This window comes from Croceicoccus sp. Ery15 (genome assembly GCF_020985305.1).
Classification (GTDB): Bacteria; Pseudomonadota; Alphaproteobacteria; order Sphingomonadales; family Sphingomonadaceae; genus Croceicoccus.
Map to the genome: position 1 here is coordinate 2229158 of NZ_CP087588.1, position 449959 is coordinate 2679116.

Below are 449959 nucleotides of genomic sequence, written 5' to 3' on the forward strand. Positions count from 1 at the left end.
GAGGAAAATCTCAATCTCTACGCAGATCTGCGCGGACTGGTTGGATCAGCGCGCAAGGCGACATTCGAGCGGCTTCTCGATTTTACCGGCCTAGCGCCATTTACCGGCAGATTGGCGGGCGCCTTGTCGGGCGGCATGAAGCAAAAGCTCGGGCTCGCCTGCGCTCTCGTTGTGACACCTGAACTCCTGTTGCTGGACGAGCCAAGCGTCGGCGTAGACCCTATTTCGCGGCGCGAACTCTGGCGAATGGTAAGCCGACTGACCGATGAAGGGATCACGGTCGTTTGGGCAACCGCCTACCTCGATGAGGCCGAGAAATGCGAGACTGTGCTCGTGTTGAGCGAGGGCGATCTCATCTTCGACGGTCGGCCGGCCGATCTGGCCGCGCGTGTCGAAGGCCGGGTGTTTATGATCGAGGGCATCGAGGGCGATCGGCGCTACGTTTTGAATAAGGCTCGCCAACACGAGGCTGTGATGGATGGAACAATCCAGGCCAGCGACGTCAGGCTGTTGCTCAACGAGAATGCGCATGCCCCCTCACTGGCTTCGATTGGCGCGGGGGATGAAGCTCGGCTGCAACCTGTCGCGCCGCGTTTCGAGGATGCGTTCATCGATCTCATCGGCGGCGGGTTTCGCGCCGAGTCGCCCTTCGCCGGTGGATCGGAGCGCAGCCACGATATAGCGATTGCCGTAGAGGCGCGCGGACTAACGCGGATGTTCGGCTCCTTCACTGCGGCGTCCGAAATCAGTTTCGATGTGCGTCGAGGTGAAGTGTTTGGGCTTATCGGACCCAATGGCGCGGGCAAGTCGACTACATTCAAAATGCTCTCCGGCCTTCTCAAGCCGACCAGCGGTGAGGCTCGTATTGCCGGTGTCGATTTGCGTACTGCCGCGAGCGAGGCACGGGCTCGTCTCGGATACATGGCGCAAAAATTTTCGCTGTATGGCGATCTCAGCACGTTGCAGAATCTGCGGTTCTTCGCACGTGTTTACGGCCTTACCGGAGTGCGGCAGCGTACCATGATTGCGCGTATGATCGAAAGCTTCGCCCTCACGGACAAGCTCGATGAGAATTCCGGTCAGCTCCCGCTTGGGTTCAAGCAGCGTCTGTCACTCGCCTGCGCCGTCATGCACGAGCCTGACGTCCTTTTTCTCGACGAGCCGACCTCGGGTGTCGATCCGCGTACGCGCCGTGAATTCTGGGCCCATATCAACGCCATGGTCACGAACGGCGTAACCGTCATCGTGACGACACATTTTCTCGACGAAGCGGAGTATTGCGACCGCGCCGCGCTCATATATCGCGGGCAGATGATTGCTTTGGGGACTCCCGCCGAACTCAAGGCGCAAGCGGCCTCCTCGACCATGCCCAACCCGACCTTTGAGGATGCATTCATCGCTCTCGTCGAAAAGAACGAAGCGGAGACCTCGCCATGAGTTTTTCGCGTTTCGCCGCGATCATGCGCAAGGAAACCCGGCAGGCTATCCGGGACCCGAGCACACTCATGATTGCCGGCCTATTGCCGATCATGCTGATTTTCCTGTTCGGTTATGCGGTTTCGTTCGACCCCCGGCAGTTCTCGGTCGGCGTTGTGGTCGAACAGCCGACCGGAGAGACGGAGAGCTTTGTCGCGTCGCTGCGCAACACGCGCTATTTCGAGATTGAAACAGCGCCTGTGCGAAAGGACTTCGAAACCCTCATGGCCGCGGGCGAGCTCGATGCGATCATCATCCTGCCACAGGATTTCAGCGCAATTGCGCTCCGCGGAGAGGCGGCGCCGATCCAGATCCTGGTCGATGGGGGTGATCCAAACACAGCCGGACTGGTTGGCTCCTATATTGAATTGCTCGTTATCAATTGGCTCGAGCAGGAATGGCTCGATCGCGGGCAACCGCCGCTCGCGCCTCTCGTCTCGATTGAGCCGCGTGTCTGGTTTAACGCCGAGATTTCGAGCCGCAACTATCTGGTCCCCGGCTCGGTGGCGATCATTCTCACCATAATCGGCGCCTTGCTCACAGCGCTTGTGGTTGCCCGCGAATGGGAGCGCGGCACAATGGAGGCCCTTCTTGCGACACCTGTCGCTCCGCTCGAACTGCTGCTGGGCAAGCTTGTGCCCTATTTCGTGCTGGGCCTCGGCTCGTTCATGCTGTCCGTGTTTGTGGCCGTGGCGTTTTTTGGTGTTCCCTTCCGCGGATCGTTTCTCGCGCTCTCGCTCGCAGCCGCACTCTTCATGCTGTGCTCGCTGGGCCAAGGACTGCTCATTTCGACGCTCACCCGCAACCAGCTTGTGGCAGCGCAGGTCGCGGTGATGCTTGCCTTTTTGCCCGCGCTCTACTTTTCCAATTTCGTTTTTGAGCTCGACAGCATGCCACTGGCGCTCCAGCTCTTCAGCTACGCGATCCCGGCGCGCTTTCTCGTCTCTACCCTGCAGACGCAGTTTCTTGCCGGCAATGTCTGGGCGGTTCTGCTGCCCGATCTCGCTGCCCTTGCCATCTTCGCGATTGTGATCTTCGCGATCTGCGCTCTGTTCACACGCACCCGGCTCGACTGAGACCATGTGGCAACGCATCTACGCCTTGATCGTGAAGGAGCTTCTGGCAAGCGCGCGCGATCCGCAAACCCGTTGGGTGGTGCTGTTTTCGCCGCCCTTTCTGCTCCTCATCTACGCCTTTGCAATTACGCAGGAAGTATCGGACGTCACCCTGGCGGTCTACAACCAGGACCACGGCAATGCCTCGGTCGAGCTTATCAGCCGCTTCGAGGGTGCCGAAGTATTCGATCAGATTATCCATTTGCGAGCAGGCGCGGATATCGCGCCGACAATCGACGCACGCCGTGCGACGCTGGTCATGCGCGTTGGCGAAGACTTCTCGCGGCGACTCGAGCGCGGCGAAAGTGCCGAGGTTCAGCTCATCCTCGATGGCCGCAGATCCAACACCGCTCAGATCCTGCTGGGATACAGCAGCCGGGTCGTCGAAGCCTATAATCAGGAGCGGCTCTATAGACTGCGCGCGACAGCACCTGTGCGTCTTGTCCAGAGGACCTGGTTCAATCCCAATCTCGAGCCGCTCTGGTCCGCAGTGCCAGCGCTCTTTGCCGTCCTCGTAGCCGTGGTCGGTTTCATGGTGTCCGCGCTGTCGATCGCCCGCGAGCGCGAGCTCGGTACCTTCGAGCAATTGCTGGTGTCGCCGCTGCGCCCCTTCGAGATCCTGATCGGCAAAAGCGTGCCGGCTCTCCTGATTGCGCTGACGAGCGCAACTGCGATGCTGGTTCTGGGGATGCTGTTTCTCAACGTACCGATCCGCGGTTCTCTCGCCCTGCTTTTCTTCGGAATGGTTGTCTATCTCGCTGCAATAATCGGTATCGGCCTGTTTATCTCATCGCTCGCCAAGACCCAGCAGCAGGCGATTATCGGGCTGTTCATGTATATGGTCCCGGCCGTGCTTATTTCGGGCTATGCCACGCCGGTCGAAAACATGCCCGACTGGTTGCAGGGCCTTGCCGCCGCCACGCCGATCACCCACTTCATAGTCATCAGCAAAGCGGTGTATCTTCGTGAAGCGCCACTCTGGCTCTATTTCTCCCACATCTGGCCCATGGCGCTTATCGCTGCCGTGAGCCTGCTGGCGGCGACCTGGCTGTTTCGCCGCCGAACGGGTTAGACAGTTTCACGGGGCCAAGCGACCAATCCCGAGTTCGGCAACCGGGAGGATGACCGAAGGGTCGGGACGCGCGAGGCGTCGATCGACCGCCGGACATGCGATAGATTGCAGCATGTGTCGGATGATGTTGAGGCGTGCGGCGCGTTTGTCGTTGGCGCGCACTGCAATCCACGGAGCATAGGCAAAATCTGTGCGTGTCAGCATTTCGTCCCGGGCTTTGGAATAATCATTCCACTTCTCAAGCGCCGCTGCATCGATGGGGCTGATCTTCCACTGCTTGAGCGGATCAGTGCGCCGCGCTTTGAGGCGCTTGGCTTGCTCTTTTCTATCGATGTCGAGGTAGTATTTGAGAAGCGTAGTCCCGTCGCGTGCCAGCATTTCTTCGAATTGCGCGACGTTAGAGAAGAAGTCGGCAACTTCCTCCTTGTCGGCAAATCCCATCACCCGTTCGACCCCCGCCCGGTTGTACCAAGAGCGATTGAACAGAGCGATCTCCTCATCGGCGGGCAGCTGTTCGCTGTAGCGGCGAAAATACCAGCTGCGCGCGTCGCGATCGGAGGGTTTGCCCAGCGCCACGACGCGAGTCTCGCGCGGACTCATATGTTCGCGCACACGCTTGATCACACCGTCCTTTCCGGCCGCATCTCTCCCTTCGAAGATGATCAGAACACGCTCGCCATGGGCGATGACCTGGCGTTGAATCTTGACCAGTTCGATCTGCAGCGCGCGCAATTGTTGCTTGTATTCGCTCTTGGATATTTTCTTCTTTTGCGAACTCGACATGTTGCTCTCCGGCTCTTTAGCTGCGATGAGGGGACAAACCCCGAACATGTCGCGACGATACTGCCGTCCGCGACGGATCCACGGAAAGAGACTGGCTCTTCACCGGCATTGGGGCACTGGCGCTTCGGGGTTTTCCATGATCGAAAATAAAGCCGATAAAGCTGACGGGTCTGAGGAGGCGTTGCGACCGATGGATGAAGCAGTACGCCGGGCCCTGGTGGATAGCCACGAAGATATGCTGCGTTTCCTCATCGGCCGTATGCGGGGGCGTCAGGAGGCGGAGGAAGTTCTTCAGCGTTTCATGCTTCGCGCGATCGAGCGGGCTGGGGACCTGCGGAACGTGGGTTCGGTCAAGGGATGGCTCTCCCGAGTGCTGGCGACGACGATTGCCGACTTTTACCGACAGGCTGCGCGCGGCCGTAAACACGAAACCGCCATTGATCCTCAGGAACTTGCCGAACTCGCAGAAGCGGAGGTCGTTTCTGACGCGGAGATGGAGGCTGCCGTATGCAACTGTCTCTATCGCCTCCTGCCAACGCTCAGGCCGGACTATGCCGAAGTCATCTGGCGCGCTGATTTGCTCGAGGAGCCGCGTGAAAGCATTGCCAGCGCGCTCGATACGAGTGTCAACAATATCAACGTGCGTCTTCATCGTGCGCGCGGCGCACTTCGCACGCGCCTGCTCCAGATGTGCCGCACCTGTGTCATTCACGGTTTCCTCGATTGCGAATGCCAGCAAGAGAAGGAGCAAGCGCCCGCGCTGTAGACGCGGACTGTCGGGGCCGCACTATCTGGGCGATGCTAGTCTCCCTCCTTCGGCCGCGCGTCTCCTGGGCTGTATGGCTGTGTAGCTTTATCGTTTTGGCGTGGATGGCTGTCGACGCCTAAGGTCCAGGCCGGCGGGTCGCTTGCGGGAAACGTTTCGATCAAAGCTTCGTCGATCGCTCGCTCTTCCAGGCCGGAGGATCGCGTCTTTGGCTTGCATCGTGGCCGGTCCGTGGGGGCGTTCGTCATTGGCTTCGCTCTTGCCTTCAATCGCTACAATCTCAGCTCGTCTGCTCCGATACCAAGCGTCTTGTTTGTCAATCGCATCGAGACCTCGGGCTGCTCCTCGCTCGACGCCAGGGCACGGATCGCATCTATCGTTTCAGGGATGACGATGGCTTGGTTGTCGACCATGTAATTGTAGCACAGTTCGGTTCCATCGACCGCGAGAATGTTGCTCCAGAGGGCCACCTCGTAGAGGTCTGCATTGGGCCGCCCCTCCATCGCCATCGCCTCTTTGACGCTGTTGAGTGCTGACAGTCCGCTGTCTTCATCGATGAGCAGAATTCTTGGCGAGGCCGCAAATGCGTCGAGGACTTCCTCCTTTGTCGCCGGCCGGGTGAGCTCGACATACCAGCTGTGTAGATGAGCCAGGGTCTCAGGAACCTTGATCGCAATCGTCACCACATCGAGTTCCGGATCCACATGCCGGGCATCCGGCCCCTGATGGCTCGGGATTGTCGGCTCGGGCACGAGCGTGTTCATGATCCCCCCGAGATGGCTCTCCCAGGGGTCGGTGGCCCGGCGCATAAGTGTCCCGCGCGCTTTTTTGAGCAGGCCTGCGCGCTTCAGCGCCCCTAGGGTGCGGACAATCGACGTGGTGTTGCATGACACGACCCGTGTCGCATCGCGTCCGAATGCGCTCCCGTAGGTTGCTTCGGCGACGAATGAGTGCCCCGCCACGTCGTGCTTCTCGCCTCCCTGCACGATGAATGGCTTCCCGGCGCGGCGATAGATGTTTGCGTTCTGGGCACCGATGCCCTTGGGTGTGCAGTCGACAATGACGTCGCTTGCCGCGATGAGATCCTCTAGCGAACCCGCAACGTCGAGACCCGACTCCGGCAAGGTTTGCGAGGCCTGCGAAATGGCCGCGAACAGGCGAACGCCGTCCTTCGCGAGCATTGCGATCCGCCAATCGGCGGCGACGTCGGCGACACCGGCCAATGCCATATCGGGTTGCAGCCTTACGGCGCCGACAACGCGGCGACCGATTACCCCTGCTCCTACGACCCCTACCGAGATCTTGTTTGGCTCCTTTGTCATTGAAAATGAACTCCAGTTGGTGGTTGCGGCGCTTTCGTTACGCCGAAAGGGTGGGATTAGTGGCCGGCTCCGATCAGCTCATCGTTCTGGACGCTCCATGCGCACAAAGCCTCGGCGAGTGCCGGCGAAATATCCACCGCGTTGGTTGGATGCGCGATGGCATTGACGCTGATCACGCGCTTGGCCCCGGCCTGCAGGAGCTCGTCATATGCATCGCCGGCAAAGATGGGGTGGACCACAACGCACACCGGCGGCTGTGTCCCAGCCTTCGAGAGCAGCTTGACTGTTTCGACGAGCGTTCGCGCACTAGAGGCAATATCGTCGATGATGACGGGTTGTTTGTCGTCCATATCGGGAAGGCTCCCGCCGCTGATCGCCACATCGAAGTCGCCCCAGCGTTTCTTCTCCAGAACGGCTGAAGGGATCCCTGCCCTGTCTGCGACATCGAGCACCCATTGTTCGCTCTCCTCGTCGGGCCCGATGACGAAAGCGTCCGGAATGTTGGCTTTTAGCCAATCCGCGATCGCCGGTGCTGCGGGCACGACCTTGCTCGGCACCGAATAAATCTCGTCGAGATTGTCGATGCGGTGCAGGTGGGGATCGACGGTGACGAGGAAATCGAAATAGAACGACAGCAGCCGCGAGAACGACATGGATGTGATGGCCTCGCCCGGATTGAACGCCTTGTCCTGGCGCATATAGGCTAGATACGGCGCGACGAGCGCGATGCTGCGTGCGCCCTGATCGCGCAGCGCATCCGCCGCAAAAAGCAATGGCGCGATTTTCGCATCGGGCCGATCAAGAGTGCAAAGCAGGACTACATCGCGGCCACTTACGGGTGTGGCGATCCGCAGGTAGGTTTCTCCATCGGGGAACCGGCGCGTCTCGAGTTCGCCGAGATCGGCCTCGAAACACCGGGCAAGTCCTTCGGCCATGCCCGGTGCCGCGCTAAGGGAAAAGACGACCCTGCTCATTGTGCCTCCAATCTGATCATATCGCTGTTGCGCAAAGCAAAGGCGAAAGCATAATCAAGCTCGCCCATGCTTTCGCCGTGAATGGTGAAGAGTGGCTGCCCTTGCTCAACCAAGTCGCCCGACTGGACATGCAGAGCGATACCGGCCGTCGCGCGCTGCGGTGCGCCAGCGAGTTTGGCAGTGCGCGCAAGCAGGCGGTTGTCGAAGGTGGCTACCCGTCCTGCGCGCGCGGCGAGGAATTCGCGCGTCTGGAGCGCCCGCCCTGGCTCTTTGAAGCCGCCCTGGGCCTCGCAGATAGCAAGAAATTTGCTTTCTGCGCGCCCCTCGACCAGCAATTGCGTCGCCCGATGGAGAGCATCGGAGCGTGGTGCGCCGCTCAATTCGAGGATGCCGGCAGCCAGCGCCAGCGCGCGAGCTTTGAGATCCTGCGGCGCGTCGTCGCGGTTGGCCAGAACCGCAAGGACATCATGTGCCTCCAAAGCCGGCCCGATCCCGCGTCCCACTGGCTGGGTCCCGTCGGTCTGGACCGTCGTGACGTGCAGTCCGCATTGCAGCGCCACGTCCTTGAGCAGCCGCGCCAGGGCATCGGCGTCTCCCGTGCTCCTGATCTTCGCGGTTGGCCCTACTGGTAGGTCAAGCAATACGTGCGTCGATCCGGCAGCAAGTTTCTTGGAGAGCACCGAAGCGACAAGTTGCGCATCGCTATCAACATCCAGAGCCCGCTCGATCCGAATGAGGACGTCATCTGCAGGACTGAGATTGACGCTGCCGCCCCAAACGATGCAGCCGCCTTCGCGCTCGACCACTTTCTGCATGGCCGCCACATCGAGCGTTACAGGCGCCATGGTCTCCATCGCATCCGCAGTGCCGGCCGGTGACGTGATCGCCCTGGATGACGTTTTTGGCATCGTGAGCCCGGCGGCTGCGACAATACTGACCACGATTGGTGTTGTCCGATTGCCCGGCAGCCCGCCGACGCAATGTTTGTCCATCACGCGGTCGGCATTCCATTCGAGCCGGTCGCCTGCAGCGAGCATCGCTCGGGTGAGGGCGGCGGTTTCCTCACCTTGTGCCGGTTGCGCAGCGAATGCGGAGACGAACGCGGCGATGTCGACATCCGAATACCGACCGTCCGCGATATCGGCGATGATGTGTCCCAGTCGGTTGTCATCAAGCCGGTGGCCATAGAGTTTAGCTCTAACGTGGCTGAGCGACGACAACGGCTGAGGATGCCTGACCTGAAGCTCTTCGCCTTCGGCGAGCGAAAGCCGTGCCATCAGCCGATGAGGCAGACCCACTTCATCATCGGCCAGGAGATTATCAGTGGCCCGGTAAAGCGTCGCCAACACCGTTCTTCCTCGCGCGACAAGTTCCACCCGGGCGCGGGCGCGGAACCCTTCGGACCGCGCAACCGGACAATCCTCATGCATGAAGATCATCGCTTCGCCAGCGGTTTCGATCGGTAAGGCGCGCGCGCGCAACGGATGAGCAAGTGCATCCGTGGAGGAGGTGGGGGTAAGGACACCCTCTCTCATGAAAGCACGACCTCTTCGGCGTGCTCGGGGACGCGCGCATTCCAGCCAAGACGTTCGGTAACAAGATGTCTTAGGGTGTCGGACGCACCGGGTTCTCCATGGGTTACGAAGACCTGCTGCGGGGAGGACCGGAAACCTTCAAGCCATCGCAGCAGCTCGTCCTGGTCGGCATGGGCCGAGAGCATGTCGAGCTGTGCCACCTCGGCGCGAACGGGGATATAGCTGCCGTGGATTTTCAGTTCAGTCGCGCCATCGCGCAGGGCTGCGCCCCGCGTGCCGCCAGCCTGAAACCCTGCCAAAATGATCGTGTTGCGGTGACTGGGGGCATAGTGTTTGAGGTGGTGGAGAATCCGCCCGCCGGTTGCCATGCCGCTCGCTGAAATGATGATCTTCGGCATGGCGCTGCGATTGAGCTGCTTCGAATCTTCGGCTTCGCGAACATATTCGGCAATTCCGCAGGCATCGCGGCATTGCTTTTCGGTGAGCCGGTGTTCGCCGAGATGGTCACAGAAAATCGAGCTGGCGTTCACCGCCATGGGACTGTCGAGATAGATCGGGATTTGCGGCAGGCGGCCTTGCTGCCGCAACTGACCGAGATGGTAGAGGAGCGTCTGGGCGCGCCCGATCGCGAAGGAAGGAATGATGACCGACCCGCCGCGCTGGACCGTTCTTCCGACAACGTCTTCGAGTACACTTTCAGGATCGGCCTCGCCATGATGGCGATTGCCGTATGTGGATTCGGTGACGATGTAATCGGCCTCTGGAACCGGCACGGGGTCGACCATCGTGGCGCTGCCATAGCGGCCGATGTCACCCGAGAAGACAATCTTCATATCGCCGCACTGCAGCTCGATACTTGATGCGCCGAGAATATGGCCCATCGGCCGGAAGATCGCCTTGCAATCGCGCGTAACTTCGACCAGCTGCTGGAAGGGCACAGGCCGGAATGACTTCAACGCGGCTTTCGCATCGGCCTGGGTGTATAGGGGCCGAGGCGACTTGTGCTTGCTGTACCCTTTCCTTTTTGCATAGCGGGCGTCGGCCTCCATCAAATAACCGCTGTCGGGAAGCAGCAATTCGCACAGTTTGAGCGTTGCGTGCGTGCTCAGCACTCGCCCCTTAAACCCGTCGCGGATCAGGGCAGGAACGTAGCCTGAATGATCAAGGTGAGCATGTGTGAGGAGGACCGCATCGATTGACGCCGGATCGACCGGAAACGGCTTCCAGTTGCGCTCACGAAGCTGTTTGAAACCCTGAAAGAGACCGCAATCGATTAGGATCCTGTGATCAGGCGTCTGCAGAAGATATTTCGATCCGGTGACCGTTCCAGCTGCTCCTAGAAAACTTAGTTTGTAGCTCACCAGACGTGTTCCCCGCCAATCGGATAGATGCGTAACCCCCAACAGACGGGAGCACGTGGCGGGAATTACAGTTTATCCTTTCGAACTTACCGGAATCCGCTGTCAGGCGCATCCGGCATGGGAAGGATCGGCGAAAAGCCGCCACCCGGGGTTCGCATATTTGTCGCCTGGCCATGGTAGAGCCGTGCCGCGCGCAACAGTATTTCTCCGGCATAGGTATAAAGCCGCACATCCACTTTGAGCTCGACGATATCCGTCTCAAGGCGGACCTTGCGCGTGCTCGGAGGCGTAAACCGCTGCGCGACATAGCCGCCCTCGACGATCTCGGACCAGACCCGCTTCGTCAGCTTCGCTCCGCGATAGGCGGCCTTGCTGCCATAACCGCGGGCAGGTTTGAAAAACCAGTCTCGCCGTTCGGACCAGAATTTCTCGGCGTTAAAACGATCGACGATTGCTGTTTTCGGCACCGCGGCGAGGATCACTTTTTTCTCGCGTTCGCTCAAACCGCACGAAGCCAGCCAATCCGGATCGGAAAGCAGGCAGAGGTTCCGCTTGTCGGCATAGAGCGCATGGATATGCGGATTTGGCGAGAGCACGACGCGGCCTGTCATATAGGCTTCCCGAAGGGTCCGGCTCTCCGGGCGATCGAGCGAGAAATCGACCAGGCGATTATACACAAGATCGATTTTCCTGCCCTCGAAGAGTAATCCGGCGGGGGAGAGCTCGAGGTCCTCGGGCCCGGCGACCACCGCTTCATATCCGTGCTCCTGCAACAGGGTCCTTGCTGCGAGAAATTCGGGAAAAAGCGGCTGTCCTTCAGGATCATCATCGACGATGGCGATGGATTCGAGCTCACCGGCACGATCCTGCGCATGCCACTCCTCCTCGAACATCCGGGCAATTCTTGTCCGAAACGTGTCCTGTGAGATGTCTGCGGCCAGAGCCGGTCGTGTTTCCCTGCAGCATTGGGTTTGCGCATCGGCAAGCAAGGCGTTCAGAAAAGCGCCGCCGGCATTGGTGTTGATCTCGATGAGCCGCGGACCGTTGGCGGTGAGATGGAAGTCGTAGCCCATAAGAACCCCTTTGGGCCCGAAATCTCGGGCGGCTGACGAAGGCGCCCAGCCCATGACAACCGAGCGGAAGGCGGGGGTTTTGGCGACGGTCTCGATGGCCGTCACAACCTCCGTCATGGCCGAAAGCGTAGCTGGATCGATGAAAACCGGGGCGTTGGCGAAAAGGTTCGACTGTGATGCAAGGAGGGTGTCGCCGGCTCCGCTCTCGCCGAGTTCCGTATCGAGGAGGGTCGCCAAACGCTGCCGGTCGAGCGTTACGCACATGCACTCGGCATTGGCCCAGTCCGCCGCCTTCCCTTCAGCCTGTTCTGCAGCACAGCTGTCGGTCTTGTCATCGCATGGCATCATTCGGTTCCATCAATAATGGGCAGATAAAGCACTTCGCCCAGTGAGGAGTTGCGCTTTTTCGCTGTCTCGGCGAGACTCGGATATGCCGAGAATCTCTTTGCCAGACCAGCTTGCCACGCATGAGGTGCTCAACCAGCCTCCACCCCTTGTGGATTTCAACGCCTTCGAGCTCGACGTTCCTCTGCAAAGCGCACTCGAACGAAACGGGGCGGCTGCGCACCGCGACCAGCTTGCTGTATTTGGCAAACGCGTCGGCAGTTTCGAGGCGCTCGAATGGGGGCGCCTTGCCAACGAAAATCCGCCAAAGCTGAAAACCTTCGACCGCTTCGGCCACCGGATCGACGAAGTCGAGTTTCATCCCGCCTACCACCAACTCATGCGCCTCGGTCTTGAATCGGGCGTGTCGGGGGCGGCCTGGACCGCCGAACAGGCGGGTCATACGCTGCACGCTTCGCTCCTCTACCTCATGACCCAGGCCGACGCGGGCACGGCCTGCCCGATGTCGATGACTTACGCGGTCGTTCCCGCGCTCCGCGCCGAACCGGCCGTAGCCGCTGAATGGGAGCCGCGCGTTACCAGCGGCCGATATGACCCGCGGTTTATCCCGGCGGCTGAGAAGACTGGCGCGACAATGGGCATGGCGATGACCGAGAAGCAGGGCGGTAGCGACGTTCGCGCGAATACTACACGCGCGCATGCGCTCGGCACGGGGGAATATGAGCTGATCGGCCACAAGTGGTTCTGTTCCGCCCCGATGTCCGACGCCTTTCTGACCCTCGCCTACGCAGAAGGCGGTCTGACCTGCTTTCTCGTGCCGCGCTGGCGCCCCGACGGGACCCGCAATGCCATTCACATCATGCGGCTCAAAGACAAGCTCGGCGACCGCTCCAACGCCTCGTCCGAGATCGAATATCACGGCGCCTGGGCCCAGCGTGTCGGGGAAGAAGGTAGGGGCATACGGACCATCATCGATATGGTGCAGGGTACACGGCTCGACTGCATTGCAGGGTCCGCCGCGGGAATGCGTGCAGCTCTTACGCAAGCCGCATGGCATACGCGGCACCGCACGGCCTTCCAGCGCCAATTGGCCGACCAGCCCGCCATGCGCGGTGTTCTCGCCGACCTCGCGCTCGAGGTCGAGGCCGCGACGGCGCTGATGATCCGCATCGCCTCGGCGTTCGACGCTGCGCAGGCCGGCGACGAACGCGAAGCGGCCTTTGCGCGCCTCGCGACACCGATCGCAAAATATTGGGTCTGCAAACGTCAACCCGGCTTCGTCTACGAAGCGCTTGAGTGTCTTGGCGGCGCCGGCTTTGTGGAAGAGGGGCCCATGCCGCGCCTTTTTCGGCAGAGCCCTCTGAATGCGATCTGGGAGGGGTCGGGTAACGTGATCGCGCTCGATGCCCTCCGCGCGCTCACGCGCGAACCGCAAGCGTGGGAAGCCCTGCGCGCGGAGCTTGGCCGGGCGCAGGGCGCGCATCCGCTGCTCGATGCGGCCATCGATCGCCTCGACGGCATTCGTGTCAATGGTGTCCCCGCGGAATCCGAAGCGCGCGCCTTCGTCGAGACGGTCGCGCTGTCGCTCGAGGCAGTCTGCCTCCGCGATGCACCATCTGCCGTTCTCGCCGGGTTCTGCGTGACGCGGCTCGACCCCGACAACCGTGCGTTTCTTTATGGCGGAGCGAATGCTTCGCTTGACACCGACCGGCTGTTGGCCCGTGCCCTGCCGAGCGAATGAGGCGTCGGACGCTCTTGCAGTGAAGGACACTTGGACGGCATCAAGGCCTGACACTCAGGCACTCGCCTGACCGGTAACAGGCGGTGTGGGGGCCTCTTCGGCAAAATTTTCAGGCTTATAGCTGTCTAGGCGGGTGCGTTTGAGCAGCAGGGCATTGACCGCGACAAGGACGGAACTGCCGGACATCGCGATTGCTGCGACAGCGGGACTGATAATGAACGGATAGAAGACACCGGCGGCGGCGGGAAAGGCGATGACGTTGTAGGCGACCGCCCAGAACAGGTTCTGATGCATCTTTCGCAGCGTCGCACGCGACAGCTCCACCGCGCCCACAACATCGTAGGGATCACTTCGCATCAGCACGACGTCTGCGCTTTCCATGGCCACATCGGTACCGGCCCCGATCGCAAAGCCCACATCGGCCTGGGTCAGGGCAGGCGCATCATTGATGCCATCCCCGACCATTCCGACTCTTTTTCCTTGCGCCTGAAGCTCTTTCACCTTGTCGGCCTTCTGGCCGGGAAGCACATCGGCGAGCACGATGTCGATACCCAGTTCCTCGGCCACGCGCCGCGCGGTACCCTCATTGTCGCCGGTGAGCATGGCGACCTCGACGCCCTTGTCATGTAGCCGGGCAATCGCGGCCTTGGCCGTCGGACGCGGCGCATCGGCGATCGCGATCAGGCCTACAAGAATCCCCTGGTGAGCGACATGGACGACCGTGCGGCCCGCTCCCTTGAGTTCCTCGGCCTTGTCAGCCAGCCCTCCCAGTGAGATTGATTCTTCGTCCATCAGCCGGCGGTTGCCGAGGAAAACGGTATCGCCGTTGACCTCCGCCTGCGCCCCTCTCCCGTCGCGGTTGAGAAAATCGCGCGCTTCGGGGATCTTCAGTCCTTCGGCCTTGTCAAGGATCGCAAGGGCGAGCGGATGCTCCGATCCCTTTTCGACCGCAGCGGCCAGTAGCAACACTTGTTCGGGCATGCGGCCCTCGGCGGCCACGATATCCACGACGCGCGGTTCGCCCATCGTCAAGGTGCCGGTCTTGTCGAAGATAACGACATTGAGCTTTGTGGCGTCTTCCAGCGCCGACGCGTTCTTGAACAGAATGCCGCGACTTGCGCCGAGCCCGGTGCCGACCATGACCGCCATCGGTGTGGCCAGTCCGAGCGCATCGGGGCAGGCGATCACGAAGACCGTGATTGTCAGGGTCACGGCAAACAGCAATGTTTCACCGATCCACCAGAACCAGACAGCAAACGTTCCGAGGCCAATGACGATCGCGATCAGAACAAGCCATTGCGACGCGCGGTCGGCGAGCAATTGCGCGGGCGCCTTGGAATTCTGCGCCTCCTGCACGAGCTTCACGATTTGCGCGAGCGCCGTGTCAGCGCCGACCTTGGTCGCCCGGTAGCGGAAACTGCCGCTCTTGTTGATGGTCGCTCCGATGACCTCGTCACCGGGTCCTTTTGCGACCGGCATGGATTCACCGGTCAGCATCGATTCATCGACCTGGGAGCTGCCTTCCAATACCTCCCCGTCTACGGGGATCTTGTTGCCCGGGCGGATGAGCACGGTGTCGCCTTCAAGGACGTCGGCCGTTGGGATTTCCTGCTCCTCGCCATCGCGCAGAACGACCGCCATTGGCGGGGCCAGGTCGAGCAGAGCCCGGATCGCCGCCGACGCGCCCGCGCGCGCGCGCATTTCCAGCCAGTGCCCGAGGAGGATGAACACGAGCAGGATGGCGACGGCCTCATAGAATTGCACGCCGGGAAAGAAAAATGTCGATCCGACGCTGAAGAGATAGCCGGTGCCGACCGAAAGCACGACAAGCACGGCCATATTGAGAATGCCATTGCGAAGGGCGCGCCATGCAGCGACCACAAATGGCCAGACCGGATAGAGCACGGCCGCGCTCGCCAGGCCGAACAGAAAAAGCTCAAGATTCATGCCGAACGGCGGGGCCGGAGGAGTGAAAAACCCGCCCATCGGGGAGTAGATGAAAATCGGGATCGTGAAGATGAAGGCAATCCAGAAACGGTTGCGCATGTCGCGTACCATCTCCTGCATGTCCATGCCTGCCCCGTGGCCCATTTCCTGGGCCATTTCGTCCTTCGCCCCGCCTTGGCGGTGGTCGTGGTGAACTGCCTGTTCTCCCCTGCTGTCCGCACCGCGCCCCGGTCCCGTGCCGGATTCCGAAAGATTTGCTTCCGCCGGTTTACAGACATGCTTCGGCATGATGCCGCCACGGCAGCGGAAACCGCAGCTTTTGATCAGGCTCTGAAGCCGCGTCCCATCGGTCTGCGCAGGGTCGTATTCCACGGTCACGCTGCCCCCCGCGGGGTTTGCAGTGGCTCGGCTTACGCCGGCTTCATGCCGCAGCTGCTTCTCCACGCCGAGGTGATCGAGTTCTTCAAAGAGATTTCCGACTTCTAAAGTGAGTGTTGCCAAAGCGAATTCCCTCTAGGCTGAACCATAGTGCTTCTGGATCAAGACGGTAATGAGCGCTGGCTCTTACAGTTGCTTGCCTGCCACCCTAGCCCTCGCTGCGCGCTCTGAGTTCGGCATAGAGCCGCTCGACATCGCTGCGCTTGCATAGCGAAGTTCCTGGTGTAAGCGCCGTGGCAGCGCCAGCTGCCATGCCGTAAAGAAAGGCCGCCTCGGGCGCGTCGCCTGCGGCAAGGCGAACGGTCATTGCGGCAAGGAAGCTGTCTCCCGCACCGACGGCGCTTTGTGCATTGATCTTCGGGGCGGCGTGCATCACGGTCTTCTCGGGCGTTACAAGCATGGCGCCATCGCGCCCCAGAGTGAGAGCGAGCATGTCGAGGCCATTATCGCGCACGATGGCTTGGGCCGCCGTTTCCTGCTCTGCCGCGGTCGCCAGCCTTCGGCCGACGAGCGTTTCGAGTTCGCCTAGGCTCGGCTTTGCCAGGTGAACGCCGCCACCAATGCCATGCCGCAGAGCGTCTCCAGAACTGTCCAGTACCAGCTTGATGCCTCGGCGCTGGCAAATCGCACCGACGACGGCGTAGATATCGCTACGCAGGCCGCGCGGAAGACTCCCGCTTGCCACGAGATATTTGCAATCGAGCGTTTGCAGCGCTCGCAGGACGACTTCGCAGTCGCGTTCGGAGACTTCCGGACCCTGCGGCACGAAGCGAAATTCGAGATTGGTGGACCGTTCGTAGATCGCGTGGCTGATCCGCGTGGAGCCGGAGATCGAGAAGCGTTCGGCCCGCACCCTTGCTTGCTTGACGAGCTCCTGCAACACGCCGCCTGTTGCTCCACCTGCAAGATAAAGCGCGTAGGACTCGCCGCCGAGTTCATTGATGACGCGCGCAACGTTGAGACCGCCTCCGCCAGGGTAATAATGCTCATCGAATGTGCGGATCTTGTGCATCGGCTTCACCACCTCGGCCTGCGCCGCACCATCGATAGTCGGGTTGAGCGTCAGGGTAGCTATCATGACGAGGGGATCCTTTGTCTTTTTTACGGTCTCCCCGGTTAAGACGCGGCAGGATACGCAGCCTTACGCCGCCATGATCCGCTCGTATGCCTGTCTGGTTTCGTCGGCGCTCGTCAGACTGAGCCGCCCGTGTAACCTTGGCGACGCCAAGGCGTCTGTCCTGCAGGCGACGCGCGAAAAATCAGAGAAATGGTGCAAGATTTGATCCTCCCTTCAAGACGCGATCGCGACCCTGAGCTATTTGTGAAGATATTTGGAAGCGGTGTCCGGACCCTGGTGTTCGTTGCGGGGCTGGGTGGGACCACGCGATATTGGGAGACGCGGGTAACCGAGCTTGCGCAAGAGCATAGAATTGTGCTCGTCGACCTCTTGGGCTTCGGACGATCGCCCAAGCCCTGGGTGAAGTATAGCGTCGAACGGCATGTCGATGCCCTGCAGCGCGTTCTCGCCCCTCTCGGGCCGGTAACGCTCGTTGGCCATTCGCTGGGCGCCCTGATTGCCGCAGCCTATGCGGCCAGACATACCGAGACTGTCGAGCGCCTCGTACTCATCAGCCTGCCTCACTTCGGATCGCAGGACGCGGCGTATACATATATGCGCCAGGGACCGGTTAAAGGAGGGCTCATATACACCAACGTCCTGTTGACCATGCTAGCCTGCATCATCACGCGCCGCCTGTTAGGGAGAATCCTGCCCTATCTCATTCGAGATATTCCGCGCGAGGTCGTCGAAGACCTTGTCAAGCATACGTGGAGGTCATCTACCTCGTCGCTATGGGATGTTGTCTATCGCCATGATGTTGCGGACGACCTGAGAATTCTAGAGCCCGTTCACAACGTGCTTTGTATTCATGGGAGCGATGACATCATGGCACCGCTTGCGCCGGTAAGAGCGCTGGCAGAAGCTTTCTCGAGTGTGCAGCTTTGTGTCCTTGAGGGGCTCGATCATCACCCCTTTCTGCGCGAGCCGGAAAGGTGCTGTGAGCTTATCGCGAGCTTTGCCGAGCAAGCGGCGCGAGAAGCCATGCTGCCGAATGGCTGAGCCCGCCTGACTCCTTTGGCCCCGGACGGGGAGGGCCGAGCCGCGCTGATGCGGGCCGAGGGTGCCTCTGCGCCTGTCTCCGCCGTAATCGCCGGCCCTCTTTCCCGTCCGATAGACGAGACGCAGTCTGGCGCTGCTTACGGCCGAGCGGAGGGCGACATTACATTCAGCCTATTTCTTGCAGCGCTTTCGCCCCTGCTCGCGGTTCTGCTTTTCCTTGTCGGTCTGCGGATGCCCGCATCGCGGGCCATGGCACTGGCCTATCTCGTAACCGCCGCTGCCGGCTATTTCCTGTGGCACATGGCGCCCCGCACAATCCTCGCCGCTTCGATCGAGGGTTTGGCGATCGCGGCCTCGGTCTTGTGGATCATATTTGGTGCGATACTTCTCTTGAGGCTCCTTACCGAAGGCGAGGCGATGGCCCGGATACGCGAAGGATTCGCGGCCATATCGCCGGAACCGCGGGTCCAGCTCATCGTCATCAGCTGGACCTTCGGTGCTTTCCTCGAAGGCGTCGCCGGTTTCGGCACACCGGCCGCCATTACCGCTCCGCTGCTTGTGGCGCTTCGTTTCACACCGATGGCAGCCGTGTCGCTTGCACTGATTGCCAATAGCAGCCCGGTTGCCTTCGGTGCGATCGGTACGCCGGTGGCCATCGGGCTGCGCGAAGGACTCCGTCAACCTGCCGCAAATGGCGGGCTCGATAATCTGATCGAAAACTCGGCGCAGATGGCAGCTGCAATTGATCTGACTACCGGATCGCTCGTCCCGTTCGCGCTCATCCTTATCTATTCGCGGTTCTTTTCCAAAGAACGAAGCTGGTCCAGTGCGCTGGGCTATTGGCGGTTCGCTCTGTTTGCCGGTCTGGCTTACACCATACCTGCCTTTATCGTCAGTGCGACGCTAGGTCCCGAACTTCCCGCGCTTGCCGGCGCGCTTTGTGCCATCGTGCTCGTGGTTCCAGCAGCCCAACGCGGTTTCCTCAAACCCAGATCTGGCGCAGCCACTTCGGGCGCGCCGATTGCCGTAGAACCGTCACGCGTTACACTGAAGCGAGCCTGGGCACCCTATCTCTTGCTCGCCGCGCTCCTTCTCGTGAGCCGCGCAGATCTGTTGCCGGTTAAACAGGTCATGCAGGATGTCTCGTTTGCCTGGCTTTCGGTCTTGGGGACACCGATCAACATTGCGATTGCGCCGCTATATTTGCCGGGTTCGATGTTTTTGATCGCGGGTCTTTTGGCCGTCTTCCTTCTGCCTCTCGACAGTGAGCGGCTCCGCCGCGCTGGCCGGGACACCCTGAAGATCGCGGCCGCAAGCGCTGTGACGCTTGCAGCGGCGGTCCCGATGGTGCGCGTCTTTGTGTATTCGGGAATCAATTCGGACGGTCTGCCCAGCATGCCAATGGCGCTTTCAGTTCTTGCGGCCGATGCCGCCGGACAGAACTGGCCGGTGATTGCACCATTCATCGGAGCGCTGGGCAGTTTTCTCTCAGGAAGCGCGACCTTCAGCAATATGACATTTGCCCTGTTTCAGTTCACCGCAGCCAATCAGGCCGGACTGCCACCGGAAACCGTCCTTGGCGCCCAGATCCTTGGCGCCAGCGCGGGGAACATGGTGTCGGTCGTCAATGTGGTGGCAGCTGCAGCCGTCGTCGGCCGTGTCGGGCGCGAGGGAGAGATCATCCGGGTCACGCTTGTGCCAATGCTCGCCTATACTGCCGCCGTTGGCCTTGTCGCAGCTGCCGCAATCGGGTTCGCACGATGATCGAGCATGTGCTGCATCTCATTCTCCTGCTGCTGGCGGCGAGATCCTTCGGAGAGATTGCAACGCGCCTCGGCCAGCCCGCGCTGGTGGGGGAGATCGGGGCCGGGCTAATACTGGCGGTTTTGGCGGCCTCCCTCAACGCTCCGTTTCTCGCCGAATTGTCGCGCAGCGCCTTTCTCGACCTTGCCGCCGAGTTCGGAATTTTCTTCCTGCTGCTGCTTGCCGGCCTCGAAATTGCCCCCGGAGAGCTGTTCAGACATTCGGGTCGCTCGGCTGCCGTGGCGCTCGGAGGCGTGCTGTTGCCACTCGCTTTGGGCATGGCCCTTGCGTGGTGGGTGCTTCCCGACAACCCGATGAAATTCGTCCAGGCTCTGCTGGTCGGCGTTGCATTGTCAATTTCTGCGGTCCCGGTCGCCATCGGCGTGTTCATGGATCTCGGCATGGTCCACACCCCAACCGGTCGCACGGTGATCGCCGCTGCAATTCTCGACGATATCATCGGACTTGTGCTCCTCGCGATCTTGACCGGCGCAATTGCGGCAGGTTCCGTCCCGGGGATTGGGGCGATGTTGCCGCTGCTTGGCAAAGCCGCGCTGTTCTTCCTCATTGTCGCTGCCGCCGGCTATTTCGGGGCGCCGAGGATCGCCAATCTGATCTCGCGCCTGCGGATTCCCGCCCCTGAGTTTACCGCGCTCATTCTGACAGCCTTGGGGTTTGCAGGGCTGGCCGAACTGCTTGGCATGGACTTCATCATCGGAGCCTTCGCCGCCGCCCTTCTGTTCAACGCCAAGAGCCTGGGTCAAGCCTCTTTCGCGCGCCTGAAAGCAACGGTCAGCGATCTCACGATGGGCTTGCTGGCCCCGCTTTTCTTTCTTTCGATCGGTATTCGCGTGGATTTCGCGGCCCTTGCCATCATTCCTGGCATCGTGCTGGCGCTGATTCTAGTCGCACTTATGGGCAAGATCATTGGCGCCGGGCTTCCTGCTCTGCTTTCTGGTCTCACCCGCAAGGAGGCGCTCGGGGTCGGGTTCGGCATGAGCGGCCGCGGGGCGGTTGAATTGATCATCGTGAGTATCGCATGGGAGGCAGGGCTCTTCGATTATCCCGGCACGGTCGTCGCCAATCTCTTTTCCGCTCTCGTCCTCATGGCGCTCGTCACCACGATTGTCACACCCATCGGACTGCGCTGGCTTTTTCGCGAGCGGGGGCAGCAGGGCTGTAATCGGCCGGGCTGAAAACCGTCTCACCATATGGACGATGCTTCGGCGGCGACGGGTAAGATTTAGCCGCCGCTCGAGGCAACGTCCACGTTCGACCACTGCCGAGCACCGCTCGCGAATGACCCGGAGATTTCGATGCCCGACGCCCTTATTGCCTGGTTTGAGGATATTGGACGCGGCGACGTCGCCATGGTTGGCGGAAAGAATGCTTCGCTCGGTGAGATGGTCGGCGCGCTGTCGAAGCGCGGTATCAGAGTGCCGGGAGGCTTCGCCACAACGGCGCAGGCCTATCGGCACTATATCGCGACCAACGGCATTGAACCCGAAATGAGGCGCTGGATCGAAGCGCTCGATGCCGGGCGCGCCTCGCTTCAAGTGGCAGGTGCTGCGATCCGGCATGCGTTTCTGGAAGGGGCGTTTCCACCGGAGATCGAGGCGGCCATCGGTGAAGCCTATGACGCTTTGTCTGCGCGCAGCGAACAGGATGCGGTCAGCGTCGCGGTCCGCAGCAGCGCGACAGCGGAGGATCTTCCCGAAGCGAGCTTCGCCGGGCAGCAAGAGACCTTTCTCAATGTCACCGGGAAGCGCGCACTTCTCGATGCCTGCCGGCGCTGCTTTGCCTCGCTCTTTACCGACCGGGCGATCAGCTACCGTCAGGCACAGGGTTTCGACCATATGGATGTTGCCCTGTCGATCGGAGTGCAGCGCATGGTGCGCTCGGATCTCGCTGGATCGGGGGTCATGTTTTCAGTCGATACCGAAACGGGTTTCCCCGACGTGATCGTGATAAGTGCCGCCTGGGGGCTTGGGGAGACTGTCGTCCAGGGCTCGGTCGATCCTGACACCTACCGTGTCTTCAAACCCTTTCTCGAACGTACAGATACGGTTCCGCTTATCGAGCGCAGTCTTGGGGCCAAGGAGCGCAAGATGATCTATGCGACCGGCGGCAGCGTCAGGACGTTGACCAAGAGAACCACGCGCCGCGAACGCGAGACCTTCGTCCTCTCCGATGACGAGGTACTTGAGCTGGCGCGCTGCGCCAAGACCATCGAAAAGCATTATGGTCGCGCGATGGACATGGAGTGGGCGAAAGATGGTGCAACCGGCGAACTCTTCATCGTCCAGGCCCGCCCGGAAACGGTTCAGGCGGGCAAGGCAGCGGGAAGACTGACTACCTACAGGTTGAAACAGCGCGCCGAACCGCTGCTTACGGGCGCGGCGGTCGGCGAGGCGATCGCCACCGGGGAGGTTTGCGCGATCCGGGACGCCTCGCAGATCGAGGCTTTTCGAGATGGTGCAATCCTTGTGACAGGCATGACCGATCCGGACTGGGTGCCAATCATGAAGCGCGCAGCGGGTATCATCACTGATCACGGCGGAACTACCAGCCACGCAGCGATCGTCAGCCGCGAACTCGGCGTGCCGGCCATCGTTGGGACACAGACAGCGACGCGCACCCTGCAGGACGGGCAGCCCATCACCCTGTCATGCGCGGAAGGCGACCGCGGTGCGGTCTATGAAGGGACGCTCGAGTTCGAAACCATCGAGTTCGACCTGGCGGATCTGCCCGAGACCGAAACCGATGTGATGCTCAATATCGCGAGTCCGGCCGCCGCCATGCGCTGGTGGCGCCTTCCCGCGCGCGGAGTAGGCCTCGCGCGGATGGAATTCGTGATCAACCACCTGGTCAAAGTTCACCCGATGGCGCTCGTCGCCCCGGAGAAGGTCACAAGCGAGGATGCCAGGCGCGCGATCGCCGAGCTTACGCACGGATATGCCGAGCCTACCGACTATTTCGTCGACACGCTCGCGCTCGGCATAGCCAAGCTCGCGGCCCCGTTTCATCCGCAGCCGGTGATTGTCCGCCTCAGCGACTTCAAGACAAACGAATATGCTCACCTTCTCGGAGGAGAGGCCTTCGAACCGGATGAGGAAAATCCGATGATCGGATGGCGCGGCGCTTCGCGCTATTACAGCCCAGGCTACAAGGCGGGTTTCGCGCTCGAATGCCGCGCTTTGCGGCGCGTACGCGAGGAGATCGGCTTTGAGAATGTCATCATCATGGTGCCATTCTGCCGTACGCTCGCCGAAGCCGATCGGGTCCTCGAAGTGATGGCGGAAAACGGTCTCGAACGAGGCCGAAACGGTCTCCAAATCTATATGATGTGCGAGATTCCGGCGAACGTCCTGCTCGCGGAGGAGTTCGCACAGCGCTTTGACGGATTTTCGATAGGTTCCAACGATCTCACCCAGCTCGTGCTCGGGATCGACCGCGATTCCGAGCTTCTCGCCGATCAGTTCGACGAACGCAACGAGGCGGTAAAACGGGCGATTGGCGAAGCCATTATCAAGGCGCACCAGGCCGGGATAAAGATCGGAATTTGCGGCCAGGCACCGAGTGACCATCCCGAGTTTGCCGGTTTCCTGGTCGATTGCGGGATCGACTCCATTTCGCTTAACCCCGACAGTTTTGTTGCCGCAGTCAAGGTGGTCGCTCAAGCCGAGGCCATGTCGGATAAAGGCCGAGCACAACCGGCTGAGGGTTCGCGGATATGAAGGTCGTCATCTTCGAGGCCGAGGAATGGGAGGCGAGGGCATGCCGCGCACTTTCCGGCAATCACGAACTCACTTGTGTCAAGGAACGGCTGACATCTGATAACGCGGCAAAATACAGCGATGCCGAAGTGATCAGCACATTCATCAATTCACGGCTCGATGCAGAAGTCCTGCGCCACTTCCCCGAGCTGCGGCTGATCGCCACCCGCTCGACCGGCCACGACCACATCGATCTGGCCTGGTGCGCCGCAGAAGACATCGAGATCGCCAACGTTCCCGACTATGGTGATGTTACTGTAGCCGAGCACAGTTTTGCCTTGATGCTGGCTGCCGCGCGATATCTCGTTCCGGCGGTCGAACGTACACGGCGCGGAAATTTTTCACAGGATGATCTGCGCGGTATCGAGCTGCGCGGGAAGACCCTTGGCGTCGTCGGGACCGGCCGCATCGGGCGCCGCGCGATCGAGATCGCGCGCGGGTTTGGCATGAATGTCGTAGCGTTCGACGTCGATCCGGATAGCTCTGCGGCAGCAAATCTCGGCTTTACCTATTTGCCTTTCGCCGAACTCCTTTCCCAAGCCGACATCGTCACATTGCATCTGCCGGCAACCCCTCAGACCCAGGATCTCCTGTCCGATGCCGAGTTCGCTGCCATGAAGACCGGCGCGCTCCTGATCAATACGGCGCGCGGCAACATCGTCAGCGTTCCCGCTCTGGTGCGCGCGCTGGCGGAGGGGAAACTCCGCGCCGCTGGCCTTGATGTGCTCCCGCAGGAGCCGCTCGTCCGTGAAGAGGCAGAAGTGTTTCGCGGACCGCCGCTGGAGAAGGAGAATTTGGAGGCCCTCGTGGCCAATCATGTGCTTCTGCGCTTTCCGAACGTCATCGTGACTCCGCATGTCGCCTATAACACGCATGAGGCGGTCGCGCGCATCATCGAGACGACAATTGAGAATATCGAAGCTTTTGCAATGGGTTCGCCGAAGAACCTCATTGTTTAGGGGGTCAGTCGCTCGGTGTGCGGGCGGCGAATTCTGCCGCTTCGCGCGCCATTCGCTCCTCGATTCCGCCACCCCAGCCATTCTCCAGTGATGCCAGGCGCTTCATGGCTTGCCGTTCGTCAAACAGATAGAGCAGCGTATCGCTTGCGATGGGATAGGCCGCTCCAGACCCTCCGCCATGTTCGATTACCACCGCCACCGTATAGCGGGGCCGGTGAACCGGCGCATAACCAACGAACAATCCATGATCGCGCAGCTTCCAGGGGAGAGAGGCATTGGAGCGGACGCCGCGGCGACGTTCGGCCATCGTGATGCGGCGAACCTGCGCGGTGCCCGTCTTGCCCGCCAGCTTGATGTTCGGAAGGGGAAGGCGGGCGCGGGTTGCGGTGCCCTGGCCATTGACAACATCCTCCATTCCCTGGCGGACGATCGCAAGCATTCGGGGGTCAATTTCGAGTGGTGCGGCAGGCGCCTCCTTTGCGGCAAGTAGCTTGGGATGGGTTTTCTCACCGGCGGCAAGCCGCGCCGTCATGACCGCAAGCTGCAGCGGGTTGGCGAGCAGATAGCCTTGCCCGATTGTCGCATTGACAGTGTCATAGGCTTCCCAAGGCTCGTTGTATCGTCGCCGTTTCCAGGCAGGATCGGGGACAGTGCCGTAATACTGATAGGGAACCGGCAAGCCTAAAAACCGCTCGCCAAGCCCAAAACGTCTGGCCATGTCGGCAATTGGCTGAATGCCCACCCGAATGCCCATGACATAGAAATATATGTCACAGCTTTCTGCAATCGCCCGGTTCATGTCGACTACACCGTGGCCACTACGGCGCCAGCAATGGAACGTGCCGCCGGCAATGTTGATCCGGCCGGTACAAAGGACGGTTTCGTCTGGGTCGATGTTCTCATTCAGCAAAGCCAGGGCCGTGATCGGCTTGATGGTCGATCCGGGCGGATAAAGTCCCTGGAGGGTCTTGTTTCTGAGTGGAACGCGTTCGTCTTGCGACAGCATGTCCCATTCGAACTGGCTGATCCCATCCGAAAAACTGTTGGGATCGTAGGCTGGCATCGAAGCCATAGCGAGAACGCCGCCGGTGACCGCGTCGAGCACCACGACCGAGCCGGACTGGGTGCCCAGTCGCCGCGACGCATAGGTTTGAAGCCCACCATCAATGGTCAATTGTACGCTTTTACCTATAGTGTCGGATCGGACCTCTAGCGCGCGTACGACCTTGCCCGTGGCTGTCACTTCGGCCCGGCGCGCGCCGGGCTTGCCCGTCAAATGCTCGTCGAGCGTCTTCTCGAGCATATCCTTGCCGACTTGCATGCCCGGAACCATTAGCAAGGGATCGCCGGTTTTTTCATACTCCTCGCGGCTTGGGGCTCCGACATAGCCGAGCAAGTGAGCTGTCGCGGCTCCTGCTGGATAGTGCCGCGAAAACCCTCTCATCGGGGATACGCCGGGGAGGTCGGGAAGGCGTACATTTACAGCGGCATATTGGTCCCACTCGACATCGCTCGCAACCCGCACGGGCTGGTGATCCAATGCTTGTTCGAGGTCGGTCTTGAGGCGGTCCGTCTCATCGGCGCTAAGATCGAGCAGCTCGGCAAGCTGCTTCACGACCTTATCGGCGTCCTCGAGGCGATCGGGCAGGAGATCGATCATGAAGACCGATTTGTTGCTGGCGAGGGGGACGCCCGTGCGATCAAGCAGCAATCCGCGCCTCGGCGGGATCAGGCTCAGCTGAAGCCGATTGCTCTCGGAGAGCAGTTGCCATTTTTGGTTTTCGGCGATCGCAAGCCAGGCGAGCCGGCCTGCCAACACACCGCCGAGACCGAGCTGCACCGCGCACAAGATTGTCGCCCGGCGAGAAAACTGCTGCTCCAATATCCTCTTGTTCGTTGGCGGTTTCGCCACACACACTGCTCCTTATTGCAAGACTCCCGGTTTTGATTGTCCGTCCAGACCGGCTCCTGGTGCGCGCTGGCCTGCCCGGGCGGCACCTCATTCGGATAAACAGACGCGGGGCGCGCTTGGTGATTACGAGAACGTCGCCGACGGCGAAGTTCAGAACAAATGGGTGTTGCCTCTCGCAATGAGATGCAAGATCATGTTCATGGGAGCGCAGGCCTCCTCATCCTCATAGGGATCCGGGCCCTTTCGGCGGTCAGTCTAGGCCTTGTTCAGATTGGCGACTTCGACCGCGAGGGACCGCTGTGCCTGCGCGACAAGAACTCCATGATCGGTAGCAGGTGGGATCGGCGGGAGTATCGAAACGGTAATCGATCCAGGATGCAGCCGCATGCCCTGCCGCCAGAGCCGGCCGGCATCGTGGGCAACGATTACTGGGGGTATCGCCAGATTTCGATAGAGCAGTTCCACTCCGCGCTTGAATTCGATCGGGCTTCCCGGCTGCTTGCGTGTGCCTTCGGGGAAAATGAGCACCGAGCGACCCGCCGCTACTTCCGCGCGGCAGGCCGCAAGCATTTCACGCAGCGCCCGCGCCGACTGAGCGCGATCGACCGGGATCATGGGGGAGTTCTTCAGGAACCATCCTATCACAGGCAGCGCCAGAAGCTCACGCTTGGTGACAATCGCCACGTCAGGGAAGAGAACGAGTGCGGCAAACGTTTCCCAGGCCGATTGATGGTTGGCGATGATGAGGACGGGACCCTCGGGCAGGTTAACGCGTCCCCTTTCCGTATAGCGGATTCCGGCCAGCGCAGCGAGGAGACAGAGAAGGCCGCGCGCCCAAATCCGGGTGAGCTGCCGAATGATCCGCGGCGGACGACCCAGAAGAACCAATAGCGGGATCAAGGGCGCAAAAAGGAGAGTCCACACCGCCGCCGACACTGCAAAGGCGAGACTTCGCATAGTGGTGATCAGGCGGCTCATCGGGTTTTCTCGTCTCGGTGCAGAGGATTTCTAAACGGGCTGAAACAAGAGACGGGGCACGGCAGCTCGGCTTACAGGACGAAGCGCATCAGCGCGTTGTTTCCCGGCCGGAACCTCTCATCATCCGCCGAAACACCAAAGAAATCTGAGGGGCGGGGCCTCTCCCTGCGTATTCCAAGTAGGTGGAACTTCGGTGGGGAAGAACTCATGCCATTATCTTACGCCGCACAATCAGAGGATATTGTTGCCGAAGAGCAGGAGCGTTCCGAACCTGAGAACCGGCGAGAGACGAACAGAGAGATTATTGAGCGGGTTCTTGTTGGCGATTATGTCATCTTCCGCCGGCTTGCTCTCAAGCGTCTGCGCGACCGCCTCGCGGCGGATGATGTCCTTCAGTCCTTCTGCGTCAAAGCGCTTGAGCGCGCGCATCAATTGCGTGATGAAAATGCCGTCCACGGATGGCTGCGGCGCCTCTTCGAGACGACGTTGCTCGACCATTACCGGGCCTCGGCGCGGCTCAACGCCAAAACGACCCCGCTTGAACCCGGCGGCCCACCCTTGGAAGAAATCTCGGGAGAGAGTTTGTCGGTCGATGAAAGCGAGGTGGTCGAGGAGGTATTGGCGACGCTTCGGCCAGCCTATACGCAAATCATCCGGCAAATGGACCTGGGGCGGGACGAGCCTTCAGTCATCTCTTCGCGCCTCCACATTTCGCCCAACAATCTCGCCGTAAGACTCCATCGTGCCCGCGGCGCATTTCGCGATGCTTTGGCCGACACCCCTATTGCTTTGCAAACTTGAGGAGCCGACGCGCTCGTGTGGGCGGGCAGAGACTATGTCATGCCTATTCAGTGAGACCGAAACGAGGTCTGCGCTGTAATAGCAGGCGCGCTCCCGCGTCTATGTACATGCATGCGAGCTCTAAGGGTCGAATTGTCGGGACCATTTGGCTGCGTAAAAGCCCGAACCCGCCAAGCTCGTTGCCGCGGCGATGCCTCCAACCCCGCGCCTCGGCAGTGCGGCACGCCGTGATCCTCCCCCCTCCTACGGCGTGCCGCCATTGCTTTCCGACAAGCGGGAGCAAGACCGGTGTCTGATACGCTCTTGCTATTCCTCACGCTGGATTGGCTCGCGCGGTTTGCTATCTTCGCGGTGATCATTTTCAGCCGACCAGCGGTTGGCGCACAGGGCTGGCTCGCGCTGGTTCTCGTCTTCCCCATTCCAGCCATTCTCGTTGTTCTCTGGGCGTTCCGTCCGCTGGCAACGGCGCGCAGGCGTGCGCGTTTTGCTGAAGCGCGCAGGCAGCTCAAGATTGCGCGCCGCCAGATCCTGATGTCGCAGCACTGCTCACCGCCGCAGCTTCCCGCGCATCTTGTTCGGGCAGCGCAGCTCATCGAGCGGGTCAATTTGTTCCCTGCGGTGGGTGGAAACAACATCGAAGCGCTAGCGGATTATCAGGAAGTGATCGACCGTCTCGTGGCCGACATTGGTACTGCCCGGCACCATGTTCATCTCACGACCTACATCTTCTCCGACGATGCTGTGGGCAACCAGATCATCGCGGCGCTCGTGGCTGCCGCAAGCCGCGGGATAGAATGCCGCGTTCTGATCGATGCGCTCGGTTCCTATTGGTGGTCCCGCCGGATCATTCGAAAACTCAGGAGCTGCGGGATAACGGTGCGCCGCGCGCTGCCCGTATCGCTAACGAACATGGAGGCCCTGCGGCCCGATCTGCGCAATCATCGCAAGCTCGCTGTGATCGACGGACGGCTCGGATATATCGGCTCGCAGAACGTCATCAGCCCCGAGCTACCGGGAGGTCAGCGCAGCAAGGAATTCGTGGTGAGGGTCAACGGACCCGTCGTGCTCCAGATGCAGGCGCTCTTTGCCAATGACTGGTTTTTGGAATCCGGCGATCTGTTGAGCGACGGGGCGCTCTTTCCGCATGAACGGTCCGCAGGGGCGGCGCGCGCACAATTGGTGGCTGGCGGACCCGAATATCGGCGCTCTGTCATCCGGCTGCTGCTCGATGCGCTGGTGCATACGGTCGAACACCGTCTGGTCATCACGACCCCCTACTTCGTGCCGGACGAAGCGCTCCTGCTCGCGCTCGAAGGGGCCGCCGCCCGCGGTGTCGAGGTCTGCTTGATTCTACCGAAGAAGGGCGACCATCGTCTGGTCGATCTGGCGCAGCGCTCTTTCTTCGATCGAATGCTGGAAGCGGGCATCGACATACACCTCTATCATCGCGGCTTCCTGCACGCCAAGCATGTAAGCGTCGACGATGACCTCGTCCTTGTCGGTTCGATGAACATCGATTTGCGCTCGCTGGAGTTGAACGGAGAAGCTGGCCTCCTCATCTATGATCAGGACACAACCGCGCGCCTGCGCGAAGAGGAGGCGCGCAACATTGCGGGGAGTGAGCGCTTGGTTCGCGCCGAATGGAATGCCAGACCTGCGCTTGCCCGCGCTGCGGAAAATGCAGCACGGCTCTTTAGCCCGCTATTATAGGATCAACTTTGCTTTGCACGGCAGACTTCGCGTCGCGCATCTTTGCCAAACACCCCGCCAGGATTTTCACGCGCTGGGAGGAGCGTTTTAATAGCTCCGGGCGGAATTCTCAGGCGGGGGAGGGGTGTTGTACATTGCGTCCAACAATGCGGACCCGAAGTTCGACTGTTTCGCCATTCTTCGGGAGTACAATCGCATTCCCGGCATGAGTTTTGCCATCAACGGTGAGTTCGACGTCAGCGCAGCCAAGCCCTTGCGGATCTTCGACTTTCACTGACACCAACCCGCCACCAACGCGCAGTGTCGCGCTGAAGCCGCCCCAGTTGGGCGGGATACAGGGATTGACGATGAGTTGGCCATCGATCTGTTGCAACCCCAGGATGCTTTTTGTGGCGAGCTGCCATGCCCAGCCAGCGGCCCCAGTATACCAGCTCCAGCCCCCTCTGCCCGTATGTTGCTTGCCCGCAGATATGTCTCCGGCGACGGCGTAGGGCTCCAGGCGATAATGCTCGGCCTTGGCGTGATCGTCAGAGCGACGGACGGGGTTGATCATGTTGAACAGGGCAAAGGCCTTCTCGGGGTCCTTCACCCGCGCAAAGGCCATGCCCAGCCACGCGGTCGCATGCGAATACTGACCCCCATTTTCGCGAATTCCCGGGGGATAGGCCTTTATGTAACCGGGATCGATCAAGCCTTCGTCAAACGCGGGCCAGAGCAGCCTGGCCAACTGGTCTTCCTGCGAAACAAGCATATCCCATGCGGACTGGAGAGCCTCGCTCACGCGCTCTTGATCAGCCGAGGCAAAGGCCGCCCATGACTGCGCGATCGAATCGATCCTGCATTCGTCGCTTTCTGCCGAGCCGATGGGCCGCCCGTCATCATCGAACGCGCGCAAGTACCATGAGCCATCCCACGCGCTTTCTTCCGCGCGCCGTCTTATCTCGGATGCCCGTTCTTCCCATTCTTTCGCCTCGTGCATCCGACCGGTCCGGCGGCAGATGTCGGCGAAGCCTTGCGCTGTGACCGTGATAAACCATGCCAACCAGACGCTTTCGCCATGGCCCTTCGCGCCGAGGCGGTCCATTCCATCATTCCAGTCCCCGGCGCCGATCAGCGGCAGTCCATGGGCCCCGACTGCCAGAGCGCGGTGCAGTGCGCGCTCGCAGTGCTCGAACAGCGAGCCGCGCCACTCGGTCGCATCGAATTGCGCATATCGATTGGCTTCGTCGGGGGCGAGTTCATCGGCATCGAGGAACGCGACTTCCTCGTCGAGGATATCAAGGTCACCGGTCGTCGTGACATAGATGCCGACAACATAAGGCAACCAGAGTAAATCGTCGGAAAAACGCGTTCGCACGCCGCGATCAGCAGGGGGGTGCCACCAGTGCAGAACATCGCCCTCTACGAATTGATGCTGCGCGCTTTCGAGGATGTGCGCGCGAGCGAGCGCCGGCGCGGTGTGGAGAAGCGCAAGAACGTCCTGCAATTGATCGCGAAAGCCGAAGGCCCCGCTCGACTGATAGAATCCCGTGCGCGCGAGAACACGGGACGACAGCGTCTGGTAGAGCAGCCAGCGGTTGACCATGACGTCGAAAGCAGGGTCCGGGGTTGAGACTTGAAGGGCGCCGAGTGTCTCATCCCAGAAATTCTCCAGCGCTATCATTGCCGTCTCTGCCTCGTCTGGCTCACGCCAGCGCTGGGCGAGTTCCATGGCCGCATGGTGGCCTAGCCCTTGGCCGAGCACGAACAGGATTTCTTCTTCCTCGCCCGGGCCAAGATCGAGGTGTATCTGATAGGCTCCGCATGTATCGCCGCCCGCGCATACGCTGTTGGTTAGACCCCATCGCCGAAGCGCCGCGGGATCCGCCGGGTCCCCACCCCTGCCGATGAATTCGCCGCGGTCGGTCGTGAAGCCGTGCGGTGGGCGGTTTGCCGTGAGAAACGCCACCTGTCCGGCAAAATCGCTGTTCCAGCGGTTCGTTGCCGTGATGGTCTGCGTCTCGGTGTCAAAGTCGCAGACTATGTGCGGGCGTGCGATACTGGGAAGAGAGCCGAGCAGCCACTCGGCATAATAGGTTGCGGTTACGCGCCGGTGCCGGTCTTCGCAGTTGCGGATCCGCAGCCGAACGATCTTCACCGATGCATCAAGCGGTACGAACATTGTGAGCTGATGGGCCAAGCCGGCGAACCGTTTTGACCATGTAGTGTAACCCGCGCCATGCCTGACTTCGCAGGCAGCGGCATCGCCAACAGGAGCAGGCGTTATGGTCCATACCTCGCCAGTTTCCTCATCACGCAGGTAGAGTGTTTCGGAGGGACGGTCCGTGACCGGGTCGTTCGACCATGTTGTGAGACGGTTCTCGCCGCTGTTTATTGCCCAAGTATACCCCCCGCCAGCTTCGCTTACGAGCGCGCCGAAGTCACGGTTGGCGAGAATGTTGCACCACGGAGCAGGCGTCGCCTGCCCGGGTTCGACGAAGATGACATATTCGCGGCCATCCGCCGTGAACCCACCCAGACCATTGTCGTAGAGAAGGTTCGCTGAACGTTCGAGCGATGTCATCGAGGGATGCTGCGCAGCCCTTGTTGCAGAAAACAGCGGCAAGCGGTTTGGCACATCGTGCGCTTCTTCCAGCTGTTCCTGCAAACTACCCCGTGCGTCGTCGAGGGTGACACGCGCCGTGCTCTCCAGAAGGCGCACCCGATCCGCACCGATCTGATCCGCGAAAACGATATGCACGCCGCCCTTGCGTCCAAGCAGCTCCGCCATCTTCGCGCGTTGCAGCGCCTCCCTGAGCTGGTCGAGCACCGGTTCGATGTAAGCTGAGCCGGCAAGCTGGAGGATCACCAGATCCACCTCTAGTCCGTGCCGCCGCCACAATCGATGGGCGGCGAGGAGGACGGGCAGCAGGGTCGTGGTCTCACCGGCAGACCGCAGCAGAAGGATGGGGTAATCGCCGGACACGCCCATCCCCCACAAATCCGCTTGTCCGAGACTGTTCTCGTTCTTGATCGTCCGCGCGCTCGATGGGGCGTTCTGCGGATAGATGAGAGCCGAAGCGAGCTGCTGCACGACGGGCAGGTGTTCGGCTTCGATGTTCATGTGAACCAGGGAGCGTGCATTTTCGGTTGCCGTATCGTGGAGCGCCCATTCGATCGAATCGAGAGACGAATGACGCTCGGCCAGCTCGACGGCGGTTTCGCGCGACGCGGCTGCGACTGTCAGGAAACAGATTTCCCTAATCTCGAACGGCTCCAGGTCGATGAGGTGTTGAAGAGCCATGACCGGGTCCAGGGTCCACCCTTGGGTGTTCTGCACGGCTTCGGTCGCTCCTGTTGGGGAGCGCAGGCTTTCATGACGCCTGATGAAGGCGCGCCGGTCGGTTTCGAAGCGGGCATTGCGAACCGGTCCCCCGCCATCGACCGCAAAATGAAGGAGCACCGGCGGCGTGTCCTGTGGCGCGCGCGCGCGGCGCTCGAACAGCAGACCACCAAGCGATGGGACATGCTCGCTCTTGATAAACAGTTTGCTGAATGCCGGGTGCCGCTCGTCCTCGAGCGGCTCGCCGAGCACGATCTCGGCATAGGTCGTCACGCGAAGCTTGCGGTGACGGGAACTCTCGTTGATGAGCCGCAAGCGCCGCACCTCGATGTCGCTTCCGGCAAGAACGCCAATCTCGAGACGCGATACAACGCCTTGATCGCGCCGGCGAATTACTGCCTGGTGCGCATGGCATGTGACCTCGTACTCTTCCGCTTCGGACCCGGTTGGTTCGAGCGTCGCCGACCATAGCCGTCCGGTGTCTTCATCGGCGATGTAGATCCAGTAACCGTCCGCGTCGTGAGTGGCGTCGGCCACGAAGCGTGTCAGCGCCCGGTGATGCCAGCGCAGTCCGCCGCTACCGCTATCAGAGAGCCACGTCGATAAAGGCCCGTTTCCAAGCAGGAGCATTTGCGGCACGGATGCTTCGCGCCTGGGTTGCCATGACGCAGGCAGAGTGACGGGCGTTCCCCGAACCATGGAAATCGTAGGGTCGGCAAGCCTGTCAATTTCTGGTGGAATCTCGCGTGGCACCCGTTCGCTCAACAACAACATCGTGGGCCGCATTCGTGGATCTTCGGCGAAACGGCTAGCGAACCGGTCTGAGAACAGCGCATTGACGATCGCCGACAGGAGCATGCCTTGGTGGTGTGCCATATAAGCATTAACGGTCCGGGGACCGCTGCCCGGGGACCGCTCAGGCGTGAAGTCGAGCGCTTCGACCAGGCCATATCGACCGCTGCCGCCCGATCGTGTCAGCAGCCTGAGGTTCGCTACTGCCTTCTTTGGTGCAACTGCCAGTGCAAGCGCAGTTGCGTAAGGCGCGACAACCATGTCCCGCGAGAGGCCCCGTTTCAAGCCAAGTTCGGGAACGCCGAACCCTTGATACCTGTAACGGTGTTCAGGATCGCGAGCGGAATATGCCGATTCCGAGATACCCCAGGGAACGCTCTGGGCTCGCCCGTAGCGCTCCTGGACGTCGACCACCATCCGCTCGCTCTCGCCCAGCAGCGTGCCGGTGTCCGGCTTGAGCAGCAGGCGCGGCATAAGATATTCGAACATCGAGCCGTTCCAGGAGATCAGCATCGCTCCACCCTCGACGCGCCGTAACGGGCGGCCCAGATGGAACCAGTGTTCTGGCGGAACATCGCCTTTTGCGATGGCGAAAAAGCTCGCTAGCCGTGCCTCGGAAGCGAGGAGGTCATAATAATGTGTATCGGGACGTCCCAGACTGACATTGATGCCAATGCGCAGGAGGCGCCGGTGCTCGTCATAGAGAGGCGCAAACTCCATTGAATAGGCCATCTCGATTGCTTGGTCTGCGAGGCTGGACAGTTGGTCAGCCGGGATACCGCCGTTCCCCAGGTCCCGGCACATCGAACGTATCTGGTACTGCAACCGATCGACGAGCACCTCGATGTCGACCAGATGGTTCGGCGCTGCCTTTTCGGACTGCTCGCCCAGACCAAGCGCTGCCTCCATCTCCGGGATCAATACCTCGCAGATATCCTGCAGGCCGGCCATCCAGTGGGCACGGTCTTCCTCGACACCCTCCAGGCGCGACCTTAGCTGGGTGATCCAACGAGGAAGCGCTGCATCCTCAGAGTTTTGCGCGACTTGTTCGATCAGATCGATCACATCGATCAGGCCGCGCCAGCGTTGCTCCTCCATACCTTCCGCACGCCGCGCCTCACGCAAGGAAGCAGCGTAGGCGAGCAGGGCCGCCGCGAGATTGCCGCTGTCCACCGTCGAGACATATCGAGGTTCCAGCGACGCGAGCGTTCTTGTGTCGTACCAATTGTAGAAATGTCCTCGATATCGTTCCAGGCGATCGAGCGTGGCGAAAAGGTTCGCCGTCCGCGCCGCGAGTTCCGAACGGCCGATGTAACCGAGGTCCCAGGCTGCGGCTGTCGATAGCATCAACATGCCGATATTCGTCGGTGACGTGCGCTGCGCGATTTCTGCATGCGGAGCGCCCTGGTAGTTGTCCGGGGGGAGCCAATTGTCTTCCGGACCAGCGAAGGTCTCGAAGAAGAGCCAGGTCCGCCTCGCCAGGCCCCGCAGGAAGCGCCGGTCATCCTCGGCAAGCGGTTCCGCATCTTCGCGGCGTTCGCGGGCCATCGCCCAAGTGATTTCCGGCGCGGCGATCCAAAGAATGAGCAGCGGAAGGGATGAGGCCAAAGCGTCAGGTTTGATGGCGGCAAGAAGCGCCGCGAGAGCGACCGAAATAGTCGGTCCCAACCACATCTTGCGCCATATGACACCTCGCGCTCGGTTCGAGCGGAGGTCGGTGGCGGAGTGCGCGGCGCTTGTCCATTCGAGGAGGTTGCGCCGGCTTGCAAAAAGCCTCCAGAGCGTGACCGCGATCGCACGCACCGACAATATGGCGTCATCGAGCAGATAGACGACGGCCAGAAACCAGCGGCCGGCCTGATCGCGCAATTGCGGCCCCAGGCTACGCGATGTCCCACGCCGCCGTCCTGTCGCCAATCCGGTCACCAGATCGGTGAATACCTGGCCCGCTGGCATGAAGAAGGCCAGCAGGCTCCAGAACCAGGCTTGTCCCGGCAGGATGAGCCAACCCGAGATCGCCAGCAAGATCGTTGCCGGGGCAACCAGACTCCGCCTCAGATTGTCAATAATTTTCCATCGGTCGATGGCGGCGATCGGATTTGGGGATCTTGTGCCATCTGATCGCCTCACCTTGCCTGCCAGCCATGGCAGGAGCTGCCAGTCCCCGCGGATCCAGCGATGCGCGCGCCGCGCATATTCGAGGTAGTTTCCGGGAAAGCCTTCGAACAGGACGATATCGCTGGCCAGACCAACCCGGCCATGGACACCTTCGAAGAGGTCATGGCTGAGAATGGAATTTTCGGGCACGCGCCCGGCAACGCTGCGGTGGAAAGCATGAAGGTCGTAAATGCCCTTACCGACAAAAATTCCCGCGCCAAACAGGTCCTGATAGACGTTCGAGACAGCCCGGCTGTAGATGTCGATTGACGTATCGCCGGCAAAGAGCCGTGCGAACAGCGTTCGCGATCCACTCTGGGGCGAAATCTCCACCCGAGGCTGGATGATCGTATAGCCTCCAAGCAACGTTCCAGTGTCCGGATCGAACTTGGCCTGGTTTAGTGGATGGGCAAGCGTGCCGACGAGCTTTCGCACAGTGCCTGTAGGCAAGGTGGTGTCCGCATCGAGAGTGACGACGAAGCGAATATTGCGGGGTATTTCGCGCGAGCCGACATGTCGATGGAATGCTCCACCATCGCCTTCGATGAGCATGTGATTGAGCTGCTCAAGCTTTCCGCGCTTGCGCTCCCATGCGAGCCAGCACCCTTGTGCTTCACAATATTGTCGAGGGCGCATCAGCAGGTGAAACGGCTCGCTTCCCTCGCTGCGATAGCGAGTGTTGAGCGCGAGAATCTCCCTTTCTAGTGCCTGCTCGATTTGCTTGTCCCCGGCAGTGCTTTCGCTCGCCGCGTCGGCGAGATCGGCCAGGAGCACTACGTCCACCATCGGCTCGCCGTTCGAAAGCCAGTGGTTCTCCAGCTTTTCGATCAGGAAAGGCACTTCGTCCTCGCGGGCGATCACGACCGGGACCGCAATCAGCGTAGCGCAGTCCTCCGGCAGCCCGTCACCAAAGTCGAGTTTGAAAAGAACTCGCGGTGGCAAGAGACGCGTGATCGACCAATGCAAGAAAGTGATCGCGACAACCGAGGCGGGAATGAGCGACAAGGACAAGCCGGCGAACCATCCCGTCGCGCCTGCGTCAGCGGCGTCGAGATATATCGCTGGCAGCAATAGGGCCCAGACAAGGAGCCCGATGAGCGAAACGAAGTAGACCGGGCCAGGATGGCGCAAGGCATAGTCCAGAAGCCGAACCCGAGCCGGGAATACCGCTCCCGTCTGTTGCCGGAATGCCCGGCGTCCTTCACCGGCGAGCCAGAATCCGACGTGATGAGATCGGTCGTCAGGCAAAGCAGCGCGGCTTGCTTGGATCGCCTCGAGTGCGACATCGGTCTCGGATAAATCGCCATATTCCGCCAGTTCTTCAACCGCGCGGCGATAGCGATCGCGGCTATCGAAATCCATCTGCCCGTAATATCCGGATGGGTCGTTTCGCAAGATCTGTTCTACCGGACTTACGTCGTCGAACAAATCCTCCCACGAGATGGCATCAAGGGTACTGAGATTGGCGATCGCGCGTGCGACCCGTTCATTTGCTTCCAGTGCATGCGCCTCGCCTGCCCATGAGGTGGTCGCGACGGGCACGTCGAGCTGATCGCACAGCAGGGTCGACAGGGTTTCCACGAGGATCTCGACGCAAGCGATGCGAAGCATGGCCGGGAACGCCCAGAGTTCTCCGATGCGGAGCGGCGCCGTGCGCTGATAAGCGATCAGGAACCGGCTCAGGGCCGATGCCGAAACCTGCATTCGGCTCAGTTCGAGAAAACGGTGCGCGAGCACGAAGGCACGCGGGAAGCCAATGGTTTCTTCACCCTCGAGGGCTGGCAGTTTGCTATAGAAGCCGGTCGGCAGATCCTGTTTGATCTGCCTCAGCGCGCGCTGGACCACATAGTCATTGTCGAGCAACCATTCCGCCGCCTTGCTGGCTTCGGCCCCAGCCTTGGCGCATGCCAGGCAAGCCGCACGCAGCCACTCGAGGATGGCATCGGTTCCCGTGCGAGCGGGAATCTCTTGCGCTGCTTGCGGGGATATCCGGTCCTCCTCGGCAAACTGGATTGCAGCATGATCGAGCGCCGAGAAATCGCTATTAATGTCCGACATCAGCTGGCGAATTCAGTTTCCGCAGCGAGGGCCTCGAACATGAAGCCAGAGCGGCCCGGTTTGGCCAATGGAATCCGAAGGTCCGGTTGGACGATGAATGTCGGGCAGGGCGCACTTTTCGCCAGAGCGCCGGCGACACTTCCGTAGGGCGCGCTGGCAAGGTTGGTCTGGCCATGGGAAGCGACCACAACAAGGTCGATTTCGAGGCGGGATGCGATCAGATTGAGCCGCTCGCACGTTTCGCTGTCGGTTCCGAAATACACGGTAGCGTCGATGCCTTGCCGCAGGAGCCTCAACTTCCATGTTTCGAGATAGTTGCGGGCGCGCGCGGAGGTATTGCTCCTATTGGAACCGGCCTGTGTTTCGAGTGAGGGCAACTCGGCGGTTGGAGAAACAATGTGCGCCAGGATCACTTGCGCTTCTAGCGACTGGGCAAGCCTTGTGACAACCGGCAGCACGCTCTCGGAATTGGGCGATCCATCAAGCGGCACCAGAAGTCTGCGGTACTCGGCCGAACATTTCCTTTCGCGTCCCGAAGGAAGTAGAAGCATGGATGCTGCGCCGCTTTTCAGCAGCCGGTCGGCGGTGGTGCCCAGGCCTGAATGTGGACCTCGCCCGCTATGCCGCGCGAGGACGAGGACCGACCCGCGATGACCCTCCGCCCAGTCTATCAGCCGTTCATGGGCGGTCCCCGGGAGAACAACGGGCAGCACATCCGAGACCGTCTCGCTTGCCTCCCCAATAAGCTCGCCTATGCCGTCGCGGCATTCGGTGAAGCGCAGGTTCCACTCGATCGGGTCGGCAGGAAGAACCCCATGCGGGGCCGTTTCAACGATCTGGGCAAAGCCAAGCTGCAGGTCGAGAGCTTTCGCGATTGCGCGCGCGTGCCGTGTCACTTCGAGGCGGTTCATGTCTTCGTCCAGACAAGCAAGAATTTGCGGCGCTTGGCTAGAAAAGCGGGTGCGTTCGTCTCCAACCGGCGACCTCAGCACCGTGCTGGCACGTGATCGGGTATTCGTCGACATGGCAGTACGCTCCGGCATCATCGTTTCGCCCAGGCAATCATGCCTGGTGCCCCCGCGAATGGATTTTATGGCACATCGGCCATCAGACGCAGGAAGCACCGGCATGGTCTCACCAGCCTCATGCAGGGCAGCGAGACTTCTTCTCGAAAGCCGGCCGATCGGGGAAGGCCGACATATACTTGGACGCGAGCGGCACTGATCAATTACACCCGCACCATTGGTTCGCGTGCGGTCTCGCGTTCCAAGATCGAACCGGGATTATCGATCGGTGGAGGCTCTGGCCCGGCGGGGCATCTTGCTCACCAGACTGCGCGCAAGGGTCGATGCGCATTCGCCTCCAAGCGAAGAGGCTCTGCCCTGTCAGGGCTGCGCAATGTGCGCCGGCGGCCCGCCTTGCTGCCGATCAATGTATTTCTCGGGGCGCTGATCGAAGCGCCGCACGCACTGAGCCGAGCAGAAGAAATAAGACCATCCCAAAAATTCGCGGTGGGCCTCGACGGTCTCTAGCGGAATGCTACGCTGGCATACTGGATCGGTCACCTGCATCGTCAGAACGCCGTTCCATGTTCGCACCACACGCAATTGCAGTCCTGATGGTCGCAACTTGGGTCATGTAAGCCCCTGCGCAGGCGACGTTCTGCAGCGGGGAAGAGCATAGCGTGGAGAGATGATGCCGCATACAGCTTGTGCAGCCTCTCTCCCGTACTGGCTTGCATCAGTTTCGCTGTCACCCAATGGCGTCCTGTCGTTCCGATGCTGTTGAAGACAAAACGATTGACGATGCCCGCTTTCATTCTCGGTAAAAGCAAACGGCGCCACAATTGCTCATAGCTTCGATTTTCGAGGATGCTTTGTGCAGCGAGCGCGCCCGAAGTGATTGAATAGCGTAAACCAAACCCCGCAAGGGCATCTTGGAAACCAGCATGCTCGCCCGCAACCGGATGGCGCCCCTGGACTGCGCTTCTTGGGAGTCGCAGATTTCCATAACCGCCGAAGGCTTGTTCGTTACGCATCACGAGCCCGACTTTCTCCCGGAAGAAATCACAGGTTCGCTCGACAAATTCCTGTTGCCGTTTGAAGCCGCTAAAAAGACACGCTGCGATAGTCCCGCGGCCTTGATGGACGAGGAGATAGGCATAGCCTCGCGGTGCCAAACGGTCGTCGAAGGCAATGTAAGCTCCATCTTCACACTCGGTTTCGAATACATATCCCGAGGCGATAATATCGGCTTTGCGCGGTCCCCCGGCGAGGATCGTTTCTCCCTCGGTTTCGCGAACGCGACTCCCGAAATGGACCCGCACACCAAGCGCCTCTGCCTGCTTGAGGAGCCCATACTCGAGGCTTTGCACCGATCCGCCGCGCTCAACGAGATAATAGAGTGGGCGGCGCGCTGAAATCTCGTGCCGCCGTCCGCGCGCATCGAAACCCGTGCCTGTCCGGACTGGATGGGCCAGGAAGTTGATATCGATCCCCCAGCTTTGGAGTTCGCACAGCGTATCCTCGTCGCAGCTCCAGTTTTCAAGGCCCTGGAAATCGCCGTGAAACCGCGCCCCGACGTGGCGGTGCCATTCGTGAAGCTCGACATCCCTTCCGCCTTTGGCGAGCACGATCGCCGCGGCGAGACCCGCCGGACCTGCGCCGACCACTGTAACGGCTGCGCTCATTAGGTCAGGTCAGTCGCGAACCGCGCCCCGGCAGGAATGGAGCAAGTTATTGTCACCTCCCTGGCTTGGCGGAGACGAGCGTGCGAAACTTCGGGAAAAACCGGGGAACGCGTGCTGCGTACTGACGATAGCGTTCGCCGAACTCGGCGAGTGCCTCTCGCTCCTCCCGCAGCGACAGCCGCCAGTACATGAGGAGGAGGATCGGGAACATGGCCAGCGTAAGTATGGTCGGCCACTGAACCAGAAAGCCCAGCATGATGAGGACGAAACCGACATATTGCGGGTGGCGGATGCGAGCATAAGGTCCTTCGGTTGCAAGTGCCCCCCCCTTCTGTGCCTGATAGAGCACGCGCCACGCGGCCGACAAAAGGATGAAACCACCTCCGATCAATCCAAAACTGAGGAGGTGGAACGGACCGAAATGCGGATTGCCGCGCCAGCCAAACAGCATTTCGAGCAAATGACCGGAATCGTGCGCGAACCAGTCAACCGACGGATAATTGCTCTGCAGCCATCCGGACAGGAAGTAGATGGTAAGCGGGAAGCCGTACATCTCGGTGAAAAGCGCCACGAGAAAGGCGCTGAACGCCCCAAAGGAGCGCCAATCGCGGCCCGATTTCGGCTTGAAAAAGCTGAACGCAAAAAGAATGAAGATCGCCGAGTTGAAGGCGACCAATATCCAAAGTCCGTATGCGGAATCGTGCATCGTCAGCGCACTCCTCTTTCGTTGCCCGGCCGGTCATTAGCCGCATAGCGGGAGGCAGTTTTCTTGGACGCGCTATCGGTTGTCTGGTCATGTGCGCCATGGTGCCCGGAAGGTGGTGTATCGGCCTGGCCATGCCCGCCGTGTCCGCCATGCCCACCGTGCATGAAGAGGTGGATGCCCACGCAAAACGCCAGGATCAATCCGAGCAGATAATAGTCGCCGGGGATATGGGCCTGATGCTCGAACAGCAGCAGAAACCCGGCGGCGAGAAGAAACACGATCACCGTTATTCCCGCGCGCGTTCCAAAAAATGGCCGATCCGGACCACTTGTCCCCTTTCGCATAGTTATTCCTCCATCGCAGCGCCGCGCCTCGTTTGGCGGCGCTTCAAGAAGTAGACGCAGAGGCGGCCGCGTTCTTACAGAGAGGCTTTCTTGTGGTGCCCGAAACCACCCACGCCGGACTTGGAAGTGTAAGTTGATCACCGACCGCTCGTCTTTGGGAACACAATCATTCAAGACCTGAGAGGCGGTATGACCCAGAGACAACGAGGAAAATCAGCGCGTCACGAACTTGGTTTGCGTGCATTGAAGCCGGCCTTGCGCGCCGTCGTGAAGGCTGGTCGACTTACAGTCATCGGTGCTCACGCGACGCGACTGGTCATCGATTCGGGTGCACCAGGGCCCTCGGTTGCGATCAAGCTTCATAGCGCTGCGCTGCCGTTCAAGCTTCTCTCGCGCCCCTCGCTTGCGCTCGGCGAGGCCTATATGGATGGGTCCCTCACTGTGGAGGGCGGATCCATTCGCGATCTCCTTGCAATTGTTACTTCCGGGCTCGACGGACTTGATGAATTGCCGATCGAACGCCTCCGCGCACCGCTCGCGCGCATAGCCACCCGTCTCACAGGCAACCGGCGCCGTAAAGCGGCCAGAAACGTCGCGCGTCATTACGACCTTTCGAACGAGTTCTATGCACTCTTCCTCGACGAAGACTGGCAATACTCGTGTGCCTATTTTTGCGAAGGTTGTTCCTCGCTAGAGGACGCTCAAGCCGCAAAGCGCTCCCATATTGGTCAAAAGCTGATGGTAGGTGAAGGCATGAGCGTCCTTGACATTGGCTGTGGCTGGGGCGGCCTCGCGATCGAATTGGCAAAGCAGGGCGCGGCCGAAGTGTTAGGCATCAGCCTTTCGCAAGAGCAACTGACGCTGGCGCGCCAGCGCGCCGAGGAGGCTGGGTTTGCAGAAGAGGCGCGGTTCGATTTCTGCGACTACCGCGACCTTCAGGGTGAATTCGATCGTATTGTCTCGGTAGGCATGTTCGAACATGTCGGTCCCGCCAGCTACGGGTCCTTTTTCAGAGCCATCGAAGAGCATCTTGCTCCGGACGGGGTCGCCGTCGTCCACTCGATCGGGAGAATGGCTCCCCCGGGCGGAAAGGATCCCTGGGTCGACAAGTACATCTTTCCCGGCGGCTACATCCCGTCGCTGTCAGAGACCCTGTCCGTCGTCGAGCGCATGGGCCTGTGGGTTACCGATATCGAGATCCTGAGGCTGCACTATGCGGAAACGCTGGCGCATTGGTACGAGCGCTTTCAATCGCGCCGCGAAAAGGCGCTCGAACTCTTCGACGAGCGCTTCTGCCGGATGTGGGAGTATTATCTCGCCGCCTGCGAAATGATGTTTCGCAATGGCAATCTTATGGTTTTCCAGCTCCAGCTTGCGCACAAGCGGGACGCGGTCCCGCTGACGCGTGAATATCTCTACGCCCCACGCGATCAAAGCGCCGTGCCGCGCGATGCAGGCGGGAACCATTTGCGCTGCAGCTGCTCAGCTCGCTCGCGTTTGCTTGGGACGTCGAACTCCGAAGGGGTTCCACCGATGCGCTACGATGGTTCGTCGACCAGCTGAGGTTGAACGGCAGAACAAAGGCACGTCCGGTAAGAGTCGAGCCGCTTGTGAGGGTGCAATTCGCAAGCGGTTGCGAAGCACAGCATCTGCGGTGCTGCCAGCGATGCGAAATTAATTGCTGATCGAAAGCATTTGTACGACCCGTCTGCGTAGTATCGCCGAGCCAACGGTTCGAAACGAACCCACGCTTCGGATCGCGCCCATCCGTGCCGTGCCTGTTCTGGCATTTGAACTGCTCGCACGAGCCGCGGCAGATTGCCTCAGCGGCGCTCTCCCATCAGGCGAAGCAGGAACAGGAACAGATTGATGAAATCGAGATAGAGCGTCAGGGCGCCCAGTACGATGGCCTTGCCGCGAAACTCGGTCTGCCCGACCTGGAAATAGATGTTTCTGATCTTCTGCGTGTCATAGGCAGTCAGGCCCGCGAAGATAAGCACGCCCAGACCGCTGACAATCAGGTCCATTGTCGAGGATTGGAGGAACATATTGACGACCAGGGCAACGAGCAGGCCGACAACCCCCATGATCAAAAAGGCGCCCCAGGCCGATAGATCTTTCTTGGTTGTATATCCCCACAGGCTCAGGCCGCCAAAGGCAGAGGCGGCGGCGAAAAAGGTCCGGGCGATGCTCACCCCGGTATAGGCGAGGAATACGGTCGATAGCGACACGCCCATGAGTGCCGCATAGCTCCAGAACAGCGTTTTCGCGGTCCTTTCCGAGAAACGATTGATCCCAAATCCCAAGGCAAAGACAATGGCCAGGGGTGCAAAGATGGCGATCCAGCCCAGCACCGTTGGCGCGCCGGTAGCGGAAAAGAAGATCTCGCGAATGCTGGCGGTATTCGCGACCCAAAGTCCGACGATACCGGTAAGAAGCAATCCGCTCGTCATGTAATTATAGACGCCGAGCATGTATGATCGCAGCCCCGCGTCAAACGTCCCCGAGGGAACCGATTGAGGGGTAGAGGCGCGATCAAAGCTTGTCGCGGATCGGTGGTCTTCCATAAGAAGAATTCCCTTTCTTGCGCGGATCGGCACCTCGCGGCCCGATCGTTAGTCGTGGGTATAGGTAAAGTGCGCCGTGACGGCGGGGACCCGGTGCATTCTTGGCGGCGTATTCTTGGACGGGGAGGATTGCATATGCGGGGGGCGTTCGACCTCGATCCCGATCCGGTATTTGATGCCGCGTTGGAATGTCGTGAAACCACCGAAAGTGAGCGCGCCGGCGACGGTCATGGGTTCCAGACGGATCGTTCGCTGCAAACCGCCGGGCTCGGTGATATGCGCCCTGACCTTCGCATCGGTTATCCGGGCGCCGGAAGCCTCGTCGAAAACGGCCGCAACGATATGCATGCTGTGCGAACCGGCGGGCACGCCGCCGTGCATCCTCGCTTCGGGGTGGCTCTTGGCGTGGCCGCGCACTGTCGCGGCAGGCACCACGCCCAGATACATCACTAACCCGTCCGCGGTCCTGACACCATCGACCACCCCTGCGTGACTGTTGGTCGGCGCCATGACCGCTGCGAACATACCTGCCGCTGCAACCAGCGCGATTGCTGACCGAATGTGTTTCGAAATCATATCGGGCTCCATTTGCGTGAAAGGTAAGACGCATGGGGAGGACGGAAATTACATCGCGCGGGCGAGCGGCATCGGGACTGCGGGGTCCGGAAAACGCGGTATCGCTCTTGCCCGCCTGCGCCAAGACGCGCTTGGGTCTCATGTTACAAGCGATGGACGTTCGCGCCCGAGGCGTGCCGGAATTTCGGCCAGACTGCCTGCGGCAAACGAAAGGTCGTTCAGTACTTTTCGGGCGTCTTTATCGTGCAACCACGCACGGGCCTCATACCGCTCCAGATAAATCCGCAATGTCGCACCCCCCGTTCCCGTGCCGGAGAGGCGGTAGACGATGCGAGAGCCGTCTTCGAGCAGGACCCTGATGCCCTGGCGTTCGGCCACGCTGCGGTCGACCGGATCGGTATAGCTGAAATCGTCGGCCGTGCTGACTATCGACCCGGCGAGCCGCTTGCCAGCCATGTCGCCGACCTGATCGCGCAAGGCGTCCATCAGCGAGTTCGCCGCGGCGGCGTCCACAGCTTCATAGTCGTGCCGCGCATAGAAATGACGCCCGTAGCGATCCCAATGATCCTTAATGATGCGGTGTACAGGCATGCCGCGAACGGCGATGATCGTGAGCCAGAACAACACCGCCCACAGGCCATCCTTTTCCCGGACATGGTCGGACCCGGCCCCGAAACTTTCTTCGCCGCACAGCGTGATCCTGCCGGCGTCGAGCAGATTGCCGAAAAACTTCCACCCGGTCGGCGTTTCGAAACAGGGAACGCCGAGCTCTTGCGCGACACGGTCGAGCGCGCGGCTCGTCGGCATGGAGCGCGCGACGCCGGCGAGACCGCCGCTGTAGCCCGGGACGACATGCGCATTTGCCGCTAGCACGGCGAGACTGTCGCTTGGCGTCACGAACATTTTGCGACCCAGGATCATGTTGCGATCCCCGTCGCCATCCGAGGCGGCAGCAAAATTCACGGCGTCCTGCCCGAACATGAAGTCGACCAGGTTCCGGCTCCGCCCAAGATTTGGGTCCGGTTTCGCCCCGCCAAAATCCGGCAAGGGCTTTCCATTGATGACGGTTCCGACCGGCGCCCCGAGGCGCTCCTCGAGGATTGCTCGCGCATAAGGTCCGGTGATCGCGTGCATCGCGTCGAACCGCATTTTGAAACTGGTGCTCGTCAGCAATTCGGCGAGGCGCTCGAAATCGAACAGCGTCTCCATAAGTTCCGCGTAGTCCGACACCGGATCCACCACCTCGACCTCGGTCTCGCCAAGCGAGACCTTACCCAATCGATCGATGTCGATGTCGGGCTCGTCCACCAAGCGATAGGCGACTATCCGTTTGCTACGCGCGTAGATGGCCCGCGACAGAGTTTCCGAGGCAGGCCCTCCGTTCGCGGAGTTGTATTTGATCCCGAAATCACCTTCGGGTCCACCGGGATTATGGCTGGCCGAGAAGATCAAACCGCCACTTGCACCGCGCTTTCGGATAAGATGGGAAGCTGCCGGCGTGGACAGCAGGCCTGCTCGGCCAACGACGAGATGCTTGTAGCCATTCGCGGCCGCCATCCTGCTGGCTGTCTGGATAGCCTCGCGATTGAAGAAGCGGCCGTCTCCGCCGATGACAAGCGTCCGGTTCGCGCCTCCGCCGACCGTCTCAAAAATCGCCTGCAGGTAGTTCTCGAGATAATGCGGCTGCCTGAATATAGCCACCGGTTTTCGGAGCCCCGAAGTGCCTGGACGTTGATCATCGTAGGGGCGCGCGGGCATGGTCAGGACGTTCATCTGCGATCCTTGTAAAGCGGCGTTGAACCTAGAGCGGACGAGCGCTTTCCTGGAGTGCTCGCATTCACCGCGCTAAAGCCCCGCCAGTGCCAGCATTGCTGACGCGCCTTTTTCGGCCTCGTCGGCGTGCTGGCGCATCATCGCAAAGAGCTCACGGCCCAGCCCTTGCTCGTCCCGCGGCGGCAGGGCGGGTTCGCGGTCGTTCCAGTCTTTCTCGCTCACCAGGGCTTCGACCACGCCGTTATCCGCAGACAGCCGCACCACGTCGCCGTCGCGCAAGCGCGCGAGCGGACCACCAGCATGCGCTTCGGGCCAGACATGGATCGCCGCGGGCACCTTGCCCGAAGCCCCTGACATACGGCCGTCCGTGACAAGCCCGATGCTGAGTCCGCGGTCCTGAAGGACGCCCAGAGGTGGCATGAGCTTATGCAGTTCGGGCATCCCGTTCGCGCGCGGCCCCTGAAAGCGCACGACGATCACCATGTCGCGGTCGATCTCCCCCGCCTCGAATGCGCGTAGCACGTCATCCTGGTCCGGAAAAATCCGCGCCGGCGCCTCGATTGTCCAGCGTTCGGGGGCAACCGCGCTCGTCTTCATGACACAGCGACCGAGATTGCCGGTGAGGAGCCTTATCCCGCCATCGAGCGAAAACGGTGCCTGAGCGGTTCTCAAAATGCTTTCGTCGCGGCTTATTGTTGCACCGCTGCGCCATACAAGTTCATCACCATCTAATGCCGGCTGCTTTGCATAGGCACCGAGATCGTTCTTCCAGACGGTCAGGACATCTTGGTGAAGCAAACCTGCCTCGAGGAGTTCGCGGATGACAAAGGCCATTCCGCCTGCCGCTTGGAAGTCGTTCACATCGCCACCGCCATTCGGATAAATCCGCGCCAAGAGCGGAACGACCGTGCCCAACTCCTCAAAATCGCTCCAGTCGATCTCCAGGCCCGCCGCGCGGGCGATGGCCGGCAGATGAATGGTGTGGTTGGTCGAGCCGCCGGTTGCGAGCAGGCCCACGGCAGCATTGACGATCGCCTTTTCGTCGATGCAATGCGCTAGCGGACGGTAATCTTGGCCCTCAGATCCGATCTCGGTAATCCTGTGGACGGCAGCGCGCGTAAGTTGCTGCCGCAGCTTCGTGCCGGGATTGACAAACGCAGCGCCCGGCACGTGGAGGCCCATCACCTCCATCATCATCTGGTTGGAATTGGCGGTGCCGTAAAATGTGCAGGTGCCAGGGGCATGATAGGAGGCGCTCTCGGCTTCGAGCAGCTTGTCATGCCCGATCTTTCCTTCGGCGAAGAGCTGGCGGATGCGCGCCTTTTCCCGGTTTGGGAGCCCTGACGGCATCGGCCCGGCGGGCACGAGGATCGCAGGCAGATGTCCGAAACGGAGCATGCCGATCAACAAGCCAGGCACGATCTTGTCGCAAATGCCGAGGAGGAGCGCACCTTCGAACATCGCGTGACTGAGCCCTACCGCGGTGGCGAGCGCGATTGTATCGCGGCTGAACAGCGAGAGCTCCATGCCGTCCTGGCCCTGGGTGACGCCGTCGCACATCGCCGGTGCGCCGCCCGCGATCTGCGCTGTCGCGCCGACCTCGCGGGCAAAAATCTTGATTTGTTCGGGATAGCGATAATAGGGCGCATGCGCGGAGAGCATATCGTTATAGGCGGTGACCACTCCGATGTTGATCGCATGGGCGCCCGCGATGGTCTGCTTGTCCTCGCCCGAAGCGGCAAATGCGTGCGCCAGATTGCTGCAAGAAAGCGCGCTTCGTCGCGGGCCGGCATCCCGCTGACGGTCAATGAAGGCGAGATAGGCGTCGCGTCGCCGCTTCGAACGGTTGGCAATACGGGCAGTAACGGCTTCGACGACAGGGTTCATGCGCGGTCCCTCCGGGACGTTTGGGGAATGCCACTAGCCGTGGCGTGTGCTGCCTGGCTGTGCATTTGCCTCATGGTTGTTGCTCGCTTTGACGGCGCGATTGGATGAGGATTTGAATGGTCAGCAGGAGGGCCGCTGCGAGGATGATGGCTGCCGGGAGGGGAATATCGCCAAGCACGCGCGGACCCCGATTGGCCACCATCAGCGCTGCCGAGGCGAGGTAGCTGCCGAGCGCGGCGATCGACAAGGCGACCTGCCTGACAGCATGGTCAAGCCTGTTTCCAGGGGCGAGAGATCCGCTCGGATGCCCTGCCGTCCCGGCGGAAACCCTTTGTAGCCACCCGGCGCCGATTGCGGGCGCCCGCCGGACCAATCGGGCGATTTCCCATTCGAGCCGGGGGGTATGGAGATTGCCGATAGCCGCGCTGCGTCGCTCCGCGAGCAAGCGGTTTCCGGTCGCCTGCAACACAAGCAGCAGATCCGCCTCGGGGTCGAGCTTCCGCAATGTACTTTCTGCCGTGAACACAGTGCGGACCAAGGCGGCCAGATGCGGCGGCAAGCTGAGTGTCCTGTGCCCCGACAACCGTCCGATATCGATCATGGTCTTGGCAAGAGACCATTCCGACATGGCAGCGCCCCGCAACTCCGCCAGGATACCGTCCACGCCCCGGGTAAGTGCCGCGCGGTCGGCAGTGACCGAAAGGAGACCGAGGTCGATCGCCGCATCGGTGAGCCATTCGGAATCGAGGTAAATGAACGCTGCCACAAAACCGAGCAGAGCCTCGCGGGTGCCAATGTCGAGCCTGCCGACAGCTCCGAAATCGTGCACGCACAGACGCCCGTCCGACATGATCAGCAAATTGCCCGGATGCGGGTCGGCATGAAAGGCACCAAGAACGAAAAACTGTTGCAGATAGAAATCGATGAAAGTCTCGGTGAGCGTATTGCCGCGCTCGATGGCCTCGCGCTCATCCAGCGGGGTGCCCATGCTGCGCTCCTGCGTAATGACGGAGGCGTCCGACATCTCGTCGACGACATCGGGAATGTAAACCGTCTCAGAATCAGCGAAAGCGCGGGCGAACAGGCGGATGTTGCGCGCTTCCTGCCGGAAATCGGTTTCCCTTTTCAGATTGTGCGAAAGCTCCTTCGCCAGTGCCGCCGCGCGGTGACGTCTCAGCGCAGGTATGACATGCTGAAACAGGTGCACCAATATGAGCAGAATGCGCATATCTCTTGCAATTTGCTCGCCCACTCCGGGCCGGAGGACCTTGACGACCACTTCGCGTCCGTCATGCAGCTTTGCGGCGTGGACCTGGGCTACCGAGCCCGCGGCCAGAGGGTCGCGTTCAAAACTGGCAAAGGCCGTTGCTGTGTTCGCGGCCAATGACTGCTCGATGATCCTTACCGCTGCATCGGCAGGGAAAGGAGCGGCCTTGCTTTGCAGGTTCGAGAGGCTCGCGGCCCAGTTCGCATCGAGGATATCGCGGCGCTCGCTCAGCGCCTGACCGAGCTTGGTGAAGGTCGGGCCGAGATTTTCGAGACGCCGCGTGGTCCTTTGCGGAAGCGTGGTCATGCGCCGACCGAACCCCATCCGATTCAGCATCATTGCGCTCAGCACATCCAGCAGGAGCCGGGTTGCTGTCCACATGATCTGAATTCCCCGGATTATCATAGCCCGCTCTGACCTCTTGTGTCCTCACCATGATTGGACGCTCGAAATGCGGGTGGATTACTGTGCGGGGCTGGCCTGAGAAGGAGAACCCGCGCGGCGAAGTTGCTTCACTGACCGAGGGGTATTGCCGCCCAAGGTCTGCTCGCCGGTAGCGGCGTTTGTAATCAAGCGCTGCCAAAGGCGTCCATTCTCTACGCATTGACGATATTATTCGCGGCCGCGTCGATCGGTCGCGTTTGCAAAGACTGGAGCCGGGGAGACCCCATGAAATATGCGGAAATGATGGCGCAGCTTGTGGGTGGTGCCGGTTTTGTAGCGGCCCTCGACCAGTCCGGCGGCTCGACACCTGCTGCCCTTCAGGCCTTCGGCATCGACGCGGACCGGTATTCCGGCGAGGACGAGATGTTCGCGCTTATCCATGGATTGCGCGTGCGGATCATGAAAGCCCCATGCATCGATGGGCGAAGGGTGCTTGGCGTCATCCTTTTCGAGCGCACTATGGATGCGCAGATTGACACCGTACCGGTGCCAGAGTTTCTCTGGCGGCGGGGGATCGTGTCCTTCGTCAAGATCGACCAAGGGTTGGAGAAAGACACAGGCGGCGTCCAGCTCATGAAACCCATGCCGGATCTCGAAAGCCTGCTGTCCCGGGCGCGCTCAAGGGCCGTTTTTGGCACCAAGATGCGTTCGGTGATCAACGTCGCATCGCACCAGGGGATCGGCGACGTCGTGCGCCAGCAATTCGAGCTGGCCAACCATGTCCTCGACCAGCGACTTGTGCCGATTATCGAACCGGAAGTGAATATCGCAAGTGCAACGCGCCAAGAGTGCGAGAGTATCCTTCTTGCCGAACTCAGTAATGCGCTCGATGGGCAAGCCTATGGCCGCCGTGTGGTACTGAAACTCTCGCTGCCGGTTTCGGACGGGCTTTACGCGCCCCTCGTTGCCCATCCCAGCTGCGCGCGGGTGCTCGCCCTTTCGGGTGGGCTCTCCCAGGATGCCGCTTGCGCCGCGCTCGAAAGAAACCGCGGGATGATCGCGAGCTTCAGCCGGGCTCTGTTGCAGGATTTGCGGGCGCACATGCAAGATCAGGAATTCAACGATGTGCTCGGGCGCGCCGTCGAGCGCATCTACCGGGCTTCGACAGTCAAGCGTTTGGCCGATCGATAAGACGCCGCCAGTCCAACACTAGCCTAGATCCCTTATGCCTATTCTGCTCTAGTGCGCGAGAATCATCGGGATCGGGCTGTGCAGGATCATCTCCCGGGTGACCCCACCGAGTATGGTTTCCCGGATACGCGAGTGCCCATAGGCGCCGAGCACGATGTAAGCCGCCCCAACATCGTTCGCCGCAGCCACCAACGCTTCAGAGATCGATGCATCTTCGGCGGGTTGCCGCCGGGTCTGCGCTTCGATGCCGTGTCGTGCAAGATATTGCGCAAGTTCGTCCGGCGACGAACCTTCTTTGTCCTCGCTGACGGTTACGATGTGGACCTCAGCAGCATCGCGCAAGAGTGATCGGCTCAAGCGAACGGCATGCCCGGCTTCGGCGGATCCATTCCACGCAATGATCGCATTCCCCCTGGGCGCGAACCGCTTTCCGCCGAGCGGTACGACGAGCGAAGGAGACTGGATATGAACGACAAGATCGGCGACGAGCGGCGCGGCTCGCGGCAGGACGGCATCTTTCTGCTCAGGCTGACTAATGACCACCAGATCGGCCAGCGTCGCGTGCGCAGCCAGCGCCTGTCCTGCGGAACCCTCGACGCGGCGCCATTCCCACTCAACGCCTTCTTGCGCCAGGCGGCTCTCGATCAATTGGCGATCTTCATTTTCCGCATCGCGAACCGATTGCAACGCTTCGGGCGAAATATAGCTTGCACCATACGGATCACCGATAAAAACATAGGAATTCCAGCTTGTGGCTTGCAGACAGATGAGGAGGCCCTTGTGATCTCGCACGAGATCGATCGCCGCAGCCAGGCGGCTGTCCTGTCCGGCGTCGCGATTGACGTGCAGCAGCACTGTTTTCATTTGTCTCATTCCCTTCCTGTAACCTTGCGAGCTTCGGCAAGCCGCCCGGCGCTCCGCTGGCGTGACGCATATCAGGCCACTCTTGGCAGATGCCTTGCGTTCGCCCCTGCTGGACCTGATCCAAAAGGACGCCGGAAGCCCGCGCGACTTACACTTTTCGGCGGCGCCTTTCGCTATCTCATTGCTGCTATGTAAGCCTTCGCGCGCCATTCCGTCCCTAATGGAGGGAAGCGCGCGCGGTTGAGCCGCGACTTCGCCCCATTCCTGCAGCAAGGAGCAATAGTCGCATGTCGGTTCCGCAAACCCTCGATGATCTGGGCGAAATCGCTGGCCAAATTGCGCTGGTCCGGGTCGACTTCAATGTACCAATCGGAAACGACGGCGCGGTCGGTGATGATACGCGCTTGCGAGCGAGCTTGCCAACGGTGATGGCGCTCAGAAGGCGCGGCGCGGTAATCCTTTTGCTCTCGCATCTTGGTCGTCCCAAAGGAAAACCGAACGCGGCATTCTCGCTCGCGCCGGTTGCCAAAACCTACAGCTCCCTGCTCGGAGACGAGGTTCATTTTCTCGAAGACTGGACTGGCCCGGGAGCGCAGCGCGCGGTTTCCGAGCTAGAGGCGGGCGATGTTGCCTTACTGGAAAACACCCGCTTCTACGCAGGCGAAGAAAGCAACGATCCCGAGCTTGCAAGCGCGATGGCCGACCTTGCGGATTTTTATGTCAACGATGCGTTCTCGGCCTCACACCGGGCGCATGCATCCACGGTGGGAGTGGCAAGACTGCTGCCGAGCTATATGGGCCGCGCCCTGGAAGACGAGATCGGGGCGTTGCAATCGGCGACCGGGCTCGGGCGGCGCCCTTCCACCGCGATTATCGGCGGCGCCAAGATCTCGAGCAAGCTCAACGTCCTCGAGCAGCTCAGCACGAAGGTGGATAACCTCATCATCGGCGGAGCGATGGCGAACACCTTTCTTGCCGCGCTGAACAAGCCAATCGGCAGATCGCTCGCCGAGCGGAACCTCGAGGATGCAGCGCTACGAATTCTGAAGAGTGCCAGTCAGGGAAAGTGCCAGATCCATCTGCCCCAGGACGTCATGGTAGGCAGGGAACTGACGCCGCATCCCCTTTCGCTGCGCACGGCCCTGGTCGAAGATGTCGCCGCCGATGAGATGATCCTTGATCTGGGGCCTCTCACTGTCGCGAAAACTCTGGACGTGCTGCGATCCTCGCAGCTGCTCATCTGGAATGGCCCGCTCGGTGCATTCGAGACGCCTCCTTTCGAGACATCGACTTTTGCGATCGCCCAGGCGGCCGCCGAGCTGACACGAAAGGGATCGCTGACCTCGCTTGCCGGTGGCGGTGACACAGTTGCGGCCCTCAACAACAGCGGTCTGACTGCGGACCTCACCCACGTGTCGACTGGAGGCGGCGCATTTCTCGAATGGGTAGCTGGCATCGCGCTGCCCGGTCTGCAGGTCCTTACCTGACTGGGCCTTGAGCGGTATCTGGGTTCGGCGATCTTCCAGCGGGATAGATGTCGAAACGGGACTGCGGCGAGCAACGGTGCTGACAAGGACGGCGGGACGGAAGGCGTGCGCCGGCGCGATTTTATCCATATCGCGCCCGTTGCGTTCGCGGGAACCGGTGCCGCAGCAGCCGTCTGGCCGCTTATCGACAGCATGAACCCATCGGCCGACGTGGTTGCACAAGCTACGATCGAAGTCGATTTGCAACCGATTGAGCCAGGTCAACGTATCACTGTGAGCTGGCGCGAGCAGCCGGTATTCATCGTGCGGCGCACAGCTGAAGAGATCGCGCGAGCCAGAGCCGACGATGCCTCTTCAGGGCTGATCGATCCAGAGACGGACGCTGCGCGCGTGCAGCGACCAGAGTGGCTTGTGGTGGTGGGCGTCTGCACGCATCTTGGCTGCATTCCGTTGGGACAGGGAGTGGGTGAAAATCGCGGAAGATATGGGGGATGGTTTTGTCCCTGCCACGGGTCAATATACGACAACTCCGGACGCGTGCGGAAAGGGCCGGCACCGAAGAACTTGGTCGTTCCGCAATACGTGATCAGCGACGATCTAAAGCTCTCGATCGGCTGATGAACTTGGGGGTGAGCCGGGCCGCCTCGAATGCGAGCAAGAAATGCACCGACGACATCGGGGAACTTCGGAACTATGCAAAGTGCCCCGCATGCCAGGCAATGCACTTACACCTTTAGAGAATGCCCACCGTCCGTAGCCCCTTTTTCTCCAGTCTGCCTGCGCTGGTGCCGAGACGAGCGCGGACCAGGCTGAAAACCCTGAGCATCAATCCCCTTCGGTGAAACCATAGCAGCCAGCTCACCCTTCTTAAAAACTAGCGCACCGGCTCGCCCATTGGGGGGGAGGGTGAGACGGCGGTGTCTCTACGCAGAAAGAACATCAGGACGATCACGCTCATCGCCGCGGCAAAGAAGCACCAGACCGATATGAACCAAGTGAGATAGAACGCGCCTGCCGCAAGAAAGGAGACGATTGCTCCGACCCCAAACCAGTTGACCCAGCGATGGCTGGATAGCAGCGGGCTGACACAGGTGCCCAAGACATACAGTGTCATAACGATGCCAACGTAGAAGTGGGGGGATTCGTAGTCGATATGACCGTCGCCGGCTGTCGCGACGATTGGCAAGCGGATAAGGAAATAGAGCAAGTAGAGCCCAACCAGGGTTCCGCCAATCGCCGTCGCCATGAGGGCCTTTCGGCGCCAGGCTACCCTCTCGAGCATATAAACCGCCACCGGGACATAGATCGGCCACAGAACATGCGAAAAGATCGAATAGAGATAGGTCAGAACTGTCTTCAGCACCGGCGCCTTGTCAGGAAATGTCAGCCAAAGTGCGCCCTCGATCAATTGCTGGACGCCAAACAGAATCGGAATCAGCGCGTAGGGTCTCTCGCCGCTGTTGCGCGCCATTCGCATTGTGAAGGCACCGGTTGCCAACAGCACGGTGCCGGCGGCGAAACTCGCTGTGGCGGAAAAACACATACAATCTAACCTCGCTGATTGGACGCCCGAATATTTCTTCGTGCACCCATATTACACACGGGCCAAGTACCAAGCTTGCCGTGCGCTGTAAGTATGATTTCAGCTCGACCATGGTCTCGCTCGCAAGTACGGACGTTTGTGCACCGCGAGGTTTACAAGGCCCAGGGGAAAAAACGGCACACCGTACGCAGTAGCACTGCTGTGTTTTGGGAAAAAGTGCAATAAAATCAGTGCGCGAAACGCTCAAAGTGCTCGGCAGAGAGGGCGCTGTTGAATGCCGTGCGGTCCCCGCAAATGACAGTATTTCCAAGGGTTCTGGGGGCAGTTTGCATGAGGGCGAATGCCATATGGTCCCCAAGCGTCGAATGTCTGCGCGCAGAGCGCTTCTCGATGGCAATTTTGCCCGCCGAGAACTGCCGCTGCGCGAACGCGAATACTGCATCTGGGACACTGAGCTTGCGGGCTTTGGATTGCGCGTAAGGCCGAGCGGCAACTACTTTTGGTTCGTTCGCTTACGCCATCGCGGGAAGCATCGCCGCATCACCCTTGGCCGGACCGACGAGCTTGAGGCGGGGCTGGCAAGGGCGCAGGCCCGCCGCATTCTTGCGGAAGCCGCGCTTGATGGTTTGCCCAAACGCGCAGTGGTCAAGGCCACCCCGACGATGACCGATTTCGTTGAGGCCTATTGGGATGATCTTTCGCGCGTCTGGAAGCCCTCGACCACCAAGCGGAACTGGGACGCTTGGCGGCTCACCATCAAGCCTACGTTTGGCGACACGCGCGTGGCGGACATCCTCCCACCAGACATCCACCGCTGGCGCGATGGATGCGCGGGAGAGAGCGAGGTGAAGTTCAACCGCGCCGTCCCCGTGCTCTCCGCGCTGTTCAAGTATGCCGAAGCGCTCAAGATGCGTCGGCCAGGTTCGAACCCCTGCCGAGGGATGCCACGATACAAGCGGCAAAGCGTCGAGCGCTATTTGACACCAGCCGAATATCGCCGGATCGGGGCAGCTTTGCGTGAGGCCGAGGCAGACCGACCGGCAGAGGTCGCAATCGCTCGCCTACTATTGTTTACCGGCGCACGCGTTGGTGAGATCAAGAATCTGCGCTGGGAGTGGGTGAAACCCCCACGACTTGTGCTGCCAGATAGCAAGACCGGCCCCAAGGTGATTTGGCTCAACACGCAGGCCCAGGATGTCCTTGCCGGGATCGAGCGGCGCGATGACAGCGCTCTCGTTTTTCCGAACCGGACCGGAAAATGTCCGCTGAACTTCGATACCTGGTGGTACAACTTCCGGCGGCGCTGCGCTTTGCCCGACGTTCGCATCCATGATCTGCGCCACAGCTTCGCCTCGACCGCGATCATGGACAACGTGCCGCTATCGACCATTGGCAAGCTGCTTGGCCACAAGCTGGTCGAGACGACCGCAAAATATGCTCACCTGTCCGATGACGTGATCGGCGAAGCCGCCGAGCGGGTTTCCGGCTCGCTGGCGCAAGCGATTGGCATCAGGCCATGACCGCCGCCAGTCTAAAGAAGATTGTCGAGGAGGCGCTTGCCGAGGTCGGGGCAACCGTAAACTTCAAGCTCGTTCCTAAAGGCAAGGCGCGGACCACGACCTGGCTTGGTGTCGAGCACGGCTTTGGCATCCGGCATTATCCGAGCGGTCGAAACGTCTACATTGTGCAGACCCGCATGGCAGGTCGTATGCGCACGGTGACAATCGGGCCTGCATCGGTCCTTACCCGCTACCAGGCGCAGATGGTTGCACGCCGCGTCATCGCATACGCGCAGGTCGGTCGCGATCCGGCGACCGAACGCCAGCGCATCCGCTCCGCTCCTAGCTTCGCCGACTTCGTGACCGAGTATTGGGGTCGCTGGGCACCACGCTGGAAAGCATCGACCCTGGATACGCACACCGGCTACCGACGCCGCTATATTGATGACGCCTTCGCTGGCGTCTACATTGACGAACTGAACGAGGGTTACGTCACCAGCTGGTTTGCGGACCTCAACAATCGGACCGGGCCGGGAGCATCGAACCGGACTTTCGAAATCCTCAAGCACATGCTGAACAAGGCAGAGGAATGGGGCTACCGGCTCGAAAATACCAATCCATGCCGTTCTGTTCGACCCAATCGCAAGCGCCAGTGCGAGCGCTTCCTTTCGAACGAAGAACTAGGCCGTAAACTCATAAACTGACTTGCGCGGCGCGGGCGCGGTTGATTCAAGGCTTCGGGAAGGAGCTTTGGATGACGCGTCGTAGATTTGAACTGACCGATGATGAGTGGCTGGTGATCGAGCCGTTGTTGCCGAACAAGCCTCGCGGGGTTCCGCGTGTGGATGACCGGCGGGTCATCGACGGGATATTGTGGCGCTTTCGCACGGGCAGTCCTTGGGCTGATATTCCCGAGCGCTATGGCCCACATACCACCTGCTACAACCGTTTCGTGCGCTGGCGCAAAGCCGGTGTGTGGGACCGCCTTCTCGAAGCGGTGAGCCAAGCCTTCGACGGCGAGTTGGTCATGATCGACAGTTCTTCCATCCGGGTCCACCAGCACGGTGCGACCCTAAAAAGGGGGACCCAAATCGCTGCATGGGACGTTCCCGGGGCGGTTTGACAACCAAGATCCATGCCCTGGTTGATGGTCGCGGCCTGCCGATCCAACTGCATCTGTCCGAAGGCCAGGCGAGCGATTGCCGTGAGGCCGAGAGGCTGCTGGCCGCCGTGCCGAACGCCACCACCTTTCTCGCCGATAAGGCTTATGACAGCGATGCCATTCGCAGTCAGATCACCGCGCAGGGTGGCTTCGCCAACATCCCAGTCAAGCGCAATCGTCGCAAAGGCTTCGCGTTCAGCAGCTTCCTGTATCGCTACCGTAATCTGGTCGAGCGTTTCTTCGGGAAACTCAAAAACGCCAGAGGCTTGGCCACCAGATACGACAAACGAAGCGATAACTTCCTCGCTGCCATCAAGCTCTTCTGCACACGCCTATGGATCGCCGCTAATGAGTCTACGCCCTAGCACTACTTTGGCAGATTTTTTGGTGTCGGGTCAGATATGCAGCGACCGCAGTGCGGGCATGGCCGATCCGGTGGCTTGGAGAAGCGGTCAATGATGGCCTGTCTGATCGCTGGTAAGCTCGGCTGTGGAGGCGGACCGGCAGTCCTTTTTTTCCCCCTTGGCCTGCTTGAGGCGCTGGGTCTGCAAGAAGGCCAGGGCGATCATGGACATCAGCGCGTGTCGGTGCAGCCCCTTCCATGATCTACCCTCGAAGTGATCGAGGCCGAGTTCTTCCTTGAGTTGCTGATGCCCCTGCTCACAGACCCAGCGGGCCTTGATGGCGCCGGCAAGCTGCCTGATTGGCGTGCTGGCAGGCAGGTTGGAGAGGTAGTATTTGCGCTCGCCAGTCGAGCGATGCTCCCCGACCAACCACACCTCCTCGCCGGGCAGATGTTGCGCACCCATGTCCCGGATGCGCTGGGGCGGACCATCGGCGACACGCACGCGAACGGCAGCGAACCGCGCCGAGAGTGGCCCTTTGGTACCGCGCCGCCAACTCACCTTGCGCCACCTTGCCATCTCCAGCATTGCCTTGGCGGATATCGATTTCGCGTCGGGGATGGCGTTCTTGCGAGGGCGACCTCTTCCAGCGATCGGGAAGATCATCCCAACATCGGCGGGGTAGACCTTCTGTCTGAAAGGTATGCCCACCGCCCATGCAAGCCCGCGCTCACTCAGCCCCTGTCGGAACGGTGCGGACATGCCATAGCCCGCATCCGCCAGGACACAGCCGAAACGAACACCCGCAGCGCCGACCCGATCGATCTCAGCGAGCGCGATCTCGGGCTTGGTCCTGTAGGGGCAGCAATCGAGAGGAACTCCAGTCCGTTCCAGGCGGGCCACGTCTCCGGTCCAGCTCTCGGGCAGGAACAGGCGCAGGCCGACCATGATGGGGACTTCGCCAGATGCCAGCGTCACCGACACCAGCGTCTGGCAGTTGGCATTCTTGCCCAGTGCCGACGCATATTGCGGCGCCACGCCGACGGAATGGCGCCCCTTCTTGGGCAGCGCCGTGTCGTCGATGATCAGCCAGGCCTTCTCGCCGCCTACCTGCCGGTCGGCCTCGGCGAGCAGAGCTGCCTCCAGCGGTGCTTCGTCCCACACGCCGCTGGCGATGAAATGATGCAGCCGATCGTAGCTGACATCATCTGTCCGGGCGGCCATCGGCTGTATGCTTTTGCGATCCCCCGGGCCGATCAGTCCCGCGATATACGCCGGACACATCCGGCCACGCGTCTTGTGTCGCAACGCCGCTACAAACGGTGCCAACCACTCGTCCAGTTCGCCACGCCAATCCGTATCCATCGCCAGCCCCTTCGAAAAGCTGGCTCCCTATGAATCACTGGAATCCCACCTTGGGAATCCCAAAAATCAGATTTCTGCCAAAGTAGTGCTAGCCCGTCTGGGTGCCGAGCTGGCGAAGCTGCGATCATCGGACGACCGCACTAAGCAGTGTGTGGGCGCGGCTATCACGCTCCTGCTGCTGACCGGCTGTCGGAAGAGCGAAATCCTCACGCTCGAATGGAGCGATATCAAGGGCAATCGCCTGCACCTGCGCGACAGCAAGACCGGCCCACGAACGGTCTGGCTCGGATCGGCAGCCCGCGAAGTGATCGCCGGGCTGCCACGCTTCGAGAGGGTTCCATACCCGTTCTGGAATTACAGCTACCGCAAGCCACTTCGCTGTGTGAACGGATTCTGGCGCAGGCTCAGAGACGAAGCAGGATTACCCGGCGTTCGCATCCACGACCTGCGCCACACCTTCGCGAGTCACGCGGCGATGAACAAAGAGACATTGCCGATGATCGGACGTCTCCTCGGGCACGCCAATGTTCAGACCACGGCCCGGTATGCGCACTTGGACGACAGGCATTTGCTCGAAGCGGCACAGCAGATCGGGGATGCGGTGGGCGCCCTTATGGACACGCACAGGTGTTAGCGCGCTAGAATATGTGGATAGCGCAGCAAAGTGCAGCACTATGCTGTATTCCGCTCCACCTTGCCAAGCTATCACGAAGACGGTACTGGGCTGGAACGTAAAGAGAACAAAGGGGCTACGATGGCTGACAAGATTCAAAGAATTTCGGTCAATCTGACTCCCAAGGAGGATGCTGAGCTTCGTCAATATGCTGACCGACTCCAAGTCTCTTGCTCTTGGGTGGCTCGGCAAGCGATCGTTCAATATCTCGAAGAACACGCTGGCCCACAAAGTGAGCTTCCGTTGGCCCGAACGACGGGAGGCGCGAAATGACCTCTGAACTCACGGCGATCGACTTGTTTTGTGGTGCGGGGGGCCTTTCCGAAGGACTCCGCCAAGCTGGTTTCCATGTGCTTGCTGGCAACGATTTCGATGAAGCAGCCGGGGCGACTTATGCTCGAACGCACAAGGAAGCACGCTTCCTCAAAGGACCGATTCAGAACCTAACCGTGGAAGACTTCTTGCGCGCGGCTCGATTGAAGCCCGGTCAGTTGAGCGTGCTCGCCGGAGGCCCACCGTGTCAGGCTTACAGTGTCTACAACCATCAACGAGGAATGCACGACGAGAGGAGCTTCCTGTTCAAGGAATACCTGCGCCTTGTTGATGGGTTGGCCCCCGAATGGGTAATCATGGAAAACGTCATGGGGCTGCTCTCGACCGGACAGGGTGCAGCAGTGCGAGCAATCACCGAGGGCTTCAAGTCACTTGGCTATGACATTGCATTCAAAGTTCTCAAAGCCGAGGAATATGGTGTGCCGCAGGAGAGACGCCGCGTCGTCTTCATCGGCAATCGCATGGGAAAGCCTATCAACTTCCCGTCTGTGACGCACGGCCCTGAGTTGGAACCGCTAACAACCGTTTTCGATGCGATCTCCGATCTGCCAAGATTGAAGAACGGTGAGGCATGGCTCAATTCTCATTATGCCTCTGAACCAAGGTCAAGCTACCAAACTGAAATGTGGCGTGGGACGCCTGGCGTTCTCAATCATGCCGCCCCGCGCTTGGCGAAGGTCAATGAGCAGCGGATGCGTCATATTCCGCCGGGAGGGAGCTGGCGAGACATTCCAATAGAGTTGCTACCAGCAGGCATGAAGAAGGCACGGCGCTGCGATCACACCAAGCGATACGGACGGCTGGAATGGCATGGGTTGTCTTCGACAATCCTCACAAAGTGTGACATCCACTGGGGAGCATATATCCACCCAGACGATGATCGTTCTTTGACCGTGCGCGAGGCCGCCCGATTTCAGTCGTTCCCTGACTGGTTCGAGTTCGAAGGAAGTAGAACTGAGCAGTTCGTCCAAGTTGGGAATGCAGTGCCCCCACTTCTTGGGCGCGCGTTGGGCGAAGAAATTAAGAAAAGTATCTTGGGGCAGGCTGCCAAGCGTCGGCTTCGGGTCGCGGCTTAGCCACCCGCCTCAGTTCGATCTCATAAGATTGCCAAAAGGAGCCAGGGGCCTAAGGTCTCTGGCTTCTGACTTTTGCAGTAAGATCCAATGATTATTTCAAAGCTTAAAATTGATAATTTTCGCGGCATCACGGCGCTCGAAATCGATTTCGATCAGACGACGGTCGTTTTTGGTTCGAATAACACCGGCAAGTCGACAGTTCTGGCAGCTATACAAATGGTCCTAGGCAGGGCCGTGGGGCGCCGGTCAGCTGCTTTCTCGGAATATGATTTTCATTTGGACCAAGATGGCCAACCGACAGACGCGGCGCCGATTAAGATCGAGCTGACTTTCAAGGAAACTGAACCTGATGATTGGTCTGACGCGATGGTTCAGCAACTTGGACCAGTGGTGGGTATCGGAGGCGACGGTCTCCAAATTGTTACATTGCGCCTTAGTGGCCGGTACGACGAGGCAATCGGTTCGTTCGTCTCAGCATTTGATTTCCTAAACCCGAACGGCGATCCCCTGCCAGCTAATGCCTCCGCCCTGCGGCGCATTCAGCAGATTGTCCCTGCTTTTTATCTTGCGGCGCTCAGAGATGCGGCTCGCGAGTTTCGATCAAACGGGGCTTTTTGGGGACCCTTCGTCAAATCGCTAAAGATTGATCCCGATATAAGGGAAGAGATTGAAGCTGAAATTGCACAACTCAATCAGAGGGTTCTCGATGCACATACTGGCTTTGATGCCGTAAAGGCACGGCTTGGGCAATCTGCTCAGTTGGTGCCTCTTGGCGGAGCTGACGATCCTGTCAGCATCGATGCGTTACCCAGCCGAGTATTTGACATACTCGCGAGAACTCAAGTTTTGCTCTCAGGGGTATCAGGTGCGCGCCTTCCCCTCGCGCAGCACGGTGAGGGAACTCAGAGCTTGGCTGTAATTTGTCTTTTCGATGCATTTCTCGATGCTCGCCTGGTTGGTGAGTATGGCGAGGACGCTGTCCCCATCTTGACCCTAGAGGAGCCGGAAGCGCATCTGCACCCATCGGCGGTGCGTGCGGTCGGTCAGCTGATCTCCCGGTTGGGAGGGCAAAAAATCATCACTACCCATTCCGGAGACTTGCTTGCTTCCGTTCCATTGAAAAGCTTGCGGCGTCTGCGACGGGTCGGAAATGAGATCGACGTCTTCAAGATTGAGGACGGCATGATCGATGAGCCCACATTGAGTCGCTTGGACCATCAGATTCGACGTCTCCGTGGCTCCATACTTTTTGCACGGGTGTGGCTGTTGGTGGAGGGTGAAACCGATGAGGTCATTATCCAGGAGGCAGCACGTGTTGCAGGTATTGATCTCTTCGCCGCCGGCGTAGGTTGCTTCAAGTTTACCGAGCTCGGTATTGAACCGTATATTCGTTTGGCTGACGCCCTTGGAATTCACTGGATTTGCGTCTCAGACGGAGATCCAGCGGGTCATGTCAACGGCGGCGTAAAAGTCGTCCATTGGGCGGAGCAAAACCAGGCCACTTGATCCGGGTGTTGGCGAGCGCCGGGAGGGCGTAGCCCGAGCGGGGGTCGCCAACACCCGGATTGCCGTTTCTGTCAGGGGTTGGGACGTGCTTTGCGTGCCTGGCTCTGGGCCAGGCGATAGCTCTCGCCGTTCATCTCGAGGATGCTGACGTGGTGGGTGAGCCGGTCGAGGAGCGCGCCTGTCAGGCGCTCGGAACCGAACGTCTCGGTCCATTCGTCGAACGGCAGGTTGCTGGTGATCAGCGTCGAGCCGCGTTCGTAGCGCTGTGAGATCAGCTCGAACAGCAGTTCCGCGCCGGTTTTGGAGAGGGGCACGAACCCCAGCTCATCGATGATGAGAAGCTTATAGCCGGTCATCTGCTTGTGTAAGCGCAGTAGGCGGCGTTCGTCGCGTGCCTCCATCATCTCGCTGACCAGCGCGGAAGCAGTGATGAACCCGACCGTCAGGCCCTTCTGGCAGGCCGCCAGGCCAAGACCGATCGCGACATGGGTCTTGCCGGTCCCCGACGGGCCAAGGGCGATGACGTTCTCGCGACGGGTAATCCAGTCACAACGCGCCAGTTCGAGCACCTGCATCTTGTTGAGCTTCGGAATGGCGGCAAAGTCGAAGCTGTCGAGGCTCTTGGCGGCCGGGAACCGCGCGGCCTTGATCCGGCGCTCGACCATCCGGCGTTCCCGGTCGATCAGTTCCAGTTCGACAAGCCGAGCAAGGTAGCGGACATGATCTACGCCCTCTGCTGCGCATTGCCGGGCCAGCTTGTCATGCTCGCGCAGGAAGGTTGGCAGCTTGAGCGTCTTGAGGTGGCTGGCGAGCAGCAGTTCGGGAGCTTGGCTGCTCATGCCGCTGCTCCGCCGGTCAACAGCCGCATGTACGAGCGCGCCGATGTTGTCTCCACTCTGGCCCTGGGCAGGTAGGGATAGATCGCCATGTCCAGTCGGGGCGGGCGGCGCTCCACCCGGCATAACAGGAGATGCTTCACCGCATCGAAGCCGATCGCGCCCATATCAAGGGCCTGCTTCACCGCGCCATGCAGATCGGCCAGAGCGAAGCTCTCCAGCAGGCGCAGTACCTGCACATATTCGCGCCGGCCATGCTTGCCCATGCGCGTCTCCATCAGCCGGCGCAGCGTTGTAAATACCTCGGGCAGGTCCCAGCCCTGCAATGGTGCGGCCTGATCGAGGGCATTGATCTTCTGTTCGATCAGGGGAAGGTAATGGATCGGATCGAAGATCACATCCTCGCGCTCGTAGCTGCGCACATGGCGGGCAATGATCTCGCCCCGGCAACCGATCACCACCTCGTCGACATAGCCCCTGATCCACACCTCCTGGTGGCCGAAGCGCACCGGCACCGAGTAATCGTTGGTCCGGTAACGCACCAGCGCCTGCGATGAGACCTGGCCGCTGGTCTGGTCACAGGCCTCGAAGGGGGAAGCCGGCAGTTCCTGCATCGCCGCCAGATCGCGCCGCAGCCTCTCGCCAATCGTCTCACTCTCGCCCCGCAGCCGGTCGTTCTGCCGTTTGCGGCATTGCTCCTCGAGCCACAGGTTGAACGCCTCCCATGTCGGGAACCGGGGGATCGGCACCATGAAGTTGCGCCGGCAATAGCCGACAAGGCCTTCAACGCCGCCCTTATCGTTACCCTTGCCGGGGCGGCCGTAACGATCACGGATCAGGTAGTGCGACAGGAAGGCGCTGAACAGCCTCGCGCGCAGCCGCGTCCCGTCAGGCAGGATCTTCGAGACCAGGCAGCGGTCGTTGTCGTAGACGATCGACAGCGGCACCGCGCCGAAGAACGCAAAGGCGTGGACATGGCCGTCCATCCAGGCCTCGGCAACGGCAGCCGGATAGGCGCGTACGTAGCAGGCGTCGCTGTGCGGCAGATCGAGCACGAAGAAGTGCGCCTTCTGCTCCACCCCGCCGATCTCGACCAGAGCTTCTCCAAAATCTGCCTGCCCATGGCCGGGTGCGTGTGCCAGCGGCACGAACATCTCCCGGCTGCGCTGATCCCGATCCCGGATGTAATCCTTGATGATCGTGTAGCCTCCGGTGAAGCCATGCTCTTCGCGAAGGCGATCGAACACACGCTTCGCCGTATGGCGCTGCTTGCGCGGGACCGACCGGTCCCCATCCAGCCAGCCGTCGATGATCGGTATGAACGCTTCCAGCTTCGGTCGCCGCACCGGGGCGCTGCGACGGTAACCGGGCGGCTCGGAATACGACAGCATCTTGCGGACCGTGTCGCGCGATATGTTGAAATGCTTCGCTGCCGCCCGGGCGCTCATGCCGCCCGCGCAGGCAAGACGAACCTTCAGGTAAAGTTCCACGGTGTAAATCCCTCATCCCTCCTCGCCAGCATCGCGAAAAGGGAAAAAGTGGACGACTTTTACGCCGCCCGCAGCAGCACTTCGCCGCCGCTACCGTGGTCTAATTTTGCACCGCCGTTCTCACCAATGGTCGTTGCATCGTTGAGGGATCTACATCGCCAAGTTGGTAGGACCTGAAAGAAAGGGTACCTGGACCTACTGGATACTCGTGCAGGTTATTGCCCAATCTGTCTCTGATCTTTTGATAGACCTGCTCCGGGCAGACGAAAAACAGGCCTTTGGAGCACCGCGCCTCTCGACGCAGGACATGTCCCTTGTAGATCAGCTGAGGAAGAATGCGCTTGTTCACATTCTCCCAATTCATGCCAGACTTACTCCAGCCATCGAAGGTCTCTCCAGCGAAATAGGCGTCTGATTGATCCCTATAATTGCCCGTCGTGTCTATCGTTTGAACCTCCACGGCGGTAAATTCTTGGAGCTCGCCATCGGCATCGATGCGGGCCAATATCCAGTCAACGTAATATGCGCCACTCTTCGCCCCATCGGCTCGTTTAGGGCGAGGAAGGGGGAGTTCGCCTCCCCATCCTTTTCCAAAGGCAATGACCTCAGAACCGGTCAGCGACTCCGATCCTTTTCTTGCCCTTCCTTCAGCGGCGGTAATGAGTTCGATCTGCTGGCCGAAGACTTCGGCGGCTACTTCACGAAGCACGCGATAGTTCTCCGCATACAGACGATTTGGACAGCAGATTATTGGTTCACTTGTCGTCTGCCGAACGGAGCAGGCGCCGTGGTTTGGCTTAATGCAGGGGCTAACCGTGTAGGGGCATTGCTTTCCGGAAATGTATCCTGACGCAAGTGGCGAGAGTGGTGGAAATCCAAAAAACTCAACAATCTTCAGTGCCATCGCGCGGGTCCCCTCTGCAGACCCTTATCGCAAGATTTCGCGGCGCGAAAGGCGCGGGAATTTCGTTCGTCGCGTGTGGGTGAGGTCGCGGAGAAATTGCTCAACCACGGACCGAGTTGATTGCATGCTCGTGAATGCTATTTGGTCCCCATTCCGGAACAATGAGCAAAATCCAGGGCCAATCCGGAACAAAAGCTCTCTATAAGATGCGGCGCTCGGTTGTCGCGCGCCGCCGCCTATCCCACTTGAAATTCAACAATTTTCGGCGGGATTCTTTCAGGCAAATTTCCTGGTCACTAACGCGCACTTGAGAATGGGCTTGACCCAGCACACCGTACGCAGCGGTAGCTGCATAGGATGGCAAAAAAGCGCGAAGTAACAGAAGCATCGCTAGTCCGAAGGGGCGAGCAATCAGGTGGTAGCCAAGGCGCAGGAGTATCCCGTCGCTGGACCTGCGCATCCCACCATTGTGGGCACCGGGATGGAAGGCTATCGCTTAACCTACTATGCCAGCGCGTCTTTCCGCAATCTTTGTGATGCTTCTTTGGGCGTCCTGCTATCCGCTCATAACGGTCGGTCTCGATAGCGCGCCCCATCTCACCTTCGCCGTGCTGCGCGCGGTTCTTGCAGGCACCACGTTACTGGCGGTCGGTATCATTCTAAGAAAGCCCTTTCCGCGCGATGGAAGCATCTGGGGATGGATCATTCTTGCCGGTCTCGGCATGACGGGGCTGGGTTACTACGGGATGTTCCATGCTGCGGAGTTCGTTTCGCCCGGCCTTGCAACCGTCATCGCCAACAGCCAACCCCTCATCGCGGCAGGCCTTGCCTTTCTTTTTCTCCGTGAGCGCCTGTCTTCCAAGGGCTGGATCGGGTTATGGCTCGGCTTTGCGGGAATCCTCATCATTGCTGGCCCGCGAATTCTCCAAGGTCCGCTGGCGCTCTCAACCGGCTTTGCATATGTGCTGCTTGCGGCCTTCGGCGTTGCCGTGGGCAACATCGCCATCAAGAAGCTCTCGGGGCGCGCCGACGCAGCGATCGCCATGGGCCTTCAACTCCTCATCGGCGCTGTCCCGCTCGCGTTTCTGGCTTTGCTTACCGAAGATCAGGGCCAAATCGACTGGTCGCCGGTTTTCATCGCGAGCCTGCTTGGGTTGGCGATCCCAGGTACAGCCCTCGCATTCTGGCTGTGGCAATATACGCTCGGCAAAATCGAACTCTCGAAGGCTAATGTATTCAGCTTCCTGGTGCCCGTTTTCGGTTTAACGATCGGCGCTGCCTTCTTCGGTGAAAGGCTTACACCCCTGATCATCATGGGCACAGCAATTGCAACCGCGGGCGTATGGCTGACGACCATAAAGTCATCGAGTGACGTTCAGCCGAAAGCGAAAGGAGCGAGGGACGGGCGCGCATAAGGGATGCTCTTCGTGAAAAAATCAGGTGGCGATGGGCTGCAGCAAAGGGCGGGCGATGACTTCGTTGGCGGATGCTAAAGCTAAAACTCCTCAAGCGCGCTCGAAAGCCTGGGCAAACGCGTCGCCAGGGCCGCAGCTATGCAGTCATGAACAGGTTCGGCGAAGTCCACCGGCATCGCTTCGCGCGCTACCGTCGGCGCATCACGTGCGCGGTCCATCAGTTCGTTGATGGCTGCACGCATGAGGCCTTTGCCAAGCCCCGCTGACTTGCCCGACTGGACAAAATGCCGACCGGTCACCTCGTTCAGCCGGTAGTGACGGTTGGTGCCTGCGGACATCGCGAGCCGGAACCTGTTCTGCGCAATCTGGTCGGAGTCGACGGCCGGTTGGGCCGAGAGCACATCGTAGAAGGGGGTCAGGCTGTAGCGTCCGCCGGGCTTCAGGAAGATACTGAAATTCTTGGCGTGCCAGTCCGTTGCACCAATGAGCCAGAAGAGGATCTGGCTCTTGAAAAAGGCGGCTGCGTCGGCTTGCGGATCGTCAGCACCGCGCAACAGGCCGAAGATATCCTTCATGTTCGGGCCGCCATCGCTCTGATATTTGTGCGTGGGCGGATAGCCGAGTGCTTGGCAGCAGTCCTCTTGCGGCAGACGCAGGATTTGCTTGGCGTTGCGCCAGTGCCTGTCGAACCGTTCGACGACGAGAACTCGGCGCTGGCCGACGGTCGCGATCTCTGTCGCTGCGACCGACAGGCCGAACGCCTTCATCAGCGTCATGCAATAGTGCTCGTTGTCGACGCTGTTCGACATGTCGATCATCCCGTCGGCGATGGGTATCTGTCCAAGTTGCGGCTTCAGGATGTGAGTTGTCGGGGTCACACCGGCCGGTCGGTGCCATTTCCCATCGATTCGAAGCAGGGCCGTCTTCTCCTGCGCGCCGGCAACCGAGATCCTGAATTCCTGTTTCCGATCGACGCCAAGTGGAGCCCGTGCGAGATCGGCGAGAAGGGCCTCGACTTCGGTGTCGCTGACCGGTTCGCTTTCGATGTCGGTACTCTGCGCCTGATCTGCGCCTTCGGGCAGGAACTGCATGGCACCGACGCAGTCGCGTCCGATGGCTTCGAGTAGGCTGTAGAAGTCGGTGCCCTGAGCGCCCATGCGCTCGGCTACGCGGCGGCGTACTGCATCCCTGTCCGGGAGAAGATTGTCGAACACGGCGATGACCGGAGCGCCACGATAGGCCGCCGGGGTCAGAGGCAGCGAGAGCGACGCTGCGAAGCGGTGCTCCCAGGCCAGCCACTCTTCGGAATACCGGAAACTGATTGCACCGCTCGCCGCCTTTTCGAGGCGGCCGACCTGCCTGCCGTTGATAAGTACATCGAGGGGCGCATGGGTCTTTTTGCGCGCCATTTAGAAGACGTCCTCAATTGAGGCGCCGTCCTGCTGACGCGGCACGATCTGAAGATCGAGGCCGAGGACTGCGATGACACTGATGAGCGTGTCGAGCTTTGTTCCTTCGCTTCCGTTCTCTATTGCCGAGATGGTTTTCTGCTGCGTCCCGGCGAGTCTGGCGAGCTCGGTTTGGGTCAGGCCCTTGCCGAGGCGATGGGTCTGGATCACGGCTCCGAGTTGACTGGGAAGCCTGACGATCTGGCGCATAGCATACCTCCACGCTCCACTATACCGCCAAGGGTATAAAATGGCAATATACCTTTTGGGGAATAAATCGCCCTTATTCCCTGGGGGGTATGCTGCATCCGATCGCCACGAGAGATCCATCAATGGTGCCGGCCAGGCGAACCTCGCGTAGGAGAGAGGCGTCTTGAACAGGATGATCCGACCCGTGTCGGCGAGTCAGGAACCGGACTTTCGTTTCCCCCTAAGCCATCCGATCCTTGGTAGCCTGTTGGCCAGCAGAACAAATCCCGAAAGGGCAATGAACGTACCTGCGATACCAAACAGGAGAAGCCACCAGCTGTTGATGCGGTCGCGCTGTGTCCAGTCCATGATGTGAAGGCCCCAGATGAAATCGAAGAGCCGCCAGGTATCGCTTCGCGCTGACAGGACCGTTCCGCTCGAGGCGTCGATATAGACGCGCGTCGCGTCGCGATCGTCATAGGTGATCTGCCAGGCCGGGAAGGGGCCCCTGAATTCGGTCCCGACGTCGCGTTCGACAAGCCGCGCGCCGGCGACCGAAGTCTCCGGGCCTATCCAGGCGCGGCGAGCGATCGCGCGCGCTGTCGCGGCCGAAATGGGGGACAACAAGCGTCCGCTATGCGGATCATGCAGCGTGACGCCGCCATCCGCTCGCCGCACTTCGGTCACCACCTTGCCGTCGAGAGCACGTGTGGCAACCGAAACCACATCATCTTGCCTTTCCAGCCATTCGGGTAACTCGGCCCCGGCAGGCAATATTTGCGCAGCGCGGGACACGATATGCTCCGAGCGTACCTCCTCCAGATCGAGAAAGGACATCAAGGCACCGGTGCCCATCCACAGCAGAACTTGCGCCCCGATCAGGAGCGCCAACCACTTGTGGAGCTTGCTGCTAAAGACATGCAAGCGCAGTTTGAGGGACCGCGAGGCCAACTGTCTCGCCGCTCCGTAGCGGGTCAGGGCCGCCGCGGCGCGCGCGAGGAGGAGTGGTACTGCACGATCTTCCAGCCCGATTCATCGTGCGAAAGGACCGAGGTCGCGACCCCGTCACGCTCGATCACGCGCCCGTCCTCGAGCTCGATCCGGTAGCCGTAGGTTTCGTAGCCATAGGCCATATGGCCCTTACGGGTCATCGTCAGCGTCGGGTCGGTGAAAGTAAAGCTCGTGATCGCATCGAGCTCGGGTCCGAGATGGTGCTCCATGTAATTGGCGAAACTCCCCTCGGACTTGCCGTTCTCGAAGATCGCGGAGGCTTCCGCGAACAGGGCCGACATGCCTTCGGCATCGCGCGACACCAATGCGGCGCGATAAGCCTCGAGAATATCTTCAGCGCCCGACACATCTTCGCTGGCCGAACCTGTCTTGTCGGAATGATGTGTCCCATGTCCGGAATGGTCCATGTCCTGCGCCGCAGCCGGCACTGGCGCCGCAGCAATAGCTAGCGCAACTACCGGCACTCGCAATAAAGTGTTCATCATGTCAGTTTCTTCTCCCTTGACCTAAAACCAGAACCTCACGCCGACGACGTAGTTCGTTACGCTGGGGTCCTCGCCGTCGGCCCTTGCGAAATCGCGGCTGTTGCCGATCTTCCATTCCTGGTCGATGCCGATATAGGGCGCGAATTCGCGCGCGAATTCGTAGCGCAGGCGAATGCCGACCTCGATCGTATCGATCCCCGAGCCGATCCCGAGTTCGGGAATGTCCTGTGCTGACAGCGCGATTTCGGCGCGCGGCTGCACGATCAGACGCTGTGTGATGAACTGATCGATTTCACCTTCAATTCGTGCGGTAAGATCGCCCTTGTTCGACAGAAATGCTGCTGCATCGACCTCGAACTCATAGGGAACGAGCCCTTGGATGCCCACAACCGCATGGGTGCGTTCAGGCCCAGTAAAATCCTGACGCACGCCCGCCTGAAAATCGAAGAAAGGCGCAATGGCACGGCTCCAAAGCGCCTGCACTTCGGCGCTTTCAATGGTCTCGCCGAAGCTGCCTTCGCCTTCGGATTTGAACCAGAACTTGTTGTAGTCACCGCCATAATAACCCTGGACGTCCCACAAATAGCCGTCGTCGCCCTCGCGCAGGCGGTATTCGAGCCGGTCACCCTGAAACCAGAATACCGGCGTTCCGCTCACTTCCTTGGTGACGGCCGCCCGAGACGCAGCCATTTCCTCTGCGCCGACAAAGGCATCGGCGGCAAAGGCGGGGCCCTGTAGCGCTTCAGGCGGGGGAGGGCCTTCCGGGATCGCCATATGGTCGGCGGATGCTCCATGGCCCATCGCGGAATGATCCATTTGCGACATGCCGCCCTCATCCTCCTTGCCGGTCATGGGCATCGCGCCATGCTGGGCTGCCCCATGATCCATGTTCGAATGATCCATAACCTCCGGGTTCTCAACCTCCTCCTGAGGATGCTGCGTCCGGGAGTGATCCATCTGAGGTTGATCCGGCGCATGGTGATCGTGCGCCTCGCTCGCAGCCTCGTCGTCTTGAGCAGCTTGCCCGGCCTGGCTCTGCGGTTCGGCAGCCTGCGTGCCGTGATCATGCTGCTGTGCCCAGACTGCGCTCGGAAGTGCCAGCAGGGGGAGGGCGATCATCATGGTCGCGCGCTTCATTAGCCTTCTCCTCCCTCGAGCGGTCGGACAGTCACCACCTGAAACATTCCGTTATGCATGTGGTAAAAGAGGTGACAGTGAAAGGCCCAGTCGCCCCGTTCATTGGCGGTGAGGTCAAATTGCGCGCTGCCGCCTGGCTGGACCGTCAGCGTATGTTTGAGCGGCTGACGGTCGGCCGGAGCCCCGTTCACGAGTTCGAAGAAGTGTCCGTGCAAATGGATCGGATGCGCCATCATGGTGTTGTTGATCAGCTTGACGCGCACGCGCTCGTTATAAGCAAATTGAATCGGCTCGGTGATCTCGTCGAACTTCTTCCCATCGAACGACCACATATACCGCTCCATGTTGCCGGTAAGATGGATCGTCTTGAGCCGGCTCGGACGCCGGTTGTCGGTATTGGGCTTTGCGGCGACGAGCTGGTTGTAGTTGAGCACGCGGTGGCTCACATCGTCGAGCCCGAGGCCAGGAAAATCCATCCGGTCGATAGGGTTCATGGCAACCGAGTCGATCCCTGGACCAACTTTCACATTGGGTGGAAGCAGTGATGTGTCGCGCATGTTCATGCCCGACATTCCGGCCATCCCCGCCATGCCAGCCATTTCTGCGTCGCCGCTGGAACCATGATCCATTCCGGTCATGCTGGCCGCGCCTTGATCCATGCCCGCCGCGGCACCGGCCGAAGCTGCACCGTGCCCCGCATGCCCCTCTCCAGCAGCGCCTGCGCTATCGCCGTGCCCGGCCATGCCCATATCGGTCATGGTGAGAAGCGGCGGTTTGCGCAGAGGCGGGACGCTGGTCCGGGCGCCGGGGCGACTGGCAAGTGTCGCCACGCCCATGCCCGAGCGATCAATCGCCTCGGCGACGAGCGAATAGGCCTCGCCGCGCGGCTCGACGATCACGTCGTAGGTTTCAGCAACACCGATCTGGAACTCGTCGGTCTCGACCGGCTGTACGTTTTGGCCATCGGCCTGAACCACGGTCATCGGCAGGCCAGGGATGCGGATATTGAAATAGGTCATCGCGGCGCCGTTGATAAAGCGCAGGCGGACCCTCTCTCCCGGCTGGAAAAGGTATTCGAGATCGTCTTCCGGCCCGTGACCATTGATGAGGAAGGTGTAGGTCGCGCCGCTCACGTCGGAGATGTCGGTCGGCATCATCCGCATGCGCGCCCACATTCGGCGCTCTTCGCCGCTCATGTCGTAGTCGTCGGTCCAGGTGGTTTTGCCATAGTTGAAGTAGCCCTCGGCGACCTTGAGTTTCTTCATGATCGAATAGGGACTCATGGTCGACCAGTCGGACAGCATGACAACATAGTCGCGGTCGTATTCATATGGTTCGGGCTCGATCGGGTCGACGATCAGGGGGCCGTAATGGCCAAGCGGCTCCTGCAGCGTATGCGCGTGCCACCAATAGGTGCCCGACTGGCGGATGGGAAACTGGTAACGATAGGTATCGCCCGGCTCAACAGCCGCCATGCTCACCCCGGGTACACCGTCCATAAGGAAGGGTACGAGCAATCCGTGCCAGTGAATGGAAGTGCCATGCGAACTCCGATTGAGGAGGTCGACCGTCAGGTTCTGGCCTTCCTTGAGGCGCACCAAGGGACCTGGGATCGTGCCATTCACGGCAACACCCGGCCCGCGGCGCGAGCCAGTGGTGAAGGTCGTGTCGGCGACGCTCATTGTAAGATGTTCGCCGGACAGAACGTCGCTCCCGCGGCGCGCGATCGTGCCATCGAGACCTCCGCGTGCCCACGCGGGCATTGCACCGGCAAGGCCAAGCATTCCGACCCCGCTTGCGCTAGACCCCAGAAATTTACGGCGATTGATCGCGACCATCGAAAGCTCCTGTATGAACGATACACCCTCAACTACGAAGGGCCCGGTTCTACCCCTCAAAAATTTTCCAGGCGGTCGCGCAATTTTTGCCGGGCACGATAGATGCGGGTCTCGATTGCCTTTTCCGACACGCCGAGAAGTTCGGCGGCTTCCGCCTGGCTGCGTCCGTCGATACTGACCAATATGAGCGCTTCGCGAAGACGGATCGGAAGACGCTCGATTTGCTCCAGGAGCATTCGCAATTCCTGGCGCTGCATCGCGATCTCTTGCGGATCGGGGCTGTCGTCAACAATCGCCAGTGTTTCAGATTCCGCGCCCAATCCGAAAAAGCGCGCCGTTTTGCGTTTGCGCAGCCTGTCGCGGCATTTGTTGAGCACGACTGTTGTCAAAAAAGGGCCAACAGGACGGTCCGGGTCGAGGCGGTGCCGGGCGACCCAGACCGAAGCAAGCCCGTCCTGAACAGCGTCTTCGGCCTGATGCGGAGACGCAAGCATGCGTGTCGCCAAAGCAATAAGCCGCGCTATATGGGGTTCGACCAGCGTCCCATATGCTGCCTTGCTGCCCCTGCGGGCATCTTCGACCAGGGCGGTCTCGGACCGGCTTTGCGCCTGCGTCACGGAAGCCTAATTACGCGAATTGCTGGTGAGCGCCTCGGAGACCTTCCGATCGAACAGGCGCTGCTGCTCGGGCTCGAGTGTCTCGCGCATGTCGAAGACGTGTTGGACCGTGGCTTTCTGCAATTCGCCCATCCGTCCATGCACATCGTCAATCGCCGCGCTCACTTCGGGGCCATATTCGTGCTCGTCGGCCATCGCCCGAGCGAGCCTCGCATTTGCCGCGCGCAGCGATGACTCAAGTTCAGCACGCTCGACGGCGAAGCGGGCTTCCAGGGTCTCGAGGCGCGCGTTCTGGTCTTCGGTCAAAACCAGTTCCTCGTGCACGAACTGGTGCAGGCTGCCATTGTCTTCGTGGCTGAGCCAGCGATCAGCCGCGATCGCCCCCAAACATCCCGCGAGCCCGGCAAGAAGAACGGCAAGCAGGAGGCGTCCGTTCGTCAAAGTCTAGCTCCCGACATGCAGGAGAGCGGCGGGAGAAAGGTGCTCGTTCGACGCAAAATCATTATAGGCGGAACTCGCAGTTGAGCCCTGATTGTAGGGCATGATGGTCGTGCCGAAGCCTGCTCCAAGGCCGATGACGAACAGGCTGCAAAAGAGCGCGGCACGCCGGCGGCGATCGGCAACCTCGCCAAGCTGTCCGGCGCGCTGCCAGACACCATCCATGAAGTCTGACGGGTCATGCACAATATCATGCGCGGCCAGCTGTTTGAGCGAAGCATCGAGGGAAGGATAATCTGACATAGGCAACCTCTAACTATTGTAACTCCTTTACGCCACAGCCCGCCGAAGCCCTCAAAAAAATATTTGAGGGGTATGATATTCTCGCGCGTATCAAGGCATATGAGCATATTCACCCGCCTTGGCCTCGCCGCCCTCTTCGCAGCCTTTCTGCTTTCGGCACCCTTGCACGCGCATGAAGGGCATCAGGACAATATGTCCGACGCTGAAATGCTGGCGATGGAGGAGGGTATGGCCATGCCGGACGACGCCCATGCCGGCGAGCTTGCGCCGCCCGGGGAAGAGATGGACAGGCCGAACGCGCAGCAGTCCATGTCGCCTGAAGACATGATGCAGCAGAAAATCACGGAAAACCGCCTGACCTCGGCAGAGGACCTTCTGTCGCGCCTTCATCCGGTCGCGGCGCATTTCCCGATTGCGCTTCTCCTCGTCGCCGCACTCGCCGAACTCGCCTTGATGGTGCGCCCGACCTTGGGGCTTGAGACGACGATCCGGTTTCTCGTAGCCGGCGGCGCGATCGGGGCGGTCGTTGCGGCTTTGCTCGGATGGTTTGCGGGTGGATGGCGACTGCTGGACCGGTCGGAAAATCTCGCCATTCACCGCTGGAACGGCACGACGATTGCCATATTGAGCCTCCTCGCCTGGTGGGTTGCTGCGCGCGGAAAGGGGAGAGGCGCGCTGCGCCTGCTTCTGGCGCTGATCGCTGCGGCGCTCATCGTACAAGGCTATTTCGGCGGGGAGATGGTGCACGGGCCCAATCATATGGGCATCATGTAGGTGGGACGGGTAGCCGCTCCTCAAGGCGACCGAGCCTTCACGCCAGCCCTTGCCAAAGCCTGGCTGACCCCGGTCTATGACCTCACCAACGCCTTGTTTACGCGTGAGCGGACATGGCGGCGCGCGGTTGTCCGCGCCGCCAATCTTGCGCCCGGCGATCATCTTATCGATGTTGGGTGCGGAACCGGCACCTTGCTTCGCGATCTCATGATCAGCTGTCCGCAGGCGGGTCTCGCCGGCGTTGAGCCCGATCCGGCAGCACTGGCCATCGCGCGTCGCAAGTTTGGCGCCGGGGCGGATCTGATCCGTTGGCACAATGGCTTTCTCGATACCCTCGACCTGACCGCGCGATGGCAGCCGAACAAGATCGTCAGCAGCCTCGTCTTTCATCAGGTTCCGCTGGGTGAAAAGCGGGCAATCCTGGAGCAGATGCACGATCTGCTCCAGCCCGGAGGCATGGTGCTGATTGCCGACTATATGGCTCAGGACTCCGCCCTTATGCGCAAGCTTTTCCGCGCCACGGTGCAGCAGCTCGACGGTGTCGAAGACACGCAGCCCAATGCCGACGGTATCCTGGAGCGGCAGCTTGCCGAAATTTTCACCGACGCCGAAAGGCTTCACGTCTTCCCGACCGCCACCGGAGCGATATCGCTCTGGCACGGCTACAAGAAAGGTCCCCATACATGACCCGCACGTTTGCGCGAAAGCGCTTTCGCAACTCGTTCGCCGCAACAGCCCTCCTGGTAATTGCCGCCTGTTCGAACGTTGCCCAGGCGGCCACCTACACGATGTATCGCGATCCCGGCTGCGGCTGCTGCCTCAAATGGGCCAACCATTTCGAGAACGGCATGGACGCCGAGGTTGCGACTGTCGACACCACTGACATGGGTTCGGTGAAAGCCGACAAGGGCGTACCTTCCGATCTGTGGTCGTGCCATACGATGGTGATCGAGGGATATGTCATCGAAGGTCACGTCCCGGCAGAAGCAATCTCAAAATTGCTGCGCGAGCGCCCGGCAGGCGTTTCCGGACTTGCCGTTCCCGGCATGCCGCTGGGCTCACCTGGCATGGAATACGAGAACCGTGTGCAACCCTATGACGTCATCGCCTTTGGGCCCGGCGGCCGTACGGTTTTCGCAAGTTACCCCTGAACGGGCAAGAAAACGCCCCCAACTTTTGGAGAATAATGATGAAAATGATCCTCACCGTCGCTGGCGCGCTTGCTTTCTCGGCAAGCCCGGTCCTTGCTCAGGAGGCCCCTTCTGAAAAGCCCAAAATGTGCGAGATGATGCACGACGGAAAGAAGATGCAGGGCATGATGATGAAGGATAAGGACGGAAAAATGTCATGCCAGATGATGGACCACTCCAAGATGGACCATTCTAAAATGGAACATGGCCAGTCCGGCCATGGCGAGAAGAAGGCCGCCGAGGCTGAAAAGCCGCAGACCGAACACAAGCACGACTGACTTGATCTTGGCGTCTGGTGCCGACAACCCCATCCGGGGCCAGACGCCTAACGAGCCATGCGTTCGATAAGAGCGAGAAGCTCTGCGACTTTCTCTGATTGATCGGTCTTGTTGTTCGAGGCGAGCGCCTGTTCGATGCAGTGCTTGGTATGGATGTCGAGTACTTTGGTCCTGGCGGCGCGCGCGGCGGCTTCGAGCGCGAGGATCTGCTGCAGGATATCGACGCAATAGCGCTCTTCTTCCATCATTCTCGATATTCCTCGCGCCTGCCCCTCGATCTTGCGCATTCGGGTCAAGACATCACGGAACTTGGGGTTTTGATCATCGCTCATGCCGTTCTCTCCAGACGCCGAGTTCATTCCTGACTGCTTTTGACACAGTTGCAAAGCAGTTCGCAATACACTATACCCCCCTATAGTATACGACGGAGACAAAGATGACCGGTTCGACGACGAAAGGCTCGATACTTGCCTGGGGCTGGGCTCTCAGCTTCTTCCTCCTAATTTCCTATCTGCTCTGCGTGGCCTTCGGCCTCATTGCCCCTGAGACCTTCCATATGCACGAAGCATGGGCACCGTTGTTGCCGGGCTTCGATTGGTTGTCTTGGCCAGGCTTCTTCGCCGGGGCTATCGGCAGCTTCCTTTATGGCTGGTATATTGCGATCCTCGGGGTCCCGCTCGTCCGCTATTTCAGGAAAAGGATCGGGTGAAGAACCGGCGGTGTGATTTTATCTCCTGCCGCGAACTTCGCACAGGCCGTATAGCTCATGACAAAGTACAGCTTTCCCTCTTCCGGTTCGTCTTTCAGCAAGAAAAGCGATCCGGCCCTGCATACGGTTATCGGGGCAGTGCTGGGCGTCTTAATCCTTCATCCGCTCACGGCGCTCGTTTACGGGTCCGGAGGGGCAGGAGCGGCGAGCGTGCCATTTGCTGAGCAGTTGGGCCTGGCGGTCGATCGACTGGGCGCGGCATTTGAAATCGAAATGCTGCCCATGAGCCTGGTTTTCGCGGTGATCGGCGGCGCAATCGGCCTGGCTTTTGGTCTTTATCATCTGCGGCTGATGGCCGATCGCCAGACAATCCGCACTTTGGAGCACCAACTGGCCGAAGAGTTGCCGCTGCTTATCGCTCGCGGCGAGGGTGCGCAGCTGGAATTCAAATCATCGCTGCGCTGGGATACGCGCCAGCAGCGCGCAAATCGCAGCCTTCAGCAGGTCGTGGTCAGGACGATTGCCGGATTTCTCAACAATGATGGCGGTACGCTGCTCATCGGCATCGACGATAACGGACAGATCTTGGGAATCGAAGCGGATCTGAAGACTCTCAAACACCCCAATAGGGACGGGTTCGAGCGCGTGCTGATGGACGCGATACGATCAGGCCTGGGCGGTAATGCCTGCGCCTTGGTTCATTGCTATTTTCATGATCTCGATGGCCGAACCATTTGCCGGGTCATCGCTGAAAAGAGCTTCGAGCCGATCTATTTTCTCGACAATGGTGTGGCACGCTTCATGCTCCGCGCCGGCAACAGCACACGAGAGTTGGATGTGCGCGAAGCGCACGCTCACCTGTCACAGCGCGGGAAACAGCATGCGCGGCAGGCTTGAAATGATCCTCTGCCATAAATCGGCAGGTCGGGTTGACCTCGTTCCCCGTTTCACGCTGTCACTTTCAGTGGCGCACGCCGCCTGTCAGCTCGGTTCGGCCTTGTCGGCGGAACGTTGGCACACCTTTGGCCAGATCCAGGGAGACTATGATGGACCATTCTAATTGCAGCCATAGCGGCCACGGCGAGGCCGTTGCTGGCGATGATGGGCGCTACGATCTCGTTCCCGCTGGTTATGACGGACCGGTTTATACGTGCCCCATGCACCCGCAGGTCCGGCAGCCGAAGATGGGGTCGTGCCCGATCTGCGGCATGGGACTCGAACTCGAATCCGCGGCCATGGTCGATGACGGACCGAACCCGGAGCTCGTCGACTTCACGAGGCGTTTCTGGGTCGGCGCCATCCTCACCTTGCCGCTGCTTGTTCTCACGATGGGCCCCTATGTGGGCTGGCCGGGCGTGCGCGAAATATTCGGCGAGCGGACCACCTTGTGGATTGAACTGGTGCTCGGCACCCCGGTCGTGTTGTGGAGCGGATGGCCATTTCTCGAACGAGGCTGGAATTCGTTCCGCACCTGGAACCTCAACATGTTCTCGCTCATCGGCATGGGCGTTCTCGCCGCATGGATATTCAGTGTCGTCGCCGTCCTGGCACCGGACATCTTCCCCGACGGCTTTCGCGATCCGGAGGGGCATGTCGGCGTCTATTTCGAAGCTGCGGCCGTAATCGTCACGCTTGTGCTCCTCGGCCAAGTCATGGAGCTGCGCGCGCGTGAAGGCACCGGTAAGGCCATTCGCGCTCTCCTTGATCTTGCAGCCAAAACCGCGCGCGTCATCAGGGCAGACGGCACTGAAGAAGAAATCCCCCTTGAGCACGTGGCTGTTGGCGACCAATTGCGGGTCCGCCCAGGCGACAAGGTGCCCGTTGACGGTGTAGTGCTCAAAGGCCGCTCGTCGATCGACGAAAGCATGATCACCGGTGAACCAGTCCCGGTCGAAAAGGTCGAGGGCGACGCCGTGACCGGGGCAACGATCAACGGAACAGGCAGCCTGGTGATCGAAGCGAAACGTGTCGGATCAGACACCATGCTCGCGCAGATCGTGGAAATGGTTGCGGCCGCACAGCGCTCGCGCGCGCCGATCCAGAAGTACGCCGACAAGGTGGCCGGCATGTTCGTCCCCGCGGTTATCGGCATAGCCGTGCTCGCCTTCATCGCCTGGGCGATCTGGGGCCCCGCACCAGCGCTTGCCTATGCCCTCATTGCTGCAGTTGCGGTACTGATCATCGCCTGCCCCTGCGCTCTCGGTCTGGCGACGCCGATGTCGATCATGACCGCGACAGGAAGAGGGGCTCAAGCGGGCGTTTTGATCAAGAATGCCGAAGCGCTCGAGCGGTTCGAGAAAATCGACACGCTGATCGTCGACAAGACGGGTACGCTGACCGAGGGGCGCCCACGGCTCGTCGCGGTCATGCCCGAGGAGGGTCACGATGAAATCGAGGTGCTGAGCCTGGCGGCGTCGCTCGAACGCGGCTCTGAGCACCCGCTCGCAGAAGCGATCGTCCGCGGCGCCGAAGAACGCGGCGTCGCGATGGAAACCGCCAGCGAGTTCGAGGCCGTAACCGGCAAAGGCGTCATGGGCACGGTCTCCGGTAAACGCGTCGCGCTTGGCAACCTCGCGCTCCTGACAGACCTTGGTTTGGAAGGTGCCGCGCTCAGCGAAAAGGCGAATGCGCGCCGCGACGAAGGCGAAACCGTCATGTTCGTGATCGTTGCGGGCAAAATTGCCGGCCTCATCAGCGTTGCCGACCCGGTCAAGGAAACCACTCCAGCGGCCATCGCGGACCTCCACAAGCTCGGCCTTACAATCATCATGGCGACGGGCGACAATGAACGGACTGCGCAGGCGGTTGCCGCCCGGCTCGGTATCGACGACATCCGCGCGGGCGTGCTTCCCGAGGACAAGGCGCGGCTCATCCGCGAATTGCAGGAAGGCGGTGCAAAGGTGGCGATGGCCGGCGACGGGGTCAATGACGCTCCGGCGCTGGCCCAAGCCGATGTCGGCATTGCGATGGGAACCGGCGCGGACGTCGCGATCGAAAGTGCGGGGATCACGCTCGTCAAAGGCAATCTCGACGGGATCGTCCGGGCCCGCAAGCTTGCCCGGGCTACGATGCGCAATATTCGGCAAAATCTGTTTTTCGCACTGATCTACAACGCGTCGGGCGTGCCCGTCGCGGCCGGTGTCCTGTATCCTTTCTTCGGCATCCTGATTGGGCCGATGTTCGCCGCCTTCGCGATGAGTGCGTCCTCCATATCGGTGGTCCTGAACTCGCTCAGGCTTCGTAGCGCGAAGCTGTGAACATCCAGCAATCGACAGACACCATCCCTAAATTCTGCCCGAGCGCCTGCACGCTACGGCAGGCGCGGTCGCGGGCGGAAGATGTATCTGCGATGCAAGCCAAAGAAAGGATAACCGCATGGATACCCATTCGGCGCACGAAGACAGCCTGAACAAGGGCAGCATCACCCTGCTTGGCGGCGTTGCCATGGGGACCGGAGTCATGATCGGAGCCGGCATTTTTGCGCTCACCGGTCAGATCGCGGAGCTTGCCGGCCCTCTCTTCCCCCTCTCCTTCGTCGCAGGCGCGCTCATCACCGCGCTCGCATCATACAGCTACATCAAGATGTCGAATGCCTGGCCATCGTCGGGTGGCATCGCGATGATCCTGCAAAAGGCCTATGGTCCGGGTGTCGTCGCGGCCTCCGCATCAGTGCTGATGGCCATGTCGATGGTTATCAATGAGAGCCTGGTGGCGCGAACCTTCGCGACCTATGCGCTGCGTCCGTTTGGGCTCGAAGAAAACGCATTGCTGATATCGGGCTTGGCGCTGGGACTCATCGTTTTCGCCTATCTGGTCAACGCCGCGGGCAATAGATCGGTAAGCGGGTTTTCGCTCGTTATGTCGGCGATAAAGGTTGGCGGGATAGCGGTGTTCGCAGTTGCGGCGATCTGGGCCAGCGGACTGTTCGCAGGCGCCTTTACCGAGCCTGCTTCCTTGTCGAACGGCGAAGCATTGCTCGCTTCGGTGGCCTTCTCGATCCTTGCATTCAAGGGGTTTACAACCATCACCAACAGTGGCGGAGAAATCGTCGATCCGCACAAGAATGTCGGTCGCACAATCATGATCTCGATTGCCGTGTGCATCGTGGTTTATCTGCTCGTCGCCTTGGCCGTTGGCTCCAGTCTCAGCATCGGCGAGATCGTTCAGGCGCGTGACTATTCCCTGGCCGCGGCAGCGCGCCCCGCATTGGGAGATCTCGGGTTCTATTTCACCGTAGCGATTGCCATCTCGGCGACTACGTCGGGGGTCATTGCGAGCGTGTTCGCCGTCTCGCGGATGCTGACAATGCTGACCGAGATGAAGATGATCCCCCACAGCCATTTCGGAATGAAGGGCGGCATCCGTAGCCACATGCTGGTCTATACGGTCGTCATAGCCGGCACACTGGCGGTCCTGTTCGACCTTTCCCGCATCGCCTCGCTCGGCGCCTTCTTCTACCTTGTCATGGACATGCTCGTCCATTGGGGCGTGTTTCGCAGTCTTCGCAAAAAGATCGGCGCCCGCGCTTCCGTCCTGCTCACCGCGCTGGCGGCCGACGCCGTTGTGCTCGCCGCATTTACGGCCGCCAAACTCAAGAGCGATCCGGCCGTGGTTGCCTATGCGGTGATCGGAATCGCGGCCGTGTTCGTGGCGGAATGGATATTTCTGTCCGGCCAGCGCAGGGAGACGAACACAGATTCTATTGAAAACAAGGTCGAGAGCGGGAGCGGCGATCACGACCGTCCTTGAGCGCAACATTGGCTGTTTGGCAGCTCAGATAAATATTTTTGAGGCGGCGCCGTAATTTCGCGCCGCCCCGCCCGTCTTTATTCATTCGGCTGCAATCGGAATACCGGAAGTTTGTCCATCTTGTCCGTACCAGGCCGCGCGATCGACCGGCAGAAAGAGATTCGCGGGAGGAATGTCGGCGATTGCGACAAACATCGTTTCTCTTTCGAAGAACGATGAAACGAAAACGCGAAACGAACATTGGAATTGAACAAGCAGCCCCAGGCTGTGCGTGTGAACAAGGGGCTGTAAAGGCATGAAAACTGCGAGTGTTTACCGGATGGTGATGGAGGATCATGTCTGTCCCTATGGCATCAAAACGGTCGATCTTCTCAAGCGGCAAGGCTTCGAGGTCGACGATCATCACCTGACCAGCAGGGAGGAAACCGACGCGTTCAAGGACAAGCACGACGTCGAGACCACGCCGCAGACCTTTATGGAAGGCAAGCGCATTGGCGGCTATGACGATGTCCGCGAGTTCTTCGGCAAAAGCCGCTCGCAGCCCGAGGAAGGCGAAACCAGCTATCAGCCTGTCATTGCGATTTTCGCGGTCGCGCTGCTGCTCGCGCTCGGGCTGAGCTGGGCGTTTTTTGACGACCTCTTCACCGTTCGGGCCGCGGAGTGGTTCGTCAGCCTCTCGATGACCTTGCTCGCCGTCCAGAAGCTTCAGGACGTGCGCAGTTTCTCGACCATGTTCCTCAACTACGATCTACTCGCACGGCGCTGGGTGCCCTATGGCTTCGTCTATCCGTTCGGCGAAGCCGCTGCCGGCATTCTCATGACCGCGGGCGCACTGACCTGGCTTTCTGCCCCGCTGGCATTATTCATCGGCACCGTCGGCGCTGTCAGCGTCTTCAAGGCTGTCTACATCGACAAGCGTGAGCTCAAATGCGCTTGCGTCGGAGGTAGCAGCAACGTCCCGCTCGGTTTCGTCTCGCTGACAGAGAACCTGTTCATGATGGGGATGGGGCTCTGGATGGGTCTCAAGGTCTTTACATGATCCTCGGTTTAATCCTGGCGACCTCGCTGTTCCTGATATCGGTGGGCTCGCACCTCGTCATACTGAATGCGGGCCATACGCTGCTCGAGCAAAACTGCAGCCTTCTGCACAAGCTGGGCATCGCGCTGCTCGTTCTTTTCTCGCATCTGACCGTAGCGGCGTTCTTCGCCGCCGGCTTCTGGATCGGCGAGGAGCTGGGTCTGGGCGGCTTCCGGCAGGCCGGCGCGATGACCGCGATGGACTATTTCTATTTTTCTCTGATCAACGTGACGACGCTTGGTTTGGCGGACATTTTCCCAACCGAGCACCTGCGGGTTCTCGCCGGCGTCGAGGCCCTCACCGGCTTCGCTCTCATCAGCTGCTCGGCGCAGCTATTCTGGACCATGATGCACAAAGGAGAAGAAGCATGACCGAAAAGACGACCCACTCGGACAAGGGAGGGGGCGGCAACTACTGGCGGTTCATGGCCATGGTATCGACTTCGACCGTCATCATGTTCTTCCTGATGTATGCCAACACCTTCACCATTGACGATGTCTTCTGGAGTGAAACGCGCTTCTGGATGATGTTTGTCATGGGCGCGATGATGATGGTCGTCATGCTCCTCTTCATGTGGGGCATGTACAAGGACCGGACCAAGAATTTTATCATTCTGGGCGTCGGCGCCTTTGTGTTCGCGCTCGCACTTTGGCTGGTACGCAGCCAGACCACCGTCGACGACACCGAATATATGGCAGCGATGATCCCGCACCACTCGATCGCGATCATGACCAGCGAACGGGCGAGCCTGAAAGATCCGCGCGTTCGCGAACTCGCCAAGGCAATCATCGTCGCCCAGCGCCGCGAGATCGCCGAGATGAAATATCTCATAGACGATATCGAGCAGAACGGTCCTCGGACCGAAGAACGCCTGCCCGAGGAGATGCAGCCATGAACAAGATAGCTTTAACGGCGCTCATCGCGCTGCCGCTCGCCGCCTGCAATTCGAACACCGCTCCGGGCAACGACCGCGAAGCCCAGCTCGACCCGCCTGCCACTGCCGCGCCGATCGAGGACGCGGCCAGTGCACTGGCAAATGTTGACCCGGGCCTCATGCTTCCCGGGACTATGAATGACGCGGACCTTGCTGCTCTGGGCGCAGGACAGGCCTGCCAGTTTCGTCTGACCGAAGTAGCCTTTCCCTCGTTTGTATATGACGGCGACGGGGGCGGTGCGATCAAGATCAATGGCAAATTGATCCCCGTCACCGCCGATGGCCCCGGCAGCTATTCGAATGGCGAGCTTCGGATCAGGACCCGTGTACTGGATGATGAAGGCGATGCGGGTCTGCAAATGCAGGAGATGATCGTCGTCGGACCCCGGATGAAGGACGAGTTCGGGTTCTGGGGATATACCACCTGTCCGGCAGGCGGAGCCTGATACTGGCAGGGCGCATGGGCGGGCCGTTGGCTACCCCGTGCGCCCGCAGCTCCTCCGTTCGTCGCCCTCACCAGTCTTAACAGGAACAAGCAGATGACCGATACGAGGCCCATCGCTGTCTTCGGTGCAGGCGGGAAGACCGGCACCGAGCTATTGCGGCGTGCCCTTGCGCGGGACATACCGATCCGCGCCTTCGAACACACCGTGCCCGGGCCAGACGAGCGGGTGGGCGACTTCGAATATATCGAATGCGATGTGCTGTCGGATGATTTCGCGGGCGATCTCGATGGCTGCCGCGCGGTTATCTCGACGCTCGGTGTCGCTTTCGGTCCGGGCAATGCGATCGATCCACCGCCGCTCTATTCCGATGGCACGCGCAACCTGCTCGGGGCGATGGCACAAGCGAAGATCGACCGCATTGCCGTGATCTCCGCTGCCTTCGTCGAACATCAGTCGAGCGTTCCGGCGTGGTTTGAGCTCACCGCCAAGCCTGCATTGTTCAATATACTCGAGCAGATGCGCGCCATGGAAGCGATGCTCAGCGACGCCCAAGGCATCAAATGGACGGCCGCACGACCGGGCTGGCTCCTGGATGAGCCTTACACCGGCGATGCCGTCATTTCGGACGAACGCTTGGCAGAAGGCTGTTTCCGATGCCGTCATGCAGATCTCGCGGCAAGCCTCCTCGACTTCGTGTGCGAAGACATCTGGATCAACGCAAAACCTGCCATCGGCAGGCCCGAAGCCGAACAGTTCGAAAGTCCTGCCGCCATCAAGGCCGAACTCGGTATCGATTAAACGGCGTATCATTTTTCGACTTGTGACGGGCCCGCACGTTACAAGTTTTGAGCAACAGACAAGGAAGTCGTATGTTTCTGGAGAAGATCAAAACCCCCGGTCTCTCGCACCTCTCGTATATCATCGGCTCGGGCGGGCAGGCGGCGGTCATCGATCCGCGCCGGGACTGCGAGGTCTATGTCGAAAAGGCCCGGGCCGAAGGGCTGGAGATCACGCATATCTTCGAAACCCATCGCAATGAGGATCTGCTCAGCGGCTCGCCGATTTTGGCCGATTTGACAGGAGCCACGGTCTATCACGGGCCCAACGCGGCAGGCGAGATCGTTTTTGCCAATACCGCACGCGAGGGCGATTGTTTCGAGCTGGGTCAATTGCGGATCGAGGTGCTTGAAACACCTGGACACACCGACGATCATCTCGCTTTCGTCATCCATGACAGCGAATATTGCGAGGGACCGGTCGGCGTCTTTACCGGCGATGCGCTGTTCGTCGGCGATGTCGGGCGCACCGACTTCTATCCCGAGCGCAAGGAAGAAGTCGCGGGCCTTTTGTTCGATTCCCTGCAGAAACTTTGCGGCCTCGGCGATCAGGCGATTATCTACCCGGCGCATGGTGCGGGCTCGGTCTGCGGGTCGGGAATGGCGGACCGGGAATTCTCGACAATCGGCCACGAGCGATGCAACAACCCGCGACTGCGCATCTCCGACCGCGACGAGTTCATCAAGGCGAAGGTGGCAGAACACCACTACCAGCCGCCCTATTTCCGGCTGATGGAGCGGCTCAACCTCGAAGGGTCCGATGCCGCGCCGCGGATTATGCGGCCAAGGCGTCTGGGGCTGGAAGACCTTAGCAAGAGCGGCGCTGATCACCTGGTCGATGTGCGCGAGCCGCTCGCCTACGCTGCCGGCCATCTGCCGGGTGCCATGTGCCTTCCGGTGGGAATGATACCGGCCTTTGCCGGATGGTTCCTCGGTGAAGGCGACAGGATCGCGCTCGTCGCTTCCCAGGAAGACCAGCTAGCCCACGTCACGGCCCATCTGGTGCGCATCGGTCTCGATAATGTTGTCGGCGGCTATGTCGGCGTGGTTCCGGCCGCTGCTCAGGGCAAAGCGATGCGCAACATTCCCATGATCGGCACCGAGGAAATCGCGCGCAGGCTCAATCAGGACAGCCGTGAATGGACTTTGCTCGACGTGCGCGACGCGGACGAACGACAGGAAGCAAGCATCGACGGCTCAGAACATATCTATGTTGGCGAGCTCAACACGCGATGGAAAGAGCTCGACCGCAACCGACACTACACGCTGATGTGCGCGAGCGGCATGCGGGCGAGCGTTGCCGCAGGCTGGCTGGCGAGCCAGGGCTTCAAGCGCCTCGACATCTATCTCGGCTCCATGGGCGCTTGGAAGCAGCAAAGCTCGTAGACGATCACCGCGTTCATGTTTCTTTCAATCCCATATTTCCCCGAAGCTCCGCTGCCGGCGAGCCGTGATCTTCCAAAGTCTCAGGCTTGGCACGCACAGGGTGCATTGGTCGTAATACAGTCGATTGTCGGCCGAGACCGGCTCAGGCTAGAAAATCGCATATCACCAAGGCAATGGTTGCGCCTCTGTCCGCAGGTACATGCATCCTTGTCGATAAGCCGCAAAGTCTCTAGCCCGTCTTATTCACGGGGTTGGCTACGAAGGGTTGGCGGGAGTGGCATAAGCCTCTGATCTGAATTAGGAACTGGGTGTCTACACCGGCCCTGCTGCAGGGCAGAAAATGCCACAGGCCACACCCGCCATGAACGACGATATCGCAAGCCCCTTCCGATTCCCAGCGGTCGACCGCAAGAAAGTCACAGCCGCGTTCGACGGTGGTCGGCTCACTTCGGACGGCGGCGTTCTGTTGCTGTCGCAGGCCGAGCGCGCGATGGGTATCTGCCAGCGGCTTGCGACTTGCATTGCCGATCCGCGCGATCCTGCCCGGGTGATCCATCGCCTCGACGACATCCTGCGTGCCCGCGTGTTCGCGATCGCCTGCGGCTATGAGGATGCCGACGATCTCGATGCCCTGCGCGACGATCCGGGCTTCCGCCTGGCCCTGGGCAAGCTGCCGGGATCGGGCGCGGGGCTGGCCAGCCAACCGACGATGAGCCGGTGGGAGAATGCACCGATCACGCGCGAGTTGGCGAAGATGCTGGCCGCGATGATCGACATCTACTGCGCCAGCTATCCGGCCCCGCCGGCGGCGGTGACGCTGGATATCGATGATACCTGCGATGTCGTCCATGGCTATCAGCAGTTGTCGTTCTGGAATGGTCATCATGGCGAGCGTTGCTTCCTGCCGATCCATGTCTACGACACCGCCACTGGCCGGCCGGTGGCGATGCTGCTGCGCACCGGCAAGACACCGTCTGGTGTTGAAGCTGCCGGTCACATCCGGCGCCTCGTGCGCCACATCCGCCGGCAATGGCCCGAAACGCACATCACCATCCGCGGCGACGGGCACTATGGGCGGCCCGAGGTCATGGCCGTCTGCGAGGGTTGCGGCGTCGACTACGTGTTCGGCCTGCCGACCAACGCCGTGCTACGCGCCGATCCCGAAATCGTCGTTGCCGCCGATGCCTGTGCGGTCAAACGCGCTCAGCGCCAGTACCCGGTCCTGCGCACCTATGCCGAGACCCGCTACGGGGCCAAAAGCTGGAAGTGCCAGCGCCGCGTCGTCGCCCGGATCGAGGCCAGTACGATGGGCATGGACATCCGCTATGTCGTCACTTCGCTGACCGAAGGCTCGGCCGAGCACATCTATGATACGCTCTACTGCGCGCGCGGTCAGGCCGAAAACCTGATCAAGCTGCACAAGACCCAGCTGGCCAGCGATCGCACCTCGTGCCGCTCTCCCAACGCCAATCAGATGCGCCTCATCCTGCACACCGCCGCATACTGGCTCCTGTGGCGCATTCAGCAGGAAATCCCCAAGGCAGCCTCGCTCGCGACCGCCGAGTTCGCAACGTTGCGCCTCAGGCTGCTCAAGGTCGCTGCCCGCGTCATTGAGAGCGCCACTCGCATCCGTGTCGCCTTCGCGTCAGCCTGTCCCGATGCCTCCGTTTTGAAAGCCATCGCCACCAATCTCAGGCCTGCACCTACTTAGGCGGTGCGGCTGTGCCGCCGAACTCCGAGCTCCATTCCATCAACCTCGAAAAGCCCATTGATCCTGACGCGGTGAAAAATGCCGTCGAAGACGCTCGCCCGGACTACGCCGCCAACGTCAGATCAAGGCCCATCCACTTCGCTGCTGCGGCCTCATGAATAAACCGGGCTAGGCTCTCGACGATGGCTCGATTGCGTTCCTTTTTGCTGACAATGCTTTGCATTGGTTTCGTGATCCAATCACCCGTGCAGGCCATGCCAACGCCTCAATCGGAGAATATGCTCGCTTCCGATTGTGCTGAAATGATGCACCACTCTGAGGGCGATGAACCAATGCACAGCCATAACGGCAATACTGACGCACCGTGTGAAGGCATGTCGGCTGATTGTTTGCTTGCAACCAACGCGGTTTCTCCCGTTTGGGTGGGGAGCGATGCGCCTTCGCATGTTGTTAAGCCGTTTTCCGACGGCCCTGTGTATTTGTCGAACATTACTTCACCTCTGCTCAGTCGCGCTTCTGCGCCCGATTACCCCCCTCCACGAATCTGACTTGATTGCATAACCTGAAGGCGAATTGCGCCTTCTGAATGCGTGGTCTTGACGCTGCAATGCACCGCCATTGCCGCCGGACCTCGGCACGCAAATCGAGTGAGAAATTCCCATGAAATGGTCCATAGGCGGTATCCTTGCCGCCGCGCTGATGCAGGCGCAGGTCGTACTCGCGCAGCCGGTTGGCTATGAAGAAGCCTTGCGGGCAGCGCGCGAGGATCAGCCGCTGCTCCAGGCCGCGCAATTGCGTATCGATGGGACGCGAGATGTCTCGGATGCCGCAGATGAGCTGCCCGATCCTATCTTGCGTGGCGGGATTGCAAACCTGCCAATTACCGGGCCTGTGGCGATCGAGTTTGATCGCCAGCTTCCAACGCAGATTGCTGTTGGCATTGAGCAACCAATCCCAAACCTTGCAAAGCGCCGAGCGCGTCGAGGTGTGGCGAACTCAGATGTAGCCATCGCGCAAATGCGATTTGGGGTTGCGCAGCAACGGATCGACATCGCCACATCAGCGGCTTGGATCGACTTGTACTATGCCGAACAGAAGCTCGCCTTCGCCCATACGGCTCTCAGCGATCTGCGCAGGCTACAGCCGGTGGCAAACAGCGCTGTTGCATCCGGATCGGCCCGTCCTGCTGAAAGCCTCGCCATTCGCCGCGAGCTTCTGGTCATCGAAGATGCGATCACGCGAATAGAAGCCGAACGCGACGCTGCACGCGCTATGCTGGCCAGCTACGTTCGAACAGACAGTCCTACCATCGCGGGTGATGCGCCAGCAGCCAATGTCGACAGCGGCAGCCTCGAGCAAGCTCTGGACCTTAACCCCGTCATCCGTCTTGCCGATGCGGCCACCGGACGCGCAGAAGCGAACGCCGACCTCGCGCGCGCCGACTTGCGCCCCGACTTCGGAGTGAGCGTAAACTATGGCCGACGCGACCCTGCCTTCGGAGACGCATTCTCTGTCATGGGATCGGTTACCCTGCCCATCTTCACCGATCAACGTCAAAGGCCGCGCATTCGCGCCGCCGAGGCAGAAGCTGCTGCGGCGCAGGCAGAGCGCGATGATCGCTTGCGCGCGCTGCGTGTGCAATTCGAATCCGATCTCGCCTCATGGCGCAGTGCGAAGCGCCAATGGGAACGCGCCCGCGATGAATTGCTGCCGCTGGCCCGGCAAAGGGTTGAACTGGAAACGGCGAGCTTTGCTGCCGGAAACGCAGACCTGATCGATGTGATTGCAGCAAAGGCGGATCTGGCCTTGCTCGATCTTGAAATCTTTGAACGCGAAGCCGCGACCGTGGAATGGGCCGAGATGCTTCGCTTGACCTACGGGGAGCAGCAGCCATGAGCGATACAGTCGACAGCTCCGGCCCTTCAAAGCGAACCTATGCAATCATCGCGGCCGTCGCGCTTGTCAGCCTCGGCGCTGGATACGCGCTCTCGCTCGTAGGAGATGAGGGCGAGGGTGGGATGTCGGGCTCCTCCGAGACGGAGTGCGAAGAGGTGCTCTACTGGTACGATCCGATGGTTCCCGGACAGCGCTTTGACGAGCCTGGCAAGTCGCCCTTCATGGACATGATGCTGGTACCCAAATGCGCGGGAGAAGCCGCCGAAGCGGGCGTCCGGATTGATCCGGGCCTTGTCCAGAATTTCGGCATTCGCACCGCAGCGGCCGAGTTCGGAGTTCTCGAGCCGGAAATCACCGTGACGGGTGTCCTGGCATACAACAGCCGGGATGTTGCCATCGTCCAGCCAAGAGCGGGCGGTTATGTCCAACGCACCTATGGCCTTGCGCAGGACGATGTCGTGCGTCGCGGCGCTCCGATCGTCGATATCTTGGTCCCTGATTGGGGCGGCGCGCAGCGCGAGTACATTGCCGTGCTCGATACCGGCGATCAGGCACTTGCAGACGCGATGCGGCAGCGCATGCGCCTGCTCGGCATGACCGATGCGATGATCGCGTCGGTCGAACGCACCCGCCGCGTCCAGAACACGTTTACAGTCACCGCACCGGTGGGCGGCGCTGTAACAGTGCTGGGGGTGCGTCCAGGCATGACCGTGACGGAAGGCCAGACACTCGCGGAGATTACAGGCTTCTCGCCGATATGGCTGGAAGCTTCGGTTCCTGAAGTCCAGGCCGTAAATATCCGGCAGGGCCAACCCATCAGTGCGACCCTGGCAGCGTATCCTGATGAGCGATTTGCGGGACGAATTGTTGCCATCCTTCCTAGCGCCGATGCCGCGAGCCGAACCATCACCGTCCGGGCTGAGCTGCCGAACCCACGCGGCAGGTTGAAGCCAGGGATGTTTGCGCAGGTGTCGCTTTCACCCGACACACGGCGAGCCTTGCTGGTACCGTCGGAGGCGGTCATTCGAACCGGCCGCCGCAATCTTGTGATGCTCAAGCAGGATGAAGGCGCCTTTCTTCCAGCCGAGGTCGAAATCGGACGCGAGGCGAATGGCAGGACTGAGATCCTGGCAGGCCTTGCCGAAGGCGAAGAGGTCGTCACTTCCGGGCAGTTCCTGATCGACTCCGAGGCGAGTTTGGCCGGGATCGATATCAGGTCGATCGACGGAACCATGAGCATGGCATCCGATGGCTCAGCAAAGATGAGGACGTACACCGCCACGGGAAGAGTGACGAAAATCGCTGGTGCTTCGATCACTCTCAATCACGCGCCGGTTCCCGCCCTCGAATGGCCAAGCATGGTCATGCCCTTCGCCCTCGCCGACGCCGCTCTAGTTGACGGTATTGAACCGGGCGATACTGTCGAGTTCACCTTCTCGCAGCACGACACCGGTCCGCGCATCGAGTCTATCAGGAAGACCGAGCGATGATAGCGCGCATAATCGATGCATCGATCGCCAATCGGTTTTTCATCATTCTGGCGGCCATCGCGGTTACGCTCGCTGGCTTCTGGGCGGTGCGCGCAACGCCTGTCGATGCGATCCCCGATCTGTCTGATGTGCAGGTCGTGGTGCGGTCGAACTATCCTGGGCAAGCTCCGCGCATCGTTGAGGATCAGGTCACATACCCGCTTGCAACGACGATGCTCTCGGTGCCGGGCGCGGAAACTGTGCGCGGCTATTCGATGTTCGGCGACAGCTTCGTCTATGTGATCTTCGAGGATGGGACCGACCTCTACTGGGCGCGCTCGCGCGTGCTTGAATATCTCAACCAGGTGCAAAACGAATTGCCCGACGGAGTGACCAGCTCGCTCGGGCCGGACGCGACGGGCGTTGGCTGGATTTACGAATATGCGCTGGTTGACCGAACGGGGAACAGCGATCTCGCTGACCTTCGGAGCCTTCAGGACTGGTTCCTGCGTTTTGAGCTCCAGACTATTCCGGGCATAGCCGAGGTCGCCAGCGTCGGCGGCATGGTCAAGCAGTACCAGGTCGTGCTGGAACCCTACCGGATGGCTTCGCTTGGCGTCACTTACAGCGATGTCGTGCGTGCCATCCAGGCCTCCAATCAGGAAGCTGGAGGATCGGTTGTCGAAATGGGCGAGGCCGAGTTTATGGTCCGCGCATCAGGCTATCTCACGTCTCTCGACGACTTCAGGCAGATTCCGCTGAAATCGGTCGGTAACGGTATCCCCGTCACCTTGTCCGATGTCGCCACGATCCAGCTTGGGCCCGAAATGAGGCGCGGTATCGCCGAGCTCAATGGGGAAGGCGAGGTCGCGGGAGGTATTGTCGTGCTTAGACAGGGCGAGGATGCGCGGGCAACCATCGCGGCTGTCGAAGAGAAGCTCGACGTGCTCCAAGCTAGTCTTCCCGAAGGGGTCGAGATTGTCACGACCTATGATCGTTCGAAGCTGATCGACGCATCGATCGAAAACCTGACCGGCAAACTCATCGCCGAATTCATCATCGTTGCGATCGTATGCGCGTTATTCCTGTGGCACGTGAGATCGGCTTTCGTGGCCATCGTCACGCTCCCGCTAGGGGTTCTGGCCGCCTTTATCGTGATGCGTTTTCAGGGAGTCGATGCCAACATCATGTCCTTGGGCGGCATCGCCATCGCAATCGGCGCGATGGTCGACGCCGCCATCGTTATGATCGAGAACGCCCACAAGCATATCGAGCATTGGGAAGCGGATCATCCCGACGAGGAGATGTCCAGCGGCGAGCGCTGGAAGCTGATTGCGGAGGCGTCGAAAGAGGTGGGGCCAGCGCTCTTCTTCAGCCTTCTCATCATCACGCTCTCGTTCCTCCCGGTTTTTACTTTGCAGGCCCAGGAAGGGCGGCTCTTTTCGCCGCTGGCCTTTACCAAGACCTATGCGATGGCGGCGGCAGCGATACTGTCGGTGACACTGGTTCCTGTACTCATGGGCTGGCTGATCCGCGGCAAGATACCCAAGGAGGATACCAACCTCCTCAATCGTGTCCTGACCAAGGCCTACCGGCCCGGTCTCGATTGGGTGCTCAGCCGACCCAAGACCACTCTCGTCGTGGCAGGCCTCGTATTCCTGACAACGCTGGTCCCGTTCACCCGTCTGGGAGGGGAATTCCTGCCGCCGCTCGACGAAGGCGATCTCCTCTACATGCCGAGCGCTCTGCCTGGCCTGTCTCCTGGTGAAGCGTCCGCATTGCTTCAGCGGACCGACCGCCTGATCAAATCCGTGCCCGAAGTCGATACCGTGTTCGGGAAAGCGGGGCGGGCTGATACAGCGACCGACCCTGCGCCGCTCACGATGTTCGAAACAACGATCCGCTTCAAGCCGCGCGAGGAGTGGCGGCCGGGAATGACGCCAGAGAAGCTCGTCGAGGAGCTTGATCGTGCAGTGCAGGTGCCGGGACTCGCCAATGTCTGGGTGCCACCGATCCGCAACCGCATCGACATGCTCGCGACCGGTATCAAGAGCCCGATCGGCGTGAAAGTATCCGGCGAGGACCTTGCTGAGATCGAGCGCGTGGCGTTGCAGGTCGAGAACGTTGCCAAGCAGGTTCCCGGAGTCAGTTCCGCTTTGGCAGAGCGTCTTTCGGGAGGCCGCTATGTCGACGTGGACATCGACCGGGTCGCTGCGGCGCGTTTCGGATTGAACATCGCCGATGTTCAGCAGATTGTGTCAGGCGCGATCGGCGGGGCAAATATCGGCAGAACGGTCGAAGGACTGGCGCGATATCCCATCAATGGGCGCTATCCGCGCGAGATCCGCGACAGCCTCGCAGAACTGCGCGCGCTGCCTTTGCTAACCCCCTCTGGCCAGCAAATCACGCTTGGGACCGTAGCGCAGGTGAGCATCAGCGACGGTCCGCCGATGCTCAAGAATGAGCAAGGCCGTCTCATCAGCGTGGTCTATGTCGATACGCGCGGGCGCGATCTTACTTCGGTCGTAAGTGATCTTCAGGCGGCAGTGTCAGACGGCGTCGATCTGCCTGCCGGTGTGAGCATCTCTTACGCGGGCCAGTTTGAATATCTCACCCGCGCCAATGAGCGGTTGCAGGTCGTCGTTCCCGCGACGCTCGGCATCATTTTCGTTTTGCTCTATCTGATCTTCCGCCGCTTCGACGAAGCGCTACTTGTTATGGGCACGCTGCCCTTCGCCCTGACCGGCGGCTTCTGGCTGCTTTATCTGATGGGCTACAACCAGTCTGTTGCGACATCGGTGGGTTTTATTGCGCTTGCCGGTGTGTCTGCCGAGTTCGGCGTCATCATGCTGATCTACCTCAAGTCTGCGCTGGCCCGGCGCAGTGGTGCCCTCGATGCGGACGGTGTGGGCGAAGCCATCAGGGAGGGCGCACTCCTACGCGTCCGGCCCAAGGCGATGACCGTGGCCGTTATTCTGGCCGGTCTCTTCCCGATCCTGATTGGAACCGGCGCAGGTTCGGAAGTCATGAGCCGCATCGCCGCACCGATGGTGGGCGGCATGATCACCGCCCCGCTGCTTTCCATGTTCGTTATCCCCGCCGCATATTTGTTGATGCGGCGCCCCCGGCCCGAACGGCCAACCCAACCCCAAGGAGAAGAAGAATGCGAACCACAACCCTCATAACCCTATTGGCCGCGCCGCTGGCGCTGGCGGCCTGCGATTCTGGCCAGGACACTGCCGAGATGGAGGACATGCCGATGGCTGAAGATGCAATGATGATGGACGGCCAGGATATGCCAATGACGGACACTGGCAACGCAATGCAGTCCGCGAGTGCGCAAGGCACCGTCACCGCCATCGACGCCGAAGCGGGTACGATCACCGTCGACCACGGCCCGGTCCCCGCAATCGAATGGCCGGCGATGACCATGGCGTTCGAAGCCGATGAGCAACTGCGCAGCGAAGTAAGCGTCGGTGAGGGCATTGCCTTTGAATTTCGTACTGGTTCTGAAGGCAGTGTGATCACGTCGATCACGAAGGAATAAATCGGTCGGGTGGTGCCAGGCAAATCTGGCGCCGCCCATCGCGAAACAGGAGGAGCATGATCCGGACACCCCGCATCACCCATGCATTATCCGTAGACCGCCGAGGACTGATCAAAAGCGCAGGCTTTGCTGCTGCAGGCTTTGCCGCGTTCCCGCTTGCAGGATGCAAAGCGCAAGACGCATCGATGCTGGACAGCACTCCAGGGTCCAATCCGCTCGCTATACCGCCCTTGCAGAGTGGCGAGATAGAGCAGGGCACGCGGGTTTTCCGCCTGTCTTTGACACCAGGCCAGAAGGAATTCGTCCCCGGTGTTGCTTCGTCCACCATCGGCATCGACGCACCCTATCTGGGACCGACGCTGGAAATGCGCCGGGGCGAGCGGGTGCAGTTCCATATCGACAACAATCTGGCCGAAGGCGCTACGGTCCATTGGCATGGTTTCGAACTTCCTGCCGCAGCCGATGGCGGACCGCATCAGTTGATCCGTCCCGGTGAACGCTGGAGCCCCTCTTTCGAAGTTCGCCAGCGGGCCTCGCTCTACTGGTATCATTCGCACTTGGAGCGCAAAGCCGGGCCGCAGGTCTATGCCGGGCTCGCCGCGCCGATCTATGTTCGCGATGACGAGGAAGAGCGCCTCGACTTGCCGAGCGACTATGGCGTCGACGACATTCCGCTGATCGTGCAGGACCGCGTGATCGATGGGTTCGGCCGGTTGGTGTACCCGCTGAGCATGCACACGCGGATGATGGGCATGCGCGGGAACCGGATATTCGTCAACGGCACTGAGAATGCCGTGTTCGACGCACAGACAGGCCAATTACGGCTGCGCATCCTCAACGGATCGAACGCCCGCTTCTACGATTTCTCGCTCGAAGGTGATCGTTCGATGCAACTGATCGCGAGCGATGGCGGCTTGCTCGATCGTCCGCACATCGTCCGCTCGGTCAGGCTCGCACCGGGGGAGCGCGCGCAGGTAATTATCGATCTCTCGGAAGGACGCCCGCTTCGCCTTCTTGCCAGCAGTCCCGAAATCGCCATGGGCATGATGGGCGGACGCGGAATGATGGGTCGCGGCAATAGCGACGATGCTTCCGGAGACGTGTTTCAAATCCTCGATATCAGGCCGGCAAGTTCGGCCCAGCGCATCAGGGTGCCGACACAACTGGCATCGCTTGCGCCAACCGACCCGTCGTCAGCCGTCCGAACCCGGCGTTTCGTTCTCGACATGGGCATGATGGGCGGCGGAATGTCCATTAACGGTGCTGCGATGGACATGAATGTGATCAACGAACGTGTGCCGGTCGGCCAATGGGAAATCTGGGAGATCGCCAACCCTTCGATGATGACCCATCCGTTTCATATCCATAATGTCCAGTTTCGTGTGATCGACCGCGATGGCCGAGCGCCCCCACCACTGGAAACCGGTTTGAAGGATACCGTTATCGTCAACCCGCGCGAGCAGGTTCGCCTTCTCCTGCGTTTTGAAGAACACACTGACCCAGGGCTGCCCTACATGTATCACTGCCACATTCTCGAACACGAGGATGCTGGCATGATGGGGCAGTTCGTAGTCGTGCAGAGCTAGGAAGGACAGGCGATGAGCAAGGGCGAGAGCGTGATCGAGGGTACTGCGATCAACCCGGTATGCGGCATGAGCGTCGCGATCGAAGGAGCCGAGCACATCGCGACGCGTGAGGGCGCGAAACATTATTTCTGTTCGTCGCGCTGCCACGACCAGTTCATCAGCGATCCCGAGCTATATCTGTCGGGCGCGCATCCAGACGCCGTGGAGGATGTGCCCGAAGGCACAAACTAGACCTGTCCCACGCATCCTGAACGCGTTACTAAGTCAATCAGGCTCGACGTGCGCGAAGCGGACGAGAAGGATGGTTAGCGCGGGCACGATCGTCCACATCGCGATTGGTATCAGCGCCAGGCCCGTCACTGGCTCGTGCGGCATCAACTCGCTGTAGCGCCAGCTCAGGAAACTGTTTGCCGGAAGCGATGTGGCGATCATTTCGACGGCGATTGCGACGACGAGCCCGAAGCCGAAATAGATCGCATAGGGTAGTTTGTCTGACTGCCAGGGCCACGCATGCCCGCCGCGCAGTGCAGCAAGGCTATAAGCTGTGAGCAGGATCACGCCATCGCCCAGGCTTGCGATGCCGCAGCGAATGGTCTGCTCATAAGTCTCGAGATTGCCCGGCTTGAAAAACGGCATCTGGAAGATCTCCCAGACGAACGCGATCAGGCTCCCGCAAAAAAAGATCAGCCAATGGGTTCTGGTCATTCTGCAGGCACGCCCGAATAGTCTGCGCCAGCAAATAGCAAGCGGCCGGATTTCCATTTCCTGCATAGCGCCTTCGCTGCCCCAAAGCCTGGATCAGTCATGGTTTTCGCGGCCCTCCGCCTTGGCCATGCGAGCAGCGCGTTCGAGAAACTTCCGCATGTCACCTGCTGCCAGTTCGGTAAGCGGATGCCGGCTCGCCTCGGGGCGCGGTTCGATCATGTCCGCACGCTTTCTGATCTGGTCGATCTGTTCATCGCTGGCCCCGGACAAAAGGCCAAGAACTATGTTCTCGAGAGTAATGAGGCGAATGCGCATTTGCACCAGCTCGGCATGATCGGGCTCCGGAATATCCCAGCTGCCGTCCTCATTGACCGTGCTCATGACTGCTTCTCCGACGGCTCTATTGGCACCATGATATTCCCCATTCGACTTTATCGACCTCTCTCAAAAAGGGTGGCCGAAAAACAGCATCGCTGCAACCGGCCGTGCTACGGCCTACCCGCCCCACCGCTTCTGCGAATTGTTTGAGGGGAAGGGCCGTCTGCTGCGTATAGACAATGAATGCACATGGCATTCACCGCAAAACCGACTAAGGGAATTCGACAATGAGACGCACAGTTCTTGCTTTCGCGCTCGCCACCGGCCTGACAGCCACTCCGGCATTGGCCCAGCAACAGCACGACCACGGAGCGAAAGCTACTGCACAGCAGCAGGGTCAGGCGGGCCACATGATGCAGGATTCGGAGGCCATGACGGCCCATCGCGCGAAGATGGATGAAATGCGCGCGCTTATGCAGCAGGCGCGCGCGACAAGCGATCCTGCCGAACGCCAGAGGCTGATGGCCGAACATCGTGCAAAAATGCAGGAGCACATGTCGGGCATGATGCAGGGCGGCAATGCCGATATGATGGCGGCCTGTCACCAGCGCATGATGATGATGCACGATATGATGGAGCAGATGGCTGCCCGTCAGGACTTGGCGCAAGACGACTAGCAAGTGGTGGTCCGGGCGAACGTTGCGATCATATTCGGTTCAAACCGTATCGGTCTCTGATTTGGCGGGGATAGCGCACGCAGGTTCATCGCTGGAATGGAATGCTGTTCGCCGGGCTCGGTCTGGCGATGGCCTATCTGGCGAGCCGGGCCTCCGATAGCCGGACTCCGCTTCGTACCGCAATCTTGATCATGGCGGCTCTCGACTTGTTCAGGAAGTTCTGGGCCGCGAACTTGAGCCTGGCCCAGACCACCTTGGTATCTCTTGGCTTTGAAGGATTGAATGATGCGTAGATCGAACTGGAGCGCGGTTGTCGCCCCTCTTGCTGCGGCGACACTGGCGATGGGGCTCGCCGCCTGTGATCAGACGCAGGATACAACAACTGAAGCGGATGCCTTGCCGCTGTATACAGCTCCACCGACCAAGAGCACGGTCCCGGGCGAAGGCGAGAAAGACAACGCTGCTTCTGCCGCTAGAGAGGCCAATTCGAACCGGTCGGCTCAAGCTTCTCCTGCCGGGAGGCAACCAGACCGACCGGCAACCGCTCCGATGGGAGCGCCATCGCCTGCGACCGCACGCGCGCCGACGGATGCCCAGCCAACACAGGCACCCGATCCGCATGAGGGTCACGATATGCCATCGATGTCGGACCACGACATGGACGGGATGTGAGCGAGCATGGTCCCGTTTCAGAGAGTATGGACCGTCACAGGGGTCTCGTGATGCCCATAATCCGCCTCGAAGCTTTCATCACACGTTCCGGCATGCCGATGCCCGCTCGATGTATCGATTTTCAAGAAAGGCGAGCGTTCAGGTGAAGGGAACAACCGAGCCCGTTTCCCGGCCGGTTGTCGTCTCTTCACCAATAGAATGGCGGCCCCGTCTCCCCCCGAGCCCTGCGGGTCGCAGGTATCCCGGGGCCGTTCAGGAACCCCGCGCTTGACCCAACCCTAGGCGCGGGGTTCCGCTTTTCTGGTACACTGGGTCTCGAGCGCTGGTTTCGACTCGTTTTGGCGAAAAGGCTGCAGTGCCTTGCGGGCTTGGACACCACTGTCTCTGGAAGGAGGACTTGTTGTGACTAGAAGAATGAAGGACACAGCGCTGTCCCGCTGGGAAGACGAAGGCGGAGCATTGCCATGCGGCCCCCAGGAAGCGCTCGCCGCTGCTTGCGAGGAAGAGGATATTCCCGCACTTTCGGATACCGAGCTGACCCAGCTGCGTATTCGGGTGATCGCTCTTGAAAACATTGTGCTCAGTCTGCTGTCGAAGGCAAGCGATGCGCAGCTTGAGCAGGTCGCTGCCATGGCCGACCTTATCACGCCGCGACCGGACGCCACGCAGCATCCCCTGACGATCCACGCAGCAACCCAGATGAACCAGCTGGTGGAGCGCGCTGGGCATTTTCGTTCCTGAGCCAAACTGGAACTCTCTGCGTCGAATAATTTCTCGGCAGGTCATGGCTAGATGTGTTGGTATGCCAGACCATACACTTGGCGCATTCGAATGCTGGAACGGCACTGAGTTCTGCGTTCGAGCGAATTTGGCGACCCGAAGCCTGCGCAGACCGAGGATACTGCCTAAATTGCCAAGCCGTTCGAGAGGAGTATTCCCGCTTTGAAGAAAACCGAGACCGAATGGACCGGCGAGATAATGCTTGGTGTAGGCTGGGCTCTGCTGGATGCACAGGTTGGCGACAACCGGCCCCACAGGCACGTGGCGCATCAAGTGAGTCTGGCGCTTGCAGGGACAGTCAGCGTCATTGGCACTGCTACGATGGATCTCGCAGAAGGTGCCGCAGTACTGGTGCCGGCGGGATTCGAGCATAGCCTACAGCCATCGGGGGCCGCCCTCCGCTCGCTGTATGTCGATCCAACCTTCCGCGGGGTACGCGACCTCGACCGGCTTACCGGCTTAATGACGCTGACGGCGGTTGAATCGAACTCTTTGGCAGTCATCCGATCTAGTCAGGATGCTCAACTTTGGATTGAAACCTTTCTGCGCAAAGGAGCCGTAACGCGGATTGATCACCGGCTTGGGCCAATTCTCGATAATCTGGACCCTGGTACTTCCCCGGCCGAGTTGGCGCGCATCTTGGGAATTTCGACAACCCGTTTGCGCGAAATCTCTGTTCGTGATTTTGGAGTGCCGACGACCAAGCTTTTGCAGTGGCTCCAAGTCCAAAAAGCGATCGAGGCCTTCGATCTCTCGCACAATCTGGCCGAAGCAGCGGCGGCCGGAGGGTTTTCCGACCAGGCGCATTTTACGCGCCGCCTTGTTGAGTGGTTTGGTGTGACACCGTCGCGCGGCCTCGCAAGGCTCAAGATAACGACATTTCGCTGATGATCTCAGCGAAACATTCAATACTGCGCACGCTTAGCCAGCGTAACTCACCATCAGACCTGATGGAGTTCTGCATGGCAATTTTTCGATCCCTGTACGCACCTTTGTATTTCCTGGTTTTTCTAGGCAGCGCCACATTGATCATATCGAATGGTGTGTCACGGGGCTGGTTGATCCCTCTGTTTTTCGGTTCGGTTGCAGTGTCCCTGCTCGCAGAGCGTATCGCGCCGTTCGATGATCGCTGGAACTCGAGCCATGGCGACTCGCGGCGAGATATAGCTCATGCGTTCGTGAACGAAGGGTCGATCCTCATCTTGGTTCTCTTGTTGCCCATTATCGCGAGCTTCGTTCCGTGGCCTTCGGTTTGGCCGGATGCATGGCCGTTCTGGACGCAGGTTGTGCTCGCTATCATCATTCTCGATGTTGGCATTACGCTCACGCATTATGCCAGTCATCGAAACGCGCTGTTGTGGCGGTTCCACGCGGTCCACCATTCCGTCCGCCGGATGTACGGTTTCAATGGTCTTCTGAAACACCCCGTCCACCAGTTGATCGAGATTTCAGTCGGCGCTCTGCCATGGTTGCTTTTGGGTATCCCCACCGACGTCGCCGTTGTCGGGACGTTTGCGGTCGTGATCCAGCTGCAACTTCAGCACTCCAATGTCGATATGCGGATCGGGCTGCTCAGATATCTCTGGGCCGTTGCACCGGTGCACCGCCACCATCACCTCGCCTCCGAAACCGAGGGCAATGTCAATTTCGGCCTCTTTTTCACCATTTGGGACCTGCTTCTTGGCACGGGCAAGTTTGTCTCGAGCGCGCATATAAGATCCGGAACCGTCGGCCTCGCTGGTGTGGAATCTTATCCCGAGACGTATCTGGCTCAGCTAACCGAACCGTTTAGAACGCGGCAGCCCTCACCCGAGACTGGCCCGGTACGAAACGAAGGGCAAGCGTGATGGCCGAGCAGACAAACTACACGCCGCCTGCGGGTTACAGCTTCCTGACGCCACTTTACGACATTGGTGTCCGGCTCACGACCCGCGAGGCCAAATGGCGCAAGACACTTGTCGGGCTCATCGCGCCGAACGACAACGATGTTCTACTCGATGTCGGAGCCGGAACGGGCAGTCTCTCGCTGCTCATAGCGCCGGCGATGCGGCGATCACCTATTTGGGGATCGATCCGGACGGCGATGCTATCGAGATCGCTCGCGCGAAAGCGCGGCGCGCGGGCATAGACGTCGAATTCAGGCGCGCGATGATGTCCGCAGATGCGGTCGCGGCCTGGCCTACACCGAGTATCGCAACGCTTTGCCTTGTTCTCCATCAGGTGCGCCTCGACGAGAAGATGCGGCTTCTAAGCGAGATCCATTCCGTGCTCGAACCGGGCGGTCGCCTGTTCGTTGCGGACTATGGAGAGCAAACCTCGTGGATCATGCGTAAGCTTTTCAGGGCAACGATTCAGCAGCTGGATGGAATTGCAGATACGCAGCCGAATGCGGATGTCAACGGCGGCGTAAAAGTCGTCCATTGGGCGGAGCAAAACCAGGCCACTTGATCCGGGTGTTGGCGAGCGCCGGGAGGGCGTAGCCCGAGCGGGGGTCGCCAACACCCGGATTGCCGTTTCTGTCAGGGGTTGGGACGTGCTTTGCGTGCCTGGCTCTGGGCCAGGCGATAGCTCTCGCCGTTCATCTCGAGGATGCTGACGTGGTGGGTGAGCCGGTCGAGGAGCGCGCCTGTCAGGCGCTCGGAACCGAACGTCTCGGTCCATTCGTCGAACGGCAGGTTGCTGGTGATCAGCGTCGAGCCGCGTTCGTAGCGCTGTGAGATCAGCTCGAACAGCAGTTCCGCGCCGGTTTTGGAGAGGGGCACGAACCCCAGCTCATCGATGATGAGAAGCTTATAGCCGGTCATCTGCTTGTGTAAGCGCAGTAGGCGGCGTTCGTCGCGTGCCTCCATCATCTCGCTGACCAGCGCGGAAGCAGTGATGAACCCGACCGTCAGGCCCTTCTGGCAGGCCGCCAGGCCAAGACCGATCGCGACATGGGTCTTGCCGGTCCCCGACGGGCCAAGGGCGATGACGTTCTCGCGACGGGTAATCCAGTCACAACGCGCCAGTTCGAGCACCTGCATCTTGTTGAGCTTCGGAATGGCGGCAAAGTCGAAGCTGTCGAGGCTCTTGGCGGCCGGGAACCGCGCGGCCTTGATCCGGCGCTCGACCATCCGGCGTTCCCGGTCGATCAGTTCCAGTTCGACAAGCCGAGCAAGGTAGCGGACATGATCTACGCCCTCTGCTGCGCATTGCCGGGCCAGCTTGTCATGCTCGCGCAGGAAGGTTGGCAGCTTGAGCGTCTTGAGGTGGCTGGCGAGCAGCAGTTCGGGAGCTTGGCTGCTCATGCCGCTGCTCCGCCGGTCAACAGCCGCATGTACGAGCGCGCCGATGTTGTCTCCACTCTGGCCCTGGGCAGGTAGGGATAGATCGCCATGTCCAGTCGGGGCGGGCGGCGCTCCACCCGGCATAACAGGAGATGCTTCACCGCATCGAAGCCGATCGCGCCCATATCAAGGGCCTGCTTCACCGCGCCATGCAGATCGGCCAGAGCGAAGCTCTCCAGCAGGCGCAGTACCTGCACATATTCGCGCCGGCCATGCTTGCCCATGCGCGTCTCCATCAGCCGGCGCAGCGTTGTAAATACCTCGGGCAGGTCCCAGCCCTGCAATGGTGCGGCCTGATCGAGGGCATTGATCTTCTGTTCGATCAGGGGAAGGTAATGGATCGGATCGAAGATCACATCCTCGCGCTCGTAGCTGCGCACATGGCGGGCAATGATCTCGCCCCGGCAACCGATCACCACCTCGTCGACATAGCCCCTGATCCACACCTCCTGGTGGCCGAAGCGCACCGGCACCGAGTAATCGTTGGTCCGGTAACGCACCAGCGCCTGCGATGAGACCTGGCCGCTGGTCTGGTCACAGGCCTCGAAGGGGGAAGCCGGCAGTTCCTGCATCGCCGCCAGATCGCGCCGCAGCCTCTCGCCAATCGTCTCACTCTCGCCCCGCAGCCGGTCGTTCTGCCGTTTGCGGCATTGCTCCTCGAGCCACAGGTTGAACGCCTCCCATGTCGGGAACCGGGGGATCGGCACCATGAAGTTGCGCCGGCAATAGCCGACAAGGCCTTCAACGCCGCCCTTATCGTTACCCTTGCCGGGGCGGCCGTAACGATCACGGATCAGGTAGTGCGACAGGAAGGCGCTGAACAGCCTCGCGCGCAGCCGCGTCCCGTCAGGCAGGATCTTCGAGACCAGGCAGCGGTCGTTGTCGTAGACGATCGACAGCGGCACCGCGCCGAAGAACGCAAAGGCGTGGACATGGCCGTCCATCCAGGCCTCGGCAACGGCAGCCGGATAGGCGCGTACGTAGCAGGCGTCGCTGTGCGGCAGATCGAGCACGAAGAAGTGCGCCTTCTGCTCCACCCCGCCGATCTCGACCAGAGCTTCTCCAAAATCTGCCTGCCCATGGCCGGGTGCGTGTGCCAGCGGCACGAACATCTCCCGGCTGCGCTGATCCCGATCCCGGATGTAATCCTTGATGATCGTGTAGCCTCCGGTGAAGCCATGCTCTTCGCGAAGGCGATCGAACACACGCTTCGCCGTATGGCGCTGCTTGCGCGGGACCGACCGGTCCCCATCCAGCCAGCCGTCGATGATCGGTATGAACGCTTCCAGCTTCGGTCGCCGCACCGGGGCGCTGCGACGGTAACCGGGCGGCTCGGAATACGACAGCATCTTGCGGACCGTGTCGCGCGATATGTTGAAATGCTTCGCTGCCGCCCGGGCGCTCATGCCGCCCGCGCAGGCAAGACGAACCTTCAGGTAAAGTTCCACGGTGTAAATCCCTCATCCCTCCTCGCCAGCATCGCGAAAAGGGAAAAAGTGGACGACTTTTACGCCGCCCGCAGCAGCACTTCGCCGCCGCTACCGTGGTCTAATTTTGCACCGCCGTTCTCAATTATGACCTTGGTTGCAGCGCAGCTTTCGCCAACGCGAAGGTTGGAATACCAGTCGCCGGTGTCATTTTCGACGACGCGGATATCATGTCTGGCCTCTCGTGCTTCCTCTTCGAGCATGCCAACACGGCTGAGCTCTGGTACCGTAAATACAGCGCTCGGTACGCCTGCATAATCCGGCTTTGTCCGATTGCCGTTGAGCATATTGGACGCAGCTACCTTGCCCTCGAAAACTGCGACAGGCGTAAGCGGCGCGCCTTGCGTGTCGGCCGCGTCGCCGGCAGCATAGATCTTGGGGTTGGAGGTGCTTTGCAGGTAGGCGTTGACCTCAACGCCCTTGTCACCTGCCTCGACATTGGCTGCGGCCAGGTCAAGCCGGCCAATTGCCGGGACGCGGCCCGCGCCGTGGACGACGAGATCGGCGCGCAAATCTTTCGTGCCGCTGTCAGTTTCTACCGTGACAAGAAAACCCGTCCCGTCCTTCTCGATCGCTTTGAGTGACGTGCGTCGTCGCAGTTGGACGCCGACTTCCTCGCCCCGCGCAACGAGTCTTTCGACAAGATCGGCATCGAAACCCTTGAGCGGTCTCTCGCCACGGTCGATGATGCACACCTTGCTGCCCGCGCGTGCTGCGATATGGCCAAACTCGAACGAGATGAAGCCGCCGCCGATGAACAGGATGCGTTCGGGCAGCGCATCGAGCCGCATGAACTCGGTGCTGTCGGTAAGGTGTTCGGAGCCGGGAACATCTATCGTCCGCGGCTTGGCACCCGTTGCGATCAGGAAATGGTTTGCCTGAAACTGCCCCTCGCCGTCGATTTCGACGGTATCTTCGCCGACGAAGCGCGCTTTCCCGTGAAGGGTAGTGACGCCGTTGCTCTCCAGACCGTTTTCGATCCGACCGGGCATTTTGTCGGTGAACGTCTGCGTGAAGGCGACCAGATCGGGCCAGTTGATGGCGATGTCGTTCGGTTCGATGCCCTTGCCGTGCATGAGCCGCGCTGCGTCGATGATTTCCGCCCCGCGGCGGAGCATTTTCTTCGGATCGCAGCCGCGCAGGGCGCAGGTGCCGCCATAAGGCAGTTCGTCGACCACCGCGACCGACCAACCGGCTGAGGCGCATTTGTTGGCGGCATTTACGGCCGCCATACCAACACCCAGCACTATAAGATCGAAGTTTCGCGTACTCATCTCACCGCCCTCCGCAACATGTGGCGCCCTTGCGATCGGCACGCGTTTCCTGGATCGGCGGGCAGGGGATGGTGCCGAATGAGCAGAAGACACAGCAATCGCCCGCATTGGGGCGGAGTTTCACACCGCAACCATTGCAATCGTAGAAAAACCAGCAGGCATCCGTCGGCATTCTTTCGAGCTTTTTGTACCCGCAAGTAGGGCATGTGATCTCGGACTTCAGTTTGATCATAGCGCGCTCTCTGAAAGGATCGCCGGATATCCGGCCTCGGTCGACGCCGCGGCGATCGCGCTTGTGGTTGTTCGCTCAGGATCGAACTGCGCAGTCGCCGTCCTGGTCTCGTAATCGATAGTCACCTCGTGCACGCCTGCCACGCCTTCCATCGCGCGCCGAACCGTTATCGGGCAGGTCGCGCAGGTCATATTCTCGACCGCAAAACTTGCCGATTGCAGATGCGCGGAATTTTGTTGAACCCGTTCGTCGGAGTTTGGCGGAAACAAGGTCGCTGCCCAGATACCCGCTCCGGCCAGTCCCAGTATCGCAACTGCGACGATCATCGTCTTCTTCATCTTTCGAACTCCTAGTAGAATTGCGGCGCCCACCACTCGACCGTGGACGAGGCAGCGACCAATACGGTCGCCAGCCACAGGGAGCTTTTGACGAGCAGGTTTGCTCCGGGCCGCGCGCAATATGTTCCGTATTCGCAAGGTTCGGCTTGCCGAAAATAGACGTGCCGGAATCCAAGGGCCAAAAAGACAACCGCAATGGCGATAAATACCCATTTGTACGGTTCGAGCGCAGTGAGATTGCCGATCCACGCGCCGCTGATGCCAAGGCTCAGCAATAACAGCGGGGCAATACAGCAGGACGAGGCGAGTATCGCGCCGAGCGTCCCGCCGCTCGCCCATAAGCGCTGCGCGTTCTTGTGCATTTGATCGACCATGGAAACCAATGTACTCCCTGTAGTAACTACAGGTTCAAGCACTAATTGGCATATGGCTCATGACAGCATCGCAAGTGATCAAACGGGGAGAACTGGCCAGACGGTCGGGCTGCAACCTTGAGACAATCCGCTACTACGAGAACATCGGTCTGCTTCAGCCTCCCGAGCGTACGGCAAGCGGGCACAGGCTCTATCCACCCGGCGACCAGGCGCGGCTCGGCTTTATCTTGCGCGGCCGCGATCTGGGTTTTTCGATCGAGGAGCTCAAAAGCCTGCTCAGCCTCGTTGATTCGCACCCCTACAGCTGCGGCGAGGTTCGGGATCTGACCAATAACCATCTGGCCAGCGTGCGAGCTAAAATTGCTGATTTGACTAGGTTGGAGCGCACGCTAGCCGATGTATCAGCCCGCTGCGAAGGCGGTGATGTTCCGGAATGCCCCATCATAGATACGCTCTTTGGTCGTGGTCCTGGCGCCCGATAGTGACGCAATGCCGTCGGAACGGGTGCGCGTCTTGAAGCTATTTCGATCGAAGCCGGATGCGACGAGGCGAGGGAACGAATATGCGCCCTGTCCGTCCCCTCACTACAGAGCCTTGTCATTTAACTTTTGATAGCCTTCCATGCCGACCACCATTCTGATTGTCGAAGACGAATTCCTCATAGCTGTCGAAATGGAGGCGGTGGTTCACGATCTCGGTCATGAATCCGCAGGCATAGCCGACGACATGCAATCGGCATTGGCAAAGGCTTCAGACGCGATCGATGTGGCGCTCGTCGATGTCAATCTGGCCGATGGAGCCACTGGTCCGAGGATCGGCGAGAAGCTTGCTGCGGATTTCGGGATCGAGGTTATTTTCGTAACCGCCAATCCCGCACAACTCGGCGAAGGGGTGAGCGGAACGCTGGGCGCGCTGGAAAAACCGGTCGATCTTAGCATTCTCAAGCAGGTTCTCGACTATGTCATTGCGGTCCGGAAGGGCGAAAAAATCGATCCGCCAGCCCGTCTTAGGCTCTTCTTTAACTAGGCTCCTGCAACCTGCTTTTTCGGACATCCATGACGAGTTCAACGCCATCGTCATGCCAGGTTCTCTCGTAATTGCCTCCTAGCTGTTGCTTCACGGCCAACTCGATGAGGCGACTTCCGAAACCCGTTTGAGGCTCACTCGCCTTGTCGATGTGAGCTCCGTGTTCCCTCCAGCGGAAGCGGACCATCTCGTCCTCGGTTGAAAGGTCCAGCGAAATCCTTCCCTCGGGATTGGACAGAGCTCCGTACTTCATCGCGTTGGTAGCCAGCTCGTGGAACACCAATGCAACCGGCGTGGCGGCGCGGCTTTCGACCGCGATATCGGGGCCGGAAATAGCAATCCTTCTTTCGGAAAAGGCAGGATAGGTCTCGAAGATCGTCGCAAGCAGCGTGGCGAGGGTCACTTCCTTGCCCTCGGGCTGGGACTTTTCGCTGTGGGGCCGGACGAATTCGTGCGCGCGCCCCAGCGCGGAAATCCGGCCCAGCAGGTCGCGCGACGCTTCACCGAACGCTTCATTTGCGCGCGCTGTCAGGCTGATCAAACCGGAAACAATCGCGAAGATGTTCTTGATGCGATGGCTGAGCTCTTGACTCAGGATTTCGTTTTGGAGGGCGGTGCGCTTCTGCTCGTCGATATCCGTACAAGTGCCGATCCAGCGCTGGATCTCACCCTCCTCGTTGAGGATCGGCAGCGCACGACCGATCATCCAGCGATAATCGCCGCTGTGATGCCTCAGGCGATATTCAACCTCGTACGGTTCGCCGGTAGCGAGGCTGTGGTTCCATTTCTTCCATGTGTCGGCCTGGTCATCCTCATGGAACATCCCGGCCCATCCTTCGCCGTCGGTTGATCCGACAGGGACACCCGTGAATTCATACCAGCGCGCATTGTAATAATCGTGGGAGCCGTCGGGAAGAGTCGACCATACCATCTGCGGCATGGTGTCGGCGAGCGCATGGAAAGCAGCTCCGGCGGATTGCAGCGCATGCTCTGTAGCGAGGGGCAAGACATCAGGCGCCGAAGAGGATTCGCGGCTGCCAAGCTGGAAGTTCGTGATGACTTTTGCATTCATAGCCAGCTTGTGACCTTCCCAGGATGAACAGAATCGGACCGATAAGATACCTGTCGTATCTTGATGATTTTCAAACGCTGACGCTCATCGCAAAGGTGGGATGGCCAGTAAACTCTCCCCTGTAGAGCGCCAGATGTGGCCCTCCCCAGTTCTTGGTATGTCGCTGCCTATCCGGATTTGATGAGATGCGAGCAGTCATCAAGTTCACAGGTAATCTTCATGCAGCAAAGCAGCGGTATAAATGGTGCAAACTTGGTCGATCCGGCACTTCGCGCCATGTTCGAGGCGCGCAAGCGCGTGTTCGTGGATCTTCTTGGGTGGGACGTTCCGGTGCTCGACGGGACCTTTGAAATCGACCAGTTCGATACGCCCTCGGCCGCCTATCTCGTCCTCACCGGCGAAAAGTGCGAGCATCGCGCATCGGCCCGGCTCCTGCGTTCTGATGGACCTCATATCTTACGCGATCTCTTTCCGCAGCTGTGCACCGGACCTGTTCCGCAGGATGAGGCATTTCGCGAGATTACCCGATTCTGTATCGATCCCACGTTGCCGCGCGCTGATCGCCGGAGTGTCCGCAACCAGCTCGTCTCCGCACTCGCCGATTTTGCAATATCGGAAGGGATCTCTGGTTATTCGGCGGTCGCCCCAGTGCCCTGGTTCCGTCAGATCGCCCAGTTCGGCTGGCGCTGCCAGCAGCTTGGACCGTGCGTTTCTATCGATGGGCAGCAGCTTGTCGCTCTTCGGATCGACATCGACCAAGATACACGCGCGCAACTCGCCAACGCAGGGATCTACTGCCGCAATCCTAAGCCGGAAGCCTATGGCGGCATGGAGCTGGCAGCATGACTGGGCCGAGGGAGGCGCATTGGCTCGATCAGCTGCAAGAGGATGGCTATTGCATCATTCCGCAGCTTGTCGCCGAGCAACAGATCGCCGCACTCGATGCCGACCTGGAAGGTGCATTTGCGCAGGCGCCCCTCGGCAAGGGAGACTTCTATGGCCATCGGACCAAACGGTTTGGAAGCCTGCTTCGCCGGTCGCAGGTCGCAGGCGATCTAGTCCTGCAGCCGCTAGTCCTATCGCTCGCCCGCGCAATTCTCGGCAGCGCCTGCGACCGGATACAGCTCAATGTCGCCCAGGCGATCGCGATCCATCCCGGCGAGATAGAACAGTTTCCGCATTGCGATCAGGATATGTGGGCAGGCCGCAAGGGCGATCACGAATATCTTCTCAACGTCATCTGGCCGCTGACCGAATTTACTCGCCTCAATGGCGCGACACGCATCTACCCCGGGACGCACAGGAAGCCTGTCGACAATCTCGAAAGTCTCGACGATCCCATAGTAGCTGTTTGCAAGCCCGGCGATGCGATCTGCTTTCTCGGCTCCACCGTCCATGGAGCGGGACCAAACCAGACCGAGGATGTCCGCCGCGGTGTCGTAATCGGCTACAGTCTCGGCTGGCTCAAACCCTACGAGAATCTCTGGCTGGCCTATCCACCAGCAGTAGCAAAAGAGTTCTCTCCCGAACTCGCCGAGCTCGCCGGATATGTGCAGCACCGTCCGAACCTGGGTAATTTCGAAGGGCAATGCCCGTCGGTTTTGCTGAGCGACAAGGTGCCCGAATTCCCTCAGGCAACCGATAGTCTGCGCCCCGACCAGAAAGAAGCGGTTCGTGAGTTCGCCAAGACGCGCCGCGGCGGACGATGAGTCCCGCTCACGTCCTCGAGCCTACGTACAGGCGGTTGAAAGATGCATTGCTGGAAGGGCGCTTCCGGGCCGGTACGAAGCTTGAGGCGATGCGACTCGCTGACGATTTCGGAGTGAGCATGACGCCGGTAAGAGACAGCCTGAACCAGCTTGTCGGTGAAGGGCTGGTCGACCTCACGCCCGGCGAAGGATTTCGCGTACCGCTGCTTACCGAACAGGCCTTGCGCGACATTCTGCAAGTCAACGCCCTGCTTTTGGAGCAGGCTCCCGACAACGATCACAAATCACTGACAATCAACGAAGGATCAAACGACACGCGAGGTGCTTATGCCGACCGATTGGCGCGCGCCTTCAGAGACATCGCGGCAAGCTCAGGCAATCGGTTTCGCGTACATTTGGTCGAACGCATTAGCGACAGACTCCATCCGCTACGTGAACTCGAGCCGGTGATTTGGCCTGGCGCGCCGCATGCCCTTGAGCAAATTGAGCGAAAAGCGCAGCAAGGGTTCGATGGCTCAAACCGAGCGGTACGCGCATATCATCAACACATTGAGGATCTGGTACCCGCTCTTGTCGGACGTTTGAACCAGCAGACGCCCTAGCCCTCGCCAATATTTTAGGTCGTCTCCCCACTCTCGGACAGAACCGTCGCGAGGTGGTCATTCCAGGCATCGAGCGCCTGGCGCTTTTCGTCCTTCCAGTCGTGGCGCTGGTAGATGCCGGCGACTCCGGCGCGAGATCCGCCCACATGGTTGAGAACGGCTTCGGTGACTTCAAACCGAACGCCAAGCCGCTGGAAGTTCGTTGCGAGGGTTCGTCGTAGATCATGAAGGCGCCAGGCTTCGAGCGGCTCTTCGCGACGTTCCTCGATCAGGCCATCGAGTTTCGCCTTCCCCTTGGCGTATCCCGTAAAGCCCGCCCCACTAGCTGTCGCAAAGACGCGGCCTTTGCGTGGCCACTTCTCGCCGCGAGCCTCCCGGTCGAGCTCGGCGATTGCAAGATCGTTGAGCGGAATGGAGTTTGGTTCTCCGTTCTTGGTCCGAGATCCGGGCAGGGTCCACAATCTTTCGCTGCGACTGAGCTCCTGCCATTGCATCCCGGAGACTTCTTCACGGCGCTGTCCGGTCACGATCAGAAGTCTGACAATTGGACCAAAGCATCGATGACATTCCGGTGCCGCGTCCCAGATATGGCGGAGTTCGCCATCCTTGAGCCAGCGCTCTCGTGGCTTGACCGGAGGCGGCGTTTCCATGCCCTCCATCGGACTGCGATCGATATCTCCGCGACTCACGGCCCAGCGAAACAGGCGCCGCATAACGGCAAAGACATTTCGCCGGTTTGCCACCTGCTTGGGCGGCATCTGATCGAGAACCGATACGACGTCGATCTTCGTAATCGCTGGCAGCGCCTTCATTCCGAATGTGGGCTTGAGGTAGAGGCGAATGGATCGTTCCACGAGGCGACGCCATCCCTCGCGTTTGCAGGAGCGGGTGAAGAGGTCAGCGTAATTCGAGAAGGCGAGGTCGACAGCTTCCCGTCGGCGCTGCTTTTCCGCATCAACCGGATCAATGCCCTGCGCAACAATCACCAACAATCGCTCAGCCTCCAAGCGTGCAGTAGTCGGTGTCCAGGGCGATCCATGTGATCCGATCGTGAAACGACGGGTCTTCGCTTCTCGTCCGCCCATTCGGAACTGGATTATGTAACTGATTGATCCAGCAGCTGTAATCTTGACGCCAAAGCCCTTGAGATCGGTGTCCCAAAGATAGTTTTCCTTTGGTCCAACCGGGAGCGAATCGACCGTGCGCTTGCTGATTTTTCCTGTTGCCATGCGATACCTCGTGGCCTTTTTCTGGCAATCACCGGGTAATCACGCAAGCGGAAAAAGGGGCGAATTGGAGGCAATCCTGGCGTAGATATTTTTGGCTAAGTCGTTGTTTTTACAACATCAGCGTAGTCTAGCGTCGCCTGAATCGAAAGTACCAGACTTCGTGGCCCAGCCGCCGTGCCTTTGCCTCATACCGCGTTTCGGGCCAGCCGCCGGGGCGGGTCAGGAAATCGGCGGGCGTTTCGGCCAACCATTCGAACTTGTCCGTATGGCGCTGCATCACCATCAGCGCGTGGCGCAGATAGATCGGGTGGTCGGTGCCGAAACGGAACTCGCCGCCCGGTTTCAGCTTGGCGGCGATCATCTCGACCGGGCCGTCGTTCATCATGCGCCGCTTGGCATGGCGCGCCTTGGGCCATGGATCGGGATGGAGCAGATAGGCGAAGGACAGCGCGCCATCGGGCACGCGCGACAACACTTGCAGCGCATCGCCCATATGCAGGCGCACATTGCCCAGCGCATCGTCGCGTATATGGGTCAGCGCCTGCGCCACACCGTTAACAAAGGGCTCGCACCCCACGAAGCCGTGATCGGGCAGCATATCGGCGCGATAGGCCATATGCTCGCCCCCGCCGAAGCCGATTTCGAAATGCAGCGGGCGCCCCTGGCCGGGTGCATCGCCGAACAGCGTGGCAGAATCGATCGGCCCATCTTCGGGCACGGCGATTTGCGGCAACAGCCGATCGACCAGATCCTGCTGCGACGCGCGCAGCGCCTTGCCTTTCGACCGGCCATACAGCCGGCTGAGCGTGGTGGGATCGCCTTCCTTATGCGCAGTCATGGCCGCAGCCGTTAGCGTCCGTTTCCTGCTGCGTCGAGAGCGCGATTGCGCTAATCGCGGAACATGACCCCGCCAGACGACGCGCCCCTCTATCACCCTCCCGTCAAGCGTTCGGTGGAAATCGCGGGCCACAAGACCTCAATCAGCCTCGAACCTTTATTCTGGGCGATGTTGAGGGAAGCGGCGGAACAGGAAGAAGCGCCGATCAACGCGCTGGTGGCGCGGATCGACGCACAGCGGATCGCCAGCGACACCCCGCCGGGCCTCGCCAGTGCGATCCGCGTCTGGCTGGTCGACCGTCAGGCGAAGCGTGTGGCCCCGCCTGACGATACGGTTTAATAGGTCGCGGGCGCGTCGCTGGCCGGAAAGCTCTGGTCGCTGGCCTCGTCCACATTGGTCCACTGCCGGCGCGGCTTGTCGCGCATTGCGGCAGGGCCCGAATCGCGGATCGGGGTCACTTCATCCGAAGCATCGGCATCACGCGGCTGGCCACCGGCAAAGGCGGCAGGCGCATCGTGTTTCGACTGGTAATAGCGGTAGCCGGCATAGCCCAGCGCACCCAGAGCGGCGAGTTTCAGCAAAGCCATAAAGCGTATCTCCTTCTTTGCCGGATCAACGCTTGGCGCGGCGGTTCGTTTCAATCGGTCCGGGCAAAGGTTTCGCGGGCGGGCGCAGCATCGGCACGCTCCGGCGCGGCAAGGCCGGCTGGCGGCAGCATTTCGGCAGCATCGTCTAGAACCTGTCGTTCCTGCGCATCGGCGGGGGCAGGATCGTCGATTGCCCCGCCGCAACCGGCCAGCAGCCCCCAAGGGAACAGCACAACCAGCGCAGCGGGGCGAAAGCGCATTATTCGCCTTCCATCGCGGCCGACAGATCGGCAGCGGCATCGTCGGCCGCATCGGCAGCGGCTTCGGCAGTGGGGTCGACCACCGGAGCGGCAGGTGTTACCGCGGCGGGTGCGGTTTCGTCGGCCACATCGGCAGCGGCGGGATCGACGGCGGCGTCTTCTTCCATGCCGGGCTGCGCCATCACTTCGGCAGCGGGCATTTCGACATTATCCGCCTCTGCCGGTGCGTCGGCATCGTCGGTCGAACCGCAAGCCGCAAGCAGCAGGGCAGGCGCGGCGACAAAAGCGGCGCGGGCAATGATCTTCTTCATAACGGTGAAACTCCCTCATACGGGCGCCATCCGGCGCGGGCATTTATGCACCATCGGGCGCGGACGGGAAGTTAGGGTGCATCGGCGCGGCAGGCAATCGTTGCAAACATATAAAGCTTTCTTTATATGTACCCCATGACCTCCGCCCCGTCCTTGATAGAGCTGCTGCGCGCGATCGACGATCCATCGCGCCTGCGCCTGTTGCGGCTGTTGTCGCGCATGGAGCTGGCCGTGGGCGAACTGGCGGAAGTGCTGGACCAGAGCCAGCCGCGCATATCGCGCCATATCCGCATATTGACCGAAGCGGGGCTGGTTGAAAAGCGCAAGGAAGGCAGCTGGGTCTTTCTGAAAACGCGGCTGGCGGGCAGCGCTTCGCCCATGCTGGCCGCGGCAGACCGGATGCTGGCTGCGGCGGAAGGAGAAGACGCCGGTTTCGCCGCGCTCTGCGCCGAAGACATGCGCCGCCTTTCCGCGATTCGCACCGCGCGCGAGGCCAGCGCCGAATTTTATTTCGCGCGCCACGCCGACGAGTGGGACCGGTTGCGCTCGCTTCACAGCGACGATTCGGTGGTAGAGGCGAAGCTGGCGGACCTGCTGGGACTGGACGCCGGCGACGGCGACGGCGCGCCGCTGGGCCGCTTGCTCGACATCGGCACCGGCACGGGGCGCATCGCCGAACTTTTCGCACCCTTTGCCAGCCATGTCAGCGCCATCGACAAAAGCAACGACATGCTGCGCGTCGCCCGCGCCCGGCTTCAGGATCTGCCCCCCGAACGGTTGACGCTGCTGCAGGGCGATTTCACCGAATTGCCCTTTGGCGATGCGGATTTCGATACGGTGCTGTTCCATCAGGTGCTGCATTATGCGCAATTGCCCGAACTGGCACTGGCAGAGGCGGCGCGCGTCACCCGTAGCGGCGGGCGTGTCGCCATCGTCGATTTCGAAGCCCATGCGTATGAGGAATTGCGCGAACGCGATGCCCATGCGCGGCTGGGCTTTACCGATGCGCAGATGGACAAGCTGCTGGCCGACGCAGGCTTTGCGCTGGACGATACCGCGTCCTTGCAGGGCGAGGAGCTGACCGTCCGCATCTGGACCGGCACGCGCCAACCCCCGATTTCCCACATCGCGGCCCCGCGCCGCAATTCCCACGCGAAAGTGCGACCCAACCCATGACCGACACTGCTTCCCCTATCGGCAGGCCCCTTTTCGCCTCGCTTCCCGGCGATATCGACGTTTCGTTCGAATTCTTCCCGCCCAAGACCGAGAAATCGGAACAGCAATTGTGGGAAACGGTGCTCGCACTGGCCCCGCTGGCGCCGCAATTCGTGTCGGTCACCTATGGCGCGGGCGGCAGCACGCGCGACCGCACGCACGACATGGTGGCGCGCATCATCCGCGAAACCGGCCTGCCGACCGCCGCGCATCTGACCTGCGTAGAGGCAAGCAAGGCCGAAATCCGCGAAGTGGCCGAAGCCTATTGGGAAGCGGGCGTGCGCCACATTGTCGCGCTGCGCGGCGATCCGCCGACGATGGGCGACACATTCGTGCCGCATCCCGATGGCTATGCCAGCGCCGCCGATCTGGTCGCGGGGCTGAAGGATATCGCGCCCTTCGACATATCGGTCGCCGCCTATCCCGAAACCCATCCCGAAGCGTTGAGCGCCGACGCCGATCTGGACAATCTGAAGCGCAAGCTGGACGCGGGGGCGAGCCGCGCGATCACGCAATTCTTCTTCGCGCCCGAGAAATATCTGGCCTTCCGCGATCGTGCGGCGGCAGCGGGTATCACGGCCCCGATCCTGCCCGGCATCCTGCCCGTGTCTAACGTGGCGCAGACGCGCAAATTCGCGCAGGCTTGCGGTGCGGTCATCCCCGACTGGATGGAAGAGCTGTTCGAGGGGCTGGATAACCGGCCCGAATCGCGCAAGCTGGTCGCCGCGACCATCGCGGCCGAAATGTGCCGCTCGCTCTATGCCGAGGGGGTTCGCGATTTCCATTTCTACACGCTCAACCGCGCGGAACTGTCTTATGCCGTATGCCATCTGCTGGGCATGCGGCCCAGGGAAGCGGCGAAAGTTCAGGAGAACGCAGCATGAGCATTACCCCCAGTGCGGCCCGCGCCCGCTTTCTTGAACAGGCGGCGCAGCGCATCCTGATCACCGATGGCGCGTTCGGCACCCAGATCCAGACGAAAGGTCTGGTCGAAGCCGACTACGCGGGCGACCTTGGCCTGTCCAAGGACCAGAAGGGCAATAACGACATCCTCGCCCTGACAGCGCCGCATGTGCCGGAATCGATCCACCGCGCCTATTTCGAAGCGGGCGCCGATATTGCCGAGACCAATACGTTCAGCGCCAACACGATCAGCCAGGCCGATTACGCGGCGGAAGCGCTGGTCGCGGACATCAACCGCGAAAGTGCGGCGCTGGCGCGGCGCGTGGCCGATGAGTTTGCCGACCGCGACGGTCGCCCCCGTTTCGTGGCAGGCGCGATCGGGCCGACCAACAAAACGCTTTCGCTGTCGCCCGACGTCAACGATCCCGGTTATCGCGAGATCGATTTCGATTATCTGACAGACGTTTACCGCGCCCAGTGCGAGGCTTTGGTCGAGGGCGGGGCGGACTTCATCCTGATCGAAACCGTGTTCGACACGCTGAACGCCAAGGCGGGCATCATGGCAGTGCGCCAGATGGAACAGGCGCTGGGCCGCGAGGTGCCGATCATGCTGTCGATGACGCTGACCGATCTGTCGGGCCGCAATTTGTCGGGCCATACGGTCGAGGCGTTCTGGTATGCGGTGCGCCATGCGAACCCGCTGACCGTCGGGCTGAACTGTTCATTCGGCGCGACGCAGCTTGCGCCCCATGTGGCGGCGCTGTCGCAGATCGCCGATTGCTGCACGATGCATTACCCCAATGCGGGCCTGCCGAACGAGCTGGGCGAATATGACGAAATGCCCGACACGACCGCGGGTTTCGTGCTCGACTGGGCAAAGCGCGGGCTCGTCAATGTGCTGGGCGGATGCTGCGGTTCGACGCCGCAGCATATTGCGGCCATGGCAAAGGCGGTCGAAGGCATCGCCCCGCGCACAATACCCGAACTGACCCGCAAGACGCGACTTGCGGGCCTTGAACCCTTTATCATGGCTGCCTGAACGGCCCGACAGGAATAATCATGTCTGAACAGGACTTTGCCGCAGCGGCAAGCCGCTTCGTCAATATCGGTGAGCGCACCAATGTCACGGGCTCCGCCCGCTTCAAGAAGCTTGTCATGGCAGGCGATTATCCCGCCGCCGTCGAAGTCGCGCGCCAGCAGGTGGAGAATGGCGCGCAGGTCATCGACGTCAATATGGACGAGGGGCTGCTCGACGCGGTCGTTGCCATGACGACCTTCCTGAAACTGATCGCGGCCGAGCCCGATATCGCACGCGTGCCGATCATGGTCGATTCCTCGAAATGGGAAGTGATCGAGGCGGGGCTGAAATGCGTGTCGGGCAAGCCCATCGTCAATTCGATCAGCATGAAAGAGGGCGAGGACGCCTTCCTTGATGCTGCGCGCAAATGCATGGATTATGGCGCGGCGGTCGTAGTCATGGCGTTCGACGAAACCGGTCAGGCCGATACCAAGCAGCGCAAGATCGAAATTTGCGAGCGCGCCTATAAGCTGCTCACCGGCATCGGCTTCCCGCCCGAAGACATCATCTTCGATCCCAATATCTTCGCTGTCGCCACGGGCATCGAGGAGCATGACCGCTATGGCCTCGATTTTATCGAGGCAGTGGAAGTGCTGCACAAGAGCTGTCCGCACGCGCATTTCAGCGGCGGTCTGTCGAACCTGTCGTTCAGCTTCCGCGGTAATGAAACGGTGCGCCGCGCGATGCACTCGGTGTTCCTTTATCACGCGATTCCGGCGGGGCTGGATATGGCCATCGTCAATGCGGGCCAGCTGGACGTCTACGACCAGATCGATCCCGTGCTGCGCGACGCGTGCGAGGATGTGATCCTGATGCGCCAACCTCCCACCGACAGCGGTTTCGAAACCGCGACCGAGCGGCTGATCGCGCTGGCGGAATCGTACAAGGGCAAAAGCCCCGAAGCCGAGAAACAGGCCGCCGAATGGCGCGGCTATGCGGTTGAAAAGCGGCTGGAACATGCGCTGGTCAAGGGCATCGACGCGCATATCGTCGACGATACCGAGGAAATGCGCGCCGCCGTCGAGCAGCGCGGCGGCAGGCCGATCGAGGTGATCGAAGGCCCGCTGATGGACGGCATGAACGTGGTCGGCGACCTGTTCGGCAGCGGCAAGATGTTCCTGCCGCAAGTGGTCAAATCGGCCCGCGTGATGAAGAAGGCGGTCGCCCATCTGATCCCCTTTATCGAGGCGGAGAAGGACGCGGGCGCAAAAGCCAAGGGCCGCATCGTCATGGCGACGGTAAAGGGCGATGTGCACGATATCGGCAAGAATATCGTCGGCGTCGTGCTGCAATGTAACGGGTATGAGGTGATCGACCTTGGCGTGATGGTGCCATGGCCCGATATTCTGAAGGCCGCGAACGAGAACGATGCCGACATCATCGGCCTGTCGGGCCTGATCACTCCCTCGCTGGACGAGATGGTGACCGTGGCCGAGGAAATGGCCCGCGCCGACATGGCGATCCCCCTGCTGATCGGCGGGGCGACCACCAGCAAGGTGCATACCGCGCTGAAAATCGATCCTGCCTATGAAGGGCCGGTGATCCACGTGCTCGATGCCAGCCGCGCGGTGGGCGTGGCTTCGCAGTTGCTCAGCGATACGCAGCGCGATCCGTTCGTCGAGAATGTGGCCAATGATTACGAGGCGGTGCGCATCGCCCGCGCCGGCAAGGGGCAAAGTGCATTGCTGCCGTTGGCCGAAGCGCGGGCCAATGGCTTCGCCGCGGATATGAACGACAAGCCCGCTGCTCCCACGCAGCCCGGCGGCCATGTGTTCGATGGCTGGGATCTGGCCGATCTGGCGCAATATTTCGACTGGACGCCCTTTTTCCGCGCATGGGAACTGGCGGGCAATTTCCCCGCGATCCTTGACGACGAGGTGGTCGGGGAAAGCGCGCGCAGCCTGTATGACGATGCGCAAAAAATGTTGCAGCAAATCATATCGGAACAATGGTTTACCGCACGCGGCGTGTGCCATTTCTGGCCCTGCAAGCGCGATGGTGACGATGTGGTCCTCGATGAAGGAACCCGCATCCCGTTCCTGCGCCAGCAAGTGAAGAAATCGCGTGATCGCGCTAATTTCTGCCTGTCCGACTTCATCGATCCCGCGGGCGACTGGATCGGCGGTTTTGCGGTCGGCATCCACGGCATCGACGATCACTCCGCCCGCTTCAAGGCGGCGCATGACGATTATTCGGACATCATGCTGAAAGCACTGGCCGACCGCTTTGCCGAGGCTTTTGCCGAACGCCTGCACCAGCATGTGCGCACGACGCTTTGGGCCTATGCGCCGCAAGAACAGCTGACGAACGAGGCGCTGATCAAGGAACAATATCGCGGCATCCGCCCCGCACCGGGCTATCCGGCGTGCCCCGACCATTCGCTGAAACCCGTCCTGTGGGACCTGATGGATGTCGAGGCGAAGGCGGGCATCACGCTGACCGAATCCAACGCCATGTGGCCGACGTCGGCCGTATCGGGGTTCTATTTCGGCCATCCCGACAGCCAGTATTTCGGCGTTGCCCGCATCGGCCGCGACCAGCTGGAGGATTATGCCGCGCGGCGCGGCGTGGATATCGCCACCGCCGAACGCTGGCTGCGCCCGAACCTCGAGTGATATCGACCCGTCGATGGCTGAACGCGGGGGTTTGACGCATGGCTCCTCCGCGCGCAGCATGGCATGCGTCAGACAACGCCAGAGGATCAGGCCGATGCAGGGCATGGGAGAGGGCGAGTGCCCGTTCACGTTCAACACCGACCCCGCCACGTTTAAAAAGGGCGACACGGTCAGCTATCGCGTCACGGGCGAGCTGGACGGCATGCCATTCGTCGGCACCCTGCTGGAAGTGCACGAGGATCACGTGCTGCTGACCAGTGACGAGAGCGATCCCGACAGCACCTATCGCGCCACTCGCGAAAGCCGCCCGGTGGTGGACGGCAGCCAGATTTGACATCCGTCTGAGGAAATCGGAGCCACCGCCGCTTCCTCAGCCGCGCCCGATCTGCCATGGCCATCCCCATGGCCCAGAACATGGCAGGCGCGCTCGATACACTTAAACGTACTTTCGGCTTCTCCGCCTTTCGCGGGGTGCAAAGCCAGGTGGTGGAGCGTGTGCTGGCGGGGCAATCGACGCTGGCAGTGATGCCGACCGGCGCGGGCAAATCGCTTTGCTATCAATTGCCCGCGCTGATGCTGGATGGCACCTGCGTGGTGGTCAGCCCGCTGATCGCGCTGATGCACGACCAGCTTCGCAGCGCAGAGGCCAACGGCATCCGCGCCGCCACGCTGACCAGCGTGGACGAGAACCGTGCCGAAACGATCGAGCGGCTGAAAAGTGGCGAACTCGACCTGCTTTACGTCGCGCCCGAACGGGCCAGCCAGCCCTATTTCCGCGAGCTTCTCGCCCAGTGCCGCATCGCGCTGTTTGCGATCGACGAGGCGCATTGCGTGTCTGAATGGGGGCACGATTTCCGGCCCGATTACCGCCTGCTGACCCCGATGATGGACGCTTTTCCGCATGTGCCGCGCCTTGCGCTGACGGCAACGGCGGATGCGCATACGCGGGCGGACATCCTGACCCAGCTGGGCATTGCCGAAGACGGGTTGATCGTCGCGGGGTTCGACCGGCCCAATATCCGTTATCAGATCACCCCGCGCGACAGCCTTGCCCGCCAGATCCAGCGCGTGATGGACGCACAGCCGGGTCCCGGTATCGTTTACGCCCCGACCCGCGCCGCGACCGAACGGCTGGCCGAAACGCTCGGCAAATCGGGCCGCGAAACGCGCTGCTATCACGCGGGCCTGCCGCCCGAGGTTCGCGCCCGCAATCAGGCCGAATTCGTCGCCAGCGAGAGCATGGTGATGGTCGCCACCGTCGCGTTCGGCATGGGGATCGACAAACCCGACGTGCGCTTCGTGATCCATGCAGGTCTGCCCAAGTCGATCGAGGCCTATTATCAGGAAACGGGCCGTGCGGGCCGCGACGGCGATCCGTCGGTCGCGCATCTGTTCTGGGGCGCTGACGATTTCGCCCGCGCCCGCATGCGGCTGGGCGAAATGGGCGAGGACCGTATCGCGGGCGAGCGCACGCGGCTGGGCGCATTGGGTGCGCTGGTCGAAACCGCCGGTTGCCGCCGCGCGATCCTGCTGCGCCATTTCGGGGAAAGCCCGCCCGAAACTTGCGGCAATTGCGATAATTGCCTGTCGCCGCCCAAATCGGTCGATGCGACGGTGACGGCGCAGAAATATCTCTCTGCCGTGGCACGCACGCGGCAGATGTTCGGGGCGGGTTATGTCGAGAGTATCCTGACCGGCCAGTCGAGCGACCGCAGCCGCCAGAACGGCCACGAAAGCCTCTCGGTATTCGGCATTGTCGAGGGGGAGGAGGCGCAGATGCTGAAACCCGTGTCCCGCGCCTTGCAGGTTCGCGGCGCGTTGCTGCCGACCGAGCATGGCGGGCTGATGCTGGGCCCCGACGCGCGCGCCTTTCTGAAAGGCGAAGTGCCGCTCGACCTCGTCCTTCCGCCACGGCGCGCGAAAAGCCGAAGGCGCGGCGGCGATGCCACGCCCAATCCCGTGGGCGATCCCCTGTTCGAGGCGTTGCGCGAATTGCGCCGCGACCTTGCGAAGGAAAGCGGGGTTCCGCCCTATGTGATCTTTCACGACAGCGTGCTGCGCGACATGTGCGGATTCAAACCGCAAACCCTGGACGAGCTGGGCGAACTGCCCGGCATCGGCGCGCGCAAGCTGGACGAATATGGCGAGGATTTTCTGGACGTGATCCAGCAATACGCCTGACGCCTCTATTGCCGGCGACCATGTCAATCATTTGGCAAAAGCTGTGCTATACTGCCCGCCGGACAAGATGCGGGGGCACGACATGGAACTCAAATCGATGAAAACGTCGCAGGAAACGGCGGCGAACACGTTCAGCGGCTATCCGGTACTGGTGCTGCTGCTGGCCGCGATGGTGCTGGCGGTCATGGCGCTGCTGCGACTGGGCGGCGGGGGTGGCGGCTTTGCCGTGTTTACGCTGATCGCGATGATCGTGCTGTGGGTCTTCCTGATCGCCGGATTCTATATGTTGCAGCCCAATAATGCGGCAGTGATCACCCTGTTCGGCAGCTATCGCGGGACCGACCGGACCAACGGGCTGCGCTGGATCTGGCCATGGATGGGGCGGCACAAGATTTCGGCGCGCGCGCACAACATCCATTCCGAAAAGGTGAAGATCAACGATCTGCGCGGTAATCCGATCGATATTGCCTGCAATGTCGTGTGGCGCGTGCAGGATACGGCGCAGGCCGTGTTCGACGTCGACGATTACAAGGAATTCACCAACATCCAGATCGAGGCGGGCCTGCGCACCGTGGGTGCGCGCCACCCCTATGACGATATGGGCGAAGAGGACGAGACGACGCTGCGCGGCAGCGCCGATGTGATCAACGCCGAATTGCAGGCCGAACTGAACGACCGGCTGAAAGTCGCGGGGATCGTGGTCGACGAAGCGGGGCTGACCCATCTGGCCTATGCCAGCGAGATCGCGGGCGCCATGCTGCGCCGCCAGCAGGCCGAGGCCGTCATCGCCGCCCGCGCCAAGCTGGTGATGGGTGCGGTCTCGATGGTCGAAATGGCGCTGGACAAGCTGAAGGCCGACAACATCGTCGACCTCACCCCGGACCAGCGTGCCGATATGGTCGCGAACCTGATGGTCGTGCTGTGCGGCGACCGCGATGCGCAGCCGGTGGTGAATACGGGTAAGGGATAAGGGCGCAGAGGGTTCGACAGGTAATCCTTCGCCAATTTAAAATATTGTCACTTCTTCCGACTCCGTTTCCTGCTGTAATCGTTTGAACAGGGTCGCAGGAGTGAGTCGGTGTCAAGACTCCGTACAATTGTTCGTTTCTATTTCGATCGTTCGGCGGCTGCTTCGGCAGAATACGCGCTGATGCTTAGCGTTCTCGTCATTGGTCTTGGCTATGCGACGTTTCAGCTCGGGAATAATATTCAATCCGCGCTGGGCGGTATCGCGAACGAGATCTACGCCATTTCGGACGAAACGGATGGCGGATCGCAGGGATCGCCATCAGGTTCTGGCGGGTCGGGCGCTGGTAGTTCTGGATCTGGCGGGCAGAACGACGCAGGCGAAGGGACGGGCCAGAATTCGGGCGGGACGGGCGATTCCGGCAGTTCGGACGGCAGCGGATCGGGGGATGGCGGTCAGGGCGGCGATGGCTCAGGCGGGGGCTCCGGTTCGGGCGATATTCCGGTCGATGACGACGGTCCGGACATTGATCTTGGCGATGGCGGCGACTGACGATCCATCTGGCGGGCGGTCGGTTGATTGCCCTGTCCGCGTTCGGCGGTCACGGGCTGTCGCACGGGACGAAGGCTATTTCCCGCTGTCCTACACGCTCGTCCGGCGTTAGCCGTATTTGCAACCGCTCTTTCAAATCGTCGAAATTTCCGCAGGCCGCCCTTGTGTCAACCAAAGGCGGGAAACCCAAGCATTTCTGCGGCTTTGCGGTGGGTGACAGTCTGCGGACGATATGTCACTTTTGTCACCCTGTTGTGACGATCGCGAACGTCTAGACCGCCATATTGTCGATCAGCCGCGTGCCGCCGATCCGTGCCGCGACGAACAGGCGCGCATTGCCATTGGGTGCGTTCAGCAAGGCAATGGAGCCGGCATCGCGCAATTCGGCATAATCGATGCTGTCGAAACCCGCCGCCAGCACCACGCCTTCCAGCTCGGTCAGCACGGCACCGGCCGGCAGCCCCTCGTGCAAGCGGTCGATCGCGGCGCGCATCGCCACGTTCAGCACTGCCGCCGACTGGCGCTGCCGGGGCGAGAGATAGGCATTGCGCGAGCTCATCGCCAAGCCGTCCGCCTCGCGCACGATGGGCACGCCAAGGATCGCGTCGACACGGGGGAACAGCAGGTCGAGATCGCGGGCCATGCGCCGGATCACGGCCAGTTGCTGCCAGTCCTTCTCCCCGAACAGGGCGATATCGGGCCGCACCTGGTTGAACAGCTTGCACACCACGGTCGCCACCCCGTCGAAATGGCCCGGCCGGTCCGCTCCGCACAGCCCGTCGCTTACCCCCGAAACGGCGATATTGGTCGCATAGCCTTCGGGATACATCGCGGTCACATCGGGCGCCCACAACAGCGCCACGCCTTCGGCTTCCAGCAGGCGGCTGTCGCGCTCCATCTGGCGTGGATAGGCGTCCAGATCCTCGTTCGGGCCGAACTGTCTGGGGTTCACGAAGATGGATACGGCGACCAGATCGGCCAGCTCTTTCGCGCGCCGGACCAGCGTCAGGTGTCCTTCGTGCAATGCCCCCATGGTGGGCACCAGCGCCAGTTTCGTCCCCTCTTTGGCAGCGGCGCGCAAGCGCTCTACCGTTTGCCGTAGTGGATTCAGCGCGTGAACGGTTTGCATCTTGGGAGTCCCGCTTGGTAAACTGCGTGCATGTCGGGGCGGGTGTAACGCCCAAACCGGCAGCGTAAAGCCATTTGGCGTAAAGAGTTGACCCAAGATATGAGCCAGCCACACCGCATCGTCTTCGCCAATGAAAAGGGCGGCACCGGCAAATCGACCACGGCGGTTCATGTCGCCGTCGCGCTCGCCTATCAGGGGGCAAAGGTCGCCGCGCTCGATCTGGATCACCGCCAGCGCACGTTTTTCCGCTATTTCGAAAACCGGCTCGACACCGAAAAGCGGCGGGGCATCGAATTGCCCGGCGCCATGGTGGGCGTGTTCGGCGGCCCCAGCATCGAAATACTGGAAGCCATGATCGAAGAAGCGAGCGAAGGGATGGACTTCCTGATCTTCGACACCGCGGGCCGCGATGACAAATATGCCCGCCATGTCGCGACGACGGCCGATACTCTGGTCACGCCGCTGAACGACAGCTTCGTGGATTTTGACCTGTTCGGCCATGTCGATCCCGAAACCTTCAAGGTGAAAAAGCTGTCCTTCTACTCCGAACTGATGTTCGAGGCGCGCAAGAAACGCGGGCTGGCCACCCAAAGCGGGCGGCGCGAGATGGACTGGATCGTGGTGCGCAACCGTACCCAGCATATCGAGGCGCGCAATATGCGCCGCCTTGAATTCGCGCTGTCCGAACTGTCAAAGCGCGTCGGTTTCCGAATCGCGCCGGGCCTGTCGGAACGCGTGATCTATCGCGAATTGTTCCCGGCGGGCCTGACCCTGCTGGACAAGGGGCATCTGGGCGACATGGCGACCAGCCATCTGGTGGCGCGGCAGGAATTGCGATCGCTGGTCAAGGCGCTGAACCTGCCCCCGATCGAACGTCCCGATCAGGTGGGCGTAGCCGCGTGAAATTCCTGATCCTCGCCGTTCTGGCGGTGGTCGTGTTCCGCATGGTGTTCCGCAAATGGCCGTGGGACATGTGGCGCGATTCCGAAAAATCGCAGCAAAGGGCGCAGGCGCGGACATTGCTGGGCGTCGACCGGCATGCCAGCCGCGAGGATATTCTGGCTGCCCACCGACGTCTGATGCGCACCGCCCATCCGGACAAGGGGGGATCACCCGAAGAGGTGTTTCGCATCGATGCCGCGCGTGACATATTGCTGGAACAAACTGTCCCCACCAAGCGCTAAAGCGTGGGTTCTTGCCAGTCGCGTCCTGCATCTGGCGGCCAGTATAGTCCAAAGTCGCGAAAGGCATCGTCATGTCCCATCAGTTCCACCCTACCGTCCTGCGTGAATATGACATCCGCGGCATTATCGGAGAGACGCTGGGCCCCGACGATGCCCGCGCCATCGGCCGCGGGTTCGCCACCCTGCTCAAGCGGGCGGGCGGCAGCAGGGTCGCGGTGGGTTATGACGGGCGCGTATCCTCACCCACGCTGGAACATGCGCTGGTCGAAGGGCTGAACGCCAGCGGATGCGACGTGGTGCGGATCGGGATGGGACCGACGCCGATGCTCTATTATGCGGAGGCGTCAGCCGAAGATGTTGACGGCGGCATCCAGATAACCGGCAGCCATAATCCCGCCAATTACAACGGCTTCAAGATGGTATTTCAGGGCCGGCCGTTTTTCGGTGCCGATATTCTGAAAATCGGCGAGATGGCGGCTGCGGGCGACTGGATCGACGGCAGCGGCAGCCACGAATCCCGCGACGTCGTCGACGCCTATATCGACGCGCTGATGAAGCCGTTCGATGGGCTGCCTGCTGCCGAGATGGCCAATCTGTCGAAGCTGCGGATCGGCTGGGACGCAGGCAATGGCGCGGCTGGCCCGTGCCTTGAAAAGCTGGTCGCACGTCTGCCGGGGGAGCATTTCACCCTGTTCACCGAAGTCGACGGCACGTTTCCCAATCATCACCCCGACCCCACGGAAGAGAAAAACCTTGTCGATCTGAAGGCCCTGGTGGCCGAGAAAGGGCTCGACTTTGGCGTGGCCTTCGACGGTGACGGCGACCGCATCGGCGCGATCGACGGCACGGGCCGGGTTATCTGGGGCGACCAGTTGCTGATGATTTACGCCGAGGATCTGTTGAAGCACTTACCCGGCAGCACGATCATCGCCGACGTAAAGGCCAGCCGCGCCCTGTATGACAGCGTTGCGGCCCATGGCGGACAGCCGCTGATGTGGAAGACGGGCCACTCGCTGATCAAATCGAAGATGAAGGAAACCGGCTCTCCGCTTGCTGGCGAGATGAGCGGGCATGTGTTCTTTGCAGACCAGTATTACGGCTATGACGATGCGCTTTACGGTGGCGTCCGGCTGATCCTCGCCAGCGCGCGTCTGGGCAAGAGCGTGACCGAATTACGTTCGGCGATGCCCGACATGATCAACACTCCCGAAATGCGCTTTCAGGTCGACGAAAGCCGCAAGTTCGCCGTGATCGACGAGGTGAAGGAGCGGCTTGCCAATTCGCCCGACGATGTGAACGCGACCGACGGGGTGCGCGTTACCAATGACGATGGCTGGTGGCTGCTGCGTGCATCGAACACGCAGGACGTGCTGGTTGCCCGCGCCGAGAGCGATAGTGAGGCGGGTCTCGAACGGCTGATGGCCCAGATCGATGGCCAGCTGGCCGAATCGGGACTGAAGCGGGGTCCGCAAGCAGGGCACTGACGGCAGGCGGGTTCGGTCCCCGCCATTTTCCGAATCACGAATCAGGTTTTGGGGTCCGATTCGCGGGCTTGGAAGGTATGACACCGCTTTCCAAGCCCATCGCTGCTGCGATTGCGAAGGGTTTTCCACAGTGCCGATACGCCGCTAAATTACTGTATTTCTAGGCTTACTGACATTCTTGCAAAAAGCGCAATTCGCCTGACCTTTTTTGCAGTTGCAAAACCGCGTGCTGCGATGCACAAAGAACCTGCCTTTCAGGCATCCTCTCCCAAAACTTCATGGCCCGGCGGGTTTTCCCTCCGGGCCTTTTTTTTGCCCTGAATAGCTCTGGCAGGCGGGCGAAGAACCAAATCGCGTGCTATGGGTTGTGCCATCACCATGGCGGTTCCCGACACGATAGAGCGCTGGTTCCATTCCCGCGACTGGCGCATCAGACAGCATCAGGCGGCGATGCTGGAGGCCGACGATGCCGGTCAGCATGCACTTCTGACCGCCGATACCGGCGCGGGCAAGACGCTGGCGGGATTCCTTCCCACGCTGGCGGCATTCACGCCGGAACGATTGGGGGGAGAGGCGCCGCCTGACGGGCTGCATACGCTCTATGTCTCTCCATTGAAGGCTTTGGCGACCGACGTGAAGCGCAATTTGCTGGTGCCGGTCGAGGAATTGGGCCTGCCCATCCGGATCGAGACGCGTAGCGGCGATACGCCATCGGATCGAAAGAAGCGGCAGCGAAGCCGACCGCCACATGTCCTGTTGACCACTCCGGAATCGCTCTCGCTGCTCATCTCCTATCCAGAGGCGGCTGAGATGTTTGCCGGACTGCGGCGTGTGGTGATCGATGAATTGCATGCGTTTGCCACGGGTAAGCGCGGCGATCTGCTGATGCTGGCATTGGCCCGCTTACAGGCGTTGGCGCCCGGTTTGCGGCGCAGTGGTCTGTCGGCCACGGTTGCCGATGTCGAAAGCTATCGTGGCTGGCTGGCCCCGTGGGGCGATCTGGACGGCGTAACCCATGTAGTGGGCGAGGCTGGTGCTTCGCCCGAGATCGAAATCTTGCTTCCCGATGGAGAGCGGGTGCCATGGGGCGGGCACGCGGCGACCTGGGCGATCCTGCAGATATTCGAGGAGATCAGACGCAATCGCACCACGCTCGTTTTCACCAATACGCGCTTTCTGGCGGAATATATCTTCCAGAAACTGTGGGACGCGAATGACGATGTGTTGCCCATCGGCATCCACCACGGGTCGCTGTCGGTCGAAGCGCGGCGCAAGGTGGAGGGCGCGATGGCACGGGGGGAGCTGCGCGCGCTTGTCGCGACGGCCAGCCTCGATCTGGGTGTAGACTGGGGCGACATCGATTGCGTGATCCAGATGGGCGCGCCCAAGGGCTCCTCGCGCCTTTTACAGCGGATCGGTCGTGCCAATCACAGGCTGGATCAACCTAGTCGGGCTTTGCTGGTTCCGGGCAACCGGTTCGAGTTTCTGGAGGCGCAGGCCGCGCTCGATGCGGTGGAAGAAGGCGTGCGCGATGGCGAGGATTTCCGGCCGGGCGGGCTGGACGTTCTGGCCCAGCATGTCATGGCCTGTGCCTGCGCAGGACCGTTTCAGGAGGATGCGCTGCTGTCCGAAATCCGCTCGACGCTGGCCTATGCGTGGGTTGATGAGATTGTTTGGCGGCGGGTTCTGGGTTTCGCCGAGAACGGCGGCTATGCCTTGCGCGCCTATGACCGGTTCAAGCGCATCACGCGCGAGGATGGCGGCTGGTGGCGGCTGACCCACCCCGAACATGCCGCACGCCACCGGTTGAACGCGGGCATTATCCTTGACGGAGAGATGCTGACCGTGCGCTTTCGCAATGGCAGGTCACTGGGAAGGGTGGAGGAACGCTTTGCCGCCAGCCTGAGCCCCGGGGACACGTTCCAGTTCGCGGGGCTGAGCCTTGAAGTGGAGGCGCTGCGCGAGGTTGAGTTGATCGTGCGCGCGGCGAAGAAATCGGCGATGATCCCCAGCTATGGCGGAGCGCGGATGCCGCTGACGACGCATCTGGCCGATCGGGTGCGGGGCTTGCTGATCGACCGGGCTGGCTGGGCACGTTTTCCCGACGATGTGCGCGAATGGCTGGAAGTGCAGGACTGGCGCAGCGAAATGCCCGGTCCGGGCGAGCTCCTCGTCGAAAGTTTTCCGCATGAGGGGCGCGAATATACCGTGTTCTATACGTTCGAGGGGTGGAACGCGAACCAGTCGCTGGGCATGCTGATCACGCGGCGGATGGAGGAACGCGGGTTGGGGCCGCTGGGCTTCGTCGCCAACGATTACTCATTGGCGGTGTGGGGGCTGAAACCGGTTGACGATCCCGCTGCCCTGTTGTCGCCTGATATTCTTGCGCATGAATTCACCGAATGGGTCACCAATTCGCACCTGCTGCGCCGCGCATTTCGCGAAGTGGCAGTGATTGCGGGGTTGGTAGAGCGCCAGCAGCCGGGGAAGCGCAAGACCGGTAAGCAGGTCACGTTCTCAACCGATCTGATCTATGATGTGTTGCGCAAATACGAGCCCGATCATGTGTTGATCGAGGCAGCGTGGCAGGACGCGCGGACGCGGATGACCGATGTCGGGCGGCTGGCGGGTGTGCTGGAACGGGCGGAGCGCGAGACGCGGCATGTCCGTTTGGAACGGGTGAGCCCGCTGGCTGTGCCGGTGCTGGTTACCATCGGGCGTGAGAGAATGCCTGCAGGAGCGGCGGACGATGATATTCTGGTCGAGGCCGAGAGCCTCGTCTCGCTGGCTATGACGCCCGAATAAAGGCACCCACGCGTAAGGGGCAAACAAAAAGGGCGGACCCGAAGGCCCGCCCCGATTGCGTTGGCGATCGTGAGATCAGCCAGCCGTCTGCGTCGGGTTCACACCCGCCGGACCGCCTTCGAACATGCGATACCGTTCGTTACCGACAAAGCCGAACTTGGTAGCGCCCGAGTTCTTGATGATCTTCAGAACTTCGGCCGTCACTTCGTAAGCGGTGAATTCGTCGGGCTCGAACTGCAGCTCCGGCTCGACCGGCAGCAGCAGCGATTCCTGAATCGTGCTGACCAGCTGCCCCTGCGTAACGGTTTCGCCGTTCCACAGGATCTCGCCCTCGCGGGTGATCATCACCTTGTTCTTCACCGGATCGATATTCACCTCGCTCGGCACATTGCTCGGCGTCGGCAGATCGATGTTCACGGCGTGCGTGGCGACGGGGATCGACAGGATGAAGATGATGAGCATGCAGAGCATGACGTCGATCAACGGCGTCGTGTTCATCTCCATCATCGGGGAGCCGTCGTCGCTGCCTCCTGACATTGCCATGGGAAGTCTCCTTTAAATCTTGAAGCGCGCGATCAGGCGTCGGGGTCGATCGGCGTCGAGATGAAGCCGACGGTCGGATAGCCTGCAGCCTGGATCTGATAGATCGCGCCTGCAACGCACTTCCACGGAGCGTTCTGGTCCGCGCGGATATGCACCTGCGGGATCAGATCGGGGTTTTCCGCAATCGCTTCGGGTCCGCCTTCGCGCTTCACGATCGCGTCGAGACGCTTGAACGAACGGTCCTGCAACTCGTCGGAGTTCACCGGCGTGTCGTTGATATAGACGCGGCACGCGCCTTCACGGCTGGCACCGGAGTAACCGGCTTCGCCCGGGCTAAGGCCGTTGCCGTCGGTCGAGGTGATCGACAGCATCAGGTTTTCGACCTTGTCCTGCGATTCTTCCGATTCGATGATCGGCACCTTGAGCTGTTCGATCGACTGGATCGCGACCGGGACCGCGATCAGGAAGATGATCAGGAGCACCAGCATCACGTCCACGAGGGGCGTGGTGTTGATGTCCGACATCGGTGTCTCGGCGCCACCGCCGCCACTAGAAATCGCCATTATCTTACCCTATCTGGCCGTTTCGGCCCCTGGGGGCCAATCCCCGCAAACTGATCCAGGCGAATCCGCCCGCGGGAAGACGGGGCAGCCCGAAGACTGCCCCTTCGTCACTTACTTCTTGACTGCGGCGCCGGCAGCGGTCGTCGCCGGCTTGGCAGCGGGAGCAGCCGTCACGGCAGGCTTCACGGCACCCTTCGAGTTGATGTTCGCCAGAATGTCGGTCGAGAAGCCCGACAGATGCTCGGCGATGCGCTTGTTGCGGGCCTGCAGGTAGTTGTAGGCCAGAACGGCGGGAACGGCGACGAGCAGACCCAGCGCGGTCATGATCAGGGCTTCACCCACGGGACCGGCGACCTTGTCGATCGATGCCGAACCGGCGATGCCGATGTTGATCAGGGCGCGATAGATGCCGACCACGGTGCCGAACAGGCCGATGAACGGTGCGGTCGCGCCGACGGTGGCGAGGAAGGGCAGGCCCGATGCGAGGCGGGCATTGATCATTGCTTCCGAACGGGCAAGCGAGCCGTGCAGCCAGTCGTGTGCTTCGAGGCTGTCGGTCATCTTCGAGTGCTGTTCTTCAGCAGCGAGGCCGTCGTCGACGATCTGGCGGAAAGCCGAGTTCTTGGTCAGGCGGCCAGCGCCTTCGCGCAGCGAGTTCGCACGCCAGAAACCGGTGCGGACTTCCTTGGCCTGACGCATGATCTTGTTCTGCTCGAAGAACTTCGTGAACAGAATGTAGAACGAGCCGAAGGACATGATGCCCAGAATGATGACGGTCGCATAGGCGATGAAACCGCCCTGCTCGAGGGCTTCTTTAAAGCCGAACTTGTTTGCCGGCGCTTCCGAGGCAGCAGCGGCGAGGATTTCGATGATCATGCGGAAACTTCCTTCAATGACAGTGATTTCGTTTTAAAATCAGAGCTTTGTAGCAGTTCGAACACTGCCCGCTGCTTATCTCGGGATCTGGTAACGGATCGTCTGCGACATCGTGCTCGAGATCTCGTTGCCAGCGGCATCCAGCGCCGGATCATAACGCGCATAGCGCTTCATGCCGTCGCACGCTGCCTCGTCAAGCGAGGAGGACCCGCTCGAGCTGGTAACCGAACATTCCGAAACACGACCCCGTGCGTCCACCGTGATGCGCATACCGACGGAGCCTTCCTCCTCGTTACGCAGCGCGCGGCTGGGGTAATTGTCCTGAATACGACCCGCCCAGCTGTTCTGGTTCTTCGCACGGGCACCACGTGCCTGCGAAGGAGCCGGAGGAGCGACCGGTGCCGGCGGAGCGGCAGGCGGAATCCGGACTGCCGGCGGAGACGGCGGCGGAATCGTCTGGACCGTCTTGATCTGCGGAGCAGGACGTTCGATCCGCACGGCCGGAGGCGGCGCAACCGGCGGCGGCGGAGCCTGCGGCGGCGGTTCGTCCGGCGGTGGCGGCGGAGGAGGCGGCGGTGGCGGCGGATCCTCGATATTTACCGCGGTGACCGTTTCCTTGACCTTTTCAATAGCCTCGTAAGCGAGACCAGTGACCAAGGCATAGATGGCCGCGATATGCAGAAGCGCAACAATGACGATCGCAGCGATCTTGTTGCCGCTCATCTGTTGGTCAGCATAAGCCATTCAAATAACCCACTCCATTAAGTGCACGCGCAAACAGGCCTGCAAAAGCCTGCCCTCAACAAATGGAACTGTCCATGGTGTGCATACACCATTTCGATCCCACGTTTCCTGCCCTGCCGGTAGAACCGGGCGCAAGCTGCCGGCCGGATTAGCCCATCAGGCATACCGACCGTTGAACATGCGCAAGTTTATTGCGGCCCGATCTGACGCCGAGCCGTTCGAAACGGGGGTTTAACGCCGAACATTGGGGTGCGCAAATGCTTTGTCGATTAAGGCGCGATTCACTACCTGTGTCGTTTGAAGGGGTTGATGCGTCCTTCGCGCACGCGTTTATGCGCGTGAGATTCTATATATACACCACCCGAAGGGGGGCTTCGAATTGCGTATACAAAATCGCCTGAACCGCCGCGTTTTATCCACGGTTACCTCTGCCGCCATTGGTGTTTCGCTGGTCGTGGCGGCGCCTTTGGCGGCCCAGCAGGGCGGCGGCGAATCGCCCGTGACCTATGCCGATCTGGCCGATCTGGCGCTTCCCGCGCCGCTGACCATCACGGCCGAGATTCGCAAGATGAGCCAGATCGATCCGTCGCGCACCGGTCCGATCAAGCAGGGCTGGGCACGCGTTTACGTAGAGGCCGAGACGAAAAGCCTGCTGGCAGGCAGCAGCACGATCGGCGAAAAGTTGAAATATCTGGCCGATGTAAAGCTTACGTCGAAAGGCAAGCTGCCCAAGATGAAGGGGCAGCAGGTCGTGATCTTCGCCCGCCCCGTGCCGGGCCGCAGCGACGAGATCCAGCTGGTCGCCCCCGACGCGCAAATGCCCGCAGCCTGGGTCGATACGACCAGCCTGCGCGGGCTTTTGTCGGAAAAATTGTCGCCCGACGCCCCGCCCGAGATAACTGGTGTGCGAGATGCTTTGCATACGCCGGGCAATCTGGCGGGCGAGGGTGAGACGCAGATTTTCCTCAAGACCAAGACCGGATCGCCCGCGTCGATCGCGGTGGTGAGAACGCCGGGCCAACCGCCCGTCTGGGGCCTTTCGACGGGCGAGCTGGTGCAGATCGATGCCCGCCCGCCGCGTCCCGGAACGCTGGAATGGTATCGTCTCGCATGTTCGCTGCCCGCAACCCTGCCGGTCGAGGCGCAATTGTCCACCGATCCGCGCCTGCGACAGCAGGCATCGGCGGATTACGCGGTGGTGATGCAACAATTGGGCACCTGCCAACGCAAGCGGGAATTCTAGGCCAGCGTCGGCGGGCGCGCCCAGATTGCTGGCAGCGCGCCGATGGCGCAAAATTCGTTCGGGCCAGAGGCGTTTTTTGTAACGCGCCTCTGGCCAAGCGCGCGCTACTCGCCTAACCGCCACGCTCCTTTGCAATATGGAGCTTTTTCGCGTGTCCGATCAGTCTCGCAGTCAGCCTGCCCCCCTTCGCATTGCCCTTGCCGGTCTTGGCACGGTTGGCGCAGGTGTGATCCGGCTGATTGAGACGAACCGCGAATTGCTGGCCCGGCGTGCCGGTCGCGAGATCGAGATCGTTGCCGTTTCGGCGCGCGACCGGTCGAAAGATCGTGGCGTCGACATTTCGCGTTACGACTGGGAAGATGACATGGGCGCGATGGCGACGCGGCCCGATGTCGACGTGGTGGTCGAACTGGTCGGCGGGTCAGACGGACCGGCACTGACTCTGGCGCGCAACGCCATCGCCAATGGCAAGAGCTTTGTCACCGCGAACAAGGCGATGATCGCGCATCACGGACTTGGCCTTGCGCGCGAGGCGGAGGCCGCGGGTCACGCGCTGAAATTCGAAGCGGCGGTCGCGGGCGGCATCCCCATCGTCAAGGGCCTGCGCGAGGGTGCGGCAGCCAATGCGATCGAGCGTGTGTACGGCATCCTCAACGGCACTTCGAACTATATCCTGTCCACCATGGAGGACACGGGCGCCGATTTCGCCGACGTTCTGGGAGAGGCGCAGGCCAAGGGCTATGCCGAAGCCGACCCGACCTTCGACATCGACGGGATCGATGCGGCGCACAAGCTGTCGATCCTTGCCAGCATCGCATTCGGCACCGAGCTGGATTTTGCCAGCGTCAGCGCCGATGGCATCCGCCGCATTCTGGCCGCCGATATCGCGCAGGCCGATTCGCTGGGCTATGTGATCCGCTTGCTGGGCATGGCCAATGTCGAGGAAGGCGAGGACGGCAAGACCCGCCTGTTCCAGCGCGTCCATCCCTATCTGGTGCCGAAAAACCATCCGCTTGCCCATGTCGACGGCCCGACCAATGCCGTGGTGGCCGAGGGTAATTTTTCGGGCATGCTGCTGTTTCAGGGCGCGGGCGCGGGCGATGGCCCCACGGCCAGCGCGGTGGTGGCCGACATCATCGATATCGCGCGGTTCTGGGACAGCGAGGGAGAGATCGATCCGCCGTTCTCGATCCCCGTGGCAGAGCTGGACACCACGCTGCCCGCGCAGACCGGGCACCGCACGGGCAAGGCCTATCTTCGGTTCCTCGTCACCGACCGTCCCGGCGTGCTGGCCGAACTGACTGCCGCGATGCGCGATGCGGGCGTTTCGATCGAAAGCCTGATCCAGATGGGCGCCGAACATACCGGCGGCACCGACGGATCGGTGCTGGTATCGATGGTCACGCATGAGGGTGAGGAAGCTTCGGTCGAAAAGGCGCTGGCGCTGCTGTCCGGCCTCGACAGCATGACTGCGCCGCCGCTGGTCATGCATATTCTGAAACAATGATCGGGCAAAAAGGGGCAGTCGTAGCCCCTTAGCGGCAATCCCGATGCTCGCGCCGGTCGAACTCGACAAGATAGGGCCGCTCGGTTACCCCGCGTCTGGCCTGATATTCGAAAGGAATTGCCTCCGTGCCGAAACCAAGTGACGTCCTCGACCGCGTTCTCGTCCTTGAAATGGTCCGCGTGACCGAAGCTGCCGCGATTGCCGCATCCTATCTGGTCGGCCGCGGCGATGAGAAAGCCGCAGACGCCGCTGCCGTGGAAGCCATGCGCAAGGCGTTCGACGAGCTGTATATGGACGGCACCGTCGTCATCGGCGAAGGCGAGCGTGATGAGGCGCCGATGCTGTTCATCGGCGAAAAGGTCGGCGGCGCGCCGGGCAAGGGCCCCAAGATCGATATCGCGCTCGACCCGCTGGAAGGCACGACGATCACTGCCAAGGCCGGCCCCAATGCACTGGCCGTGCTGGCAGCCGCCGAAGAAGGCGGCCTGCTGAACGCCCCCGACGTTTACATGCAGAAGATCGCGGTCGGCCCCGGCTATCCCGAAGGGGTGATCGACCTGACGAAAAGCCCGACCGAGAACGTCAAGGCTGTCGCGGCAGCCAAGGGTGTGGAACCGGGCGAGATTATCGTCTGCGTGCTCGACCGACCCCGCCATGAAGCGATGATCGCCGAACTGCGCGAACTGGGTTGCGGCGTTGTGCTGATCGGCGACGGCGATGTCGCGGGCGTGATTGCGACGACCAATCCCGACACCACGATCGACATCTATATGGGTTCGGGCGGCGCGCCCGAGGGTGTGCTGGCCTGCGCTGCGCTACGCTGCGTGGGCGGCCAGTTTCAGGGCAAGCTGCTGTTCCGCAACGATGACGAACGCGCCCGCGCCCGCAAATGGGGTATCGAGGATCTCGACAAGATCTACAGCCTGCGCGATCTGGCGAAGGGCGACTGCATTTTCGCCGCCACCGGCGTGACCGACGGTTCGCTGCTGGCCGGTGTGAAGCATCTGAAGGACGGTCGGATGACCACCGATTCGGTCGTGATGCGCGCATCCTCGCGCACGGTGCGCTGGATCAAGGGCGAACATCACCGCGACCATGTCTGAGGCGGCCTAGTCCTCTTCGGAGATTTCCCCGCGATAGCCGAGGCCGCGCAGTTCGTCTGCGCGGCCTTGTTCGTATAAATCGGCTGCCGTGTCTGGCGTGCCATATTTCTGCAGCGCGTCGACGGTCCATAATTCGTCGTCCTGCGCGGCATCAGGCAGTGGCCCTGTCGGCGGCAGCGAATCGGCATGGCGCGTCGGCGACGGCCCCAGCCACAGCCGAAGCGCCAAAAGCAGCACCAATGCCCCGATCATGATCCAGAACAACACGCTACCCCCTATAATCCACTGCGAGCGGGCGCGCCATTGTTGCAATCGCGGGACTCCCCGCTAAGGCCGCGCATTGGGCGGTGCGCGCGCTGCGGTGTCCGCGCCCGCTCCTAGAAACCGAACTTGCCCCCGCAGCCGTTTCGAGGACCGACGCCATGAAGATCATGTCCGGCAATGCCAACCTGCCGCTTGCCCGCGCCATCGCGGCCTATCTGGAAGTGCCGCTGACCGATGCCAGCGTGCGCCGCTTTGCCGATGAAGAGATCTTTATCGAGATCCACGAGAACGTCCGCGGCGAGGATGTGTTTATCGTCCAGTCGACCAGCTTTCCCGCCAATGACAATCTGATGGAACTGCTGATCGGGATCGATGCGTTGAAACGCGCCTCGGCCAAGCGGATCACGGCGGTGATCCCCTATTTCGGCTATGCGCGTCAGGACCGGAAGCCCGGACCGCGCACCCCGATTTCGGCCAAGCTGGTCGCCAATCTGATCACCATGGCGGGCGCCGATCGCGTGCTGGCGGTCGATCTGCATGCAGGGCAGATTCAGGGCTTTTTCGATATCCCGACCGACAATCTCTATGCCGCGCCCGCGATGGCCGCGGATATTCAGGCGCGCTATGGCGATCAGGATCTGATGGTCGTGTCGCCCGACGTTGGCGGCGTGGTCCGCGCCCGCGCACTGGCCAAGCGGCTGGACAACGCGCCGCTGGCCATTGTCGACAAGCGCCGCGACCGTCCCGGCGAATCGGAAGTGATGAATATCATCGGCGAGGTGAAAGGGCGGCACTGCATCCTGATCGACGACATCATCGATTCGGGCGGTACGCTGTGCAACGCGGCGCAGGCGCTGTTGGATGAAGGCGCGACCAGTGTAACGGCCTATATCACGCACGGCGTATTGTCCGGCGCTGCGGTGGCCCGCGTAGAAAAATCGGCGCTGAAGGAGCTTGTCATCACCGACACGATCCAGGCGACCGAGGCGGCGCGCGATTGTTCGTCGATCCGTATCCTGTCCATCGCCACGCTGATTGGCGAGGCGATTCGCCGCATTGCCGACGAAAGCTCGGTCTCGTCGCTGTTCGACTGATGCGTCTCGACGCCGACATTGCCCTCGCCCAGCGCCTTGCCGAAGCGGCGGGCGCAGCGATCCGGCCGCATTTCCGCACCGCGATCGAACCGGACCGCAAGGGCGATGCGTCCCCAGTAACCATTGCCGACCGCGAGGCGGAAGAGGCGATGCGCGCCATTCTGGCGTCGGAACGCCCGGAAGACGGCATCATCGGCGAGGAATTCGGCAGCGAGCGTGCAGGCGCCAGCCGCCAATGGGTTCTCGATCCGATCGACGGCACGGCGGGGTTTCTGGCGGGCCGCCCGATCTTCGGCACGCTGATATCGCTGATGGTCGACGGCTGGCCCCTGGTTGGGGTGATCGACCAGCCGGTCGCGGGCGAACGCTGGGTCGGCGCATCGGGTCAGGCGACATTGCTGAACGGTTCGCCCGTCCGCAGCCGCCCCTGCCGCAAGCTGGAAGAAGCGACGCTGGCCACCACCGGCCCGCATTATTTCGACAACCATGATGGCGAGCATTTCATGGCGCTAGCTGCGCGCACCGATCACAAGCGCATGGTGATGGGCGGCGATTGCTATAATTACGCCATGTTGGCTAGCGGCCATCTGGATATCGTGGCCGAGGCGGGGCTGAAGCTGCACGATTATGCCGCGTTGATCCCCGTGGTCGAAGGCGCGGGCGGAATGATGACCGACTGGAACGGCGATCCGCTGAACGCTGCCAGCGACGGGCATGTGCTGGCACTGGGCGACAGTGCGCGTTTGGAAGATGCGATCGAGGCTCTGGCCTGCCATCACGATCATTAGGGAGAGCAGGGCCATCGTCCAGCGGTTGTTTGTCTATGGCACCCTGATGGCCGCGACCGATACGCCGATGGCCCGCTGGCTAGCGCCGAGACTGGGGCTTTGCCGTAATGCGACAGTCGCGGGGCGGCTGATCGCGGTTCCGGCGCGCAGCGGTTTCTATCCCGCCTTGCTGCCCGCCAGCGGTATTCGCCGCGTATACGGCGTGGTCTGCGAAGCGACGCTTGCGCCGCAGGACTGGCGCAAACTGGACCTTTATGAGGGCGGCGAATACCGGCGGGTGCCCGTGATCGTGCTTTCAGGTGGCATTTGGCTGCGCGCGCAAACCTATCGCTGGGCCGCGCCGGTGCCGCCAGCGGCCTGCAACATTGCGGGCGGCGATTTCCGCCAATGGCTGGGCGAGAATCAGCAGCCCGCCTATACCGGCGGCTGAAGCGCAGACCGCGCTGCGGCGATTAGCGAAAAATTTACCGCCGCATGCCAGTCTCGCACGCGATTGGATCGATGTATTGTGTGCCATGCCAGCGCGAGTGGGGATCGTTGCTCTCTTTCGTCAAAGCCATACCTTTCGGCATTTTCCTGAGCTGGATACTCTCGCTCTTCATGGGGAAGGGCGGGACGACGGGCGGTGTGCTGGCGGTGCACATGATGCACGTCTATGACGTGTCCTTCTATTGGAGCTGGCCTTTGTTCTTCGCAGGGCTGGCGCTGACATGGGCGCTGTTGTTGATGATGGACGCCTGAAAAGCGCATCGCGCGTCGCCATCTACCCGTAACAAAACTTGCAAATACCGGCCTGCGCGTTTATGCGCGCGCCTCCACCGACACGAGATTCGATGATCGGCCTGGCGAAAAGGGCTGCCAGGGCTGGTCGAACGTGTCCCATGTAAGGAGACGAAAATGCCCAAGCTGAAGACCAAGAGCGGTGTGAAGAAGCGCTTCAAGCTTACCGCGACCGGCAAGATCAAGCATGGCGTGGCCGGCAAGCGCCACCGCCTCATCAGCCATAACGGCAAATATATCCGCCAGAACCGCGGCACCACGGTGATCTCTGACGCTGATGCGAAGACGATCAAGAAGTGGGCGCCCTACGGGCTGAACTGAGGAGGTAACGAACCATGGCACGTGTCAAAAGGGGTGTTACCACCCGCGCCAAGCACAAGCGTATTCTGGAGCAGGCCAAGGGCTATCGCGGCCGCCGCAAGAATACGATCCGCGTCGCTCGCCAGGCCGTCGAAAAGGCCGGTCAGTACGCCTATCGCGACCGCAAGGTTAAGAAGCGCAACTTCCGGGCCCTGTGGATCCAGCGAATCAACGCTGCTGTCCGTGCGGAAGGCCTGACCTATTCGCAGTTCATGCATGGCGTGAAGCTGGCCGGGATCGAGCTGGACCGTAAGGTCATGGCCGATCTGGCGATGAACGAAGGCGCTGCCTTCGGTGCAATCATTGCACAGGCGAAGAAGGCCCTGCCGGCCTGATCCGTCAAAGGGATCGGGCGACCTGCGGTTGCCCGCTTTCCTGCCCAAACTGAAAAGGCCCGGGACAGCATCGCGCTGTCCCGGGCCTTTTCGTTTCAACCTGCTTTCAGCAGTTTGCTGGCGGCCAGGTCCCCCAACCCAGCACGCCAGCTTCCGAGCTGCGACCGGAAAACGCCGGTCGCTAACGTCGGATCGATTTATGCTGCTTTGCGGCGAAACGTGCAATGTCTCGGGTAGACAAAGCGGTGATACAGGGCGATTCGAACAGCCATTGTCACCATTGGCATGACTGTCAGTAGGCTGTTTTCTTACATTTGTTTTCCGAATCGCAGGTCGTTTTCGCGACTCAGGCGCTGTCCAAGCGTTGCCCTTTGGCAGGCTCCGTCCTAGAGAGCGCGTCTCATCCCGAATACCAATCGAACATGCAAAGTGACGCCGCCCGAAACCATGGCATTCACCGATACCGATAGTCTGCGCGCCGAAGCACTGGCGCAGGTCGAACAGGCCGAAACGCTCGAGGCTTTGGAAGCGGCGCGCGTCGCCTTTCTGGGCAAGCAGGGAAGCATTTCACTGCTGCTGAAAACGCTGGGCAAGATGAGCCCCGAGGAACGGCAAGTCGCCGGTCCCGCGTTCAACGGGCTGCGCGCGGACGTGACCGATGCGATCGCCGCGCGCAAAGCCGTGCTGGAAGCCGCGGCGCTGGATGCGAAACTGGCGGGAGAGACCGTCGACCTGTCCCTCCCCGCGCCGCAAGCACCGGCGGGTAGCGTTCATCCCGTCAGCCAGGTGATGGACGAGCTGGCCGAGATTTTCGCCGATATGGGTTTCGCTGTCGCCACCGGTCCGGAGATCGAGGACGACTGGCATAATTTCACCGCGCTCAACATGCCGGAAAGCCATCCGGCGCGCGCGATGCATGATACATTCTATTTCCCCGACGCGGACGAAGCGGGGCGGAGCATGTTGCTGCGCACGCATACCTCTCCGGTGCAGATCCGCACGATGCTGAAAGAAGGGGCGCCGCTGCGCGTGATTGCGCCGGGGCGTGTCTATCGCAGCGATTCGGATGCGACCCACACGCCGATGTTCCATCAGATCGAAGGTCTGGTGATCGACAAGGGCATTCACCTTGGCCATCTGAAATGGACGCTGGAGACTTTCCTCAAGGCGTTTTTCGAGCGTGACGATATCGTCCTGCGCCTGCGCCCCAGTTTCTTCCCGTTCACCGAGCCTTCGGTCGAGGTCGATGTCGGCTATTCGATCGAAAAGGGCGCCAATGGCACTTCGCGCCGCGTGGTCGGCGGATCGGGCGATGACGAAGGCCATGCATGGATGGAAGTGCTGGGCAGCGGCATGGTCAATCGCCGCGTGATTGAGTTCGGCGGGCTGAACCCCGTCGAATGGCAGGGCTTTGCATTCGGCACCGGCGTCGACCGGCTGGCCATGCTGAAATATGGAATGGATGATTTGCGCGCTTTCTTCGACGGCGATCTGCGCTGGCTGAAGCATTACGGCTTTGCAGCCCTCGACGTGCCGACCCTGTCCGCAGGCGTGGGAGTGCCGGCATGAAGTTTTCGCTCTCATGGCTGAAAGACCATCTCGATACCGATGCGTCGGCCGCCGAAATCGCGGCGAAGCTGAACGAAATCGGGCTTGAGCTGGAGGATCTGGACAATCCGGCCGAGGCGCTGGCCGGTTTCCGCGTTGCCAAAGTGCTGACCGCCGCCAAGCATCCCGATGCAGACAAGTTGCAAGTGCTGACCGTCGATACCGGAGAAGGCGACCCGTTGCAGGTGGTGTGCGGCGCGCCTAATGCGCGTGCGGGACTGATCGGCGTGCTGGGCCTGCCGGGTGCGGTGGTGCCGTCGAACGGCATGGAGATGCGCAAGGCGGCGATCCGCGGTGTCGAATCGAACGGCATGATGTGTTCGGCGCGCGAACTGGACCTGTCGGACGAGCATGAAGGCATTATCGAACTGCCCGCCGATGCGCCGGTGGGGTCCGACTATGCCGCTTTTGCCGGATTGGACGATCCGGTTTTCGATGTGGCGATCACGCCCAACCGCCCCGATTGCATGGGCGTCTATGGCATTGCGCGCGATCTGGCGGCGGCGGGGCTGGGCACGCTGAAACCCCTGCCTGACCGCGTTTACGAGGGCGGCTTTCCGTGCCCCGTGCGCATTGCGATCGAAGATGCAGAAGGTTGCCCCGCATTCTATGGCCGCGCCATTCGCGGCGTGACCAACGGGGAAAGCCCCGCATGGATGCAGGCGCGGCTGAAATCGGCGGGCCAGCGCCCCATTTCGGCATTGGTGGACATCACCAATTACGTGATGCTGGCCTATGGCCGGCCCAGCCACGCCTATGACATCGCGCAACTGACCGGCACGCTGACCGCGCGCCGCGCCAAGGCGGGAGAAGGCGTAACCGCGCTGAACGAGAAGCATTATCTGCTCGACGACAGCATGACGGTGATCGCGGATGACGCGCAGGTGCATGATATCGCTGGCATCATGGGCGGTGAGCATTCGGGCTGTTCGGACGCGACCACCGATGTGCTGCTGGAAGTGGCGGCGTTCGATCCGGTGCGTCTGGCACATACCGGCCGCGCGCTGAACCTGACCAGCGATGCACGCAGCCGGTTCGAACGCGGCATCGATCCCGCCTTTCTGGCACCCGGTCTGGAACTGCTGACCGGCCTGATCCTCGACATTTGCGGGGGCGAGGCCAGCGAAGCCCTGCATGTCGGCGCGCCGCCTGTTGCTGCCCAGGTCGTGCGTTACGAACCTGCGCTGGCCGAAACGCTGGGCGGGATTGCCGTGCGTGAGGACGAGCAGCGTGCGATCCTGACCTCGCTGGGGTTCGAGATTGCGGTGGTCGAGGAAGGGGGTGAAAGCCATTGGGCGGTCACCGCGCCAAGCTGGCGCCCCGATGTCGATGGCGCGGCCGATATCGTCGAGGAAGTGATCCGTATCCGCGGGCTGGACGCGATCGCATCGGTCGCATTGCCGCGTGCCGAGGGCGTGGCCCGGCCGACCGCGACACCGGTGCAGGCACTGGAACGGCGCGTTCGCCGCGCTGCCGCCAGCCGCGGCATGCACGAGGCGGTGACTTGGTCGTTCCTGCCCGCCGATCAGGCTGGGGCTTTCGCGGTCGAGGGGAGCGAGCCGTGGGTGCTGGCCAATCCGATCAGCGAGGATCTGAAAGTGATGCGGCAATCGCTGCTGCCGGGCTTGCTGTCGGCCGTGGCGCGCAATCAGGCGCGCGGCGCGAACGATGTGCGGCTGTTCGAACTGGGGCGTCGCTATTTGCGCGGGCCCGGCGGGGCAAGCGACGAGCGGCTGGCCCTGGGCCTTGTGCTGGCGGGCGAGAAACAGCCGCGCGGCTGGCGGAACGGCAAGGCGGTGCCCTTTGATGCATTCGACGCCAAGGCAGAGGTCGAGGCGCTGCTGGCCGCGGCAGGCGCGCCTGTCGACAGGTTGATGGTGATGGGCGCCGATGAAAGCTGGTCTGGCAATGCGTTCCATCCCGGGCAATCGGCCACCTTGCGGCTGGGGCCCAAGAACGTGCTGGCGCGATTTGGCACGCTGCATCCGCTGGTCGCCAAACAGTTCGACATCGCAGGGGCAGTGGTCGCGGCGGAGATTTTTCTCGATGCGGTTCCGGCCAAAAAGGGCGCGTCGGGCTTCACCCGCGCGACCTATGCCCCGCCGGCATTGCAGCCGGTGATGCGCGATTTCGCCTTCCTCGTTCCCGATACGCTGGCGGCGGGCGATCTGCTGAAGGCGGTGCGTGGCGCGGAAAAGCAGCTGATCACCGATGCGCGCATTTTCGACGAGTTCCGTGGGCAAGGCGTGCCCGAGGGTCACAAGTCGCTGGCGGTCGAAATCGTTCTGCAGCCCGGCGATGCCAGTTTTACCGAGGCGGATTTGTCCGCGATTTCGGCCAAGGTGGTTGCCTCTGCCGCGAAACTGGGAGCATCCTTGCGCGGATGAGCGAGACGGTCACCATACGCTCCGAAGGGCTGACGGCCCGCATCGCTTTGCTGGGCGCAGAGCTTGTGTCCTTGCGCGATGGTGGCGGGGCGGAGTGGATGACCGATGGCGACCCCGCCGTCTGGTCGGGCCGTGCGCCCGTGCTGTTCCCGATTGTCGGTGCGCTGGCGGGCGGTGCGTACCGGTTGGACGGGACGGAATATCAGCTGCCCCGCCACGGCTTTGCGCGCCGGTGTGTGTTTCATCTTGTCGAACGCACGCAAAACAGCGCGACCCTGCGCCTGACCGACGATGCCGAGACAAGGGCCGTCTATCCCTTCGCCTTCGTCCTCGACCTGCATTATGCGCTTGAGGGCGATACGCTGACGATCACGGCCATCGTCACCAATCGCGGCGAAGATGCGATGCCCTTCAGCATCGGTTTTCATCCCGGCTTTGCATGGCCGCTGCCCGGCGGCGGCGACAAGTCATCGCATCGCATCGTGTTCGAGGATTTTGAAACCGGCCCCATCCGCCGTGTCGACAGCGACGGCCTTGTCTGCGCGTTCGAGGATACGCCGGTGAAGAATCGCATCCTGCGGCCCTTTACCGGCCTTTTCCATGCCGATGCGCTGATCTGGGACCGCCTGTCCAGCCGCAGCCTGCGGTTCGAAGGGGAAATGCCCAAACCGCCCGAGGGACAGGAGAAGGACAGGAAGGACAGGCTGGCGCCAGCCGCCATCGATCTGGCCTTTCCCGGTTGCCCGATGCTGGGCATCTGGCAGAAACCGGGCGCGGATTTCCTGTGTCTGGAGCCGTGGGCCGGCATTGCCGATCCGCAGGGCTTCGATGGCGATTTTCGCGAAAAGCCGGGCGTGATGGAACTGCCCGCAGGCGATTCGCGCAGCTTTGCCCTGACGCTTGGCGTGCATCCGGCCCAGACAGGAGAGTAAGTGATGAAAACCGTCCTTGTGACCGGAGCGACTGCCGGCATCGGCGAAGCCTGTGCCCGCGCCTTTGCGGGGGCGGGGTGGCGCGTGCTGGGGACCGGACGGCGTGCGGAGCGGCTTGCGGCTTTGCAAGGGGAACTGGGCGCGGACCGTTTTCACCCGTGCGTCTTCGATATTCGGGACGAGGCTGCGCGCGATGTGGCGCTCGCACAATTGCCTGCCGAGTTTGCGCAGATCGATTGCCTTGTGAATAATGCCGGTCTGGCGCTGGGTACTTCGGCCGCGCAGGACAGCGATCTCGACCAGTGGAAGGTGATGATCGACACCAATGTCACGGCACTGGTCTCGCTCACCCACAGGCTGCTGCCCATGCTGATCGAGCGGAAGGGCGCCATCGTGAACCTGTCGTCGGTCGCGGCGACCTACCCCTATTCGGGCGGGAACGTCTATGGCGGGACCAAGGCATTCGTGCACCAGTTCAGCCTTGGCCTGCGCAGCGATCTGCACGGCACGGGCGTGCGCGTAACCTCTATCGAACCGGGCATGGTGGAAACCGAATTCACCGTTGTCCGCACCGGCGGCAGCCAGCAGGCGAGCGATGCCCTTTATGGCGGAGCCAATCCGATGACGGGCGCGGATATTGCCGAAACGATCCTGTGGGTGGCAAACCTGCCCCCACATCTCAACATCAACACGCTGGAACTGATGCCGGTAAGCCAGAGCTTTGCCGGATTTCAGGTGGCGCGCGAAGAAAAGTAAACTCCCATGGCTTCCGAACGGCGGACTTTCGCCATTATTTCCCACCCCGACGCGGGTAAGACGACCCTGACGGAAAAGCTGCTGCTGACCGGCGGCGCGATCCATCTGGCGGGCGAGGTCAAGGCGCGCGGGGCTGCGCGGCGAGCGCGTTCGGACTGGATGAAGATCGAACAGCAGCGCGGCATCTCGGTCACCAGCTCGGTAATGACGTTCGAACGGAACGGCGTGACCTTCAACCTGCTCGATACGCCGGGGCACGAGGATTTCTCGGAAGATACCTATCGCACGCTGACTGCGGTCGATTCCGCGATCATGGTGATCGACGCGGCCAAGGGTATCGAGCCGCAGACACGCAAATTGTTCGAGGTTTGCCGGCTGCGCAGCGTGCCGATCATCACCTTCGTCAACAAGGTCGACCGCGAAGGACGCGATCCGTTCGAATTGCTGGACGAGGTGGCCGACATGCTGGCGCTGGATGTCTGCCCGATGAGCTGGCCCATCGGCATGGGCGGGCAGTTCGAGGGCATTCTCGACTATGCCACCGGCCATGTCGCGCGACCCGAAGGTGGATCGAAGGAATTTCTCGGCAAGATCGACGAGAACCCCGCAATCCCCGATGATTTCGCCGAACAGGCCGAACTGGCCCGCGAAGCCTATCCCGAATTCGATGTGGAAGCCTATCGCGGCGGCGACCTGACGCCGGTGTTTTTCGGATCGGCTCTGAAGAATTTCGGCGTGGTGCAGATGATCGAGGCGATTGCCGAATATGCGCCCCCGCCGCGCCCGCAACCGTCCGAGGATGGCGAAGTATCACCTGCCCGCGACGAGGTTTCGGGATTTATCTTCAAGGTTCAGGCCAATATGGACCCGCAGCACCGCGACCGTATCGCGTTCATGCGGCTGGTATCAGGCACGTTCAAGCGCGGTATGAAGCTGACACCCAGTGGGCTGGGCAAGCCCATTGCCGTGCATTCGCCGATCCTGTTCTTTGCGCAGGACCGCGAGATTGCCGATACAGCAGAGCCCGGCGATATCATCGGCATTCCGAACCACGGCACATTGCGCGTTGGGGATTCGCTGTCGGAAAAGAACGATATCCGCTTCACCGGCCTGCCCAATTTCGCGCCGGAAATCCTGCGCCGCGTGGTGCTGAAGGATCCGACCAAGACCAAGCAATTGCGCAAGGCACTGGATGACCTTTCGGAAGAGGGCGTGATTCAGGTGTTCTATCCCGAAATCGGCGCGCAATGGATCATCGGCGTGGTGGGGCAATTGCAGCTTGAAGTGCTGATCTCGCGCTTGTCGGCCGAGTATAAGGTCGAGGCTTCGCTGGAGGCCGCGCCCTTTGCCACTGCGCGCTGGATTAAGGGCGATGCCACCGCGATGGCCGAGTTCGAAGGATTCAACCGCCCCAATCTGGCGAAGGACCGCGATGGCGACCTCGTCTTCCTCGCCAAATCGCCGTGGGATGTGAATTACCAGCAGGAAAAGAACCCGAAACTGACCTTCGGCGCGACGAAGGAGAGGTGACAGGCGACTGACCGCGGGCCTATGCCTGTGGTCATGGCACAGTTCTTCGACAGCATAGGGGAAGACCACCGCGCGATGATCGCGCGCCAGCCGGTCTTTTTCACCGCCACCGCCGCGCCCGAGGGGCGGATCAACCTGAGCCCCAAGGGCTATGACGTGTTCCGCATCCTGTCGGATACGCAAGTCGCGTGGCTCGATCTGGCGGGATCGGGGAACGAAACGCATGCCCATCTGGCGGCGGACGGGCGCATCACCGTGATGTTCTGCAATTTCGAACAGCCCGCTCTGATTCTGCGACTGTATGGCCACGCCCGCGCCGTGCTGCCTGCCGATGCGGAATGGGATGGGCTGATCACCCATTTCAACATACCGCCCGGCACGCGGCAGATTTTCGTGATGGATGTGGATCAGCTGCAGACCAGCTGCGGCTATGGCGTGCCGCTGATGGTGATGGATCAGGAACGACCCACTCTCGTGAAATATCACGAAAAGGCCGACCCCGATGAATGGGTGGCCAAGCAACAGGCGTGCGACCGCAGCATCGATGGCCTGCCCGTGCGCACCACCGACCGCTATTTGCGCCATGATTGACCATTTGCGGAACTTTTGCGCGACCGAAGCGATGGAATCGGCGTGCAGCTGAAAATTGCGAGCTATAATATTCACAAGGGCGTCGGGCTCGACCGCAAGCGCGATCCCGATCGGATCCTGTCGGTATTGGCGGAGATCGATGCTGATGTGGTTGTCTTGCAGGAATGCGACCGGCGCTTCGGGCGGCGCGAAAGCGTGATTCCGCGCGCGCGGATAGAGGATTCGCGTTATCGTCCCGTCGCGATCGATACGCGGCCCGGCAGCCTTGGCTGGCACGGCAACGGGTTTCTGGTGAAGAAGACAGTGGAGATCATCGATACTGCCGCGCTGACTCTGCCCGCGCTGGAACCGCGCGGCGCGGTACGCATCGATCTGCGCAAGGAGGGCAAGCGGGCGCGCATCATCGGGATGCATCTCGACCTGTCGGGGTTGATGCGGCGCGAACAGGTGCGCAGCCTGCTGGCCCATCTGGACGATCTGGGCAAGCCGGTGCCGACCGTGCTGGCAGGCGACACAAACGAATGGGCGGCGCGCGGTGGGGTTTTCCGATGCTTCGGTGACAGCTGGAACGTACTAGATTGCGGGCGCAGCTTTCCGACGCGGCGCCCGATTGCGCGGCTCGACCGGATGATCGTGACCAACGACTGGAACGTGGACGAGGTGGCCGTCCATCACAGCCTGCTGTCATCCCGGGCATCGGATCATCTGCCCGTGTGGGCGCGGCTATCGCTAGGCTAGTTGCGCGCTGTTCCACGCGCCCTTGTTTACAGTTGATGCACGACTTTGCCTAAAATTTAGGCACCTCGGGGATACTTGCTTACGCCTTGGGCGTCTTTTTGAATCTTTTGTTACGCCCAACCTCCAATGAAATCAGGATCCATTGTGCGAGCGCGAGTTGGCACGGCATTTGCATATCTGAATTTCGACCGACAGAGGGGTCGGTAGGCAACTGAGGGGGCAAGGATGAAATTCATCATCGCCATCATCAAGCCGTTCAAACTGGACGAGGTTCGCGAGGCTCTGGGCTCGCTGGGTGTCGCCGGTATGACGGTTACCGAAGTAAAGGGTTTCGGCCGCCAGAAGGGCCAGACTGAGATTTACCGCGGTGCGGAATATTCGACCAATATGCTTCCCAAGGTGAAGCTTGAAATCGCTGCAGCGGACGCGCTGGTGCCGCAGATCGTGGAAACGATCCAGCAGACGGCCAGCACCGAAGCCATCGGCGACGGCAAGATTTTCGTGCTCGATCTCGCTTCCGCCGTGCGCATCCGCACCGGCGAGAGCGGCGATACCGCGCTGTGAGAAGGGGGACACCACTCATGGATCGTAAAATCCTGAAAACAGGTGCGGCCGCTCTGGCCGCTGCTGCCATTGCCATTCCGGCAGCGGCATTCGCACAGGAAGAGGCCGTTCCGGCTGCAGAAGCCGTTTCGGGCGGCACTGCCTATATCCTGAACACCTTGCTGTTCCTCATCGGCGGCTTCCTGGTCATGTGGATGGCTGCGGGCTTCGCCATGCTCGAAGCCGGTCTGGTGCGTTCGAAGAACGTATCGGTGCAGTGCCTTAAGAACATCGGCCTGTATTCCATCGCCGGGCTTATGTTCTGGGTGATGGGCTATAACATCGCCTATCCCGGCGACTTCAACGGCTATGTCGGTGGCTTCTCGGGCATCTACCCTATGCAGGGCGTGGGCGAAGCCGATACCGACACCGGCTACTCGGTCGCTTCGGACTGGTTCTTCCAGATGGTTTTCTGCGCCACCACGGCGTCGATCGTGTCGGGCACCATTGCCGAACGCACCAAGCTGACGGCCTTCTTCATCTTCACCGCCATCCTGACGGGTGTGATCTATCCGATCGTGGTGAGCTGGGAATGGGGCGCTGGCTTCCTCGACCAGATGGGCTTCTCGGACTTCGCCGGTTCGACGCTGGTGCACTCCACGGGTGGCTGGGCCGCTCTTATGGGTGCAATCATCATCGGCCCCCGTCTGAATCGCTACACCTCTTCGGGCGTGACTGTGTTCCCGGGTTCGAGCATTCCGCTCGCCACCCTCGGCACTTTCATCCTGTGGCTGGGCTGGTTCGGCTTCAACGGCGCATCGCAGCTGGCGATGGGCACCGTTGGTGACGTGTCCGACGTTTCGAAGATTTTCGTGAACACCAATATGGCGGCATGTGCCGGCACGGTTGTCGCGATCATCGCCACGCAGCTTATGTATAAGAAGGCTGATACCACCATGGCGCTGAACGGCGCGCTGGCTGGTCTGGTCGCCATCACTGCCGAACCGCTGACCCCGAATGTGGGCATGGCGATCATCATCGGCGGTATCGGCGGTCTGCTGCCCGTTATCGTGGTGCCGCTGCTCGACAAGCTGAAGATCGACGACGTTGTCGGCGCGATCCCGGTTCACCTGTGCGCAGGTATCTGGGGTACGCTGGCCGTGCCGATCACAAATGGTGACGTGCCCTTCATCGCACAGCTCACCGGCGTGATCGCCACCGGCGTCTTCGTCTCGATCGCTTCTGCCATTCTCTGGACCATCCTCAAGTTCACCGTGGGCGTCCGCCCGTCGGCCGAGGACGAGATGGCCGGCCTGGATCACTCGGAAACGGGTATCGAGGCTTATCCCGAATTCGCCCGCGTCACGTAACGCAACGGCGAGAACAGTCTGGCGGGGTGGATCTTTCCTCTCCTCTTCCACCCCGCCAACCGACGTTCCTCCTGCGAACGGTGAACTGGGGCCGGAAGCCAAGCGCTTCCGGCCTCTTTTTCTTGAGTTACCGGTCGCTTGGCGGCATCACGTCGTGCCTGACGCAAGAGGAGCCCCCATCCGATGAAATATGTGATTGCCATCATCAAGCCGCACAAGCTCGACGAAGTGCGCGAGGGGTTGAGCAAGCTGGGAGTTGCCGGTCTGACCGTGTCGGAAGTAAAGGGGTTTGGTCGCCAGAAAGGGCAGACCGAAATCTATCGCGGCGCCGAATATTCGCTGAACATGGTGCCAAAGGTGAAGCTGGAGATCGCGACCAGCGATGCGCTGGCACCCCGAGTGGTCGAGTTGATCCAGAGCGCCGCCAATTCGGAAACGATCGGCGACGGCAAGATTTTCGTCCTCGACCTCGCTTCGGCCCTGCGGATCAGGACTGGCGAATCGGGCGACAGCGCGCTTTAGAGAACCGGATCAACGACCGGCGCTGAGCATGTCGATCAGCTGGCGAATGGGGGACACATCATATCCGCCGTTCGCCGCTTGCGAAGCGATTACAGAGGGATTCACCCCCTGCTTTGCCTGCGCCAGCGCCCATAGCAGGGTCGAACGTGTGCCCGACCGGCAATAGGCAAGGATCGTCCCGTCGGTCGATGCCAGCGCATCGGCCATGGCGTCGACCTGCCCCTGTCCGAAGCCCGCGTGAGTGACCGGGATCGCGCGGTAGTCCATGCCGGCGGCATGCGCAGCGGCTGCGATCCCATCGCCTGCGATCTGACCCGGTTCTTCGTCGTCGGGCCGGTTGTTGATCACCAACGTCACGCCGCGGGCCTTCGCCACGGCAATGTCTTCCAATCCGATTTGCGGGCTTGCGAGGAAAGTTTCATTGATCTGTCGGAAATCGCTCATGCCACTGTCTCCGCTTCGGCCTTGCGGCGGTTGCGTTTCACCATATTGAGCATTTCGACAGCAACCGAGAAGCCCATTGCGGCATAGACGTAGCCCTTTGGCACGTGGAAGCCGAAGCCGTCGGCGATCAGCACCAGACCGATCATGACCAGAAACGCCAACGCGAGCATGACAAGCGTGGGGTTCTTTTCGATGAACCTGGCCAAAGGATCGGCCGCGACCAGCATGATTCCGACCGTAATCACGACCGCCGTGACCATGATCGGCACATGATCGGTCATGCCGACAGCAGTCAGGATCGAATCGATCGAAAACACGAGGTCGAGGGCGATGATCTGGGCAATGGCGGCACCAAAAGTGATTTGTGCGACGCCTTTTTTCTTATCGAGCATCTCGCCCGAATGGTCGTCGGGGTCCATGTTATGGTGGATTTCCTTGGTGGCCTTCCACAGCAGGAACAGGCCGCCGGCCAGCAGGATCAGGTCGCGACCGGAAAATGCGGTTTCGAAACTGGGCGTACCGTGTTCACCAACCTCGCCCGTAATGCCAAGATCGAACAGAGGCGTCTGCAATGTGACGATCCAACCGATCAGCATCAGCAAGCAGATTCGCATGATCAGCGCGAGGGCGAGGCCGATTCGGCGAGCCTTCGCCTGCTGTTCCGCAGGTAGCTTGTTCGACAGGATCGCAATGAACACCAGATTGTCGATGCCGAGCACAATTTCGAGCACGACCAGTGTGATGAGGGCGACCCACGCGGCGGGATCGGACAACAGTGCGAGGATATCCATGGCGCTTCTGTGCCCGCAGTCCGCCAGCCGCGCAAGAGCATGTGTGACCGCAATGTCGCGGAATCGCCGCGATCTGCGCAATTCGTTCGCTATTGCCGGATAAATGCTTTATGAACGCTTGGCAGTGGGAACCGATATCCGCAATATCGGTCTGATCGTCCGGCGATTGTCCGTCCGCACGCCGGGGCGATAGAGGGAAGGGCGAGACGCAAGGTACGCTTCGGTTTATGGGTTATGATAAAGGTCGGCGCGGTCGCGGTCGTGACAAGCGCGATAGTTTCGGTGAAGAAGGGTTCGATCCGTTTTCGCGCGGTGGCTTCGGATACGATCAGGCACCGTCGGATTCCGGTGGATACCGTGGCGGTGGCTTTGACCGTGATCGTGGTGGTTTCGGCAATGATCGCGGTGGCGGCTTCGGTGGAAACGACCGTGGCGGTTTCGGTGGCGGCCCGCGTGGCGGCGGTGGCGGCGGTGGCTTCCGCGGCGGTCCTGGCGGTGGAAGCGGCGGTGGCCGTATGCCTCCGCAGGTTGTGGGCGCCGGTAAGGGCGTCGTAAAGTTTTTCAACGGGAACAAAGGCTTCGGCTTTATCCAACGTGAAGACGGTGGCGAAGATGTGTTCGTACACATCAGCGCGGTCGAACGTGCTGGCCTGGAAGGCTTGGCCGAAGGTCAGGAACTGGCCTTCAACCTCGTCGACCGCGGCGGCAAGATCAGTGCTGCCGATCTGCAGGTCGTGGGCGATGTGATTCCCGTTGCCGCCAAGCGTGAGGCGCCCCAGCGTCAGTTGACCGGCGACAAGGCGGTTGGCACGGTGAAGTTCTTCAACAGCATGAAGGGCTTTGGCTTCATCACGCGCGACGATGGCGAGCCTGACGCGTTCGTGCATATCAGCGCAGTGGAGCGGTCGGGTATGGCCGGCATTAACGAGGGCGATCGGCTTGAGTTCGACCTCGAAGTCGACCGACGCGGCAAATATTCTGCCGTGAACCTTGTTCCGATCCAGGAATAGTCGGCCCGACCGACTGACATGGGCGGAACCGGTTTGACCGGGTCCGCCTGAAGCCCTAAATGGGCAGTAATGGCGGTTCCCGTTCGGGGGCCGCCATTTTCCGTTCCAATTTTCCAATGGTCTCGGCCCAAATGGCCCATGGCAGGGGAGCCGGTTTCCAAAATCCCCTGCCGCGAATGCAAAGGACATAACAATGTCGATCACACCGTTGATGCCCGTGTACCCGCGCTGCGATGTGCGGCCGGTGCGAGGAGAGAACTGCCATCTGATCTCGGAAGATGGCCGCCGATTCCTCGATTTCGCAAGCGGTATCGCGGTGAACCTGCTTGGCCATTCGCATCCGGCACTGATCGATGCGATCCAGAAGCAGGCTGCGACGCTAATGCATGTGTCGAACCTGTATGGCAGCCCGCAGGGCGAGGCGCTGGCACAGCAACTGGTGGATCTCACTTTTGCCGATACGGTTTTCTTCACCAACTCAGGTGCCGAGGCTGTGGAATGCGCGATCAAGACGGCGCGCATCTACCACCAGTCAGCGGGAGCCGATCAGAAGTTCGAGATCATTACGTTCAACAATGCTTTTCACGGGCGCACGATGGCGACGATTAGTGCATCGAGTCAGGAGAAGATGCACAAGGGCTTCTACCCGATGCTTCCCGGCTTCCGCTATGTGGAGTTCGACGATCTTGATGCGGCAAAGGCGGCAATCGGCCCCAATACGGCGGCCTTTCTGGTCGAACCGATTCAGGGTGAGGGCGGCATTCGTGTTGCGAGCGAAGAATTCATGCAGGGCTTGCGCAAGCTGGCGGACGAGCATGATCTGATGCTGGTGCTGGACGAGGTTCAGTGCGGCGTGGCGCGCACCGGCACCTTCTATGCCTATGAGCATTATGGGATCGAACCAGATATCCTTGCTACGGCGAAGGGTATTGGTGGCGGTTTCCCGCTGGGCGCATGCCTTGCCACCGAAAAGGCGGCCCGGGGCATGACCTTCGGTACGCATGGAAGCACCTATGGCGGTAATCCGCTTGCAATGGCGGCAGGCAAGGCGGTGATGGACACTGTCGGGAATGGCGAATTTCTGGCGCAAGTCCGCGCCATTGGTGACAAGCTGCGCGGCAGGTTGGAACAGTTCATCGGGAACTATCCCGAGCTTTTTACCGAGGTGCGTGGAAAGGGGCTGATGCTGGGGCTGAAGATGACGGTCGAGAGCCGTCCCTTTGTGGCGCATCTGCGTGACCATCACGGTCTGTTGACCGTTTCGGCGGGCGAAAATGTGATGCGCGTGTTGCCCCCGCTGATTATCGACGATGCCCATATCGACGAATTTATGGAAAAGCTGTCCGCGGGCGCAGCAGCATATGAGCCGGAAGAAGCATCATGACCGTAAGGCATCTGCTGGACCTTGCCGATGCAGGCGGTGACGCATTGCAGGCAATGATCGATGACGCGCTCGCTCGCAAGTCGGCGCGCGAAGGCTGGACCAAGGGGCGCGTCGACTCGGACGCGCCGCTGCAGGGTTGTACCCTTGCCATGATTTTCGAGAAAAACTCCACCCGCACCCGCGTAAGTTTCGACATGGCGATGCGGCAATTGGGCGGCAGCGCGATCATTATGGAAGCGGGCAGCATGCAGATCGGGCGCGGCGAAACGATTGCCGATACGGCGCGCGTACTGTCGCGTATGGTCGATGCGATTATGATCCGCACCGATGACCATGCGAAGATCGAAGCATTGGCACAACATGCCAGCGTGCCGGTGATCAATGGCCTGACAGATCGTTCGCATCCTTGCCAGATCATGGCGGATCTTTTGACTTTGGTCGAGCATGGCAAGTCTTTGAAAGGAATGGAACTCGCATGGTTGGGCGACGGCAATAATGTCCTGCATTCGGTGCTGGAGGCTGCCGGATTAATGGGGTTCAACGTCCGCTATGGCGTGCCTGAAGGATATGAGCCCGAAGAGGAGTTCGTTACGTTCGCGCGGTCTCGCGGCTCGACTGTTACGTTGACCCGAGATGCGGCGGAGGCGGCTCGCGGGGCTGATGTTCTGGTTACCGACACATGGGTCTCGATGGGGCAGGACATGGCGCATGACAAGATCGCTGCCATGAAGCCGTTCCAGATTAATGAAGCACTGATGGCGCATGCAAAGCCGGATGCAGTGTTCCTTCACTGTCTGCCTGCGCATGTAGGTGATGAGGTGAGTGAAGCTGTCTTTGAAGGCCCGCAGTCGGTTGTATGGGACGAAGCCGAGAACCGCATTCACGCACAAAAATCGGTGCTGCGCTGGGCATTCGGTCAGCTGTGAACGAGAGCACGGCTATCCCGCCCAACGAAACCGGTTTTGACGCCGTGCTGGGTTTTACCTTGCCAGGACGCGATGTCCGCGGTCGCTGCGTACGCCTGGGGCCGGTCTTGGATACGATCCTGTCGGCCCATGATTACGCAGGTCCAATCCGCCATTTGCTTGCCGAGGCATTGTTGCTGGCGACATTGATCGGCTCGCTGGGCAAGGAAGAAGGCAGTCAGATGACGATGCAGGCGCAATCCGCCGATGGCATCGTCGATATGCTAGTGTGTGACTACCGCGATGGCGAACTGCGTGGCTATGTTCGTTATGATGCCGACCGTCTTGCCGACTTGGGTGCTAACCCTAGTCTTAGCGCGCTAGTTGGCTCGGAAGCCTATTTGGCGATCACTTTCGATGTCGCCGATGGCGGTCGATATCAAGGAATTGTGCCTCTTGATGCGGAATCGCTCGCCGGTGCTTGCGAGGCTTATTTCCGCCAGTCGGAACAATTGCCGACGGTTATCAAGGTGGCTGTGCAATCGATGGATGGTCATTGCGTGGTTGGCGGACTGCTCTTGCAACATCTCCCGGATGGTGAGGAAGGTCGGGAACGACTCCATGTTCGCTTGGACGATCCTGATTGGGAGCATGTCACCATTCTGGGTTCGACGATCCGTCATGCCGAGCTTGCCGATCCGGGCCTCTCATTGGAGGCATTGCTGTGGCGGCTGTTCCATGAAGAAGAACAGCTGTTGGTCGAAACCGTCGCGAAACTTGAGCGTGGGTGCCGCTGCACGCCCCAGCATTACCGGCAAGTTCTCTCACGCTTTGGTGCAGAGGAGTTGGCGGAAATGCGCGATGATGACGGCCTGATCAGGGTCGATTGTGCATTTTGCTCGCGCATTTTCCCGATCGATGTTTGATATCGAAGGCGCTTGCGATGCTCTGATTGGCGATATAGCGCCGTTGCATGAGCAATAGCGAAACGATGCAGAAACCCGCCGTCGTACTTTTGTCCGGCGGCCTAGATTCGATGGTGACGGCGGGTATTGCCAAGGCCCAGGGTTATTCCGTCAACGCGCTGACTATCGACTATAACCAGCGTCATCGACGGGAATTGGAGAGCGCGACCGAGATTGCCCGCGAACTTGAAGTCGCGCGGCATCTGGTCTTGCCTCTCGATCTGCGAAAAATAGGTGGCTCTGCGTTAACGAGCGAAATCGACGTGCCAAAGGGCGGGGTGGGCAGTGATATTCCTGTTACCTATGTCCCCGCTCGCAATCTGGTCTTTCTGTCGCTCACGCTCGCATGGTGTGAAGCGATTGGGGCGCAGGATATTTTCATCGGCGTTAACGCGCTCGACTACTCCGGTTATCCGGATTGCCGGCCGGAATTTATCGCGTCGTTCGAAGAAACGGCAAAGCTGGCGACGAAGGCGGGAAGCGAGGGGGCGGATTTCACGATCCATGCACCCCTGCAATATCTATCCAAAGCCGAGATTGTCGACCGCGCCTATGAAATAGGCCTCGACCCTGCCATGAGCTGGTCTTGTTATGATCCTAGCGGCGATGGTCGCCCGTGCGGTCTGTGCGACAGCTGCCGATTGCGACAGCAAGGGTTTGCCCAAACCGGCAGAACGGACCCAGTCGATTATCGGGTCCGCATCTAGACCAATTCACACGTCAGCAGACAAAAAAGGGGCCGGTAGACACCGGCCCCTTTCGTTTGTCGATCTTGCGATCTCTGGCTTACATGCCCGAACCCGGACCGTAGGTGATTTCCACCCGGCGGTTCTGCAGTTCGCGGACACCGTCGGCGGTGGGAACGCGCGGGTTCTCTTCGCCGAAGCCTTCGGTGGTGATCGCCGTATCGGGGATGCTGCGTGCCGTGAGGTACGAGCGCACCGATTCCGCACGACGTTCCGACAGGCCCACGTTGTAGGTCTTCGAACCCGACGTATCGGTGTAACCGGCCACCATGATCGGCACCGAGTTGCAATCGGCATAGGAAGCGATGGCGCTGTCCAGAATGCTGGCTGCTTCGGGCGTGATTTCCGACGAATCCCAATCGAAGAACACGATATAGGGGCCAGTGTTGCACACCACTTCCGGAGCCGGCGGCGGCGGCGGCGGCGGGGGAGGCGGCGGCGGCGGCGGCGGGGGAGGCGGCGGGGGCGGAGCAGGCGACCAGAAATTATAGGTCAGCGAGCCCAGCAGCGAGTGCGAGCGGATGCTCGTCTCGATCGCTTCGCCGGTCGGCGCCACGAGGTCGATATTGTCATGGTTGAAGAAACGGTACTTCAGGCCGACGTCCCAGTTGTCCGACAGCGGAGCGCGGATACCCGCGATCGCCTGCCAGGCAAAGCCGGTGTCCGAATCGTCGATCAGCACAGGCTCTTCAAATTCGCTGCGAGCGACACCGGCACCGCCGCCGATGAAGCCCTGCAGGCCATCGTCGTCGCCAAAGTCGATCAGGCCGTTGACCATGAAGCTCAGCGTGTTGAACTCATGGTTCACTTCGCTGTCGTCATAGCTTTCGCCGAACAGCGTGATGCCGTCGTCGCCGGCGCCCTTGTAGGCCGCTTCGGTTTCGAGGCGGAAGCCGCCGAAATCATAACCGGCCACGACATCGAAGTCGTAACCATAATCCCAGTCGAAGGTTGCCTGATTGTCGACGCCATCAACGTCAACATCAGAATCCTCGACAAGCATAGCACCGCCATCGACACCAATGTACCAGGTGTCGTCGCGAGCAAGCGCTGGCGAAGCTATGGCCGTAGAGGCCAGAGCAAGGCCGATAATCGCTTTACGCATCAGCGTTTCCCCTTATTTTCCATCTTGTTGATTGAAGCCACGGAGGCGAGTTCTATCCGTAGTTGATTTTGCGCGCAAGCTTGGTGAAACGAAGCATTGTTGCATTCGCGCATCACTTATCTTGCTCGACATGGACCTTCCGCTGATAGTTTACCCTCACGTTATGGCGGCAATCGCTGTGGACGAAAAAGGTTCCCGTTAGGTTACACAAAAAAAGACAATGCCTTGCGCGTCAAATCAGGATGACGGCAAATCGCCCGACTGACGCAGGCATGCAAGGATGGCGGCGATTGTTGCGCGTGCCTCGGTATCGATCGTGGTTCCACCTTCGGGATTGGCGATCAGCGCGGGTAAGGACCAATCATCGCCGAACCGGCGCTTGGCAGATGCATTTGCGTCGAAAACGCACATCCCATTGATTGGGTTTACAAAAATCCATTGCCCCTGTTGCCAGGATGCCAAACATGCCTCACGACCTTCGAACAATCCGGTTGCCGGCGATGCGACAATATAGGTGGCGCCGGCTGCCGGCTCGGTCGGCGGTGCGGTTGCTTCGCCTTCGACGACAGGCTGCAAGAGGATGTCGGTGAGAGCGAACGCTTCATTCACAAAAAGCTCCTTCTGGGCTTGCGCGACACGCATGGCTGTGCTGCGGCCCGCGCAGGCTCTCCGGCTCTGCTGCAGAATAGAGGTAGGCCTTTGCGCCATTGGGCCAGACGATGCGCCGCAGCGAAGGTTCGAACACCGGGCGGCGAAAATGGGGCGACACGGCCAATAGCCCGCTTTCTCCTTCCACCATCACCGCCCGGGCTTCGGCCAGCGAGGCTCCGATCATTGCAATGCGTGCATCGGGATTCTGGCGCGCGATGCGCCGCACCCATTCCGCGCCCGCACGCGTCTTGCCGAAACCGCGTCCCGCGCAGATCATCCATACCGACCAGTCGCTGTCTGGTGGCAGTTGTTCGTCGCGCGCCCAAAGCTCCCAATAATAACGCAATTCCTGCCGTTCAGCGGGTTGCAGCCGGTTCAATATGGGCAAGCGCTTCGCATGCGGCATGTCGGTCAGCCAGGCGAGGCGGTTCGGCTCATCCATGGTGCTGCCTCATTCAAGCACCGTCGTTGCCGTTCTTGGCTTGTCTTGCCTTTTCGGCCCGCTTCATCCGCTCGCGCATGACGTCGAGCTTGCTGTTGATGCGATCGATCACTGCCTGTTCGTCCTCGGCGCTTTCCAGCGCCTTGCCGCGACCGAATGCGTCGCGGTGCGAAAGAAGCAGGCGTATGGCTTGGGCATTGTCGTATTTGCGGTCGCTCGAGGCATTTGCCGGTTCTCCCTCGCGCAAACGGCAAAGCAGGGCGAGTTCGAGTGCTTCATACCCTTCGCAAAGCGCTTGCTGCCATGCAGCGGCAAAGGCGGGTTCCTTGCGGCGGGTTTTATAGGCTGTGCTGACGTCGATCCGCCCCGCCTTTGCGGCCGCGGTGACATTCGAGCTTTGCGCCAACTGTTCCAGAAAGCGTTCACGCCAGTTGCGCAGACGGCGCACGCGTTTTGTTGGCCGAGCATCGGTCATGACCGGCTCCCGTCACTATGGGTGGTTCGGGCGGACCATTGGCCCGCATATCGGTGGATGAACCGCGAGAAGCGTCGGCGGAGGTTCCCGGCGACTCGCTTTATCGCGATGTTCCGTTTCTCTAACCAAAGAGCGTGACGATGTCAATACAAAAGTGCCAAATAGGTTATTTTATCTTTTGGCTGGCCTTGGCTCATCACCCTGCTAAACGCCAGAAAGCACAGGGTTCACGGGGTCTCGGCATGCGGTGGCTACGCAATCTCTACGATTGGACGATTGAAAAGGCGCAGCATCGCCATGCGCAGGGGTGGCTGGCGTTCTTCGCGTTCGTCGAGTCGAGCTTTTTTCCGATCCCGCCTCATCCGCTACTGGGGCTGATGTGCCTGGCAAATCCGCGTCGCGCGATTCGCTATGCGCTGATCTGCACGATCTTCTCGGTCATCGGCGGGCTGTTCGGCTATGCAATCGGCTACTTCCTCTACGAGGCGATCGGCAAGGCGCTGATTTCAGCACTTGGACTAAGCGAGAGCTTTCCCGTCGCGGCGTGCTATCTGCGCGACAAGGACTGGGAAGCGATCGTAATCGCGGGTGCAACGCCGGTTCCGTTCAAGCTGCTGACGATCACATCCGGCTTTATAGGAATGAATCTTGCCACCTTTACCCTTGCCGCTATCGCGGGGCGCGGCTTCATCTTCATGACGGTTGGCGTGCTGTTCCGCCTGTTCGGCGCGCCGATCAAGGCGTTTATCGACCGTTATCTGGGTATGTTGACCACGGCCTTCGTCGTACTGCTGGTCGGCGGTTTTGTCGTGCTGTCCTATGTCGGCACGTCCGAAGGCGATGCGGCAAAGGACCAGTGCCAAGTGGCCACTGCGGTCTGACCGAAGACGCAGCGGGTTGCCCAGGCACCCCGCTGCCCATCGTAATCAGATAATGCCGGTCTTTTTACCCGCAGCCTCGAACATGCCGAGAATCTGGCCTACCTGCTCCTCGCTATGTTCTGCACACAGGGAGCAACGCAGCAACGTCATATTCGCAGGTGTTGCGGGCGGGCGCGCCAGATTGACGTAGAGCCCTTCCTTCAACAGCGCTTCCCACATGGCTGCCCCGCGTTCCAGATCGGGCATGATCACCGCGATGATCGCGCTTTGCGGTTCGTCGGTACCAAGCTGAAAGCCAAGATCCTTCAAACCGGCATGCAGGCGTTTGGAATTGTCCCAAAGATGCTGGCGCTTGTCGCCCGCATCCATCAGCTTGCGGATCGACGTTGCCGCCGTCGCAACCACGCTGGGCGGAAGCGATGCGGTGAACACATAGGGGCGGCAGACAAGGCGCATAATCTCGAACTTGGGGTGGTTCGATACGCAGAAACCGCCGACGGTTCCGACCGATTTGGAAAACGTGCCGATCACAAAGTCGACATCGTCCAGTACGCCCTGATCCTCGGCCACGCCGCGACCGTTGGGTCCGATGAAGCCCATCGAATGCGCTTCGTCCACCAGCACCATCGCGCCGTATTTCTTGGCGATGGCGATCATCTCTTTCAGCGGGGCGATATCGCCTAGCATCGAATAGACGCCTTCCAGAACGACCAGCTTACCCGCACCTTCTGGGATGCGGCGCAGGCGCTTTTCCATGGCGTCCAGATCGTTGTGCTTGAACGGCACCACCTCGGCATTGCCCATCGCGCAGCCGTCCCAGATGGAAGCATGGCTGTCGATGTCGAGGACGATGTAGTCGCCCTTGCCCGCGATGGTGGAAATGATACCCAGATTGGCCTGATATCCGGTCGAGAATACCATGGCATGATCCATGCCATAGAATTCGCATAGCGCGGCCTCGCACTCCTTGTGGCCGACATAGGTGCCGTTCAGCACGCGGCTGCCGGTGGTGCCCGAACCGAAATCGGCCAGAGCCTGCTGACCCGCCGCGATGACGTCGGGGTCAAAGGTCATGCCCATGTAATTATAGGTGCCGAGCAGGATCGTCTCGCGCCCGTTGCACATGGCTGTCACGGGCGAGAGCACTTGCTCCATCACCAGATTGAACGGGTCTTCCAGACCTGAATCGAGCAGATCGGCCCGCTGTTTGATCAGCGGATCGAACTTCGAGAACAGATCCTGCGCCGCGCCCGAATTATGCCCCGCCTCGGGCAGGGGAGCGGGCTTGTCCGGCTGGCTGATAGCTTCGCTCATCGACTTTACCCGCGCAGCCTGGTCACGGCGTCGATCAGCTGGCCATAGGTTTCGATCTCGGCCTGCTGGTTCATGCTGATGATGATGTCGAACTCGTCCTCGATCGCGGCGACGAAATCCATCACCGTCAGGCTGTCCCACTCAAGGTCGCCCGCAAAAGTCGTGTCGCCGGTAATGGCGACTTCCTTCTTGTTGAAGGGTTCGATCAGGCTGTCGATGCGGGTCTTGGTATCTTCGCGGTCCATGGTCCTGCCAATCGGATAGATGTTGCCCCGTGGCAAAGACGCGCAAAGCCCGCGTGTCAAGCCGAAGCCATCGTAGCATCCTGTAACAGGAGCCGCGAAACCGTTGAATTGACGGGCTTTGGCAGTCAGGCCGCGGCGCGATTGTCCACCAGCGAATTCACCGCGCTCATAAAGCTGGTGATCGAAACGGGCTTGGACAGATATCCGTGTGCGCCCGCCGAACGGATCCGTTCTTCATCGCCCTTGCCTGCATAGGCCGTCACCGCCAGCACCGGAATCGCCGCGAGCCGGTCGTCCAGCTTCAGCGATTCGATCAGTGCGATGCCCGAAATATTGGGCAGCTGGATGTCCATGATGATCAGGTTGGGCTGGAACGCGATCGCCTGCTCGATGGCGGCAAGGCCATCGGCCACGGGCTCCACCGTGAAACCATGCGCCTTGAGAAGGTCGCAAAAAAGCTTTCTGTTGAGATCGTTGTCTTCAACGACCAGAACCCGTACTGCCACGACTAACCCCCTGCGGAGCACCGTTTATCCCGTAATCCGCAGGTCGATGTGTAAAAGCAGCAGGTGGCGTTTGACAATCCCGTTAACAGATTCGGCCGGACCCGACGCGACGACTGTGGCGTTGATGGCACTTTCATGGGTGTTGCAGGACGAGCACAGGGCGCAGCGTTTGCTGGCTTTGACAGGGCTGGAGCCGGATCATCTCCGCCATGCGCTGGGCGAACCCGCAGTTCTCGCCTCGATCCTCGATTTCCTCGCGAATCACGAGAATGATCTGATGGCGGCCAGTCATGCGCTCGACCTGTCACCCGAAACCATCGTCGCGGCACGCAATACGCTGGCCCCGCCGCCTGCAGAGATGTAGAGGCGCTGCCATGTCGAATCCGAACAGAATGCAACCGCTCGTCATCACCGATTGCGACGAAGTCCTGCTGCGCATGGTTTATCACTTCCGCGCTTGGCTTCGTGATCATCATGAAATTACGATGACCGTCAGCAGCAATTTTAGCGGCGCCCTCAGGCACAGCGATGGTCGCGTACTGGAGCAGGCTGAGGTCTGGCGGCTCCTCGGCGGATTTTTCGACAGCGAAATGCACCGGCAAGACGAGGTTCCAGGTGCAATCGATGCGATCCGAACGCTGAATAGTCATGCTGAAGTCGTTGTGCTGACCAATCTCAATGACGAGCGCCGTGAGGACCGAATTCATCAATTGGCGACATTCGGCATCGACCTACCCGTCTATACCAATCAGGGGCCCAAGGGGCCGGCTCTCGCCCGCATTGTGGAAGAGCGCGGTTATGATGCGCAGGGCAGGCTTCGCCCGGTTTTCTTTATCGACGATCTGGCCGTGCACCACGGTTCGGTTGCCGAAACCGTGCCGCATGTAACCCGTCTGCATTTCGTGGGCGAGCCCGAGGTGGCACCCCACACCGATTGCGCCTTTACCGCGGGCCATGCCCATGCGCGCATCGATAACTGGCAGCAGGCGCTACCGTGGCTGCTGGACCGCATCAAGGAGCAAGCATGACCGTCAAGAGCATTGCAAAACGCCTGTCCGAAATGGGCATCACCCTGCCGGAACCGGCGGCGCCGGTGGCCAGCTATGTCGCCACGGTCGAACATGGCGGATTGCTGCATATTTCGGGTCAGCTTCCCTTTATCGACGGAGAAATCGTCAAGGGCCGGCTTGGCGAAAGCGTGACGCTGGACGACGGCATCGCGGCTGCGCGTGCCTGCGGTATCATGATCCTTGCGCAGGCGAATGCCGCACTCGGCAGCCTCGAAAGGGTGGAGCGCGTGGTCAAGCTGGGCGGATTCGTCAATTCGACCGGCGACTTTACCGACCAGCCCAAGGTGGTGAACGGCGCATCAGACCTGATGATGGCGGTTTTCGGCGATATCGGGCGTCATGCCCGCAGCGCGGTCGGTGTGCCCATCCTGCCGCTGGGCGCTGCGGTCGAGGTGGATGCGATCCTCGCCATACGGCCCGCCTGAACAATGGAAGCCTGATCCATGGGGGCAGGCGCTCCCGTCTCGAACCGTCCCGACTGGCTGACCGGCTGGTCCTATGCCCATCGCGGTCTGCATGGCGCGATGGGCGCGCTCGAAAATTCGCTGCCCGCCTTTCGGGCGGCGATCGCGGCGGGCCATGGCATCGAATGCGATGTGCAGCAAAGCCGTGACGGGCGGGCAATGGTGTTCCATGACTGGACGCTGGACCGGTTGACTGGCGAGACCGGTGCGCTGCGCGACCGCGATGCGGATGATTTGCAGCACATCGGGCTGCTCCGGTCGAGCGGGACGATTCCCACGCTCGATATACTGCTGCGGCTGGTGGCGGGGCGGGTGCCGCTATTGGTCGAGCTGAAATCGCGCCGCGATGTCGACTGGCGGCCGCTGGTTCGGGCTACGCAGCGGGCCCTGGCGCCCTATCGCGGGCCTGCCGCGATGATGAGCTTCGACCCGCGGATCGTGCAGTATCTGCTCCGTCACCGCACGCGGTTCCCCGTCGGCATGGTGATCGGACGCAGGGAATGGCGGCACAGCGGCGGCACCGGCGGTTTTGCGACATGGCGGGGGCTTGCGATCCGGCGGATCGATCCCGATTTCATCGCTTGTGACATTGCCGACCTGCCCGATCCTGACATCACCCGCCTCCGCGCGCAGGGCCTGCCCGTGCTGAGCTGGACGATCCGCAATCCAAAGCTGGCCGCGCGCGCCGCGATCCATGTCGACGCCCCGATTGCCGAGGGTGACGGCCTGATATGAGCCAAAGTGTATGAGTTTGTGTTCGCCGAGCGTGCGTCGATGAGCGGAGGAGAGCTGGCCATTCGCCTTGCCGGTTCGGTCGGCGCGATCGCGCCGCAGGACTGGGACGCGCTGGACCCGAGCGGCAACCCTTTTATCAGCCACCGCTTCCTTTCGATCATGGAAGAGTCGGGCAGCGTCGGCCCCGGTACCGGATGGGCGCCCGCTCCGCTGGTGCTGGGCGATGGGATCGCGCCGCCGCGCGCCGCGCTGCCCGCCTATCTCAAATCGCATAGCCAGGGCGAATATGTGTTCGACCACGGCTGGGCCGACGCGTGGGAGCGGGCAGGGGGCGGCTATTACCCCAAGCTGCAGATTTCGGCTCCGTTCACGCCCGCCACCGGCCCGCGCGTTCTGGGGCTGGAGGAGGACGATGCCCGCATCATGCTGCGCGGCGCCGAAGCGCTGGTGGTGAACGAGGATTTGTCCTCTGCCCATGCAACCTTCATCGCGCCCGAACAGCTCCATTTGTTTCAGGATGCAGGCTGGCTGATCCGGCAGGATATCCAGTTCCACTGGACCAATCACGATTTCGCGGATTTCGACGAATTTCTCGCCACGCTTGCCTCGCGCAAGAGAAAGGCGATCCGCAAGGAACGCACCCGCGCGGTTGAGGGATTGCGGATCGAACATCTGACGGGCGATGCGCTGAGGCCCAAACACTGGGATGCATTCTGGCTGTTCTATCAGGACACTGGCGCACGCAAATGGGGCCACCCCTATCTGACGCGGGAGGCTTTCGACCTGTTTGGAACGCAGATGAAGAACGATGTGGTCCTGATCCTTGCCTATGAAGATGACATGCCCGTCGCGGGAGCGCTGAATTTTGCGGGGCCCGACGCTTTATACGGCCGCTATTGGGGCACGCTTGTCGACAGGCCATTCCTGCACTTCGAATTGTGTTATTATCAGGCCATCGACGCCGCCATCGCCCGCGGGTTGAAGCGGGTGGAGGCAGGCGCGCAAGGGTCGCACAAGCTGGCGCGCGGATACGAGCCGGTCGCGACTTTTTCGGCGCATTACATCCCGCACGAGGGCTTTCGCCAGGCGGTTGCCGATTATCTGCGACAAGAACGTGCCGGCATCAGCGCGCAGCAGAATGCGCTTCAATCGTTCACCCCGTTCCGTCGGGGCTGAAACCGCCCGTTCAGGCGTTCAGCGCGCGGCGCTCCATCAACCATGCGCGGGCACGACGCTGCGCCTCGGCGATTTCGCGTGCGGTCATTTCCTCAGCAATCTCGCAGCGGCAATGCGGCGCGTCCTCGTGCCCCTTGGCGGCGGCGAGATTGAACCATTTATGCGCTTCGACCATGTCGCAGGCCACGCCATGGCCGCCGGTGGAAAAGGCGCAGCCCAGTTCGAACAGAGCATGATCGTCGCCCGCGTCTGCCAGCGCGCGATAGATGTCGAGATAATCGGATGCGCCCGATTTGGCAGCCATGTACGGCGTCGCGCCTTCGAAACTCTGGCGGTCGAGATAACCCATTGTTGAAACCCCCTGAACCTGCGCCATCCCCCTTTGGCGGCGCGGACCCAGTGTCGCGCAAGATGGTCAACAAGCCGTTAACGATGTTTCGACGCGCAAACGGGGCTGTTTGCCGCCAATCGGCGCGCCGTTCGGAAAAGCTTAATCTGTGCACGAATATGGACGATCCGAATTGTGCGCTTGTGCCCGCATAGCCGGATAACTATAGGGCCGCGCATCGGGGTTTCACATTTGCCGTTCGAAGGGACGGGGCGGCATCTGGAGGTGTGGATGGCAACGAGCATGAGCCTGGCGAGCGGTAGCGAGATCGACGATCTGGCAGCGGCCCGGAAAGCGCTTGCGGGCGAATATCTGCCCAGCGCAGACGAACCTTATATGAATGCACAGCAGCAGGAATTTTTTCGCCGTCTGCTGACCGAATGGAAACAGTCGATCTTGGATGTATCGGCCGGCACGCTGCAGAATCTGCAGGAAGGGCCGATTCGCGAGCCCGATCTGAACGATCGCGCGTCGAGCGAGACCGACTGGGGCATCGAACTGCGGACTCGCGACCGGCAGCGCAAGCTGATCGCCAAGATCGATTCCGCCCTGCGCCGGATCGACGAGGGCGAGTACGGCTATTGCGAAGTTACGGGGGAGCCGATTGGTCTTGGCCGATTGATCGCCCGGCCGATTGCGACCATGACTGTCGAAGCGCAGGAAGCGCACGAGCGCCGCGAAAAAATCTCGCGCGACGACTGATCTGCGGTGAGACGTGGCTTAACGGGTATGGATTGAGCCATTATTGTCCCGATGCGGCACAGAACCGTGCCGTTGGGGATAGTCCGAATGCGCTTTAGACTTTCTTAGGCCTCTTTCTCTACTGATTGCATATCGGATTGGACAGATTTCGCTCTGTCCATGTTTTGGACCCGCAGTCCCCAGGGAAATGAGCGATGATCGACCGCCAGGACAACCGCAGGCACGGCCGCGACTCGCTCTTCCTTATGGCGGAGCTCAGGCTTGAACGCGACGGACCTCCATACGAAGTAAAGCTCCGTAATATTTCAGATTCCGGTGTCATGGCGGAAGGGTCGATGCGCGTTTCGCGAGGGACCAGAATCTTTCTCGACCTGCGTAATATCGGCATCGTGTCGGGCCATGTCGCATGGGCGGCGGGCGATCGTTGCGGCATTGCATTTGACGAATCGATTCGTTCGTCGTTGGTGCAATTTCCGGTGGGCGACATCGATCTGCCCGAAACGGACGAGCCCGAGAGCGAGGTCCAGCAGCATTCGGACCGAAACGGCGAAGGCTGACACTTACCGTTTCGAAATGGCTGACCGCGCGGCATCCGCTTGCTAAGACGAGCGAATGAGACGCCCTTTTTCCATTCGGATAGCTGCACTAGCCCTTTTGGCCATGGGCGTTTCCGGCTGTGGCCGTGATGGCGAGGCTCCTGTCGACGTGGTGCTGGTGGGAGACCGCGCCGCCGCCCTGTCGACCGACGGCAGCGGTGATGCGGCAGGGGCAGCGCTGGCGGCCGCCACGCGCGAGGGGCTGGTCGATTTCGATGCGGAAGGGCGCATCACCCCCGGCCTTGCCGAAAGCTGGATCGTCACCGACGACGGATTAAGCTATATATTCCGCCTGCGTGAAATGCGTGATGCCGACGGGGCGCCGATCAATGCCCGCATCATTCGGCGTATGCTGCTGGCCGCGATGGAGCAACAGGCGAAAACAGCGCTGGGCCTCGATTTGCGGGCGGTAGAGGCTGTCTACGCGCGTACCGGTCGTGTGATCGAGATCCGGTTGAAAACGCCTTTTCCCGAATTTCTGAACCTGCTGGCGGGACCGGAACTGTCGATGCAGATCGGACGGCGCAATCCGCATGTCCTTGTGCTCGACACCGACAGCAGCGGGGAACCTTTCCTGCTGGCGCCTGCGGGTCTGGAGCCTGCCGATAATCCCTATGCTGCGGTAGAGCCGCTGGAAATGCGTATCCTGCCGCCGCGCGAGGCAGTCGAATTCTTCCAGTCGGGGCGTGCCTCGGTGCTGCTTAATGGCAATGTCGATGGTTTGCCCTTTGTCCGCATGGGCGGATTGCTACGGGGAACCATCCGCCTCGATCCGGTATCGGGCCTGTTCGGGCTGGTCGTTACGCGGCGCGACAGCGGGTTCCTCAGCGATGCCGACAATCGCGAGGCGATTGCTATGGCGATCGACCGCGATGCGTTGATCGCGCCGTTCAACATCGGCGGCTGGGTGCCGACCACACGGCTTGTGCCTGCCGGTCTGCCGGATAGCGCCAGTGCGCCGCAGGAAAGATGGCAGGGCATGTCGGTTGCAGAGAGGCAAGAGGTTGCCCGCCGACGCGTATCGGGCTGGACCGCGCCGGGCGAGCAGATCCCCGGCCTTACCATCGCGTTGCCACCGGGGCGGGGCGGGGACTTGCTGTTCGCCCGCCTGCGCAATGATTTCGCTGCCATCGGACTGACCCTGATTCGCGCAGCCAATCCGGCCAAGGCAGACTTGCGCATGGTGGACGAAGTAGCCCATGTTCGCATGGCCCGCTGGTATCTCAACCGGTTCCATTGCGGCGTTTCGGGCGCGGCCTGCAGCGCTGAGGGCGACATCTTGGTCGAACAGGCGCTGGCCGAACCGGACCCGACTGTCCGCACGGCGCTCATGGCACAGGCTGAGGCGCTCATCGTGGCCGAAAACGGTTTCATCCCCTTTGGCACACCGATCCGTTTTTCGCTGGTGCGCGGTTCGGTCGAGGGGTTCGCCGTGAACGGGCTGGGTGTCCATCCCTTGTCGCAGCTGGCGCTGAACCCCACCTAGGGGGCATGAACGAAGAGGAAACCACCGCGCGCGCAACCCGGTTTCAACCGATGTTCGAGGCGCAATCGATCGGCATGGGTAATGACCCGGCCTCCGTCCGCCAGCGTGTCGAGATGCTGGAGCGCATGTTGGAACGCAGCTTTCGCATTCCCGGCATCAACTATCCGGTCGGGCTGGACGCGATCGCGGGCCTGATCCCCGTAGTCGGCGATCTGATTACTGCGGCGATGGGTGCCTATATCGTTTGGGAAGCCCGCAATCTGGGGATGCCCAAGTGGAAAATCTGGCACATGGGCGCCAATGTCGCCTTTGACACGGCAGTCGGTGCAGTGCCGCTGGTCGGCGATGCTTTCGATCTGTTGTTCCGGTCGAACACCAAGAACCTGAAGATCATCCGCAAGCACCTGGATAAACATCACCCAGAGACGCGGATCATCGAACAGTAAGCGTAAGTCCTAAAAGTCGATGGCAATGCCGTTTTTCTCCCAATCGCCATAGCGCGTGGGATCGGGCCGCTCTGCATCCTCGTGGCGCGAACCTTCGCCCGGTTTGGGCGCGGGATTGTCGGTCCAATGGGCAGGCTTCTTGAATTCGGCAGGCCGCTGTGTGGCACGTTTCGTCATGATGCGATGATGGGGTGGCTGGCGCTGAAACGCAAGCATCGCTAGGGCAGGCCGGTTCATCCATCAGGAGCCGTTCTTGCCCGATACCGCCGGATTGCCTGCCCGCAGGGCTGCCCTTCAAGTTCTCGACGCCGTTTTGCGGCGGGGCGAGACGATGGATATCGCGCTGCCACGCGCCGCTTCGCGCCTGCGCCCTGCCGATGCCGCGCTGGCCCGCGCGATCGCGGGCGAAACTCTGCGGTGGTTGCCGGATCTCGATGCGCTGATCGACAGTGCCACACGGCAGATACTGGCCGACGATGCCAAGGTTCGCACGGTCCTTCGGCTGATGCTGGCACAAGCATTGCGGCTGGATACGCCGCCGCATGCGGTGGTCTCGACGGGGCTGGAATTGCTGGCGGGAGGACCGCGCAGGCTGGCGCACGGCGTGTTTTCGACACTGACGAAGCGAGAGGCGCGTTTGCCCGAGTTGCCCTCGTTGCCCGATCCCGTTGCCGACAGGTGGGATTTGCAATGGCCCGACAGGATCGATGCGATCCGGCAGGGCCTCGTCGATTTGCCGCCGCTTGACATCATGCTTCGCGACCCGACGGGTGAAGCCGAATGGGCAGAGCGTCTGGGCGCGGTATCGCTGGGTTGCGGTCGGCTGCGCCTGCCGCGCGGCCGGGCTGTGGGCGAACTGGACGGTTTCGACGATGGCGCATGGTGGGTGCAGGATTTCGCCGCCACATTGCCTGCCGGCTTATTGGGTAAGGGCGATGGGCGGCGCGTCCTCGACCTGTGCGCCGCGCCTGGCGGCAAGAGCCTGCAACTTGCCGCTGCCGGTTGGGATGTGACCGCGCTCGACATTTCGAAACGCCGGCTGGAGAGGCTGCGCGAAAACCTCTCGCGGACCGGTTTGGGTGCACGAATTGTCACTGCCGATGCACTTAAATGGCAACCCGACGGCACGTTCGATGCCATCTTGCTGGACGCTCCGTGCAGTGCGACCGGCACTTGCCGTCGCCATCCCGATGTGTTGCATCGTTTTCTGCCATCGCGGCTGGACGAACTGACCGCGCTGCAACAGGCTCTTGCCGAACGGGCGGTGGACTGGCTGAAACCCGGCGGTACGCTGGTCTATGCGGTCTGCTCGCTGGAGCGAGAGGAAGGCGAGGATCGCGCCATCGCGCTGGCCGCTGACACTCGTTTGCAATCCGATCCGCTGCGGCCAGATGAATTGCCCGAAAACCTCGCACCCACGTCACAGGGCTGGCTCCGCACCGATCCCGGCCTGATGGCGGGGGCCGGCGGGATGGACGGGTTCTTCGCCGCGCGTTTCACGCGGCTATAGCGCGATACGGGCTGGCGTCTAATCGGTCGGCGTTTTCGACCTGTTGGCAAAACTCTTGCGCAATTTGGCCAGCTTGGGCGGAATGACCGCAAGGCAATAGGGATTGCGCTGTCCGTCGCCTTCCCAATATTCCTGATGGTAATCCTCGGCCACGTAGAATTCGGTCGGTTCCTCGATCGTGGTCACGACGGGCAGGTCGCGTTCGTCCTGCGCGCGGCGGATCGCAGCCTCGGCAGCGGTCTTCTGCGCTTCGTTCAGCGGAAAGATGGCCGAACGATACTGGGTGCCGACATCATTGCCCTGCCGGTTCAGCTGCGTCGGATCATGTGTGCCCATGAAAACGTCGAGGATATCGGCCAGTCCGATCACATCGGTGTCAAATGTCAGGCGCACAGCCTCTGCATGGCCGGTCTCGCCCGTGCAAACCTGCTTATAGGTCGGATTTTCGACATTTCCGCCGATATATCCGCTTTCAACCGCGGTTACGCCGATCACGTCCCGGAACACCGCCTCGGTGCACCAGAAGCAGCCGCCGGCCACGATTGCCTGTTCTTCGCTCATCGAAATCTCCTTGGCCCATCACATAGGAACGGCATCCGCCGCTTGCCAGTGCTGTTCTAACGCAGCTTGTCCTATCGGGCCGGGCACCATACTTGGGGCGCATGACAAAGATCACCGTCGCAGCCCTGCAATGCGCCCTCGGCTCGGATGACGAGCAGGCGAATATCGCCGCCATTTCCGCTCTGGTGGAAGAGGCCGCCGGAAAAGGCGCGCAAATCGTGTTGCCGCCCGAATTATTCTCGGGCCCCTATTTCTGCCGCGAAGAGGACGAGGCCCTGTTCGCGCTGGCGCGCCCCACTGCCGAGCACCCGTCGGTCACTGCAATGCAGGCCTTGGCGGCAAAGCTGAAGATCGCGATCCCGACCAGCTTTTTCGAACGTGACGGCCATCATTATTACAATACGCTCGCCATGATCGGCCCCGATGGCGACATCATGGGCACCTATCGCAAGACCCATATTCCCGACGGTCCGGGTTACGAGGAGAAGTATTATTTTCGCCCCGGCAATACCGGCTTCAAGGTGTGGGACGTGTTCGGCACGCGGATCGGCGTGGGGATCTGCTGGGACCAATGGTATCCCGAAACCGCGCGTGCCATGGCGCTGATGGGCGCGGAACTGCTGTTTTATCCTACTGCCATCGGCTCGGAGCCCTATGACGCCGATCTCGACACCAGCCGCATGTGGCGGCGGGCAATGATCGGTCATGCGGTATCGAACTGCATGCCGGTGATCGCATCGAACCGCATCGGCAGGGAAGGCGACTGCCAGACATTCTATGGCCACAGCTTCATCAGCGACGAATGGGGCGACTATGTGGAAGAGTTCGGGCGCGAGGAGACCGGCGTGCTGGTGGCGACGCTCGATCTGGCGCGCGCGGCAACGCATCGCGCGGGCATGGGCTTTTTCCGCGACCGGCGACCCCAGCTTTACGGGCGGCTGGCAGAGGATATCTGACGCAGCCCGTTATGGCAGGGGTACAGGGCCAGCTTTACCTGATCGGCATCGGGTCGAACATGCGCCACTGGCGTCTTGGTCCGCCATCCGCTGTCGTCCGCAAGGCGATGGCGGCGCTTGACGATGCATGCGAGGTGATCGCCGCCTCTGCAATCCTGCGGAGCGCGCCCGTCGGCCCTTCGGCGCGGGACTATGCCAATGCGGCCTGCGTCGTGCGCTGCGCGCTTTCTCCGCCCGCCATGCTCGACCTGCTGAATGGAATAGAGCATGGGTTCGGCAGACGCCGCAACGGTCAGCGCTGGCGGCAAAGGACGCTCGATCTGGATATTCTGTTGTGGAGCGGCGGTGCCTATGTCGATCGGCGGCTGATCGTTCCGCATCGGGAAATGCGCGGACGCAGCTTTGTGCTGGGGCCGGCGGCGCGGATTGCGGGCAATTGGCGCGATCCTTTTACCGGACTTTCTGTAAGACATATGCATGCACGCTTGACCAAGCGCCGCCCCCTGCCTAGGTGACCCCCCTGACCGCGCAACGCGTCGTGGATCGGGCCCTTAGCTCAGTCGGTAGAGCAACTGACTTTTAATCAGTAGGTCGCTGGTTCGAACCCAGCAGGGCTCACCATTTCCCGCTAAATGTCACCGGCACATTGTGCTGGTGTGATGGTGCCGCGGCATTCACCCAGACCGATCGTGGCAAAGCCTTCGCGGCTGGCGCTGGCGCGAAGGATCACCTCGTCGCCGTCTTCCAGAAACATGCGTGTTTCGCCGGTGGGTAGGGAAACCGGTCCTTTGCCGCCGCCGACCAGTTCCAGCAGGCTGCCGCAGCCGCTTGCGTCCGGGCCGGACAGGGTGCCCGTGCCCAACAGATCGCCGGGGCGCAGGTTGCAGCCGTTCGACGTATGATGCGCAATCATCTGCGCCGCAGTCCAATACATATGGCGCGCGTTCGACTGGGCAAGCCGGTACGGGGTCTGGCCCGCGACGCGCATGGCGGAGGTTCGGATCGACACTTCCAGATCGATGTCGAACGCGCCATGGGCCTGATCCTTGTCATCCCACAGATAGGGCAATGGATGCGGGTCGCCCGCAGGGCGCGGGGCTTGTGCAATGCGGAAGGGGGCCAGCGCCTCGGTCGAGACGATCCATGGCGACACGCTGGTCACAAAGCTTTTGGCCAGAAAAGGGCCGAGCGGCTGGTATTCCCACGTCTGCACATCGCGCGCGGACCAGTCGTTCAGCAGGCTGAATCCCGCAATCTGGCGCCCGGCCATACTGACGGGAACGCGATGTCCCTGTCGGTTGCCCTCGCCGATCCAGATACCCAGCTCAAGCTCGTAGTCGAGGCGTCGGCACGGGGCGAAAGCGGGTTCAACCGCGCCGTCCGCCAGAATCTGTCCGCACGGGCGCGCTACGGGCAAGTCGCTTACCTGCACGGAAGACGCGCGGCCGTGGTAACCGATGGGCACATGTTTATAGTTTGATAGCAATGGGTTATCGGGTCGGAACAGCCTGCCGACCGCCTCTGCATGGTGGATGCCGACATAGAAATCGGTGTAATCGCCAATCCGTGCAGGCAGGTGAAAGCGGCAATCGTCCATGGCGCAAAGCGTGGCACGCGCGGCGGCAGTGTCGTTCGCCGGACCGGACAGCCAGCCGGACAGTTCGCGTCGGAAGGCGCAGCGCGCCTCGGCTGGAAGTGCAAGGAAGGCGTTCAGCGCCTCGCCCTTTGCCGCGACTTTGGCGGCATCGGAAGCCAGGAAACCGGCCTCTGTCGCGGCACGGATGTCGACGATGTGATCGCCGATGGCGACACCCGCGCGGGGCTGATCGTCGATTAGGTTGGAGAAAATACAGAATGGCAGATTCTGCACCGGAAAATCGGGATGGCCATTGGCATCGCCGATCCAGCTGGTGCGCGCCGGATCATGGGTTTCGTCAAGCTCGGTCAATTGGGCGCTCCATGCCGGGGTAATTCATCATAAATCCTGCCGTTGAACCCGATGTCCAGACCAAGATTAATCTGCTTTGGATCAAAGTTCGATTTAAAGTGTCTTGCAAATCTAGAGTTTGGCCTGTTAAAAATATGTCGGGGTATCTATTAGAACAGCTACGGAATGATCATCAGCCCGATGGAAGAAATGGGGGGCGGTACTTGTCGGACGGCAGTGCCGACAGGTGGGTTATGAATGGGTCGCAAAGCGCCTTTTTCAGACAAGAGCGGGACTTCCGCACATCTGACGCCGATATTGCCACGGCCCTCGCCAATCTGGCGCGCAGGCTGGCTTTGTTCGGCGCCGAGCTTGATCTTTCCGTGTTGCATCCGGCGGTCGACCGCATCGGGGTGATCCAGCGCGACCAGCCGATCTGGGCCGACCGCAATCATAACGACCGCATCTTCGCGCTTGAAAGCGGCTTTGCCTTTGCGTTCAGCCTCTATCCGGACGGGCGCCGCCATATCGGCGATATTTTTGCACCCGGCGCGATCTGCAACTGGTCGAGCGTGTGGGGCGGCATGCTGGTCGAAAACGTCACCTTCAAAGCCCGCTCGCGCGTGATCGTCTTCGATCGAGAGCGATTGAGCGATATCGTGGCGGACAACCGCTCTTTGCGCGAAGCAATAGAGCGGCATGAGATGGCGCGCTGCCATCGCCGGCAACAGCGCTGCCGCGGGCTTATCTCGCTGCCGGCGACCGACCGGCTGGCGCTGGCGCTGCTCGACATTCAGGACGAGCTTGCGACCGGCGGAGAGGCCGAAGAGTGGATCGGCCTGCCGCTGACCTTGCGGGAACTGGGCGATTTTACCGGCCTGACCGATGTTCATGTGTCGCGCACGCTGAAAAAATTGCAGGACACCGGCTTTATCGAAAAGCGCGGCAAAAGGCTGCGATTGAATGCCCAGCCCAAGATGCGCGCGGCGCTGGACTACCAGCAGTTCTATCTGGGCTAAGGGCGCGGCATTCATTCCGTTGGCGGCAGCGTCGCCTTGGCGAAACCCGTCCAGCAATCGTCATAGGCAGGCTGCAATTCGGGCAGCGCCAGCGCGGCGGCTGTGGGCGCGATGACCCAGCGGCTTTCGAACATGAAGGCCAGCGTATCGTCCAGCTTCACAGGCGTCAGCCGGGCATCCATCGCCTTGGCCGTGCTGGCGGCATCGGGCCCGTGGCCATTCATCTGGTTGTGCAGGCTCGCCCCGCCGGGTTCGAAACCGCCGCCTTCCTTGGCATCGTACACACCGTGGATCAGGCCCATGAACTCGCTCATCACATTGCGGTGAAACCATGGCGGGCGGAACGTGTCCTCTGCGACCATCCAGCGCGGCGGAAAGATCACGAAGTCGCAATTGGCAGTACCCGGCGTTTCGGCCGGACTGGTCAGCACCGTAAAGATCGACGGATCGGGATGGTCGAAACTGACCGTGCCGATCGTGTTGAAGCGCGCCAGATCATAACGCAGCGGTACGCTGTTCCCGTGCCATGCCACCACGTCGAATGGCGAATGGCCAAGCGTGGTGTGCCACAAATGGCCCTGAAACTTCTGCACCAGCTCGTAATCGCCGTCGCTGTCTTCGAACCATGCCACGGGCGTTTCGAAATCGCGGGGATTGGCCAGCCCGTTGGATCCGATCGGTCCCAGATCGGGAAGCTGGAACGGCGCGCCGTAATTTTCCGCGACATAGCCGCGCGCGGGGCCGTCCAGCGCGACGGTGAAGCGCATGCCGCGCGGGATCAGCGCGATATGGCCGGGCCGCACATCCATGCGGCCAAGTTCGGTGGTAATCGCCAGCGTTCCCGTTTGCGGAACGATCAGCAGTTCGCCATCCGAAAACTGCACGGCGCGCCGCTCCATCGACCGGTTGGCGGCATAAAGATGCACGCCGATGCCCGCGCCCGTCGCCACATCGCCGTTCGCGCCATAGGTGACAAGTCCGTCGAGCCAGTCGGTCGGCTGCTCGGGCAAGGCCAATGCGCTCCAACGCAAGCGGTTTGGGTCGACCGGACCTGCTGCCAATGGAGCGCTGGCTAGGCGGGGCGCGGCCTGAAACGGGGTGAAGGGCGGATGGCTGGCGGCGGGACGCAAGCGATAGAGCCAGGACCGGCGGTTTTCGGCACGCGGCGCAGTGAAGGCCGTGGTCGAGAATTGCTCGGTATAAAGGCCAAAGGCAGGGCGCTGCGGGCTGTTGCGGCCAACGGGCAGCGCACCCTCCACCGCTTCGGTGGAGAAATGATTGCCAAAGCCGGTCTGGTAATCCCCGGTCCCGTTCGTCATTGCCCGCTCTCTCCCCTCAGCCCGTTCAGTCGGCGTCGACCTTCAGCGTACCGCGCCTGACCTGATCGCGCTCCATGCTTTCGAACAGGGCCTTGAAATTGCCTTCGCCAAAGCCGTCGTCGCCCTTGCGCTGGATGAACTCGAAGAACACGGGGCCGACATTCGCCTCGGCAAAAATCTGCAAAAGCAGGCGCGGCTGGCTGCCCTCGGTCGTGCCGTCGAGCAATATGCCGCGCATTTGCAGCGCGTCCACATCCTCGCCATGGCCGGGCAGGCGTTCGGCCAGCATCTCGTAATAGGTTTCGGGCGGCGCGGTCATAAAGGGCACACCGGTCTGTTTCAGCGAGTCCCATGCAGAGACCAGATCGTCGCAGATAAAGGCAATATGCTGAATGCCTTCGCCGTTGAACTGGCGCAGGAATTCCTCGATCTGGCCCTTTCCGCCTTCGCCTTCCTCGTTCAAGGGGATGCGGATCTTGCCATCTGGCGCGGTCAGCGCCTTGGACGTAAGGCCGGTATATTCACCCTTGATGTCGAAATAGCGGATCTCGCGGAAGTTGAAGAGCTTCTCGTAATAATCGGCCCAATAGGCCATGCGGCCGCCATAGACATTATGAGTAAGGTGATCGATCCGCAGGAAGCCTGCACCCTTCGGATGCCGCTCGACACCCGGCAGGAAATCGAAGTCGATGTCATAGATCGACAGGTCGCCACGCTCCGCGCCTTCATAACGGTCGACCAGATAGATAATGGCATTGCCGATCCCGCGAATGGCGGGCAGGCGCAGTTCCATCGGGCCGGTTTCCAGTTGCACCGGTTCGGCCGAACGGTCGAGCAGTTCTTCATAGGCGCGGCGCGCATCCTTTACGCGAAACGCCATGCCGCAGGCGCTGGGGCCATGTTCGCGGCTAAAGAACCAGGCGGGCGAGCCGGGTTCGTAATTGGTAATCAGATTGATGTCGCCCTGCCGCCAGAGCTGCACGTCTTTCGAGCGGTGATTGGCGACATGGGTAAAGCCCATGGCCGTGAACACCGGTTCCAGCACGCCCTTTTCGGGGGCGGAAAACTCGACGAATTCAAAGCCGTCAAGGCCGATGGGGTTTTCGAACAGATCGGTCATGATGTGGCATCCTCGGGTGAAATGGTGATGGGAACCTGCGTATCGCCATCCAGCAACTGCCCGGGGGCAAATGGCTCGCTATCGCGATAGGCGGTATAGATCGGACCGAAATCGAGATCGACGAGACCGGTCATCAGCTGTTGCAGATCGTCGATGACGAAATAGACGTCCTGAAAATCATCGATCCGATAGGCGGTGCGCATGATGCGTTCGGGGTTCATGCGCACGCGCAGCACATCGGGATCGGTCGTGGAAAACACCGTCTCGCCCGCAGAGGATACGATGCCCGCGCCATAGGCCCGTAATGCGCCATCCTCTTCGATCAGGCCGAATTCGACCGTGTACCAATAGATACGCGCCAGCATCGGCACCGCATCCATCGCCTGCGCCCGCGCACCGGCTGCGCCATAGGCGGCCATGAAATCCGCGAATGTCGGGTCGAGCAGCATCGGCACATGGCCGAAGAAGTCGTGGAACACGTCGGGCTCGACCAGATAGTCCAGCTCGTGCTCCTCGCGGATCCAGCGGGTGACGGGAAAGCGCCGGTTGGCGAGGTGATCGAAAAACACTTCGTCAGGGATAAAGCCCGGCACCGCCACGATGCGCCAGCCGGTCGCCTCGTCCAGTATGCGGCTGGCGCGTTCGAAATCGGGAATGCCATCGGCGCAATCCAGCCGTGCCAGCCCGTTGCGAAAGGCGCGGGCGGCGTGCTTTTCGGCCAGCTTTACCTGCTGCGCGTAAAGGCGGCGCCAGCGATCATGCTCGGCATCGGTATAGGCCGAATGGTCCTGCGGGACGGTATAACGGGCGTCCGCATGCGTATAGTCGCCGCGAAGCTCGCTCGAACTATTGGCTGAACCGGGTTTCTCCATAATTGAACAATACCACACGGTCGAAACGGTTTCCGTGCAAAGATTTGCCGCATCGGTGCCGGATTTGGTGGATTCAGCCAAGAAATCCGGTTAGATTGGTCGAATGGCACGACTTGACGCATATGATAAGCGGATCATCGCGGCGTTGCAGGATGATGCGCGCATGCCCATCGCTGCCGTGGCCGAACGCGCCGCGCTTTCGGCCACACCGGTCAGCCGGCGGGTAAAGCGGCTGGAAGATGACGGCGTAATCGCCGGCTATGCGCCGGTTCTCGATCCGCGGAAGTTGGGTTTCGAACTCGAAGCCTATGTGCTGATCAATCTGAAATCGCATTCGGACAAGACGATCGCCCGTTTCGAAACGATGATCCGCGAAAACCCCTATATCGTGTCGTGCCATGCGGTTACGGGCGACATGGATTACATATTGCGGGTGATCGCGCGCGACGTGGAACATCTGTCGCAGATTACGCTGAAAACGCTGGTCCGTATGGACGGGGTGCGCGACGTGAAATCGATCATCGCGCTGGAGGCGGTGAAGGAAAGCCGGGCGCCGCCGCTGGAATAGGCGGCGCCCGTTTCATCGTATCAGCGCGCCAGCATATTGCGCGCCTGGCTGGCGATCTGGGCCAGCATGGCAGGCGCGATGGGAGCGGTGGATTTTGCCCTGCCGATCATGCCGCGAAAGCGGGCGATCGCATTCTCGCGCTCTGCCGTCCATGCCTCGACCGCGGCGACCGGATCGGCCTTGGCCTTTTTGGATCGTGCCAGATCGCGCAGGAATTCCAGCCGCATCTGCTGAAAATCGCGGGACAATCCGGCGACCAGAAGCCGCTCCCACGGGTCCGACGGTGTCATCAGCGCGGCGGTCGATTGTGCCCAGTGCAGCCCCAGCAGATCGCCCAGCCGCGTGAAGGCCCCCGTCAACAGGCGCGGCTCGATCCCCGTGTCCGACGCAAGCTGCGCCAGCCCGACGGCCCCGTCGAGGTCGAACAGGCCCGCGACTTGCGCGGCTTCCTTGGCCGGCACGCCGCCATCGGCGAAACGGTCGAGCAGTTTTTGCGAATTGGCACGCGCTTCCTCGGCCAAAAGGTCGCGCGTGTCGGTTGCCAGCGTGGCGACACCCTTGGCCAGCCGGTCATAGGTTTCCGACGGCTTTACCTGTCCGCCGCTGGCCCGCAGCACATCGGCCATATGGCCGCGCACCGCATTGGCCAGATAGTCTAGCAGCAACAGGCGGGCGGGCTCCTCCATCTTGGCGCGTTCAAGCTGATCCCAGCAGGCATTCAGGTCGAACAGGCGCACAGCGACCGCAAAGGCAGCCGCGACCTGCGCCAGCGAGACGCCTTCCTCTTCGGCAAGCTCGTACGGATGGACGATGCCGAGACGGTTGACGAGCGCATTGGCAAGCTGTGTCGCGATAATCTCGCGCCGCAGCCGGTGGCCCGCGATCTGGGCCTTGAACTCGCCGCGCATCGGGGTGGGGAATGCTGCAAACAGCATGTCTTCCAGACCCTTGTCATCGGGGACGGAAGACGCCTCGATATCGGCTTGCAGCCGCAGCTTGGCCGAAGACAGCAATACGGCCAGTTCGGGGCGGGTCAGCCCCTTGCCCTCCGCCGCGCGGCGGGCCAGCGTTTCGCTGTCGGCCAGCCCCTCGGTCCGGCGGTCCAGATCGCCGGTTTCCTCCAGCATTTCCATCACACGCAAATGGCTGGCGGTGGCATGCGAAGCGCCGCGTTCCGCGACCGACAAGGCCAATGCCTGCAGGCGGTTGTCCTCCAGCACGATATCGGCGACCTCGTCGGTCATTTCGGCCAGCAGCACGTTTCGGCGCTCTTCGGACAGGCGGCCCGCGCGGCGCGCGGCGGCAAAGGCGATCTTGATATTCACCTCGTTATCCGAACAATCGACGCCCGCCGAATTGTCGATAAAGTCGGTGTTGATCCGACCGCCTCTCAGCCCGAACTCGATGCGCGCGGCCTGTGTGATGCCAAGGTTCGCGCCTTCACCGACGACTTTCACCCGAAGCTCGTCGGCACTGATGCGCAATGCATCATTGGTGGGATCGCCCACCTGCCCGTTCACCTCGTGGCTGGCCTTGATATAGGTGCCGATGCCGCCGAACCACAGCAGGTCGACGGGCGCGGCAAGGATCGCGGCGATCAGGCGGTCAGGCTCGATCTCGCTCTCGTCGATACCCAGCGCCTCTTGCGCCTGTGCCGACAGCGGGATGCGCTTCATCGTGCGCGGGAAAACCCCGCCGCCCTTGCTGATCAGCGCCTTGTCGTAATCGTCCCAGCTGGAATGCGACAGACCGAACAGCCGCTTCCGTTCCTTCCAACCCTTGGCGGCATCGGGATCGGGATCGATGAAAATATGCCGATGGTCGAATGCGGCGACAAGGCGGATCGCTTTGGACAGCAGCATGCCATTGCCGAATACGTCGCCCGACATATCGCCGCAGCCGACGACGCGCACCGGATCGGATTGCACGTCGACGCCCATTTCGCGGAAATGGCGTTGCACCGAAAGCCATGCGCCGCGGGCGGTGATGCCCATGGCTTTGTGGTCATAACCGTGCGACCCGCCGCTGGCGAACGCATCGTCGAGCCAGAAACCGCGATCCTCGGCAATCGCATTGGCAACGTCGGAAAAGCGCGCGGTGCCCTTGTCGGCGGCAACCACGAAATAGGGATCGTCGCCGTCGCGGCACAGCACACCAGCCGGATGCACGACCTTGTCCTTCACGATATTATCGGTGACCGACAGCAAGGTGCGGATAAAAACCTGATAGCTGGCCTGCCCCTCGGCGGCCCAGCCTGCGCGGTCGCGGGCGGGGTCGGGCAATTGCTTGGGATAGAATCCGCCCTTGGCGCCGGTCGGTACGATAACCGCGTTCTTCACTCGCTGTGCCTTCATCAGGCCAAGGATCTCGGTTCGGAAATCGTCACGCCGGTCGGACCAGCGCAAGCCGCCGCGCGCGACAGGGCCGGCGCGCAAGTGGATGCCCTCTACACGGCGCGAATAAACGAAAATTTCGCGCCATGGCACGGGCTTGGGCAGACCGGGGACCAGCGCGGAATCGATCTTGAACGCCAATGCTTCGGTCGCGGCGGGGGCAAAGGCATTGGTGCGCAGGATCGCATCGACCAGGCTTTGATACTGGCGCAGCAGGCGGTCGTCGTTGATCAGCTCGACCTTCAGCAATGCGGTGCGGATATCCTCGCGCGCGTCGGCAGCGGCTTTTTCGCGGTCGCCCTTGAATTCGGGCTGATGGCACGCGCGGAACAGGGCCAGCAGGTTGCGAGTGATCGCGGGATTGCGCGCCAGCGTCCCCACGGCAGAGGCAATGGTAAAGCCCAGCCCGCCCTGACGGAAATAGCGGTACATGGCGCGCAGCCAGTCAGTTTCGCTCGCGCTCAATCCGGCGGAAATGACCAGACGGTTGAACTGGTCGTTCTCTGCCGAATTATTCAGTACGGCGGCAATGGCCTGTTCGATGGCTTCGGCTCGGTTCAGCAATTCGCGCGCATCTTCGCCGCCGGGCAGGCCAAGGCCGAAATCGTGAATTGTGCCCAGATCGCCGCCGTCCAGCGGAGTCGGAATTTCGGACATCACGCGAAAGCCGAAATTCTCCAGCGCGGGCACTGCATCGGACAAAGGCAACTGGCCATGCTGCTGGTAGACTTTAAGACGCAGCGGTTCGTCATCGGTGGCCGCCTGATGCTCGGGGCAATAGAGCCGCACCGCGCGGGCGGGGGGCGCATCGGCGACGGCACCATCGTCAGCCGACGTGATATTATGCAGGCGGGCAATGTCGCGCGCGGCTTCGGTCGCGCCATAGAAACTGCGATAGCCGGCAGGGAAACTGTCGGCATAGCGCGCCGAAATGGCGGCGGCGCGCGATCCGTCCTCGATCTTCGACAGCTCGCCTTCGACTGCCTCGCTCCAGCCGCGCAGCATGATCTGCAATTGCGCGTCCAGCGCCGCTTCGTCGAACGCTCCGTCGATATTGCGGATGTCCAGCACAAAGCGGATCATGGCCAGATTGCCACCCTCGACCTGAAGGCTCCAGTCCAGCACCTCGGCGCCGATAGCGTCTTGCAACATGCCCAGAATGCGCAAACGCACTTCGGTCGACAGCATGTCGCGCGGCAGCCAGACAAAGGCGAACAGATGGCGGGCCAGCGGTGCCTCTACCAAGGTCAGGCGCGGGCGGGGACGGTCGGCAAGGCTGGTCATGGCCGTGGCGACGCGTTCGATATCGTGTTCGGAAAAGCCGATCAGCAGATCATGCGGCAATTCGGTCAGCGCATGGACCAGTGCCTTGCCCGTATGCGCGCCGCTGTCGAAACCCAGCTTTTCCATCATATGGGTCAATTGCTGACGCATGCGCGGCACGCGATCGGGCGGAGAGGCCAGGGCCGCGCTGGTCCAAATCCCGGCATGGACCGACAAAGCGGTGACCGTGCCATCCTCTATCACCGGTACGATGAACAGATCGACCGGCACGCGGCGGTGGACGCGCGATACGGCATTCGCCTTGACGATCAGCGGTGCATGGCCGCGATTGTCGCCGCCGGGTTCGTCGAACCATGCAAAGGCGCGGTCGAACGAGGCATCGGCAAGGATTTCGCGCGCGCTTTTGCGGCAGATGCCCAGCTTTTGGGTCATCGAACTGTCGCGCTTGCGCGTCACATGGCCCAGCTGCGTCAGCATATCGTCACCCAGCCAGCGCAGCAGCGCCGCGCCTTCGGGATCGGCGATGCGGCTGGCATCTTCCAGTATGGCGGCGCGCATCCTCGGCCAATCCTCGACCGAGGCGCGCACATCGTTCAACGTTGTGCGGATCGCGGATACCAGCTCTCGGCGGGCCTTGGCGTCGACACGCGCGGTTTCGATATAGATCATCGATTCGCGCACTTCGCCCGCGCCATTATCGGTCAGCAGTTCGATCAACCGGCCCTTGTCGTCGCGGCGCACGGGGACGACGGGGTGCAATAGGCGGTCCACCACCAGCCCTTGCGCGGCCAGTGTGGCGGCCAGCGAATCGACCAGAAAGGGCATGTCGTCATTGACGATGGCAAGGCGCATATAGCGATGCGGCTCGGTGGCGGTGGCCACATCGATCACCGCCCCGCCCGCTTCGCGCGTGGCTGCGGTCTGCAGCATGAAACCGGCGATTGCGTCCATCTCGGCATCGGCCAATGGCGCGTCGCCCGCCAGCAGAGAGGCGCGGATATGGCTGACCAGAGCGCGCCTTTGATCCCGATCGGCCTTTTTGCCGGTTTCTGCCTTGTTCCCGGTCACTGACGTGCTTCTGGCTTTTCCGGCCTTGGCTTCGCTTGCCATTACTTCCCTCTCTCAAAACACGATCCGACGCATCTATCGATACAGACCGGGCCGTTGTTCGTTCCCGCTTTCCTGCAGGTCCCGATCTCCTGCCGGTCCCGCTCTCCTGCAGCTCAGCGTGATGTGGTCCCGCCCGGTTTCAATTGCAACGATCTTTCGAGGCAGCGCCAAGAGTGCAGCATATTTGCCGCAGATCAAGTTGCGGGCAGAAATGCTGACAATAATGCAAGTAAACGATTCGCACTGCGGAAACCGGTTAAAAAGAGTGGTAAATGCAGTTTTTGGGGCACGATTCCGTGCCATCGCGGTACAGCGTGCGCCATTTTTGATTAGGTTAACGCATAAAGCACTGGAATAACACGTTTATTTTAAACGTCTAACGATCGATTTCATCAACATAACGAAATGACAGCCAGTGTTAGGTTTGTTAAGTTTTAAACCATTGAAAATACGCGATAAGATGCCTTGCGGGGATAAATATTGACGAAAATTAAGGGGCGGCGCAGGTTAATTGACATTCCAGAGGGATGCGTGGGGCGCGGCCTTTGAGGGATGGGATTGCGAGCGATCGCGGACCATCCGTGGCGTGCATTCCGGCTGGAGTGAGGGAGAACCGGAAATAGAAGCCGGCAACCTTCGGTATATGAACTGCGCTTGGATCCGAATTTGGACCTAGAGGGGTAATATCATGAAGACTTTCATCAAGAATTTCATCGCTGACGAATCGGGCGCTTCGGCTGCCGAATATGCTCTGATCATCGCCGTCGTCGGCGTTGGCATCGGTGCGGCTGCTCTGGTGCTGGGCACCAATGTTGAAACCGCAGTGGGTAATGCTGCGAACGATGTCTATAATTGCAACAAGTCGGATGCCGGTTCTAGCCTTGATGCTGGGTCTTACGATCCTGATGCGGACATCTGCTAATCCAGCTTAATGATTGAGCCCCGCACATCTTTAGTGATGGCGGGGCTTTTTTCTCTTCTCTCCCAATTCGGGACAGTAGGGACTCCTTCACTTTTTTCGGTTAACAGTGCGTGTTAGAGAGATGACAGATTAATTCGCGGCTAGGGGGGGCGCGAGGGGGATGATAGGACGTAACTGGATATTCCTGCTGGTCGCGATCGGCCTGGGCCTGATCGCCGTGGTGCTCGCCAATTCCTATTTCACGGGAATTGAGAATGAGCAGGAACGGCTGGCCAAGCAGGACGAAGTGGCCCGCATCGTGGTCGCCACGCAGCCGATGGAATTCGGCACTGCCATCACGACCGAAAACACGCGCATGCAGAATTTTCCGGCCAATTCGGTGCCGACCGGTGCCTTTTTCTCAATCGAGGAGCTGGCGCAGGGCGGACAGGTCGCGATCCGCCCCATCGTTCCGGGCGAACCGATCCTTGCCGACAAGCTGAGCGGCCGCGCGGTGCTTTCCGCCAATCTGCCCGACGGGATGCGCGCCATCTCGTTCCCGGTCAACGCCACCACGCAGGTTTCGGGCTTTGTGCGCCCGGCCGATATCGTGGACGTGCTGATGACCCGCGGCGAGGGCGAGGACCGCATCGTCGAGGTGATCATGGAGAGCGTTCAGGTTCTGGCCGTCGATCAGGTGGCCAGCGAGAATGCGACCGAACCCGGCGTCGGCGGCAATGTGACCGTCATGGTCGACCAATATGACGCGCAAAAGCTGACGCTTGCCCGCCAGCTGGGGCAGTTGAGCCTTGCCCTGCGCAATGTCGAAAATCAGGAGCCGGGACCCGGCGTCGCCGTTTCGGCGCGCGACATCGGCAGCGGCTATCGCGCGCCGGTTCGCGCAGCCTATGTCGATGCGCCTGCCGGACCTGCGCCGCGTGGTCCGGCTGCCGCCGCGGCACCGGCCCGTCCCGCAGGCCCCACCATGTCGGTGGTGCGCGGGACAGAGCAATCGAGCTATTCCATCGGCCAGCTTGGGGGGAGCTGATCTCATGCGCAAGAAAAGCATAATCGCCGCATTCGCGCTCGCCACAACGCTGCCTTTCGCAGCGCCGGCCATGGCGCAGGATTACGGGCTGCACGCCGGCGGGCTGGAAGTGCCCATCAATAAAAGCCAGGTCGTCACCAGCGACCGCGCCATCAGCCGCGCCATGGTCGGCAATGCCGAGATTGCGGATGTTCTGCCAATCTCGGACCGGTCGATCTATGTGCTGGGCAAGGCGCCGGGCACGACCAGCCTGACCCTGTATGACCGCAGCAATCAGGTTATCGCCGTGATGGATGTAACCGTCGGCCCCGACGTCGACGGCATCCGCAGCGAACTGGCCGCCCTGCTTCCCGGAGAGGATGTGACCGCGCGGCTTTCCGCAGGGTCGGTGATCCTGTCGGGTTTTGTCAGCGACGCAGGGGCCGCCAGCCGCGCTTCGCGTATTGCCGAGGCTTTCGCGGGCGACAAGGTGGTGAACCTGCTGTCGGTAGGCGGCAGCCAGCAAGTGATGCTGGAAGTGCGCTTTGCCGAAGTGAACCGGACCGTCGGCAGCCAGTTCGGCGTGCGCAGTTCGGGCATCAGCAATGACGGCGATTTCGGTTTCGCCATCGGCGGTGCTTCAGCGCCATCGAGTGCATTCGGTGTTATCGGCACTCTGTTCAATCTGGGCGACGTGAATATCGAGGCCTATCTCGATACGCTGGAAGGCAAGGGCATGGCCAAGACTCTGGCCGAGCCGACGCTGGTCGCGCTTTCGGGTGAGCCTGCCTCGTTCCTGGCGGGCGGCGAATTCCCGATCCCCGTCGCGGGCGGCGCAGGCGGCAATGCCGATGCGATCACCGTGACGTTCAAGACGTTCGGTGTCAGCCTTGCTTTCACCCCGACCGTGCTGGGCAATAATGTGATCAACCTGCTGGTGGAGCCGGAGGTGAGTTCGCTCGACCCGTCGGCATCGGTGACCGTGAACGACATTTCGGTCCCCGGTCTGCAGACGCGCCGCGCCAGCACCACGCTGGAACTGCGCGACGGCGAAAGCTTTGCGATCGCGGGCCTGTTGCGAGAGGATATGAGCACGACGGTATCGCAGATGCCGCTGCTGGGTTCGATCCCGATCCTTGGGTCGCTGTTCCGTTCGACCGAATATCAAAAGGGCCAGACGGAACTGCTGATCGTTGTGACGCCGCGCCTCGTCAAGCCGATCCGGCCCGGTTACGTGAACCTGCCGACCGATCGGGTCGAAGATCCCGATCCGCTCGACGTGCATCTGGTGGGTGACGATTACCAGCCCGTCCCGCTGGCGCCAGCCGCGCCCGCGGCGGCCGCCACCGTTCAGGAGGTTCCCGACTATGAATATTAAGCTTCTGATCCTTCCTGCGGCAGCGGCATTGACCGGCGGCTGTTCCTATTACGGTAGCCAGGAAGCGGGGCCGTTCGATCCGGCAGCATTCGGTGAAGCCAACCGGCAGGCCTATGCCGCGATGATCGTCAATCCCGATCCGGTCTATGAAGAGGATATGACATATTCTGCCGAGATCGCGAACGAGGCGGTCGAAGCCTATCGCGCGGGCGAGGTTGAAGAGCCCGAGGCGCAGACGGGCGGCAGCTTGCAAGGTTTGAGCGGCGGCACCTGATCCGCTGAGCATTTTAACAGGTGGCGAAAAGGATGCAGGGGAGTATTCGCAGATTCGCAAGCGATGAGAGCGGCGCGGTAGCCGGCATTTACGCTGTCGCGCTGATCGGGCTGATCGCTATTGGCGGCGTGGGTTTCGATTATGCGCGCATGGCGGGCATGGATTCCGAACTGCAAAACGCGGCGGATCAGGCGGCCCTTGCGGCGGCGACGCAGCTGGATGGTCAGAACGAAGCATGCTCAAGGGCCGATGAAGCTGCTATCGGCCTCCTGACCAATATCACTCTTTTGTCGAACGACGGATCCGGCAATCTGGTGACCGTTAATGCGGGTGAGGCGGCGGCGACTGGCAGCGATCAATGTGGCGACCGCACGTACATCGCTTTTTACAGCGCATATGATAATCCAGGATCCTTCACGGTTTCCGGGTCGGATGAAACCAGCAAGATAGTGAAGGTTACTGTCGATACACGCACGGCGCGTTACGCATTCACGCCCATAGTCGGCGCAATCTTCTCAACCATGTCTGCAAGGGCAGTAGCCAGTCTGGGCTCGTCCGTCTGCAACACGCCGCCCGTTATGATCTGCAATCCGGCGGAAAGCACCGATCCGAATTTTGACGGTCTTTACAAGGGAAAAGGTGTGCGTCTCGTTTCCGTCGGCGGCGGGGGAGGCGGCTGGGTGCCGGGTAACTTCGGATATTTAAGGACCGGCAACGGCAATGGCGCGAATGCCTTGCGGGCCGCATTGGGCTGGAACACGCCGCCCGGCGAATGCATCGAGACGACGGGGGTGGATACCAAGCCCGGGGCGAACACTTCGGTTACCGATGCGATCAATACGCGATTCGATATCTATGATCAGGGGCAGAATTGTCCAAGCGGCGGGGTATGTTCGCCGTCGGTAAACGCAGTGAAAGACCTGATCAAAAAGAATGGCACGACAGGAAACGCCTGTTCGCTGGGTTCGCAGGGTTGGGATCTAGCGCCCGAAGCGGATCAGTATCTGCCCGCGTCGGTTACTCCTTTGACGTCCGGATCGACCATGCCGAAGGTGATGGGGTATCCCCGCGACATTTGCCATGCGGTGGCAGATTCAACCGGCGGGCATTGCACTTCTCCGGTCGGGACCGGAACATGGGATCGCAATGCTTATTTCAAAGTGAATTATCCCAGCTGGGGCTGGGGCACGTGGCCAGCCAATACGGGGCTGCCTTCCAATGCATCCCGTTACGATGTGTATCGCTGGGAAATGGACAATGCCGGCAACTCCGTCGTTGGTGAAACGGTATTGGGTTCCCGTTACGTCACCGGTAACGGCAATAACGCCCGTTACAGCCACGGCGCGGCACAATGTGCAACGCCGGTGACGCCAGGTGGGCTTGTAGCCGACCGGCGCAAGATTACCGTGGCAGTCATCAATTGCGTGGCAGAAGGTGTGAACGGCAGTTCGACCAATGTGCCGGTGACCAAATGGATCGACGCCTTTCTTGTCGAGCCATCGGTCAATCGTCCGCGCACGCATCAGGGCGACGTTTATATAGAGATTGTTGATGTCACCAAGCTAGGGGGCGGTGGCGAAGTGGGACAGGCTGTTCGCAAGGACAAGCCTTATCTGATCGAATGATGCGCCGGATCCGAAATTTGCTGCGCGATCGTCGCGGCGTTGCCAGTGTCGAAATGGCGCTGATGACGCCAGTGGTCTTCGCGTTGATGTTCACCTGTTTCGAAGGGGGGTATTACCTCTGGACCGAACACAAGGTGATCAAGGGCGTGCGGCAGGGGGCCCGCTATGCGGCGCGGCTGCCGTTCACCAGCTATGATTGCGCGTCGACCGCGCCTACGGGAACGACCGATATCCCGCTCGACAATATCAAGAATGTCGTGCGTACCGGTCTGCCCAGCGGGCTGGCCTATCCCAAGGTGAAGGGTTGGACTAACGGCGATATCACCATTACCGTCAGCTGCGATTCCTCGACAACGACGGGCCTTTACAAGGACGTTACCGGCGGCGCGCCACGCGTGATGGTCAGCACGGTGGTCACCTATCCGGCAATTCTTGGTCTGCTGGGTTTTGATACCAGTAACGTAAAGGTTCGCGCGCAAGCGCAAGCAGCGGTGGCGGGCGTATGAACCGGCCTGTTTTACTGCGCCGCCTTTATGCGGACAAAAGCGCTGCCTCGGCAGTCGAATTTGCGCTGGTCGTGCCGGTGATGATCCTGTTCCTGCTGGGCATCATCGATGTCGGCCGCTTTATCTGGAACACCAATGAAGTCGAAAAAGCCGTGCAGATCGGCACGCGCTGGGCGGTGGCGACCGATATTATTCCCGGTGACGACAATGCAAATGGCTTAAAGAACTATAGTTACGCGATAAACGGCGGCGTTCCGCAAGGACAGGTTGTACCGAAATCGCCTGTTTCGGGCAGTTCCGCATTCCCGGGTGTGGTTTGCACCAGCACAAACGCGGGAGCAGTTACCTGTACCTGCAAAGCAAGTTGTCCGTTCACTACGGCAACAACAGGCGATTCTTTTGACACTCTGGTTGGAAGAATGAACCAGATTTATGCAGGAATCGCCCCCCAAAATGTTCAAGTGGATTATGACTGGTCCGGATTGGGATACTCTGGAGATCCTAATGGATCGGATGTTGATCCCCTTGTAACAGTAACGGTTAAGGATGTGGCTTTCCGACCAATCTTCCTTGCAGGAATTTTTAACTTCGGTCTGCCAGACCTCAGCTACACGCTGACCATGGAAGATGGCGAAGGTAGTTTTTCGAATTAAGGCTTTGGCAGATGAGAAGTGAACTCAACATCGCAGGCAATAGCGGGACCGAACTGCCCATGAATGCTTTCGTCGTCGCAAGTCCGGCCCATATCGCACGTCTCGACGGGGCGGTCGGGGGCAACCGGGCAAGCAAGCTCAACACGATCGCACTCGATGCAGGTCAACCCGTTCCGAACAATGTGATGGACCAGGCCGAGATGCTGGTGCTGGAAATCGATCCCAACAGCGAAGCCTCGCTGTTGCGGATGGAGCAGGTGCGCCGCGAACGGCCCAATCTGCCGCTGCTAGCCGCTGTCGAGAACGCCGATCTGCGCCTTGTGCGCGCATTATTACGTCAGGGCGTGGCCGATGTGGTCGCTCTGCCGTTCGATTTCGACGAATTATTCGCGCAGGTCATCGACGCTGCTGCCACCAATAGCCATTCGGCGGGCATGGACCGGCTCGCGCCGATGGCGACCATGGTCCATGCCGTCGGCGGCATGGGGGCGACCACCATTCTGACCCATCTTGCATCGGCGATTGCCGATGACGGCGCGTGTGGTTCGCGCGTCTGCCTGATCGACCTCGACCTGCAATTTGGCGAGGTGGCGACGCAAATGGGTCTTACCCCGCAGAACAGCGTTTTGGACCTGCTGGAAGCGGGCGAACGGCTGGATGGCGACCTGATCCGCGATACTGCGGTGAAGACGAAATACGGCCATTACATCGTCGCGGCGCCCGCCCAGATCACGCCGCTGGAAGACGTGGACGTCGACCGCCTGCTGCGTATGCTCACGCTGGCGCGGCGCGAATATGATTATGTGCTGCTCGACTTGCCGGTGAACTGGACCAACTGGTCGCTGTCCGCCGCGCTGGCCTGCACCGATATGCTGGTGCTGACCGATCAGAGCATCACCGGCCTGCGCCAGACCAAGCGCTGTCTTGAGCTGTTCGACATGATGGATGTGCCGCGCGACAATATGCGGCTGATCGTCAACCGGGCCGAGAAGAAGATGTTCCAGTCGATCGGCGTGCACGAAGTGTCGGACACGCTGCACCGCAATGTCGCCGCGACAATCGCGAAGGACAAGGCCGGACTCGATTCCGCGCAAGATCAGGGGATCCTGCTGGGTGAGATCAATAAGAAGGCGCCCTTCCTAAAGGATGTCGCCAAGCTGGCAGAGATGCTGTGCCAGCGTCATGGGGGTGAAGACTGATGAAATGGTCGGTCAAGCGCGCGGAGCAATCCGTCCAGCCCGAGGGCGTGGTGTCGATGGCGGCGCTGCAAACGCTGGATGGCGAGCAGGACGAGTCGAAAAAGCGGGCGCTCGACCTCAAGGTTTCTATCCACCGGGCCTTGCTCGACAAGATCAACTTGTCCGCGCTGGAACAAATGCCGCGCGAGCAGATCCGGACCGAGATTTCCGAGATCATCGGCGAAATCCTGATGCAGCGGCAAGAGCCGCTCAACCGCACCGAACGCACCGCTCTGGTCGAGGATGTGCTCGACGAATTGCTCGGCCTCGGCCCGTTGGAGCCGTTGCTGCAGGATGATTCGATTACCGATATTCTGGTGAACGGGCCCGAAATCGTTTTCGTGGAACGCAACGGCCTGTTGGAGCGAGCGCCGACCGAGTTCCAGAATGACAAGCATCTGATGCGCATCATTCAGAAGATCGTCAGCGCGGTGGGCCGCCGCATCGACGAATCCTCGCCCTTCGTCGACGCGCGTCTGGCCGACGGTTCGCGCGTAAACGCCATCGTTTCGCCGCTGGCAGTCGACGGATCGCTGCTGTCCATTCGTAAATTCGCCAAAAAGCGTATCGGTATCGACCGGCTGATCGAACTGGGATCGGTGCCCGAACCGATGGCTCATGTGATGCGCGCTGTGGTCGCATCGCGCCGCAACGTGCTGATCTCGGGCGGTACGGGTTCGGGCAAGACGACGCTGCTGAACGCCATGAGTTCTTATATCGATCCGCGCGAACGCATCGTCACGATCGAGGACTCGGCCGAACTTCAGCTGCAGCAGGAACATGTCGCCCGCCTCGAAACGCGCCCCGCCAATGTCGAGGGCAAGGGCGAGGTGACCCAGCGCGAACTGGTCAAGAACGCGCTGCGCATGCGCCCCGACCGGATCATTGTGGGCGAGGTTCGCGCCGGTGAAGCGTTCGACATGTTGCAGGCGATGAACACCGGCCACGACGGGTCGATGACCACGGTGCACGCCAATACGCCGCGCGATGCGCTGTCGCGTCTGGAACAGATGATCGGGATGAGCGGGATCGACATGCCGCCACGCTCGGCGCGCGCGCAGATTGCATCGGCCATCAATGTCGTGGTGCAGGTCGGCCGTCTTGCCGACGGTCGCCGCCGCGTGCTCAGCCTGTCAGAACTGACCGGCATGGAGGGTGAGACGATCACCATGCAGGAAATCTATCGCTACAAGATCACGGGCCGCGACGAGAATAACAATGTCATCGGCAAGTTCGAGGCGACGGGCATCCGGCCCAAGTTCCATGCCGATGCGCTGTCGGCGGGCATTAATCTTCAGCCCGAACTGTTCCGCCCCGACTTCGAGATGGGCTCATGATCGAGACACTTCTCAAGGCGCTGACGCTGCTGGCGATTTTCGGCACGGTCTTTCTGATCGTGCAACTTGGCCTGAATTACAGCTGGTCGAAAACAGCCCATAGCCGCGCGGTCAACAAGCGGCTGGCGATGATCCGCGAAGGCACCAGCCGCGACGAGATTCTGGCGCGGTTGCGCAAGAACACGCCGCAGGACCATGCCAATCTGCCGCCTGTTTTCGCGCATATGCTGCAAAAGCTGGAGCGCACCATGCTGGCGGCGCAGGTCGGCTTTACCCCGCCGCAGATGATCATGGTGATGGGGGCGGCCTTTGTTGTTCTATCGGCGTTGTTGATGCTGCTGATCGGCGGGGCGGGTTTCCGCTTTACGGCGGGCACGATCCTGCTGTCGATCGTGCTGGCGGCATCGGCTTCATTCGTGCTGCCGGTCATGGTGCTGTCGATGATAGCGACCAAGCGGCGCAAGCGTGTCGAAGAACAGTTTCCCATCGCGCTCGACGTGTTCGTCCGCGCCTTGCGGGCGGGGCATCCGATCGCCGCCGCGCTGGAATTGCTGACCGAGGAAATGGAAGACCCCATCGGCAGCGAATTCGGTTTGGTCGCTGACGAAGTCGCCTATGGCGCAGAGCTGACCGACGCGCTGACCGCCATGGCCGAACGCTGGGACCTTGACGATATACGCATGTTCGTTGTCTCGCTTTCGGTACAGAACGAAACCGGCGGTAATCTTGCCGAAATCCTTCAGAACCTGTCGGAAGTGATCCGCGCCCGTGCCAGCCTGTATATGAAGGTTCGTGCGCTCAGTTCCGAAGGACGCATGACGGGCTGGATGCTGACCATCCTGCCGGTTGCAGCCTTTATCGGCCTGTTCATGGTGAACCCCGAATTCTATCTGTCGGTGGCAGAGGACCGGATGTTCATCATCGGCTTTATCGTGCTGATGGTGATGTATGTTTCCGGGTTCCTGTGGATCCGCAAGATCATCGATCTGAAGGTCTGACGCCATGATTGATTTCATCCTCGCCAACCAGACCGCGCGCATCGCCACGCTTGTTGGTCTGTTCGCGATTGTCGCCGCGCTGGTGTATCTGGCGCTTGGCGCATTCTCGCGTCGGTCGCAGATCCGTGCGGGGCTGCAAACTTTGGGCACCGACCGGCGCGAGGCGCAAACGGCGGCAAGCCTGCGCGAATCAAACAATAATTCGGCGTGGAGCAATCTGGCCGACATGGTCGAGCGCACGGGCCTCAGCCTGGCCGATACGAAGAGCGAGCGCTTGCGCGACAAGCTGATCGAGGCGGGTTACACCCATCCGGCAGCACCGCGGATCTTTACGCTGACGCGGCTGGTGCTGCCTTTCGTGCTGGTGGTCGGCTTTGTGCTGATCGTCTATTCACGGCCCGAACCTCCGGGCTTTTTCACGGTTTATTTCTTTGGCGCGATTTTGGGCTTTCTGGGCCTGTATCTGCCTAATATCTATGTGCAGGCCAAGGCCGACCGGCGGCGCGAGCAAATCGTGAACGGTTTCCCCGATTGCCTCGACCTGCTGCTCGTCTGCGTAGAGGCTGGGCTGGGGATCGAGGCAGGCATGGACCGTGTGGGACGCGAGATGGTTCAGTCTCACCCGCTGGTATCGCAGTTGCTGTCAGTGGCCGTGCTGCGGCTGCGCGCCGGGGCCAGCCGCGAGGAAGCGTTCCGCAAGATGGCCGATATGGCCGGCGTGGACGAAATCCGCTCCTTCACCACGCTGCTGGTGCAATCGGACAAGCTGGGGACGAGCATTTCGTCCACCCTGCGCGTCTATGCCAGCGAAATGCGTGAAAAACGCCGGATGCGCGCCGAGGAAAAGGCGCATCGCATTCCGGTCCTGATTTCCGTGCCGCTTGTGGTATGCATGCTGCCGACGATGATCGGCGTGCTGATGCTGCCCGCGAGCATTCGTGTCGTGCGCGACATTTTCCCGCTGATGAACGGGTAAGGATAGGGGGGAATCCTAAGATGCTGAAAACCAACACCAGAAAGGCCATGACCGCAACGGGGATTGTCGCCGCTGCGCTGGCGCTGTCGGGCTGTCAGGCGATTTTCGGGCCGTCGACCGCGTCTCGCGGCGATCCGCAGAATGTGGATATGGGCGATTATTTCGAAGGCCGCCTCGCGGTCGGGCGCTACTACCTTGAAAAGGGGCTGACGACGCAGGCGATCACCGCTTTCCGGCAGGCGTCCTATGATCCGCGCTTTGCGGGCGAAGCCTTTAACGGCATGGCCATCGCCTATGACCAGCTGGGTCGCACCGATCTGGCGCATCGCTATTTCAACCAGGCCGTGGCTGCAGCGCCGAACGACGACCGCTTTTCGCGCAATCTTGCGCGGCTGGAAAACCGCACACCGGTGATGCCCGATGCGATGCCGCAGGTTCAGCAGGTCGAAATGGCGCAAATGGCGCTGCCCGAACTGCCCGCCATCGCGGCAGAGCCCGAGCTTGAGAAGCGGGGCGCGATCACAATCGGCGCAAAGCCCGCCACCGGCATTGCCGTTGCAGGCAAGCCTGCCAGCGATGCGGTGCGCGTGTCGCGCAGCGAAGTTCGCGTTGCATCCGCCGCTGCGCCGGTCAAAGCCGCACCTCCGGTCCGTACCGCCGTTCGCGCAGAATCCGTCAGTGAAAGCCGGGCGGTGATCGCGCGTGCAAGGCGCAGCGCGGCGGCCCGTCGCGGCTATCCGATCCGCCTCGTCTTCAACGATAATCAGGCATCGCTGTCTGCACAGGACTGATAGATCGTGTCATTTCTGCCGGCCGCCTATCTGGCGGTGTTCTGCCTGCTCGCCCTTGCGGGGGCATGGACCGATCTTCGCAAACAGATCATACCCAATGGCCTGAACCTTGCCGTTCTGGTCGTCGGGCTGGTCGCCGTGCCGGTGATGTTCGGCTGGATGGGTCTGGCATGGGGACTGGCGCATTTCGCGGCGGCGCTTGTGGTCGGCATCGGCCTGTTCGCCATTGGCGCATGGGGCGGCGGCGATGCGAAGTTCTTCGCCGTCTGCGCCTTGTGGATTCCGATCCAGCACAGTGTTGCCTATCTGGTCGGACTGGGCATTGCGGGGCTGCTGCTGATTGTCGCATGGCTGGTCTGGGCAAAGCTGAGCGGCAAGGCCGTTTCGCGCAAGAGCCCGCTGCCCTATGGCGTGGCAATTGCACTGGGCGGCATTTTCGCGGTCGTCTCGGTCCCGGCGCTGGGATTCTGGCCCGGCTAACCTCCGCGTTCGCAACTGTTGCAGGGGACAGCGCACAGGAAGGGAACGGGGTAAACGCCTGCGGATTTGATCCCCGATGACCCTTCCGCCCCGTCCTTCGAACCGAAACGGCAAGTCACGCGGACAGCGCATGGCGGTGATCGCGCTGGTGGCGTTGATACATCTGGGCGCGATTTATGCCTTGCTGCGCGCATTCGACATCGATGTGCTGCCGCAATCGGCCCGTTCGATCATGGCCTTCGATGTCGGCGCGCCCCAACCTCCGCCTCCGCCTCCGCCTCCGCCCCCTGAACCCGATCCCGAGCCTGAGGGTGCCAGCGCACCGCCCGCCCCCAGAGCAGAGCCGGCGCCCAAGGCCGCGCCGCCACCCAAGCAGGTGATCAAGCCTGATCCGCCCTTGCCTGTCGCTCCGGCCGAGGGAACCGAAAGACGCTCGGGCGCGGCAGATGCAGGCAGCGGATCGGGCGGCGGCGGCACCGGTTTCGGAACGGGCAGCGGTGGATCGGGCAGCGGCATGGGAGGCATTGTCGCCCGCCGCGCGGTCAAGATCGCGGGCGATATTGTCGATGCGCGCGATTATCCGCGAAGTGGCAGCAAGGCACGATCGGGCACGTCGGTCACCGTTTATTACACCGTGGGCATCGATGGCATCCCACGCAATTGCCGGATCGCCAGACCCAGCGGCGATCCGGAAGCGGATCGCATAACATGTCGCCTGATCGAACAAAGATTTCGTTACAGACCTGCCACCGATCGAAATGGCAATCCTGTCCCCGATACTACCGGATGGCGGCAGTCTTTCTTTCTGGGTACTTAGCTTGCTGCGCCTGCGAAATCTGGTTCTACTCCTCTATGGTTGCTTTGTCGGGCGGGTAAAGCGGGTTACGATGCGCCCAGTCGCCCGATTCTTGCGGCAGTTTTGCAAGTGCGAAGGAACCGGAAGCAGGTTGGGCGCATTGGGGGGAATATCGCCTCAACGCCGGGGACTACGCAGCAATGGGAAACGGGACTACGAAGGATTTACCACCGCGCCAGCCGGGCCAGGGGCTGCGAACACCCGATAAGGGTGGCAGCGAAGTCATTCGTCTCTTTTCCGATCCCGCCGCGCAGACCGCGCGCCGCCGCGTTGCCCTGATCGGCACCTATGTTCCCCGCAAATGCGGCATCGCCACATTTACCGGCGATATTGTCGAACAGGCAGCGCTCTATCATCCTGATGTGACCTTCGATGTCTATGCGATGGCCGATCCGGCAAGGCCCGTCGATCACGGAGCCATTGCGGGCGAAATTCTGCAGGATGAGCGCGCCGACTACGCCCGCATGGCGCGCCGGATCAACGATTCGGGTGTCGATGCGGTCTGGCTGCAGCACGAATATGGCATTTTCGGCGGCGATTGCGGCGAGATGGTGCTCGATCTGGTCGATCGCGTGGCCGCGCCGCTGATTGTGACGCTGCACACGGTGCTGGCCGATCCCTCGCCGCGCCAGCGCGCCATACTGGAGCGGCTGATCGATCGTGCCTCGCAAGTAATGGTCATGGCCCGCCATTCGCGCGATTTGCTGATGCAGATGTATAATGTGGGCGACGCCCGCATCACTGTCATCGAACACGGCGCGCCCGACCGTCCGTTCGGACGGCAAGACTTGTTCAAGCAGGCGCTGGGCATCGAAAACCGCAAGGTGATGATGAGCTTCGGGCTGATCGGGCCCGGCAAGGGGCTGGAGCATGTGATCGAGGCGATGCCAGCCATCACGGCGCGCCATCCCGATTTCCTCTATCGCATAGTCGGCGCGACCCACCCCAATCTGGTGGCAGAGCAGGGTGAAGCCTATCGCGAAAGGCTTAAAGCTTTGGCCGACGATCTGGGCGTGGCAGACCATATCGAATGGGTCGACCGCTTTGTCGAGACGGAAGAGTTGCTCGACCAGCTGGAGGCGAGCGATATCTATGTCACTGCCTATCCCAATCTTCAGCAATCGACATCGGGCACGCTCAGCTATGCGGTTGCGCTGGGTAAGGCCGTGATTTCAACGCCCTATCTGCATGCCGCCGAATTGCTGGCGGACGGCGTGGGCGAGCTGATCGAGCCATGTTCAAGCGGTGCGATCGCGGATGCGGTGAATCGCTTGCTGGACGATCCGGCGGAGCTGGAAGCGCTGCAACGCCGGGCCTATGCCCGCGGGCGGGAGACGATCTGGCCACGCTATGCCGATGGGGTGGTGCGCATGATCGATCATGTCGCTGCCGACGCGCCGCGCCGCCCGATGATCGAACTGGCGACTTGCGATTTACGGACCCCGGGTTTGTCGGGGTTTGTTGCGATGTGCGACGATACCGGCATGGTCCAGCACGCCATCGGACAAGTGCCCGACCGTCGGCATGGCTATTGCCTTGACGATAATGCCCGCGCACTGATGTTGGTGAGCGAGGCGGAGGCGATGGACGCGCCGACCGCGGATCGCCTTGGCGCGACATTCGCCGCCTTTATCAACCATGCATGGAACCCCGAAGCGCAGCGGTTCCGTAACTTCATGCATTACGACCGCAGCTGGGGCGAGGAATGCGGCTCTGACGATGCCAATGGTCGCGCGCTCTGGGCGCTGGGCCATACCGCCTTGCGCGGGCGGAGCGAGGATTTGCGCTGGTGGGCACGCGGTCTGTTCGATGAAGTGCTGGCGATGATGGACGCGATCGAATCGCCGCGCGCCATCGCCTTTGCCACGCTTGGCGCGGCTTGCCGGATCGAAGGCGAACCGGATCACGCGGGCGCACTTTCGTTACTGAACCGCAGCGGCGAATTCCTTCACCGGCTGCTGGCCGAATCGCGCCGCCCCGATTGGGGCTGGTTCGAAACCGTGCTCGGCTATGACAATCCACGCCTGTCGCAGGCGTTGATAGAGGCGGGCCGCATCACCGGCCATGGCGAATGGGTGCTGGCCGGGCTGTCCAGCCTGCGCTGGATTTCGACGATGCAGCTTTCCGCCAGCGGCCAGTTCCGCCCCGTCGGGTCGGACAGCTTTACCCATCCGCACGAAGCGCTGCCCTTCGATCAGCAACCGTTGGAAGCGCAAGCCGCAGTCGAAGCGGCGGCCAGCGCCTATCGCGCCGATCCGTCGCAGCGCTGGATCGACCATGCGCAAACAGCCTATCGCTGGTTTTTCGGCCATAACGATCGCGGCGCCGTGCTGGCCGATCTGGCCAGCGGACAATGCCGCGACGGGATCACCCCGCGCGGCCCCAACCGCAATTGCGGCGCGGAATCGATTTTGGCGTTTCAGCTTGCGCATTACGGCGTGGTAGCGCTGACACGTTCGCAATCGGACGAGTCGGAGTCGCCCGAATCCGAAGCGGACGACCAGTCAATGGCGTTTCACGCGGGAGAGATCCTTGAGAAAAGGCGATTATCCGAAAAGCCCGCTGCGAATTTCTGACAGCAGGCTCTTTGCCGACCATTCACGCGTAGTTCTTCGACCGTTTCATCTGGGCTGGCAGGCCCGCACCGCCGATGGCAATCGCGCCATGCGGCTGGTCGAGGATATCGCCAGCCTGTCGGAAGAAGCGGCCGCGGCGGAATATGCGCATGTCTGCCACGATTTTCTGGAACGGCACTGGCAAACGGAACAGATGTTCCTGGAACGCTATGCCGAGGTAGAGGAGACGCTGGAGCTTGATCCGGCGGCCTATTCCGATCTGCGCAAAAAGCTGATCGGCAGCTATTTCTGCCATGAATATACCTATGCCGCCGCGGCGCTGATGAACCCGTCGATCGTGCCGCATCCCGACCAGAGCGGGATGAGCGCCGATTCCTGCCGTTTCGTGATGAGCCTTCGCGCAGTGGGCGAGGGGCACATCAGCTCGGTCGCGTTTCGCGAAGGCATTATGGAGGCGGACGGATCGTTTCGCCTGTGGCCGCAATCCAGCTTTGCCACTGCCGCCAACTCCGCCGATTGCTCGACCGAAGGCGATTGCGCGGTCGAGGTGCATCGCCATCCGGACAGCAGCCTGTCGAACACGGTGATCTTTCCCATTACCGAACAGCAGGCGGGCGGGCTGGAGGATTTGCGGTTGGTGCGCTTCGACCACGGTCCCGATGAAAACGGTGCGTCGGATTTTGAATGGATCGGCACCTATACCGCCTATTCGGGCCACTCGATCCGGTCCGAGCTGATGCGCACGCGCGACTTTCGTACCTTCACGTTGGAGCCGATTCTGGGCACAGCGGGGCGTAACAAGGGCATGGCCCTGTTCCCGAACAAGATCGGTGGCCGCTATGCGATGGTCGGTCGGCAGGATGGCAAGAACCTGTTCCTGTTATTCTCCGACGATCTGGTGAACTGGGATGATGAGGGGGTCATGCTTATGGGCCCGAAATATCCTTGGGAATTCATCCAGATAGGCAATTGCGGCAGCCCCATCCTTACCGACGAAGGATGGCTGCTCTTTACCCATGGGGTGGGGGCCATGCGCAAATATTCGCTGGGCTGTGCCCTGCTGGACCGTGACGACCCGTCGAAGGTGCTGGCGCGCAGTCCCGCGCCGGTGCTGGCGGCGGAGGATGACGACCGGTCGGGCTATGTGCCCAATGTGGTATATACTTGCGGGGCCTTGAAATTGGGCGGCAGTCTGTTGATTCCATATGGTATCTCGGACAGCGCGGTCGGCTTTGCCAGCTGCTCTGTAAACGAACTACTGGCGATGATGGAGTGAAGCCCCGCAATGGCAAAGATGGTTCCGGTCGTGCTGTGCGGCGGCAGCGGTACGCGGCTTTGGCCGCGTTCGCGTAAAAGCTTTCCCAAACCCTTTCTGCCGCTGATCGGCGACAATACGTTGTTCGAGGGCACGCTGGCCCGCTGCGCCGATGCCGACAGTTTCGGACCGCCCATCGTGGTCACGGGCGAGGGGCATCTGGCGCATGTCGATGCGCAGCTGGGCGATTCCCCCGGTGCCGGCGTGATCGTGGAGCCGATGGCCCGCAATACCGCAGCCGCCATCGCCATGGCCGCCTGCCGCCTGCCGCCTGAAACCGTAATGCTGGTCTGCCCGTCGGACCACCATATCGCCGACACCGCCGCCTTTTCGCAGGCAGCGAAGCGCGCGGCGGATCTGGCCGATGAAGGATGGCTGGTCGCGTTCGGCATTACCGCGACATCGCCCGAAACGGGCTATGGCTATATCAAGCGGGGCGAGCCCATCGGGGACGGAGCCTACAAGGTCGAGCGTTTCGTGGAGAAGCCCGATCGGGAACGGGCACAGCAGTTCCTGGCCGACGGCGGGTATAGCTGGAACGGCGGGCTGTTCGCCTTTCGCGCCGACCGCTTTATGGAAGAGCTGGAAGCCCACCGTCCCGCCATCGCGGCCGCAGCGCGCAAGGCGGCAGAGGCAGGCCATGTCGAGGGTCGTCGTTTTCACCCCGATGCAGAGGCATTTGCCGCCATCGAATCCGAATCGGTCGATTATGCGGTGATGGAAAACACCAGTCGCGCCGCCATGGTCCCCGCCAGCATGGGCTGGTCCGATATCGGCAGCTGGACCAGCCTGCGCGATGCACTGATCCGCGACGGTTCGGGCAACACGGTCAATGGCCGTGCGGAACTGGTCGATTGCAACAATGTCTACGTCGAAAGTGATGGTCCGCGCGTATCCGTAATTGGACTGGACGATGTGGTTGTCGTGGTGGATGGTGACGAAGTGCTGGTGACCACCGCCGCCGGCGCGCAAAAGGTCGGCAAGCTGGAAGGCGCGGCCAAGCAATGATCCGGGCATCGGGCAAGTGATGTCGGCGGCCATGATCGAGGTTGGGGCGATGACGATCCTGCCCACGCGCGAAGTCGAAAAGGTCTGGGGCCGCGATGTGCTTCCGGCACCGTTCGCGGCACCTGCGGGCAAGCGTATTGGCGAGGTATGGTTCGAACCGCCCGCCGAACTGGACGAATTGCTCGTCAAATATATCTTCACGTCGGAAAAGCTGTCGATCCAGACCCATCCGGACGACGATCAGGCCGAAGCTGTAGGCAAGGGGCGTCAGGGCAAGTCGGAATGCTGGTATGTGATCGACGCCGATCCCGGCGCGACACTGGGCGTGGGGTTTGCCGACAATATTGATGCCGATGCGATGCGTACCGCCGCGCTGGATGGCTCGATAGAGGATATGCTGGTCTGGCACGAGGTGAAGGCTGGCGATTTCTTTTATATTCCGGCCAATACGGTGCATGCCATCGGCGCGGGCGTCAGCCTGATCGAGGTGCAGCAGAATTCGGACATTACCTACCGGCTGTACGATTATGGCCGTCCGCGCGAATTGCATCTGGACAAGGGGATGGCCGTGGCCAAGGGCGCCCCGCACGATCCGTCGCTGCGTTTTCATGTGCCCGATCGCGGCACGATGAGGCTGGTCGACGGGCCGTTTTTCCTGCTCGACCGGCTCGACGGGCTGCCCGATGCCGGTATCGTCGCCGATTATCCCGGTGCCTTGCTGGTCATCCCGCGCGACGGGCCGGTTCGGATCGGGACGGATATGGTCGAACCAGGGCAATGCGCGCTGGCGCAAAGCATTGAGGATGTGGGCTTTCCACCCGCAGGCCGTTGCCTGATCGCCCGCGCAGTCTGAATCGCATCACCGGCGCTGATCGCGTCTTGCACCCGCGCCGCGCCGGATTACATTTGCGGCCATGATCGCGCAGACCATTCAACTCGCCCTTGCGCCCGTGTTCGTGCTGGTCGCGATCGGGAACATACTGAACCTGCTGGCAGGCCGCCTTGGCCGCGTGGTCGATCGCGCCCGCGTGCTGCAGGTGAAATATAAGGAAACCCAGGGGGCCGAGCATGACGAGGTCGTGCGCGAGATCAGGTCGGTGGATCAGCGCATTGCCATGATCAATCGCGCCATGCTGTTGCTGGTGGTCTCGGCGCTGATGATCGGGCTGACCGTGCTGTCGATCTTTCTGACGACCTATTACTGGGCGGATCTGGGCTGGCTGGACGGGCTGTTCTTCCTGCTTGCGCTCAGCCTGCTGATGGTCGCGCTGGTCACATTCCTGTCCGAAGCACGGCTGGCATCCAGCACCTTGCGCATTCCTTCCGAATTGCTCGAAAGGCACCGTAAGCTTTAGCGGCACGCGTCAGCTCAACAGCTTGCGGCCCTTGTCTTCCAGCGCGCCGCTGATCATCGGTTCGACAAAGGACAGGCCGGGCGGCAGGTCGATTTCAAACACGACTTGCGCGTCTTCCACATCGACATGGCCGGTCAGTTCCTGACCCATGGCGCGGATCACCATCATCATCCGGTCCTCGCCCGACCATGACGTTTCGATCTGCGCCAGCCCGCCGGGGATGAAACCGGCCATATCGTCGCGCCGCGTGTCGAGACGGCGGCGCACTTCGGCACGGTCGAGCGAATGGGGAACGGCGACGCGCATATCGGGGGCTGTCCTCGGGTCTCAGCTTTTGCTGCGCGATGGCAGCGGGCTCTTGTCGAAATTCAGCGGCACACCGCTGTCGCCGTCAGCTTCGGGCAGGGCCGTATCGCTGGCAGAGGGCGGGGGCAGCGCGGTATCGGGGGGCGAGATTTCTCCCAGCGGCATATCCGGCCCGCCATAGCGGTAATCGAGGTAGCGGCTGCGGGTCGCAAGCTCGTCCAGCGCGCCCTCGGCCAGCTGGCGGGTGACGACATCGATCTCGCCGCTGATCCGCTGAAGCCCGTCGACCAGTTGCCGGTCGGGCGTGCCGCCCGCCCGCGCCTCGGCCCGCAAATGGGCGGGGATCGCGGTATAGCTGGCCACCATTTGCGGCAGATGTTCGCCCACTAGCTTGCGCACTTCGACAGCGGCGGGGGTGTTTTCGTCCAGCCCCGTCAGTTGCACGCCCAGCCCGTCGAGCTGGCTGCCGATCTGTTCGACCAGATTGACCGCGGGTGCGGGCAGGGCCGGGCGCTGCGATTCCAGCCATAATTCGGTGCGGGCGACCGTCTGTTTCAGATTGCCGCGGGTCAGCTCCTCCCGCTTGGGCACTTTTATCCGCGGATAGCGCAGGAAGAAGAACGCCGCGACGATCATGAGCAGGACGGTGACGAACAACCCTTCGAACCCAAGCGCCGAGACGAACAGGCCAAAGCCCATCGACGCGATCACGATGGCCGCCAGCGCCATGGCCAGCCGCAGCAGCTTGCCGGTCAGATGCTCGCGCTTGATTCTGGCCGAACCCTTGCCGATCGACCCGCTGCCCGCACGCCGTCCGCCCGCGCGCTGATGCGTCAGGCTGGACTTGGCCGAGGCCATGATCCGGTCGGAATCGTGCGTGCTGTCGGCCATCCGTGCCTCAGCCCTCGATGCTCAGCAGATCGGACTGCTGGATTTCGGCAGCGGCGCGATTGGCGCCCTCTGCCCGCGCGATATAGCCGCGCGACTTCTCCACCTCGTCAGACAGCGTGTTGACGGTCTGCTTCATCGAATCGAGCGCCTTCACCTTGAAATTGTCGATCGTGTCCATCGTGTCATAGATGTTCTGGAACGCGCGTTGCAGCGTTTCCAGCGGGATCGTGCTGGATGCGGCCTGTTCGTGGATCGTGCCCGTCTGCTGTTTCAGCAGCGTGCTGGTCGAATCGATGATTCCCGCCGTGGTGGTATTGAGCGCGGTGATCTGCCCCAGCACCAGTTTCTGGTTCGTCATCGCCTGTGCCACGGTGACTGCGGTGCGCAGCGCGGAAACGGTGGTGGTGCTGGCGCGATCGACGCCCTTTACCAGCTCGACATTGTTCTTCTTGACCAGATCCAGCGCGAGATAGCCTTGCACCGACACGGCCATTTGCGTCAGCAGGTCCTGCGTGCGCTGGCGCGTATAGAACAGCGCGGTTTCGCGGATCGCCTTGGCCTTGGCAGGGTCGGAAACGTCCAGCTCGTTCGCCGCATTCTCAAGCTCGCGGTCCAGCGCCTTGGAAATGTGGATCATCTGTTCCAGATTGCCCATCGCTTCCCACAATTTGGCGCGTTCGGTGTCGATGGCGGCATTGTCCATCAACAGCTCGTCCTTGCCGCTGGCAAGACGCGTCAGGATCGACTGGATATGCGTTTGCGCGCTGGAATAGCTGTCGAAATAGTTCTTCAACTTGTTGCCGAAGGGGATGATGCCCAGAATCTTGCGCGGGCCCGACAGCTTGCCCTGACGTCCGGGGTCCAGTTCCTCGACCGTGCGGCGCAATTCTGCCAGATCGGCGCCAACGCCCGTATCCTGATCCATGGCGCGGACCGGACGGTCGAGAAAGCGGTTCGACTGGCCCGCCGCCGCGACGATTTCCTTGCGGCCCATATTGGTCAACTGGTCGACCTTCTTGCCGAATTCGGGCGAATTGGCGTCGGCGGCGATCAGATCCTCGACAAAGCTTTCGACCTTGGATTCAAGCTTCGACTTCACCTCTTCGCTGACGGGGACGAGGCCCGCCGCCTTTTCGGGCTTTACCTCGGGCACGGGGCTGGGCGCTTCCAGCGTCAGCTCGGTCTCGGTCGCAGTCGCGGTGGGTACGGTCTGGTCGGCCATCGTGTTCCTGATCTCTTGCCGGGGACGTCCCCGTTAGGATTGGTGTATTAGCAATATAAGACAGTCGTTTCAAGAATGCCTGCCGCCGGTCATTCGGGGCATGCCATTCTGGCAGGGGACTGTGACGGGCAAAGGAATGCGACAAACCATGGCTGTTCGCAACCGCATCCGCGCATATTGCGCAATTCGCACGCTGCGCTAGATTTGCGGGCAAGAGCCCATGTTCGGGCCAATTCCTCAGGACGACCAAAAATGTTCCGCAAGACTGTGTTCACCGCCGCCATGACCGCGACCCTTCTGGCGCTCGCCGCCTGCAACACGGTGAAGGGGTTGGGCGAGGATATCAGCTCGGTCGGCCGCGCGGGCGAGGAAGCGATCGACTGATCGCTGCGCCCTGACGGCTTTGGCTCAGCGGTATTCGTTCCAGCTTTTCGTCAGCATTACCGCGCAATTGATGATGCCGACCAGCGAATAGGTCTGCGGGTAATTGCCCCATAGCTCGAGGCTGTGCGGGTCGATATCCTCGCTCAGCATGCCGGCGCCGGTGCGGCGGTCCAGCATCGCTTCGAACAGTGTGCGCGCTTCCTCGCTCCGGCCGGTGTGGTGCAGCGCCTCGATCAGCCAGAAGGTGCAGACATTGAAGGCGGTGTGCGGCAGGCCGAAATCGTCCTCGCTGTCATAGCGCAGCATGTGATCGCCGCGCCGCAATGCCTTTTCCAGCACCGCCAGCGTCGAATGAAACTTGGGGTCGTCCTTGCCGATGAACCGCAGGTCGAGCAATTGCAGCAGGCTGGCATCGCGCTGGTCGCCGCCGAAAGTGGCCGCGATGGCGCCCGTCTTCTCGTTCCATGCGGCTTTCAGGATCGCCTCTTGCACGCGCGCGGCGTGGCTTTTCCAATATTCCTCCCGCTCGGTCAGGCCCAGTGCCTGCGCTGCATGGGCCAGCCGGTCCGCCGCCGCCCAGCACATCGCTGCCGAATAGGTATGGATATGGGTGGAATTGCGCAGTTCCCACAGCCCCGCATCGGGCGTGGACCACACTTTCAACGCCCGTTCCCCCACACGTTCCAGCGACTGGAAATCCTCTATCCCCGACATCCGCAGCAAACGGTGATCGGCAAAGGCCTGCGCCGATGAGAGGATGATCTGGCCATAGGCATCGTGCTGCACTTGCCGCCACGCGTCATTGCCAACGCGAACCGGCCCCATCCCGCGATAGCCCGCAAGGCCCGGCGCTTCCCATTCCAGCAATTCGCCATTGCCGCGTACGTCGTACAGCGGCTGAATATGCCCGCCCTGCGCATTATCGACGATATTGCGCAAATATTCGAGATAGCTTTCCAGCACATCCAGCGCGCCGATCCGGTTCAGCGCCTGCACCGTGTAGTAGGCGTCGCGGATCCAGCAGTAACGGTAATCCCAGTTGCGGCCCGAATTGGCATGTTCGGGGATCGACGTCGTCAGCGCGGCGACGATCGCGCCCGAATCCTCGTGCTGGCACAATTTCAGCCCGATGGCGGCGCGGATCACCGCATCCTGCCATTCGAACGGTATCGCCAGACCGCGCACCCAATGCTGCCATTCATCGACCGTGCGGGCCATCATGTCGGAAATGCCCGAGGCGATGGCGTCGGAAAAGCTTTCGTCGGGTCCGAAGAAGAAATGCAAATCGTTCTCGACGCGGAACGGGCTTTCCTGTTGCACCAGACCGACCGGCGCATCGGTGGTCAGCCGCATGCCCATGGCAGGCATGCGATAGGACACATGGCTGGAGCCGAAGCTGCGTTCGGGCGTGCTTTCGCCATATTCGCAGGCCGGGCGCAGCCGCATGCGCATGCGCGGAGAGCCGGAGACAGGCCGGACAATGCGCACGAATGCCACGGGGCGATACATGCGCCCGCGATGCTTGTAACGCGGGCAGAAATCGTAGACGTCGAATGCATTGCCATCGTCGTCGGCAAAGCTGGTTTTCAATATCGGCGTGTTGCGAAGATAGGACTGGCCCACGACTTTCCCGCCTTCGAGCGAGATCGACCAGAATCCGCGATCCTCGTCCCCTTGCTTGCCGTGATCCAGCAGCGAACAGAACACCGGATCGCCATCGACGCGCGGCAGGCAGGCCCAGCTGAAAGTCGCCTCGGTATCGATCAGTGCAGAGCACTGGCAATTGCCGATCGGCCAGAGATCGAGCGATGCGGAGGCGCGCTGCGGCGGCGGAACCTCGCGCGAGACGGCGGCGGTTACGTGATTCGGATCGTTCATCACCGCAATGTCTGGCGTTTCGATGCGCCGCTGTGAAGGGCAAAGCTGCGCAAATCTTGGCATTCGCGCTCTCGACACTGCAAAAAAACAAGCGCAATCAGGCGTCATGACGACCAGTGACGCCAATGCGCCCGTGCAGGAAACGCCCAGCAGGCAAATGACCAGCTTTACCGATGTGCTGCTGTCGTGGCGGCTGTGGTGGCGCCATACGGTCTGCGCCAGCGTCGATCAGGCAGAGGTGATTGAACAGCGGCGCGAGGATGCGGTGATATCCGCGCGCTATCTGTTCATGCTGGCGATGTCGGCGGGGATCGCGGTGCTGGGGCTGTTGCTGTCATCGCCTGCGGTGGTGATCGGCGCAATGTTGCTGTCGCCGCTGATGGGCCCGATCATCGGGCTGGGGTTCAGCCTTGCGACGGGCGATTTCGGCTGGCTGCGCAAATCGGCAAAAGCACTGGCCATCGGTTCGGTTCTGGCAGTGGGCTTTACCGCGCTGATCGTGGCGGTGTCGCCGATCCAGACGGTGACGGCAGAGATCGCGGCGCGTACGCGGCCCAATCTGTTCGACCTGTTCGTCGCGCTGTTTTCGGCGCTGGCCGGTGCCTATGCGATGATCCGCGGGCGCGAGGGCGCCGTGGTGGGCGTCGCCATCGCTACCGCCCTGATGCCGCCGCTGGCCGTGGTGGGCTTTGGCCTTGCGACATTCAACTGGACCGTGTTTTCGGGCGCGCTGCTGCTGTATATTACGAACCTTATCACCATTGCGCTGACCGCGACGGTGATGGCGCGGCTTTACGGCTTCCGGTCGAACCTCAACAAGAACCAGACGCGCCTTCAGGATGTGGTGGTGATCGCGGCCTTCGTCGCGCTGGCGATACCGCTGGGCCTGTCGCTGAACCAGATCCGCAAGGAAGCACTATTCACGCGGCAGGCGAATACGGCGATTTCGGACAGCTTTACCGGCAGGGCGCGCATCTCTTCGATCGATATCGATTTTGAAGGGGAGAATATCGCCGTCAACGCCACCGTTCTGACGCCGGAAATTGCTCCGCGCGCGCAGGAAATGGTCCAGCGGCGGCTGTCGCGGCTGATGGAAGAGCCCGTTCTGGTCACCATCGAGCAGTTCAAGGTCGGCACCAGTGCCAGCGCGGCCGAGGAAGCGCAGCTGGCTGCCGCTCGCGCGCAGGCGCAGGAGGCCAGCGACCGCGAGGTGCGCGATCTGGTCGAGCTGATGGCGCTGGTGGCGGGCGTGGACGAAGGCGATGTGCTGGTCGACCGCGACAACCGCCGCGCGCAAGTGATGGCCAAGCCGCTCGAGGGTGCCGAATTGCTTGCCTATCGCGAGCTGGAGCAGCGGATCGCGGGCCGCTTGCCCGAATGGCGCATCACGCTGGTGCCGCCCGCCCGTGCGTTGCCCGATATCACGCTGAACGGCGACGGTCCCGACGAACAGGGCGCCAAGGCGTTCGATCTGGTCGAATGGGCCGGGAAACGCATCGCATCGCCGATCGAAGTCGCCGGAAACGAGGAGGATGTGCTGCTGGTACGCCGTCTTTTGGCGGCCGATGGTGTCGCCACCGTGCCCGTCGCTGGCGGATCGAGCGGGCGGGTGCAATTGCGCTGGGCCAGCCCCGACACCCCTGCTGTGCCGGTGCCCGAGGAAGTAATCGTGCCGACCATAACCGCCGATTGAAGACGATAAGGGAGAACCGGCCCATGGCTGTCGAAATCCGTATCCTTGCCTATGCGGCGATCCTGCTGCTGGTCCATATTTTCGCCGAAGGCCATGCCAAGACGAAACAATATGGCACCAGCTGGAACACCGGCGCGCGGGACGAGGATTTGCCCCCGCTTAACAAGATCGCGGGCAGGCTGGGCCGCGCGCGCGGCAATTACATGGAAACGCTGCCCATCGCCGTCATTGCCCTGCTGGGCGTCGTCGTTGCGGACAAGACCAGCGCGATGACGGCGCTGGGAGGCTGGTTGTGGCTGGGCGCGCGGATCGTTTACCTGCCGCTATACTGGGCAGGCGTTCCGGTGGTGCGGACCTTGTGCTTTCTGGTCAGCCTTGTCGGGCTGGGCATGGTGCTCTGGCCGCTGCTGTTCGCCAGCTAGGCGGCCAGAAAACACGCTTACGCCGCGAGGCGATAGGGCTCGATCTCTCCAGCGAGATAGAGCTTCTTTGCCTTGGCGCGCGACAGCTTGCCCGAACTGGTGCGCGGCAGGGTGCGCGGGGGCACCAGTTCGACGACGCAATTCATGCCGGTGATGGCGCGAACCTTGTCGCGGATCTCGTCATGCAGGCGGACGCGTTCGACGGGATCGGACACGCGGCAATGGACCAGCACGGCGGGCACTTCCTCGCCATTGTCGGCCTGGATCGCAAAGGCGGCGATATCGCCCTGATGGAAACCGGGAAGCTGTTCCACGGCCCATTCGATATCTTGCGGCCAATGGTTCTTGCCATTGATGATGATCATGTCCTTGGCGCGGCCGACGATGAACAGATAGCCATCGACCATGTAACCCATGTCGCCGGTATCCAGCCATGCGCCCTTTCCGTCACCGCTTGGGACCAGGCATGCCTCGGTCGCTTCGGGGTCGCGGAAATAGCTGTGCATCACGCTGGGGCCGCGGCACCACACCTTGCCGATCATGTGATCGCCCAACGTGTGCCCGTCCTCGCCGCGGATCACCACGTCCATGTCGCGCACGGCCTTGCCGCAATTGACGATGGCGCGATAGCGGGCAGGGCGCGACAGATCGCGCGGCACGCCCGACAGGCGCTCTTCCTCGACCAGTTCGACCTTGATCCCTTCGCCGGGCGGCATGATCGTCACGGCCAGCGTTGCTTCGGCAAGGCCATAGCTGGGGGTAAAGGCATTGGCCTTGAAACCGGCTTCGGCAAAGGCATCGACGAAATTCTGCATTACGTCGGGGCGGATCATGTCCGCGCCATTGCCCGCAAGCCGCCAGCGCGAAAGGTCGAACCGTTCGGCCACGTTCGACTGGCTGGATATGCGGCGTGCGCAAATGTCGTAACCGAAGGTCGGCGAATAGCTGATCGACTTGCCTTCGTTGCGGCTGATCAGGTCGAGCCATGCCAGCGGACGACGGGCGAAATCCTCGGTCTTGAGGTAATCGCCCGACACCTGATTGGCGATCAGCGACAGGAAACAGCCGACAAGGCCCATGTCGTGATACCACGGCAGCCAGCTGATGCAGCGGTCGTTATCCGACAGCGCCATGCCATGCGAATGGCCCGCCAGATTATTCAGCAGCGCCGTATGCGTCACCGCCACGCCGTGCGGAAAACGGGTCGAGCCGGAGGAATATTGCAGATAGCAGATATCGTCGCCCGACAGTTCGGGCAGCGCGGTTTCCACCGCGTCGCGCGTCGCAAAGCTGTTCCAGTCGATCCCCTCGCAACCCTGACGATCGCACGCCGCCTTGGTCATGGCGGCGATTTCTTCGGGATAGAACAGCACCTTGGGATCGGAGCTGGCCAGCTGGACCGCCAGCTGGTCGATATAGCTTTCCTTACCGCCAAAGCTGGTCGGCAGCGGCAGCGGAACGGGCCAGGCACCCGCATAGACCGCGCCGCAGAACAGGGCGGCGAAATCCGTGCCGGTTTCGGCGATCAACGCGATGCGGTCGCCCGGCTTGATGCCCGCAGCGATCAGGCGCCAGGCCATCTTCAGCGCGTCGTCGCGCAGTTCGGAAAACGGGTAGGGGCGCACCAGACGGCCGCGCGCGTCGTGGAAGTTGAGGCCGCGTGTCCCGCGCGCCGCATAATCCAATGCCTCGGCAAAAGTGCCGAAATCGGCGAAGCGGCGTTCCAGCGCGTCTTCGTTCGGGGTCGGGACGAGATCCTCGGCCCGTTCGGGGGTCTGCGTCATAATAGTGTTGCTTTTCCCGTTTAAACTATCTGACCGGCAAGCCGCAGGGCTGCTGGCAATGGAGTGCGCTGCCTAGCCGATCGGGGGCTGAACGCTGAATGAAGCGGCCCCGTCACGCTGCGCGCGACATTGTATCGGTTTGCACCAACACGGCATCGGTTTGCATCAACTGCTGATCCACGCATCGAAAGCGGCATTTTTCCCTGCTCCCCGTGTTGCGCAACCCGTTAGAAGTCTAGCATTAACCTCATGTCGACCTGAATTCGTCGGGCCGTTCCCATTGTTACCGGATTGTGGCACGATTAAGGCGCGATGACAGAGGATGCGGGCCCTTATCCACGAACATCTCGCCGCGCAAGAGCGGTAAGGCCGCTGGATGCCGCCCGTCTTGAGGAGATGGCGCTGGGTTATGTCGCCCGTTTCGCCACCACGGCCAAGGGTCTGGAACGATATTGCAGGCGCAAGCTGCGCGAACGCGGATGGGCAGAGGAAGAGCCGCAGCCCGATATCGCGGCACTGGTCGAACGCTTTGTTCGCAACGGATATGTGAACGACAGCGAATATGCCCGCATCCGTCAGGGTGGGCTGTTGCGGCGCGGCTATGGTGCGCGGCGCATTCATGCCGCGCTGGACCATGCCGGCGTGGCCGAGGACCAGCGCGGCGATCTGGACGAGGGAGAGGCGCGCCGTGCCGCGCTGCGACTGGCGCGCAAGCGGCGGTTCGGCCCGTTCGGCCCCGATGAAACCCCGCCTGCCGACAGGGCTTTGCGCGAAAAACAGGTTGCGGCCATGATCCGCGCCGGTCACCCACTGGACAGCGCCCGTGAATTGGTCGATGCGCCGGACCGGCAATCCGCACTGGAATGGGCGGGCATTTTCGACGAGGAATTCTGAATGTCGCTTCGTAACGGGATGATGGTGGCAGCGGCGGCGCTGGTCCTTGGTCTTTCGGGCGGACTGGCCGGTTGCACGCAGGCAGAGGCACCCGCCAGCGCGGCTGCGACCGAAATGGCGGCGGTCCATCCCGAATCGGGCCTGCCGCTTGTTCCGCTGACGATTACCAGTGGTGGCAAGGATATCGCCTTTACCGTCGAATATACCACGACCCCCCAGTCGCAGATGAAGGGGCTGATGTTCCGCACCGAGCTTGGTCCGAACGAGGGGATGATTTTCCCCAACAAGGTCATGAACCCCGCCGCGCCGCCCGCGCCGCGCGGTTTTTACATGAAGAACACGGTCATCCCGCTGGACCTGATCTTTATCAAGGCCGATTCGACGATCGAGAGCATTGCCGCGAATGCCGTCCCCTATTCGCTGGACACCATCGAATCGCAGGGGCCGGTGATCGCGGTGCTGGAACTGGCAGGCGGGCGGGCCGCCGAACTGGGGCTGAAACCCGGCGACAAGGTGGCCTGGGACGAACCGGCGGGCTGATCCGCCACAGTTTTACGCATAGGGCGCGCGCTTCTGGCGTTGCGATGGGGCGCGGCTCGGGCTAACGGAATGGCGCGATGAACATTCTCATGAAGATCTTCACCTGGTGGGACGGCGCCACCATCGGCACATTGCTCGACAGCTGGCGCAACGGCGAGGAAGTGGGCCAGGACGCGCAGGGCAACCGCTATTTCCGTGGCCGTAAAAAGGGTGCGCAGGGGCAGGAACGCCGCTGGGTCATCTATAGCGGTGCAAACGATGCGAGCCGCGTGCCTGCCGAATGGCACGGCTGGCTGCACGGTGCAGGCGCCGATACAGGGGGGGATGTGCCCGAAAGCAATCTGCCCCCGCCGCGCATCTGGGAGGTGGATTACACCCCCAATGCCACCGGCACCGCAACGGCCTATCGCCCCGCCGGTGCGCTGGAAAAGGGCGGCGTGCGCGCCCGCGCGACCGGCGATTACGAAGCCTGGTCGCCCGACCAGTGATCCCGCTGCGCCCGCTGGCCGCTGCCGCCACGCTGCTGGCGCTGGCGGCTTGCGGCACGTCTGGCGAGGATGAGGCCGCGCCCGTTCCCGACGATGGCGTAACGGCCGAGGCGCCCGCCATCGCGACTCAGGCAGAGAACGAGACGATCGATGCCGATCAGGAAGCCGACGGCGACGAAGTGCCGACCGGCACGCCACTGGCCGAACGCGTCGCCACGCTGGGCCTTTTGAACAAGCGCAATAATCTGACGGTCGAGTTCGAGCTGAAGCCCGGCGAAGAGACCGTGATCGACGATGTGATGGTCAAGCTGGCCAGTTGCGAGCGCAGGCCGCCATGGGACCCCGAACCGGAGACGGGCGCATTCGTGCAAGTCGCGGTGCGCGATGCAGGGCAGGACAGCAATGCGCAGTTCAAGCGCATCTTTTCGGGCTGGCTATTCCTGAACAGCCCGTCGCTGAACGTGGTCGAGCATCCGGTCTATGACGTTTGGGTCAAGGATTGCGCGATGAGCTTTCCGGGCGAGGAAGCAGTCTCCAGCGAGTGAAACCCGTCGGGCAGGCTGGCGAAGCTGGCCTCGGTCGTGGGGCGCAGCGCGTGTTCCAGACGTTTCAGATAATCGGCTTGCGGCATGGCCACTGCACCCATGGTCGCCAGATGCGGGGTCATGAACTGGCAGTCCAGCAATTCCATATGCGCGGCGCGCATCGCCGCGACCAGCCAGCACAGGGCCAGTTTCGATGCATCGCTGGCGCGGCTGAACATCGATTCGCCGCAAAATACGCGGCCAAAGCCCACGCCATACAGCCCGCCCACCAGCTCTCGCCCGTTTGGACCACTGCGCCAGCATTCGATGGAATGCGCATGGCCCATGCGGTTCAACAGGCGATAGCTGGCCGCGATCCGTTCGCTGATCCAGCTGTCGGTGCCATCGTCGATCTGGCTGGGGCGGCGCGGGGCGGCGCAGGCGTCGACCACCTCGGCAAAGGCCGCGTTGCACGTGACCTGATAGCGTTCCGCCTTCAAAGCCTTGGCCAGCGAGCGCGACACGTGCAGGTCGTCCAGAGGAATGATCGCCCGTTCGCGCGGTTCGATCCACATCACCTCAGGGTCGTCGCGCGATTCGGCCATCGGGAAAATGCCGCTGCGATAGGCAAGCATCAGCAATTCCGGATCGATCACGTCCTGCGCGTCTTCGGGGCGGCTGCGGTTGCTCATTAGCTGCGATAATGCCGCCGGAACGCGCCGATGTCGACGCATTCTGGCGTTTGGGGAAAAGCGGTGCTTGTCAGCGCCGCATCTTCGCTATAGAGGGCCAGCTTCCTGCAGGGGTGTAGCTCAGCTGGTAGAGCATCGGTCTCCAAAACCGAGGGCCACGGGTTCGAATCCTGTCACCCCTGCCATTTCCTTCCGGACATACGCGGACTTCCGGGCAGGCGCGAAAGCGCCCGCTATACGAGCGTCGGAGGGTTCCAGATAGTTCGACGGAAGCCAAATAGTTCAACGGAAGATTGTCGGCCGCGCGTTCTTTGACGCTTTGCGCCAGTGAGGCGGCGCGGCCTTCACCGTGCATAACAAAAGGGCCGCGGGATCGTTCCCACGGCCCTTTGTTTTTGTGCCTGTTGCCGGCGCGGTGCGCGATCAATCCTCGCGCGGGTCGACGTGAAAGTCCTTGCCCGCCGTCTTGTCGCCGCGTGCCAGCGCGAACACCACGCCCGACAGCGCGGCCAGCGCGATCAGGTTGGGCAGCGCCATGGTGGCGTTCGAGATATCGCCCAGACGCCATACCAGCTGCGAAGGCTGCGTGGCGGAGAACCAGATCGCGATGCACCACAGCACGCGCCAGATCACGTGCAGCTTTTTCTCACCCCCCGCGGTCGAGCCGGGGATGCGGTCATATAGGAATGTAATCGCGCGTTCGCCGTAATAGCTCCACGTCAGCAGGGTGGTGAACACGAACAGGATCAGCGCGACCGACGCGACCAGTGTGCCCAGCGGGATATTGCCGATCAGCGTGGGAAAGGCCGCGGCAAAAGCTGCACTGGTGGTGACAAAGCCCGATTGCGCGGTGGTGCCCAGATCGGACTGCCACACATGCCTCACCGCCTCGCCGTTATGGGTGAAGGGGCCCTCGACCGTCAGGATGACCAGCGCGGTCATTGTGCAGATGATAATCGTGTCGATGAAGGTGCCCATCATCGCCATGCGGCCCTGCTGTGCCGGATCGTCGGTCTGGGCGACCGCGTGGGCGATCGGGGTCGAACCCTGACCGCTCTCGTTCGAGAACAGGCCGCGCGCCACGCCCGCGCGCATCGCCATGATGATGGCCGCGCCCGCGAAACCGCCGCTGGCTGACTGGGCCGAGAAGGCGCCTGCAAAAATGCGGCTGAAGGTTTCGGGAATGTCGGAAATGTTCAGGATGATCGCGATCACCGCCATGATGATGTAGCACACCGCCATGAAGGGCACGACCTTTTCGGCAATGGAGCCGATCGACTTGATGCCGCCGATGATCACGATGAACACGGCGATGGCGACGATCAGCCCGCCCAGCCAGCGTTCGATGCCGAACAATTCGTTGAGACCGCTGGCCACTTCGTTCGACTGGATCGAATTGCCGGTCACAAGGCCTGAAAACAGCGTGCCGATGGCAAAGACGATGGCCAGCCATGTCCATTTGGGGCCAAGGCCCTGCATGATATAGCTCATCGGGCCGCCGCGCCAGTTACCCTCTGGCGTCTTTTCGCGGTAACGGATGGCCAGCGAACCCTCGGCAAAGCCGAGCGCCATGCCGATCAGCGCGGTGATCCACATCCAGAACACCGCACCGGGCCCGCCCAGCGCGATGGCGGTGGCAACGCCCGCCAGATTACCGGTGCCGACCTGTCCCGACAAAGCGGTGGACAGCGCGGCAAAGGGGCTGATCTCGCCCTCGCCCTTGTTTTTGCGGCTGCTGAACAGGCCGGCAAACGCGCTGCCCAGCTTGACGATCGGGTAGAAACGCAGGCCGATCATGATGTAAAGGCCGATGCCCAGCAACATGATCACCATCGGTGGAACGGGGATGACTTCTGCCCCGCCCCATGTGCCGCCCCAGATAAAATCCGAGATATTGGTGACGTGATCGATCAGGCCCGAAGGCTCTGCCTCTGCGCTCATATTTCCGCGTTTCCCCAGTCCGTCATGACAAATTAGTTGCAATGGCTACCTGTTGCATGGCCCGATGGCCAGCAACAATCGCGCAACATGCCCTGTTTCCTGACCAGACGAGGGCTTCTGGCATTGCGGATGCACTTGCACACGGGGACGGGCGGGGCTATGTGCCCAACGTTTCCAGTCATCGGGAATATTCAAAGCTGTCTCCAACCTCCGGTTGGCGCGGCGATGAGCCGATGGCGAAAGAGCCCTGGCGACAGGGCCCGCACGAAGAACAGGATCTGGATTAGGCAATGGCCAAAACACCCGTGGCAAAGCCCGCTGAGCCCGAGAAGAAGCGCAAGACATCGCCCGGCGAGTTCATCCGCCAGGTTCGCGCCGAAGGTTCGAAAGTCGTCTGGCCGACATGGGGCGAGACGGTGCAGACCTCGATCTTCGTCGGCATCATGATGCTGATCCTGTCGCTGTTTTTTCTGGGTATCGATTCGGCATTCGGTGCGATCATGCGCTGGCTGCTGACGCTGGCCTGATTTTTCGGCCTCAGGCCGTGGGTTTACGCCCAAGCCTAACACTGATTTCGCGGCCGCGACGCGCCGCAACACGGATTTGAAGGACAACCAATGGCTCGCTGGTACATCATCCACGCCTATTCGGGTTTCGAGAACAAGGTGAAGGAAGCGATTCTGGCCGAGGCTGAACGCACCGGCCTTGAGGCTCTGGTCGAAGCGGTGGAAGTGCCGTCGGAAACCATCACCGAGGTGAAGCGCGGCAAGAAGGTACAGACCGAGCGCAAGACCATGCCGGGTTATGTCCTTGCCAAGCTGGCGATGAACGACGACGTCTATCACCTTATCAAGAACACCCCCAAGGTGACCGGCTTCCTTGGCGCCAATAACAAGCCGCAGCCGATTTCCGAGCGTGAGGCCGCCCGTTATTTCGGCGCCCGCGACGAAGCTGCCGCCGCGCCCAAGCGCGAGATCAGCGTCGATTACGAAATCGGCGATTCGGTCAAGGTGCTCGACGGCCCCTTCGCCAGCTTCAACGGCGTGGTGGAAGAGCTCGACTTCGACAAGAACAAGGTCAAGGTCTCGGTCTCGATCTTTGGCCGCGCAACGCCGGTCGAGCTGGACTTCGAACAGGTCGAACTGGTCAAGTAAGCACGATCGGCAATCTGGCGGTGGCATGGCGCGCGATCGCGCGCTAAGCCACCGGCCATGGCCGAATCCAAAAAGATATGGACCGCCGCTCTCGTCGTTATCGGCGACGAGATCCTGTCGGGCCGCACCCATGACAAGAATATCGCGCAAGTGGCCAGCTGGCTGCAGGTGCAGGGCATCCGCCTTGCCGAAGTGCGCGTGGTGGCCGACGATCTGGCCGCCATTGTCGAGGCGGTGAACACGCTGCGCGCACGCAACGATTATTTGTTCACCACAGGCGGCATCGGACCGACGCATGACGATATCACGGTCGATGCCGTGTCCGCGGCTTTGGGAGTAGAGGCCATCGTCCACCCCGAAGCGCGGGCGATCCTGGCCGATTATTACGAAACCCGCGGCGGATTGAACGATGCGCGGCTGCGCATGGCGCGCACGCCAGAGGGGGCGGAGCTGATCCCCAATCGTTATTCGGGCGCGCCCGGCATTCGCGTGGGCAATGTCTTTCTGATGGCGGGGGTCCCCAATATCACCGCGGGAATGCTCGACGCGCTGACCGGCACGCTGGAAGGCGGCGATCCGGTGCTGTCCGAAACCGTGGGCTGCTGGATCGCGGAAAGCGAAGTGGCCGATTTGCTGCGCGAAGTCGAAAAAGCGCATGAGGGTGTGCAGATCGGCAGCTATCCGTTTTTCCGCGAAGGCAAGGTCGGGGCGAATTTCGTGATCCGTTCGACCGATGCGGACATGCTGGCCAGTTGCGTCCACACTCTGTGCGAAGGGCTGGGCGAATTGGGGCGCGAGTTCACGCCGGGCGGGATCTGACGGGGTCGTCGTTCACCGGCCTGAAAGCCACGCAAGCCTAGCAAGATGGCAGGGACATCGACCGACAGTGTCGAGGAATTCATGCACATCTTATTTGCCCGTACTGCAATAGCGGCTGCCGCTGCCGCTGCCGGATTGGCTGTGCCTGTTGCGGCGGCTGCGCAGCCGGTGCCATGGGTTAGCCATACGATGCGTGAAGCCCAGCCGACCATGCTGGCCAATCGTTCATCGCTCCGCGACCGGCGCGACAGTCGCGAGGGAAAGGTGACGGCCGAACAATTTGCTGCCGAGGATGGCGCGGCGGTTCTGGGTCATGGCGCGATCACGGTACGCTCCGTTGCAGACAGCACACCCGAAGCCCGCGACCGGCTGGTCTATGAAGCGGCCATGATCGACCGGCTGGTCATGGCGGGTTATGACACGATGGCGCCGACCAACGAAGCGGATCAGCTGGCCGAAATACGCGTGATCAGCGACATCGCCGAACCGGCAGAGGTGGAGAGGAACCCTGTCAGCGGTTCAACGGCGGTGACCGTTTCCAATCGTGGCACGGCGATGGGTATGGCGCTGAACGTCGACATGACCAAGCCGCGTGCGGCGCTGCTTTCGACACGGATGGAACTGCGCATTCGCGATCGAGAGAGTGGCAGGGTGCTGTGGGAAGCGCGGGCACAGACCTGGTCGCGTGACGATCCGGAAAACCGCGACGAGGGGGCGATTGCCAACCGGCTGGCCGCCGCGTTGATGGAAGGGTTTCCGCGTCCCGCCGCGTGATCGGAACCGCGGCATATAAAGAAAGGGGCGGGCAACCCGATGGTCGCCCGCCCCGTTTTCCTTGACCCGTAAAGGTTCAGGCGATCAGGCGCCCTGCACCTCGGCAGTGTCGATCTTCAGGCCGGGGCCCATCGAGGACGAGACCGAGATCTTCTGGACATACTTGCCCTTCGCGCCCGACGGCTTGGCCTTGATGACGGCATCGACGAAAGCGTCGAAGTTCGCCTTGAGGTCAGCGTCCGAGAACGACAGCTTGCCAATCCCTGAGTGAATGATACCGGCTTTTTCGACGCGGTACTGGACCTGACCGCCCTTGGCGTCCTTCACGGCCTGCGCCACGTTCGGGGTCACGGTGCCCAGCTTGGGGTTCGGCATCAGGCCCTTGGGGCCCAGCACCTTACCCAGACGGCCGACGACGCCCATCATGTCGGGAGTCGCGATCACGCGGTCGTAGTCGAGGTTGCCGGCCTGCATGTCTTCCATCAGGTCTTCGGCGCCAACCTTGTCGGCACCGGCTTCCAGCGCCTTTTCGGCATTGTCGCCGCGCGCGAACACGGCGACCTTGACGGTCTTGCCGGTGCCTGCGGGCAGCGAAACCATGCCGCGGACCTGCTGGTCGGCGTGGCGCGGATCGACGCCAAGGTTCATGGCGACTTCCAGCGTCTGGTCGAACTTTGCGGTCTGCAGGTCGCGCAGCGTGGTCAGCGCTTCGTCGAAACCGTACAGCTTTTCCGAATCCAGCTTTTCAGCCAGCATCTTCTGCTTCTTGGTCTGCTTTGCCATCGGTTCAGCCCTCCACCACTTCAAGGCCCATCGAACGGGCGCTGCCCTCGATGATCTTCATGGCCTGGTCGATATCGTTCGCGTTCAGATCGGCCATCTTCTGCTCGGCGATCGCCTGCACGTCGCTGCGCTTGATGGATCCGGCCGAAACCTTGCCCGGCTCCTTCGAGCCCGACTTCAGCTTCGCGGCCTTCTTCAGAAGGAACGAAGCCGGCGGCGACTTGGTGGTGAAAGTGAACGAGCGATCCGCATAGACCGTGATGGTCGTCGGGATCGGCATGCCCTTTTCAAGTTCCTGCGTGGCGGCGTTGAACGCCTTGCAGAATTCCATGATGTTCACGCCGCGCTGGCCCAGTGCAGGGCCGATCGGCGGGGACGGGTTGGCGGTGCCGGCAGGCACCTGCAGCTTGATATAGCCTTCGATCTTCTTGGCCATGGGGCCACTCCTTTATCACACTATCGGGCCGTTCTGGCGAAGGACCCTCATGTTAAGCGGTCAGGCAGAGGCGTTGGCCTCCTCCCGCAGGTTTCCCGACGATGTCTGTTGGGAAGGCGCGCGCATAGGCGCTTTCCCGATTCGAATCAACCGGTGTCTATGCGACCGGAGCGGCATAGAGGTCGTGGGCGTCCGCCCCTTCCACCACCACCTCGATGATATCGCCTTCGCACAGGCCCGCATCCACATCGCGGATAAAGACATTGCCGTCGATCTCGGGCGCGTCGGACTGCGAGCGGCCGGTTGCACCCATGTCGCCGTCCTCGTCCGGCTCGCCCACCTCGTCGATGATGACGGGGATGATGCGGCCCACTTTCGCCGCCAGCTTGGCCGCGCTGATCCGCTCGGTCACTTCCATCAGGCGGGCGTAGCGTTCTTCCTTCACAGCCTCGGGCACGGGGTTCGGCAGATCATTGGCCTGCGCGCCCTCAACGGGTTCAAAGCGGAAGCCGCCCACGCGGTCTAGCTGCGCTTCTTCCAGCCAGTCGAGGAGATATTTGAAATCGTCCTCGGTCTCACCCGGAAAGCCGACTACGAAGCTGGACCGCACGGTCAGGTCGGGGCAGATTTCGCGCCACGCCTTCAGCCGGTCCAGCACCTTCGCCTCGTTCGCGGGGCGCTTCATGGCGCGCAGGACCGAGGGGCTGGCGTGCTGGAACGGAATGTCGAGATAGGGGGTGATCAACCCCTCTGCCATCAGCGGGATGACTGCATCGACATGCGGATAGGGATAGACATAGTGCAGCCGCACCCATGGCGGCACGCCGTCCGCGGTGCGCAATCCGCCCAGTTCGCGGGCCAGATCGGTCATATGGGTGCGGACCGCATGATCCTTCCACATGCGTTCTTCATGCCGGACATCGATGCCATAGGCCGATGTGTCCTGCGAAATGACCAGCAATTCCCTGGTGCCTGCTGCCACCAGCTTTTCGGCTTCGCGCAGCACGGCGTCGATCCGGCGGCTGGCCAGCTTTCCGCGCAATTGCGGGATGATGCAGAAGGCGCAGGAGTGATTGCAGCCTTCCGAAATCTTCAGATAGCTGTAGTGGCGCGGCGTCAGCTTTACATCGGGTTGCGGGATCAGATCGACGAATGGCCCGCGTTCGGCAGGGGCCGCTTCGTGCACCGCCTCGACCACTTGCTCGTACTGGTGCGCGCCGGTCACGGCCAGAACTTGCGGAAAGCGGGCGCGGATCGTCTCGGCCTCTTCACCCATGCAGCCGGTAACGATCACGCGGCCGTTCTCGGCGATGGCCTCGCCGATCGCCTCAAGGCTTTCTTCCTTCGCGCTGTCGAGGAACCCGCAGGTGTTCACCAGCACGACATCGGCACCGGCGTAATCGGGGCTCATCGCATAGCCGTCGGACCGCAGTCTGGTCAGGATGCGTTCGGAATCGACCAGCGCCTTGGGACAGCCAAGGCTGACCATGCCTACCTTGGGCGAGGGCGCAATGCGGCTGGGCGTGGAATCGGTATCGGTTGCCATGGCGCGGCCCCTACACCGCATTGCGGCAACGCGCCAGAAAGAGTGATGCCGATTACAAAGCGGGCCGGTCGGGACCGGTTCGCAGGGAATAAACCGGCCCGATATCTTTTCATTTGTTACGCGACTTGTTTACATTGCGGTCAACACATCCTGATAGCGTGTCGAAATTGCCCTCATGCGGGCGGGAGAACGGATGGGACTGGTGGATTGGTTCGGCGGCATTCTGGCCGCGCTGGCGGCCATGGCCGTGGCGGCGGGATGGTATCGCATCTTCGCCAGACCGCTGGCCGTGCGCGCGGGTCCGGGCGGGCTGGAAGTGCGGCGCAGGCCGTTCGTCACCATCGGCGGCACCTATATTCTGATCCAGCTTTCGGCATTCATGATCGCGCATATGTTCGCGCGGCTGTCCGATCCGTCGAAATGGTGGCTTTATTTCATGATGACCGGCGGGGTGGCGCTGTTCTTCGTGATACCGGCGCTCTGGACCAACTATCTGCATCAGCGCCATCCGCGCAGCATCGCGCTGATCGATGCGGGCTTCTGGCTGACAGCCTATCTGGCGATGGGCGTGGTGTTCTGGCTGCGCAGCCTTTAACGGGGCGTTTTACGGACCCGATCAGAACCGGATCGAAGCGCCCGCCACCAGTTTCTCGCCATAGTGATGATCCAGCACCGGCACGCGCAATTCGTCGCGGTGAATGTCGGTGTCGCTATAGGTCAGGCTGACGGTGAAGGGCATGATGTAATATTCAGCGCCCACGGCCCAGTCGGCATAGGAGCCTGCCGGACGCAGCCGCGTCACATTGCCCGATCCGCTATTCGTGCCGCTCGACCGGCCGGCATGGCCATAGACGACCAGCGGGGTCGCAGGAATGCCAAGGCTGGCCCCGATCCTCCCATAGAAATTGCTGCCGCCGATGGAATCCTGCGACGGGGCATAGCTGGCCGATACATTGACCACCGCAGGGCCGAGCGACGCGCCTGCGCCAGCCTCAACCTCGACATAGTCCAGATCGCCGTTTCCGCCCGCGAATAGATGATAGACAGCGCCCGCGCGCCAGTCGATCAGCCCTTCATAACCCGAATAGCTGGCCGCAAGGTCGAACCCCGCATCGGCGCCGCCATGCCGGTCCGATCCGCGCAGGGTAAGCGCCTGAACCGATCCGTCGATGGATGTGGTGACGGGCAGTTCGATCCGCGCGCGGGCGGCGATCTCGCCGTCGCTCCAGCTAAGGCCGCGGTCGCGGTAGTCGGTCACCGCTTCGAAATCGATGGTCGGCCCCGACTGGGCCTCTGCTGCGGCCGGAATGATGGCTGTCAGCGCCATGGCGGCGGACAGGGGGGCGAAACGGCTGGAGGGATCTGGAACGGGTCTTCTCCGTAAATTGGTCGGCCTGTCGCCGCCCCCGTGCCGGTATCGGGACCGGTGTGGCGGGAAGAGGGATTAACCCGCCACGTCGAAGCGGCAACAGGCCTGATATCGGGATAAGTCCGGCAACCAAGGGACGGGGTGGACTTATCCCGAAGTCATTTCGCGCGGCAGCGCGGCTTGGCCCACATGCAGCGGTCGACACGTGGGCTGTCGGCCGCGGTGTCGTTGGAATTGAACTGTGTGGAAGGCGTCGTTGCGCAACCGGCCAAGGCGGCCGCCGCGACAAGCAAGGCACCGGTTTTCATAGATTTATCCTGTCCTGCAAACGATATTGTTGTGTTTGGAGGGCTGCGGATAAAGGGGCCGTTTTGCTGCGGCATGGCCCGTTTGTAAGATTATGTTGCGCAGCGAAACGATGCTTGCTTTCGCTGCTAGCCTAACCTGCACAGCCAGCTGTCGGTATGGGCAGTGCGTTGCTTGCGGGGAATCCCCGATGTCCTTGCCCGCCGCGCTCCGACACACTTCGTCCCGATCCACAGGTGCCATTGCGTATCGGCACGGCGCCATCGCTGTCATCGAGGAGTCCAGCATGTCGACACCGGAAAAGCCGTTCCCGCTGCATATCGACCGCAACAAGCTGCCCGAACCCGAATGGGAATTTCCCAATGCAAAGATCGGCGTATTCGCCGACAAGTCGCAGGCCGATTTCCCGCCGATGAAGCAGGCGCCCGAAGGCGCGCCCAATATTCTGCTGGTGCTGCTGGACGATGTGGGTTTCGGCTGGCCCAGCGTGAACGGCGGGCTGGTTCGCATGCCGACTGCCGAAAGGCTGGCGAAAAACGGTTTGTTCTATAACCAGTTCCATACCACCGCTCTATGTTCGCCCACCCGCGCCGCCATGCTGACGGGGCGCAATCACCACACGGTGGCGACCGGCGTGATCCAGGAAATGGCAACCGGCTTTCCGGGTTACTGCGGGATCATCCCCAAAAGCTGCACGACCTTCGCCGAAATGCTGAAACAGGCAGGCTATCCCTGTTCGTGGTTCGGCAAGAATCATAACGTGCCCGATAATCTGACCAGCGCGGCCGGCCCGTTCGACAACTGGCCGACCAATCAGGGTTTCGATTATTTCTATGGCTTTATCTCGGGCGAGACGGACCAGTTCTATCCCTCGCTGATTCGCAATACCACGCCGGTCGAACCGCCCAAGCGGCCCGATGAAGGCTATCACCTGACCACCGATCTGGCCGACGAATGCATCGGCTGGATCCGCCAGCAAAAGGCGATCGCGCCCGACCGGCCCTTCATGGCCTATTTCTCGTCGGGCGCGGCCCATGCCCCGCACCAGCCGCCGCTGGACTGGCGCGGCAAGAACAAGGGCCGGTTCGACATGGGCTGGGACGAATATCGCAAGCAGGTGCACCAGCGGCAGCTGGACGCGGGCATCATCCCCGCTGGCACCAAGCTGACCGGGCGGCCCGAACAGATTCCCGCCTGGGACAGCCACAAGCCCGAGGAACAGGAATTGTTTTCGGTTCAGGCCGAGAATTTCGCCGATTTCCTTGAACATTGCGATTACGAGGTTGGCCGCGTCGTCGATGCGATCGAGGAACTGGGCGAGATGGACAATACGCTTGTCATCTACATCCTGGGCGACAACGGATCGAGCGGCGAAGGATCGCTGGTCGGCACGCCGAACGAGCTGATGAGCCTGAACGGGCGTCAGCCATCGATCGAGGAGTCTATCGGGTTCAAGGATCGCTGGGGCCTGCCCGGTACGTCGCCACATTACGCCGTGGGCTGGGCATGGGCGGGCGATACGCCGTTCCAGTGGACCAAGCAGGTCGCATCGCATTTCGGCGGTACGCGCAATTCGATGATCGTGTCATGGCCTGACAAGATCAAGGACAAGGGCGCGATCCGGTCGCAGTTCCACCATGTGATCGACATTATGCCCACGCTGATGGAAGTCGTCGGCATCAAGGAGGCCAAGGAAGTCAACGGCTATATCCAGAAGCCGATCGAGGGGACCAGCTTCGCCTACACGTTCGACAAGGCCAATGCCGATGCGCCCAGCACGCGCAATGTCCAGTATTTCGAAATGCTCGGCAATCGCGCGATTTATGCCGATGGCTGGATTGCATCGTGCCGCCATGGCCGTCTGCCGTGGGAAACGTCGGGCAGCTTCAGTTTCGACGACGACAAGTGGGAGCTGTATAATATCGAAGAGGATTTCAGCCAGGCAGTCGATCTGGCCGACAAGCACCCCGAGAAAATCGATTTCATGAGCCGCCTTTTCCTGAGCGAGGCGACCAAATATCAAGTGCTGCCGATCGATGACCGCTTTGCCGAACGGCTCGACGTGACTTTGCGGCCAAGCTATTTCGCGGGACGTCAGGAAGTGACGTTCTATCCCGGCATGACCCGTCTGCCCGAAGGCAGCGGCCCGCATCTAGTGAGCCGCGCATTGACCTTGACCGCGCCAATCGAAGTGCCCGAAGGCGGTGCGGAAGGGGTGATCTTTGCGCTCGGCGGCGATGCGGCGGGCTTTGCGCTGTTCATGTGGGAAGGCAAGGCGCGTTTCCACTACAACTTCTTCGGCATCCAGCGCACCGATCTGCTGTCCGAAGCCCTGCCTGCGGGCAAACACGAGCTGATGGTATCGATCCTGCCTGAAACGGCAAAGCCCGGCGGACCTGCGAAAATCGTCCTGTCGGTCGATGGCGCGGTGGTCGATGTCGCGCGGCTGGAAGAGCAGATTCCGATGCGCTGCGGCACCGAAACGCTCGATGTCGGCATGGATTGCGTATCACCCGTCTGCGCCGATTACGAGGAGAAGGGCCTTTTCCCCTTCACCGGCACGATCGAGCATGTTCGGTTTGCCTTTGACGATGTGAAGGAACCGTCAGGAATGGATCGTTTCAAGATGGCGACCGCGATGGATTGATGGCGTCGCCGCCCCGCCGCGATGTCTTGTGGCGGGGCGGTCTGCCCTATCCGGCCTCTGCCAGATTGGGGAAGCAGGCCTCAGCCTCGATCTCTTCTGGATAGCTGGGGACCATCTTGTTCATCACCGAACTGAAATCCTTGTCGATGATCACGCGGTTCGAACTGCCGAATGTCTTGCAGGTCGTATTGGTCTGCACGACGACATCGGCGGCGGCGATCCTGACGCCATAGGAATTCGCGCGGGCGACGGCGAAATCCTGTTGCGCGGTCTGGTCGTCGCATTCGGTGGAAATCGACATGCAACGCACGGTGGCATAGGCCACTTCGTCCAGCGTGTGCTGTGTCCAGAGCAGGCGGCCCGTTTCGATCAGGCCGAACAGCATGATCACCAGAACGGGCCCCAGCAGGGCAAATTCGATGGCGGTGCCGCCATGTTCGTCGCGGAAAAGCGGCCTGAGCATGATCATTCCAGTCGCAGCGTGATGCTGCGCGAAATCTGGCCATTGCCCACGGCCTGTCCGGGCACGATCACCGAGTTGAAGCTGGTTGTTGCATCCAGCGTCAAATAATAGCCTGCGGTGGTGCCATTGGCCGTGCAGACGGTGCCGCATGCCTGTGCGGTAAAGCTGGCATCGGCGTTCAGGCAGGCGCATGCGCGCGAAATATTGGTGCAGGCGCCCGCCACCCCGTTGCAGCGCACCGTGACTGACAGCGTATCATCGCTGGCCAGCGCGCGGGCATAGGATGGCAAATTGGTAAAGGGCACATTGCTGCGCTGGTCGAACGCGCTGATCGCGGTGGCCGACAGCGATTCGTCCACCTGGCTGCGCGCGATATAATACATGCCGAAATCCAGCCCCGCCGCGACCAGAAAGAACAGGCCGACCGACCACAGCGCGAATTCGACGGCGGCATTGCCGCTTTCGTCGTCACGAATCCGGCGCAGGGTTCTCAGCATGCTCATTTGACCAGCTTTACCGTGGTATTACCCGAACCGCTGCTGGTTTCGTCGGATGAGACGCAGGCGCTGCCCGCGACCGCACCGCCCGCGGCCTTGATCTTGCCCGCGATCAGCATGAAGCACGCGCCGCCGCCACTGGTGGAATTGCCGCCCGTCATCGACACCTCGGTATTGGGCATATGCACGACGCCGCCGAATATATTGCCCGATCCGCCGGTCCAGCTGGCCTTGCTGGTGGTGTCCGAATGGAACAGCATGGTCCCGATTTCGCCGCCCAGCACCGATTGCGCGGCGGCCAGCAGCCTGCTTTTCGCGCCGCCCGCCAGTTTCAGCGTGCCCGATGCGATAAAGCTGACGTCATAGCCTGCCATGTCATAGCCCGCGCCCCAGCTGCCATATTGCTCGCCGTTCAGGCTGGACGTCTGCGGCCAGGTAGTGCCGCCGGTGCCGTTTTCGAAATCGCCGTCGATGGTGTAGCGGCCCGGCCCGAAAAATGCCGATCCCGCGATTTTCAGATCGCCGGTGATGTAATGGTTGTTCGTCTCGCCGAACACGATGGCGCTGCCGCCCTGCGTGTCGATGTCTCCGTGGGCCGAGAATGCACCGTCGCCCATGAAAAGGCGCGCGCTCCCTTCCAGCTTGATGGCATAGCCCTGCTTGCTGGCGCCGATGTTATATTCGCCGTCGCCCGCATTCAGTTCGCTGTTGCCGTTGATCTTGATCCCTTCGAGCACGGTCAGATCGCCGTCGCCCAGCAGCGTCTTGCCGCCGCCGCCCAGCGTGATCGATTTAAAGCTGTGATTGCCTTTGCCGGCAGAGAAATAATGCCCGCCGCCCAGCGACATGTCGCCATTGATAATGACGTCGCCGTCACCCTTTTTATTGGTGCCCTTGAAAGATACCGTGCCTGAACCGATCCACAGCACGCCATTGCCGAAGGTGACACCATTCGATCCGCTGTCGAACCCGCCGTTGATATAGACGTCGCTGTCCCCGAAATTGACCGTCGATCCGCCGCCGATCGATACGCCCTTGGATACAGTGATGGTCGACCCTGAGGCAAAGGTCAGGCTGTTGCCGCCGCCCACCGTCAGCTTCTTGATGGTGTAATTGCCCGCCGGAACGATGAAATTGCCGCTGGTGCCCTGCCGGAAGGGCGAGGCGTTCGAACTGGGGCTCCACGAAAACGTATAGTCGCTGCCCGTCGGCGTCGTCGGATCGGCCAGCGCGGGCAGCGGGTCGGCATCGCCGATCTGCGCGATCGCTGCCAGCAGCTCGACATTATTCTCCCACGGATCGGCAAGGCCGGTCGCCACATTATGCCGGTCGTCCGGGCCGGGCAGCGCATTATTCCACTGCGGCACGTTCAGGCTGCCCGCATAGCGCAGCGAATTGGCGACGAGCGAGCCCGAGTTGAGCGTGATGTCCCCGCTTCCCGAGATAATGTCGCTGGCAGCGATAGACGATCCCTTTTGGTCCAGATCGCCAATGGCCGCGACCGAGCAATTGGGCGCCACGATCGACGCACCGCCATTCACAACCAGCGACGCCTTGCCCGAATCGAGCGCGAGGAAGCAGGGCGTGGCATAGCTGGCCTGTGCCGAAACGATAGCCGCGCTGTCCGCAGTAACCGTATAGCTGCCCGAAAAGCCGAGCACCGAGGCAAGCGCAAAGGGCACATCGCGCGAGACGGTGACCTGTATCGAGCTTTCACCCTCGTTCGGGAAGTCGGCCAGCAATTCGGCATCGACTGTCGCGCCCTGCAGCCCGTTGGCCATGGCGATCACATTGGCGACCGCGTCTATATCGACCGAATCGTCGCGCTGATATTCCATCGCAGTGGTCAGCGCCGCCATATCGGCGACGCGCTGGTTCATCACCCGCTGGCCGTAACCGCGGTTGAGATCGAAGGCGAGGCCGACCGCGCCGATCACGACCGGCAGGCTGAGCGCGACGATGGTGGTGACCGATGCGCTCGCATCCTCGCGAAGGCGAGCGACGAAGCGGCGGATTGTGTTGGCGGAATGCGACCAGTTCATAGTGGCGGGAAATACAACGGGATTATTTCCCGGATGCTTTCCGGACATGGTTAACGGATCGGAAATTCAGACAAATTTCCCGACAATTGCTGTTAATTACATGACAGAATGAAGTTTCTGTTGAAATAATAACAGAAATTGGCGGCGAAATCCTGCTGCGGGATACTGAAGGGGCGGATCACAGGACTCCTTCACCCATGTCGGGCGTGGGGCGGATCACTACGATCATATCGCCTTTTTCCACGGCCTCCGCCTCCGGCTCCCAGTAACCGATGGCGCGGCCCTGCCGATAGAGGCGCACGCCGATGCTCCCCGTGCCCAGATGGCGCAGCGGCTTGCCGATATCCTCGGGCTTCGCCTCCCGCTCGATCAGTTGCACGCGGCCCGAAACGGAGGCGAGATCGGCGAGGTAGTCGGCGACATGCATGCCGCTGGCCGATCCCGCCAGCAAAAGCCCTGTCATCCGCACCGGATTGATCACATTGGTCGCGCCCGCCTGTTTCGCCAGCAGCTCGTTGTCGGCCGCGCGGATCACCACGGTAATTGGCACCTTGGGCGCAAGATGGCGGACGGTTAGCACGATCAGGATTGAGGCATCGTCGCGCCCCGCGCTGACTAGCACGGTCGCGGCCTGATCGATCCGCACGTCACGCAGCGAATCGTCGCGCGTGGCATCCGCCTCTATCACGTTGCAGCCCAGCCGCTCGGCCAGTGCCAGACGTTCCTCGCTGGTGTCCATTACGACGATACATTCGGGATCGCAGCCGCGCGCGATCAGCTCTGCCACCGATTCCGATCCCGATACGCCGAAGCCCAGCACGACATAGTGATCGGTCAGCCTTTGCTGGATACGGGCCATGCGGAACTTCTCCCAGCTTCTCTTGATAACGAAATTATAGGCGGCGCCGACGAAAATAAAGATGACGGCAAAGCGGATCGGAGTCACGATGATCGCCTCCACCATCCGCGCCTTGTCGGACACGGGGGCGATGTCGCCAAAACCGGTGGTGGTGATCGAGATCATTGTGAAATAGACCACGTCGAGGAAGCTGACATGGCCGTCGACATTGTCGACCAGGCCCGTGCGGTCCCACCAGTGGATCAGGACCACCATGAAGACCAGCGCCAGCGCCGCGCCCAGCCGCAGGAACACATCGGCCCAAACGGGCACTTTTACGCGGCGGCGCAACGGGCGGTGCAGCCGCAGCCGTTCGCGGCGGCGGCGCCTTGCCTTGGCTTCGGGCAAGGCCTTTTGGAAAAGGCCGTCCTCAGCCGCCATTGGCATCCGCAAAGCGGCTGGCCAACCGGTCGAGCGATGCATAATGTGTCAGGTCGAGCTGAAGCGGGGTGACCGAGATATAGCCGTCCTGCACCGCTTCCAGATCGGTTTCGTGGCCGGGGGTGTGTTCGATCGATTCCAGCCCGAACCAGAAATAGGGAAAACCGCGCGGATCGGTGCTTTCGACCAGCGTGCCGCGACCGTAGTCGTGGAAGCCCTGACGCACGGTGCGGATGCCGCGCACATCGTCTGCCGCGATGGCGGGAAAGTTGATGTTGATCAGCGTGCGTTCGGAAAATTCCATGTCGAGCAGCGGGCGCAACACCTTTGCCCCCCAATGCTGCGCGGCAGAGAAGGACACGTTCTCGCCCGCAGCTTCGTGGCTGTAAACCTGGCTGAGCGCGATCGAGCGTACGCCTGCCAGCGCACCCTCCAGCGCGGCGGAAACGGTGCCGGAATAGGTGATGTCATCGGCCAGATTCGCCCCGCGATTGACGCCGGACAGGATCAGGTCGGGTTTTTCCGGCATCACCTTGCGCAGGCCCATGGTCACCGCATCGGTCGGCGTGCCGGTAACCGAAAAGTGCTTTTCGCCATGCTTCCTCAACCGCACGGGACGGGTGAGGGTAAGCGAATGGCCCGCGCCCGACATTTCCTCTGACGGGGCGCAGATCCAGATATCGTCGGAAAGTTCGCGGGCGATCGCCTCCAGCACGTCGAGGCCGGGGGCGTGGATGCCGTCGTCATTGGTCAGCAGGATACGCATTAATCGGCAGGCTCCAATTTGGTGAGGCCGCCCGTATAGGGGTGCAATGCCTTGGGAATGGTGACGGACCCGTCCTGTTCCTGATAGTTTTCGAGGATTGCGACAAGCGTGCGGCCCACGGCAAGTCCCGATCCGTTCAGCGTATGGACGAATTCGGTCTTTTTCGAAGGCTTGCCGTTTTCATCGAGGGGCTTGAACCGCGCCTTCATCCGGCGCGCCTGAAAATCCCCGCAGTTCGAGATCGAGCTGATCTCGCGATAGGCATTCTGCCCCGGAAGCCAGACTTCAAGGTCATAGGTCTTGCGCGCGCTGAACCCCATGTCGCCCGCGCACAGCAGCATTTTGCGATAGGGCAGGTCCAGCGCCTCCAGCACGGCCTCGGCGGCGCGGGTCATATCCTCGTGCATCTGCTCCGATTGTTCGGGCGCGGTGATGGCGACCAGCTCGACCTTTTCGAACTGGTGCTGGCGGATCAACCCGCGCGTATCGCGCCCCGCCGATCCCGCCTCGCTGCGGAAGCAGGGGGTGAGGGCGGTGAGCTTCATGGGAAGCTGGTCGTGCGAGAGGATTTGATCGCGCACGGCATTGGTCAGACTGACTTCGGCGGTGGGGATCAGCCAGCGAGCATCGGTCGTCCTGAACAGATCCTCCTCGAACTTCGGCAATTGCCCCGTGCCGAACGCAGCTTCGTCGCGCACCAGCAGCGGCGGGTTGCACTCCACGAAGCCCGCCGCGCCCTGCATGTCGAGCATGAACGCGCCCAGCGCACGGTTCAGCCGCGCCATTTGCCCGCGCATAAAGGTAAAGCGCGCGCCGCTGATCGCCGCCGCCGTCTCGAAATCGAGGCCGAGCGCGGGGCCGAAATCGGCATGCTCCTTCGGTTCGAAATCGAACGCCCGCGGCGTGCCCCAACGGGCGATCTCGACATTCGATTCCTCGTCCGCGCCATCGGGCACGCCATCGGCGGTGAGGTTTGGCAGGGCCGCCAGCATGGCGTCGAGCGCGTCGGATTTCTCCTTGGCCTCGACCTCCAGCGCGGGAAGCGTGTCCTTTATCGTCGCCACTTCGGCCTTCAGTGCCTCGGCAGTGGCACTGTCGCCTTGGCCCATCGCCTTGCCGATCGCCTTCGAGGCCTCGTTCCGGCGGTTCTGCCCTTCCTGTGCGCGGGTTTGCAGCGCGCGCCGATCCTCGTCCAGCGCAAGCAGGCTGGCCGATGCGGGCGCGGCCCCGCGCTTTATAAGGGCGGCGTCAAAGGCTTCGGGATTGTCCCGTACAAGGCGGATGTCGTGCATATGGTCGCGGCTATGGCCAAAGCGGGTCCGCCCTGTCCAGTGGGGAAAAAATCTTGCGCGCAAATGCTGCGCGGTAACCGCCCGAAAGCCGGATCGCGGGAATCTCGACAACATTCGCGAAAACGCGCGGAAACCTGTCGATCCGCAGGCCGTTTCGGGTTTAACGAAGGGCCATATCAATCCTTTCCGACGGCAACGGAGCATCCCATGCGCATCGGCACCCCGCGTGAAATCAAGAACCATGAATATCGTATCGGCCTGACCCCCGAAAGCGTGACCGAACTTGTCGCCCATGGCCACGAAGTGCTGGTCGAAAGCGGCGGCGGACTGGGCATCGGCGCGGACGATGCCGCCTATATCGCGGCAGGCGCGACCATCACCGACGGACCCGAAGACATATTCGCCCGCTGCGACATGGTGGTAAAGGTCAAGGAACCGCAGGCGGTGGAACGCGCCATGCTGCGCGAGGGGCAAATCCTTTATACCTATCTGCACCTTGCGCCCGATCCGGCGCAGACCGCCGATCTGGTGAAATCCGGCGCGACGGCCATCGCCTATGAAACGGTGACCGGCGCGGGCGGCGCGCTTCCCTTGTTGAAACCGATGAGCCAGGTGGCCGGCCGCATGAGCGTGCAGGCAGGCGCGACCGCGCTGGAAAAGGCGCACGGCGGGCGCGGTGTGCTGCTGGGCGGCGTTCCGGGAGTGGCGCCGGGCAAGGTGGCGGTGATCGGCGGCGGAGTCGTCGGCTGGAACGCGGCGCAAATGGCTGTGGGTCTGGGCGCGGATGTCACCATCCTCGACCGCAGCCCCGAACAGCTGGAACGGCTGGGCCTTTATTTCGAAAGCCGCGCCAAGACCCGCTTTTCGAACAAGGCCAATCTGGCCGAAGTCGTCGCCGATGCCGATCTGGTCATCGGCGCGGTGCTGATCCCCGGCGCTGCCGCGCCCAAGCTGGTCAGCCGCGCGATGCTGAAAGACATGAAAAAGGGCGCGGTGCTGGTCGATGTCGCCATCGATCAGGGCGGCTGTTTCGAAACCTCGCATCCCACCACGCATGACGATCCGACCTTCGTGATCGACGAGATCGTGCATTATTGCGTCGCCAACATGCCGGGCGCGGTTTCGCGCACCAGTACCTATGCGCTGAACAATGTGACACTGCCCCATGCGCTGCGCATCGCGGCGGCATTCGACGCGGGCGACTGGAAAGACGCACTGCGCAGCGACCCCCATCTGGCGGAAGGGCTGAACGTGCACGCAGGCCGCGTCACCTATCGAGCTGTGGCCGAAGAGCTGGGCTATGATTATGCGGCCACGGGTGAAGTGCTGGCTTGAACGCTGCGCCTAGTGAAGGGGCCCCGATTCCCCGACCGGAGGTGCATCGCCTAGTGCAGCTGTATCTCTGGCAGGACGGGCGCCCCCGACCGGCGGGTCGCGGGTGGCTGAGGCTTGCGCCAGCATGGTCTCGCCCTTTTCATCGAAGACATATTCATACAGCCCGCTCGATGCCTGTCTTATGTCGTTGAACATCGTCGTGATCCAGAACAGCATGGCGAAGCTGGCGGCGTAGAAGGCGGGCTTTCCCAGCGGCTTTTCGAACAGTGTCGATAGCGCGCGCAAGGGTTCGGGTATCAGCCGAGCGACAATCCAGACGCTGGCAATGCCGATCAATGCGCCCATGACGATATCGCTGGGGTAGTGATAGCCGATATAGATGCGCGGCAAGCAGATGACGAAGGCTGCCCATGCCAGCGCAAAAAGGCCCCACGGCCGTGACTGGCGCGCAATGCCAAATGCTATCGCAAACGCCACGGCAGCGTGATCGCTGGGAAACGAGCTCCAGCCGTGCAGAACATTCGGATCGCTGCCGGTTGGCAGGATGATGTCCAGCCCGGGTGTGTGGATGGGGCGGGGAATTTGCGGCATGATGTTCTGGCAGAGGCGGCTGAAGACCAGCGCGACGAACATCCCGATCAATGCGCAGGCCAGCCCGTTCCGGTATCTGCTCTGTTTGCCTGCCGATGTTTGCCGGAACCACAGCCAGACAATGCACATGATCAGCGGCAATGTTTTGAAAGAATTCAACAATGCGAACTTGCTGATCGCAAGGTCGAGAAAGATCGATTGTCCTGCCAGACCATTGATCGCGTGAAGCAGAAGTATATCAAGTTCGCGTATAGACATCTGCACGCCCCCTTCGGCGCGATCCGTGCGCCGTTAAGGCCTTCAGCTATACGCAAACAAGAAAGCTGCTGACTGTGTCTGATGGCCCTGAATGTTACAGAATTATTAAACATCAGGCATTGCAGGGATGGGCGATGACCCAAACACCCGAGGGAATACCGTCCCGAAATGGAACAGTATCTGTTGCGAATCAGCGGCTGTGCTTTGGTAGCGGGGTTCTGAGATCACGCCGTTCAGTTCAGCCCTGCCTCATGCGCGGCGCGGGAAAGATCCTCTCGAAAATCTGGATGGGCAATGCTGATAAGCGCCTTTGCGCGCTGCGCTGCCGATTTGCCCTTCAATTCGACCCAGCCATATTCGGTCACGACAATATGTGTATCGGTGCGGGGCGTGGTGGTCGGCCCGTCCAGCCGTGCGGTAATGCGCGATATCGATCCTTTGGCAGCAGTCGAATGGCAAGCAATGATCGAACGGCCACCGCGTGAAGCATAGGCGCCGCGCACGAAATCCAGTTGCCCGCCCGTGCCGCTGAATTGCCGTCCACGCATGAATTCGGAATTGCACGCGCCGCCCAGATCGACCTGCAGGGTGGCATTGACCGAGACCACATTGTCGTTTCGCGCAATAATGGCCGGATCGTTGGTATAGTCGACGCCATGGGCCTCTACCGCGGGGTTGTCGGAGAGGAAATCGTATAGAGGTTGGTCCCCCAGCGCGAAGGAGTAAATGCTGCGCCCAGCATGCGTTTGCTTGGCCGAATTGTCGACAACACCGCTGCGGACGAGGCCTGCCAGCCCCGGTGTCATCATTTCGGTATGGATGCCAAGCCGGCGATGACCCGCCAATCCCTCGCACACCGCATCGGGAAGGGCGCCGATCCCCATCTGTAGGCAATCGCCGTCGTCGACCAACCCGGCGATGATGGCGCCAATCTTGTCGTCGGTGGCGGTTCGTGGTGCAGGCGGCACCACCGGCATTGCACTGTCATTTTCGACCAGCACGTCAATATCCGACAGGGGGATCAGGCAGTCGCCCCTGACATAGGGCATGTTGGGATTCACCTCGACCACGATCCTTATTCCGGCCTTGCGCGCGACACGAATCGAATAATCCGCACTGGTGCCAAGGCTGAAATTGCCATCCGCATCCATGGTCGAAACCGTAGCGATCAGCGTGTCCACGCCCACATGTTCGATCATCGACCGCGGAACCTGGCTGAAATTGCAGGGCATGACATCGACCGCGGGCATGGCCGACGATTGCAATACCCGGTCGAGCGCGCGTTCCACTCCGCCGTGAAAATAGCTCATCGGGACGAACTGGGCACGCAAGTCGAAGTCGAAGATCGTCTGACCTGCGATCCCCGTGCATAGAAGATAGTAAAACCGCACGTCGCAGATGACATCGCTGCCGCCAGCCCTTGCGCGATTTGCCAGTGCGTTCAGAATTGCGGGCGGCTGACCACAACCTATCGGCATGGCAATCCGGGCGCCCGATGCGATCCGCGCTGCTGCGTCGTCGGCGCAGACCCGCTTTTGCGAATACAGCTGTTGCAATGCGGCCTTCGACATATGCTCTCCGTTCCGGTGCCCCTTATGATCGGACATCCCAGGTCCGAAGCAGACGGTCTGCCCGTGGACCTGTCAAACCTGTGTAATTACGATCACCGCACAATGGTCATTTTCAAGCTCTTTGGGACGATTTGCGGACAGGGGCCAAGAGGGACGCAAGGAATAGATCATTTTCACATCGATTTTCCGTCTGAGGCCATTGACACGAATCAGACCGCGCCCTAGTTGCGCGCTCCTACCTGCGAAGCGGCACACTGGCCGTATCGCAAAAGTGCCCAGATGGCGGAATTGGTAGACGCACCGTCTTCAGGTGGCGGCGCTCGCAAGGGCGTGGAGGTTCGAGTCCTCTTCTGGGCACCATTTGTTCTCATCAGAACGTTCCAAAACATTGCAGAAATGGCGGAATTCTGCCATTCTTGACCTCTAGCGCAGAAAGCGAGGTCTTGTTTTGTTCCCCTTTGTTCCAACGTCTCTGGGGGCCTCGGCTGGGGGCTCCAGGTCAAAAGCCCCCAAATCGCACGAAAGTGAGGCCCCCAAATGAGCCTCAATGTGCAGGAAATCAAAGGCTTCCGGGCTGCCGACAAGTCTTACAAGAAATACGACTCGCGTGGGCTGCTGCTTCTGGTGAAGCCCAACGGCTCCAAGCTCTGGTATTTCAAGTACCGCTTTGATGGGAAGGAAAAGAAGCTGCCTATCGGCGCATTTCCAGAGGTAAGCTTGTCGCAAGCGCGCCAGCTTCGCGACCGAGCTCGGCTCAAGGTTTCCGATGGCATCGATCCGATGCTGGAGCGCAAGCGCAAGAAGGCCAGGATCAAGCTAGGTGCGGAAAACACCTTCGAGGTCATCGCCAACAAGTACATCGATGAGAAGATGGTACCGGAAGGTCGGGCGGAGGCCACGCTGTGCAAGGCGCGCTGGTTCCTCGAACTGCTCAAGCCCGCAATCGGCAATATGCCAATCAACGACGTCGATCCGCAGTTGATGCTGGCGGCGCTCAAGAAACTCGAAGCGAAAGGCAATCTCGAAACCGCGAAGAAATGCCGATCCTTCGCAAGTCGGGTGTTCCGGTATGGGGCCGCGCTTGGTCAGTGCCAAATCGATCCGACATCGATCTTGCAGAGCGCTCTGGTCACGCCCAGGGCGCGGCACTACGCGGCGATCCTTGAGCCTGAGAAGTTGGGCGGGCTACTTCGCGCCATCGATGATTTCGAATGCTACCCGGCAACGAAATTCGCATTGAAGATTGCACCCCATGTTTTTGTGCGACCAGGTGAGCTTCGCCATGGCGAGTGGAACGAGATCGATTGGGACAAGGCCACCTGGACAATTCCGGAAGGCAAAATGAAGGCGCGTCGGACCCATGTGGTGCCGCTATCATGCCAGGTGCTGGAACTGCTTCAAGACCTAAAATCGATCACCGGCGGCAAGGGCTACATTTTCCCAGCGTTCCATACGCGCCAGCGTCCAATGAGCGAGAATACGATCAATGCGGCATTTCGACGTATGGGGTTCACCAAGGACGAAGTGACGGCACATGGCTTGCGCTCGACCGCATCGACAATGCTCAATGAGAGCGGCCTCTGGCATCCCGACGCCATCGAGCGCGCTCTCGCCCATGGCGACAGCAACGCTATTCGCGGCGTCTATAATCGCGGGAACTACTGGGATGAACGCGTGAAGATGGCGCAATGGTGGAGCGACTATCTTGATGAGCTTCGACAACGCGAAGCGAGCCGCTGACCGCCGCGTGATATGGCACACGCACCCGGCCATGGGCAGGCAGATTTTGGAGAAGCTCTGGTCGAGATCGGCGGGGTGGAGCAGAAGGCGCACTTCTTCGTGCTCGATCTGCCGCACAGCGACGCCTGCTACGTACGCGCCTATCCGGCTGCCGTTGCCGAGGCCTGGATGGACGGCCATGTCCACGCCTTTGCGTTCTTCGGCGCGGTGCCGCTGTCGATCGTCTACGACAACGACCGCTGCCTGGTCTCGAAGATCCTGCCTGACGGGACGCGGCTGCGCGCGAGGCTGTTCAGCGCCTTCCTGTCGCACTACCTGATCCGTGATCGTTACGGCCGCCCCGGCAAGGGTAACGATAAGGGCGGCGTTGAAGGCCTTGTCGGCTATTGCCGGCGCAACTTCATGGTGCCGATCCCCCGGTTCCCGACATGGGAGGCGTTCAACCTGTGGCTCGAGGAGCAATGCCGCAAACGGCAGAACGACCGGCTGCGGGGCGAGAGTGAGACGATTGGCGAGAGGCTGCGGCGCGATCTGGCGGCGATGCAGGAACTGCCGGCTTCCCCCTTCGAGGCCTGTGACCAGACCAGCGGCCAGGTCTCATCGCAGGCGCTGGTGCGTTACCGGACCAACGATTACTCGGTGCCGGTGCGCTTCGGCCACCAGGAGGTGTGGATCAGGGGCTATGTCGACGAGGTGGTGATCGGTTGCCGGGGCGAGATCATTGCCCGCCATGTGCGCAGCTACGAGCGCGAGGATGTGATCTTCGATCCGATCCATTACCTTCCCCTGATCGAACAGAAGATCAATGCCCTCGATCAGGCCGCACCATTGCAGGGCTGGGACCTGCCCGAGGTATTTACAACGCTGCGCCGGCTGATGGAGACGCGCATGGGCAAGCATGGCCGGCGCGAATATGTGCAGGTACTGCGCCTGCTGGAGAGCTTCGCTCTGGCCGATCTGCATGGCGCGGTGAAGCAGGCCCTTGATATGGGCGCGATCGGCTTCGATGCGGTGAAGCATCTCCTGTTATGCCGGGTGGAGCGCCGCCCGCCCCGACTGGACATGGCGATCTATCCCTACCTGCCCAGGGCCAGAGTGGAGACAACATCGGCGCGCTCGTACATGCGGCTGTTGACCGGCGGAGCAGCGGCATGAGCAGCCAAGCTCCCGAACTGCTGCTCGCCAGCCACCTCAAGACGCTCAAGCTGCCAACCTTCCTGCGCGAGCATGACAAGCTGGCCCGGCAATGCGCAGCAGAGGGCGTAGATCATGTCCGCTACCTTGCTCGGCTTGTCGAACTGGAACTGATCGACCGGGAACGCCGGATGGTCGAGCGCCGGATCAAGGCCGCGCGGTTCCCGGCCGCCAAGAGCCTCGACAGCTTCGACTTTGCCGCCATTCCGAAGCTCAACAAGATGCAGGTGCTCGAACTGGCGCGTTGTGACTGGATTACCCGTCGCGAGAACGTCATCGCCCTTGGCCCGTCGGGGACCGGCAAGACCCATGTCGCGATCGGTCTTGGCCTGGCGGCCTGCCAGAAGGGCCTGACGGTCGGGTTCATCACTGCTTCCGCGCTGGTCAGCGAGATGATGGAGGCACGCGACGAACGCCGCCTACTGCGCTTACACAAGCAGATGACCGGCTATAAGCTTCTCATCATCGATGAGCTGGGGTTCGTGCCCCTCTCCAAAACCGGCGCGGAACTGCTGTTCGAGCTGATCTCACAGCGCTACGAACGCGGCTCGACGCTGATCACCAGCAACCTGCCGTTCGACGAATGGACCGAGACGTTCGGTTCCGAGCGCCTGACAGGCGCGCTCCTCGACCGGCTCACCCACCACGTCAGCATCCTCGAGATGAACGGCGAGAGCTATCGCCTGGCCCAGAGCCAGGCACGCAAAGCACGTCCCAACCCCTGACAGAAACGGCAATCCGGGTGTTGGCGACCCCCGCTCGGGCTACGCCCTCCCGGCGCTCGCCAACACCCGGATCAAGTGGCCTGGTTTTGCTCCGCCCAATGGACGACTTTTACGCCGCCGTTGACAAGATTGCCCGGTTGTCAGCCTTAAGCACCTTGAGCCAGCTGGCGAGGTAGTTGGCGTGATCGGGGCGCGGGCTGGTGGAAAGGCCAAGATCGCCGCAAAGGAAGGCTGAACCAAGCTCGGCCACCAGTTCTTCCATGGCATAGGCATTGTCACCGAACCGTTTCCCAAACGTTCGCGCAAGGCGGTGATCAGCGCCAGACCAATGGACGAGTTCGTGCAGCAAAGTGGCGTACCAGTTCTGCGCCGCGCTGCCGCTGGCGGTAGCGAAGAAGCGCTCGCGGTCTGGCATGGTGATTGTGTCGGTAGAAGGGGTGTAATGGGCGCTGTCGCCATGGATGCGCACGCAGACACCTGTGCCCGCAATGAAGCTGTCCGCTTGCGGGATAGGGTCGAAGTTTTCGCCGTCCAGCACCTCGGGCAGGGCGTATCCTTCGACCTGGCTGGCGTTAAACACGTGCGACGCCTGCGCAAAGATGCGGGTCGAGCTGTCTCTTTCCTCGGTCTGATCGTCATCGCGATTGTCGAAGACCTTGTAGAACACGATGGGAGAAGCCTTTTCGCCCTTGCGGACCTGAGCGCCAAGTGACTGCCACTGGCGATAGGTCGCCCAGAGACCAAGCCCGAAGTCCTGCGCTTCGGCGCTGGCCCAAAGGGCGAGTACGTTGACGCCGCGATAGGCCTTCCCAGTCGCCGCATTCATGGGGCGCGAAAGCGGCGCGGTGCTGCGATGCCAGGGGAAAGAGAATGTATCCGTGCCGCGTTCAAGGACGGCGATGATCTGGTTGGTGATCGTATCGTAGATGCTGGCAGTTGTGGTGCTGGCCATGGTGAAAGTCCTTCGTCCAATCGTTGGTAACGCGGATGAAGGGACGGGCCGGATTGGCCGGGCGGGTCAGCGGTTACGCGAAACAGGCAACACGGGAGGGCTTCAGCCCGAATGGAGCGGGCAGGCTGTTGATCCCGCCCGTCACGGCCTGTCGAAGAGGAGCAGTTCATTCCAACGGCAGGACGAAGGACGCCATGGTCTGCGATTGCCGAGGCTATTCGATCATCCCAACCCGGCACCCATCGCTTTTGATTTTCCGGCCTCAGGAGTGCTCGCGGTCGTAGCCGTCTGCTTCTCGCCTGCGCGTTCGTAGATCGCGCGGACAAGCCGGTCTTTATCGTCGGTGACAACCACGGCCTCTGCCTTGGCGCGTGACAGCGCGACATAGAGCATCTTTTGATCGACCAGATTGGTGGAGCGGCTGTCGGCGTGGATCAGGACCCGTTCGGCGGTCTGGCCCTGCGCGGTGTGTGCAGTCTGGACATAGGCGTGACGCAAATGGGTGTCGCGAGGATGTGACAGATCGAGCTTCTGCTCGCGCCCATTGGCGAGCTTTACTGTCGCCCGACCACGGTCGGAATCGATGCGGGTGACGGTCCCGGCAAGGCCATTGACCCGCCCGGCCTCGCGGTCGTTGCGGATGAACTGTACGCGGTCGCCGGTGCGCAGTTCCATCGGTTTCGGCTCAAACACCTCGGCTTTGCCTGCACCCCACTGCCGGGGATGCCAGTCCAGCGACCGTCCATCGCGCCCCTCTAGGGCAATGCGCCCGTCCACAGGATCGACAGCGGAAATTGCGAAGCTCTCACCCCGGCGCACGCCCTTGGCGGCATAGGCACGGCTGAACCGGACGATATCGCCGATGGCATAGCTTGCTGCCTCGCGTGCCTCGGCACGGGTGATGCCTTTCGCTTCAAGCGCGTGGAAACGGACGGCATCCGCCGACAGCTCGCCGCGCTCGGTCAACTTCGCGCGGATCATGGCAGTGAGCCTGTCCCGGCCCTCGCGCGATGGTTCGATCACGAGCGTTCGTCCTCGCTGTGAGACCGGCAACGCCAGATAATGCCGGGCCATCGCTCCAAGGCGCTCGTCCGGCGTTGCGCCCTCGATCACCTTGCCACCGCCACGTTCCAGCGCGGCCAGGGCCTTGCCTGCATGGCCCTCGATCGAGGCCATGACGGCATCGCGTGTGTCGGCATTAGTTTGCCGAACCACCTCGGCAAGCTTCGCGGTCGCCATGCCTGCCTGCTGCAACTGCGCGAAGGCTGCACCTGCGCCGACCGACCCCAGCTGCTTGACGTCGCCGACCAGAACGAGCCGGGCTCCGGCCTTGTCGGCGCGGGTCATGAGTTTCGCCATATCGTGCGCCGATAGCATCGAGGCTTCATCGACGATCCAGACGGTGTCCTTGCCCGCTATCTTCGCCTCGGGTGCGAGTAAATGCCGCGCCACGGTATCGCCACGCAGGCCAAGCGCTTCGCCCAGCACGGTCGCTGCCGATGCGGTTGGTGCAAGAGCTGTAACCGCAAGTCCGTGACGCCGTGCCTCGCGCGCGTAGGTGGCGAGAACTGTGGTGGTTTTGGCGGTCCCGGCGTAGCCCTGGACGGCGGCAACGCGGTCGCGCGAAGTGAGCAGGTCTGCGGTCGCGCGCTTCTGGTCCTCGGTCCAGGCATAGCCGGATCGGGCTGACTGCCGTGCAGCGCGCTCAATCATCCGTGCTGCTGCTACCGGCGTGGCGAGCGATTGCGCCATGCCGCGCCCGGCTTGCTCAAGCCGCAACATGGCGCGCTCGGTCTCGATGGCCTGCGGCGTCGTGAACCCGGCAAACTCCGCCCCACGTCGGTCAAGGAAAGTGCGCGGGACAAGCTCGCCGCGTTCTCCGGATTCGGCAATCGCTGCGCTGATTGCATCGTGCCCGGCCTTGCCGAAGGCAAAGTCCCCGGCCTCGCGCGCCAGCGTGCTGGCCGAGAATACAGCCTCTCGCTCGGACAGCTTGGCAGCGGCCCAGGCCACCGCCTGCCGCGCCAGCAATTCCGGACTGGCGGTTGCTTCGCTGCTCCGTGCCCGCTCTCTCGCTTCACCGATCAGCCTGTCTCGTGCCGCCTTGTCGAACCCGTTGGAATCGGAAGTCGCCCGCCAGTCGGCCCGCAAACTGCGATGATCCGCACAGGTCTTGGCCTCGCGCGTATCGAGCGCGGCGATCTGCTTTTCAGCGGCACTCGCTTGCTCGCGGTTCGTGCCGCGTTCGGCAAGCCGGGCATCGATGGCTGCTGTGCGCTGGCTCAGCGCATCTATAGCCTTCTCAGGAACGCCCGCGATCTCGAAGAGCGAGTTCTTGCCTGCTTCGATCCGATAACCCAGCGCAGCAACGCCGTGTGCCAGCTCCTGCCGGTAGACCGCGCCAATTTCTTTCTGCAACTGGTAGAAGGCGCGAGGCTCCAGACTGCGCCAGTTGCCGTCCTTGTCCTGCGTCGCGTTGAGGATCACGCCGTGGGTGTGAAGCTGCGGGTCTTGCGCACGGCTTGTTGCATGGCGGAAGGTGGCAATGGCGAGATTGCCCGTCGCCTCGCGCCGGACCTCGCCGCCTTGCCTAATCCGCGTTGCCGCCATGTGCTCTTCGACATGGGCCAGAGCCACTTTCACCGCCGCGCCATGTGCCTTGACCAGCCGCTTGTCTCCGGCAACCTCGGCCATGATCGAGACCGACTTGGGAGCGGACAGGGTGATGTCCCAGCCAGGCCGGTGTTCGACCTTGCCATCACGCGCGGTGCCCAGTTGCTGTCCGGCAATCCGGCCTTCGAGCAGTTCGGCAAACTTCTCGCGATCGACCTCGCCCGACAGGCCCAGTTTATCCGCTGCCTCGCCAAACCATTCGGAAGGAGCCATGCCGCCTTCGGCGTAGTAATCGTCGGCTTCGTAATAGCTGGCGGCCTGACCGGCATTCGACAGGGCCGAGACCGAAGCGACCATCAGACGGGTCCCGGTTTGGCATTGGGCTCGGCGCCTTTCGCGATTTCGCTGACCCGGCTCCACAGTGTGCCTGCCGGATCACCTGGCACGTAACCGGGCTGACGAGGCTCGCCGCGCCGGGTGACAAAATCTACTCCCATGGTCATGGCTCAATCTCCAGAGCGAGCGAGCGCTGGCGCTCGAATGCGGCGCGCGCTTCGGCTGCAATTGTCTCGTCGGATTTCTTCGTGCCCAGCGCGGCATGGCGGGCGTAAGCGTAGGCCGCACAGGCGGTGAACAGGGTGCGGTCGAGCACCCGTTCGGCCTCGGCGAGGCGCTCCGATATCGCCCCGATTTCGCGCGCCAGTTCGGCGAGATCGGTTTCCTTGTCGGTGCCGTGCAGGACCGAAAGAAAGCCCGCGTCGATCACTTTCAGGAGCATCGCATACTCCGACAATCCGCGCCGGTCGGCGATGCCGGACAACGACCGTGCCTGCGAAGGATTGAGGCGGATGGTGCGCTTGACATAGCTCGCCATCACCACCTCCAGCGCGCGCTCGAAGCGCGCTCCGGAAATGGCAGAATTGCGAGGGTCTGAACGCATTGCCTGAGCGAGCGCGCTATCCGCGCGCTCCAGAAACCGCAGAATTCCACGATGCACACGTGCGTGGGGTGTGTTTGAAAATTACGGGTCCGATACGCAGTATCGTGGCCCTTTCCTTCTCCCGTCATTCTCCGGTCAATTGGCATGTGCGTCTTGCTCCATGCTTGCCGTTGGAGGCGTCGCAGACAGGATCAGATTGCGGGCGACATCGTCGTCGAAATACCGTTCGCGGGACTGGCGTGAAGGCAACTGGCGATCCGCCATATCGGGGCGCGTGAACCAGCGAAGCAGGGTCAGGTCGATCGCGGACCGAACCTCATCTGCGATCGCGTTGGTCTCTTCTGGCGTGAGGTCAAGCCACCCGAATTCGGTACGAAGCTGACTGCCAAGGGGATACCCGGTTCCGTCCCGGCTCCTGTAAATCGGGCCCTCGACAGTGAGGCAACAATCTTGTCCCTCGAACCGCTCGCGGACCGGGCGCTCGTACCAGAGCCAGGGATGCAATGTGTGGCGACGGGCGCGCCCATCGGCATTGTCTTCAACGAGCAATTCGACGAGCTGGGCCGCACGTTCTTCGTCGTCGCTAGGAAGGCGAGCGATCAGCCAGCCATGCTTCTGCAGGGCCGCGTTGATCAGGGAAAGGATAGACATGGGGGATTGGCTTTCTGCGGGACATTGCCCGCATTGGAGGGGTCAATAGCTGCGCAGGGGGAGGGCCTCGATCCACTCTTCGATGTCAGTGGAACGCCAGCGGATACGTCCGCCGCCTATGTCTATCGGATGAGGAAAGGCACCCCGGCGGATGCGTCGCCAGATCGTTGTCCGGCTGCGAATGCCCGTGAGGCGCATGACCTCATGGCAGGTGAGTAGTTCAGTATTCGGCACGACAGACTCCTTTGCTTCAAGGTTCTGTCACCGTTGCCGCTTGTCCCCTCGCGACGATGGGTTGCTTTCAGTTTGCCGTTGCAGATCGTGCAATCAGAGTTCCAACACAGCGCCACCCTTGGCTTAGGTGACGCTGACCAAGCTATGCGAATCGCAATGCTGTAGGAAAGAACAAAAAGAGATCAAACGCTGTTCCGCATTGGCGGGTGGACGATGTTGGATCGCTATGGACAGTGCGGGACTGAAAGAATTTTTCCCGCTGGTGTCCGCTCCGGGCCAATGCAGGTCCGAATCTACGGTCTTGGTGCAGCGCGAGACCGGTTTTCGGGCGAATCGCAGCTTGAGCCGAAATGACAAGCAAACGTGCTTTCGCTTTGCACGTTGATGCAGACATGCAAAGAAAATCGAAAAATCTTTACACATTCAGCAATCGTGATAAGTCTTGCCGCATATTCTTTGCATGAGACGATCTGTGGCCCTCAAACCGACCTACGCCATTCCAGACCTGCCGCCCCCCGGCCTCACTGAAACGCCCAGCGTTCTGAAGGCACTTGCGCGCGCGCATCGCTTCCTTGCCGAGCTTAAAGGCCGCGCCGCAACCATTCCCAATCAGGGCATTCTGATCGACACGCTGTCGCTTCAAGAAGCAAAGGCGAGTTCCGAAATTGAGAACATCGTCACGACGCAAGATGAGCTCTTCCAGCTCAATGCATTCCCCGAAAGTGCGGGATCACCTGCGGCAAAGGAAGTAGCCCGATATCGGGACGCGCTGCGGTACGGATACGACGAGCAACGGCGTCTCGACGGATTGCTCACAAACAACATGCTCATCGCCATCTTCCGCATTCTCAAGAAGACCGATGGAACCTTCCGCGAAACACCGGGCACCGCCCTCAAGAACGAGGGAACGGGCGCGCTCGTCTACATTCCGCCTCAGGATGCGAAGGAAGTTCGCGATGAAATGGGGGCGCTGGAAAAGTTCATCAATGAGGACGGTGATGGGGTCGATCTCGACCCTTTGACTCGGATGGCAATCATCCATCACCAGTTTGAAAGCATCCACCCTTTTCCTGACGGGAATGGGCGCATCGGGCGCATCATCAACGTGCTCTATCTCACACGCTGCGGGCTGCTCGATATCCCAATCCTTTACCTCAGCCGATACATCACCCAGAACAAGGGAGAGTACTATCGCCTGCTCCAGGTCGTACGTGAAACCGGTGAATGGGAAGAGTGGCTTCTCTACATGCTCAAGGGCGTGGAGGAGACTGCCATTGAAACCTTACGGTTGGTCGAAGCGATCCGCGGTCTGATGGCCGAGACGAAGCGAAGGATGCGCACCGAGCACCCGAAAATCTACTCACAGGACCTGCTCAACAATCTCTTCCGCCACCCGTACACGCGCATCGAATTCGTCCAGGAGGAGATTGGGGTCTCTCGACCCACAGCGACCAAATATCTCGATGAACTCGCCGAAAGCGGAATGCTGTTCAAGCACCGCGAAGGTCGCAACAATTACTACATCAATCAGCCGCTGGTTGCCCTGTTCGTGGATCGGGAGCCAGAGGCAGAGTGAGCAAACTGAACAATCTGGTTTTATCCCGCAAATTCGCGATTTCCGGAATTGCGGGATAAATCGCTGCAATCCGTATACCGCGAGGAGGCAAGCAAATGCCGTTCTATGTGCCCACGGAAGGAGCGGACGCTTGGCGAAAGTTCCTCGCGGAGCCAGACAAACAATGGCGGGATGGTTACTCCGCCAAGTCCTTGGCCGAGTGCTGGGAAGACGCGCGCGGAATACCCACCGAGGTCGGTGCTTTGCTCGAAACGATTGCGCCCGCACCCAGGTTGCTCTTTGCCCTTCCGGAGCACAAAGTCGCCCTCCCTGGATCATCGCGAGGCGAAAGCCAGAATGACATTTTTGCCTTCGTCAGAGCTGGCCCTTCTACCGTGGCAGTCATGATCGAAGGGAAAGTCGATGAATCCTTCGATCGCCAGCTGACCGACTGGCTTAGGAATGCCTCGCCGGGAAAAATTGAGAGGCTCTCCTACCTCGCAAGCTCGCTAGGTCTCGATGCAGCCAGCATCCCCGGCACTATCCATTACCAGCTTCTCCACCGCACAGTTTCGGCATTAATCGAAGCGGACAGATACAAGGCTGATGCAGCGGCCATGATAGTCCATTCGTTCTCGCCGACGCGAAAGTGGTTCGACGCATTCGCAGCATTCTGCTGGCTGCTCGGGATCGAGGCAGAACCGGGCCGTCTGTATCTGGCGAAAACCCAAACAAGTAAGCCGCTATATCTCGGCTGGGCGTCGGGGAAGCCAGCTAGGCCAATCTAATCGTCGATCGGTCTAGCCCGTCCTATTCATGAGGCTACCGCTTCGTGTTGTTCGGACGGCGATGTGGCGGTGCCTGATTGATCAAGGCGCACGCCTCCACCGGCGTTTTTCACCGCGGCAGGAGCAATGGGCTTTTCGAGGTTGATGGACTGGGGCTCAGGGGTTCGGCGGCACCGCCGCTCTTGCTATGTGGGCGCTGGTCGCAGACTGGTGGTGATGGCCTTGAACACACCGGCATCCGGGCAAGCCGAAGCGAAGGCGACGCGGATACGCGTGGCGGTTTCGATGACGCGGGCAGCGACCTTGAGCAGGCGCAGGCGCAGCGTGGCGAACTCGGCGGTGGCGAGTGCGGTGGCTCTTGGGATTTCCTGCTGGATTCGCCACAGGAGCCAGTATGCGGCGGTGTGCAGGATGAGGCGCATCTGGTTGGCGCCCGCCGAGCGGCACGAGGTGCGATCGCTGGCGAGCTGGCTCTTGTGGCGCTTGATCAGGTTCTCGGCCTGACCGCGGGCGCAGTACAGCGTGTCGTAGATGTGCTCGGCCGAGCCTTCGGTCAGCGAGGTGACGACATAGCGAATGTCCATGCCCAGCGTGCTGGCCTCAATCCGGGCGACAACGCGGCGCTGGCATTTCCAGCTTTTGGCGCCGTAGCGGGTCTCGGCATAGCCTCGCAGGACCGGATATTGGCGCTGAGCCCGTTTAACCGCGCAGGCATCGGCGGCAACGACGATTTCGGGATCAGCACGCAGCGCGGCGTTGGTTGGCAGGCCGAACACGTAATCGACGCCGGCCGCCTCGCACAAGGCCATGACCTCGGGCCGGCCATAGTGCCCGTCGCCGCGGATGGTGATGTGCGTCTCAGGCCAGTGCCGACGCAGATGGCGCATCAGGCGCCGGATGTGGCCGGCAGCTTCGGCGCCCGACGGTGTCTTGCCGGTGCGCAGCAGCATTGCCACCGGCCGACCGGTGGCGGTGTCGTAGACATGAATCGGCAGGATGTCAACGGCGGCGTAAAAGTCGTCCATTGGGCGGAGCAAAACCAGGCCACTTGATCCGGGTGTTGGCGAGCGCCGGGAGGGCGTAGCCCGAGCGGGGGTCGCCAACACCCGGATTGCCGTTTCTGTCAGGGGTTGGGACGTGCTTTGCGTGCCTGGCTCTGGGCCAGGCGATAGCTCTCGCCGTTCATCTCGAGGATGCTGACGTGGTGGGTGAGCCGGTCGAGGAGCGCGCCTGTCAGGCGCTCGGAACCGAACGTCTCGGTCCATTCGTCGAACGGCAGGTTGCTGGTGATCAGCGTCGAGCCGCGTTCGTAGCGCTGTGAGATCAGCTCGAACAGCAGTTCCGCGCCGGTTTTGGAGAGGGGCACGAACCCCAGCTCATCGATGATGAGAAGCTTATAGCCGGTCATCTGCTTGTGTAAGCGCAGTAGGCGGCGTTCGTCGCGTGCCTCCATCATCTCGCTGACCAGCGCGGAAGCAGTGATGAACCCGACCGTCAGGCCCTTCTGGCAGGCCGCCAGGCCAAGACCGATCGCGACATGGGTCTTGCCGGTCCCCGACGGGCCAAGGGCGATGACGTTCTCGCGACGGGTAATCCAGTCACAACGCGCCAGTTCGAGCACCTGCATCTTGTTGAGCTTCGGAATGGCGGCAAAGTCGAAGCTGTCGAGGCTCTTGGCGGCCGGGAACCGCGCGGCCTTGATCCGGCGCTCGACCATCCGGCGTTCCCGGTCGATCAGTTCCAGTTCGACAAGCCGAGCAAGGTAGCGGACATGATCTACGCCCTCTGCTGCGCATTGCCGGGCCAGCTTGTCATGCTCGCGCAGGAAGGTTGGCAGCTTGAGCGTCTTGAGGTGGCTGGCGAGCAGCAGTTCGGGAGCTTGGCTGCTCATGCCGCTGCTCCGCCGGTCAACAGCCGCATGTACGAGCGCGCCGATGTTGTCTCCACTCTGGCCCTGGGCAGGTAGGGATAGATCGCCATGTCCAGTCGGGGCGGGCGGCGCTCCACCCGGCATAACAGGAGATGCTTCACCGCATCGAAGCCGATCGCGCCCATATCAAGGGCCTGCTTCACCGCGCCATGCAGATCGGCCAGAGCGAAGCTCTCCAGCAGGCGCAGTACCTGCACATATTCGCGCCGGCCATGCTTGCCCATGCGCGTCTCCATCAGCCGGCGCAGCGTTGTAAATACCTCGGGCAGGTCCCAGCCCTGCAATGGTGCGGCCTGATCGAGGGCATTGATCTTCTGTTCGATCAGGGGAAGGTAATGGATCGGATCGAAGATCACATCCTCGCGCTCGTAGCTGCGCACATGGCGGGCAATGATCTCGCCCCGGCAACCGATCACCACCTCGTCGACATAGCCCCTGATCCACACCTCCTGGTGGCCGAAGCGCACCGGCACCGAGTAATCGTTGGTCCGGTAACGCACCAGCGCCTGCGATGAGACCTGGCCGCTGGTCTGGTCACAGGCCTCGAAGGGGGAAGCCGGCAGTTCCTGCATCGCCGCCAGATCGCGCCGCAGCCTCTCGCCAATCGTCTCACTCTCGCCCCGCAGCCGGTCGTTCTGCCGTTTGCGGCATTGCTCCTCGAGCCACAGGTTGAACGCCTCCCATGTCGGGAACCGGGGGATCGGCACCATGAAGTTGCGCCGGCAATAGCCGACAAGGCCTTCAACGCCGCCCTTATCGTTACCCTTGCCGGGGCGGCCGTAACGATCACGGATCAGGTAGTGCGACAGGAAGGCGCTGAACAGCCTCGCGCGCAGCCGCGTCCCGTCAGGCAGGATCTTCGAGACCAGGCAGCGGTCGTTGTCGTAGACGATCGACAGCGGCACCGCGCCGAAGAACGCAAAGGCGTGGACATGGCCGTCCATCCAGGCCTCGGCAACGGCAGCCGGATAGGCGCGTACGTAGCAGGCGTCGCTGTGCGGCAGATCGAGCACGAAGAAGTGCGCCTTCTGCTCCACCCCGCCGATCTCGACCAGAGCTTCTCCAAAATCTGCCTGCCCATGGCCGGGTGCGTGTGCCAGCGGCACGAACATCTCCCGGCTGCGCTGATCCCGATCCCGGATGTAATCCTTGATGATCGTGTAGCCTCCGGTGAAGCCATGCTCTTCGCGAAGGCGATCGAACACACGCTTCGCCGTATGGCGCTGCTTGCGCGGGACCGACCGGTCCCCATCCAGCCAGCCGTCGATGATCGGTATGAACGCTTCCAGCTTCGGTCGCCGCACCGGGGCGCTGCGACGGTAACCGGGCGGCTCGGAATACGACAGCATCTTGCGGACCGTGTCGCGCGATATGTTGAAATGCTTCGCTGCCGCCCGGGCGCTCATGCCGCCCGCGCAGGCAAGACGAACCTTCAGGTAAAGTTCCACGGTGTAAATCCCTCATCCCTCCTCGCCAGCATCGCGAAAAGGGAAAAAGTGGACGACTTTTACGCCGCCCGCAGCAGCACTTCGCCGCCGCTACCGTGGTCTAATTTTGCACCGCCGTTCTCAGCTGGCTCGACGGCGAGCGTCGGCATGTCTGGATCACCAAGAACGAGGCGCTTCTGGAAGATGCGCGCCGCGACTGGGAAGCGCTTGGCGGGCTACGGCGCGATCTCCGACGTGGAACGCCAGGCGCATGTCTATGCCGAGCTGCAGGACGCCTGGTACCAGATCACGCCCGACACGATCCGCCGTATGGTGCTCGATGCCACAGTGCGCGGTTCCGATCCACGCGCTGTCCTCGTCGGACGCGATGCCTACCTCGCTGCAGGTGGCCGGATCGAGCGCGAACTGTTCGACGATGATGCCAGCGAGAGCTGGATCGATGTCGCGTTGCTCGAAGATCTCGCGCACAAGGCCATGGATGAAGCCGCCGAAAAGGCCGCGCTCGAATATGGCCTTGCCTGGGTGCGCCCGACGCTTGGCAACTACGTCAGCCATGACCTTGTTGAAGGTCTCGGTCGCTTGCCCTGCGAGCCTGCGCCGATGACCGAACAGGAAGCGAAGGAACTTGGCGAGCTCGAGGCCGGCTACGATCGCGTCGCCGCCGTGCTCGAAGACGAGGACAGCGACGAGGACGAGGTCGCCAAAGCCGAACAGGAACTCGTGGTGATCGACCGCGCCATGCGCGCGCTCAATGACCGGCCGCCGGTACTCGCCGACGAACTGAAATCCGAGGCTGGTGCCTTCCTAGTCCTCTCGCGCAATGGCGAGCCGACCTTGGTCCCGCAGTACTACACCGAGACCGAGGTCATCACCGACGAAGGTCCTATCGAGGCAGTCGAGGACAGCGGAACGGCAAAGCCCAAAGGAAGCTCGCTTTCCCAGCGCCTGCTTGATGAACTGGCCATGCAGCGCCGCGACATCCTGGCGATCCATCTCGCCAACGATCCGGCACTGGCTCTCGACTTCATGGTCTTCACACTCGCCGATGCCGATGGGCATAATTGGCGCGCCAAGAAGGCGTCGACACTGGTGGGTCCGGTGGCATCAGGCCCGGTTGCCGGGTTCGAAGCCAAGGATGCGCCGGCGAGCGCTGCGCTAGCAGAATTCGCCGGGTCGCTCGATGAAAGCTGGCGTGCTGGGACAAGCGATGTCGAGCGGTTTGCCAGGTTCCGGGCGCTTTCGGACGAGGCGCGTTCGGCCTGGCTTGGCCATGTCGTCTCGCGCACGCTTGTCGCGAGCCTCGCGTGCGAAGGCGAACGCTCGGCGCCGCTGCACGAGGCGCTCGGCTCCCTGCTCGAAATTGAGACCGCGCATTGGTGGCGTCCCACTGCGACGAATTACTTCGACCGGGTGGCCAAGGCCCGCACGCTCGAAGCACTCGACACCGCCGGCGGTCCTGAACTGGTCAGTCGCTATGCTGCATCGAAGAAGGCCGAACTGGCGAGTGCAGCCGAGCGCATCTTCTCCGGCAATTTCATCGGCGAGGCCGACGTCAAGGAGCGGGCGCAGGCTTGGGTTCCGCCGATCATGCGTTTCGCCAGTGCCGAGGAAGTCCAATTGACCGACCACGAAGGAGACGAGGCGGTCAACGCAGAAGAATCTGACGAGATTGCCGAGCAGGCTGCCTGACCCCTCCTGACAGGTCCAGGTCACTCGGCGGGCGGTCCGTCCCTTTCGGGACGGGCCGCCTTTTCAATGTCAAATTTGGGGCCGCTAGCCGTCGGTCCGCTTTTGACTGGCTTACGTTTGAAAGCTGCCGAAAGCGTTATAGTGCAAATCGGCCCAACGTTTGCCGGTCTGGAAAACGCCCTAAAACCGGTCATTCGAGTGACTGAGATTTTCGCCTGAGAACTACTATTAGTTTACCGTAGACTCCATTGGTGCCTTACGATCTGATCGAGGCGGTTTGAAAGATCGCGCCGTGTTTTAACCGCTGTTGGCTTGGGTGCCGGTATTCATCATGGCGTAGCAAGGCGGCGACCGCGCTTGAGAAGAATGCGACGTGGCGCTCGACCTTGATCTTGTTTGCAGGTTGCAGCCTTGCCTGAGCGACACCCTCGAGAAATTAGCGATTTTCGATGAATTGCGGTATCGGGGCACGATGACGGAACGGCATGAAGCAATTGTCGAAGAGGTTTTGCAATCCTCATCCAGTGCCGCGCATTCTCTTGTCGCGGCGAGCTGGTGTCGTTCCGGCCTAAGGCATGGTCTCGATGCCGGGGCCAATCGCGCATCGGAACTCGTGTCCGGTAGCGACCTCACCCAACGACGGCAGCGCCATGAGTTGATGCTGGACGTCGCGCGGCCACTTCTCGACCAGTTGTTCCAGGCCGTTTCCGCTACCGGCTGTGCCGTGATGCTGTCCGATAATAACGGCGTCGTGCTGGAAGCGCGCAGCCTGGCTGGCGATCGCGAACTCTTTGAGCGAGTTGGTCTGACCCCCGGCGGGGTATGGAGCGAGAGCCGGGAAGGCACCAATGGTATCGGCACATGCCTGATCGAGGGTCGGCCCGTCACGATCCACCGCAACGAACATTTCGCCAGTCGCAACATTGGTATCAGCTGCATGGATGCGCCAGTGCGCGATGCGACCGGCCAGCTTGTCGGCGCGCTCGATATTTCGAATTGTCGCGACGATCACAGCGCCGCGATGGGGATATTGGTGCAGAAGATTGTTCAGGACGCAGCGCGCCGGATCGAAAGTGGCATCTTTCGCAAACACTTCGCCGCGCATCGGATCGTCGATGCCAATCTGGCGGGCGGAGATGCAGCCCTGCTGGCCGTGGATCAGGACGACCTGGTCATTGGTGCAACCTTTGCCGCCAGGCACCGCTTCGGGCTGACCGACGCTTGCCTGGAAGCGCGCCGCACGGCTTCCGATATTCTCGGTAGTGAAGCAGCCCCGTCCCTCCACGACTCGGAACGGGCCGTGTTACGAAGAGCATTGGCGCAGGCCGGTGGCAACGCCACGCAGGCAGCAAAAGATCTCGGAATAGGGCGTGCGACGCTTTATCGGCGGATGGAAAAGGTTGGCTTGCAGCGCAGCTGACACATACACCGACCTAAGTGTCTCGATAGTGAGACAGTCTGCCCATGCAATTGCCGGCGGGCTCTTTTCAGCACCGCTTTTTCGCGGAACCATCATCCTCACGACCGGGAGCACCCGGCAAATTCGAGAGGATCAACTGATGGACATACAAACAAACCCCGCCGCTTCGATGACGGCTCCGTTTGCGGAGCGCTACGACAACTTCATCGGCGGCAAATGGGTGGCGCCCAAGGACGGGCGCTGTTTCGACAATATCTCCCCGATCACCGGCAAGGTGGTCGGTCAGGTCGCGCGCAGCCAGGGGGCGGACATCGAGGCCGCGCTCGACGCGGCGCATGCCGCGAGGGATGCGTGGGGCCGCACCAGCGTTGGCGAGCGCGCGCTGATCCTCAACCGCATCGCCGACCGGATGGAGGAAAATCTCGAAAAGATCGCGATCGCGGAAACCTGGGACAACGGCAAACCGCTCCGCGAAACGATGGCCGCCGACATTCCGCTTGCGATCGACCATTTCCGCTATTTCGCGGGCTGTATTCGCGCGCAGGAAGGCGGCATTTCGGAAATCGACCACGATACGGTCGCCTACCATTTTCACGAGCCGCTGGGCGTGGTCGGTCAGATCATTCCGTGGAACTTCCCGATCCTGATGGCGGTGTGGAAGCTCGCCCCCGCGCTGGCGGCTGGCAACTGCGTGGTGCTCAAACCTGCCGAGCAGACCCCGGCCTCGATCATGGTGCTGATGGAGCTGATCGGCGACCTGCTGCCCGCCGGCGTGGTCAACGTGGTCAACGGCTTCGGCGTGGAAGCGGGCAAGCCGCTCGCCAGCAGCAGCCGGATCGCCAAGATCGCCTTTACCGGCGAGACGAGCACCGGCCGCCTGATCATGCAATATGCGACCGAAAACCTGATCCCGGTCACGCTGGAACTGGGCGGCAAGAGCCCGAACATCTTCTTCGAGGATGTGTGCCGCGAGGACGACGACTATCTCGACAAAGCAATCGAGGGCTTCGTGATGTTCGCGCTCAATCAGGGGGAGATCTGCACCTGTCCCAGCCGCGCGCTCGTGCATGAGAGCATCTACGACCGCTTTATGGAACGTGCGATGCAGCGCGTCGAAGCGATCAAGGCGGGCAATCCGCTCGACATGGAGACGATGATCGGCGCGCAGGCGAGCAGCGAACAGCGCGACAAGATCCTCTCCTACATCGACATCGGCAAGCAGGAAGGTGCTGAGCTGCTGACCGGCGGCGAGGCGACGCGGTTCGAGGGCGAGATCGCGGACGGCTACTACGTCAAGCCGACCGTGTTCAGGGGCAACAACCGGATGCGCATCTTCCAGGAGGAGATCTTCGGTCCGGTCCTCTCGGTCACGACCTTCAAGGATCAGGACGAGGCGCTGAGCATCGCCAATGATACGCTCTATGGCCTCGGCGCAGGCGTATGGAGCCGCGATGCCAACACCTGCTACCGCTTCGGCCGGGCGATCCAGGCCGGGCGCGTGTGGACCAACTGCTACCACGCCTATCCCGCCCATGCGGCGTTCGGCGGCTACAAGCAGTCGGGCATCGGACGCGAAAACCACCGCATGATGCTGGATCACTATCAGCAGACCAAGAACATGCTGGTCAGCTACAGCGCGAAGAAGCTCGGCTTCTTCTGAGGCGACAGGCCGGTGCGGTGAAAGTCCGCCGCACCGCCCCCGAACACAACAGAAATACAGGAGAATTGCTATGAGCAAGAGCATGAAAGCCGCCGTCGTCCGCGCCTTCGGCGAACCGCTGCGGATCGAGGAAGTGCCGGTTCCGGAAGTGCAGCCGGGTATGATCCAGGTGGCCATCCAGGCCTCGGGCGTGTGCCACACCGATCTGCATGCCGCCGAAGGCGACTGGCCGGTCAAGCCCGAACCGCCCTTCATTCCCGGCCATGAAGGCGTCGGCTTCGTTTCCGCCGTGGGCAAAGGTGTAACCCATGTGAAGGAAGGCGACCGGGTCGGCGTGCCGTGGCTCTACACCGCCTGCGGCCATTGCGTGCACTGTCTCGGCGGGTGGGAAACGCTGTGCGAAAGCCAGCTCAACACCGGCTATTCGGTCAATGGCGGGTTCGCCGACTATGTTCTGGCCGACCCCAACTATGTCGGCCACCTGCCCGACAATGTGGGCTTCAACGAGATCGCGCCGGTGCTGTGCGCGGGCGTGACGGTCTACAAGGGCCTGAAAATGACCGAGACCAAGCCGGGCGATGCGGTGGCGATCTCCGGCATCGGCGGGCTTGGCCACATGGCAGTGCAATATGCGGTCGCGATGGGGCTGAACGTGGTTGCGGTCGACGTCGACGACGCCAAGCTCGAACTGGCGCGCAAGCTCGGCGCGGTGGAGACCGTGAACGCGCGGACCGACAATGACCCTGCCGCGACGGTCAAGCGCCTGACCGGCGGCGTGCGCGGCGCGCTGGTGACCGCGGTGAGCGAGAAGGCCTTCGAACAGGCGGTCGGCATGGTCGGGCGCGGTGGTACGCTTGCGCTCAACGGCCTGCCGCCGGGCGATTTCCCGCTCAACATCTTCGGCATGGTGCTGAACGGCATCACCGTGCGCGGCTCGATCGTGGGCACGCGGCTGGACCTGCAGGAATCGCTCGATTTCGCAGGCGACGGCAAGGTGAAGGCGACGATCTCCACCGCCGGTCTGGACGACATCAATGCGGTGTTCGACCGCATGCGGCAGGGCCAGATCGAAGGGCGCGTCGTCCTGGACATGACCCAATGACGCAAAGTGCCGCGCCGGATGGCCGAGTGGTCCGTCGCGTGATCGCCACCGACGCGGCCACAGCCCTGCTGGGCCAGATCATCGAACGTCATGGCCCCGTGCTTATCCACCAGTCGGGCGGGTGCTGTGACGGCTCCAGCCCGATGGTCTATCCGCGCGGCGAGTTCCGCCTCGGCGGGTCGGACGTGCTGCTGGGCACGATCGGCACCACACCGGTCTATATCGGCGCGGCGCAGTTCGCGGTGTGGAAACACACGCAGCTGATCCTCGACGTGGTGGAAGGGCGAGGCGGCATGTTCAGCCTCGATAATGGAACGGGCCGGCGCTTCCTCGTGCGAAGCCGGACCTATGGGGAGAGAGAAATCGCCATGTTGCACAAGGCCGACAGGTTTCGCGCCATGCAGGCATCGATCGACAGCGATGCGGACGCCTTCTGGCTGGACGAAGCGCACCGGCTCGACTGGAGCGTCTTCCCGACGAAGGCGGACGAGAGCAGCTTCGACAAGGGCGATTTCGGCATTCGCTGGTTCGCCGATGGCGAGCTGAACGTCTCGGTCAATTGCCTCGACCGCCACCTCGAGACGCGCGGCGACCAGCCCGCGATCGTGTTCGAAGGCGACGAGCCGGACGAAGGGCGAACGCTCACCTATCGTGAGCTGCACTGGCAAGTCTGCCGCTTCGCCAACGTCCTGAAAGCCAACGGGATCGGTAAGGGCGACCGGGTGATCCTTTACATGCCGATGGTGCCCGAAGCGGCGATTGCAATGCTCGCCTGCGCCCGGATCGGGGCGGTCCATTCGGTCGTCTTCGGCGGCTTCTCGCCCGACAGCCTGGCCGACCGGATCGCCGATTGCGACGCTACGCTGGTCGTCACCGCCGATGAAGGCACGCGCGGCGGCAAGCGCATTCCCCTCAAGGCCAATGTCGACAGCGCGCTGGAGCGCGCGAGCGGGGTCGACACGGTCATCGTCATGCAGCGGACGGGTGGCCAAGTATCGATGCGCAAGGGGCGCGACATCTTGTGGGAGGAGGCCTGCGCGGATGCCCCCGCCGATTGCCCGCCCGAAGCGATGAACGCGGAAGATCCGCTGTTCATCCTCTATACCTCCGGATCGACCGGCAAGCCCAAGGGCGTGCTGCACACCACCGGCGGGTATCTGCTTTGGTCGACGCTGACCTTCGATCTGCTGTTCGGCCCCGAGGAGGGGAAGGATGTCGCCGACGATCTGTTCTGGTGCACCGCCGATGTCGGCTGGATCACCGGGCACACCTATGTCGTCTACGGCCCGCTCTCCAACGGCGCGCGCACGGTCATGTTCGACGGGGTGCCCAACTATCCCGATCCGGGGCGCCTCTGGGAGACCAGCCAGCGCCTCGGCGTCACGATCTTCTACACCGCGCCGACCGCGATCCGCGCGCTGATGCGGCAGGGCGACCGGTGGGTGACGCGCCACGACCTGTCCGCGATCCGCCTGCTGGGCACGGTGGGCGAGCCGATCAACCATGAGGCCTGGGAATGGTATCATGACATGGTCGGGCGCGGCGAATGCCCGATCGTCGACACCTGGTGGCAGACCGAAACGGGCGGCGCACTGATTGCTCCCGTCCCCGGCGCTACCGAGACTAAGCCCGGCAGCGCGACCCTGCCACTCCCCGGCGTCGACCCCGAACTGGTCGATGGCGAAGGGCATCTTCTCACCGGCGCAACGGAGGGCAATCTGGTTCTCACCCGCAGCTGGCCGGGCATGATGCGCACCATCTTCGGCGACCACGACCGGTTCTTCCAAACCTATTTCAGCACCTTCCCCGGCACCTATTTCACCGGCGACGGCGCGCGGCGCGACGAGGATGGCTATTACTGGATCACCGGCCGGGTCGACGACGTTATCAACGTGTCTGGGCACCGCATGGGCACTGCCGAAGTCGAAAATGCGCTGGACGAGCATGTGCTGGTGGCCGAGGCCGCCGTCGTAGGCATGCCACATGATATCAAGGGCCAAGGCATCCATGCGTTCGTGACGCTGAAAGCCGGCGAAGAAGGCAGCGATGCCTTGCGGCAGGAACTGCGTGACCTGGTGCGCAGCGAGATCGGACCATTCGCCACGCCCGACGTCATCCAATTCGCGCCCGACCTGCCCAAGACCCGGTCGGGCAAGATCATGCGCCGGGTTCTGCGCAAAATCGCCGAGGGGCAGCCTGACGAAATTGGTGACATCTCGACGCTGGCGGAGCCTGCGGTGGTCGAGGATCTGGTGGCCAAGCGCATGAGGCCGTGAACCTCGATTATTTGCTGTGGCCGCTAAGCCCGCTTTCTAGCTAAAACCAGACTGACCGCTGTCGGCCCCTTCGAGCCAGTCAGCTTTGCGCCCCAAGGCGGTCATTCAGGATCCCGCTAGAACTGCCTGTAAGCGGCCATTTCAAATCAGTCGTCGGCCACGCGCTGATCGATAATATTCACGCTGATTCGAAGAGGCCGGTTCGGACCTATCGCCCATCAAGCGGATATAGACCTTCAAGCTTGGCAAAATTAGCCACCCCAGGTGCGGGCTGGCGCGGATGGCGCGTGGGTCTAACGGCCAATCCGCCGAGATCTCCTGCCGCATCAACAACCTTCGCAAGCCTGTCATCATCTATCCGGTAATAGACGAGCTTGGCATCCTTCCGGGTCTTAACGAGGCCCGCATTGCGAAGGACCGCTAGCTGCTGCGAAAGCGTCGGCTGGCCGATCTCGGCTGCGTCGTCGATCTCTCCGACATTGCGTTCCGTGCCGGAAAGCGCCTTCATGATCCGCAAACGCACGGGGTGCGCGAGAGCCTTCAAGGCATCGACCAAATCTTCGTCGGTCATCTCTTCGACCCTCGCTTGGTTTCCTTCATGAACCAGTCGGTCTGGCCTTTTGCGGAAAATACGGTGTCGAGCGAAGCATCGGGCTGAGCCAGCAATGCCTCGCCCGGCTTCCAGTTGGCAGGTGCCAATACGGGGCCATTGTCTACTGCCTGAAGCGCGTCGAGAGTCCGTAGCATTTCAGGCGTCGAGCGACCGACATTGGCAGGATAGCAGGTCATCGCACGGATCACCCCCTCGGGGTCGATGAAGAATGTCGTCCGCACTGTCGCGCTGTCGTTATCGTTCGGCGCGACCATCCCATAAGCGCGGCCGATTACGAGCGTGGGGTCCTCCACAATCGGAAAACGCACCTCGATATCGTAGCGATCGCGGATCAGTCGCAGCCAGGCGAAATGCGAGAACAGGCTATCGACAGAGAGCGCCATCAGCGCGCAATCGCGCTGCTCAAACTCGCCTGCTGACTCAGCCAGGGCCACGAACTCGGTCGTGCAAACGGGCGTGAAATCGGCCGGGTGCGAGAACAGGATCAACCACCGCCCCCGGTGATCCGAAAGGCGGACATCTCCTGTCGTGCTTCGCGCAGAAAAGTCCGGAGCTACATCTCCGATACGTAGTCCTGCGCAGGGTGCCTCTCGTTCGGCATCAGCTTTGATCATCTGTGTCATCCGACCTTCATACCACTTGACAGATCAATAGCAACACATATAAACGATTTATGTAAATGAATGGAGATCAAGCTATGGCTGACGATCAGAACCTCAAGAATGCCGCTTCTCAGATCGAACGTGCCCAGGCCGACAAATGCCTGCGCCCCTCGATTGCGGGATTTTTCGACGAAGCGACGAATACCGTCTCCTATGTCGTCCACGACCCCAAGACGGATGAAGCGGCGATCATCGACTCGGTGTTGGACTTCGAGGCGGCTTCCGGCCGGACCTCGAATGGCTCAGCAGACCGCATCATTGAGTATGTCACCTCGAATAACCTGAAAGTGATATGGCTTATTGAGACCCACGCCCACGCCGATCACATATCTGCCGCCCCTTATCTTCAGGAGCGGCTTGGCGGGAAGTTGGCTATCGGCCGCGATATCATCCGCGTGCAGGAAGTCTTCGGGAAACTCTTCAATGCGGGCACCGACTTCGAACGCGACGGATCGCAGTTCGACAAGCTGTTCGAGGATGGTGAGACCTTCAAGGTCGGCGAGCTCGAAGGTATCGCCCTCCATGTGCCCGGTCACACTCCCGCCGACATGGCTTTCATCATCGGCGACGCGGCCTTCGTCGGCGACACGATCTTCATGCCCGATTTCGGCACCGCACGCGCAGATTTCCCCGGCGGCGACGCAGGACAACTGTTCCGCTCGATACGCCGGCTGCTGTCGCTCCCGGACGAGACCCGGCTCTTCCTATGTCACGACTACAAGGCGCCGGGCCGCGACGAATATGCCTGGGAGACCACCGTCAAACAGCAGCGCGAGGAAAACGTGCATGTGAAGGATGGCGTGACCGAAGAGGACTTCGTCGCGATGCGAACCGACCGCGACAGGACGCTCTCGATGCCCAAGCTGATAATGCCTTCGGTGCAGGTGAACATCCGTGGGGGGCGACTGCCGGACCCGGAAGAGAATGGCGTCAGCTACATCAAGATTCCGGTCAACGCCGTATGACGTTGCCTGGTTTTCCTGAAGCCGCACCCCTCGCCGGACTGGCTGGCGGAGTGCTTATCGGCCTTGCCGCAGCGGTCATGCTGCTCGGCCTTGGCAGGATCGCTGGTGTTTCCGGCCTTGCTGCGAAGGCAGTCGGGCTCGGCGGCAGCGGCATTGCAAGGGGCGGCGCATGGATGTTCGTCATCGGCCTGCCTCTGGGTGCGCTGATCGTAATGCTGGCATCGGGTGGAATTGATGCCACCTTCGCAAACCCGGTTACGCTTGCGATTGCTGGACTGGTGGTGGGCATCGGGACACGTCTCGGCAGCGGCTGCACCAGCGGGCATGGGGTTTGCGGCGTGAGCCGCCTTTCCGGCCGCTCGATCGTCGCCACGCTCACGTTCATGGCTACCGGCATTGCCACGGTCGCGATCATGAATGCGCTCGGGCTGGAGGTGCTGTGATGCGGACCGCCTTTATCTCTTTGGTCACCGGAACTCTGTTCGGGGCGGGCCTTGCCCTCGGTGGCATGACCGATCCGGCGCGCGTGCGCGGTTTCCTTGACGTGTTTGGCGACTGGGATCCGACGCTTGCATTTGTCATGGGCGGTGCCGTCATTGTGATGGCGGTTGCTTGGCGACTGGTCCCGCGGATGGCCGAGCCCTTCGCTGCGAAAGAATTCCACCTCCCGACCAAATCCGATCTCACGCCACGCCTGGTGGGCGGCGCGGCTCTGTTCGGTATCGGCTGGGGAATCGCCGGACTCTGTCCGGGACCGGGCATCGCTGCGCTTGTAATCGAACCTGCATCTGCCGCGATATTCGTCGTCGCAATGCTCGCTGGCATGGCTGTTGTCCGACTTATGGAAGGAGCATCGTCATGAAGCTTACACAGGTAAGCGACACTTTCGCCGTCTCCCAACAGCTTGAACCCGGCGATCTGGCTGAACTGGCCGATGGTGGGTTTGGCACAGTAATTTGCAACAGGCCGGATGGCGAAGAGCCGAACCAGCCCACCGTCGCATCAATGCGAGAAGCAGCCGAAGCGGTTGGGTTGGCCTTCCATCATATCCCGGTCTCGGGTGGCGAATTTCCGCAGGTTGCGATCAAGGCCTTCGCCACGGTCCGCGAAGAAGCGGATGGCAAGGTGCTTGCCTTTTGCCGGACCGGGACGCGCTCCATTACGCTCGATGCACTCGCCAACGTAGAGAATGAAACCGCCGACGCGCGCATCGAACGCGCCGAGCGAGCAGGCTACGATTTGTCCGGTTTGCGCGACCGGCTTGGCGAATAACGAAAAGATACTGGAGAGTTTGTCATGGCCCGAAGCCTAAATCATGAAGTCGTCATCATCGGCGGAGGTTCGGCAGGAATTGCAACCGCATCTTCCATGCTGAAGCGGCGCCCATCGCTCGATATCGCGATCGTCGAGCCGAGCGAGGATCACTATTATCAGCCTGGCTGGACGATGGTCGGCGGAGGCGTCTTCGAAGCGCCAGCCACTAGGCGCACCACGGCGAGCGTGATGCCGAAACAGGCGACCTGGTTGAAACAGTCCGCCGCGTCTTTCCAGCCCGAAAACAATCAGGTCACGCTCAGCGACGGCGCGACAATTACCTACCGCCTTCTGATCGTCGCTCCGGGCATCCGGCTTGCCTGGGAAAAGATTGACGGTCTGGAGGAAACGCTCGGCAAGAACGGTGTTACCTCCAACTACCGCTACGATCTGGCGCCCTACACATGGGACCTCGTGCGCAACCTGAAATCGGGCCGCGCGATCTTCAGCCAGCCGCCGATGCCCATCAAGTGCGCAGGTGCGCCGCAGAAAGCGATGTATCTTTCATGCGATGCCTGGATGGAACGCGGTGTGCTCGACGATATTGACGTTGAATTCCGCAATGCCGGTGGCGTCCTGTTCGGGGTGAAGGAATACGTCCCGGCGCTAATGGAATATGTCGAGAAATACGGAATCGACCTCAAACTCAACCAGACGCTCGTCGCGGTTGACGGCCCCAGCAAAAAGGCCGTCTTCAAGACCGAAGCCGGTGAGGAGACTGTCGAATTCGACATGCTTCACGCAGTGCCGCCGCAGGTTGCACCGCAATTCGTTGCCGACAGCCCGCTCGCCAACGCCGAAAGCGGCTTTGTCGATATCGACAAGTTCACGCTCCAGCACGTTCGTTATCCGAACGTTTTCGGCATCGGCGATGCCGGTTCCACACCCAATGCCAAGACGATGGCCGCTGCGCGTAAGCAGGCCCCGATCGTTGCAGTCAATGCGCTCGCCCAGCTCGATGCAAAGCAGCCTTGGGCCGACTACGACGGCTACGGCTCATGCCCGCTGACCGTCGAACGCGGAAAGATTGTGTTGGCCGAGTTCGGATATGACGGAAAGCTTCTCCCGAGCTTCCCGAAATGGGTTATCGACGGCACGCGACCGCGACGGCTCAGCTGGCTACTGAAATCGGAAGCTCTGCCCTGGGTCTACTGGAACGGCATGCTCAAGGGCCATGAGTGGCTGGCCAAACCGCAAATGAAGAAAGCTGCCTGATCGTGAGCGAGAGCAATCCAGAAGCGTCTGGCTTGCCGCGCAGGCACAAGCTCGGGCTGGTGGCGCAATACCTGCCAATCCTCGAATGGGGCCGGACCTATAACGGTTCGGTCCTTACGAACGATCTCGTCGCGGCGATCATCGTAACGATCATGCTGATCCCGCAGAGCCTCGCCTATGCGCTGCTGGCGGGGCTGCCGCCGGTGGTGGGCCTCTACGCATCGATACTGCCGCTGGTTGCCTATGCGATCTTCGGCACCAGCCGCACCCTCGCGGTGGGGCCCGTGGCAGTGGTGTCGCTGATGACGGCAAGCGCAGCCGGAGCGGTCGCGGCTCAAGGCACCGCGCTTTATCTCGAAGCCGCAATCACGCTCGCCGCCTTGTCCGGCGTGATGCTGGCCCTGCTCGGCTTCCTGCGCATGGGCTTCCTCGCTAACTTGCTCTCGCATCCGGTCATCAGTGGGTTCATCACCGCCAGTGGCATCCTGATCGCGACGAGCCAATTGAAGCACATCCTCGGCGTCACGGCGGGTGGCGACAATTGGCCCGAAATGCTCGGCGGGCTCGCTTCTACGATCAACACGATCAATCCGTGGACCCTCGCAGTCGGTATTCCCGCAACGCTGTTCCTGTTCTGGGTGCGCAAGGGTTTGAAGCCAAATTTGGTCAAACTGGGCTTGACACCGCGTGCTGCCGACATTGCTGCCAAGGCGGGGCCGGTCGTCGCGGTGATCGCGACGATCTTGGCGGCAGTTGGCCTCGACCTCGAAGACCGCGGCGTAAACCTCGTAGGCGCAATCCCGCAAGGCCTACCTCCATTCGCCCTCCCATCCACCGATCTTGGCTTGATTGGGCAGTTGTGGGTTCCGGCACTGCTCATCTCCATCATCGGCTTTGTAGAAAGCGTATCGGTCGCGCAGACTCTTGCTGCGAAGCGCAGGCAGAGGATCGCGCCGAACCAGGAATTGATTGGCCTCGGCGCATCGAACATCGCCAGCGCCTTTTCCGGTGGCTACCCCGTCACGGGCGGCTTCGCTCGCTCGGTCGTAAATTTCGATGCCGGGGCCGAAACGCCAGCGGCCGGGGCCTACACAGCAGTCGGCATCGCACTTGCCGGCCTGTTCCTCACCCCGCTTCTATACAGCCTGCCCATCGCCACCTTGGCCGCCACGATTATCGTCGCAGTTCTCAGCCTCGTTGATCTTAAGACACCCGGACAACTTTGGAATTACTCCAAGGCGGATTTTGCCGCGCACATGGCGACGATAGCCATCACGCTTCTCGCGGGAGTCGAACTGGGCGTGATCGCCGGCGTGGGCGTCGGCTTGCTGCTTTACCTGTGGCGGGCCAGCCGCCCGCATGCAGCCATCGTCGGGCGCGTCCCCGAGACAGAGCATTTTCGCAATGTCGATCGGCACAAGGTCTTCACCGTGCCGCATGTCCTGTCGATCCGGATCGATGAGAGCCTGACCTACCTCAACGCGCGCTGGCTGGAGGAATACGTGTTGGAGGAAATTGCCGACCGACCCGACGTGCGCCATCTCATCCTGATGTGCAGCGCGGTCAACGAGATCGACGCCTCCGGCCTCGAAAGCCTCGAAGCGATCAATCACCGGATGATCGATGCGGGCATCGGCCTTCACCTGTCCGAAGTAAAGGGCCCGGTCATGGACCGTCTGAAGCGAACGCATTTCGTCGAGGAACTCAATGGACAGGTCTTTCTATCGCAGAACCGCGCCTTCCGGGAGCTCTCTGCTAATGGTGGTCCGCCTGTCGAGCCGATAGCAGACGCCGCGAGAGGGATGATCTGATGCCAGCGATTCCTAACAAGGAGGCGCGCTGCCGGGAGATCGAAGCTCTGATCGCAGCAGGGAAAGGTGTTTGCGAGAGTTGCCGCGAAATCGGGATCTCTGAAAAGACCTTTTACCGCTGGCGCACGGCACGCGCCGAAAAGCAAGACGGATAAAAAATGTTCGAACAGCTAGACGCCCTTCTGCTTGCTCGCATCCAGTTCGCCTTCACGGTAAGCTTTCACTTCATCTTTCCAGCATTTTCCATCGGACTTGCGAGCTACCTTGCAGTGCTCGAAGGGTTGTGGCTGAAGACCGGCAAGTCGATTTATCTCGACCTGTTCAAATACTGGCTGAAGATCTTCGCGATCGCCTTCGCGATGGGCGTCGTTTCCGGCATCGTGATGTCCTACCAGTTCGGCACCAACTGGTCGAAATTCTCTGACATAGCTGGTCCAGTGATCGGCCCGCTCATGGCTTACGAGGTGCTGACCGCGTTCTTCCTCGAAGCGGGCTTCCTCGGCGTCATGCTCTTTGGCATGAACAAAGTCGGCAAGAAGTTGCACTTCGCGGCGACGCTCATGGTAGCCATCGGCACCTTCATCAGCGCCTTCTGGATCCTGTCGGTCAACAGTTGGATGCAGACACCGGTTGGATATGAGATCGGCGCGAACGGGCAATACCTGCCAGGTGAAAGTTGGTGGGACATCGTGTTCAACCCGAGCTTTCCCTATCGCCTCGTCCACACGGTCATCGCCGCCTATCTAACAACCGCCTTTGTTGTCGGCGGGGTGGGTGCCTGGCATCTGCTGAAGGACCGGACCAACCTACACGCGCGCAAGATGTTCTCGATGGCGATGTGGATGGCGGCCATCGTTGCGCCGATCCAGATCTTTGCTGGCGACATGCACGGGCTCAATACGCTCGAGCACCAGCCTCAAAAGGTGATGGCGATGGAAGGTCATTATGAGAGCCATCCCAATGGAGCGCCACTGATTCTGTTCGGCATCCCGAACAGCGAGGAGAAGCGAGTCGATTACGCGATTGAGATACCCAAGGCGTCATCGCTCATTCTCAAGCATGACCTGAATGCTCCCCTTGCCGGGCTGGACACGATTCCTGATGACGAGGAACCGCCGGTCGGCATCGTGTTCTGGTCATTCCGCATCATGGTCGGGATCGGTTTTGCCATGCTTGGTATTGGCGCTTGGAGCTTGTTCGCTCGCTTCCGTAAGAAACTCTACGACTGGCCGCTATTGCACAAGGCCGCACTGGTCATGGCGCCAAGCGGATTCATTGCTGTCCTCGCAGGATGGATTACGACCGAGGTCGGCAGGCAGCCCTACGTGATCTATAATCTGCTGCGAACGGCTGATGCGGCAAGCCCGCTGGATGCTCCTGCAGTCGCAGCCTCGCTTCTCGCCTTCGTGATCGTCTACTTCGTCGTCTTCGGCGCAGGCGTCTGGTATATCCTGCACCTCATGCACAAGCCACCGCATGCAGGCGAATACGGCGTCAAGCGCGGGGACACCGGGCCGATCCGGACCGCTGGTATCACGCCAGGCCCGTCCCAGAACCCGGGTGATCCCGATACACTTCCGCGGGATCACGAGGAGGCGACCGATGGACGTTAACGTGGACCTGACGACGATCTGGGCGTTCATCATCGCCTTCGCCGTCTTCGCCTACGTGGTAATGGACGGGTTCGACCTTGGCATCGGCATCCTTTTTCCGACGTTCGATGTCGGGCCGGAGCGCGATCGGGCAATGAACTCGATCGCGCCTGTGTGGGATGGCAACGAAACTTGGCTTGTCTTGGGCGGCGGCGGCCTTTTTGCCGCCTTCCCGCTGGCCTACGCCGTCATCCTTCCGGCCACTTATCCGCTGATCATCGCCATGCTGCTTGGGTTGGTGTTCCGGGGCGTGGCGTTCGAATATCGCTGGCGCGATCCAGGGCACCGGCGATACTGGGATGCGGCTTTTACCGGCGGTTCGCTGGTGGCAGCGATGGCGCAGGGCATGACTCTGGGCGCACTGTTACAAGGCATCGAAGTCGTCGACCGATCCTATGCGGGAAGCTGGTTCGACTGGTTCACTCCCTACACATTGCTGACCGGTCTAGGCACGGTGGCCGTTTACGCATTGCTCGGCGCGACATGGCTCGTTTGGAAACTGGAAGGTGACAGCCAGCACCATGCGCGTTCACTCGCCAAAAAAGCAGCTTGGTCAACTCTCGTCCTGATGGGCGGTGTTAGCCTCTATAACGTGTTTTTGAATGCAGAATATGCCGAACGCTGGCTAACTGCACCGGAAATCTACTTCGCAGCGCCGGTTCCCATTCTCACCGCTGTGATCGCCATTGCGCTGCTGAGAGCTCTCTCTGTGGACAGGCACAGCAAGCCGTTCTGGCTCAGCATCGCGCTCTTCTTCTTTGGCATGGCTGGCCTAGGGGTCACAATGTGGCCTTACGTCGTGCCGCCGGGTCTTACGATCTGGGACGCCGCCGCACCCGAACGCAGCCAGATATTCATGTTGGTGGGCGTGGCAATCACTATGCCGCTCATCATTGCCTACACTGCATGGGCCTACTGGGTTTTCCGCGGCAAAGTGGCAGACGAAGGATATCACTGATGGGTGATTCCCAAGATATTCCGCTTTGGCAGCGGCTCGGTTGGATGGCCGCGATCTGGTTAGCCAGTGTAACTGTGCTGGGCCTGGTCGCTTACATAATCAGGTTCTGGCTGAAAGTTTGACCAAAGCTCGTTCAAGGAACTTCATGCTTACATAGGAGCGTAAACTGTTATGGCTCACGCTCGGATAATCAACGTCAATTCAGGACATTTCCCCTATTATTGATTTATAATTTAATGCAATCGATAATTTGAATTGGTTGATCTAGCTGCAACGCTCTATTTAGGACACACCAACCCCAAGGAAGGAAATCTGCATGAGCCTGCACATTGGTGATACCGCCCCGGACTTTACCGTCGACACCCAGAATGGTGAGATCAGCCTGCACGATTGGGCTGGCGACAGCTGGGTATTCTTCTTCAGTCACCCGGCCGACTTCACGCCCGTCTGCACCACAGAGATGGGCCGCACCGCCCAGCTCGCCAGCGAGTTCGACAAGCGCAACGTAAAGCCTCTCGGCCTCTCTACCGACACGGCCGAAGAACACGCCAAGTGGATCGAGGACGTGAACGACACCCAAAACACGAACCTCGTGTTCCCGATCGTCGCCGATGCCGATCTGAAGATCGCCAAGCTCTATGACATGATCCATCCGGATCAGAGCGAAACGGCGGCTGTGCGGTCGGTATTCATCATCGATCCGGACAAGAAGATTCGGCTCACCATGACCTATCCCATGAGCGTAGGACGGAACTTCGACGAGATCCTGCGCGCGATCGATGCGCTCCAGTTCAGCGACAAGCATGGCGTGGCCACTCCCGCCGATTGGCGCGAAGGCAAGGATGCGATCATTCCACCATCGGTTTCCGACGAGGATGCAAAAGCCCGCTTCCCGCAGGGCTTCACCACGCTGCGCCCCTATCTGCGCACGGTAAAAATCGATTGAGCGTGACGCGCCATCGAATCTTTTGAAAGCGGGATCGGTTCGCGCCGGTCCCGCTTTTTCCTTATGAAGGAGGCACCATGCTGCTCGAGAAAATTAAGACATCCGGACTGTCCCACCTATCCTACCTGATTGGTTCGGGCGGGAAGGCGGCCATCATCGATCCGCGCCGCGACTGCGAATGCTATGTCGAAATGGCGCGCGCCGAGGGGCTGGAGATCACTCATATCTTCGAAACCCATCGCAACGAGGATCTGGTTTCGGGGGCGCCCATCCTGAGAGATTTGACCGGCGCGCGCGTCCTGCACGGTCCCAATTCTGTGGGCACGGTCGAATATGCCGAGACGGCTCACCAAGGTGATGAGTTTGAGATCGGACAGCTGAAAATTCGGGTGCTGGAGACACCGGGGCACACGGACGATCATCTTGCTTTCGTTCTTCACGACACTGCCTATCCCGATGGGCCAGTTGGAGTGTTCACGGGAGACGCGCTGTTCGTTGGCGATGTCGGACGGACGGACTTCTATCCCGAACGCAAACGCGAGGTCGCAGGTCTTCTCTACGATTCCCTCCACAAGATTCTCGATCTTGGCGACCAGGTCATTCTATATCCTGCGCATGGAGCGGGTTCCGTCTGCGGGTCGGGAATGGCGGAACGCGAGTTCTCGACACTCGGCCATGAACGCGCGAACAATCCGCGCCTTCAATTCGAAAGCCGGGATGCGTTCATCGACTTTAAGGTGGAAGAGAACCACTACCAGCCGCCGTATTTCCGATTGATGGAAAGGCTGAACCTAGAAGGCGGGGAGCCAGCGCCTCGCGTAATGCGGCCCAGGCGCCTGTCCTTGTCGGAGCTTGGCAACATCGACGCAGATCACCTCGTCGATGTGCGCGAACCACTTGCCTTCGCGTCTGGCCATCTGCCCGGAGCGATGAACCTGCCGGTGGGCATGATCTCGGCATTCGCGGGATGGTTCATACGTGAGGGCGAGAGCGTCGTGCTCGTCGCTTCGGATGAGGACCAGCTGGCAGCTGCCATGACGCATCTCGTGCGGATCGCGCTCGACAATATCCAGGGCGGCTATGTCGGCGTCGTTCCCGCAGCTGCCAAAGGCAAGTCAATGCGAACCATCCCCATGGTCGGGACCGACGAAGTCGAACGACGACTGGAAAGCGACGAAGGTGGCTGGTCGCTACTTGATGTGAGGGATGCGGACGAACGCGCAGAAGGCGCTATCGAAGGCTCCCAGCATATCTACGTGGGCGAACTCAACGAGCAATATCGCGACCTTGATCCGGGACAGCACTACACGTTGATGTGCGCCAGCGGAATGCGTGCCACGGTCGCTGCCGGCTGGCTTGCGAGCCGCGGCTTCGAAAAGCTGGACGTCTATCTTGGCTCCATGGGTGCGTGGAAAGCGGCACATGGCTGAACCGGATCAGGCAGCCTTCTGGGATGAGCGCTATGCGACGGACGAATATCTGTTCGGGACTGCACCGAACGCATTCCTCGCGCGCGAGGTGCATCGCCTGGCTCCCGGGTCGAAGGTCCTGGCGATCGCCGATGGCGAAGGGCGAAACAGCGTGTTCCTGGCCCAGCATGGACATCGCGTCGTCGCGACCGACGTTTCGGAAAGGGCGCTCGATAAAGCGCGAGCTCTCGCTGAGCGGCGTGGCGTCGAAGTCGAATATCGGCGGGTAGATCTCGCCGGATGGGAATGGCCCGAAAGCGCTTTCGATGCCGTAGTCGGCATCTTCATCCAGTTTGCCGGCCCGGAATTACGAGAGCAAATGTTCGAAGGCATACACCGCTCGCTGAAACCAGGCGGCTTGCTGCTGCTGGAAGGCTACCGCGAAGAACAGCTGGTCTACGGGACAGGCGGGCCGCCTAATATCGAGAATCTTTACACGGAGGACGGTCTACGCCGCGCCTTTTCGGCGTGGGAAATCGAATTGCTGGAGGCCTACGACGCCGAGATCGACGAAGGGCGTGGCCATTCGGGCAAGTCGGCGCTGATCGACCTGATCGCTCGCAAGCGCAACGCGTGACCGGCTTATGCTCACGAGTGAATAGAGGATGTGAAATGGACAATATTGGCCCGAGTCATTGGCAACGTGTCTATGCCGAGAAGGCGTCCTCGGAAGTCAGCTGGTTCCAGTCCGTTCCAACCCTCTCGCTCGAAGCGTTAGAACGGTTCGGCGCAGCGCCTGGGTCATCTGTGATCGATATTGGAGGCGGCACCTCCACTCTGGTGGATGCCCTTGTCGACAGCGGCTGGGAAGACATCACCGTGCTCGACATTGCTCCCTCGGCGTTGGATCAGACACGGGCCCGGCTCGGCAGTGTGGCAGATCGGATCGATTGGGTAGTTGCCGACATGACGGATTGGGTTCCTGCCCGCGTTTATGACGTTTGGCACGATCGCGCGGTGTTCCATTTTCTTGTCCAACCGGACCAGCGGGCAGCTTATCGGCAGGCCTTGCTTCGGGGCCTGGCTCCAAATGGCCTCGTCCTGATCGCGACATTTGCACCAGACGGGCCGGAAAAGTGCAGCGGCTTGCCGATCATTCGTTACGACTCCGAAAAGCTTGCAGCCGAAATGCCGGCGTCGTTCGAACTGCTGGAAACCTGGCGCGAAACCCATATCACGCCCTGGGGCACTTCGCAGGCATTCTGCTGGTGCGCCTTTCGCGGTCCGGCGCAATAGTGTCTAGACGGGTGATCGCGTGCCGAAAGCATGATCCCGGCACGCGGTCCGATCAAAGATCGACCGCATAGCGCGATCGGGAATATCCCCTCGGCCATGCTGGCAAACTCAGCCGGTGAAACCAGCCCACTGGACCTGAGCAAGGCGGAAAGCTCCAGACCCGAGTGGTCAATGGTTGGGTAGCAGTGCAACTGCTTGAATGCCGAGGGCATAAGCTCTGCTTAAGATCATGCGCCTTTTGAGGCTTTATGAAGGATCGAACCGAGTAAGATTATCGCGCCGCCAACGTCGGACCGATGGTGGCGCTGGTGCGCACGGCGCTCGCCAAACCACTTAGCTATGTAGTGCTCGCGATCGTCATCGCGGCTGCGGGGCTGCTGTCGGTCGCACGCACGCCCGTCGATATTTTTCCCCGTATCGGCGTGCCGATGAGCATCTACGACGAAGCGCCCATGCCGTGGACACTACGCCTGACCTGGGACGGCATCGCCATTCACAGAGGATCGGAAATGGAGAATGGCAATGTCAGCCACGGCTGTGTGGTGGCGCCAGATCCGTTCATGGGACAGGCTTTTTGCTATTACCGCCAAGGGCGACAAGGTCATCATCACCGATGGTATATTTATAGGCCTTGGCGATTCGACTAGGCAGTGACTGGTCTTTCTAGCCTAAACGAGGGCTCCACATTAACACGGAAGCCGCCTTCAGTCTGCTCGAAAGAAAGTATCATGCGCGGCTTGAGCGCCGCGGCCGCGATGGCCAGTCCCAGCCCGCTGCCCGGCAGATTGGTTGCCGAACCACGCGAAAAGGGCTCCAGCATCGCCGCAGCGTCTTCAGGCGATATGCCGCCACCCTCATCTGTGACCGCGAAGCCCTCTCGCTCGGCGTCGATCGTAACCATACCGGGCTTCGGTCCATGCAATGCTGCATTTTCAACAAGATTACGCAATGCGATGATCAGGGCTTCTTGCGGTATGGGCACTTGCTGCGCTCGTGCCGCATCGGTGATGACCAGCCTTACGTCGCGCCGCTCCAATAGGTGTGCCAGTTCCTCCTGCACGATTTCGGCGGCGGGGCCGACGACGGCGGTTTCGCCGAGGGACGAGCTCTTCGCATCATGTCTCGACCATTCGAGAAGCTGACGGACAAGTCGCGCAGTTCGGTCGACAGATTGCCGGATGCGTTCGAGTGCGCGCTCACGGGTTTCGTCCTCTCTCGCGCGCAGCGCAATGTCTGCATGGGTCCGCAGACCCGCCAGCGGCGTCAGCATCTCGTGCGCCGCACTCGCCATAAACCGCTTCTCGCCGCTCCGCAGCTGCTCGATTCGCGAGAACAGCTGGTCAATTTCCTGCGTCAGTGCCGCCAATTCGCGCGGCACTGGATTAACTTCGAGCGGACTCTGGTCGTCGGGTTCGCGAGCCGCGATCGCCTCAGCGATCCGCCGCACCGGGCCAAGTCCACGTCCAACGCCGATCCAAAGAAGGAAAGCCAGCGCAATAAGGCCGACCATCGCGGGAACTAACAGACCTTGCACTAAGCCGGTGATGAGTTGCCGCCGCACGGCCAACGTATCGCCGACCATGATCGTAACTCCCGTATCGGGCGCGACATGAGTGTAGACACGCCAGGCGACGCCTTCGACCACCGGCTCGCTGAATCCGCGCTTGCCCGCCGATAGGGCTTGCGTCGGCGCTCCTTCGGAAATGCCGAGTAGATTGCCGGACACAGACCAGATCTGGCATGATAGCTGCCGCTCGTAGGATGGCAGCGGGATTGGTGCGGGACGCACGGTATTGGTCGACGAGGCGCCGTCCGCATAACCAAGCGAAGCGACCATCACTGCCGCCTCACGAAGTCTTGCATCGAGCACTCGCTCGACATTGTCTCGCGCGCTCAGGGCGGTCCAAGCCGCCGCCAGTGACCACACCAGAGCAGTCGCTGCAACGATCAGCAGGAAAAGGCGGAGGCGTAGCGACGTCATCCGCCTTGCTCCGAACTGATCCGATAACCGAGCCCTCGCACCGTTTCGATCACGTCAGGGCCGAGTTTTGCTCGCAGTTTGTGGATATGCACTTCGACTGCGTTCGAGCCGACCTCTTCATTCCAACCGTAGATCGCCTCTTCGATCTGCGCGCGCGAGACGATATGGTCAGGATACCGAGTGAGCGCTTCCAACACTGAGTATTCACGCCGGGAGAGATATACTGTTTCGCCCTTGGCGCAGACACGGCGTGTAGCCGGATCGATCTCCAGCGTCCCGAGGCGTATCGTCGGATCCGCACGTCCACGGTCACGGCGTGTCAAAGCCCGCAGCCTCGCGGCGAGTTCGCCAAGATCGAACGGCTTGCCGAGATAATCGTCTGCGCCGAGGTCCAAGCCCTCTATCCGGTCTTCGGTCATATTACGCGCGGTCAACAACAGAACCGGTGTCGAGCGGCTCGCGAGGCGCCATTCGCGCAGCAATTCAAGGCCGGAGCCATCGGGCAAGCCGATATCGAGCACGATGACGTCATGCGCGAAGCTCGCCACCGCTTCGCGCGCATCGGCACAATTCGCTACCGCATCGACCGTATGGCCTTCCAGTGCGAGCCCTTCGAAGAGCCCGTCACGCAGCACATCGTCGTCCTCAATGACCAGAATACGCATATCGCAACCTTCTCGGCCTTTGAGCTTAGCGCAGGCTTAAGGTGCCCGTAAGCTTGGTTTTCTAGCGACCTCGGGATTCTTGGAGGCCCTTTTCGAATGCTTCGTCACTACCTGTTAGGACTCACAGCCACTATTCTGATGTATTCCACGGCACATGCGCAGGAGCGTGCCGTAGCTGTGCCATCCTTTGGCAATATTGCGCCGATCGATGGCTCCGCGGAGCAGCCCGATCCTGATCTGCGTTACAGGGTCGTCTTCAGCATCACGGAAGCAGCCCCCCCGGGCGAGGTCAATCGCTCGCTCGAAAAGGTAGCGCGCTATCTGAACCTGCTTGCATCAGGTGGCGTCCTTCCAGAGGCGGCCAACATCGTTGCGGTGGTTCACGGACCTGCGACGCCAATCGTTGCGAATATCTCCAATAACCCCAATCTCTCGCTGATTGCCGCGCTACAAGACGCCGGCGTAACGATAGCGATTTGCAGTCAGGCAATGCACCGTGCGCAGTTGAACGCCGACGATCTCGCGCCAAACGTGCGGATAGATGCCTCGGCGCTCACGACGCTTACGAATTTGCAACTGCGCGGTTGGGCAGTCGTTTACGACTAGCCCGCTCCACTTTGGACGTAAGCGCCATTTAAGATTGGTCCGCGATTTGCCCTGCTCATGGACGGCGTAGTCAATCTCGGCCCTTTGGCTCTGGCCACCGATCGCCTGCTCGCGGTTGCCCTGCTGATCGGGTTTATGTTCGCGATGGATCGCATTCTTCCGCGCGAAGGTGCGAGCGCGGTTCCGGCCACTGGGCTTGCGATCGTTGGAGGGCTTATTGCAGCGCGGATTGCCTACGTAGCCCAGCATGGCGATGCGTTCGCGCATGACTGGTGGTCGTCCCTAGCCTTCTGGCAGGGCGGCTTCTCCGCTTGGGCAGGACTGATCGTGGCGGCAGCAATACTCGCTTGGCGGATGAGACCGGTCGCGGCGATGGGCAAGGGACTGGCGACGGTCGCAGTGTTCGGCGCAGTGTGGTTCGCAGCCTCAGCGTTGCTGCGCCCCGATCCGCGACCATTGCCGGACTTGCCGCAACTGGAGCGCCTTGGCGGATCGCCCGTGACACCGGAAGATCTGACAGGACAACCTTTCGTCGTGAACCTTTGGGCGACCTGGTGCCCGCCTTGCCGCCGCGAGCTGCCAATGCTGGCTGATATGGCCGCAACCTCGGACATCCCGATCCTCCTCGTCAATCAGGGCGAGGAGCCACGCGCCATTCAAGATTATCTGCTCGCGAACCGGGTTTCCCCCGCCGCGGTCGTGCTCGACCGGTCCTCTGCGATGATGCGTGCATTGGAGAATACCGCGCTGCCGGCAACACTCTTTGTCGATGAGTCCGGCCAAGTGGTCGCGACGCATGTCGGCGAGATTTCGCGTGCGGCGATGACCGCTCAGATGGATGAACTACGAGGAGAATGATAATGGCTCGATGGCCCCTGATAACTGCGATTTCGGCGCTGATGCTGGGCGGTGCCGCGATCGTCTATGCCCAGACTACCGCCGGCGATGGATCGTCCTCCGGCGCGCCCCACGGACAGCAAGAGCGCGATCTTGCCGCCAGCGAGGAAGCAATGGCTGCGCGCGCTGCCATCGCCGACGATCCAATCGCGCCCAAACTCGAACCGGCGGATTACGATGTGACGGTGGTGTTCTACACCGATTACCAATGTCCCTTCTGTCGAAAGGTGCATCCGGAGCTAAACCGATTGGCTGAAGAAGATGGACGCGTGCGCGTCGTCTATCGGGATTTGCCGCTATTCGGTGCAGCGTCGGAGGAGTCGGCACGTGCGGCAATCGCATCGCAATGGCAGGGCAAGCATGCTGAGTTCAACGATGCATTGATGCAGACACAGGGCAAGCTTGACTCCGACAAGATTCGCGCCGCCGCCGATCGCGCCGGCGTCGACTGGACGCAGCTACAGCGCGATCTGGAAGCACGCCGATCCGAAATAGATGAACTGATCGGACGCACGAAAATGCAGGCGGCACAGATGGGTCTGCAGGGCACGCCAGCACTCCTGATTGGGCCATATATGGTTCCAGGCGCGATCAACTTCGAGGGTCTAACCGAGGCTGTAGCGCTGGCTCGGGAGTTCAATGCCGAGACCAAGGGTGGCTAACCGATGACTATCGCGCCCCGTCTCCTCGCTTTCCTCGCCTCGCTTTTGATCGGGCTCGCAGCGTTCCTACCGCTTTCCGTAGCGGCGCAAAATGCACGCCATGTCGAAGCCTCGATGGCGTTCGAGACGCTCAAGCCAGCGGCGGGTGATGAGGTTACGGTCGCAATCCGAATGGTGCCCGAGACAGGCTGGCACGGCTACTGGTCTAATCCGGGTGAGGCCGGCCTACCGGTGGAAGCACGTTGGCAAGCGCCTACCGGGGTCACCTTTACTCCGCTGCGCCATCCGGCACCGCATCTGCTCGACGTTCAGGGGATCGCCAGTTACGTCCACGAAGGGCCGTTTACACTGCTTGCGACAATGCGCATGCCTGAAGGCCTGGCTCGTGGCGCGAAGCTGCCGGTGCGCGTTGCGCTGAATTGGCTTGTGTGTTCCGATACGCTGTGCGTGCCCGAAAGCGCGAACTTGGCCGCCGATCTGACCGTAGGCAATGGAGCGCCCGATACTGCCGGAGCCAAAATAGTGGCGGCGGCCGAACGCGCGATGCCAAGACCGCTGCGAGGCACGCGTTACTGGCGCGACGGGTCGGACTGGGTTTTCTCACTTCCGGTCGCGCAAGAGCCGTCCGCGCATCTCTTCCCGATCGATGACGGCTGGTTCGATGCGGCGTCAGCCCAGCGATCGAGCACCGAAGACGGCCGCGGACTTATTCGCATAAAAGCCAAAGGTGACGCGCCGAGCGGCAGTTTCCGCGGCGTTCTTGCGAACAGTAGTGGCTCCCGTTCTTTCACCGCTGATCGTGCAACTCCGCCATCCGATGCCGCGGCAGCGTTTGCGCCCGCTTCTGCGATGACTTCACAGATCGGCGTTGAAGCGAGCACCGACACGGCAGTCGCTACCGGGATATCCTTTGAGAGCGCACAGATAGACACCCAGCAAGTCTCCGTCGAGCCACCCAAGCCATCTGCGGGCGTATCTGGCGACGTTATCCGGATCGCGCTGTTGGGCGCGCTGGCCGGCGGATTGCTACTGAATCTGATGCCATGCGTGTTCCCTATCCTCAGCCTTAAGGCGCTATCGCTCGCTAAGAGTGGGGCAAGCAGGCGCGCCGCGCGGATCGAGGGGCTGGGTTACGCTGGTGGCGCGATCTTCACCGCGCTGCTCCTCGGCGGCCTGCTCATTGGCCTTCGCGCAATCGGGATGGAGATTGGCTGGTCGTTCCAGCTCCAGTCTCCTGGCGTGATCCTCGTGTTGCTCGTGCTCACTGGCACCATCGCGCTCAACCTCGCAGGGCTGTTCGAATTGCCCTTGCCGGCCTTCGCTGCGCGCGGTGGGCACAGTGGGGGATGGATTGGCGGCTTCTCGACCGGTGCGCTGGCCGCGGTCATCGCCATGCCATGCAGCGGACCATTCATGGCCGGGGCGCTCGGTGCGGCGCTGGTGCTGCCCGCGCCGATCGCGCTGGGCGTGTTTGCGATGCTGGGCCTCGGCATGGCGCTACCCTTCCTCGCCATCGCGTTCATCCCCGCGATTCAGCGACGCCTGCCCAAACCGGGCCAATGGATGGACACGCTGCGCAAGGTTCTGTCGATTCCGATGTTTGCGACTGCGCTAGCACTCGCTTGGTTGCTCGGTCGGCAGACCGGGGTGGACGGAATGGCGCTGGGCCTAGTCGTTGCGGCGTTGTTCGCCGTATCTCTGTGGTGGTTCGGCCTGCGCCAGCGCAGCGGGGTCGTCGGATGGCCGACACTCGTCCCGGCCGCGCTCGCGCTGGTCGCCTTGATTGCGGTCGGAATCCCGGAGGCTCCGTCCGCAACCGCGACGGATGACATCAAGCGCCATGCGGGGCACGAGCCGTTCAGCGAGGCGCGTTTGGCTCAGCTGCGCGCAGCAGGCACGCCGGTGTTCGTTGACTTCACCGCCGACTGGTGCCTGATCTGCAAGGTCAATGAGAGCGTTGCGATCCACACCGATGCGACGCGCGAGGCGTTTGCAGAGGCTGGCATTGTGACACTGACTGGCGATTGGACCCGTCAAGATCCGGCTATCACGCGTTTCCTCGCCCAGCATGACCGGAATTCAATTCCATTCTACATATTTTACGCGCCAGGCGCAGAGCCGGAAATTCTCCCGCAAGTGCTCTCCGCGACTATACTCGCCGAGAAGGCAAGAGCTTTACCGACGCCTTTAGCGCGGACCGATCAATGAAGATGTGTCATCTCTCAGTGCCTCAAGCGTTGCTGCCTCAGGACTTTCATATGCTTTCGCAGGAGCGCGGCCCTGCTGCTCCGAGCACACATTTGTTGTTTGCGAATGTGGCATCTGAAGGCAATTTGCGTGCCCAACTACGAACTGCCAGCCGAAGCCTCGACCCCGGCTGGCATCACTATCAGACAATTGCGCTCGAGCGGGTCTAGAGCTGATTTCCAATTGTCGCATTTTCGCGGCTCGAACGCCAATAGCTGCCAGTCCGCTACCGGCCCCATTCCAGTCATACGATTTAAGAAAGTCTCAATGGGCAGCTTCTGGGCCGCTAGCGGTCTGTCCGGTTTTGAACATGATTTGAGTTGAAGCGGACATCCATCCGTGCAGATTTAAGACCGATTACTTGTCTACCGGCGACTGATGCACTGCTGAAAGCTTCGCGAGATAACGCCCGCCGAAGCGCAAGACCAGTCGGCGCAGGACGAAGAAAAACCCGTTCGATGGCACGAACATCTGCGATTTGAGCCACACGGTCTTGCGCTGTTTTTCAATGTAGGGGCGCAAGCCCCTTCCCAACTTTTCAGCGCGGCGGGCACATTGCCGTTCTGAGCGGCAAGGGCTTCACCCAGTTGCTGCCCGCCCATCAACCCGGCTGTCGCGCCCATGCCGGAAAACAGCGTGAGGCACCATGCGCTGTCCCCCACCAGCACCACGCGGCCCTTGTGCCAGCGGTCCATCTCCACCGTGTGGACCGAATCGAACAGATAGTCGGGCGCGTTGGACAGATCCTCCAGCGCTTCCTCCACGATGGAGTGGGGCTCCATATCGGCAAAGACATCGCGCAGCGTTTCCACCGCAGGCCGTTCGAACTGCGCATCTACATCCTTGGTGCGATAGGCAAAGAACGCCGTCGGCGTATGATCCTGCAGCGGGAAGACCCAGAGCGAGCGTTTATCCTGATTGAGGATTACTCCGTCGCGCTGGCGGAATGTCTCCATCTGTTCTTCTAGCTGATAAGCGCAGATCACCGCATCCAGCGAATGCATGAACTTCTCTTGCGGGCCGAACACCAGCTTGCGCACGGTGAAGCGCAGGCCATCGGCACCGATCACCAGGTCGAAGCGCTCGATCGTTGAACTGCCGTCTTTCGTATCCAGCGTCACATCGACGCCGTCCGCGCGCTCAACAATGGCCACGGGGCTTGTGCCGAACCGGATTTCGACCTGCCCGTCGACGCCGTTCCACAACCCTTCTTCGATATCACCGCGCAGCAGCGTGGCAGGCCGGGTCGGCTGGTCGGCGAACCCGGCTACGCGCACACGTCCGCCGTCTTTCGTCATGTGCCAATTCGGCGAGGCTTCGGGCGTGCGGATATGGATGCCGGGCAGCACGCCCAGCCTTTCCGCCGCATGTTTGCCCGCATCCTGAAGGCCGATGAAATAGCCGCCTGTCCGCCGCTCAGGCGCGCGTTCGACGATGACGGGTTCCCACCCGGCCTTCTTAAGCGACATGGCGCTGGCCATTCCGGCGATGCCGAGGCCGACGATAAGAGCGCGTTGAGTCATGATTGCTGTATCCTTCCTGTCGGGGGTGAGGGGCGAAAGCCCCTGCGCCCGAACCGATATGAACACTGTATAGATACCTCGCGCGCTTTTTGTCTAGACACTGTTTAGATTGCGTGCCAGATTGCCCTCATGACCAAGACGAAACGCGACAGCTATCATCATGGCGACCTGCGCAGCGCGCTGATTTCCGCCGCGGAAGAGATCATCGCCGCAGAAGGCGTGGAAGGCTTCACGCTGCGCAAGGCAGCGCGCAAGGCGGGCGTATCCCCCGGCGCGCCAACGCATCATTTCGGCAGCATGGCGGGCTTGCTGACGCAGGTGGCGCGGCGCAGTTACGAGGCACTGGGCAAGCAACTGGCAGGCGCGGCAGAGGGGCTGGAAGGCAACGCGGCGCTGCGCGCGCTGACCGCCGTCTATGTTAGGTTCGCGCGCGACAACACGGGCCGTTTCCGCCTGATGGGCCGCACCGACTTGATCGAATTGGAGGACGATGACCTGCGGGCTGCGGTCTATCGGGCGATGCGCCCGCTCGCCGCCGCCGCTGCCGGAACACGCGGCCTCGGCGTGCCGACCCCCGAGTTCGAGCGACTGGATCCGCGCCTGATCGCCGCCATCGTCCCCGCGCACGGACTGGCGCATCTGGCCACCGAAGGACGGCTGGCCGCGACAATGCGGTCGGGAGAGGTGGACGCGCAGGCGCAAGACGCGTTGGTGGACGAGGTTTTGCGCGCGCTGTGGCCTTGAAGCAAACCGCCCAAACCGATAGCCGCTACGCAATACTGATCACGCTGAACGCGAACGAGCCATATGCTACGACTTCGGTTTCTTGCTGTGCCTCGATATCTGACGCTGGAGGCGCGCGCGTGTCCTACCCGCCTGCTCGGGCAAACAGGACAGCTCTCCAGCGCAGGAAGTTACCTGTACTACAATGGTGAGCACGTCTGCTGTTGAAAAACCGCCACTCGCGCGCCAAACATTCCCCCAAAATGCGTAAGATCCTCGCCTTTTTCCACGCTTTGCTGGCAACCGTACTGCTCACTTGCGGCGTCGCAGCTTTCGCCGCGACGTCGATTCTTCCGTCGTCCGGGGACGCCGCCGAGGCGCAGGTGGCGATGGATCCCTTCGGGCGGGAAACGCCGCGATCGACCGTGACCAATCTGCTGGGCGTGCTGGCGAGCGAAGATCCTGGTGCCCTCGATCCCTATCTCGACCTGCCTGCCGGTATGGATCGCGCAGAGGTCGTGCCGCGCCTGCGCGCTGCGCTCGATGCGGGCGGGACGCTCGCCACCTATCAGGAACTGGCCAACGAGCCCAACGGGCGGCTCGACGATGGCCTCGGCCCGACACGCGAACAGGTCGGGACACTCGCCGGGGGCGAGATACCCATCCTGCTGACACAGAGCAGCGGCACGGACGGGCCTGCCATCTGGCGGCTGTCGGCGGAAACGCTACAGGCGCTCCCGGATATCGAACCGCAGGCGATCCCGGAAGAAGAGGCTATCGTCGCCGGTGCCCCTGCGCTGGATTGGGTCAAGCTGCTGGGACTATTGATCGCCGTCTTCATCGCGACCCGGTTGCTGGCCGCGCTGGTCCTGCTCGGTCTGCGGCAGGTCCTCTCGCGCGATGGGGCGGTGTACCGGGTCCTCGATGCCGCCCTGCCGCCGCTGGCGCTGGTTGTCACCATCGTCGGTTTCCGGCTGTGGTCGGACGCTGCGCCGATCTCGATCGTCGCGCGTCAGGTCGTGCTGCGCTATCTCGGCATTGCAGCGTGGATCGTGTTCCTGTGGTTCCTGTTCCGCCTGGTCGATGCGCTCGCCCGGTGGCTGTCGCTGCGCATGACGCGGCGCGCGCGGTACCAGAGCGCGTCTGTCATCGTCTTTGCCCGCCGGGTTATCAAGGCCGGACTGTTGGTCCTGGGGGCGCTCGGCATCCTCGACACGCTCGGCTTCGATGTCACCGCTGGTGTGGCGGCGCTCGGCATCGGCGGTCTGGTCTTGGCGCTGGGTGCACAGAAGACGGTCGAGAACCTGGTCGGCACCGTATCCGTGCTGGCCGACCGGCCGGTGCAGGTCGGGGATGTGTGCAAGGTCGGCGATGTGCTCGGCACGATCGAGGATATCGGGATGCGGTCGACCCGGATCAGGACGCTGGAACGAACCGTCGTCACGATCCCCAATGGCGATTTTTCCTCACGCCAGATCGAAAACTATACCAAGCGCGAACGTTTCCTCTTCAACGAGACGATCGGCCTCGAATACGCCTTGGATGCGGCCAAGCTGCGTGAAGGGATTGGCCTGATAGCAGAGGCGCTCGCACAGAACGAGCACATCGCCCCGGAGCCGCGCCGGGCGACATTACGTTATTTTGCAACGGACTCGCTGGCGATCGAAACCTTTGCCTACATCATGACCGCCGATTTCGACGAAAGCCTGAGAATCCGCAACGATCTCATGCTCGACATCTACGAGCGATTGGAACAGGCAGGCATCGGGTTCGCCTTCCCGACACAGACCCTTTACCTGCGCAAGGACGAAACCGGGCAAGGGTGACGCGGTATGGTGGCGGTCACGCAACGCTATCCGGCTGACGGTTCGCCGAACATGATCTGCCTGAAGACCTTCACGTAACTTTCTTCCGGCTGGGTGCCGTCGCCCGATCGCAAGACCGCGGTATGCCAGAGTATGAGCAAGGTTTCGGTGATGACATCGGCGGGCAAGCGGAGTGGCTGCCCAAACTGGGCGGCCAGGCCTTCGATCAGAACCCGGAACTGGGCCGTTACACGCGCCTCCGCAGCCTTGTACTGCGCGCGGAATTCCGGGTTGCGAAAGGCATAGAGCTGCAATTCCAGCGCCAGCGCCGCCCAGGCCTGGCGATCGGGGATGTCGGCTAGCCACGCAGCAAGCGTTTGCATGGCCTGGTCGATATCGGCTTCCGGGATCGAGGCGGCGAGGTCTTCCAGTCGGTCCCGCTGTTCGGCCAAGTGACCTTCCATGACTTCGAGCAGCAGCAACTCCTTGCTCTCGAAGTTCGAATAAAAGGCGCCTTGCGTAAATCCGGCGTCGGCGCAGAGCTGGCGCACGGAAAGTGCCGGGATGGAATGGGCGATCATCAGCCGCTCGGCCGATTTGATCAGCTTGGCGCGTGTTTCCGCCTGGCTTTGCCGACGCGATTTGGTGGTGGTTTCGCCGCTCATGGTGCTCGATCCGTCTCAAAAATCCTGATTTTCGGAACCAAATTTTCAGATATCACTTGATATTTCAAATGCCCGGCCAGAGGATCGGTTTCCCGTCGATCCTTTTCAGCAGGCAAAACAGGCAGGAGTTGTTGCCCATGCAGCCCATACGGTTCACCCCCAATGTCGAGCAAGTCGATCCCGACGAACAGCGGCTGACGCGCGAGATCGTCGAACAGATGAATGCGACGGCGCGCAACGCGTTCGAACGGCATCGGCACGCCCATCGCGATGCCCATGCGAAATCGCACGCGATCCTTAAGGGTAGCATGACCGTGCACGACGGTCTGTCGGCTGAGCTTGCGCAGGGCATCTTCGCTTCTCCGAAGACCTACGAGGTCGTCGCGCGGCTTTCGTCCGCGCCGGGCGATATCCATTCGGACGAGGTTCCGGCCCCGCGCGGTTTCGCGATCAAGGTGATCGGCGTTCCGGGTGACCGGCTTTCGCCCGACATCGGTGGCGAGAACCAGGATTTCCTGATGGTGAATTTCCCGGTGCTCGCCTTCGGCACGATCCCGAAATACAAGCAGATGCTGGGTCTGCTCGAAAAGAACGCGCATGCGCCCGATTTCTTCCAACGCCTCGTTGCCGGCGTGGCGCGCGGCGCGAAGGATGCGGTGGAAGCGGTGGGCAAGGTGCCGAGCGCGACGCTCGAGGGGTTGGCGCGCGACAACAATCATCCTCTCGGCGAAACCTATCATACGCAGGCCGCTGTCCGGTTCGGCGACCATGTCGCCAAACTGTCGCTCGCCCCGAAATCCCAATCCGTGCGCGATTTGACCGGTCGGGATCTCGAAGACGTCCAATATTCGACCATGCGCGACGTAATCGGCGATTTTTTCCGCGCGAACGGCACCGAATATGAATTGCGCGCGCAGCTCTGCACCGATCTCGAAACGATGCCGGTGGAAGATGCTGCCGTGTTGTGGGAAGAGGAAAAGTCTCCCCATCGTGCCATCGCCACGCTGCGCTTCGACAGCCAGGACCCCTACAGCCCGCCACGCCAGGTTTTCGGCGACGATGTGCTGTCGTTCAATCCATGGAACGGCGTCGAGGCGCATCGCCCGCTGGGCGGCATCATGCGCATTCGCCGCGCGGCCTACGAACGGTCCAGCACCTATCGTCACACTCAGAACGATCGCCCGCGCATAGAGCCGCAGGCCCTGTCCGACATTCCCGATTGACCACCAAGCGCAAAAGGAGCGCGCCATGACCAAAAGCACCGATCCGCGTCTTGCCGATGAGAGCAAGCCCGAAGAAATCCGCCGCCGTGCGCGCGAGCTGGCAGAAGACCTGCCGCAGCTCGCGAAAATCGCGCTGGAAGCGATGATCCGCGACCACAATCCCGATTACAAGGGTACCGCCAACAAGGCGGGGCGCGCGGGAATGCAGTCGGGCAATGTGTCCGAACTGACCGCCATCGCCAAGGTCAAGCCCGGCGGGGCGGACCGCCTGCGTCGCATCTTCGACCTCACCAACGGCAATATGGACGGCGCGCAGCGGGTGTCGACCTTGCACGATATGCGCTTCGTATTTTTCGACGACGACACGCGCATCCTGTTCGCCACAACCTATGATGGCGACTGGGACACCTATATTAACGATTTCGCCACCAAGATTCCGGGGTTGATGGACCTGCTGTTCGCCAATGTCGAAGGCTGGCCGGGGATCGACAGCCCCAAGGTGAAGGACTTTATCGCCGATCACCAGATCGATGCATCGGGATGGTTTGTGGCCAATCCGCAAGTGACGGTTGTGGATACCCGCCGGTACCAGCGGATGGAGCACGCGCTGGATGACTTCCTCGAAAAATCCCGGGCGAATGCGGATATGGATCCCGCCACGAGCAAGGCTCTCGACGAGCTGAGCACGGCCATCGCGCAACCCGAAGGCGTGGATTATTGACATGGGCATTCTGCAAGAACTTTCCGCCCGCTTCCGTCCGGACAAGGTCAAGCTCCAACTCGACGATATCCAGGCGCTGATCCTTCGATCCCGGCCCGAACCCTATGTCGGCATCCATTCGATGATCCATGTCGACGAGGCCGCCGGAGGGCGGGATCTTTTGCGCCGCCTGGCCGACCATATCCCCGCTGCATCGGGTTGGACGGACGAGCTGGACTCGTGGACCGGCGTCGCCATCAGCTATGACGGCTTGAAGGCGCTCGGGCTGCCCGAAACCTCGTTGGAGAGTTTTCCGCTGGCCTTCCAGCAAGGCATGGCCGCCCGCGCCGAGCAGCTACGCGATTTCGGCGAAAACGCGCCCGAAACATGGGAGGATCCCTATCGCCCCGGCACTTGCCATATCGCATTGACCATTTATGCGCGCGACGACGATGCGCTCGACGACGTGCTGGCAAAGGCCGAGGCCGAACTGGAAAAATCCACCGGCATCACGCTGATCGGTACGCACCGTTTCGGTGCCGACGAGGACGCAAAGAACCCCTTCGGCTTTCGCGACAGCATTTCGCAGCCGTTGGTCGACGGGAGCGGGGTCGACCCCTTGCCCGGTCAGGAGCGCGCGATCGCGCCTGGAGAATTCATCCTGGGCGAGAACAGCGAGACCGGTAGCCCGCTCGCCATGCCGCAACCCGCACCGCTTGGGCGCAACGGGTCATACATCGTGCTGCGAAAATATCAGAGCCGCGTCGGCGCGTTTAACGACTTCCTGCGCGAGCAATCCGCCGACGAAGGAGAGCAGGATTATATAGCCGCGAAGATGTTCGGCCGGTGGCAGAGCGGTGCGCCATTGCCGTTAGCGCCGGACCGGGACGATCCGGAACTCGGCGCCGATTCCCGACGCAACAACGACTTCTCCTACGAAGACGATCATCGCGGCCTCGTCTGCCCGCACGCCGCGCATATGCGCCGCCTCAATCCGCGCGACAGCCAGCTTACGATCCTCAGCGATGTGAACATCCACCGCATCATCAGGCGCTCATCTACCTACGGTCCGAAATGGAGCCGCGACGTGACGTCGGAGTCCGATGCGCAGGAGGATCGCGGGCTGTTCTTCATTTTCATCAGCGCCAGGGCATTCGATACGATCGAATTTCTCCAGCAGGAATGGATCAACCGTGGCAACTTCGTCGACCTGGGCGAAGAACGGGATCCGATCGTCGGTCTGCACCAGACGTCCGGGACTTTCACCATTCCCGAAACGCCGGTGCGCCGAAAAATCGATGGCGTGACCACCTTCAACCGGCTGCGCGGCGGAGAATACATGTTCATGCCCTCGCTCACGGCCCTGCGCTGGATTGGCGACGGCGCATGGGACGAAGGCGCGAGCCCATGAACCCACAGAGGGGGCAGGAGGGCGGTTCGGCTTTCGTCTATCCCATCACGGTCGGCCCTGATGCGATCGACGAGCTCGATCACGTCAACAATGCGGTCTATCTGACCTGGGTGCAGCAGGCGATCACCGCCTATTGGGTCGCACATGCGCCGGCGGAGGAGGTCGCAAAGATCGCATGGATCGCCCTGCGCCACGACATCAGATATCGCAGCGAGGCGTTTCTCGGCGACCAGCTCGAGGCGAAAGTCCTCCTCAGGGGCTTTCGTGGGTCCCGCTCGCAATTCGAAATACAGTTCAGCCGCGGCAGCGTGTCTGTCGCCGAAGTGGACACGACCCTGTGCTGCATCGACCGAGAAACACGGCAGCTGCACCGCATCACGCACGAGTTGGCGAGGCATTTCGCCATTGTAGCTTAATGCACACGGCTTCTTGCCCTTTTTCTCCGAGCCATTTGACAATCCCAACGCGAAGGCGCGAAAACTGTATAAGTTCTATTAATCGCAGCCTCACAACTATCCCCGTTCTAGCGAGGATACCGACCCGTTATCGTTGCATTTGTTATGCAATGCCTCGGCGCTGCCGACCAAGGCGGTCGCAATAGGAGCGCACATTTGCAGCGATCCCTTGTGCTGAACCGACGCCCACTCTCGGGGGGGTCAGCACGCCGATCGCAAGGAGTGGTTGCTAAGGTGCGAAGCTGCCATCTGGGCTGATGCTGACGACAGGCAGCTTTCGGAAAAGATCCAAGCGAGCTCAAATGGCCGACATTAAGGCGCATAACGGTCATCATTGAAGGAGAGAGGAGGCAGCTTTGCTCTTCCTGAGCCGGGGCATGTCCGTCCCGGCGATCAGGAGATCTCCCATGACCAAGTCCCGCCGCACTGCTTCGACATCGCCAGCGGAGCGCATCACCGCCGCCATCATCGAAAAGCTCGAGCAAGGGACAAAGCCCTGGGTTAAGCCATGGCGCGGTGTGCCGGTCTCGCGGCCCCTACGTTCTTGCGGTACGCCCTATCGCGGCATGAACACCTTCTGGCTGTGGATGGTGGCCGATGGCTGCGGCTTCGCCTCGCCATACTGGATGACCTACCGCCAGTGCCAGAAACTTGGCGGACAGGTCCGCAAGGGCGAAAAGTCGACCATCGCGATCTTCTACAAGAGCTACACCAAGGAGGTCGAAAACGCCAAAGGCGAAGCTGACACCGAGAACCGGCGCGTGCTCAAGGCCTATGCCGTGTTCAACGCTGACCAGTGCGATGGCCTCCCTGCATTTTACCATCCCAAGCCGCTGGTTGCCGCATTTGAGCCCGAAGGACGCGAAGACCGGCTCGATGCCTTCTTTGCTCATATTGGCGCAGACCTTCGCCACCATGGCGCGCAGGCCTATTACGAGCCGCTGCGCGACCGGGTTACCATGCCGCCAACCGAACTCTTCGAAGCCTACGACCACTACTATGCGACGCTCGCGCACGAGCTGTCGCACTGGACGGGTCATTCCTCGCGGCTCGACCGCGATCTCAAGAACCGCTTTGGCAGCGACGCCTATGCCGCCGAGGAACTGATCGCCGAACTGTCCTCGGCCATTCTTGGAGCAGAACTGGGTCTCCCGGTCGCCCACCTCGACAATCACGCCAGCTACATCGCCTCCTGGCTCAAGATCCTCAAATCGGACGAGCGCGCGATCCTCACCGCTGCTGCCAAGGCCGAGAAAGCGGCCAGCCTGTTGCTTGACCTTGGGGGTCACCAATCCCTGGAAGGCGAGGCCGATGTCGATCTCGCCGATGCGGCCTGAGGAGCAGTGAGATGGGACGTTCCGTCAGCTACTCGACCGGCTCCGTAGTGGCCTTTCGCCTGCTCGATGACGGCGAAGTGGACGACACCGACTGGGCTTATGAGTGCCTCGTCGACGAGATCATCGATACCACGAAGGCGGCCTTCCTTCGAGCGCTTCGAGGGATGGCGCGGCCGCGAGGACCGTATCCTCCTGCGCAATGCCTTCGCCGATTGCGGCGTATCGACCTATTGCGGCCTTGCCGCGATCTGGCTCGCAGAACGAGACGATGCGCGGTACTGGGAGGCCGACTTCTACAACCCACGAACGGCGAGAGCACGGCACTGGCTTGGCCAGGTCTCGGGTAGGTTCATCGACCTGTTTGGTGAGTTGCGCCTGGTCGGGCGGTTCTCAAATGGCGAAGCGATCTTCGAGCGCTCCCGATCCGCCTGCGACACCGGGTCCTGATCCTGCCTCATCCCAGTCCGCCGGGAGAGGCCCTTGTGCCGGTCGGGGCGCACCGCAACCTGCGGCCCGTCGGCCCGTGTTGCCCGCGCCAGCCTAGGGCCGCAGGTTTCCCGCTACGCGGTGCGTCTCGCCCCTTCTCCCGGCCCTTATCGGGCTCCGGCGGACAGGGCCGAGGCAATGGTGCCTCCTCTCCTTGTCCCCGCGATCAGGAGACACCCCATGTACGACAGCTTCATCGACCAGTTGAGCGGCCTTGACCTTTCAGGCCTCAGCATCAGGCCGGCCCCATTCAACGAAACCGACTTCCCCTGCGAGGACGCGATCGACCAGACGCTTGGCGCCGTCTGGTCCGACCTTTTCGCGATGTTTTCCGACACTGCTTTAGAGGCTGATGCCGAGGATATTGCCTGGGGCATGGTCAATCTCTTCCACCGCGCTGCAAGCCTCAAGTCAGCTCAGCTTGATCGGGCCGGCGACGAGATCCGCGTCCTGCTCGCATCTGCCGATGGATCCGAGGTACATTCGAGCAATCTGGAAGAGCAGGTCGAGCGCGCGCAGGCCGCCGAGGCCAGCATGCTGGCCTTCGAGCAGATGCGCGAGGCGGCGGCAGCACTGTACCGCAACGAGACCGGTTCCTCGTGGAAGCCCGTTTCGGGCTCGCGGACCAGTCATTCGCGCCACCTTACCTCGGCTGTGATTGATGCCCGCGATTTCCTTCGCGCACGCGCCGAGAACCGGCGTCACGCCCTTATCCCGGAAGGAACTCCAATCGTCTTTGCCGGTGGTCGCCAGACCTTCGAGAGCACCGAGGATGCGAAGCGTTATGCCGACAACATCTGGGCGACGCTGGACAAGGTGCGCGACTTGGTTCCCGATCTCTTCCTGGTCCATGGCGGCGACGGCAAGGGTGCCGACCGCCTGGCCGCGAGCTGGGCTGAATGCCGCGAAGTGCAGCAGCTTGCCTATTCGCTCGATCGTCGGCTTGGTGCCCGCGCCGGGTTCAAGCGCAACGAGCAGATGCTTTCCCTCAATCCGCGTTACGTCGTCGCCTTTCCGGGCAATGGCGTGACCGAACGGCTCGTGATCGATGCCAAGGCACGCCGGATCACCGTGGTTGATCGTCGCGGCCCCTTGGGCACCGCTCCCGGCTCCTGAGGGGGCCTTTACAATCTGCAACTGCATTGCCCGGATGTGCATTTAGCGCAGACCCGACTATGGACCGGTCATGCAACTTGACGATCTGCTGCAGCGCTACTTTGCCACCACCGACCTCTCCGGGGTTGCCCCCGACACGTTGTCAGCTGGCATCGAGCACTGCCGGGTCGATCTCGGCCTTGAGGAGGACCGGGGCAAGCGCTTTGCATTGTGGTCGTTCCTGCACATGTTCGGGTCAGCCCCCGATCTCGATGTGGCGTTCGAGAACGAGGAAGACCGGGAAGCAGCCCGCAACTTCATGGATCTCCTGGCGGCATCGGGAGGCGATGGGGTGGGCTGATTACAGCAGGGTCTCGGCACCTTCAGACCCGCACCCGATACCCATCCGGCTTTCTTCGCGAACAGTCCTGAACCAGGTCAGCTGAGGACAGCAACCCGTTCCTTTCCGGCCGTGTTGTCGCGCTTCGCGCGCCTGCCCGCACCACCCGTCATGAATAGGTTTCCCTTGGAGCTTCGCTCCTGCGGTGCAGTCCCCCCATGCCCTGCTTCTTCTGGATGTTCGCAAGCCGGAGATGGTCTCCGGTTTGAAGAACTGAAGGACTACCATCATGACCAATATCGCAATCCTCACCGGCCGCATCGCCCGCGATCCCGACACCCGCGAGACCAAGGGCGGCACCAACGTCACCGGGATCACCGTCGTCACCGATCGCCCCGCACGCGACAAGGACGGAAAGACCTACAAGGACGAGAACGGCTACACCGCCAAGGAAAGCGAGTTCCACCGGGTGACCTGCTTCAACGGCCTCGCCAAGACCGTCGGGCAGTATTGCTCCAAGGGCCAGCTGGTCAGCGTGCAGGGCCGCATCCACTACACCCAGTGGGAGGACAAGGACGGGGTCACCCGCTACGGCACCGAGATCCTCGCGGACAAGGTCGACTTCCTCTCCCGCGGCAACGGGTCGAGCGACGACAACGACAACGACAACACCGACGCTCCCGATATCGACTGACATCGATCCCGATCGTCCCCCTTACGAAGAGGCTCTGCCGCAAGCGGCAGGGCCTCTTCTTCTGTGGTTACTGAGTCCCCGGCGCTGCATTCGAAGCACGGGTTGCACCGCGGCCTATCAGTCTTTCGATCGCGGCGTCCTCGCCAAGTTTCCCGAGTTCTTCGGCAACCTTCCTCAGGCCCTTCTTCGAGAAGCTTTCGAGGCCGCTTCCCAGGATGATTTCGCCGAGTTCTCTGGCCGCTTGTACTTCAAGTTCGCGTTGTTTGGCGTCGAGCGCCTCGCGGTCTGCTTCGAGCTTTTGCAGGGCTGCAATCGCGCTCCTGTTTCGGGGCATGTTTCTTGTCCTTTTGTCCCCCTCGGTTCTGCTCCCCGATTGATTCCATGCCTGCGTCATCGGGGTGTAGGAAAGGCAATTCGTACCCAGCAGGCGTTCGATATCGGGGCGGAGGTGGTGGGTCCTTGCTCACGGTTCTCCCAGCATGATGGCCTTGCGCCTCCCGTCTCAAGGACGGCGGGGCCCCACCATTTTGTCCGCCCCCGGATTGCATCCGGCAGCGAACAAAATCGTTACCCCCACCGCCGCTTCGCGGTCGCCCATCCGGGCGATCCCTGACCCGGGTCCCACAAGACCATCGCGCGCACCTCCTGTCGTCTCACGACAGAAATCAGGAGGATAATCATGGCTTATTCGATGCATTGCGCACTTCCGTCCCGGAGCTATTTCGAGGCTCTGGAAACAGCCGAGAAGAGAGCCCTGCACAGCTTCTTCGATCAGCACATTATCGAGGATGACGAACTCGGGTATTTTGCCCTCGACGAGGGTGACTACAACATCTTGCCAGCGCATCTCGCAGCGCGGGTGGTCCACACGGTCCACGGCGGCATGCTCGACGAGTTCTGAGACTACCGACAGGGCGGGAACCGGGAACGGGTCCTGCCCTTTTTTCATGTTCGCCGGGTAGTCCAACCAACCTCAAAACCCGGTTCGGTCGGTTGCTCTGACGGTCGCCTACCGCAATGCGGCGGCGCCCGATAAATGGAGCGGGACTGTGGACGCACTCTGTCCCGCGCATCTGGCGATGCGCTCCTGAGGGTGCGGCGTGATTTGTTCTTGGGCCCCGCGCGCACTTGCGAACCGGCACCGGGGTCGGGCGGCGGGAAGCTAGGCACGCGACATGCCCCGCTTGCCTTGCTTCCCACGCGCCCTTGGCCGCTGCCTCTTTCGCAGGTGCTGTCTTTGGCTGGAGGCGTCGAACTGCTTTCTATATGCATGCGATCAGCTGCCAGGCCTGTTTGCTCGCGCTCCAACGTGGAGGTCGGGAAAAGTCGTCCTTGATCAGTACCCCTTTCTGCCTGGGCCACCTCGCGCACTTGGGACCAAGGGAGCACACCGTACCCCGCGAATTCGGGAACTATCTCTCTGTTATTGCTGAAGAATGTGGTTTTGGGCGGAAACAACCCGTCTGCGAGTTGAGCGGCTCTGCGCTGATCCGCAGACAACTCACATCCCGCTATCACTTTGTAATAACGCTTGATTCTTTCGGTTGACTGCGAGTTGTTCACGATTTATTCTCATCGTCACCTTCCGCAAGGTGAGCCAGGTTCCGTCGGTCCGACAAGGAACCTGTTTCATGACCCGACAAGATCGGCTTCAGACATTCGTATCTCTCTCCGTAGGTAACTGGGTTCGCCAGTATGCCGCGGACCATGGCGTTAGTGTCAGCGTCTTTATCCGTGACCTCATTGTCGCAGCGTGGCAGCGCGATAACGAGGCGAAGGTCCGGCCCGCAGGGCTCGATCCCGCGCGCCAGGCTATCTTCATTTCGGTAGCGCTCGATGCGCTTCTGGCCAGTCATCCTGACGCGAGTTTGCGCGACCGAACCCACGAGGCGTACCGGCGGCGACTCGAGCGTCTTGGCCTCCCCGTCAACGCGAACATGGGAGGCCATTCCCATGAAGCATAATCTCCTGAACTTCACCCGCGGGAGCCAGCTGCTCGGCCACTTCGGTTTCATGTTTGCAGCGGGCCTCAAGGGTCGCGGCGTCCTCCGGCCCGGTCTCGGTCTCCCATTCGGTAGCCGCGGCTTTGGCTAGCGCGGGATTGGTGATGAAGAGCTGGGTCGCTTCCTCGCCGCCGAGGCGGCAGGCGAACTTGTAGACATAGCCCGCCTTGCTGGTCGCAAAAAAGCTGACCCGGGCAGCGGCAAATTGCGGGGGCACGGAGATATAGATGTCTCCACGCACCGGCTCGTGCGTCACCTGGAAGTCGTTGTAGGGGAAGCCGCTCGCGATCTTCGAGACATTGGCGAAGCCGTCATCGATGAGCGCGATCCGGGTGAGTTCGCCGCGAGCGAGCTCGCAGTCGATGGTCGCATTGTCGGCCGCTTCGACGAACTGGTCGGCATGCGCCGGGACCGGCGCGAGCGCGAAGGCGATTACGGCAAGACCGGTCAGCTTGAGCCCGGGATCGGGGCGCCTTGTCGCGCCGATCGCGAAACAGGCAAGACCGGTTCCGGCAAGCGCAGCAGCGAGGGGAGATGGGAGTAGGCTCATTGGCCGGGTTCCTCCTTGTCGGTGGGAAGTTGCTCGAAGCCGGCGAGCGCGAGGCTGAGACCACGCTTCGACCAGCGGAAACGGAAGGAGCGGCGCTGGCTCGCGATCACCTGTGCGCCGACGAAGGTCTTGAGCGTGCCGGTAACGGTCGAGGTCAGGTCCTTGGGATCGACATGCATTTCCGCGATCGCGAAGGCCTGGTTGATGTCCGAGCCGCGCTGTTCCTCGACGATTCTTACGAGCTCGGCCTTGAGGCGGCCGTGCGCGGCGGGATCGGCGAGCTTCAGGATGTTCGCCATCCAGTAGTCGAGGCTTTCGGGTGCCCGGTTAAGGAGCATCAGCGCCGTGTCGCGGGTGACGAGCTCGAGATAGGGCGCGTCGATCCCGCCGCTCGAGACGGTGATCCGCTCGGCAGTGATCGGGACCAGCACCACTTGCTCGTCGCGGGTGACCGCCGCGCCGAGGCTGACCAGCGTGGTCAGGCCAAGGACACCTGCCAGCACGGCAAAGCGGTTGCGTTGCCGCAGGTATGTCTGCGCCTGTTCGTGCGCGAATTCTGCTCGCATGGGTCGCCTCCCTCAGCCCGCCAACAGGCGGCAGTGGGAGGGCGGCGTGGCCTTCAACCCGAGAAAGCTCCCGGGCAGGTACCAGTACGCAGCATGCACCAGTGCCGAACCGGCACCGCGTGCCTTCGCCTTCCGCAAGGCAAGCCAGGCCCCGGCGGCCAGGCCGATACCGATGAAGATATGCTGCGAGAGAATGCCCCAGGCGAAGGGAATAAGAATCCCTGCAAACTCGTCGATGGTCCAGAAGCCGATGAGCTCCGGGTCGTCGAGCCGCCGTGGAACGAGGTACCTGTCGGCCATGCCGCCCTCCTGTCGTGACCGGATCCGCTGATCAGATGACCGCGGTCACGACCGAGGTGACGATCGGCACGCCGGTGCCGACACCGATCCCGACACCGACCGGCACCGCGACCTGGCCGAGCGAGAAGCGCCCCGAGGCAAGGCCGATCAGACCGCCCGCAAGGCTGAGCACGGTGATAATCTTGCCGCCCGAGCCTTCGAGGAAGTCGGTAAACTTGGTCAGCGCGGGATCGAAGGTGGTGTCGGCGCCGGCAAAGGCGGCACCGGCGCAGGCCAGCGCGACGCAGGCGGGAAGAATGTAGTCGCGGCCACGGGCACGGTTGAGCGTGCGCTGCTGGGCCGGAAGGGCAGTCTTGGTGGTCATGGATGGAACCTTTCGAGGAATTGAACATCAGCCAGCGATGCGTTCGCTGTATGTTCTTTCCTCTCCCCGGAGCCGGGCTGTAGGAAATCGGGAACTGGATTTTTGGGGCTGCCGACCAAGTAAAAAGCGACATCTGAAGGTGCGATGGCCGGGATTTGCGCCGGCCAATTGCGCTGCAGCGCCGACTGTGCCGGCTTTGGCGCGAAGCGTGCCGTCATATGCGCGAACACGACCGGAATTCGCGCGAATCACCGAAGGAAGCTGATTCGTTCCTTCCTCTATGTTCTCTTAATGTTCTTTTCGTTTTCCTACAGGCTTCCTTCGCGTTTAGCCGGTGATTCGATCACCTCCACCGGAAAGGATTCGCCGATGACCAACATGGCGCTCTTTGCAGAACAACAAGTTCGCGCCGACCTCGCCCGGCTGCTTTTGGCCGCCGTCGAAGCCAGCGGCCGTGCCCGCTGCGACATCGCGCGCGACGCGCAGATCCATAAGGATGCCCTGCGCCGCGTCCTTGCCGGCGAACGGTCGGCCAGCCTCGGCGAAGCCTTGCGCATTCTTGCAGCGTGCGGCGTCGCGCCGCACGCGCACTTGCTGCTGTTTCTCGTCAGCAGCGGCGATCACGCGATTGCGTGGCTGCAATCGGACCTCGCGCAATTCTTCGAGGACTTTTCCGGCGAACTGCCTTCAGCGCTCGAACGTGTCCTGGGCAACCAGGTTCACGATGTGAAGCCGCGCTGGGCTAAGGGCACGGCGCATCGTGTCGCCCGCCTGCTTTCCGATCACATCGACGAGCTTGAACGCAAGGACGCCCTGATTGGCGATGTCTTCGCCGGTACCGAAGGAGGCCATCGTGGGTGAAGAGATCGACAAGGAGGCAACAGAGCCCCGTCGGGTGACGCGTCTCATTCGCTTGCCCGAAGTGCAGCACCGCGTCGGGCTTGGCCGTTCAACGATCTATCGCTGGATGGCCGAGGGCAAGTTTCCGAGGCCTGTGCAGCTCGGAGGATACTCGGTTGCGTGGGCGGAAAGCGAGATCGACGGGTGGGTGGCCGATCGTATTACGCACTCGACATAGCCACCTCGACGTATCCCCTGTGACCAATAGAAAGAGCCCAGCTACCGTGCAGTAGATTGATCAGCTGGGGAGGGTGCCTCGCGAAGCCGGCGGGCGCGTTCGACAAAATGCTCCATCTGCGTGGCAGCGTGCAAGGTAAGCGGATGCGGCTTCGCATCGGCACGCGGGGATATGAATTCCGCGATTTCTTCGATTGCTGCCAGCTGATTGGCGCTGGCCTTCGACAGAAGGCCGAGCACCATGTTCTCAAGGGCGATCACCCTGATGCGCAACTGGATCATTTCGGCATCGGAAAGTGGCGGAATATCCCATTTCTCACAATCGGCAGCGAGCGCTTCCTGCGGCCCGCAGGGCAATGCCCCGCCTTCGTCTTCCCAGCGCGACAGCGCACCGGCTTTTCCCGTTTCCGACATATGCGGTTCCTTTCATAAGCACCGAGGCGATTGTCTGCGCGCTGCTCACATAGCACAAAGCCATGCCGGGACGCGCCTGGCACGGCGACAGCGAAGCCGGGCAAACGGAACCCCGCGCGTCGGGTTGGTTTGCACGCGGGGTTCCTGAACGGCCCCTTGGGGGCACCTGCGACCCGCAGGGCGTCGGGGGGAGGCGGGGCCGTCCTTTCCTGATCTTGCGATGTTCGTTTGTGTTTTTGCCGAGGGTATCTCCTGGATAGCCGTGTCACCGGGAAACGCGTCCGATCACATACCTTCCATGTCGTGATCGGCCATCGAGGACATGTCATGACCCGCATGGGGATCGGCCGGCTGGGTCGCCTCGCTCGCGGGTTGCGTGCGTGTTGCTGGAGGTGCGGGTGTGGCAGTTGCGCGTGATGCGGGAGAGGCAGCGTGCCGTGAGGCGGGCGTGGCGGCGCCATTTGTCGAAAGAGCGTCCTCCCGAGCGGTCGCTGCCTCATCTTTGGAGGGAGAGGCTGCCGGATCGGCAAGACCCGCCTCGGGTGCCGTGCCAGCCACCACCGCAGCTTCGCCCATAGGCGAAACCTCGGTGATCGGTGTGCTCTCCTGCGCCTCGTCGCAAGCAGCAAGAGCGGACATCAAGGGCGCGAGCGCGAGAAACCCGATCGCTGCATTCAATTTGGAAGTACGCATGCTCTTCAACTCCTTCAGAGCCAAGAAATACCGAGGTGGTTCGCCCCATGCGCGAGCTCGCCGCCAAGGAAGCCCTGGAAGAGAACGAGCGCCGCCATGGAGAATATCGACGCGCGCAACCATGCGCGGCTCTGGCTCGGCCTGCTCGCAAGATAGGCCATCGCAATACCGAGAACCGCGATCAGCATACCGTTCCATCGATGCACCTGCATGACGGTGTCGCCGCCGAACCACAGGCCGGTGTGAATCCATCCGAACAGGACTGCGACCACCGCGCCGATGGCCCCGCCGTAGACAAGTACGCGTACCGCACTTTCCAGGCCCGCTCCTTTCCGGCGCATCACGAACAATTCGGTGGCCGCAGCCATGAGAAACAAGGCGATCGGGAAGTGGATCGTTGCCGGATGCAGCTTCTTCAGTACGGCCATGACGCCGGTTTCACCCTCCTCCGCATGGCCACCGGCTTCGTCATGGCCTCCACTTGCTTCGTCGTGCCCGGCTGAGGGCTCGCCGGCCGCTCCGCCGTCGCCCATCTGCGCCATGGCCGCCTGGTCGGGCGCATCGCCATTGGTGACAGCAGGTGCGGCGCTCGTCTCTTCGCCGTGCTTTTCGTCGCCATGAGCCTGAACGGGTCCGACGAAGAGCAGGCTTGCGGCGAGCAGCGCCAAGAATGAGGGGGCTTTCATGTCTCGTATGTCTCCCGACCCTGCAGTTAAAGTGCGACCTATGTGCCTGATACGCACCGCAGCCGCCTGCCCCTCACATAAATTTGATGGTATTGGCGCGACAGATGTGCGTCCGCCGTATCATGTCTGATGGCGGCACCATCGCGATTGTCGAACGCACTCGGCTCCTGGCCCCGTTCGGCCTGACGAACGGGGTTAAGGCGTTCGCCCACGCGCATTAGCCCCATGGGCTCAGGCGAGTTTGCTCTTCTTTGTGCGACGACGCAGCCGCGGCATCCGGTTCGCAAGCAGGACGAAACCCGACAGGGCTATGATCGTACCGCCAATGCCGAACAGCAGAAGCCACCAACTGTTGATGCGATCGCGCTCGGTCCAGTCCATGATGTGCAGGCCCCAGATGAAATCGAACAGGCGCCAAGTATCACTACGCGCCGCCCCGAGGGTACCGCTGCTGGCATCGATGTAGAGGCGCGTCGAAGCCTCGTCAGCATAGGTGACCTGCCAGGCCGGAAAAGGGCCGCGAAACTCGGTTCCGATGGGGTCATCGACGATCCGTGCGGCCTCGATGGTCGTGCGCGGCCCGGTCCATGCGCGCAAGGCGATGGATTTTGCCGTTGCCGCCGAGATGGGGGAGAGTTTACGCCCAGTCACCGGATCGTGGAGGCTCACGCTACCGTCAACCTTGCGGACCTCGGTCACGGCATCGCCGTCGAGCGAACGTGTCGTTACCGCTGCAAGAGTACCGTCGTTTGCGACCCAGGCCGGGAGCGGGGCATCGGCGGGCAGCGCCTCTTGTTCACGCGAAACGACATGTTCGGAGCGAACTTCTTCCAGGTCGAGAAACGACATGAGGGCGCCGGTTCCCATCCACAAGAGAACCTGGACACCGACGAAAATCGCCAGCCATTTGTGGATCTTGCTGCCGAGCACATGCAGGCGCAGCTTCAGCGACGGCGTTGCCAACCGGTGCTACCTCTTCGAAAGCCGTAATCAGTTGCGCGGCGCGCGCGACGAGGAATGGTACTGGACGATTCTCCACCCGTCCGCATCGTGAGCAAGCACCGATGTCGCCACGCCGTCGCGCTCGATCACCCGGCCATCGCTAAGTTCGATGCGATAGCCATACGTCTCATAGGCATGGGCCATGTGCCCCATCCGGGTGACGGTCAGCGTGGGGTCGGTAAAGGTGAAGCTCACAATCGCGTCGAGCTCGGGGCCCAAATGGTGCTCCATGTAATTGGCAAAGCTTCCTTCGGCCTTGCCATTCTCGAAGATCGCCGACTCCTCGGCGAAGAGCGCGCGCATTGCCTGCGCGTCGCGCGCTTCAAGAGCGGTGCGATAGGCCTTGAGGGTTTCTTCAGCGCCCGCGACATCGTCCGCCGAAGCGTCCATCGCGTGCATCTGATGGTTCGCATGGGAAGAGTGGTCCATCTGCTGCGCGAAGGCTGGCAGCGGTATCAGCGTGGCAACAAGCGCAGTCGCCGCGATGCGTGTCAAAGTCTTGGTCATGGAAGTTCTATCCTTTTTGAGATTTCAGAACCAGAATCGCACACCGACGACATAATTGGTGACGCTCGGATCCTCTCCGGCGGCCCGCGCAAAATCCGCGCTGTCGCCGATGCGCCATTCCTGGGAAACGCCGACATAGGGCGCGAATTCGCGTGCGAACTCGTAGCGAAGACGCAGACCTGCCTCGATCCGGTCGAGGCCAGCGCCAATGCCGAGTTCGGGAATATCCTGAGCGGAAAGTGCGATTTCGGCACGCGGTTGAAGGATCAGCCGCTGCGTGATGCGCTGATCAAGTTCGCCCTCAAAACGCGCCGTCACATCGCCCTTGGTGGAGACGAAGGCCGCGGCATCGACCTCGAACTGGTAAGGCGCGATCCCTTGGATACCGATAACCGCGTGCGTGCGTTCCGGACCGGTCAGGTCCTGGCGAACACCCGCCTGGAAATCGAAGAAGGGCGCAATGGCGCGGCTCCAGAGCGCCTGGACCTCGGCGCCTTCTATGGTTTCGCCGAAGCTGCCCTCACCCTCGGACTTGAACCAGAATTTGTCGATGTCGCCGCCATAATATCCCTGGATGTCCCACAGATATCCATCCTTCCCCTCGCGGGCGCGGTACTCGAGCCGGTCGCCCTGAAACCAGAAGCGCATTCCTCCGTCGGTCTCGCGGACAAGCTCGCGGCGCGCTTCGTTCATGGCTTCCTCGCCCCAGATGGCGACCGCCGCGCGCGCTGGGCCGCTCCCTGCTTCTGGAGGAGGCGGCAGCAGCGGGATATCATCGTCCGAGCCCATCTGCATCGCCGAATGGTCCATGCCCTGCCTGTCCTGCGAAGGCGTCTCCCCATGGTTCATCTGGCTGTGATCCATCTGCCCATGGTCCATCGACGAACTGGCCTCCGCCTGACCCATCTCGCCGTGATTCATCTGCGAATGATCCATCGCGCCTTCGGCGGGCTTGCCCTGCGGCATCGAGCCGTGATCCATTCCTTCATGACTTTCGGGCGATGCCTGTGGACGGGCAGCGTCCACAGGCATTGTCATGCCAGAATGGCCATCCTGAGCGGTCATCGCACCATGATCCATGGTTGAGTGATCCATCTGCGAGCGGTCCATGGCGGCTTCAGGTTGAGCAGCCGGTTCGCATGCTCCATCTGCAACCGGATGCCCCATCGCGCGATGGCGCTCGGCTTCTTCCTCGCACTTCGTCTTCGCGTCAGCCTGCGCCTCGGCGCTTTGCTGCGGCTCCGCCGGCGAATGACCGGCATGCTGCGCCGCCGCGGGGAAGGCGAGAACTGAGCCGGCTGCGACCGATGCGAGCAGGCTGACAATACGAATTTTCATGCTTCGCTCCCGTCGGGATTGGCGACCGTGACGATCTGAAACATCCCGGCATGCATGTGGTAGAGAAGGTGACAGTGGAAGGCCCAGTCGCCCGGCTCGTCCGCCGTCAGGTCGAACTGCGCGCTGCCACCCGGCTGCAGGATTACCGTGTGCTTGAGCGGTTGACGATCGGCCGGCGCGCCATTGACCAGCTCGAAGAAATGACCGTGCAAGTGAATGGGGTGCGCCATCATCGTGTCGTTGACGAGCTTCACGCGCACGCGCTCGTTATAGGCGAAACGGATCGGCTCGTCTGAGACGGCGGAGAACTTCTTGCCGTCGAACGACCACATGTAGCGCTCCATATTGCCGGTCAGATGAATTTCCATTCGCCGGGACGGCGTGCGGCCCTCGCGGTGTGGAGTCAGAGCGCGCAGCTTGCGATAGTCGAGCGTACGATGCGGCACATCGGCGAGACCGATGCCGGGATCGCCCATGCGGTCGACCGGGTTCATCGAGACCATGTCGAGACCGGGCCCGACCTTCACATCGGGCGGCAGAAGCGACGTGTCGCGCATCTGCATCCCCGACATGCCGGCCATGCCTGCCATCTCGGATTGGCCGGACGAACCATGATCCATCCCCGCCATGTCGCCGCCACTTCCGTGGTCCATGCCCGACATGCCGGCATCGCCAGACGAGCCGTGGTCCATGCCGCTCATGCCCATGTCGGCCATGGTCAGAAGCGGCGGATCGCGCAGCGGCGGAATGGCGGCGCGAGCGCCGGGTGCGCTCGCGAGTGTGGCAATACCCATGCCCGAGCGGTCCATCGACTCCGCGACCAGCGTGTAGGCTTGTTGCGCGCCCGGCGTCACGACGACGTCGTATGTCTCGGCCACACCGATCTGGAACTCGTCGACCTCCACCGGCTCGACGTTCTGCCCGTCCGCCTGAACGATGGTCATCGGCAGGCCGGGAATGCGAATATTGAAGAAGGTCATGGCGCCGGCATTGATGAAGCGCAGCCGCACGCGTTCGCCCGGGCGGAAGAGGTATTCCAGATTGTCGAGCGGGCCATGGCCGTTCAGAAGATAGGTATAAGCCGCGCTCGACACGTCGAGGATGTCCGTCGGCATCATGCGCATTTTCGCCCACATCCGGCGATCCTCGCCCGAAAGCGGGTAATCGTCGGTCCAGGTGTTCTGGTTGTAGTTGAAGTAGCCTTCGCCCTTCTTGAGCTTGTCGAAAATCGTGTGGGGCGACATTTCGCTGAATTCGCTCAGCACCACGATATATTCGCGGTCGGCCTGGACCGGATCGGGTCCGGCGGGGTCGACCACGATCGCGCCGTAATGCCCGGCCTGCTCCTGCAGGCCGCTATGCGAGTGCCACCAGTAGGTACCCGACTGGCGAACCGGAAACTCGGCGGTGAAGGTCTCTCCCGGTTTGACGCCGGGAAAGCTCACGCCAGGCACTCCATCGAGCTGAAACGGCACGAGCAGACCGTGCCAGTGGATCGAGGTATCTTCCTCGAGCTGGTTATGGACATTGAGCCGGACGGTCGTGCCTTCCTGCAATCGCAACAGCGGACCGGGGATCGTGCCATTGACGGCGATCGCGCCGCCGCGCCTGTTGCCGGTCGCGAAGGCCGATCGGGCAACGGTGAGGTCGATATTGGGGCCGGATATCTCGTCCAGCCCCTTGCGGGCGTTACCTGCGAGGATGTCCGCGCCCCGTGCCCAGGCAGGCATCGCCCCGGCAAGGCCGAGCAGACCCATTCCTCCTGCTCCGGCTCCGAGAAACTTGCGTCGATTGACGGCGATCATAAAGGGCTCCTGACTTGGCGTTTACCGTTACTTACGCGCGCGCCCAGCCAACCCCTCAAAGTTTTTCGAAGCGCTCCTTCAGCCTGTTGCGCGCGCGATATACGCGGGTTTCGATCGCCTTTTCGGTCGTTCCGAGAAGATCGGCCGCCTCGGCCTGGCTACGCCCCTCGATGGTCACGAGCACAAGCGCTTCGCGCAGCCTTACAGGCATTCGCGCGATCTCGGCCTGAACGAGATTGAGCTCTTCCCTGGAAACGGCCAACGCTTCAGGACCCGGCAAATCGTCGGCGATGGAATGGAGTTCGTCATCACCCGACAGTCCGAAAAAGCCCGCGACCTTGCGCCTGCGCAAACGGTCCCGGCAGCGGTTGAGGACGACGGTTGTCAGATAGGGTCCGATCGGCTTGTCCGGATCAAGCCGATGGCGCGTCAGCCACACCGAAGCGAGGCTGTCCTGAACAACGTCCTCGGCCTGAGAAGGAGAGGAAAGCATGCGTGTCCCGAGCGCGAGAAGCCGACCAGTTTCATGCTCGACGAGTTGGCTGAAAGCCCGCTTGTTTCCAGCCCTCGCCTGCGAAACAAGGGCCTCATCCGGATTGTCGCCCGCCCCCGACATGGCGCTTCAGTCGCGAGGGTCGCGGGTCAAGGCGTCGGAGACCTTGCGGTCGAACTGGCGTTGCTGCTCGGGTTCGAGAATTTCGCGCATGTCGAAGACATGGCGCACCGTTGCTTTCTGCAGATCGCCCATGCGTGCATGCACCTCGTCGATCGCGGCCGAGACCTCGGGACCGTACTCATGCTCGGTTTCCATCGCCTGGGCGAGCCGGGCATTGGCTGCACGCGCCGATCCTTCGAACCGTGCCCTTTCGACAGCGAAACGAGCCTCGAGCGCATCGAGACGCTGCTCCTGGTCGGCCGTCAGGGTGAGTTCGTCGTGCACGAAATCGTGGAGGCCGGAGCCAGCCTCGTGATTGGCCCAGCGGTCCGCGGCAATCGCGCCGAGGCATCCTGCAAGTGCTGCGAGAAGCACCGCGAGAACGATATGCGTCGTCTTCAAACCCTATTGCTCCACATGGAGGAGCGCCGATGGGGACAGCTGTTCGCCCAGGATAAGACTCTCGCCAAATGACGCGGAAGACGTGCCATAGCCGCCGGGCCAACCGCTCGTTCCGGCGCCAGCTCCAAGCCCGACGACGAACAGACCGACGAACAGAGCCGTCCGGCGGCGTCGGTCGGCGATTTCGCCAAGCTGTCCGGCGCGCTGCCAAACGCCATCCATGAAGTCGGCGGGGACCTCGCTGGTGCCGGTGGCGGAAAGGGTTCCGAGCACCGCATCAAGAGAGTGATTGTCACGCATCCGAAAAACTCCTGTGGGTTGCACGTGTCCTATACGCGCTCGCCTGCACAATCCCTTAAACTTCTTTTTTTGAGGGAATGTCCACCACCATACGTAATCGAGACGGGTCTGTCAGAATCGGGTCGAACCCGGGATGAATGGAAACCAACTCGTGAGCAATATCACCGCACCTGAAGATCACGGCGAATTTACGCCTCTTCTTGGCAAGAGCTTTCTGACGCCGCTTTACGACCGGGCGATCGGTCTGTTCACCCGCGAACATCTCTGGCGCCAAAGGATTGTCGAAGAGCTGCACCTTGTCCCCGGCGACCGGGTGATCGATGTTGGCAGCGGAACCGGCACTCTTCTCAAGGCCTTGATGACGGATTGTCCGGAAGCGGGTCTGATCGGTGTCGAACCCGACCCGGATGCGCTCGCGCTTGCGCGGCGCAAGTTTGGCACGGGAGCCGATCTCGTGAAATGGCACAATGGCTTTCTCGAAAGCCTCAAGCTACCCGCAGGGTGGCAGCCGAACAAGATCGTCAGCAGCCTCGTCCTGCACCAGGTCCCCTTGCGCAAGAAGCAGACAATCCTGGAAACCATCGAAAGCTTGCTCGTGCCAGGCGGAACCGTGTTGATCTCCGATTATATGAAGCAGGATAGCCCACTCATGCGGAGCCTCTTCCGGGCGACCGTCCAGTCTCTTGACGGCATAAGCGACACGCAGCCCAGCGCCGACGGCGAAGTCGAAAAACTGTTCGCCGAAATCTTCACCGAGCCATGCCTGCTCCAACGGTTCCCGACGGCAACCGGGACGATCTCGCTATGGCGCGGATACAAGAAAGGAATTGCACAATGAATTTGAAAAAGCCTTCGCTGCTCCGGCGATCGATTAGCGGCGCGGCCTTGCTCGTGCTGGCAGCCTGTTCGAACGTGGCTCAGGCAGCGACCTATACGATGTTCCGGGATCCAGGATGTGGGTGCTGTCTCAACTGGGCAGGCCATGTCGAAGGCGGGATGAACACGAAGGTGGCATCGGTCGACAGCAACGACATGGCGGCGATCAAGACCGCGCGGGGCGTACCCCAAGAGTTATGGTCATGCCATACGATGGAGGTCGATGGATACATCATCGAAGGTCACGTGCCTGCAGAAGCCGTCGCCAAGCTTTTGCGCGAACGGCCCGCCGGCGTTGCCGGCCTCGCGGTTCCGGGAATGCCTCTGGGATCGCCCGGCATGGAGACCGGAAACCGGATCCAGCCTTACGACGTCATCGCCTTTGGCCCAACCGGACAGAGCGTCTTCGCGTCCTTTCCGTAAGGGGGTGAAGCCACTCCATGCGTCGGCATGAAAGGTTGCAGGCGATGAGGACTAATTGCGGGAAGCGACACAGAAGCCTGTCGAACTTCTCGCCGGGTCCGGGCTGGCTGCCCCCACAGTCCCGGACCCTTCCAATTTGTATGATTGCAGCACGCACGAAATAGGAGAAATGCGATAGTCAAAAGCTCGGTCAGAAATGCTGGATCTTTTTAAGGGGTGAACCTCTGCCCAACGTACTGCTTGTCGTGATGCTTCTCGGACGGGATGACATAGACAGGGGAAAGACTTGCAGACAGATGGCGACGATCAACATAGCGAGAATGCGGGCTCGATAACGTTGCTGGGCGGTGTCGCGATGGGGACCGGCGTCATGATTGGCGCAGGTATCTTCGCACTGACCGGCCAGATTGCCGAACTGGCTGGACCGTTATTTCCGCTTTCTTTCATAGTCGGCGCGCTGGTTACCTCGCTTGCCGCCTACAGCTACATCAAGATGTCGAACCGCTGGCCCTCCTCTGGCGGCATCGCGATGATCCTTCAGAAGGCTTACGGACCGGGCGTCGTTGCAGCATCGGCATCGCTCCTGATGGCGCTGTCGATGGTCATCAACGAAAGCCTGGTCGCTCGGACCTTCGCGACCTATGCCTTGCGGCCCTTTGGGCTCGAAAGCAGCGGCATTCTGGTCTCCGTCGCGGCACTGGCCCTCATCGTTTTCGCCTATTTCGTGAATGCTGCCGGCAACAAATCGGTCAGCGGGTTTTCGCTCATTATGTCGGCAATCAAGATCGGCGGCATCGCCCTGTTCGCAATTGCGGCGATCTGGGCCACCGGATTTTCAGGCGGTGCCTTCGCAGAGCCGGTCGCGCTTTCGGGCCTCGACGCGTTGCTCGCTTCGGTCGCTTTCTCGATCCTCGCTTTCAAGGGTTTCACCACCATCACCAACAGCGGCGGCGAAATCATCGATCCGCATCGGAATGTCGGCAGAACCATTATCATTTCGATCGCAGTATGCGTGGTCGTCTACCTTCTCGTCGCGGTGGCGGTCGGCGCCAGCCTCAGCACTTCAGAAATAGCCGAGGCGCGCGATTACTCTCTTGCGGCAGCTGCGCGCCCCGCGCTCGGAGAGCTTGGCTTCTATTTCACAGTCGCAATCGCGATCGCAGCCACGACCTCGGGTGTCATCGCCAGTGTTTTCGCCGTTTCGCGAATGCTGACGATGCTGACCGAGATGAAGATGATCCCGCATAGCCATTTCGGCATGAGCGGACCGATCCGCAGTCACATGCTGGTCTATACCGTAGTGATTGCCGGCACGCTCGCGGTCCTGTTCGATCTGTCGCGGATCGCTTCGCTCGGAGCATTTTTCTATCTCGTAATGGACATGCTTGTGCATTGGGGCGTGCTGCGCGGTTTGCGGGAAGAGATCGGTGCGCGTGCCTGGGTGCTATGGTCGGCACTCGTGGCGGACAGCGTAGTCCTGACAGCTTTTGCCTTCGCCAAGCTCAAAACCGACCCTGCGGTCGTCGCCTATGCGGTCGCAGGCATTGCCGCCGTTTTCATCGCCGAATGGTTCTATTTGTCCAGGCGTTCGCAAGCGATGGACTCCGCTTCAGAAAGACCGGCGGAAGAGAGGCGGTGACCCCGTTAGTAGAACACGAGCGCAAAGGCAGCGACCAAAAGCCGACGAGGATCGAGGCGCCAAGTTCGCGGATCAAAAGAAATTCAAGACGGAGCATATCGTGACGACTAAAACTGCCACCGTTTACCGAATGGTCATGCCGGACCACGTTTGTCCGTATGGATTGAAAACGGTCGATTTGCTCAAACGCGAAGGTTTCGAGGTGGACGACCACCATTTGAAAACGCGCGAGGAGACCGATGCGTTCAAAGAGCAGCATGGGGTAGAAACCACCCCCCAAACCTTCATCGGCGGGAAGCGCATCGGAGGTTACGACGATGTCCGTGAGCATGTCGGCAAGAAAAGAACGCAAGCCGGTGATGACGAGACCAGCTACCAGCCCGTCATTGCCATTTTCGGCGTCGCTTTCCTCCTGGGTCTGGCAATTAGCTGGTACGTTTTCGACACGATTTTCACGGTGGAAGCGGTCGAATGGTTTGTCAGCCTATCGATGGCCTTGCTCGCGATCCAGAAGTTGCAGGACGTGCGCAGCTTCTCGACCATGTTCCTCAACTACGATCTGCTGGCGCGACGCTGGGTACGATATGGATTTCTATATCCGTTCGGTGAGGGTTTGGCTGGAATATTAATGGTCGCGCACGCGCTTCCGATCGTCTCGGTTCCGGTATCGCTGTTCATAGGGACGGTCGGCGCGGTCAGCGTGTTCAAGGCGGTCTACATCGACAAGCGCGAGTTGAAATGCGCTTGCGTCGGCGGAAGCAGCAACGTGCCGCTCGGCTTCGTATCGTTGACCGAGAACCTGTTCATGATCGGTATGGGTCTTTGGATGGGTGCCAAGGCCCTGGGTTGGGTCTCGCTATGATTTGGGCACTGCTTCTCGGTTTCGCGCTGTTCGCGATCTCTCTCTACTTCCACATGTTGATGCTGCGCGGAGCGAAAGCCGTTTCTCCGCCAGGCAAGGACCCACGCCATTTCCGGCTGCTTGCAGGCTCCAGCCTCGTTCTTCTCAGCCATCTGGTCATCGCCGGCATATTCGCGGGCGGAATGTATCTCGCTTCCGTCTGGGGCCTTGGCGGGCTCGAGAAGGACGTCATCAACAGCTGGATGGATTATTACTACTTCGCGCTGATCACGATCTCGACGGTCGGTCTCGGCGATATTCTGCCCGCCGGGCACATGCGCGCCATTTCCGGCATCGCCGCCCTTACCGGGTTCCTGATGATCAGTTGCACCGCCCAATATGTCTATCAAACCATGAGCGAAAAGGAGAATTGATATGGCTGAAGCTAGGCACGATGCACACGAAAAAGGTGGAGGGGGCGGCAACTACTGGCGGTTCATGGCAATGGTATCGACCTCGACCGTGATCATGTTCTTCCTGATGTATGCCAACAGCTTCGACATGGACGACGTTTTCTGGAGCGAGACGCGCTTCTGGATGATGTTCGTCATGGGCGCGATGATGATGGTGGTCATGCTTCTCTTCATGTGGGGCATGTACAAGGACCGGACCAAGAACTTCATCATCTTGGGTGTCGGAGCCGTCGTCTTCGCGCTCGCGCTATGGCTCGTACGCAGCCAGACCACGGTGGACGATACCGAATACATGGCCGCGATGATCCCGCACCACTCGATCGCGATCATGACTAGCGAGAGGGCGAGCCTGAAGGATCCGCGGGTTCGCGAACTCGCGCAGGCCATCATCGTCGCGCAGCGGCGCGAGATCGCCGAGATGAAATATCTCATCCAGGACATCGAGGAAAACGGTCCGCGCACCGAAGAACGCCTGCCCGAGGAGATGCAGCAATGAACAAGATCGCAATCCTGACGCTTGCAGCCCTCCCTCTGGCGGCCTGCAACACCAATACCGCGGTCGGCAATGATCGCGAAGCACAGCTCGATCCCCCGGCAACTGCGGCGCCGATAGAGAGTGCTGCGAGCGCTCTTGCCAACCTCAGCCCGGGCCTCATGCTGCCCGAGACCATGAGCGACGCGGACCTCGCCACGCTGGGAGCCGAGAACACGTGTCAGTTTCGCCTGACTGAGGTCGCGTTTCCGTCGTTCGTCTACGACAACAGCGGTGGCGGCGCGATCAAGATCAACGGCAAGCTGATCCCTGTCACAGCAAGCGCCTCGGGTGAGTATGCGAATGGTGAGCTTCGTATCCGCACGCGCCTTCTCGATGACGAAGGAGACGCGGGCCTGCAGATGCAGGAACTCATCGTCGCCGGACCTCGGATGAAGGACGAGTTCGGGTTCTGGGGGTACACGACCTGCGGCAACAGCGAGGCGTGAACACGAGCGAGCGGGCGCCAGCGTGCGTCGGCGCCTGCTCCATGATCACGACGGGCCCGGCACGCGCGGCCAGATTCATAATGAGGTACGACAGTGGCAGCTGAGCCTGTGACCGATGCAGCACCCATTGCGGTCTTCGGTGCCGGAGGAAAGACCGGTACGGAAATACTGCGCCATGCGGTTCGCAAGGGCATCGCGGTTCGAGCGTTCGAGCACACCTTGCCCGAACCATCGGACCGGGTCGATAACGTCGAGTACTTCCAATGCGATGTACTCAATGACGACTTCAGCAGCGAGCTCGAAGGTTGCCGTGCTGTTATTTCCGCACTCGGTATAGGGTTTAGTCCATCGACGGCGATCGATCCGCCTCCGCTTTACACGGAGGGAACCCGCAGGCTGGTGGAAGCGATGTCGGCAACCGGCATTTCCCGGATCGTCGTGATATCGGCAGCGTTCGTAGAGGCGCAGCCCAGCGTTCCTGCATGGTTCGAGCTCACAGCAAGACCAGCCTTGCACAAAATTCTCGCACAGATGCGCGCAATGGAAGATCTTCTGGAGCGCGCGAAAGGCCTGGAATGGACGGCTGCGCGACCGGGCTGGCTCCTGGACGAACCCTATACCGGTGAAGCCGTCATTTCCGACGAGCGCCTTGCCGAAGGTTGCTTTCGCTGCCGGCACGCGGATCTTGCGGCAGCGATGCTCGAATTCGTCTGCGAGAACACCTGGGTCAACGCCAAGCCCGCAATAGCCCGCCCAGAAGAAGACCGCTTCGAAAGCATGACAGCGCTGAAAGCCGAACTGGGAATCGACTGAGGAGGAGGCGGCATGTTCGAGACACGTACGGCGACAATCGGGAGGGGTCACGATAATTTTGAGACTCTCCGCAGGCTGCATGACCTTGTCTTAAAAGCGGCAAAGCTCTAGGTGAGTGTGATGCGAGCCTTGCGTACCCTAGGACTGTTATTGATCGCCTGCGGGCTATTCGTCCAGTCGGCCGCGCATGCTTCTGCTCTTCCTCAGGTCGTCGACGCAGGCGATCCGGCCTGCGCAGAGATGGAAACGATGGCGGGCGCGACTTCCACGGAAGATGACGGCAGCGCACCTTGCAAGAACCTTCGGCTGGATTGTCTGGTGGCGCTCGGGTGCATTGCGCCGCTCGCTCCCGGCGCTGATGCGACCCTTTCCGAAGACTTACCGGCGCAGGCTGCTCAATTCAGCGGTTTGATCTCCAATTCGCTCGCCGCCCCAAGGCTGGGGCCAGAACCGCCACCTCCGCAATTTCCGGCATGACCCGCGTGCAGGCTTAAGCCTGCGCGCTCCTGCCTCTGGATGAACGGCCTGCGCTCGACGCGGGCCGGTGATCCGGAACGCGTGCCTGACGCGCTCCTTTTGCGGAATGAACAATCATGAAACGAGTATGCTGGACCGCGCTTCCGGTCCTGCTGGCCATTGCGCCGGCAAGTAATGCCCAGTCGGTGGGCTATGAAGAAGCTTTGCGAGCAGCGGCTAGCGACCAGCCGCAGGTTCGAACAAGCGAGCTGCGACTGGACGCCCGGCGCGAGATCGCCGACGCTGCCGATGAACTGCCTGACCCGCGCCTTCGCGCGGGCATCCAGAACCTGCCGGTAAGCGGGCCGGCCGCGTTTGATCTGGGTCGCCAGCTTCCCACGCAGATCCAAGTCGGAATCGAACAGGAGATTCCCAATCTCGCAAAGCGCAGGGCCCGGTCTGGAATGGCGGACGCCGACATCGACTTTGCCGCAGCACAGTTGATTCAAACCCGTTACAGGGTGTGCGTCAGCGCAGGAAAGGCATGGATCTCGTTGGCTTACGCCCAACGGGCTCTGACCGTGGCCGACGATGCGCTTGCTGAAATCGGGGGGCTCGTGCCACTCGCGCGCAGTTCTGTAGCCGCCGGTTCGGCCAGACCCGCCGAAAGTCTCGAAATACGCCGTGCCGTGCTCGAGGTCGAAGATATGCGGACCAAGATTGAAGCCGACCGAGAGGCCGCGCAAGCCATGCTGTCGCGCTATACCGCTCTGACGAACGCTATCGCGACCGGAACCACGCCTTCGCCCGATCTCGATCCCGAAGGTTTGCGGGCAAGTTTGCAAAGCAATCCGGAACTTGTCGTGGCGCTTGCGCAGGTTCGTCAAGCGGAAGCGCGAAGTGATCTTGCCCGATCGGAAAGGCGTCCGGATTTCGGCGTCAATGTGAGCTATGGAAGGCGCGATCCCGACTTTGGCGATGTCGTCTCGGTGATGGGTTCGATCACGCTCCCGATTTTCGCCGACCGGCGCCAAAACCCGCGTGTAGCCGCCGCCGACGCCGAGGCGGCGGCGGCGCAGTCGGCCAGAGCAGACCGGCTCCGTGAACTCGAAGCCCAGTTCGAGACCGATCTCGCCGCATGGCGCAGCGCTTATCGACAATGGCAGCGCGCGACGGACGAACTGCTCCCTCTTGCCGAAAGCCGCGTGGACCTCGAACGCGCGAGCTTTGCCGCAGGCCGCGCGGATCTGCTCGACATCATCGACGCCATCAAAACGCTCGCCATGCTGCGGGTGGAAATTCTGCAACGCGAAGAGGCGTCCGTCGAGGCCGCCGCGAACCTGCGACTGACTTATGGGGAGTATGGCCGATGAGACCCGCAATGGGAGCCGCGTGGGACAGGCTGTCGCCGCGCCAGAAATCCTGGATGATGGCAGGCACGGTCGCGCTCATCAGTCTTGCCGCCGGCTATGGTCTCTCGCAGCTCGGCGAAGGCCAGGGTGGTGCAAGCGACGCGGGCGGCAGTGCGACCGAATGCGAGGAGGTCCTTTACTGGTACGACCCGATGGTGCCGGGGCAGCACTTCGACGAGCCGGGCAAGTCGCCCTTCATGGATATGCAGCTGGTGCCCAAGTGCGCGGGCGAGGAGGCCACTGCAGGCGTCAGGATAGATCCCGGCCTGGTGCAGAATTTCGGCATCCGCACCACTGAAGCCGAGTACGGCGTCCTCGAGCCGGAAATAACCGTCACAGGCGTTCTGGCCTACAATGAACGCGACGTCGCGATCGTCCAGCCACGTGCCGGAGGCTATGTACAAAGAACCTACGGCCGCGCGCCCGACGATGTCGTTGGACGGGGCGCGCCGCTCGCGGATATCCTGGTTCCCGAATGGGGCGGAGCGCAGCAGGAGTATCTGGCCGTCCTGAACAGCGGTGATGAAGAACTTGCGCAGGCCATGCGCGAACGCATGCGCCTTTTGGGCATGCCTCCAGGCCTGATCTCATCGGTAGGGCGCAATGGACGTCCGCAGTCCACGATCACCGTTACCGCGCCGATTGGAGGTGCCATCACATCGCTCGGCGTGCGTCCGGGAATGACAGTCATGGCCGGACAGACGCTCGCCGAGATAACCGGTTTCTCACCGATCTGGCTCGAAGCCGCGGTGCCTGAAAGGCAGGCGGCGACTGTCCGCGTCGGGCAACCTGTCAGCGCGACGCTGACCGCATTCCCCGAGGAACGCTTCTCCGGGCCCATCATCGCTATCCTGCCGAGCGCGCAGGATGCAAGCCGTACGATCACCGTTCGTGCGCAACTGCCCAATGCATCCGGGCGCCTCAAGCCGGGCATGTTCGCACAGGTCTCGCTGACCCCGGACACACGCCGCGCGCTGCTGGTACCGTCCGAAGCGGTTATCAGGACCGGACGTCGAACCATCGTGATGGTGAAGCAGGACGAGGGCGGTTTCATGCCCGCCGAGGTCCGGATCGGCCGCGAAGCGGGTGGAAGGACCGAAGTGCTGGCCGGTCTGTCGGCAGGCGACCAGGTCGTGACATCGGGTCAGTTCCTGCTCGATTCCGAAGCAAGCCTCACCGGACTGGACGTCCGTCCGATAGATCAGGCAGATGACGCTTCCACCGGCGGCGAGGACGCACCAGCGACCTTCGGTGCCACCGGCACGATCCAGTCGATCGCCAATGGTTCGGTGACGCTGCGGCATGGTCCTGTGCCCCGGCTCGATTGGCCCGCGATGACCATGACCTTCCGCACGAAGAGCGCGGCGCAAATGCGCGGGCTCGAGACGGGAGACAGGGTGCGCTTCACCTTCACCCAGCAGGATGCCGGCCCCCGGATCGAGTCTATCACGACGGCCGGACAATGATTGCTCGGATAATCGATGCCTCGATCGCCAACCGCCTGTTTATCGTTCTCGCCGCCGTCGCGGTAACGCTGGCCGGTTTCTGGGCGGTGCGCACGACGCCGGTCGACGCGTTGCCCGATCTGTCCGATGTGCAGGTTGTGGTCCGGTCAAACTATCCGGGTCAGGCCCCCCGGATCGTCGAGGAACAGGTCACCTATCCCCTGGCAACGACCATGCTCTCGGTGCCGGGGGCGAAAACCGTCCGTGGCTATTCGATGTTCGGTGACAGCTATGTCTATATCATCTTCGAGGACGGTACCGACCTCTACTGGGCACGCTCGCGCGTGCTCGAATATCTCAACCAGGTGCAGAACCGCCTGCCCGATGGCGTCACGAGCACGCTTGGGCCCGATGCAACCGGTGTGGGGTGGATCTACGAATATGCGCTCGTCGACCGGACCGGCGGGCACGACCTTGCCGGACTGCGCAGCCTGCAGGACTGGTTCCTGCGCTACGAGCTCAAGACGATTCCCGGCATTGCCGAGGTCGCCAGCGTCGGCGGAATGGTCAAGCAATACCAGGTCGTGCTGGAACCTTACCGGATGGCATCGCTCGGCGTGACTCACGCCGAGATCGTGAGCGCAATCCAGGCCGCCAACCAGGAAGCGGGCGGCTCGATCGTCGAGATGGGCGAAGCCGAATATATGGTGCGTGCCTCGGGCTATCTCGGCGACCTCGACGATTTCAGGGCGATCCCGCTGCGCGCGGTGAGCGGCGGCGTTCCGGTCACGCTGGGCGACGTAGCGACGATCCAGGTCGGCCCCGAACTGCGCCGAGGCATCGCCGAGCTCAATGGCGAAGGCGAGGTTGCCGGCGGCATCATCGTTCTGCGTCAGGGTGCGGATGCAAGAAGCGCCATACAGGCCGTCGAACAGAAACTCGACGACTTGCAGGCAAGCCTTCCCGAAGGCGTCGAGATCGTCACGACCTACGATCGCTCTCAGCTCATTGATGCGTCTATAGAAAACCTCACCACGAAGCTCATCGAAGAGTTTATCGTCGTGGCGCTCGTATGCGCGCTGTTCCTCTGGCACGCGCGTTCGGCACTTGTCGCCATCATCACCCTGCCTTTGGGCGTGCTCGCGGCCTTCATCGTGATGCGCTTTCAGGGCGTCAATGCCAACATCATGTCGCTGGGTGGAATAGCCATTGCGGTCGGTGCGATGGTCGATGCCGCCGTCGTCATGATTGAGAACGCGCACAAGCATCTCGAGCGATGGGAACACGAGAATCCCGATACCGTGCTCGCGGTGAAGGAACGCTGGCAGATCATCGCCGATGCATCGAAGGAAGTGGGACCGGCGCTGTTCTTCAGCCTGCTGATCATTACGCTGTCGTTCCTACCGGTCTTTACCCTGCAGGCGCAGGAAGGGCGGTTATTTGCACCGCTTGCTTTCACCAAGACCTATGCGATGGCTGCCGCGGCCATTCTTTCGGTAACGCTGGTGCCGGTGATGATGGGTTGGCTGATCCGTGGGAAGATCCCTTCGGAAGATTCCAATTTTCTAAACCGCTGGCTGACGAAAATCTATCGTCCGGGGCTCGACTGGGTCATGCGGCGCCCCAAGGCAACGCTGGCGATCGCGGCGCTGATCTTTCTGACCACCGCGATCCCCTTCACCCGGCTTGGCGGCGAGTTCCTCCCGCCGCTCGATGAAGGCGATTTGCTTTATATGCCGAGTGCATTGCCCGGCCTTTCCCCCGGCGAGGCGTCGGCGCTGCTGCAGCGCACCGATCGCCTGATCAAGTCGGTCCCGGAAGTGGAAACGGTGTTCGGTAAAGCGGGGCGCGCCGATACGGCGACGGATCCGGCTCCCCTGACGATGTTCGAAACGACGATCCGCTTCAAGCCCCGCGAAGAATGGCGCGAGGGAATGACGCCCGATCTGCTGGTCGAGGAACTCGACCGGGTCGTCCAGGTGCCGGGCCTCGCCAATGTCTGGGTGCCGCCGATCCGCAACCGGATCGACATGCTCGCGACCGGAATCAAGAGCCCGATCGGGGTCAAGGTGTCAGGCGACGATCTCGATCAACTGGAACGCGTTGCACTCGATGTGGAGCGTATCGCCAAGACCGTGCCTGGCGTGAGTTCCGCGCTGGCCGAGCGGCTGTCGGGCGGTCGCTATGTCGATGTCGATATCGACCGGATGGCGGCCGCGCGATACGGACTCAACATTGCCGACATCCAGCAGATCGTCTCTGGTGCAATAGGCGGCGCCAATGTCGCACGGACCGTCGAGGGGCTGGCGCGCTATCCGATCAATGTGCGCTATCCCCGCGAAATCAGGGACAGCGTCGATGAACTCAGGGCCCTGCCGGTTCTGACGCCGTCCGGCCAACAGATTACGCTCGGCACTGTCGCCCGTATCGCCGTCAGCGACGGTCCGCCGATGCTCAAGAGCGAGCAGGGTCGTCTGACCAGCTACATCTATGTCGATGTCCGTGGCCGCGATCTTACCTCGGTGGTCGCCGATCTGCAGGAGGCCGTCGCCACGGGCGTCGATCTGCCTCCCGGCGTCAGCCTGTCCTATGCGGGCCAGTTCGAATATCTGACGCGCGCCTATGAGCGACTGAAGATCGTGGTTCCCGCGACGCTCGCGATCATCTTCCTGCTGCTCTATCTCATTTTCCGGCGCTGGGACGAAGCCTTGCTGATCATGGGCACGCTGCCCTTCGCGCTGACGGGCGGATACTGGTTGCTCTATCTGATGGGCTACAACCAGTCGGTGGCGACTGCGGTCGGCTTCATCGCGCTTGCCGGTGTCTCCGCCGAATTCGGCGTGGTGATGCTGATTTACCTGAAAGCCGCACTGGAGCGACGGCAAGCTGACCTGGGCGCCGAAGAAGTGGACGAGGCCATCCGGGAAGGCGCGCTCCTGCGCGTGCGGCCCAAGGCGATGACCGTCGCAGTCATCCTTGCGGGTCTCTTTCCGATCCTGATCGGCACCGGCGCGGGCTCGGAAGTCATGAGCCGCATCGCCGCGCCGATGGTCGGCGGCATGATCACCGCCCCGCTCCTGTCCATGTTCCTGCTTCCCGCCGCTTATCTGTTGTTGCGGCGTCCCCGTCCGGAAAAACCGGCGAACCCTCAAGGAGAAGAAGAATGCGTACCCCAACCTACATGATCCTGCTCGCGGCACCGCTGGCGCTTGCAGCTTGCGACGCTGCAGACGACAGCACCGGGACCATGATGTCTGACGAGATGGCGAACTCGGACAGTATGCCCATGTCAGGCGAAATGCCGATGGCGGAGGAGACCGGCGGCGAGCAGAGCGCCAGCGCGGAGGGAAAGGTAACAGACATCGATCCCGGGGCGGGCACCGTGACCATCGAGCACGGTCCGGTCGAAAGTATCGGATGGCCCGCGATGACCATGACCTTCGAAGCCGACGCGCAAATCCTCGAACAGGTCAGTGTCGGTGAGGGAATAGCCTTTGAATTTCGTACTGGAACCGAAGGCAGCGTCGTTACCTCGGTAACGCCGCGATAGCATGATGGGTGGGAGGCGCGCGGTTGCGCCGGTGCCTCCCACGCAAAAACAGGTGAATATGCCCGGTATCGACAGGCCCGACTTTAAGGATCGCCGCGACTTCATGAAAAGCGCCGGCCTCGCGGCGACGGGTTTCGCGGCGCTGCCGCTGGTGGGTTGCGACACGCAAAGCAGGGTGTCGCTCGATCAGCGAGGAGCAAGCAATCCTCTTGCCATACCTCGGCTACAGGCCGGAACGATCGAACGGGGCGAGCGTGTCTTTCGCCTGTCCCTGACACCGGGCGAGAAAGAATTCGTGCCCGGCACGCCGTCACCGACGATCGGTATCGACGCATCCTATCTCGGTCCGACCCTCGAAATGCGCCGCGGCGAACAGGTTCGCTTTCATATCGACAACAAGCTTGCCGAGGATGCGACCGTCCACTGGCATGGTTTCGAACTTCCCGCCACCGCGGATGGCGGACCGCACCAACTCGTGCGGCCCGGCGAACGCTGGAGCCCGTCCTTCGAAATACGCCAGCGCGCTTCGCTATACTGGTATCATTCTCATACGCATCGCCGGGCCGGACCACAGGTCTATGCCGGACTTGCTGCCCCGATCTACGTGCGCGACGAGGAAGAGGATCGCCTCGATCTGCCGAGCCGGTACGGTGTAGATGATATCCCGCTCGTCGTGCAGGATCGCGTGATCGACAGCTCAGGCCGCCTCGTTTACCCGCTCAACATGCACTCGCGGATGATGGGGGTGATAGGTGAGCGCATCTATGTGAACGGAACGGCCAATGCCGTTTTCGACGCCACCGCCGGTCCGCTGCGCCTGCGGCTTCTCAATGGATCGAATGCGCGGTTCTACACCTTCTCGCTCGAAGGTGATCGTCCGATGCAACTCATCGCAAGCGATGGCGGCCTGCTTGCCGCACCCCGCGAGATTCGCAGTCTTACCCTTGCCCCAGGCGAACGCGCACAAGTGATCGTCGACCTTTCCGAAGGGCGCCCGCTGCGCCTGAATGCCAGCAGTCCTGATAACGCCATGGGCATGATGGCCGGAGAAGGCGGGGGTATGATGGACGGCGGAATGATGGGAAACCGGACCGGTCGCGAGAGGCAGGGCCGCACCTTTTCGATCCTCGATATGCGTCCCTCCGGATCATCGACTCCAGTGATGCTCCCGCCCACCCTGGCCGCGCTAGCCGCGCCAGACCCCTCGCTCGCCGTTCGCAGCCGCCGTTTCGTACTCGATATGGGCATGATGGGTCGGGGCATGGCGATCAACGGCGAGACCATGGACATGGATGTCATCAATCAGCGCGTACCGGTGGGTCAGTGGGAAATATGGGAAATCGCCAACGCATCGATGATGGCCCATCCCTTTCATATTCATAATGTGCAGTTCCGCTTGCTCGACCGGGACGGTCGGCCTCCGCAGGCGGAAGAGGCGGGCTTCAAGGACACCGTTATCGTCAAGCCACGTGAACAGGTCAGGCTGCTGTTGCGGTTCGAAGAGAATACCGATCCCGACAATCCCTACATGTATCACTGTCATATCCTCGAGCACGAGGACGCAGGCATGATGGGGCAATTCGTGGTCACGGCCAATTAGGGGAGAACGACAGATGAGCGATGGGCACAATGCAATCGAGGGTACGGCGACCGACCCCGTTTGCGGAATGAGCGTGAAGATGGACGGCGCCCGCTTCATCGATCGACACGAGGGTGGCGACCATTACTTCTGCTCCTCGCGCTGCCTCGACAAGTTCCGCGCGGATCCGGAGATGTATCTTTCGAAGGCGCACCTCGATGCTGTCGAGGATGTCCCGGAAGGTACGATATACACCTGTCCGATGCATCCGGAGATCCGGCAGCCGGGGCCGGGCTCCTGCCCGATATGCGGGATGGCCCTCGAACCCGAAACGGTCACCTTGAACGAGGGCCCCGATCCCGAACTCGTCGACATGCGGCGAAGGTTCTGGTGGAGCGCGCTCTTCACCCTGCCGCTCTTCGCCTATGCGATGGGCGACATGATCCCGTCGCGACCGTTCGATCAGGTCATCGAACCCGCTTTCGCGCAGTGGCTGCAGCTTCTGCTGGCCACTCCGGTGGTGCTTTGGGGCGGCTGGCCCTTCTTCACCCGCGCGCTGCAATCAGTCCGAACCATGAACCTCAACATGTTCACCCTGATCGGCTTCGGCGTTGCCATCGCTTATCTGTTCAGCCTTGTGGCAACCCTCGCCCCGGACATCTTCCCCGAGGCTTTCCGCGATCATGCGGGCCGGGTCGGCGTCTATTACGAGGCCGCAGCGGTTATCACGACCCTCGTGCTGCTCGGGCAGGTGCTCGAGCTTAAGGCGCGCGGATCGACATCGAGCGCCTTGCGAGCGCTTCTCGAACTCGCGCCCCCGACCGCGATGAAGATCTTCGGTCGCGGCGATGAGCGCGAAGTACCGCTCGATGAATTGACGTCGGGGGACCTGCTGCGCGTGCGTCCGGGCGACAAGGTCCCCGTCGATGGCACGCTCGAGGATGGAAGCAGCGCCATCGACGAGTCCATGATCAGCGGCGAGCCCATTCCCGTCAAGAAAAGCGCTGGCGATCCCGTGATCGGAGGCACTGTCAACCAGACCGGCAGCTTCACCATGCGCGCGACGCAGGTCGGCGCGGACACCATGCTCTCGAAGATCGTGCAGATGGTGGCGGAGGCGCAGCGCAGCCGGGCACCGATCCAGCGGCTCGCCGACCAAGTCACCGGATGGTTCGTCCCCATCGTCGTCCTTGTCGCTATCGTGAGTTTTGTCGTCTGGGCCATCTGGGGACCGGCACCGGCCCTTGCCTACGCGCTCGTCAACGCGGTCGCCGTTCTGATCATCGCCTGTCCCTGCGCGCTCGGACTGGCGACGCCAATGTCGATCATGACCGGCACCGGCAAGGGAGCCCAGCACGGCATCCTGATCAAGAACGCCGAAGCGCTCGAAACGCTGGAAAAGATCGATACGCTGGTCGTCGACAAGACCGGAACGCTGACCCGGGGCAAGCCTGATCTTGTCGACGTAAAACCGCAGCCAAATTTCGACGAGCAGGAATTGCTGAGCCTTGTCGCTGCCGTTGAGAGAGGAAGCGAGCATCCGCTCGCCCACGCGATCGTGGAAGGGGCTCAAAACAGGGGCGCTGCCATTCTCGACGCTTCCGATATCGAATCCGTGACCGGCGAAGGTATCCAGGCAAATGTCGACAAGCGCCTGGTCGCGATCGGGAATGAAAAGATGATGGAGCGTATAGGGGCGCTCGAAGAAGGCTGGCGGTCAACGGCGGACGAAGGCCGAAGCCTCGGACAGACGGTGATGTTCGTGGCCGTGGACGGGGCACCGGCAGGCCTTATCGCTGTCGCCGATCCGATCAAGGAAACCAGCCGCACCGCTATTGCCGCGCTGCATGAGCGCGGCATCAAGATCGTAATGCTTACCGGCGACAGCGAAGCCACCGCGCGTGCGGTAGCAAGCCAGGTCGGTATCGACGAAGTCGAAGCGAACGTCTCGCCCGAGGACAAACATCGCAAGATCGAGCAGTTGAAGAGCGAGGGTCGCCGGGTCGCTATGGCCGGCGACGGCATAAACGACGCACCCGCGCTTGCCGCTTCGCATGTCGGCATCGCGATGGGAACGGGTACCGATGTCGCGATCGAAAGCGCGGGCGTGACATTGGTGCGCGGCGACCTCGTCGGCGTTGTTCAGGCGCTCGTCCTGTCTCGGGCCACTATGCGCAACATCAGGCAGAACCTGTTCTTTGCCTTTGCGTATAATGCGCTCGGCATACCGGTCGCAGCAGGTGTCCTCTATCCATGGACCGGGTTGCTTTTGAACCCGATGATCGCGGCCGCAGCGATGAGCCTGTCTTCGGTATCGGTGATCGGCAACGCCCTGCGCCTGCGCGGCCTCGCTCTTCCCAAATTCGATACCTGAGCGATGGGGACGGGACGGAGATCGCAGGAGTGACGAATCAGACGATGCAGGATCAGGACCAAATCTCTGAGGAATCGCGCGAATGGCGCGGTGCTCATCCAGCCCTCTGGATCGCGATATTCGGAATTCTTATCGCATTCGCCTGGGAGATGCTTCAGCTTCCTTTCTACCAGTCGGGAGGTCTGTCGCCTGCCGAGGCAGCACGTCGCTGCGGCCTGGCCTCGTTCGGCGATGCCGGGATCATGGTGGCCGCTTATCTCGGCGCCTCTGTCGGCAGTGGTAAAACGCCGTGGCTCGTAGACTGGCCGATCTCGCGTTTGGTCGTGTTCCTGGGAATCGGCCTGGCCATTACTGCCATGGTCGAAGTGCTGGCTGTCGGTGCCGACTGGGGGTGGTCCTATAGTGCAATCATGCCGCTTGTGCCCGGGACCAAAATCGGCCTGGTACCGATCGTGATGTGGGTCGCGGTTCCCACCGCCACCTTGTGGCTCGCGCGCCGTCTCGGCACCGGACCCCGCTGATCGCAAACCGGGATCTCCTATCCCTCGACAGCTGCCGGCTGCGGTCCCGATGGTGATCGACTTACCCGAAATCCGGCAATCAGGGCCAGCAGCGTGAGCAATTGCGCGCCCATCGTCTCGACAGTCGGGAAGAAGCCGAGTTCGGCGAGGCGCGGCAAGCCCGCAATGAAGGTGGCGGAAAGAACTCCGGCCTCCTGGAAAGCGCCCACGCCCTTGCCCGCGAGAATGACCGCAAGGATCGCAATCAGGATAGCACTGTAGCGGAAGAACTGGGTGATCGGCAGTTTACGGCTGTAGCGCAGCATGGCCCATGCAATGAGCGCCAGCAGCGCGACTGCGGACAAGGCACCTGCCAGTATTATGCCGCTGCTCTGCGGGTTCCACAGGGCAGCGTAGAACAGGATGGTCTCGAACGCTTCCCGGTAGACAACCACGAATGCGAGACCGAAGAGAAACCATGCCGATCCGCGCGAGAGCGCCTTGCCCATTTTTTCCTGGATATAGCGCCGCCATTCCTCGGCCTGGGATTTGCCGTGCATCCAGATACCGACCGATGCGAGGATGACAGCCGCCAGCAGCGCGCCGATCCCTTCGGTCATCTCGCGGCTCGCACCGCTGATGCTGACGAAGTAGGTTGCTACGACCCAGGTGGCGACACCTGCCAGAAGAGCGGCGATCCAGCCGCCATGAACATAAGGCAACACCTCGGTGCGCTGCGACTTTTTCACAAAGGCGATCATGGCGATCACAACCAGAAGTGCTTCGATCCCCTCGCGCAGCAGGATGGTGAACGCGCCGAGAAAGGTCGAGATTTCGCTGGCCGCCTCAGGAGCCAACGCTCCCTCGGCTCTGGCCAGCAGACTATCGATGCGAGCCCTTAGTTGCTGTAGTTCGGATGGATTCGCACCGGACTCTATTCCGGCCCGGAATTGCCCGAGCGCCTGTTCTACCTCCCGCATCAAACCGCCATCGCGCGTTGCCAGGAGGGCCTCCAGGGGTTCAAACCCTTCGAGATAGGCAGACAGGGCAAGCTGCCGCGCTTCCTCTCGGTTGCCAGCCCGATAAGCTGACAGGCTGCGATCGAGCGTATCGCGAACGAAGGCGAGCGAACCTGTGTCATTTGCCTGTCCCACCGCATTGGGATTGGCGCGAAGATAGGCCATGACGGCGAGCGCACGGTCCTCGCCGATCTGCTCGGCCAGACTTTCCGGTGTGAGCGCGGCGAGCGTCGCGAGATCGGGGACAAGCTGGCGTATGCCATCATCTTCCCGCCAAATACGCTCGCCCTTGGCCACATCTTCAAAAGCAATGCTGCCGGCATGGAATGCAAGCGCCCAGCGATCCTCGTCGGACAGCGATGCGAAGCTGGGCATGGACGTTCCTTCCAGCCCTTGCGTGATGACCTGGTAAAGCCCGAACGCACTGCGCTGCCGCGCCCGGTCGATATCGGTGAAGTCGATCGGCGGGGGATCGAGCGCCTGCATTGCGGCCGGTGGCGCACTTCCGGCGGCGCCGTGACACGAGGCGCAGTTCTGCGCGAAGAGAGTGCGGGCGCGGACAAGGTCGGGCGCCTGCGAAGGGGCGAGCGGAACCGGGTAGGCTGTCAGCAACGAGGCTGCCAGCGCGCGCGCGAAGCGCCCAACTCGCTCGGCAGGTTCCTTGTTGGCGATCAGAGCTCGCAGCTGGTCCGATCGGCGGATGAGTGCTTGATTGTCTTTAGTGTCCGGAAATGCAGCGACCTGCCGCGCCACGACATCGGAAAACTCCACCATTTCGCGATATTCGAATTCGTCGGCAACACGTCCCTCGGAAACCGCGGAGGCGTAGTCGACCGCGATATAATCGAGCAGACGCCAGGTGGTTCGCACGTCGGGTTCTTCCGCGTTCGCGGTGACGGACAGACACAGCGCAAGCGCCAGCAGAATGAGCCGCAGTGCCGGATGGACGGTGGCGGAGACGATGCGATGCATGCGGGGTCTTTAAATCTTTTGCAAGTAACTCGCAATAGCAGCATGTGAGCGGAACCTTATTTCCTCCAACCCGCAATCGCGGGCAGATTTTGGAGCTTAGCTAGAGCGCAGTTCGCCGCGTGCCTGATTGAAGACTTCGGCACTTCCCCACACCGCCAGTCCTGCCATGATGCTCGCCACAACCAGATCGGGCCACGCACGGCCGGTGCCGAAAACGCCAATCGCTGCCGCCAGCACGGCGATATTACCGATCGCGTCGTTGCGCGAACAGATCCACACCGAGCGCATGTTCGCATCGCCCGAGCGATACCGGAACAGCATCGCGGCGACGGCGAGATTTACCGCCAGAGCAAGAGAACCGATGGCGCCCATCGTTCCCGGGTCGGGCGACGCCCCGACAAAGAAACCCCAGATGGCCGAGCCGAGCACCCACAGGCCGAAAGCCAGCATGGTCGCCGCCTTTACGAGAGCCGCACGCGCGCGCCAGACGAGCGCCATCCCTGCTACACCGAGACTGATAGCATAGTTTGCCGCATCACCGAGAAAGTCGAGCGCGTCGGCCTGCAAGGCGCGCGAATCTGCAGCAATGCCTGCCACGATCTCCACGCCGAACATGATTGCATTAAGGCCCAGCGCGATCCACAGAATGCGCCGCCATGTCGGATCGTTGGTGCTTGCACCGGCCTCATCGGGACCGCAGCAGGTGTTTCCCATTTACTCGACTCCTTGCGTCGATCCGCCCTATGCACCTTGTAGTAACTACAAGGTCAAGCGGTAGGAGCCTTTGTCATGAGAATTGGTCAACTTGCCCGGATAACCGGCGTCAAATCCGAAACAATCCGCTTCTACGAGCGCGAGGGTATCCTCGCTGCCCCTCCGCGCACTAAGGCCAATTATCGCGACTATGGACCTGCAGAGGAAGCGCGCCTTAACTTCATACGGCGCGCGCGTGATCTAGGCTTCTCGATGGCACGCATCAGGGAATTGCTCGATCTCTCCGATGATGCCGACCGGTCCTGCGCGGGCATTGACGCTCTGGCCAGAAGCCATCTCGGCGAAGTCGAGCGCAAGATCGCCAGCCTGGAGGCGTTGCGGACGGAGCTTGGGCGCATGATCGCTGCCTGCGAGCAAGACACGGTAGGCGATTGTCGCATCATCGATGTACTTGCCGGTACCACCGAGCCTTGATGCCCGCGCCTCGTGCGCCAGTTCGGTCAGGCTCGCCGATGCACGGCTTTTGTCCGCCGCCCCTAAGAGACTTAACTTCGGGAAAGGCCGACGGGTGCGAAGCTGCCCGTGTCGCCATCCCGGGTCTGTCGAACGGGTTATGATGCTGCTGTCGGCCAGTTCCAGACGGCCATTTTTTCAATGCTCATATCCGCCATAGTGTAGGGGATCCCGCCGACGCCAAGCCCGGAGCGGCGCAGCCCTGCAAAAGGCATCCAGTCGACGCGGAATGCCGTATGGTCGTTCACCATCACAGCCGATCCCGCCAGAGACTGTATGCAATGATTGGCGATTGACAGGCGATCCGTGAATACAGCGGCCTGAAAGGCGTAAGGCAGGGCATTGGCCTGCTTGATAGCCAGGTCGATATCGTCATAGCCATACACGCAGATCACGGGGCCGAAGATTTCTTCCTGGGATACCTTGGAACTTTCGGGAGGATCGACAATGACGGTCGGGGAGAAAAAAGTATCACTCAGACGGCTTCCCCCGCACACCAGGGTGCCGCCTGCTGCGATGGCTTCATCGACCCAGCGTTCGACGCGGTCAACTTCCTCCGTTCGGATCAGGGGTCCGCATTGGGTCTGAGCATCGGCGGGATCGCCCACGACCAGCTTTTCGGCAGCTCGCCCTAGGTCATTGGCGAAGTCTTTCAATTCTGCAGCAGGGACGAATACGCGCTGTACGGAAACGCAGACCTGACCCGAATGATAGAACCCGCCTTTAAGCAACGAGGCGATCACTGCTGCGCGCTCCACGCCGTTGTCCACGATTACCGGCGCCGCGCCGCCGTGCTCGAGAGCAATGCGGGTCCCCGGCGCCAGCTTCGAGCGAAGCATCCAGCCGATTTTCGCAGAACCGATGAATGAGAAGAACGCCGTGCGCGGATCGGTTACCATTCTTTCGGCGATATCGTTGCCGCAAGGTGCGAACCGGCACCAGGCCTCGGGCAGGCCGGCTTCATGGAGAATGCTCACGAAGCTCTGGCATGACAGAGGCGTTTCCAGCGCAGGCTTGATGAGAACGGGGCACCCGGCTGCTACCGCCGGTGCAACCTGATGGACGATCAGGTTGAGGGGGTGATTGAATGCCGAGATCGCCACGACAGGACCGATCGGCTCGCGGAAGGTATATGCCGTCCTTCCCGCACCCGCTTCTGTCAGGTCCATGGGGATCTCGTGGCCGCCGCCATCGCTGAGCGCCTGAACGCACAAGTCGACGCTGCTGATCGCGCGACCGGCTTCCACGCGCGCATCGACCAGGGGTTTGCCGCCCTCCCTGACGATCTGGAGAGCCAGATCCTGGGCTCGTTCGCGCATGATATCCGCAGCCCGCCGGAGGATGGCGATACGCTCGTGCACGGCAAGCCAGCCATGGCGGTCGCGGTGGAGCAACTGCGCTTCACTCAGCCATTCATCGATTTGAGGCCAGTCGATTAGCGGCACTTCTGCAACCGGCTCGCGGTCGAACGGATTGTGAACGATCGTCTTCATAGCTCGCACACCTTTGCGCCGAGTTCATCAATCAGCACCTTCTTGTTTTCGGAATAGTCGACGGGCAGATCGACGAGATGCACGCCGCCAGCCTCGAATGCGTCGTTCAGGACCGCCACAAGATCTGCGCTCCGCTCCACCCGGTGACCGGTCGCTCCATAGCTTTTTGCGTAGGTGACGAAGTCGGGATTGGAAAAGGTCAGGCCGTAGTCCGGAAAGCCAAGCTGGTCCTGCTTCCAGCGGATCATCCCGTATGCTGCATCATTCAGAACGAGAACGACAAGGTTCAGTCCAAGCCTGACGGCCGTTTCCAGTTCCTGCGAGTTCATCATGAACCCGCCATCGCCGCATACCGCGAGCACTCTGCGCCCCGGCGCCAGCATCGCAGCCATCATGGCGGATGGAAGGCCAGCACCCATCGTCGCCAATGCATTGTCGAGCAGGATGGTGCCAGGCTCGTGGGCGATGTAGTTTCTGGCGAACCAGATCTTGTAGATGCCGTTGTCGAGCGCAACGATATCATCGCGCGCCATTACGCTGCGTACGTCGGCAACTACGCGCTGGGGGACCATTGGAAAACGTTCGTCGTCGCTGGTCTCGGAGATGTGCGATGCAATCTCGTGATGCAGGGCGGTATAATAGCTGCGGTCGCACTGCAGCTTGCCATCCAGGCGGTTTCCCAGCCGCTCGACCGATCCGGCGATGTCGCCGATGACCTCGAGCTGCGGGAAGTAGACCTGATCGACTTCGGCTGCCTTGTAATTGATATGGATGACGGTCTGCCCGCCCGGCTCCATGAAGAAGGGCGGCTTCTCCACCACGTCGTGACCGATATTGACGATCAGATCGGCCTTTTCGATTGCGCAGTGAACATAATCGCCCGACGATAGCGCCGCGGTGCCCAGATAGAGCTCGCTATCTTCATCGACCACGCCCTTGCCCATCTGGGTGTCGAAGAATGGAAAGCCGGTATCAGACACGAATTTGCGCAACGCTTTCGAAGCGCGGCGGCGGTTCGCTCCGGCACCGATCAGGAGCAATGGCCGCTCAGCCGCGATGATGCGCTCGGCCGCTTCGTCGAGCGCAGCATCTCCGGCGACCGCATAACGCCTGTAATGCGGCGGTATGACCGGTTCGATCGTTTCCTCTTCAGCGATATCTTCCGGCAGCTCGAGCAGTACAGCGCCCGGCCTTTCTTCCTGCGCCAGACGGAAACCTTCGCGAACGAGCGAGGGAATGCGATTGCCGTTCACGATCTGGGTCGAAGCCTTGCAGAGCGGCGTAAACAGGGAAACGACGTCGACAATCTGGAACTGGGCCTGTTTCGATGTCTTGATCGGTTTCTGCCCGGTAATGATCACGAGCGGGAAGGCTCCGAGCGCGGCATAGGCCGCCGGTGTGGTCAGGTTCGTGGCACCAGGCCCGAGCGTTGCCAGGCACACACCTGCCTTGCCGGTCAGGCGGCCATAGGTCGCCGCCATGAAGCCAGCGCCCTGTTCGTGACGGGCCAGAACCAGCGTGATGGCGGAAGTTCGCAGCGATTCCAGGAGATCCAGGTTCTCTTCGCCTGGAACGGCGAAAACATATTCGACGCCCTCGGCCTCGAGCGCGGCGACCATAAGATCGGAAGCTTTCATTCGTTGGTCCTCATTTTACGGGTTGCAGGGCGGTTCATGTCGTGCGCTGCCAAGCAGCTTACCCACAGCGACCGACCCGATCGCCGCGCTTGTCAATGGTCGCGGTCATGGTCGTGATGATGGTTCTTCTCGACCTGATGGTCCGGGATCATGTCGGGATCACAGTCCGCAGCGAGACAGGCTTCGAACGTTGCATGGGCGATGGCGTGCTGCGTCTCGAGCATACCGCGAGCCCGCGCCTTCACATCCTCGAAAGCCTGCAACGAAGATTCGGCAGGAACGACATGCGCCTCAAGCGCGCGATAATGATCGCTGATGCTCCAGACTTGGACGTGATGGACGTCGGCCACGCCTTCTGCGTCACGCAGGTCGCTCACAATGCGATCGAACTCGCTTTCGTCCGGCACCGCGCCCATCAAGAGACGCACCGTGCGAGGCAACAAAGTAACGCCCTGCCAGATCACAAAGTCACCAATGACCACCGTGATGGTCAGATCGGCGATATAAAGTTCGTATCGCAGAATGAGCACGCCAGCCACGATCACACCGGCCGAAGCCAGCGCATCGGACACATTGTGCAGGAAGATCGAATAGGGTCAATTCCTCTTCTCGCCGTGTTTGGTTCCCGCATCGTCGTGGCTATCCATGTGAGCGTCGCGCAGAATCTCGATGCCGCCATAGAGAGCGATGCAAGCTACCGCGATGCCCACAACGAGGTCGGGCCAGTTGGTTCCGGTCAGCATCACAATGATGCCGGCGATAATGATCCCGCCATTAGAGATAAAGTCGTTGAAGCTGAAGGTGGTCGCCGCCCGCATATTGACGTCCTTGTTCTCCATCTTCTGCAGCAGGCGCAGGCAATAGAGATTGACCATCCCCGCGATGAACGCCATCGCCATCATCAATATCCCGCCCGGATCGGACCCTTCCACAAACCGTCGGTAAGCATCGAAGATAACCCCAGCAGAGAAGATCAGCAGCATGATGCCGGAGAAACGTGCGGCCCCGCGTTTCCAGGTCCGTGAGCGGGTCAGCGCGAGCAGGCTGAGCGCATAAACGATGGCATCGGATGAATTATCGAGGCCGTTCGCCAACAGCGCATTAGAATCGGCAAAATACCCGACCGCGAAAAAGCCGATCGCGATGGCCACGTTAAGCCACAGGACAACCCACAGGGTCTTGCGCTTTTCAGGCGACCCGACATCGACCTCATGTCCGCCACTCATGCTGCGTCCTCCTCGGTTTGTACCCAGCTTTCCGCATGACTACGCTGTGTTGGCCGGAAGAACTTCATTTCGGTGCGGAAGAGTGAGGATGACAATTTCGTGCCCCACTCTTCCCATTCGCTGTCGCCGATTATGGCGATCCGGCCGAAACAATCCTTATGCCGGATGTCGAACTTGAGATCGCGCCAGAGACCTCCGAAGTTCCAACCCGAAAAGTCAGGCGCGAGCTCGATCACCATCGGGACGGTACCGGCCTCGCGCTCTGCGATATGTTCGAATTGGGGAACAAAGCGGTCATAGGCTTCATCCCCCTGCCTGCCTCCGGCACGTATCCAGAGCAGTCCGTTCTTTTCCTTCAGTGCCAGCACCGTATTCTCCTTTCCCGATCGGTCATGTGATGTCCTTCAGCTCGCGCTGCTCATCGCTTGTCACATTGCGCCGCAGCCTGTCCCACCAACGCTGTCGCCAGGTCCGGTCATCTTCTCTGGTCCCGAAAACCAGCTTCAAGATTGCGGGCAAGACGAAAAGGGTCAGCGCGGTGGCGGTGATCAACCCTCCAATGACGACTGTCGCCAAGGGACGTTGCACTTCCGCGCCGGTCCCGGTCGCAATGGCCATCGGCACGAAGCCGAGCGATGCAACGAGCGCGGTCATGAGAACCGGCCTTAGGCGCGCCAATCCACCATCGACGATGGCGTCATCGAGCGCCATGCCCCTGTCGAGCCGCTGACGGATCGCAGTCACCATCACGAGGCCATTCAAGGTCGCCACACCCGACAGGGCGATAAAGCCTACCGCCGCAGATACCGAGAATGGCATCCCGCGTAGAGCCAAGGAGAAAATCCCGCCTGCCAGGGCCAACGGGATCGCGCTGAATACGGCGAGCGCCGGCACCCAGCCCCCAACCGCCATGTAAAGCAGCAAGAGAATGACCGCGAAAGCGATAGGAATGACTATCTGAAGTCTTTCCTGAGCAGCCTGGAGGTTCTGGTATTGACCGCCCCACTCGATAAACGCGGCAGCGGGCAGTTCGACCTGCGCCGCAACCCTTTCCTGGGCCTCTTCTACAAAAGACCCGAGGTCGCGTTCTCGCACGTTGGACGAAACGATCACCAGTCTGCGTCCCTGTTCCCGGCGAACCTCCGCGAGACCATCCACCACACGGAACTCGGCAACCGAGCGTAGCGGTATGGTTGCCCCGTTCGGGAGCAGCACCGGCAAAGCACCGAGCTGGTCGAAATCGTCGCGGGTCGCGTCCGACAACCGCACAACCACATCGAAGCGGCGATCGCCTTCGAAAACGAGGCCCGCAGGCCGACCGCCCAGTGCGATCGCCACCGATTGCGCAACGTCTTCGACCTTCAGCCCGTAACGGGCAATCGCTGGCCGATCGAAGGCAATATCGAGGGTGGGGAACCCGGTCACTTGCTGGACCTTGACGTCCGCGGCGCCGTCGACATTGCGCAGCACGCCCGCAACCTCGTTCGCCGCCGAGGTCATGGCGCTGAGATCGTCTCCGTAGATCTTGACGGCAACATCTCCGCGAACGCCTGCGATCAATTCGTTGAACCGCAATTCGATCGGTTGGCTGAACTCGTAAAGGTTGCCGACGAGACTGCTGAGGGCGCTCTCCATTTGCGCGACCAACTCGTCCTTGGCGAGGTCGGGATCGGGCCATTCCTCACGGGGTTTGAGGATCACGTACGCATCGGAAGCGTTCGGCGGCATCGGGTCACTGGCCACTTCCGCCGTGCCCGTCCGCGAAAAGACAAGCTCGACTTGCGGAAATTGCTCGAGCCGGTCCTCTACCCGCCTTTGCATCGCGAGCGAACGTTCGAGCGATGTCGAAGGAATACGCAGCGATTGCACGGCGATGTCGCGCTCGTCCAATTGCGGTGTGAACTCGCTCCCGAGGAAGCTGAACACGAAGGCCGCAAAGGCGAAGATGCCGACGCCCATGCCGATGACCGGCCAGGGGCGGGTGATCGCCTTGCGGACCAGGGGTCCGTATCGCTCCTTGGCGATCCGGATCGGCTTGACCTCCTTTTCCGTCAGCTTCTTGTTGAGCAGGATGGCGATCATTGCCGGGACGAAGGTCAGCGACAACACGAACGCCGAGGCGAGCGCGAGCATGACCGTGATCGCCATGGGTGAAAAGGTTTTGCCTTCGACGCCGGTAAAGGTGAGAAGCGGTGCGAAGACGAGAAGAATGATCGCCTGGCCGTACACGGTCGGCTTGATCATTTCCTGCGCGGCAAGCCGCGTTTCCGTCAACCTCTCACCAAGTGTAAGAAGTCGGCCTTCGTGTTCCTGTCGAGCCGCGAGCCTCGCGACGCTGTTCTCGACGATGATGACGGCACCATCGACGATCAGGCCGAAGTCCAGCGCACCCAGGCTCATGAGATTGCCCGAAACGCCGAGCCGGTTCATTCCGATCGATGCCATCAGCATGGAAAAGGGGATGACCAGCGCCGCGATGATCGCTGCCCGGATGTTGCCCAGCAGCAAGAACAGGATTGCAATGACCAGAAGCGCGCCCTCGACAAGGTTCTTCTCGACGGTCGCGATCGTCGCATCGACCAGGGAAGACCGGTTGTAGACGATCTCCGCGACAATTCCTTCCGGCAGGGAGCTGCGAACTTCCTCGAGCCGTTCGGCCGCCTCGGCCGACACGGTGCGGCTGTTCTCGCCCGCGCGCATGAGCACGGTGCCCACGACCGCTTCATCGCCGTTCAGCGACGCCGCGCCCGTTCGCAGGTCGCCACCGATGCTGACCGTGGCGACGTCACCTACGCGAATGGGGACCCCCTCGCGGGTGGAAACGACCGCCTGCTCGATATCCTCAACACTGCCGAGGCGCGCATCGACCCGGGCGAGAAGGGCTTCACCGGCCCGCTCGACGAAATTGGCGCCTTCGGCGAGATTGGCCGCTTCCAGCGCGTCGATCACCTCGTCGAACGATAAACCGTAACCGGTCAATCGCACGGGATCGGGTTGAACGAGGTATTGCTTTTCGAAGCCGCCAATCGAGTCGACACCTGCCACACCGTCGACCGACCGCATGAGGGGGGCAACCACCCAGTCCTGGATGGTTCGCAGATAGGCAGCCTTGGCAACATCGCTGTCGAGCCGGTCGCCACGTTCGGTCACAAAGCTCCCGTCGGACTGCCAACCGACCGCTCCGCCCAGCGGTGCTTCCTTGCCGTCAGGAAACTCGAACTCGATGGTATACATGAGCACTTCGCCCAAGCCGGTCGAGATGGGTCCCATCACCGGTTCGGCACCCTCGGGTAGGGAGGCGCTTATGGGCGTCAGCCGTTCGTTGACCTGCTGACGCGCGAAATAGATGTCGGTCCCTTCCTCGAAAATCGCGGTCACCTGGCTGAACCCGTTGCGCGATATCGAGCGGGTCATCTCCAGACCCTCGATACCGGCAAGCCCGGTCTCGACAGGATAGGTGACCTGCGTCTCGACTTGCGAGGGCGACAAGGCTGGTGCCTCGGTGTTGATCTGCACCTGTACGTTGGTGATATCGGGTACGGCATCGATGGGCAGGCGCAGCAAATTCACCACGCCATAGATTGCCACACCGAGCGTCAGCACGACCATTGCCCAGCGAAAGCGCACGGCGACGTCGAGGATCATGCCGATCAGGCCATGGCGGTGGGAGCGATCAGCGTCCTGCATGTGATCAGTGTCCATGCTCGGCCTCCTCCTTCTCGAGTTCAGCCTTCAGCAAAAAGGCATTGGCGGTGGCGATCCGCCACTGCGCTTCGAGACCGGACTCGATGACCACCCGTCCTCCCGAACGCGCACCGGTGACCACCGGACGGGCTTGAAACCCGCGGCGCGTGCGAACGAAGACCACTTCTGCGCCATCGATTGTCTGGACAGCACTTTCCGGCACCGATATGCGGCCTGTGTCGACCTCACCCGAGGGGCGGATACGTGCCTGCAGGAAGGCCCCGGGTTGCAGGCCGGGGATCGGCCTTGCGAGCGACAGGACCGCCGTAGCGCTGCGGCTTTCGGGATCGAGCGAGGGAGTGACGGATCGCACGCGCGCACCCACTTCCCGGTTGTCCGCGATTTCCAGCGTAGCCTCGTCGCCAGGCTGGATGCGGCTTGCTTCAGCCGACGGGAGGGCAACCTCGACCTGCATGCCGCTCGGATTCACGACCTGATAGAGTTCTTCCCCGGCATCGACGAAGGAGCCGAGAACGATAGGCGCCGAGGTCACTCGGCCCGCGAGCGGGCTCGTAACCGCAAGGGAGCGCCCGTCGCCGCTAACACCCGCCGCGGAGACTGCCGCCTGGGCGCGTGCAAGTTCCGATTGAGCAACCTGCAGATTGGCTCGGGCGGCCTCGAGATCCTGCCGCGCGGTGACATTGGCTTCGAAAAGGCGGCGCTCCCGATCGTAGGCAGCAGACAATTCGTTGACCCGCGCGCCCGCTGCGCTGAGTTGCGCCGCAAGAGCAGCGGCGTCGGCGCTCTCGATGCGGGCAATCGTCTCGCCCTGCCTCACGTAATCACCCAGCGTTTTGCCGACACTGCGGACTACGCCCGCTGCGCGGGCATCGATGCGGGCACTTGCCGTCGGGCTTGCCGCGACGGTGGCCGGAAAGACCAGCTCGACCGCCGATCCCTGACCGACGGTTTCGACCTCTATCTGGGACGCTTCGATTTGTTCGGCGCCAAGCAGGACAAGCCCTTCGGGAAGCTCGGCCTCCTCGCTCGTTTCCTCAATGTGCTGGTCGGCACTGCCACTTGGCCACAGCATAAACACTGCAGCGGCGATTGAAACGATCACGCCGATAAAAACGGCCAGACGTCTACGGTTCATTTGGAAATACCTCATTGTGCGCCGAGCCAGATCAGCGTCGCCGCCAGGCGGCCACGATCTTCCTGGGCTTGAATCAATGCTTCACGGATGGTGTCGCGCGCTTCGGCCGCAGCCAGAACTTCGATCAGCGGAAATCTGCCGTTGCGGTAGCCAATCCGAACGAGGCGCAAGGCTTCTTCGGCTTGGGGCAAGGACGTCTCCGCGAGGGTCTCGACCCGCGCTTCGGCTGCCAGAAATTGTCCGCGGGCCTGCGTGACCTCGAGTTCGAAATCGGTGCGGGCAATCGCCTCCCGTGCCGTCGCGGCGCGAAGCCGCGCCTCGGCAGCAGCGATGTTTCCTTGGTTGCGATTACTGAACGGAAACGGGATCGAAACGCCTACGAGGAACGCCTGGTCTCTGCTTTCCTCGAACCGTCGGACACCGGCGGATATCGCCGGATCCGGAATGCCTAAAGAGCGTTCCCGGGCGATCGCGGCATCTGCAGCCTCGCGTTCGGCACGGGCGACCTGAAGACGTAAGGCCGAAGGCGAGGCGAGCAGCGTCGCCGGAGGTTCGATCTCGGGGAACACCGAAGGCACGTCCGTAGCAGGTGTTGCCTCGCCCCAAAGCGCGGCGAGCGCAGTCCTCGCCGCACTGTCGGCGGCCAGGGCCGCTTCAAGCTCCGCGAGCGCCTCCGCAAGTGCCGCTTCGGCACGAAGCGAGCGCAGGGGAGGCTCCCGTCCGACATCGACCAGTACGCCTGCGATCCTGGCAAGCTCGCGATTGCGCTCGACTATGTCCCGCGCGAGTTCCAATCGGGCTGCCGCGGAGACGGCTTCGACATAGCGTTCGCGTACCGATCGCCCTAGCTGAGCAACCGAGAGCGCTCCTGAAAGGGCCGCGACGCGCGCTTCCGCCTGGGCGGCGCGGACGCGCGCTCCCCGTTTGCCGCCCAATTCGAGCCGCTGGCTCAGGGACAAAGTGTACTCGGTGGCCTGCAATCCCGAAAATGCGCCGCTTCCGGCAATGTTTTCGGCTTCGAAAGCAATTTCGGGGTTGGGCCGCAGCCGCGCCTGGTCGACGAGTGCCCGCGCCGCGTCGGCTTCGGCCCGCGGTCCGATCAGGCGCGGATTATCTGGGGGCTCATCTGCGCTGTCGACGATGCCCGCACGAGCGAGCGCAGCATCAAGCGTCAGAAGCTCACGCTCCTGCGCCGCCACGGTCGTGGCTTGAGCGGCGAGGAACAGCCCTCCAAGGAGGACCCCTCGCCAATGAATGGCTGACATTTTTCGAAAATTCCTCTGCTGACGATCCGAACTGCGCTGCGGCATGCAGCGCGGTGACGGTCGTCAGGCGCGAGGGGGGCGCTTCAGTCGGTCGGCAATTTCGGAAGCGAGCGCTTCGGCGGGAGGCGCATCGGGAACCACGACCAAGTGAGGGACCGAATCCTTCTGCACGGTGCCGGCAAAGCTCGCCCCGTGATGGCAATGGCCGTGTCCACACACGCCGTGTTGCTCGGCCGGCGCATCCGGATCGCCCGGCACTTCGTCGGCGGCTGCGGATGACGCAGAAGCGCTATCGAGCGAAGCCAGAACGGGCGTGCTTCCGGGCGCCACTTCGGCACCGCAAGCAGCAGCATCCGCCGCCGTCACGAACACCATCGCGACCAGCATGAGCAGGACGACGAAAGGGTGCAGGACAAGGCGACGATAGCTTGTAGTCATGGATTCCAATGGCTCATAGCAAACCGCATCAAGATTGCAAGTTCCGCAACACGATGAAGTATAAGTCTTTTGTTACAGTATAACAGTCCTCGAATACTGTTTCGGTCTTTTAGAACGGCGCGATCAGGCCGCGCGAAGCTCGGGATGCGGATGCTCGCAGCGATGAACTTCGATCGTGACGTGCACATATTCTGCATGCTCTGAAAGTCGGCTGGCATAATTGTCGGGCGCGAGCGGATCATCGGCGATGAGCGAGGCGATGACTGCATACTTGCCAGGACCGATCCGCCAGATGTGCAGATCGCCGATCGCGGCGTCCCGGTCCTCGAGCGCCTCGCGCACCTCTGTGTACCGTTCAGAGGCCGCTTCGGCGTCGACAAGCACGGCAGCCGTATCGCGCAGCAGTGACCACGACCAGCGCCCGATCACGATTGCACCCACCAACCCCATTACCGCGTCCATCCAAGCCCAGCCGAGGTACATGCCGGCGAGAAGGGCCACGATAGCCAGGACCGAAGTCAGGGCATCGGCAAGCACGTGGAAATAGGCGGAGCGCAGATTGTTATCGGCATGCGCATGGTCGTGGTGATGATGATGGTCGTGATCATGCCCATGGTGATGATCGGCACCAAGCAGCCAGGCACTCGCGAGGTTCACCACGAGGCCGAGCACGGCGATCCAGATAGCCTCGGTATAGGCAATCGTGAGCGGACTGACGAACCTTTGAGCCGATTCAACCGCGATCCCGATTGCGAAGATGGCGAGGACAAGCGCGCTCGCGAAGCCGGCGAGGTCGCCCACCTTGCCGGTACCGAATGTGAAACGCGGGTTGTTCGCATGGCGCCTGGCAAACCAGTAGGCGAAGGCCGCGACGCCCAAGGCACCTGCATGGGTCGCCATGTGGATACCATCGGCGAGAAGCGCCATCGATCCAGTCCACAGCCCCGCAACAATTTCGATCACCATCATCGCGGCGGTCAAAGCGACAACATAGCGCGTGCGCTGCTCATGCGCGTCGTGCGAAGCGCTCAGAAAGTTGTGATCATGGGCGAGCGGTTTAGAGTCGGCGTGGTGCATGCGAGGCTGATACCCCGAGATGCCCTTTCCAAGAAATCCCCTCTCCAACCGAAAAGGCAATCGACGACGATTGTCTGTGATGATCGCCGCAGCCAACCGATCATAGAAATGCTGCGGCGACCAACAGACTATTATCCCTTAATCTTGGATCGGAACGTGACGGTCCTGCGATCGACCACGGTGATCCGGCGCGTCTTGGCATCGATCACTAGCCGTTCAGTCACGCCATTGCCCGGAAAGGCGACAACGTAGCGCGGATTGAGCGAGAGCATCTGCTCGTTGCGCTTGAACCCGGCGCGGGCACCAAGACGACGATCGAGCGAAAAGGTCAGCTGCTGGACTTCGCGGCGTTCAGCCCAGCTCGCTGCCAGGCGATCGGCACCCTTGCCGTCGCCGCCATGGACCAGGAAGAGATCGGGAACCGCATCGCGAACCTTGTCGAGCGTAGCCCAGATAGTGTCGGCATAACGCTTCGCATCCTCGGTGCTCCCAAAGGTCTGGCGACCACCGGCAAAGACGATTGGAGTTCCTTCCGGAATCAAAGCGTGACGCCGGTTCTCGGCGCGTGCGCGGAGGAAATCGCGGGCATCGATCACGGCCGATGTGAGGTGGCGTGAATGGCTCGTGCGCGAGCCGGAGACGGGCTTCCACGAGGAACCGGTCTCGTCGCGGTAAAGTGCTGCGGCAGCCTCGCGCATCTGCTCGAAGGCCAGCATGCTGGCTTCGGCGGCCTGCGCGCGCTCTACCTGCTCTTCCAGATTGCTCGAATGCACTTCGGATCCATCGGCCGATGCGAGCAGGACCCGGATCTCGTCGCTGGCCCGGTCGAGCTGAGCCGACTTGCGGCTGGCAGCGCGGTGGAACAGATTGACCACGCCCCATGCAATATCCTCGGCATCCGCCTCCAAAGCCGTGTCGGAGAACATGGCGAAGAGGTCAGACCATACTGCACCAAGCGTCTGGTCGATCACGTCCTCGCAAGGAAAGTCGGTTGCGGTGAACGGGGCTGGCCTGATGCTGAGGCCTGAAAGGTCAAGGCCGCTCAATTGTTCGATGAAGCTGTCGTACATGGTGTGTCTCCTGATCGTGCGGACAAGGAGAGGAGGCACCATTGCCTCGGCCCTGTCCGCCGGAGCCCGATCAGGGCCGGGGAAAGGGGCGTGACGCACCGCGTAGCGGGAAACCTGCGGCCCTAGGCTGGCGCGGGCAACACGGGCCGACGGGCCGCAGGTTGCGGCGCGCCCCGACCGGCCCAAGGGCCTCTCCCGGCGGACAGGGACCAGGCAGGATCAGGACCCGGTGTCGCAAGCGGACCGAGAGTGCTCGAAGATCGCTTCGCCATTCGAGAACCGACCTACCAGGCGCAACTCACCAAACAGGTCGATGAACCTACCCGAGACCTGGCCAAGCCAGTGCCGTGCTCTCGCCGTTCGCGGGTTGTAGAAATCAGCCTCCCAGTAGCGAGCGTCATCGCGCTCGGCGAGCCAGATCGCGGCAAGGCCGCACCAGGTCGATATGCCGCAATCGGCGAAGGCGTTGCGCAGGAGAATGCGGTCCTCGCGGCCGCGCCATCCATCGAAGCGTTGAAAAGAAGGAAAGGCGGCTTTCGCGGCATCTATGACCTCGTCGACGAGGCACTCGTAGACCCAGTCGATATCTTCGTCTTCGCCGTCATCAAGCAGGCGAAAGGCCACCACGGAGCCGGTCGGATAGCTGACGGAACGTCCCATCTACCGTCTCCTGTTCAAGCCGCATCGGCGAGATCGAGATCGGCCTCGCTTTCGGAGGATTGGTGACCCCCAAGGTCAAGCAACAAGCTGGCCGCTTCCTCAGCCTTAGCCGCAGCAGTCAGGATCGCGCGCTCGTCCGATTTGAGGATCTTGAGCCAGGAGGCGATGTAGCTGGCGTGATGGTCGAGGTGGGTGACCGGAAGGCCCAGTTCTGCCCCGAGAATGGCTGAGGACAGTTCGGCGATCAGTTCTTCGGCAGCATAGGCGTCGCTACCGAAGCGGTTCTTGAGATCGCGGTCGAGCCGCGATGAATGCCCCGTCCAGTGCGACAGCTCGTGTGCAAGCGTCGCGTAATAGTGGTCATAGGCTTCGAAGAGTTCGGCTGGCGGCATGGTGACCCGGTCGCGCAGCGGCTCGTAATAGGCCTGCGCGCCATGGTGGCGCAGGTCTGCGCCAATATGGGCAAAGAAGGCATCGAGCCGGTCTTCGCGTCCTTCGGGCTCAGGTGCGGCAACCAGCGGCTTGGGATGGTAAAATGCAGGGAGGCCATCGCACTGGTCAGCGTTGAACACGGCATAGGCCTTGAGCACGCGCCGGTTCTCGGTGTCTGCTTCGCCTTCGGCGTTCTCGACCTCTTTGGTGTAGCTCTTGTAGAAGATCGCGATGGTCGATTTTTCACCTTTGCGGACTTGTCCGCCGAGCGCCTGACACTGGCGATAGGTCATCCAGTAAGGCGAGGTATAGCCGCAGCCATCGGCCACCATCCACAACCAGAAAGTGTTCATGCCGCGGTAGGGTGTCCCGCAGGAGCGCAAGGGCCGCGAGACTGGCACGCCGCGCCATGGCTTGACCCAGGGTTTTGTGCCTTGCTCGAGCTTCTCGATGATGGCTGCGGTGATGCGTTGGGCTGGCGAAGTCGATGCAGTGCGGCGGGATTTGGTCATGGGAGGTCTCCTGATTGCCGGGACGGAGATGCCCCGGCTCAGGAAGATCAAAGCTCCCTCCTCTCTCCATTATTTGACGACGCTAAACGCCCACACGCCGGTCGTTGAAGCATTGCCGACGGTGACCTGAATGAGGTCACCGGGTCAGCAGGCTCTATCTCCCCGCAAATGGATCATTCCGGTATGTCCGCATCTACGCGGCGATGACTTGTTCACCACCGCACAGAATGGTGGGATCCCACTCCTCGCCTGCCTCTGTAAAGGCGTAGAGTTTCGCAATCCGCTTCCCGTCCCACTCGAAACGATAATGCGCTGTCTGTATAGTAGCCCCGAGGCAGCTGTTGTCAGTCACGGCAAGGCAAAGTGCCTTAGGTCGTTCGGGGGTGTAGAAGGCGGCGCCAGCCAATTCTGTAGGCACCTCTTCTCCCGCAGCACGGCAATCGGCGTCGCTCATGCCGATGGGAAGACTTGTAAGGTCTGCAAATGCACCTTCGACCGGGGTTTTCAGCATGCGCATGTCGATGCCGATTGGCGGCTCGCCCGTCCGCCCTAGAAAAATCTCACGCCGCCGTACGGCACGCGCCAGCGCGGTTTGCGGATCGCTGGCCAACTCTAGCGCAGGCAATGTGCTCGGAAAGAACCGCGAGCCCTCGGGATTGATGTAGCGGAAGGGCGCATGGTTCCAGTTCTGCAGCCGCGGCGATCCTTCGCCGCCAAAGCTGACCAACAGCTGCTCCTTTGAGAGTAGACGAGGATTCGTCCGGGCCTCGGCCTCATACAGGGCATCAAAGCGGTCATTCGCGACGAGACCTCGATACACTTCCACCGAAGGAAAGCGCGATGGGATTAGCCGATATCCAAATCCTTTGAACAAATATTCCCTCACTTAGCCACCCCGCTGCGCGTCAAGATATTGTCGCACCGCGAGGATGTCCGCCATGCCCCCGCGCAGCATTACTTCAAGAGCCGATTCGCCGTCGAAAAAGTCGTTCGGTCGAAGCATCCACTCTTCGCCGCGTCGATCATCCGTAAACAGTATTCGGAGCGCTTTCCATATTGCGAGCAAGTGCGAGAGACGTTCTCCGGTGTCCCTGGGCAAACTCCCGCCCTCCTTTTTCCACTTAAAGAATGTCGATCGCCCTGGAGATCCAAGCAGGATGATCTGTTGTTCGGTCGATAGATCCCATCGCTGCGCCATTTCGAAAAATGCTTCTAATTCAGCTGGAATCGATGAAACCCGTGAGCTCGGGTGAGCACCGGGCAGCGTGTCAGCCGACATACTTGCTCCTCAGTCCATATTTGCACTTGACGTTGCCAATAGTCCAATATCATATTGTCCGTATCGGGACGTTTTCTCGATTCTAGTCCACGATTCGCACGGGTCAAGGCTTTCCGCGCAATCATTAGGACTTGGACGACGAATTTAGATGAAGGGATTAAACAGGTGGAAGGCAACGGCAACGGCAACGGCAACGGCAACGGCAACGGCAACGGCGGTTCCGCGATTTCGGTGACAGTCAACTATCAAGCGGCGAGCAAGGTAGAAAGCTTCCCGCGCGGCGCTAAGGTCTCCGAGGTGCTCGCATGGGCAATCACGGCATTCTCAATCGACGACGCCATCGCGACCGAGATCGAACTCGTCGTCACGGGCACGACCGAAGAGCTGCAGGGTTCGAAACCCTTGGCTTCCCTCGCCCCCGGCGGATCGACACTCACCCTCGACCTCGTGCGTGGCGACATTGCCAATGGGAGGCTCTGAGAGTGGAGGATCCCGCCATCGCACTTATTGAAGCTGACCTTGCTTCCGAGGAGTTTCGGACGGGCTGCGACGACGGACGCTGGCGGGTGATAGGTTTCGCTTATCCACGCCTCGACTTCAAGGTTTCAGCAATCGAACCCGACGGTACCGCGACTGAATATGGGTTTCGTGCCGATCTCACCAACTACCCAGGCCTCGCTCCAGAGGTGAAACTCTGGAATCTCGAAGAGGATCGCAAGCCTATCGCTGGCGAGCGACCGTCGGGTGGGAAGCGGGTCGCCGAGACTTTCAAGGACTGGGGATCGGGTACCGTTTATCGGCCGTGGGATCGTCATACCGGGCCGCATAACAACAATGCTGTCGCCAAACCCCACCTAGCGTGGAGCAAGGACCGTGACTTGGCTTTCATCTTCGAGGATCTCTATGGCATATTGGTTAGCAACGGTCGCAAGGTCGCTACTCGGACAGCGGCCTGAGTTGATCTGTGATCGCAAAGTATGGGATGCTGGAGCTGCGGAGCTTTGCCGTCGCACAAACGGCGGTCGACGCGAGAGCGGTGCATTTCTTCTTGGCATCGCAGGCTCGCCCTCAACCATTCGGCAGTTCATTTTCTACGACGATATCGATCCCGGTGCCCTCAACAGCGGTATTGTCCTGATCGATGGTCGGCGGCTTGGCGAGCTTTGGGAAATATGCCGAAACGAAGGGATGAGCGTCGTTGCCGACGTTCATGTCCATCCGGGTAGCTTTCGGCAAAGTCCCTCCGACAAGGCGAACCCAATCATCGCGGAGGTCGACCATTTGGCACTGATCCTGCCGAATTTCGCTGAAGGTTCGAATCTTCCAGGCCACATCGGAGTACATCGCTACCTGGGCAACCGTCGATGGCGAGACGAAAGCGACCGCCTTTTTCCTCCCTTTCACGTCGGAAAATATCTGTGGACCTGACCCCCGAGCTATCCCGAATTGCAAAAATGCTGATTGATGCTGAAGGCATTAGTGGCGCGGATGCCGAAGCGCGTCTTCGCGCTATGACTCTGGAAGTCATAGTCGGTGAAAATGCTCACAGTATCGCTGGGCATAATGCGATCCTCACCGCCGTAGCGGTCGGGAAGAAGACCTTTGTCGGCGGCGTCAGTGTCCGGATCGACGACGACGTACCGCTAGTTTCCGCGATGCCAGTCGGTTGCACATCGCTGCGTGAGGCAGTCGATCGGCTGGGCGCTACCAAAAACGTTGGCGTCGCAGCAATCCGTATCATTATCGGAAATGTAATCGGAGGAGCATCAGACGTTCATGCTTGGTGGGATGGCTGGAAAGGCGGAGCAGCGTCGGGACCCAGAATCTCAGGAGACGCGGACAATCCTCTCGCCGGCATTGTAGCTGGCGCGGCGACCGTGGCGTATGCTTTCGCACGGCTGCGAAATGCACATTCGCCTGGGTCTGTAGAGTTTGATCTTTGGCCGCAGAGAGCGGTGAGCAAGCCGCCGCCCTTCGCCAAGGTTTTTCTTCCCAGCGCGCTATGGCTGCTCGGCCTCGGCAATCTTGGTCAAGCATTCATGTGGTCGCTTTCGGCGCTTCCCTATCCCAATCCGCGAGCCGTAAAGCTGGTTTTGCAGGATGCTGACCAGATAAGCGCTGAAAATTGGGGAACTTCCGTGCTCGTACAGTCGGGAGAATACGGCGCCTACAAAACCGCACTCGCGGAGCAATGGGCAAAGCGGAAGGGGTTCGATGTGCGCCGCGTTGATCGCCTATTAGCCCCACATCAACGGGTGCAGGAAAATGAGCCTACGGTGGCGCTTTGCGGCTTCGATTCGATTACCGCTCGAAAACTCATCGACGGCTGCGGCTTCGAATTGGTAATCGACGCTGGTCTCGGTCGCGCCCATACCGACTTCGATGTTTTCCGTGTGACGGTGTTCGATTCTGAGTATTCGGTTGCTGCACACTTTCCAGGAGACGTTCCACGATCGGCTCCTGCGCCACAGGATTATGAGCAACTGCTCGGGTTAGACGGATGTGGAGCCGCCAAGTTTGAAGGCATTGGGATCGCAGCCCCCTTCGTAAGTGCGATTGCTGCGGCGACAACAGTGGCGCGCGCTATTGCGATTTGCAGCGGCGCAGCTGTTCCCCGAAATGAGAAACGGCGGCTGTTCGACGAAGGATCAAAGTTCGCTGCGCCAGCGACAGTGAATGCCCGGGGGATCATGCGCATAGGTTTTTCCTAGGGCGTGATGAGGCCATTAATGTGGCGCGGTTCTACCAGGTGAAGGTGGAGATTGCTTGCCCACGATGGAGCGGTCAATGTCCGCAACTGCTAACGACGGCGGATTAGTATCCCGATCCCTCTTCGGTCTACTTCCCTCTGCTTATATCCCCTGCGACAACGACAGCTTTCGGCGTTGAACGTCGGCAATGGCGGTGCCTACTGTCACGATTTTTTGGCATTTGGACCGTCGACTTTCCGAATTGCTCTTTCTGACACCACATTGGCGGAACATGGCGCAAATACGGCCCAGGTATTGGCATTGAAAAGGCGGCCCGCCCCAAGAGGGGCGGACCGCCTGCCGAGTGACCTGGACCTGTCAGGAGGGGTCAGGCAGCCTGCTCGGCAATCTCGTCAGCCGTAATGTCACTGACCGGCTCTTCGGCTTCGGCGTCAACCGGTTCGCTTTCTTCGGGACCAGCAAAACGCATTATCGAAGGCACCCAGGCCTGCGCCCGTTCCTTGATATCCGCCTCGCCGATGAAGTTGCCCGAGAAAATGCGTTCGGCAGCGCTCGCGAGTTCGGCCTTCTTCGAAGCAGCATAGCGACTGACCAGTTCGGGACCGCCGGCGGCGTCGAGCGCTTCGAGCGTGCGGGCCTTGGCTACGCGGTCGAAGTAGTTGGTCGCCGTGGGACGCCACCAATGCGCGGTCTCGATTTCGAGGAGCGAGCCCAGAGCCTCATGCATAGGCACCGAGCGCTCGCCTTCACAGGCAAGGCTCGCGACAAGGGTGCGCGAGACGAGATGGCCGAGCCAGGCCGAACGCGTCTCGTCGGAAAGTGCCCGAAACCTTGCAAACCGCTCGACATCGCTTGTCCCAGAACGCCAGCTTTCATCGAGCGACCCGGCAAACTCGGCCAGAGCAGCGCTTGCCGGTGCGTCCTTGGCTTCGAACCCGGTAACCGGGCCTGATGCCACCGGACCCAGCAGTGTCGATGCCTTCTTGGCGCGCCAATCGTGCCCATCGGCATCGGCAAGCGTGAAGACCATAAAGTCGAGCGCCAGTGCCGGATCGTTGGCGAGATGGATCGCCAGGATATCGCGGCGTTGCATCGCGAGCTCATCGAGTAGGCGCTGCGACAACGAGCTCCCCTTGGGCTTCGCCGCACCGCTCTCTTCAATGGCCTCGACCACGCCTTCGTCAGCGATCACTTCGGTCTCGGTGTAGTACTGTGGAACGAATGTCGGCTCGCCGTTGCGCGAGAGGACTAGGAAGGCACCAGCCTCGGATTTCAGTTCGTCGGCGAGTACGGGGGGACGATCATTGAGCGCGCGCATGGCGCGGTCGATCACCACGAGTTCCTGTTCGGCCTTGGCGACCTCGTCCTCGTCGCTGTCCTCGTCTTCGAGCACGGCGGCGACGCGGTCGTAGTCGGCCTCGAGCTCGCCGAGCTCCTGCGCTTCCTGCTCGGTCATCGGTGCAGGTTCGCAAGGCAAGCGATTGAGGCCGTCGACAAGGTCATGGCTGACATAGGTGCCCAGCGTCGGCCGGACCCAGGCAAGGCCATATTCGAGCGCGGCCTTTTCTGCCGCCCCTTCCATGGCCTTGTGCGCGAGGTCCTCGAGCAGCGCGACATCGATCCAGCTCTCGCTGGCATCATCGTCGAACAATTCGCGCTCGATCCGGCCACCTGCGGCGAGGTACGCATCGCGTCCGACCAGAACGGCTCGCGGATCGGAACCGCGCACCGTGGCATCAAGCACCATGCGGCGGATCGTGTCAGGCGTGATCTGGTACCAGGCGTCCTGCAACTCGGCATAGACATGCGCCTGTCGCTCGATGTCAGAGATTGCGCCGTAGGCCTTGGCCATGTCGAGCGTGATCGTCCCCTCGGCGAGCGCTTCGAAGACGCAGGGTGCGAGACTTGCCAAACGCAGCCGTCCTTCGACAAAACGGACAGTGAGGCCGAAGCGGCGCGCCACGTCTTCTGTGGTAGCCCCCGCCTCGATGATGGAGGCGAAGGCCTGGGCCTCGTCGGCCGGATTCATCGCGAGACGTTGGACGTTTTCGGCAAGGCTGGCTTCACGCACCTCGCTTTCCTCGCCTTCGATCACGAGGCAGGTGACCTCGTGGTTTTGGGACAAGGTGCCCTCTTCGGCCAGTGCCTGCAGCGCGGCGAGCCGACGACCGCCGGCCTCGACCTCGAACTTGCCGCGCTTTCCTTTGCGAACGACGAGGTTCTGCAGCAGACCGCGCGCAGCAATGTCTGCCCGCAGCTGGAGGTCGGCGAGCACGTCGCTCGACTTGCGAACGTTGCGGGGGCTCGGAACGAGCTTCTTCAAGGGGATCGACTGGATCATGGGTTTTCTCCTGATGGAATGAAGGCGCAGGTGAGGATCACGAGGCCCACAAGCCCAAAGGGCTCCCTCCACTCTCTTCAATGGCTGTGGCGAACATCTATACGACCGAGATGGGGCGATCAGGGATCGGCTAAGTTCCGATCATGAGGGCAGTTGTTCTCAATGCGCGAACCCATTCGCAGGCCCGTCATCAGCGGGCACAGGCAGATCAGTCGCCTGGACTTGAGGAAGGACGTGATCAGGCTCCGGCGTACGCGACACGGGAGCTTATCGGTTCATTCAGACACACGAAGGGGAGGAGAGAAGGGGAAACTTAAGCGCAATCGGAGGCAGCGCTCAGTTTCATTCGGACCCTGACCTGTTGAGCGGAGACTCTATCTATCCGCTGCCGAGCAAGCGCTCTTCGAGAAGCGTCCGAAAATCCCGACGCGCATCAGCAATTACGAACACAGTCACCTGACCGGGTGCTGGCTCGGGCTGATATCCGTAGATGATGCGGAAGGGAGAGTGCGACAATTGCCGGAATTCGGTGATCCCGAGAGCCTCAAGTTCCGGTGGAACCGGTCCTTTCTGAGGATTGTCGGAAAGGGACTCGATAGACGCGACGAGGTCATCCAGCAGTGCGTCCGCACCATCGTCGCCATCCGGCCCGCGCTGCGCCACGCGACGCTGCCAGATACCCGCAAGATCACGCTCCGCACCGGAGGTGATCTTGATCGCTAACGCGGCCGTCATCATTCAGTTTGACTTACCCCGTACGCGCTCCGCAAGGCCTGCCACCGGGCGGGTCCGACCAGCGGCAACATCGGCCTGTCCGAGCGCCAGAAGTTTTAGCAGAGCGAGCGTTTCCTGTGCGCGCTCGTAGCTGGCGACATCCTGCAGAACTGCCTTGGCTTCGCCATTCTGCGTGATGACCAGTGGCCCGCCGCCATCTCCAATCTCCCGGATAATTTCGGCGCTGTGGGCCTTCAGATAGCTGATCGGTTTGATGCGCTGGTCCAGCTTCATAGAACACCTTGGGACTGAATTTGGTCTTTATATAGTCCACGACTTGGCAATTGCAAAGCTCAATGCCCGATTGCGATGCCTGGGAGTATCTGGCCTGCCCTCGACACCGGGACGAACAGCCGCGTGCGGTAGCGGATGATCTCGGTGAAGCAGCCCTTGTTCTTGTACCAGTCGAGGCGATCGGGCGAGAACCCGGTCAGTTCAAGGCGCTGTTCGCCGCCTACCAGCGAGCGCTTAACGGTGAGTGGATTGTGGCTTGCGAGGCCCAGCGGTTTGCCGCTGGCAAGGACAAGGTCGCCGATCTGCTCAGCCGATGGTCCGGCAACTCCGGAGAGGCCAAAGGTCTCGGCGATCGCAGCGAGATCGAGATCGAGCACTTCGCGGCCGATGATCGACTGGCCGTCTTCGGCAACGAGCCGGGTGACCCGAACATGATCGCCGGGGAGGCGCTTCCAGACCGGGAGCAGCAGTCCGGTGGCAAGATGGACGCGCTCGGTCACCGGTGACTTGGCCGCTTCCACTTCCTCGGCACGCCAGGCGCTCGTGAACGCAGTGACGCCAATTTCTTCCCATTGGCTCTCAGAGAGTGCCTGAAGTGTCCAGTTCGCGGACTTGAGCGGTCGCAAGAGGCGCCGACGTTCAATCACGGCCCCGTCGTCGGCGATGAGACGCCGGGCTGGAACCGACAGCGCAACCTTGCCCGACCGCGCATTGCGCATCGGGATCGCGTGCGGGCTACCGATCTCGTGCGTCCGCACCAGGCGTTGCAATCGCATAGGCCTAAGGTGCTTGGTCACTTCGAGCGAGACGAGACGGGTCTCGGCTCCGGTCACGGGGTCGGTGCGAAGAAGTTCATCTGTCAGGACCGTAAAGTGATCGACCCTGACGGTCTCCAGTCCCTGGTCGAGCGTTCCGGCTTCACGCGCAGCCTCGATCCGCGCTTCGACGAGGCCGAGATATTCATCGAAGATTGCGTTCTGGAGCGCGATCGGCAGCGCAAGAATGCGGTTGAGCCAGCGCTGGATCGTCGGGAGATTATCGGTCAGTCCACCATCGGGGTTTTCGAGCCGGAGGCCGGTGCGCTCGACGAAGTTGGCAAAGGTGGTGGCTTCGAGCTTACCGTCATAGAGCAGCTGGAACCAGCGGCTGAGCGCGTCGCGCGCATAGTCGCTTTCAAGATTGTCTGCCGGGTCGAACAGGTTCTGTCCGCCCGTCTGGCGCTGGCCGCGCGTAAGCGCTCCCAAAGCATCGAGCCTTCGCGCAATAGTCGAGATGAATCGGCGCTCGCCCTTCACATCGGTGGTGACCGGGCGGAACAACGGGGCCGAGGCCTGATTGGTGCGGTTCGTGCGACCAAGACCCTGGATGGCGTTGTCGGCGCGCCATCTCGACCGCGTTGTTGTAGTCGTCGATCGTCCATGCACCTCCCCAGTCCAGAACACCGGTCTCTTCGGCGAACAGCCCGGAAATGCCGGCACGGGTAAGATGACGACCCGAGGTGAGAAGCGCGGCAATCCGGGCACCGATGGCGAAGGCCAGGGGCACTGCCGGCATCTGCTCGCCGGCGGGAAACAGGTCTGATTGAAACATGGCAATTCGTCCTCCTGATGAGGGCATCGGGACACGCCCTCTGCCGGATCAGGAATTCGAGAAGCTCTCTCTCCTCTACCGCGCCGCTTTGCGGCGCAGCCATGCTTTAAGTTCATCGTTCCAGTCGGTGTCGCGTGAGGATGGTTTGCGAACGTGGATCGTCCGCCCTTCGCGGGCATAAGCGGCCAGGCCACGCGACGCGGCCAGCTCGCCGCCAGCATCGTGATCGACGAAGAGGTGGAGTTCGGTCACGCTCTCGGGCACGCTCACGAGACCGAAACGCTCATTGCCCAGGGTCGCCCAGGCGGGGATGCCGGTAAGAGCATAGGCGGACATCGCGCTCTCGATCCCCTCGGCAAGGCCGAGCTTGCCGGAGGCCGGAGCGAAGAGGCGGACAGCAGCTTCGCCGAGCGCGCCGAGCGCGCGCTTCGGTTTGTCGAAGTCGGCCTTGGAGTTGCCCGAAAGGAATGTGCGATGGATGGCGATCGGTCCCTCGTCGAGACTGACCGCCGCAATCATGGCCGGCAAAAAGCGGGTGCGACCCTTCGGGCCAAGCGGCGTTTGGGGATGAAAGCGGAGGGCCGGAGATGCGGCGAGGATGCCGCGGCTCTCAAGATATGCCTTTGCCGGACTGGCACGCAGTGGCTGTGCGTCGCGCCAGATCCTCAGCGCTGCCGCCGAGGGTTTGCTCGTTATGGTCGGCTCGGGACCGTTGATAGTCGCAGAACCTGAGAAGAGCGAGGTTGCGTCGACACCTTCACTCGCCAGAGCAGCCAGCACGCTCTGCTGATCACATCCCGCAAAACAATGGAAAAGGATCGCTTTTTGGCCGAGCGACACACCGAGTGACGGCGTACGATCGTCATGCGCAGGGCAGCAGGCCATGCCCTTTGTGCCGGACCATTTGCCGCCCCGGTTTTCACAGATGCGGCGGGCGGCTTCTTCCAAAGAGCTTATCTTGGTGGAATATCGGTGGGACATGGCACATCGCGATCCTTTCGGCTCGCTCACAAAGGCCCTCCTCCCCTCCAGCCCTTCTGTGTTGTAAGAACAGGTCGGAGGGGATTCACGTCTGCACTGCGAGCCCGTCGATTTGAGCGTCACATCGACATCGCCGCTCACCCGCGAGGTCTACCGATTATTCGTAGTGACTTCTCACTAGCGCCATTGATCCTTATCGCTGCCCCACGACCTGGTCAGTTTAGATCATGCGACACGTTACCTAATCGAAAATTCCGGTCCGATCTTTCCTTTTGCAAATCGCGTCGTGCCTTCGGAAGGTAGTCCCGCCAAGTCCGTCGATGAGTGATATGGCTGATTTTGCCGGGCTTGCTCATTCCCGCCATCGCGGCAACCGGCATTCTGCCATGGCCGGGTTGATCATTTTCACGAGCGAATAATGTCTTCGCGCGTTCGATTTCCTCGTCTGAATAATGCATTCGATGCTCCATCGGGTTGGACCTGCGAGAGCGTTCGAACGAAATTCGGCGAACCCTCTGCAGGGTCCGCCGGTTAACCTCCAACTGGAGGACGGGACCTCGGAATTCTTCCGAAGCTGTCGGCTTGTGCCGACATGCGTGACGTTTGCGATATAGTCGCTGAGACAATTCGCGCAACTGCACAGCGACTTTTGAAGTACGATGGTCAAGCCGCGGCCTAGCGACCGCTCACCAGCGCCTCTCCACTCAGTCATGGTCATTGTAAGCCTCGTGCAGGAGGCGGTGAAGCATCTTCCTTCGGTAAATCTGCTTCAAGCGAAAGAGCACAAAAACATGACATATCATTTCTATTTGCGGAATTTCGCATGATATGTCATATATCGGGCCATGCCCCGTTCGTCTCGAGCTGCTAGCGGACTACCGCCCCAGAGCCAACGTGCGATTACACGGCTAGGTAAGGATATCGCCCTTGCTCGCCGCCGGAGAAAACTTCCCCAGCGTTTAATGGCCGAGCGCATGATCGTCTCGGTTCAAACGCTGCAACGCCTCGAAGCGGGAGATCCTACCGTGGGCCTCGCGGTTCTGGCGAGCGCCCTGCATGTCCTGGGGATGACACAGCGCCTTGCCGAGCTGGTAACCCCAGACAGTGACCGGGCTGGCATCAGCGAGGATTTGTCCCGCCTGCCCCAGAAGACCCACGCTGTCAGCGACGATGATCTGGATTTCTAGCAAGCCGTGACGACCATCCGCACCTATGTCTTCGTGCATCTTGAGGAGGGGCCTGTTCCGGCAGGCCTTCTCACGATGACCGACGAACCGCGCAACCAGTTTGCTACCTTCGCTTACGGGCGGCGTTATCTGGAACGCGCTGACCGTATTGCGGTCGATCCTGTAGCTCTGCCGTTGCACGAAGCTGGAACTTCTCGAACATTCAGGACGGAAGAAGGCTTTGCCGTGTTCGGTGGCATTCGGGATGCTGCTCCTGACGGCTGGGGCCAATACCTAATGTACAAGGCGATGGGCGATCGCTTGCCGAGCGAAATCGATCTCATTCTGGCCTCGGGCGAACATCGCGTGGGTGCGCTCGCCTTTGGGCCGACGTCCGCCCAGCCTGAGAGAATTACACCATGGGGGGACGGCCCTGCTCCGGGCGAAGAGTTCACGCTCGCAGAGTTAGCAGAAGCCGCCGAACGAGCGCAGCATGTCGACGAACTCGACGAGAACTTGAGGGCGTTGCTAGCCGCCGGGTCATCTCTGGGCGGCGCCCGGCCGAAGGCTGCTACAAAAATCGGCGACAAACCCTGGATCGCGAAATTTCAGAAGCGGGGAGACAGCTTCCCCGAATGCCGGGTCGAACTGGCGACAATGCGGCTTGCCAGCGAATGTGGTCTCGATGTGCCGCCACTCGACTTCCGCTGTGTCCTTGATCGCGACATCTATCTGATCGAGCGGTTCGATCGGATTCCTCACGGCAACTGGCTGGAACGCAGGCCCTTTGCTTCGGGGCTCACAATGCTCGGGGCGCATGAGAGCGAGGTCAGCAGCTTCAGCTATGCCGATCTCGCAGGAGCGATCCGGCAATTCGGAACCGAAGTACGCCAGGATCTGCACGAATTATTTCGTCGCATGCTGTTCAATATCCTCGTCACCAATGATGATGATCACCTACGTAATCATGGCTTCCTGTTCGATGGTGAGGGATGGCGGCTTTCGCCGCTTTACGATGTAGTGCCGAAGCCTCAGCTGGGACTGGAGCGCCGGCTCGTCCTCGGCGTCGGGCCGGAAGGCCGCGCTGCAACGATCGAGAACGCTCTCGCCGGTGCCGCGGTCTTCGACCTCAGCCATGATGACGCGAACGCAATCGCCGAAGACATGAGCAGAATCGTAGCGACACGGTGGGAACACCTATTCACAAAAGCAGGGATAAGCGCGGCTGATCGCAAGCGTTTCGCCACCTGCTTCCGGTTGGCAGCACCTGTGTCATGATCGCAAACGCAGAAATCCGTTCATGGGGGCGCGTGCTTGCCTAATTTGGCATGGTGATTACCCGGTGATTGCTAGCCGAGAAAATGGGGATCAAAAAATGCCGATTTGTGATTGTATATCAGTCTATTATGATAGTATGACCACTAAGGTCTGGTATTTCCGCTATCGCCGCCGCGCCTGAGTTTAAATGCAGGGGCAAAGCGGAAGGCGCGATTCCGGCAAGATAATTCGCCTTTTACCCCTGCTTCCAAAACTGTTTCGCCAAAATCGCGCGCCCATTTAATTTGCCGTTCCGGTTCAACAGCCGGGATTGCATTGAATGTCCGCCGAATTTCTGGCCGATCTGGTTCCCTTTATTATCGTCGGCTTCGCTGCCCAGCTGGTCGATGGCGCGCTGGGCATGGCGTTCGGCGTGATCTGCAACTCGCTGCTGGTGGGCGTGCTGGGCATGCCGCCTGCCCTCGCCTCGGCCAAGGTGCATCTGGTGGAATGTTTCACCACCGGGGCCAGCGGCATCAGCCATCTGGCGCATCGCAATATCGACAAGTCGCTCTTCCTGCGCCTGGCAGGCGCAGGCGTGCTGGGCGGCGTGGCGGGGGCCTATCTCCTCAGCAATATCGACGCAGCCGTCGTGAAGCCCATCGTGCTCGCCTATCTGACCGGCATCGGCATCTGGCTGATCGTGCGCGGCATATTCTATCCCCCCGCGCCCAAGGAAGCGCGCCATGTCGCCCCGCTGGGCGCGGTCGGCGGATTTCTGGATGCGGCGGGTGGCGGCGGATGGGGTCCGGTCGTCACATCGAACCTGCTGGTACAGGGGGTGGAACCGCGCCGCGTGATCGGCACGGTCAGCGCGTCGGAATTCTTCCTGACGGTGGCGGTATCGATCACCTTCATCTCGCAAATCGGGCTCGCCGATCTGGCGGGCGCGACGCTGGGGCTGATCGTGGGCGGCGTGATGGCCGCGCCCATTGGCGCCTATGCCGCCAAACGCATTCCGGTAAAGCCGCTGCTGATCTTTGTGGGCGTGGTGCTGACGATCACCAGCGTGGTGGGCATCGTGACGGCGCTGAGGGGTTGAAGGGGCGGCGAGCAGGAAGATTTCGGCGCGCTTGGCGCACAAGACCATCAGGTTCGCGAGCCGTCAGAGCGCATCCCTAGCGCAAGTAGTTGACATAGATCCCATGGATCAGCCCCGGCAGGTACAGGATAATCGTCAGGATCAGATTGATCAGGAACGTCTTGCCCAGACCATGTTTGAGGGCGACACCAAGCGGCGGCAAAAGAATGGTAGCGATGAGCGTTAGCAATGCCATCATAGGCTTGTCTCCTTTTGGTAGGACAATCCGGCATTGGGAAACTCGTTCCACCGTACCTTAGGCGATGATATCCGGTATCAGCGCATCCTCGATCAGCATGATCTGGTCCTTCAGCACCAGCTTGCGCTTTTTCAGGCGCGCGACGCGCAATTGATCCGACGGGTTTTCCGCCAGCGCCGCAATCGCAGCGTCGAGGTCGCGGTGTTCCACCCGCAAAATCTCCAGCCGCTTGCGCATCTCGTCTTCGGTCATGGCCACGCTCATGCCCCGTTCGTCGCGCGCAGGCAACGGCTGTTGTGTCCCGTCGCAAATCGGCGGGAATTTCGTCGCGTCCCGACCGGCGCCTGCCCATTTGCCCCTTCGCAAGATGACAGTTTTGTGATTTTCTGTGCCCCGTCGGTAATGCGACCGACACGAGTCGCACCGGCCGCCTTAGCTTGGCTCGATCATGAGGGATCCTTGTCATCAGGGAATCGACCGCCAGATCAGACACACGCGAACGCAGGAGACTGACTTCATGGAATCCACGCACATCAGCGCGCTCAACACAAAGCACGCCGGCCTCGAACGCCAAATCCGCGACGAGATGACGAGGCCCGCACCCGATGATGTGAAGATACAGGCACTCAAGCGACAGAAGCTGAAGATCAAGGAAGAGATCGCCCTGAATTAGGCACAGCCGGATCAGGGCTTGCCTTGGTCAAAGCCTGACCACGAAGCAAGCATGCCGCCCCCGTCGTCCCGCAGGACTTCGGGGGCGTTTTATTTCCCTGCCCGCATTCAGGCCGGCATTTAGCGCCGAAACCGCGCAGGTTTGATTTGGCGGTTGGCGGGGTTTGATATAGTCCCATAGACATGCCTTCCGCCGTTTCCGCAGCACGACAGATCCTGACCAGCCTTCATGAAGTGATGGCATCGCGCAATCATGCGCAGGGAAAGCTGAACCAGGTGGTCGAACTGATCGGCGAAAGCCTCGATAGCGAGGTGTGCTCGATCTATCTTCTGCGCGAGGGGATGCTGGAGTTGTTCGCCACGCGCGGCCTGAACCAGGACGCGGTTCACGTGACGCGGCTGGCCATTGGCGAAGGTCTGGTCGGATCGCTGGCCGAACATGTCGAAACGCTCAATCTGGCAGAGGCAGCGACCCACCCCGACTTCTCCTATCGCCCCGAAACGGGGGAGGACAAGTTCCACTCTTTCGCGGGCGTGCCCATCGTGCGGATGGAACGCGCCGTGGGCGTGCTGGCGGTGCAGCATGTCGAACCCCGCCGCTATGAAGAGGTGGAGATCGAGGCACTGCAAACCGTGGCGATGGTATTGTCGGAACTGATCGCCAATGCAGGGCTGATCGACGATGCCGATGCCGTGGGGGCCAGCCCGCAGCTGACCGATCCGCGGCAGGTGTCGGGCCTGTCGCTGGTCAAGGGTCTGGCCGCAGGCCATGCCGTGTTCCACCAGCCGCGCATCACCATCGAACATGTCGTGGCAGAGGATACCGAGGCCGAGCGTTCGCGCGTGCTGTCGGCGTTCGACAAGATGCGCGAGCAGATCGAGACCATGTCGAACCAGGCCGAATTCGGCGTTGGGGGCGAGCATGACGAGGTGCTCGAGACCTATAAGATGTTCGCCTATGACGAGGGGTGGGCCCGCCGCATCAACGAGGCGATCGATTCCGGCCTGACCGCAGAGGCCGCCATCGAACGCGTGCAACAGCGCACCCGCATGCGCATGCGCCAGATCGACGATCCGCTGCTGGCCGACCGGATGCACGATCTTGAGGATCTGGCGAACCGCCTGCTGCGCATCGTATCGGGGCAGGTATCCACTGCGGCGCGGCTGGGCCTGCGCGACGATACGATATTGATCGCGCGCAATCTGGGCCCTGCCGAATTGCTGGAATACGACCGCCGCCGGCTGAAAGGCGTTATATTGGAGGAAGGCTCGCTCACCAGCCATGTGGTGATCGTGGCGCGGGCGATGGGCGTGCCGGTGCTGGGCCGCATCCGCGGTCTGCGCGGCATGATCCGCGAAGGCGACATGGTACTGGTCGACGGGGCGCAGGGCATTGCCAATATCCGCCCCACCCAGTCGGTAATCGAAGCGTTCGAGGCCCGCAGTGCCCGCAGCCGCGAGCGTCAGGCACGCTATGCCGCGCTGCGCGATGTTGAGCCGTTCACCAAGGATGGCGAGCGTATCACGCTGATGATCAATGCGGGGCTGCGCGACGATGTGCCGATGCTGGGCCTGACCGGCGCGGACGGCATCGGCCTGTTCCGCACCGAATTCCAGTTCCTCGTTTCTGCTGCCCTGCCCCAGCGCGACCGGCAGACGCGGCTGTACCGCGACGTGCTGGAAACCGCGGGCGAGAAGCCGGTGATATTCCGCACCGTCGATGTGGGCGGCGACAAATCGCTGCCCTATCTGCGGGGCGAGGACGAGGGCGGCGCGGACGAGAACCCCGCCATGGGCTGGCGCGCATTGCGGCTGGCGCTGGAACGCGAAGGGCTGATGAAGGCGCAGGCCCGCGCCTTGCTTGAGGCATCGGCGGGCCGCACGCTGAACGTGATGTTCCCGATGGTGTCCGAACCGTGGGAATTCGACGCGGCCAAGGCGGTATTCGACGGACAGCTCGAATTCCTGCGCAGCCGGCGCAAGGTACTGCCCGAACAGATCCGCTATGGCGTGATGCTGGAAGTGCCTGCCCTTGCCGAAATGCTGGATGTGCTGGCGCCGAAATTGTCCTTCGTGTCGATCGGCACCAACGATCTGACCCAGTTCCTGTTCGCCGCCGACCGGTCGAACCCGAAGTTGGCCGAACGCTATGACTGGCTGAATCCGTCGATCCTGCGCTTTATCCGCCGCGTGATCCGCACGCTGGCCGGGCAGCGGATAGACATTACCGTCTGCGGCGAAATGGGCGGCCGCCCGTTGGAAGCGCTGGCGCTGGTCGGCATCGGCATACGCCGCCTGTCGATCACACCCGCCTCGATCGGGCCGCACAAGGCGATGTTCCGCAAGATCGATACCCGCGAACTGGCCGAACAGATGGAGGCATGGCTGAACGAGCCGGTGACCGATCTGCGCGGCGCGCTGACCGAATGGGCCGACGAACGCGATATTGAATGGGAGTAGGCGCCCGGTTTGCGCCTTGCGTAAGAAAATTTTGCGGCGGAATGCATTTCTGCTGGGAAAGAACGCAGGGGGCGGGGTGCAATCGCCCTCGCAATGCCGTATCGCTGGCGGCGCAGGGGTTTATGCTGCACGGCATTTCCGGCTTGCGGGCAGCGTGACGCGAAATATTCGTGGCCGGACTGCCGGCGGTTTTGCCAAGCGGGTGCGAGAGGTTAGGGACGAGTGGACGAGAACGAAATCGACGATGCGATCCCCAACGGCAAGTCCGTGTCCGACACGCTGCGCGAGGAGCGTGAGCGGCAGGGCGTGAGCCGCAAGGAAATGTCCGACCGCACCAAGATTTCGGAACGCCATCTGATCGCCATCGACGAAGGCGATTATTCGGCCATGCCCAGTCGCACCTATATTCTGGGTTTCGTGCGCAGCTATGCCAATGCGCTGGACATGGACGGCAACGCCATGGCGCAGCGGTTGCGCGATGAAATGGGCCTTGCGGAAAAGGCGCGGCCCGAACGCCATCTCGACCATCTGGAACCCGGCGATCCCGAACGCAATCCGTCCAGCAAGCTGACCTGGCTGGTGCTGGCGGGCGTGATCGTGCTGGTCGCGGTGGTGCTGGTGATGTGGAAGGGCTTTTTCGTCCCCGCTGCCGAACTCCCCCCGCTGGAGGACGAGCAGGCCGAGGTTGCTGCTCCCGCTCCGGCAGCGGAGGAAGAAAGCGAAGCCCCCGCGGCGACTTCGGAAGAGGTGGTGTTTACCGCCACCGTCGACGGCATCTGGGTCAAGTTCTATGACCGCAGCGGCACGCAGCTGTTCCAGAAACAGATGGCCCTGAACGAACGCTATGCCATTCCCGCCGACGCCGATGGCCCGCAGATCTGGACCGGCCGCCCCGATGCGCTGACCATTACCGTGGGCGGGCGCGCGGTTGCGCCGCTGGCGGCCGAACAGACGGTGATCCGCGACATACCCGTCGACGCCGCCGCCCTGCGGGCGCGACCGGCGGGACCGGGCCTGCCAGCACGTAATCCCTGATCCGGCGCGATAATGCTGCCCCGCCGGTTCTGATGTATCATGTTCATCCGCCGTTCTGACGAGCGGCTTCAATACCCGATTTTCGCGCCATGAATTTCACGAGGTTGCCTTCCATGTCCGCCACGACGCGTTCGCTCTCCCTTTCCGCCACCATGCTGCGCGCGCTGCGCCGCAACGCGATTCTGCTGGGCGGGGCGATGGCCATTGCCCTGCCTGTCGCCATGCCTGCCCAGGCACAGGACGAAGCGCGCATCCGCAAGCTGGAACAGGAAGTAAAGGCATTGCAGCGCAAGGTATTCCCCGGCGCCAGCGGCCCCTATTTCGAGCCTGAGATCGTTGCGCCGCAGGCCCAGCCAACCGGACCCAGCACCACGGCGGGCCCCGTTACCGACATGCTGGCGCGCATGGATGCGGTGGAATCGGCGCTGCAAAGCCTGACCGCGCAGGTTGAAACAAATTCCAATGCGTTGCGCCTGATGAATGCGCGCGTCGATGCGCTTGAATCCGCGGCCATGCCGGTCGATCCGATGGCCGCGCCTGCCGCCGCCGTCACCCCTCCGCCGCGCGCCGACAATGCCACCGGCAATAATATGGCCGCGATGACGGGCGGGGCCGCCGCTGCGGCCACCGCGGCGGCTGTGATCGAAAAGCCGTCGACCGGCGACGATGCCGAAGACACCTATGTCTATGGCTATCGGCTGTGGGACGCCAAGAAATATGGTGCCGCGCGCGAACAGCTGCAAAAGGTGGTGAATGTCTATCCCAGCCACCGCCGCGCCAGCTGGGCCCGCAATCTGATCGGCCGTTCTTGGCTTGACGAAGGCCAGCCGAGCAAGGCGGGCGAGGCGTTCCTGCAGAACTATCTGGCCGACCGCAGTGGCGAGCGCGCGCCCGACAGCCTGCTCTATCTGTCGCGCGCCACTCTGGCGCTGGGCAACAAGGCCAAAAGCTGCGAGGCGCTGGCCGAATTCCGCCGCGTCTATCCCGCCGAAGCCGCTGGCCGCCTGTCGTCGCTGAACACGCAAACGGGTCGAGAGGCGGGCTGCTGATTGATACGCCGCCGATCCCTGACGCGGATGATCTGAACGCGGCGGCGGCGCGCTTCGCCCGCGACTGCGCGCCGTTGATCGAACCCGACGCGCGTCTGGGGATCGCCGTTTCGGGCGGCCCGGATTCGCTGGCCATGTTGCTGCTGGCTGCGACTGCGTTTCCCGATCGCATCGAAGCGGCCACCGTAGACCACCGGCTACGTCCCGAAAGCGGCGATGAAGCCGCGATGGTGGCGCGCGTGTGCCGCGATCGCGGCATTGGGCACGCGGTGCTGACCGTAACCCTGCCCGACCATGGCAATGTGCAGGCCAATGCCCGCCGCGAACGCTATCGCGCCTTGGGCCAATGGGCGCGCGACCACGGGCTGGCCGCTATCGCCACCGCGCATCATATCGAGGATCAGGCCGAAACGCTGTTGATGCGCCTCAATCGCGGGTCGGGGCTGAAGGGGCTGGCCGCAATGCGCAACCGGCGCCCTTTGCCCATGGCTGCGGATATCGGCCTCATCCGGCCCTTGCTGGGCTGGCACCGCGCCGAACTGGCCGCGATTTGCGCAGCGGCAGGTATTGAACCGGCGCAAGACCCGTCGAATCGCGATCCGAAATATGACCGCGTCCGAATCCGCGCCGCCATGGCGGGGACCGACTGGATCGACCCGTCCGCCCTTGCCCGCAGCGCCCGCCATTTACGCGATGCGTTTGAAGCGCTGGAGGAAGCGGTCGATGCAGAACTGCAGACACGCACCGTCTTTCTCCCCGAAGAAGGCGCGATCTATGCACCCTCGCCGCGCCAATTCGGCGTGCGCGGGCTGCGGTTTCGCGTTCTGGAAAAGCTGATCGGCGATCTGGGGCGATCCCACGGTGCGCCGCGCGGGGCGGAAATCGACCGGCTGCTCGACACGCTCGAATCGGGGGGAAAGACAACGCTGGCGGGGCTGGAATGCACCGCGCGCAGCGGCGTGAACGGGCCGGAATGGCTGTTTACCCCCGAACCGGCGCGAAAAACCGGCTGAATCGGTGTGAAAGCAGGGTTTCGTTTGCTTGCCATTCACCATCTCGCGCCTATTTTGGTTGGGCGAAAGGATATCCGGCAAAAGCGATGAACAAAGACGAACAGCCCAACAACAATCCCTGGCTCAAGAGCCTGATGATCTGGGGCGGGATTTTTCTCGCGCTCCTGCTGGTCGTCTCGCTGTTCGGAGAGCGTGGGCCGGCGCAGGGCACGCAGATCAATTACTCCGCCTTCCGCAACAGCGTGGCCGAGGGTAATGTCCGTTCCGTCCAGATCGCGCCCGACCGGATTACCGGCACGCTCAAAAACGATCAGCCGTTCAGCACCACGCCGGTTCCCGGCGATGTCGGGCTGACCCAGCTGTTGCAGGACAATGGCGTCGATTACACGGGGGCAGAGCCCGAGCAGCAGAGCCTGCTCCTCATCATTCTGTTCAATTCGCTGCCCTTCCTGCTGATCCTCGGCATCGCGTTTTTCGCGCTGCGTCAGGTGCAGAAGGGCGGCGGCGCGGGCGGCGCGATGGGGTTCGGCAAGTCGAAGGCCAAGCTGCTGACCGAACGTCAGGGGCGCGTGACGTTTGACGACGTTGCAGGCATCGACGAAGCGCGCGAGGAACTGGAGGAAATCGTCGAGTTCCTGAAGGACCCGTCGCGCTTTTCCAAGCTTGGCGGCCAGATCCCCAAGGGCGCGTTGCTGGTCGGTTCGCCCGGTACGGGTAAGACGCTGCTGGCCCGCGCCATCGCGGGTGAGGCTGGCGTGCCCTTCTTCACCATTTCGGGTTCGGATTTCGTCGAGATGTTCGTCGGTGTCGGCGCGAGCCGCGTGCGCGACATGTTCGAACAGGCGAAAAAGAACGCGCCCTGCATCCTGTTCATCGACGAAATCGACGCAGTCGGCCGTTCGCGCGGTCATGGCCTCGGCAATTCGAATGACGAGCGCGAACAGACGCTGAACCAGCTTCTGGTCGAGATGGACGGGTTCGAGGCCAATGAAGGCATCATCATCATCGCGGCGACCAACCGCCCCGATGTGCTCGATCCCGCTCTGCTGCGTCCGGGCCGTTTCGACCGTCAGGTCGTGGTGCCCGTCCCCGATATCGACGGGCGCGAGAAGATCCTGTCGGTCCACATGAAGAAGGTGCCGCTGGCGCCTGACGTCAACTCGCGCACCATTGCGCGGGGCACGCCCGGTTTCTCGGGTGCGGACCTCGCCAATCTGGTGAACGAGGCTGCCCTGCTGGCCGCCCGCCGCAACAAGCGGCTGGTGGCGATGCAGGAGTTCGAGGACGCCAAGGACAAGGTCATGATGGGCAGCGAGCGCCGATCCATGGTCATGACCGACGACGAGAAGAAGATGACCGCCTATCACGAGGCCGGTCACGCTCTCGTCTCGCTGAACGAGGAAGCGTCGGACCCGATCCACAAGGCGACGATCATCCCGCGCGGCCGCGCGCTGGGCATGGTGATGCGCCTGCCAGAGCGCGACTCCTATTCCTATCACCGCGACAAGATGCATGCGAACCTTGCGGTCGCCATGGGCGGGCGCGTGGCAGAAGAAATTATCTTCGGCCACGACAAGGTCTCGTCGGGTGCTTCCAGCGATATTCAATATGCCACCGATCTGGCCCGTAATATGGTCACCAAATGGGGCATGTCGGACAAGCTGGGGCCGCTGCAATATGAACAGAGCCAGGAAGGCTATCTGGGCATGGGGCAGACCACGCGCACCTTCGCCGGGGCCGAGACCAACAAGCTGATCGATGCCGAGATCAAGAAGCTGGTCGAGGACGCTTTGAAGCGCGCCAATGACGTGCTGACAAGCCAGGAAGACAAACTGCACCTGCTGGCGCAGGCAATGCTGGAATATGAAACGCTGACGGGCGACGAGATCAACCAGCTGCTGAAAGACGGCAAGATCGACCGTCCCGACGCGCCGAGCGGCCCTGCCCGTCCGGTGCCCGCCAGCGGCTTTGGCGTGCCCAAGGCTGGCAAGCGCTTCTCTGGCGAAGGGCCGCATCCGGCCTGACCGTCTGATCGAAACGATGAAGATAGGGCGGGTGGCTGCGGCCTTCCGCCCTTTTCGTTTCAGCCCAGTTGCATATGCAGGAACCGGTTGAAGGCACTGGCGGTGTAACCGGCAAACGCCTCGCCGTCGTAAAAGCCGCGCTTGCGATAGAGCGCCAGCGCAGGTTCGAACGCCGCCCCGCTGCCGGTTTCGAGGCTAAGGCGCTCCAGCCTCTCGTCCCGTGCCAAGGCGATGATCGCGTCGAGCAAGGCCGCCGCCGCGCCCTGCCGCAGATAATCGGGATGGGTGCGCATCGACTTTACCTCGGCCTGCCCGTTGCCCAGCCGTTTGATGGCGCCCATTGCGGCCAGCCTGCCACAGGCGACCCACGCACCCAGCATCGTCAGTTCGGGCACCGCCAGTCCCGACAGGTCCAGCGCATGCACCGCATCGGCGGGCGAAAATTCGTGCATCCCCGCCAGATGCAGCGCCAGCAGTTCCTGCAATTGCGGATCGTCGAGCGGGGCAGGTCGCACCGCGAAGTGCTCTGTCATCCGAAGATGCCCAGCAGAAGCAGGGTCGAGAGGAACAGCAGCAACACGATGAACACGAAGACCGTCATCACCGCCGTGCGCAGCAGCGCGCCGGTACGGCTGAGCATATAGCCGTAGCGCAACTGCTTGTAGATATGGACGATCGGGATCACCATGCACATGAACCAGACAAAATCGAGCATGATGCCGCTCGAATAAAGCAGGCTCGCCGTGATGAAGAGCAGCGACATGAAGGTGATCGAATAGGTGACGAAGACCGAATGATCGTAAAGGCCGAATTGCCGCTTCCAGAAAAACAAAAGCCATACGAACGGCAGCGACAGCGGGATCAGCAGCCATGAGAACTTGTAACCGCCCGACTGCAGCTTGTAGATCATCAGCCCCGGATTCTCGCGCCACTTCTTGATGCCCTTATCGATGCTGGGCACGCCGATGCCGCCGTCGAACTCGACCTGCTTTGCCACCCCCCCTAGCGTACCGACAAGCCCGCGGGCCCTGACCAGCCCCTCAAGCGTCTGCCGCGCCTCTTCATATTCGGGCGTGCCGGGCTCCAAGGTCTCAAGCTGGGCGCGTCCTTCCTTGATGCGCAGATCGGCCTGCTCCGCCGCCACTTCGGCATTGCCTTCGATATCGGAGCCGGCCAGGTCGGTCGGCAGGTTCAGCCCGACCATCGAGAACACGGCGAACATCGCGAAGACCGAGAACAGGAAGAAGGCCATCGGCGAGACATAGCGCCGCCGCTGCCCGTCGATGTAATCACGGGTCAGCTTCCCCGGCTTGAAGATCAGCATCGGAAGGGTTCGCCAGATCTTGCCGTCCAGATGCAGCACGCCGTGCATCAGATCGTGGAAGAACGCACCGATGGTTCGGTGCAGATGCGCTTCCTGACCGCAATTGTGGCAATGCGAACCGATCAGCTCGGTGCCGCAATTAAGGCAGACGGTTTCGTGGAAATGGCCCCTTCCACCTTTTGCACGGCCATCCTTTACATGGCCGCCGTTTGCGTGACAGCCGGCCGACTGCCCGCCCGTCTCGCGCTCGACCGCGCGGCCATAGGCGCCGCCTTCGACCATGCCGCCAATGCCATCGGTGATATCGCTCATGAAGACCCCCTCTTCCGCGCCGATCAGGGGACTATACCGCGTTGCAGCGCAAGGTGAAGGGGGGCGACCATGCCTTGCCGGTCCCGCAAATGAAAAGGGCCGCCAAACGGCAGCCCTTTCCCGAATTCGCAATGTCGCGGCAGCGATCAGCCGTCGTAATCGGACCCGATCGAGGTGTTGCGCGTCGGCGCAGCCGCGGTGAGGCGCAGAGCTTCTGCCGAACGCGACAGCGAGCCGACTTCATCGACTTCGTCATCGTCGTCCACGGCGACCTTTTGCAGACCCTGAACCAGCGTTTCCTTCAGCTCCTTGGGCTTCACCGTCTGCTCTGCGATTTCGCGCAGGGCGACAACCGGATTCTTGTCGCGGTCGCGGTCGACGGTCAGCTCGCTGCCGGCCGAAATTTCGCGCGCACGCTGGGCAGCCAGCAGCACGAGATCGAAACGGTTCGGGATCTTGTCGACGCAATCTTCGACGGTAACGCGCGCCATAGGGCACCTCGGTAAAAGGGTTGGGGTAAAAGGGTTGGTCCTGTCGGAAAGGCCCGCAATTAGGGAATTGCCCCCCAAGAGTCAAGAAAAGCCGCCGCCTGCGCGCCTACTTGCCGATCATCGCGCCGCGCGCCATCATCGCCGCGCAATGACGACGATCCAGCCGGTCTGCAGCGACACGCCCCCTTATGACGATCCGCCCCCGTTCCATGTCACCGCGCAGGGTCATGCGCTGGGCTTCTATCCGGCAGGCGCGGACCGGTTGCAGGCTCTGTTGTCGCTGATCGAGGAGGCGCAGCGCTCGATCCGCATGTGCTTTTACATCTTTGCCGAGGACGAGGTTTCGCGCCTTGTGCGCGATGCGCTGGTCGCGGCGGCGCGGCGCGGCGTGCGGGTTTCGCTGATCCTCGACGATTTCGGCTCCAGCGCCAGCGAGCAGTTTCTGGAACCGCTGAACGCCGTGGGCGGGCGCAGCGTGCGTTTCGCGGCGCACTGGTCGCAGCGTTACCTGATTCGCAATCACCAGAAGATCGTGGTCGCCGACGACGATCTGGCCATGATCGGCGGGTTCAATATCGAAAACGATTATTTCCAGCCGCCCGCGATGAACGGCTGGAACGATCTGGCCGTGACGGTGGAGGGCGAGGCGGTCGGCGCGCTGACCCGCTGGTACGATCTGCTGCTGGGCTGGACCGGCAACCCGCGGGCGCGATGGTCGGGCATTCGCCGGATCGTGCGCGAATGGGATGCGGGCAGCGGGCCGGTCCGTCTGCTGGTGGGCGGCCCGACCAAGGGCCTGTCCAGCTGGGCCAGATGCGTGTCCGCCGATCTGATCGCGGGCAATCGGCTGGATATGATGATGGCCTATTTCTCGCCGCATAAACGATTGGTGCGTCGGATCGGACGCATCGCGGAAAAGGGCGAGACGCGGCTTTTGATGGCGGGCAAGTCCGATAATAATGCCACCATCGGCGCGACGCGGGCGCTCTATCGCTATCTGCTGCGGCATGGCGCGCGGATCTGGGAATTCGCGCCGTGCAAGCTGCACACCAAGCTGATCGTGCTGGACGATGCGGTCTATCTTGGCAGCGCCAATTTCGACATGCGCAGCCTCTATATCAATCTGGAACTGATGCTGCGGATAGAGGATGCAGCATTGGCGGACCGGATGCGCGATTTCGTGGCGCAACATCTGCCCGCGAGCGAGGCAATCACCCCCGCCCTGCACAAGCAGCGTTCGACCCTGTGGAACCGTTTCCGCTGGCGGCTGGGCTGGTTTCTGGTCGCGGTGATGGACTACACAGTCACACGGCGGCTGAATCTTGGGTTATAGTCGCATTGCGGAGGCAGAAGGCAAGGTACGATGGCGCGGCGGCGCGAACTGAAAGCGGTGTGCAATGATCTGCTGGCGATATTCGTCAGCAGAAACAACCGCATCGACGGCTATTGGGCGCTGGGCTTCTTTCAGGCATGGCTGCAAAAGCACGGGGCACAGGCCATGGCGTTCCCCTTGCTACCCGTGCAGGAAGAAGACAGCGAAATTCTCTTTGCCGAGACTGCCGAATTTTTTCGCAACGAATTGGATCGCCTTGCGGCCACACGGAAGATTCCGCCAGAATGGATTATCCATGCCTCGATCGATGTCCTGTCGGTCGCACCGGACAGCCTGCTTTGCACCGTAACCTTGGCTGCCGACAATGGACTGCAATTCCGATCCGGTGCAGACGCGCAGACGCACATCCACGACCCGAGCAAGGAATTCGCGTCAGGATCGGGTCCACGGCTGCGAGGAAGCAGGCGTAGCTGGCTTGCACACTCAAGTTAACGATGGCGATCAGATCTTGGCACCCAATTCCCGCCACATCCACCGCGCGTCGGCGCCATAGCCTGCCAGTTTTGCCCTCAACGCCGCATCGGGAACCCCTTCGGTAAAGCCCATGCTGCGCCAGAACGGGGCCGCGCCCGAAACCGCGACCAGCTCGGCGCGGGTCAGGCCCGCCGCACGGCCTGCTTCGCAGCAATGTTCGGCCATGCGGCGCCCCGCTCCGCTTCCACGCGCGCTGGCGGCGATGCACAGATCGTGGATGAACAGCACTTGGGCTGCATCGCCCTGTTGAAGGACCGCACCCAGTGCAGGCGGCGATCCGGCGCGCCATCCATGGGCGAGACAATAGGCAAATATCTCCCCCTCGCGCCCTGCCCCCTCGCGCCCTGCCCCGCCGCGTTCCGCCACGCTGCACAATGCGCCGCCCGCCTCCAGCTTGCTGGCGAAAGCCGCCTCGCCCTCTTGCAAATGAGCCGGATAGGCTGCCCGCTGGATTGCCATTGCCGCAGGCAGATCGGCACGCGTCATCGCGCGGATGGTAAAGGGCGAACCGCTACAGGCTGAAGCGATAGCCATAGCCCACGCCCAGCGCCAGTTGCAGGCGCTGGCCACGCTCTTCGACCAGGGGCGAATCTGCCGGTTCGTCACCAAGATATTCGACATTGCCGAATACGCTAATCGCGCTGCGACGGTTCAGCGGCTGGACCATATTCGCCCCCAGCCCATAGGACAGCACGCCGCCACCGGCCTTGTAACGGGCAAGGCCGGTATTGGCCGAACGTTCTTCATCGATGCCATAATATGTGTCCATGAAACTGCCGCTTGCCAGATTCAGGCGCGGACCGAACCGCATATTGGCCGATCCCCAGCGCGTGCGATAATCGAGCGAGGAATAGGCCATCACCCCGTCATGCCCGCCAAGGCCTTTCAACACCTCGACCCGCGCTTCCCATTCGCGGTTCGCGCCAAAGCGTTTTTCGACAAAGCCGCCGATTTCCGCCGATTTGTCGATATCGCCCATGCCCAACAAATCATTGCTGCCGCCTGCGATGCGAAATGGCGAGCCGCCACTATCCTCGCTTCGGCCAAAGCGGATCTTGGCAAGCGGGCCGATTTTCCAGCCATTGGCCTTGATTGCGTTCCAGCCGATGCCTTCGGGGATGGAGGCGAAGACTTCATCGCCATATTGCACGCGCACATCGGGCACCAGCGACAGGGTCGCATCGTTCGAACCCAGCCATGCAGGCGTCAGCAAAAGGGCACCACGCAGAGTGACAACCCATTCGTCGGGCGCATCGGCCGGGCGGCCACGCACTTCGGGAGCAAGGGTTTCCTGGGTGAGTGCAGGGGCGGCCAGAACAGCGGTCGCCGACAGCAGCGCCGAAGTAAGAAATGTCTTGCACATGGGCACCCCCTGCGATCGCATTCACATTGCCGGATAATTTCCTATATCCGATACGATATTTCTGCCGTCGGGTTCCCTAACGCCCCTTGGGTTTTTCCAGCACCTTGACCCTGAACCCGCACAAATCGACCACCGGACAGCGCCAGCATTCTGGGGTGCGGGCCTTGCACAAATAGCGGCCGTGCAGGATCAGCCAGTGATGCGCGCCCACGCGGAAGGGTTCGGGCACTTTCTTTTCCAGCTGTGCCTCGACCTTTTCGGGGGTCTTGCCCCTGGCGATGCCGGTGCGGTTGCCGACGCGGAAAACATGCGTGTCGACAGGGAACACCGCCTCTCCGAACGCGCAGTTCAGCACGACATTGGCGGTTTTGCGACCCACGCCCGGCAGCCTGACCAGCGCGTCGCGGTCGCGCGGAACCTCGCCGCCGTATTCCTCGACCAGCATTTGCGCGGCGGCGATCACGTTCTTGGCCTTGGAATTGAACAGGCCGATCGTCTTGATGTGCTCTTTCAGCCCGTCCTCGCCCAGATCCAGCATTTGCTGCGGCGTCTTGACCTGCTCGAACAGGCGGCGGGTCGCCTTGTTCACGCCCACATCGGTTGCCTGCGCCGACAGCGCCACGGCGACGACCAGCTGATAGGTGTTGCCGAACTCCAGCTCGGTCTGCGGGTCGGGATTATCCTCTGCCAGCAGGCGGAAGAATTCGAAAACTTCCGCCTTGTTCTTCGGCGCGTGACCCCTTCGTTCGGGCATTACAGGCCCAACACGTCGTTCATGGTATAGCGGCCCGCGGGCTTGCCGGTCAGCCAGATCGCGCCCCTGACCGCGCCGCGCGCAAAGATCGCGCGATTCTCGGCGCTGTGCGACAGGGTGATACGCTCCTGCTCTCCGGCAAGGATCACGCTGTGTTCGCCCGCGACCGTCCCGCCGCGCAGCGCGGCAAAGCCGATGGCGCCCGTCGCCCGCGCGCCCGTATGCCCGTCGCGCCCGCTTTCGGTATGGGTGGCCAGATCGATGGCACGGCCCCTTGCGGCAGCCTCGCCCAGCAGGATCGCGGTGCCCGATGGTGCATCCACCTTGTTGCGATGGTGCATTTCCACGATCTCTATATCCCAATCGTCCCCCAGCCGCGCCGCCGCCTGTTCGACAAGCGCCGCCAGCATGGTCACGCCCAGCGAGGTATTGCCCGTTTGCAGCACAGCGATCTGCTTTGCCGCCGCGTCGATGGCTGCATGATTATCCGCCGTCAGCCCCGTGGTGCCGATCAGCAGCGGAATGCCATGCGCCACACAGGCATCCAGCGTCGCACCCAGCGCCGCCGGGCTGGAGAAATCGACCAGCGCATCGGATTTTGCCGCCAGCGCCGCGACATTATCGCCGCGATCCACGCCGCCCGCCATTTGCTGCCCCGCTTCGCCAATGGCGTCGGCCAATGCATGCCCCATGCGCCCTGCCGAGCCGACGATACCGATACGCGTCATTGCATTCTCCTTGATCGGCGTGCTTCATGGCGGGCATGGAGCGACTTCGCAATATCGTGATCCTGACCGGTGCGGGGGTTTCCGCCGAAAGCGGGATCGATACGTTCCGCTCGGCAGGCGGATTATGGGAACAGCACCGCGTAGAGGATGTGGCCACGCCCGAAGGGTTTGCCCGCGATCCCGATCTGGTGCTGGGCTTTTACGACATGCGCCGCGCCGCTGTTCAACAGGCGAAGCCCAATGAAGCGCATCGCGCGCTGGCAAGGCTGGACGCGGCGTGGGACGGCGATCTTTTGCTGGTGACGCAGAATATCGACGATCTGCACGAACGGGCCGGCGTTGCCGATGTGCTGCACATGCATGGCGAGCATCTGAACGCATGGTGCACCGCCTGCGACACGCGCAGCAGATGGACCGGCCCGCTGATCACGCGCCCGCCCTGCCCTGAATGCGGGGAAAGCGCGCTGCGGCCCGATGTCGTGTGGTTCGGCGAGATGCCCTATCAGATGGAGCGCATCTATGCCGCGCTGGCCGATTGCGACCTGTTCGTGTCGATCGGCACGTCAGGCGCGGTCTATCCCGCCGCGGGCTTCGTGCGCGAGGCCAAGGCGAACGGTGCTGCCACGTTAGAGCTGAACCTTGAGCCCAGTCAGGGGTCGCACTGGTTCGACGAGACGCGGCTGGGCCCCGCCAGCGAGCTGGTGCCCGATTGGGTCAGCGAAATGCTCGGCGGCCAGTAAGCTGCCCTAACGAGATCAGCCCAGCACGGGTCAGCCAAGCACACGGATCAGCTAAGCACTCCGGCTGCCGCCAGCACCGCCAGCGTCAGCACGTCGGGCGCAATCGCCGTCATCGGAGCGATCTGCACCGGCTTTTCCATGCCGATCATCATCGGGCCGATGGTGGATGCCCCTGCCAGTTCGCGCAGTAGTTTGGCCGACAGGTTCGCCGATTGCAGGCCCGGCATCACAAGCACATTCGCGGGCGCCGACAGGCGGCTGAACGGATAGAGCTTCATCACCGTCGGGTTCAGCGCGGCATCGGGCGCCATTTCGCCTTCATATTCGAAATCCACGCCTTCATCGTCGAGGATGTGAACCGCGTCGCGAATATTCTCCAGCCATTTGCCTGCCGGATTGCCGAAGGTGGAATAGGACAGGAAGGCGACGCGCGGATCGTGGCCCAGACGGCGGGCGACCTTGGCGGTCTCCTTGGCGATATGCGCCAGCATTTTGGCATCGGGGCGTTCGTTGATCGTCGTATCCGCCAGGAACACGGTATAGTTCTTGCCGATCATCAGATGGATGCCGAACGGCACCTCGCCCTGCTTGGGGTCAAGCACGGTGGCCACTTCCTTGGCCGTCTGCGCGAACGGGCGGGTCAGACCGGTCACCATCGCATCGCCCGCGTCGATCGCCAGCAGGGCCGATCCGAAGATATTGCGATCCTGATTGACCATGCGGCGCACGTCGCGTTCGGTATAGCCGCGGCGCTGCAGGCGTTCGTAGAGATGATCGACCATCGCGGGCACATGGCTGCTGTCGGCCGAGTTCTGGATTTCGAAACTGTCGGGATCGTCCACGCCCAGCGCGATCAGCTTGTCGCGCACCGCCTGTGTGCGGCCGACAAGGATCGGATGGCCATAGCCGAAATCGCGGAACTGGATCGCGGCGCGGATGACGACATCTTCTTCCGCCTCGGCAAAGACGACGCGCTTGGGGTTCTTCTTCGCATCCTCGTACACTTTGGTCAGGACCGAAGTGGTGGGATTGAGCCGCGCCTTCAGCGACAGCTTGTAGGCGTCGAAATCCTCGATGCGGTCCTGTGCGACGCCCGTATCCATCGCCGCCTTGGCCACGGCGGCGGACACGCGCTCCATCAGGCGCGGATCGAACGGGGCGGGGATGATATATTCGCGCCCGAACTGGTGATCGACGCCATAGGCGGCTGCCACCTCGTCGGGCACGCGTTCGCGGGCCAGCTCGGCAATGGCCTCGGCGGCGGCGATCTTCATTTCCTCGTTGATCGCGGTGGCGCGCACATCCAGTGCGCCGCGGAAGATAAAGGGAAAGCCCAGCACATTATTGACCTGGTTCGGATAGTCCGACCGGCCCGTCGCAATGATCGCGCGCGGTTTCACTTTCTTGGCTTCCTCGGGCAGGATTTCGGGCGTGGGGTTGGCCATGGCGAAGATGATCGGCTGGTCGTTCATCCCCTTGACCCATTCGGGTTTCAGCGCGCCCGCCGCCGACAGGCCAAGGAACACGTCCGCACCCACCAGCGCTTCTTCAAGGCTGCGCGCTTCGGTTTCCACCGCATGGGCGCTTTGCCACTGGTTCACCTTCTCGCGGCCCGGATAGATCGGGCCCTTGCGGTCGCACATGATGACGTTTTCGTGTTTCACGCCCAGCGCCTTGATCAGCGCGGTACAGGCAATGGCCGAGGCGCCCGCCCCGTTCACCACCATCTTCACGTCTTCCATCTTGCGGCCCGTCAGATGCACCGCATTGATCAGCCCCGCCGCCGCGATGATCGCGGTGCCGTGCTGGTCGTCGTGCATGACGGGGATGTTCATGCGTTCGCGCAGCGCCTGTTCGATGATGAAACATTCGGGCGCCTTGATGTCTTCCAGATTGATCCCGCCAAAGCTGGGTTCCATCACCGCCACGGCATTGATGAACGCTTCGGGGTCTTCGGTCGCCAGTTCGATATCGATCGAATCGACATCGGCGAACCGCTTGAACAGCACCGATTTGCCTTCCATCACCGGCTTGGACGCCAGCGCGCCCAGATTGCCGAGGCCAAGGATCGCGGTGCCGTTGGAGATGACGGCCACCAGATTGCCGCGCGCGGTATATTTGGCGGCCAGCGCCGGATCGCGGGCGATGGCTTCGACCGGTGCGGCCACACCCGGCGAATAGGCCAGCGACAGGTCGCGCTGGGTCGCCATCGGTTTCGACGGCACGATCTCGATCTTACCGGGACGGATCGTCTCGTGATAAAACAGCGCCTCGCGCTCGGTAAAGGAAACGTCGGGCTTGTCGGTGCCGTCTTTGCTCACGGGCTGGCTGCTCCTTGTCACGCCCCTCTCCATGGGACACTGGTGCCTATAGACGTTTCGCGCGGGGGCAAAAGGGGGGCAACTGCTTTTTTACGCCGCGAAATGTATTATTCATATATCAATTCAAGTTTATACGACTGCCGGAGTGATTCGACCCGCCCGCAGCCCGCCGGTTCCGGTTTCCCCCAAGGACAGGTTTTCCCCAAAGGAGAGTCGGCGCGCCGATGATTTTGCCGGTTCGAGCCGGTAGAGCGGGGCGATGGCCTCTTCCACCGTAACGCCGATGATGGCGCAATATCTGGCGCTGAAAGAAAAAGCGGGCGATTGCCTACTGTTCTATCGCATGGGCGACTTCTTCGAACTGTTCTTCGACGATGCGAAACGCGCCGCATCGGTGCTGGATATCGCGCTGACCAGTCGCGGCGAGCATGGCGGACAGCCGGTGCCGATGTGCGGCGTGCCGGTGCATGCGGCTGAAAACTATCTGGCGCGGCTGATCCGCGCGGGCTGCCGCGTGGCGATTGCCGAACAGACCGAAACCCCCGCCGAGGCCAAGGCCCGTTCCAAGCGGGAGGGCGGCGGGTCCAAGGCGCTGGTCGCGCGCGACATCGTGCGTTTCGTAACGGCGGGCACGCTGACCGAGGATACACTGCTGGAAGCGCGGCGCGCCAATGTGCTGGCGGCCATCGCCCCGGTGCGCGGCATTGTCGGACTGGCGGCGGTCGATATTTCCACCGGCGAGATGGCGCTGGAAAGCGTGGAGCCGCAAGCGCTGGGCGCGGCGCTGGCGCGGATCGGCCCCAGCGAGATCGTAAGCCCCGAGAGTGTCGCGCCCGAGGATGCCGGATGCCTGCCCGAAGAGGCAATCGGGCGCCCTGCCCGCGATTTCGCCAGCGACAAGGGCGAAGCACGGCTGAAGGAGCTGCACGGCGTGGCGACGCTGGACGGGTTCGGCCAGTTCGACCGCGCGGCGCTGGCAGCCGCAGGGGGGCTGATCGCCTATCTCGACCATGTCGGGCGCGGCACGCTGCCCTTGCTCTTGCCGCCGCGCGCGCGGTCGGCCGCCGGCCATCTGGCGATGGACGAGGCGACACGCGCATCGCTGGAAATTCTGGTGTCCGCTTCGGGCACGCGCAAGGGCAGCCTGATCGATTGCCTTGACCGGTGCCTGACCGGTGCGGGGGCGCGGCTGCTGGCCGAAGATTTGTCGGCCCCGCTGTGCGATGTGGATGCGATCCGCGCGCGGCTGGCGGCGGTGGGATGGCTGCACAATGATCCCTTGCTGCGCGAAGCGGTGCGCGATGAATTGCGCGCCCTGCCCGATATCGGGCGCGCCTTGGGCCGGATCGTGGCGGGACGCGGCTCTCCGCGCGATCTGGGCCAGTTGCGCGACGGGCTGGGCGTGGCGCTGGCCTTGCAGGAACGGCTGGCCGGGCGCGGCGAAATGCCCCCGTTGATTGGGGCCCTGTTACCGCGCCTGCAGGGACATGGCGCGATGATCGAACTGTTCACCCGCGCGCTGGTCGAAGCCCCGCCGACCGAACGGTCACAAGGCGGGTTCATCGCGGCAGGCTATGACGCATCGCTGGATGAATTGCGCGATATCGCCAAGAACGGGCGGCGCGCCATCGCCGCACTGGAAGCGAAATATCGCGAGCAGACAGGCATTGCCTCGCTCAAAATCAAGCATAATGGCGTGCTGGGCTATTTCATCGAGGTGCCCGCGGGCCGCGCCGATGCGCTGATGGCGCCGGACAGCGGCTTTACCCACCGGCAGACGATGAAGGGCGCGGTGCGCTTCAACGCGCTTGCCCTGCATGAGGAAGCCAGCCGCATCGCCGAAGCGGGCGGCAGGGCTCTGGTGGCCGAGGAAGCGCATTTCGAGGAGCTGGTGAACGCCGCCATCGCCGCGCGCGAGGCCATTGCCGCCACCGCGCAGGCGCTGGCCCGCATCGATGTCTGCGCCGGATGGGCCGAACGTGCGGGCGAAGGGGCCGGATGGACCATGCCCGAGGTGGAGGACAGCCCGACGCTGGCCATCACCGCCGGACGCCATCCGGTGGTAGAGGAAGCACTGGCCAAGGCGGGCGAGCGTTTCGTTGCGAATGATTGCGCGCTATACGCTTCGTCACGTCTGTGGCTGATCGGCGGGCCGAACATGGGCGGCAAATCGACATTCCTGCGGCAGAACGCGCTGATCGTGCTGATGGCGCAGGCAGGCGGCTTCGTTCCGGCAGAGGCAGCGCGCATCGGGCTGGTCGACCGTCTGTTCAGCCGTGTCGGCGCATCGGACAATCTGGCGCGCGGACGTTCAACCTTTATGGTCGAAATGGTCGAAACCGCCGCGATCCTGTCGCAGGCTACCGAACGCAGTTTCGTCATTCTGGATGAAGTCGGGCGCGGGACCAGCACCTATGACGGGCTGGCGCTGGCATGGGCGGTGGCCGAAACCGTGCACAGCACGCTGCAATCGCGCTGCCTGTTTGCGACGCATTACCATGAACTCTCGCGCCTTGCCGAAAGCTGCGAAGCGCTATCGCTGCATCACGTTCGGGCGCGCGAGTGGAAGGGCGATCTGGTCCTGCTGCACGAGCTGGCCGAGGGCCCTGCCGACCGGTCGTACGGCCTGTCGGTGGCGCGGCTGGCGGGGCTGCCCAAACCGGTGGTCGCACGGGCAAAGGCCGTGCTCGACAGGCTGGAAAAAGGGCGCGCGGAAACCGGCGGGCTGGCGGCGGGTCTGGGTGAACTGCCCCTTTTCGCTGCCGCGACCGAGGCAGCGGAGGGGCAATGCGACACATTGCGCGAGACCCTGCGCGACCTCGACGTCGACGCACTCTCCCCGCGTGAGGCGCTGGACATGCTGTACCGGCTGAAATCGGAAGCTGGCAAAAACTAGCTGTCCGAATTGCGCGGTTCGTCTTCCATGATGTTGCGGTGGCCGTATTTCTGTTCGTTGTCGTCCATGTTCGGCTCACCGTCATACGCGCTCATGTCGATACCGCCGCGATCCATCTGTTTCATGTGATCGACAAGGTCTTCGGTATCGTCGTCTTCGGTCACCGAACCGACGGCCTTTTCGCTGTCTTCGTCAAGTCCATAGCTCGACGGGCTACGGCCGCGGGCCTGATTGGCGACGGTCTGGGCTTGCTCGTCCTTGTCGACCTGTTCGTCATTGACGGTTTCGGGAGCGAGATCGCTGCGCGGATTGGCCATTTTTCGTGTCCTGTCTGCAAAGCCTGAACGCATCAGGCGGTTTGCAGGAGAAACGAATGGCAGGGGCGGCAGGTTCCAAGGGCTTACCTGTTACCGGCGGGCACCCACAACACATCGTCGCGCCCGCCATTATTGGCAAGGCGGGCCAGCACGAACAGCAAGTCCGACAGCCGGTTGATATAGGCGCTGGCAGCGGGGTTCACCGGCACTTCTGCCGCCATGGCAACCACGCTGCGTTCGGCGCGGCGCGCGCTGGCACGGGCGATGTGCAGCCGGGCGGCCGCTTCGCTGCCGCCCGGCAGGATAAAGCTTTTCAGCGGTTCCAGCTGATCGTTCGCATCGTCGATTGCGCTTTCCAGCCACGCAGTCTGCGATTCCACCATACGCAGCACCATCTCTGACGGCGCGAAATCACCCCCTTCCGCCAAGGGAGTCGCCAGATCGGCGCCCAGATCGAACAGATCGTTCTGCGCGCGCCGCAGCACCGCGCCCATGGGGTCGTCGCCAAGCGCCACCACCGCAAGGCCGATGGCGCAATTGGCTTCGTCCACCGCGCCGATCGCTTCCATGCGGGCGTGATGTTTGGGCAGGCGCGACCCGTCGACAAGGCCGGTGGTGCCATCGTCACCCGTGCGGGTGTAAATCTTGTTCAGCCGGACCATCGAAACTGTGCGAACTAGCGCGCGATCAGCAGCAGCAGTGCCACCACGGCAATCGCCGCGGCCTGATATTTGATGCGCGCGAACATCGCCTTGTTCTGGCGAAGCTGCATTTCCTTCACCCGTTCCTCGCCGCCTTCCAGATCGAGTTTCGTCGTTTGCATGAATGCGACGATTCCGCGCACCAAAGAGACAACGACCATGACGACCAGAATGATAATGGCGATGATGAGGATGATGTTCATGCCGTCCAGATAGGGATTGCGGCGGTTAAATTCCAGCGATTCCGTAACCGCCCCATCCGGCGGTCAGCCCGTCCGGAAAATCGCCGCTGCGCAGCCGCGCGGCCAGCGCCTGCCCGTCCTCTCCCGCCAGCCGCCGCTGTGCCAGCGATGGCGAGCCGCGTCTTTTGGCCAGCTTCTGTCCGCCGGCCTCCAGCAGCAGGGCATGGTGATGCCACACCGGCACCGGCAATCGCAGCAAGGCTTGCAACAGGCGGTGGACATGGGTGGAAGCGAACAGGTCCATCCCGCGCGTGACATGGGTGATCCCGTCCGCCGCATCGTCCAGCGTGACGGCAAGGTGATAGCTGCCCGGCGCATCCTTGCGACCCAGCACGACATCGCCGAATATTTCGGGCGTGGCGGCGATGTCGCCCGCGATCTCGTCGGTCCATGTCAGCGGTCCGGTCCTGCGCAAGGCCTCTTCCATGTCCAGCCGCCACGCGACCGGCCCGTCGGGCGCAGGATTCGCGCCGTTGCCCGCGCGGGGCCTGCATGTTCCGGGGTAAACCGGCCCGTCCGGCCCGTGATACGTGGCGGCGGCAGCGATTTCGGCGCGGGTGCAGCGGCACGGATAGACCAGCCCCTCGCGTCCCAGCCGGTCCAGCGCGGCGCGATGGTCCGCAATGCGCGACGATTGCCGTATCGCCTCTCCGTCCCAGTCCAGCCCCAGCCAGCGCAGATCGTCCAGCGCGGATTGCGCGAATTCCGCGCGGCTGCGCGCGCCGTCGATATCCTCGATCCGCAGCAGGAAGCGGCCCGCTTGCGGCGCTGCATTCCGTTTCGCCCGGTCATGCGCGACAATGGCGGCATAGGCATGGCCCAGATGCAGCGGCCCGTTGGGGCTGGGGGCAAAGCGGGTGGTGATCATCGCCCACATCTCTGCCCCGCACGAAGGCATGGCGCAATCGTGCATTGGCAGTGGGCGCCTGTCCATAACCATGCGGAAAACAATGGGGATAGCATGGGCATGGCCTGGGGACCGGTTGGGCATAGACGGTGAACAGACTGTGGAAAGCGCCCATCGCGCCATCTTGACCGCGCAAGTCGGTCAGGGCAGCAATCATAACCACCATGCGACATCAAGCGGTCACACAACCCTGCCACCCAGCGCCCGTAACCGGCGCGGGTGCCAATGCTGCCGTCTGGCCGCAAACCGCCGATGCGCACCGTGGAAGGGCCGTCCAAAGGCCCTTCGCTCAAAAGGAGGCGCGGCAAAGGATATGTTTCGGGCTGAGTTGATCGAACGGAAAGCCAGGCTCTCCAGCGCGGATGACGATCCCGTCCGCAAGCTGGCGAGTTGTCCGGCCCTTGTCCTCAACGCCGATTACACGCCTTTATCCTATTACCCGCTCAGCCTGTGGCCATGGCAGACCGCGATCAAGGCGGTGTTCCTCGACCGTGTCGATATCGTCGCCAGCTATGACAGAGAGGTGCACTCGCCCTCGCTCGACATGAAGATTCCCAGCGTGATCGCGCTGAAGGATTTCGTGAAACCGTCGGAATTTCCGGCCTTTACCCGTTTCAACCTGTTCCTGCGCGACCGGTTCTGCTGCCAGTATTGCGGCAGCCCAAAGCATCTGACGTTCGACCACGTGGTCCCGCGCCGTCTGGGCGGCAAGACCAGCTGGGAAAACATCGTCACCGCCTGCGCGCCCTGCAATATGAAAAAGGGCGGGCGAACGCCCAAACAGGCGCATATGCATCTGCATGTCGATCCGATCCGCCCCACCAGCTGGCAATTGCAGGAAAAGGGCCGCGGATTCCCGCCCAACTATCTGCACGAGACATGGCGCGACTGGCTCTATTGGGATATCGAGCTGGAAGAATGACGGAGCGGATGAACACGGCTTTCACTGCACTTCTGGTGCCTACCTATCGCAATATGCTGACCGCGCTGTCGGCGTGGCTGGATAAGGCACAGGCCAGCAGCGATGCCGATGCGCTGATGGCGGCGCGGCTGGCGCAGGACATGTATCCGCTGTCGACGCAGATCCGCTTTGCCTGTGTGCAGGTGCTGGAAGCCATCTATCGCCTGCAGGGCAAGCCATTGCCCGAAGTGGCCGGCGCGCTGGTGGCAGAGGGGCGCGAGGCGGGCGACCATCCCGGCACGATTGCCGAAGGGCAGCGCGTGATCGCCGAAACGCTGGCGCAGGTGCAGGCGCTGGGCGGCGATGCGCTGGATATGGATGCCGACGCCGCGCTGGCGCATGAATTGCCCAATGGCATGAGCATGGACCTGAGTGCGCAGCAATATGCGCGCGACTGGGCGCTGCCGCAGTTCTATTTCCATGTCATGGCCGCCTATGCGATCCTGCGTCAGCAAGGCATCGATCTGGGCAAGGCGGATTATTGCGCCCATATGCTGCCCTTCATCCGGCAGGGTGCGCCCGCAGGCTAGATCCAGCCTTTCAACTCGCGGCGGACCAGTGCCTCCAGCATGTCCATCCCTGCCGCCCCGTCGTTCAGGCAGGCCAAGGCGGCGAATTGCTCTCCCCCCGCGCCGGTAAACTGGTCGCGCCCCTGCATGGCAAGCTCTTCCAGCGTTTCGAGGCAGTCGGCGGAAAATCCGGGGGCCGCGACGGCAAGGCGTCTGGTGCCTGCCTTCGCTTCGGCCTCCAGCACCTGATCGGTCGCCGGTTCCAGCCATTTGGCGCGGCCAAAGCGGGACTGGAAGCTGACTTCGATGCGCAGGTCCGGATGGGTTCGCGCCACGGCTTCGGCCAGCAGGCGCGCGGTCTTGCGGCATTGGCAGTGATAGGGATCGCCCAGATGCAATGTCCGTTCGGGCATGCCGTGATAGGATAGCAACAATACTTCGGGCATCCAGCCCAACGCCGCGACCTGCCGCGCGATATCGGCATGCAGCGCCGCGATATAGGCCGGATCATCGTGATAGGGAGGCAGGGTGCGGATCGCAGGCTGCCAGCGCATGCCGGCCAGTGCGCGGCCCAGATGATCCACCGCCGTCGCGGTCGTCGCCGCCGAATATTGCGGATAGAGCGGTGCGAACATGATGCGGTCGAAGCCAGCGTCTTTCAACGCCTGAACCTTGTCGGCGATCGCGGGCTTGCCATAGCGCATGGCCCAGTCGATCCTGATTGCATCGCCCATCCGTTGCTGCAACGCCTCTGCCTGCCGCCGCGTGATCGCCGCCAGGGGCGAGCCATCATCAGTCCAGACCTGCCGATACGCATGGGCGGATTTCGCGGGCCGCGTATTAAGGATGATGCCGCGCAGGATCGGCTGCCATGCGATGGGCGGAATTTCGACCACGCGCCGGTCGGACAGGAATTCGGCCAGATAGCGCTTTACCGCGCCCTTTTCCGCAGCGTCGGGCGTGCCCAGATTGACCAGCAGCACCGCCACCCGTCCCACCGGCGCGGCGGGATGGTCGGCGGGACGCGAAAGGGGGGTGAGATTGCTCATCGCGCTATGCTTCCGTCGGGAAGTTCCACCGGCCCGTCATAATCGGGCGCGGCGGCATCGGGGGTGACGTCCTCGGCAGCCGGTTCGGCGATGCCACCTTCGGACTGGGTGGCAGGATCGGATGCGGCAGGGTCGGATGCGCCGGAACCGGATGGGGGCACCGAAACTTCGGCAATGCGGATCGGCATGGTGCGGTAACGGCTGCCCGTCGCGGCGCGCAGCGCATTGGCGATGGCGGGCGCGGCGGCGACCACGCCGATCTCGCCCGGATCGAACGGCGGCGCATTGTTTTCGGCAAAACCCACGCTGATTTCGGGCATCCGCCCCAGCCCCGGCAGGTTCAGCGCGGCCAGCGTGCGCTCGCGCGGCAGGCCATTGTCGAACCCGACCGCCATGCCCAGTGCCAGCGACATGCCGTACAGCAGGCCGCCTTCAATCTGTTGCAGCGCCAGATCGTAATCCACGATGCGCCCGATATCGACATAGGCCGACAGGCCCGACACTTCGACGCCGCCTCCCGTCTCGCTCGACCCCAGACGCGCATTGGCGATCACCGCGATGAAACCGCCGCCATCGGGCCGCCCGGCCGGATCGTCCATCTGCCAGCATGCCAGCCCCTCGCTGCTGCCGTCATTGCCGCCGTCCCAGCCTGCGATCTGCGCCACCCCTTGCAAACAGGCGAACAGGCGCGGGTTGTTGCCCAGCATCGAAATGCGGAACGACAGGGGCTCCTCGCCATTGGCGCGGGCGATTTCATCGACAAAGCACTCGCTGGCGAAACAGGGCCTGATCTCGCCATTGCCGCGCAGCCGACCCGACGGGATGCCGACATCGGCGGAAACGCAATCGACCAGCAATTCGGGAATGGCATAGGGCGGGCGATGGCCCATCAGATTGGCGGGATCGGTGCCGCCTGCCGCCGTTTCCATCGCCGCCTCTGCGCGCAGGCCGTTATCCAGCCTTTCGTGCATCTCGCGCGCTGCGGGGGGCGCGGCGATGCGGCTGTGCCAGGCGCGGATCGTGCCTTGCTGGCCGACCAGCGCGCGGCAGCCGATTCGCGCGGGCGGCAGGGGCAGGGCGCGCAAATGCTCCTGCCAGCGCGAATAGGTCAGTTGCACCGGCCTGCCGATCGCATAGGCAATGGCCGCAACCTCGCGCGCGATGGCGATGTCCAGCCGCGCATCGAAACTGCCGCCCGCGCCCACGGGCAGCAGCACGACATCGGCTTCCTTGATACCCAAAGCCTCGGCCGCGGCACGGCGGGCGGCGCCGGGGGCCTGCGTCGCCATCCACAGCGACAGCCGCCCGTCGAGTAAACGGGCCGTGGCGCTGGCGGTTTCGATGGTGCCGTGGATCTGCGGGGCAAAACTGTATTCCGCCTCGGTCACGCCCATAGATTGCAGCGCGGCGGCGGGGTCGGCCTGCTGGAACAGCACTTGCGGATCGCCTTCGGCCAGCGCCTGGTCCAGCGCGCCGGCGATGCGCGTATCGTCGGGCAGGTCGCGGCCCGGGCGGAAACGCGGCTTCATCGCCTTCAGCGCTTTTTCCGCGGCCCATTGGCTGGCCCCGACACAGGCGAACCAGCCCTCCCCCTCGACCCGTCCCAGATAGCCGATGACCCGCCGCCCCGCATCGGCATCAAAACTGTCGAGCCTGCTGTCGGCCAGCGGGCCATGCGCGATGGCGGCGAACACCATGTCGGGCAGGCGGATATCGCCCGCGAAAGGATAGCTTCCGTCGACTTTCGACGGGCCGTCCAGCCTGCCGAAATAGCCTGCATCGCCAAGGCTGGCATTGCCCGTCATTTCGGGCAGCGTCGCAGTGGCGGGATCGGGCAGCAAGGGCGCGGGATCGGGGGGCGACAATTGTGCCGCTTCGTCCACCAGCTCGCCAAAGCGAAGGCTTTTCTCACCGTGACGGATAAAGCCCGCCTCGGCCGTGCATTCCTCGTAATTCACGTCCCAGCGGTTGGCGGCGGCCATCGCCAGCACCGCGCGCACGGCGGCGGCGGCCTCGCGCAGTTCCTGTTCATAGGCCGCGATGCCGGTCCCTTCGGCCGTGGCCATCAGCCGTTCGGTTTCGGCATGGCGGCGGACCAGATAATCGTCCGGATCGTCCGCAGTGCCCAGAATATTGTCCGACCACAGGGCCGACCAGCGCGCCGCCAGCACCGGATCGGCATAGGCGGCGCTGATCGCGGCAGGCTCCACCGCCACCTGCCGCCAGTCCGCGCCCAGTTCCTGCGCGGCGATGCGCGGCAGCAGCGTGGTGACGCCCTGCCCCATTTCCAGCTGCGGCACGGCCACGGTGACCACGCCGTCGCGGCCCACTTTCAGCCATGCGTTGAATGCCTGCTCGCCATCGGCGGCAGGCAGGGGGGCCGGATAATCGCGCGGCATCATCGCCCAGATCGCGATCAGCCCGCCGCCCGCCGCCGCGCCGATCAGCAGGTTGCGCCGCGTAAGATGCGGGCCGATTTTTGCGCGCGGTCCCGCCGTTCCGGTCATCGCACACCCTTTAGCAAACTATCCGCCAATGCGGCAAAGGCATCGGCAATCGGCCCTTCCCCGGCGGCAGGCGGCGTGCCTGCGTCGCTGGCGGTGCGGATGTCGATCGAAAGCGGGATGCGGCCCAGAAACGGATAGCCCAGCCGCTTTGCCTCTGCCTCTGCCCCGCCGGTGCCGAACGGGTCGCTCGCTTCTCCGCAATGGGGGCAGACATAGCCTGCCATATTCTCCACCACCCCCATGACGGGCACATCGGCCTTTTCGAAAAAGGCGATCGCGCGCGTGGCATCGATCAGCGCCAGATCCTGCGGCGTGGACACGATCACCGCGCCCGCGGGCTTGAACTTCTGGATCATCGTCAGCTGCACGTCGCCAGTGCCGGGCGGCAGATCGATCACCAGATCGTCGATAGTGCCCCAATCCGCTTCCAGCAGCTGGGTCAGCGCGCCCGCCGCCATCGGCCCGCGCCATGCGATGGCCTTGCCCGCTTCGACCAGCTGGCCCATCGACAACATGGAGACGCCCCATCGACTTTGCACGGGGATCAACTGCTTGTCGCGCGCGGTCGGCTTCAGATCTTCTGCCGCCAACAGTCGCGGCTGCGACGGGCCATAGATATCGGCATCGACCAGCCCGACCTTGCGCCCCTTGCGCGCCAGCGCCACCGCCAGATTGGCCGACAGGGTGGATTTGCCCACCCCGCCCTTGCCCGACCCGACCGCGATCAGGCGCGGGCCCTTCGGCGCGGCGGCAGGGGCCGCATCGCTGCGTTCGGCCATATGGGCCACGCGAATCTCGCCCAGATCCATATCCGCCAGCGCCGCGCGCACGTCGCGTTCCAGCGCATCGCGCGCCGCCACGTCCATACCGCCCGTTTCCAGCACAAGCGTCACCGCCCCCGTCGCGCCGACGCGCGCGCCCGCCAGCCGGTCGCCGGCAATCGGGGCAAGGCGGGACTGTAGCGCGGCGACAGGGTTCGGGACAGGGTCGTTTGCTTGATCGGACATGCGCCCTGCACTGGCAGCTTGATGCGAAAAATCCAATGGCACAAAATCGATTTCGCCCATCGCTTTTGTCGCAGGCGGCCCGCGATACGCTTTTTGAAACGCGGCCCCTGTTTTTATCGCCCCGCATACCTATAAGGATAGGCATGAAAGAGATGGGCGGGTCCTTGAAGGACGCAATATTGGGCATGGTTGGTCGCAATCCCTGGGGATCGGCCGGCGGCGGCGGCGACGAACCGCCTTCGGGCGACAATTCCAATGGGGGCGACACGCCTACATCGGACGACGATGGCACACCGCCTGCAAAGCCTGCGTCAAAGCCAAAGAATCCGTGGCTGCCCGAAGGGGGTGCCGGTGCCGCGGGCGGCCCGCGCCGCGCCGCGAATATCGAGGATCTGTTCGGACGCCGCGGCCAGCGCGGCGGCGGCCCAAGCGGTGGCGGAGGCGGCAATTTCCCGCGAATGCCGCAGGCACCGGGCGGGAAAAGCTGGGTGCCGCTGGTCGTTGTAGCCGTAGCGGCGCTGTGGCTCCTTATCACGAGTTTCCACATGATCGACCCCAAGGAACAGGGGATCGTCACCACATTTGGCAAATATGAAAAAACGCTCAGCCCGGGTGTGTCCTTTACCCTGCCATGGCCGGTCCAGCAGGTTGATGTAGAGGATGTCACATCCATCCGGCGCGACACCATTCCCGAGGGAGAGGGTGAGAAGCTGATGCTGACGGGCGACCAGAACCTTGTCGACCTGTCCTATCTGATCCGCTGGAACATCAAGGATCTGAAGCTCTATAAATTCCAGCTGGCCGAACCGGACGAGACGGTGAAGGAAGTGGCCGAGGCCGCGATGCGCGCTTCGGTGGCAGAGGTGACGCTGGATCAGGCCCTGTCGGGTTCGGGCCGCGCAGAGATCGAGCGCAGCGTCGCCGTCAATATGCAGGCGCTGCTCGACGCCTATCGCGCGGGCATCAATATCCAGGGTGTCGAAATCAAAAAGGCCGATCCGCCGGGTCAGGTGATCGACAGTTTCCGCAAGGTGCTGTCCGCCCAGCAAGAGGCCGAGGCCGACATCAACCGCGCGCGCGCATGGGCCGAACAGGTCACCGCCCGCGCCGAGGGTGAGGCGCAGGAGTTCAACGAGGTGTACCAGCAATATCGTCTGGCCCCCGAAGTGACCCGCCGCCGCATGTATTACGAAACGATGGAGCGCGTCTTGCGCGAGACTGACAAGACCGTAGTCGAAGCCGATGGCGTCGTCCCCTATCTGCCGCTGCCCGAAGCGCGGCGCGGCAGCCGCGCGGCGACTGCGCAGGCGCCCCGGACCACGCAGGAGTCGAACTGATGGACGCGATCTGGGAACGCTGGAAACTGGCGATCATCGGCGGCGCCATCGCACTGGCGGTGGCCTTGTCCTCCTTTATCGTGGTGCCCGAAACCATGCAGGCCGTGATCATCCGCACGGGTGAGCCGGTGCGCGTGGCCAACCGGTTCCGCCCCAACACCGATTTCGGCAGCACGGGCGCGGGCATCGTCTATCGCCTGCCGATTTTCGAACGCGTCGTCTGGGTGTCGAAACAGGTGATGGATGTCGACATGCAGCGGCAGGAAGTGCTCAGCCGCGACCAGCGCAGGCTGGAAGTCGACGCCTATGCGCGGTTCCGCATCATCGATCCGGTTCTGATGGTCGAAACTGCCGGCAGCACCGACCGCGTGGCCGAAGCCTTGCAGCCGATCCTGAATTCGGTCCTGCGGCAAAGGCTGGGCACGCGCAGCTTTCAGGCGCTGATCACTGCCGAACGCAGCGCCGCCATGGACGAGATCCGGCAGGGTCTGGACAAGGAAGCGCGCGAATATGGCGCACAGGTCATCGATGTGCGCATCAAGCGCGCCGACTTGCCCGAAGGGCCGCTGGAAACCGCCTTTACCCGCATGGAAACCGCCCGCGAACAGGAATCGCTGACCATTCGGGCACAGGGCGCGAAACGTGCGCAGATCATCCGCGGCGAGGCGCAGGCCGAAGCGGCCAAGACTTATGCCGATGCGTTCAACCAGGACCCCGAATTCTACGATTTCTATCGCGCCATGCAGAGTTATGACGCCGTATTCGCCGATGACAGCGTGGGCAGCGAAAGCTCTATCATCATGTCGCCGGACAACGAATATCTGCGCCAGTTCCGGGGCCGCCGTTAATCCGGCACCCGGGATTTGGCATAAGAGCGCGTCTATTCAATCGGCGTTCAGGGCGCGTGGCGTGAATGGAAAATTACGGGTTCGCACCCATATATCGAAAAACCGCCACACGAATTCATGAATCCAGATTTCAAGAGGACCAAAATCGTGCGTTACGCCTATTCGGTCACTGCCGCGCTGCTTGCTGGCGGCGCAGCCCTGTCCTTCGCCACCGGATTTCCCGCCGGTGCGCAAGTCGCCCAGAACGACGATGCGTCGATCAACCGCGTGGTGCCCCGTTCGGGCGCGCCCGCCAGCTTTGCCGATCTGACCGCGCAATTGCAGCCTGCGGTCGTCAATATCTCCACCCGCCAGCGTGTGCAGGTTGCCAATAATCCGTTCGCGGGCACCCCGTTCGAGGGGCTGTTCGGCGGTCAGGGCCAGAACCAGACGCGCGAGGCGCAGTCGCTCGGCTCGGGCTTTATCATCAGCGCCGATGGCTATGTGGTCACCAACAACCACGTGATTTCGGTGCAGGGCAATGGCGAGCTGGAATCGATCACCGTCACCATGCCCGACGGCGCGGAATACGATGCCGAACTGATCGGCAAGGATCCCGAATCCGACCTCGCCGTGCTGAAGATCAGTGGTGACAGGGATTTCCCCTTCGTCGAATTCGGATCGTCGAGCGATGCGCGCGTGGGCGACTGGATCATCGCCATCGGCAATCCGTTCGGCCTGGGCGGCACGGTCACCAGCGGGATCATTTCCGCCGTGTTCCGCAACACCAATTCGGGCGGCATCTATGACCGCTATCTGCAGACCGACGCCGCGATCAATCGCGGCAATTCGGGCGGCCCGATGTTCGACATGCAGGGCAATGTGATCGGCATCAACAATGCCATCTTCTCGCCCACCGGCGGCAGCGTGGGCATCGGCTTTGCCATTCCCGCCGACACCGCCGCCCCCATCGTGAAAAAGCTGATCGCGGGCCAGACGATCGAGCGTGGCTATCTGGGCATCCAGATCAATCCCGTCACCGACGATCTGGCATCCTCGCTGGGCTTGCAGAAGAATCGCGGCGAATTCGTGCAGTCGGTCGTACCCGGCGGCGCAGCGGATCAGGCGGGGCTGAAGCCCGGCGACGTCGTGCTGAAGGTCGCGGGCAAGGATATCACGCCCGACCAGACGCTGAGCTATACGGTCGCCAATATCGAACCCGGCACGCGCGTCCCGATCGAGGTGCTGCGCAATGGCAGGCGCATGAACCTGACCGCAACGGTCGGCCTGCGCCCCAGCCAGGAAGAGCTGGCCAACAGCTTCAGCAACCAGAGCGAGGACGACGACGAAGGCTTCGGCAATCCCGGCACTGGCGGCGAGCAGGAATATATCGCCGAAAAGCTGGGCGTGTCGGCCATCCCGCTGACGGCCGAGATCCGCCGCCAGCTGGGCGTCAGCGCCGATCTGCAAGGCATGGTGATCGCCGCCGTCAACGGTAGTTCAGACGCCGCGCAAAAGGGGCTGCGTCGCGGCGATATCATCCTGTCGGCGAATTATCAGGACGTCAGCACCGTGGCCCAGCTGGAAGCTGCCGTGCGCGCCGCCGAAAAGGACAGCCGCGATGCGGTGCTGCTGCGCGTGCAGCGGCGCGGCCAGCCTGCGGTATACCTGCCGATCCGGCTGTCGCGGGGTTGATCACCGCGCCGCGGCCAGACGGGCCAGTTAAAAGCCAGCCATAAAAAGGGGCCGCTCCGGCAACGGGGCGGCCCTTTTGCATTGGGAGCGGCTTAGAGGTCCGGCGGACCTAGTTCGTCTGTGCGGGGCGGATTTCGACCATTTTGGGCTGCGCCTGCCGCGTCGGGGTGATCACTTGCTGCTGCTGCACCTGTTGCTGGCCCGTTCCGGTCCCCGGCGGCGCATCGCGGCGCAAGTTCTGTTCCTGCCTGCCCGTCGCGCGGTCGAGGAAGTCCTGATCGATCCCGCGCGGCTGTTCAGGCTGCCGCTCTGATGGCGGGGTATTGCCGTAGCCTTCGGGATAGCCATTGTCGTAATAGCCGTCGCGGTAGCCGTCGGGCCCGTAACCCGCCGCATCGCCGGGGCGCGAACCGTCGTCGGGCGGCGCGCGGTAATCGCGGCCATAGGGGTCGATGGGATTCCCCTCCTCGTCGAAGAAATAGTAATCGCCGCCCTCGCCGCCGAACCATGCCTCGTCATCGGGCTCCAGCTGCCATTCGGGCATGGTCAGCTCGGTCGTGAATTCCTCGACCGGGCGCTTGGCCGTGGCAACCCGCATATAGGCCGCCCATGCCCGCGCGGGCGCGGTGCCGCCCTGCAATCCGGCCACGCGCGAATTATCGTCCTTGCCCATCCACACGCCGGTGGTGATGCCGCTGGAAAAGCCCATGAACCAGCCGTCCTTGTTGGAACTGGTCGTGCCGGTCTTGCCCGCTGCAGGCCGCCCGATCTGCGCCGCGCGGCCCGTGCCGGTGTTCACCGCCGTTTGCAGCAGATCGGTCATTTGCGCGGCCACATAGGGCGCGACCAGCTGGTCCTGCCGCCCGCGCTTGCGTTCATACAGCAGATCGCCGTCCGCCGTGGTGACGCGCGTAATGCCATAGGGTTCGACCGAACGCCCTTCGGCCTGAACGGCGGCGAAGGCACCGGTCAGCTCGATCAGGCGAACCTCCGATGCGCCCAGCACCATCGACGGATAGGTGCTGATCGGGCTGGTGATGCCGAAACGGCGCGCCATGCTGGCCACCGTGCCGAAACCGACCGACTGGCCCAGCTGTGCCGCCACCGTATTCTTGGAATAGGCAAAGGCCGCGCGCACGTCGATCTTGCCTGCATAGGTTCCGCCCGAATTGCGCGGGGTCCAGCCGTCGATGGTGATCTGCCGGTCATAGACGGGCGTATCGGGGGTATAGCCCGCCTCCAGCGCAGCAAGATAAACGAACAGCTTCCACGAGGAACCCGGCTGGCGCTGGGCCTGCGTGGCGCGGTTGTAATTGCTTTCGACGTAATCGGTGCCGCCTACCAGCGCCAGCACTGCGCCGTCGCGGTCAAGGCTGACCAGCGCGCCCTGCGCCCCGCCGGGAGCGTTGGATTTCACCGCCGTGGTCGCCGCGCGCTGCATGCCGACATCCAGCGTGGTCCACACCTCGATCGGTTCGAAACTGTCGGGCACCAGAAAATCGAGCTGCGGCAGCACCCAATCGGTGAAATAGCGGACCGAGTTCTGGCCGTGATCCTCTTTCAGCTTCACCGTGCTGACGTCGATACGGTCCGCTTCGGCCCCGCTGATATAGCCTTCCTGCTGCATCAGCCGCAGCACGATGGCCGCACGCGCTACGGCTGCATCAGCATCGGCCGTAGGGGAATAGCGCGACGGCGCCTTGACCAGACCCGCAATGATCGCTGCCTCTGCCGGTTCGAGCTGGGTGGCCGGATGGCTGAAGAACAGACGGCTGGCCGAATCGATGCCATAGGCACCGCCGCCGAAATAGACCTTGTTCAGATAAAGCTCGAGGATCTGGTCCTTCGAGAATTTCCGTTCCAGCGCGAGTGCAAGTATCGCCTCGCGCGCCTTGCGGTCGAATGTCTTGTTGTTGTTGAGGAAGATATTGCGCGCCAGCTGCTGCGTGATCGTCGATCCGCCTTGCCTCCAGACGCCCTTTTCCACGCGCACCATCAGCGAACGGGCGACGCCGATGGGATCGACACCGTAATGCGAATAGAAACGGCGGTCCTCCACCGCGACCATCGCATCCTTCATCACTTGCGGGATTTCTCGCGAATCCAGCCATTCGCCATAGCTGGGGCCGATCGACACCAGTTCGCGCCCGTCGCGCGCCCGCACGACGATCATCTGGCCATGTTCGCTGGCCTTCAAAGTCGAATAGCTTGGCAGCGAGCGCATGGTGACCATCACCGCCAGCACCAGACCGATGACCGCCAGCACGCCGATGCCGACCAGCACCGTCAGAATACGCAGCCACCAGCGCTTTTTCGGTTTCTCTGAATGACGCGGCCGTCCGCCTGCACTATTCGACGAACGCCGCTTGCCGTTTCTGGCCATTACCCGCCTATCAACTCATCGGTGCCGCATCGCGCGCAGCCCCGTCCAAACAGACATGGCGATGCGATATGCAGGCAGAACCCATGCTGAACAGGGTTACCGATACGGGAACCCCGTTCAAGCAGGCGGGGCGATCAATCTTCTGTTTTCTGGCTTTCCGCCTGTTCGAAATCCAGCGCCACGCTGTTCATGCAATAGCGCAAACCCGTGGGTCGCGGGCCGTCGGGAAAGACATGGCCCAAATGCCCGTCGCAACTGGCGCAGCGGATTTCGGTGCGCACCATGCCGTGGCTGGTATCCGTAATCTCTCGCACCGCATCGGCGCTGACCGGCTGGAAAAAGCTGGGCCAGCCCGACCCGCTTTCATATTTGGTGTCCGACGTGAACAAAGGCGCGTGGCATCCGGCACAACGGTACATGCCATCGTCGTCATTGTGGTAAAGCGCCCCCGCGAATGCCCGTTCGGTGCCGCCTTCGCGCAGCACGCGATATTGTTCGGGGGTCAGCCTTTCGCGCCATTCGCTGTCGGGCAGATCAAGCTTTTCAGCCATCGTTGATCCTTTCGCCGCCCGCGCCCTTACGGCAGGGCTGGCGGCACTTGAGTGGGTGAGCCCGCGATATGGGAAGCATCGGCAGGGCCGACAAGCAGCACTGCCCCGTCGTGCCCCGTTACCACCAGCCGCGCGCCGACCTGTGCATCGGGGCCGCGTGCGATCCATTCGCTGTCGCCGTGTTTCACCCGCCCGCTGCCGCCGCTGATCGCCGTGGTGACGACCACCGCCTCGCCCACCAGCCGCGCACCGCGGTCGTTCATCATCGGGTCGCTGCTTTCGATGGGATGCATCGACAGCCAGTGCCGCGCGGCGACGACCGACATTCCCGAAAACACCGCAAAGATCAGCACCTGAATGGCAACCGTAACATCGGCCACCCCCACCACCACCGCAGTGGCAAAGGCGGCCAACCCCAGCCAGATCAGGAAATAGCCGGGTGCCAGCATTTCCGCCGTCAGCAGGAAAACGCCCAGAAGCAGCCAAAGCCAGTGATGATCGATGCCGTCGAAAATGCCCATAACCGTGCAATCCTATCCCGAACGCGGCACACCGCTGCCTGTATAGGGACGTTGCGGCGGCTGCGGCGTTTGCGGCGGCATATCGGCCTGCACATTCCCCGACCCGCTGCCCACGGCATCGCGCACCAGCTCTCCGATCCCGCCCAGCGTGCCGATCAGCTGTGTCGCCTCGACAGGGAACAGGATCGTCTTGGCATTGGGGCTGGTCGCGAAATCGCCCACAGCTTCAACATATTTCTGCGCCACGAAATAGTTCAACGCCTGCGTGCCCGATGTCGCAATCGCGTCCGACACGACCCGCGTTGCCTCTGCCTCGGCCTGTGCCGCCTCTCGCGCGCCTCGGCATCGCGAAAGGCGGATTCGCGGCGGCCCTCCGCCTCGAGGATGCGCGATTGCTTTTGCCCCTCGGCGCGCAGGATCGCACTGGCGCGGTCGCCCTCCGCCTCGAGGATTTCGGCACGCTTCAGACGTTCGGCCTTCATCTGGCGGGCCATGGCCTCGGAAATATCGACCGGCGGGCGGATGTCCTTGATCTCGACCCGCGTGATCTTCACGCCCCACGGGCTCGTCGCATGATCGACCACCGACAACAGCCGCGCATTGATGTCGTCACGCTGCGACAGCGTTTCGTCCAGATCCATCGAACCCATCACCGTGCGCAGGTTCGTCGTCGTCAACGCCATGATCGCATTATGCAGGCCCGACACCTCATACGCCGCCTTGCCCGCGTCCAGCACCTGAAAGAACACCACCGCGTCGACGCCGACCATGGCATTGTCCTTGGTGATGATTTCCTGCCCCGGAATATCGAGCACCTGTTCCATCATGTTGATCTTGTGCCCGACGCGGTCGACCAGCGGCACGATCAGATGCATGCCGGGACGCGCGGCATTGGTAAAACGGCCCAGCCTTTCAATCGTATAGACATGCCCCTGCCGCACCACGCGCACGCTGGTGAACAGCAGGATCACCACGAACACCAGCACCGCGATTATGGTCGCTTCCATTATTTTTCCGCCCCCTCTCTTCGCGGACCGCCCCCAAAGCAGCCCTTGCGATGCATCATGCGCAGGTTTCCCGCATTTTTCCAGCCAAAGCGGGGCGGGTCAGGGGCGGCCGACACAATATGTAACGAAGGTCTTGTTTCCCTTTGGCCGCAAGACGGCTAGAAAGGGGTAGCAATGGCTTATGGCGATATCACCCGAAGCCCCGCCGCCAGCGGTGAGGCAGCGTCGGCGCGCGAGCAACAACGGCTCGACGCACTGGCGGAGTATGAGGTTCTCGACAGCGAGGCCGAGCAGGCCTTCGACGAGATCGTTTTCATCGCCAAGACTATCTGCAATGCCCCCACCGCGCTGATCAGCCTGGTCGAACGGGACCGGCAATGGTTCAAGGCGCGCGTCGGCCTCGACGCTTGCCAGACCCCGATCGAACAATCGGTTTGCGCCCATGGCATGCACAGCAATGAATTGCTGGTGATCCCCGATCTGACGACGGATGCGCGGACCAGGGACAACGCGCTCGTTACCGCAGACGATGGCGTGCGCTTCTATGCGGGCGCGCCGCTGGTGACGCCTGCGGGCGTGGTGATCGGCATGCTGTGCGTCCTGGATGCCGTGCCGCGCCCCGGCGGGCTGGACCCGACGCAAAGGCGCATACTGAAGGCGCTGGCGGGGCAAGTGGTGGATCAGCTGGAACTGCGCAAATCGCTGCGTGCCGCCGCGCGCGAGGTGGAGCAGCACCGTTCGCAGACCGAAGTGCTGCGCAATGCCAGCAAACGGCTGCAACTGGCCGAGGAAGCGGGCAATGTCGGCGCGTTCGAACTGAATATCGACACCCGCATGGTCAAGGTCAGCCCCGAATTCTGCCGCATCTACGGTTTCGAAAATGTCGACACGATCCATGGCGGCGTCATTGGCGACCGGCGCAAGATCCCGGCCGACAAGCGGGTCGAGGAAAGCAGCATGGCGGACCCCGACCGCCAAGTGGTCGAGGAATACGAGATTATCCGTGCTAATGACGGTGCGGTGCGCTGGGTGGAAATGCGCGCCCGCTATGTCCCGCCAGAGAACGGGGCTGCGCCCGCCTTTGTCGGGATCGTCACCGATGTCACCGAACAGCATGCGGTGAACGAAGAGATTGCCCACCGCCTGAAAAACACGCTGGCGCTGGTGCAGGCGGTGGCGGGCCATACATTGCGCGATATTCCCGATCCCGGCCCCGTGCGCGAATTCAACCGCCGGGTCGCCGCGCTGGCAACCGCGCATGATCTGCTGCTCAGGCGCAGCCGCTCTTCAGGCCGGTTGCAGGAACTGGCGCGCAGCGTGTTCAGCAAGCTGGGTATCGACCAGCGGGTCAAAATGCTGGGCCATGATTGCGAAATGGGATCGCGCCCCGTGCTTACCCTGTCGATGATCCTGCACGAGCTGGGCACCAATGCGATGAAATATGGCGCGCTGTCGGTGCCGGACGGCACGGTCGAGCTGAACGCCTGTATCGAGGCGGGGGAAGACGAGGCGCCGTGGCTGATCCTGCGCTGGTGCGAAACCGGCGGGCCGCCGGCAAGGGAGCCGGCGTCCAAGGGGCTTGGCACGCGGCTGATCGAACGCGGCATCGACCCCGAGGGCAAGGTCGACATGCGCTTTGGCGAGGACGGCTTTGGCCTGACCCTGTCCGCGCCCATGGCCAATCTGGCCAAATAGCCTTTCGCACAACCCGAAGCGCGCAAACGAAAACGGGCCCCGCAAGGCGAGGCCCGTTTCCTGTTTCAACTGTTGGCCCGATCAGGCGCCGCCGGTCGCGGCATTGGTCATCGTTGCCATCACCTTTTCAAGGTTGAAGCTGCCTGCCTTCTGGCTTGGCGGGAATTCCTTCAATGTTTCAAGGAACTTGCCGATGATCCCCTGCATGGGAACCAGAATAAAGGCGCGGTCCAGATACCAGTCCCAATAGGTGTTCGAAGTAATGTCCGCGAACTCGTAAGGGTCGGTACGAAGGTTGAACAGCTTGGGCATACGTCCAGTGACAAACGGCTCGTACCAGATCTGCAGCGTACCGGTGCAGCGCTGTTCCATGAACACCGCCTTCCAGTTATCGACGCGCAGAGCCGCCACATCACCTTCGTCAGTCCAGTAAATAAAGCCCTGACGCGGCGATTTTTCACCCTTGGTCAGGTGACCGACCATTGAGTGACCGTCGAGATGAACCTTATACTTGTGACCGTCGAGTTCGCAGCCCGCTTTCAGCTTACCCGTAACGTCATCGATCCCCGCCATTTCGGCAAAAGTCGGCAGCCAGTCGAGGTGCGAGACGATATCGTTCGACACCTGGCCCGGCTCGATATGACCCGGCCACTTGACCATGGCAGGCACGCGATAGGCGCCTTCCCAGCTGGTGTTCTTTTCCGAACGGAACGGCGTGGTGCCTGCATCCGGCCAGCTGTTGCGGTGCGGGCCATTGTCGGTCGAATACATCACGAAGGTATTGTCGGTCACGCCCAGTTCGTCGAGCAGCGCCAGCATCTGCCCGATGGTCTTGTCGTGATCGATCATCACATCGTGATATTCCGACTGCCAGCGACCAGCCTGCCCGCGGCTCTCCGGCTTGCAATGCGTGCGGAAATGCATGTGGGTGGTGTTGAACCAGACGAAGAAGGGCACATCCGCTTCCACCGCCTTGCGGATAAAGGCGCTGGCCTTTTCATAGGCCTCGTCATCAATGGTCTCCATCCGCTTTTTCGTCAGCGGGCCGGTATCCTCGATCGACTGGCCGCCCTTGCCGTCGGCATGGCAATGCAGCACGCCGCGCGGGCCATAGTTCTTTTTGAAGTCGGGGAAGTCTTCAGGCTTCGGATAGTCGGGGTTTTCCGGCTCTTCCTCAGCATTCAAATGATAGAGATTGCCGAAGAACTCGTCGAAACCATGCATGGTGGGCAGGTGTTCGTCGCGGTCGCCAAGGTGGTTCTTGCCGAACTGGCCAGTCGAATAGCCTGCCGATTTGAGCACGCGGGCAATGGTCGGATTGACTTCTTGCATGCCTTCCTTGGCGCCGGGCATACCCACCTTGGTCAGGCCGGTGCGAACGCCGTTCTGGCCCATGATAAAGCTGGCGCGGCCCGCCGTGCAGCTTTGTTCGGCGTAGTAATCGGTGAATGCCATGCCCTGTTCGGCAATGGAGTCGATGTTGGGCGTTTTATAGCCCATCATGCCCTTGGTGAAGAAACTAATATTGGATTGACCGATATCGTCCCCCCACAGGATGAGGATATTGGGTTGCTTGGCCATTTCATGCTCCTGCTTTTTATGCGGCGGCATTCTTGCGCGACCTGACCGAATCCGGCGGCGGCGAGCGGGAGATTGGGCCAATGGCCATGGCCGAATAATCCTCGTTTACCCCTAGAGCGCGCGGGGGCAGTCGGTAGACGGCAGGATTCGTATTGGCACGCGAATGATTATTACGCGCGCCGGTCAGGCACGCGGAGCCTGACGGCGATAGCTCAGCGCCTCGGCAACATGGACGCGGCCGGTGGTTTCCGCACCCGCCAGATCGGCAATCGTGCGCGCCACGCGCAGCAGGCGGGTAAAGCCGCGCGCCGACAGCCGCATTTTTTCCGCCGCATCCATCAGCAGCGCGCGCCCCGCATCGTCGGGCGTGGCAAACCGGTCCAGCGCCTCGCCATCCAGCGCGGCATTATTGCGCATATGGGTGCCGTTCAGGCGCGCATTCTGCACCGTACGCGCGGCGCGGACGCGGGCGGCGACTTCCTCGCTCCCCTCGGCAGGGGGCGGCAGGGCAAGGTCGCGGGCCGACACCGGATCCACCTCGACATGCAGGTCGATACGGTCGAGCAGCGGGCCGGATACGCGGCTCTGGTAATCGGCGGCGCATTTGGGCGCGCGCGAACAGGCAAGCGCCGGATCGCCCAGATGGCCGCAGCGACACGGGTTCATCGCCGCAACCAGCTGCACGCGCGCGGGAAAGGTGACATGCGCATTGGCCCGCGCCACGCTGACTTCGCCAGTTTCCAGCGGCTGGCGCAGCGAATCGAGTGCATTTCGTTGAAATTCGGGCAATTCGTCAAGGAACAGCACGCCCAGATGGGCAAGGCTTACCTCTCCGGGCCTGATTTTCAGCCCGCCGCCCGTCAGCGCCGCGATGCTGGCCGAATGATGTGGTGCGCGAAACGGGCGCGCGCGGCTGATCCGGCCGTCCTGCAGCAGACCTGCCACCGATTGCACCATCGAGGTTTCCAGCACTTCCTCGGTCGTAAGGTCGGGCAGGATTCCCGGCAGGCAACTGGCCATCAGCGATTTGCCCGCGCCCGGCGGCCCGACCATCAGCCCGTAGAGCACCTCAAGGACCCAAGCCGAATAGGGCCCACCCTCGGCTAGGAAACATTTTTGAGGAGCAGAGCGATGGCGGAAGCCGCATCAATCATCACCGCAGAGACCCCGCCGAAGGTCTATTGCTATTCACGCTGGTCAACGCCTGAGCAGGCGAAAGGGGACAGCTTCCGCCGCCAGTTTGAGGCAGCGGCGAAATGGGCTGAGCGCCGCGGCTATGTGCTGGACGATAAGCTGCGCATTACAGATGAGGGAGTGTCTGCGTTTCGCGGCAGTAACTCGCTGGACGGCGGGCTAAGCCGCTTTATCGAAGCCTGTAAGCGGGGGTTGATTGAGGAAGGGTCTTTCCTTCTGGTCGAGAGTTTCGACCGCATCAGCCGCATGGTCCCGCGTAGTGCGCAGCGGCTCGTAAACGAGATTGTCGACAATGGCGTCACCATCGTCACCTTGAACGACGGGCAAGAATACGATGCCCACCGTCTCGACAATGACCCCACCTCGCTCATCATCTCCATTATGGTCTCTTGGCGGGCTCACGAGGAGAGCAAGACGAAGGGCCGCAGGGTTGCGGAGGCGTGGGCCGAGAAACGGAAACAGGTGCGGGCAGACCCCAGCAAGCGCCTGACGCTCCGTGCTCCTGCATGGCTCAGTGCCGACGGCGAAGCGTGGGCGGTCGATGAGGCCAAAGCCGCTACGGTGCGCCGCATCTATTCCCTCGCACTGGAGGGCGTGGGAGAGCATCGAACCGCTGCAATCTTGAATGAGGAGGGCGTTTCCGTGCTGGGGCGCGGTAAGCGTTGGCACCGCTCCTCAGTCTGCAAGCTCCTCTCTAACGAGGCCGTTCTAGGGCGGCTCGTGCCGGGTCGGATCGAGTATATCGACGGTAAGCGGAAACGGGTCATGGAGGAGCCGATTGATGGCGCTTATCCTGCAATCATCTCGGAGGCCGATTGGCTTGCCGTGCGCGCATTGAAGGACGGGAGGTCCCGCAACGCCAAAGGTCGTCACGCTAATCGACCCGTTGCCCACTACCTCGCAGGGCTGGCTAGCTGTCCCCTCTGTGGCTCCTCAATGACCCGAGTGTTCAAGGGAAAGGGACCGAAGGGCGGAAAGGCCAAGCTCGTTTGCTCAGCAGCCAAGAGCCGAGCAGGGTGCGCCTACAAGTCAGTGCCCATCGCCGATGTCGAAGCGGCAATGTTGAGCGGCTGGGGCCACTTGTTTGCAAGCGTTCCGGCGGATGATGTGACCCACGGCCTCACCGCCCGCAGGAATGACCTAGCAGGGGCCATAGAGGCACGGGAGGAGCACCTACGGGACTTGGCGGAAGCCTTCGACCGGAACCCGTCGGGCAGTGCTGCGCGTGTCATCCGGCGCGTGGAGGAGGAGCTCAGAACAATGCGGGATGAGCTGGGGGCCGCTGAGGAACGGTGCGCAATGGCAGACGGCGGGCTCATCGCCAGTCGGCTCGGAGGGCTGCAAGAGTTGCTGGAGGATGAGGAGGCGCTTGCGGACCATTCCCGCATCAATGCCGCATTGAAAGTGCTCTTTGCTCGGGTCGTGGTCGACTACCGCACGGGCGTTCTGGCGTTCCGGTGGCGGCAGGGCGGCGAAGCATCCGTCGTATATGCTTGGCCTGAACACTGAGGCCGGAAAAACCCCGTTATTTCAACTCAGGAGAGCGGAGGGGACGGTCGGGTATATCACCATACCCAGCCGCGCCCTTTCGGCTCTCCTGAGGCCGGAGAATGGGCCTGAGGGCGTTACCCTGAATTTGACAGGGGCGTTAAGCGCCTGCCGGAGCAAGGCGAGGATTTTTTCACGAGCTTGTGCAAAAATGGAGGGGTGAGAACTTTTGGTGCCAGAGCACTAAAACATCGGAAGCCCTCGCCCCTGTCGAGCACGACGGGGAACAGATGATTGACGCTCGGACCCTGCACGGGTGGCTTGGGATCGGCGACCGCTTCGACCAGTGGCTCAAACGCCGTTGCCGCGAATATGGATTCATCGAGGGCGAGGACTTTTATCCGCACAAGATTGTGCAGATAGACGGGAAGAAGGTGCATCACCGTCGCAAGGACTACCTCCTGACCTTCGACATGGCGAAAGAGCTGGCGATGGTCGAGCGCACCGACATCGGCCGGAAAACCCGCCGCTACTTCATCCAAATGGAGAAGGCTGCGCGCTGCATCCTAAGTCACTGACAACGCATCACTTCCCGAATAGGGCCCACCTTTGGGGGAAGAGCATGGAAGATATACCCTAGGGTATTACTATAGGAGACCCACAGGAGACCCTTTGGGGCTCTGACGGGATTGAGGGTCTCCACCATCTCCTCCCCCACCCCAACACCCCCTCAGGGGCCCCGCAGACCCCCACGGGTCGAATAGGGCCCATCCTTGATAGAAGGAACCGCGTGGCTGTTCTCCTAGGCTGTTCGGTCCCTTCTATTCCCAGCCTCCCTGCCCGACAGGTCGAAGGCTCCGGCGGGTATGCTGCCGGACGCGGCAAGCTGCCCGCCATCTCATTCAATTCAGTTTCGATGCCCCTGCCAGAGAACGGCGGGAGCTCGGATGCGGCCCCGTGGGGGCCATTCGCCGTGGCGTGTGCCACACCCTACCCAAGCATAAGGACCAAGATATGTCCGATTCCTCTACCGTTCCATCGACCCCCGCAGATGAAGGATCGAGCAACTACACTCCGAAAAGCTACGACATAGCACCGGAGGATGCGGAGCTTGCGGAGAGCATCCGCAATTACGACCCAGTTTATGACACCCCCGGCCTGTTCTCCGTTAAGGGAAACCCCAAGTTGCCGGAGGCTATCACCCTAGGCCGTAAACTCATAAACTGACTTGCGCGGCGCGGGCGCGGTTGATTCAAGGCTTCGGGAAGGAGCTTTGGATGACGCGTCGTAGATTTGAACTGACCGATGATGAGTGGCTGGTGATCGAGCCGTTGTTGCCGAACAAGCCTCGCGGGGTTCCGCGTGTGGATGACCGGCGGGTCATCGACGGGATATTGTGGCGCTTTCGCACGGGCAGTCCTTGGGCTGATATTCCCGAGCGCTATGGCCCACATACCACCTGCTACAACCGTTTCGTGCGCTGGCGCAAAGCCGGTGTGTGGGACCGCCTTCTCGAAGCGGTGAGCCAAGCCTTCGACGGCGAGTTGGTCATGATCGACAGTTCTTCCATCCGGGTCCACCAGCACGGTGCGACCCTAAAAAGGGGGACCCAAATCGCTGCATGGGACGTTCCCGGGGCGGTTTGACAACCAAGATCCATGCCCTGGTTGATGGTCGCGGCCTGCCGATCCAACTGCATCTGTCCGAAGGCCAGGCGAGCGATTGCCGTGAGGCCGAGAGGCTGCTGGCCGCCGTGCCGAACGCCACCACCTTTCTCGCCGATAAGGCTTATGACAGCGATGCCATTCGCAGTCAGATCACCGCGCAGGGTGGCTTCGCCAACATCCCAGTCAAGCGCAATCGTCGCAAAGGCTTCGCGTTCAGCAGCTTCCTGTATCGCTACCGTAATCTGGTCGAGCGTTTCTTCGGGAAACTCAAAAACGCCAGAGGCTTGGCCACCAGATACGACAAACGAAGCGATAACTTCCTCGCTGCCATCAAGCTCTTCTGCACACGCCTATGGATCGCCGCTAATGAGTCTACGCCCTAGAGATGCTCCCGACCGATGTAAGAGCGCGCGTGGAAGCGCGCATTGAAGCGGTGCCGCAGCAGAGCCGAACTGAGAACGTCCAGCGCGAACTGATCCGCCAAGGGGCCGAGCAGTATGCCTATGAGATGAGGGTCCGTGGTGGCGCAGGCCATGACGCCAACCCCTATCAGCAGGAAGAGCTCCTGATTGAGCATGAGCGGCTGGAGGCGTCGGAAAAGCTTGTGCAACTGCAAGCCGATCTACTCGACGTCCACGGCTGGAACGCTGTCGTTGATGAAAAGACCGGACAGACCGTTGGCGATCCTGATTACCGCCTGAAAGGCGACGCCCGCACCGCGGCGGAGCATGAGGTCGCCAGCCTCAAGCACCAGCTCGCCGTGCTGGAGGGAGTGGAAGGCAAGCGCCGATTGGAGCGCGCCCTCTACGAAACCGTGCAGGAGCGCAAGAAGCTGCAAGAAGAGGTCGACATCGACCGCGAAGCTCAGGCAGATGCCGCTCGGCAGGTCCGCGCAGCCCGCGTCGCCGACCGTGCAAAGGCTTACCGTAAGTTCGCGGAAACGGAACGGTGAGGAAGTCGAAGGGCCGCAAGCCCCGCACTCCCTCAAAGAACCCCTACCGTGCCGGCTCGGCAGACTTCGCCGAACGCTCGAAAGAGAACCGCAGAACCGAGGGAGCCTTGACGGTCGTTACCGTCGGCACCCCTGCGCCTCGCCCTTGAAACCCGCAGCATAACGAAGGAGCCCCGCCGGAGACCCGTGCGGGCCCTTTGTGCTGCCAACAAGAAAGGTCAGACCATGTCTGTCCGACCATCCCTGCGCGCTTCCATCGACGCGAAGTGCAAGGATTGTATCTTCGACCCTGACGCCATCGGCAACTGGCGCGAGCAGGTCGCAGATTGCGCCTCCTCCAACTGCCATCTCCACGAGGTTCGTCCTGTCCCTAGCCGGTGTGTGAGTGGCGGTCGCATCGACCCTACAGCGGTCGCTGAGGTGCGCGCAAAACTGGAACGGGAAGCGGCTTAAAAGGCCGTTTTTCTGGAGCGGGAGTGCGGGGGGTGCGGCTGGGCTAATGCTCCTGCCTAGTTGCATCCTCCCGCTTCTCCTGTCCTGAAAAAACAGCCCTTAGCCCCATTCTTTCATGGCTAAAAAGGCATCCCCTCCCGTCCCCTCAGGACACAAGTGGTGTCATGGCTGCAAAGCCGCGTTGCCGCTGGAGAGTTTCGGGATGCGCATGTGCCGTGGAAAGCGGGTGCATCATTCCCGCTGCGTCTCCTGCCTCCGGTCTCAGAAGCGAGAGCAGAAGGTCAGAGCCGCCGATTGGCTCGCCTATCAAGACGCCAAGCCCCCATCACCCCAACGGCCTCCCACGTGGCTCCGACTGCCTGAGGAGATAGATCATGGCTGAATATCCATATGCCACCATCGCGGCTTCGATCAGTTGCCCGCAGTTGCGGCAGAGCTTTGTGAACGCTGCCCGCACGAGAACCCGTGTGCCGCCGTATGAGCTCCTGAGGATTGTCGAAAGGAACCGCTGGGCGTTCGACCGATAGCGGCTACGAAAATGCTCAAAAATCCGAAGCGGGTTATCGTAGGTCGCCAACAGCCCATTCCCCCCATAGGGGGCCGGTCAGGGAGAGGCTGGCAGGAGGAGGAGAGCTCACGGCTCCCACATCCTCCCGCCGTCCCCTAGGGCCTCAGCCCTCCGCAGTCTTTTGACGGGGGCAGGTCTCAGGCTCCACCTCTCCGATGAGCGCCGCCAGCCTAGCCCTTGCCCGCGCTGCCCGACCGAGCGTTGCACCTGTCGTGTTCTGCAATTCCATCTGTCCCTCCTGTCGTATGGAGGGGACGAGGTATCCCACGCAGACTCACGCGGCAATACGCTAAGCTCCTGAAAATACTTACAGAGGTGCGACAATCCCGCAGCGGGACAGTTCCGCCCAACTGCCCCAGCTCAAAAGGTGTAACTTCGGAGCCATGCCGAATGGCGGCTCAGGAGATGGATCGAAAGATAGCTTGACAGACTTATAATCTAGCTCATATCTAGCGCCATATCTTTCGACCCAATGGAGTGAGCCATGAGCCGGATTGCCTATTACCGCGTCAGCACCGGAGACCAGAGCATCGAAGCGCAACGCAAGGCGCTTGGCGGCTCGTTCGACCGTGAGTTTGCAGACGAAGGTGTAAGCGGCGGATCACTGGCAGCATCGCGCCCCGCGTTCTCCCAACTGCTCTCCTATGTCCGCGAAGGCGACACCGTCTGCGTCTATGCCATCGACCGGCTTGGCCGCGATGCTCTCGACGTCCAGTCGACTGTGCGGGGGCTCATGGAGAAAGGGGTCACGGTGGATGTCCACGGTCTCGGCAGCATTGGCCGAGGCGTTGGCGAGCTCATTGTCGCCGTGCTCGCTCAGGTTGCAGACATGGAACGCCAGCGCATCCGTGAGCGGTGCGAGGCAGGACGGGAAGCGGCCAAGACGGCTCTCAAGGCCACCGGCAAGACCCATAGGGGTAAGGCATCGCTTGGCCGGCCCAACGCAGCGGACCCGCAGGAGGTCATTAGGTGGCGGAAGGAGAACGGTGCGAGCATTGCCGATACCGCAGCACACTTCGACCTCTCCACCGCAACCGTGAAGCGATACGGTCGAGCCGCATAACGCTCGGGCCTTTGAGGCCCTGCATTTTTAGATCACCGCCGCCCCGTGCTCCCGCCGTTCTCTTTCGGGGGCTTGGGGCGGTCTCATATTTAACGAAAGGAAACCGCTATGTGCGGAGCAATTCCCCTAGCGGTCGCCGCTGGGGTCGTGGGCATGGCCCAAACTGCCTATTCCATCTCGGCCCAAGCCCAACAGGCGAAGGCTCAGAACAAGGCCATTTCCAATCAGCTAGACGTCGTGAATGAGGAAGCGCGGCAGAAAGCCACCGCAGACATTTTCGACGCCTCCCGCGCTGCCCGCAGGGAACAGGGGCGGCTCCGTGCTGCCGCTGGGGAGGCTGGCATGGCCCTGAGCTCCGGCTCTGTAGAGGCCCTCCTGTTCGATAGCGCGATGCAAGCGGAGCTGGAGCATGACCGCTCCCTCGCCAATCTGGAGAGCCGGACCAAGGCCAACGCGGCTGACGCCACCTCCATGTATTCCAGTGTGAGGAATACGAACGGGCTGGCGGCTGGATTGCAGCTCGGAGCCTCCGCCCTGAGCGGGTGGTCAGGCATTGAAGCGGCCAAGATTGAACAGCGCCGTGCCGAACGCGCAGCGCAGGGATGATGTAGTGTCCTGTCGGGGTCCTGAGGGCTCCGGCGGGACCTGCGTTTTTCGCCTGCCCAGTTTCTTAGTTGATCCGATCAACTTAGAACGGGACCTGCGTTTTTCGTGAAGCTATTGAGGGGCGCGCTTGTCTTTGAATAGTTGCAGCGTTCGTGCCCCTGTGTCTTGAGGATGGTCCTGCGCCAATGCAACGCCATCACGCTCGGCCCTGAGGCGGATATAGCCGCGCAAGATTGGCTCTCTCAGCTCATACCACCCCTGCCGAGTTCCGATCAGGATTGCGCCGTGTGAGTCCTTCTTTAGCGAGTTCATTCGGGTGTTAAACCGCGTCCTATCCATAGCTGGATGGGGCCGCTGCTTCATGATGTCCTGATAGGAAAGAAAGATGTCAGTGCTCCGACGCTCAAACTCGTGGTGATCCGCGACGGCCCACAACACCTCCTGATAGTCGTCATTATATTTTCGCGTCGCTGTCTCGTAGAGCTCTTGCAGAAACGGCTCGATGTCCTGCACCGCCGCTTCGATGGCCCTGCGATAGAGCTCGGGAGTGACCTGAGATATATCCTCAGGATCATCGAAAATCTCCCAGAACAGCTTTTCGCAGATAAGGTGGATGTAGTGAGGGAAGCCGTCGCTAATCGCCCCAATGCGATATTGAGTGCTCATGTCGACTTCGATGCCGAGAGCCTCAGCAGCCGCGTTGATGATTGCCAAGCGGCCATCCCAGTTCAAGGGAGAGAGGGACACGGAAGCGAGGTAACGATAGCAGGAGTGATGAGCGGCAAGGAGACTCTCAAGCGACTGGCCGATACCCGTGAAAAGCATTTTGATAGGCACCGATTGGTCGCCCATCTGCTTAATGAAGTCAGCAAAAAGCCCCCTGTCTGCATCATTGGGCAGCGCGTCGAACTCGTCGAAAATCACGACACGCTCTTGAAGATGCTTGTCGACACAATAGCGGATGACCGACACCACCTCATTCAGCGATGTAAGCTCGGGCACTTCGCGGGCCTGTAGCTGCCCCTCCAGAGTTGCCGAGAGACCATAGCCTGCGAGCCCTATGGAACCGCCGGACACCCCGCCGTTAACTGGGGTTGCCCCTAGGAGCTGCGAAGCGAGGTTCCGCGCAAGGGAAAAGAACGTCTCACTATTGCAAGCTAGTTGGATTGGCCGGTCATCCTCCGCGCACAAGAAGTTCGCCACTGACAATGCCAAAGAACTCTTGCCGACGCCGCGGTCGCCAAAGATGAATACGTGCCGCCCCTTTGAATGGAAGGCCCTAGTGATTTGTGTGACCTGTTCCCGCCGCCCGCGAAGTAGTTGCAGCCGTTGAACGGGGCTGCTTGGGGTCAGGTAGCCCTGTAGCGTTTCTACGAACTCTAGTTCGTTCAGGTCTCTAATTGCCATCCAGAGATATTAGCTGACGGTCGGGGGAAAGCGAGTCAGCCTCCCACCACATTCCCCACCTTCCACAGAATAAACGGTCCTTTACGTTCCCATCGGGAGCAGATTATGCCCGCCCGCCGCCGCGATCTCCAGCGCGCGCTTGGCGGTTTCCTGCCCCTTCACCTGTTTCAGGTCGGGGCCAAGGGCGCGATCGGCCAGCTCGCCCCTGTCGGGCACAGGCAATTGCTGGACGCCCTTCAGATGGTTGAGCAGGCTGACAAGATCAGGGGCGGCGACCACGGCGGTCTCGCTTGCCCAGCGCGCTTCGGACCCTTGCGCGGCGGGGCAGATCAGCGCCTTGTCCTCCGCCGCGGCATGGATCGCGGCGGGCAACACGCCCGAGGATGCGACGATTCGCCCGTCCAGCGCCAGTTCACCCACCGCGACATAATCCGACAATTGCTCGCCATCGGTCACGCCCATGGCGGCCAGCAGGGCCAGCGCGATGGGCAGGTCGAAATGCGATCCTTCCTTGGGCAGGTCGGCGGGCGACATGTTCACGGTGATGCGCTTGGGCGGCAGCGCCAGACCCATGGCGGCCAGCGCCGCGCGCACGCGTTCGCGGCTTTCGCCCACGGCCTTGTCGGGCAGGCCGACGATCTGAAACGCGGGAAGCCCGGATGCCAGCTGGCATTGAACTTCCACACGGCGAACCTCGAGGCCCAGATAGGCCACCGTCTGCACCAGCGCGACCATGTTTGAGATATATCCTTGCGACCCTGTTGCCCTCGGCTATGAATCAGCATCGAGGGCACTGTCCAGCCCGCTTGCCGCTTGACTCACAGCTGTAACATCAGTAACCGCGCCCCCAGCAGAGGCTGCCTCTTGATCGGGCGGCCCTTTTTGTTGGCACTGCGCGGTTAAACTGCTGCGGTGTCGGAAACGCAGTCAGACTTTGGGAATTTCACCATGAAGCGCACTTTTCAGCCGAGCAATCTCGTGCGTAAGCGTCGCCACGGTTTCCGCGCCCGCACCGCCACCGTTGGTGGCCGCAACGTGCTGCGCGCCCGTCGCGCCCGCGGCCGCAAGAAGCTGAGCGCCTGAGGCTTTTCAGCCTCACGTTCACGCGATTCGCGAGATTATCAAAGCGCCGGCCGGGTTCGCCCGTGCCGGCGTTTTGCGTTTGCCCGTTGCAGTTCTAGCCTGACCTTATGACCACCACTCCCGCCCCCGGCGTGATCCGCAAGCGCAGCGATTTCCTTGCCGCGAACAAGGGGTTGCGCGTGGCACGGCCGGGTTTCGTGCTGCTGGCGCGGCCCAACGGGCTGGAGCCGGATTCGATGCGGTTCGGAATCACGGTCACCAAAAAGATCGGCAATGCCGTCGTGCGCAACCGGATGAAGCGGCGTTTCCGCGAATTGCTGCGCGCCGAATTGCCGCTGCACGGGCTGGCCGGTCACGACCATGTGCTGATCGGCCGCGACGGCGGGATAGAGCGCGATTTCACCCAGCTGCGCGAGGAATTGCGCGCCGCCCTTTCGCGTGCCCGCGAAGGCAAGGGCGACCCGCCACGCCGGAGGAACCCTGCACGCAAGGGCCCGAAGCGATGAAATATATCTTCATCGCCATTGCCCGCCTCTGGCAGCTGGGTCCCTCGCGCATTCTGCCGCCTTCATGCCGGTTTACGCCGTCCTGTTCGGAATATGCGATTCAGGCGCTTCGAAGGCATGGCACGATTAAGGGTGGATGGCTGGCGACGAAGCGACTATTGCGCTGCCACCCTTGGGGCGGGTGTGGCCATGATCCGGTTCCGTAACCGGCAATAGTGGCAACTCAGTTTTTTGGACGTGCGACCGTTTTCGCGGCGCCTGAATTTTAGATCGACTGGATTGGGATTTTGGAAAACCAGCGCAATATCTTGGTCGCACTGGTCCTTGTGGCCGTGCTGCTGTTCGGCTGGGATTCGGCCATGCAGTATTTCTATCCGCAACCCGCGGTAGAAGCCCAGCAGGCCGCGGCCGCCGACGATGCGACATCTTCGGGCCGCAACCGCGAGGGCGGGCTGACCAATGCCGCCGATATCGAGGAAGAGGCCCGCGATCTTGAAACGCAGCTGGGCGACGCAGGTCGCGTTGCCATCGCCGCGCCGTCCATCGAAGGGTCGATCAACCCCGTCGGCGCGCGGATCGACGATCTGACGCTGAACCGCCATCGCCAGACGGTTGACAAGGCTTCGCCCCCCGTCCGCCTGTTTTCGCCCAATGGCACGCCCGCGCAATATTTCACCCAGTTCGGCTGGGTCGGCGAAGGCGTGGCCGTTCCCGCCGCCGATACGGTCTGGCAGACCGAGGGCGAGGCGCTGACCCCCGAAACGCCCGTCACCCTGCGCTGGGACAATGGCCAGGGGCAACGTTTCACCATCCGCCTCGAGGTCGATGACAATTACCTGATCACCGCAACCCAGACCGTCGCCAACACCGGCAGCGGCCCCGTGGTGGTGCAGCCCTATGGCTTTATCAACCGCACGAGCCGCACCGCCAGCAGCGATATCTGGAACGTGCAGTCCGGCCCGCTGGCCGATGTGGACGGATCGGTCGATTTCGGAACCGATTACGACGATGTCGATGACGCCAAGGTGGTCAATCTGCAAGGCCGGTCGGAATGGCTGGGCTTTACCGATATCTACTGGCTTTCGGCGCTGATCCCCGACAATGGCGACGCCGCCGACGGTTCGTTCCGCGCGCTGGGCGACCAGCATTACCGCGCCGATCTGATCTATGACGCCGTCACCGTGCAGCCCGGCAAACAGCTATCGCGCACCACGCGCCTGTTCGCCGGCGCCAAGGAAAGCGACGTTCTCGAAGCGTATGACGAGGCCGGGATCGACCGTTTCAGCCTGACGATCGACTGGGGATGGTTCCGCTGGTTCGAAAAGCCGATCCTGTGGCTGCTGAAATCTCTGGCCAATGCGGTCGGCAATTTCGGCGTGGCGATCATTTTCCTGACCGTCATCGTGCGCGGGATCATGTTCCCCATCGCGCAAAAGCAATTCGCCAGCATGGCCGCAATGCGTGCGCTTCAGCCCAAGCTGAAGAGCCTGCAGGAACGGTACAAGGACGACAAGCAGACGCTTCAGCAGGAGATGATGAAGCTCTACAAGGAAGAGAAGGTGAATCCGCTGGCAGGCTGCCTGCCGATGTTCCTGCAGATCCCCGTCTTTTTCGCGCTGTACAAGGTGCTGCTGATCGCGATCGACATGCGCCACCAGCCCTTTATCCTGTGGATCAAGGATCTGTCCGCGCCCGACCCGCTGCATATTCTGAACCTGTTCGGCCTGCTCGATTTCAACCCGCCAGGCTTCCTTGCCATCGGCGTGCTGGCACTGCTGCTGGGCCTGACCATGTTCCTGCAGTTCCGCCTGAATCCCGCACAGATGGACCCGGCACAGCAGCAGATCTTCATGATCATGCCATGGGTGCTGATGTTCGTGATGGCGCCGTTCGCGGCGGGCCTGCTGCTGTACTGGATCACCTCGAACACGCTGACCATCGCGCAGCAGAAATATCTCTATTCGCGCCACCCGCAGCTTAAGGAAATCGCCGCGCGCGAAGCCGAAGAGAAAAAGCGCAAGGCGGAAGAAGCAAAGGCGAAAGCGTGAGCGAGGACCTGACGCCCGAGGAAGCAGCCCGCCGCGCTGAATACGAAGAGCGCGCGCGCAAGCTGTTCTCGGGCCCCGTCACATTTCTGCTCAGCGCGCCGCAGCTGAAATTCCTGCCCGAACCGACGGTGCCGGAAATCGCCTTTGCGGGCCGGTCGAACGTGGGCAAATCCTCGCTGCTGAACGCGCTGACGGGTCGCAAGGCGATCGCGCGCACGTCGGTCACGCCGGGGCGCACGCAAGAGCTGAACTATTTCGACGTCGGCGGGGGCGATGATACGCCGGTGCAATTCCGGCTGGTCGACATGCCCGGGTACGGCTTTGCCAAGGCGCCGCTGGCCGTGGTGAAGAAATGGCGTTTCCTTGTGAACGATTATCTGCGCGGGCGGCAGGTGTTGAAACGCACCCTGCTGCTGATCGATGCGCGCCACGGCATCAAGCCGGTGGATCACGAGATCATGGAAATGCTCGACGCGGCGGCCGTGTCCTATCGCATCGTCCTGACCAAATCGGACAAGATCAAGGCGAGCGAGCTGGAGGAAGTCACCCAGCGCACGCTGGCAGAGGCCCGCAAACATGCAGGGGCCTATCCCGAAATTTCTGTGACGTCCTCGGAAAAGGGCATGGGCATCGCCGAACTGCGCGGCTTTGTGCTGGAGAGTGCGGAGATCTAGGGCGCGCGAGGGGGGACGAGTGCTCTTTGGGGGTTCAGCCAGCGCAGCATCACGCGTTCGACCCGCCGGTGCAGCCATTCCGCGATCCCCAGCGTAACAAAACCCAGCGCAACAGCCGCGACCGCCGGTTCGGGATGGAATCCGTCAACCGACAGAACCGCTTTGACGGCGAGTACCACCACGATCCAGTGAATCAGGTAGAGCGCATAGCTGCTGTCGCCGAAGAAGCCGATCCTGCGAACCCATTGCGGCAGGCCGTTCTGTTCGGCCATCACCAGCCCGGTAATCAAAAGCCAGCTTGGCACGCCCCACGATATGACACGCGGCACGCGATCGAAACCCGCCACAATGCCAATCGCGAACAGCCCGATGGATAGCGCGACCAGCAACAGGCCGCCGCGCCTTGGCAGCCGGCCCCTTACCAGCAGCCATGCCACGCCGGCGCCGGCCACGAATTCCAGCAATAGCGGGCTGCCCAGCATTTCGATAAACGCATTATCGACCGGCATCGCCACGCCCAGCGCAATCGTGGCCAGAAACAATGCGGTCAGCGCGATTAAACCCCGCGTCAGCCCCGCCAGCATGGCCACCCCGAAGCAAAGGTAGAACAAGAGTTCGAACGCGAGGGTCCAGCCGGGCGGTATGATCGCGGCGGCACTGCCCGGCAACAGGAACAGCGCCGCGACAAGCATTGTCAGTTCGCGATCCCACGGCGTGCCGGCCAGCGCAAAGCCTGCCAGCGTAAGTGCCGCGCATATCCAGTATATCGGATAAATCCGTATCAGCCGTCGCCGGTAAAACGCGCCGATCGAATAGGATTTTTCGCGGGTGGTATAGACCATGATGAACCCGCTGATCACAAAGAAGATATGCACGCCCACCGCACCAAAGCTGAAAAGGTGGCTTTCCGCTGCGATCAACGGCCTGCTGACCGATGTGGCAAAGGCATGCTGCGCGTGGAACCACACCACCAGCATGGCCGCGATGGCCCGCATCATCTGGATCGAGTGGATCGTGCCCCGCAGAGGAGCGGCCGCAGCCACAGGTGCATTGGACATCAGGACAGGGCCGGCCGGATTTGCCCCAACGGGCCGTCAAACTCCATATGGGCGCGATACATTCAACTCGTTCTGCATGGCAATGTTCAGGCCGCCTTTATCAATAACCCACATATCTTCCCGGCCGGTGGTTCACCATCAGGATCGAATTGATCGCCAACGCCGACAGGACCGAAATCAGGAACGGCATCCAGTCCAGCGTGACAAGTGATGCGGTTAGGATGGCGGCATCGCCGATCATTTGCGTGCGGCCCGCGTTCCACCCCTTCGTCTTCATCAGCGCCAGCGCAACGATACCCGAACCGCCCACCCCCGCGCCGTGGCGGGCCAGCGACAAAATGCCCAACCCCGCCATCCAGCCGCCGATCAGCGCCGCGAACAGGGGATTCACGCTATCGGTGACGATGCCCCACGGCACCACCATGCCCAGAACCATGATCGCCACATTGGCAAGCAGGGTCTTGAGCGCAAAGGACCGGCCCATGAAGCGCGCGGCCAGAAAGAAGAACGGGATATTGATGACGATGAACAGGGTCGTCGCGGGCAGCGGCACTAGATAGCTGGCCAGCAGCGCCACACCCGCCATGCCGCCCGTAACCAGCCCCGCCTTGTGCAGCAGCACCACGGCAAAGGCGATCATGCTGCTGCCGATCACGATGGCATAGCAATCCTCGGCCAGCGAATGGCGCATCAGGTCGCGCACCGGCGTATGTTCGGCGGCCCCGTCGGTGGCGCACTCGTCAATGGCTGGCGATATGTCGGTTCGCTGCTGCATGGCGTCCTTCGAAAAAACGAAACGGCCAGGCATCCTCTTGTCATCCCCCTCGCACAGCCTTGGCGGCGTGCTTCGGGAAGAGGCGCTTTTGCGCATTCGCATGATCATGCGCAAGCCCCGATTGCGGCTGCGCAATATATGGAAAGGCGACTGGAAAGCGCGCGCACTCCACCCTATGCTGGGTGCCGGTGATGGGGCAATACCGGCAAAGAGGGGCAATCGAATGAGCGCGGAATATCCGGCCCTGACAGAGCGGGAGAAGGAAACGCTGCGCCTGTTGCTGGCAGGGCACGAGGCGAAATCGATCGCGCGAGAGCTGGATCTGTCGGTCCATACGGTGAACGACCGGCTGCGCAATGCCCGCGCCAAGCTGGGCGTGAACAGCAGCCGCGAAGCCGCCCGCAGGCTGGCCGAGATCGAGGGCGACCCCCAATTTTCAGGGGCACCCGAATTTTCTGCGCACACACCGCAAACCGCGCCCGAATCGCTGGCACACAACGCATTCGGGGTCGAATCCGCAAACGGGGAACAGGCACAAGAGGATCAGTCAACAACCGGCCGCAAGAAAGGACATCCCCTTATGTGGCTTTCAGGAGGAATGATCATCATGTCGCTTATCATCGCTGCCATCGCGCTTTCGTCGATCACTGGACCGACCGGCGCACCCGCCGGAAACGCCGCGCAGACCGCCCCCGTACAAATGCAGGCCGCTGCCGAGACCGAAGGCGCCAGCGCCGTCGCCGCGCGTGGCTGGCTGGCCCTGGTCGACAGCAGCCAGTGGGAACAAAGCTGGGAAACCGCGGGCACCATGTTCAAATCGCAGCTGACCGCGGCGCAATGGACCGAAACGGTCCAGCCCGTCCGCCAGCCGCTGGGCGCGCTGGTATCCCGGCAGTTGGCCAGCGCGAACCATACCGACAGCCTGCCCGGCGTGCCCAAGGGCGAATATGCCGTGCTGCAGTTCCGCACCGACTTTACCGATATGAAGAACACGGTCGAAACCGTTACTCTGGTAAAGGAAGCATCGGGCTGGGCCGTGGTCGGCTATTTCATCAAACCCGCCTGATCCGGCGCTGAAATGCAATGCGGGATTAGATCGCTCGACTTCACGGTCGTGCAGGTCTAATCCCGCGCCCCATGAAACTGATCATCGGCAACAAGAACTATTCCAGCTGGTCCCTGCGCGGATGGCTTGCTGCGAAACAGTCCGGCCTCTCGTTCGAAGAGATCACCGTCAATATCAGCGGTGAGGAGTGGGAGGATGCCAAGAAGAACTGGGGCGATGTCCAGCCGTCCAGCGGCAAGGTGCCGATCCTGTGGGATGGCGAAGTCGTCATCTGGGACAGCCTGGCCATCCTCGAATATCTCGACGACCGGATCTGCGAGGAAGCCCAGAACGCCCGAAAGGATGTTTGGGCGGGCAGCCGGTTCTGGCCCAAGGACCCCGTCGCGCGCGGCCTGTGCCGTTCGATGGTCGCCGAAATGCACAGCGCCTATCAGGCGCTTCGCCGCGAACTGCCGATGAACGTGCGCCGCCGGGTCGAAGGGATCGATCTGTCGGACGAGGCCAAGGGCAATATCGTGCGCATCCTTTCGCTTTGGGCAGAGGCGCGGTCGCGTTTCGGTTCGGGCGGGCCGTTCCTGTTCGGCAGCTATTCCGCCGCCGACATCTTCTATGCCCCCGTCGTCAGCCGGTTCATGACCTATGGCATCGGCGTTCCCAAATTCGCGCAGGCCTATATGGAAGCGGTGTGGGAACATGAATGGATGCAGGAATGGATCGCCGGAGCCGAAGAAGAGGACTGGCGGATCGAAGCGTTCGAGGTCGCGGCAGAGTAGGCGTTCCGTTCAGCCTGTCGCGTCGCTTTCCCCAAGCACCGCGCGCATGTGCTCGATCGCGCGTTGTGCACGCGCTGAAAGCGGCCATTCGGCGCGGTGGATAAGCCATAAACGGTCGCGCACCGGATCGCCCGCGACCACTGCGATCGCGTCCTGCCGCCCAAAAGCCAAGCGTGCATGGCGCGGCAATACGGTAAAACCCAGCCCGCGAGCCACGGGTTCTGCGATCAGCCCGATCTGATTGACAAAACCGCGCACCGGCAGATGCCCCACTCCCGGATTGCCGGCAAACCGCTGCGTCAGAAGCCTTGTCGCCATCGCCTTCCCGTCAGGATGATCGATGAACCCGATACGCATCAGATCGTCCCAGCCTTCCGCTGCCTTGCCCGCCGGTACGATCAGTTCCAACGATTCCCGTGTGAATAGCTGGTGAGTCAGCCGAGGGTCTTCGGGCGGATGGGTTACCATACCCAGTTCAGCACGGTTTTCGGCGACTGCAGCGATAATGTCGGGGTCAGGCGCAAAACGGTGATGCACGGTCAGGCCGGGCGTATCCGCCTGCAAGTCCAGAAGTCTTGGATACAGGAACTGACCTATGCTGCCGGGCGTGATGATCGACAAAGGGCCCGTTGCGGCCTCTCCTTCCGAAAGACGAGCCTGCAGCCGTCGTTCGGCCGTCTCCAGCTCTGCCGCATGGTCGATCAACGCCTGTCCCGCAGGCGTCAGCTCAAAGCGGCGCGGCCCGCGCAATAGGACGGGGCCTATCCGGTCTTCCAAATGCCTGACATGTTGACTGATAGCGGCCTGCGTCAAATCCAGCCGATCGGCTGCACGGGTAAAGCTGCCCTCTTGCACCAGCATAGCGAAACTGCGGATCCAGACGGGATTTAGCATTAGCATATTTTATATATGCCATAAGGTTTCGCAAGTTCAACTTATGGCCCTGGCACCCTAGGTCGTGAAACTGCACAGCAGGAGTTTCACAATGCACACCCCCTATCCGCGCAATTTTTCGCATATCGGATTGTCTGTCACCGATCTGGATGCAGCGGTAGAATTCTATACCGAAGTCATGGGCTGGTACCTGATCATGCCCCCCACCACCATTGCCGAGGATGACAGCGCCATCGGCGTGATGTGCACCGATGTATTCGGAGCAGGCTGGGGCAGTTTCCGCATTGCCCATTTGTCGACCGGCGATCGCATCGGCGTAGAGATTTTCCAGTTCCCCGAAGCGGAAAAGCCCGCGAATAATTTCGAATATTGGAAAACCGGCGTCTTTCATTTTTGCGTGCAGGACCCGGATGTCGAGGGGCTGGCTGAAAAGATCGTCGCTGCTGGCGGCAAACAGCGCATGCCCGTCCGCGAATATTTCCCGGGAGAGAAGCCTTACCGCATGGTCTATATGGAAGATCCGTTCGGCAACATCCTCGAAATCTATTCGCACAGTTACGAGCTGACCTATTCGGCGGGTGCCTATGGTCCGGCGGACAACAGCTGAGGCAAACAGGGGGGGGCAGGCCCGAAGGCGGCCTGCCTCTAATCCCCGCGCTGGCTGATATAGATCAGGCTGGCCATCGCGATCCCGCCATAGATCCACGATCCCATCATCGGCCCTTCGCCCAATGGCATCTGCCATAGCTGATAACCTGCGACCGCGATCCCCTGAAACAGGCCCCACCAGTTCAGCACCGCGCAGCCCAGCCCGATCTTGCTGATTGCCTTGCCGCTTTCGAACGCGCCCGCACCGGCGCGGCGCAGCGCGAACAGGCGCCATCCGCCATACAGGCACAGCACGCCCGCCGCCGACTCCAGCGCAAAGACCAGCACCATGGCCACCACGATCAGGAAGGGCGGCGGCACCGGCAGCAGGGTTACCGGATAGGCCGTCTGGTCGGCATGGCTGGTGGTATAGGTGAAAAAGGCAAACGCCTCGCCGATATTCGCCAGATTATGCGCGACGTACAGCAGCGCGATAAGTCCGACGATTGCGCTGATCAGCGCCTTCAGAATCCGGTCGACCATGCTAACAGTCCCCCCTGATCGATGCGCCCCTGATGGCGGGGGTTACCACAGGCTGGACGAAAGGGCGAAACGCGTGACCGGTGATAAAGCGGCGCTGGACGGAATATCGGAAGCGGATGCCGCGAACGAGCTGATGCGGCTGGCGCGGCAGATCCGCCATCACAACCGGCTGTATCACGCCGATGACGCGCCCGAGATTCCGGATGCGGAATATGACGCGCTGGTCCGCCGCAATGCCGAGCTGGAAGCGGCATTTCCCCATCTGGTGCGACCCGACAGCCCTTCGCAGGACGTGGGCCACGAAATCGCCGCCTCGCCCTTGTCAAAGGTAACGCACGAGGTTCGGATGATGAGCCTCGACAATGCGTTCGACGACGAAGAGGTTGCCGATTTCGTGGCCCGCGTGCGGCGCTTTCTGGCATTGGGCGCGGACGAACCGGTGGCCTTCACGGCCGAGGACAAGATCGACGGGCTGTCATGCTCGCTACGGTATGAAGGTGGCAGGCTGGTGCGCGCGGCGACACGCGGCGACGGGCAAGTGGGTGAGGATGTGACCGCCAATGTCGCCCATATCGCGGATATTCCGCAAGAGCTGGACGGCGACGTGCCCGATGTGTTCGAGGTGCGCGGCGAAGTCTATATGGAACGCGCCGCCTTTGCCGCGCTGAATGAAGCGCTGATGGACGAAGCCCGCGCGAGGGCCGAGGCGAAAGGAGAGGGTTTCGACCCCGAAAGCGTCCGCCAGTTCGCCAATCCGCGCAATGCCGCCGCCGGATCGCTGCGGCAGAAGGACGCGAATGTCACTGCGAAACGCCCCTTGCGCTTCTGGGCGCATGGCTGGGGCGCGGCCAGCGATGTTCCTGCCGTCACCCAGCACGATATGGTCCGCATGCTGCAAGGCTGGGGCCTGCCCGTATCGCCCGATTTCCGCATCTGCCATTCGCTGGAGGAGATGTATGCCGCCTATCGGTCGATCGCCGGGGGGCGGCCCGACCTGCCGTATGAGATCGACGGCGTGGTCTATAAGGTCGACCGGCTGGACTGGCAGCAACGGCTGGGCTTTGTGGCCAAGGCGCCGCGCTGGGCACTGGCGCGCAAGTTTCCGGCCGAGCGGGCCGAGACCGTGGTGGAAGCCATTGACATTCAGGTCGGCCGCACCGGGAAGCTGACCCCCGTGGGCCGCCTTGCCCCCGTGCTGGTAGGCGGGGTGACCGTCACCAATGTCACCTTGCACAACCGGGACGAGATTGCGCGGCTGGGCGTGCGCCCGGGCGACCGCGTGGTGATTCAGCGCGCGGGCGACGTGATCCCGCAAGTGGTCGAAAACCTGACGCGGGACGAGGACCGCCCCGCCTTCCCCTTCCCCGACCATTGTCCCGAATGCGGCAGCGAGGCAGTGGCCGAGGAAGGCGAGGTCGATGTGCGCTGCACCGGCGGGCTGATCTGCCCTGCCCAGCGGACCGAACGGCTCAAGCATTTCGTCTCGCGCGGCGCGCTTGATATCGAGGGGCTGGGCGAGAAGACCATCGACGAATTTTTCGCGCTCGGCTGGCTGGAAAGCCCCGCCGATATCTTCCGCCTGAAAGACCGGCGCGCCGAGATTCTTGCGCTGGAGGGGTGGCAGGACAAGTCTGTCGACAATTTGTTGGCAGCGGTGGAAAACAAGCGCGAGCCCGATGCGGCGCGCCTGCTGTTCGGGCTGGGCATCCGCCACATCGGCGCCGTTACTGCGCGCGATATTCTGAAAGGCATCGGCGATATCCGGCTGCTACCTGCCAAGGCGCAGGAATTGTTCGATTATCGCCAGAACAACCCGCGCGGCCCCGCCGAAGCGATCAGCCCGTTCAAGACGCGCATGGCAGATAAGGCCAAGAACGTGCTGGGCGGCGCGGACGGCATCGGCTGGGCCGTGGGCGAGGCGCTGGCCGATTTCTTTCACGAGGATCACAACCGCGACGTCTGGAACGATCTGATCGGCGCAAAGGCAGGCGAAGGCGTGGTCGATCCCCCGCCCTATGTGGTCGAAACCACCGCCAGCCGCGTATCGGGCATGACCGTGGTATTCACCGGCAAGCTGGAAACCATGAGCCGCGACGAAGCCAAGGCACAGGCCGAACGTCTGGGCGCCAAGGCCGCCGGATCGGTCAGCGCCAAGACCGACCTGCTGGTCGCGGGCCCCGGCGCGGGGTCGAAACTGAGAAAGGCCGAGGAGCTGGGCATCGAGGTCATCGACGAGGCGGGCTGGGCGACGATTGTCGCCGAAGCAGGCTAACAAGCGCTTGCGACGCGGCACGGCACGCTCTAGGCGGCGTGCCGATGGGCGCAATCCGGCATAGGCACCTGACGATCTGGACCGTGCTGGCACTCGCCTTCGTGGTGCGCGCGCTGGTGCCTGCGGGATGGATGCCTGCCGATCTGGCGCAAGGCTCGGTGCTGATGCCCTGTCCCACCGATCCGGCGATGGGCCGCATATTCGGCGATGCTTCTGCCGCCACAGCGTCCGATCCTCATTCCGCGCATCACGGCCATCATAACGCGCCGACGGCAGATGCCGATTTCAACCCGCATGACGCCCCGCCCTGCGCCTTCACCGCGCTGGCCAGCCATGCGCCCGAGCCGCCCTTCGCCCAGTTGCCCCAGCCGCCTTTGCCCGAAGGACAGGCCGCGATTCCCGTCCGCGCACCGCTGATCCTTGAGAGGATCGCCCGCGAACGCCCGCCCAGCCGCGCACCGCCGCTTCCTGCCTGATGCCCTCGGCCGGAGTCCTTCGGCCAAATCAAGCACACAGACAGGATTATCGAAATGAAACGCTTTCAAGCGCGCACGGCCTGCGCGCTCATTACCCTTGCCTGCGCGACGCCCGCGCTGGCCGACGACAACATCGCCATCGAGAATGACGCCGCTGCGACAGCCAGCGTGGCGATTGCCGAGGCTCCGCCCATCGTGGTCGAGCCGACGCTGATGCACCCGAGCGCTGCCCTGATGAACGATCACATGCACGACGGCGGCGAATTCATGGTCGGACTTCGCTGGATGCGCGAGAATTATGGCGGCGCCAACCAGTCGGGCACGAAAAAACTGACCGATGCGGACGTTCTGGCCGCAGGCTATACCGTGCGCGCCAGCGACATGACGATGGACATGGTCATGCTCGACCTGATGTACGCCCCCAATGACGATATCACGCTGATGGTGATGCCGATGTGGATGCGGCACGAGATGACCATGCTGGGCATCGATCCCATGGCCGGCATGGATCACGACATGGATGACATGGACGGTATGGATGGCATGGATATGGGCGGGGGCCACGGCGGCCACTCCATGGGCTATGGCGATACGATGACCCATTCGGTCGAGGGTATCTCGGATACTTTGGTATCGGCCTCATACCGTTTGGCGCGGACCGGCACTTTCAACGCCCATGCCACGCTGGGTGTGTGGGTGCCGACCGGATCTGTTTCGAAGCGCAATGCCGATGGCAGCTTCGTGCATTATGGCATGCAGCCCGGCAGCGGCACGTGGGACATCGAACCTGCGGTGACCGTATCGGGTCAGAACGGGTCATTCGGCTGGGGCGCGCAGGGCAGCTATAAATGGCGGGCCGAAGATGCGAACACGTCCGGCTTTGCGTTCGGCGATGTCGCGAAGGCGAGCGGCTGGGCCAGCTATGCGCTGACTCCTTCGGTCGGCGCTGTCGCGCGTCTGGGCTGGGAGCACGAAGGCGCGATCGAGGGGCATTACAACGATGCCCACAACCATAGCAGCCCGTCGGACATTCAGGGCAACTACGGTGGCGACACCATCCACCTCGGGCTGGGCGCCAATGCGCTATTGCCCTTTGGCGGTGCCAAGCGTCCGCAATTGAGCGCGGAAGCTGCCTTTCCGCTCTATCAGGACCTCAACGGCATCCAGCTGCCCGAGGACTGGCGCCTGTCCGTCAGCCTTAGTCAGGCGTTCTGATCGCCTTTTGGGTGCCGCCTTCATGCGGGGGCGGCACCCATTTCATCACCGATCCGGCAAAGGGCGTCCACGCACCCGTCGGGATACCGGCGCGGCGCAGGCTTTCGCCCGTCCATTCGTTGCAGGTTAGGTACAGCGTATAGGTCCCGCGCGCGTCATAGAACACGTCCTGCGGGCCATAGCCTGCATAATGCCGCCGCTGCCCGCGCGGCGGCAGATCGCGCAGCAGGGCGCGGACCAGCGCGCGATATTGCGCGCGGCTGATGTGCAGCGGCCGGTAATGCTCCGACGGCTGCGGGTTCACCCAATGCTCGACATGCATCAGCCCCTCACCCCCGAAACCCGCCACGCGCAACACCAGCAGCGGCGACAGATCGGCCCATGTCGGCGTGTCGAGAAACACGTCGCGCTGGCCCCAGCTGATACCGATATGCGTATAGGGGCGCGCCGGTTCGGCCAGATCGGTGACAGGGAAGACGCGGTGCCAGTCGAGGCCATCGGCGCGGACGGGCACCACCACCGACGTATGCACGCCATTGGTGGCGATCATGATATCGATGCCGTCTTCCGGCCCGGCAAATTCGCGATGGGCGGGAAAGGACGACCCGATCCATCCGCACAGGAAATAGGCGCCGATGGCCAGCGCGGCCCAGCCCGATGCCGCGCGAAGGAGCCTTAACGCGCGCTGCGCCGCCGGAGCCACAGGATCGACCAATCGCCATTCACCGCCCGCCGCGCCAACCGAAAGCCCGCCCGAAACGCCGCGCGCCGCACGGCCTGTTCCTGCGTGGTCAGCAGGCCCGCCAGCACCAGATGACCGCCCGGCGCGCAGATTTTGGCAAAATCGCCCGACAATTCGATCAGCGGCCCCGCCAGAATATTGGCGATCACCAGATCATAGGGCGCGCGTGCCTGAATCAGCGGCGAATCGCAGCCTGCCGCCACTGTCATCACCAGTTGGCCCGCGCCGCCGCCCATGGCAAAGCCGTTGGCCTGCGCGTTATGCTCCACCACTTGCGTGCAGACAGCATCGATATCCGATGCCAGCGCCAGCGCGCGCGGCCACATATCCATCGCGGCAAAGGCCAGCAGCCCCGTCCCCGTGCCGATATCCGCGATATTGCGCACCACCGCGCCCTCACGCTTCATCAGCGACAGCATTTCAAGGCAGCCCGCCGTCGTCTCGTGCTGGCCGGTGCCGAATGCCTGGCTGGCGGGGATCAGCAAATCGCGCACCCCATCCTGCTCCGCAGGCGGAAAATCGGGCGTGTGCACATGGAACCGCCCCGCGCGGATCGGCTGCGTCAGGTTCTGGCTGACGACCAGCCAGTCGGTATCGGGCAGCTTCTCAACCTCCAGCGCGGGCGCGCCAAAGGCGAACAGACCCGTCACTGCCGCCTTGTCGGCCCTGGTCGGCTTTCGCGGCAGCCACGCCTCCAGCTTCCATTCAAGCGGCTTGTCCTCGGCAATTTCGCTGCCTGCGATGACGATTTCGGGGTCCCAGTCCCACACATCCTCATGCGCGACAAGCGCAGCCTGCACCACGTCGCGCGGGGCATGAGCGATGATCTTCCAGCTCACTGCGCGGCCTCTTTCGCCAGCAGCCGGTCAAGCCCTTCCCCGGCCCGTTCGGCATAGGCGCTGCATGAAGACGCATCGACCAGCGGCTGATCGCCCCTGATCCGCTCGGCCATGAAGGTCGCCTGCGGATGCGGGCTCATCACGATATCGCAGGGCAGCGCCGCGACCTTGGTAAAGGCGGCGCGTGCATCCGCCACGCGATCGGGATGATCGGTAAAACGATATCCCCCCAGCCCGAAGGTCGTCAGCGAATCGACATAGGCGATTCTGGCGCATGTGCCGTTTGCACAGCTTTCCCACGTGTAACTGGCCGAACCCGGCGCATGGGCGGGCGTGGCATGGACGGTAATCGCAATCGGTCCGACCTCGACCACTTCCCCGTCAGACAGCGTGCGCGACACCGCAACCGGCGCCATCGCGGGCAATTCGGCCGCCTGCGGATCGTCGGGATCGGGCTGGCCGCTTTCCAGCACCGTTGCAGCCCGTGCAAGCGCGGCAACGGGCGCCCCCGTCAGCCGCGACAGCGCCGACAGGCCGCCCGCGTGATCGAAATGTTCGTGGCTGACAAGGATCTGCTTCACATCGGTCAGCGCGAAGCCAAGAGCCGCGATATTGGCGGCAATGACCGGCACGCCCGCCGCATCCGCCGCGTCGATCACCACATGTCCTTCGGGCGATGCGATCAGCAGTGCGGTAATGCCGCAGGTGCCCACGTCATAGACATTGCCGAATATGTGAACGGGCGGCGCCGGATCGTCCCACCCGCGCCCGTTACAATCGCCCAATACGCCCGCCGGTTCATGGTCGGGATGATCCTGCGCCGCGGCAGGCAGGGCGGCAACCAATGCTAGTAGTATAGCGACGACCCTAACGGACATAGCTTGCCCCGTTCGCATCCAGCACGGCCCCTGTCATGCTGGGCGGCGCGTCAGCGGCGCAAAATGCGGCGATGGCGGCGATTTCGGCCGGTTCCGCCACGCGGCCCAGCGGAATATCGGCCAGCAATCCGGGCCCGCCCCGCGATGCGAGATAATCGCCCGATCCTTCTTGTGACGAGTCGGTAAAACCCGGGCAGATCGCAAAGGCCAGAATGCCGTGCCCCGCATAGGCGCGCGCGATCGTCTTGGTCATCGCCACCTCGCCCGCCTTGGCCGCGGCATAGTGCCAGTGATCGGGCGAATCGCCGCGATAGGCGGCGCGGCTGGCGATATTGACCAGCCTGCCCGCCATGGGGTCCCGCGGTTCCTTCAGCCATTGGCGCACCGCCAGCCGCGACAATTGCGCCGCGCTGGTCAGGTTGATGCGCAGGCACCGCTCCCACTCGGCCAGCCAATAGGCATCGGTATTGTCGATGGGACTTGCCTCGAACACGCCGGCATTATTGACCAGCACGTCGATGCGCCCGCCCGCCATATCGACGGCGCGATCCCACAACAGCGCCGTTTCGCCCGCGTCGCCCAGATCGGCGGCGACGCAATCCGTGCCCTCGATCCTTGTGCCGTGGCGGATCACGCGAAAGCCGCGCGCCTCGATCGCGCTGGCGATGGCCGCACCGATCCCGCGTGAGGAACCGGTGACAAGAGCGGTGGGGCGGGCTGCGTTTTCCATCGGGCAAGCGGTAATGCGCGCCGCTTCACCCGACAAGCCCCGTGGCGGCGGACTGCACCGCAGGAAATGCGAACGCTTCGCAATGGCCGGAAATGCGCGATAAATCCTTGCCTAGGGCGCGCTGTCCTGCCATTCGCGCCCGCAGCACTATTCAATTGGCGGCGCGGATTCCGAACAGGCGGTGTCCTTCCTGCGCTGCCCATCGCAGGGGATTGAAATCCATGGCGCATCCCAAAGGCAGCATTGCCCGCCCGCTTTCGCCGCATCTGTCGATCTGGAAATGGGGTCCGGCGATGGCCGCCTCGATCCTGCATCGCGTGTCGGGCAACGGTCTGGCGGTCGCGGGTGTTCTGGTGCTGCTCTGGTTCGTGGGCTCGCTCGCGGCTGGCCCTGCGGCGTATGAAACCTTTACCGGCGTGATGGGCAGCCCGGTCGGCATGATCGTTCTGGTCGGCATCAGCTGGGCGTTTTTCAACCATCTGTGCAGCGGCATCCGCCACCTCGTGCTGGACGTGGGCGCGGGTTACGAAGTCGATCGCAACAATCGCTGGTCCATCATCAGCATGCTGCTGGGCATTCTGCTGACCGTCCTGTTCTGGGCGGTGATCCTGTTCGCCAAGTGATTCAAGGGACGGGGATTAGATAAATGGGTAACGGAACTCGTATCGGCCGCGTTCGCGGGCTTGGCTCCTCGCATCACGGTGCGCATCACTGGCTGCTGCAGCGCTTTACCGCCGTCGGCAATCTGGTGCTGGTGCTGTGGCTGGTGTTCAGCCTCGCCACCATGCCCGATTATTCCTACGGCACGGTCTATGGCTGGCTTTCCAGCCCGTTTGCCGCCACCGCCATGGTGCTGCTGATCGTCTCCACCTTCTGGCATGCGCGTCTGGGCATGCAGGTGATGATGGAAGATTACCTGCATGGCGCGAACCGCTTTGCCGTGCTGCTGCTCCTCAATCTCGTGTTTGTCGCGCTGGGCGTCTTTGGCGTCATCAGCGTGATCCGCATCGCGCTGGGAGGCGCGTAAGATGGCCGATACCAATACCCCCGCCTACAAGATCATCGACCACACCTATGACACTGTCGTCGTGGGTGCGGGCGGTTCGGGCCTGCGCGCCACCATGGGCAGCGCCGAGGCCGGTCTGAAGACCGCCTGCATTACCAAGGTATTCCCCACGCGGTCGCATACCGTGGCGGCGCAGGGCGGCATCGCGGCATCTTTGGGCAACAACACGCCCGACCACTGGACGTGGCACATGTACGACACCGTCAAGGGGTCGGACTGGCTGGGCGACCAGGACGCCATCGAATATATGGTCCGCGAAGCGCCGCAGGCGGTGATCGAGCTGGAGCATGCGGGCGTTCCGTTTTCGCGTAACCCCGAAGGCACGATCTATCAGCGCCCGTTCGGCGGCCACATGCAGAACATGGGCGAAGGCCCGCCGGTGCAGCGCACCTGCGCCGCCGCCGACCGTACCGGCCACGCCATGCTGCACGCGCTGTATCAGCAGTCGCTGAAGTATGACGCGGATTTCTACATCGAATATTTCGCCATCGACCTGATCATGGTGAACGGCGAATGCAAGGGCGTGATCGCCATGTGCATGGACGATGGCTCGATCCATCGCTTCCGTTCGCACGCGGTCGTCCTCGCCACCGGTGGCTATGGCCGTTCCTATTTCACCGCCACCTCGGCCCATACCTGCACCGGCGACGGCGGCGGCATGGTGCTGCGCGCAGGGCTCCCGCTGCAGGACATGGAATTCGTGCAGTTCCACCCGACCGGCATCTACGGCGCGGGCGTGCTGATCACCGAAGGCGCGCGCGGCGAAGGCGGTTACCTGACGAACAGCGAAGGCGAGCGTTTCATGGAACGCTATGCCCCTTCGGCGAAAGACCTTGCTTCACGCGACGTGGTGTCGCGTTCGATGGCACTGGAAATCCGCGAAGGCCGCGGCGTCGGCCCGCACAAGGACCATATCTTCCTGCACCTCGATCACATCGATCCCGCCGTGCTGGCAGAGCGTCTTCCGGGCATTACCGAAAGCGGCAAGATCTTTGCAGGCGTCGACCTGACGCGCCAGCCGCTGCCGGTGGTGCCGACCGTCCACTACAACATGGGCGGCATCCCGTGTAACTATCACGGTCAGGTGGTCACCATCGGTGCCGATGGCGATCCGGAAACCGTGGTCCCCGGCCTCTATGCCGTGGGCGAAGCGGCCTGCGTGTCGGTCCATGGCGCGAACCGCCTTGGCTCCAACTCGCTGATCGACCTTGTCGTGTTCGGCCGCGCAACCGGCCACCACCTCAAGGACAACATCAAGCCGGGCACGGCGCATGACAATTTGCCGAAGGACAGCGCGGACTTCGCATTGTCGCGCCTCGACCACTTCCGCTATGCCAAGGGCGGTTCGCCGACCGCGGTCATCCGTGACGAGATGCAGCGCTGCATGTCGGCCCACGCCGCCGTGTTCCGCACCGACGAATCCATGGCCGAGGGCAAGGAAAAGCTGGCTGCGACCTACAAGAAGATGGAAGACATCTCGGTTGCGGATACCTCGCTGATCTGGAACTCGGATTTGATCGAGACGATGGAGCTCGACAATCTGATTTCGCAGGCGTCGGTCACCATGCATTCGGCTTTCAACCGCAAGGAAAGCCGCGGCGCCCACGCGCACGAGGATTTCCCCGAGCGTAACGATGCCGAATGGATGAAGCACACCGCCAGCTGGTTCGACGGCTGGGGCGGCAAGGGCGGCGCCGTGAAGCTGGATTACCGTCCGGTGCACGAATTCACGCTGACCGACGATGTGGAATATATCAAACCGAAGAAGCGCGTTTACTGATCCGCGCTACCGGTTCGGACGGATAGGGAAAGGGTCGGAGGCTTTGGGGCTTCCGGCCCTTTCTGTTTGATCAATCGTCCATGTCGAACATCGCAGTTGCGAGTAGCTGTACCCTATCCAAACGGCCCCCCGCGGCATCCGCGCGACTGATCACGATGGAAAAGCTGGGCTCTTCGGCGTTGGTATAGTTTGTCGACACCAATCCGTTATCCGACCAGCTTCCTGTCTCGTTCCAACGGCTTCGAAAATCGTCGCTGGCCAGAACGCGCTCGATGTCCGGTTGCAAGTCTGTATTGCCGCCTCCCGTGATATGACACATCGGCAATTGGCTTGAGACGACGAGCATATAGCCGGCACCGATGCTCGAATTGATCCGCCAGAAATGATTGGCCACTCGCAATTCTTTCGGTGGAAGGTTCACCTCGTCGGCCGAGTCCACAAGCCCCATCTGATCACCCAATCCGACGGTGGCGACAAAGCGCCCCGGCCCTTCCGCCCAGCTGGCGGGATTTAGCACCCATTCCTCGCAGCCGCGTAATGCTCCCGCGAACCCTCGCTCTAAATCAGTCTGTGCTTGGGCCGGACTTGCCAGCATGAGCCAAGGCAGCAGATAGGTTGCTCGCTTCATAACGCACCCCCGTCAATTTCGGCAGGATCTGATCGCCGGAAAATCCAATGACTACAACCGCGTCCGCACCAGCATCGCCTTGAGATAATTCCGGCCCGGCCGCAGCACGATCACCAGCACGCCCGCTGCCGCGACCAATGCGCCCGCGATCAGTTCCGGCCCGACATGGTCCCCTGTCAGCCATATGCCCAGCAGCACGGTGAACACCGGCGTCATCAAGGTCAGCGGCGCGATCAGGTTTACGTCGTGCTGGGTGATCATCCCGTAATAAAGCGTATGCGCGCCGATTGAGACGATCAGCCCCGAAAACAGCACCGCCGCCAGCGTGCCCCATGGCTCGGCGCTGACGGCCGCCGCCTGCCCGTCCTCCAGCATCAGTGACAGGGGCAGCAATACGATGGCCGAAATCGCCCCCGCCCAAGCCTGCATGCGCAAAGGCTCCAGCGACAGGCGTTTCAGCCCGACATTGCCCAGCGCACCCACAACCGACGATGCGCCCACGAACAGCAGCCCGATACTGCTCTGCCAGCCTGATGGCGATGCGACGGCGATTCCCACGCCCAGAAAGGTCAGCGCAATGCCCAAGCCGCGCCGCCAATGCACCTTTTCGCGCAACAGCACAATGGCGAACAGCACGGTCAGCGGCGCGCCCGTCAGGCTGACGATACCGGCAGCAGAGGGGCTTGCATCAGTCAGCCCGATGAACAGCAGCGCGAACGAGCCCCCGCTCACCGCCAGTGCAACAGCTGCGACAAGCAGGAAGCGGTCGGGTATGGGCCGCAACCACGGCGCCAGCGCCAGCGCAACCACCACGGACCGCAATGTTGCATAAAACAACGGAGGCAAAGCCAGTTCGCTGACCGCCAGTTTTGAGACAATCGTGTTCAACGCCCAGACAAGGCAGATCGCCGCCAGCAGTAGGAAGCTGCGAGCGTTCATCTGCCCTGTCGGCCCCCTAAACTCACCGTAGATCCGGCGCGGTCGTCTCTGCCTTCAGCATGGCGATCGCCTCGTCCAGCGAGCAGAATTTCTGCTGCTGTTCGCCCAATGTGCGGATCGCGACCGTGCCTTCCTCGGCCTCGCGCTTCCCAACGACCAACAGGTGCGGGACCTTGGCCACCGAATGTTCGCGGACCTTGTAGTTGATCTTCTCGTTCCGCAGATCGCTTTCCACGCGGATACCGGCTGCCTGCAATTTCGCCACCACCTCGTGCGCGTAATCGTCGGCATCGGACACGATGGTCGCCACTACCGCCTGCACCGGCGCGAGCCAAACGGGCAGCTTACCGGCGAAATGTTCGATCAGAATGCCGATAAAACGTTCGTAGGAGCCGAAAATCGCGCGGTGCAGCATCACGGGGCGATGCTTCTCGCCATCTTCACCCACATAGGTCGCGTCGAGCCGTTCGGGCAGAACACGGTCGGACTGGATCGTGCCCACCTGCCAGGTGCGGCCAATGGCGTCGGTCAGGTGCCATTCCAGCTTGGGCGCATAGAACGCGCCTTCGCCCGGCAGCTCTTCCCAGCCATATTCGTCGGTAGCGAGTCCCGCCTCGATCACCGCATTGCGCAACTCGTCCTCGGCCTTGTCCCAGTCGGCCTCGCTGCCGAAACGCTGTTCGGGGCGCAGCGCCAGCTTGATCGAATAGGTAAAGCCGAAATCCTTGTAGACGCGGTCGGCCAGTTCGCAGAAGGCGCGCACTTCGTCGACGATCTGGTCCTCGCGGCAGAAGATATGCGCATCGTCCTGCGTGAACTGGCGCACGCGCATCAACCCGTGGAGCGCGCCATGCGGCTCGTTCCGGTGGCAGCAGCCGTTTTCATACAGCCGGATCGGCAATTCGCGATAGCTGGTGATGCCCTGCTTGAACACCAGCACATGGGCCGGGCAGTTCATCGGCTTCAGCGCCATCCAGTCGGCATCGTGGCTAATGACGGGGCCTTCGTCCTCAACGTTCGGCACCTCGTCGGGCACCACGAACATGTTTTCGCGATACTTGCCCCAATGGCCCGATTTTTCCCACTGGCGCGCGTCCATCACCTGCGGGGTCTTGATCTCCTGATAGCCCGCCGCGTCGATGGCACGCCGCATATAGGCCTCAAGCTCGCGCCAGACCTTATAGCCGTTGGGATGCCAAAAAACGCTGCCGTGCGCCTCTTCCTGCAAGTGGAACAGGTCCATCTCGCGCGCCAGCTTGCGGTGGTCGCGCTTGGCGGCTTCTTCCAGACGCATCAGATGCGCGTTCAGCTGCTTCTTGTTGAGCCAGCCGGTGCCATATATGCGCGTCAGCTGCGCGTTCTTCTGGTCGCCGCGCCAATATGCACCGGCAACCCGCATCAGCTTGAACGCCTGCGGGTCCAGCTTGCCGGTCGAGGCAAGATGCGGCCCGCGACACATGTCGAGCCATGCGCCCTCGCTGTTCGGCTGGCCCGACCAGTATACGGTCAGTTCCTCGCCTTCAGGAAGCTCGGCGGCCCATTCGGCCTTGAACTTTTCGCCCTCGGCGTTCCAGCGGTCGATCAGCTGCTGACGCGACCAGACTTCGCGCACCAGCGGCTTGTCGGCCTTGATGATCTCGCGCATCTTTTCCTCGATCGCGGGAAGATCGTCCATGCCGAACGGCTCGCGGGTCGCGGGGGCCATCACATCGTAATAGAAACCGTCGTCGGTCGCGGGGCCAAAGGTGATCTGCGTGCCCGGCCACAATGCCTGCACCGCCTCTGCCAGAACATGGGCGTAATCGTGGCGCACGAGTTCGAGGGCATCTTCCTCGTCCTTTGCGGTCACCAGAGCAAGCTGCGCATCGCCGTCAAAGGGGCGCCCGATATCGCGCAATTCGCCGTCCACGCGCGCGGCAATCGCCGCCTTGGCAAGGCCGGGGCCGATGGCGGCGGCCACATCGGCGGGGCTGGAACCCGCCGGCATTTCGCGCACCGAACCGTCGGGCAGGCTGATCTTCAGAAGTTCGCTCATAATCTCTCGGGCCGATCAAAAGGGCAGAGGCGCGCCATGGCACAAGCGCGGCCAAGCCGGAAGGGGCGGCGTCAGCGAAAAACGGGCAATTTCGGGAAGAGACGCCATCTGCCCGAACCTGCGGGCCACGGCGGCAGCGTTCAGCGCGCGACCGACCGTGCCCGGGCAAAGCCGGTGGTAGTCGTTGTCGTCGATTTGCGCTGCTGCATCATGATGCCGGTTAGATAGTGACGGCACGCGCAAAAGTCATCCCGCAAAAGCACCTGTGCAGATCGTGTCATGGCTGCGCGTCATTTTGACAAGCTCGCTTGACAAAGCGGCCCCATTATGACAGGGAGGCTTTACATCAATTCAAGGAGGCTTGACCATGACCAATCGCAAGGCAGTTCTGTGGGGCGCGGGCATCATCGGGGTGGCGCTGCTCAATATCGCGGGCGTGCTGCCCGACTGGACCACATTCGTCGCCATCTCCACCCTGCCTGCACTGGCCGTAAGCTCGCGCCGGAGGTGCTGCGCGTGACGGGTGCGCGCAGCATGGCGCAGCGCCGCTATCTGCGGCGCATGGCGGTGGCGGCTGCGTTCTATGTCGCCACGCTGTTCGGGGGCAATTACCTGATCGATCATGCAGGCGTGACCGGCCCCGTCGTCTGGTTGCTGGCGCTGTTGCCGGGCCTGGGCGTGCTGGGTTTTATCGCCGCCATCGGCCTGCTGATCATCGAGGAGGAGGATGAATTCCTGCGCCTGCTGATCGTGCGGCAAACGCTGATCGCCACCGGCATCGCCCTGTCTGCCGCCACCGTCTGGGGCTTTTTCGAGGAATTCGGACTGGTCGCCCATGTCGAGGCTTTCTGGTGGGCGGTGATCTGGTTTTTCGGTTTCGGCATTGGCGGCGCGGTAAACCGCGTCACCATGGGCGCATGGGGAGAATGCGGGTGAAAAACCGCCTGAAAGTCCTGCGCGCCGAACGGGATTGGAGCCAGCAGCATCTGGCCGACCAGCTGGGCGTGTCGCGCCAGTCGGTCAATGCGATCGAGACGGGAAAATACGATCCCTCGCTCCCGCTGGCCTTTCGCATCGCGGCGCTGTTCGCCCTGCCGATCGAGGATATTTTTGCGCCCGATTGATTTTTCCCTGCCCTGGTAACCCTTTGCTTGACACTTGCCCCCTATGGCGTGACCTTTCGGGGCAAGGGTCACAGGGGTTTATCGATGGACGGAACGGGTGCGGGCTTTGGCGCAGGGGGCGGCATGCCGGATGGCAATGATCCGCCAGAACAGGCGGAAGCCCCGCTGTCGGCATTCAATTTCGAAGGCACGTGGCGCGAATTCGCCCCCATCGCCTTTACCAACCTGTTGCTGACCATCGTCACGCTGGGCATTTACCGGTTCTGGGCCACCACCCGCGAACGGCGCTATTTGTGGAGCCGCAGCCGGTTCATCGACGAACATCTGGAATGGACGGGCGTGGGCAAGGAATTGTTCTTCGGCTTCCTGATGGTCGCGGTGCTGTTCGGCATTCCCTTCCTCGTCCTGCAATTCGTGGTCGAGGCGCTGATGCTGCAGGGCTATCCCGGCGCAGGCGCGGCGGTGATGATCTCGATGTTCCTGCTGATCTTTTACCTGTCGGGCGTGGCGCGGTTCCGCGCACTGCGATACCGGCTGGGCCGCACGCACTGGCGCGGGATACGCGGCGGCAGTTACGAACCGGGCTTCAAATACGGTCTGTCCTATATGTGGAAATACACCGTCGGCTATCTGGCGATGGGCCTGATGGTGCCATGGGCGATGGTGTCTTTGTGGAACGAGCGCTGGGGCCATATGACATTCGGCCAGATGCGTTTTTCGGGACAGGCCGATTTCTCGCCGCTGATGAAGCGCTATCTGGTCGCCTATCTGGCGCCGTTCATCATCCTGGTGCTGGTGTTCGTCGCGGGCGTGGCGGCAGCGCTGGGCCTTGGCATGATGGAGGAATACGAGCCGGACAATCCGGCCAGCGCGACCAGCTTCATGTGGCTGTTCATCCTGGGCATGCTGGCGTTCTATCTGCTCTGGGGCCTCGCCTATCTGCTGTTCTATGCCAAATATATGCGCGTGGTGATTGGCGAGATGCGGCTGGGCGACGATATCAGCTTCGGCTTTTCGGCCAGCACGAAAGACTGGTTCAAGCTGATCATGGGCGATGTGGGGCTGGTCGTGGTGACATTGGGGATCGGCTGGATCTTCCTGTCCTATCGCCACTGGAAGTTCTTCATCACCCATCTGGAAGCCTATGGCGTGATCGATCCCGACGCGCTGATGCAGTCGGACACGCCGATGGCGAAACATGGCGAAGGGTTGCTGGATGCATTCGACATGGGCGCGATCTGACCGATGGGCGATACGGTCGAAGCCAGCTGGTATGACGGGCTGACTGCGAAGAAGCGCGACGGTCATGCCGCTCTGGCTGGCAGCGAGCTGCTGTTGACAGAGGATGACGGCACCCGAACGGCAATGCCGCTTCAGGATTTGCGTTTCGTCGAAACGCGTCCCGAAGGGCCGGTGCTGACGCTGAACGACAATCGCGGGTTCCGCCTGCGTTTGCTGGGGGCGATTCCCGACGATCTGGCGGCCCGCTTGCCGGGTGAAAGCCGCTATGGTCACTGGATCGACGGGCTTGGCCTGCCCAGGGCGGCCGTGCTGTTTGCCGGGATCAGCGCGGTGGCGCTGGCGGTGGTGATGACCGCGCCCAGCTGGCTGGGCCCGATGATTCCCGCATCGTGGGAACGGCGCGCGGGCGATGCGATCATCGGCGATATGGGCAATACATTGTGCCATTCGCCCGCGGGCGATCGCGCCCTGCTGCGTCTGGCGCAGGAAATCGATCCCGACCGCCCCGTCACCCGCGTCGACATCGCCAATATCGGCATGGTCAACGCTGTCGCCCTGCCCGGCGGGCGCGTGGTGGTGTTCGACGGGCTGGTACAGGAAGCGGAAAGCGCGGATGAGCTGGCGGGCGTGGTGGCGCATGAAATCGGCCATGTGCGCGAACGCCATGTGATGCAGGCCCTGTTGCGGCAGTTCGGCCTGTCGATCTTGCTGGGCGGGTTCAATTCCGATGTCGGCAGCGGCATTTTCGGCATCGCGTCGACCAGCTATACCCGCGCGGCAGAGCGCGAGGCGGACGATTACGCCCGCGAAAGGCTGGCGGCGGCCGATATTTCTCCGCTGGGTGCGGCGGCGTTTTTCGAACGGTTGAAGGACGATCACGGCGACGGGCCCGAATGGGCCGCATGGGTCGCCACCCATCCGGTGCCGTCCGAACGGCAGAAACAGTTCGAGGATGCGGCGCGGCAGGGCGCCGATTACCGGCCCGCCCTGCCGGAAGCCGACTTTGCCGCGCTGAAAGCCAGTTGCAAGGAAGACGCGGACGTCGAAGAGTTCTATTTCTGACCCCCCGAACGGAGAACGACAGAGCATGGCCGAAAACGCGCTTCCCGACATCGCCTTTGCCGCCAGCCCCGACGGCTTGTCGCTCGCCTATCGCCATGCTGCGGGGTCCGGCCCGCTGATCGTGTTCCTGCCCGGTTACATGTCGGACATGGCTGGGTCCAAGGCAGAAGCTGTGCTGCAATGGGCAGTGGACAACGGGCGTGGGTGCCTGCTGCTCGATTATTCGGGCTGCGGGAAAAGCGCAGGGCGGTTTGCCGATGGCACATTGTCGCGCTGGCGCGGGGAAGTGCTGCATCTGATCGAACAGGCCGGTGCGGGCACGGCGGAAACGCCTGTCCTGCTGATAGGATCGTCGATGGGCGGCTGGCTGATGCTGCTGGTCGCGGGTGCGCTGGTTCAGGCAGAGGGCGACGAGGCGCTGGCAGGCATGATCGGCATTGCCGCCGCGCCCGATTTCACCAGTTGGGGCTATGACGAGAAGCAGCGCGCCGTGCTGGCGGGCGGCAAGGTGCTGTACGAAGACAATCCCTATGGGCCCGAACCCACGCCGACGCATCCCGGGTTTTTCGCCGATGCCGAGGCGCAATTGCTATTATCCGACCCGCTGGCGATCCACGCGCCGGTGCGCCTGTTGCACGGGCAGCGCGACGCCGACGTGCCGTGGGAAACCTCGATCCGGCTGGCGCATGCACTGGCCGGAGAGGATGTGCGCGTCGCGCTGGTCAAGGATGGCGACCATCGCCTGTCGCGCCCGCAGGATATAGCGCTGCTACTATCCACCATCGAAGAACTGCTCGCATCGGATCATTGAGGCTGGGGCCATCCACCCCATATCGGGGCACATGACGACACTTTCCGTACTCGATTTCGCGCCCATCGTCGAAGGCGGCACTGCTACCGACGCCTTGGCCGCCAGCGCCCGCATCGCCGCCCATGCCGAGGCAGAGGGATACAAGCGGTTCTGGCTGGCCGAACATCACGCCATGGCCGGCATCGCCAGCAGCGCGGTGGCCGTGTGCCTTGCCCATATCGGCCATGCGACCAGCACTATTCGCATCGGCGCGGGCGGGATCATGCTGCCCAATCACAACCCTTTCGTGATCGCCGAACAATTCGGCACGCTGGACGCGCTGTTTCCCGGACGGATCGATCTGGGTCTTGGCCGCGCACCGGGTGCCGACGGACGCATCGCGCGCATGCTGCGCAAGGATCTGCACGGCGCGGCGGAACAATTCCCGCAGGATGTGGTCGAATTGCAGGCGATTTTCGCGGGCGACGAACGCCTGCCGCTGCAGGCCACGCCCGGCGCGGGGGCCAATCCCGAAATCTGGCTACTCGGCTCCAGCCTGTTTGGCGCGCAACTGGCCGCGCGGCTGGGCCTGCCCTATGCCTTTGCCGCCCATTTCGCGCCGTCGCAGCTTGACGATGCGCTGCGGGTCTATCGCGAATTCTTCCAGCCGTCCGAAGCATGCGAAAAGCCGCATGTTATGGTGGGCACCAATGCCTATGCTGCGGAAACCACCGAAGAAGCCTATCTGATGGCATCCAGCATGGACCAGAGCTTTGTCGCATTGCGCACCGGCCATCCGGGCAAGCTGCCTCCGCCGGTTCCCGGCTATCGCGACAGCCTGCCCCCGCAGGCGGCTGCGACATTACAGGCGATGCGGTCGGTCAGCGCCATCGGCACGCGCGGGGAAGTGGCCGAAAGCCTGACCGCGCTGATCCGCCGCACCGGCGCGGACGAGCTTGTTTTGGCGGGCAACACCTTTGATCCTGCCGCACGCGCGAGGTCGCTTTCGCTTACCATGCAGGCGATGAAAGCCGCCTGTCCCGCCTGATCCGGCGGAAAGCCGCTTGCCATCCGCAGCCTCTATGCCCTAGCCCTACGCGCCGCTGGCCCGGCGCGCGAATGCCGGGGGGAGAAGGAACGGAATGAACCAAGCAGACGTCATCATCGTTGGCGCGGGCCATGGCGGCGCGGCCGCCGCACTTGCCCTTCGGCAGGCCGGTTTCGAAGGGTCGATCGCCATGATCGGGCGCGAAAAGGAAGCCCCCTACGAACGTCCGCCGCTGTCCAAGGAATATCTGGCGCGCGAGAAGGAATTCGAACGGCTTTATATCCGCCCTCCCCAGTTCTGGGAGGACAAGGATATCCGCCTGATCCTCGGCACCAGCGTGACCGAGATCGAGCCGCGCGGCAAAAGCGTAAAGCTCTCTAACGGCGAGCAGATGGGATACACCCATCTGATCTGGGCAGCGGGCGGCGATGCGCGGCGCCTGTCGTGTTCGGGCGCGGATCTGCGCGGCGTGCATGCGGTGCGCACCCGCGCCGATGCGGACCGCATGATGGCCGAAATCGATGCGGGCGCGAAACGCTGTGTCGTCATCGGCGGCGGCTATATCGGGCTGGAAGCGGCCGCCGTGCTGCGCAAGCTGGATATCGAGGTTGTGCTAATCGAAATGCTCGACCGCGTGCTGGCGCGCGTTGCGGGCGAAACCCTGTCGCGTTTCTATGAACAGGAACACCGCGATCACGGCGTGAACATCATGCTGGAAACCGGCGTCGATTGCATTCTGGGCGACGGCGACAAGGTAACCGGCGTGAAACTGGCCGACGGCAGCGAGATCGAGGCAGACATGGTGATCGTTGGCATCGGCATCGTGCCGTCGATCGGACCGCTGATCGTGGCGGGCGCGACGGGCGCGAACGGCGTGGATGTCGACGAATATTGCCGCACGTCGCTCGACGACATCTACGCCATCGGCGATTGCGCGGCCCATGCCAACGATTACGCCGATGGCGCGGTGATTCGGCTGGAAGCGGTGCAGAACGCGAACGACATGGCCAAGACCGCCGCCATGGCGATCTGCGGCGACAAGCAGCCGTACAAGGCGACGCCATGGTTCTGGTCGAACCAGTATGATCTGAAATTGCAGACCGTGGGCCTGTCGATCGGTTTCGACCATTTCGTCGTGCGCGGCGATCCGGCCACGCGCAGCTTTTCCGTTATCTATCTACGTGACGGCAAGGTCGTGGCGCTGGACTGCGTGAACAAGGTCAAGGACTATGTTCAGGGCAAGAAGCTGGTCGAACGCCATGCGGTGATCGATCCGGCTCTGCTGGCCGATAATGACGTGCCGTTAAAGGAAATGGCAGAGGGCTAGGTCGCGGGCTGGCGCGTTTCCGCCAGCCGCGCCAGCGCCCAGCCGGCCGCTTCTGCGACCACGGGATCGGAATCGGTCAGCAAGGCGCTGACCGGTTCCGCCAGCGCGGCATCGCCGCTGTTCCCCGCCGCGATGAGGCAATTGCGCACGAACCGGTCGCGCCCGATCCGCTTTATGGGAGAGCCGGAGAACAGCACCCGGAACCCCGCATCGTCCAGCGCCAGCAGTTCGCGCAGGCGCGGTGCGACCAGTTCGGCGCGCGGCAGGAACGCGCGGTTCGCCGCCGCGCTTTGCGCAAAGCTGTTCCACGGGCACACGGCAAGGCAATCGTCGCAGCCATAGATACGATTGCCCATCGCGGCGCGGAATTCATGCGGGATCGGGCCCTTATGCTCGATGGTGAGATAGGAAATACACCGCCGCGCATCGATCTGGCGGGGCGCGGGAAAGGCATTGGTGGGGCAGGCATTCAGGCAGGCCGTGCACGAACCGCAGCGGTCCTGATGCGGTTCGTCGGGCCGGAACGCCAGAGTGGTATAGATCGCGCCCAGAAACAGCCAGCTGCCATGCTGGCGGCTGACCATATTGGTATGCTTGCCCTGCCAGCCGATGCCCGCAGCCTCGCCCAGCGGTTTTTCCATCACGGGGGCGGTATCGACAAAGACCTTAACCCCCGCCTCGATCCCCTGTTTCGCCGCTTCCCCGACCAGCCAGCGCGCCAGCCGCTTCAGCGCCTTTTTCACCGTATCGTGATAATCGCGCCCCTGCGCATAGACCGAAATGCGGGCGCGATCCCTCGCATCGGCCAGCGCCAGCGGGTCATGTGCGGGGGCATAGCTCATGCCCAGGGCGATCACGCTTTGCGCTTCGGGCCAAAGGATCTGCGGCGCGCCGCGCTGGTCGGCGCGGTCCTCCATCCAGCCCATCGATCCGTGGCGGTCCTGCGCCAGCCAGTCGCGCAGCCGTGCAATCCGGCGCGGGTCGGCGCCCGCGCCTGCGATCCCCGCGGCGGCGAAACCTTCCTTTTGCGCCTGTTCCAGAAGCGCTTGCCTTAGAAGTTCAAGCCTGTCAGCGCTTGACCCGTTCAAATGCCTTAACCTTATTTTGCGAGTTTGCGGGGCAAAGCCGCTCTCTCTTACGGGAATTCTACTTGCAGCAGGCGATGACACAAGCGTTCGATCAAACCCGGTTCACCCCCCTTGACGACAGCAACCGCCCTCTGGCGATCGAAGCAAGGGGGCTGGTCAAGCGTTTCGACGGGGTTCTGGCGGTGGACGGCGTGGATATCGCCGTGCCCGAAGGGTCGATCTTCGGCATACTCGGCCCCAATGGCGCGGGCAAGACGACGACATTGCGCATGCTGCTGGGCATTATCGACCCCGATCAGGGCACCCGCCGCGTCTTGGGGAGCGAGGATCCGCACGCGCTGGCCAATCGCATCGGCTATCTGCCGGAAGAGCGGGGGCTGTATCCCGCGATGAAGGCCGTGGATGCCATCGCCTTTGTCGGCGCGCTGCGCGGCCTGCCCACGGCAGAGGGGCGCAAGCGCGGCTATCGCCTGCTGGAAGAGCACGGTTTCGCGCATATTGCGGACCGCCAGATTCGCCAGATGTCCAAGGGACAGGCCCAAACGGTGCAGCTTTTGGCCACATTGGTGCACGATCCGGCACTGGTCGTGCTGGACGAACCGTTCTCGGGCCTCGACGCGATCAGCCAGGGGCGGCTGGAGCGGACCATTCGCGGCCTTGCCGAAAAAGGCACAACGGTGATCTTTTCCACCCATGTCCTCGCCCATGCGGAACGTCTGTGCGAACGCATCGCGATCATCGCGGGCGGGCGGGTGCCGTTCCACGGCCTTGTCTCTACCGCGCGCGACCGTTTGCCGCCGCAGGTGCATCTGGAAACCCGCACCATCGACGGACCATGGCGCGCGGCACTGCCCGCCGATGCGCAGCCGCAGATCAAGGCGACCGGCGGGGCGCTATGGGCATTTTCGCTGCCCGACGACGGCGTCGAACCGCTGCTGACCGCGCTGGTGGAAGGCAAGGCGGGGATCCAGGCGCTTTCCATAGAACGGGCGGGACTGCACGATGCGTTCGTCGCCATTGCGGGCGAGGCCGCGGCCAAGGCGCTGGAAGACGACGGCAAGGGTGCGGAGAGCGCGAAATGAAGCATTTCCTGTCCAAGATCATGGTCATCGCGCGCCGTGATTTCCGCGCGATCCTGTTCAGCCGGTCGTTCCTGTTCTTCATCCTTGGCCCGCTGTTTCCGGTGATCGTCGCATGGATGGCGGGCGGCATCGGCGCCAGCGTTCAGGGCGCTGCGGGCGAGGCGAGGCTGGGCATTGCGATGAGCGAGACCGAAAGCGCGCTGATCAGCGATGCGCGCCAGTCGCTGCACCATGCCCTGCCCAAGCTGCCCGGTCTGGAGATGCTGCAAGGCGACCGCAACGGCACGGGCGAGATCAGGGCCGTGATGGCCGACGGTCCGGGCGAGCGCAATGTCGCCGCCGTGCTGGCGGGCACATTGGACGAACCCAGCCTGTCGGGCCCGTCGAACCGCATCGCGGCATGGCAGGGCGATGTCAGCCTGCTGGTCGACGAGGCGCGGCGGCTGCGCGACTTGCGGGCAGGCGCGCAGCAACGCGAATGGCCCGCGATCACCATGCAACCCATGGCCCAGCCCAGCCAGGTGGACGAAGCGGGCGGGCGCATCCGCACCGCGCAGGCGGGACAGACGCTGCTGTTCCTGCTGACCATGCTGCTGGCAGGCATGGTGCTGTCGAACCTTGTCGAGGAAAAGGCGAACAAGATCATCGAAGTGCTGGCCGCCGCCGTGCCGATGGACGCGGTGTTTTTCGGCAAGCTGCTGGCGATGCTGGGCGTCAGCTTTGTCGGCATTGCCGTGTGGGGCAGCGCGGCGGCGCTGGTGTTGGTGGCGGGCGGCAGCGGGCTTTCGATGTTGGCGACGCCGGCAGTCGGCTGGCCGGTGTTCATCCTGCTGTGCATCGCCTATTTCGCTTGCGCCTATCTGTTGCTGGGATCGCTGTTCCTGTCGATCGGCGGTCTGGCGGCCACGGTGCGCGAGGTGCAGACTTTGTCCATGCCCGTCACCATGGCGCAATTGCTGGTGTTCTTTCTTGCGTCCTATGCGCTGGGCCATCAGGGGCAGCCCATCGAAATGGCGGCAGCGATTTTCCCCTTCTCCTCGCCCTTTGCGATGCTGGCACGCGCAGCGATGCAGCCCGAAATCTGGCCCCATTTCGTCGCCATCGCGTGGCAGGCCCTGTGGGTGTTCCTGATTGTGCGCGCGGGCGCGGCGCTGTTCCGCAAGACGGTGATGAAATCGGGTCCGGCCAAGGGCAGGCGCGGACTGGGCACGTTACTGTCGCAATCGGTCCGCTCGTTCAGGCGCGCCTAAGGCGGGATGGGGTAACAGGGGCGGCATGACCCATGATCGCCGCAGCTTTGTCGGATTGCTTCTTGCGGGCGCGCTGTCCCCGCTGGCAACGGCCTGCGGTCAAAGCGCCGAGGCGAAGCAGGCATTCCCTTTTACGCTAAGCGACGCGCAATGGCGCAAGCGGCTGACTGCGGCGGAATATCGCATCCTGCGCGAAGCGGGCACCGAGCGGGCTTTCTCCTCCCCGCTCGACAAGGAAAAGCGCGCGGGCATCTTCGCCTGCGCGGGCTGCGGCCACCGGCTGTTTTCGTCGCGCACTAAATATGACAGCCGCACCGGCTGGCCCAGTTTCTATCGTCCGCTGCAAGGCGCCATCGGCACGAGCACCGATTACAAGATCGGCTATCCCCGTACCGAAGTGCATTGCGCCAATTGCGGCGGCCATCTGGGCCATGTGTTCAATGACGGACCCAAGCCCACCGGCAAGCGTTACTGTATGAACGGGCTGGCACTGGATTTCATTCCCGGCGCTGCCTAAGGGCAACAGGCGCAGCCAAAACGCGCCACCGACAGGGCAGTGGAAACGCTGCCTATTCGACTCCGACGATTTTCACGGCTAGAGCACAATAATGACTGCCGAACAGGCCCCTAACAAACCGCTGACACCGCTGCTGGATACGGTCGACACGCCCAACGATCTGCGCAGGCTGGCCCCGTCGCAATTGCGCCAGCTGGCTGACGAGCTGCGGCTGGAGATGATCGATGCCGTCGGGCAGACCGGCGGCCATCTGGGGTCCGGCCTTGGCGTGGTCGAACTGACCACCGCGATCCATTACGTGTTCAACACGCCCGAAGATCGCCTGATCTGGGATGTCGGCCACCAGGCCTATCCCCACAAGATCCTGACGGGCCGGCGCGACCGTATCCGCACCCTGCGTCAGGGCGGCGGGCTGTCGGGCTTTACCAAGCGGAGCGAAAGCGAATACGACCCGTTCGGCGCGGCGCACAGCTCCACCTCGATCAGCGCGGCGCTGGGCTTTGCGGTGGCCAACAAGCTGTCGGGCAGGCCCGGCAAGGGCATCGCCGTCATCGGCGACGGCGCGATGAGCGCGGGCATGGCGTATGAAGCCATGAACAATGCCGAACAGGCGGGCAACCGTCTGGTCGTGATCCTGAACGACAATGACATGTCGATCGCGCCGCCCGTTGGCGGATTGTCAAGCTATCTTGCCCGCCTCGTGTCTTCGGGCCGCTTCCTTGGCCTGCGCGAACTGGCGCGCAAATTCGCGCGCAAGCTGCCCCGCCCGCTGCATGTCGCCGCGCGCAAGACCGACGAATTCGCCCGCGGCATGGCGATGGGCGGCACCTTGTTCGAAGAGCTTGGCTTTTATTACGTCGGCCCCATCGACGGGCACGATCTGGAAGCGCTGGTTCCCGTTCTGGAAAACGTGCGCGATGCCGCCGAGGGGCCGTGCCTGATCCATGTCGTCACGCAAAAGGGCAAGGGCTATGCCCCTGCGGAACAGAGCGCCGACAAATATCACGGCGTGCAGAAGTTCAACGTCGTCACGGGCGAGCAGAAAAAGTCCAGGGGCGGACCGCCCAAATATCAGGACGTGTTCGGCGAAACCCTTGCGAAACTGGCCGAAACCGACGACCGCATCTGCGCCATCACTGCCGCCATGCCCAGCGGCACCGGCGTCGATATTTTCAACAAGGCCCACCCCGACCGCAGCTTCGACGTCGGCATTGCGGAACAGCATGCGGTGACCTTTGCCGCCGGTCTTGCGGCCGAAGGCATGCGCCCGTTCTGCGCGATCTATTCCACCTTTTTGCAGCGCGCCTTCGATCAGGTGGTGCATGACGTGGCGATCCAGAACCTGCCCGTGCGCTTTGCCATCGACCGCGCCGGTCTGGTCGGCGCGGACGGGGCGACCCACGCGGGCAGTTTCGACGTGACCTATCTGGCGACGCTGCCGAACATGGTGGTGATGGCCGCGGCTGACGAGGCGGAGCTGGCGCATATGACCTATACCGCCGCTTGCCATGACAGCGGCCCGATCGCCTTCCGCTATCCGCGCGGCGAAGGGACCGGCGTGCCCATGCCCGAACAGCCCGAACGGCTTGAAATCGGCAAGGGGCGTATCGTGCGCGAGGGCAGCAAGATCGCGATCCTGTCGCTGGGCACCCGCCTTGCCGAGGGGCTGAAGGCTGCCGACCAGCTTGAGGCAAAAGGCCTGTCCACGACCGTGGCGGACTTGCGCTTTGCCAAGCCGCTGGACGAGGCGATGATCCGACGCCTGATCGCCAGCCACGAAGTGGTCGTCACTGTCGAGGAAGGCGCCATCGGCGGGCTTGGCGCCCATGTGCTGACGATGGCCAGCGACGAGGGGCTGCTGGACAACGGCCTGAAGATCCGCACCATGCGCCTGCCCGACATTTTCCAGGACCACGACGCGCCCGACAGGCAATATGACGAAGCCGGACTGAATGCCGCCAATATCGTCGATACGGTCCTGAAAGCGCTGCGCCACAACAGCGCGGGGGTCGAGGAAGCGCGGGCCTAGGGCCGTGGGGTGTCGATCACCCCAGCCACCGCCATACGCCCGCAGCCACGCCGCCCAGCGGCAGATGCAGCCAGCTGATCCCTAGCCATAGGGCCAGCGCGCCCAGCCACATCACCGGCGATATGCGCGCAAGGCCGGACAGTTTCGGGAAGAAGCTCGTCCGGGCCTGCCAACCGGTCCACGCATCGCCCAGCTGCCCCTGTTTCTTGCGGTCCTGCATGGCCGAACCGCCCAGTCCCAGCACGATAAACGCGCCCATCAGGAACAATGTGCGCGGTTCGGGCGCCAGCAGAATATGCGAAAACGCCCAGAGTGAGATGCCCCACATCATCGGGTGGCGGGTAACCGCGAAGGCTCCCGTCGGCTCCTTGCTGGCGGCCAGTTCGGCGGCTTTGGGCGAAGGAGCGGCGGGATTGCCCGCGAAACTGCCGATCAGCAGCAGCAGGGCAAAGAATGTGATGAGCATCGCCGCGATCCATGCCCAGTCGGCATAGGCGGGCCATGCATAGGGGCCACGCGGTGCCTCGGCAAAGGCATAGACCGTCCAGCCCAGCGTGACGACGGCGACGATCGAATAGGCCGCGATAAAACTCGCCTGCCCCAGCAGCGATATCAGCGGCTTGCGCAGCTGATGCGTCAGGATGATGTGGGTGCCCACGAATACGATCGCCGCCGACAGCAGGAAGGAAAGCCTCAGGTCCATGCGGGTTTCCTATCCTTGCTATGCGGCGGGATCGTGGCGCGCCTTGCCGGGCTGGCCGTTTGGCGGGTTCAGCCCTTTACTTCGGGATGAACCCCGCCTGCCAGCGCCTCGCCAGCCTCGCTTTGGCCCAGAAGGTCATCGCCAACATTATCGTCCTGTAACGTATCCAGATGCATCAGCCAGCGAATGGCGGGTGAAAGCACCAGCACGACAACGCCGATTCCGATCGCATACCAGCCCACCGTGGAATAAACCGACAGGACCAGTTCGCGCCCGGCTTCTTCACCTTCCAGCCCTTCGCCGCCCGCTGCCTTGGAAATCAGGCCAGCCGCGAAATTGCCGGTGGCCGATGCAAAGAACCATGTTCCCATGATCAGCGACGCCATATGCGCCGGCGCCAGCCGGTTCATCGAAGAAAGGCCGACAGGCGACAGGCAAAGCTCACCCGTGGTGTGGAGGAGATAGATCAGGAAGATAAAGATCACCGGCACCGCGCTGACGCCCGCCGCATTGGCCCCCCATACGAGCACGAGGAAGCCGAGACCGACCTGAATAACGCCAAGGCCGAATTTGAAAGGAGCAGAAGGCTCCTTCCCCTTGCGGCCCAGCAGGGTCCATCCCCACGCAAAGAACGGTGCCAGCAGGAAGATATAGGCCGCATTCAGCGACTGGAACATCGAGGCAGGCATTTGCCACCCGAAGATCGAGCGATCGACGTGGCGGTCAGTGAACAGGTTCAACGAATTGCCCGCCTGTTCGAACAGGGCCCAGAATACGATCGATACAAAGATCAGGAACATGGCGGCGAAGATGCGGTCACGCTCTTCAGATGGCAGTTTCACGACCGAATAGGCGACCACGCCAATCACCAGTATCGCACCGAAGATGCCCAGCAGCGTGCCGACCACGTCCTGGTTCTGCACCATCCACCAGCAGACGACGACGGCCACCAGACCCACGGCATAGAGCCCGAATTCCAGTCCTTTGGACAAGGCCTTGGGCGGTTCTCCGCGGCCCAGAAGATATGGTTTGCCGATAACGAACACGATCAGACCCAGCAGCATGCCAACGCCTGCCGCACCGAAGCCGTATGACCAGCCATAAACCTCGCCCAGATAGCCGCATAACAGCGAGCCGAGAAATGCGCCGAGATTAATGCCCATGTAAAAGATGGTATAGGCCGGATCACGCCGCGCATCGGTGCGCGGATAAAGCTGGCCCACGATTACCGAAATATTGGCCTTCAAAAAGCCGGAACCCACGATGATAAAGGCCAGCGCCAGCCAGAAGATATTGAGCGAGGCCTGATCCTGACCGCCGGTCCCTTCAAAACCCATCAGGAAATGGCCAAACGTCAGTATAACCGCACCATACAACACGGCCTTCCTCTGCCCGAGCCAGCGGTCCGCCAGATAGCCGCCCAAAACCGGCGTGATATAGACCAGCGCGGTATAGGCACCGTATATGACCCCGGCCTCTCCATCGGAAAAAAGCCAGTGCTTGGTGAGATAGAAAATAAGCAGGGCGCGCATTCCGTAATAGGAAAAACGCTCCCACATCTCGGCAAAAAACAGGATGAACAGGCCTTTGGGGTGGCCAAGAATAGTTCCGCGGGCGTCGCCGCTTTGCTCGTAACTGGTCGCCATCGGAGGCCTTTTGTCCTTGTTTTATCTCGGGCTCGAAAGCGGGCACAGTAAAGCATCGCAGGCGCGGGTAAAGCCCGATTGTTGCATTTGAAACCGGTGGCGTTGCGCGCGGGCAACGCTGCGGGCTGCCTTGTCTGCACGGGTGTATTATGCCACTATAACGCCATGGCCCGCGACACAGGAATTCACAAGACGCGTCCCGTCTATCTTAAACTGCGCGACGAGATTGTCGCCGCGATCCTGACCGGCCGCTTTAAAGAGGGTGAACTGCTTCCTTCGGTTCGTGCGTTCGCGGCGCAACAGGGCGCAAATCCCCTGACGGTGGCAAAGGCGTATCAGCAATTTCAGGACGATGGGCTGATCGCGGTGCGGCGCGGGATCGGGGTCGAATTGCTGACGGGCGCGCGGGCGCGACTGCTGGAATCGGAGCGGGAGCAATTCCTGGCCGAGGATTGGCCTGCCATTCAAACACGCATCGAATTACTGGAACTGAACCGCGCATTCCTTGCCGGCGAATTGGATGCGACAACCGCAAACTAATCCCGATCGGTGATTTTCCTATCCTTTTTCGTAAGATCCGCCCTGCTTGGCGGACTGTTTCGCCCTTGAATGTTGCGCCTGCGAATGGCATGTTCCTGCGCATTCCGCTCATTGCACTCAATTTCTGGACTGGGAGGGGCCCGGCCGGATCGGGAGGTTCGACAAGCGGATGCCGACGGGGTCGCAGCCACGGCAAACGGGGTGTAAGCGTATGATCAGGTCCGAACTCATCCAGACACTCGCGCGGGAAAATCCCGAGCTTCGTCCCGAAGAGGTGGAGGCCGTGGTCAGTACATTCTTCGATGCCATCACCGACCGGTTGGCACAGGGCGGCCGCGTTGAATTGCGGGGTTTCGGCGCATTTTCCACGCGCGAACGCTCGGCGCGCGCGGGGCGCAACCCGCGCACCGGCGAAACCGTCGAAGTGCCGGGCAAGAAAGTGCCCTATTTCAAGGCGGGCAAGGAAATGCGCGAACGGCTTAACGGCTGAACCCGCGCCCGAACGCAATCATCGTCACATTTTAATTCTCCCGCGCATTGCGCGGCAATCGGCGTTGCACGGCGCGCAGCCTGCGCCTAGGCAAAGCGCGCGATGCGGGCGTGGCGGAATGGTAGACGCCGGGGACTTAAAATCCCCTGATCCTTGATCGTGCGGGTTCGAGTCCCGCCGCCCGCACCATTTCCCCCGCCTCGCCTCGCCTCGTGCCGCGCCGTGACGGTTAAGATCATCTTACCGAAATATCGGGATAATTTCGCGGTTTAGCGAACGGTCCTTTAACCTTTGCCATTGTAAACCGGATGGGTGGTAGAGCGGGTCCGCTTTTGGCGGCCGCTGCAAACGTCAGGAATGGCAAGGGAAACAGGCGTGAGCGATCTGGGGCAACATGGAATGTTCGGCGAGGCAATCGCCACCCATGCGGAACGGCGCAGTGAAGAGCGTTTTCCGATAATCCGAACGGCAAAGCTGGTTTATGGCGATGTCGAGATGCCCTGCGTATTGCGCGATATTTCGAACAGCGCGCTGCGCGTTCGCATCTATGAACCGATCCCCGACGACGTTAAAGGAATCGAGCTGGAATTCGGAGACGGCGACCGTCATTCGGTGGAGCTGGTGTGGCAGCGCGATGGCCATGCAGGCCTGCGCTTTCCAGAGTTTGCCGATCTGCGGTCGCTGGTCGGAGAGAAAGGCCCCTTCCGCAAGCGCGCCATCCGGATCGGCGTCGACTTGCCTTCGTCGGTCACGGTGCTGGGCACCAAGCACGAGGTCAAGATCGAGGATGTTTCGCATCAGGGCGCCCGCATCCGCTGTGACCATCCGCTATCCATCGGCCAACAGGTTCGCATCGCGGTGCCATCGCTGGGCGAGATCTATGCCGTGGTGCGCTGGCGCGAACAACCGGTCTATGGCCTGGCCTTCATCGAAACCTTCCGGTTCGAGGATGTGGCCCATATGGCCGGCAATCTGCAGGCGATTTCGCGCGTGTGGCGCCGGGATCACCCCCGCAAGCCGGTGGTGCGGCCCGCCGCAATGCAAAAGCGTGCCGTTAATTTCTGACGCCGCCGGGCAACGGCCCTTTCCCGTCAGAAATTAACGATAAAACCCGGCGAATCCCGCCACGTTAACGACCCTTTAGCCATTTTCGGTCAGATTTTGATCAAGGTCAGGCCGAAAGCTCCGGTCTGACGGTCGAATCAGGGGGTAACGTGGCTTTCTCGCAGAATTCCATCGGGTCGGGGCGAACACCGGAAAACAACGATCTGGCCGTCGATGTCGTCATCATCGGCGCGGGTCCGGCAGGGCTGACCGCGGGCTATCTGCTGACCAAGGCGGGCAAGTCGGTCGCGATCATCGAGAAAGACGAGACCTATGTCGGCGGCATCAGCCGCACGGTCGAACACGAAGGCTATCGCTTCGACATCGGCGGTCACCGCTTTTTTTCGAAATCGCAGGCCGTCGTCGATCTTTGGAACGAGATTCTTCCCGACGATTTCATCAGCCGCCCACGGATGAGCCGCATCTATTACGAGGGCAAGTTCTACTCCTATCCCCTGCGCGCGTTCGAGGCGCTGCGCAATCTCGGCCTGTGGCGTTCGGCCATGTGCATGGCCAGCTTTGCCAAGGTGCAGATGTTCCCGCGCAAGCAGGTGAAAAGCTTTGAGGACTGGACGGTTAACCAGTTCGGCGAGAAGCTCTATTCGATCTTCTTCAAGACCTATACCGAGAAGGTGTGGGGCATGCCCTGCGACGAGATGAGCGCCGACTGGGCAGCGCAGCGGATCAAGGGCCTGTCGCTGTGGGGCGCGGTGGTCGACGGGCTAAAGCGTTCGCTGGGCCTGAACAGGAAACCCAATAACGGCATGCAGGCCAAGACGTTGCTGGAGGAATTCCGCTATCCGCGCCTTGGCCCGGGCATGATGTGGGAAGCCGCGCGCGACCATGTGGAGGCTGGCGGCAACCGCGTGCTGATGGGCCATGCGCTGAAACAGCTGGCCAGCGACGGCGAAGGCGGCTGGCGGCTGGACGCGGTCACCACCGACGGGTCGGAACGGATCATCCGCGCGAAACACGCGATCAGCTCGGCCCCGATGCGTGAACTGGCCGCACGCCTGTCGCCCGTGCCCGATGCGGTGCTGGATGCCAGCGGCCTGAAATATCGCGACTTCCTGACCGTCGCGCTCAAGATCCGCAGCGAAGACCTGTTTCCCGACAACTGGATCTATATCCATGATTCGAAGGTTCAGGTTGGCCGCATCCAGAACTTCCGATCATGGTCGCCCGAAATGGTGCCCGACGAAACAGTGGCCTGCGTCGGCCTCGAATATTTCTGCTTTGAAGGTGACGGGCTGTGGGCATCGTCCGACGACGATCTGATCGCACTGGCGACAAGGGAGATGGAAATCCTTGGCCTCGCCAGCCGCGAAGACGTGATCGGCGGTTCGGTTGTGCGTCAGGAAAAGGCCTATCCCGTCTATGACGAGGATTACGCCGCCCGCGTGGCGGTGATGCGCGAAGAGCTTGAGGACAAGCACCCCACGCTGCATCTGGTGGGCCGCAACGGCATGCACCGCTATAATAATCAGGATCACGCGATGATGACCGCCATGCTGACGGTCGAGAATATCATCGCCGGAGCCCGCATTTACGACACATGGTGCGTAAACGAAGACGCCGAATATCACGAAGCGGGCCGCGAGGGCGAGGCACCTGCCTTTCCGCAGCATGCCGGCAATGCGCAGGACCGCGCCGCCGCGCTGTCGTCGATGCGCGCGGTGCCGATGCCAATCGCCGCTGACAGCACCGTCGAAGCGCGTGGGCGCGACGCGGCATGAGCCTGATCCGCGAAGCACGGCGCATGATCGCCTATGGCTTCGCCAGCGCGGTCGCGTTGGGCTTCGACATGGGTTCCTATCTGCTGCTGATCGGCGCAGGCATGGCCGCGCCTCTGGCAGCGGTATCCGGCTATTCGCTGGGCATCGTAATTCACTGGCTGGCATCCAGCCGCGTGGTGTTTGCCGGACGGGTTGCCGAAAAAGGGCGTGGCCGTTCGATGCAGATGGGCCTGTTCGTTGCCTCTGCGCTGGTCGGCCTGTCGCTGACATGGGTGATCGTCAGCATGGGTGTCGCCAGCGGCATCGATCCGCGCCTTGCCAAGCTGAGCGCAGTCGCCACCAGCTTCGTCGCCACATTCCTGCTGCGCGCGCGCTTTGTCTTTACCCTGCGCGGCGTGGGCGTGCCTGCGGATGAGGGGCGCTGACGCCATGATCCAGCGGGGCCGGACAGCATGATCGGGGAACGTCGCCGTCCGGTGATCGACCGCGATCTGGTCGTTCGCGCCACGCTGGCATGGCTGTTGATGGCCGCGCTGCTGGTGATCGCCGGATTGCCCGCGATCATGGGCCGCCAATTCAGCGAGGGCGACGATATCATGCGCCTGCTGGAGGTTCGCGACTGGCTGGCTGGACAAAGCTGGTTCGATGTCTCCCAATACCGGATCG

The 449959-nt window shown here is 61.8% G+C and carries 443 protein-coding genes, 4 tRNA genes and 10 pseudogenes (2 of these 457 cut by a window edge); 270 read left to right on the plus strand and 187 right to left on the minus strand.

Annotation, left to right across the window (positions count from 1 at the left end):
* The 3 genes in view from LOZ77_RS10860 to LOZ77_RS10870 are tightly spaced (at most 4 nt apart) and all read left to right on the plus strand, a layout consistent with a single transcriptional unit that may run on beyond the window.
* Window positions 1-1437, plus strand: the 3' portion of a protein-coding gene (locus LOZ77_RS10860) for an ATP-binding cassette domain-containing protein (protein WP_230279170.1). The gene continues 285 nt to the left of window position 1, outside the view; only the last 1437 of its 1722 coding nucleotides appear in the window; its start codon lies off the left edge, out of view; it ends in the stop codon at window positions 1435-1437.
* Window positions 1434-2552, plus strand: coding sequence for an ABC transporter permease (locus LOZ77_RS10865; protein ID WP_230279171.1), 1119 nt, complete (start codon window positions 1434-1436; stop codon window positions 2550-2552). Before LOZ77_RS10860 ends, LOZ77_RS10865 begins: the two co-directional genes overlap by 4 nt.
* A gap of 4 nt (window positions 2553-2556) precedes the next feature.
* Entirely contained in the window at window positions 2557-3663 is a 1107-nt protein-coding gene (locus LOZ77_RS10870; protein WP_230279172.1) for an ABC transporter permease, read from the plus strand.
* A 6-nt stretch (window positions 3664-3669) separates the two neighbouring features.
* Here LOZ77_RS10870 and ppk2 read toward each other — a convergent pair whose 3' ends face one another.
* Entirely contained in the window at window positions 3670-4446 is a 777-nt protein-coding gene (ppk2, locus tag LOZ77_RS10875) for a polyphosphate kinase 2 (protein ID WP_230279173.1), read from the minus strand.
* 136 nt (window positions 4447-4582) lie between these two features.
* On the opposite strand from ppk2, the gene LOZ77_RS10880 reads away from it, so the two are divergent.
* On the plus strand, window positions 4583-5212 hold the full coding sequence (locus LOZ77_RS10880; protein WP_230279174.1) for an RNA polymerase sigma factor: 630 nt from the start codon (window positions 4583-4585) through the stop codon (window positions 5210-5212).
* 272 nt (window positions 5213-5484) lie between these two features.
* Here the strand turns inward: LOZ77_RS10880 and LOZ77_RS10885 are convergent, their stop codons facing one another.
* From LOZ77_RS10885 to LOZ77_RS10905, 5 genes are all read right to left on the minus strand, one after another.
* Window positions 5485-6534 (minus strand): type II glyceraldehyde-3-phosphate dehydrogenase, encoded by a 1050-nt coding sequence (locus LOZ77_RS10885; RefSeq protein ID WP_230279175.1) that lies wholly within the window; start codon window positions 6532-6534, stop codon window positions 5485-5487.
* A 56-nt stretch (window positions 6535-6590) separates the two neighbouring features.
* Window positions 6591-7508, minus strand: a complete 918-nt coding sequence (locus LOZ77_RS10890) for a ribose-phosphate pyrophosphokinase (protein WP_230279176.1) — start codon at window positions 7506-7508, stop codon at window positions 6591-6593.
* Window positions 7505-9043 carry a thymidine phosphorylase family protein gene (locus tag LOZ77_RS10895; RefSeq protein WP_088712488.1) on the minus strand — a complete coding sequence of 513 codons (1539 nt, stop codon included), beginning with the start codon at window positions 9041-9043 and terminating at the stop codon, window positions 7505-7507. The genes LOZ77_RS10890 and LOZ77_RS10895 overlap by 4 nt, the downstream gene beginning before the upstream one ends.
* Window positions 9040-10404, minus strand: a complete 1365-nt coding sequence (locus LOZ77_RS10900; RefSeq protein WP_088712489.1) for an MBL fold metallo-hydrolase RNA specificity domain-containing protein — start codon at window positions 10402-10404, stop codon at window positions 9040-9042. Before LOZ77_RS10900 ends, LOZ77_RS10895 begins: the two co-directional genes overlap by 4 nt.
* Before the next feature lie 86 nt (window positions 10405-10490).
* Entirely contained in the window at window positions 10491-11825 is a 1335-nt protein-coding gene (locus LOZ77_RS10905; RefSeq protein ID WP_230279177.1) for a hypothetical protein, read from the minus strand.
* 82 nt (window positions 11826-11907) lie between these two features.
* Between LOZ77_RS10905 and LOZ77_RS10910 the strand changes: the two genes are divergently transcribed.
* Window positions 11908-13563: an acyl-CoA dehydrogenase family protein gene (locus LOZ77_RS10910; RefSeq protein ID WP_088712490.1), complete on the plus strand. Its 1656-nt coding sequence runs from the start codon at window positions 11908-11910 to the stop codon at window positions 13561-13563.
* A 54-nt stretch (window positions 13564-13617) separates the two neighbouring features.
* Here the strand turns inward: LOZ77_RS10910 and LOZ77_RS10915 are convergent, their stop codons facing one another.
* On the minus strand, window positions 13618-16011 hold the full coding sequence (locus LOZ77_RS10915) for a cation-translocating P-type ATPase (protein WP_088712491.1): 2394 nt from the start codon (window positions 16009-16011) through the stop codon (window positions 13618-13620).
* A gap of 85 nt (window positions 16012-16096) precedes the next feature.
* Window positions 16097-17026, minus strand: a complete 930-nt coding sequence (locus LOZ77_RS10920) for a 1-phosphofructokinase family hexose kinase (protein WP_230279179.1) — start codon at window positions 17024-17026, stop codon at window positions 16097-16099.
* A 189-nt stretch (window positions 17027-17215) separates the two neighbouring features.
* On the opposite strand from LOZ77_RS10920, the gene LOZ77_RS10925 reads away from it, so the two are divergent.
* From LOZ77_RS10925 to LOZ77_RS10945, 5 genes are all read left to right on the plus strand, one after another.
* Window positions 17216-18067: an alpha/beta fold hydrolase gene (locus LOZ77_RS10925; protein WP_088712493.1), complete on the plus strand. Its 852-nt coding sequence runs from the start codon at window positions 17216-17218 to the stop codon at window positions 18065-18067.
* A 159-nt stretch (window positions 18068-18226) separates the two neighbouring features.
* Window positions 18227-19831, plus strand: coding sequence for an L-lactate permease (locus tag LOZ77_RS10930; protein ID WP_253523032.1), 1605 nt, complete (start codon window positions 18227-18229; stop codon window positions 19829-19831).
* Window positions 19828-21066, plus strand: a complete 1239-nt coding sequence (locus LOZ77_RS10935) for a cation:proton antiporter (protein ID WP_047822095.1) — start codon at window positions 19828-19830, stop codon at window positions 21064-21066. Before LOZ77_RS10930 ends, LOZ77_RS10935 begins: the two co-directional genes overlap by 4 nt.
* A gap of 120 nt (window positions 21067-21186) precedes the next feature.
* Window positions 21187-23607, plus strand: a complete 2421-nt coding sequence (ppsA, locus tag LOZ77_RS10940) for a phosphoenolpyruvate synthase (protein WP_230279180.1) — start codon at window positions 21187-21189, stop codon at window positions 23605-23607.
* On the plus strand, window positions 23604-24605 hold the full coding sequence (locus LOZ77_RS10945; protein ID WP_046904082.1) for a hydroxyacid dehydrogenase: 1002 nt from the start codon (window positions 23604-23606) through the stop codon (window positions 24603-24605). Before ppsA ends, LOZ77_RS10945 begins: the two co-directional genes overlap by 4 nt.
* A 4-nt stretch (window positions 24606-24609) precedes the next feature.
* On the opposite strand, the gene mrdA is transcribed toward LOZ77_RS10945, so the two are convergent.
* Both mrdA and LOZ77_RS10955 read right to left on the minus strand, forming a co-directional pair.
* Window positions 24610-26517, minus strand: coding sequence for a penicillin-binding protein 2 (gene mrdA / locus LOZ77_RS10950; protein WP_230279181.1), 1908 nt, complete (start codon window positions 26515-26517; stop codon window positions 24610-24612).
* Between the two features lie 255 nt (window positions 26518-26772).
* Window positions 26773-27495: a 1-acyl-sn-glycerol-3-phosphate acyltransferase gene (locus tag LOZ77_RS10955; protein ID WP_047822097.1), complete on the minus strand. Its 723-nt coding sequence runs from the start codon at window positions 27493-27495 to the stop codon at window positions 26773-26775.
* 207 nt (window positions 27496-27702) lie between these two features.
* Here LOZ77_RS10955 and LOZ77_RS10960 point away from each other — a divergent pair, with 207 nt between their 5' ends.
* Both LOZ77_RS10960 and cls read left to right on the plus strand, forming a co-directional pair.
* Entirely contained in the window at window positions 27703-28296 is a 594-nt protein-coding gene (locus LOZ77_RS10960; protein ID WP_088712497.1) for an RNA polymerase sigma factor, read from the plus strand.
* A gap of 288 nt (window positions 28297-28584) precedes the next feature.
* Window positions 28585-30006, plus strand: a complete 1422-nt coding sequence (gene cls / locus LOZ77_RS10965; RefSeq protein WP_172406228.1) for a cardiolipin synthase — start codon at window positions 28585-28587, stop codon at window positions 30004-30006.
* Between the two features lie 109 nt (window positions 30007-30115).
* Here the strand turns inward: cls and LOZ77_RS10970 are convergent, their stop codons facing one another.
* The 6 genes from LOZ77_RS10970 to LOZ77_RS10995 all read right to left on the minus strand — a co-directional run bounded on the left by LOZ77_RS10970 (window position 30116) and on the right by LOZ77_RS10995 (window position 42014).
* Window positions 30116-38335: a GH36-type glycosyl hydrolase domain-containing protein gene (locus LOZ77_RS10970; protein ID WP_230279182.1), complete on the minus strand. Its 8220-nt coding sequence runs from the start codon at window positions 38333-38335 to the stop codon at window positions 30116-30118.
* A complete protein-coding gene (locus LOZ77_RS10975; protein WP_047822105.1) occupies window positions 38335-39360 on the minus strand; it encodes a universal stress protein in 1026 nt (341 codons plus the stop codon). Before LOZ77_RS10975 ends, LOZ77_RS10970 begins: the two co-directional genes overlap by 1 nt.
* A gap of 360 nt (window positions 39361-39720) precedes the next feature.
* On the minus strand, window positions 39721-39906 hold the full coding sequence (locus tag LOZ77_RS10980) for a YHS domain-containing protein (RefSeq protein WP_046904089.1): 186 nt from the start codon (window positions 39904-39906) through the stop codon (window positions 39721-39723).
* 2 nt (window positions 39907-39908) lie between these two features.
* The gene (locus LOZ77_RS10985) at window positions 39909-41024 is read right to left on the minus strand and encodes an NAD(P)/FAD-dependent oxidoreductase (RefSeq protein WP_082134958.1); all 1116 of its coding nucleotides are present in this window, start codon (window positions 41022-41024) and stop codon (window positions 39909-39911) included.
* A gap of 52 nt (window positions 41025-41076) precedes the next feature.
* Window positions 41077-41736 (minus strand): isoprenylcysteine carboxylmethyltransferase family protein, encoded by a 660-nt coding sequence (locus LOZ77_RS10990; protein ID WP_342670060.1) that lies wholly within the window; start codon window positions 41734-41736, stop codon window positions 41077-41079.
* Window positions 41733-42014, minus strand: a complete 282-nt coding sequence (locus LOZ77_RS10995) for a DUF2933 domain-containing protein (RefSeq protein ID WP_224199591.1) — start codon at window positions 42012-42014, stop codon at window positions 41733-41735. The genes LOZ77_RS10990 and LOZ77_RS10995 overlap by 4 nt, the downstream gene beginning before the upstream one ends.
* Before the next feature lie 249 nt (window positions 42015-42263).
* Between LOZ77_RS10995 and LOZ77_RS11000 the strand changes: the two genes are divergently transcribed.
* The gene (locus tag LOZ77_RS11000; RefSeq protein ID WP_082134960.1) at window positions 42264-43637 is read left to right on the plus strand and encodes a cyclopropane-fatty-acyl-phospholipid synthase family protein; all 1374 of its coding nucleotides are present in this window, start codon (window positions 42264-42266) and stop codon (window positions 43635-43637) included.
* Between the two features lie 260 nt (window positions 43638-43897).
* Here the strand turns inward: LOZ77_RS11000 and LOZ77_RS11005 are convergent, their stop codons facing one another.
* The 5 genes from LOZ77_RS11005 to LOZ77_RS11025 all read right to left on the minus strand — a co-directional run bounded on the left by LOZ77_RS11005 (window position 43898) and on the right by LOZ77_RS11025 (window position 50525).
* Complete coding sequence (locus LOZ77_RS11005) at window positions 43898-44641, minus strand: Bax inhibitor-1/YccA family protein (RefSeq protein WP_046904094.1); 744 nt, start codon at window positions 44639-44641, stop codon at window positions 43898-43900.
* Window positions 44642-44689: 48 nt separating this feature from the next.
* Window positions 44690-45166, minus strand: a complete 477-nt coding sequence (locus LOZ77_RS11010) for a hypothetical protein (RefSeq protein ID WP_169749366.1) — start codon at window positions 45164-45166, stop codon at window positions 44690-44692.
* A 189-nt stretch (window positions 45167-45355) separates the two neighbouring features.
* Window positions 45356-46990 (minus strand): alpha-D-glucose phosphate-specific phosphoglucomutase, encoded by a 1635-nt coding sequence (locus LOZ77_RS11015; protein WP_230279183.1) that lies wholly within the window; start codon window positions 46988-46990, stop codon window positions 45356-45358.
* Between the two features lie 72 nt (window positions 46991-47062).
* Window positions 47063-48877, minus strand: coding sequence for a phosphogluconate dehydratase (gene edd, locus LOZ77_RS11020; RefSeq protein ID WP_047822112.1), 1815 nt, complete (start codon window positions 48875-48877; stop codon window positions 47063-47065).
* A 70-nt stretch (window positions 48878-48947) separates the two neighbouring features.
* Window positions 48948-50525: an AarF/ABC1/UbiB kinase family protein gene (locus tag LOZ77_RS11025; RefSeq protein ID WP_053059196.1), complete on the minus strand. Its 1578-nt coding sequence runs from the start codon at window positions 50523-50525 to the stop codon at window positions 48948-48950.
* Window positions 50526-50813: 288 nt separating this feature from the next.
* On the opposite strand from LOZ77_RS11025, the gene LOZ77_RS11030 reads away from it, so the two are divergent.
* A complete protein-coding gene (locus LOZ77_RS11030) occupies window positions 50814-51719 on the plus strand; it encodes a fructose bisphosphate aldolase (protein ID WP_047822114.1) in 906 nt (301 codons plus the stop codon).
* A 48-nt stretch (window positions 51720-51767) separates the two neighbouring features.
* Here LOZ77_RS11030 and LOZ77_RS11035 read toward each other — a convergent pair whose 3' ends face one another.
* Window positions 51768-52583 (minus strand): universal stress protein, encoded by an 816-nt coding sequence (locus LOZ77_RS11035; RefSeq protein ID WP_158246583.1) that lies wholly within the window; start codon window positions 52581-52583, stop codon window positions 51768-51770.
* Between the two features lie 287 nt (window positions 52584-52870).
* On the opposite strand from LOZ77_RS11035, the gene pgk reads away from it, so the two are divergent.
* Together pgk and petA are read left to right on the plus strand one after the other, a co-directional pair.
* Window positions 52871-54070 (plus strand): phosphoglycerate kinase, encoded by a 1200-nt coding sequence (pgk, locus tag LOZ77_RS11040; RefSeq protein ID WP_047822117.1) that lies wholly within the window; start codon window positions 52871-52873, stop codon window positions 54068-54070.
* Window positions 54071-54175: 105 nt separating this feature from the next.
* On the plus strand, window positions 54176-54688 hold the full coding sequence (gene petA, locus LOZ77_RS11045; RefSeq protein WP_199797721.1) for a ubiquinol-cytochrome c reductase iron-sulfur subunit: 513 nt from the start codon (window positions 54176-54178) through the stop codon (window positions 54686-54688).
* 256 nt (window positions 54689-54944) lie between these two features.
* Here petA and LOZ77_RS11050 read toward each other — a convergent pair whose 3' ends face one another.
* Window positions 54945-55613 (minus strand): DUF6629 family protein, encoded by a 669-nt coding sequence (locus LOZ77_RS11050; RefSeq protein WP_088712504.1) that lies wholly within the window; start codon window positions 55611-55613, stop codon window positions 54945-54947.
* Window positions 55614-55978: 365 nt separating this feature from the next.
* Here LOZ77_RS11050 and LOZ77_RS11055 point away from each other — a divergent pair, with 365 nt between their 5' ends.
* From LOZ77_RS11055 to LOZ77_RS11065, 3 genes are all read left to right on the plus strand, one after another.
* Complete coding sequence (locus LOZ77_RS11055) at window positions 55979-57133, plus strand: site-specific integrase (protein ID WP_230279184.1); 1155 nt, start codon at window positions 55979-55981, stop codon at window positions 57131-57133.
* Window positions 57130-57816, plus strand: coding sequence for an integrase arm-type DNA-binding domain-containing protein (locus LOZ77_RS11060; RefSeq protein ID WP_230279185.1), 687 nt, complete (start codon window positions 57130-57132; stop codon window positions 57814-57816). The genes LOZ77_RS11055 and LOZ77_RS11060 overlap by 4 nt, the downstream gene beginning before the upstream one ends.
* Window positions 57817-57866: 50 nt before the next feature.
* Window positions 57867-58639, plus strand: a protein-coding gene (locus LOZ77_RS11065) for an IS5 family transposase (RefSeq protein WP_156170621.1) whose coding sequence is annotated in 2 segments (ribosomal slippage) — window positions 57867-58185 and window positions 58185-58639 — 774 coding nt in all. Because the reading frame shifts where the segments join, the coding sequence is not laid out codon by codon here.
* Window positions 58640-58726: 87 nt separating this feature from the next.
* Here the strand turns inward: LOZ77_RS11065 and LOZ77_RS11070 are convergent.
* Window positions 58727-59983 (minus strand): IS701 family transposase, encoded by a 1257-nt coding sequence (locus LOZ77_RS11070; RefSeq protein WP_119592595.1) that lies wholly within the window; start codon window positions 59981-59983, stop codon window positions 58727-58729.
* 85 nt (window positions 59984-60068) lie between these two features.
* On the opposite strand from LOZ77_RS11070, the gene LOZ77_RS11075 reads away from it, so the two are divergent.
* From LOZ77_RS11075 to LOZ77_RS11090, 4 genes are all read left to right on the plus strand, one after another.
* A complete protein-coding gene (locus tag LOZ77_RS11075; protein ID WP_230279186.1) occupies window positions 60069-60617 on the plus strand; it encodes a site-specific integrase in 549 nt (182 codons plus the stop codon).
* A gap of 120 nt (window positions 60618-60737) precedes the next feature.
* Entirely contained in the window at window positions 60738-60929 is a 192-nt protein-coding gene (locus LOZ77_RS11080) for a ribbon-helix-helix protein, CopG family (RefSeq protein WP_146029798.1), read from the plus strand.
* Window positions 60926-62065, plus strand: a complete 1140-nt coding sequence (locus LOZ77_RS11085; RefSeq protein WP_230279188.1) for a DNA cytosine methyltransferase — start codon at window positions 60926-60928, stop codon at window positions 62063-62065. Before LOZ77_RS11080 ends, LOZ77_RS11085 begins: the two co-directional genes overlap by 4 nt.
* Window positions 62066-62152: 87 nt before the next feature.
* Window positions 62153-63571, plus strand: coding sequence for an ATP-dependent endonuclease (locus LOZ77_RS11090; RefSeq protein WP_230279189.1), 1419 nt, complete (start codon window positions 62153-62155; stop codon window positions 63569-63571).
* A gap of 71 nt (window positions 63572-63642) precedes the next feature.
* On the opposite strand, the gene istB (LOZ77_RS11095) is transcribed toward LOZ77_RS11090, so the two are convergent.
* The 3 genes from istB (LOZ77_RS11095) to LOZ77_RS11105 all read right to left on the minus strand — a co-directional run bounded on the left by istB (LOZ77_RS11095) (window position 63643) and on the right by LOZ77_RS11105 (window position 66801).
* Complete coding sequence (istB, locus tag LOZ77_RS11095) at window positions 63643-64410, minus strand: IS21-like element helper ATPase IstB (RefSeq protein WP_048578302.1); 768 nt, start codon at window positions 64408-64410, stop codon at window positions 63643-63645.
* The gene (gene istA / locus LOZ77_RS11100; RefSeq protein WP_081261070.1) at window positions 64407-65897 is read right to left on the minus strand and encodes an IS21 family transposase; all 1491 of its coding nucleotides are present in this window, start codon (window positions 65895-65897) and stop codon (window positions 64407-64409) included. The genes istB (LOZ77_RS11095) and istA (LOZ77_RS11100) overlap by 4 nt, the downstream gene beginning before the upstream one ends.
* A gap of 100 nt (window positions 65898-65997) precedes the next feature.
* Entirely contained in the window at window positions 65998-66801 is an 804-nt protein-coding gene (locus LOZ77_RS11105; protein ID WP_230279190.1) for a NotI family restriction endonuclease, read from the minus strand.
* A gap of 506 nt (window positions 66802-67307) precedes the next feature.
* On the opposite strand from LOZ77_RS11105, the gene LOZ77_RS11110 reads away from it, so the two are divergent.
* Window positions 67308-68216, plus strand: coding sequence for a DMT family transporter (locus LOZ77_RS11110; protein ID WP_047822741.1), 909 nt, complete (start codon window positions 67308-67310; stop codon window positions 68214-68216).
* An 80-nt stretch (window positions 68217-68296) separates the two neighbouring features.
* Here LOZ77_RS11110 and LOZ77_RS11115 read toward each other — a convergent pair whose 3' ends face one another.
* The 9 genes from LOZ77_RS11115 to LOZ77_RS11155 form a co-directional block, all read right to left on the minus strand.
* On the minus strand, window positions 68297-69625 hold the full coding sequence (locus LOZ77_RS11115; RefSeq protein WP_230279191.1) for a type II toxin-antitoxin system HipA family toxin: 1329 nt from the start codon (window positions 69623-69625) through the stop codon (window positions 68297-68299).
* Window positions 69626-69874, minus strand: coding sequence for a helix-turn-helix domain-containing protein (locus LOZ77_RS11120; RefSeq protein ID WP_046904105.1), 249 nt, complete (start codon window positions 69872-69874; stop codon window positions 69626-69628).
* A 195-nt stretch (window positions 69875-70069) separates the two neighbouring features.
* The gene (locus LOZ77_RS11125; protein WP_103022909.1) at window positions 70070-70804 is read right to left on the minus strand and encodes a PepSY domain-containing protein; all 735 of its coding nucleotides are present in this window, start codon (window positions 70802-70804) and stop codon (window positions 70070-70072) included.
* Window positions 70805-70827: 23 nt separating this feature from the next.
* Window positions 70828-71271 (minus strand): nuclear transport factor 2 family protein, encoded by a 444-nt coding sequence (locus LOZ77_RS11130; protein WP_230279193.1) that lies wholly within the window; start codon window positions 71269-71271, stop codon window positions 70828-70830.
* 99 nt (window positions 71272-71370) lie between these two features.
* Window positions 71371-72486 (minus strand): copper resistance protein B, encoded by a 1116-nt coding sequence (locus LOZ77_RS11135; protein ID WP_046904107.1) that lies wholly within the window; start codon window positions 72484-72486, stop codon window positions 71371-71373.
* Window positions 72486-74324 (minus strand): copper resistance system multicopper oxidase, encoded by a 1839-nt coding sequence (locus LOZ77_RS11140; RefSeq protein WP_230279194.1) that lies wholly within the window; start codon window positions 74322-74324, stop codon window positions 72486-72488. Before LOZ77_RS11140 ends, LOZ77_RS11135 begins: the two co-directional genes overlap by 1 nt.
* 56 nt (window positions 74325-74380) lie before the next feature.
* Entirely contained in the window at window positions 74381-74941 is a 561-nt protein-coding gene (locus LOZ77_RS11145) for an RNA polymerase sigma factor (protein ID WP_047822753.1), read from the minus strand.
* A gap of 6 nt (window positions 74942-74947) precedes the next feature.
* The gene (locus tag LOZ77_RS11150) at window positions 74948-75382 is read right to left on the minus strand and encodes a periplasmic heavy metal sensor (RefSeq protein ID WP_047822755.1); all 435 of its coding nucleotides are present in this window, start codon (window positions 75380-75382) and stop codon (window positions 74948-74950) included.
* Window positions 75383-75385: 3 nt separating this feature from the next.
* The gene (locus LOZ77_RS11155) at window positions 75386-75682 is read right to left on the minus strand and encodes a hypothetical protein (RefSeq protein ID WP_046904111.1); all 297 of its coding nucleotides are present in this window, start codon (window positions 75680-75682) and stop codon (window positions 75386-75388) included.
* Window positions 75683-75781: 99 nt separating this feature from the next.
* On the opposite strand from LOZ77_RS11155, the gene LOZ77_RS11160 reads away from it, so the two are divergent.
* The 4 genes from LOZ77_RS11160 to LOZ77_RS11175 are packed head-to-tail and all read left to right on the plus strand — an operon-like array spanning window position 75782 to window position 77924.
* Window positions 75782-76456: a DUF2231 domain-containing protein gene (locus LOZ77_RS11160; protein WP_053059237.1), complete on the plus strand. Its 675-nt coding sequence runs from the start codon at window positions 75782-75784 to the stop codon at window positions 76454-76456.
* Complete coding sequence (locus LOZ77_RS11165; protein ID WP_047822756.1) at window positions 76457-77143, plus strand: class I SAM-dependent methyltransferase; 687 nt, start codon at window positions 76457-76459, stop codon at window positions 77141-77143. It abuts the gene before it with no gap.
* Window positions 77140-77607 (plus strand): DUF411 domain-containing protein, encoded by a 468-nt coding sequence (locus LOZ77_RS11170; RefSeq protein ID WP_046904113.1) that lies wholly within the window; start codon window positions 77140-77142, stop codon window positions 77605-77607. The genes LOZ77_RS11165 and LOZ77_RS11170 overlap by 4 nt, the downstream gene beginning before the upstream one ends.
* Window positions 77608-77642: 35 nt before the next feature.
* Window positions 77643-77924 (plus strand): hypothetical protein, encoded by a 282-nt coding sequence (locus LOZ77_RS11175; RefSeq protein WP_047822758.1) that lies wholly within the window; start codon window positions 77643-77645, stop codon window positions 77922-77924.
* A 47-nt stretch (window positions 77925-77971) separates the two neighbouring features.
* Here LOZ77_RS11175 and LOZ77_RS11180 read toward each other — a convergent pair whose 3' ends face one another.
* A complete protein-coding gene (locus tag LOZ77_RS11180) occupies window positions 77972-78256 on the minus strand; it encodes a metal-sensitive transcriptional regulator (RefSeq protein ID WP_047824403.1) in 285 nt (94 codons plus the stop codon).
* A gap of 104 nt (window positions 78257-78360) precedes the next feature.
* Here LOZ77_RS11180 and LOZ77_RS11185 point away from each other — a divergent pair, with 104 nt between their 5' ends.
* The 11 genes from LOZ77_RS11185 to LOZ77_RS11235 all read left to right on the plus strand — a co-directional run bounded on the left by LOZ77_RS11185 (window position 78361) and on the right by LOZ77_RS11235 (window position 89773).
* Window positions 78361-78633 (plus strand): hypothetical protein, encoded by a 273-nt coding sequence (locus LOZ77_RS11185; protein ID WP_047822760.1) that lies wholly within the window; start codon window positions 78361-78363, stop codon window positions 78631-78633.
* A 57-nt stretch (window positions 78634-78690) separates the two neighbouring features.
* Window positions 78691-79530 (plus strand): helix-turn-helix domain-containing protein, encoded by an 840-nt coding sequence (locus LOZ77_RS11190; RefSeq protein ID WP_224199587.1) that lies wholly within the window; start codon window positions 78691-78693, stop codon window positions 79528-79530.
* 146 nt (window positions 79531-79676) lie between these two features.
* A complete protein-coding gene (locus LOZ77_RS11195; protein ID WP_088712506.1) occupies window positions 79677-81890 on the plus strand; it encodes a copper-translocating P-type ATPase in 2214 nt (737 codons plus the stop codon).
* Between the two features lie 118 nt (window positions 81891-82008).
* A complete protein-coding gene (locus LOZ77_RS11200; RefSeq protein WP_047822764.1) occupies window positions 82009-83382 on the plus strand; it encodes an APC family permease in 1374 nt (457 codons plus the stop codon).
* Window positions 83383-83701: 319 nt separating this feature from the next.
* Complete coding sequence (locus LOZ77_RS11205; RefSeq protein WP_103022916.1) at window positions 83702-84421, plus strand: glutaredoxin; 720 nt, start codon at window positions 83702-83704, stop codon at window positions 84419-84421.
* Complete coding sequence (locus tag LOZ77_RS11210) at window positions 84418-84831, plus strand: ion channel (RefSeq protein ID WP_047822771.1); 414 nt, start codon at window positions 84418-84420, stop codon at window positions 84829-84831. The genes LOZ77_RS11205 and LOZ77_RS11210 overlap by 4 nt, the downstream gene beginning before the upstream one ends.
* On the plus strand, window positions 84828-85355 hold the full coding sequence (locus LOZ77_RS11215; RefSeq protein ID WP_047822772.1) for a DUF305 domain-containing protein: 528 nt from the start codon (window positions 84828-84830) through the stop codon (window positions 85353-85355). Before LOZ77_RS11210 ends, LOZ77_RS11215 begins: the two co-directional genes overlap by 4 nt.
* On the plus strand, window positions 85352-85840 hold the full coding sequence (locus LOZ77_RS11220; RefSeq protein ID WP_088712507.1) for a DUF6692 family protein: 489 nt from the start codon (window positions 85352-85354) through the stop codon (window positions 85838-85840). The genes LOZ77_RS11215 and LOZ77_RS11220 overlap by 4 nt, the downstream gene beginning before the upstream one ends.
* 93 nt (window positions 85841-85933) lie before the next feature.
* Window positions 85934-86638 (plus strand): NAD(P)-dependent oxidoreductase, encoded by a 705-nt coding sequence (locus tag LOZ77_RS11225; protein WP_046904122.1) that lies wholly within the window; start codon window positions 85934-85936, stop codon window positions 86636-86638.
* A 71-nt stretch (window positions 86639-86709) separates the two neighbouring features.
* A complete protein-coding gene (locus LOZ77_RS11230; RefSeq protein WP_230279195.1) occupies window positions 86710-88062 on the plus strand; it encodes a rhodanese-like domain-containing protein in 1353 nt (450 codons plus the stop codon).
* Between the two features lie 361 nt (window positions 88063-88423).
* Complete coding sequence (locus tag LOZ77_RS11235; protein WP_169749280.1) at window positions 88424-89773, plus strand: IS1380 family transposase; 1350 nt, start codon at window positions 88424-88426, stop codon at window positions 89771-89773.
* Window positions 89774-90038: 265 nt separating this feature from the next.
* On the opposite strand, the gene LOZ77_RS11240 is transcribed toward LOZ77_RS11235, so the two are convergent.
* Window positions 90039-90263: a hypothetical protein gene (locus LOZ77_RS11240; protein WP_156170874.1), complete on the minus strand. Its 225-nt coding sequence runs from the start codon at window positions 90261-90263 to the stop codon at window positions 90039-90041.
* A gap of 209 nt (window positions 90264-90472) precedes the next feature.
* Between LOZ77_RS11240 and LOZ77_RS11245 the strand changes: the two genes are divergently transcribed.
* The 6 genes and pseudogenes from LOZ77_RS11245 to LOZ77_RS11270 all read left to right on the plus strand — a co-directional run.
* Window positions 90473-91669: a TolC family protein gene (locus LOZ77_RS11245; RefSeq protein WP_230279196.1), complete on the plus strand. Its 1197-nt coding sequence runs from the start codon at window positions 90473-90475 to the stop codon at window positions 91667-91669.
* Window positions 91666-93159: an efflux RND transporter periplasmic adaptor subunit gene (locus LOZ77_RS11250; RefSeq protein ID WP_047822781.1), complete on the plus strand. Its 1494-nt coding sequence runs from the start codon at window positions 91666-91668 to the stop codon at window positions 93157-93159. Before LOZ77_RS11245 ends, LOZ77_RS11250 begins: the two co-directional genes overlap by 4 nt.
* Window positions 93156-96323 (plus strand): efflux RND transporter permease subunit, encoded by a 3168-nt coding sequence (locus LOZ77_RS11255; RefSeq protein ID WP_230279197.1) that lies wholly within the window; start codon window positions 93156-93158, stop codon window positions 96321-96323. The genes LOZ77_RS11250 and LOZ77_RS11255 overlap by 4 nt, the downstream gene beginning before the upstream one ends.
* Entirely contained in the window at window positions 96302-96685 is a 384-nt protein-coding gene (locus LOZ77_RS11260; protein WP_224199585.1) for a copper-binding protein, read from the plus strand. Before LOZ77_RS11255 ends, LOZ77_RS11260 begins: the two co-directional genes overlap by 22 nt.
* Before the next feature lie 56 nt (window positions 96686-96741).
* The gene (locus LOZ77_RS11265) at window positions 96742-98271 is read left to right on the plus strand and encodes a multicopper oxidase family protein (protein ID WP_047822785.1); all 1530 of its coding nucleotides are present in this window, start codon (window positions 96742-96744) and stop codon (window positions 98269-98271) included.
* A gap of 12 nt (window positions 98272-98283) precedes the next feature.
* Window positions 98284-98499: pseudogene (locus LOZ77_RS11270) on the plus strand (YHS domain-containing protein); the annotation flags it as partial.
* A 36-nt stretch (window positions 98500-98535) separates the two neighbouring features.
* Here LOZ77_RS11270 and LOZ77_RS11275 read toward each other — a convergent pair.
* Both LOZ77_RS11275 and LOZ77_RS11280 read right to left on the minus strand, forming a co-directional pair.
* A complete protein-coding gene (locus LOZ77_RS11275; RefSeq protein WP_047822789.1) occupies window positions 98536-98976 on the minus strand; it encodes a hypothetical protein in 441 nt (146 codons plus the stop codon).
* Window positions 98977-99069: 93 nt separating this feature from the next.
* Window positions 99070-99357 (minus strand): hypothetical protein, encoded by a 288-nt coding sequence (locus LOZ77_RS11280; protein WP_047822791.1) that lies wholly within the window; start codon window positions 99355-99357, stop codon window positions 99070-99072.
* A 224-nt stretch (window positions 99358-99581) separates the two neighbouring features.
* Between LOZ77_RS11280 and LOZ77_RS11285 the strand changes: the two genes are divergently transcribed.
* The 7 genes from LOZ77_RS11285 (at window position 99582) to LOZ77_RS11315 (ending at window position 103871) form a co-directional block, all read left to right on the plus strand.
* Window positions 99582-99971 carry a hypothetical protein gene (locus tag LOZ77_RS11285; RefSeq protein ID WP_224199577.1) on the plus strand — a complete coding sequence of 130 codons (390 nt, stop codon included), beginning with the start codon at window positions 99582-99584 and terminating at the stop codon, window positions 99969-99971.
* 101 nt (window positions 99972-100072) lie between these two features.
* The gene (locus LOZ77_RS11290; RefSeq protein ID WP_053059238.1) at window positions 100073-100264 is read left to right on the plus strand and encodes a hypothetical protein; all 192 of its coding nucleotides are present in this window, start codon (window positions 100073-100075) and stop codon (window positions 100262-100264) included.
* Between the two features lie 781 nt (window positions 100265-101045).
* A complete protein-coding gene (locus LOZ77_RS11295; protein WP_230279198.1) occupies window positions 101046-101384 on the plus strand; it encodes a hypothetical protein in 339 nt (112 codons plus the stop codon).
* Between the two features lie 201 nt (window positions 101385-101585).
* Complete coding sequence (locus LOZ77_RS11300; RefSeq protein WP_230279199.1) at window positions 101586-102311, plus strand: AraC family transcriptional regulator; 726 nt, start codon at window positions 101586-101588, stop codon at window positions 102309-102311.
* A gap of 74 nt (window positions 102312-102385) precedes the next feature.
* Window positions 102386-103270 carry a sterol desaturase family protein gene (locus LOZ77_RS11305; RefSeq protein ID WP_230279200.1) on the plus strand — a complete coding sequence of 295 codons (885 nt, stop codon included), beginning with the start codon at window positions 102386-102388 and terminating at the stop codon, window positions 103268-103270.
* Entirely contained in the window at window positions 103270-103551 is a 282-nt protein-coding gene (locus LOZ77_RS11310) for a hypothetical protein (protein ID WP_230279201.1), read from the plus strand. Before LOZ77_RS11305 ends, LOZ77_RS11310 begins: the two co-directional genes overlap by 1 nt.
* On the plus strand, window positions 103485-103871 hold the full coding sequence (locus LOZ77_RS11315; protein ID WP_230279202.1) for a class I SAM-dependent methyltransferase: 387 nt from the start codon (window positions 103485-103487) through the stop codon (window positions 103869-103871). The genes LOZ77_RS11310 and LOZ77_RS11315 overlap by 67 nt, the downstream gene beginning before the upstream one ends.
* Window positions 103872-103942: 71 nt before the next feature.
* Here the strand turns inward: LOZ77_RS11315 and istB (LOZ77_RS11320) are convergent, their stop codons facing one another.
* From istB (LOZ77_RS11320) to LOZ77_RS11340, 6 genes are read right to left on the minus strand one after another with little or no spacing between them, the layout of a single operon-like run.
* Window positions 103943-104710: an IS21-like element helper ATPase IstB gene (istB, locus tag LOZ77_RS11320; protein WP_048578302.1), complete on the minus strand. Its 768-nt coding sequence runs from the start codon at window positions 104708-104710 to the stop codon at window positions 103943-103945.
* Window positions 104707-106197, minus strand: a complete 1491-nt coding sequence (gene istA / locus LOZ77_RS11325) for an IS21 family transposase (protein WP_081261070.1) — start codon at window positions 106195-106197, stop codon at window positions 104707-104709. Before istA (LOZ77_RS11325) ends, istB (LOZ77_RS11320) begins: the two co-directional genes overlap by 4 nt.
* Window positions 106198-106256: 59 nt before the next feature.
* Window positions 106257-107618 (minus strand): NAD(P)/FAD-dependent oxidoreductase, encoded by a 1362-nt coding sequence (locus LOZ77_RS11330; RefSeq protein ID WP_370638001.1) that lies wholly within the window; start codon window positions 107616-107618, stop codon window positions 106257-106259.
* Complete coding sequence (locus tag LOZ77_RS17885; RefSeq protein WP_082134709.1) at window positions 107512-107742, minus strand: GDCCVxC domain-containing (seleno)protein; 231 nt, start codon at window positions 107740-107742, stop codon at window positions 107512-107514. The genes LOZ77_RS11330 and LOZ77_RS17885 overlap by 107 nt, the downstream gene beginning before the upstream one ends.
* Window positions 107739-108080 carry a heavy-metal-associated domain-containing protein gene (locus LOZ77_RS11335; protein WP_047819462.1) on the minus strand — a complete coding sequence of 114 codons (342 nt, stop codon included), beginning with the start codon at window positions 108078-108080 and terminating at the stop codon, window positions 107739-107741. Before LOZ77_RS11335 ends, LOZ77_RS17885 begins: the two co-directional genes overlap by 4 nt.
* 11 nt (window positions 108081-108091) lie before the next feature.
* Window positions 108092-108454, minus strand: a complete 363-nt coding sequence (locus tag LOZ77_RS11340) for a mercuric transporter MerT family protein (protein ID WP_230281853.1) — start codon at window positions 108452-108454, stop codon at window positions 108092-108094.
* A 59-nt stretch (window positions 108455-108513) separates the two neighbouring features.
* Here LOZ77_RS11340 and LOZ77_RS11345 point away from each other — a divergent pair, with 59 nt between their 5' ends.
* On the plus strand, window positions 108514-108936 hold the full coding sequence (locus LOZ77_RS11345) for a helix-turn-helix domain-containing protein (protein ID WP_010240361.1): 423 nt from the start codon (window positions 108514-108516) through the stop codon (window positions 108934-108936).
* 139 nt (window positions 108937-109075) lie between these two features.
* Window positions 109076-109480 carry a response regulator gene (locus tag LOZ77_RS11350; protein WP_010240358.1) on the plus strand — a complete coding sequence of 135 codons (405 nt, stop codon included), beginning with the start codon at window positions 109076-109078 and terminating at the stop codon, window positions 109478-109480.
* On the opposite strand, the gene LOZ77_RS11355 is transcribed toward LOZ77_RS11350, so the two are convergent.
* A complete protein-coding gene (locus LOZ77_RS11355) occupies window positions 109473-110552 on the minus strand; it encodes a sensor histidine kinase (RefSeq protein WP_054522828.1) in 1080 nt (359 codons plus the stop codon). The two genes, LOZ77_RS11350 and LOZ77_RS11355, sit on opposite strands and share 8 nt — an antisense overlap.
* Window positions 110553-110771: 219 nt before the next feature.
* Here LOZ77_RS11355 and LOZ77_RS11360 point away from each other — a divergent pair, with 219 nt between their 5' ends.
* The 3 genes from LOZ77_RS11360 to LOZ77_RS11370 are packed head-to-tail and all read left to right on the plus strand — an operon-like array spanning window position 110772 to window position 112863.
* Window positions 110772-111398, plus strand: coding sequence for an acyl-homoserine-lactone synthase (locus LOZ77_RS11360; RefSeq protein ID WP_050775909.1), 627 nt, complete (start codon window positions 110772-110774; stop codon window positions 111396-111398).
* Window positions 111395-112261 carry a phytanoyl-CoA dioxygenase family protein gene (locus LOZ77_RS11365; protein ID WP_010239387.1) on the plus strand — a complete coding sequence of 289 codons (867 nt, stop codon included), beginning with the start codon at window positions 111395-111397 and terminating at the stop codon, window positions 112259-112261. The genes LOZ77_RS11360 and LOZ77_RS11365 overlap by 4 nt, the downstream gene beginning before the upstream one ends.
* Window positions 112262-112296: 35 nt before the next feature.
* Window positions 112297-112863 (plus strand): GntR family transcriptional regulator, encoded by a 567-nt coding sequence (locus LOZ77_RS11370; protein WP_230279203.1) that lies wholly within the window; start codon window positions 112297-112299, stop codon window positions 112861-112863.
* 14 nt (window positions 112864-112877) lie between these two features.
* Here the strand turns inward: LOZ77_RS11370 and LOZ77_RS11375 are convergent, their stop codons facing one another.
* Both LOZ77_RS11375 and LOZ77_RS11380 read right to left on the minus strand, forming a co-directional pair.
* Window positions 112878-114092 (minus strand): site-specific integrase, encoded by a 1215-nt coding sequence (locus LOZ77_RS11375; protein ID WP_230279204.1) that lies wholly within the window; start codon window positions 114090-114092, stop codon window positions 112878-112880.
* A gap of 127 nt (window positions 114093-114219) precedes the next feature.
* Window positions 114220-114930, minus strand: coding sequence for a tRNA (guanosine(46)-N(7))-methyltransferase TrmB (locus tag LOZ77_RS11380; protein WP_230279205.1), 711 nt, complete (start codon window positions 114928-114930; stop codon window positions 114220-114222).
* Window positions 114931-114993: 63 nt separating this feature from the next.
* On the opposite strand from LOZ77_RS11380, the gene LOZ77_RS11385 reads away from it, so the two are divergent.
* Window positions 114994-115269, plus strand: a complete 276-nt coding sequence (locus tag LOZ77_RS11385; protein WP_230279206.1) for a ribbon-helix-helix domain-containing protein — start codon at window positions 114994-114996, stop codon at window positions 115267-115269.
* Here the strand turns inward: LOZ77_RS11385 and LOZ77_RS11390 are convergent.
* The 3 genes from LOZ77_RS11390 to LOZ77_RS11400 are packed head-to-tail and all read right to left on the minus strand — an operon-like array spanning window position 115266 to window position 116088.
* Window positions 115266-115517: a hypothetical protein gene (locus LOZ77_RS11390; protein WP_230279207.1), complete on the minus strand. Its 252-nt coding sequence runs from the start codon at window positions 115515-115517 to the stop codon at window positions 115266-115268. The two genes, LOZ77_RS11385 and LOZ77_RS11390, sit on opposite strands and share 4 nt — an antisense overlap.
* 50 nt (window positions 115518-115567) lie before the next feature.
* The gene (locus tag LOZ77_RS11395) at window positions 115568-115777 is read right to left on the minus strand and encodes a hypothetical protein (protein WP_230279208.1); all 210 of its coding nucleotides are present in this window, start codon (window positions 115775-115777) and stop codon (window positions 115568-115570) included.
* Window positions 115777-116088: a hypothetical protein gene (locus LOZ77_RS11400; protein ID WP_230279209.1), complete on the minus strand. Its 312-nt coding sequence runs from the start codon at window positions 116086-116088 to the stop codon at window positions 115777-115779. Before LOZ77_RS11400 ends, LOZ77_RS11395 begins: the two co-directional genes overlap by 1 nt.
* A gap of 135 nt (window positions 116089-116223) precedes the next feature.
* Between LOZ77_RS11400 and LOZ77_RS11405 the strand changes: the two genes are divergently transcribed.
* From LOZ77_RS11405 to LOZ77_RS11440, 8 genes are all read left to right on the plus strand, one after another.
* Window positions 116224-117264: a metalloregulator ArsR/SmtB family transcription factor gene (locus LOZ77_RS11405; RefSeq protein ID WP_230279210.1), complete on the plus strand. Its 1041-nt coding sequence runs from the start codon at window positions 116224-116226 to the stop codon at window positions 117262-117264.
* Complete coding sequence (gene metF, locus LOZ77_RS11410; RefSeq protein WP_230279211.1) at window positions 117261-118187, plus strand: methylenetetrahydrofolate reductase; 927 nt, start codon at window positions 117261-117263, stop codon at window positions 118185-118187. Before LOZ77_RS11405 ends, metF begins: the two co-directional genes overlap by 4 nt.
* On the plus strand, window positions 118184-119245 hold the full coding sequence (locus LOZ77_RS11415; RefSeq protein ID WP_230279212.1) for a homocysteine S-methyltransferase family protein: 1062 nt from the start codon (window positions 118184-118186) through the stop codon (window positions 119243-119245). Before metF ends, LOZ77_RS11415 begins: the two co-directional genes overlap by 4 nt.
* Window positions 119246-119265: 20 nt before the next feature.
* Window positions 119266-121899, plus strand: coding sequence for a methionine synthase (gene metH / locus LOZ77_RS11420; protein ID WP_230279213.1), 2634 nt, complete (start codon window positions 119266-119268; stop codon window positions 121897-121899).
* A 94-nt stretch (window positions 121900-121993) separates the two neighbouring features.
* Window positions 121994-122233 carry a hypothetical protein gene (locus LOZ77_RS11425; protein ID WP_230279214.1) on the plus strand — a complete coding sequence of 80 codons (240 nt, stop codon included), beginning with the start codon at window positions 121994-121996 and terminating at the stop codon, window positions 122231-122233.
* A 68-nt stretch (window positions 122234-122301) separates the two neighbouring features.
* Window positions 122302-124080, plus strand: coding sequence for a DNA helicase RecQ (recQ, locus tag LOZ77_RS11430; protein WP_230279215.1), 1779 nt, complete (start codon window positions 122302-122304; stop codon window positions 124078-124080).
* 97 nt (window positions 124081-124177) lie between these two features.
* Window positions 124178-125050: an SPFH domain-containing protein gene (locus tag LOZ77_RS11435; RefSeq protein WP_230279216.1), complete on the plus strand. Its 873-nt coding sequence runs from the start codon at window positions 124178-124180 to the stop codon at window positions 125048-125050.
* Between the two features lie 108 nt (window positions 125051-125158).
* Window positions 125159-125599: a Flp family type IVb pilin gene (locus LOZ77_RS11440; RefSeq protein WP_230281958.1), complete on the plus strand. Its 441-nt coding sequence runs from the start codon at window positions 125159-125161 to the stop codon at window positions 125597-125599.
* A gap of 271 nt (window positions 125600-125870) precedes the next feature.
* Here the strand turns inward: LOZ77_RS11440 and panC are convergent, their stop codons facing one another.
* Window positions 125871-126728, minus strand: a complete 858-nt coding sequence (panC, locus tag LOZ77_RS11445) for a pantoate--beta-alanine ligase (protein ID WP_230279217.1) — start codon at window positions 126726-126728, stop codon at window positions 125871-125873.
* 99 nt (window positions 126729-126827) lie between these two features.
* Here panC and LOZ77_RS11450 point away from each other — a divergent pair, with 99 nt between their 5' ends.
* The 4 genes from LOZ77_RS11450 (at window position 126828) to LOZ77_RS11465 (ending at window position 132201) form a co-directional block, all read left to right on the plus strand.
* Window positions 126828-127631: a division plane positioning ATPase MipZ gene (locus LOZ77_RS11450; protein ID WP_230279218.1), complete on the plus strand. Its 804-nt coding sequence runs from the start codon at window positions 126828-126830 to the stop codon at window positions 127629-127631.
* Window positions 127628-127912 (plus strand): J domain-containing protein, encoded by a 285-nt coding sequence (locus tag LOZ77_RS11455; RefSeq protein WP_230279219.1) that lies wholly within the window; start codon window positions 127628-127630, stop codon window positions 127910-127912. The genes LOZ77_RS11450 and LOZ77_RS11455 overlap by 4 nt, the downstream gene beginning before the upstream one ends.
* Before the next feature lie 71 nt (window positions 127913-127983).
* Window positions 127984-129396, plus strand: a complete 1413-nt coding sequence (gene pgmG / locus LOZ77_RS11460) for a phosphoglucomutase/phosphomannomutase PgmG (protein WP_230279220.1) — start codon at window positions 127984-127986, stop codon at window positions 129394-129396.
* Between the two features lie 360 nt (window positions 129397-129756).
* Window positions 129757-132201, plus strand: coding sequence for a ligase-associated DNA damage response DEXH box helicase (locus tag LOZ77_RS11465; protein ID WP_230279221.1), 2445 nt, complete (start codon window positions 129757-129759; stop codon window positions 132199-132201).
* A 75-nt stretch (window positions 132202-132276) separates the two neighbouring features.
* Here LOZ77_RS11465 and LOZ77_RS11470 read toward each other — a convergent pair whose 3' ends face one another.
* From LOZ77_RS11470 to LOZ77_RS11485, 4 genes are all read right to left on the minus strand, one after another.
* Window positions 132277-132744, minus strand: coding sequence for a biopolymer transporter ExbD (locus LOZ77_RS11470; protein WP_230279222.1), 468 nt, complete (start codon window positions 132742-132744; stop codon window positions 132277-132279).
* A gap of 32 nt (window positions 132745-132776) precedes the next feature.
* The gene (locus LOZ77_RS11475) at window positions 132777-133307 is read right to left on the minus strand and encodes a biopolymer transporter ExbD (RefSeq protein WP_230279223.1); all 531 of its coding nucleotides are present in this window, start codon (window positions 133305-133307) and stop codon (window positions 132777-132779) included.
* A gap of 111 nt (window positions 133308-133418) precedes the next feature.
* Window positions 133419-134183 carry a MotA/TolQ/ExbB proton channel family protein gene (locus tag LOZ77_RS11480; RefSeq protein WP_230279224.1) on the minus strand — a complete coding sequence of 255 codons (765 nt, stop codon included), beginning with the start codon at window positions 134181-134183 and terminating at the stop codon, window positions 133419-133421.
* Between the two features lie 75 nt (window positions 134184-134258).
* Window positions 134259-134927 (minus strand): TonB family protein, encoded by a 669-nt coding sequence (locus LOZ77_RS11485; protein WP_230279225.1) that lies wholly within the window; start codon window positions 134925-134927, stop codon window positions 134259-134261.
* 379 nt (window positions 134928-135306) lie between these two features.
* On the opposite strand from LOZ77_RS11485, the gene LOZ77_RS11490 reads away from it, so the two are divergent.
* From LOZ77_RS11490 to glpX, 3 genes are all read left to right on the plus strand, one after another.
* On the plus strand, window positions 135307-136170 hold the full coding sequence (locus tag LOZ77_RS11490; protein ID WP_230279226.1) for a hypothetical protein: 864 nt from the start codon (window positions 135307-135309) through the stop codon (window positions 136168-136170).
* A 151-nt stretch (window positions 136171-136321) separates the two neighbouring features.
* Window positions 136322-137677, plus strand: coding sequence for a homoserine dehydrogenase (locus LOZ77_RS11495; protein ID WP_230279227.1), 1356 nt, complete (start codon window positions 136322-136324; stop codon window positions 137675-137677).
* 125 nt (window positions 137678-137802) lie between these two features.
* Window positions 137803-138780, plus strand: coding sequence for a class II fructose-bisphosphatase (gene glpX, locus LOZ77_RS11500; protein WP_255671123.1), 978 nt, complete (start codon window positions 137803-137805; stop codon window positions 138778-138780).
* Between the two features lie 6 nt (window positions 138781-138786).
* Here glpX and LOZ77_RS11505 read toward each other — a convergent pair whose 3' ends face one another.
* Window positions 138787-139047 carry a hypothetical protein gene (locus LOZ77_RS11505; RefSeq protein WP_230279228.1) on the minus strand — a complete coding sequence of 87 codons (261 nt, stop codon included), beginning with the start codon at window positions 139045-139047 and terminating at the stop codon, window positions 138787-138789.
* Window positions 139048-139202: 155 nt separating this feature from the next.
* Between LOZ77_RS11505 and LOZ77_RS11510 the strand changes: the two genes are divergently transcribed.
* The 16 genes from LOZ77_RS11510 to LOZ77_RS11585 all read left to right on the plus strand — a co-directional run bounded on the left by LOZ77_RS11510 (window position 139203) and on the right by LOZ77_RS11585 (window position 153378).
* Complete coding sequence (locus LOZ77_RS11510; protein WP_230279229.1) at window positions 139203-140138, plus strand: ribose-phosphate pyrophosphokinase; 936 nt, start codon at window positions 139203-139205, stop codon at window positions 140136-140138.
* Entirely contained in the window at window positions 140138-140926 is a 789-nt protein-coding gene (gene hisN, locus LOZ77_RS11515; RefSeq protein ID WP_230279230.1) for a histidinol-phosphatase, read from the plus strand. The genes LOZ77_RS11510 and hisN overlap by 1 nt, the downstream gene beginning before the upstream one ends.
* Window positions 140889-141356, plus strand: a complete 468-nt coding sequence (locus LOZ77_RS11520; RefSeq protein ID WP_255671124.1) for a gamma-glutamylcyclotransferase — start codon at window positions 140889-140891, stop codon at window positions 141354-141356. Before hisN ends, LOZ77_RS11520 begins: the two co-directional genes overlap by 38 nt.
* A gap of 71 nt (window positions 141357-141427) precedes the next feature.
* Window positions 141428-141667, plus strand: coding sequence for a hypothetical protein (locus tag LOZ77_RS11525; protein WP_230279232.1), 240 nt, complete (start codon window positions 141428-141430; stop codon window positions 141665-141667).
* Window positions 141668-141823: 156 nt separating this feature from the next.
* On the plus strand, window positions 141824-142027 hold the full coding sequence (gene rpmI, locus LOZ77_RS11530; RefSeq protein ID WP_230279233.1) for a 50S ribosomal protein L35: 204 nt from the start codon (window positions 141824-141826) through the stop codon (window positions 142025-142027).
* A 14-nt stretch (window positions 142028-142041) separates the two neighbouring features.
* A complete protein-coding gene (rplT, locus tag LOZ77_RS11535; RefSeq protein ID WP_230279234.1) occupies window positions 142042-142401 on the plus strand; it encodes a 50S ribosomal protein L20 in 360 nt (119 codons plus the stop codon).
* Between the two features lie 447 nt (window positions 142402-142848).
* Window positions 142849-143970 carry a phenylalanine--tRNA ligase subunit alpha gene (pheS, locus tag LOZ77_RS11540; RefSeq protein WP_230281855.1) on the plus strand — a complete coding sequence of 374 codons (1122 nt, stop codon included), beginning with the start codon at window positions 142849-142851 and terminating at the stop codon, window positions 143968-143970.
* Complete coding sequence (pheT, locus tag LOZ77_RS11545) at window positions 143967-146396, plus strand: phenylalanine--tRNA ligase subunit beta (RefSeq protein ID WP_230279235.1); 2430 nt, start codon at window positions 143967-143969, stop codon at window positions 146394-146396. The genes pheS and pheT overlap by 4 nt, the downstream gene beginning before the upstream one ends.
* A complete protein-coding gene (locus LOZ77_RS11550; RefSeq protein ID WP_230279236.1) occupies window positions 146393-147328 on the plus strand; it encodes an aldose 1-epimerase family protein in 936 nt (311 codons plus the stop codon). The genes pheT and LOZ77_RS11550 overlap by 4 nt, the downstream gene beginning before the upstream one ends.
* A 3-nt stretch (window positions 147329-147331) precedes the next feature.
* Complete coding sequence (locus LOZ77_RS11555) at window positions 147332-148084, plus strand: SDR family NAD(P)-dependent oxidoreductase (protein WP_230279237.1); 753 nt, start codon at window positions 147332-147334, stop codon at window positions 148082-148084.
* 6 nt (window positions 148085-148090) lie between these two features.
* On the plus strand, window positions 148091-149614 hold the full coding sequence (locus LOZ77_RS11560; RefSeq protein ID WP_230279238.1) for a peptide chain release factor 3: 1524 nt from the start codon (window positions 148091-148093) through the stop codon (window positions 149612-149614).
* 33 nt (window positions 149615-149647) lie between these two features.
* On the plus strand, window positions 149648-150205 hold the full coding sequence (locus LOZ77_RS11565; protein ID WP_230279239.1) for a pyridoxamine 5'-phosphate oxidase family protein: 558 nt from the start codon (window positions 149648-149650) through the stop codon (window positions 150203-150205).
* A 42-nt stretch (window positions 150206-150247) separates the two neighbouring features.
* A complete protein-coding gene (locus tag LOZ77_RS11570; protein ID WP_230279240.1) occupies window positions 150248-150943 on the plus strand; it encodes an endonuclease/exonuclease/phosphatase family protein in 696 nt (231 codons plus the stop codon).
* A 225-nt stretch (window positions 150944-151168) separates the two neighbouring features.
* Window positions 151169-151507, plus strand: a complete 339-nt coding sequence (locus tag LOZ77_RS11575; protein WP_230279241.1) for a P-II family nitrogen regulator — start codon at window positions 151169-151171, stop codon at window positions 151505-151507.
* A 17-nt stretch (window positions 151508-151524) separates the two neighbouring features.
* Window positions 151525-152856 carry an ammonium transporter gene (locus tag LOZ77_RS11580; protein WP_230279242.1) on the plus strand — a complete coding sequence of 444 codons (1332 nt, stop codon included), beginning with the start codon at window positions 151525-151527 and terminating at the stop codon, window positions 152854-152856.
* A 183-nt stretch (window positions 152857-153039) separates the two neighbouring features.
* Window positions 153040-153378, plus strand: a complete 339-nt coding sequence (locus tag LOZ77_RS11585; protein WP_230279243.1) for a P-II family nitrogen regulator — start codon at window positions 153040-153042, stop codon at window positions 153376-153378.
* A gap of 9 nt (window positions 153379-153387) precedes the next feature.
* Here the strand turns inward: LOZ77_RS11585 and LOZ77_RS11590 are convergent, their stop codons facing one another.
* Window positions 153388-153822 (minus strand): TIGR01244 family sulfur transferase, encoded by a 435-nt coding sequence (locus LOZ77_RS11590; protein WP_230279244.1) that lies wholly within the window; start codon window positions 153820-153822, stop codon window positions 153388-153390.
* Window positions 153819-154613: a TerC family protein gene (locus tag LOZ77_RS11595; protein WP_230279245.1), complete on the minus strand. Its 795-nt coding sequence runs from the start codon at window positions 154611-154613 to the stop codon at window positions 153819-153821. The genes LOZ77_RS11590 and LOZ77_RS11595 overlap by 4 nt, the downstream gene beginning before the upstream one ends.
* A 227-nt stretch (window positions 154614-154840) precedes the next feature.
* Here LOZ77_RS11595 and LOZ77_RS17890 point away from each other — a divergent pair, with 227 nt between their 5' ends.
* The 5 genes from LOZ77_RS17890 (at window position 154841) to queC (ending at window position 159584) form a co-directional block, all read left to right on the plus strand.
* A complete protein-coding gene (locus LOZ77_RS17890; RefSeq protein ID WP_304505982.1) occupies window positions 154841-155623 on the plus strand; it encodes a cold-shock protein in 783 nt (260 codons plus the stop codon).
* 193 nt (window positions 155624-155816) lie between these two features.
* The gene (locus LOZ77_RS11615; RefSeq protein ID WP_230279246.1) at window positions 155817-157007 is read left to right on the plus strand and encodes an aspartate aminotransferase family protein; all 1191 of its coding nucleotides are present in this window, start codon (window positions 155817-155819) and stop codon (window positions 157005-157007) included.
* The gene (argF, locus tag LOZ77_RS11620) at window positions 157004-157933 is read left to right on the plus strand and encodes an ornithine carbamoyltransferase (RefSeq protein WP_230279247.1); all 930 of its coding nucleotides are present in this window, start codon (window positions 157004-157006) and stop codon (window positions 157931-157933) included. Before LOZ77_RS11615 ends, argF begins: the two co-directional genes overlap by 4 nt.
* Complete coding sequence (locus LOZ77_RS11625; protein ID WP_230279248.1) at window positions 157930-158838, plus strand: Hsp33 family molecular chaperone HslO; 909 nt, start codon at window positions 157930-157932, stop codon at window positions 158836-158838. Before argF ends, LOZ77_RS11625 begins: the two co-directional genes overlap by 4 nt.
* 47 nt (window positions 158839-158885) lie before the next feature.
* On the plus strand, window positions 158886-159584 hold the full coding sequence (queC, locus tag LOZ77_RS11630) for a 7-cyano-7-deazaguanine synthase QueC (protein WP_230279249.1): 699 nt from the start codon (window positions 158886-158888) through the stop codon (window positions 159582-159584).
* A gap of 79 nt (window positions 159585-159663) precedes the next feature.
* Here the strand turns inward: queC and LOZ77_RS11635 are convergent, their stop codons facing one another.
* The 4 genes from LOZ77_RS11635 to LOZ77_RS11650 form a co-directional block, all read right to left on the minus strand.
* The gene (locus tag LOZ77_RS11635) at window positions 159664-160728 is read right to left on the minus strand and encodes an OmpA family protein (protein WP_230279250.1); all 1065 of its coding nucleotides are present in this window, start codon (window positions 160726-160728) and stop codon (window positions 159664-159666) included.
* A 237-nt stretch (window positions 160729-160965) separates the two neighbouring features.
* Complete coding sequence (locus LOZ77_RS11640; RefSeq protein ID WP_230279251.1) at window positions 160966-161337, minus strand: DUF2793 domain-containing protein; 372 nt, start codon at window positions 161335-161337, stop codon at window positions 160966-160968.
* Window positions 161330-161821 (minus strand): terminase large subunit domain-containing protein, encoded by a 492-nt coding sequence (locus LOZ77_RS11645; protein ID WP_370638002.1) that lies wholly within the window; start codon window positions 161819-161821, stop codon window positions 161330-161332. The genes LOZ77_RS11640 and LOZ77_RS11645 overlap by 8 nt, the downstream gene beginning before the upstream one ends.
* A gap of 13 nt (window positions 161822-161834) precedes the next feature.
* Window positions 161835-162296: a hypothetical protein gene (locus tag LOZ77_RS11650; RefSeq protein WP_230279252.1), complete on the minus strand. Its 462-nt coding sequence runs from the start codon at window positions 162294-162296 to the stop codon at window positions 161835-161837.
* Between the two features lie 242 nt (window positions 162297-162538).
* Here LOZ77_RS11650 and LOZ77_RS11655 point away from each other — a divergent pair, with 242 nt between their 5' ends.
* On the plus strand, window positions 162539-163177 hold the full coding sequence (locus tag LOZ77_RS11655; RefSeq protein WP_230281857.1) for a YqaA family protein: 639 nt from the start codon (window positions 162539-162541) through the stop codon (window positions 163175-163177).
* 45 nt (window positions 163178-163222) lie between these two features.
* Here the strand turns inward: LOZ77_RS11655 and LOZ77_RS11660 are convergent, their stop codons facing one another.
* The 3 genes from LOZ77_RS11660 to LOZ77_RS11670 all read right to left on the minus strand — a co-directional run bounded on the left by LOZ77_RS11660 (window position 163223) and on the right by LOZ77_RS11670 (window position 165242).
* Entirely contained in the window at window positions 163223-164491 is a 1269-nt protein-coding gene (locus tag LOZ77_RS11660) for an aminotransferase class I/II-fold pyridoxal phosphate-dependent enzyme (protein ID WP_230279253.1), read from the minus strand.
* Between the two features lie 5 nt (window positions 164492-164496).
* A complete protein-coding gene (locus LOZ77_RS11665) occupies window positions 164497-164736 on the minus strand; it encodes an acyl carrier protein (protein ID WP_230279254.1) in 240 nt (79 codons plus the stop codon).
* 125 nt (window positions 164737-164861) lie between these two features.
* The gene (locus tag LOZ77_RS11670) at window positions 164862-165242 is read right to left on the minus strand and encodes a response regulator (protein ID WP_230279255.1); all 381 of its coding nucleotides are present in this window, start codon (window positions 165240-165242) and stop codon (window positions 164862-164864) included.
* Between the two features lie 46 nt (window positions 165243-165288).
* On the opposite strand from LOZ77_RS11670, the gene LOZ77_RS11675 reads away from it, so the two are divergent.
* The 5 genes from LOZ77_RS11675 to LOZ77_RS11695 are packed head-to-tail and all read left to right on the plus strand — an operon-like array spanning window position 165289 to window position 168687.
* Window positions 165289-165606 (plus strand): DUF3572 domain-containing protein, encoded by a 318-nt coding sequence (locus tag LOZ77_RS11675; protein ID WP_230279256.1) that lies wholly within the window; start codon window positions 165289-165291, stop codon window positions 165604-165606.
* A gap of 10 nt (window positions 165607-165616) precedes the next feature.
* Complete coding sequence (locus LOZ77_RS11680) at window positions 165617-166270, plus strand: HAD family hydrolase (protein ID WP_230279257.1); 654 nt, start codon at window positions 165617-165619, stop codon at window positions 166268-166270.
* Window positions 166267-166737, plus strand: coding sequence for a RidA family protein (locus LOZ77_RS11685; protein WP_230279258.1), 471 nt, complete (start codon window positions 166267-166269; stop codon window positions 166735-166737). Before LOZ77_RS11680 ends, LOZ77_RS11685 begins: the two co-directional genes overlap by 4 nt.
* Before the next feature lie 18 nt (window positions 166738-166755).
* Window positions 166756-167511 (plus strand): glycerophosphodiester phosphodiesterase family protein, encoded by a 756-nt coding sequence (locus LOZ77_RS11690; protein WP_230279259.1) that lies wholly within the window; start codon window positions 166756-166758, stop codon window positions 167509-167511.
* A gap of 39 nt (window positions 167512-167550) precedes the next feature.
* Window positions 167551-168687, plus strand: a complete 1137-nt coding sequence (locus tag LOZ77_RS11695; RefSeq protein ID WP_230281858.1) for a GNAT family N-acetyltransferase — start codon at window positions 167551-167553, stop codon at window positions 168685-168687.
* Window positions 168688-168697: 10 nt separating this feature from the next.
* Here LOZ77_RS11695 and LOZ77_RS11700 read toward each other — a convergent pair whose 3' ends face one another.
* A complete protein-coding gene (locus LOZ77_RS11700) occupies window positions 168698-168991 on the minus strand; it encodes a hypothetical protein (RefSeq protein ID WP_230281859.1) in 294 nt (97 codons plus the stop codon).
* Between the two features lie 315 nt (window positions 168992-169306).
* On the opposite strand from LOZ77_RS11700, the gene dksA reads away from it, so the two are divergent.
* The 4 genes from dksA to LOZ77_RS11720 all read left to right on the plus strand — a co-directional run bounded on the left by dksA (window position 169307) and on the right by LOZ77_RS11720 (window position 172305).
* Window positions 169307-169777 carry an RNA polymerase-binding protein DksA gene (gene dksA / locus LOZ77_RS11705; protein ID WP_370638003.1) on the plus strand — a complete coding sequence of 157 codons (471 nt, stop codon included), beginning with the start codon at window positions 169307-169309 and terminating at the stop codon, window positions 169775-169777.
* A 194-nt stretch (window positions 169778-169971) separates the two neighbouring features.
* Window positions 169972-170334: a PilZ domain-containing protein gene (locus LOZ77_RS11710; RefSeq protein ID WP_230279260.1), complete on the plus strand. Its 363-nt coding sequence runs from the start codon at window positions 169972-169974 to the stop codon at window positions 170332-170334.
* A gap of 103 nt (window positions 170335-170437) precedes the next feature.
* Complete coding sequence (locus LOZ77_RS11715) at window positions 170438-171859, plus strand: ABC transporter substrate-binding protein (RefSeq protein WP_230279261.1); 1422 nt, start codon at window positions 170438-170440, stop codon at window positions 171857-171859.
* A gap of 50 nt (window positions 171860-171909) precedes the next feature.
* Window positions 171910-172305 (plus strand): DUF4112 domain-containing protein, encoded by a 396-nt coding sequence (locus LOZ77_RS11720; RefSeq protein WP_230281861.1) that lies wholly within the window; start codon window positions 171910-171912, stop codon window positions 172303-172305.
* 9 nt (window positions 172306-172314) lie between these two features.
* On the opposite strand, the gene LOZ77_RS11725 is transcribed toward LOZ77_RS11720, so the two are convergent.
* Window positions 172315-172482 (minus strand): DUF1674 domain-containing protein, encoded by a 168-nt coding sequence (locus LOZ77_RS11725; protein WP_230279262.1) that lies wholly within the window; start codon window positions 172480-172482, stop codon window positions 172315-172317.
* A 76-nt stretch (window positions 172483-172558) separates the two neighbouring features.
* Here LOZ77_RS11725 and LOZ77_RS11730 point away from each other — a divergent pair, with 76 nt between their 5' ends.
* Complete coding sequence (locus tag LOZ77_RS11730; RefSeq protein ID WP_230279263.1) at window positions 172559-173815, plus strand: RsmB/NOP family class I SAM-dependent RNA methyltransferase; 1257 nt, start codon at window positions 172559-172561, stop codon at window positions 173813-173815.
* A gap of 18 nt (window positions 173816-173833) precedes the next feature.
* On the opposite strand, the gene msrA is transcribed toward LOZ77_RS11730, so the two are convergent.
* Entirely contained in the window at window positions 173834-174376 is a 543-nt protein-coding gene (gene msrA / locus LOZ77_RS11735) for a peptide-methionine (S)-S-oxide reductase MsrA (RefSeq protein WP_230279264.1), read from the minus strand.
* A gap of 101 nt (window positions 174377-174477) precedes the next feature.
* Between msrA and aguB the strand changes: the two genes are divergently transcribed.
* From aguB to LOZ77_RS11750, 3 genes are all read left to right on the plus strand, one after another.
* Window positions 174478-175332, plus strand: a complete 855-nt coding sequence (gene aguB, locus LOZ77_RS11740; protein WP_230279265.1) for an N-carbamoylputrescine amidase — start codon at window positions 174478-174480, stop codon at window positions 175330-175332.
* Window positions 175333-175343: 11 nt separating this feature from the next.
* On the plus strand, window positions 175344-175847 hold the full coding sequence (folK, locus tag LOZ77_RS11745) for a 2-amino-4-hydroxy-6-hydroxymethyldihydropteridine diphosphokinase (RefSeq protein ID WP_230279266.1): 504 nt from the start codon (window positions 175344-175346) through the stop codon (window positions 175845-175847).
* 30 nt (window positions 175848-175877) lie between these two features.
* Window positions 175878-175953: transfer RNA gene (locus LOZ77_RS11750), tRNA-Lys, on the plus strand.
* 7 nt (window positions 175954-175960) lie between these two features.
* On the opposite strand, the gene fahA is transcribed toward LOZ77_RS11750, so the two are convergent.
* Window positions 175961-177280: a fumarylacetoacetase gene (gene fahA, locus LOZ77_RS11755; protein WP_230279267.1), complete on the minus strand. Its 1320-nt coding sequence runs from the start codon at window positions 177278-177280 to the stop codon at window positions 175961-175963.
* A 233-nt stretch (window positions 177281-177513) separates the two neighbouring features.
* Here fahA and LOZ77_RS11760 point away from each other — a divergent pair, with 233 nt between their 5' ends.
* The gene (locus LOZ77_RS11760; RefSeq protein ID WP_230279268.1) at window positions 177514-178278 is read left to right on the plus strand and encodes a Crp/Fnr family transcriptional regulator; all 765 of its coding nucleotides are present in this window, start codon (window positions 177514-177516) and stop codon (window positions 178276-178278) included.
* 11 nt (window positions 178279-178289) lie between these two features.
* Here the strand turns inward: LOZ77_RS11760 and hmgA are convergent, their stop codons facing one another.
* The 3 genes from hmgA to phhA are packed head-to-tail and all read right to left on the minus strand — an operon-like array spanning window position 178290 to window position 181589.
* Complete coding sequence (hmgA, locus tag LOZ77_RS11765) at window positions 178290-179597, minus strand: homogentisate 1,2-dioxygenase (protein ID WP_230279269.1); 1308 nt, start codon at window positions 179595-179597, stop codon at window positions 178290-178292.
* Between the two features lie 25 nt (window positions 179598-179622).
* Window positions 179623-180717, minus strand: coding sequence for a 4-hydroxyphenylpyruvate dioxygenase (hppD, locus tag LOZ77_RS11770; protein WP_230279270.1), 1095 nt, complete (start codon window positions 180715-180717; stop codon window positions 179623-179625).
* Window positions 180714-181589 carry a phenylalanine 4-monooxygenase gene (gene phhA / locus LOZ77_RS11775; RefSeq protein WP_230279271.1) on the minus strand — a complete coding sequence of 292 codons (876 nt, stop codon included), beginning with the start codon at window positions 181587-181589 and terminating at the stop codon, window positions 180714-180716. Before phhA ends, hppD begins: the two co-directional genes overlap by 4 nt.
* Window positions 181590-181692: 103 nt before the next feature.
* On the opposite strand from phhA, the gene LOZ77_RS11780 reads away from it, so the two are divergent.
* The gene (locus LOZ77_RS11780; protein WP_230279272.1) at window positions 181693-182157 is read left to right on the plus strand and encodes an Lrp/AsnC family transcriptional regulator; all 465 of its coding nucleotides are present in this window, start codon (window positions 181693-181695) and stop codon (window positions 182155-182157) included.
* Between the two features lie 20 nt (window positions 182158-182177).
* Here the strand turns inward: LOZ77_RS11780 and LOZ77_RS11785 are convergent, their stop codons facing one another.
* Window positions 182178-186944, minus strand: a complete 4767-nt coding sequence (locus LOZ77_RS11785) for an NAD-glutamate dehydrogenase domain-containing protein (protein WP_230279273.1) — start codon at window positions 186942-186944, stop codon at window positions 182178-182180.
* A gap of 688 nt (window positions 186945-187632) precedes the next feature.
* On the opposite strand from LOZ77_RS11785, the gene LOZ77_RS11790 reads away from it, so the two are divergent.
* The 19 genes from LOZ77_RS11790 to LOZ77_RS11880 all read left to right on the plus strand — a co-directional run bounded on the left by LOZ77_RS11790 (window position 187633) and on the right by LOZ77_RS11880 (window position 206238).
* A complete protein-coding gene (locus tag LOZ77_RS11790; RefSeq protein WP_230279274.1) occupies window positions 187633-187866 on the plus strand; it encodes a Flp family type IVb pilin in 234 nt (77 codons plus the stop codon).
* Window positions 187867-188026: 160 nt separating this feature from the next.
* Window positions 188027-188893 (plus strand): Flp pilus assembly protein CpaB, encoded by an 867-nt coding sequence (gene cpaB, locus LOZ77_RS11795; protein ID WP_230279275.1) that lies wholly within the window; start codon window positions 188027-188029, stop codon window positions 188891-188893.
* Window positions 188894-188897: 4 nt separating this feature from the next.
* Window positions 188898-190250, plus strand: a complete 1353-nt coding sequence (locus LOZ77_RS11800) for a type II and III secretion system protein family protein (protein WP_230279276.1) — start codon at window positions 188898-188900, stop codon at window positions 190248-190250.
* The gene (locus LOZ77_RS11805; RefSeq protein WP_230279277.1) at window positions 190240-190524 is read left to right on the plus strand and encodes a hypothetical protein; all 285 of its coding nucleotides are present in this window, start codon (window positions 190240-190242) and stop codon (window positions 190522-190524) included. The genes LOZ77_RS11800 and LOZ77_RS11805 overlap by 11 nt, the downstream gene beginning before the upstream one ends.
* 20 nt (window positions 190525-190544) lie before the next feature.
* On the plus strand, window positions 190545-192149 hold the full coding sequence (locus tag LOZ77_RS11810; protein WP_230279278.1) for a pilus assembly protein TadG-related protein: 1605 nt from the start codon (window positions 190545-190547) through the stop codon (window positions 192147-192149).
* The gene (locus LOZ77_RS11815) at window positions 192146-192655 is read left to right on the plus strand and encodes a TadE/TadG family type IV pilus assembly protein (RefSeq protein ID WP_230279279.1); all 510 of its coding nucleotides are present in this window, start codon (window positions 192146-192148) and stop codon (window positions 192653-192655) included. The genes LOZ77_RS11810 and LOZ77_RS11815 overlap by 4 nt, the downstream gene beginning before the upstream one ends.
* Entirely contained in the window at window positions 192652-193308 is a 657-nt protein-coding gene (locus tag LOZ77_RS11820; RefSeq protein WP_230279280.1) for a TadE/TadG family type IV pilus assembly protein, read from the plus strand. The genes LOZ77_RS11815 and LOZ77_RS11820 overlap by 4 nt, the downstream gene beginning before the upstream one ends.
* A gap of 11 nt (window positions 193309-193319) precedes the next feature.
* Window positions 193320-194507, plus strand: coding sequence for an AAA family ATPase (locus LOZ77_RS11825; RefSeq protein WP_230279281.1), 1188 nt, complete (start codon window positions 193320-193322; stop codon window positions 194505-194507).
* A gap of 56 nt (window positions 194508-194563) precedes the next feature.
* On the plus strand, window positions 194564-195883 hold the full coding sequence (locus tag LOZ77_RS11830; protein ID WP_370638082.1) for a CpaF family protein: 1320 nt from the start codon (window positions 194564-194566) through the stop codon (window positions 195881-195883).
* Window positions 195880-196881, plus strand: coding sequence for a type II secretion system F family protein (locus LOZ77_RS11835; RefSeq protein WP_230279283.1), 1002 nt, complete (start codon window positions 195880-195882; stop codon window positions 196879-196881). Before LOZ77_RS11830 ends, LOZ77_RS11835 begins: the two co-directional genes overlap by 4 nt.
* Before the next feature lie 4 nt (window positions 196882-196885).
* On the plus strand, window positions 196886-197857 hold the full coding sequence (locus LOZ77_RS11840) for a type II secretion system F family protein (RefSeq protein ID WP_230279284.1): 972 nt from the start codon (window positions 196886-196888) through the stop codon (window positions 197855-197857).
* 20 nt (window positions 197858-197877) lie between these two features.
* Window positions 197878-198648 carry a tetratricopeptide repeat protein gene (locus tag LOZ77_RS11845; protein ID WP_230279285.1) on the plus strand — a complete coding sequence of 257 codons (771 nt, stop codon included), beginning with the start codon at window positions 197878-197880 and terminating at the stop codon, window positions 198646-198648.
* 6 nt (window positions 198649-198654) lie between these two features.
* A complete protein-coding gene (locus LOZ77_RS11850) occupies window positions 198655-199128 on the plus strand; it encodes a prepilin peptidase (RefSeq protein ID WP_230279286.1) in 474 nt (157 codons plus the stop codon).
* Between the two features lie 76 nt (window positions 199129-199204).
* Window positions 199205-199945 carry an energy transducer TonB gene (locus LOZ77_RS11855; RefSeq protein WP_230279287.1) on the plus strand — a complete coding sequence of 247 codons (741 nt, stop codon included), beginning with the start codon at window positions 199205-199207 and terminating at the stop codon, window positions 199943-199945.
* 179 nt (window positions 199946-200124) lie between these two features.
* Complete coding sequence (locus LOZ77_RS11860; RefSeq protein ID WP_230279288.1) at window positions 200125-202560, plus strand: glycosyltransferase family 4 protein; 2436 nt, start codon at window positions 200125-200127, stop codon at window positions 202558-202560.
* Complete coding sequence (locus LOZ77_RS11865) at window positions 202517-203836, plus strand: glycoside hydrolase family 130 protein (RefSeq protein ID WP_230279289.1); 1320 nt, start codon at window positions 202517-202519, stop codon at window positions 203834-203836. The genes LOZ77_RS11860 and LOZ77_RS11865 overlap by 44 nt, the downstream gene beginning before the upstream one ends.
* Window positions 203837-203845: 9 nt before the next feature.
* A complete protein-coding gene (locus LOZ77_RS11870; protein ID WP_230279290.1) occupies window positions 203846-204883 on the plus strand; it encodes a mannose-1-phosphate guanylyltransferase in 1038 nt (345 codons plus the stop codon).
* 31 nt (window positions 204884-204914) lie between these two features.
* Window positions 204915-205736 carry a class I mannose-6-phosphate isomerase gene (locus LOZ77_RS11875; RefSeq protein WP_370638004.1) on the plus strand — a complete coding sequence of 274 codons (822 nt, stop codon included), beginning with the start codon at window positions 204915-204917 and terminating at the stop codon, window positions 205734-205736.
* A 61-nt stretch (window positions 205737-205797) separates the two neighbouring features.
* Window positions 205798-206238, plus strand: coding sequence for a DUF2721 domain-containing protein (locus LOZ77_RS11880; RefSeq protein WP_230279291.1), 441 nt, complete (start codon window positions 205798-205800; stop codon window positions 206236-206238).
* Window positions 206239-206247: 9 nt separating this feature from the next.
* On the opposite strand, the gene LOZ77_RS11885 is transcribed toward LOZ77_RS11880, so the two are convergent.
* The 3 genes from LOZ77_RS11885 to LOZ77_RS11895 are packed head-to-tail and all read right to left on the minus strand — an operon-like array spanning window position 206248 to window position 208657.
* The gene (locus LOZ77_RS11885) at window positions 206248-206544 is read right to left on the minus strand and encodes a polyhydroxyalkanoic acid system family protein (RefSeq protein WP_230279292.1); all 297 of its coding nucleotides are present in this window, start codon (window positions 206542-206544) and stop codon (window positions 206248-206250) included.
* 21 nt (window positions 206545-206565) lie between these two features.
* Window positions 206566-207435, minus strand: coding sequence for a hypothetical protein (locus tag LOZ77_RS11890; RefSeq protein WP_230279293.1), 870 nt, complete (start codon window positions 207433-207435; stop codon window positions 206566-206568).
* A gap of 7 nt (window positions 207436-207442) precedes the next feature.
* Window positions 207443-208657: a toxic anion resistance protein gene (locus LOZ77_RS11895; RefSeq protein ID WP_230279294.1), complete on the minus strand. Its 1215-nt coding sequence runs from the start codon at window positions 208655-208657 to the stop codon at window positions 207443-207445.
* A 252-nt stretch (window positions 208658-208909) separates the two neighbouring features.
* On the opposite strand from LOZ77_RS11895, the gene LOZ77_RS11900 reads away from it, so the two are divergent.
* Entirely contained in the window at window positions 208910-209041 is a 132-nt protein-coding gene (locus LOZ77_RS11900) for an Entericidin EcnA/B family protein (protein WP_370638005.1), read from the plus strand.
* Between the two features lie 24 nt (window positions 209042-209065).
* Here the strand turns inward: LOZ77_RS11900 and LOZ77_RS11905 are convergent, their stop codons facing one another.
* Window positions 209066-210919: a glycoside hydrolase family 15 protein gene (locus tag LOZ77_RS11905; protein ID WP_230279295.1), complete on the minus strand. Its 1854-nt coding sequence runs from the start codon at window positions 210917-210919 to the stop codon at window positions 209066-209068.
* A gap of 106 nt (window positions 210920-211025) precedes the next feature.
* Between LOZ77_RS11905 and LOZ77_RS11910 the strand changes: the two genes are divergently transcribed.
* Together LOZ77_RS11910 and LOZ77_RS11915 are read left to right on the plus strand one after the other, a co-directional pair.
* Entirely contained in the window at window positions 211026-212612 is a 1587-nt protein-coding gene (locus tag LOZ77_RS11910; protein ID WP_230279296.1) for a DUF389 domain-containing protein, read from the plus strand.
* A gap of 23 nt (window positions 212613-212635) precedes the next feature.
* Window positions 212636-213034, plus strand: coding sequence for an MAPEG family protein (locus tag LOZ77_RS11915; protein ID WP_230279297.1), 399 nt, complete (start codon window positions 212636-212638; stop codon window positions 213032-213034).
* Between the two features lie 17 nt (window positions 213035-213051).
* On the opposite strand, the gene LOZ77_RS11920 is transcribed toward LOZ77_RS11915, so the two are convergent.
* Window positions 213052-214818 carry a fatty acyl-AMP ligase gene (locus LOZ77_RS11920; RefSeq protein WP_230279298.1) on the minus strand — a complete coding sequence of 589 codons (1767 nt, stop codon included), beginning with the start codon at window positions 214816-214818 and terminating at the stop codon, window positions 213052-213054.
* Window positions 214819-215130: 312 nt separating this feature from the next.
* Between LOZ77_RS11920 and LOZ77_RS11925 the strand changes: the two genes are divergently transcribed.
* From LOZ77_RS11925 to LOZ77_RS11940, 4 genes are all read left to right on the plus strand, one after another.
* A complete protein-coding gene (locus tag LOZ77_RS11925) occupies window positions 215131-215712 on the plus strand; it encodes a regulatory protein RecX (RefSeq protein WP_230279299.1) in 582 nt (193 codons plus the stop codon).
* Complete coding sequence (locus LOZ77_RS11930; RefSeq protein ID WP_230279300.1) at window positions 215713-216252, plus strand: DUF192 domain-containing protein; 540 nt, start codon at window positions 215713-215715, stop codon at window positions 216250-216252.
* Between the two features lie 77 nt (window positions 216253-216329).
* Window positions 216330-216740, plus strand: coding sequence for an NADH:ubiquinone oxidoreductase subunit NDUFA12 (locus LOZ77_RS11935; protein WP_230279301.1), 411 nt, complete (start codon window positions 216330-216332; stop codon window positions 216738-216740).
* Window positions 216737-217285 (plus strand): DUF2155 domain-containing protein, encoded by a 549-nt coding sequence (locus LOZ77_RS11940; protein ID WP_230279302.1) that lies wholly within the window; start codon window positions 216737-216739, stop codon window positions 217283-217285. The genes LOZ77_RS11935 and LOZ77_RS11940 overlap by 4 nt, the downstream gene beginning before the upstream one ends.
* On the opposite strand, the gene aat is transcribed toward LOZ77_RS11940, so the two are convergent.
* Entirely contained in the window at window positions 217219-217956 is a 738-nt protein-coding gene (gene aat / locus LOZ77_RS11945; protein WP_230279303.1) for a leucyl/phenylalanyl-tRNA--protein transferase, read from the minus strand. The genes LOZ77_RS11940 and aat overlap by 67 nt on opposite strands.
* Window positions 217957-218065: 109 nt before the next feature.
* Between aat and LOZ77_RS11950 the strand changes: the two genes are divergently transcribed.
* Window positions 218066-218141 (plus strand) — tRNA-Trp (locus LOZ77_RS11950).
* A gap of 238 nt (window positions 218142-218379) precedes the next feature.
* Here LOZ77_RS11950 and LOZ77_RS11955 read toward each other — a convergent pair.
* A complete protein-coding gene (locus LOZ77_RS11955) occupies window positions 218380-219897 on the minus strand; it encodes a sodium:alanine symporter family protein (protein WP_230279304.1) in 1518 nt (505 codons plus the stop codon).
* Window positions 219898-220187: 290 nt separating this feature from the next.
* Here LOZ77_RS11955 and secE point away from each other — a divergent pair, with 290 nt between their 5' ends.
* The 4 genes from secE (at window position 220188) to LOZ77_RS11975 (ending at window position 222644) form a co-directional block, all read left to right on the plus strand.
* Window positions 220188-220424, plus strand: coding sequence for a preprotein translocase subunit SecE (gene secE, locus LOZ77_RS11960; RefSeq protein WP_230279305.1), 237 nt, complete (start codon window positions 220188-220190; stop codon window positions 220422-220424).
* 90 nt (window positions 220425-220514) lie between these two features.
* Window positions 220515-221051, plus strand: coding sequence for a transcription termination/antitermination protein NusG (nusG, locus tag LOZ77_RS11965; protein ID WP_230279306.1), 537 nt, complete (start codon window positions 220515-220517; stop codon window positions 221049-221051).
* A gap of 57 nt (window positions 221052-221108) precedes the next feature.
* Window positions 221109-221870, plus strand: a complete 762-nt coding sequence (locus LOZ77_RS11970; protein ID WP_230279307.1) for a molybdopterin-binding protein — start codon at window positions 221109-221111, stop codon at window positions 221868-221870.
* Window positions 221871-221951: 81 nt separating this feature from the next.
* Complete coding sequence (locus LOZ77_RS11975) at window positions 221952-222644, plus strand: DUF4136 domain-containing protein (RefSeq protein ID WP_230279308.1); 693 nt, start codon at window positions 221952-221954, stop codon at window positions 222642-222644.
* An 84-nt stretch (window positions 222645-222728) separates the two neighbouring features.
* Here LOZ77_RS11975 and rplA read toward each other — a convergent pair whose 3' ends face one another.
* From rplA to rimO, 3 genes are all read right to left on the minus strand, one after another.
* Window positions 222729-223427, minus strand: coding sequence for a 50S ribosomal protein L1 (rplA, locus tag LOZ77_RS11980; protein ID WP_230279309.1), 699 nt, complete (start codon window positions 223425-223427; stop codon window positions 222729-222731).
* Window positions 223428-223431: 4 nt separating this feature from the next.
* Window positions 223432-223863, minus strand: coding sequence for a 50S ribosomal protein L11 (gene rplK, locus LOZ77_RS11985; RefSeq protein ID WP_230279310.1), 432 nt, complete (start codon window positions 223861-223863; stop codon window positions 223432-223434).
* 157 nt (window positions 223864-224020) lie between these two features.
* Window positions 224021-225409 carry a 30S ribosomal protein S12 methylthiotransferase RimO gene (gene rimO / locus LOZ77_RS11990; protein ID WP_230279311.1) on the minus strand — a complete coding sequence of 463 codons (1389 nt, stop codon included), beginning with the start codon at window positions 225407-225409 and terminating at the stop codon, window positions 224021-224023.
* 193 nt (window positions 225410-225602) lie between these two features.
* On the opposite strand from rimO, the gene LOZ77_RS11995 reads away from it, so the two are divergent.
* Window positions 225603-226004: a DUF1761 domain-containing protein gene (locus tag LOZ77_RS11995; protein ID WP_230279312.1), complete on the plus strand. Its 402-nt coding sequence runs from the start codon at window positions 225603-225605 to the stop codon at window positions 226002-226004.
* Between the two features lie 21 nt (window positions 226005-226025).
* Here the strand turns inward: LOZ77_RS11995 and LOZ77_RS12000 are convergent, their stop codons facing one another.
* Both LOZ77_RS12000 and LOZ77_RS12005 read right to left on the minus strand, forming a co-directional pair.
* The gene (locus LOZ77_RS12000) at window positions 226026-226736 is read right to left on the minus strand and encodes a TorF family putative porin (protein ID WP_230279313.1); all 711 of its coding nucleotides are present in this window, start codon (window positions 226734-226736) and stop codon (window positions 226026-226028) included.
* Window positions 226737-226936: 200 nt separating this feature from the next.
* Entirely contained in the window at window positions 226937-227086 is a 150-nt protein-coding gene (locus LOZ77_RS12005) for a hypothetical protein (RefSeq protein WP_230279314.1), read from the minus strand.
* Window positions 227087-227370: 284 nt separating this feature from the next.
* Here LOZ77_RS12005 and LOZ77_RS12010 point away from each other — a divergent pair, with 284 nt between their 5' ends.
* Window positions 227371-229731: an arylsulfatase gene (locus LOZ77_RS12010; protein WP_230279315.1), complete on the plus strand. Its 2361-nt coding sequence runs from the start codon at window positions 227371-227373 to the stop codon at window positions 229729-229731.
* Between the two features lie 46 nt (window positions 229732-229777).
* Here LOZ77_RS12010 and LOZ77_RS12015 read toward each other — a convergent pair whose 3' ends face one another.
* From LOZ77_RS12015 to serS, 6 genes are all read right to left on the minus strand, one after another.
* The gene (locus tag LOZ77_RS12015; RefSeq protein ID WP_230279316.1) at window positions 229778-230194 is read right to left on the minus strand and encodes a TadE/TadG family type IV pilus assembly protein; all 417 of its coding nucleotides are present in this window, start codon (window positions 230192-230194) and stop codon (window positions 229778-229780) included.
* A gap of 2 nt (window positions 230195-230196) precedes the next feature.
* Entirely contained in the window at window positions 230197-230697 is a 501-nt protein-coding gene (locus LOZ77_RS12020) for a TadE/TadG family type IV pilus assembly protein (protein ID WP_230279317.1), read from the minus strand.
* Entirely contained in the window at window positions 230694-232733 is a 2040-nt protein-coding gene (locus LOZ77_RS12025) for a TadE/TadG family type IV pilus assembly protein (protein WP_230279318.1), read from the minus strand. Before LOZ77_RS12025 ends, LOZ77_RS12020 begins: the two co-directional genes overlap by 4 nt.
* A 178-nt stretch (window positions 232734-232911) precedes the next feature.
* Complete coding sequence (locus LOZ77_RS12030) at window positions 232912-234012, minus strand: TrkA family potassium uptake protein (RefSeq protein ID WP_230279319.1); 1101 nt, start codon at window positions 234010-234012, stop codon at window positions 232912-232914.
* The gene (gene surE, locus LOZ77_RS12035) at window positions 234002-234778 is read right to left on the minus strand and encodes a 5'/3'-nucleotidase SurE (RefSeq protein WP_230279320.1); all 777 of its coding nucleotides are present in this window, start codon (window positions 234776-234778) and stop codon (window positions 234002-234004) included. Before surE ends, LOZ77_RS12030 begins: the two co-directional genes overlap by 11 nt.
* On the minus strand, window positions 234778-236070 hold the full coding sequence (serS, locus tag LOZ77_RS12040) for a serine--tRNA ligase (RefSeq protein WP_230279321.1): 1293 nt from the start codon (window positions 236068-236070) through the stop codon (window positions 234778-234780). The genes surE and serS overlap by 1 nt, the downstream gene beginning before the upstream one ends.
* A gap of 207 nt (window positions 236071-236277) precedes the next feature.
* On the opposite strand from serS, the gene ald reads away from it, so the two are divergent.
* Window positions 236278-237405, plus strand: coding sequence for an alanine dehydrogenase (ald, locus tag LOZ77_RS12045; RefSeq protein WP_230279322.1), 1128 nt, complete (start codon window positions 236278-236280; stop codon window positions 237403-237405).
* A 9-nt stretch (window positions 237406-237414) separates the two neighbouring features.
* Here ald and LOZ77_RS12050 read toward each other — a convergent pair whose 3' ends face one another.
* Window positions 237415-238254: a phosphatase PAP2 family protein gene (locus tag LOZ77_RS12050; protein WP_230279323.1), complete on the minus strand. Its 840-nt coding sequence runs from the start codon at window positions 238252-238254 to the stop codon at window positions 237415-237417.
* A gap of 233 nt (window positions 238255-238487) precedes the next feature.
* Window positions 238488-239825, minus strand: coding sequence for an acetyl-CoA hydrolase/transferase family protein (locus LOZ77_RS12055; RefSeq protein ID WP_230279324.1), 1338 nt, complete (start codon window positions 239823-239825; stop codon window positions 238488-238490).
* 273 nt (window positions 239826-240098) lie between these two features.
* Between LOZ77_RS12055 and LOZ77_RS12060 the strand changes: the two genes are divergently transcribed.
* From LOZ77_RS12060 to istB (LOZ77_RS12075), 4 genes and pseudogenes are all read left to right on the plus strand, one after another.
* Window positions 240099-240185: transfer RNA gene (locus LOZ77_RS12060), tRNA-Leu, on the plus strand.
* Window positions 240186-240362: 177 nt separating this feature from the next.
* Window positions 240363-241565 carry an integrase arm-type DNA-binding domain-containing protein gene (locus LOZ77_RS12065; protein ID WP_230279325.1) on the plus strand — a complete coding sequence of 401 codons (1203 nt, stop codon included), beginning with the start codon at window positions 240363-240365 and terminating at the stop codon, window positions 241563-241565.
* Window positions 241566-241577: 12 nt separating this feature from the next.
* A pseudogene (istA, locus tag LOZ77_RS12070) lies at window positions 241578-242720 on the plus strand (IS21 family transposase); the annotation flags it as partial.
* The gene (gene istB / locus LOZ77_RS12075) at window positions 242717-243484 is read left to right on the plus strand and encodes an IS21-like element helper ATPase IstB (protein ID WP_048578302.1); all 768 of its coding nucleotides are present in this window, start codon (window positions 242717-242719) and stop codon (window positions 243482-243484) included. The pseudogene istA (LOZ77_RS12070) and the gene istB (LOZ77_RS12075), both read left to right, overlap by 4 nt.
* A gap of 109 nt (window positions 243485-243593) precedes the next feature.
* On the opposite strand, the gene LOZ77_RS12080 is transcribed toward istB (LOZ77_RS12075), so the two are convergent.
* The 5 genes from LOZ77_RS12080 to LOZ77_RS12100 form a co-directional block, all read right to left on the minus strand.
* A complete protein-coding gene (locus tag LOZ77_RS12080) occupies window positions 243594-244436 on the minus strand; it encodes an ArdC family protein (protein WP_230279326.1) in 843 nt (280 codons plus the stop codon).
* Between the two features lie 222 nt (window positions 244437-244658).
* Window positions 244659-247406 (minus strand): MobF family relaxase, encoded by a 2748-nt coding sequence (gene mobF, locus LOZ77_RS12085; RefSeq protein ID WP_230279327.1) that lies wholly within the window; start codon window positions 247404-247406, stop codon window positions 244659-244661.
* 142 nt (window positions 247407-247548) lie between these two features.
* On the minus strand, window positions 247549-247989 hold the full coding sequence (locus LOZ77_RS12090) for a hypothetical protein (RefSeq protein ID WP_230279328.1): 441 nt from the start codon (window positions 247987-247989) through the stop codon (window positions 247549-247551).
* A 135-nt stretch (window positions 247990-248124) separates the two neighbouring features.
* On the minus strand, window positions 248125-248640 hold the full coding sequence (locus LOZ77_RS12095; RefSeq protein ID WP_230279329.1) for a hypothetical protein: 516 nt from the start codon (window positions 248638-248640) through the stop codon (window positions 248125-248127).
* A gap of 42 nt (window positions 248641-248682) precedes the next feature.
* Window positions 248683-248874 carry an AlpA family transcriptional regulator gene (locus LOZ77_RS12100; protein ID WP_087910441.1) on the minus strand — a complete coding sequence of 64 codons (192 nt, stop codon included), beginning with the start codon at window positions 248872-248874 and terminating at the stop codon, window positions 248683-248685.
* A 472-nt stretch (window positions 248875-249346) separates the two neighbouring features.
* Between LOZ77_RS12100 and LOZ77_RS12105 the strand changes: the two genes are divergently transcribed.
* Window positions 249347-250450: a Fic family protein gene (locus LOZ77_RS12105; protein ID WP_230279330.1), complete on the plus strand. Its 1104-nt coding sequence runs from the start codon at window positions 249347-249349 to the stop codon at window positions 250448-250450.
* Between the two features lie 95 nt (window positions 250451-250545).
* Window positions 250546-251217 (plus strand): hypothetical protein, encoded by a 672-nt coding sequence (locus tag LOZ77_RS12110; protein ID WP_230279331.1) that lies wholly within the window; start codon window positions 250546-250548, stop codon window positions 251215-251217.
* A 185-nt stretch (window positions 251218-251402) separates the two neighbouring features.
* Here the strand turns inward: LOZ77_RS12110 and LOZ77_RS12115 are convergent, their stop codons facing one another.
* The 3 genes from LOZ77_RS12115 to istA (LOZ77_RS12125) form a co-directional block, all read right to left on the minus strand.
* The gene (locus LOZ77_RS12115; RefSeq protein WP_370638006.1) at window positions 251403-252242 is read right to left on the minus strand and encodes an IS1380 family transposase; all 840 of its coding nucleotides are present in this window, start codon (window positions 252240-252242) and stop codon (window positions 251403-251405) included.
* A 98-nt stretch (window positions 252243-252340) separates the two neighbouring features.
* Window positions 252341-253108: an IS21-like element helper ATPase IstB gene (istB, locus tag LOZ77_RS12120; protein WP_048578302.1), complete on the minus strand. Its 768-nt coding sequence runs from the start codon at window positions 253106-253108 to the stop codon at window positions 252341-252343.
* The gene (istA, locus tag LOZ77_RS12125) at window positions 253105-254595 is read right to left on the minus strand and encodes an IS21 family transposase (RefSeq protein ID WP_081261070.1); all 1491 of its coding nucleotides are present in this window, start codon (window positions 254593-254595) and stop codon (window positions 253105-253107) included. Before istA (LOZ77_RS12125) ends, istB (LOZ77_RS12120) begins: the two co-directional genes overlap by 4 nt.
* Window positions 254596-254720: 125 nt before the next feature.
* Here istA (LOZ77_RS12125) and LOZ77_RS17960 point away from each other — a divergent pair.
* The 6 genes and pseudogenes from LOZ77_RS17960 to acs form a co-directional block, all read left to right on the plus strand.
* Window positions 254721-254828, plus strand: a pseudogene (locus LOZ77_RS17960) (strawberry notch-like NTP hydrolase domain-containing protein); the annotation flags it as partial.
* Window positions 254812-256284, plus strand: a pseudogene (locus LOZ77_RS12130) (chromosome partitioning protein ParB); the annotation flags it as partial. The pseudogenes LOZ77_RS17960 and LOZ77_RS12130, both read left to right, overlap by 17 nt.
* 373 nt (window positions 256285-256657) lie before the next feature.
* A complete protein-coding gene (locus LOZ77_RS12135) occupies window positions 256658-257704 on the plus strand; it encodes a GAF domain-containing protein (protein ID WP_228135327.1) in 1047 nt (348 codons plus the stop codon).
* 139 nt (window positions 257705-257843) lie between these two features.
* On the plus strand, window positions 257844-259364 hold the full coding sequence (gene adh, locus LOZ77_RS12140) for an aldehyde dehydrogenase (protein WP_050601788.1): 1521 nt from the start codon (window positions 257844-257846) through the stop codon (window positions 259362-259364).
* A gap of 70 nt (window positions 259365-259434) precedes the next feature.
* Window positions 259435-260466 carry an alcohol dehydrogenase AdhP gene (gene adhP, locus LOZ77_RS12145; protein ID WP_050601789.1) on the plus strand — a complete coding sequence of 344 codons (1032 nt, stop codon included), beginning with the start codon at window positions 259435-259437 and terminating at the stop codon, window positions 260464-260466.
* Window positions 260463-262742 (plus strand): acetate--CoA ligase, encoded by a 2280-nt coding sequence (acs, locus tag LOZ77_RS12150; RefSeq protein WP_050601790.1) that lies wholly within the window; start codon window positions 260463-260465, stop codon window positions 262740-262742. Before adhP ends, acs begins: the two co-directional genes overlap by 4 nt.
* Before the next feature lie 208 nt (window positions 262743-262950).
* Here the strand turns inward: acs and LOZ77_RS12155 are convergent, their stop codons facing one another.
* Entirely contained in the window at window positions 262951-263313 is a 363-nt protein-coding gene (locus tag LOZ77_RS12155) for a helix-turn-helix transcriptional regulator (protein ID WP_103024425.1), read from the minus strand.
* On the minus strand, window positions 263310-263969 hold the full coding sequence (locus LOZ77_RS12160) for a peroxiredoxin (protein ID WP_103024584.1): 660 nt from the start codon (window positions 263967-263969) through the stop codon (window positions 263310-263312). Before LOZ77_RS12160 ends, LOZ77_RS12155 begins: the two co-directional genes overlap by 4 nt.
* Before the next feature lie 83 nt (window positions 263970-264052).
* On the opposite strand from LOZ77_RS12160, the gene LOZ77_RS12165 reads away from it, so the two are divergent.
* From LOZ77_RS12165 to LOZ77_RS12230, 15 genes are all read left to right on the plus strand, one after another.
* Window positions 264053-264982, plus strand: coding sequence for an MBL fold metallo-hydrolase (locus LOZ77_RS12165; protein WP_103024426.1), 930 nt, complete (start codon window positions 264053-264055; stop codon window positions 264980-264982).
* Complete coding sequence (locus LOZ77_RS12170; protein WP_103024427.1) at window positions 264979-265425, plus strand: YeeE/YedE family protein; 447 nt, start codon at window positions 264979-264981, stop codon at window positions 265423-265425. The genes LOZ77_RS12165 and LOZ77_RS12170 overlap by 4 nt, the downstream gene beginning before the upstream one ends.
* Complete coding sequence (locus LOZ77_RS12175) at window positions 265425-265844, plus strand: DUF6691 family protein (RefSeq protein WP_103024428.1); 420 nt, start codon at window positions 265425-265427, stop codon at window positions 265842-265844. Before LOZ77_RS12170 ends, LOZ77_RS12175 begins: the two co-directional genes overlap by 1 nt.
* Window positions 265841-266254, plus strand: coding sequence for a TIGR01244 family sulfur transferase (locus tag LOZ77_RS12180; RefSeq protein ID WP_103024429.1), 414 nt, complete (start codon window positions 265841-265843; stop codon window positions 266252-266254). Before LOZ77_RS12175 ends, LOZ77_RS12180 begins: the two co-directional genes overlap by 4 nt.
* A gap of 24 nt (window positions 266255-266278) precedes the next feature.
* Entirely contained in the window at window positions 266279-267511 is a 1233-nt protein-coding gene (locus LOZ77_RS12185) for an FAD/NAD(P)-binding oxidoreductase (protein WP_230279332.1), read from the plus strand.
* A gap of 2 nt (window positions 267512-267513) precedes the next feature.
* On the plus strand, window positions 267514-269322 hold the full coding sequence (locus LOZ77_RS12190) for a SulP family inorganic anion transporter (protein WP_230279333.1): 1809 nt from the start codon (window positions 267514-267516) through the stop codon (window positions 269320-269322).
* Window positions 269322-269477 carry a transposase gene (locus tag LOZ77_RS17965; RefSeq protein ID WP_146029854.1) on the plus strand — a complete coding sequence of 52 codons (156 nt, stop codon included), beginning with the start codon at window positions 269322-269324 and terminating at the stop codon, window positions 269475-269477. The genes LOZ77_RS12190 and LOZ77_RS17965 overlap by 1 nt, the downstream gene beginning before the upstream one ends.
* A gap of 3 nt (window positions 269478-269480) precedes the next feature.
* On the plus strand, window positions 269481-270935 hold the full coding sequence (locus LOZ77_RS12195) for a cytochrome ubiquinol oxidase subunit I (RefSeq protein ID WP_103024431.1): 1455 nt from the start codon (window positions 269481-269483) through the stop codon (window positions 270933-270935).
* Entirely contained in the window at window positions 270925-271932 is a 1008-nt protein-coding gene (gene cydB / locus LOZ77_RS12200) for a cytochrome d ubiquinol oxidase subunit II (RefSeq protein WP_185884403.1), read from the plus strand. Before LOZ77_RS12195 ends, cydB begins: the two co-directional genes overlap by 11 nt.
* On the plus strand, window positions 271932-272054 hold the full coding sequence (locus LOZ77_RS12205) for a DUF2474 domain-containing protein (protein WP_103024433.1): 123 nt from the start codon (window positions 271932-271934) through the stop codon (window positions 272052-272054). Before cydB ends, LOZ77_RS12205 begins: the two co-directional genes overlap by 1 nt.
* Before the next feature lie 194 nt (window positions 272055-272248).
* A complete protein-coding gene (locus LOZ77_RS12210) occupies window positions 272249-272878 on the plus strand; it encodes a peroxiredoxin (RefSeq protein ID WP_119083556.1) in 630 nt (209 codons plus the stop codon).
* Between the two features lie 77 nt (window positions 272879-272955).
* On the plus strand, window positions 272956-274308 hold the full coding sequence (locus LOZ77_RS12215) for a rhodanese-like domain-containing protein (RefSeq protein ID WP_230279334.1): 1353 nt from the start codon (window positions 272956-272958) through the stop codon (window positions 274306-274308).
* Window positions 274301-274924 carry a cyclopropane-fatty-acyl-phospholipid synthase family protein gene (locus tag LOZ77_RS12220; protein WP_103024436.1) on the plus strand — a complete coding sequence of 208 codons (624 nt, stop codon included), beginning with the start codon at window positions 274301-274303 and terminating at the stop codon, window positions 274922-274924. The genes LOZ77_RS12215 and LOZ77_RS12220 overlap by 8 nt, the downstream gene beginning before the upstream one ends.
* 35 nt (window positions 274925-274959) lie before the next feature.
* The gene (locus LOZ77_RS12225; protein WP_185884402.1) at window positions 274960-275583 is read left to right on the plus strand and encodes a trans-aconitate 2-methyltransferase; all 624 of its coding nucleotides are present in this window, start codon (window positions 274960-274962) and stop codon (window positions 275581-275583) included.
* A 296-nt stretch (window positions 275584-275879) separates the two neighbouring features.
* Window positions 275880-276230: a hypothetical protein gene (locus LOZ77_RS12230; RefSeq protein WP_185884400.1), complete on the plus strand. Its 351-nt coding sequence runs from the start codon at window positions 275880-275882 to the stop codon at window positions 276228-276230.
* On the opposite strand, the gene LOZ77_RS12235 is transcribed toward LOZ77_RS12230, so the two are convergent.
* Both LOZ77_RS12235 and LOZ77_RS12240 read right to left on the minus strand, forming a co-directional pair.
* Complete coding sequence (locus tag LOZ77_RS12235; RefSeq protein WP_103024439.1) at window positions 276227-277564, minus strand: histidine kinase dimerization/phospho-acceptor domain-containing protein; 1338 nt, start codon at window positions 277562-277564, stop codon at window positions 276227-276229. The genes LOZ77_RS12230 and LOZ77_RS12235 overlap by 4 nt on opposite strands.
* On the minus strand, window positions 277561-278229 hold the full coding sequence (locus LOZ77_RS12240) for a response regulator transcription factor (protein ID WP_103024440.1): 669 nt from the start codon (window positions 278227-278229) through the stop codon (window positions 277561-277563). The genes LOZ77_RS12235 and LOZ77_RS12240 overlap by 4 nt, the downstream gene beginning before the upstream one ends.
* A 96-nt stretch (window positions 278230-278325) precedes the next feature.
* Between LOZ77_RS12240 and LOZ77_RS12245 the strand changes: the two genes are divergently transcribed.
* From LOZ77_RS12245 to LOZ77_RS12260, 4 genes are read left to right on the plus strand one after another with little or no spacing between them, the layout of a single operon-like run.
* Entirely contained in the window at window positions 278326-278835 is a 510-nt protein-coding gene (locus LOZ77_RS12245; protein ID WP_103024441.1) for a DsrE family protein, read from the plus strand.
* Between the two features lie 57 nt (window positions 278836-278892).
* On the plus strand, window positions 278893-279693 hold the full coding sequence (locus LOZ77_RS12250) for a TlpA disulfide reductase family protein (RefSeq protein WP_103024442.1): 801 nt from the start codon (window positions 278893-278895) through the stop codon (window positions 279691-279693).
* A 41-nt stretch (window positions 279694-279734) separates the two neighbouring features.
* Window positions 279735-280394, plus strand: a complete 660-nt coding sequence (locus LOZ77_RS12255; RefSeq protein ID WP_230279335.1) for a DsbA family protein — start codon at window positions 279735-279737, stop codon at window positions 280392-280394.
* A 3-nt stretch (window positions 280395-280397) separates the two neighbouring features.
* Window positions 280398-282602 (plus strand): protein-disulfide reductase DsbD, encoded by a 2205-nt coding sequence (locus tag LOZ77_RS12260; protein ID WP_230279336.1) that lies wholly within the window; start codon window positions 280398-280400, stop codon window positions 282600-282602.
* A gap of 404 nt (window positions 282603-283006) precedes the next feature.
* On the opposite strand, the gene LOZ77_RS12265 is transcribed toward LOZ77_RS12260, so the two are convergent.
* A complete protein-coding gene (locus LOZ77_RS12265; protein ID WP_063512055.1) occupies window positions 283007-284164 on the minus strand; it encodes an FAD-dependent monooxygenase in 1158 nt (385 codons plus the stop codon).
* 129 nt (window positions 284165-284293) lie between these two features.
* Here LOZ77_RS12265 and LOZ77_RS12270 point away from each other — a divergent pair, with 129 nt between their 5' ends.
* A complete protein-coding gene (locus tag LOZ77_RS12270; RefSeq protein ID WP_063512054.1) occupies window positions 284294-284908 on the plus strand; it encodes a TetR/AcrR family transcriptional regulator in 615 nt (204 codons plus the stop codon).
* A 242-nt stretch (window positions 284909-285150) separates the two neighbouring features.
* The gene (locus tag LOZ77_RS12275; RefSeq protein ID WP_063512053.1) at window positions 285151-286713 is read left to right on the plus strand and encodes a mechanosensitive ion channel family protein; all 1563 of its coding nucleotides are present in this window, start codon (window positions 285151-285153) and stop codon (window positions 286711-286713) included.
* Between the two features lie 26 nt (window positions 286714-286739).
* Here LOZ77_RS12275 and LOZ77_RS12280 read toward each other — a convergent pair whose 3' ends face one another.
* On the minus strand, window positions 286740-287357 hold the full coding sequence (locus tag LOZ77_RS12280) for a TetR/AcrR family transcriptional regulator (protein ID WP_063512052.1): 618 nt from the start codon (window positions 287355-287357) through the stop codon (window positions 286740-286742).
* A 137-nt stretch (window positions 287358-287494) separates the two neighbouring features.
* Between LOZ77_RS12280 and LOZ77_RS12285 the strand changes: the two genes are divergently transcribed.
* The 9 genes and pseudogenes from LOZ77_RS12285 to LOZ77_RS12325 all read left to right on the plus strand — a co-directional run bounded on the left by LOZ77_RS12285 (window position 287495) and on the right by LOZ77_RS12325 (window position 295098).
* The gene (locus LOZ77_RS12285; protein ID WP_063512051.1) at window positions 287495-288580 is read left to right on the plus strand and encodes a catalase family protein; all 1086 of its coding nucleotides are present in this window, start codon (window positions 287495-287497) and stop codon (window positions 288578-288580) included.
* Between the two features lie 25 nt (window positions 288581-288605).
* Window positions 288606-289301: a hypothetical protein gene (locus tag LOZ77_RS12290; protein ID WP_063512050.1), complete on the plus strand. Its 696-nt coding sequence runs from the start codon at window positions 288606-288608 to the stop codon at window positions 289299-289301.
* Between the two features lie 121 nt (window positions 289302-289422).
* Window positions 289423-290691, plus strand: a complete 1269-nt coding sequence (locus tag LOZ77_RS12295; RefSeq protein WP_230279337.1) for a Dyp-type peroxidase — start codon at window positions 289423-289425, stop codon at window positions 290689-290691.
* The gene (locus LOZ77_RS12300) at window positions 290688-291107 is read left to right on the plus strand and encodes a thioesterase family protein (RefSeq protein WP_063511171.1); all 420 of its coding nucleotides are present in this window, start codon (window positions 290688-290690) and stop codon (window positions 291105-291107) included. The genes LOZ77_RS12295 and LOZ77_RS12300 overlap by 4 nt, the downstream gene beginning before the upstream one ends.
* Before the next feature lie 446 nt (window positions 291108-291553).
* Window positions 291554-292483 (plus strand): ArdC family protein, encoded by a 930-nt coding sequence (locus LOZ77_RS12305; protein ID WP_050599523.1) that lies wholly within the window; start codon window positions 291554-291556, stop codon window positions 292481-292483.
* 11 nt (window positions 292484-292494) lie between these two features.
* Window positions 292495-292930 (plus strand): annotated as a pseudogene (locus LOZ77_RS12310) (hypothetical protein).
* 219 nt (window positions 292931-293149) lie between these two features.
* Window positions 293150-294085, plus strand: coding sequence for a DUF2493 domain-containing protein (locus LOZ77_RS12315; RefSeq protein ID WP_230279338.1), 936 nt, complete (start codon window positions 293150-293152; stop codon window positions 294083-294085).
* Between the two features lie 70 nt (window positions 294086-294155).
* Window positions 294156-294425: a hypothetical protein gene (locus tag LOZ77_RS12320; protein WP_230279339.1), complete on the plus strand. Its 270-nt coding sequence runs from the start codon at window positions 294156-294158 to the stop codon at window positions 294423-294425.
* A gap of 268 nt (window positions 294426-294693) precedes the next feature.
* Complete coding sequence (locus LOZ77_RS12325) at window positions 294694-295098, plus strand: single-stranded DNA-binding protein (protein WP_230279340.1); 405 nt, start codon at window positions 294694-294696, stop codon at window positions 295096-295098.
* Between the two features lie 67 nt (window positions 295099-295165).
* Here LOZ77_RS12325 and LOZ77_RS12330 read toward each other — a convergent pair whose 3' ends face one another.
* Entirely contained in the window at window positions 295166-295432 is a 267-nt protein-coding gene (locus tag LOZ77_RS12330) for a DUF6437 family protein (RefSeq protein WP_230279341.1), read from the minus strand.
* 345 nt (window positions 295433-295777) lie between these two features.
* On the opposite strand from LOZ77_RS12330, the gene LOZ77_RS12335 reads away from it, so the two are divergent.
* On the plus strand, window positions 295778-295999 hold the full coding sequence (locus tag LOZ77_RS12335; protein ID WP_230279342.1) for a hypothetical protein: 222 nt from the start codon (window positions 295778-295780) through the stop codon (window positions 295997-295999).
* Between the two features lie 730 nt (window positions 296000-296729).
* On the plus strand, window positions 296730-297062 hold the full coding sequence (locus LOZ77_RS12340; protein ID WP_230279343.1) for a hypothetical protein: 333 nt from the start codon (window positions 296730-296732) through the stop codon (window positions 297060-297062).
* Window positions 297063-297135: 73 nt separating this feature from the next.
* Here LOZ77_RS12340 and LOZ77_RS12345 read toward each other — a convergent pair.
* The 4 genes and pseudogenes from LOZ77_RS12345 to LOZ77_RS12360 form a co-directional block, all read right to left on the minus strand.
* Window positions 297136-297651: pseudogene (locus tag LOZ77_RS12345) on the minus strand (type-F conjugative transfer system secretin TraK); the annotation flags it as partial.
* A complete protein-coding gene (locus LOZ77_RS12350; protein WP_230279344.1) occupies window positions 297648-298217 on the minus strand; it encodes a type IV conjugative transfer system protein TraE in 570 nt (189 codons plus the stop codon). The pseudogene LOZ77_RS12345 and the gene LOZ77_RS12350, both read right to left, overlap by 4 nt.
* Window positions 298218-298229: 12 nt before the next feature.
* Window positions 298230-298517, minus strand: coding sequence for a type IV conjugative transfer system protein TraL (gene traL / locus LOZ77_RS12355; protein WP_006834208.1), 288 nt, complete (start codon window positions 298515-298517; stop codon window positions 298230-298232).
* A 31-nt stretch (window positions 298518-298548) separates the two neighbouring features.
* Window positions 298549-298881, minus strand: a complete 333-nt coding sequence (locus LOZ77_RS12360; RefSeq protein WP_160484464.1) for a hypothetical protein — start codon at window positions 298879-298881, stop codon at window positions 298549-298551.
* 144 nt (window positions 298882-299025) lie between these two features.
* On the opposite strand from LOZ77_RS12360, the gene LOZ77_RS12365 reads away from it, so the two are divergent.
* Window positions 299026-299742 (plus strand): hypothetical protein, encoded by a 717-nt coding sequence (locus LOZ77_RS12365; protein WP_230279345.1) that lies wholly within the window; start codon window positions 299026-299028, stop codon window positions 299740-299742.
* Window positions 299735-299959, plus strand: coding sequence for an AlpA family transcriptional regulator (locus tag LOZ77_RS12370; RefSeq protein WP_230279346.1), 225 nt, complete (start codon window positions 299735-299737; stop codon window positions 299957-299959). Before LOZ77_RS12365 ends, LOZ77_RS12370 begins: the two co-directional genes overlap by 8 nt.
* Before the next feature lie 41 nt (window positions 299960-300000).
* Here the strand turns inward: LOZ77_RS12370 and LOZ77_RS12375 are convergent, their stop codons facing one another.
* The 10 genes from LOZ77_RS12375 to LOZ77_RS12420 form a co-directional block, all read right to left on the minus strand.
* On the minus strand, window positions 300001-300372 hold the full coding sequence (locus tag LOZ77_RS12375) for a hypothetical protein (RefSeq protein ID WP_098104451.1): 372 nt from the start codon (window positions 300370-300372) through the stop codon (window positions 300001-300003).
* A 285-nt stretch (window positions 300373-300657) separates the two neighbouring features.
* Window positions 300658-301065, minus strand: a complete 408-nt coding sequence (locus tag LOZ77_RS12380; protein WP_230279347.1) for a hypothetical protein — start codon at window positions 301063-301065, stop codon at window positions 300658-300660.
* Between the two features lie 14 nt (window positions 301066-301079).
* Window positions 301080-301751, minus strand: a complete 672-nt coding sequence (locus tag LOZ77_RS12385) for a DUF2231 domain-containing protein (RefSeq protein ID WP_230279348.1) — start codon at window positions 301749-301751, stop codon at window positions 301080-301082.
* 231 nt (window positions 301752-301982) lie between these two features.
* The gene (locus LOZ77_RS12390; RefSeq protein ID WP_224801923.1) at window positions 301983-302714 is read right to left on the minus strand and encodes a PepSY domain-containing protein; all 732 of its coding nucleotides are present in this window, start codon (window positions 302712-302714) and stop codon (window positions 301983-301985) included.
* A gap of 27 nt (window positions 302715-302741) precedes the next feature.
* Window positions 302742-303260 carry a nuclear transport factor 2 family protein gene (locus LOZ77_RS12395; protein WP_224801922.1) on the minus strand — a complete coding sequence of 173 codons (519 nt, stop codon included), beginning with the start codon at window positions 303258-303260 and terminating at the stop codon, window positions 302742-302744.
* 24 nt (window positions 303261-303284) lie between these two features.
* A complete protein-coding gene (locus LOZ77_RS12400; RefSeq protein ID WP_230279349.1) occupies window positions 303285-304598 on the minus strand; it encodes a copper resistance protein B in 1314 nt (437 codons plus the stop codon).
* Window positions 304595-306403, minus strand: coding sequence for a copper resistance system multicopper oxidase (locus tag LOZ77_RS12405; protein WP_054522842.1), 1809 nt, complete (start codon window positions 306401-306403; stop codon window positions 304595-304597). The genes LOZ77_RS12400 and LOZ77_RS12405 overlap by 4 nt, the downstream gene beginning before the upstream one ends.
* A 55-nt stretch (window positions 306404-306458) precedes the next feature.
* Entirely contained in the window at window positions 306459-307019 is a 561-nt protein-coding gene (locus tag LOZ77_RS12410) for an RNA polymerase sigma factor (protein ID WP_151884812.1), read from the minus strand.
* A 6-nt stretch (window positions 307020-307025) separates the two neighbouring features.
* On the minus strand, window positions 307026-307460 hold the full coding sequence (locus LOZ77_RS12415; RefSeq protein WP_230279351.1) for a Spy/CpxP family protein refolding chaperone: 435 nt from the start codon (window positions 307458-307460) through the stop codon (window positions 307026-307028).
* A gap of 3 nt (window positions 307461-307463) precedes the next feature.
* Entirely contained in the window at window positions 307464-307760 is a 297-nt protein-coding gene (locus LOZ77_RS12420) for a hypothetical protein (protein WP_009823994.1), read from the minus strand.
* A gap of 133 nt (window positions 307761-307893) precedes the next feature.
* On the opposite strand from LOZ77_RS12420, the gene LOZ77_RS12425 reads away from it, so the two are divergent.
* The 16 genes from LOZ77_RS12425 to LOZ77_RS12500 all read left to right on the plus strand — a co-directional run bounded on the left by LOZ77_RS12425 (window position 307894) and on the right by LOZ77_RS12500 (window position 325143).
* Entirely contained in the window at window positions 307894-308598 is a 705-nt protein-coding gene (locus LOZ77_RS12425) for a class I SAM-dependent methyltransferase (RefSeq protein ID WP_179407704.1), read from the plus strand.
* Window positions 308595-309059: a DUF411 domain-containing protein gene (locus LOZ77_RS12430; protein ID WP_230279352.1), complete on the plus strand. Its 465-nt coding sequence runs from the start codon at window positions 308595-308597 to the stop codon at window positions 309057-309059. Before LOZ77_RS12425 ends, LOZ77_RS12430 begins: the two co-directional genes overlap by 4 nt.
* 286 nt (window positions 309060-309345) lie before the next feature.
* Window positions 309346-310698 carry an APC family permease gene (locus LOZ77_RS12435; protein WP_009823996.1) on the plus strand — a complete coding sequence of 451 codons (1353 nt, stop codon included), beginning with the start codon at window positions 309346-309348 and terminating at the stop codon, window positions 310696-310698.
* Between the two features lie 130 nt (window positions 310699-310828).
* A complete protein-coding gene (locus tag LOZ77_RS12440) occupies window positions 310829-311560 on the plus strand; it encodes a glutaredoxin (RefSeq protein ID WP_009823997.1) in 732 nt (243 codons plus the stop codon).
* The gene (locus LOZ77_RS12445) at window positions 311557-311973 is read left to right on the plus strand and encodes a potassium channel family protein (RefSeq protein ID WP_008603934.1); all 417 of its coding nucleotides are present in this window, start codon (window positions 311557-311559) and stop codon (window positions 311971-311973) included. Before LOZ77_RS12440 ends, LOZ77_RS12445 begins: the two co-directional genes overlap by 4 nt.
* A gap of 70 nt (window positions 311974-312043) precedes the next feature.
* Window positions 312044-312508, plus strand: coding sequence for a DUF305 domain-containing protein (locus tag LOZ77_RS12450; protein ID WP_008603933.1), 465 nt, complete (start codon window positions 312044-312046; stop codon window positions 312506-312508).
* Window positions 312505-312993, plus strand: a complete 489-nt coding sequence (locus LOZ77_RS12455) for a DUF6692 family protein (protein WP_009823998.1) — start codon at window positions 312505-312507, stop codon at window positions 312991-312993. Before LOZ77_RS12450 ends, LOZ77_RS12455 begins: the two co-directional genes overlap by 4 nt.
* Before the next feature lie 108 nt (window positions 312994-313101).
* Complete coding sequence (locus tag LOZ77_RS12460) at window positions 313102-313806, plus strand: NAD(P)-dependent oxidoreductase (protein WP_039388617.1); 705 nt, start codon at window positions 313102-313104, stop codon at window positions 313804-313806.
* 120 nt (window positions 313807-313926) lie between these two features.
* Complete coding sequence (locus LOZ77_RS12465) at window positions 313927-314283, plus strand: hypothetical protein (RefSeq protein WP_144400834.1); 357 nt, start codon at window positions 313927-313929, stop codon at window positions 314281-314283.
* 116 nt (window positions 314284-314399) lie between these two features.
* Window positions 314400-315635 carry a TolC family protein gene (locus LOZ77_RS12470; protein ID WP_009824000.1) on the plus strand — a complete coding sequence of 412 codons (1236 nt, stop codon included), beginning with the start codon at window positions 314400-314402 and terminating at the stop codon, window positions 315633-315635.
* Window positions 315636-315643: 8 nt separating this feature from the next.
* Entirely contained in the window at window positions 315644-317140 is a 1497-nt protein-coding gene (locus LOZ77_RS12475; protein WP_230279353.1) for an efflux RND transporter periplasmic adaptor subunit, read from the plus strand.
* The gene (locus tag LOZ77_RS12480) at window positions 317137-320304 is read left to right on the plus strand and encodes an efflux RND transporter permease subunit (RefSeq protein WP_230279354.1); all 3168 of its coding nucleotides are present in this window, start codon (window positions 317137-317139) and stop codon (window positions 320302-320304) included. The genes LOZ77_RS12475 and LOZ77_RS12480 overlap by 4 nt, the downstream gene beginning before the upstream one ends.
* Window positions 320283-320669, plus strand: a complete 387-nt coding sequence (locus LOZ77_RS12485; protein WP_230279355.1) for a copper-binding protein — start codon at window positions 320283-320285, stop codon at window positions 320667-320669. The genes LOZ77_RS12480 and LOZ77_RS12485 overlap by 22 nt, the downstream gene beginning before the upstream one ends.
* Before the next feature lie 103 nt (window positions 320670-320772).
* Window positions 320773-322269 carry a multicopper oxidase family protein gene (locus LOZ77_RS12490; RefSeq protein WP_230279356.1) on the plus strand — a complete coding sequence of 499 codons (1497 nt, stop codon included), beginning with the start codon at window positions 320773-320775 and terminating at the stop codon, window positions 322267-322269.
* 13 nt (window positions 322270-322282) lie between these two features.
* Complete coding sequence (locus LOZ77_RS12495; RefSeq protein WP_230279357.1) at window positions 322283-324622, plus strand: heavy metal translocating P-type ATPase; 2340 nt, start codon at window positions 322283-322285, stop codon at window positions 324620-324622.
* A 29-nt stretch (window positions 324623-324651) separates the two neighbouring features.
* The gene (locus tag LOZ77_RS12500) at window positions 324652-325143 is read left to right on the plus strand and encodes a hypothetical protein (protein ID WP_230279358.1); all 492 of its coding nucleotides are present in this window, start codon (window positions 324652-324654) and stop codon (window positions 325141-325143) included.
* A 17-nt stretch (window positions 325144-325160) separates the two neighbouring features.
* Here LOZ77_RS12500 and LOZ77_RS12505 read toward each other — a convergent pair whose 3' ends face one another.
* Together LOZ77_RS12505 and LOZ77_RS12510 are read right to left on the minus strand one after the other, a co-directional pair.
* A complete protein-coding gene (locus LOZ77_RS12505) occupies window positions 325161-327113 on the minus strand; it encodes a cytochrome c/FTR1 family iron permease (RefSeq protein WP_230279359.1) in 1953 nt (650 codons plus the stop codon).
* Window positions 327114-327209: 96 nt separating this feature from the next.
* The gene (locus LOZ77_RS12510) at window positions 327210-327827 is read right to left on the minus strand and encodes a cation transporter (protein WP_230279360.1); all 618 of its coding nucleotides are present in this window, start codon (window positions 327825-327827) and stop codon (window positions 327210-327212) included.
* A 75-nt stretch (window positions 327828-327902) separates the two neighbouring features.
* Here LOZ77_RS12510 and LOZ77_RS12515 point away from each other — a divergent pair, with 75 nt between their 5' ends.
* Entirely contained in the window at window positions 327903-328301 is a 399-nt protein-coding gene (locus tag LOZ77_RS12515; RefSeq protein WP_088712478.1) for a helix-turn-helix domain-containing protein, read from the plus strand.
* 137 nt (window positions 328302-328438) lie between these two features.
* Here the strand turns inward: LOZ77_RS12515 and LOZ77_RS12520 are convergent, their stop codons facing one another.
* The 15 genes from LOZ77_RS12520 to LOZ77_RS12590 all read right to left on the minus strand — a co-directional run bounded on the left by LOZ77_RS12520 (window position 328439) and on the right by LOZ77_RS12590 (window position 344269).
* The gene (locus LOZ77_RS12520; RefSeq protein WP_230279361.1) at window positions 328439-329833 is read right to left on the minus strand and encodes an aldehyde dehydrogenase family protein; all 1395 of its coding nucleotides are present in this window, start codon (window positions 329831-329833) and stop codon (window positions 328439-328441) included.
* A complete protein-coding gene (locus LOZ77_RS12525; RefSeq protein WP_255671128.1) occupies window positions 329830-331470 on the minus strand; it encodes an acetolactate synthase large subunit in 1641 nt (546 codons plus the stop codon). Before LOZ77_RS12525 ends, LOZ77_RS12520 begins: the two co-directional genes overlap by 4 nt.
* Before the next feature lie 92 nt (window positions 331471-331562).
* A complete protein-coding gene (locus tag LOZ77_RS12530; RefSeq protein ID WP_230279363.1) occupies window positions 331563-332042 on the minus strand; it encodes a hypothetical protein in 480 nt (159 codons plus the stop codon).
* Window positions 332043-332066: 24 nt separating this feature from the next.
* Window positions 332067-332696 carry a cation diffusion facilitator family transporter gene (locus LOZ77_RS12535; protein ID WP_008603820.1) on the minus strand — a complete coding sequence of 210 codons (630 nt, stop codon included), beginning with the start codon at window positions 332694-332696 and terminating at the stop codon, window positions 332067-332069.
* A complete protein-coding gene (locus tag LOZ77_RS12540; protein ID WP_046904065.1) occupies window positions 332693-333064 on the minus strand; it encodes an STAS/SEC14 domain-containing protein in 372 nt (123 codons plus the stop codon). The genes LOZ77_RS12535 and LOZ77_RS12540 overlap by 4 nt, the downstream gene beginning before the upstream one ends.
* 22 nt (window positions 333065-333086) lie before the next feature.
* Entirely contained in the window at window positions 333087-336350 is a 3264-nt protein-coding gene (locus LOZ77_RS12545; protein WP_230281864.1) for an efflux RND transporter permease subunit, read from the minus strand.
* 37 nt (window positions 336351-336387) lie between these two features.
* Complete coding sequence (locus LOZ77_RS12550) at window positions 336388-337536, minus strand: efflux RND transporter periplasmic adaptor subunit (RefSeq protein ID WP_230279164.1); 1149 nt, start codon at window positions 337534-337536, stop codon at window positions 336388-336390.
* An 11-nt stretch (window positions 337537-337547) separates the two neighbouring features.
* The gene (locus tag LOZ77_RS12555; protein WP_230279163.1) at window positions 337548-338801 is read right to left on the minus strand and encodes a TolC family protein; all 1254 of its coding nucleotides are present in this window, start codon (window positions 338799-338801) and stop codon (window positions 337548-337550) included.
* A gap of 63 nt (window positions 338802-338864) precedes the next feature.
* Entirely contained in the window at window positions 338865-339239 is a 375-nt protein-coding gene (locus LOZ77_RS12560; RefSeq protein ID WP_230279162.1) for a hypothetical protein, read from the minus strand.
* Between the two features lie 123 nt (window positions 339240-339362).
* The gene (dmeF, locus tag LOZ77_RS12565) at window positions 339363-340316 is read right to left on the minus strand and encodes a CDF family Co(II)/Ni(II) efflux transporter DmeF (RefSeq protein WP_230279161.1); all 954 of its coding nucleotides are present in this window, start codon (window positions 340314-340316) and stop codon (window positions 339363-339365) included.
* 131 nt (window positions 340317-340447) lie between these two features.
* Window positions 340448-341386, minus strand: a complete 939-nt coding sequence (locus LOZ77_RS12570; protein ID WP_230279364.1) for a DUF2493 domain-containing protein — start codon at window positions 341384-341386, stop codon at window positions 340448-340450.
* Window positions 341387-341605: 219 nt separating this feature from the next.
* Window positions 341606-342046: a hypothetical protein gene (locus tag LOZ77_RS12575; RefSeq protein WP_230279365.1), complete on the minus strand. Its 441-nt coding sequence runs from the start codon at window positions 342044-342046 to the stop codon at window positions 341606-341608.
* Window positions 342047-342060: 14 nt separating this feature from the next.
* Window positions 342061-342990, minus strand: a complete 930-nt coding sequence (locus LOZ77_RS12580; RefSeq protein ID WP_230279366.1) for an ArdC family protein — start codon at window positions 342988-342990, stop codon at window positions 342061-342063.
* A 193-nt stretch (window positions 342991-343183) separates the two neighbouring features.
* A complete protein-coding gene (locus LOZ77_RS12585) occupies window positions 343184-343864 on the minus strand; it encodes an RES family NAD+ phosphorylase (protein ID WP_230279367.1) in 681 nt (226 codons plus the stop codon).
* Between the two features lie 12 nt (window positions 343865-343876).
* Window positions 343877-344269: an antitoxin Xre/MbcA/ParS toxin-binding domain-containing protein gene (locus tag LOZ77_RS12590; protein ID WP_230279368.1), complete on the minus strand. Its 393-nt coding sequence runs from the start codon at window positions 344267-344269 to the stop codon at window positions 343877-343879.
* A gap of 165 nt (window positions 344270-344434) precedes the next feature.
* Here LOZ77_RS12590 and LOZ77_RS12595 point away from each other — a divergent pair, with 165 nt between their 5' ends.
* Window positions 344435-344749 carry a hypothetical protein gene (locus LOZ77_RS12595; RefSeq protein WP_230279369.1) on the plus strand — a complete coding sequence of 105 codons (315 nt, stop codon included), beginning with the start codon at window positions 344435-344437 and terminating at the stop codon, window positions 344747-344749.
* 2 nt (window positions 344750-344751) lie between these two features.
* A complete protein-coding gene (locus LOZ77_RS12600) occupies window positions 344752-345225 on the plus strand; it encodes a hypothetical protein (RefSeq protein WP_156843005.1) in 474 nt (157 codons plus the stop codon).
* Between the two features lie 112 nt (window positions 345226-345337).
* Here LOZ77_RS12600 and LOZ77_RS12605 read toward each other — a convergent pair whose 3' ends face one another.
* Window positions 345338-345613 (minus strand): hypothetical protein, encoded by a 276-nt coding sequence (locus LOZ77_RS12605; RefSeq protein ID WP_230279370.1) that lies wholly within the window; start codon window positions 345611-345613, stop codon window positions 345338-345340.
* Window positions 345614-345687: 74 nt separating this feature from the next.
* Here LOZ77_RS12605 and LOZ77_RS12610 point away from each other — a divergent pair, with 74 nt between their 5' ends.
* Window positions 345688-346980, plus strand: coding sequence for a hypothetical protein (locus LOZ77_RS12610; RefSeq protein WP_230279371.1), 1293 nt, complete (start codon window positions 345688-345690; stop codon window positions 346978-346980).
* Between the two features lie 367 nt (window positions 346981-347347).
* Here LOZ77_RS12610 and LOZ77_RS12615 read toward each other — a convergent pair whose 3' ends face one another.
* The 4 genes and pseudogenes from LOZ77_RS12615 to LOZ77_RS12630 all read right to left on the minus strand — a co-directional run.
* The gene (locus LOZ77_RS12615; protein WP_230279372.1) at window positions 347348-349321 is read right to left on the minus strand and encodes a ParB/RepB/Spo0J family partition protein; all 1974 of its coding nucleotides are present in this window, start codon (window positions 349319-349321) and stop codon (window positions 347348-347350) included.
* A 378-nt stretch (window positions 349322-349699) separates the two neighbouring features.
* On the minus strand, window positions 349700-350059 hold the full coding sequence (locus LOZ77_RS12620) for a type II toxin-antitoxin system RelE/ParE family toxin (RefSeq protein ID WP_230279373.1): 360 nt from the start codon (window positions 350057-350059) through the stop codon (window positions 349700-349702).
* Window positions 350060-350329 (minus strand): type II toxin-antitoxin system Phd/YefM family antitoxin, encoded by a 270-nt coding sequence (locus LOZ77_RS12625; protein WP_047822024.1) that lies wholly within the window; start codon window positions 350327-350329, stop codon window positions 350060-350062.
* A gap of 59 nt (window positions 350330-350388) precedes the next feature.
* Window positions 350389-351714, minus strand: a pseudogene (locus LOZ77_RS12630) (strawberry notch C-terminal domain-containing protein); the annotation flags it as partial.
* On the opposite strand from LOZ77_RS12630, the gene LOZ77_RS12635 reads away from it, so the two are divergent.
* Entirely contained in the window at window positions 351695-351910 is a 216-nt protein-coding gene (locus LOZ77_RS12635) for a hypothetical protein (RefSeq protein ID WP_230281960.1), read from the plus strand. The pseudogene LOZ77_RS12630 and the gene LOZ77_RS12635 sit on opposite strands and share 20 nt — an antisense overlap.
* Before the next feature lie 84 nt (window positions 351911-351994).
* Here LOZ77_RS12635 and LOZ77_RS12640 read toward each other — a convergent pair whose 3' ends face one another.
* Window positions 351995-352900 carry a toprim domain-containing protein gene (locus tag LOZ77_RS12640; protein ID WP_156501945.1) on the minus strand — a complete coding sequence of 302 codons (906 nt, stop codon included), beginning with the start codon at window positions 352898-352900 and terminating at the stop codon, window positions 351995-351997.
* A gap of 215 nt (window positions 352901-353115) precedes the next feature.
* Window positions 353116-353358 (minus strand): hypothetical protein, encoded by a 243-nt coding sequence (locus LOZ77_RS12645; protein WP_143712226.1) that lies wholly within the window; start codon window positions 353356-353358, stop codon window positions 353116-353118.
* 504 nt (window positions 353359-353862) lie between these two features.
* Between LOZ77_RS12645 and LOZ77_RS12650 the strand changes: the two genes are divergently transcribed.
* The 3 genes from LOZ77_RS12650 (at window position 353863) to LOZ77_RS12660 (ending at window position 356425) form a co-directional block, all read left to right on the plus strand.
* Complete coding sequence (locus LOZ77_RS12650; RefSeq protein WP_008601437.1) at window positions 353863-354087, plus strand: XRE family transcriptional regulator; 225 nt, start codon at window positions 353863-353865, stop codon at window positions 354085-354087.
* A 75-nt stretch (window positions 354088-354162) separates the two neighbouring features.
* On the plus strand, window positions 354163-355344 hold the full coding sequence (locus LOZ77_RS12655; RefSeq protein ID WP_221403488.1) for a type II toxin-antitoxin system HipA family toxin: 1182 nt from the start codon (window positions 354163-354165) through the stop codon (window positions 355342-355344).
* 319 nt (window positions 355345-355663) lie between these two features.
* Window positions 355664-356425, plus strand: a complete 762-nt coding sequence (locus LOZ77_RS12660) for a sulfite exporter TauE/SafE family protein (RefSeq protein WP_230279374.1) — start codon at window positions 355664-355666, stop codon at window positions 356423-356425.
* A gap of 76 nt (window positions 356426-356501) precedes the next feature.
* Here LOZ77_RS12660 and LOZ77_RS12665 read toward each other — a convergent pair whose 3' ends face one another.
* Entirely contained in the window at window positions 356502-356663 is a 162-nt protein-coding gene (locus tag LOZ77_RS12665; protein ID WP_370638007.1) for a YqaE/Pmp3 family membrane protein, read from the minus strand.
* Window positions 356664-356720: 57 nt separating this feature from the next.
* A complete protein-coding gene (locus LOZ77_RS12670) occupies window positions 356721-356915 on the minus strand; it encodes a YdcH family protein (protein WP_230279375.1) in 195 nt (64 codons plus the stop codon).
* Window positions 356916-357180: 265 nt separating this feature from the next.
* On the opposite strand from LOZ77_RS12670, the gene LOZ77_RS12675 reads away from it, so the two are divergent.
* From LOZ77_RS12675 to ftsH, 6 genes are all read left to right on the plus strand, one after another.
* A complete protein-coding gene (locus LOZ77_RS12675; RefSeq protein ID WP_230279376.1) occupies window positions 357181-357336 on the plus strand; it encodes a YdcH family protein in 156 nt (51 codons plus the stop codon).
* Window positions 357337-357518: 182 nt separating this feature from the next.
* On the plus strand, window positions 357519-359795 hold the full coding sequence (ptsP, locus tag LOZ77_RS12680) for a phosphoenolpyruvate--protein phosphotransferase (protein WP_230279377.1): 2277 nt from the start codon (window positions 357519-357521) through the stop codon (window positions 359793-359795).
* Between the two features lie 222 nt (window positions 359796-360017).
* Window positions 360018-360830, plus strand: coding sequence for a helix-turn-helix domain-containing protein (locus LOZ77_RS12685; protein WP_230279378.1), 813 nt, complete (start codon window positions 360018-360020; stop codon window positions 360828-360830).
* Window positions 360831-360943: 113 nt separating this feature from the next.
* Complete coding sequence (locus tag LOZ77_RS12690; RefSeq protein WP_230279379.1) at window positions 360944-361879, plus strand: tol-pal system YbgF family protein; 936 nt, start codon at window positions 360944-360946, stop codon at window positions 361877-361879.
* A 74-nt stretch (window positions 361880-361953) separates the two neighbouring features.
* Window positions 361954-362892, plus strand: coding sequence for a tRNA lysidine(34) synthetase TilS (gene tilS / locus LOZ77_RS12695; protein ID WP_230279380.1), 939 nt, complete (start codon window positions 361954-361956; stop codon window positions 362890-362892).
* A gap of 86 nt (window positions 362893-362978) precedes the next feature.
* Window positions 362979-364916, plus strand: coding sequence for an ATP-dependent zinc metalloprotease FtsH (gene ftsH, locus LOZ77_RS12700; RefSeq protein ID WP_230279381.1), 1938 nt, complete (start codon window positions 362979-362981; stop codon window positions 364914-364916).
* Between the two features lie 59 nt (window positions 364917-364975).
* Here ftsH and LOZ77_RS12705 read toward each other — a convergent pair whose 3' ends face one another.
* The 3 genes from LOZ77_RS12705 to rpoZ all read right to left on the minus strand — a co-directional run bounded on the left by LOZ77_RS12705 (window position 364976) and on the right by rpoZ (window position 367043).
* On the minus strand, window positions 364976-365449 hold the full coding sequence (locus tag LOZ77_RS12705; RefSeq protein ID WP_230279382.1) for a GNAT family N-acetyltransferase: 474 nt from the start codon (window positions 365447-365449) through the stop codon (window positions 364976-364978).
* Entirely contained in the window at window positions 365446-366552 is a 1107-nt protein-coding gene (locus LOZ77_RS12710) for a DUF3667 domain-containing protein (protein ID WP_230279383.1), read from the minus strand. Before LOZ77_RS12710 ends, LOZ77_RS12705 begins: the two co-directional genes overlap by 4 nt.
* A gap of 146 nt (window positions 366553-366698) precedes the next feature.
* A complete protein-coding gene (gene rpoZ / locus LOZ77_RS12715) occupies window positions 366699-367043 on the minus strand; it encodes a DNA-directed RNA polymerase subunit omega (protein ID WP_230279384.1) in 345 nt (114 codons plus the stop codon).
* 148 nt (window positions 367044-367191) lie between these two features.
* Here rpoZ and LOZ77_RS12720 point away from each other — a divergent pair, with 148 nt between their 5' ends.
* Both LOZ77_RS12720 and LOZ77_RS12725 read left to right on the plus strand, forming a co-directional pair.
* Window positions 367192-368376 (plus strand): phosphatidylserine/phosphatidylglycerophosphate/cardiolipin synthase family protein, encoded by a 1185-nt coding sequence (locus tag LOZ77_RS12720; protein ID WP_230279385.1) that lies wholly within the window; start codon window positions 367192-367194, stop codon window positions 368374-368376.
* 30 nt (window positions 368377-368406) lie between these two features.
* Window positions 368407-368868: a hypothetical protein gene (locus tag LOZ77_RS12725; protein WP_230279386.1), complete on the plus strand. Its 462-nt coding sequence runs from the start codon at window positions 368407-368409 to the stop codon at window positions 368866-368868.
* A gap of 9 nt (window positions 368869-368877) precedes the next feature.
* Here the strand turns inward: LOZ77_RS12725 and LOZ77_RS12730 are convergent, their stop codons facing one another.
* The 4 genes from LOZ77_RS12730 to dapB all read right to left on the minus strand — a co-directional run bounded on the left by LOZ77_RS12730 (window position 368878) and on the right by dapB (window position 371755).
* On the minus strand, window positions 368878-369444 hold the full coding sequence (locus LOZ77_RS12730; RefSeq protein ID WP_230279387.1) for a GNAT family N-acetyltransferase: 567 nt from the start codon (window positions 369442-369444) through the stop codon (window positions 368878-368880).
* The gene (locus tag LOZ77_RS12735; protein ID WP_230279388.1) at window positions 369422-370273 is read right to left on the minus strand and encodes a MipA/OmpV family protein; all 852 of its coding nucleotides are present in this window, start codon (window positions 370271-370273) and stop codon (window positions 369422-369424) included. Before LOZ77_RS12735 ends, LOZ77_RS12730 begins: the two co-directional genes overlap by 23 nt.
* A 76-nt stretch (window positions 370274-370349) precedes the next feature.
* Entirely contained in the window at window positions 370350-371027 is a 678-nt protein-coding gene (gene nth, locus LOZ77_RS12740; RefSeq protein ID WP_230279389.1) for an endonuclease III, read from the minus strand.
* Window positions 371027-371755 carry a 4-hydroxy-tetrahydrodipicolinate reductase gene (gene dapB / locus LOZ77_RS12745; RefSeq protein ID WP_230279390.1) on the minus strand — a complete coding sequence of 243 codons (729 nt, stop codon included), beginning with the start codon at window positions 371753-371755 and terminating at the stop codon, window positions 371027-371029. The genes nth and dapB overlap by 1 nt, the downstream gene beginning before the upstream one ends.
* 35 nt (window positions 371756-371790) lie before the next feature.
* On the opposite strand from dapB, the gene LOZ77_RS12750 reads away from it, so the two are divergent.
* Entirely contained in the window at window positions 371791-372495 is a 705-nt protein-coding gene (locus LOZ77_RS12750; RefSeq protein WP_230279391.1) for an NAD-dependent deacylase, read from the plus strand.
* Window positions 372496-372542: 47 nt separating this feature from the next.
* Here the strand turns inward: LOZ77_RS12750 and LOZ77_RS12755 are convergent, their stop codons facing one another.
* On the minus strand, window positions 372543-374816 hold the full coding sequence (locus LOZ77_RS12755) for an NADP-dependent malic enzyme (RefSeq protein WP_230279392.1): 2274 nt from the start codon (window positions 374814-374816) through the stop codon (window positions 372543-372545).
* A gap of 283 nt (window positions 374817-375099) precedes the next feature.
* Between LOZ77_RS12755 and mutS the strand changes: the two genes are divergently transcribed.
* Window positions 375100-377712 carry a DNA mismatch repair protein MutS gene (gene mutS, locus LOZ77_RS12760; protein ID WP_230281866.1) on the plus strand — a complete coding sequence of 871 codons (2613 nt, stop codon included), beginning with the start codon at window positions 375100-375102 and terminating at the stop codon, window positions 377710-377712.
* Here mutS and LOZ77_RS12765 read toward each other — a convergent pair.
* The 4 genes from LOZ77_RS12765 to gluQRS form a co-directional block, all read right to left on the minus strand.
* On the minus strand, window positions 377709-378029 hold the full coding sequence (locus LOZ77_RS12765) for a hypothetical protein (RefSeq protein ID WP_230279393.1): 321 nt from the start codon (window positions 378027-378029) through the stop codon (window positions 377709-377711). The genes mutS and LOZ77_RS12765 overlap by 4 nt on opposite strands.
* 83 nt (window positions 378030-378112) lie before the next feature.
* Window positions 378113-378691, minus strand: a complete 579-nt coding sequence (locus tag LOZ77_RS12770; protein WP_230279394.1) for a cob(I)yrinic acid a,c-diamide adenosyltransferase — start codon at window positions 378689-378691, stop codon at window positions 378113-378115.
* A 14-nt stretch (window positions 378692-378705) separates the two neighbouring features.
* Window positions 378706-378933: an HIG1 domain-containing protein gene (locus tag LOZ77_RS12775; RefSeq protein WP_230279395.1), complete on the minus strand. Its 228-nt coding sequence runs from the start codon at window positions 378931-378933 to the stop codon at window positions 378706-378708.
* Window positions 378934-378958: 25 nt separating this feature from the next.
* The gene (gluQRS, locus tag LOZ77_RS12780; RefSeq protein WP_230281867.1) at window positions 378959-379840 is read right to left on the minus strand and encodes a tRNA glutamyl-Q(34) synthetase GluQRS; all 882 of its coding nucleotides are present in this window, start codon (window positions 379838-379840) and stop codon (window positions 378959-378961) included.
* A gap of 352 nt (window positions 379841-380192) precedes the next feature.
* On the opposite strand from gluQRS, the gene LOZ77_RS12785 reads away from it, so the two are divergent.
* Window positions 380193-380801 (plus strand): HNH endonuclease, encoded by a 609-nt coding sequence (locus tag LOZ77_RS12785; RefSeq protein WP_230279396.1) that lies wholly within the window; start codon window positions 380193-380195, stop codon window positions 380799-380801.
* An 8-nt stretch (window positions 380802-380809) separates the two neighbouring features.
* Window positions 380810-381370 (plus strand): DUF1993 domain-containing protein, encoded by a 561-nt coding sequence (locus tag LOZ77_RS12790; protein WP_230279397.1) that lies wholly within the window; start codon window positions 380810-380812, stop codon window positions 381368-381370.
* Here LOZ77_RS12790 and hemH read toward each other — a convergent pair.
* The 3 genes from hemH to LOZ77_RS12805 are packed head-to-tail and all read right to left on the minus strand — an operon-like array spanning window position 381367 to window position 385912.
* The gene (gene hemH / locus LOZ77_RS12795; protein WP_230279398.1) at window positions 381367-382398 is read right to left on the minus strand and encodes a ferrochelatase; all 1032 of its coding nucleotides are present in this window, start codon (window positions 382396-382398) and stop codon (window positions 381367-381369) included. The two genes, LOZ77_RS12790 and hemH, sit on opposite strands and share 4 nt — an antisense overlap.
* Window positions 382395-384905, minus strand: coding sequence for a molybdopterin cofactor-binding domain-containing protein (locus LOZ77_RS12800; RefSeq protein ID WP_230279399.1), 2511 nt, complete (start codon window positions 384903-384905; stop codon window positions 382395-382397). The genes hemH and LOZ77_RS12800 overlap by 4 nt, the downstream gene beginning before the upstream one ends.
* Entirely contained in the window at window positions 384902-385912 is a 1011-nt protein-coding gene (locus LOZ77_RS12805; protein WP_230279400.1) for an Mrp/NBP35 family ATP-binding protein, read from the minus strand. Before LOZ77_RS12805 ends, LOZ77_RS12800 begins: the two co-directional genes overlap by 4 nt.
* A gap of 143 nt (window positions 385913-386055) precedes the next feature.
* On the opposite strand from LOZ77_RS12805, the gene hflK reads away from it, so the two are divergent.
* From hflK to LOZ77_RS12820, 3 genes are all read left to right on the plus strand, one after another.
* The gene (hflK, locus tag LOZ77_RS12810; protein WP_230279401.1) at window positions 386056-387249 is read left to right on the plus strand and encodes a protease modulator HflK; all 1194 of its coding nucleotides are present in this window, start codon (window positions 386056-386058) and stop codon (window positions 387247-387249) included.
* Window positions 387249-388097 (plus strand): protease modulator HflC, encoded by an 849-nt coding sequence (gene hflC, locus LOZ77_RS12815; protein ID WP_230279402.1) that lies wholly within the window; start codon window positions 387249-387251, stop codon window positions 388095-388097. The genes hflK and hflC overlap by 1 nt, the downstream gene beginning before the upstream one ends.
* Window positions 388098-388244: 147 nt before the next feature.
* Window positions 388245-389771, plus strand: coding sequence for a Do family serine endopeptidase (locus LOZ77_RS12820; protein ID WP_230279403.1), 1527 nt, complete (start codon window positions 388245-388247; stop codon window positions 389769-389771).
* 109 nt (window positions 389772-389880) lie between these two features.
* Here the strand turns inward: LOZ77_RS12820 and LOZ77_RS12825 are convergent, their stop codons facing one another.
* The 4 genes and pseudogenes from LOZ77_RS12825 to LOZ77_RS12840 all read right to left on the minus strand — a co-directional run bounded on the left by LOZ77_RS12825 (window position 389881) and on the right by LOZ77_RS12840 (window position 394233).
* The gene (locus tag LOZ77_RS12825) at window positions 389881-392154 is read right to left on the minus strand and encodes a transglycosylase domain-containing protein (RefSeq protein WP_230279404.1); all 2274 of its coding nucleotides are present in this window, start codon (window positions 392152-392154) and stop codon (window positions 389881-389883) included.
* A 134-nt stretch (window positions 392155-392288) separates the two neighbouring features.
* Entirely contained in the window at window positions 392289-392705 is a 417-nt protein-coding gene (gene msrB, locus LOZ77_RS12830) for a peptide-methionine (R)-S-oxide reductase MsrB (RefSeq protein WP_230279405.1), read from the minus strand.
* Between the two features lie 26 nt (window positions 392706-392731).
* Window positions 392732-393226: an NfeD family protein gene (locus tag LOZ77_RS12835; RefSeq protein WP_230279406.1), complete on the minus strand. Its 495-nt coding sequence runs from the start codon at window positions 393224-393226 to the stop codon at window positions 392732-392734.
* 12 nt (window positions 393227-393238) lie between these two features.
* Window positions 393239-394233, minus strand: a pseudogene (locus LOZ77_RS12840) (SPFH domain-containing protein).
* A gap of 174 nt (window positions 394234-394407) precedes the next feature.
* Between LOZ77_RS12840 and LOZ77_RS12845 the strand changes: the two are divergent.
* Window positions 394408-395928, plus strand: a complete 1521-nt coding sequence (locus LOZ77_RS12845; RefSeq protein WP_230279407.1) for an HWE histidine kinase domain-containing protein — start codon at window positions 394408-394410, stop codon at window positions 395926-395928.
* Between the two features lie 81 nt (window positions 395929-396009).
* Here LOZ77_RS12845 and LOZ77_RS12850 read toward each other — a convergent pair whose 3' ends face one another.
* Both LOZ77_RS12850 and LOZ77_RS12855 read right to left on the minus strand, forming a co-directional pair.
* Window positions 396010-397509, minus strand: a complete 1500-nt coding sequence (locus LOZ77_RS12850; RefSeq protein ID WP_230279408.1) for an arylsulfatase — start codon at window positions 397507-397509, stop codon at window positions 396010-396012.
* Between the two features lie 183 nt (window positions 397510-397692).
* Window positions 397693-398565 (minus strand): annotated as a pseudogene (locus LOZ77_RS12855) (YifB family Mg chelatase-like AAA ATPase); the annotation flags it as partial.
* A gap of 75 nt (window positions 398566-398640) precedes the next feature.
* Here LOZ77_RS12855 and LOZ77_RS12860 point away from each other — a divergent pair.
* The 7 genes from LOZ77_RS12860 (at window position 398641) to LOZ77_RS12890 (ending at window position 405500) form a co-directional block, all read left to right on the plus strand.
* The gene (locus LOZ77_RS12860; protein ID WP_230279409.1) at window positions 398641-400212 is read left to right on the plus strand and encodes a recombinase family protein; all 1572 of its coding nucleotides are present in this window, start codon (window positions 398641-398643) and stop codon (window positions 400210-400212) included.
* Between the two features lie 269 nt (window positions 400213-400481).
* Window positions 400482-400769 (plus strand): antA/AntB antirepressor family protein, encoded by a 288-nt coding sequence (locus LOZ77_RS12865; protein ID WP_230279410.1) that lies wholly within the window; start codon window positions 400482-400484, stop codon window positions 400767-400769.
* 436 nt (window positions 400770-401205) lie between these two features.
* Complete coding sequence (locus LOZ77_RS12870; protein WP_230279411.1) at window positions 401206-401418, plus strand: hypothetical protein; 213 nt, start codon at window positions 401206-401208, stop codon at window positions 401416-401418.
* A 50-nt stretch (window positions 401419-401468) separates the two neighbouring features.
* Window positions 401469-402241, plus strand: a protein-coding gene (locus LOZ77_RS12875; RefSeq protein WP_156170621.1) for an IS5 family transposase whose coding sequence is annotated in 2 segments (ribosomal slippage) — window positions 401469-401787 and window positions 401787-402241 — 774 coding nt in all. Because the reading frame shifts where the segments join, the coding sequence is not laid out codon by codon here.
* 29 nt (window positions 402242-402270) lie between these two features.
* Window positions 402271-402810, plus strand: a complete 540-nt coding sequence (locus LOZ77_RS12880) for a hypothetical protein (protein WP_230279412.1) — start codon at window positions 402271-402273, stop codon at window positions 402808-402810.
* A gap of 1505 nt (window positions 402811-404315) precedes the next feature.
* Entirely contained in the window at window positions 404316-404894 is a 579-nt protein-coding gene (locus LOZ77_RS12885; protein WP_230279413.1) for a recombinase family protein, read from the plus strand.
* 153 nt (window positions 404895-405047) lie between these two features.
* Window positions 405048-405500: a hypothetical protein gene (locus LOZ77_RS12890; protein ID WP_230279414.1), complete on the plus strand. Its 453-nt coding sequence runs from the start codon at window positions 405048-405050 to the stop codon at window positions 405498-405500.
* A 111-nt stretch (window positions 405501-405611) separates the two neighbouring features.
* Here LOZ77_RS12890 and LOZ77_RS12895 read toward each other — a convergent pair whose 3' ends face one another.
* Together LOZ77_RS12895 and LOZ77_RS12900 are read right to left on the minus strand one after the other, a co-directional pair.
* Window positions 405612-406907: an ATP-binding protein gene (locus tag LOZ77_RS12895; protein ID WP_230279415.1), complete on the minus strand. Its 1296-nt coding sequence runs from the start codon at window positions 406905-406907 to the stop codon at window positions 405612-405614.
* Window positions 406908-406994: 87 nt separating this feature from the next.
* A pseudogene (locus LOZ77_RS12900) lies at window positions 406995-407642 on the minus strand (magnesium chelatase domain-containing protein); the annotation flags it as partial.
* 213 nt (window positions 407643-407855) lie between these two features.
* Between LOZ77_RS12900 and rpmH the strand changes: the two are divergent.
* The 5 genes from rpmH to yihA all read left to right on the plus strand — a co-directional run bounded on the left by rpmH (window position 407856) and on the right by yihA (window position 411218).
* Window positions 407856-407990 carry a 50S ribosomal protein L34 gene (gene rpmH / locus LOZ77_RS12905; RefSeq protein ID WP_230279416.1) on the plus strand — a complete coding sequence of 45 codons (135 nt, stop codon included), beginning with the start codon at window positions 407856-407858 and terminating at the stop codon, window positions 407988-407990.
* Window positions 407991-408097: 107 nt separating this feature from the next.
* Window positions 408098-408496 (plus strand): ribonuclease P protein component, encoded by a 399-nt coding sequence (gene rnpA / locus LOZ77_RS12910; protein WP_230279417.1) that lies wholly within the window; start codon window positions 408098-408100, stop codon window positions 408494-408496.
* Window positions 408493-408702 carry a membrane protein insertion efficiency factor YidD gene (gene yidD, locus LOZ77_RS12915; RefSeq protein WP_230279418.1) on the plus strand — a complete coding sequence of 70 codons (210 nt, stop codon included), beginning with the start codon at window positions 408493-408495 and terminating at the stop codon, window positions 408700-408702. The genes rnpA and yidD overlap by 4 nt, the downstream gene beginning before the upstream one ends.
* An 81-nt stretch (window positions 408703-408783) precedes the next feature.
* Entirely contained in the window at window positions 408784-410544 is a 1761-nt protein-coding gene (yidC, locus tag LOZ77_RS12920; protein WP_230279419.1) for a membrane protein insertase YidC, read from the plus strand.
* On the plus strand, window positions 410541-411218 hold the full coding sequence (gene yihA, locus LOZ77_RS12925; protein ID WP_370638008.1) for a ribosome biogenesis GTP-binding protein YihA/YsxC: 678 nt from the start codon (window positions 410541-410543) through the stop codon (window positions 411216-411218). The genes yidC and yihA overlap by 4 nt, the downstream gene beginning before the upstream one ends.
* On the opposite strand, the gene LOZ77_RS12930 is transcribed toward yihA, so the two are convergent.
* Both LOZ77_RS12930 and LOZ77_RS12935 read right to left on the minus strand, forming a co-directional pair.
* Complete coding sequence (locus LOZ77_RS12930; RefSeq protein WP_230279420.1) at window positions 411215-412276, minus strand: acyltransferase; 1062 nt, start codon at window positions 412274-412276, stop codon at window positions 411215-411217. The two genes, yihA and LOZ77_RS12930, sit on opposite strands and share 4 nt — an antisense overlap.
* Before the next feature lie 100 nt (window positions 412277-412376).
* Window positions 412377-413051, minus strand: coding sequence for a YitT family protein (locus LOZ77_RS12935; RefSeq protein WP_230279421.1), 675 nt, complete (start codon window positions 413049-413051; stop codon window positions 412377-412379).
* 223 nt (window positions 413052-413274) lie between these two features.
* On the opposite strand from LOZ77_RS12935, the gene LOZ77_RS12940 reads away from it, so the two are divergent.
* Both LOZ77_RS12940 and LOZ77_RS12945 read left to right on the plus strand, forming a co-directional pair.
* A complete protein-coding gene (locus LOZ77_RS12940) occupies window positions 413275-414117 on the plus strand; it encodes a DUF4019 domain-containing protein (RefSeq protein ID WP_230279422.1) in 843 nt (280 codons plus the stop codon).
* A gap of 71 nt (window positions 414118-414188) precedes the next feature.
* Window positions 414189-414890: a glutathione S-transferase family protein gene (locus tag LOZ77_RS12945; protein ID WP_230279423.1), complete on the plus strand. Its 702-nt coding sequence runs from the start codon at window positions 414189-414191 to the stop codon at window positions 414888-414890.
* Window positions 414891-414899: 9 nt separating this feature from the next.
* Here the strand turns inward: LOZ77_RS12945 and LOZ77_RS12950 are convergent, their stop codons facing one another.
* Complete coding sequence (locus LOZ77_RS12950) at window positions 414900-415784, minus strand: LysR family transcriptional regulator (protein ID WP_230279424.1); 885 nt, start codon at window positions 415782-415784, stop codon at window positions 414900-414902.
* A gap of 91 nt (window positions 415785-415875) precedes the next feature.
* Here LOZ77_RS12950 and LOZ77_RS12955 point away from each other — a divergent pair, with 91 nt between their 5' ends.
* Complete coding sequence (locus LOZ77_RS12955; RefSeq protein ID WP_230279425.1) at window positions 415876-416391, plus strand: lactoylglutathione lyase family protein; 516 nt, start codon at window positions 415876-415878, stop codon at window positions 416389-416391.
* 38 nt (window positions 416392-416429) lie between these two features.
* On the opposite strand, the gene LOZ77_RS12960 is transcribed toward LOZ77_RS12955, so the two are convergent.
* Window positions 416430-416915 carry a DUF2165 family protein gene (locus LOZ77_RS12960; protein WP_230279426.1) on the minus strand — a complete coding sequence of 162 codons (486 nt, stop codon included), beginning with the start codon at window positions 416913-416915 and terminating at the stop codon, window positions 416430-416432.
* A 133-nt stretch (window positions 416916-417048) separates the two neighbouring features.
* On the opposite strand from LOZ77_RS12960, the gene ligA reads away from it, so the two are divergent.
* From ligA to LOZ77_RS12975, 3 genes are read left to right on the plus strand one after another with little or no spacing between them, the layout of a single operon-like run.
* Complete coding sequence (gene ligA, locus LOZ77_RS12965) at window positions 417049-419187, plus strand: NAD-dependent DNA ligase LigA (RefSeq protein ID WP_230281869.1); 2139 nt, start codon at window positions 417049-417051, stop codon at window positions 419185-419187.
* 44 nt (window positions 419188-419231) lie between these two features.
* Window positions 419232-419663 carry a hypothetical protein gene (locus LOZ77_RS12970; protein WP_230279427.1) on the plus strand — a complete coding sequence of 144 codons (432 nt, stop codon included), beginning with the start codon at window positions 419232-419234 and terminating at the stop codon, window positions 419661-419663.
* Window positions 419664-419717: 54 nt separating this feature from the next.
* Complete coding sequence (locus LOZ77_RS12975) at window positions 419718-420878, plus strand: transporter (RefSeq protein ID WP_230279428.1); 1161 nt, start codon at window positions 419718-419720, stop codon at window positions 420876-420878.
* On the opposite strand, the gene LOZ77_RS12980 is transcribed toward LOZ77_RS12975, so the two are convergent.
* From LOZ77_RS12980 to LOZ77_RS12995, 4 genes are read right to left on the minus strand one after another with little or no spacing between them, the layout of a single operon-like run.
* The gene (locus LOZ77_RS12980) at window positions 420862-421593 is read right to left on the minus strand and encodes a DUF2459 domain-containing protein (protein ID WP_230279429.1); all 732 of its coding nucleotides are present in this window, start codon (window positions 421591-421593) and stop codon (window positions 420862-420864) included. The two genes, LOZ77_RS12975 and LOZ77_RS12980, sit on opposite strands and share 17 nt — an antisense overlap.
* Window positions 421554-422459: a 50S ribosomal protein L11 methyltransferase gene (locus LOZ77_RS12985; protein ID WP_230279430.1), complete on the minus strand. Its 906-nt coding sequence runs from the start codon at window positions 422457-422459 to the stop codon at window positions 421554-421556. The genes LOZ77_RS12980 and LOZ77_RS12985 overlap by 40 nt, the downstream gene beginning before the upstream one ends.
* The gene (gene bla, locus LOZ77_RS12990) at window positions 422456-423337 is read right to left on the minus strand and encodes a subclass B3 metallo-beta-lactamase (protein ID WP_230279431.1); all 882 of its coding nucleotides are present in this window, start codon (window positions 423335-423337) and stop codon (window positions 422456-422458) included. Before bla ends, LOZ77_RS12985 begins: the two co-directional genes overlap by 4 nt.
* Complete coding sequence (locus tag LOZ77_RS12995) at window positions 423327-424067, minus strand: SDR family NAD(P)-dependent oxidoreductase (RefSeq protein WP_230279432.1); 741 nt, start codon at window positions 424065-424067, stop codon at window positions 423327-423329. Before LOZ77_RS12995 ends, bla begins: the two co-directional genes overlap by 11 nt.
* 221 nt (window positions 424068-424288) lie before the next feature.
* Between LOZ77_RS12995 and sdhC the strand changes: the two genes are divergently transcribed.
* From sdhC to sdhA, 3 genes are read left to right on the plus strand one after another with little or no spacing between them, the layout of a single operon-like run.
* The gene (gene sdhC / locus LOZ77_RS13000) at window positions 424289-424690 is read left to right on the plus strand and encodes a succinate dehydrogenase, cytochrome b556 subunit (RefSeq protein ID WP_230279433.1); all 402 of its coding nucleotides are present in this window, start codon (window positions 424289-424291) and stop codon (window positions 424688-424690) included.
* Window positions 424691-424713: 23 nt separating this feature from the next.
* Window positions 424714-425094 carry a succinate dehydrogenase, hydrophobic membrane anchor protein gene (sdhD, locus tag LOZ77_RS13005; protein WP_230279434.1) on the plus strand — a complete coding sequence of 127 codons (381 nt, stop codon included), beginning with the start codon at window positions 424714-424716 and terminating at the stop codon, window positions 425092-425094.
* Between the two features lies 1 nt (window position 425095).
* On the plus strand, window positions 425096-426913 hold the full coding sequence (gene sdhA, locus LOZ77_RS13010; protein WP_230279435.1) for a succinate dehydrogenase flavoprotein subunit: 1818 nt from the start codon (window positions 425096-425098) through the stop codon (window positions 426911-426913).
* 70 nt (window positions 426914-426983) lie between these two features.
* Here sdhA and LOZ77_RS13015 read toward each other — a convergent pair whose 3' ends face one another.
* From LOZ77_RS13015 to thrS, 3 genes are read right to left on the minus strand one after another with little or no spacing between them, the layout of a single operon-like run.
* On the minus strand, window positions 426984-427541 hold the full coding sequence (locus LOZ77_RS13015; protein ID WP_230279436.1) for a hypothetical protein: 558 nt from the start codon (window positions 427539-427541) through the stop codon (window positions 426984-426986).
* Between the two features lie 51 nt (window positions 427542-427592).
* Window positions 427593-428480, minus strand: a complete 888-nt coding sequence (locus LOZ77_RS13020) for a DMT family transporter (RefSeq protein WP_230279437.1) — start codon at window positions 428478-428480, stop codon at window positions 427593-427595.
* Between the two features lie 22 nt (window positions 428481-428502).
* Window positions 428503-430515 (minus strand): threonine--tRNA ligase, encoded by a 2013-nt coding sequence (thrS, locus tag LOZ77_RS13025; RefSeq protein ID WP_230279438.1) that lies wholly within the window; start codon window positions 430513-430515, stop codon window positions 428503-428505.
* Between the two features lie 367 nt (window positions 430516-430882).
* Here thrS and LOZ77_RS13030 point away from each other — a divergent pair, with 367 nt between their 5' ends.
* From LOZ77_RS13030 to LOZ77_RS13065, 8 genes are all read left to right on the plus strand, one after another.
* Window positions 430883-431035: a hypothetical protein gene (locus LOZ77_RS13030; RefSeq protein WP_230279439.1), complete on the plus strand. Its 153-nt coding sequence runs from the start codon at window positions 430883-430885 to the stop codon at window positions 431033-431035.
* A complete protein-coding gene (locus LOZ77_RS13035) occupies window positions 431032-431451 on the plus strand; it encodes a hypothetical protein (protein WP_230279440.1) in 420 nt (139 codons plus the stop codon). The genes LOZ77_RS13030 and LOZ77_RS13035 overlap by 4 nt, the downstream gene beginning before the upstream one ends.
* Window positions 431448-431639, plus strand: coding sequence for a helix-turn-helix transcriptional regulator (locus LOZ77_RS13040; protein WP_230279441.1), 192 nt, complete (start codon window positions 431448-431450; stop codon window positions 431637-431639). Before LOZ77_RS13035 ends, LOZ77_RS13040 begins: the two co-directional genes overlap by 4 nt.
* 84 nt (window positions 431640-431723) lie before the next feature.
* The gene (locus tag LOZ77_RS13045) at window positions 431724-432881 is read left to right on the plus strand and encodes a YjgN family protein (protein ID WP_370638009.1); all 1158 of its coding nucleotides are present in this window, start codon (window positions 431724-431726) and stop codon (window positions 432879-432881) included.
* Between the two features lie 3 nt (window positions 432882-432884).
* Window positions 432885-433943, plus strand: a complete 1059-nt coding sequence (locus LOZ77_RS13050; RefSeq protein ID WP_230279442.1) for a M48 family metallopeptidase — start codon at window positions 432885-432887, stop codon at window positions 433941-433943.
* A gap of 25 nt (window positions 433944-433968) precedes the next feature.
* Window positions 433969-434754 carry an alpha/beta hydrolase gene (locus LOZ77_RS13055; RefSeq protein WP_230279443.1) on the plus strand — a complete coding sequence of 262 codons (786 nt, stop codon included), beginning with the start codon at window positions 433969-433971 and terminating at the stop codon, window positions 434752-434754.
* A 31-nt stretch (window positions 434755-434785) separates the two neighbouring features.
* The gene (locus tag LOZ77_RS13060; RefSeq protein WP_230279444.1) at window positions 434786-435781 is read left to right on the plus strand and encodes an LLM class flavin-dependent oxidoreductase; all 996 of its coding nucleotides are present in this window, start codon (window positions 434786-434788) and stop codon (window positions 435779-435781) included.
* Window positions 435782-435875: 94 nt separating this feature from the next.
* Entirely contained in the window at window positions 435876-437108 is a 1233-nt protein-coding gene (locus LOZ77_RS13065) for an NAD(P)/FAD-dependent oxidoreductase (RefSeq protein WP_230279445.1), read from the plus strand.
* On the opposite strand, the gene queG is transcribed toward LOZ77_RS13065, so the two are convergent.
* Entirely contained in the window at window positions 437105-438196 is a 1092-nt protein-coding gene (gene queG / locus LOZ77_RS13070) for a tRNA epoxyqueuosine(34) reductase QueG (RefSeq protein WP_230279446.1), read from the minus strand. The two genes, LOZ77_RS13065 and queG, sit on opposite strands and share 4 nt — an antisense overlap.
* A 74-nt stretch (window positions 438197-438270) precedes the next feature.
* Here queG and LOZ77_RS13075 point away from each other — a divergent pair, with 74 nt between their 5' ends.
* The 4 genes from LOZ77_RS13075 to dxs all read left to right on the plus strand — a co-directional run bounded on the left by LOZ77_RS13075 (window position 438271) and on the right by dxs (window position 443074).
* Window positions 438271-439278, plus strand: coding sequence for an ABC transporter ATP-binding protein (locus tag LOZ77_RS13075; RefSeq protein WP_230279447.1), 1008 nt, complete (start codon window positions 438271-438273; stop codon window positions 439276-439278).
* Window positions 439275-440528 (plus strand): ABC transporter permease, encoded by a 1254-nt coding sequence (locus LOZ77_RS13080; RefSeq protein WP_230279448.1) that lies wholly within the window; start codon window positions 439275-439277, stop codon window positions 440526-440528. The genes LOZ77_RS13075 and LOZ77_RS13080 overlap by 4 nt, the downstream gene beginning before the upstream one ends.
* Window positions 440529-440553: 25 nt before the next feature.
* Window positions 440554-441045 carry a peptide-methionine (R)-S-oxide reductase MsrB gene (msrB, locus tag LOZ77_RS13085; RefSeq protein WP_230279449.1) on the plus strand — a complete coding sequence of 164 codons (492 nt, stop codon included), beginning with the start codon at window positions 440554-440556 and terminating at the stop codon, window positions 441043-441045.
* Window positions 441046-441136: 91 nt separating this feature from the next.
* On the plus strand, window positions 441137-443074 hold the full coding sequence (gene dxs, locus LOZ77_RS13090; RefSeq protein ID WP_230279450.1) for a 1-deoxy-D-xylulose-5-phosphate synthase: 1938 nt from the start codon (window positions 441137-441139) through the stop codon (window positions 443072-443074).
* A 16-nt stretch (window positions 443075-443090) separates the two neighbouring features.
* Here the strand turns inward: dxs and LOZ77_RS13095 are convergent, their stop codons facing one another.
* Together LOZ77_RS13095 and LOZ77_RS13100 are read right to left on the minus strand one after the other, a co-directional pair.
* Window positions 443091-443777, minus strand: coding sequence for an NnrU family protein (locus tag LOZ77_RS13095; RefSeq protein WP_230279451.1), 687 nt, complete (start codon window positions 443775-443777; stop codon window positions 443091-443093).
* A gap of 68 nt (window positions 443778-443845) precedes the next feature.
* On the minus strand, window positions 443846-445423 hold the full coding sequence (locus LOZ77_RS13100) for a peptide MFS transporter (protein WP_230279452.1): 1578 nt from the start codon (window positions 445421-445423) through the stop codon (window positions 443846-443848).
* A gap of 165 nt (window positions 445424-445588) precedes the next feature.
* On the opposite strand from LOZ77_RS13100, the gene LOZ77_RS13105 reads away from it, so the two are divergent.
* From LOZ77_RS13105 to LOZ77_RS13135, 7 genes are all read left to right on the plus strand, one after another.
* Entirely contained in the window at window positions 445589-445963 is a 375-nt protein-coding gene (locus LOZ77_RS13105; RefSeq protein WP_230279453.1) for a GntR family transcriptional regulator, read from the plus strand.
* A gap of 211 nt (window positions 445964-446174) precedes the next feature.
* Window positions 446175-446453: an integration host factor subunit beta gene (locus tag LOZ77_RS13110; RefSeq protein WP_230279454.1), complete on the plus strand. Its 279-nt coding sequence runs from the start codon at window positions 446175-446177 to the stop codon at window positions 446451-446453.
* A gap of 104 nt (window positions 446454-446557) precedes the next feature.
* A tRNA-Leu gene (locus tag LOZ77_RS13115) sits at window positions 446558-446642 on the plus strand.
* Between the two features lie 186 nt (window positions 446643-446828).
* A complete protein-coding gene (locus tag LOZ77_RS13120; protein WP_230279455.1) occupies window positions 446829-447518 on the plus strand; it encodes a PilZ domain-containing protein in 690 nt (229 codons plus the stop codon).
* 149 nt (window positions 447519-447667) lie between these two features.
* Window positions 447668-449293, plus strand: coding sequence for an NAD(P)/FAD-dependent oxidoreductase (locus LOZ77_RS13125; RefSeq protein ID WP_230279456.1), 1626 nt, complete (start codon window positions 447668-447670; stop codon window positions 449291-449293).
* Window positions 449290-449718, plus strand: coding sequence for a GtrA family protein (locus LOZ77_RS13130; protein ID WP_230279457.1), 429 nt, complete (start codon window positions 449290-449292; stop codon window positions 449716-449718). The genes LOZ77_RS13125 and LOZ77_RS13130 overlap by 4 nt, the downstream gene beginning before the upstream one ends.
* 27 nt (window positions 449719-449745) lie before the next feature.
* Window positions 449746-449959, plus strand: the beginning of a protein-coding gene (locus LOZ77_RS13135) for a hypothetical protein (RefSeq protein ID WP_230279458.1). Its footprint extends 1559 nt past the window's final position; the window shows 214 of its 1773 coding nt (coding positions 1-214); it begins with the start codon at window positions 449746-449748; its stop codon lies off the right edge, out of view.

Bases quoted from the DNA above. Each gene is read 5' to 3' on its own strand.
- LOZ77_RS12185 (WP_230279332.1), top strand. From the start codon at position 266,279: ATGGCCCGAAGCCTAAATCATGAAGTCGTCATCATCGGCGGAGGTTCG.
- LOZ77_RS12605 (WP_230279370.1), bottom strand. From the start codon at position 345,613: ATGTACTCCGATGTGGCCTGGAAGATTCGAACCTTCAGCGAAATTCGG.
- yidD (WP_230279418.1), top strand. From the start codon at position 408,493: ATGAAATATATCTTCATCGCCATTGCCCGCCTCTGGCAGCTGGGTCCC.
- LOZ77_RS10980 (WP_046904089.1), bottom strand. From the start codon at position 39,906: ATGCAGGTGACCGATCCAGTATGCCAGCGTAGCATTCCGCTAGAGACC.
- LOZ77_RS12420 (WP_009823994.1), bottom strand. From the start codon at position 307,760: ATGCGTGACAATCACTCTCTTGATGCGGTGCTCGGAACCCTTTCCGCC.
- LOZ77_RS11305 (WP_230279200.1), top strand. From the start codon at position 102,386: ATGGCAATTTTTCGATCCCTGTACGCACCTTTGTATTTCCTGGTTTTT.
- LOZ77_RS11425 (WP_230279214.1), top strand. From the start codon at position 121,994: ATGCAGGGCATGGGAGAGGGCGAGTGCCCGTTCACGTTCAACACCGAC.
- hemH (WP_230279398.1), bottom strand. From the start codon at position 382,398: ATGAGCAATCTCACCCCCCTTTCGCGTCCCGCCGACCATCCCGCCGCG.
- istB (WP_048578302.1), bottom strand. From the start codon at position 253,108: ATGAGCAGCCAAGCTCCCGAACTGCTGCTCGCCAGCCACCTCAAGACG.
- LOZ77_RS13060 (WP_230279444.1), top strand. From the start codon at position 434,786: ATGACGACACTTTCCGTACTCGATTTCGCGCCCATCGTCGAAGGCGGC.
- dksA (WP_370638003.1), top strand. From the start codon at position 169,307: ATGGCAACGAGCATGAGCCTGGCGAGCGGTAGCGAGATCGACGATCTG.
- LOZ77_RS12300 (WP_063511171.1), top strand. From the start codon at position 290,688: ATGAACCCACAGAGGGGGCAGGAGGGCGGTTCGGCTTTCGTCTATCCC.
- LOZ77_RS12445 (WP_008603934.1), top strand. From the start codon at position 311,557: ATGATTTGGGCACTGCTTCTCGGTTTCGCGCTGTTCGCGATCTCTCTC.
- rpmI (WP_230279233.1), top strand. From the start codon at position 141,824: ATGCCCAAGCTGAAGACCAAGAGCGGTGTGAAGAAGCGCTTCAAGCTT.
- LOZ77_RS12670 (WP_230279375.1), bottom strand. From the start codon at position 356,915: ATGACCGAAGACGAGATGCGCAAGCGGCTGGAGATTTTGCGGGTGGAA.
- panC (WP_230279217.1), bottom strand. From the start codon at position 126,728: ATGCAAACCGTTCACGCGCTGAATCCACTACGGCAAACGGTAGAGCGC.
- LOZ77_RS12895 (WP_230279415.1), bottom strand. From the start codon at position 406,907: ATGGCAATTAGAGACCTGAACGAACTAGAGTTCGTAGAAACGCTACAG.
- aat (WP_230279303.1), bottom strand. From the start codon at position 217,956: ATGAGCAACCGCAGCCGCCCCGAAGACGCGCAGGACGTGATCGATCCG.
- surE (WP_230279320.1), bottom strand. From the start codon at position 234,778: ATGCGTATCCTGCTGACCAATGACGACGGCATCCACGCCCCCGGCCTC.
- LOZ77_RS12015 (WP_230279316.1), bottom strand. From the start codon at position 230,194: ATGCTCAGGCCGCTTTTCCGCGACGAACATGGCGGCACCGCCATCGAA.
- LOZ77_RS12400 (WP_230279349.1), bottom strand. From the start codon at position 304,598: ATGAAAATTCGTATTGTCAGCCTGCTCGCATCGGTCGCAGCCGGCTCA.
- LOZ77_RS12245 (WP_103024441.1), top strand. From the start codon at position 278,326: ATGCTTCGTCACTACCTGTTAGGACTCACAGCCACTATTCTGATGTAT.
- mutS (WP_230281866.1), top strand. From the start codon at position 375,100: ATGATGGCGCAATATCTGGCGCTGAAAGAAAAAGCGGGCGATTGCCTA.
- LOZ77_RS12930 (WP_230279420.1), bottom strand. From the start codon at position 412,276: ATGTCCAATGCACCTGTGGCTGCGGCCGCTCCTCTGCGGGGCACGATC.
- LOZ77_RS11520 (WP_255671124.1), top strand. From the start codon at position 140,889: ATGCGATCGAGGCTCTGGCCTGCCATCACGATCATTAGGGAGAGCAGG.
- LOZ77_RS12790 (WP_230279397.1), top strand. From the start codon at position 380,810: ATGAACACGGCTTTCACTGCACTTCTGGTGCCTACCTATCGCAATATG.
- LOZ77_RS12635 (WP_230281960.1), top strand. From the start codon at position 351,695: ATGGCGTTGTCGGCGCGCCATCTCGACCGCGTTGTTGTAGTCGTCGAT.
- LOZ77_RS12505 (WP_230279359.1), bottom strand. From the start codon at position 327,113: ATGCATCGCATCGTCTCCGCCACCGTCCATCCGGCACTGCGGCTCATT.
- LOZ77_RS11055 (WP_230279184.1), top strand. From the start codon at position 55,979: ATGTCTGCGCGCAGAGCGCTTCTCGATGGCAATTTTGCCCGCCGAGAA.
- LOZ77_RS12655 (WP_221403488.1), top strand. From the start codon at position 354,163: ATGACCGACGAACCGCGCAACCAGTTTGCTACCTTCGCTTACGGGCGG.
- LOZ77_RS11110 (WP_047822741.1), top strand. From the start codon at position 67,308: ATGCCAGCGCGTCTTTCCGCAATCTTTGTGATGCTTCTTTGGGCGTCC.
- LOZ77_RS10890 (WP_230279176.1), bottom strand. From the start codon at position 7,508: ATGAGCAGGGTCGTCTTTTCCCTTAGCGCGGCACCGGGCATGGCCGAA.
- LOZ77_RS10880 (WP_230279174.1), top strand. From the start codon at position 4,583: ATGATCGAAAATAAAGCCGATAAAGCTGACGGGTCTGAGGAGGCGTTG.
- LOZ77_RS12570 (WP_230279364.1), bottom strand. From the start codon at position 341,386: ATGTACGACAGCTTCATCGAACAATTGAGCGGCCTTGACCTTTCAGGC.
- LOZ77_RS12195 (WP_103024431.1), top strand. From the start codon at position 269,481: ATGTTCGAACAGCTAGACGCCCTTCTGCTTGCTCGCATCCAGTTCGCC.
- LOZ77_RS12480 (WP_230279354.1), top strand. From the start codon at position 317,137: ATGATTGCTCGGATAATCGATGCCTCGATCGCCAACCGCCTGTTTATC.
- LOZ77_RS12410 (WP_151884812.1), bottom strand. From the start codon at position 307,019: ATGTCGGGGGCGGGCGACAATCCGGATGAGGCCCTTGTTTCGCAGGCG.
- LOZ77_RS12575 (WP_230279365.1), bottom strand. From the start codon at position 342,046: ATGGGACGTTCCGTCAGCTATCCGACCGGCTCCGTGGTGGCCTTTCGC.
- LOZ77_RS11280 (WP_047822791.1), bottom strand. From the start codon at position 99,357: ATGAGCACGGTCAATGAGGACGGCAGCTGGGATATTCCGGAGCCCGAT.
- LOZ77_RS13030 (WP_230279439.1), top strand. From the start codon at position 430,883: ATGACCAATCGCAAGGCAGTTCTGTGGGGCGCGGGCATCATCGGGGTG.
- istB (WP_048578302.1), top strand. From the start codon at position 242,717: ATGAGCAGCCAAGCTCCCGAACTGCTGCTCGCCAGCCACCTCAAGACG.
- LOZ77_RS11725 (WP_230279262.1), bottom strand. From the start codon at position 172,482: ATGACGAAACGTGCCACACAGCGGCCTGCCGAATTCAAGAAGCCTGCC.
- LOZ77_RS11860 (WP_230279288.1), top strand. From the start codon at position 200,125: ATGGGAAACGGGACTACGAAGGATTTACCACCGCGCCAGCCGGGCCAG.
- hflK (WP_230279401.1), top strand. From the start codon at position 386,056: ATGAAAGAGATGGGCGGGTCCTTGAAGGACGCAATATTGGGCATGGTT.
- LOZ77_RS11005 (WP_046904094.1), bottom strand. From the start codon at position 44,641: ATGGAAGACCACCGATCCGCGACAAGCTTTGATCGCGCCTCTACCCCT.
- LOZ77_RS11035 (WP_158246583.1), bottom strand. From the start codon at position 52,583: ATGAAAACAGTGCTGCTGCACGTCAATCGCGACGCCGGACAGGACAGC.
- dxs (WP_230279450.1), top strand. From the start codon at position 441,137: ATGACTGCCGAACAGGCCCCTAACAAACCGCTGACACCGCTGCTGGAT.
- LOZ77_RS12030 (WP_230279319.1), bottom strand. From the start codon at position 234,012: ATGGCGGCTGAGGACGGCCTTTTCCAAAAGGCCTTGCCCGAAGCCAAG.
- LOZ77_RS13130 (WP_230279457.1), top strand. From the start codon at position 449,290: ATGAGCCTGATCCGCGAAGCACGGCGCATGATCGCCTATGGCTTCGCC.
- hflC (WP_230279402.1), top strand. From the start codon at position 387,249: ATGGACGCGATCTGGGAACGCTGGAAACTGGCGATCATCGGCGGCGCC.
- LOZ77_RS12325 (WP_230279340.1), top strand. From the start codon at position 294,694: ATGACCAATATCGCAATCCTCACCGGCCGCATCGCCCGCGATCCCGAC.
- LOZ77_RS11935 (WP_230279301.1), top strand. From the start codon at position 216,330: ATGAACATTCTCATGAAGATCTTCACCTGGTGGGACGGCGCCACCATC.
- LOZ77_RS12580 (WP_230279366.1), bottom strand. From the start codon at position 342,990: ATGACCAAATCCCGCCGCACTGCATCGACTTCGCCAGCCCAACGCATC.
- LOZ77_RS11155 (WP_046904111.1), bottom strand. From the start codon at position 75,682: ATGTCAGATTATCCTTCCCTCGATGCTTCGCTCAAACAGCTGGCCGCG.
- LOZ77_RS12280 (WP_063512052.1), bottom strand. From the start codon at position 287,357: ATGAGCGGCGAAACCACCACCAAATCGCGTCGGCAAAGCCAGGCGGAA.
- metF (WP_230279211.1), top strand. From the start codon at position 117,261: ATGACCGACACTGCTTCCCCTATCGGCAGGCCCCTTTTCGCCTCGCTT.
- cpaB (WP_230279275.1), top strand. From the start codon at position 188,027: ATGATAGGACGTAACTGGATATTCCTGCTGGTCGCGATCGGCCTGGGC.
- LOZ77_RS12170 (WP_103024427.1), top strand. From the start codon at position 264,979: ATGACGTTGCCTGGTTTTCCTGAAGCCGCACCCCTCGCCGGACTGGCT.
- LOZ77_RS11690 (WP_230279259.1), top strand. From the start codon at position 166,756: ATGGGGGCAGGCGCTCCCGTCTCGAACCGTCCCGACTGGCTGACCGGC.
- hmgA (WP_230279269.1), bottom strand. From the start codon at position 179,597: ATGACGAACGGGACCGGGGATTACCAGACCGGCTTTGGCAATCATTTC.
- istB (WP_048578302.1), bottom strand. From the start codon at position 104,710: ATGAGCAGCCAAGCTCCCGAACTGCTGCTCGCCAGCCACCTCAAGACG.
- LOZ77_RS11230 (WP_230279195.1), top strand. From the start codon at position 86,710: ATGTTTCTGGAGAAGATCAAAACCCCCGGTCTCTCGCACCTCTCGTAT.
- LOZ77_RS11365 (WP_010239387.1), top strand. From the start codon at position 111,395: ATGACTGGGCCGAGGGAGGCGCATTGGCTCGATCAGCTGCAAGAGGAT.
- folK (WP_230279266.1), top strand. From the start codon at position 175,344: ATGGCAGGGGTACAGGGCCAGCTTTACCTGATCGGCATCGGGTCGAAC.
- LOZ77_RS11870 (WP_230279290.1), top strand. From the start codon at position 203,846: ATGGCAAAGATGGTTCCGGTCGTGCTGTGCGGCGGCAGCGGTACGCGG.
- LOZ77_RS12710 (WP_230279383.1), bottom strand. From the start codon at position 366,552: ATGAGCGATATCACCGATGGCATTGGCGGCATGGTCGAAGGCGGCGCC.
- LOZ77_RS11560 (WP_230279238.1), top strand. From the start codon at position 148,091: ATGGCTTCCGAACGGCGGACTTTCGCCATTATTTCCCACCCCGACGCG.
- LOZ77_RS12175 (WP_103024428.1), top strand. From the start codon at position 265,425: ATGCGGACCGCCTTTATCTCTTTGGTCACCGGAACTCTGTTCGGGGCG.
- LOZ77_RS12065 (WP_230279325.1), top strand. From the start codon at position 240,363: ATGAGCCTCAATGTGCAGGAAATCAAAGGCTTCCGGGCTGCCGACAAG.
- LOZ77_RS12885 (WP_230279413.1), top strand. From the start codon at position 404,316: ATGAGCCGGATTGCCTATTACCGCGTCAGCACCGGAGACCAGAGCATC.
- LOZ77_RS12520 (WP_230279361.1), bottom strand. From the start codon at position 329,833: ATGAAGACGATCGTTCACAATCCGTTCGACCGCGAGCCGGTTGCAGAA.
- LOZ77_RS12425 (WP_179407704.1), top strand. From the start codon at position 307,894: ATGAATGGAAACCAACTCGTGAGCAATATCACCGCACCTGAAGATCAC.
- LOZ77_RS11395 (WP_230279208.1), bottom strand. From the start codon at position 115,777: ATGCGCTTTCGCCCCGCTGCGCTGGTTGTGCTGTTCCCTTGGGGGCTG.
- LOZ77_RS10985 (WP_082134958.1), bottom strand. From the start codon at position 41,024: ATGAGCGCAGCCGTTACAGTGGTCGGCGCAGGTCCGGCGGGTCTCGCC.
- LOZ77_RS11060 (WP_230279185.1), top strand. From the start codon at position 57,130: ATGACCGCCGCCAGTCTAAAGAAGATTGTCGAGGAGGCGCTTGCCGAG.
- LOZ77_RS12440 (WP_009823997.1), top strand. From the start codon at position 310,829: ATGGTCATGCCGGACCACGTTTGTCCGTATGGATTGAAAACGGTCGAT.
- LOZ77_RS11330 (WP_370638001.1), bottom strand. From the start codon at position 107,618: ATGCGGGCGATTGCTGTGTCTTCTGCTCATTCGGCACCATCCCCTGCC.
- LOZ77_RS12615 (WP_230279372.1), bottom strand. From the start codon at position 349,321: ATGATCCAGTCGATCCCCTTGAAGAAGCTCGTTCCGAGCCCCCGCAAC.
- LOZ77_RS12495 (WP_230279357.1), top strand. From the start codon at position 322,283: ATGAGCGATGGGCACAATGCAATCGAGGGTACGGCGACCGACCCCGTT.
- LOZ77_RS12940 (WP_230279422.1), top strand. From the start codon at position 413,275: ATGAGCGCGGAATATCCGGCCCTGACAGAGCGGGAGAAGGAAACGCTG.
- LOZ77_RS12050 (WP_230279323.1), bottom strand. From the start codon at position 238,254: ATGTCTATACGCGAACTTGATATACTTCTGCTTCACGCGATCAATGGT.
- ald (WP_230279322.1), top strand. From the start codon at position 236,278: ATGCGCATCGGCACCCCGCGTGAAATCAAGAACCATGAATATCGTATC.
- argF (WP_230279247.1), top strand. From the start codon at position 157,004: ATGACCGTAAGGCATCTGCTGGACCTTGCCGATGCAGGCGGTGACGCA.
- LOZ77_RS11995 (WP_230279312.1), top strand. From the start codon at position 225,603: ATGGGACTGGTGGATTGGTTCGGCGGCATTCTGGCCGCGCTGGCGGCC.
- LOZ77_RS11760 (WP_230279268.1), top strand. From the start codon at position 177,514: ATGAATGGGTCGCAAAGCGCCTTTTTCAGACAAGAGCGGGACTTCCGC.
- ppk2 (WP_230279173.1), bottom strand. From the start codon at position 4,446: ATGTCGAGTTCGCAAAAGAAGAAAATATCCAAGAGCGAATACAAGCAA.
- LOZ77_RS11190 (WP_224199587.1), top strand. From the start codon at position 78,691: ATGACAAAGTACAGCTTTCCCTCTTCCGGTTCGTCTTTCAGCAAGAAA.
- LOZ77_RS11285 (WP_224199577.1), top strand. From the start codon at position 99,582: ATGAGACGCACAGTTCTTGCTTTCGCGCTCGCCACCGGCCTGACAGCC.
- LOZ77_RS12870 (WP_230279411.1), top strand. From the start codon at position 401,206: ATGTCCGATTCCTCTACCGTTCCATCGACCCCCGCAGATGAAGGATCG.
- LOZ77_RS11310 (WP_230279201.1), top strand. From the start codon at position 103,270: ATGGCCGAGCAGACAAACTACACGCCGCCTGCGGGTTACAGCTTCCTG.
- LOZ77_RS11685 (WP_230279258.1), top strand. From the start codon at position 166,267: ATGACCGTCAAGAGCATTGCAAAACGCCTGTCCGAAATGGGCATCACC.
- LOZ77_RS12375 (WP_098104451.1), bottom strand. From the start codon at position 300,372: ATGTCGGAAACGGGAAAAGCCGGTGCGCTGTCGCGCTGGGAAGACGAA.
- LOZ77_RS11465 (WP_230279221.1), top strand. From the start codon at position 129,757: ATGGGTTGTGCCATCACCATGGCGGTTCCCGACACGATAGAGCGCTGG.
- adh (WP_050601788.1), top strand. From the start codon at position 257,844: ATGGACATACAAACAAACCCCGCCGCTTCGATGACGGCTCCGTTTGCG.
- LOZ77_RS12845 (WP_230279407.1), top strand. From the start codon at position 394,408: ATGGCTTATGGCGATATCACCCGAAGCCCCGCCGCCAGCGGTGAGGCA.
- LOZ77_RS12490 (WP_230279356.1), top strand. From the start codon at position 320,773: ATGAAAAGCGCCGGCCTCGCGGCGACGGGTTTCGCGGCGCTGCCGCTG.
- LOZ77_RS11635 (WP_230279250.1), bottom strand. From the start codon at position 160,728: ATGCGTAAAGCGATTATCGGCCTTGCTCTGGCCTCTACGGCCATAGCT.
- LOZ77_RS11290 (WP_053059238.1), top strand. From the start codon at position 100,073: ATGCTGTTCGCCGGGCTCGGTCTGGCGATGGCCTATCTGGCGAGCCGG.
- msrB (WP_230279449.1), top strand. From the start codon at position 440,554: ATGACCCATGATCGCCGCAGCTTTGTCGGATTGCTTCTTGCGGGCGCG.
- LOZ77_RS17965 (WP_146029854.1), top strand. From the start codon at position 269,322: ATGCCAGCGATTCCTAACAAGGAGGCGCGCTGCCGGGAGATCGAAGCT.
- adhP (WP_050601789.1), top strand. From the start codon at position 259,435: ATGAGCAAGAGCATGAAAGCCGCCGTCGTCCGCGCCTTCGGCGAACCG.
- LOZ77_RS11205 (WP_103022916.1), top strand. From the start codon at position 83,702: ATGGTGATGGAGGATCATGTCTGTCCCTATGGCATCAAAACGGTCGAT.
- LOZ77_RS11650 (WP_230279252.1), bottom strand. From the start codon at position 162,296: ATGACCGATGCTCGGCCAACAAAACGCGTGCGCCGTCTGCGCAACTGG.
- LOZ77_RS12515 (WP_088712478.1), top strand. From the start codon at position 327,903: ATGAGAATTGGTCAACTTGCCCGGATAACCGGCGTCAAATCCGAAACA.
- LOZ77_RS11720 (WP_230281861.1), top strand. From the start codon at position 171,910: ATGTTCGAGGCGCAATCGATCGGCATGGGTAATGACCCGGCCTCCGTC.
- LOZ77_RS12465 (WP_144400834.1), top strand. From the start codon at position 313,927: ATGCGAGCCTTGCGTACCCTAGGACTGTTATTGATCGCCTGCGGGCTA.
- LOZ77_RS12625 (WP_047822024.1), bottom strand. From the start codon at position 350,329: ATGAAGCTGGACCAGCGCATCAAACCGATCAGCTATCTGAAGGCCCAC.
- LOZ77_RS10905 (WP_230279177.1), bottom strand. From the start codon at position 11,825: ATGATGCCATGCGATGACAAGACCGACAGCTGTGCTGCAGAACAGGCT.
- LOZ77_RS11480 (WP_230279224.1), bottom strand. From the start codon at position 134,183: ATGATCATCGAAATCCTCGCCGCTGCTGCCTCGGAAGCGCCGGCAAAC.
- LOZ77_RS12255 (WP_230279335.1), top strand. From the start codon at position 279,735: ATGCTGGGCGGTGCCGCGATCGTCTATGCCCAGACTACCGCCGGCGAT.
- LOZ77_RS11710 (WP_230279260.1), top strand. From the start codon at position 169,972: ATGATCGACCGCCAGGACAACCGCAGGCACGGCCGCGACTCGCTCTTC.
- LOZ77_RS11830 (WP_370638082.1), top strand. From the start codon at position 194,564: ATGGCGGCGCTGCAAACGCTGGATGGCGAGCAGGACGAGTCGAAAAAG.
- LOZ77_RS11575 (WP_230279241.1), top strand. From the start codon at position 151,169: ATGAAATTCATCATCGCCATCATCAAGCCGTTCAAACTGGACGAGGTT.
- LOZ77_RS11170 (WP_046904113.1), top strand. From the start codon at position 77,140: ATGACCCGCACGTTTGCGCGAAAGCGCTTTCGCAACTCGTTCGCCGCA.
- LOZ77_RS12935 (WP_230279421.1), bottom strand. From the start codon at position 413,051: ATGCAGCAGCGAACCGACATATCGCCAGCCATTGACGAGTGCGCCACC.
- LOZ77_RS10910 (WP_088712490.1), top strand. From the start codon at position 11,908: ATGCCGAGAATCTCTTTGCCAGACCAGCTTGCCACGCATGAGGTGCTC.
- istB (WP_048578302.1), bottom strand. From the start codon at position 64,410: ATGAGCAGCCAAGCTCCCGAACTGCTGCTCGCCAGCCACCTCAAGACG.
- LOZ77_RS11070 (WP_119592595.1), bottom strand. From the start codon at position 59,983: ATGGATACGGATTGGCGTGGCGAACTGGACGAGTGGTTGGCACCGTTT.
- LOZ77_RS12535 (WP_008603820.1), bottom strand. From the start codon at position 332,696: ATGAGTGGCGGACATGAGGTCGATGTCGGGTCGCCTGAAAAGCGCAAG.
- LOZ77_RS11435 (WP_230279216.1), top strand. From the start codon at position 124,178: ATGAAAACGTCGCAGGAAACGGCGGCGAACACGTTCAGCGGCTATCCG.
- LOZ77_RS10970 (WP_230279182.1), bottom strand. From the start codon at position 38,335: ATGTCGGACATTAATAGCGATTTCTCGGCGCTCGATCATGCTGCAATC.
- aguB (WP_230279265.1), top strand. From the start codon at position 174,478: ATGACAAAGATCACCGTCGCAGCCCTGCAATGCGCCCTCGGCTCGGAT.
- LOZ77_RS12645 (WP_143712226.1), bottom strand. From the start codon at position 353,358: ATGCATTATTCAGACGAGGAAATCGAACGCGCGAAGACATTATTCGCT.
- LOZ77_RS12525 (WP_255671128.1), bottom strand. From the start codon at position 331,470: ATGAAAGCTTCCGATCTTATGGTCGCCGCGCTCGAGGCCGAGGGCGTC.
- acs (WP_050601790.1), top strand. From the start codon at position 260,463: ATGACGCAAAGTGCCGCGCCGGATGGCCGAGTGGTCCGTCGCGTGATC.
- LOZ77_RS11565 (WP_230279239.1), top strand. From the start codon at position 149,648: ATGGCACAGTTCTTCGACAGCATAGGGGAAGACCACCGCGCGATGATC.
- LOZ77_RS12660 (WP_230279374.1), top strand. From the start codon at position 355,664: ATGTCCGCCGAATTTCTGGCCGATCTGGTTCCCTTTATTATCGTCGGC.
- LOZ77_RS17885 (WP_082134709.1), bottom strand. From the start codon at position 107,742: ATGATCAAACTGAAGTCCGAGATCACATGCCCTACTTGCGGGTACAAA.
- LOZ77_RS13050 (WP_230279442.1), top strand. From the start codon at position 432,885: ATGGGCGATACGGTCGAAGCCAGCTGGTATGACGGGCTGACTGCGAAG.
- LOZ77_RS11790 (WP_230279274.1), top strand. From the start codon at position 187,633: ATGAAGACTTTCATCAAGAATTTCATCGCTGACGAATCGGGCGCTTCG.
- sdhC (WP_230279433.1), top strand. From the start codon at position 424,289: ATGGCGCATCCCAAAGGCAGCATTGCCCGCCCGCTTTCGCCGCATCTG.
- LOZ77_RS17890 (WP_304505982.1), top strand. From the start codon at position 154,841: ATGGGTTATGATAAAGGTCGGCGCGGTCGCGGTCGTGACAAGCGCGAT.
- LOZ77_RS13075 (WP_230279447.1), top strand. From the start codon at position 438,271: ATGACACAAGCGTTCGATCAAACCCGGTTCACCCCCCTTGACGACAGC.
- LOZ77_RS12550 (WP_230279164.1), bottom strand. From the start codon at position 337,536: ATGAACCGTAGACGTCTGGCCGTTTTTATCGGCGTGATCGTTTCAATC.
- sdhA (WP_230279435.1), top strand. From the start codon at position 425,096: ATGGCCGATACCAATACCCCCGCCTACAAGATCATCGACCACACCTAT.
- LOZ77_RS12080 (WP_230279326.1), bottom strand. From the start codon at position 244,436: ATGGCCAGCACCACAACTGCCAGCATCTACGATACGATCACCAACCAG.
- LOZ77_RS12510 (WP_230279360.1), bottom strand. From the start codon at position 327,827: ATGGGAAACACCTGCTGCGGTCCCGATGAGGCCGGTGCAAGCACCAAC.
- LOZ77_RS11355 (WP_054522828.1), bottom strand. From the start codon at position 110,552: ATGAATGCAAAAGTCATCACGAACTTCCAGCTTGGCAGCCGCGAATCC.
- LOZ77_RS12640 (WP_156501945.1), bottom strand. From the start codon at position 352,900: ATGTCCCACCGATATTCCACCAAGATAAGCTCTTTGGAAGAAGCCGCC.
- LOZ77_RS12330 (WP_230279341.1), bottom strand. From the start codon at position 295,432: ATGCCCCGAAACAGGAGCGCGATTGCAGCCCTGCAAAAGCTCGAAGCA.
- LOZ77_RS11380 (WP_230279205.1), bottom strand. From the start codon at position 114,930: ATGACTGCGCATAAGGAAGGCGATCCCACCACGCTCAGCCGGCTGTAT.
- LOZ77_RS12835 (WP_230279406.1), bottom strand. From the start codon at position 393,226: ATGGGCATTTTCGACGGCATCGATCATCACTGGCTTTGGCTGCTTCTG.
- LOZ77_RS11215 (WP_047822772.1), top strand. From the start codon at position 84,828: ATGACCGAAAAGACGACCCACTCGGACAAGGGAGGGGGCGGCAACTAC.
- LOZ77_RS10975 (WP_047822105.1), bottom strand. From the start codon at position 39,360: ATGTCGACGAATACCCGATCACGTGCCAGCACGGTGCTGAGGTCGCCG.
- LOZ77_RS12945 (WP_230279423.1), top strand. From the start codon at position 414,189: ATGAAACTGATCATCGGCAACAAGAACTATTCCAGCTGGTCCCTGCGC.
- LOZ77_RS11140 (WP_230279194.1), bottom strand. From the start codon at position 74,324: ATGGTCGCGATCAATCGCCGTAAATTTCTGGGGTCTAGCGCAAGCGGG.
- LOZ77_RS11050 (WP_088712504.1), bottom strand. From the start codon at position 55,613: ATGTGTTTTTCCGCCACAGCGAGTTTCGCCGCCGGCACCGTGCTGTTG.
- hppD (WP_230279270.1), bottom strand. From the start codon at position 180,717: ATGACCGATCTGTTCGAAAACCCCATCGGCCTTGACGGCTTTGAATTC.
- LOZ77_RS11115 (WP_230279191.1), bottom strand. From the start codon at position 69,625: ATGGCGCGCAAAAAGACCCATGCGCCCCTCGATGTACTTATCAACGGC.
- LOZ77_RS12165 (WP_103024426.1), top strand. From the start codon at position 264,053: ATGGCTGACGATCAGAACCTCAAGAATGCCGCTTCTCAGATCGAACGT.
- LOZ77_RS11245 (WP_230279196.1), top strand. From the start codon at position 90,473: ATGCAGGCGCAGGTCGTACTCGCGCAGCCGGTTGGCTATGAAGAAGCC.
- dmeF (WP_230279161.1), bottom strand. From the start codon at position 340,316: ATGCACCACGCCGACTCTAAACCGCTCGCCCATGATCACAACTTTCTG.
- LOZ77_RS12095 (WP_230279329.1), bottom strand. From the start codon at position 248,640: ATGTCTATCCTTTCCCTGATCAACGCGGCCCTGCAGAAGCATGGCTGG.
- LOZ77_RS11080 (WP_146029798.1), top strand. From the start codon at position 60,738: ATGGCTGACAAGATTCAAAGAATTTCGGTCAATCTGACTCCCAAGGAG.
- rplA (WP_230279309.1), bottom strand. From the start codon at position 223,427: ATGGCAAAGCAGACCAAGAAGCAGAAGATGCTGGCTGAAAAGCTGGAT.
- LOZ77_RS12555 (WP_230279163.1), bottom strand. From the start codon at position 338,801: ATGTCAGCCATTCATTGGCGAGGGGTCCTCCTTGGAGGGCTGTTCCTC.
- LOZ77_RS12705 (WP_230279382.1), bottom strand. From the start codon at position 365,449: ATGACAGAGCACTTCGCGGTGCGACCTGCCCCGCTCGACGATCCGCAA.
- LOZ77_RS12720 (WP_230279385.1), top strand. From the start codon at position 367,192: ATGACGACGATCCAGCCGGTCTGCAGCGACACGCCCCCTTATGACGAT.
- LOZ77_RS12285 (WP_063512051.1), top strand. From the start codon at position 287,495: ATGCAGCCCATACGGTTCACCCCCAATGTCGAGCAAGTCGATCCCGAC.
- LOZ77_RS12675 (WP_230279376.1), top strand. From the start codon at position 357,181: ATGGAATCCACGCACATCAGCGCGCTCAACACAAAGCACGCCGGCCTC.
- LOZ77_RS11450 (WP_230279218.1), top strand. From the start codon at position 126,828: ATGAGCCAGCCACACCGCATCGTCTTCGCCAATGAAAAGGGCGGCACC.
- sdhD (WP_230279434.1), top strand. From the start codon at position 424,714: ATGGGTAACGGAACTCGTATCGGCCGCGTTCGCGGGCTTGGCTCCTCG.
- LOZ77_RS12590 (WP_230279368.1), bottom strand. From the start codon at position 344,269: ATGTCGGCTGACACGCTGCCCGGTGCTCACCCGAGCTCACGGGTTTCA.
- LOZ77_RS11805 (WP_230279277.1), top strand. From the start codon at position 190,240: ATGAATATTAAGCTTCTGATCCTTCCTGCGGCAGCGGCATTGACCGGC.
- hisN (WP_230279230.1), top strand. From the start codon at position 140,138: ATGCGTCTCGACGCCGACATTGCCCTCGCCCAGCGCCTTGCCGAAGCG.
- LOZ77_RS12725 (WP_230279386.1), top strand. From the start codon at position 368,407: ATGGCGCGGCGGCGCGAACTGAAAGCGGTGTGCAATGATCTGCTGGCG.
- LOZ77_RS12000 (WP_230279313.1), bottom strand. From the start codon at position 226,736: ATGGCGCTGACAGCCATCATTCCGGCCGCAGCAGAGGCCCAGTCGGGG.
- LOZ77_RS11225 (WP_046904122.1), top strand. From the start codon at position 85,934: ATGACCGATACGAGGCCCATCGCTGTCTTCGGTGCAGGCGGGAAGACC.
- LOZ77_RS12155 (WP_103024425.1), bottom strand. From the start codon at position 263,313: ATGACCGACGAAGATTTGGTCGATGCCTTGAAGGCTCTCGCGCACCCC.
- LOZ77_RS11025 (WP_053059196.1), bottom strand. From the start codon at position 50,525: ATGTGGACAGCAACCCGGCTCCTGCTGGATGTGCTGAGCGCAATGATG.
- rnpA (WP_230279417.1), top strand. From the start codon at position 408,098: ATGACCACCACTCCCGCCCCCGGCGTGATCCGCAAGCGCAGCGATTTC.
- LOZ77_RS12180 (WP_103024429.1), top strand. From the start codon at position 265,841: ATGAAGCTTACACAGGTAAGCGACACTTTCGCCGTCTCCCAACAGCTT.
- dapB (WP_230279390.1), bottom strand. From the start codon at position 371,755: ATGACGCGTATCGGTATCGTCGGCTCGGCAGGGCGCATGGGGCATGCA.
- LOZ77_RS11105 (WP_230279190.1), bottom strand. From the start codon at position 66,801: ATGGCACTGAAGATTGTTGAGTTTTTTGGATTTCCACCACTCTCGCCA.
- LOZ77_RS11255 (WP_230279197.1), top strand. From the start codon at position 93,156: ATGATAGCGCGCATAATCGATGCATCGATCGCCAATCGGTTTTTCATC.
- secE (WP_230279305.1), top strand. From the start codon at position 220,188: ATGGCCAAAACACCCGTGGCAAAGCCCGCTGAGCCCGAGAAGAAGCGC.
- LOZ77_RS11250 (WP_047822781.1), top strand. From the start codon at position 91,666: ATGAGCGATACAGTCGACAGCTCCGGCCCTTCAAAGCGAACCTATGCA.
- LOZ77_RS13105 (WP_230279453.1), top strand. From the start codon at position 445,589: ATGGCCCGCGACACAGGAATTCACAAGACGCGTCCCGTCTATCTTAAA.
- LOZ77_RS11375 (WP_230279204.1), bottom strand. From the start codon at position 114,092: ATGGCAACAGGAAAAATCAGCAAGCGCACGGTCGATTCGCTCCCGGTT.
- LOZ77_RS11265 (WP_047822785.1), top strand. From the start codon at position 96,742: ATGATCCGGACACCCCGCATCACCCATGCATTATCCGTAGACCGCCGA.
- LOZ77_RS13020 (WP_230279437.1), bottom strand. From the start codon at position 428,480: ATGAACGCTCGCAGCTTCCTACTGCTGGCGGCGATCTGCCTTGTCTGG.
- LOZ77_RS12865 (WP_230279410.1), top strand. From the start codon at position 400,482: ATGATTGACGCTCGGACCCTGCACGGGTGGCTTGGGATCGGCGACCGC.
- LOZ77_RS11590 (WP_230279244.1), bottom strand. From the start codon at position 153,822: ATGAGCGATTTCCGACAGATCAATGAAACTTTCCTCGCAAGCCCGCAA.
- LOZ77_RS11405 (WP_230279210.1), top strand. From the start codon at position 116,224: ATGACCTCCGCCCCGTCCTTGATAGAGCTGCTGCGCGCGATCGACGAT.
- LOZ77_RS11195 (WP_088712506.1), top strand. From the start codon at position 79,677: ATGATGGACCATTCTAATTGCAGCCATAGCGGCCACGGCGAGGCCGTT.
- LOZ77_RS12220 (WP_103024436.1), top strand. From the start codon at position 274,301: ATGGCTGAACCGGATCAGGCAGCCTTCTGGGATGAGCGCTATGCGACG.
- LOZ77_RS11910 (WP_230279296.1), top strand. From the start codon at position 211,026: ATGACGACCAGTGACGCCAATGCGCCCGTGCAGGAAACGCCCAGCAGG.
- LOZ77_RS12805 (WP_230279400.1), bottom strand. From the start codon at position 385,912: ATGTCCGATCAAGCAAACGACCCTGTCCCGAACCCTGTCGCCGCGCTA.
- rplT (WP_230279234.1), top strand. From the start codon at position 142,042: ATGGCACGTGTCAAAAGGGGTGTTACCACCCGCGCCAAGCACAAGCGT.
- LOZ77_RS12305 (WP_050599523.1), top strand. From the start codon at position 291,554: ATGACCAAGTCCCGCCGCACTGCTTCGACATCGCCAGCGGAGCGCATC.
- rplK (WP_230279310.1), bottom strand. From the start codon at position 223,863: ATGGCCAAGAAGATCGAAGGCTATATCAAGCTGCAGGTGCCTGCCGGC.
- LOZ77_RS12470 (WP_009824000.1), top strand. From the start codon at position 314,400: ATGAAACGAGTATGCTGGACCGCGCTTCCGGTCCTGCTGGCCATTGCG.
- LOZ77_RS11695 (WP_230281858.1), top strand. From the start codon at position 167,551: ATGAGCGGAGGAGAGCTGGCCATTCGCCTTGCCGGTTCGGTCGGCGCG.
- LOZ77_RS12765 (WP_230279393.1), bottom strand. From the start codon at position 378,029: ATGGCCAATCCGCGCAGCGATCTCGCTCCCGAAACCGTCAATGACGAA.
- LOZ77_RS12025 (WP_230279318.1), bottom strand. From the start codon at position 232,733: ATGAACTGGTCGCATTCCGCCAACACAATCCGCCGCTTCGTCGCTCGC.
- LOZ77_RS12395 (WP_224801922.1), bottom strand. From the start codon at position 303,260: ATGACCAAGACTTTGACACGCATCGCGGCGACTGCGCTTGTTGCCACG.
- LOZ77_RS12260 (WP_230279336.1), top strand. From the start codon at position 280,398: ATGACTATCGCGCCCCGTCTCCTCGCTTTCCTCGCCTCGCTTTTGATC.
- LOZ77_RS11240 (WP_156170874.1), bottom strand. From the start codon at position 90,263: ATGTTCGACAAATACACAGGGCCGTCGGAAAACGGCTTAACAACATGC.
- LOZ77_RS11510 (WP_230279229.1), top strand. From the start codon at position 139,203: ATGAAGATCATGTCCGGCAATGCCAACCTGCCGCTTGCCCGCGCCATC.
- bla (WP_230279431.1), bottom strand. From the start codon at position 423,337: ATGTCCGTTAGGGTCGTCGCTATACTACTAGCATTGGTTGCCGCCCTG.
- LOZ77_RS12825 (WP_230279404.1), bottom strand. From the start codon at position 392,154: ATGGCCAGAAACGGCAAGCGGCGTTCGTCGAATAGTGCAGGCGGACGG.
- LOZ77_RS11585 (WP_230279243.1), top strand. From the start codon at position 153,040: ATGAAATATGTGATTGCCATCATCAAGCCGCACAAGCTCGACGAAGTG.
- LOZ77_RS12340 (WP_230279343.1), top strand. From the start codon at position 296,730: ATGACCCGACAAGATCGGCTTCAGACATTCGTATCTCTCTCCGTAGGT.
- LOZ77_RS11660 (WP_230279253.1), bottom strand. From the start codon at position 164,491: ATGAGCGAAGCTATCAGCCAGCCGGACAAGCCCGCTCCCCTGCCCGAG.
- LOZ77_RS11920 (WP_230279298.1), bottom strand. From the start codon at position 214,818: ATGACGCAGACCCCCGAACGGGCCGAGGATCTCGTCCCGACCCCGAAC.
- msrA (WP_230279264.1), bottom strand. From the start codon at position 174,376: ATGAGCGAAGAACAGGCAATCGTGGCCGGCGGCTGCTTCTGGTGCACC.
- LOZ77_RS11675 (WP_230279256.1), top strand. From the start codon at position 165,289: ATGTGTAAAAGCAGCAGGTGGCGTTTGACAATCCCGTTAACAGATTCG.
- LOZ77_RS12230 (WP_185884400.1), top strand. From the start codon at position 275,880: ATGGTGGCGCTGGTGCGCACGGCGCTCGCCAAACCACTTAGCTATGTA.
- LOZ77_RS10865 (WP_230279171.1), top strand. From the start codon at position 1,434: ATGAGTTTTTCGCGTTTCGCCGCGATCATGCGCAAGGAAACCCGGCAG.
- LOZ77_RS11135 (WP_046904107.1), bottom strand. From the start codon at position 72,486: ATGAAGCGCGCGACCATGATGATCGCCCTCCCCCTGCTGGCACTTCCG.
- ptsP (WP_230279377.1), top strand. From the start codon at position 357,519: ATGCCTTCCGCCGTTTCCGCAGCACGACAGATCCTGACCAGCCTTCAT.
- LOZ77_RS12730 (WP_230279387.1), bottom strand. From the start codon at position 369,444: ATGGCTATCGCTTCAGCCTGTAGCGGTTCGCCCTTTACCATCCGCGCG.
- nth (WP_230279389.1), bottom strand. From the start codon at position 371,027: ATGCCCGAACGAAGGGGTCACGCGCCGAAGAACAAGGCGGAAGTTTTC.
- thrS (WP_230279438.1), bottom strand. From the start codon at position 430,515: ATGAGCGAACTTCTGAAGATCAGCCTGCCCGACGGTTCGGTGCGCGAA.
- LOZ77_RS12235 (WP_103024439.1), bottom strand. From the start codon at position 277,564: ATGACGTCGCTACGCCTCCGCCTTTTCCTGCTGATCGTTGCAGCGACT.
- LOZ77_RS12775 (WP_230279395.1), bottom strand. From the start codon at position 378,933: ATGAACATCATCCTCATCATCGCCATTATCATTCTGGTCGTCATGGTC.
- LOZ77_RS12975 (WP_230279428.1), top strand. From the start codon at position 419,718: ATGAAACGCTTTCAAGCGCGCACGGCCTGCGCGCTCATTACCCTTGCC.
- LOZ77_RS12385 (WP_230279348.1), bottom strand. From the start codon at position 301,751: ATGAAAGCCCCCTCATTCTTGGCGCTGCTCGCCGCAAGCCTGCTCTTC.
- ftsH (WP_230279381.1), top strand. From the start codon at position 362,979: ATGAACAAAGACGAACAGCCCAACAACAATCCCTGGCTCAAGAGCCTG.
- LOZ77_RS11615 (WP_230279246.1), top strand. From the start codon at position 155,817: ATGTCGATCACACCGTTGATGCCCGTGTACCCGCGCTGCGATGTGCGG.
- LOZ77_RS10885 (WP_230279175.1), bottom strand. From the start codon at position 6,534: ATGACAAAGGAGCCAAACAAGATCTCGGTAGGGGTCGTAGGAGCAGGG.
- LOZ77_RS12090 (WP_230279328.1), bottom strand. From the start codon at position 247,989: ATGCGTTCAGACCCTCGCAATTCTGCCATTTCCGGAGCGCGCTTCGAG.
- LOZ77_RS11680 (WP_230279257.1), top strand. From the start codon at position 165,617: ATGTCGAATCCGAACAGAATGCAACCGCTCGTCATCACCGATTGCGAC.
- LOZ77_RS11840 (WP_230279284.1), top strand. From the start codon at position 196,886: ATGATTGATTTCATCCTCGCCAACCAGACCGCGCGCATCGCCACGCTT.
- LOZ77_RS12955 (WP_230279425.1), top strand. From the start codon at position 415,876: ATGCACACCCCCTATCCGCGCAATTTTTCGCATATCGGATTGTCTGTC.
- LOZ77_RS11970 (WP_230279307.1), top strand. From the start codon at position 221,109: ATGGCCGAATCCAAAAAGATATGGACCGCCGCTCTCGTCGTTATCGGC.
- LOZ77_RS12240 (WP_103024440.1), bottom strand. From the start codon at position 278,229: ATGCGTATTCTGGTCATTGAGGACGACGATGTGCTGCGTGACGGGCTC.
- LOZ77_RS12250 (WP_103024442.1), top strand. From the start codon at position 278,893: ATGGACGGCGTAGTCAATCTCGGCCCTTTGGCTCTGGCCACCGATCGC.
- LOZ77_RS13080 (WP_230279448.1), top strand. From the start codon at position 439,275: ATGAAGCATTTCCTGTCCAAGATCATGGTCATCGCGCGCCGTGATTTC.
- LOZ77_RS12690 (WP_230279379.1), top strand. From the start codon at position 360,944: ATGTCCGCCACGACGCGTTCGCTCTCCCTTTCCGCCACCATGCTGCGC.
- LOZ77_RS11820 (WP_230279280.1), top strand. From the start codon at position 192,652: ATGAACCGGCCTGTTTTACTGCGCCGCCTTTATGCGGACAAAAGCGCT.
- LOZ77_RS12380 (WP_230279347.1), bottom strand. From the start codon at position 301,065: ATGCGTACTTCCAAATTGAATGCAGCGATCGGGTTTCTCGCGCTCGCG.
- LOZ77_RS12005 (WP_230279314.1), bottom strand. From the start codon at position 227,086: ATGAAAACCGGTGCCTTGCTTGTCGCGGCGGCCGCCTTGGCCGGTTGC.
- LOZ77_RS10960 (WP_088712497.1), top strand. From the start codon at position 27,703: ATGCCATTATCTTACGCCGCACAATCAGAGGATATTGTTGCCGAAGAG.
- LOZ77_RS12665 (WP_370638007.1), bottom strand. From the start codon at position 356,663: ATGATGGCATTGCTAACGCTCATCGCTACCATTCTTTTGCCGCCGCTT.
- LOZ77_RS11085 (WP_230279188.1), top strand. From the start codon at position 60,926: ATGACCTCTGAACTCACGGCGATCGACTTGTTTTGTGGTGCGGGGGGC.
- LOZ77_RS11160 (WP_053059237.1), top strand. From the start codon at position 75,782: ATGAGCATATTCACCCGCCTTGGCCTCGCCGCCCTCTTCGCAGCCTTT.
- LOZ77_RS11655 (WP_230281857.1), top strand. From the start codon at position 162,539: ATGCGGTGGCTACGCAATCTCTACGATTGGACGATTGAAAAGGCGCAG.
- LOZ77_RS12315 (WP_230279338.1), top strand. From the start codon at position 293,150: ATGTACGACAGCTTCATCGACCAGTTGAGCGGCCTTGACCTTTCAGGC.
- rimO (WP_230279311.1), bottom strand. From the start codon at position 225,409: ATGGCAACCGATACCGATTCCACGCCCAGCCGCATTGCGCCCTCGCCC.
- recQ (WP_230279215.1), top strand. From the start codon at position 122,302: ATGGCCCAGAACATGGCAGGCGCGCTCGATACACTTAAACGTACTTTC.
- LOZ77_RS11360 (WP_050775909.1), top strand. From the start codon at position 110,772: ATGCAGCAAAGCAGCGGTATAAATGGTGCAAACTTGGTCGATCCGGCA.
- LOZ77_RS11925 (WP_230279299.1), top strand. From the start codon at position 215,131: ATGACAGAGGATGCGGGCCCTTATCCACGAACATCTCGCCGCGCAAGA.
- LOZ77_RS12350 (WP_230279344.1), bottom strand. From the start codon at position 298,217: ATGCGAGCAGAATTCGCGCACGAACAGGCGCAGACATACCTGCGGCAA.
- LOZ77_RS11780 (WP_230279272.1), top strand. From the start codon at position 181,693: ATGGCACGACTTGACGCATATGATAAGCGGATCATCGCGGCGTTGCAG.
- LOZ77_RS12770 (WP_230279394.1), bottom strand. From the start codon at position 378,691: ATGGTCCGGCTGAACAAGATTTACACCCGCACGGGTGACGATGGCACC.
- LOZ77_RS11645 (WP_370638002.1), bottom strand. From the start codon at position 161,821: ATGGATGAGCCGAACCGCCTCGCCTGGCTGACCGACATGCCGCATGCG.
- LOZ77_RS11855 (WP_230279287.1), top strand. From the start codon at position 199,205: ATGACCCTTCCGCCCCGTCCTTCGAACCGAAACGGCAAGTCACGCGGA.
- LOZ77_RS11275 (WP_047822789.1), bottom strand. From the start codon at position 98,976: ATGACCAGAACCCATTGGCTGATCTTTTTTTGCGGGAGCCTGATCGCG.
- LOZ77_RS11010 (WP_169749366.1), bottom strand. From the start codon at position 45,166: ATGTTCGCAGCGGTCATGGCGCCGACCAACAGTCACGCAGGGGTGGTC.
- LOZ77_RS11715 (WP_230279261.1), top strand. From the start codon at position 170,438: ATGGGCGTTTCCGGCTGTGGCCGTGATGGCGAGGCTCCTGTCGACGTG.
- LOZ77_RS12405 (WP_054522842.1), bottom strand. From the start codon at position 306,403: ATGATCGCCGTCAATCGACGCAAGTTTCTCGGAGCCGGAGCAGGAGGA.
- LOZ77_RS11415 (WP_230279212.1), top strand. From the start codon at position 118,184: ATGAGCATTACCCCCAGTGCGGCCCGCGCCCGCTTTCTTGAACAGGCG.
- LOZ77_RS12275 (WP_063512053.1), top strand. From the start codon at position 285,151: ATGCGTAAGATCCTCGCCTTTTTCCACGCTTTGCTGGCAACCGTACTG.
- LOZ77_RS11470 (WP_230279222.1), bottom strand. From the start codon at position 132,744: ATGGCAATGTCAGGAGGCAGCGACGACGGCTCCCCGATGATGGAGATG.
- LOZ77_RS12160 (WP_103024584.1), bottom strand. From the start codon at position 263,969: ATGATCAAAGCTGATGCCGAACGAGAGGCACCCTGCGCAGGACTACGT.
- LOZ77_RS11800 (WP_230279276.1), top strand. From the start codon at position 188,898: ATGCGCAAGAAAAGCATAATCGCCGCATTCGCGCTCGCCACAACGCTG.
- LOZ77_RS13045 (WP_370638009.1), top strand. From the start codon at position 431,724: ATGGACGGAACGGGTGCGGGCTTTGGCGCAGGGGGCGGCATGCCGGAT.
- LOZ77_RS11700 (WP_230281859.1), bottom strand. From the start codon at position 168,991: ATGGCTGCCAAATCGGGCGCATCCGATTATCTCGACATCTATCGCGCG.
- LOZ77_RS11580 (WP_230279242.1), top strand. From the start codon at position 151,525: ATGGATCGTAAAATCCTGAAAACAGGTGCGGCCGCTCTGGCCGCTGCT.
- LOZ77_RS11835 (WP_230279283.1), top strand. From the start codon at position 195,880: ATGATCGAGACACTTCTCAAGGCGCTGACGCTGCTGGCGATTTTCGGC.
- LOZ77_RS12890 (WP_230279414.1), top strand. From the start codon at position 405,048: ATGGCCCAAACTGCCTATTCCATCTCGGCCCAAGCCCAACAGGCGAAG.
- LOZ77_RS11895 (WP_230279294.1), bottom strand. From the start codon at position 208,657: ATGGCCGACCAGACCGTACCCACCGCGACTGCGACCGAGACCGAGCTG.
- LOZ77_RS11180 (WP_047824403.1), bottom strand. From the start codon at position 78,256: ATGAGCGATGATCAAAACCCCAAGTTCCGTGATGTCTTGACCCGAATG.
- LOZ77_RS11130 (WP_230279193.1), bottom strand. From the start codon at position 71,271: ATGGACCATTCCGGACATGGGACACATCATTCCGACAAGACAGGTTCG.
- LOZ77_RS11220 (WP_088712507.1), top strand. From the start codon at position 85,352: ATGAACAAGATAGCTTTAACGGCGCTCATCGCGCTGCCGCTCGCCGCC.
- LOZ77_RS12735 (WP_230279388.1), bottom strand. From the start codon at position 370,273: ATGTGCAAGACATTTCTTACTTCGGCGCTGCTGTCGGCGACCGCTGTT.
- LOZ77_RS11345 (WP_010240361.1), top strand. From the start codon at position 108,514: ATGACAGCATCGCAAGTGATCAAACGGGGAGAACTGGCCAGACGGTCG.
- LOZ77_RS12860 (WP_230279409.1), top strand. From the start codon at position 398,641: ATGGCGGAAGCCGCATCAATCATCACCGCAGAGACCCCGCCGAAGGTC.
- cydB (WP_185884403.1), top strand. From the start codon at position 270,925: ATGGACGTTAACGTGGACCTGACGACGATCTGGGCGTTCATCATCGCC.
- LOZ77_RS12210 (WP_119083556.1), top strand. From the start codon at position 272,249: ATGAGCCTGCACATTGGTGATACCGCCCCGGACTTTACCGTCGACACC.
- LOZ77_RS11235 (WP_169749280.1), top strand. From the start codon at position 88,424: ATGAACGACGATATCGCAAGCCCCTTCCGATTCCCAGCGGTCGACCGC.
- LOZ77_RS11785 (WP_230279273.1), bottom strand. From the start codon at position 186,944: ATGGCAAGCGAAGCCAAGGCCGGAAAAGCCAGAAGCACGTCAGTGACC.
- LOZ77_RS11400 (WP_230279209.1), bottom strand. From the start codon at position 116,088: ATGAAGAAGATCATTGCCCGCGCCGCTTTTGTCGCCGCGCCTGCCCTG.
- pheS (WP_230281855.1), top strand. From the start codon at position 142,849: ATGGCATTCACCGATACCGATAGTCTGCGCGCCGAAGCACTGGCGCAG.
- LOZ77_RS11210 (WP_047822771.1), top strand. From the start codon at position 84,418: ATGATCCTCGGTTTAATCCTGGCGACCTCGCTGTTCCTGATATCGGTG.
- LOZ77_RS13015 (WP_230279436.1), bottom strand. From the start codon at position 427,541: ATGAAGCGAGCAACCTATCTGCTGCCTTGGCTCATGCTGGCAAGTCCG.
- LOZ77_RS11905 (WP_230279295.1), bottom strand. From the start codon at position 210,919: ATGAACGATCCGAATCACGTAACCGCCGCCGTCTCGCGCGAGGTTCCG.
- edd (WP_047822112.1), bottom strand. From the start codon at position 48,877: ATGAACCCTGTCGTCGAAGCCGTTACTGCCCGTATTGCCAACCGTTCG.
- LOZ77_RS10870 (WP_230279172.1), top strand. From the start codon at position 2,557: ATGTGGCAACGCATCTACGCCTTGATCGTGAAGGAGCTTCTGGCAAGC.
- LOZ77_RS13065 (WP_230279445.1), top strand. From the start codon at position 435,876: ATGAACCAAGCAGACGTCATCATCGTTGGCGCGGGCCATGGCGGCGCG.
- LOZ77_RS10935 (WP_047822095.1), top strand. From the start codon at position 19,828: ATGATCGAGCATGTGCTGCATCTCATTCTCCTGCTGCTGGCGGCGAGA.
- LOZ77_RS10945 (WP_046904082.1), top strand. From the start codon at position 23,604: ATGAAGGTCGTCATCTTCGAGGCCGAGGAATGGGAGGCGAGGGCATGC.
- LOZ77_RS11030 (WP_047822114.1), top strand. From the start codon at position 50,814: ATGAAATATGCGGAAATGATGGCGCAGCTTGTGGGTGGTGCCGGTTTT.
- LOZ77_RS13095 (WP_230279451.1), bottom strand. From the start codon at position 443,777: ATGGACCTGAGGCTTTCCTTCCTGCTGTCGGCGGCGATCGTATTCGTG.
- LOZ77_RS12295 (WP_230279337.1), top strand. From the start codon at position 289,423: ATGATCCATGTCGACGAGGCCGCCGGAGGGCGGGATCTTTTGCGCCGC.
- LOZ77_RS11000 (WP_082134960.1), top strand. From the start codon at position 42,264: ATGACCCAGAGACAACGAGGAAAATCAGCGCGTCACGAACTTGGTTTG.
- LOZ77_RS12215 (WP_230279334.1), top strand. From the start codon at position 272,956: ATGCTGCTCGAGAAAATTAAGACATCCGGACTGTCCCACCTATCCTAC.
- LOZ77_RS11350 (WP_010240358.1), top strand. From the start codon at position 109,076: ATGCCGACCACCATTCTGATTGTCGAAGACGAATTCCTCATAGCTGTC.
- LOZ77_RS12995 (WP_230279432.1), bottom strand. From the start codon at position 424,067: ATGGAAAACGCAGCCCGCCCCACCGCTCTTGTCACCGGTTCCTCACGC.
- LOZ77_RS11385 (WP_230279206.1), top strand. From the start codon at position 114,994: ATGACCCCGCCAGACGACGCGCCCCTCTATCACCCTCCCGTCAAGCGT.
- LOZ77_RS11880 (WP_230279291.1), top strand. From the start codon at position 205,798: ATGATCGCGCAGACCATTCAACTCGCCCTTGCGCCCGTGTTCGTGCTG.
- LOZ77_RS12650 (WP_008601437.1), top strand. From the start codon at position 353,863: ATGGCCGAGCGCATGATCGTCTCGGTTCAAACGCTGCAACGCCTCGAA.
- LOZ77_RS10925 (WP_088712493.1), top strand. From the start codon at position 17,216: ATGGTGCAAGATTTGATCCTCCCTTCAAGACGCGATCGCGACCCTGAG.
- LOZ77_RS12270 (WP_063512054.1), top strand. From the start codon at position 284,294: ATGACCAAGACGAAACGCGACAGCTATCATCATGGCGACCTGCGCAGC.
- LOZ77_RS13100 (WP_230279452.1), bottom strand. From the start codon at position 445,423: ATGGCGACCAGTTACGAGCAAAGCGGCGACGCCCGCGGAACTATTCTT.
- LOZ77_RS12950 (WP_230279424.1), bottom strand. From the start codon at position 415,784: ATGCTAAATCCCGTCTGGATCCGCAGTTTCGCTATGCTGGTGCAAGAG.
- LOZ77_RS12450 (WP_008603933.1), top strand. From the start codon at position 312,044: ATGGTATCGACCTCGACCGTGATCATGTTCTTCCTGATGTATGCCAAC.
- LOZ77_RS11015 (WP_230279183.1), bottom strand. From the start codon at position 46,990: ATGAACGTCCTGACCATGCCCGCGCGCCCCTACGATGATCAACGTCCA.
- LOZ77_RS12290 (WP_063512050.1), top strand. From the start codon at position 288,606: ATGACCAAAAGCACCGATCCGCGTCTTGCCGATGAGAGCAAGCCCGAA.
- LOZ77_RS12485 (WP_230279355.1), top strand. From the start codon at position 320,283: ATGCGTACCCCAACCTACATGATCCTGCTCGCGGCACCGCTGGCGCTT.
- queC (WP_230279249.1), top strand. From the start codon at position 158,886: ATGAGCAATAGCGAAACGATGCAGAAACCCGCCGTCGTACTTTTGTCC.
- msrB (WP_230279405.1), bottom strand. From the start codon at position 392,705: ATGGCTGAAAAGCTTGATCTGCCCGACAGCGAATGGCGCGAAAGGCTG.
- LOZ77_RS11885 (WP_230279292.1), bottom strand. From the start codon at position 206,544: ATGCGCGTCGCCGTTCCCCATTCGCTCGACCGTGCCGAAGTGCGCCGC.
- LOZ77_RS12560 (WP_230279162.1), bottom strand. From the start codon at position 339,239: ATGACTACAAGCTATCGTCGCCTTGTCCTGCACCCTTTCGTCGTCCTG.
- LOZ77_RS12620 (WP_230279373.1), bottom strand. From the start codon at position 350,059: ATGATGACGGCCGCGTTAGCGATCAAGATCACCTCCGGTGCGGAGCGT.
- LOZ77_RS11875 (WP_370638004.1), top strand. From the start codon at position 204,915: ATGATCGAGGTTGGGGCGATGACGATCCTGCCCACGCGCGAAGTCGAA.
- LOZ77_RS12055 (WP_230279324.1), bottom strand. From the start codon at position 239,825: ATGTCGAAGGCCGCATTGCAACAGCTGTATTCGCAAAAGCGGGTCTGC.
- LOZ77_RS11845 (WP_230279285.1), top strand. From the start codon at position 197,878: ATGCTGAAAACCAACACCAGAAAGGCCATGACCGCAACGGGGATTGTC.
- ligA (WP_230281869.1), top strand. From the start codon at position 417,049: ATGCGGCTGGCGCGGCAGATCCGCCATCACAACCGGCTGTATCACGCC.
- ppsA (WP_230279180.1), top strand. From the start codon at position 21,187: ATGCCCGACGCCCTTATTGCCTGGTTTGAGGATATTGGACGCGGCGAC.
- LOZ77_RS12365 (WP_230279345.1), top strand. From the start codon at position 299,026: ATGGCCGGGATTTGCGCCGGCCAATTGCGCTGCAGCGCCGACTGTGCC.
- LOZ77_RS12265 (WP_063512055.1), bottom strand. From the start codon at position 284,164: ATGACTCAACGCGCTCTTATCGTCGGCCTCGGCATCGCCGGAATGGCC.
- LOZ77_RS12320 (WP_230279339.1), top strand. From the start codon at position 294,156: ATGCAACTTGACGATCTGCTGCAGCGCTACTTTGCCACCACCGACCTC.
- rpmH (WP_230279416.1), top strand. From the start codon at position 407,856: ATGAAGCGCACTTTTCAGCCGAGCAATCTCGTGCGTAAGCGTCGCCAC.
- LOZ77_RS12430 (WP_230279352.1), top strand. From the start codon at position 308,595: ATGAATTTGAAAAAGCCTTCGCTGCTCCGGCGATCGATTAGCGGCGCG.
- pgk (WP_047822117.1), top strand. From the start codon at position 52,871: ATGTCGGTTCCGCAAACCCTCGATGATCTGGGCGAAATCGCTGGCCAA.
- pgmG (WP_230279220.1), top strand. From the start codon at position 127,984: ATGTCCCATCAGTTCCACCCTACCGTCCTGCGTGAATATGACATCCGC.
- rpoZ (WP_230279384.1), bottom strand. From the start codon at position 367,043: ATGGCGCGCGTTACCGTCGAAGATTGCGTCGACAAGATCCCGAACCGT.
- LOZ77_RS11340 (WP_230281853.1), bottom strand. From the start codon at position 108,454: ATGGTCGATCAAATGCACAAGAACGCGCAGCGCTTATGGGCGAGCGGC.
- LOZ77_RS12455 (WP_009823998.1), top strand. From the start codon at position 312,505: ATGAACAAGATCGCAATCCTGACGCTTGCAGCCCTCCCTCTGGCGGCC.
- LOZ77_RS11665 (WP_230279254.1), bottom strand. From the start codon at position 164,736: ATGGACCGCGAAGATACCAAGACCCGCATCGACAGCCTGATCGAACCC.
- LOZ77_RS11260 (WP_224199585.1), top strand. From the start codon at position 96,302: ATGCGAACCACAACCCTCATAACCCTATTGGCCGCGCCGCTGGCGCTG.
- LOZ77_RS12020 (WP_230279317.1), bottom strand. From the start codon at position 230,697: ATGAGCATGCTGAGAACCCTGCGCCGGATTCGTGACGACGAAAGCGGC.
- LOZ77_RS12225 (WP_185884402.1), top strand. From the start codon at position 274,960: ATGGACAATATTGGCCCGAGTCATTGGCAACGTGTCTATGCCGAGAAG.
- LOZ77_RS11185 (WP_047822760.1), top strand. From the start codon at position 78,361: ATGACCGGTTCGACGACGAAAGGCTCGATACTTGCCTGGGGCTGGGCT.
- LOZ77_RS11825 (WP_230279281.1), top strand. From the start codon at position 193,320: ATGAGAAGTGAACTCAACATCGCAGGCAATAGCGGGACCGAACTGCCC.
- LOZ77_RS10955 (WP_047822097.1), bottom strand. From the start codon at position 27,495: ATGAGCCGCCTGATCACCACTATGCGAAGTCTCGCCTTTGCAGTGTCG.
- LOZ77_RS12115 (WP_370638006.1), bottom strand. From the start codon at position 252,242: ATGGACGACTTTTACGCCGCCGTTGACATCCTGCCGATTCATGTCTAC.
- LOZ77_RS12010 (WP_230279315.1), top strand. From the start codon at position 227,371: ATGTCGACACCGGAAAAGCCGTTCCCGCTGCATATCGACCGCAACAAG.
- LOZ77_RS13110 (WP_230279454.1), top strand. From the start codon at position 446,175: ATGATCAGGTCCGAACTCATCCAGACACTCGCGCGGGAAAATCCCGAG.
- LOZ77_RS11335 (WP_047819462.1), bottom strand. From the start codon at position 108,080: ATGAAGAAGACGATGATCGTCGCAGTTGCGATACTGGGACTGGCCGGA.
- LOZ77_RS11485 (WP_230279225.1), bottom strand. From the start codon at position 134,927: ATGGCTTATGCTGACCAACAGATGAGCGGCAACAAGATCGCTGCGATC.
- LOZ77_RS11975 (WP_230279308.1), top strand. From the start codon at position 221,952: ATGCACATCTTATTTGCCCGTACTGCAATAGCGGCTGCCGCTGCCGCT.
- nusG (WP_230279306.1), top strand. From the start codon at position 220,515: ATGGCTCGCTGGTACATCATCCACGCCTATTCGGGTTTCGAGAACAAG.
- LOZ77_RS11200 (WP_047822764.1), top strand. From the start codon at position 82,009: ATGGATACCCATTCGGCGCACGAAGACAGCCTGAACAAGGGCAGCATC.
- LOZ77_RS11900 (WP_370638005.1), top strand. From the start codon at position 208,910: ATGTTCCGCAAGACTGTGTTCACCGCCGCCATGACCGCGACCCTTCTG.
- gluQRS (WP_230281867.1), bottom strand. From the start codon at position 379,840: ATGATCACCACCCGCTTTGCCCCCAGCCCCAACGGGCCGCTGCATCTG.
- LOZ77_RS11390 (WP_230279207.1), bottom strand. From the start codon at position 115,517: ATGGCTTTGCTGAAACTCGCCGCTCTGGGTGCGCTGGGCTATGCCGGC.
- LOZ77_RS11475 (WP_230279223.1), bottom strand. From the start codon at position 133,307: ATGGCGATTTCTAGTGGCGGCGGTGGCGCCGAGACACCGATGTCGGAC.
- LOZ77_RS12785 (WP_230279396.1), top strand. From the start codon at position 380,193: ATGTTTCGGGCTGAGTTGATCGAACGGAAAGCCAGGCTCTCCAGCGCG.
- LOZ77_RS12335 (WP_230279342.1), top strand. From the start codon at position 295,778: ATGGCTTATTCGATGCATTGCGCACTTCCGTCCCGGAGCTATTTCGAG.
- LOZ77_RS11915 (WP_230279297.1), top strand. From the start codon at position 212,636: ATGGCTGTCGAAATCCGTATCCTTGCCTATGCGGCGATCCTGCTGCTG.
- LOZ77_RS10895 (WP_088712488.1), bottom strand. From the start codon at position 9,043: ATGAGAGAGGGTGTCCTTACCCCCACCTCCTCCACGGATGCACTTGCT.
- LOZ77_RS11555 (WP_230279237.1), top strand. From the start codon at position 147,332: ATGAAAACCGTCCTTGTGACCGGAGCGACTGCCGGCATCGGCGAAGCC.
- LOZ77_RS12960 (WP_230279426.1), bottom strand. From the start codon at position 416,915: ATGGTCGACCGGATTCTGAAGGCGCTGATCAGCGCAATCGTCGGACTT.
- LOZ77_RS10920 (WP_230279179.1), bottom strand. From the start codon at position 17,026: ATGATAGCTACCCTGACGCTCAACCCGACTATCGATGGTGCGGCGCAG.
- LOZ77_RS11815 (WP_230279279.1), top strand. From the start codon at position 192,146: ATGATGCGCCGGATCCGAAATTTGCTGCGCGATCGTCGCGGCGTTGCC.
- LOZ77_RS11595 (WP_230279245.1), bottom strand. From the start codon at position 154,613: ATGGATATCCTCGCACTGTTGTCCGATCCCGCCGCGTGGGTCGCCCTC.
- LOZ77_RS11090 (WP_230279189.1), top strand. From the start codon at position 62,153: ATGATTATTTCAAAGCTTAAAATTGATAATTTTCGCGGCATCACGGCG.
- LOZ77_RS11525 (WP_230279232.1), top strand. From the start codon at position 141,428: ATGTATTGTGTGCCATGCCAGCGCGAGTGGGGATCGTTGCTCTCTTTC.
- LOZ77_RS12360 (WP_160484464.1), bottom strand. From the start codon at position 298,881: ATGACCACCAAGACTGCCCTTCCGGCCCAGCAGCGCACGCTCAACCGT.
- LOZ77_RS12110 (WP_230279331.1), top strand. From the start codon at position 250,546: ATGCCGTTCTATGTGCCCACGGAAGGAGCGGACGCTTGGCGAAAGTTC.
- LOZ77_RS12970 (WP_230279427.1), top strand. From the start codon at position 419,232: ATGGGCGCAATCCGGCATAGGCACCTGACGATCTGGACCGTGCTGGCA.
- LOZ77_RS12750 (WP_230279391.1), top strand. From the start codon at position 371,791: ATGGAGCGACTTCGCAATATCGTGATCCTGACCGGTGCGGGGGTTTCC.
- LOZ77_RS11930 (WP_230279300.1), top strand. From the start codon at position 215,713: ATGTCGCTTCGTAACGGGATGATGGTGGCAGCGGCGGCGCTGGTCCTT.
- pheT (WP_230279235.1), top strand. From the start codon at position 143,967: ATGAAGTTTTCGCTCTCATGGCTGAAAGACCATCTCGATACCGATGCG.
- LOZ77_RS12800 (WP_230279399.1), bottom strand. From the start codon at position 384,905: ATGACCGGAACGGCGGGACCGCGCGCAAAAATCGGCCCGCATCTTACG.
- LOZ77_RS11120 (WP_046904105.1), bottom strand. From the start codon at position 69,874: ATGCGCCAGATCGTCAGGCTTCCCAGTCAACTCGGAGCCGTGATCCAG.
- LOZ77_RS11955 (WP_230279304.1), bottom strand. From the start codon at position 219,897: ATGAGCGCAGAGGCAGAGCCTTCGGGCCTGATCGATCACGTCACCAAT.
- traL (WP_006834208.1), bottom strand. From the start codon at position 298,517: ATGGCCGACAGGTACCTCGTTCCACGGCGGCTCGACGACCCGGAGCTC.
- mobF (WP_230279327.1), bottom strand. From the start codon at position 247,406: ATGGTCGCTTCGGTCTCGGCCCTGTCGAATGCCGGTCAGGCCGCCAGC.
- phhA (WP_230279271.1), bottom strand. From the start codon at position 181,589: ATGGAGAAACCCGGTTCAGCCAATAGTTCGAGCGAGCTTCGCGGCGAC.
- LOZ77_RS12850 (WP_230279408.1), bottom strand. From the start codon at position 397,509: ATGGCCAAGCAACCCAATATCCTCATCCTGTGGGGGGACGATATCGGT.
- serS (WP_230279321.1), bottom strand. From the start codon at position 236,070: ATGCACGACATCCGCCTTGTACGGGACAATCCCGAAGCCTTTGACGCC.
- LOZ77_RS12205 (WP_103024433.1), top strand. From the start codon at position 271,932: ATGGGTGATTCCCAAGATATTCCGCTTTGGCAGCGGCTCGGTTGGATG.
- LOZ77_RS11550 (WP_230279236.1), top strand. From the start codon at position 146,393: ATGAGCGAGACGGTCACCATACGCTCCGAAGGGCTGACGGCCCGCATC.
- LOZ77_RS12475 (WP_230279353.1), top strand. From the start codon at position 315,644: ATGGGAGCCGCGTGGGACAGGCTGTCGCCGCGCCAGAAATCCTGGATG.
- LOZ77_RS11890 (WP_230279293.1), bottom strand. From the start codon at position 207,435: ATGGCCGACAGCACGCACGATTCCGACCGGATCATGGCCTCGGCCAAG.
- LOZ77_RS11175 (WP_047822758.1), top strand. From the start codon at position 77,643: ATGATGAAAATGATCCTCACCGTCGCTGGCGCGCTTGCTTTCTCGGCA.
- LOZ77_RS13055 (WP_230279443.1), top strand. From the start codon at position 433,969: ATGGCCGAAAACGCGCTTCCCGACATCGCCTTTGCCGCCAGCCCCGAC.
- metH (WP_230279213.1), top strand. From the start codon at position 119,266: ATGTCTGAACAGGACTTTGCCGCAGCGGCAAGCCGCTTCGTCAATATC.